This is a genomic window from Pseudomonas brassicacearum, assembly GCF_003732265.1.
Lineage (GTDB): Bacteria > Pseudomonadota > Gammaproteobacteria > Pseudomonadales > Pseudomonadaceae > Aquipseudomonas > Aquipseudomonas brassicacearum_D.
Genome location: NZ_MOBK01000006.1, coordinates 630,549 through 1,085,075 on the forward strand (window position 1 = coordinate 630,549; position 454,527 = coordinate 1,085,075).

The 454,527-nt window shown below is 59.3% G+C and carries 433 protein-coding genes, 5 tRNA genes, 1 other RNA gene, 4 pseudogenes and 1 riboswitch (2 of these 444 running past the window's edge); of the genes and pseudogenes, 265 read left to right on the top strand and 178 right to left on the bottom strand.

The genetic code is table 11. The features are described 5' to 3' along the window. From fliS to BK660_RS15850, 37 genes are all read left to right on the top strand, one after another. Positions 1-14, top strand: partial view of a flagellar export chaperone FliS gene (gene fliS, locus BK660_RS15665; RefSeq protein ID WP_123434033.1) — the end only. It extends 382 nt beyond the left edge of the window; only the last 14 of its 396 coding nucleotides appear in the window; its start codon lies off the left edge, out of view; the stop codon is at positions 12-14. Positions 15-24: 10 nt separating this feature from the next. Next, positions 25-321 carry a flagellar protein FliT gene (gene fliT / locus BK660_RS15670; RefSeq protein ID WP_008044601.1) on the top strand — a complete coding sequence of 99 codons (297 nt, stop codon included), beginning with the start codon at positions 25-27 and terminating at the stop codon, positions 319-321. 174 nt (positions 322-495) lie between these two features. Further along, the gene (locus BK660_RS15675) at positions 496-1,971 is read left to right on the top strand and encodes a sigma-54 dependent transcriptional regulator (protein WP_123434034.1); all 1,476 of its coding nucleotides are present in this window, start codon (positions 496-498) and stop codon (positions 1,969-1,971) included. Positions 1,972-2,099: 128 nt separating this feature from the next. Continuing rightward, positions 2,100-3,305: a sensor histidine kinase gene (locus tag BK660_RS15680; protein ID WP_185045132.1), complete on the top strand. Its 1,206-nt coding sequence runs from the start codon at positions 2,100-2,102 to the stop codon at positions 3,303-3,305. Between the two features lie 5 nt (positions 3,306-3,310). Then, the gene (locus tag BK660_RS15685; RefSeq protein WP_123434615.1) at positions 3,311-4,696 is read left to right on the top strand and encodes a sigma-54-dependent transcriptional regulator; all 1,386 of its coding nucleotides are present in this window, start codon (positions 3,311-3,313) and stop codon (positions 4,694-4,696) included. Between the two features lie 252 nt (positions 4,697-4,948). Further along, a complete protein-coding gene (gene fliE / locus BK660_RS15690) occupies positions 4,949-5,278 on the top strand; it encodes a flagellar hook-basal body complex protein FliE (protein ID WP_008072611.1) in 330 nt (109 codons plus the stop codon). 14 nt (positions 5,279-5,292) lie between these two features. Further along, complete coding sequence (fliF, locus tag BK660_RS15695) at positions 5,293-7,080, top strand: flagellar basal-body MS-ring/collar protein FliF (protein WP_059181381.1); 1,788 nt, start codon at positions 5,293-5,295, stop codon at positions 7,078-7,080. Further along, complete coding sequence (gene fliG, locus BK660_RS15700) at positions 7,073-8,092, top strand: flagellar motor switch protein FliG (protein WP_007894195.1); 1,020 nt, start codon at positions 7,073-7,075, stop codon at positions 8,090-8,092. The genes fliF and fliG overlap by 8 nt, the downstream gene beginning before the upstream one ends. Positions 8,093-8,099: 7 nt before the next feature. Beyond that, positions 8,100-8,909 carry a flagellar assembly protein FliH gene (gene fliH / locus BK660_RS15705; RefSeq protein WP_123434036.1) on the top strand — a complete coding sequence of 270 codons (810 nt, stop codon included), beginning with the start codon at positions 8,100-8,102 and terminating at the stop codon, positions 8,907-8,909. Then, a complete protein-coding gene (gene fliI / locus BK660_RS15710) occupies positions 8,899-10,257 on the top strand; it encodes a flagellar protein export ATPase FliI (protein WP_123434037.1) in 1,359 nt (452 codons plus the stop codon). The genes fliH and fliI overlap by 11 nt, the downstream gene beginning before the upstream one ends. A 6-nt stretch (positions 10,258-10,263) precedes the next feature. Next, positions 10,264-10,713 (top strand): flagellar export protein FliJ, encoded by a 450-nt coding sequence (fliJ, locus tag BK660_RS15715; RefSeq protein WP_123434038.1) that lies wholly within the window; start codon positions 10,264-10,266, stop codon positions 10,711-10,713. 81 nt (positions 10,714-10,794) lie between these two features. After that, positions 10,795-11,094, top strand: a complete 300-nt coding sequence (locus BK660_RS15720) for an STAS domain-containing protein (protein WP_123434039.1) — start codon at positions 10,795-10,797, stop codon at positions 11,092-11,094. Between the two features lie 5 nt (positions 11,095-11,099). After that, positions 11,100-12,803, top strand: a complete 1,704-nt coding sequence (locus BK660_RS15725) for an ATP-binding SpoIIE family protein phosphatase (protein WP_123434616.1) — start codon at positions 11,100-11,102, stop codon at positions 12,801-12,803. Positions 12,804-12,833: 30 nt separating this feature from the next. Then, positions 12,834-13,181 carry an Hpt domain-containing protein gene (locus BK660_RS15730; RefSeq protein WP_123434040.1) on the top strand — a complete coding sequence of 116 codons (348 nt, stop codon included), beginning with the start codon at positions 12,834-12,836 and terminating at the stop codon, positions 13,179-13,181. A 105-nt stretch (positions 13,182-13,286) separates the two neighbouring features. Continuing rightward, positions 13,287-14,678: a flagellar hook-length control protein FliK gene (locus tag BK660_RS15735; protein ID WP_123434041.1), complete on the top strand. Its 1,392-nt coding sequence runs from the start codon at positions 13,287-13,289 to the stop codon at positions 14,676-14,678. 225 nt (positions 14,679-14,903) lie between these two features. Continuing rightward, positions 14,904-15,401, top strand: a complete 498-nt coding sequence (fliL, locus tag BK660_RS15745; RefSeq protein ID WP_123434043.1) for a flagellar basal body-associated protein FliL — start codon at positions 14,904-14,906, stop codon at positions 15,399-15,401. Positions 15,402-15,410: 9 nt separating this feature from the next. Continuing rightward, positions 15,411-16,379: a flagellar motor switch protein FliM gene (fliM, locus tag BK660_RS15750; protein WP_027922363.1), complete on the top strand. Its 969-nt coding sequence runs from the start codon at positions 15,411-15,413 to the stop codon at positions 16,377-16,379. A 68-nt stretch (positions 16,380-16,447) separates the two neighbouring features. Next, positions 16,448-16,906 carry a flagellar motor switch protein FliN gene (fliN, locus tag BK660_RS15755; protein WP_123434044.1) on the top strand — a complete coding sequence of 153 codons (459 nt, stop codon included), beginning with the start codon at positions 16,448-16,450 and terminating at the stop codon, positions 16,904-16,906. Then, entirely contained in the window at positions 16,907-17,353 is a 447-nt protein-coding gene (gene fliO / locus BK660_RS15760) for a flagellar biosynthetic protein FliO (protein ID WP_123434045.1), read from the top strand. After that, positions 17,353-18,111, top strand: a complete 759-nt coding sequence (gene fliP, locus BK660_RS15765) for a flagellar type III secretion system pore protein FliP (protein WP_027922366.1) — start codon at positions 17,353-17,355, stop codon at positions 18,109-18,111. Before fliO ends, fliP begins: the two co-directional genes overlap by 1 nt. After that, the gene (gene fliQ, locus BK660_RS15770) at positions 18,108-18,377 is read left to right on the top strand and encodes a flagellar biosynthesis protein FliQ (protein WP_007948918.1); all 270 of its coding nucleotides are present in this window, start codon (positions 18,108-18,110) and stop codon (positions 18,375-18,377) included. The genes fliP and fliQ overlap by 4 nt, the downstream gene beginning before the upstream one ends. Before the next feature lie 3 nt (positions 18,378-18,380). Next, entirely contained in the window at positions 18,381-19,166 is a 786-nt protein-coding gene (fliR, locus tag BK660_RS15775; protein ID WP_123434046.1) for a flagellar biosynthetic protein FliR, read from the top strand. 3 nt (positions 19,167-19,169) lie between these two features. Further along, positions 19,170-20,309 carry a flagellar biosynthesis protein FlhB gene (gene flhB / locus BK660_RS15780; RefSeq protein WP_123434047.1) on the top strand — a complete coding sequence of 380 codons (1,140 nt, stop codon included), beginning with the start codon at positions 19,170-19,172 and terminating at the stop codon, positions 20,307-20,309. Positions 20,310-20,553: 244 nt separating this feature from the next. Further along, a complete protein-coding gene (gene flhA / locus BK660_RS15785; protein ID WP_123434048.1) occupies positions 20,554-22,683 on the top strand; it encodes a flagellar biosynthesis protein FlhA in 2,130 nt (709 codons plus the stop codon). An 11-nt stretch (positions 22,684-22,694) separates the two neighbouring features. After that, positions 22,695-24,029, top strand: coding sequence for a flagellar biosynthesis GTPase FlhF (gene flhF / locus BK660_RS15790; protein WP_123434049.1), 1,335 nt, complete (start codon positions 22,695-22,697; stop codon positions 24,027-24,029). 116 nt (positions 24,030-24,145) lie between these two features. Then, the gene (fleN, locus tag BK660_RS15795; protein WP_003222917.1) at positions 24,146-24,976 is read left to right on the top strand and encodes a flagellar synthesis regulator FleN; all 831 of its coding nucleotides are present in this window, start codon (positions 24,146-24,148) and stop codon (positions 24,974-24,976) included. Beyond that, on the top strand, positions 24,973-25,713 hold the full coding sequence (fliA, locus tag BK660_RS15800; protein WP_007894214.1) for an RNA polymerase sigma factor FliA: 741 nt from the start codon (positions 24,973-24,975) through the stop codon (positions 25,711-25,713). Before fleN ends, fliA begins: the two co-directional genes overlap by 4 nt. 167 nt (positions 25,714-25,880) lie before the next feature. Beyond that, a complete protein-coding gene (locus tag BK660_RS15805; protein ID WP_003183998.1) occupies positions 25,881-26,252 on the top strand; it encodes a chemotaxis response regulator CheY in 372 nt (123 codons plus the stop codon). 22 nt (positions 26,253-26,274) lie between these two features. After that, a complete protein-coding gene (locus BK660_RS15810; protein ID WP_027922371.1) occupies positions 26,275-27,063 on the top strand; it encodes a protein phosphatase CheZ in 789 nt (262 codons plus the stop codon). Positions 27,064-27,117: 54 nt separating this feature from the next. Next, positions 27,118-29,370, top strand: coding sequence for a chemotaxis protein CheA (locus tag BK660_RS15815; RefSeq protein WP_123434050.1), 2,253 nt, complete (start codon positions 27,118-27,120; stop codon positions 29,368-29,370). A 49-nt stretch (positions 29,371-29,419) separates the two neighbouring features. Continuing rightward, positions 29,420-30,571 carry a protein-glutamate methylesterase/protein-glutamine glutaminase gene (locus BK660_RS15820; RefSeq protein WP_123434051.1) on the top strand — a complete coding sequence of 384 codons (1,152 nt, stop codon included), beginning with the start codon at positions 29,420-29,422 and terminating at the stop codon, positions 30,569-30,571. Then, complete coding sequence (locus tag BK660_RS15825) at positions 30,571-31,311, top strand: flagellar motor protein (protein ID WP_027922374.1); 741 nt, start codon at positions 30,571-30,573, stop codon at positions 31,309-31,311. The genes BK660_RS15820 and BK660_RS15825 overlap by 1 nt, the downstream gene beginning before the upstream one ends. 16 nt (positions 31,312-31,327) lie before the next feature. After that, on the top strand, positions 31,328-32,218 hold the full coding sequence (motD, locus tag BK660_RS15830; protein WP_123434052.1) for a flagellar motor protein MotD: 891 nt from the start codon (positions 31,328-31,330) through the stop codon (positions 32,216-32,218). Positions 32,219-32,261: 43 nt separating this feature from the next. Continuing rightward, entirely contained in the window at positions 32,262-33,050 is a 789-nt protein-coding gene (locus BK660_RS15835) for a ParA family protein (protein ID WP_123434053.1), read from the top strand. Positions 33,051-33,077: 27 nt separating this feature from the next. Continuing rightward, positions 33,078-33,938: a CheW domain-containing protein gene (locus tag BK660_RS15840; RefSeq protein ID WP_123434054.1), complete on the top strand. Its 861-nt coding sequence runs from the start codon at positions 33,078-33,080 to the stop codon at positions 33,936-33,938. A 73-nt stretch (positions 33,939-34,011) separates the two neighbouring features. Next, positions 34,012-34,497, top strand: coding sequence for a chemotaxis protein CheW (locus BK660_RS15845; RefSeq protein WP_007946765.1), 486 nt, complete (start codon positions 34,012-34,014; stop codon positions 34,495-34,497). Continuing rightward, positions 34,498-34,890, top strand: coding sequence for a DUF2802 domain-containing protein (locus tag BK660_RS15850; protein ID WP_027922379.1), 393 nt, complete (start codon positions 34,498-34,500; stop codon positions 34,888-34,890). Between the two features lie 266 nt (positions 34,891-35,156). On the opposite strand, the gene BK660_RS15855 is transcribed toward BK660_RS15850, so the two are convergent. Both BK660_RS15855 and fliK read right to left on the bottom strand, forming a co-directional pair. Then, a complete protein-coding gene (locus BK660_RS15855; protein ID WP_123434055.1) occupies positions 35,157-35,486 on the bottom strand; it encodes an EscU/YscU/HrcU family type III secretion system export apparatus switch protein in 330 nt (109 codons plus the stop codon). Continuing rightward, positions 35,483-37,093, bottom strand: a complete 1,611-nt coding sequence (gene fliK / locus BK660_RS15860; RefSeq protein WP_123434056.1) for a flagellar hook-length control protein FliK — start codon at positions 37,091-37,093, stop codon at positions 35,483-35,485. Before fliK ends, BK660_RS15855 begins: the two co-directional genes overlap by 4 nt. Positions 37,094-37,290: 197 nt before the next feature. Here fliK and ccmA point away from each other — a divergent pair, with 197 nt between their 5' ends. The 10 genes from ccmA to BK660_RS15910 all read left to right on the top strand — a co-directional run bounded on the left by ccmA (position 37,291) and on the right by BK660_RS15910 (position 44,655). Beyond that, positions 37,291-37,926, top strand: a complete 636-nt coding sequence (gene ccmA, locus BK660_RS15865) for a cytochrome c biogenesis heme-transporting ATPase CcmA (RefSeq protein ID WP_123434057.1) — start codon at positions 37,291-37,293, stop codon at positions 37,924-37,926. After that, the gene (gene ccmB, locus BK660_RS15870) at positions 37,923-38,591 is read left to right on the top strand and encodes a heme exporter protein CcmB (RefSeq protein ID WP_007946758.1); all 669 of its coding nucleotides are present in this window, start codon (positions 37,923-37,925) and stop codon (positions 38,589-38,591) included. Before ccmA ends, ccmB begins: the two co-directional genes overlap by 4 nt. Positions 38,592-38,663: 72 nt before the next feature. After that, positions 38,664-39,419 carry a heme ABC transporter permease gene (locus BK660_RS15875; protein ID WP_123434058.1) on the top strand — a complete coding sequence of 252 codons (756 nt, stop codon included), beginning with the start codon at positions 38,664-38,666 and terminating at the stop codon, positions 39,417-39,419. Continuing rightward, positions 39,416-39,592 carry a heme exporter protein CcmD gene (gene ccmD / locus BK660_RS15880; RefSeq protein ID WP_008145547.1) on the top strand — a complete coding sequence of 59 codons (177 nt, stop codon included), beginning with the start codon at positions 39,416-39,418 and terminating at the stop codon, positions 39,590-39,592. The genes BK660_RS15875 and ccmD overlap by 4 nt, the downstream gene beginning before the upstream one ends. Then, a complete protein-coding gene (ccmE, locus tag BK660_RS15885) occupies positions 39,589-40,044 on the top strand; it encodes a cytochrome c maturation protein CcmE (protein WP_123434059.1) in 456 nt (151 codons plus the stop codon). The genes ccmD and ccmE overlap by 4 nt, the downstream gene beginning before the upstream one ends. A gap of 3 nt (positions 40,045-40,047) precedes the next feature. Continuing rightward, positions 40,048-42,036, top strand: coding sequence for a heme lyase CcmF/NrfE family subunit (locus BK660_RS15890; protein ID WP_123434060.1), 1,989 nt, complete (start codon positions 40,048-40,050; stop codon positions 42,034-42,036). Further along, a complete protein-coding gene (locus tag BK660_RS15895) occupies positions 42,033-42,569 on the top strand; it encodes a DsbE family thiol:disulfide interchange protein (RefSeq protein WP_123434061.1) in 537 nt (178 codons plus the stop codon). The genes BK660_RS15890 and BK660_RS15895 overlap by 4 nt, the downstream gene beginning before the upstream one ends. Then, positions 42,566-43,036, top strand: a complete 471-nt coding sequence (locus BK660_RS15900) for a cytochrome c-type biogenesis protein (protein ID WP_123434062.1) — start codon at positions 42,566-42,568, stop codon at positions 43,034-43,036. Before BK660_RS15895 ends, BK660_RS15900 begins: the two co-directional genes overlap by 4 nt. Continuing rightward, positions 43,033-44,235: a c-type cytochrome biogenesis protein CcmI gene (gene ccmI / locus BK660_RS15905; protein ID WP_123434063.1), complete on the top strand. Its 1,203-nt coding sequence runs from the start codon at positions 43,033-43,035 to the stop codon at positions 44,233-44,235. Before BK660_RS15900 ends, ccmI begins: the two co-directional genes overlap by 4 nt. Positions 44,236-44,250: 15 nt before the next feature. After that, positions 44,251-44,655, top strand: a complete 405-nt coding sequence (locus tag BK660_RS15910) for a hypothetical protein (RefSeq protein ID WP_123434064.1) — start codon at positions 44,251-44,253, stop codon at positions 44,653-44,655. A 47-nt stretch (positions 44,656-44,702) separates the two neighbouring features. Here BK660_RS15910 and BK660_RS15915 read toward each other — a convergent pair whose 3' ends face one another. Both BK660_RS15915 and BK660_RS15920 read right to left on the bottom strand, forming a co-directional pair. Further along, complete coding sequence (locus tag BK660_RS15915) at positions 44,703-45,590, bottom strand: LysR family transcriptional regulator (RefSeq protein WP_123434065.1); 888 nt, start codon at positions 45,588-45,590, stop codon at positions 44,703-44,705. 146 nt (positions 45,591-45,736) lie between these two features. Beyond that, on the bottom strand, positions 45,737-46,456 hold the full coding sequence (locus BK660_RS15920; protein WP_123434066.1) for an SDR family oxidoreductase: 720 nt from the start codon (positions 46,454-46,456) through the stop codon (positions 45,737-45,739). Between the two features lie 280 nt (positions 46,457-46,736). Here BK660_RS15920 and BK660_RS15930 point away from each other — a divergent pair, with 280 nt between their 5' ends. Next, positions 46,737-46,949, top strand: a complete 213-nt coding sequence (locus tag BK660_RS15930) for a type II toxin-antitoxin system HicA family toxin (RefSeq protein WP_123434617.1) — start codon at positions 46,737-46,739, stop codon at positions 46,947-46,949. Continuing rightward, positions 46,949-47,353 (top strand): type II toxin-antitoxin system HicB family antitoxin, encoded by a 405-nt coding sequence (locus tag BK660_RS15935; RefSeq protein WP_123434067.1) that lies wholly within the window; start codon positions 46,949-46,951, stop codon positions 47,351-47,353. The genes BK660_RS15930 and BK660_RS15935 overlap by 1 nt, the downstream gene beginning before the upstream one ends. A gap of 66 nt (positions 47,354-47,419) precedes the next feature. On the opposite strand, the gene BK660_RS15940 is transcribed toward BK660_RS15935, so the two are convergent. Further along, positions 47,420-48,625: an MFS transporter gene (locus BK660_RS15940; protein WP_123434068.1), complete on the bottom strand. Its 1,206-nt coding sequence runs from the start codon at positions 48,623-48,625 to the stop codon at positions 47,420-47,422. 237 nt (positions 48,626-48,862) lie between these two features. Here BK660_RS15940 and BK660_RS15945 point away from each other — a divergent pair, with 237 nt between their 5' ends. Continuing rightward, on the top strand, positions 48,863-49,492 hold the full coding sequence (locus tag BK660_RS15945; protein WP_185045097.1) for a DUF5666 domain-containing protein: 630 nt from the start codon (positions 48,863-48,865) through the stop codon (positions 49,490-49,492). 193 nt (positions 49,493-49,685) lie between these two features. On the opposite strand, the gene BK660_RS15955 is transcribed toward BK660_RS15945, so the two are convergent. The 8 genes from BK660_RS15955 to gcl form a co-directional block, all read right to left on the bottom strand. Continuing rightward, positions 49,686-50,684 carry a sulfate ABC transporter substrate-binding protein gene (locus BK660_RS15955; RefSeq protein ID WP_123434069.1) on the bottom strand — a complete coding sequence of 333 codons (999 nt, stop codon included), beginning with the start codon at positions 50,682-50,684 and terminating at the stop codon, positions 49,686-49,688. A 93-nt stretch (positions 50,685-50,777) separates the two neighbouring features. Then, positions 50,778-51,602: an ion transporter gene (locus BK660_RS15960; protein WP_123434070.1), complete on the bottom strand. Its 825-nt coding sequence runs from the start codon at positions 51,600-51,602 to the stop codon at positions 50,778-50,780. Positions 51,603-51,623: 21 nt separating this feature from the next. Beyond that, a complete protein-coding gene (locus BK660_RS15965; protein WP_123434071.1) occupies positions 51,624-52,538 on the bottom strand; it encodes an urea transporter in 915 nt (304 codons plus the stop codon). Positions 52,539-52,722: 184 nt separating this feature from the next. Beyond that, the gene (gene pyk, locus BK660_RS15975) at positions 52,723-54,138 is read right to left on the bottom strand and encodes a pyruvate kinase (RefSeq protein ID WP_123434072.1); all 1,416 of its coding nucleotides are present in this window, start codon (positions 54,136-54,138) and stop codon (positions 52,723-52,725) included. Next, entirely contained in the window at positions 54,128-55,408 is a 1,281-nt protein-coding gene (locus BK660_RS15980; RefSeq protein WP_123434073.1) for a glycerate kinase type-2 family protein, read from the bottom strand. Before BK660_RS15980 ends, pyk begins: the two co-directional genes overlap by 11 nt. A gap of 150 nt (positions 55,409-55,558) precedes the next feature. Further along, on the bottom strand, positions 55,559-56,452 hold the full coding sequence (locus BK660_RS15985; protein ID WP_123434074.1) for a 2-hydroxy-3-oxopropionate reductase: 894 nt from the start codon (positions 56,450-56,452) through the stop codon (positions 55,559-55,561). 150 nt (positions 56,453-56,602) lie between these two features. Next, the gene (hyi, locus tag BK660_RS15995; RefSeq protein ID WP_123434076.1) at positions 56,603-57,385 is read right to left on the bottom strand and encodes a hydroxypyruvate isomerase; all 783 of its coding nucleotides are present in this window, start codon (positions 57,383-57,385) and stop codon (positions 56,603-56,605) included. 48 nt (positions 57,386-57,433) lie between these two features. Beyond that, positions 57,434-59,209 (bottom strand): glyoxylate carboligase, encoded by a 1,776-nt coding sequence (gcl, locus tag BK660_RS16000; protein ID WP_123434077.1) that lies wholly within the window; start codon positions 59,207-59,209, stop codon positions 57,434-57,436. 267 nt (positions 59,210-59,476) lie between these two features. Here gcl and BK660_RS16005 point away from each other — a divergent pair, with 267 nt between their 5' ends. Next, positions 59,477-59,917, top strand: coding sequence for a GlcG/HbpS family heme-binding protein (locus BK660_RS16005; protein ID WP_123434078.1), 441 nt, complete (start codon positions 59,477-59,479; stop codon positions 59,915-59,917). A 198-nt stretch (positions 59,918-60,115) separates the two neighbouring features. After that, positions 60,116-60,574, top strand: coding sequence for an REP-associated tyrosine transposase (locus BK660_RS16010; RefSeq protein ID WP_123434079.1), 459 nt, complete (start codon positions 60,116-60,118; stop codon positions 60,572-60,574). 126 nt (positions 60,575-60,700) lie between these two features. Here the strand turns inward: BK660_RS16010 and BK660_RS16015 are convergent, their stop codons facing one another. After that, positions 60,701-61,309, bottom strand: a complete 609-nt coding sequence (locus BK660_RS16015) for a TetR/AcrR family transcriptional regulator (protein ID WP_123434080.1) — start codon at positions 61,307-61,309, stop codon at positions 60,701-60,703. A gap of 134 nt (positions 61,310-61,443) precedes the next feature. On the opposite strand from BK660_RS16015, the gene BK660_RS16020 reads away from it, so the two are divergent. Next, positions 61,444-62,358 carry a DUF808 domain-containing protein gene (locus BK660_RS16020; protein WP_123434081.1) on the top strand — a complete coding sequence of 305 codons (915 nt, stop codon included), beginning with the start codon at positions 61,444-61,446 and terminating at the stop codon, positions 62,356-62,358. Positions 62,359-62,536: 178 nt separating this feature from the next. On the opposite strand, the gene BK660_RS16025 is transcribed toward BK660_RS16020, so the two are convergent. Further along, positions 62,537-63,325, bottom strand: a complete 789-nt coding sequence (locus BK660_RS16025; RefSeq protein ID WP_123434082.1) for an MlaA family lipoprotein — start codon at positions 63,323-63,325, stop codon at positions 62,537-62,539. Next, on the bottom strand, positions 63,318-64,616 hold the full coding sequence (locus BK660_RS16030; RefSeq protein WP_123434083.1) for a serine/threonine protein kinase: 1,299 nt from the start codon (positions 64,614-64,616) through the stop codon (positions 63,318-63,320). The genes BK660_RS16025 and BK660_RS16030 overlap by 8 nt, the downstream gene beginning before the upstream one ends. Before the next feature lie 223 nt (positions 64,617-64,839). Between BK660_RS16030 and BK660_RS16040 the strand changes: the two genes are divergently transcribed. Further along, a complete protein-coding gene (locus BK660_RS16040; RefSeq protein WP_123434085.1) occupies positions 64,840-65,208 on the top strand; it encodes a hypothetical protein in 369 nt (122 codons plus the stop codon). Positions 65,209-65,323: 115 nt separating this feature from the next. Here BK660_RS16040 and BK660_RS16050 read toward each other — a convergent pair whose 3' ends face one another. Then, positions 65,324-66,919, bottom strand: a complete 1,596-nt coding sequence (locus BK660_RS16050) for a glycoside hydrolase family 17 protein (RefSeq protein WP_123434087.1) — start codon at positions 66,917-66,919, stop codon at positions 65,324-65,326. Between the two features lie 300 nt (positions 66,920-67,219). Between BK660_RS16050 and BK660_RS16060 the strand changes: the two genes are divergently transcribed. From BK660_RS16060 to BK660_RS16070, 3 genes are all read left to right on the top strand, one after another. Continuing rightward, positions 67,220-68,071, top strand: coding sequence for a glycine betaine ABC transporter substrate-binding protein (locus BK660_RS16060; RefSeq protein ID WP_123434088.1), 852 nt, complete (start codon positions 67,220-67,222; stop codon positions 68,069-68,071). Between the two features lie 205 nt (positions 68,072-68,276). Further along, positions 68,277-68,588 carry a DUF485 domain-containing protein gene (locus BK660_RS16065; RefSeq protein WP_123434089.1) on the top strand — a complete coding sequence of 104 codons (312 nt, stop codon included), beginning with the start codon at positions 68,277-68,279 and terminating at the stop codon, positions 68,586-68,588. Further along, on the top strand, positions 68,585-70,243 hold the full coding sequence (locus BK660_RS16070) for a cation acetate symporter (RefSeq protein ID WP_027922412.1): 1,659 nt from the start codon (positions 68,585-68,587) through the stop codon (positions 70,241-70,243). Before BK660_RS16065 ends, BK660_RS16070 begins: the two co-directional genes overlap by 4 nt. 323 nt (positions 70,244-70,566) lie before the next feature. Here the strand turns inward: BK660_RS16070 and gltA are convergent, their stop codons facing one another. Beyond that, entirely contained in the window at positions 70,567-71,856 is a 1,290-nt protein-coding gene (gltA, locus tag BK660_RS16075; protein WP_007945132.1) for a citrate synthase, read from the bottom strand. A 363-nt stretch (positions 71,857-72,219) separates the two neighbouring features. Here gltA and sdhC point away from each other — a divergent pair, with 363 nt between their 5' ends. From sdhC to BK660_RS16140, 12 genes are all read left to right on the top strand, one after another. After that, on the top strand, positions 72,220-72,594 hold the full coding sequence (gene sdhC / locus BK660_RS16080; RefSeq protein WP_027922413.1) for a succinate dehydrogenase, cytochrome b556 subunit: 375 nt from the start codon (positions 72,220-72,222) through the stop codon (positions 72,592-72,594). Continuing rightward, positions 72,588-72,956, top strand: coding sequence for a succinate dehydrogenase, hydrophobic membrane anchor protein (sdhD, locus tag BK660_RS16085; protein ID WP_027922414.1), 369 nt, complete (start codon positions 72,588-72,590; stop codon positions 72,954-72,956). The genes sdhC and sdhD overlap by 7 nt, the downstream gene beginning before the upstream one ends. 3 nt (positions 72,957-72,959) lie before the next feature. After that, positions 72,960-74,735: a succinate dehydrogenase flavoprotein subunit gene (gene sdhA / locus BK660_RS16090; protein WP_027922415.1), complete on the top strand. Its 1,776-nt coding sequence runs from the start codon at positions 72,960-72,962 to the stop codon at positions 74,733-74,735. A gap of 11 nt (positions 74,736-74,746) precedes the next feature. Next, a complete protein-coding gene (locus BK660_RS16095; RefSeq protein ID WP_010456852.1) occupies positions 74,747-75,451 on the top strand; it encodes a succinate dehydrogenase iron-sulfur subunit in 705 nt (234 codons plus the stop codon). Positions 75,452-75,712: 261 nt separating this feature from the next. Further along, positions 75,713-78,544: a 2-oxoglutarate dehydrogenase E1 component gene (locus BK660_RS16100; RefSeq protein WP_123434090.1), complete on the top strand. Its 2,832-nt coding sequence runs from the start codon at positions 75,713-75,715 to the stop codon at positions 78,542-78,544. 42 nt (positions 78,545-78,586) lie between these two features. Next, complete coding sequence (gene odhB / locus BK660_RS16105) at positions 78,587-79,807, top strand: 2-oxoglutarate dehydrogenase complex dihydrolipoyllysine-residue succinyltransferase (RefSeq protein WP_123434091.1); 1,221 nt, start codon at positions 78,587-78,589, stop codon at positions 79,805-79,807. A 97-nt stretch (positions 79,808-79,904) separates the two neighbouring features. Further along, positions 79,905-81,341 carry a dihydrolipoyl dehydrogenase gene (gene lpdA / locus BK660_RS16110; protein WP_123434092.1) on the top strand — a complete coding sequence of 479 codons (1,437 nt, stop codon included), beginning with the start codon at positions 79,905-79,907 and terminating at the stop codon, positions 81,339-81,341. 196 nt (positions 81,342-81,537) lie between these two features. Next, a complete protein-coding gene (gene sucC / locus BK660_RS16115; RefSeq protein ID WP_007898980.1) occupies positions 81,538-82,704 on the top strand; it encodes an ADP-forming succinate--CoA ligase subunit beta in 1,167 nt (388 codons plus the stop codon). Beyond that, positions 82,704-83,585, top strand: a complete 882-nt coding sequence (sucD, locus tag BK660_RS16120) for a succinate--CoA ligase subunit alpha (RefSeq protein WP_027922418.1) — start codon at positions 82,704-82,706, stop codon at positions 83,583-83,585. The genes sucC and sucD overlap by 1 nt, the downstream gene beginning before the upstream one ends. Before the next feature lie 401 nt (positions 83,586-83,986). Then, a complete protein-coding gene (gene brnQ, locus BK660_RS16130) occupies positions 83,987-85,300 on the top strand; it encodes a branched-chain amino acid transport system II carrier protein (protein ID WP_123434094.1) in 1,314 nt (437 codons plus the stop codon). 304 nt (positions 85,301-85,604) lie between these two features. Further along, positions 85,605-86,342: a DUF599 domain-containing protein gene (locus tag BK660_RS16135; protein WP_123434095.1), complete on the top strand. Its 738-nt coding sequence runs from the start codon at positions 85,605-85,607 to the stop codon at positions 86,340-86,342. Then, positions 86,342-86,743, top strand: a complete 402-nt coding sequence (locus tag BK660_RS16140) for an MAPEG family protein (protein WP_123434096.1) — start codon at positions 86,342-86,344, stop codon at positions 86,741-86,743. Before BK660_RS16135 ends, BK660_RS16140 begins: the two co-directional genes overlap by 1 nt. Positions 86,744-86,810: 67 nt before the next feature. On the opposite strand, the gene BK660_RS16145 is transcribed toward BK660_RS16140, so the two are convergent. Then, a complete protein-coding gene (locus BK660_RS16145) occupies positions 86,811-87,044 on the bottom strand; it encodes a hypothetical protein (RefSeq protein ID WP_123434097.1) in 234 nt (77 codons plus the stop codon). A 156-nt stretch (positions 87,045-87,200) separates the two neighbouring features. Here BK660_RS16145 and BK660_RS16150 point away from each other — a divergent pair, with 156 nt between their 5' ends. From BK660_RS16150 to BK660_RS16165, 4 genes and pseudogenes are all read left to right on the top strand, one after another. Continuing rightward, positions 87,201-87,677, top strand: a complete 477-nt coding sequence (locus BK660_RS16150; protein ID WP_123434098.1) for a PaaI family thioesterase — start codon at positions 87,201-87,203, stop codon at positions 87,675-87,677. After that, complete coding sequence (locus BK660_RS16155; RefSeq protein ID WP_123434099.1) at positions 87,674-88,126, top strand: PaaI family thioesterase; 453 nt, start codon at positions 87,674-87,676, stop codon at positions 88,124-88,126. The genes BK660_RS16150 and BK660_RS16155 overlap by 4 nt, the downstream gene beginning before the upstream one ends. 81 nt (positions 88,127-88,207) lie before the next feature. Beyond that, positions 88,208-90,112, top strand: a complete 1,905-nt coding sequence (gene htpG / locus BK660_RS16160) for a molecular chaperone HtpG (RefSeq protein WP_123434620.1) — start codon at positions 88,208-88,210, stop codon at positions 90,110-90,112. A 74-nt stretch (positions 90,113-90,186) separates the two neighbouring features. Then, positions 90,187-90,531, top strand: a pseudogene (locus BK660_RS16165) (dienelactone hydrolase family protein); the annotation flags it as partial. A gap of 133 nt (positions 90,532-90,664) precedes the next feature. Here the strand turns inward: BK660_RS16165 and BK660_RS16170 are convergent. Both BK660_RS16170 and BK660_RS16175 read right to left on the bottom strand, forming a co-directional pair. Further along, entirely contained in the window at positions 90,665-91,525 is an 861-nt protein-coding gene (locus tag BK660_RS16170) for a pirin family protein (RefSeq protein WP_123434100.1), read from the bottom strand. Between the two features lie 61 nt (positions 91,526-91,586). Beyond that, positions 91,587-92,003, bottom strand: a complete 417-nt coding sequence (locus tag BK660_RS16175; RefSeq protein WP_123434101.1) for an OsmC family protein — start codon at positions 92,001-92,003, stop codon at positions 91,587-91,589. A gap of 261 nt (positions 92,004-92,264) precedes the next feature. On the opposite strand from BK660_RS16175, the gene BK660_RS16180 reads away from it, so the two are divergent. Next, a complete protein-coding gene (locus BK660_RS16180; RefSeq protein WP_123434102.1) occupies positions 92,265-93,641 on the top strand; it encodes a pyridoxal-phosphate dependent enzyme in 1,377 nt (458 codons plus the stop codon). Beyond that, complete coding sequence (locus BK660_RS16185; protein WP_123434103.1) at positions 93,638-94,813, top strand: trans-sulfuration enzyme family protein; 1,176 nt, start codon at positions 93,638-93,640, stop codon at positions 94,811-94,813. The genes BK660_RS16180 and BK660_RS16185 overlap by 4 nt, the downstream gene beginning before the upstream one ends. A 66-nt stretch (positions 94,814-94,879) precedes the next feature. Here the strand turns inward: BK660_RS16185 and BK660_RS16190 are convergent, their stop codons facing one another. The 3 genes from BK660_RS16190 to purM are packed head-to-tail and all read right to left on the bottom strand — an operon-like array spanning position 94,880 to position 97,310. Further along, complete coding sequence (locus BK660_RS16190; protein WP_123434104.1) at positions 94,880-95,593, bottom strand: DUF3108 domain-containing protein; 714 nt, start codon at positions 95,591-95,593, stop codon at positions 94,880-94,882. An 8-nt stretch (positions 95,594-95,601) separates the two neighbouring features. Next, entirely contained in the window at positions 95,602-96,252 is a 651-nt protein-coding gene (gene purN, locus BK660_RS16195) for a phosphoribosylglycinamide formyltransferase (protein WP_123434105.1), read from the bottom strand. Continuing rightward, positions 96,252-97,310: a phosphoribosylformylglycinamidine cyclo-ligase gene (purM, locus tag BK660_RS16200; RefSeq protein ID WP_010456810.1), complete on the bottom strand. Its 1,059-nt coding sequence runs from the start codon at positions 97,308-97,310 to the stop codon at positions 96,252-96,254. Before purM ends, purN begins: the two co-directional genes overlap by 1 nt. 382 nt (positions 97,311-97,692) lie before the next feature. Between purM and BK660_RS16205 the strand changes: the two genes are divergently transcribed. The 5 genes from BK660_RS16205 to BK660_RS16225 all read left to right on the top strand — a co-directional run bounded on the left by BK660_RS16205 (position 97,693) and on the right by BK660_RS16225 (position 102,360). After that, on the top strand, positions 97,693-98,757 hold the full coding sequence (locus BK660_RS16205) for a DUF2066 domain-containing protein (RefSeq protein ID WP_123434106.1): 1,065 nt from the start codon (positions 97,693-97,695) through the stop codon (positions 98,755-98,757). A gap of 38 nt (positions 98,758-98,795) precedes the next feature. Beyond that, the gene (locus BK660_RS16210; protein WP_123434107.1) at positions 98,796-99,869 is read left to right on the top strand and encodes an AI-2E family transporter; all 1,074 of its coding nucleotides are present in this window, start codon (positions 98,796-98,798) and stop codon (positions 99,867-99,869) included. 230 nt (positions 99,870-100,099) lie between these two features. Then, the gene (hda, locus tag BK660_RS16215; protein ID WP_010456804.1) at positions 100,100-100,804 is read left to right on the top strand and encodes a DnaA regulatory inactivator Hda; all 705 of its coding nucleotides are present in this window, start codon (positions 100,100-100,102) and stop codon (positions 100,802-100,804) included. Between the two features lie 227 nt (positions 100,805-101,031). Then, positions 101,032-101,658 carry a C40 family peptidase gene (locus tag BK660_RS16220; RefSeq protein ID WP_027922435.1) on the top strand — a complete coding sequence of 209 codons (627 nt, stop codon included), beginning with the start codon at positions 101,032-101,034 and terminating at the stop codon, positions 101,656-101,658. A gap of 165 nt (positions 101,659-101,823) precedes the next feature. Next, positions 101,824-102,360 carry a C40 family peptidase gene (locus BK660_RS16225; RefSeq protein WP_027922436.1) on the top strand — a complete coding sequence of 179 codons (537 nt, stop codon included), beginning with the start codon at positions 101,824-101,826 and terminating at the stop codon, positions 102,358-102,360. A gap of 24 nt (positions 102,361-102,384) precedes the next feature. Here BK660_RS16225 and BK660_RS16230 read toward each other — a convergent pair whose 3' ends face one another. Further along, entirely contained in the window at positions 102,385-103,698 is a 1,314-nt protein-coding gene (locus tag BK660_RS16230; RefSeq protein WP_123434108.1) for a PQQ-dependent sugar dehydrogenase, read from the bottom strand. Positions 103,699-103,765: 67 nt separating this feature from the next. Then, a complete protein-coding gene (locus BK660_RS16235) occupies positions 103,766-104,350 on the bottom strand; it encodes a hypothetical protein (RefSeq protein ID WP_123434109.1) in 585 nt (194 codons plus the stop codon). 155 nt (positions 104,351-104,505) lie between these two features. Then, a riboswitch (cobalamin riboswitch) is annotated at positions 104,506-104,738 on the top strand. An 81-nt stretch (positions 104,739-104,819) separates the two neighbouring features. Between BK660_RS16235 and cobO the strand changes: the two genes are divergently transcribed. The 14 genes from cobO (at position 104,820) to BK660_RS16300 (ending at position 116,440) form a co-directional block, all read left to right on the top strand. Continuing rightward, positions 104,820-105,431, top strand: coding sequence for a cob(I)yrinic acid a,c-diamide adenosyltransferase (cobO, locus tag BK660_RS16240; RefSeq protein WP_027922439.1), 612 nt, complete (start codon positions 104,820-104,822; stop codon positions 105,429-105,431). 10 nt (positions 105,432-105,441) lie between these two features. Then, positions 105,442-106,842 (top strand): cobyrinic acid a,c-diamide synthase CobB, encoded by a 1,401-nt coding sequence (locus BK660_RS16245; protein WP_123434110.1) that lies wholly within the window; start codon positions 105,442-105,444, stop codon positions 106,840-106,842. After that, a complete protein-coding gene (gene bluB / locus BK660_RS16250; RefSeq protein WP_123434111.1) occupies positions 106,839-107,489 on the top strand; it encodes a 5,6-dimethylbenzimidazole synthase in 651 nt (216 codons plus the stop codon). The genes BK660_RS16245 and bluB overlap by 4 nt, the downstream gene beginning before the upstream one ends. Further along, on the top strand, positions 107,486-108,394 hold the full coding sequence (cbiB, locus tag BK660_RS16255; protein WP_123434112.1) for an adenosylcobinamide-phosphate synthase CbiB: 909 nt from the start codon (positions 107,486-107,488) through the stop codon (positions 108,392-108,394). The genes bluB and cbiB overlap by 4 nt, the downstream gene beginning before the upstream one ends. Continuing rightward, positions 108,387-109,379: a threonine-phosphate decarboxylase CobD gene (cobD, locus tag BK660_RS16260; RefSeq protein ID WP_123434113.1), complete on the top strand. Its 993-nt coding sequence runs from the start codon at positions 108,387-108,389 to the stop codon at positions 109,377-109,379. Before cbiB ends, cobD begins: the two co-directional genes overlap by 8 nt. Continuing rightward, a complete protein-coding gene (locus BK660_RS16265) occupies positions 109,376-110,827 on the top strand; it encodes a cobyric acid synthase (RefSeq protein ID WP_123434114.1) in 1,452 nt (483 codons plus the stop codon). The genes cobD and BK660_RS16265 overlap by 4 nt, the downstream gene beginning before the upstream one ends. A gap of 150 nt (positions 110,828-110,977) precedes the next feature. Further along, positions 110,978-111,499 (top strand): bifunctional adenosylcobinamide kinase/adenosylcobinamide-phosphate guanylyltransferase, encoded by a 522-nt coding sequence (gene cobU, locus BK660_RS16270; RefSeq protein ID WP_123434115.1) that lies wholly within the window; start codon positions 110,978-110,980, stop codon positions 111,497-111,499. Further along, entirely contained in the window at positions 111,496-112,551 is a 1,056-nt protein-coding gene (gene cobT / locus BK660_RS16275; RefSeq protein ID WP_123434116.1) for a nicotinate-nucleotide--dimethylbenzimidazole phosphoribosyltransferase, read from the top strand. Before cobU ends, cobT begins: the two co-directional genes overlap by 4 nt. Further along, positions 112,548-113,123, top strand: a complete 576-nt coding sequence (gene cobC / locus BK660_RS16280; protein ID WP_123434117.1) for an alpha-ribazole phosphatase family protein — start codon at positions 112,548-112,550, stop codon at positions 113,121-113,123. Before cobT ends, cobC begins: the two co-directional genes overlap by 4 nt. A 2-nt stretch (positions 113,124-113,125) precedes the next feature. Further along, positions 113,126-113,857, top strand: coding sequence for an adenosylcobinamide-GDP ribazoletransferase (locus BK660_RS16285; RefSeq protein WP_123434118.1), 732 nt, complete (start codon positions 113,126-113,128; stop codon positions 113,855-113,857). A gap of 193 nt (positions 113,858-114,050) precedes the next feature. Further along, complete coding sequence (locus BK660_RS16290; RefSeq protein ID WP_123434119.1) at positions 114,051-114,455, top strand: MarR family winged helix-turn-helix transcriptional regulator; 405 nt, start codon at positions 114,051-114,053, stop codon at positions 114,453-114,455. A 53-nt stretch (positions 114,456-114,508) separates the two neighbouring features. Next, positions 114,509-115,717 (top strand): MFS transporter, encoded by a 1,209-nt coding sequence (locus BK660_RS16295; RefSeq protein WP_123434120.1) that lies wholly within the window; start codon positions 114,509-114,511, stop codon positions 115,715-115,717. Continuing rightward, a complete protein-coding gene (locus BK660_RS33040; protein WP_259698506.1) occupies positions 115,714-115,836 on the top strand; it encodes a hypothetical protein in 123 nt (40 codons plus the stop codon). Before BK660_RS16295 ends, BK660_RS33040 begins: the two co-directional genes overlap by 4 nt. Before the next feature lie 55 nt (positions 115,837-115,891). Beyond that, positions 115,892-116,440 carry a glutathione peroxidase gene (locus tag BK660_RS16300; protein WP_123434121.1) on the top strand — a complete coding sequence of 183 codons (549 nt, stop codon included), beginning with the start codon at positions 115,892-115,894 and terminating at the stop codon, positions 116,438-116,440. Between the two features lie 89 nt (positions 116,441-116,529). On the opposite strand, the gene BK660_RS16305 is transcribed toward BK660_RS16300, so the two are convergent. From BK660_RS16305 to BK660_RS16315, 3 genes are all read right to left on the bottom strand, one after another. Beyond that, positions 116,530-117,801 (bottom strand): OmpP1/FadL family transporter, encoded by a 1,272-nt coding sequence (locus BK660_RS16305; protein WP_123434122.1) that lies wholly within the window; start codon positions 117,799-117,801, stop codon positions 116,530-116,532. A 146-nt stretch (positions 117,802-117,947) separates the two neighbouring features. Beyond that, complete coding sequence (locus BK660_RS16310; protein ID WP_046032924.1) at positions 117,948-118,430, bottom strand: hypothetical protein; 483 nt, start codon at positions 118,428-118,430, stop codon at positions 117,948-117,950. Positions 118,431-118,705: 275 nt separating this feature from the next. After that, positions 118,706-118,930, bottom strand: a complete 225-nt coding sequence (locus tag BK660_RS16315; protein ID WP_019407963.1) for a hypothetical protein — start codon at positions 118,928-118,930, stop codon at positions 118,706-118,708. Between the two features lie 951 nt (positions 118,931-119,881). On the opposite strand from BK660_RS16315, the gene BK660_RS16325 reads away from it, so the two are divergent. After that, positions 119,882-120,205, top strand: a complete 324-nt coding sequence (locus BK660_RS16325) for an SEL1-like repeat protein (protein ID WP_123434123.1) — start codon at positions 119,882-119,884, stop codon at positions 120,203-120,205. A gap of 175 nt (positions 120,206-120,380) precedes the next feature. Beyond that, on the top strand, positions 120,381-121,745 hold the full coding sequence (locus BK660_RS16330) for a DNA recombination protein RmuC (RefSeq protein WP_170219178.1): 1,365 nt from the start codon (positions 120,381-120,383) through the stop codon (positions 121,743-121,745). A 158-nt stretch (positions 121,746-121,903) separates the two neighbouring features. Here the strand turns inward: BK660_RS16330 and BK660_RS16335 are convergent, their stop codons facing one another. Both BK660_RS16335 and BK660_RS16340 read right to left on the bottom strand, forming a co-directional pair. Then, on the bottom strand, positions 121,904-125,374 hold the full coding sequence (locus BK660_RS16335; RefSeq protein WP_123434125.1) for a hybrid sensor histidine kinase/response regulator: 3,471 nt from the start codon (positions 125,372-125,374) through the stop codon (positions 121,904-121,906). Positions 125,375-125,612: 238 nt separating this feature from the next. Next, positions 125,613-126,149: a TetR/AcrR family transcriptional regulator gene (locus BK660_RS16340; protein ID WP_123434126.1), complete on the bottom strand. Its 537-nt coding sequence runs from the start codon at positions 126,147-126,149 to the stop codon at positions 125,613-125,615. A gap of 154 nt (positions 126,150-126,303) precedes the next feature. Between BK660_RS16340 and BK660_RS16345 the strand changes: the two genes are divergently transcribed. The 4 genes from BK660_RS16345 (at position 126,304) to BK660_RS16360 (ending at position 131,081) form a co-directional block, all read left to right on the top strand. After that, positions 126,304-127,497, top strand: a complete 1,194-nt coding sequence (locus tag BK660_RS16345) for an MFS transporter (protein WP_123434127.1) — start codon at positions 126,304-126,306, stop codon at positions 127,495-127,497. Between the two features lie 42 nt (positions 127,498-127,539). Continuing rightward, the gene (locus BK660_RS16350; protein ID WP_123434128.1) at positions 127,540-127,851 is read left to right on the top strand and encodes a cupin domain-containing protein; all 312 of its coding nucleotides are present in this window, start codon (positions 127,540-127,542) and stop codon (positions 127,849-127,851) included. 105 nt (positions 127,852-127,956) lie between these two features. Beyond that, positions 127,957-129,108 carry a TDT family transporter gene (locus BK660_RS16355; RefSeq protein ID WP_123434129.1) on the top strand — a complete coding sequence of 384 codons (1,152 nt, stop codon included), beginning with the start codon at positions 127,957-127,959 and terminating at the stop codon, positions 129,106-129,108. 98 nt (positions 129,109-129,206) lie between these two features. Further along, positions 129,207-131,081, top strand: a complete 1,875-nt coding sequence (locus tag BK660_RS16360) for an MFS transporter (RefSeq protein WP_123434130.1) — start codon at positions 129,207-129,209, stop codon at positions 131,079-131,081. Positions 131,082-131,188: 107 nt separating this feature from the next. Here the strand turns inward: BK660_RS16360 and sugE are convergent, their stop codons facing one another. The 3 genes from sugE to rdgC form a co-directional block, all read right to left on the bottom strand. Continuing rightward, positions 131,189-131,503 carry a quaternary ammonium compound efflux SMR transporter SugE gene (gene sugE / locus BK660_RS16365; protein ID WP_123434131.1) on the bottom strand — a complete coding sequence of 105 codons (315 nt, stop codon included), beginning with the start codon at positions 131,501-131,503 and terminating at the stop codon, positions 131,189-131,191. A 119-nt stretch (positions 131,504-131,622) separates the two neighbouring features. After that, complete coding sequence (locus BK660_RS16370) at positions 131,623-132,588, bottom strand: bile acid:sodium symporter family protein (RefSeq protein WP_123434132.1); 966 nt, start codon at positions 132,586-132,588, stop codon at positions 131,623-131,625. A 145-nt stretch (positions 132,589-132,733) separates the two neighbouring features. Then, positions 132,734-133,654: a recombination-associated protein RdgC gene (rdgC, locus tag BK660_RS16375; RefSeq protein ID WP_123434133.1), complete on the bottom strand. Its 921-nt coding sequence runs from the start codon at positions 133,652-133,654 to the stop codon at positions 132,734-132,736. Between the two features lie 161 nt (positions 133,655-133,815). Between rdgC and BK660_RS16380 the strand changes: the two genes are divergently transcribed. From BK660_RS16380 to BK660_RS16400, 5 genes are all read left to right on the top strand, one after another. Further along, a tRNA-Val gene (locus BK660_RS16380) sits at positions 133,816-133,891 on the top strand. Positions 133,892-133,910: 19 nt separating this feature from the next. After that, positions 133,911-133,987, top strand: a tRNA-Asp gene (locus BK660_RS16385). 199 nt (positions 133,988-134,186) lie between these two features. Then, positions 134,187-134,262: transfer RNA gene (locus tag BK660_RS16390), tRNA-Val, on the top strand. 18 nt (positions 134,263-134,280) lie between these two features. Continuing rightward, positions 134,281-134,357 (top strand) — tRNA-Asp (locus BK660_RS16395). Between the two features lie 198 nt (positions 134,358-134,555). Continuing rightward, positions 134,556-135,875 (top strand): hypothetical protein, encoded by a 1,320-nt coding sequence (locus tag BK660_RS16400; protein WP_123434134.1) that lies wholly within the window; start codon positions 134,556-134,558, stop codon positions 135,873-135,875. Here the strand turns inward: BK660_RS16400 and BK660_RS16405 are convergent. Beyond that, positions 135,872-137,014 (bottom strand): catalase family protein, encoded by a 1,143-nt coding sequence (locus BK660_RS16405; protein WP_123434135.1) that lies wholly within the window; start codon positions 137,012-137,014, stop codon positions 135,872-135,874. The genes BK660_RS16400 and BK660_RS16405 overlap by 4 nt on opposite strands. Then, positions 137,011-138,819 (bottom strand): di-heme-cytochrome C peroxidase, encoded by a 1,809-nt coding sequence (locus BK660_RS16410; protein ID WP_123434621.1) that lies wholly within the window; start codon positions 138,817-138,819, stop codon positions 137,011-137,013. Before BK660_RS16410 ends, BK660_RS16405 begins: the two co-directional genes overlap by 4 nt. A 269-nt stretch (positions 138,820-139,088) precedes the next feature. Between BK660_RS16410 and BK660_RS16415 the strand changes: the two genes are divergently transcribed. The 5 genes from BK660_RS16415 (at position 139,089) to BK660_RS16435 (ending at position 141,782) form a co-directional block, all read left to right on the top strand. Then, a complete protein-coding gene (locus BK660_RS16415; protein ID WP_027922465.1) occupies positions 139,089-139,802 on the top strand; it encodes a BamJ family beta-barrel-assembly machinery protein in 714 nt (237 codons plus the stop codon). Positions 139,803-140,095: 293 nt separating this feature from the next. Beyond that, the gene (locus tag BK660_RS16420) at positions 140,096-140,560 is read left to right on the top strand and encodes a YkvA family protein (protein ID WP_123434136.1); all 465 of its coding nucleotides are present in this window, start codon (positions 140,096-140,098) and stop codon (positions 140,558-140,560) included. 104 nt (positions 140,561-140,664) lie between these two features. Continuing rightward, positions 140,665-141,006 (top strand): helix-turn-helix domain-containing protein, encoded by a 342-nt coding sequence (locus BK660_RS16425; RefSeq protein WP_123434622.1) that lies wholly within the window; start codon positions 140,665-140,667, stop codon positions 141,004-141,006. Next, a complete protein-coding gene (locus BK660_RS16430) occupies positions 141,003-141,374 on the top strand; it encodes a hypothetical protein (RefSeq protein ID WP_007898892.1) in 372 nt (123 codons plus the stop codon). Before BK660_RS16425 ends, BK660_RS16430 begins: the two co-directional genes overlap by 4 nt. After that, positions 141,375-141,782, top strand: a complete 408-nt coding sequence (locus BK660_RS16435) for an SEL1-like repeat protein (protein ID WP_123434137.1) — start codon at positions 141,375-141,377, stop codon at positions 141,780-141,782. 138 nt (positions 141,783-141,920) lie between these two features. Here the strand turns inward: BK660_RS16435 and BK660_RS16445 are convergent, their stop codons facing one another. Beyond that, positions 141,921-143,711 carry a bifunctional diguanylate cyclase/phosphodiesterase gene (locus BK660_RS16445; protein WP_123434139.1) on the bottom strand — a complete coding sequence of 597 codons (1,791 nt, stop codon included), beginning with the start codon at positions 143,709-143,711 and terminating at the stop codon, positions 141,921-141,923. Positions 143,712-143,857: 146 nt separating this feature from the next. Further along, positions 143,858-145,939, bottom strand: a complete 2,082-nt coding sequence (locus tag BK660_RS16450) for a carboxy terminal-processing peptidase (RefSeq protein WP_185045134.1) — start codon at positions 145,937-145,939, stop codon at positions 143,858-143,860. A 139-nt stretch (positions 145,940-146,078) separates the two neighbouring features. Between BK660_RS16450 and BK660_RS16455 the strand changes: the two genes are divergently transcribed. Next, positions 146,079-147,041, top strand: coding sequence for a zinc-binding dehydrogenase (locus BK660_RS16455; protein ID WP_123434141.1), 963 nt, complete (start codon positions 146,079-146,081; stop codon positions 147,039-147,041). A gap of 111 nt (positions 147,042-147,152) precedes the next feature. On the opposite strand, the gene BK660_RS16460 is transcribed toward BK660_RS16455, so the two are convergent. The 6 genes from BK660_RS16460 to BK660_RS16485 all read right to left on the bottom strand — a co-directional run bounded on the left by BK660_RS16460 (position 147,153) and on the right by BK660_RS16485 (position 152,501). Continuing rightward, positions 147,153-147,806, bottom strand: a complete 654-nt coding sequence (locus BK660_RS16460) for an HAD family hydrolase (protein WP_123434142.1) — start codon at positions 147,804-147,806, stop codon at positions 147,153-147,155. A gap of 34 nt (positions 147,807-147,840) precedes the next feature. After that, positions 147,841-148,830, bottom strand: a complete 990-nt coding sequence (locus tag BK660_RS16465; protein WP_123434143.1) for an ABC transporter ATP-binding protein — start codon at positions 148,828-148,830, stop codon at positions 147,841-147,843. Then, positions 148,827-149,627, bottom strand: coding sequence for an ABC transporter permease (locus BK660_RS16470; RefSeq protein ID WP_123434144.1), 801 nt, complete (start codon positions 149,625-149,627; stop codon positions 148,827-148,829). Before BK660_RS16470 ends, BK660_RS16465 begins: the two co-directional genes overlap by 4 nt. Continuing rightward, complete coding sequence (locus tag BK660_RS16475) at positions 149,614-150,459, bottom strand: ABC transporter permease (protein ID WP_027922475.1); 846 nt, start codon at positions 150,457-150,459, stop codon at positions 149,614-149,616. The genes BK660_RS16470 and BK660_RS16475 overlap by 14 nt, the downstream gene beginning before the upstream one ends. After that, entirely contained in the window at positions 150,456-151,262 is an 807-nt protein-coding gene (locus BK660_RS16480; protein WP_123434145.1) for an alkaline phosphatase family protein, read from the bottom strand. The genes BK660_RS16475 and BK660_RS16480 overlap by 4 nt, the downstream gene beginning before the upstream one ends. A 174-nt stretch (positions 151,263-151,436) precedes the next feature. Further along, on the bottom strand, positions 151,437-152,501 hold the full coding sequence (locus BK660_RS16485; protein WP_123434146.1) for an ABC transporter substrate-binding protein: 1,065 nt from the start codon (positions 152,499-152,501) through the stop codon (positions 151,437-151,439). Between the two features lie 361 nt (positions 152,502-152,862). Here BK660_RS16485 and BK660_RS16490 point away from each other — a divergent pair, with 361 nt between their 5' ends. After that, positions 152,863-153,576, top strand: coding sequence for a UTRA domain-containing protein (locus BK660_RS16490; protein WP_027922478.1), 714 nt, complete (start codon positions 152,863-152,865; stop codon positions 153,574-153,576). A gap of 103 nt (positions 153,577-153,679) precedes the next feature. Here the strand turns inward: BK660_RS16490 and BK660_RS16495 are convergent, their stop codons facing one another. The 7 genes from BK660_RS16495 to minC form a co-directional block, all read right to left on the bottom strand. Continuing rightward, positions 153,680-155,836 carry a mechanosensitive ion channel family protein gene (locus BK660_RS16495; RefSeq protein ID WP_123434147.1) on the bottom strand — a complete coding sequence of 719 codons (2,157 nt, stop codon included), beginning with the start codon at positions 155,834-155,836 and terminating at the stop codon, positions 153,680-153,682. Between the two features lie 77 nt (positions 155,837-155,913). Beyond that, entirely contained in the window at positions 155,914-156,090 is a 177-nt protein-coding gene (locus BK660_RS32610; RefSeq protein WP_185045099.1) for a hypothetical protein, read from the bottom strand. Positions 156,091-156,247: 157 nt separating this feature from the next. Then, complete coding sequence (locus BK660_RS16500) at positions 156,248-157,537, bottom strand: M18 family aminopeptidase (protein WP_123434148.1); 1,290 nt, start codon at positions 157,535-157,537, stop codon at positions 156,248-156,250. 290 nt (positions 157,538-157,827) lie between these two features. Beyond that, positions 157,828-158,463 (bottom strand): RluA family pseudouridine synthase, encoded by a 636-nt coding sequence (locus BK660_RS16510; protein ID WP_027922481.1) that lies wholly within the window; start codon positions 158,461-158,463, stop codon positions 157,828-157,830. 90 nt (positions 158,464-158,553) lie between these two features. Continuing rightward, positions 158,554-158,808, bottom strand: coding sequence for a cell division topological specificity factor MinE (gene minE, locus BK660_RS16515; RefSeq protein ID WP_007944431.1), 255 nt, complete (start codon positions 158,806-158,808; stop codon positions 158,554-158,556). Beyond that, positions 158,808-159,620, bottom strand: a complete 813-nt coding sequence (minD, locus tag BK660_RS16520; RefSeq protein WP_123434149.1) for a septum site-determining protein MinD — start codon at positions 159,618-159,620, stop codon at positions 158,808-158,810. The genes minE and minD overlap by 1 nt, the downstream gene beginning before the upstream one ends. 201 nt (positions 159,621-159,821) lie before the next feature. Next, positions 159,822-160,559, bottom strand: coding sequence for a septum site-determining protein MinC (gene minC / locus BK660_RS16525; protein ID WP_123434623.1), 738 nt, complete (start codon positions 160,557-160,559; stop codon positions 159,822-159,824). 118 nt (positions 160,560-160,677) lie between these two features. Here minC and BK660_RS16530 point away from each other — a divergent pair, with 118 nt between their 5' ends. Further along, on the top strand, positions 160,678-161,610 hold the full coding sequence (locus BK660_RS16530) for a lipid A biosynthesis lauroyl acyltransferase (RefSeq protein WP_123434150.1): 933 nt from the start codon (positions 160,678-160,680) through the stop codon (positions 161,608-161,610). A 27-nt stretch (positions 161,611-161,637) separates the two neighbouring features. Then, positions 161,638-162,810 carry a patatin-like phospholipase family protein gene (locus BK660_RS16535; RefSeq protein ID WP_123434151.1) on the top strand — a complete coding sequence of 391 codons (1,173 nt, stop codon included), beginning with the start codon at positions 161,638-161,640 and terminating at the stop codon, positions 162,808-162,810. 109 nt (positions 162,811-162,919) lie between these two features. On the opposite strand, the gene BK660_RS16540 is transcribed toward BK660_RS16535, so the two are convergent. From BK660_RS16540 to puuE, 7 genes are all read right to left on the bottom strand, one after another. Further along, positions 162,920-163,705 carry an outer membrane protein OmpK gene (locus BK660_RS16540; RefSeq protein WP_123434152.1) on the bottom strand — a complete coding sequence of 262 codons (786 nt, stop codon included), beginning with the start codon at positions 163,703-163,705 and terminating at the stop codon, positions 162,920-162,922. A gap of 500 nt (positions 163,706-164,205) precedes the next feature. Continuing rightward, a complete protein-coding gene (locus tag BK660_RS16545; RefSeq protein WP_123434153.1) occupies positions 164,206-165,564 on the bottom strand; it encodes a nucleobase:cation symporter-2 family protein in 1,359 nt (452 codons plus the stop codon). A gap of 242 nt (positions 165,565-165,806) precedes the next feature. Then, entirely contained in the window at positions 165,807-167,108 is a 1,302-nt protein-coding gene (locus BK660_RS16550; RefSeq protein WP_123434154.1) for a urate hydroxylase PuuD, read from the bottom strand. A gap of 50 nt (positions 167,109-167,158) precedes the next feature. Further along, positions 167,159-167,662: an ureidoglycolate lyase gene (locus tag BK660_RS16555; RefSeq protein ID WP_010456681.1), complete on the bottom strand. Its 504-nt coding sequence runs from the start codon at positions 167,660-167,662 to the stop codon at positions 167,159-167,161. 118 nt (positions 167,663-167,780) lie between these two features. Further along, the gene (alc, locus tag BK660_RS16560) at positions 167,781-168,776 is read right to left on the bottom strand and encodes an allantoicase (protein ID WP_123434155.1); all 996 of its coding nucleotides are present in this window, start codon (positions 168,774-168,776) and stop codon (positions 167,781-167,783) included. Positions 168,777-168,875: 99 nt separating this feature from the next. Further along, entirely contained in the window at positions 168,876-169,391 is a 516-nt protein-coding gene (gene uraD / locus BK660_RS16565) for a 2-oxo-4-hydroxy-4-carboxy-5-ureidoimidazoline decarboxylase (RefSeq protein ID WP_123434156.1), read from the bottom strand. Further along, positions 169,388-170,314: an allantoinase PuuE gene (gene puuE, locus BK660_RS16570; RefSeq protein WP_059404690.1), complete on the bottom strand. Its 927-nt coding sequence runs from the start codon at positions 170,312-170,314 to the stop codon at positions 169,388-169,390. The genes uraD and puuE overlap by 4 nt, the downstream gene beginning before the upstream one ends. A 418-nt stretch (positions 170,315-170,732) precedes the next feature. Between puuE and uraH the strand changes: the two genes are divergently transcribed. Further along, complete coding sequence (uraH, locus tag BK660_RS16575) at positions 170,733-171,086, top strand: hydroxyisourate hydrolase (protein WP_042558430.1); 354 nt, start codon at positions 170,733-170,735, stop codon at positions 171,084-171,086. A 203-nt stretch (positions 171,087-171,289) separates the two neighbouring features. Here uraH and BK660_RS16580 read toward each other — a convergent pair whose 3' ends face one another. The 7 genes from BK660_RS16580 to BK660_RS16610 form a co-directional block, all read right to left on the bottom strand. Beyond that, complete coding sequence (locus BK660_RS16580; protein WP_123434157.1) at positions 171,290-171,916, bottom strand: LysE family translocator; 627 nt, start codon at positions 171,914-171,916, stop codon at positions 171,290-171,292. Between the two features lie 79 nt (positions 171,917-171,995). Continuing rightward, a complete protein-coding gene (locus tag BK660_RS16585) occupies positions 171,996-173,345 on the bottom strand; it encodes an NCS2 family permease (protein WP_027922494.1) in 1,350 nt (449 codons plus the stop codon). Positions 173,346-173,751: 406 nt separating this feature from the next. After that, complete coding sequence (locus BK660_RS16590) at positions 173,752-174,123, bottom strand: glutathione S-transferase N-terminal domain-containing protein (protein ID WP_123434158.1); 372 nt, start codon at positions 174,121-174,123, stop codon at positions 173,752-173,754. Positions 174,124-174,227: 104 nt separating this feature from the next. Next, positions 174,228-174,773 (bottom strand): GTP cyclohydrolase I FolE, encoded by a 546-nt coding sequence (gene folE, locus BK660_RS16595; protein WP_003204506.1) that lies wholly within the window; start codon positions 174,771-174,773, stop codon positions 174,228-174,230. A 77-nt stretch (positions 174,774-174,850) separates the two neighbouring features. After that, positions 174,851-175,408 carry a Smr/MutS family protein gene (locus tag BK660_RS16600; RefSeq protein WP_123434159.1) on the bottom strand — a complete coding sequence of 186 codons (558 nt, stop codon included), beginning with the start codon at positions 175,406-175,408 and terminating at the stop codon, positions 174,851-174,853. Positions 175,409-175,493: 85 nt separating this feature from the next. Further along, positions 175,494-175,814 carry a hypothetical protein gene (locus BK660_RS16605; protein WP_123434160.1) on the bottom strand — a complete coding sequence of 107 codons (321 nt, stop codon included), beginning with the start codon at positions 175,812-175,814 and terminating at the stop codon, positions 175,494-175,496. Positions 175,815-175,945: 131 nt separating this feature from the next. After that, entirely contained in the window at positions 175,946-176,536 is a 591-nt protein-coding gene (locus BK660_RS16610; RefSeq protein ID WP_027922498.1) for a cysteine hydrolase family protein, read from the bottom strand. Positions 176,537-176,775: 239 nt separating this feature from the next. On the opposite strand from BK660_RS16610, the gene prmB reads away from it, so the two are divergent. After that, a complete protein-coding gene (prmB, locus tag BK660_RS16615; RefSeq protein WP_123434161.1) occupies positions 176,776-177,684 on the top strand; it encodes a 50S ribosomal protein L3 N(5)-glutamine methyltransferase in 909 nt (302 codons plus the stop codon). A gap of 114 nt (positions 177,685-177,798) precedes the next feature. Here prmB and BK660_RS16620 read toward each other — a convergent pair whose 3' ends face one another. Both BK660_RS16620 and BK660_RS16625 read right to left on the bottom strand, forming a co-directional pair. Further along, positions 177,799-178,590: a hypothetical protein gene (locus BK660_RS16620; RefSeq protein ID WP_123434162.1), complete on the bottom strand. Its 792-nt coding sequence runs from the start codon at positions 178,588-178,590 to the stop codon at positions 177,799-177,801. Positions 178,591-178,685: 95 nt separating this feature from the next. Further along, complete coding sequence (locus BK660_RS16625) at positions 178,686-179,639, bottom strand: alpha/beta hydrolase (RefSeq protein ID WP_123434163.1); 954 nt, start codon at positions 179,637-179,639, stop codon at positions 178,686-178,688. Positions 179,640-179,769: 130 nt separating this feature from the next. On the opposite strand from BK660_RS16625, the gene aroC reads away from it, so the two are divergent. The 5 genes from aroC to mtnC are packed head-to-tail and all read left to right on the top strand — an operon-like array spanning position 179,770 to position 183,918. Continuing rightward, complete coding sequence (aroC, locus tag BK660_RS16630) at positions 179,770-180,861, top strand: chorismate synthase (RefSeq protein ID WP_007914036.1); 1,092 nt, start codon at positions 179,770-179,772, stop codon at positions 180,859-180,861. A gap of 34 nt (positions 180,862-180,895) precedes the next feature. After that, entirely contained in the window at positions 180,896-182,041 is a 1,146-nt protein-coding gene (locus BK660_RS16635) for an MFS transporter (RefSeq protein WP_027922502.1), read from the top strand. Further along, positions 182,038-182,664 (top strand): methylthioribulose 1-phosphate dehydratase, encoded by a 627-nt coding sequence (locus BK660_RS16640; RefSeq protein WP_123434164.1) that lies wholly within the window; start codon positions 182,038-182,040, stop codon positions 182,662-182,664. Before BK660_RS16635 ends, BK660_RS16640 begins: the two co-directional genes overlap by 4 nt. A 20-nt stretch (positions 182,665-182,684) precedes the next feature. After that, a complete protein-coding gene (locus BK660_RS16645) occupies positions 182,685-183,230 on the top strand; it encodes a 1,2-dihydroxy-3-keto-5-methylthiopentene dioxygenase (protein ID WP_123434165.1) in 546 nt (181 codons plus the stop codon). A gap of 4 nt (positions 183,231-183,234) precedes the next feature. Continuing rightward, the gene (gene mtnC, locus BK660_RS16650) at positions 183,235-183,918 is read left to right on the top strand and encodes an acireductone synthase (RefSeq protein WP_123434166.1); all 684 of its coding nucleotides are present in this window, start codon (positions 183,235-183,237) and stop codon (positions 183,916-183,918) included. Positions 183,919-184,051: 133 nt separating this feature from the next. On the opposite strand, the gene BK660_RS16655 is transcribed toward mtnC, so the two are convergent. Next, positions 184,052-184,330 carry a DUF3509 domain-containing protein gene (locus BK660_RS16655; protein WP_123434624.1) on the bottom strand — a complete coding sequence of 93 codons (279 nt, stop codon included), beginning with the start codon at positions 184,328-184,330 and terminating at the stop codon, positions 184,052-184,054. A gap of 340 nt (positions 184,331-184,670) precedes the next feature. On the opposite strand from BK660_RS16655, the gene BK660_RS16660 reads away from it, so the two are divergent. The 10 genes from BK660_RS16660 to BK660_RS16710 all read left to right on the top strand — a co-directional run bounded on the left by BK660_RS16660 (position 184,671) and on the right by BK660_RS16710 (position 193,759). After that, a complete protein-coding gene (locus tag BK660_RS16660) occupies positions 184,671-186,509 on the top strand; it encodes a long-chain-acyl-CoA synthetase (protein WP_123434167.1) in 1,839 nt (612 codons plus the stop codon). Between the two features lie 96 nt (positions 186,510-186,605). Continuing rightward, complete coding sequence (locus BK660_RS16665; protein WP_123434168.1) at positions 186,606-187,124, top strand: ankyrin repeat domain-containing protein; 519 nt, start codon at positions 186,606-186,608, stop codon at positions 187,122-187,124. A 139-nt stretch (positions 187,125-187,263) separates the two neighbouring features. Continuing rightward, on the top strand, positions 187,264-187,794 hold the full coding sequence (locus BK660_RS16670; RefSeq protein ID WP_123434169.1) for a hypothetical protein: 531 nt from the start codon (positions 187,264-187,266) through the stop codon (positions 187,792-187,794). Between the two features lie 64 nt (positions 187,795-187,858). Next, complete coding sequence (locus tag BK660_RS16675) at positions 187,859-188,050, top strand: PLDc N-terminal domain-containing protein (protein ID WP_123434170.1); 192 nt, start codon at positions 187,859-187,861, stop codon at positions 188,048-188,050. A gap of 253 nt (positions 188,051-188,303) precedes the next feature. Next, positions 188,304-189,179 carry a polyamine aminopropyltransferase gene (speE, locus tag BK660_RS16680; RefSeq protein WP_123434171.1) on the top strand — a complete coding sequence of 292 codons (876 nt, stop codon included), beginning with the start codon at positions 188,304-188,306 and terminating at the stop codon, positions 189,177-189,179. Positions 189,180-189,396: 217 nt separating this feature from the next. Next, positions 189,397-189,630, top strand: coding sequence for a hypothetical protein (locus tag BK660_RS16690; protein WP_123434172.1), 234 nt, complete (start codon positions 189,397-189,399; stop codon positions 189,628-189,630). Between the two features lie 213 nt (positions 189,631-189,843). Then, positions 189,844-190,185: a ribonuclease E inhibitor RraB gene (locus BK660_RS16695; RefSeq protein WP_027922513.1), complete on the top strand. Its 342-nt coding sequence runs from the start codon at positions 189,844-189,846 to the stop codon at positions 190,183-190,185. Between the two features lie 395 nt (positions 190,186-190,580). Then, positions 190,581-191,990 carry a circularly permuted type 2 ATP-grasp protein gene (locus BK660_RS16700; RefSeq protein ID WP_027922514.1) on the top strand — a complete coding sequence of 470 codons (1,410 nt, stop codon included), beginning with the start codon at positions 190,581-190,583 and terminating at the stop codon, positions 191,988-191,990. Positions 191,991-192,002: 12 nt separating this feature from the next. After that, positions 192,003-192,953 (top strand): alpha-E domain-containing protein, encoded by a 951-nt coding sequence (locus BK660_RS16705; protein WP_123434173.1) that lies wholly within the window; start codon positions 192,003-192,005, stop codon positions 192,951-192,953. Then, on the top strand, positions 192,950-193,759 hold the full coding sequence (locus BK660_RS16710; protein ID WP_123434174.1) for a transglutaminase family protein: 810 nt from the start codon (positions 192,950-192,952) through the stop codon (positions 193,757-193,759). The genes BK660_RS16705 and BK660_RS16710 overlap by 4 nt, the downstream gene beginning before the upstream one ends. 120 nt (positions 193,760-193,879) lie before the next feature. Here the strand turns inward: BK660_RS16710 and BK660_RS16715 are convergent, their stop codons facing one another. Next, complete coding sequence (locus BK660_RS16715) at positions 193,880-194,701, bottom strand: c-type cytochrome (RefSeq protein ID WP_123434175.1); 822 nt, start codon at positions 194,699-194,701, stop codon at positions 193,880-193,882. A 592-nt stretch (positions 194,702-195,293) separates the two neighbouring features. On the opposite strand from BK660_RS16715, the gene BK660_RS16720 reads away from it, so the two are divergent. The 3 genes from BK660_RS16720 (at position 195,294) to BK660_RS16730 (ending at position 199,489) form a co-directional block, all read left to right on the top strand. After that, positions 195,294-196,499, top strand: a complete 1,206-nt coding sequence (locus BK660_RS16720) for an acetyl-CoA C-acetyltransferase (protein WP_123434176.1) — start codon at positions 195,294-195,296, stop codon at positions 196,497-196,499. Between the two features lie 27 nt (positions 196,500-196,526). Continuing rightward, a complete protein-coding gene (locus BK660_RS16725; protein ID WP_123434177.1) occupies positions 196,527-198,671 on the top strand; it encodes a 3-hydroxyacyl-CoA dehydrogenase NAD-binding domain-containing protein in 2,145 nt (714 codons plus the stop codon). 95 nt (positions 198,672-198,766) lie between these two features. Further along, positions 198,767-199,489 (top strand): amidotransferase, encoded by a 723-nt coding sequence (locus BK660_RS16730; RefSeq protein WP_123434178.1) that lies wholly within the window; start codon positions 198,767-198,769, stop codon positions 199,487-199,489. A 162-nt stretch (positions 199,490-199,651) separates the two neighbouring features. On the opposite strand, the gene BK660_RS16740 is transcribed toward BK660_RS16730, so the two are convergent. The 3 genes from BK660_RS16740 to BK660_RS16750 all read right to left on the bottom strand — a co-directional run bounded on the left by BK660_RS16740 (position 199,652) and on the right by BK660_RS16750 (position 202,397). Further along, positions 199,652-200,623: a magnesium and cobalt transport protein CorA gene (locus BK660_RS16740; protein WP_123434180.1), complete on the bottom strand. Its 972-nt coding sequence runs from the start codon at positions 200,621-200,623 to the stop codon at positions 199,652-199,654. A gap of 147 nt (positions 200,624-200,770) precedes the next feature. Further along, entirely contained in the window at positions 200,771-201,493 is a 723-nt protein-coding gene (locus tag BK660_RS16745; protein WP_123434181.1) for a 1-acylglycerol-3-phosphate O-acyltransferase, read from the bottom strand. Between the two features lie 214 nt (positions 201,494-201,707). Beyond that, positions 201,708-202,397: a crotonase/enoyl-CoA hydratase family protein gene (locus tag BK660_RS16750; RefSeq protein WP_123434182.1), complete on the bottom strand. Its 690-nt coding sequence runs from the start codon at positions 202,395-202,397 to the stop codon at positions 201,708-201,710. Positions 202,398-202,705: 308 nt separating this feature from the next. Here BK660_RS16750 and BK660_RS16755 point away from each other — a divergent pair. From BK660_RS16755 to BK660_RS16765, 3 genes are all read left to right on the top strand, one after another. Then, positions 202,706-202,795: transfer RNA gene (locus BK660_RS16755), tRNA-Ser, on the top strand. A gap of 204 nt (positions 202,796-202,999) precedes the next feature. Beyond that, the gene (locus BK660_RS16760) at positions 203,000-203,218 is read left to right on the top strand and encodes a hypothetical protein (protein WP_123434183.1); all 219 of its coding nucleotides are present in this window, start codon (positions 203,000-203,002) and stop codon (positions 203,216-203,218) included. A 39-nt stretch (positions 203,219-203,257) separates the two neighbouring features. Beyond that, a complete protein-coding gene (locus BK660_RS16765) occupies positions 203,258-203,803 on the top strand; it encodes a hypothetical protein (protein ID WP_148057440.1) in 546 nt (181 codons plus the stop codon). A 129-nt stretch (positions 203,804-203,932) separates the two neighbouring features. On the opposite strand, the gene BK660_RS16770 is transcribed toward BK660_RS16765, so the two are convergent. The 3 genes from BK660_RS16770 to BK660_RS16780 form a co-directional block, all read right to left on the bottom strand. Beyond that, positions 203,933-204,640: a hypothetical protein gene (locus tag BK660_RS16770; RefSeq protein ID WP_148057441.1), complete on the bottom strand. Its 708-nt coding sequence runs from the start codon at positions 204,638-204,640 to the stop codon at positions 203,933-203,935. A gap of 388 nt (positions 204,641-205,028) precedes the next feature. Next, positions 205,029-205,247: a hypothetical protein gene (locus tag BK660_RS33045; protein ID WP_123434186.1), complete on the bottom strand. Its 219-nt coding sequence runs from the start codon at positions 205,245-205,247 to the stop codon at positions 205,029-205,031. 191 nt (positions 205,248-205,438) lie between these two features. Continuing rightward, positions 205,439-205,678: a hypothetical protein gene (locus BK660_RS16780; RefSeq protein WP_123434625.1), complete on the bottom strand. Its 240-nt coding sequence runs from the start codon at positions 205,676-205,678 to the stop codon at positions 205,439-205,441. A gap of 257 nt (positions 205,679-205,935) precedes the next feature. Here BK660_RS16780 and BK660_RS16785 point away from each other — a divergent pair, with 257 nt between their 5' ends. The 3 genes from BK660_RS16785 to BK660_RS16795 are packed head-to-tail and all read left to right on the top strand — an operon-like array spanning position 205,936 to position 206,752. Beyond that, positions 205,936-206,241: a hypothetical protein gene (locus BK660_RS16785; RefSeq protein ID WP_123434187.1), complete on the top strand. Its 306-nt coding sequence runs from the start codon at positions 205,936-205,938 to the stop codon at positions 206,239-206,241. A 2-nt stretch (positions 206,242-206,243) separates the two neighbouring features. Beyond that, entirely contained in the window at positions 206,244-206,504 is a 261-nt protein-coding gene (locus BK660_RS16790; RefSeq protein WP_123434188.1) for a hypothetical protein, read from the top strand. Further along, a complete protein-coding gene (locus BK660_RS16795; protein WP_123434189.1) occupies positions 206,501-206,752 on the top strand; it encodes a hypothetical protein in 252 nt (83 codons plus the stop codon). The genes BK660_RS16790 and BK660_RS16795 overlap by 4 nt, the downstream gene beginning before the upstream one ends. Here the strand turns inward: BK660_RS16795 and BK660_RS16800 are convergent. The 7 genes from BK660_RS16800 to BK660_RS16825 all read right to left on the bottom strand — a co-directional run bounded on the left by BK660_RS16800 (position 206,736) and on the right by BK660_RS16825 (position 212,481). Further along, positions 206,736-207,920, bottom strand: coding sequence for an Arm DNA-binding domain-containing protein (locus BK660_RS16800; RefSeq protein WP_123434190.1), 1,185 nt, complete (start codon positions 207,918-207,920; stop codon positions 206,736-206,738). The two genes, BK660_RS16795 and BK660_RS16800, sit on opposite strands and share 17 nt — an antisense overlap. Positions 207,921-208,026: 106 nt before the next feature. Then, positions 208,027-208,197, bottom strand: coding sequence for a hypothetical protein (locus BK660_RS32615; protein WP_185045101.1), 171 nt, complete (start codon positions 208,195-208,197; stop codon positions 208,027-208,029). A 95-nt stretch (positions 208,198-208,292) separates the two neighbouring features. After that, positions 208,293-211,088 carry a toprim domain-containing protein gene (locus BK660_RS16805; RefSeq protein WP_123434191.1) on the bottom strand — a complete coding sequence of 932 codons (2,796 nt, stop codon included), beginning with the start codon at positions 211,086-211,088 and terminating at the stop codon, positions 208,293-208,295. 3 nt (positions 211,089-211,091) lie between these two features. Next, positions 211,092-211,325 (bottom strand): hypothetical protein, encoded by a 234-nt coding sequence (locus BK660_RS16810; protein WP_123434192.1) that lies wholly within the window; start codon positions 211,323-211,325, stop codon positions 211,092-211,094. 72 nt (positions 211,326-211,397) lie between these two features. Further along, entirely contained in the window at positions 211,398-211,763 is a 366-nt protein-coding gene (locus BK660_RS16815; RefSeq protein WP_123434193.1) for a hypothetical protein, read from the bottom strand. Next, positions 211,760-212,239 carry a YmfL family putative regulatory protein gene (locus tag BK660_RS16820; RefSeq protein ID WP_123434194.1) on the bottom strand — a complete coding sequence of 160 codons (480 nt, stop codon included), beginning with the start codon at positions 212,237-212,239 and terminating at the stop codon, positions 211,760-211,762. Before BK660_RS16820 ends, BK660_RS16815 begins: the two co-directional genes overlap by 4 nt. Positions 212,240-212,268: 29 nt before the next feature. Next, entirely contained in the window at positions 212,269-212,481 is a 213-nt protein-coding gene (locus BK660_RS16825; protein WP_123434195.1) for a DNA-binding protein, read from the bottom strand. An 84-nt stretch (positions 212,482-212,565) separates the two neighbouring features. Here BK660_RS16825 and BK660_RS16830 point away from each other — a divergent pair, with 84 nt between their 5' ends. Further along, positions 212,566-212,916 carry a helix-turn-helix domain-containing protein gene (locus BK660_RS16830; protein WP_123434196.1) on the top strand — a complete coding sequence of 117 codons (351 nt, stop codon included), beginning with the start codon at positions 212,566-212,568 and terminating at the stop codon, positions 212,914-212,916. Positions 212,917-213,014: 98 nt separating this feature from the next. Beyond that, entirely contained in the window at positions 213,015-213,218 is a 204-nt protein-coding gene (locus tag BK660_RS16835) for a hypothetical protein (protein WP_123434197.1), read from the top strand. A 51-nt stretch (positions 213,219-213,269) separates the two neighbouring features. Here the strand turns inward: BK660_RS16835 and BK660_RS16840 are convergent, their stop codons facing one another. The 3 genes from BK660_RS16840 to BK660_RS16850 form a co-directional block, all read right to left on the bottom strand. Then, positions 213,270-213,527, bottom strand: a complete 258-nt coding sequence (locus tag BK660_RS16840) for an Ogr/Delta-like zinc finger protein (RefSeq protein WP_123434198.1) — start codon at positions 213,525-213,527, stop codon at positions 213,270-213,272. 77 nt (positions 213,528-213,604) lie between these two features. Continuing rightward, the gene (locus BK660_RS16845; protein WP_123434199.1) at positions 213,605-214,471 is read right to left on the bottom strand and encodes a phage portal protein; all 867 of its coding nucleotides are present in this window, start codon (positions 214,469-214,471) and stop codon (positions 213,605-213,607) included. Beyond that, entirely contained in the window at positions 214,383-216,446 is a 2,064-nt protein-coding gene (locus tag BK660_RS16850; protein ID WP_123434200.1) for a terminase large subunit domain-containing protein, read from the bottom strand. Before BK660_RS16850 ends, BK660_RS16845 begins: the two co-directional genes overlap by 89 nt. Before the next feature lie 162 nt (positions 216,447-216,608). Here BK660_RS16850 and BK660_RS16855 point away from each other — a divergent pair, with 162 nt between their 5' ends. The 26 genes from BK660_RS16855 (at position 216,609) to BK660_RS16975 (ending at position 236,578) form a co-directional block, all read left to right on the top strand. Beyond that, positions 216,609-217,511 carry a GPO family capsid scaffolding protein gene (locus tag BK660_RS16855; protein WP_123434201.1) on the top strand — a complete coding sequence of 301 codons (903 nt, stop codon included), beginning with the start codon at positions 216,609-216,611 and terminating at the stop codon, positions 217,509-217,511. A 1-nt stretch (position 217,512) separates the two neighbouring features. Beyond that, entirely contained in the window at positions 217,513-218,529 is a 1,017-nt protein-coding gene (locus tag BK660_RS16860; protein ID WP_123434202.1) for a phage major capsid protein, P2 family, read from the top strand. Next, positions 218,529-219,242: a phage terminase small subunit gene (gene gpM / locus BK660_RS16865; protein ID WP_123434203.1), complete on the top strand. Its 714-nt coding sequence runs from the start codon at positions 218,529-218,531 to the stop codon at positions 219,240-219,242. The genes BK660_RS16860 and gpM overlap by 1 nt, the downstream gene beginning before the upstream one ends. Positions 219,243-219,339: 97 nt before the next feature. After that, positions 219,340-219,801, top strand: a complete 462-nt coding sequence (locus BK660_RS16870; RefSeq protein ID WP_123434204.1) for a head completion/stabilization protein — start codon at positions 219,340-219,342, stop codon at positions 219,799-219,801. Then, on the top strand, positions 219,798-220,241 hold the full coding sequence (locus BK660_RS16875) for a phage tail protein (RefSeq protein ID WP_123434205.1): 444 nt from the start codon (positions 219,798-219,800) through the stop codon (positions 220,239-220,241). Before BK660_RS16870 ends, BK660_RS16875 begins: the two co-directional genes overlap by 4 nt. Then, positions 220,231-220,911 (top strand): virion morphogenesis protein, encoded by a 681-nt coding sequence (locus BK660_RS16880; protein ID WP_123434206.1) that lies wholly within the window; start codon positions 220,231-220,233, stop codon positions 220,909-220,911. Before BK660_RS16875 ends, BK660_RS16880 begins: the two co-directional genes overlap by 11 nt. Before the next feature lie 11 nt (positions 220,912-220,922). Beyond that, complete coding sequence (locus tag BK660_RS16885) at positions 220,923-222,038, top strand: DUF2586 domain-containing protein (protein WP_123434207.1); 1,116 nt, start codon at positions 220,923-220,925, stop codon at positions 222,036-222,038. 6 nt (positions 222,039-222,044) lie between these two features. Beyond that, entirely contained in the window at positions 222,045-222,494 is a 450-nt protein-coding gene (locus BK660_RS16890) for a phage protein (RefSeq protein ID WP_123434208.1), read from the top strand. Further along, positions 222,494-222,706, top strand: coding sequence for a TraR/DksA C4-type zinc finger protein (locus BK660_RS16895; protein WP_123434209.1), 213 nt, complete (start codon positions 222,494-222,496; stop codon positions 222,704-222,706). The genes BK660_RS16890 and BK660_RS16895 overlap by 1 nt, the downstream gene beginning before the upstream one ends. Continuing rightward, on the top strand, positions 222,703-222,909 hold the full coding sequence (locus BK660_RS16900) for a hypothetical protein (protein WP_123434210.1): 207 nt from the start codon (positions 222,703-222,705) through the stop codon (positions 222,907-222,909). The genes BK660_RS16895 and BK660_RS16900 overlap by 4 nt, the downstream gene beginning before the upstream one ends. Continuing rightward, positions 222,906-223,433 carry a lysozyme gene (locus tag BK660_RS16905; protein ID WP_123434211.1) on the top strand — a complete coding sequence of 176 codons (528 nt, stop codon included), beginning with the start codon at positions 222,906-222,908 and terminating at the stop codon, positions 223,431-223,433. The genes BK660_RS16900 and BK660_RS16905 overlap by 4 nt, the downstream gene beginning before the upstream one ends. Next, positions 223,430-223,897, top strand: a complete 468-nt coding sequence (locus BK660_RS16910) for a lysis system i-spanin subunit Rz (RefSeq protein WP_123434212.1) — start codon at positions 223,430-223,432, stop codon at positions 223,895-223,897. The genes BK660_RS16905 and BK660_RS16910 overlap by 4 nt, the downstream gene beginning before the upstream one ends. Before the next feature lie 38 nt (positions 223,898-223,935). Further along, entirely contained in the window at positions 223,936-224,223 is a 288-nt protein-coding gene (locus BK660_RS16915; RefSeq protein WP_123434213.1) for a putative phage tail assembly chaperone, read from the top strand. Positions 224,224-224,246: 23 nt separating this feature from the next. After that, complete coding sequence (locus BK660_RS32620) at positions 224,247-224,387, top strand: DUF6890 family protein (RefSeq protein WP_185045103.1); 141 nt, start codon at positions 224,247-224,249, stop codon at positions 224,385-224,387. Positions 224,388-224,393: 6 nt separating this feature from the next. Further along, a complete protein-coding gene (locus BK660_RS16920; RefSeq protein WP_123434214.1) occupies positions 224,394-226,376 on the top strand; it encodes a phage tail tape measure protein in 1,983 nt (660 codons plus the stop codon). Then, positions 226,373-226,690 carry a DUF2590 family protein gene (locus tag BK660_RS16925; protein ID WP_123434215.1) on the top strand — a complete coding sequence of 106 codons (318 nt, stop codon included), beginning with the start codon at positions 226,373-226,375 and terminating at the stop codon, positions 226,688-226,690. Before BK660_RS16920 ends, BK660_RS16925 begins: the two co-directional genes overlap by 4 nt. Next, positions 226,687-227,862 carry a baseplate J/gp47 family protein gene (locus BK660_RS16930; protein ID WP_123434216.1) on the top strand — a complete coding sequence of 392 codons (1,176 nt, stop codon included), beginning with the start codon at positions 226,687-226,689 and terminating at the stop codon, positions 227,860-227,862. Before BK660_RS16925 ends, BK660_RS16930 begins: the two co-directional genes overlap by 4 nt. Next, positions 227,855-228,466, top strand: a complete 612-nt coding sequence (locus BK660_RS16935) for a phage tail protein (RefSeq protein ID WP_123434217.1) — start codon at positions 227,855-227,857, stop codon at positions 228,464-228,466. Before BK660_RS16930 ends, BK660_RS16935 begins: the two co-directional genes overlap by 8 nt. Then, on the top strand, positions 228,456-230,123 hold the full coding sequence (locus tag BK660_RS16940; protein ID WP_123434218.1) for a phage tail-collar fiber domain-containing protein: 1,668 nt from the start codon (positions 228,456-228,458) through the stop codon (positions 230,121-230,123). The genes BK660_RS16935 and BK660_RS16940 overlap by 11 nt, the downstream gene beginning before the upstream one ends. 8 nt (positions 230,124-230,131) lie before the next feature. Further along, complete coding sequence (locus tag BK660_RS16945; protein WP_123434219.1) at positions 230,132-230,842, top strand: DUF4376 domain-containing protein; 711 nt, start codon at positions 230,132-230,134, stop codon at positions 230,840-230,842. After that, positions 230,839-231,759, top strand: coding sequence for a hypothetical protein (locus BK660_RS16950; protein ID WP_123434220.1), 921 nt, complete (start codon positions 230,839-230,841; stop codon positions 231,757-231,759). The genes BK660_RS16945 and BK660_RS16950 overlap by 4 nt, the downstream gene beginning before the upstream one ends. Then, a complete protein-coding gene (locus tag BK660_RS16955) occupies positions 231,756-232,298 on the top strand; it encodes a baseplate complex protein (RefSeq protein WP_123434221.1) in 543 nt (180 codons plus the stop codon). The genes BK660_RS16950 and BK660_RS16955 overlap by 4 nt, the downstream gene beginning before the upstream one ends. Before the next feature lie 2 nt (positions 232,299-232,300). Beyond that, positions 232,301-233,005 (top strand): hypothetical protein, encoded by a 705-nt coding sequence (locus tag BK660_RS16960; RefSeq protein WP_123434222.1) that lies wholly within the window; start codon positions 232,301-232,303, stop codon positions 233,003-233,005. Continuing rightward, positions 232,978-233,928 (top strand): hypothetical protein, encoded by a 951-nt coding sequence (locus BK660_RS16965; protein WP_123434223.1) that lies wholly within the window; start codon positions 232,978-232,980, stop codon positions 233,926-233,928. The genes BK660_RS16960 and BK660_RS16965 overlap by 28 nt, the downstream gene beginning before the upstream one ends. A 1-nt stretch (position 233,929) precedes the next feature. Next, positions 233,930-235,834, top strand: coding sequence for an SGNH/GDSL hydrolase family protein (locus BK660_RS33050; protein WP_259698507.1), 1,905 nt, complete (start codon positions 233,930-233,932; stop codon positions 235,832-235,834). 18 nt (positions 235,835-235,852) lie between these two features. Further along, the gene (locus BK660_RS16975) at positions 235,853-236,578 is read left to right on the top strand and encodes a hypothetical protein (RefSeq protein ID WP_123434224.1); all 726 of its coding nucleotides are present in this window, start codon (positions 235,853-235,855) and stop codon (positions 236,576-236,578) included. 374 nt (positions 236,579-236,952) lie between these two features. On the opposite strand, the gene BK660_RS16980 is transcribed toward BK660_RS16975, so the two are convergent. After that, positions 236,953-237,681, bottom strand: coding sequence for a DUF4276 family protein (locus BK660_RS16980; RefSeq protein ID WP_123434225.1), 729 nt, complete (start codon positions 237,679-237,681; stop codon positions 236,953-236,955). After that, entirely contained in the window at positions 237,678-238,865 is a 1,188-nt protein-coding gene (locus tag BK660_RS16985) for an AAA family ATPase (RefSeq protein ID WP_123434627.1), read from the bottom strand. The genes BK660_RS16980 and BK660_RS16985 overlap by 4 nt, the downstream gene beginning before the upstream one ends. A gap of 1,484 nt (positions 238,866-240,349) precedes the next feature. Between BK660_RS16985 and BK660_RS16990 the strand changes: the two genes are divergently transcribed. The 9 genes from BK660_RS16990 to BK660_RS17030 all read left to right on the top strand — a co-directional run bounded on the left by BK660_RS16990 (position 240,350) and on the right by BK660_RS17030 (position 245,465). Continuing rightward, complete coding sequence (locus BK660_RS16990; protein ID WP_123434226.1) at positions 240,350-241,183, top strand: oxidoreductase; 834 nt, start codon at positions 240,350-240,352, stop codon at positions 241,181-241,183. Between the two features lie 22 nt (positions 241,184-241,205). Then, positions 241,206-242,144 carry an AraC family transcriptional regulator gene (locus BK660_RS16995; RefSeq protein WP_123434227.1) on the top strand — a complete coding sequence of 313 codons (939 nt, stop codon included), beginning with the start codon at positions 241,206-241,208 and terminating at the stop codon, positions 242,142-242,144. A 236-nt stretch (positions 242,145-242,380) separates the two neighbouring features. Continuing rightward, a complete protein-coding gene (locus BK660_RS17000) occupies positions 242,381-242,563 on the top strand; it encodes a hypothetical protein (protein ID WP_123434628.1) in 183 nt (60 codons plus the stop codon). 293 nt (positions 242,564-242,856) lie between these two features. After that, positions 242,857-243,177 (top strand): YbjQ family protein, encoded by a 321-nt coding sequence (locus BK660_RS17005; RefSeq protein ID WP_123434228.1) that lies wholly within the window; start codon positions 242,857-242,859, stop codon positions 243,175-243,177. Positions 243,178-243,354: 177 nt separating this feature from the next. Continuing rightward, the gene (locus BK660_RS33055) at positions 243,355-243,543 is read left to right on the top strand and encodes a hypothetical protein (protein ID WP_123434229.1); all 189 of its coding nucleotides are present in this window, start codon (positions 243,355-243,357) and stop codon (positions 243,541-243,543) included. Between the two features lie 335 nt (positions 243,544-243,878). Beyond that, a complete protein-coding gene (locus tag BK660_RS17015; protein ID WP_123434230.1) occupies positions 243,879-244,250 on the top strand; it encodes a bacteriocin in 372 nt (123 codons plus the stop codon). 114 nt (positions 244,251-244,364) lie between these two features. After that, on the top strand, positions 244,365-244,844 hold the full coding sequence (locus BK660_RS17020; RefSeq protein WP_185045105.1) for a glycine zipper domain-containing protein: 480 nt from the start codon (positions 244,365-244,367) through the stop codon (positions 244,842-244,844). 122 nt (positions 244,845-244,966) lie between these two features. Continuing rightward, positions 244,967-245,152: a hypothetical protein gene (locus tag BK660_RS17025; RefSeq protein WP_123434231.1), complete on the top strand. Its 186-nt coding sequence runs from the start codon at positions 244,967-244,969 to the stop codon at positions 245,150-245,152. Between the two features lie 100 nt (positions 245,153-245,252). After that, positions 245,253-245,465 carry a hypothetical protein gene (locus BK660_RS17030; RefSeq protein WP_123434232.1) on the top strand — a complete coding sequence of 71 codons (213 nt, stop codon included), beginning with the start codon at positions 245,253-245,255 and terminating at the stop codon, positions 245,463-245,465. Positions 245,466-245,987: 522 nt separating this feature from the next. On the opposite strand, the gene BK660_RS17040 is transcribed toward BK660_RS17030, so the two are convergent. Genes BK660_RS17040 through BK660_RS33610 form a run of 3 tightly spaced genes read right to left on the bottom strand, consistent with a single transcriptional unit; the run spans position 245,988 to position 251,645 of the window. After that, entirely contained in the window at positions 245,988-246,380 is a 393-nt protein-coding gene (locus tag BK660_RS17040) for a hypothetical protein (protein ID WP_123434234.1), read from the bottom strand. A 37-nt stretch (positions 246,381-246,417) separates the two neighbouring features. Continuing rightward, complete coding sequence (locus tag BK660_RS17045) at positions 246,418-246,810, bottom strand: hypothetical protein (RefSeq protein ID WP_123434235.1); 393 nt, start codon at positions 246,808-246,810, stop codon at positions 246,418-246,420. Continuing rightward, positions 246,810-251,645 carry an RHS repeat-associated core domain-containing protein gene (locus BK660_RS33610; protein ID WP_404942944.1) on the bottom strand — a complete coding sequence of 1,612 codons (4,836 nt, stop codon included), beginning with the start codon at positions 251,643-251,645 and terminating at the stop codon, positions 246,810-246,812. The genes BK660_RS17045 and BK660_RS33610 overlap by 1 nt, the downstream gene beginning before the upstream one ends. A 252-nt stretch (positions 251,646-251,897) precedes the next feature. Between BK660_RS33610 and BK660_RS17055 the strand changes: the two genes are divergently transcribed. Continuing rightward, positions 251,898-252,593: an HAD-IA family hydrolase gene (locus tag BK660_RS17055; protein ID WP_027922536.1), complete on the top strand. Its 696-nt coding sequence runs from the start codon at positions 251,898-251,900 to the stop codon at positions 252,591-252,593. Positions 252,594-252,661: 68 nt separating this feature from the next. Here BK660_RS17055 and BK660_RS17060 read toward each other — a convergent pair whose 3' ends face one another. Further along, positions 252,662-253,408 carry a 3-oxoacyl-ACP reductase family protein gene (locus BK660_RS17060; RefSeq protein ID WP_123434237.1) on the bottom strand — a complete coding sequence of 249 codons (747 nt, stop codon included), beginning with the start codon at positions 253,406-253,408 and terminating at the stop codon, positions 252,662-252,664. Positions 253,409-253,533: 125 nt separating this feature from the next. On the opposite strand from BK660_RS17060, the gene BK660_RS17065 reads away from it, so the two are divergent. Continuing rightward, a complete protein-coding gene (locus tag BK660_RS17065) occupies positions 253,534-254,457 on the top strand; it encodes a LysR family transcriptional regulator (RefSeq protein WP_123434238.1) in 924 nt (307 codons plus the stop codon). 189 nt (positions 254,458-254,646) lie between these two features. Here the strand turns inward: BK660_RS17065 and BK660_RS17070 are convergent, their stop codons facing one another. Then, the gene (locus BK660_RS17070; protein ID WP_123434239.1) at positions 254,647-255,381 is read right to left on the bottom strand and encodes a phosphoadenylyl-sulfate reductase; all 735 of its coding nucleotides are present in this window, start codon (positions 255,379-255,381) and stop codon (positions 254,647-254,649) included. 173 nt (positions 255,382-255,554) lie between these two features. Between BK660_RS17070 and thrH the strand changes: the two genes are divergently transcribed. Further along, positions 255,555-256,172 (top strand): bifunctional phosphoserine phosphatase/homoserine phosphotransferase ThrH, encoded by a 618-nt coding sequence (gene thrH, locus BK660_RS17075; protein WP_123434240.1) that lies wholly within the window; start codon positions 255,555-255,557, stop codon positions 256,170-256,172. A 114-nt stretch (positions 256,173-256,286) separates the two neighbouring features. Here thrH and pabB read toward each other — a convergent pair whose 3' ends face one another. The 4 genes from pabB to rloA form a co-directional block, all read right to left on the bottom strand. Further along, positions 256,287-257,624, bottom strand: coding sequence for an aminodeoxychorismate synthase component I (gene pabB / locus BK660_RS17080; protein ID WP_123434241.1), 1,338 nt, complete (start codon positions 257,622-257,624; stop codon positions 256,287-256,289). Positions 257,625-257,849: 225 nt separating this feature from the next. Next, entirely contained in the window at positions 257,850-258,836 is a 987-nt protein-coding gene (locus BK660_RS17085) for an alpha-L-glutamate ligase-like protein (protein ID WP_123434242.1), read from the bottom strand. Then, positions 258,836-260,371 carry an osmotic stress tolerance membrane protein RloB gene (gene rloB / locus BK660_RS17090; protein ID WP_123434243.1) on the bottom strand — a complete coding sequence of 512 codons (1,536 nt, stop codon included), beginning with the start codon at positions 260,369-260,371 and terminating at the stop codon, positions 258,836-258,838. Before rloB ends, BK660_RS17085 begins: the two co-directional genes overlap by 1 nt. 5 nt (positions 260,372-260,376) lie before the next feature. Then, positions 260,377-260,913, bottom strand: coding sequence for a retropepsin-like aspartic peptidase RloA (gene rloA / locus BK660_RS17095; protein WP_123434244.1), 537 nt, complete (start codon positions 260,911-260,913; stop codon positions 260,377-260,379). A 301-nt stretch (positions 260,914-261,214) separates the two neighbouring features. On the opposite strand from rloA, the gene BK660_RS17100 reads away from it, so the two are divergent. The 6 genes from BK660_RS17100 to prpD all read left to right on the top strand — a co-directional run bounded on the left by BK660_RS17100 (position 261,215) and on the right by prpD (position 269,738). Further along, positions 261,215-261,931 carry a GntR family transcriptional regulator gene (locus BK660_RS17100; RefSeq protein ID WP_404942948.1) on the top strand — a complete coding sequence of 239 codons (717 nt, stop codon included), beginning with the start codon at positions 261,215-261,217 and terminating at the stop codon, positions 261,929-261,931. Then, positions 261,928-262,818: a methylisocitrate lyase gene (gene prpB, locus BK660_RS17105; protein WP_123434245.1), complete on the top strand. Its 891-nt coding sequence runs from the start codon at positions 261,928-261,930 to the stop codon at positions 262,816-262,818. Before BK660_RS17100 ends, prpB begins: the two co-directional genes overlap by 4 nt. Before the next feature lie 45 nt (positions 262,819-262,863). Continuing rightward, complete coding sequence (prpC, locus tag BK660_RS17110) at positions 262,864-263,991, top strand: bifunctional 2-methylcitrate synthase/citrate synthase (protein ID WP_027922546.1); 1,128 nt, start codon at positions 262,864-262,866, stop codon at positions 263,989-263,991. A gap of 206 nt (positions 263,992-264,197) precedes the next feature. Beyond that, positions 264,198-266,792 carry a Fe/S-dependent 2-methylisocitrate dehydratase AcnD gene (gene acnD / locus BK660_RS17120; RefSeq protein WP_123434246.1) on the top strand — a complete coding sequence of 865 codons (2,595 nt, stop codon included), beginning with the start codon at positions 264,198-264,200 and terminating at the stop codon, positions 266,790-266,792. Between the two features lie 66 nt (positions 266,793-266,858). Beyond that, entirely contained in the window at positions 266,859-268,049 is a 1,191-nt protein-coding gene (gene prpF / locus BK660_RS17125; protein WP_123434247.1) for a 2-methylaconitate cis-trans isomerase PrpF, read from the top strand. 204 nt (positions 268,050-268,253) lie between these two features. Next, a complete protein-coding gene (gene prpD, locus BK660_RS17130) occupies positions 268,254-269,738 on the top strand; it encodes a 2-methylcitrate dehydratase (RefSeq protein WP_123434248.1) in 1,485 nt (494 codons plus the stop codon). Here prpD and BK660_RS17135 read toward each other — a convergent pair. Next, positions 269,716-270,615, bottom strand: a complete 900-nt coding sequence (locus BK660_RS17135; RefSeq protein WP_185045135.1) for a DMT family transporter — start codon at positions 270,613-270,615, stop codon at positions 269,716-269,718. The genes prpD and BK660_RS17135 overlap by 23 nt on opposite strands. Positions 270,616-270,751: 136 nt before the next feature. Here BK660_RS17135 and BK660_RS17140 point away from each other — a divergent pair, with 136 nt between their 5' ends. Next, complete coding sequence (locus tag BK660_RS17140) at positions 270,752-272,161, top strand: aminotransferase-like domain-containing protein (protein ID WP_123434250.1); 1,410 nt, start codon at positions 270,752-270,754, stop codon at positions 272,159-272,161. A 114-nt stretch (positions 272,162-272,275) separates the two neighbouring features. Here the strand turns inward: BK660_RS17140 and ppsR are convergent, their stop codons facing one another. After that, positions 272,276-273,094 (bottom strand): posphoenolpyruvate synthetase regulatory kinase/phosphorylase PpsR, encoded by an 819-nt coding sequence (gene ppsR / locus BK660_RS17145; protein ID WP_027922552.1) that lies wholly within the window; start codon positions 273,092-273,094, stop codon positions 272,276-272,278. A gap of 174 nt (positions 273,095-273,268) precedes the next feature. Between ppsR and ppsA the strand changes: the two genes are divergently transcribed. The 8 genes from ppsA to BK660_RS17185 all read left to right on the top strand — a co-directional run bounded on the left by ppsA (position 273,269) and on the right by BK660_RS17185 (position 281,327). Continuing rightward, positions 273,269-275,644: a phosphoenolpyruvate synthase gene (ppsA, locus tag BK660_RS17150; protein ID WP_123434251.1), complete on the top strand. Its 2,376-nt coding sequence runs from the start codon at positions 273,269-273,271 to the stop codon at positions 275,642-275,644. A 92-nt stretch (positions 275,645-275,736) separates the two neighbouring features. Continuing rightward, positions 275,737-276,726 (top strand): alpha/beta fold hydrolase, encoded by a 990-nt coding sequence (locus BK660_RS17155; protein WP_123434252.1) that lies wholly within the window; start codon positions 275,737-275,739, stop codon positions 276,724-276,726. A gap of 121 nt (positions 276,727-276,847) precedes the next feature. Then, the gene (gene rraA / locus BK660_RS17160) at positions 276,848-277,339 is read left to right on the top strand and encodes a ribonuclease E activity regulator RraA (protein ID WP_123434253.1); all 492 of its coding nucleotides are present in this window, start codon (positions 276,848-276,850) and stop codon (positions 277,337-277,339) included. A gap of 24 nt (positions 277,340-277,363) precedes the next feature. Continuing rightward, positions 277,364-278,359, top strand: a complete 996-nt coding sequence (locus tag BK660_RS17165; protein ID WP_123434254.1) for a zinc transporter ZntB — start codon at positions 277,364-277,366, stop codon at positions 278,357-278,359. Between the two features lie 63 nt (positions 278,360-278,422). Then, on the top strand, positions 278,423-278,671 hold the full coding sequence (locus BK660_RS17170; RefSeq protein ID WP_027922557.1) for a hypothetical protein: 249 nt from the start codon (positions 278,423-278,425) through the stop codon (positions 278,669-278,671). A gap of 2 nt (positions 278,672-278,673) precedes the next feature. After that, positions 278,674-279,498: a mechanosensitive ion channel family protein gene (locus BK660_RS17175; RefSeq protein WP_008048604.1), complete on the top strand. Its 825-nt coding sequence runs from the start codon at positions 278,674-278,676 to the stop codon at positions 279,496-279,498. Positions 279,499-279,585: 87 nt separating this feature from the next. Beyond that, positions 279,586-280,176, top strand: coding sequence for an RNA polymerase sigma factor SigX (gene sigX, locus BK660_RS17180; RefSeq protein WP_008146300.1), 591 nt, complete (start codon positions 279,586-279,588; stop codon positions 280,174-280,176). Positions 280,177-280,283: 107 nt separating this feature from the next. Beyond that, positions 280,284-281,327 (top strand): OmpA family protein, encoded by a 1,044-nt coding sequence (locus BK660_RS17185; protein WP_123434255.1) that lies wholly within the window; start codon positions 280,284-280,286, stop codon positions 281,325-281,327. Between the two features lie 85 nt (positions 281,328-281,412). Here the strand turns inward: BK660_RS17185 and cobA are convergent, their stop codons facing one another. The 8 genes from cobA to BK660_RS17225 form a co-directional block, all read right to left on the bottom strand. Beyond that, positions 281,413-282,177: a uroporphyrinogen-III C-methyltransferase gene (gene cobA, locus BK660_RS17190; RefSeq protein ID WP_123434256.1), complete on the bottom strand. Its 765-nt coding sequence runs from the start codon at positions 282,175-282,177 to the stop codon at positions 281,413-281,415. 10 nt (positions 282,178-282,187) lie between these two features. Continuing rightward, on the bottom strand, positions 282,188-284,905 hold the full coding sequence (locus BK660_RS17195) for a nitrate reductase (RefSeq protein ID WP_123434257.1): 2,718 nt from the start codon (positions 284,903-284,905) through the stop codon (positions 282,188-282,190). Next, positions 284,905-285,222, bottom strand: a complete 318-nt coding sequence (gene nirD, locus BK660_RS17200; protein WP_027922561.1) for a nitrite reductase small subunit NirD — start codon at positions 285,220-285,222, stop codon at positions 284,905-284,907. Before nirD ends, BK660_RS17195 begins: the two co-directional genes overlap by 1 nt. Further along, positions 285,219-287,672 carry a nitrite reductase large subunit NirB gene (gene nirB / locus BK660_RS17205; RefSeq protein WP_123434258.1) on the bottom strand — a complete coding sequence of 818 codons (2,454 nt, stop codon included), beginning with the start codon at positions 287,670-287,672 and terminating at the stop codon, positions 285,219-285,221. Before nirB ends, nirD begins: the two co-directional genes overlap by 4 nt. A 452-nt stretch (positions 287,673-288,124) precedes the next feature. Beyond that, the gene (locus BK660_RS17210; protein WP_123434259.1) at positions 288,125-289,795 is read right to left on the bottom strand and encodes a bifunctional protein-serine/threonine kinase/phosphatase; all 1,671 of its coding nucleotides are present in this window, start codon (positions 289,793-289,795) and stop codon (positions 288,125-288,127) included. A gap of 7 nt (positions 289,796-289,802) precedes the next feature. Then, positions 289,803-291,014, bottom strand: coding sequence for a nitrate/nitrite transporter (locus BK660_RS17215; protein WP_123434260.1), 1,212 nt, complete (start codon positions 291,012-291,014; stop codon positions 289,803-289,805). Between the two features lie 339 nt (positions 291,015-291,353). Next, on the bottom strand, positions 291,354-291,929 hold the full coding sequence (locus tag BK660_RS17220; RefSeq protein ID WP_123434261.1) for an ANTAR domain-containing response regulator: 576 nt from the start codon (positions 291,927-291,929) through the stop codon (positions 291,354-291,356). Between the two features lie 15 nt (positions 291,930-291,944). After that, positions 291,945-293,156, bottom strand: coding sequence for a CmpA/NrtA family ABC transporter substrate-binding protein (locus tag BK660_RS17225; RefSeq protein ID WP_123434262.1), 1,212 nt, complete (start codon positions 293,154-293,156; stop codon positions 291,945-291,947). A 229-nt stretch (positions 293,157-293,385) separates the two neighbouring features. Here BK660_RS17225 and BK660_RS17230 point away from each other — a divergent pair, with 229 nt between their 5' ends. Next, complete coding sequence (locus BK660_RS17230; RefSeq protein WP_123434263.1) at positions 293,386-294,405, top strand: quinone-dependent dihydroorotate dehydrogenase; 1,020 nt, start codon at positions 293,386-293,388, stop codon at positions 294,403-294,405. Positions 294,406-294,701: 296 nt separating this feature from the next. Here the strand turns inward: BK660_RS17230 and rmf are convergent, their stop codons facing one another. After that, complete coding sequence (rmf, locus tag BK660_RS17235) at positions 294,702-294,917, bottom strand: ribosome modulation factor (RefSeq protein ID WP_003223300.1); 216 nt, start codon at positions 294,915-294,917, stop codon at positions 294,702-294,704. Positions 294,918-295,448: 531 nt separating this feature from the next. Here rmf and rlmKL point away from each other — a divergent pair. After that, on the top strand, positions 295,449-297,719 hold the full coding sequence (gene rlmKL / locus BK660_RS17240; protein ID WP_123434264.1) for a bifunctional 23S rRNA (guanine(2069)-N(7))-methyltransferase RlmK/23S rRNA (guanine(2445)-N(2))-methyltransferase RlmL: 2,271 nt from the start codon (positions 295,449-295,451) through the stop codon (positions 297,717-297,719). A 142-nt stretch (positions 297,720-297,861) separates the two neighbouring features. After that, the gene (locus BK660_RS17245) at positions 297,862-300,261 is read left to right on the top strand and encodes a sensor domain-containing diguanylate cyclase (RefSeq protein WP_123434265.1); all 2,400 of its coding nucleotides are present in this window, start codon (positions 297,862-297,864) and stop codon (positions 300,259-300,261) included. 135 nt (positions 300,262-300,396) lie between these two features. Here the strand turns inward: BK660_RS17245 and dacB are convergent, their stop codons facing one another. Further along, a complete protein-coding gene (dacB, locus tag BK660_RS17250) occupies positions 300,397-301,857 on the bottom strand; it encodes a D-alanyl-D-alanine carboxypeptidase/D-alanyl-D-alanine endopeptidase (RefSeq protein ID WP_123434266.1) in 1,461 nt (486 codons plus the stop codon). Positions 301,858-302,093: 236 nt separating this feature from the next. On the opposite strand from dacB, the gene BK660_RS17255 reads away from it, so the two are divergent. Continuing rightward, on the top strand, positions 302,094-302,438 hold the full coding sequence (locus tag BK660_RS17255) for a YggL family protein (protein ID WP_007896965.1): 345 nt from the start codon (positions 302,094-302,096) through the stop codon (positions 302,436-302,438). A gap of 57 nt (positions 302,439-302,495) precedes the next feature. Here BK660_RS17255 and BK660_RS17260 read toward each other — a convergent pair whose 3' ends face one another. Further along, positions 302,496-303,686: a benzoate/H(+) symporter BenE family transporter gene (locus tag BK660_RS17260; protein WP_123434267.1), complete on the bottom strand. Its 1,191-nt coding sequence runs from the start codon at positions 303,684-303,686 to the stop codon at positions 302,496-302,498. 353 nt (positions 303,687-304,039) lie between these two features. Here BK660_RS17260 and BK660_RS17270 point away from each other — a divergent pair, with 353 nt between their 5' ends. Continuing rightward, positions 304,040-304,804 carry a GntR family transcriptional regulator gene (locus tag BK660_RS17270; RefSeq protein WP_123434268.1) on the top strand — a complete coding sequence of 255 codons (765 nt, stop codon included), beginning with the start codon at positions 304,040-304,042 and terminating at the stop codon, positions 304,802-304,804. A gap of 168 nt (positions 304,805-304,972) precedes the next feature. Here BK660_RS17270 and guaD read toward each other — a convergent pair whose 3' ends face one another. The 4 genes from guaD to xdhA form a co-directional block, all read right to left on the bottom strand. Next, complete coding sequence (gene guaD, locus BK660_RS17275; RefSeq protein WP_123434269.1) at positions 304,973-306,277, bottom strand: guanine deaminase; 1,305 nt, start codon at positions 306,275-306,277, stop codon at positions 304,973-304,975. 8 nt (positions 306,278-306,285) lie between these two features. Then, positions 306,286-307,131 (bottom strand): xanthine dehydrogenase accessory protein XdhC, encoded by an 846-nt coding sequence (xdhC, locus tag BK660_RS17280; protein ID WP_123434270.1) that lies wholly within the window; start codon positions 307,129-307,131, stop codon positions 306,286-306,288. Positions 307,132-307,250: 119 nt separating this feature from the next. Further along, positions 307,251-309,650: a xanthine dehydrogenase molybdopterin binding subunit gene (gene xdhB / locus BK660_RS17285; RefSeq protein WP_123434271.1), complete on the bottom strand. Its 2,400-nt coding sequence runs from the start codon at positions 309,648-309,650 to the stop codon at positions 307,251-307,253. Next, positions 309,643-311,097 (bottom strand): xanthine dehydrogenase small subunit, encoded by a 1,455-nt coding sequence (xdhA, locus tag BK660_RS17290; protein ID WP_123434272.1) that lies wholly within the window; start codon positions 311,095-311,097, stop codon positions 309,643-309,645. Before xdhA ends, xdhB begins: the two co-directional genes overlap by 8 nt. Before the next feature lie 266 nt (positions 311,098-311,363). Between xdhA and BK660_RS17295 the strand changes: the two genes are divergently transcribed. The 7 genes from BK660_RS17295 to BK660_RS17330 all read left to right on the top strand — a co-directional run bounded on the left by BK660_RS17295 (position 311,364) and on the right by BK660_RS17330 (position 322,885). Next, complete coding sequence (locus BK660_RS17295; RefSeq protein WP_123434273.1) at positions 311,364-312,023, top strand: GntR family transcriptional regulator; 660 nt, start codon at positions 311,364-311,366, stop codon at positions 312,021-312,023. A gap of 2 nt (positions 312,024-312,025) precedes the next feature. Continuing rightward, the gene (gene smc / locus BK660_RS17300; RefSeq protein ID WP_123434274.1) at positions 312,026-315,514 is read left to right on the top strand and encodes a chromosome segregation protein SMC; all 3,489 of its coding nucleotides are present in this window, start codon (positions 312,026-312,028) and stop codon (positions 315,512-315,514) included. A 258-nt stretch (positions 315,515-315,772) separates the two neighbouring features. Next, on the top strand, positions 315,773-316,627 hold the full coding sequence (zipA, locus tag BK660_RS17305) for a cell division protein ZipA (RefSeq protein ID WP_027921742.1): 855 nt from the start codon (positions 315,773-315,775) through the stop codon (positions 316,625-316,627). Positions 316,628-316,840: 213 nt separating this feature from the next. Then, complete coding sequence (gene ligA / locus BK660_RS17315) at positions 316,841-319,198, top strand: NAD-dependent DNA ligase LigA (RefSeq protein ID WP_123434275.1); 2,358 nt, start codon at positions 316,841-316,843, stop codon at positions 319,196-319,198. A 209-nt stretch (positions 319,199-319,407) separates the two neighbouring features. Then, positions 319,408-320,574 (top strand): zinc-binding metallopeptidase family protein, encoded by a 1,167-nt coding sequence (locus tag BK660_RS17320; protein ID WP_123434276.1) that lies wholly within the window; start codon positions 319,408-319,410, stop codon positions 320,572-320,574. 201 nt (positions 320,575-320,775) lie between these two features. Further along, positions 320,776-320,872: signal recognition particle sRNA small type (ffs, locus tag BK660_RS17325), an RNA gene on the top strand. Between the two features lie 312 nt (positions 320,873-321,184). Next, on the top strand, positions 321,185-322,885 hold the full coding sequence (locus BK660_RS17330; protein ID WP_123434277.1) for a putative bifunctional diguanylate cyclase/phosphodiesterase: 1,701 nt from the start codon (positions 321,185-321,187) through the stop codon (positions 322,883-322,885). On the opposite strand, the gene BK660_RS17335 is transcribed toward BK660_RS17330, so the two are convergent. Further along, complete coding sequence (locus BK660_RS17335) at positions 322,872-323,627, bottom strand: substrate-binding periplasmic protein (protein WP_123434278.1); 756 nt, start codon at positions 323,625-323,627, stop codon at positions 322,872-322,874. The genes BK660_RS17330 and BK660_RS17335 overlap by 14 nt on opposite strands. Positions 323,628-323,770: 143 nt before the next feature. Between BK660_RS17335 and dnaX the strand changes: the two genes are divergently transcribed. From dnaX to BK660_RS17365, 5 genes are all read left to right on the top strand, one after another. Continuing rightward, positions 323,771-325,840, top strand: a complete 2,070-nt coding sequence (gene dnaX, locus BK660_RS17340; RefSeq protein WP_123434279.1) for a DNA polymerase III subunit gamma/tau — start codon at positions 323,771-323,773, stop codon at positions 325,838-325,840. Between the two features lie 66 nt (positions 325,841-325,906). Further along, on the top strand, positions 325,907-326,245 hold the full coding sequence (locus BK660_RS17345; protein WP_027921723.1) for a YbaB/EbfC family nucleoid-associated protein: 339 nt from the start codon (positions 325,907-325,909) through the stop codon (positions 326,243-326,245). Positions 326,246-326,507: 262 nt separating this feature from the next. After that, entirely contained in the window at positions 326,508-327,542 is a 1,035-nt protein-coding gene (locus BK660_RS17355; RefSeq protein ID WP_123434281.1) for an NADP-dependent oxidoreductase, read from the top strand. 65 nt (positions 327,543-327,607) lie between these two features. Beyond that, a complete protein-coding gene (gene recR / locus BK660_RS17360) occupies positions 327,608-328,210 on the top strand; it encodes a recombination mediator RecR (protein WP_007949478.1) in 603 nt (200 codons plus the stop codon). A gap of 190 nt (positions 328,211-328,400) precedes the next feature. Further along, the gene (locus BK660_RS17365) at positions 328,401-329,549 is read left to right on the top strand and encodes an acyl-CoA dehydrogenase family protein (RefSeq protein WP_123434282.1); all 1,149 of its coding nucleotides are present in this window, start codon (positions 328,401-328,403) and stop codon (positions 329,547-329,549) included. Positions 329,550-329,667: 118 nt separating this feature from the next. On the opposite strand, the gene BK660_RS17370 is transcribed toward BK660_RS17365, so the two are convergent. From BK660_RS17370 to ccoN (BK660_RS17455), 18 genes are all read right to left on the bottom strand, one after another. Beyond that, complete coding sequence (locus BK660_RS17370) at positions 329,668-330,216, bottom strand: adenine phosphoribosyltransferase (protein ID WP_027921719.1); 549 nt, start codon at positions 330,214-330,216, stop codon at positions 329,668-329,670. Positions 330,217-330,295: 79 nt separating this feature from the next. Then, positions 330,296-331,030: a fumarate/nitrate reduction transcriptional regulator Fnr gene (gene fnr, locus BK660_RS17375; protein WP_123434283.1), complete on the bottom strand. Its 735-nt coding sequence runs from the start codon at positions 331,028-331,030 to the stop codon at positions 330,296-330,298. A gap of 139 nt (positions 331,031-331,169) precedes the next feature. Further along, the gene (gene hemN, locus BK660_RS17380) at positions 331,170-332,552 is read right to left on the bottom strand and encodes an oxygen-independent coproporphyrinogen III oxidase (RefSeq protein ID WP_123434630.1); all 1,383 of its coding nucleotides are present in this window, start codon (positions 332,550-332,552) and stop codon (positions 331,170-331,172) included. Positions 332,553-332,744: 192 nt separating this feature from the next. Beyond that, complete coding sequence (locus BK660_RS17385; protein WP_123434284.1) at positions 332,745-333,428, bottom strand: sulfite exporter TauE/SafE family protein; 684 nt, start codon at positions 333,426-333,428, stop codon at positions 332,745-332,747. Then, the gene (gene ccoS / locus BK660_RS17390) at positions 333,421-333,639 is read right to left on the bottom strand and encodes a cbb3-type cytochrome oxidase assembly protein CcoS (protein WP_027921715.1); all 219 of its coding nucleotides are present in this window, start codon (positions 333,637-333,639) and stop codon (positions 333,421-333,423) included. The genes BK660_RS17385 and ccoS overlap by 8 nt, the downstream gene beginning before the upstream one ends. Before the next feature lie 24 nt (positions 333,640-333,663). Then, entirely contained in the window at positions 333,664-336,114 is a 2,451-nt protein-coding gene (locus BK660_RS17395) for a heavy metal translocating P-type ATPase (RefSeq protein WP_123434285.1), read from the bottom strand. Positions 336,115-336,252: 138 nt separating this feature from the next. Then, a complete protein-coding gene (locus BK660_RS17400; protein WP_123434286.1) occupies positions 336,253-336,792 on the bottom strand; it encodes a FixH family protein in 540 nt (179 codons plus the stop codon). An 11-nt stretch (positions 336,793-336,803) separates the two neighbouring features. Then, positions 336,804-338,219 (bottom strand): cytochrome c oxidase accessory protein CcoG, encoded by a 1,416-nt coding sequence (ccoG, locus tag BK660_RS17405; RefSeq protein WP_123434287.1) that lies wholly within the window; start codon positions 338,217-338,219, stop codon positions 336,804-336,806. Between the two features lie 205 nt (positions 338,220-338,424). Further along, positions 338,425-338,835: a type II toxin-antitoxin system VapC family toxin gene (locus tag BK660_RS17410; RefSeq protein ID WP_123434288.1), complete on the bottom strand. Its 411-nt coding sequence runs from the start codon at positions 338,833-338,835 to the stop codon at positions 338,425-338,427. Beyond that, positions 338,835-339,089 carry a type II toxin-antitoxin system Phd/YefM family antitoxin gene (locus BK660_RS17415; RefSeq protein ID WP_185045136.1) on the bottom strand — a complete coding sequence of 85 codons (255 nt, stop codon included), beginning with the start codon at positions 339,087-339,089 and terminating at the stop codon, positions 338,835-338,837. The genes BK660_RS17410 and BK660_RS17415 overlap by 1 nt, the downstream gene beginning before the upstream one ends. Positions 339,090-339,265: 176 nt before the next feature. After that, entirely contained in the window at positions 339,266-340,249 is a 984-nt protein-coding gene (gene ccoP, locus BK660_RS17420; RefSeq protein ID WP_123434290.1) for a cytochrome-c oxidase, cbb3-type subunit III, read from the bottom strand. After that, the gene (locus tag BK660_RS17425; protein ID WP_003175465.1) at positions 340,246-340,431 is read right to left on the bottom strand and encodes a CcoQ/FixQ family Cbb3-type cytochrome c oxidase assembly chaperone; all 186 of its coding nucleotides are present in this window, start codon (positions 340,429-340,431) and stop codon (positions 340,246-340,248) included. Before BK660_RS17425 ends, ccoP (BK660_RS17420) begins: the two co-directional genes overlap by 4 nt. A 5-nt stretch (positions 340,432-340,436) precedes the next feature. Next, positions 340,437-341,045 (bottom strand): cytochrome-c oxidase, cbb3-type subunit II, encoded by a 609-nt coding sequence (gene ccoO / locus BK660_RS17430; RefSeq protein ID WP_027921709.1) that lies wholly within the window; start codon positions 341,043-341,045, stop codon positions 340,437-340,439. Then, complete coding sequence (ccoN, locus tag BK660_RS17435) at positions 341,045-342,487, bottom strand: cytochrome-c oxidase, cbb3-type subunit I (RefSeq protein ID WP_123434291.1); 1,443 nt, start codon at positions 342,485-342,487, stop codon at positions 341,045-341,047. Before ccoN (BK660_RS17435) ends, ccoO (BK660_RS17430) begins: the two co-directional genes overlap by 1 nt. A gap of 482 nt (positions 342,488-342,969) precedes the next feature. Beyond that, entirely contained in the window at positions 342,970-343,923 is a 954-nt protein-coding gene (gene ccoP / locus BK660_RS17440; RefSeq protein WP_123434292.1) for a cytochrome-c oxidase, cbb3-type subunit III, read from the bottom strand. Beyond that, on the bottom strand, positions 343,920-344,120 hold the full coding sequence (locus BK660_RS17445; protein ID WP_311202910.1) for a cbb3-type cytochrome oxidase subunit 3: 201 nt from the start codon (positions 344,118-344,120) through the stop codon (positions 343,920-343,922). The genes ccoP (BK660_RS17440) and BK660_RS17445 overlap by 4 nt, the downstream gene beginning before the upstream one ends. 18 nt (positions 344,121-344,138) lie before the next feature. Next, complete coding sequence (gene ccoO / locus BK660_RS17450) at positions 344,139-344,747, bottom strand: cytochrome-c oxidase, cbb3-type subunit II (protein ID WP_027921705.1); 609 nt, start codon at positions 344,745-344,747, stop codon at positions 344,139-344,141. Positions 344,748-344,757: 10 nt separating this feature from the next. Further along, positions 344,758-346,182 carry a cytochrome-c oxidase, cbb3-type subunit I gene (gene ccoN / locus BK660_RS17455; RefSeq protein ID WP_123434294.1) on the bottom strand — a complete coding sequence of 475 codons (1,425 nt, stop codon included), beginning with the start codon at positions 346,180-346,182 and terminating at the stop codon, positions 344,758-344,760. 98 nt (positions 346,183-346,280) lie between these two features. Here ccoN (BK660_RS17455) and BK660_RS17460 point away from each other — a divergent pair, with 98 nt between their 5' ends. Next, complete coding sequence (locus tag BK660_RS17460) at positions 346,281-346,958, top strand: alpha/beta family hydrolase (RefSeq protein WP_123434295.1); 678 nt, start codon at positions 346,281-346,283, stop codon at positions 346,956-346,958. A 204-nt stretch (positions 346,959-347,162) separates the two neighbouring features. Here BK660_RS17460 and BK660_RS17465 read toward each other — a convergent pair whose 3' ends face one another. The 3 genes from BK660_RS17465 to acnA form a co-directional block, all read right to left on the bottom strand. Further along, positions 347,163-348,728, bottom strand: coding sequence for a methyl-accepting chemotaxis protein (locus BK660_RS17465; protein WP_123434296.1), 1,566 nt, complete (start codon positions 348,726-348,728; stop codon positions 347,163-347,165). 103 nt (positions 348,729-348,831) lie between these two features. Next, positions 348,832-349,623 carry a CPBP family intramembrane glutamic endopeptidase gene (locus tag BK660_RS17470; protein ID WP_123434297.1) on the bottom strand — a complete coding sequence of 264 codons (792 nt, stop codon included), beginning with the start codon at positions 349,621-349,623 and terminating at the stop codon, positions 348,832-348,834. Between the two features lie 255 nt (positions 349,624-349,878). Next, on the bottom strand, positions 349,879-352,620 hold the full coding sequence (gene acnA, locus BK660_RS17480; protein ID WP_123434299.1) for an aconitate hydratase AcnA: 2,742 nt from the start codon (positions 352,618-352,620) through the stop codon (positions 349,879-349,881). A 210-nt stretch (positions 352,621-352,830) separates the two neighbouring features. Here acnA and rlmM point away from each other — a divergent pair, with 210 nt between their 5' ends. Beyond that, on the top strand, positions 352,831-353,904 hold the full coding sequence (rlmM, locus tag BK660_RS17485; RefSeq protein ID WP_123434300.1) for a 23S rRNA (cytidine(2498)-2'-O)-methyltransferase RlmM: 1,074 nt from the start codon (positions 352,831-352,833) through the stop codon (positions 353,902-353,904). A gap of 178 nt (positions 353,905-354,082) precedes the next feature. Then, the gene (gene tusA / locus BK660_RS17495) at positions 354,083-354,334 is read left to right on the top strand and encodes a sulfurtransferase TusA (protein ID WP_007945068.1); all 252 of its coding nucleotides are present in this window, start codon (positions 354,083-354,085) and stop codon (positions 354,332-354,334) included. Here the strand turns inward: tusA and BK660_RS17500 are convergent. Continuing rightward, positions 354,331-355,740, bottom strand: coding sequence for an MATE family efflux transporter (locus tag BK660_RS17500; protein ID WP_123434302.1), 1,410 nt, complete (start codon positions 355,738-355,740; stop codon positions 354,331-354,333). The two genes, tusA and BK660_RS17500, sit on opposite strands and share 4 nt — an antisense overlap. 326 nt (positions 355,741-356,066) lie before the next feature. On the opposite strand from BK660_RS17500, the gene pdxB reads away from it, so the two are divergent. Further along, complete coding sequence (gene pdxB, locus BK660_RS17505; RefSeq protein ID WP_123434303.1) at positions 356,067-357,209, top strand: 4-phosphoerythronate dehydrogenase PdxB; 1,143 nt, start codon at positions 356,067-356,069, stop codon at positions 357,207-357,209. A 158-nt stretch (positions 357,210-357,367) separates the two neighbouring features. Here pdxB and BK660_RS17510 read toward each other — a convergent pair whose 3' ends face one another. After that, positions 357,368-357,547 carry a PA1571 family protein gene (locus BK660_RS17510; protein ID WP_027921696.1) on the bottom strand — a complete coding sequence of 60 codons (180 nt, stop codon included), beginning with the start codon at positions 357,545-357,547 and terminating at the stop codon, positions 357,368-357,370. A gap of 253 nt (positions 357,548-357,800) precedes the next feature. Here BK660_RS17510 and BK660_RS17515 point away from each other — a divergent pair, with 253 nt between their 5' ends. Continuing rightward, positions 357,801-359,585 carry an ABC transporter transmembrane domain-containing protein gene (locus tag BK660_RS17515; protein WP_123434304.1) on the top strand — a complete coding sequence of 595 codons (1,785 nt, stop codon included), beginning with the start codon at positions 357,801-357,803 and terminating at the stop codon, positions 359,583-359,585. Between the two features lie 82 nt (positions 359,586-359,667). On the opposite strand, the gene BK660_RS17520 is transcribed toward BK660_RS17515, so the two are convergent. After that, positions 359,668-361,596, bottom strand: coding sequence for a transglycosylase SLT domain-containing protein (locus BK660_RS17520; RefSeq protein ID WP_123434305.1), 1,929 nt, complete (start codon positions 361,594-361,596; stop codon positions 359,668-359,670). Between the two features lie 213 nt (positions 361,597-361,809). Between BK660_RS17520 and BK660_RS17525 the strand changes: the two genes are divergently transcribed. Continuing rightward, a complete protein-coding gene (locus BK660_RS17525; protein WP_123434306.1) occupies positions 361,810-363,729 on the top strand; it encodes an ATP-binding cassette domain-containing protein in 1,920 nt (639 codons plus the stop codon). 102 nt (positions 363,730-363,831) lie between these two features. Here BK660_RS17525 and BK660_RS17530 read toward each other — a convergent pair whose 3' ends face one another. Continuing rightward, a complete protein-coding gene (locus BK660_RS17530) occupies positions 363,832-364,269 on the bottom strand; it encodes a universal stress protein (RefSeq protein WP_123434307.1) in 438 nt (145 codons plus the stop codon). Between the two features lie 104 nt (positions 364,270-364,373). On the opposite strand from BK660_RS17530, the gene BK660_RS17535 reads away from it, so the two are divergent. The 7 genes from BK660_RS17535 to BK660_RS17565 all read left to right on the top strand — a co-directional run bounded on the left by BK660_RS17535 (position 364,374) and on the right by BK660_RS17565 (position 372,835). After that, the gene (locus tag BK660_RS17535) at positions 364,374-364,811 is read left to right on the top strand and encodes a hypothetical protein (protein ID WP_123434308.1); all 438 of its coding nucleotides are present in this window, start codon (positions 364,374-364,376) and stop codon (positions 364,809-364,811) included. A 539-nt stretch (positions 364,812-365,350) separates the two neighbouring features. Next, entirely contained in the window at positions 365,351-367,498 is a 2,148-nt protein-coding gene (fadB, locus tag BK660_RS17540) for a fatty acid oxidation complex subunit alpha FadB (protein WP_027921690.1), read from the top strand. Between the two features lie 32 nt (positions 367,499-367,530). Further along, positions 367,531-368,706, top strand: a complete 1,176-nt coding sequence (fadA, locus tag BK660_RS17545; RefSeq protein WP_007944141.1) for an acetyl-CoA C-acyltransferase FadA — start codon at positions 367,531-367,533, stop codon at positions 368,704-368,706. Positions 368,707-368,805: 99 nt separating this feature from the next. Then, on the top strand, positions 368,806-369,042 hold the full coding sequence (locus BK660_RS17550; RefSeq protein ID WP_123434309.1) for a DUF1653 domain-containing protein: 237 nt from the start codon (positions 368,806-368,808) through the stop codon (positions 369,040-369,042). A 114-nt stretch (positions 369,043-369,156) separates the two neighbouring features. Beyond that, entirely contained in the window at positions 369,157-371,784 is a 2,628-nt protein-coding gene (gene topA, locus BK660_RS17555; RefSeq protein ID WP_027921688.1) for a type I DNA topoisomerase, read from the top strand. 140 nt (positions 371,785-371,924) lie between these two features. Further along, complete coding sequence (locus tag BK660_RS17560; protein ID WP_027921687.1) at positions 371,925-372,449, top strand: DUF6586 family protein; 525 nt, start codon at positions 371,925-371,927, stop codon at positions 372,447-372,449. Positions 372,450-372,601: 152 nt separating this feature from the next. Beyond that, positions 372,602-372,835 (top strand): hypothetical protein, encoded by a 234-nt coding sequence (locus BK660_RS17565; protein ID WP_027921686.1) that lies wholly within the window; start codon positions 372,602-372,604, stop codon positions 372,833-372,835. Positions 372,836-372,927: 92 nt separating this feature from the next. Here the strand turns inward: BK660_RS17565 and sulA are convergent, their stop codons facing one another. Continuing rightward, a complete protein-coding gene (gene sulA / locus BK660_RS17570) occupies positions 372,928-373,401 on the bottom strand; it encodes an SOS-induced cell division inhibitor SulA (RefSeq protein WP_123434310.1) in 474 nt (157 codons plus the stop codon). 10 nt (positions 373,402-373,411) lie between these two features. Further along, a complete protein-coding gene (lexA, locus tag BK660_RS17575; protein WP_123434311.1) occupies positions 373,412-374,020 on the bottom strand; it encodes a transcriptional repressor LexA in 609 nt (202 codons plus the stop codon). 229 nt (positions 374,021-374,249) lie between these two features. Between lexA and BK660_RS17580 the strand changes: the two genes are divergently transcribed. The 3 genes from BK660_RS17580 (at position 374,250) to BK660_RS17590 (ending at position 376,876) form a co-directional block, all read left to right on the top strand. After that, positions 374,250-374,957 carry a TetR/AcrR family transcriptional regulator gene (locus BK660_RS17580; RefSeq protein ID WP_123434312.1) on the top strand — a complete coding sequence of 236 codons (708 nt, stop codon included), beginning with the start codon at positions 374,250-374,252 and terminating at the stop codon, positions 374,955-374,957. A gap of 158 nt (positions 374,958-375,115) precedes the next feature. Beyond that, entirely contained in the window at positions 375,116-376,126 is a 1,011-nt protein-coding gene (nagZ, locus tag BK660_RS17585; protein ID WP_123434313.1) for a beta-N-acetylhexosaminidase, read from the top strand. A gap of 12 nt (positions 376,127-376,138) precedes the next feature. Beyond that, positions 376,139-376,876: an S-methyl-5'-thioinosine phosphorylase gene (locus BK660_RS17590; protein WP_123434314.1), complete on the top strand. Its 738-nt coding sequence runs from the start codon at positions 376,139-376,141 to the stop codon at positions 376,874-376,876. A gap of 116 nt (positions 376,877-376,992) precedes the next feature. On the opposite strand, the gene BK660_RS17595 is transcribed toward BK660_RS17590, so the two are convergent. Genes BK660_RS17595 through mfd form a run of 3 tightly spaced genes read right to left on the bottom strand, consistent with a single transcriptional unit; the run spans position 376,993 to position 383,724 of the window. Then, positions 376,993-379,686, bottom strand: coding sequence for a DEAD/DEAH box helicase (locus BK660_RS17595; protein ID WP_123434315.1), 2,694 nt, complete (start codon positions 379,684-379,686; stop codon positions 376,993-376,995). Between the two features lie 11 nt (positions 379,687-379,697). Further along, entirely contained in the window at positions 379,698-380,264 is a 567-nt protein-coding gene (locus BK660_RS17600) for a CsiV family protein (RefSeq protein WP_123434316.1), read from the bottom strand. A 10-nt stretch (positions 380,265-380,274) separates the two neighbouring features. Beyond that, positions 380,275-383,724: a transcription-repair coupling factor gene (mfd, locus tag BK660_RS17605; RefSeq protein ID WP_123434317.1), complete on the bottom strand. Its 3,450-nt coding sequence runs from the start codon at positions 383,722-383,724 to the stop codon at positions 380,275-380,277. A gap of 363 nt (positions 383,725-384,087) precedes the next feature. Between mfd and BK660_RS17610 the strand changes: the two genes are divergently transcribed. After that, the gene (locus BK660_RS17610) at positions 384,088-385,551 is read left to right on the top strand and encodes a glyceraldehyde-3-phosphate dehydrogenase (RefSeq protein WP_123434318.1); all 1,464 of its coding nucleotides are present in this window, start codon (positions 384,088-384,090) and stop codon (positions 385,549-385,551) included. Between the two features lie 182 nt (positions 385,552-385,733). Here BK660_RS17610 and tcuC read toward each other — a convergent pair whose 3' ends face one another. Next, complete coding sequence (gene tcuC / locus BK660_RS17615; protein ID WP_123434319.1) at positions 385,734-387,032, bottom strand: MFS transporter; 1,299 nt, start codon at positions 387,030-387,032, stop codon at positions 385,734-385,736. Positions 387,033-387,191: 159 nt separating this feature from the next. Here tcuC and BK660_RS17620 point away from each other — a divergent pair, with 159 nt between their 5' ends. Both BK660_RS17620 and sthA read left to right on the top strand, forming a co-directional pair. Further along, entirely contained in the window at positions 387,192-388,241 is a 1,050-nt protein-coding gene (locus tag BK660_RS17620) for an FAD:protein FMN transferase (RefSeq protein WP_123434320.1), read from the top strand. Between the two features lie 208 nt (positions 388,242-388,449). Continuing rightward, positions 388,450-389,844 (top strand): Si-specific NAD(P)(+) transhydrogenase, encoded by a 1,395-nt coding sequence (gene sthA / locus BK660_RS17625; protein WP_007907752.1) that lies wholly within the window; start codon positions 388,450-388,452, stop codon positions 389,842-389,844. Between the two features lie 42 nt (positions 389,845-389,886). Here the strand turns inward: sthA and BK660_RS17630 are convergent, their stop codons facing one another. Both BK660_RS17630 and BK660_RS17635 read right to left on the bottom strand, forming a co-directional pair. Then, positions 389,887-390,609, bottom strand: coding sequence for a glycerophosphodiester phosphodiesterase (locus BK660_RS17630; protein ID WP_123434321.1), 723 nt, complete (start codon positions 390,607-390,609; stop codon positions 389,887-389,889). 14 nt (positions 390,610-390,623) lie between these two features. Beyond that, positions 390,624-391,202, bottom strand: a complete 579-nt coding sequence (locus BK660_RS17635; protein WP_027921674.1) for a PilZ domain-containing protein — start codon at positions 391,200-391,202, stop codon at positions 390,624-390,626. Between the two features lie 94 nt (positions 391,203-391,296). Here BK660_RS17635 and BK660_RS17640 point away from each other — a divergent pair, with 94 nt between their 5' ends. From BK660_RS17640 to BK660_RS17650, 3 genes are all read left to right on the top strand, one after another. Continuing rightward, the gene (locus tag BK660_RS17640) at positions 391,297-392,547 is read left to right on the top strand and encodes a lipoprotein-releasing ABC transporter permease subunit (RefSeq protein WP_123434322.1); all 1,251 of its coding nucleotides are present in this window, start codon (positions 391,297-391,299) and stop codon (positions 392,545-392,547) included. A 7-nt stretch (positions 392,548-392,554) separates the two neighbouring features. After that, positions 392,555-393,238, top strand: a complete 684-nt coding sequence (gene lolD / locus BK660_RS17645; protein WP_185045107.1) for a lipoprotein-releasing ABC transporter ATP-binding protein LolD — start codon at positions 392,555-392,557, stop codon at positions 393,236-393,238. 62 nt (positions 393,239-393,300) lie between these two features. Further along, positions 393,301-394,545, top strand: a complete 1,245-nt coding sequence (locus BK660_RS17650; RefSeq protein ID WP_123434324.1) for a lipoprotein-releasing ABC transporter permease subunit — start codon at positions 393,301-393,303, stop codon at positions 394,543-394,545. A 106-nt stretch (positions 394,546-394,651) separates the two neighbouring features. Here BK660_RS17650 and BK660_RS17655 read toward each other — a convergent pair whose 3' ends face one another. Further along, positions 394,652-396,001 carry a heavy metal sensor histidine kinase gene (locus BK660_RS17655; RefSeq protein WP_123434325.1) on the bottom strand — a complete coding sequence of 450 codons (1,350 nt, stop codon included), beginning with the start codon at positions 395,999-396,001 and terminating at the stop codon, positions 394,652-394,654. Continuing rightward, complete coding sequence (locus BK660_RS17660; protein WP_123434326.1) at positions 396,001-396,681, bottom strand: heavy metal response regulator transcription factor; 681 nt, start codon at positions 396,679-396,681, stop codon at positions 396,001-396,003. The genes BK660_RS17655 and BK660_RS17660 overlap by 1 nt, the downstream gene beginning before the upstream one ends. Positions 396,682-396,836: 155 nt before the next feature. Here BK660_RS17660 and copI point away from each other — a divergent pair, with 155 nt between their 5' ends. Continuing rightward, on the top strand, positions 396,837-397,361 hold the full coding sequence (gene copI, locus BK660_RS17665) for a copper-resistant cuproprotein CopI (protein ID WP_123434327.1): 525 nt from the start codon (positions 396,837-396,839) through the stop codon (positions 397,359-397,361). A 61-nt stretch (positions 397,362-397,422) separates the two neighbouring features. Beyond that, positions 397,423-398,253 carry an NADPH-dependent 7-cyano-7-deazaguanine reductase QueF gene (gene queF, locus BK660_RS17670; protein WP_027921667.1) on the top strand — a complete coding sequence of 277 codons (831 nt, stop codon included), beginning with the start codon at positions 397,423-397,425 and terminating at the stop codon, positions 398,251-398,253. Positions 398,254-398,425: 172 nt separating this feature from the next. Here queF and BK660_RS17680 read toward each other — a convergent pair whose 3' ends face one another. Together BK660_RS17680 and BK660_RS17685 are read right to left on the bottom strand one after the other, a co-directional pair. Continuing rightward, a complete protein-coding gene (locus BK660_RS17680; RefSeq protein WP_123434328.1) occupies positions 398,426-398,689 on the bottom strand; it encodes a DUF4404 family protein in 264 nt (87 codons plus the stop codon). Positions 398,690-398,798: 109 nt separating this feature from the next. Then, positions 398,799-399,419, bottom strand: coding sequence for an HAD superfamily inactivated hydrolase PcrP (locus BK660_RS17685; protein WP_123434329.1), 621 nt, complete (start codon positions 399,417-399,419; stop codon positions 398,799-398,801). Between the two features lie 200 nt (positions 399,420-399,619). Here BK660_RS17685 and BK660_RS17690 point away from each other — a divergent pair, with 200 nt between their 5' ends. Beyond that, on the top strand, positions 399,620-400,309 hold the full coding sequence (locus BK660_RS17690) for an MlaA family lipoprotein (RefSeq protein WP_123434330.1): 690 nt from the start codon (positions 399,620-399,622) through the stop codon (positions 400,307-400,309). Between the two features lie 61 nt (positions 400,310-400,370). Here the strand turns inward: BK660_RS17690 and BK660_RS17695 are convergent, their stop codons facing one another. Then, positions 400,371-400,670, bottom strand: a complete 300-nt coding sequence (locus tag BK660_RS17695) for a PilZ domain-containing protein (protein ID WP_123434331.1) — start codon at positions 400,668-400,670, stop codon at positions 400,371-400,373. 276 nt (positions 400,671-400,946) lie between these two features. On the opposite strand from BK660_RS17695, the gene rssB reads away from it, so the two are divergent. Both rssB and rssC read left to right on the top strand, forming a co-directional pair. Next, complete coding sequence (gene rssB / locus BK660_RS17700; protein WP_007943679.1) at positions 400,947-402,128, top strand: two-component system response regulator RssB; 1,182 nt, start codon at positions 400,947-400,949, stop codon at positions 402,126-402,128. Next, positions 402,128-402,610: an anti-sigma factor antagonist RssC gene (gene rssC / locus BK660_RS17705; RefSeq protein ID WP_007943680.1), complete on the top strand. Its 483-nt coding sequence runs from the start codon at positions 402,128-402,130 to the stop codon at positions 402,608-402,610. Before rssB ends, rssC begins: the two co-directional genes overlap by 1 nt. Before the next feature lie 73 nt (positions 402,611-402,683). Here the strand turns inward: rssC and tal are convergent, their stop codons facing one another. Then, a complete protein-coding gene (tal, locus tag BK660_RS17710; RefSeq protein WP_123434332.1) occupies positions 402,684-403,610 on the bottom strand; it encodes a transaldolase in 927 nt (308 codons plus the stop codon). 283 nt (positions 403,611-403,893) lie between these two features. Here tal and BK660_RS17715 point away from each other — a divergent pair, with 283 nt between their 5' ends. Continuing rightward, complete coding sequence (locus BK660_RS17715) at positions 403,894-404,298, top strand: hypothetical protein (RefSeq protein WP_259698508.1); 405 nt, start codon at positions 403,894-403,896, stop codon at positions 404,296-404,298. Between the two features lie 19 nt (positions 404,299-404,317). On the opposite strand, the gene BK660_RS17720 is transcribed toward BK660_RS17715, so the two are convergent. Beyond that, positions 404,318-405,289: a glycosyl hydrolase family 5 gene (locus BK660_RS17720; protein WP_123434334.1), complete on the bottom strand. Its 972-nt coding sequence runs from the start codon at positions 405,287-405,289 to the stop codon at positions 404,318-404,320. 272 nt (positions 405,290-405,561) lie between these two features. On the opposite strand from BK660_RS17720, the gene BK660_RS17725 reads away from it, so the two are divergent. From BK660_RS17725 to BK660_RS17760, 8 genes are all read left to right on the top strand, one after another. Further along, positions 405,562-406,002 (top strand): low molecular weight protein-tyrosine-phosphatase, encoded by a 441-nt coding sequence (locus tag BK660_RS17725; protein ID WP_123434335.1) that lies wholly within the window; start codon positions 405,562-405,564, stop codon positions 406,000-406,002. A 44-nt stretch (positions 406,003-406,046) separates the two neighbouring features. After that, complete coding sequence (locus tag BK660_RS17730; RefSeq protein ID WP_123434336.1) at positions 406,047-408,275, top strand: polysaccharide biosynthesis tyrosine autokinase; 2,229 nt, start codon at positions 406,047-406,049, stop codon at positions 408,273-408,275. A 104-nt stretch (positions 408,276-408,379) separates the two neighbouring features. Then, positions 408,380-409,462, top strand: coding sequence for a glycosyltransferase (locus BK660_RS17735; RefSeq protein WP_123434337.1), 1,083 nt, complete (start codon positions 408,380-408,382; stop codon positions 409,460-409,462). Positions 409,463-409,477: 15 nt separating this feature from the next. Continuing rightward, positions 409,478-410,590, top strand: a complete 1,113-nt coding sequence (locus tag BK660_RS17740) for a polysaccharide pyruvyl transferase family protein (protein ID WP_123434338.1) — start codon at positions 409,478-409,480, stop codon at positions 410,588-410,590. After that, the gene (locus BK660_RS17745) at positions 410,587-411,807 is read left to right on the top strand and encodes an MATE family efflux transporter (RefSeq protein ID WP_123434339.1); all 1,221 of its coding nucleotides are present in this window, start codon (positions 410,587-410,589) and stop codon (positions 411,805-411,807) included. Before BK660_RS17740 ends, BK660_RS17745 begins: the two co-directional genes overlap by 4 nt. Next, positions 411,807-412,910 carry a hypothetical protein gene (locus tag BK660_RS17750; RefSeq protein ID WP_123434340.1) on the top strand — a complete coding sequence of 368 codons (1,104 nt, stop codon included), beginning with the start codon at positions 411,807-411,809 and terminating at the stop codon, positions 412,908-412,910. The genes BK660_RS17745 and BK660_RS17750 overlap by 1 nt, the downstream gene beginning before the upstream one ends. Positions 412,911-412,922: 12 nt before the next feature. Beyond that, on the top strand, positions 412,923-413,960 hold the full coding sequence (locus tag BK660_RS17755) for an acyltransferase family protein (protein ID WP_123434341.1): 1,038 nt from the start codon (positions 412,923-412,925) through the stop codon (positions 413,958-413,960). A 23-nt stretch (positions 413,961-413,983) separates the two neighbouring features. Then, entirely contained in the window at positions 413,984-415,120 is a 1,137-nt protein-coding gene (locus BK660_RS17760) for an SGNH/GDSL hydrolase family protein (RefSeq protein WP_123434342.1), read from the top strand. 4 nt (positions 415,121-415,124) lie between these two features. Here the strand turns inward: BK660_RS17760 and BK660_RS17765 are convergent, their stop codons facing one another. Together BK660_RS17765 and galU are read right to left on the bottom strand one after the other, a co-directional pair. Further along, on the bottom strand, positions 415,125-415,532 hold the full coding sequence (locus BK660_RS17765; RefSeq protein ID WP_123434343.1) for a phosphohexomutase domain-containing protein: 408 nt from the start codon (positions 415,530-415,532) through the stop codon (positions 415,125-415,127). 72 nt (positions 415,533-415,604) lie between these two features. Then, complete coding sequence (gene galU / locus BK660_RS17770) at positions 415,605-416,438, bottom strand: UTP--glucose-1-phosphate uridylyltransferase GalU (protein WP_123434344.1); 834 nt, start codon at positions 416,436-416,438, stop codon at positions 415,605-415,607. 308 nt (positions 416,439-416,746) lie between these two features. On the opposite strand from galU, the gene galE reads away from it, so the two are divergent. The 6 genes from galE (at position 416,747) to BK660_RS17800 (ending at position 422,854) form a co-directional block, all read left to right on the top strand. Further along, positions 416,747-417,769, top strand: a complete 1,023-nt coding sequence (gene galE, locus BK660_RS17775; protein ID WP_123434345.1) for a UDP-glucose 4-epimerase GalE — start codon at positions 416,747-416,749, stop codon at positions 417,767-417,769. Positions 417,770-417,905: 136 nt separating this feature from the next. After that, on the top strand, positions 417,906-418,145 hold the full coding sequence (locus BK660_RS17780; RefSeq protein ID WP_123434346.1) for a hypothetical protein: 240 nt from the start codon (positions 417,906-417,908) through the stop codon (positions 418,143-418,145). Positions 418,146-418,231: 86 nt separating this feature from the next. Next, complete coding sequence (locus BK660_RS17785) at positions 418,232-419,341, top strand: polysaccharide biosynthesis/export family protein (RefSeq protein ID WP_473087013.1); 1,110 nt, start codon at positions 418,232-418,234, stop codon at positions 419,339-419,341. 14 nt (positions 419,342-419,355) lie between these two features. Continuing rightward, positions 419,356-420,021, top strand: coding sequence for a YjbF family lipoprotein (locus BK660_RS17790; protein ID WP_123434348.1), 666 nt, complete (start codon positions 419,356-419,358; stop codon positions 420,019-420,021). Beyond that, positions 420,018-420,779: a capsule biosynthesis GfcC family protein gene (locus tag BK660_RS17795; RefSeq protein WP_123434349.1), complete on the top strand. Its 762-nt coding sequence runs from the start codon at positions 420,018-420,020 to the stop codon at positions 420,777-420,779. The genes BK660_RS17790 and BK660_RS17795 overlap by 4 nt, the downstream gene beginning before the upstream one ends. Further along, on the top strand, positions 420,776-422,854 hold the full coding sequence (locus BK660_RS17800; RefSeq protein ID WP_123434350.1) for a YjbH domain-containing protein: 2,079 nt from the start codon (positions 420,776-420,778) through the stop codon (positions 422,852-422,854). Before BK660_RS17795 ends, BK660_RS17800 begins: the two co-directional genes overlap by 4 nt. A gap of 177 nt (positions 422,855-423,031) precedes the next feature. On the opposite strand, the gene BK660_RS17805 is transcribed toward BK660_RS17800, so the two are convergent. From BK660_RS17805 to BK660_RS17820, 4 genes are all read right to left on the bottom strand, one after another. After that, positions 423,032-424,426 (bottom strand): undecaprenyl-phosphate glucose phosphotransferase, encoded by a 1,395-nt coding sequence (locus tag BK660_RS17805; RefSeq protein WP_123434351.1) that lies wholly within the window; start codon positions 424,424-424,426, stop codon positions 423,032-423,034. Between the two features lie 351 nt (positions 424,427-424,777). Continuing rightward, positions 424,778-425,452, bottom strand: coding sequence for a winged helix-turn-helix domain-containing protein (locus BK660_RS17810; protein ID WP_123434352.1), 675 nt, complete (start codon positions 425,450-425,452; stop codon positions 424,778-424,780). A 29-nt stretch (positions 425,453-425,481) separates the two neighbouring features. Next, the gene (locus tag BK660_RS17815; RefSeq protein WP_123434353.1) at positions 425,482-426,243 is read right to left on the bottom strand and encodes an EAL domain-containing protein; all 762 of its coding nucleotides are present in this window, start codon (positions 426,241-426,243) and stop codon (positions 425,482-425,484) included. Positions 426,244-426,272: 29 nt separating this feature from the next. Then, a complete protein-coding gene (locus tag BK660_RS17820) occupies positions 426,273-427,013 on the bottom strand; it encodes a winged helix-turn-helix domain-containing protein (RefSeq protein ID WP_123434354.1) in 741 nt (246 codons plus the stop codon). A 497-nt stretch (positions 427,014-427,510) separates the two neighbouring features. Here BK660_RS17820 and BK660_RS17825 point away from each other — a divergent pair, with 497 nt between their 5' ends. Further along, positions 427,511-428,344 carry an undecaprenyl-diphosphate phosphatase gene (locus tag BK660_RS17825; RefSeq protein ID WP_123434355.1) on the top strand — a complete coding sequence of 278 codons (834 nt, stop codon included), beginning with the start codon at positions 427,511-427,513 and terminating at the stop codon, positions 428,342-428,344. Positions 428,345-428,391: 47 nt separating this feature from the next. On the opposite strand, the gene dusA is transcribed toward BK660_RS17825, so the two are convergent. Further along, on the bottom strand, positions 428,392-429,387 hold the full coding sequence (gene dusA, locus BK660_RS17830; protein WP_123434356.1) for a tRNA dihydrouridine(20/20a) synthase DusA: 996 nt from the start codon (positions 429,385-429,387) through the stop codon (positions 428,392-428,394). Positions 429,388-429,567: 180 nt separating this feature from the next. Between dusA and BK660_RS17835 the strand changes: the two genes are divergently transcribed. Continuing rightward, positions 429,568-430,227: a hypothetical protein gene (locus BK660_RS17835; protein ID WP_123434357.1), complete on the top strand. Its 660-nt coding sequence runs from the start codon at positions 429,568-429,570 to the stop codon at positions 430,225-430,227. 74 nt (positions 430,228-430,301) lie between these two features. Here BK660_RS17835 and BK660_RS17840 read toward each other — a convergent pair whose 3' ends face one another. Beyond that, a complete protein-coding gene (locus BK660_RS17840) occupies positions 430,302-430,907 on the bottom strand; it encodes a transglycosylase SLT domain-containing protein (RefSeq protein ID WP_123434358.1) in 606 nt (201 codons plus the stop codon). 303 nt (positions 430,908-431,210) lie between these two features. On the opposite strand from BK660_RS17840, the gene BK660_RS17845 reads away from it, so the two are divergent. After that, positions 431,211-431,429 carry a hypothetical protein gene (locus BK660_RS17845; protein ID WP_123434359.1) on the top strand — a complete coding sequence of 73 codons (219 nt, stop codon included), beginning with the start codon at positions 431,211-431,213 and terminating at the stop codon, positions 431,427-431,429. Between the two features lie 64 nt (positions 431,430-431,493). Here the strand turns inward: BK660_RS17845 and BK660_RS17850 are convergent, their stop codons facing one another. Both BK660_RS17850 and BK660_RS17855 read right to left on the bottom strand, forming a co-directional pair. Next, entirely contained in the window at positions 431,494-432,279 is a 786-nt protein-coding gene (locus BK660_RS17850; RefSeq protein ID WP_123434360.1) for a transporter substrate-binding domain-containing protein, read from the bottom strand. A 185-nt stretch (positions 432,280-432,464) separates the two neighbouring features. Continuing rightward, positions 432,465-433,169, bottom strand: a complete 705-nt coding sequence (locus tag BK660_RS17855; protein ID WP_123434361.1) for a murein L,D-transpeptidase catalytic domain family protein — start codon at positions 433,167-433,169, stop codon at positions 432,465-432,467. Between the two features lie 81 nt (positions 433,170-433,250). On the opposite strand from BK660_RS17855, the gene BK660_RS17860 reads away from it, so the two are divergent. Then, positions 433,251-435,002: a L,D-transpeptidase family protein gene (locus tag BK660_RS17860; protein WP_123434362.1), complete on the top strand. Its 1,752-nt coding sequence runs from the start codon at positions 433,251-433,253 to the stop codon at positions 435,000-435,002. A 34-nt stretch (positions 435,003-435,036) separates the two neighbouring features. Here BK660_RS17860 and BK660_RS17865 read toward each other — a convergent pair whose 3' ends face one another. Beyond that, the gene (locus tag BK660_RS17865) at positions 435,037-435,504 is read right to left on the bottom strand and encodes a hypothetical protein (protein WP_123434363.1); all 468 of its coding nucleotides are present in this window, start codon (positions 435,502-435,504) and stop codon (positions 435,037-435,039) included. Between the two features lie 298 nt (positions 435,505-435,802). Between BK660_RS17865 and BK660_RS17870 the strand changes: the two genes are divergently transcribed. Beyond that, on the top strand, positions 435,803-437,374 hold the full coding sequence (locus BK660_RS17870; protein WP_123434364.1) for a sensor domain-containing diguanylate cyclase: 1,572 nt from the start codon (positions 435,803-435,805) through the stop codon (positions 437,372-437,374). Between the two features lie 141 nt (positions 437,375-437,515). Then, positions 437,516-438,922, top strand: coding sequence for a DUF1254 domain-containing protein (locus tag BK660_RS17875; RefSeq protein ID WP_123434365.1), 1,407 nt, complete (start codon positions 437,516-437,518; stop codon positions 438,920-438,922). Positions 438,923-438,969: 47 nt separating this feature from the next. Here BK660_RS17875 and BK660_RS17880 read toward each other — a convergent pair whose 3' ends face one another. Both BK660_RS17880 and BK660_RS17885 read right to left on the bottom strand, forming a co-directional pair. Beyond that, the gene (locus BK660_RS17880) at positions 438,970-439,281 is read right to left on the bottom strand and encodes a hypothetical protein (protein ID WP_123434366.1); all 312 of its coding nucleotides are present in this window, start codon (positions 439,279-439,281) and stop codon (positions 438,970-438,972) included. Between the two features lie 212 nt (positions 439,282-439,493). Further along, positions 439,494-440,078, bottom strand: a complete 585-nt coding sequence (locus BK660_RS17885) for a GNAT family N-acetyltransferase (protein ID WP_123434367.1) — start codon at positions 440,076-440,078, stop codon at positions 439,494-439,496. A 174-nt stretch (positions 440,079-440,252) separates the two neighbouring features. On the opposite strand from BK660_RS17885, the gene BK660_RS17890 reads away from it, so the two are divergent. Further along, positions 440,253-441,047 carry an exodeoxyribonuclease III gene (locus BK660_RS17890; protein WP_123434368.1) on the top strand — a complete coding sequence of 265 codons (795 nt, stop codon included), beginning with the start codon at positions 440,253-440,255 and terminating at the stop codon, positions 441,045-441,047. 100 nt (positions 441,048-441,147) lie between these two features. Beyond that, the gene (locus BK660_RS17895; RefSeq protein WP_123434369.1) at positions 441,148-441,975 is read left to right on the top strand and encodes an arylamine N-acetyltransferase family protein; all 828 of its coding nucleotides are present in this window, start codon (positions 441,148-441,150) and stop codon (positions 441,973-441,975) included. A gap of 32 nt (positions 441,976-442,007) precedes the next feature. On the opposite strand, the gene BK660_RS17900 is transcribed toward BK660_RS17895, so the two are convergent. Next, positions 442,008-442,340: a BrnA antitoxin family protein gene (locus BK660_RS17900; RefSeq protein WP_123434370.1), complete on the bottom strand. Its 333-nt coding sequence runs from the start codon at positions 442,338-442,340 to the stop codon at positions 442,008-442,010. 227 nt (positions 442,341-442,567) lie between these two features. On the opposite strand from BK660_RS17900, the gene BK660_RS17905 reads away from it, so the two are divergent. The 3 genes from BK660_RS17905 (at position 442,568) to sorB (ending at position 446,253) form a co-directional block, all read left to right on the top strand. Beyond that, the gene (locus BK660_RS17905; protein ID WP_123434371.1) at positions 442,568-444,085 is read left to right on the top strand and encodes a nucleobase:cation symporter-2 family protein; all 1,518 of its coding nucleotides are present in this window, start codon (positions 442,568-442,570) and stop codon (positions 444,083-444,085) included. A 251-nt stretch (positions 444,086-444,336) separates the two neighbouring features. Further along, entirely contained in the window at positions 444,337-445,596 is a 1,260-nt protein-coding gene (gene sorA, locus BK660_RS17910; RefSeq protein ID WP_123434372.1) for a SorA family sulfite dehydrogenase catalytic subunit, read from the top strand. Between the two features lie 9 nt (positions 445,597-445,605). Further along, a complete protein-coding gene (gene sorB, locus BK660_RS17915; protein ID WP_123434373.1) occupies positions 445,606-446,253 on the top strand; it encodes a SorB family sulfite dehydrogenase c-type cytochrome subunit in 648 nt (215 codons plus the stop codon). Between the two features lie 18 nt (positions 446,254-446,271). Here sorB and BK660_RS17920 read toward each other — a convergent pair whose 3' ends face one another. The 10 genes and pseudogenes from BK660_RS17920 to BK660_RS17960 all read right to left on the bottom strand — a co-directional run. Further along, a complete protein-coding gene (locus tag BK660_RS17920) occupies positions 446,272-447,348 on the bottom strand; it encodes a protein-glutamate methylesterase/protein-glutamine glutaminase (protein ID WP_221178648.1) in 1,077 nt (358 codons plus the stop codon). Beyond that, positions 447,314-447,833 (bottom strand): annotated as a pseudogene (gene cheD / locus BK660_RS17925) (chemoreceptor glutamine deamidase CheD); the annotation flags it as partial. The pseudogene cheD and the gene BK660_RS17920, both read right to left, overlap by 35 nt. Continuing rightward, positions 447,830-448,636 carry a CheR family methyltransferase gene (locus BK660_RS17930; RefSeq protein ID WP_404942945.1) on the bottom strand — a complete coding sequence of 269 codons (807 nt, stop codon included), beginning with the start codon at positions 448,634-448,636 and terminating at the stop codon, positions 447,830-447,832. The gene BK660_RS17930 and the pseudogene cheD, both read right to left, overlap by 4 nt. Positions 448,637-448,745: 109 nt before the next feature. After that, the gene (locus BK660_RS17935) at positions 448,746-449,276 is read right to left on the bottom strand and encodes a chemotaxis protein CheW (RefSeq protein ID WP_123434376.1); all 531 of its coding nucleotides are present in this window, start codon (positions 449,274-449,276) and stop codon (positions 448,746-448,748) included. A gap of 12 nt (positions 449,277-449,288) precedes the next feature. Continuing rightward, a pseudogene (locus BK660_RS33615) lies at positions 449,289-450,170 on the bottom strand (methyl-accepting chemotaxis protein); the annotation flags it as partial. Positions 450,171-450,308: 138 nt separating this feature from the next. Continuing rightward, positions 450,309-451,403 (bottom strand): annotated as a pseudogene (locus BK660_RS33620) (PAS domain S-box protein); the annotation flags it as partial. Positions 451,404-451,561: 158 nt separating this feature from the next. Continuing rightward, positions 451,562-453,769 (bottom strand): chemotaxis protein CheA, encoded by a 2,208-nt coding sequence (locus BK660_RS17945; protein WP_123434378.1) that lies wholly within the window; start codon positions 453,767-453,769, stop codon positions 451,562-451,564. Positions 453,770-453,792: 23 nt separating this feature from the next. Beyond that, positions 453,793-454,119: an STAS domain-containing protein gene (locus BK660_RS17950; RefSeq protein WP_123434379.1), complete on the bottom strand. Its 327-nt coding sequence runs from the start codon at positions 454,117-454,119 to the stop codon at positions 453,793-453,795. 22 nt (positions 454,120-454,141) lie between these two features. Continuing rightward, positions 454,142-454,510, bottom strand: coding sequence for a response regulator (locus BK660_RS17955; RefSeq protein WP_027921610.1), 369 nt, complete (start codon positions 454,508-454,510; stop codon positions 454,142-454,144). A gap of 12 nt (positions 454,511-454,522) precedes the next feature. Beyond that, on the bottom strand, positions 454,523-454,527 hold the 3' end of the coding sequence (locus tag BK660_RS17960) for a methyl-accepting chemotaxis protein (RefSeq protein ID WP_123434632.1). 1,102 nt of this gene lie beyond the right edge of the window; the window shows 5 of its 1,107 coding nt (coding positions 1,103-1,107); its start codon lies off the right edge, out of view — the gene reads right to left on this strand; the stop codon is at positions 454,523-454,525.

Consider the following 454,527-nt stretch of genomic DNA (forward strand, 5'->3'; position numbering starts at 1 on the left):
GTCCGCAGTTTTAAGGAGATCACCATGAGTCTTGTATTGCAGCGAATCGAACACACCCGCGACGCCCTGGTCGGTGCATTGGCCGAGCGCAATTGGGAAGCCATCGGTGAGTTGGATCTGGCGTGCCGATCCTGCATGGAAGACGTTTTGAGTGAGGCTTCGGTGGACGAGGCCGCGTTGCGCGACAACCTTGAGGAGTTGCTGGGGGTGTACAAGCAGCTGCTTGAGGCCGCGACGGGGGAGAGGCAAGCGATAGTCGATGAGATGTCGCAGATCCATCAAGCACAGAACGCGGCAAAGGTTTACCATCTGTTTGGTTAATTAATCCTCGGTTAATCCAAACATAGTGCGCCATAAATTTGACTGTGCACGGTTTTTTGACTTAACTAGTGGCTGGTTACAGATTTCAGGCGTGTACAGGCAGAATGTGTCTGCAAGCGTCTAGCTTGCCCCATCATTTTTGGGCATTGAGTTGACTAGGGAAGTTGCTATTGCATGTGGCGTGAAACCAAAATTCTGCTGATTGATGACGATAGCGTCCGCCGCCGCGACCTGGCGGTGATTTTAAATTTTCTCGGTGAAGAAAATTTACCCTGCGGAAGCCATGACTGGCAGCAGGCTGTCGGCTCTTTGTCATCAAGTCGTGAAGTGATCTGTGTCCTGATCGGGACGGTCAATGCTCCTGGCGCACTTACGGGCTTGTTAAAGACACTCGCAACCTGGGATGAGTTCCTTCCGGTTTTGTTAATGGGCGATAATTCTTCCGTTGACCTGCCAGAAGACCAGCGCCGCCGAGTGCTTTCGACCCTCGAAATGCCGCCCAGCTACAGCAAACTGCTCGACTCCCTGCACCGTGCCCAGGTCTATCGCGAGATGTACGACCAGGCCCGCGAGCGCGGTCGTCACCGTGAACCCAATCTGTTCCGCAGCCTTGTCGGCACCAGCCGGGCGATTCAACACGTCCGTCAGATGATGCAGCAAGTGGCCGACACCGACGCCAGCGTGCTGATCCTCGGTGAGTCCGGCACGGGCAAGGAAGTGGTTGCGCGCAACTTGCATTACCACTCCAAGCGTCGTGACGCGCCGTTCGTGCCGGTCAACTGCGGGGCGATCCCGGCCGAGTTGCTGGAAAGCGAATTGTTCGGCCACGAGAAGGGCGCCTTTACCGGGGCGATCACCAGCCGTGCCGGACGTTTCGAACTGGCCAACGGCGGCACATTGTTCCTCGATGAAATCGGCGACATGCCGCTGCCGATGCAGGTCAAGTTGCTGCGCGTGCTGCAGGAACGCACCTTCGAGCGCGTGGGCAGCAACAAGACCCAAAGCGTCGACGTGCGCATCATTGCCGCGACCCACAAGAATCTCGAAAGCATGATCGAGATCGGCACCTTCCGCGAAGACTTGTACTACCGCCTGAACGTGTTCCCGATCGAGATGGCGCCGCTGCGCGAGCGCGTCGAAGACATCCCGTTGCTGATGAACGAGTTGATCTCGCGCATGGAGCATGAGAAGCGCGGTTCGATTCGTTTCAACTCGGCAGCGATCATGTCGCTGTGCCGTCACGGCTGGCCGGGCAACGTTCGCGAACTCGCCAACCTGGTGGAGCGCATGGCGATCATGCACCCGTACGGCGTGATCGGCGTGGTCGAGTTGCCGAAGAAATTCCGCTACGTCGACGACGAAGACGAGCAACTGGTCGACAGCCTGCGCAGCGATCTGGAAGAACGGGTGGCCATCAACGGTCACACCCCTGACTTCACCGCCAACGCCATGCTGCCGCCCGAAGGCCTGGACCTGAAGGACTACCTCGGTGGTCTGGAACAGGGCCTGATTCAGCAGGCGCTGGATGATGCCAATGGCATCGTCGCACGCGCCGCTGAACGCCTGCGGATTCGTCGCACCACGCTGGTGGAAAAGATGCGCAAGTACGGCATGAGCCGTCGCGATGGAGATGAACAGGCGGATGATTGACGCCTGTTTTTCAAGTCGTTCATTTTTGGGCGGTTTTTTTTAGGCACGGGTATTGCTACGTCCCTCGCAACGTTCCGTTTAACTGACGGTCAGCCAAGCGAGAGAGCACAATGCCCCAAGCCGCCCAGATGTCTCCTGTCCCTGACGCTTCGGGACAACCGTCGTCCGTAGAGCAGGCAAGCCGGCTTGGCCTTGAGCAGGCGTTTGCGCTGTTCAGCCAGATGTCGAGTCAACTGACCGATTCCTACAGCATGCTTGAAGCCCGGGTCACCGAGCTCAAGGGCGAGTTGGCCGTGGTCAGTGCCCAGCGCATGCAAGAGCTGGCGGAAAAAGAACGCCTGGCCAATCGTCTGCAAAATCTCCTCGACCTGTTGCCTGGCGGCGTCATCGTCATCGATGCCCAAGGCATCGTGCGCGAAGCCAATCCGGCAGCCTGTGAGTTGCTCGGGTTGCCGCTCGAAGGCGAACTCTGGCGTCACGTCATCGCCCGATGCTTTGCGCCTCGCAAGGACGACGGTCACGAAATCTCGCTCAAGGACGGTCGGCGTCTGTCGATCGCCACTCGCTCGCTGGACGCCGAACCGGGTCAGTTGGTGCTGCTCAACGACTTGACTGAAACCCGTCATCTGCAAGATCAACTGGCCCGTCACGAACGCTTGTCTTCCCTGGGCCGAATGGTCGCCTCGCTGGCGCATCAGATTCGCACGCCATTGTCGGCCGCCTTGCTTTACGCCAGTCACCTGACCGAGCAGGAACTGCCGGTCGCCACGCAGCAGCGTTTTGCCGGTCGCCTGAAAGAGCGTCTGCATGAGCTTGAGCATCAGGTGCGCGACATGCTGGTGTTCGCTCGCGGCGAGCTGCCGCTGACCGATCGCGTCACGCCCAAACAACTGATGCAATCGCTGCAAGCGGCAGCACTGACCCATGTTCAGGACTTGCCAGTGCGTTGGCAGTGCGACAGTCATGCCGGCGAGTTGCTGTGCAATCGTGACACGCTGATCGGGGCGATCCTAAACCTGATCGAGAATGCGATTCAGGCGAGTGCCGGTGATGTCCGTTTGAAGGTTCACTTGTACACCCGCGAAGACAACCTGCGTGTGTGTGTCAGCGACAGCGGCAGTGGCATCGACAGCGCTGTGCTGGCGCGTCTGGGTGAACCATTTTTTACCACCAAGACCACCGGGACCGGCCTGGGCCTGACTGTGGTCAAGGCCGTGGCGCGTGCGCATCAGGGCGAATTGCAACTGCGCTCGCAGCCGGGGCGCGGCACTTGTGCGCTGGTGTCCCTGCCGCTTTTTTCGGGTGACAAGCCCGGCGCTCAGGGAGCGGAATGAAAGGCATGGCAATCAAGGTTCTACTGGTCGAGGATGACCGCGCGCTACGCGAGGCACTGGCCGATACGCTGATGCTGGCGGGGCACGATTTCAAGGCGGTCGGTTCGGCCGAAGACGCGTTGGCGGCAGTGGCCGTCGAGGCGTTCAGTCTGGTAATCAGTGACGTCAACATGCCGGGCATGGACGGGCATCAGTTGCTCGGCTTGTTGCGGGCGCGTCAGCCGCAACTGCCGGTGTTGCTGATGACGGCCCATGGCGCCGTCGAGCGCGCAGTCGATGCGATGCGCCGGGGTGCAGTGGATTATCTGGTCAAGCCGTTCGAACCCAAGGCGTTGCTGGATTTGGTCGCGCGTCACGCGTTGGGCAATCTCGGTGCGGCTGAGGGCGAAGGTCCGGTCGCGTTCGAGCCGGCCAGCGCGCAATTGCTGGAGTTGGCCGCCCGAGTGGCGCGCAGTGATTCCACGGTATTGATCTCTGGCGAGTCCGGCACCGGCAAGGAAGTGTTGGCCCGCTATATCCATCAGCATTCCCATCGCGCCAGTCAGCCGTTTATTGCGATCAACTGCGCCGCGATCCCCGACAACATGCTCGAAGCCACATTGTTCGGTCATGAAAAGGGCTCGTTCACCGGCGCCATCGCTGCGCAGGCCGGCAAGTTCGAACAAGCTGACGGCGGCACGATTCTGCTCGACGAAATCTCCGAAATGCCCCTCGGACTGCAGGCCAAGTTGCTGCGGGTTTTGCAGGAGCGTGAAGTCGAGCGCGTTGGCGCACGCAAAACCATCACCCTGGACATTCGGGTCGTCGCCACGACCAACCGTGATCTGGCCGGTGAAGTGGCGGCGGGGCGTTTTCGTGAAGACCTTTACTATCGATTGTCGGTTTTTCCGCTGGCCTGGCGTCCGCTGCGCGAGCGCACCGCCGACATCCTGCCGCTGGCCGAGCGACTGCTGGCCAAACACGTCAATAAAATGAAGCACGCGGCGGCGAAGCTGTCGCCCGAGGCGCAGGCGTGCCTGATCGGTTATCCGTGGCCGGGCAACGTGCGTGAGCTGGACAACGCGATCCAGCGTGCGTTGATTCTGCAGCAGGGTGGTTTGATCCAGCCGCAGGATTTCTGCCTGTCCGGGCCGGTGGCCTGTGCGCCGTTGCCGGCGTTGGCAGCTGCACCGTTACGAGCGGTCGAGGTGGATGCTGAATCGGCTGGCGCGTTGGGCGATGACCTGCGCCGCAGGGAATTCCAGATGATCATCGACACCTTGCGCTCCGAGCGCGGCCGTCGCAAAGAGGCTGCCGAGCGCCTGGGTATCAGCCCGCGCACCTTGCGCTACAAGCTGGCGCAGATGCGTGATGCCGGCATGGACGTGGAAGCGTATCTGTTCGCCACCTGAAAGTTGACGCACACAACACCGATTTAAAACTGTGGGAGCGAGCCTGCTCGCGAAGAGGGAGTGTCAGCCGACATCAATGTGTCTGTCACACCGCCTTCGCGAGCAGGCTCGCTCCCACAATGGTTTTGTGGTGAACCATGGACCGAAGGGCTTTTGTGTAGGGCAATCACGGAGCTGGCACCCTTGTTGCTAACACCTCAGTACCCGCCGAGTGAGTGTCAAAAAATTGCGGGTCGCCAACGAGAGTAGATCATGAGCCAAGGTATTGAATTTAATCGGTTGATGCTGGATATGCGTTCCATGCAAATGGATGCCATGTCTGCGCCGAAATCGACTGCCGCAGTCCCTGAACTGGGTGGCAGCAGCTTTTCCGACATGCTCGGTCAAGCCGTCAATAAAGTGAACGACACTCAGCAGGCGTCCAATCAGTTGGCCAGTGCCTTCGAGATCGGCAAAAGCGGCGTCGATCTGACGGACGTGATGATTTCCTCACAGAAGGCCAGCGTGTCTTTCCAGGCGTTGACGCAAGTGCGCAACAAGCTGGTTCAGGCTTACCAAGACATCATGCAGATGCCGGTTTAAGGACGAATTGAGTCATGGCAGAAGCAGTCGCCGATAACGTTCCGGCCAAGGCCACTCCAATAGACGGCAAACCGCCGCTGTTCGGGTTGTCCTTCCTGGAAAACCTCTCCGAGATGACCATGCTGCGTCAGGTAGGCCTGTTGGTCGGCCTGGCTGCGAGCGTGGCGATTGGTTTTGCCGTGGTGCTGTGGTCGCAGCAGCCGGACTACCGGCCTCTGTACGGCAGCCTTGCCGGTATGGACGCCAAGCAGGTCATGGACACCCTGGCCTCCGCTGATATTCCCTACACCGTTGAACCGAACTCCGGTGCCTTGCTGGTCAAGGCCGATGATTTGTCCCGTGCGCGACTGAAACTCGCGGCGGCTGGTGTCACTCCCAGCGACGGCAACATCGGTTTTGAAATCCTCGACAAGGACCAGGGCCTCGGGACCAGCCAGTTCATGGAAGCGACCCGTTATCGTCGCGGCCTCGAAGGCGAACTGGCACGGACCATCTCCAGCCTGAACAACGTCAAGGGAGCCCGCGTGCACCTGGCGATTCCGAAAAGCTCGGTGTTCGTGCGTGATGAACGCAAGCCAAGCGCTTCGGTTCTGGTTGAACTTTATTCCGGTCGTTCGCTGGAACCGGGCCAGGTGATCGCGATCATCAACCTGGTCGCGACCAGTGTTCCCGAGCTGAGCAAATCGCAGATCACCGTCGTCGACCAGAAGGGCAACCTGCTGTCGGATCAGGCGGAGAACTCCGAGCTGACCATGGCCGGCAAGCAATTCGATTACAGCCGCCGCATGGAAACCATGCTGACCCAGCGTGTGCACAACATCCTGCAACCAGTGCTGGGCAACGATCGCTATAAAGCCGAAGTGTCTGCCGATGTCGATTTCAGCGCCGTCGAGTCGACCTCCGAGCAGTTCAACCCGGATCAGCCGGCGTTGCGCAGCGAGCAGTCGGTCAACGAGCAACGCACCGCCAGCAATGGCCCGCAAGGTGTGCCGGGTGCCTTGAGCAACCAGCCACCGTCGCCAGCCTCGGCACCACAAACCACCGGCGGCTCGACTGCCTCGGCCGGCATGGTGCAGCCAGGCCAGCCGTTGATCGATGCCAACGGTCAGCAAATCATGGACCCGGCCACCGGTCAGCCAATGCTGGCGCCGTACCCGGCGGACAAGCGTCAACAATCCACCAAGAACTTCGAACTCGACCGTTCCATCAGCCACACCAAGCAGCAGCAGGGCCGATTGAATCGCCTGTCGGTGTCGGTGGTGGTCGACGATCAGGTCAAGGTCAACGCGGCTAACGGCGAAACCACCCGAGCGCCGTGGAGCGCCGACGAATTGGCGCGCTTCACTCGCCTGGTGCAAGACGCGGTCGGTTTCGACGCCAGCCGTGGCGACAGCGTCAGCGTGATCAACATGCCGTTCTCCGCAGAGCGCGGTGAAGTGATTGCCGACATTCCGTTCTACTCGCAGCCGTGGTTCTGGGACATCGTCAAGCAAGTGCTGGGCGTCTTGTTCATCCTCGTGCTGGTGTTCGGCGTACTGCGTCCGGTGCTCAACAACATCACCGGTGGCGGCAAAGGCAAACAGCTGGCCGGCATCGGCAGCGACGTCGAGTTGGGTGGCATGGGCGGCCTGGACGGCGAACTGGCCAACGACCGCGTCAGCCTCGGCGGCCCGCAAAGCATCCTGCTGCCGAGCCCGAGCGAAGGCTATGACGCACAGTTGAATGCAATCAAGAGTCTGGTGGCAGAAGACCCGGGTCGCGTGGCCCAGGTCGTGAAAGAGTGGATTAACGCAGATGAGTGATAACCGAGCCGTTGCCGCCAAACTGACCAAGGTCGACAAAGCCGCGATTCTGCTGCTGTCCCTCGGTTCGACCGATGCTGCCCAGGTGTTGCGCCACATGGGGCCTAAAGAGGTCCAGCGCGTGGGTGTAGCGATGGCCCAGATGGGCAACGTGCACCGCGAGCAAGTCGAACAGGTCATGAGCGAGTTCGTCGACATCGTCGGCGACCAGACCAGCCTGGGCGTCGGCTCCGACGACTACGTGCGCAAAATGCTCACCCAGGCATTGGGCGAAGACAAGGCCAACGGCCTGATCGACCGCATCCTGCTGGGTGGCAACACCAGCGGCCTCGACAGCCTGAAGTGGATGGAACCGCGCGCCGTCGCCGACGTAATCCGTTACGAGCACCCACAGATCCAGGCCATCGTGGTCGCGTACCTCGACCCGGATCAGGCGGGCGAAGTGCTCGGCAACTTCGACCACAAGGTGCGCCTGGACATCATTCTGCGGGTCTCCTCGCTGAACACCGTGCAGCCAGCGGCCCTGAAAGAACTCAACCAGATTCTCGAGAAGCAGTTCTCCGGCAACTCGAATGCCTCGCGCACCACCCTGGGTGGCATCAAGCGCGCGGCCGACATCATGAACTTCCTCGACAGCTCGATCGAAGGTCAACTGATGGACTCGATCCGCGAAGTCGACGAAGACCTGTCCGGTCAGATCGAAGACCTCATGTTCGTGTTCAACAACCTGTCCGATGTCGATGACCGCGGGATTCAGGCATTGCTGCGCGAAGTGTCTTCCGACGTGCTGGTGCTGGCCCTCAAGGGTTCGGACGAAGGCGTCAAGGAAAAGATCTTCAAGAACATGTCCAAACGGGCGGCCGAACTGTTGCGCGACGACCTCGAGGCCAAAGGCCCGGTGCGTGTCAGCGACGTGGAAACCGCGCAGAAAGAAATCCTCACCATTGCCCGCCGTATGGCCGAAGCCGGAGAAATCGTTCTCGGCGGGAAGGGCGGCGAAGAGATGATCTAAGGTCACTATGTCGTCCAAACATGATGAGTCCCAGACCGACCTGATTCGCGGCAAGCACGTTGCCGGCTTCGACGTCTGGGCGCTGCCCAGTTTCGACCCTTTCGTCCCGGAACCCGAGCCAGAACCTGAGCCCGAGCCGCCGGAGATGGAAGAAGTGCCGCTGGACGAAGTCCAGCCACTGACCCTCGAAGAACTCGAAGCGATTCGCCAGGAAGCCTACAACGAAGGCTTCGCCGTGGGCGAGAAAGAAGGTTTCCACAGCACCACGCTCAAGGTTCGCCAGGAAGCCGAAGCAGCGCTGGCGCCGAAGATTGCCGGTCTTGAGCAGTTGATGGTCAATCTTTTTGAACCCATCGCGGAGCAGGACACCTTCATTGAACGATCCATGGTCGATCTTGTGCAGCACATCACCAAACAGGTGATCCAGCGCGAACTGGCCATCGACTCGACGCAGATCGAACACGTCATGCGTGAGGCGCTCAAGCTCCTGCCGCTGGGCGTGGGCAATGTGCGCCTGTACATCAATCCGCAGGACTTCGAGCAAGTCAAAGCCCTGCGCGAACGCCACGAAGAAACCTGGCGCATCGTTGAAGACGAGTCGCTGTTGCCCGGCGGATGCCGGGTAGAAACCGAACACAGCCGTATCGACGCCACCGTCGAAACCCGTATCGCCCAAGTGATGGCCAAGCTGCTCGATCAGTTGCACGATCAGGCGCTGCACCCGTCTGCGCCGGATCTGCACCTGGAACTGCCGGTCGATGAAAAGCCTGCTGTTGCGCCAGTCAAAACGGAACTGGACGTCTCTGATGCGCCTTGACCGCACCAGCTTCGCCAAACGCCTGGGCGGTTACGCCGAGGCCACGGAGCTGGCCGGCGCACCGATCCTTGAAGGGCGCTTGCTGCGCATGGTCGGCCTGACCCTCGAAGCCGAAGGCTTGCGCGCCGCCATGGGCAGTCGCTGCATGGTCATCAACGACGACAGCTACCACCCGGTGCAGGTCGAAGCCGAGGTGATGGGTTTCTCCGGCAGCAAAGTGTTCCTGATGCCCGTTGGCAGCGTTGCGGGTATTGCGCCCGGTGCCCGTGTGGTTCCGCTGGCCGACACCGGCCGCTTGCCAATGGGCATGAGCATGCTCGGTCGGGTGCTGGATGGCGCCGGTCGTGCGCTGGACGGCAAGGGCGGGATGAAAGCCGAAGACTGGGTGCCGATGGACGGCCCCACCATCAACCCGCTCAAGCGCGAGCCGATCAGCGAACCGCTGGACGTCGGCATTCGTACGATCAACGGGTTGTTGACGGTCGGTCGCGGTCAGCGGCTCGGGCTGTTCGCCGGTACCGGTGTGGGTAAATCGGTGCTGCTGGGCATGATGACGCGCTTCACCGAGGCCGACATTATCGTCGTCGGGCTGATCGGTGAGCGGGGTCGTGAAGTTAAAGAATTCATCGAGCACATCCTCGGTGAAGAAGGGCTCAAGCGTTCCGTGGTCGTGGCGTCGCCAGCGGACGATGCGCCGTTGATGCGTCTGCGCGCGGCGATGTACTGCACGCGTATCGCCGAATATTTCCGCGACAAGGGCAAGAACGTCCTGTTGCTCATGGATTCCCTGACCCGTTTCGCCCAGGCCCAGCGGGAAATCGCCTTGGCCATCGGCGAACCGCCGGCCACCAAGGGTTATCCGCCGTCGGTATTCGCCAAGTTGCCAAAACTGGTGGAGCGCGCCGGTAACGCCGAGAAGGGCGGTGGTTCGATCACGGCGTTCTACACCGTGTTGTCCGAAGGCGATGACCAGCAGGACCCGATTGCCGATGCCGCGCGAGGCGTGCTCGACGGCCATATCGTGTTGTCCCGGCGTCTGGCGGAAGAAGGTCATTACCCGGCCATCGATATCGAAGCGTCCATCAGCCGGGTCATGCCGTCGGTGGTCAGTCCTGAGCACATGGCCCGTGCGCAGATGTTCAAGCAATACTGGTCACGTTATCAGCAGAGTCGCGACTTGATCAGCGTCGGCGCGTATGTGCCGGGCGGTGATCGTGAAACCGACACGGCGATCTCCCTCCAGCCAGCCATGGTCACTTACCTGCGTCAGGGTTTGAACGACAACATTGGCATGGGCGCCAGCGTCAACCATCTCGCTTCTATCTTCGCCCCTGCAGCAGGCGGCTAACCGGCCATGGCACTGAGCCGAGCCGCGCGCCTGGCACCCGTGGTGGAGATGGCCGAAAAGGCCGAGAAAGCCGCGGTCATGCGCCTCGGGCATTTTCAGGGTCAGGTGCGTGTCGCGGAAAGCAAGCTCGCCGACCTTGAAGCCTTCCGCCTCGAATACCAGGAACAATGGATCGTGCGCGGCAGCAGTGGCGTTTCCGGCCAGTGGTTGCTGGGGTATCAGGGCTTCCTGGCGCAACTCGGTACGGCCATCGATCAACAGCGGCAGAGCCTGAATTGGCATCAAAACAACCTGAACAAGGCGCGCGATACCTGGCAGCAGGCGTTCGCCCGTGTCGAAGGCCTGCGAAAACTGGTACAACGCTACATGGACGAGGCACGGCAGCTGGAGGACAAGCGCGAGCAGAAATTGCTCGATGAGTTGTCGCAGCGCTTGCCCAGACATGATCCGTATTGAACAATCGTCGGGCCTTGCTCCCCTTCCAACCAAGTGCTAAACCTTGTACAGCACGTTAGCCAATGACAAGGAAGCCGTTAAATGTCAGTCAATGCAGAAGTATCCCAGGATGGGAAAAAGCTCACGATTTCGGTCAAGGGGCGCTTCGATTTCGCCAAGCATCAGGAATTTCGTGAGTCCTACGAGGACAAGAACCTCTCGGCGGTCGTGGTCGACTTGAGAGAAGCGACCTACCTCGACAGCTCGGCGCTGGGCATGTTGCTCCTCTTGCGGGATCACGCCGGGGGTGACAACTCCGATATTCGCGTGGTCAACAGCAGTTCGGACGTGAGGAAAATCCTCGCCATCTCCAATTTCGACAAGCTGTTCGACATCACTTGACTGCCGTGCAGTCACTCGAACCCCTGACGATCCTCATCGCCGAAGACAGCGCGGCCGATCGCATGCTGCTGTCGAGCATCGTCCGCCGCCAGGGCCATAACGTGCTGACCGCCGCCAATGGTGCCGAGGCGGTCGAAACGTTCCGTCAGCAGCAACCGCATCTGGTGTTGATGGACGCGATGATGCCGGTGATGGACGGTTTCGAGGCGGCCCGGCAGATCAAGCTGCTCGCCGGGGAAACCCTGGTGCCTATCATTTTCCTGACCTCGCTCACCGAAAGCGAAGCCCTGGCCCGATGCCTGGAAGCCGGCGGCGACGATTTTCTGGCAAAGCCCTATAACCCGGTGATCCTGGCCGCCAAGATCAAGGCGATGGATCGCTTGCGCCGCTTGCAGGCCACCGTGTTGCAGCAACGCGACCTGATCGCCAGGCATCATGACTATCTGCTCAATGAACAGCGGGTGGCGAAGGCTGTTTTCGACAAGGTCGCGCATTCCGGCTGCCTGAGTGCGCCGAACATCCGCTACCTGCAATCGCCCTATGCGCTGTTCAACGGTGACCTGCTGTTGGCGGCCTTTACCCCGGCGGGCGACATGCACGTGCTGCTGGGGGATTTCACCGGCCACGGTTTGCCCGCGGCGGTGGGCGCCATGCCATTGGCCGAAGTCTTCTATGGCATGACCGCCAAGGGCTACGGGCTGTCCGAAACCCTGCGCGAGATGAACGCCAAGCTCAAACGCATCCTGCCGGTGGACATGTTCTGTTGCGCAACCTTGCTGAGCCTGAGTTTTCAGCGACGCTCGGTAGAGGTCTGGAATGGCGGAATGCCGGATGGTTATCTGCATTCCATCGCCACGGGTGAGCGCAAGCCGCTGACCGCCCGGCACCTGCCGCTGGGGGTGCTGAGCCCGCAAACGTTCAATGACCGCACCGAAGTGTTCCCGATGGCCATCGGGGATCGCGTGTTCCTGTTGTCTGACGGGGTCATCGACACGTGCGATGGCAACGAACAATTGTTTGGCGTGGGCCGGTTGCAGCAGGTGTTTGCCGCCAATCGTCAGCCTGATGCGCTGTTCGGCGAAATCGAACAGGCCCTGCGCGATTTTGGCGGTGAGGCCCGCGATGACGTGAGCATGGTCGAGGTCAGCCTGCTGGAGGCGACGCAACTGACCCCGCCGGCGCTGGTGTACTCCGACAGTGGCCAGTCCTGCCCACTGGACTGGTCGCTGAATTTCGAGTTTCGCGCCGAGACCCTCAAGCGCTTTAATCCGCTGCCGTATCTTTTGCAGTTACTGCTTGAGGTCCACGGGTTGCGGGCTCAAAGCGGCGCGCTCTACAGTGTGCTCGCCGAACTGTATTCCAATGCGCTGGAGCACGGCGTGCTGGGGCTGGACTCAAGCCTCAAGCGCGATGCATCGGGTTTTGCACGCTACTACCAGCAACGCAATGAGCGGATGGAGGCGTTGCAGGACGGTTTTGTGCGGGTGCATTTGCAGGTCACGCCAGAAGGCAGCGGCGGTTGCCTGGTCATTTGGGTTGAAGACAGTGGCCAGGGATTTGACGTGGCGCGTGTACTGGATCGGCCCCTTGATGGCATCCGTCTGTCGGGGCGTGGAATCAGCCTCGTCCGCCAGTTGAGTCGTAACGCGAGCTGGTCCGACGATGGTCGCAGTGCGCGCGTAGAGTTTTTCTGGGAGGCTCTGGCATAATTCACCCATTCTTGATCAAGGAGTGAGCAAGTGGCTGACACACATCTGGACCAAAACGTGCTGAGCGCGTTGCAGGAAGTGATGGAGGATGAGTATCCGGAGCTACTGGATACGTTCATTCGCGACTCCGAAGCGCGTTTGCATCTTCTGCAAAACTCTGCCGATGCCGTGCAACTCATGGAGGCTGCCCACAGTTTCAAAGGCAGCAGCAGCAATATGGGCGCCATTCGCCTGGCTGAGTTGTGCCATGAGCTGGAACAGCGCGCCAAGCAAAAAAGTCTCACGGGCATTAAAAAACTGGTGGGGGAAATCGACGGCGAATTCGCCATTGTCCGCCCGCTTTACGAGGCGGAAAAACAGCGTTCTCTCTCCGAGTAACCTGACCATCCGGCACTTTTAGTGCCGGACTGGTAAAACTGGCTCGACCCTTGCAGTCATCTCGCTCAACTGTACCTACGATCCCAGTGCAGCGGAGACCGTTTTATGCCCGTTACCCCCAATTCACTTCTTCAGGCCAACACTGCGGCCAAGACATCTGCCGCGTCCGCCAATACCCCGGCGGTGGCTGCCGAGTCTGGGGACAAGGCGTCCAGCTTCGCTGAGGTTTACGCCAATCAGGCTCAGGACAAGCCCGCTGTAGTCGCTGATAAATCGGCCAAACCGGCGACTGACAATGCGCCACAAGGCACTGCAAAGACAGACGTCAGCAGCGATAAGGCTGCCGCCCCGGAACCTGCGGTTGCCGATAGCGGCAATTCCTTGCCCGCCGATAAACCGGCGCCGGTCGAGGAGGATGTGGTCGCCGATGTTCTCGCGCCGGATACCCCCGAGACGCCGGTGGTCGACACCGCGCCAGTCGATCCAAGTCTCGATCCGTCCCTTGATCCTGCCTTGATGGCGGCCGTGCAGCCGGTGATCACGGTCCCGGTCGAGCCAGTTGCTCCGGTTGTTGCCACAGCGCAACCGCAAGTCGCATCACCCGTTGCGGCGGCCATGGCTGCCGCACCTGCGCAAACGGTTCCTGCGCCAGCCAGCCCGACTGCCGAAAGTGATTTCGATCCTGAAGCCGATCCGCTCGATGCCTTGCCGGCAGTGCGCCTGGCCATGGAACAAAGCGGCCACGTTTCCGCGTCCAGCCAGTCTCAGCCAAAAGCCTCCCCGGTTCAGGCCCAGGCTGACGGCGAACTGACCTCGGCGCAGAACTTTACCGCCGGCATGGCGAGTATGCTCGACGTGCAAGCCGACAAGGACAGCACCAGTCAGGGTGGCGAGAAAGCGTTCAGCGGTCTGATTGATGACGGCCTGAAAGACCTGAAATCCGCCAGCAGCGATACCCGTGTCGATGACTTCGCCAACCGTCTGGCGGCATTGACTCAAGCGGCCACGCCGAAAACAGCCAATGCGTTGCCGGTGAATCAGCCGATCGCCATGCACCAGAGTGGCTGGACCGAAGAAGTGGTCAACCGGGTCATGTACCTCTCCAGCGCCAATCTCAAGGCGGCCGACATTCAGTTGCAACCGGCCGAATTGGGTCGTCTGGATATCCGGGTGAACATGGTTCCGGATCAGCAGACCCAAGTTACGTTCATGAGCGCCCATCCAAGCGTTCGCGAAGCACTGGACAGCCAGATGCATCGCCTGCGTGACATGTTCACCCAGCAGGGCATGGGGCAGGTCGACGTCAACGTGTCCGACCAGTCGCGTGGCGGGCAAGGACAGGGCCAGGAGCAGGCGCAGCAGGGGCAGGGTGGTCGCACCAATGCCGCTGGTGGTCGCGTGGACTCAATGGATGAAGAGCTTGCACCGACGGTGGCTGAAGTGGCGCAAGCCGCTACCAGCGTGATTGGCACCAGCGCCGTCGACTACTACGCCTGATAAAAACGCAAAACCCCTTGTGGGAGAGGGCTTGCTCGTGAATGCGGTCTGGAGTTCAACAGTAATGTTGGCTGACACACCGCTTTCGCGAGCAAGCCCGCTCCCACATTTGATTTGTGGTGTCCCTGAAATCCCCGCCCAGCGCTCTCCCGACACTTCTGGCATAACACTTGCTCTTGCCTTGCCGTGCGACTGTGAAAACCCGAATAGTGACGGATTATTGGCATGGCGAAGAGCGAAGCAGTAGTAAAAGACCCCGCAACCAAAGGCAAGATCAAGCTGATTGTTTTGATCGTGGTGGCCTTGCTGCTGGCGATCGGCATGTCCGTGGGGGCGACCTGGTTCTTCATGCACAGCGCCCAGAGCAAACCGGCTGCGGTGGAAACTGCGGTGGTCGGCAAGCAGCCCGCGATTTTCGAGCCCATGGCGCCGGCCTTCGTGGCCAACTACAACCAGAATGGCCGCCAGCGCTACATGCAGGTGAGCATCACCATGCAGGGCCGCAACCAGGCCGATCTGGAAGCGCTCAAGGTGCACATGCCGGTGATCCGCAACAACCTGGTCATGCTGTTCTCCGGCCAGGACTTCACCACCCTGGCGACGCCGGTTGGCCAGGAAATGTTGCGTCAGAAGGCCACGGCCAGCGTGCAGGAAGTGGCGCAGAAAGAACTCGGCAAAGTGGTTATCGAACAGTTGCTTTTCACTAATTTCGTACTGCAGTAGGAACACGACATGGCCGTGCAGGACCTGCTGTCCCAGGATGAGATCGATGCGCTGTTGCATGGCGTCGACGATGGTCTGGTACAGACCGATAACGTTGCTGAACCCGGCAGCGTCAAAAGCTACGACCTGACCAGCCAGGATCGCATCGTCCGCGGACGCATGCCGACCCTGGAAATGATCAACGAGCGTTTCGCCCGCTACACCCGCATCAGCATGTTCAACATGCTGCGCCGCTCGGCGGACGTTGCCGTCGGTGGTGTGCAGGTGATGAAGTTCGGCGAATATGTGCACTCGCTGTACGTGCCGACCAGCCTCAACCTGGTCAAGATCAAGCCGTTGCGCGGCACCGCGCTGTTCATCCTCGACGCCAAACTGGTGTTCAAGCTGGTGGACAACTTCTTCGGCGGCGATGGCCGTCACGCCAAGATCGAAGGGCGTGAATTCACCCCGACCGAACTGCGCGTGGTGCGCATGGTGCTGGAGCAGGCTTTCGTCGATCTGAAGGAAGCCTGGCAGGCAATCATGGAAGTGAACTTCGAGTACATCAACTCGGAAGTGAACCCGGCCATGGCCAACATCGTCGGCCCGAGCGAAGCGGTGGTGGTGTCGACCTTCCACATCGAACTCGATGGCGGTGGCGGTGACCTGCACGTGACCATGCCGTACTCGATGATCGAGCCGGTGCGCGAAATGCTCGACGCCGGTTTCCAGTCGGACCTCGACGATCAGGACGAGCGCTGGGTCAACGCCCTGCGTCAGGACGTGTTGGATGTCGACGTGCCGATCGGTGCCACGGTTGCCCGTCGCCAGTTGCGCTTGCGCGACATCCTGCACATGCAGCCGGGGGACATCATCCCGGTCGAGATGCCGGAAGAAATGATCATGCGCGCCAATGGCGTGCCTGCGTTCAAGGTCAAGATGGGCTCGCACAAAGGCAACCTCGCGTTGCAGGTGATCGAGCCGATCGAGCGCCGCTGACCGGCGCTCAAACCTCCTTGTTTTAACAGAATGCTACTAACCGAATTTTTGCCCGCCGAGGACAAATGATGAACGACGATATGAACGCGCAGGACGATCAGGCGCTGGCTGATGAATGGGCTGCGGCCCTGGAAGAAACCGGTGACGCCGGTCAGGACGATATCGACGCCTTGCTGGCTGCCGATACCGCTGGCTCATCGTCCAACCGTCTGCCGATGGAAGAGTTCGGCAGCGTGGCGAAGAGCAACGATCCGGTGAGCCTGGAAGGCCCGAACCTGGACGTGATTCTCGATATCCCGGTGTCGATTTCCATGGAAGTGGGCAGCACCGACATCAACATCCGTAACCTGCTGCAACTCAACCAGGGTTCGGTGATCGAGCTGGACCGTCTGGCCGGCGAGCCGCTGGACGTACTGGTCAACGGCACGCTGATCGCGCACGGCGAAGTGGTCGTGGTCAACGAGAAGTTCGGCATCCGCCTGACTGACGTGATCAGCCCAAGCGAACGCATCAAGAAGCTGCGCTAAGTGAAAAAGGTTTTGGGGTTTGTGCTGGCATTGCCGTTCAGTGCGCTGGCTGCCGAGACGGTAGCGACCACTACGACGGCCGCTGCGCCGGCGGTCAGCAGCGGCGTGGCCGGGCAATTGACGCAGTTGGTGTTCGGCTTGCTGCTGGTGCTGGGGTTGATCTTCTTCCTCGCCTGGCTGTTGCGCCGTGTCCAGCAGGCGGGGCCGGCCGGCAAAGGGCAGGTGATCGAGCTGATCGGTTCCCGCGCGTTGGGCCCCCGTGACCGTTTGATGCTGGTGCAGGTCGGCAACGAACAGATTCTGCTCGGTCTCAGCCCCGGCACCATCACCGCGTTGCATGTGCTCAAAGAGCCGGTGCAAGTGCCGGGCGTGACAGAAAAAGCGACCCCGGAGTTTGCCCAGCGTCTTTTGGAGATGCTCGGCAAGGATCAAAAGGATAAGAAGTAATGGGTGCGTTACGCATCGTCTTGACGCTGGCCCTGATGCTGGCTGCGCCGCTGGCATTCGCCGCCGATCCGTTGTCGATCCCGGCGATCACCCTGGGCACCAACGCCAATGGCGCTCAGGAATATTCGGTCAGCCTGCAAATCCTGCTGATCATGACCGCGCTGAGTTTCATCCCGGCGTTCGTCATGCTGATGACCAGTTTCACGCGGATCATCATCGTCTTCTCGATCCTGCGTCAGGCCCTGGGCTTGCAGCAGACGCCCTCGAACCAGATCCTCACGGGCATGGCGCTGTTTCTGACGCTGTTCATCATGGCGCCAGTATTTGACCGGGTGAATCAGGACGCCTTGCAGCCGTATCTGGCGGAAAAACTCACCGCTCAGGATGCCGTCGCCAAGGCCCAGGTGCCGATCAAGGACTTCATGCTGGCGCAGACGCGCAGCAGCGATCTTGAACTGTTCATGCGCCTGTCCAAGCGCACCGACATCGCGTCGCCGGATCAGGCGCCGCTGACCATTCTGGTGCCGGCGTTTGTCACGTCCGAGCTTAAAACCGCGTTCCAGATCGGCTTCATGATCTTCATTCCGTTCCTGATCATCGACCTGGTCGTCGCCAGCGTGCTGATGGCAATGGGCATGATGATGCTCTCGCCACTGATCATTTCCCTGCCGTTCAAGATCATGCTGTTTGTGCTGGTGGATGGCTGGGCGTTGATCATCGGTACGTTGGCGAGCAGCTTCGGCGGTGTGTCGCCATGACGCCGGAAGTCGCGGTAGACATCTTTCGCGAAGCGCTGTGGCTGACCACGATGATGGTTGCCGTGCTGGTGATCCCGAGTCTGCTGGTGGGCCTGTTGGTGGCGATGTTCCAGGCCGCCACGCAGATCAACGAACAGACCCTGAGCTTCCTCCCGCGCTTGTTGGTCATGCTGGTAACACTGATTGTTGCCGGCCCGTGGCTGGTGCAAACGTTCATGGAATACATCCTGCAGTTGTACGGCAGCATTCCTCAGGTCATTGGCTAAACCATGCCGTCGCTGTTGCAGCTGACCGACACCCAGATCAGTACCTGGGTGGCGACGTTCATGTTGCCGCTGTTTCGCATCGGCGCGTTGCTGATGGTCATGCCGGTGTTCGGTACGACGCTGGTGCCCAAGCGCGTACGCCTGTACTTCGCATTGGCGATCACTGTAGTGATTGCGCCGGGCCTGCCGCCGATGCCGCCGGTCAGTGCGCTGGACTTGAGCGGGTTGCTGCTGATCGCCGAGCAGATCCTGATTGGCGCGATCCTGGGCTTTTCCTTGCAGCTGTTCTTTCAGGCCTTCGTGATCGCCGGGCAGATCGTCTCGATTCAGATGGGCATGGGCTTCGCGTCGATGGTCGACCCCACCAACGGCGTGTCGGTGGCGGTGATCGGGCAGTTTTTCACCATGCTGGTGACGCTGCTGTTCCTGTCCATGAACGGGCATCTGGTGGTGTTCGAAGTCCTGACTGAAAGCTTCACCACCCTGCCGGTGGGCAGCGGGTTGTTGGTCAATCATTTCTGGGAGCTGGCCGGCAAGCTCGGCTGGGTCCTGGGGGCGGCGTTGGTGCTGGTGCTGCCGGCGATCACGGCGCTGCTGGTAGTCAACATCGCATTCGGCGTGATGACCCGGGCCGCGCCGCAGCTGAATATTTTCTCTATCGGTTTTCCGCTGACCCTGGTGCTTGGGCTGTTCATCGTCTGGGTCGGGCTGGCGGACATCATCAATCAGTATCAACCGCTGGCCACCGAGGCCCTGCAGTTTTTACGCGAACTGGCACGGGCGCGCTGAGTCATGGCTGAGAGCGAAAGCGGTCAGGACAAAACAGAAGACCCCACGGAGAAACGCAAAAAGGACTCCCGGGACAAGGGTGAAATTGCGCGCTCCAAGGAGCTCAACACCCTGGCGATCATGCTTGCCGGCGCCGGCGGCCTGCTGATTTTCGGCGGCGCCCTGGCGCAGGAAATGATGGAGCTGATGCGGATGAACTTCACGCTCTCGCGGGAAGTGATTCTGGATCAGCGCAACATGGGCACCTTCCTCCTGCATTCGGGGCAGATTGCGCTGGTGGCGATTCAGCCGGTGATGATCACTTTGGTGTTGGCCTCGTTGCTCGGCCCGATTGCCCTGGGTGGCTGGTTGTTCTCGGCCGGCTCGATGGCACCGAAATTCAGTCGCATGAACCCTGCGGCCGGGCTGAAGCGGATGTTCTCGCCCAAGGCGCTGGTCGAGTTGCTCAAGGCGCTGGCGAAGTTTCTGATCGTGCTGTTCGTGGCGCTGGCGGTGTTGTCTTCCGACATCGACGACCTGATGCGCATCGCGCACGAGCCGTTGGAGATGGCGATCATTCACAGCCTGCAAGTGGTGGGCTGGAGCACCTTGTGGATGGCCTGCGGGCTGATCATCATCGCCGCCGTCGACGTACCGGTGCAGTTGTGGGAAAGCCACAAGAAACTGCTGATGACCAAGCAGGAAGTGCGCGACGAGCACAAGGATCAGGAAGGGCGGCCGGAGGTCAAGCAGCGCATTCGCCAGTTGCAGCGTGAAATGTCGCAGCGGCGGATGATGGCGGCGATTCCCGAGGCGGATGTGGTCATCACCAACCCGACGCACTACGCCGTGGCGCTCAAGTACGACCCGGACAAGGGCAGCGCGCCGGTACTGCTGGCCAAGGGCAGCGACTTCCTGGCCTTGAAAATCCGTGAAATCGCCGTGGCCAACAATGTGCTGTTGCTCGAATCGCCGGCCTTGGCGCGTTCGATCTATTACTCCACCGAGCTGGAGCAGGAAATCCCCGGTGGCCTGTATCTGGCGGTCGCCCAGGTATTGGCCTACGTCTACCAGATCCGCCAGCACCGCGCCGGCAAAGGCAAACCGCCTGAGCCGCTCAAGGACGACCTGCCAATCCCGCCGGACCTGCGCCGCGATTCCTGATAGATGCGCTGACTCTACCGGCCTCATCGCGGGCAAGCCACGCTCCCACATTTGAAATGCATTCCCCTGTGGGAGCCGGCGGTGCGACGATTCGACTTGCCCGCGATGGGGCCGGCCCAGGCGATACAAATCCCTGAAAAAACATCTATTTCAAGCGCCTGCAAAAGTTGGAAGGCTTCTTGCAATAGCCGCTTTGCGCCAGCTTCAGGCGTCAAAAGTTTGCTTTAAAGGAACGGGGAAAACCGTGGATCGCTCTCAGTTATTCAACAGTGCTCGCACAAACGTTGCCGACTTAAGTCGGGGCAATCTGGGCGTGCCGTTGTTGCTGCTGGTCATGCTGGCCATGATGATGCTGCCGGTGCCGCCGTTCCTGCTGGACGTGTTCTTCACGTTCAACATTGCGCTGTCGATCGTCGTGCTGCTGGTCTGCGTCTACGCCTTGCGGCCGCTGGACTTTGCGGTGTTCCCGACCATTCTGCTGGTGGCGACGCTGCTGCGACTGGCGCTGAACGTGGCCTCCACGCGGGTGGTGATGCTCCACGGTCAGGACGGCCACGCCGCCGCCGGTAAGGTCATCCAGGCCTTCGGTGAGGTGGTGATCGGCGGTAACTACGTGGTCGGTATCGTGGTCTTCGCGATTTTGATGATCATCAACTTCGTCGTGGTGACCAAGGGTGCCGGGCGGATTTCCGAGGTGAGCGCACGCTTCACCCTCGATGCAATGCCCGGCAAACAAATGGCAATCGACGCCGATTTGAACGCCGGCCTGATCGACCAGAACCAGGCCAAGCTGCGCCGGATGGAAGTCGCCCAGGAAGCCGAGTTCTACGGTTCCATGGACGGTGCGAGCAAATTCGTGCGCGGTGACGCCATCGCCGGTCTGTTGATTCTGTTCATCAACCTGATCGGCGGCATGGCGGTCGGTATCTTTCAGCACGGCATGACCTTTGGCGATGCCGGTCGGGTGTACGCCCTGTTGACCATCGGTGACGGTTTGGTGGCGCAATTGCCATCGCTGCTGTTGTCGACAGCCGCAGCGATCATGGTGACCCGTGCTTCCGGTTCGGAAGACATGGGCAAGCAGATCAACCGCCAGATGTTCGCCTCGCCGAAAGCGCTGGCCGTCGCGGCGGGTCTGATGGCGGTGATGGGCCTGGTGCCCGGCATGCCGCACTTTTCCTTCCTGAGCATGGCGGCTCTCGCTGCCGGTGGTGCATACCTGTTCTGGAAGAAGCAGAACGTGGTCAAGGTCCAGGCCCTGCAAGAGGTCAAGCGTCAGCAGGAACTGCTGCCTTCGCCGTCCCGCGCCATGGAGACCAAGGAACTTGGCTGGGATGACGTCACGCCTATCGACATGATTGGCCTGGAAGTCGGCTATCGCCTGATTCCGCTGGTGGACCGCAACCAGGGTGGTCAACTGCTGGCGCGGATCAAGGGCGTGCGCAAGAAGCTGTCCCAGGACCTGGGCTTCCTGATGCCGACGGTGCACATCCGTGACAACCTCGACCTGGCGCCGAGTGCCTATCGCCTCACGTTGATGGGTGTGATCCTGGCCGAAGCCGAGATTTACCCGGATCGCGAACTGGCGATCAACCCGGGGCAGGTCTACGGCACGCTTAATGGCATAACCGCCAAAGATCCGGCTTTTGGCCTGGAGGCGGTCTGGATCGAAATCAGCCAGCGCGCCCAGGCGCAATCACTCGGTTACACCGTGGTCGATGCCAGTACCGTGGTTGCCACGCACTTGAACCAGATCCTGTACAAACACTCCAGCGAACTGATCGGTCACGAAGAAGTCCAGCAACTCATGCAATTGCTGGCCAAAAGCTCGCCTAAACTGGCTGAGGAACTGGTGCCGGGGGTGGTTTCGCTGTCGCAACTGCTCAAGGTTTTGCAGGCGCTGCTGGCCGAACAGGTGCCGGTGCGCGACATTCGCAGCATCGCCGAGGCCATCGCCAACAACGCCGCCAAGAGTCAAGATACTGCCGCTTTGGTGGCCGCTGTACGGGTCGGCGTATCCCGCGCAATCGTCCAAAGCATTGTAGGCACTGACTCCGAGCTACCAGTGATCACCCTGGAGCCAAGGTTGGAACAGATATTGCTCAATAGTCTTCAGAAGGCAGGACAAGGCTCGGAAGAGGGCGTTCTGCTGGAGCCAAGCATGGCAGAGAAGCTGCAGCGCTCGTTGATCGATGCGGCGCAGCGTCAGGAAATGCAAGGTCAACCGGTGATTCTGCTGGTGGCCGGTCCGGTTCGCGCGATGTTGTCGCGATTTGGCCGACTGGCAGTCCCGGGTTTGCATGTGTTGGCTTATCAGGAAATCCCTGACAACAAGCAAGTGACCATCGTTGCGACAGTAGGGCCCAACGGCTGAGGTAGTGGTTTATGCAAGTTAAGCGTTTTTTCGCCGCCGATATGCGTCAGGCCATGAAACTGGTTCGTGATGAGCTGGGCGCCGATGCCGCCATTATTGGCAATCGCCGGATCGCCGGTGGTGTCGAGCTGACGGCTGCGCTGGATTACAAATTGTCGGCGCTGGCCCCGCGTGTTCCGAACATGGAACTCGAGGATGAGCTGCGCAAGACCCAATCGCGCATCGTCACTGCCCAGGCCGAATTGAGCCTGCGTGGCGATGGCGAGACCGAAGGTGACAAGATCACCAATCGCCAGTTGTTCGCCGGCCTGCCACTGACCGCCGCCGAGCCGTTGATCGAACCGACCTACGCCGAGCCGCGTCGCTCGGCGCCTGCCCCGGCACCGGCTGCCGGCGGCGTTGATCCACGTGCGTTCGACTCGATGCGTTTCGAACTCAACAGCCTGCGCGAACTGATGGAAGTACAACTCGGCTCGCTGGCCTGGAATCAGTTGCAAGGCAGCCGCCCGGCCCAGGCCAACCTGTGGCGTCGCCTGCAACGCATCGGCCTGTCCGGCCCGTTGTCGCGCGATCTGCTGGCCATGATCGGTGATATCGATGAGCCCCGTCAGGCCTGGCGCATGTTGCTGGCGCATCTGGCGCGGATGATTGCCACGCCGGAAGTCGAGCCGCTGGAAGAGGGCGGCGTGATTGCCATGGTCGGTCCCGCCGGTATGGGCAAGACCACCACCCTGGCCAAGCTCGCGGCCCGTTACGTACTCAAGTACGGCGCACAGAACATCGCGCTGGTGAGCATGGACAGCTTCCGCATTGGCGCCCAGGAGCAACTCAAGACGCTGGGGCGGATTCTCAATGTGTCGGTGACCCACGTCGATCCGGGCCAGTCACTGGTTCAGGCGCTGGAACCACTGCTGCGCAAACGCGTGGTGCTGATCGATACCGCAGGCCTTCAGGCCAGCGATCCAGCCTTGCGCATGCAGCTCGAAAGCCTGGCCGGGCGTGGTATCAAATCAAAAAATTACCTGGTGCTCGCAACCACCAGCCAAAAACAGGTTCTAACGGCCGCTTATCATAGTTACAAGCGCTGCGGGCTCGCTGGCTGCATCCTGACTAAACTGGATGAAACGGCAAGTCTGGGCGAGGTGCTGAGCCTGGCGATCAGTCATGAATTGCCGGTGGCGTACCTGACCGATGGCCCGCGGATCCCGGATGATTTGCATCTGCCGCGCCGTCATCAGTTGGTCAGTCGCGCCGTAAGCGTACAAATGCAGGAAGAACCCAGCGAAGAAGCCATGGCTGACATGTTCGCTGATATTTACCACAGCCCGACCAAGCAGGTTGGCTAAGGTAGTAATGAACAGTTTTTGTACCTACATCGATGGTCTGCCATGCATTGTTCCATTCGTGAACGCGCAGCCAGTAATGTGGCCTCCGTCTATGCAAGACAAGGTAAAGAAATAACATGGGCAGCATGCATCCCGTACAGGTGATCGCGGTGACCGGCGGCAAGGGTGGCGTCGGCAAGACTAACGTGTCAGTGAATTTGTCGCTGGCCCTGGCTGAGCTCGGCCGTCGCGTCATGCTGTTGGACGCTGACCTGGGCCTGGCGAACGTCGACGTCCTGCTGGGACTGACACCCAAACGTACCCTTGCCGACGTGATCGAAGGCCGCTGCGAGCTGCGCGACGTTCTGTTGCAGGGCCCGGGCGGTATTCGAATCGTTCCGGCCGCGTCCGGCACCCAGAGCATGGTTCACTTGAGCCCGGCTCAACACGCCGGCCTGATCCAGGCGTTCAGCGACATCGGCGACAACCTCGACGTATTGGTGATCGACACCGCTGCGGGCATAGGTGACTCGGTAGTCAGTTTTGTTCGCGCCGCGCAGGAAGTCTTGCTGGTGGTTTGCGACGAGCCGACCTCGATCACCGACGCCTACGCGCTGATCAAACTGCTTAACCGCGATTACGGCATGAACCGCTTCCGCGTCCTGGCCAACATGGCCCAGAGCCCGCAAGAAGGTCGCAACCTGTTCGCCAAGTTGACCAAGGTCACCGACCGCTTCCTCGACGTTGCCTTGCAATACGTCGGCGCGGTGCCTTACGACGAAAGCGTGCGCAAGGCTGTGCAGAAACAACGTGCCGTGTATGAAGCCTTCCCGCGTTCCAAGTGCGCCCTGGCGTTCAAGGCCATCGCGCAGAAAGTTGATACCTGGCCGCTGCCTGCCAACCCGCGTGGGCACCTTGAATTTTTCGTCGAGCGCCTCGTGCAACAGACCGCAGGACCCGTCCTATGACAGCCAGTGGCTACAACCTCTACAAGAAGTCGGCACGTGACGCGCAGTACGAGCTGATCGAGCGTTACGCGCCACTGGTCAAACGCATTGCTTACCACTTGCTGGCCCGTCTGCCGGCCAGTGTCCAGGTTGAAGACCTGATCCAGGCCGGGATGATCGGCCTGCTTGAAGTGTCGACCAAATACGACGCCAGCAAAGGCGCCAGTTTCGAGACGTACGCGGGCATACGAATCCGCGGCGCCATGCTCGATGAAGTACGCAAGGGGGACTGGGCGCCACGCTCGGTCCACCGAAATACCCGTATGGTCAGTGACGCAATTCGCTCTATTGAAGCTAAAACCGGCCGTGACGCTAAAGATCACGAGGTTGCGGCCGAACTCCAATTGAGTCTCGACGATTATTACGGGATTTTGAACGACACCCTGGGCAGCCGCTTATTCAGTTTCGACGATCTGTTGCAGGACGGCGAACACGAAGGGCTGCACGAGGATGGCGCGAGTGCTCATCTCGAGCCGTCACGCGATCTGGAAGATGAACGCTTCCAGGCGGCGCTGGCGGACGCGATTGCCAATTTGCCGGAGCGCGAGCGACTGGTGTTGGCGCTGTACTACGACGAAGAGTTGAATCTCAAGGAAATCGGTGAGGTCCTGGGGGTCAGCGAATCACGGGTCAGCCAGTTACACAGCCAGTGCGCGGCCCGTTTGCGGGGGCGTTTGGGGGAGTGGCGAGCGCGCTGAAGGCAGTGTGGGGACACTGCGAACGGGGCTGGTGCGGATTTCAACGGCACCGGTCGCGATCTGTTGTGCTCCAGACAGTCATCGAGTGAATTGCCGAATTGATTGAAATGGCGCGTCCAGGTGCTGGGCGCGTTTAAGACTGCTTGGAGGTCGAATTGGACAAGAACATGAAAATCCTCATCGTTGATGACTTCTCAACGATGCGGCGGATCATAAAAAACCTGTTGCGTGACCTTGGGTTCACCAACACGGTCGAGGCGGATGATGGCACTACGGCCATTCCGGTTCTCAACAGCGGGAGCATCGACTTTCTGGTAACGGACTGGAACATGCCCGGCATGACCGGTATCGATCTGCTGCGCCACGTGCGCGCCGATGAAAAGCTCAAGCACCTGCCGGTGTTGATGGTGACCGCTGAAGCCAAGCGCGAGCAGATCATCGAAGCGGCCCAGGCCGGTGTAAACGGCTATGTGGTCAAACCCTTCACGGCCCAGGCGTTGAAAGAAAAAATCGAGAAGATTTTCGAACGCATCGGTTGATCCACTGCGCCACGGGGGAGCTATGGAGCATAAAGAATCTTCACAGGGCGATTTTGAATCGACCCTGAAAAAACATGCCGTCGAACTGGTCGCCAGCCTTGAAAAAGGCAGGTTCGGCGAGGCTGTGCAACTGATCCATGAGCTCAATCAGACCCGTGACCGTGGCCTGTATCAGGAAGTGGGCAAGCTCACTCGCGAGCTGCACAGCGCGATCGTCAATTTCCAGATTGACCCGAACATGCCGCAAGCCGAGGAAGTGTCGCAGATCACGGACGCCACCGAACGCCTGGGGTATGTGGTCAAGCTGACCGAGGCCGCGGCCAACCGCACCATGGACCTGGTGGAAAGCGCCACGCCGCTGGTCAACAGCCTGAGCGAAGAAGCCCAGGCGTTGAGCACGGACTGGAGCCGGTTCATGCGCCGCGAAGTCGGGGCTGAAGAGTTCCGTGAGCTGGCCCGCCGCGTCGACGGTTTCCTGACACGCAGCACCGAGGACAACCGCACGGTGTCGAGCAACCTCAACGACATCCTGCTGGCTCAGGATTACCAGGACCTCACCGGTCAGGTGATCAAGCGCGTGACCCAGTTGGTCACCGAAGTTGAAAGCAATTTGCTCAAGCTCGTCCTCATGGCCAGCCAGGTAGACCGCTTTGCGGGTATCGAACATGACCGTGAATCGATGCTCGCCGAAAAAGATCCACAAAAACATCTCTCTCAGGGTGAAGGTCCGCAGATTCATGCCGATAAAAGAGAAGACGTTGTGTCCGGTCAGGACGATGTGGACGATTTGCTATCCAGCCTGGGATTTTAGAGTTTTAGCATTCTAGGTTTTTTAGGTTTTTAGACCTGTAGGAGCACCCCCTTAATGAGCTTCGGCGCCGATGAAGAGATCCTTCAGGATTTCCTGGTTGAGGCCGGCGAGATTCTAGAGCAACTGTCCGAACAGCTGGTCGAGCTGGAAAGCCGACCGGATGATGCGGACTTGCTCAATGCAATTTTTCGCGGTTTTCACACTGTAAAAGGGGGCGCCGGCTTCCTCCAGCTCAACGAGCTGGTGGAGTGCTGCCACATCGCCGAGAACGTGTTCGACATCCTGCGCAAGGGTGAGCGTCGCGTCGACTCGGAACTGATGGACGTGGTCCTCGAAGCGCTGGACGCGGTGAACAGCATGTTCGGCGAAGTCCGCGAGCGCAGCCCGGTCACGGCTGCCACGCCTGAATTGCTGGAGGCCCTGGCCCGTCTGGCCGAGCCGCAAACCGCTGATGAAGCTGCACCGGTTGCTGAAGTGGTTGAAGCACCTGTCGCCGAAAGTGAATCGGGCGACATCACCGATAACGAATTCGAACAACTGCTGGACTCGCTGAACGCCGTCAAGGCGCAGGCCGAGGCGCCAGCGGCTGCACCAACGCCTGCCAGCGATGCCGCTGCCAGCGACGAAATCACCGATGCCGAGTTCGAGTCGTTGCTCGATCAACTGCACGGCAAAGGCCAGTTCGCCGTCGATGCCGTGGCCCCTGCGCCAGCGGCACCGGCTGCGCCGAAAGCGGCGGGCGACAGCTCCGACATTACCGACGACGAATTTGAAGCACTGCTCGACCAGCTGCACGGCAAAGGCAACTTTGCGGTGGACGCGCTGGAGTCGGCCATTGCTTCGGTACCGGCTACACCTGCGCCAACCGCGGCCGCGGCGGGTGGGGATCTGATCTCCGATCACGAGTTCGAATCGCTGCTCGACGAATTGCACGGTAAAGGCAAGTTCACCGACGTGGCGACAGGCACTGTCGTCACTGCCCCGGCGCCCGTTGCCAAGGCAGCGGCGCCGGTGGCCAAAGCGCCAGAACCGAAAGCCGAGACACCTAAAGCAGAGACACCGAAACCGGCTGCCGCTGCTGCACCGGCCCCGGCCCGCGCTCCGGCCGCGCCGCCACCGGAAAAACCGGCCAGCGAAGCCGAGACCACCGTGCGGGTCGATACCGCGCGTCTCGACGAAATCATGAACATGGTCGGCGAATTGGTACTGGTGCGTAACCGCTTGGTTCGCCTGGGTGCCAACAGTGCCGACGAGGCTATGTCCAAGGCTGTGTCGAACCTCGACGTGGTCACGGCCGACTTGCAAACCGCGGTCATGAAGACCCGGATGCAACCGATCAAGAAAGTCTTCGGGCGCTTCCCGCGCCTGGTTCGCGACCTGGCTCGCCAGCTCAAGAAAGAGATCAACCTGGAACTGGTCGGCGAAGAAACCGACCTCGACAAGAACCTCGTCGAGGCCCTGGCCGACCCGCTGGTCCACTTGGTGCGCAACGCGGTCGACCACGGCATCGAGTCGCCGGAAGAACGCGAAGCCTCGGGCAAGTCCCGTGGCGGCAAGGTGATCCTTGCGGCGGAACAGGAAGGCGACCACATCCTGCTGTCGATCTCCGATGACGGCAAAGGCATGGACCCGCACGTCCTGCGTTCCATCGCGGTAAAACGCGGTGTGATGGACAAGGACGCGGCGGATCGCTTGAGCGACACCGAGTGCTACAACCTGATTTTCGCGCCAGGGTTCTCGACCAAGACCGAGATCTCCGACGTGTCGGGTCGTGGCGTGGGCATGGACGTGGTGAAAACCAAGATTTCCCAGCTCAACGGCTCGATCAACATCTACTCGACCAAGGGCCAGGGCTCGAAGATCGTCATCAAGGTCCCGCTGACCCTGGCGATCATGCCGACGCTGATGGTCATGCTCGGCAACCAGGCGTTTGCGTTCCCGCTGGTGAACGTCAACGAGATCTTCCACCTCGATCTGTCGACCACCAACGTGGTGGATGGTCAGGAAGTGGTGATCGTGCGCGACAAGGCGTTGCCCCTGTTTTACCTCAAGCGCTGGCTGGTCAGCTCCGCCGCTCACGAAGAGCAGCGCGAAGGCCATGTGGTGATCCTTTCGGTGGGCACGCAACGGATCGGCTTTGTCGTCGATCAGTTGGTAGGCCAGGAAGAAGTGGTCATCAAGCCATTGGGCAAAATGCTCCAGGGAACCCCGGGCATGTCGGGCGCCACCATCACCGGTGACGGCCGTATTGCGCTGATTCTCGATGTTCCGAGCATGCTCAAGCGTTACGCCACGCGGCGTATTTGATTCTGGTGGAGCGGGGCGACTGAGCCTCGCTCCGTCTAACGGAGTGTTTATGGCAGTCAAAGTCCTGGTGGTGGACGATTCGGGGTTTTTCCGCCGCCGCGTCTCGGAAATTCTTTCAGCGGATTCGAATATCCAGGTCGTCGGAACGGCGACCAACGGAAAAGAGGCGATCGATCAGGCCCTGGCCCTCAAGCCGGACGTGATCACGATGGACTACGAAATGCCCATGATGGACGGCATCACCGCCGTGCGGCACATCATGCAGCGCTGCCCGACGCCGGTGTTGATGTTCTCCTCGCTGACGCACGAAGGCGCCCGGGTCACCCTCGATGCGCTGGACGCCGGCGCCGTGGATTTCCTGCCGAAGAATTTCGAAGACATCTCCCGTAACCCGGAGAAGGTCAAGCAACTGCTGTGCGAAAAGATCCTGAGCATTTCGCGCAGTAACCGTCGCGCCAATACCTACAGTGCCCCGGCCCCGGCCCCGGTCGCTGCACCGGCACCGGCCCCGACACCTGCGCCTGCAAGCGCCAGCAGTTACGGCAGCCACGCACCGACGCGCCCAGCACCTGCACCGATTCCGGCGCGCACCCATGCGCCTGTGTCGTCCGGCCCATCGTCGCCTGCACCGAAACGCAAAGCCTACAAACTGGTGGCCATCGGCACGTCCACGGGCGGTCCGGTTGCGCTGCAACGGGTCCTGACCCAGTTGCCGGCCAACTTCCCGGCACCGCTGGTGTTGATCCAGCACATGCCCGCGGCGTTCACCAAGGCCTTCGCCGAGCGCCTGGACAAGCTCTGCCGCATCAGCGTCAAGGAAGCCGAGGATGGCGACATCCTGCGTCCTGGCCTGGCGCTGTTGGCACCGGGTGGCAAGCAAATGATGATCGATGGCCGTGGCGCGGTGAAAATCCTGCCGGGCGACGAGCGTCTGAATTACAAGCCAAGCGTGGACATCACCTTCGGTTCGGCCGCCAAGTCCTACGGTGACAAAGTTCTGGCGGTCGTGCTGACCGGCATGGGCGCCGACGGTCGTGAAGGGGCTCGCCTGCTCAAGCAGAGCGGCAGCGCGATCTGGGCTCAGGATGAAGCCAGTTGCGTGATCTACGGCATGCCGATGGCCATCGTCAAAGCCGATCTCGCCGACGCGATCTACGGGTTGGAAGATATTGGCAAGCACCTGGTCGAGGCGTGTATCTGATGGATGTTTTAAGCCTGATTGGCATCATCATGGCGTTCGTCGCCATCATTGGCGGCAACTACCTTGAAGGTGGCCACCTCGGCGCGCTGGCCAACGGTCCGGCAGCCTTGATCGTCCTCGGTGGCACCATCGGCGCAGCCTTGCTGCAATCGCCGATGAGCGCCTTCAAGCGTGCCATGCAAATCCTTGGCTGGATTCTGTTTCCGCCGCGCGTTGACCTGGCCGGCGGCATCGACCGCGTCGTCAACTGGAGCCTGACCGCCCGCAAGGAAGGTTTGCTCGGTCTGGAAGGGGTGGCCGATGCCGAACCTGACAGCTACTCGCGCAAAGGCCTGCAACTGCTGGTTGACGGTGCCGAACCGGAAGCGATTCGCAGCATTCTCGAAGTGGATTTCTACACCCAGGAAAGCCGCGACATTGAAGCCGCCAAAGTCTTCGAAAGCATGGGCGGCTACGCGCCGACCATCGGGATTATCGGTGCGGTGATGGGCCTGATCCATGTCATGGGCAACCTGGCCGATCCGACCCAACTGGGCAGCGGCATTGCCGTGGCCTTCGTCGCGACCATCTACGGCGTGGCCAGTGCCAACCTGGTGTTGCTGCCGATTGCCTCCAAGCTCAAGTCCGTGGCCTTGCGTCAGTCGCGTTATCGCGAAATGTTGCTGGAAGGGATCCTGTCGATCGCCGAAGGTGAAAACCCTCGCTCTATTGAGTTGAAGCTTCAGGGCTTCATGGATTGATTGGGGGTAATGGATTATGGCTCGTCGTCGCCAACCTGAAGAACATGTAAACCACGAACGCTGGCTCGTTTCCTACGCCGACTTCATCACCTTGTTGTTCGCGTTCTTCGTGGTCATGTACTCGATCTCTTCGATCAACGAAGGCAAGTACAAGGTCATTTCACAGGCATTGATCGGGGTCTTCACCGACGCCGATCGCTCGCTCAAGCCGATCCCGGTCGGCGAAGAGCGGCCGATGACCGTGACCCCGGCCAAACCGTTGGTGAAAGACAGTGAACAGGTCGATGCCGGGGTTGCCGGTTCCAGTGATCCGCTGAAAAGCATCGCCGATGACATCAGCGCCGCGTTCGGTGACTTGATCAGCTCCAACCAGATGACCGTGCGCGGCAACGAGTTGTGGGTCGAGATCGAACTCAATTCCAGCCTGTTGTTCGGCAGCGGCGATGCCATGCCCAGCGACACCGCCTTCAATATCATCGACAAGGTCGCCAGGATTCTGAAGCCATTCGACAACCCGATTCACGTCGAAGGCTTTACTGACGATCAACCGATTCGTACCGCGCAGTACCCGACCAACTGGGAGCTGTCCTCGGCCCGCTCGGCGAGCATTGTGCGCATTCTGGCGATGCAGGGCGTGAACCCTGCCCGTATGGCGTCCGTGGGCTACGGCGAATTCCAGCCGGTGGCCAACAACGCCACTGCTGAAGGCCGCGCACGCAACCGTCGTGTGGTGCTGGTAGTGTCGCGCAACCTCGATGTCCGCCGCAGCCTGACCGGCACCGGTACCGCTCATGCACAACCGGACGCCGCGTTGAAGCGTGCTGGCACACAAACTGCACCGACCCCGGTCAAGGCGCCGGTACGAGAGAGCTCCGTCAATTCTCCGTCACCCGTATTAACACGTTGAGCTATTTCTCGGTCGACTCTGTCGACCGGGCGGAACCCTTCGAATGAGAGTCTGGGCAGTTGCCAATCAAAAGGGTGGTGTTGGTAAAACCACTTCCTCTATCGCTTTAGCCGGTTTGCTGGCCGAGGCGGGCAAGCGCGTGGTTGTGGTCGATCTCGACCCGCACGGCTCCATGACCAGCTACTTCGGCTACGACCCCGACAGCCTGGAACACAGCAGCTACGACTTGTTCCTGCACAAGGGCAGCGTGCCGCAAGGCCTGCCCGGTCAGTTGCTGTTGCCCACCAGCCACGACAGCATTTCCCTGTTGCCCTCCAGCACTGCACTGGCCACGCTTGAGCGCCAGTCGCCGGGGCAGAGTGGTTTGGGCCTGGTGATTGCCAAGAGCCTGGCGCAGTTGTGGCAGGACTTCGATTACGCGGTGATCGACAGCCCGCCGTTGCTCGGCGTGCTGATGGTCAATGCCTTGGCGGCGAGCCAGCAGCTGGTGATCCCGGTGCAGACCGAGCACCTGGCCGTCAAAGGCCTGGAACGCATGGTCAACACCCTGGCGATGATCAACCGCTCACGCAAACAGGCGCTGCCGTTCACCATCATCCCGACCTTGTTCGACCGCCGCACCCAGGCGTCCCTCGGGACCCTGCGCGTGCTGCGAGACATGTACCCGGAAGAAATCTGGCAAGGCTACATCCCGGTCGACACGCGTCTGCGTGACGCAAGCCGGGCCGGGCTCACGCCTTCGCAGTTCGACGGCAAGAGCCGCGGTGTTCTGGCTTACCGTGCTCTGCTCAAGCATTTGCTGGCGCAGCAATCCGTTGCGCAGGTGGCGTGAGATGAACTTTCCTTGCGTGGTGCTTAAATGAATCGGCCGGTGAAAATCACCTCTCGCCCGCAACTGGCGCTCCAGAGCTATCTGGACAGCCTGCTGCAGGACGCGACCGAGGAGCTGGCGCCCGTCATCGAAGCGCCCGCCGAAGTGATCGAGCCTGAAAGCACCCTCGACGAGTTTCAGTTGGCGGTGCTCGAAGAGCAGGCGCGTGATGCGGCGGTGGTTGTGGCGCCTGTGGTTGCGCCAGTAGTGAAGGCGCCAACACCTGTCATGGAAGCGCCGGCACCGATCCTCGCGCCGGTATCGACTATCGCACCGCTTTTGCAAACGCTGGTGCCGCCGCTCGTCGAAGTTCATCTCCCACCGAGCAACACGCCGCCGCCGGTCGAAACCGACGGGCGTCCATCGTGGGCTGCCGAGCCCTTCGAATGCCTGCTGTTCGACGTCGCCGGCCTGACGCTGGCGGTGCCGCTGGTGTGCCTCGGTTCGATTTATTCATTGGCCGGTCATGAGCTGACGCCGCTGTTCGGTCAGCCGGAGTGGTTCCTCGGGATTCTCCCGAGCCAGGCCGGCAACCTGAAAGTCCTCGATACCGCGCGTTGGGTGATGCCCGACCGCTACCGCGATGACTTCCGCCAGGGCCTGCAATACGTCATTTCGGTTCAGGGCTACGAGTGGGGGCTGGCGGTGCATCAGGTCAGCCGCTCGTTGCGCCTGGACCCCAACGAAATCAAATGGCGCAGCCACCGCGGTCAACGACCGTGGCTGGCGGGCACCGTGATTGAACACATGTGTGCCTTGGTCGACGTTTCCGCACTGGCCGAGTTGATCGCCAGTGGCGGGGCAAAGCACATGAGCAGCATCAAGAAACCGGCTCACAAACCGACATAACAAACACGCATCGGCAGTCACTGCCGACGCACAGAACACACACCGCCAGGGCGGTTTTTCGAGGGGTCAGGGTATGAATGATAAGGCGACGGCTGCAAAGGGTTCCGAAGATCCGATCCTGCAATGGGTAACCTTCAAGCTGGACAACGAAACCTACGGCATCAACGTGATGCGCGTTCAGGAAGTCCTGCGCTACACCGAAATCGCCCCGGTCCCGGGTGCCCCGTCCTACGTGCTGGGCATCATCAACCTGCGCGGTAACGTGGTCACCGTGATCGACACCCGTCAGCGCTTCGGCCTGATGAATGCCGAGATCAGCGACAACACCCGTATCGTCATCATCGAAGCCGACAAGCAGGTGGTCGGGATCATGGTCGACAGCGTGGCCGAAGTGGTTTACCTGCGTCAGTCGGAAATCGAAACTGCGCCAAACGTCGGTAACGAAGAATCCGCCAAGTTCATTCAAGGCGTGTGCAACAAGAACAACGAACTGCTGATCCTGGTCGAGCTGGACAAGATGATGAGCGAAGAAGAATGGTCGGACCTGGAGAACATCTGATTGATTCTTGAGGTAGCGGTCATTGTCCTGTTCCTTTTCTGGGCAGGCACGCTGGCGATGTTTCTGGCGTACATACGCGGTCAACGATTGATCGCCGCGCAACAGGCTCAGGGCGATGCGCTGCGGGATCAGCGCATCAAGGACCTGGCCAAACGCGTGGACGACTATCAGCGCGGCAACGTGCGCATGGGTGAAGACCTGCACGAGCTGCGCGCGGTGGTCGGCCCGCTGCCGGACAAACTGGCGCAACTGGAACAACGCGACCCGTCGAGCCTGTCGTTTGCCCAGGCAGCGCGACTGGTCGGGATGGGCGCTACGGTGGATGAACTCACTCAGTCCTGCGGGTTGACCCAGGCTGAGGCGGAGTTGATGCGCAAGCTGCACAAGAACTGATTTTTGCAACTCGGCTGAAATTGCTACGCGAGCAGGCTCGCTCCCACAAGGGCTCAGTGTTGAACACAACATGTGTGAACACCGCCCAACCCTGTGGGAGCGAGCCTGCTCGCGATGGCGGTGTGTCAGTCACCGCAGATAGTGAAAATGCTGCCCTCATCGCGGGCAAGCCTCGCTCCCACAGGTATTGCGGTCGCACACAAAATATGTGAACGCCGCTGAACCCTGTGGGAGCCGGGCTTGCCCGCGATGGCGTTCTTGAGGCCTCAGTAATCATCCCCGCGATCTGTGATGTCCTTCTCAACCATGACCGCCTGCGGATCATGCCCCGCCGGAAATTTGCCCTTCAGATTCCACGCGAACGCAATGATCTCGGCAATCGTGCGGTACAACTCTTCTGGAATACTCTCGCCCAACTCCATTCGTGCCAGCAGCTTCACCAGCTCGGCGTTTTCGTAGATGGGCACTTCATAGTCGCGGGCGATCCGCAGAATCTCTTCCGCCAGCGCTTCATCACCCTTGGCCGTGAGGGTAGGGGCGTGGTTGCCGTCGTATTTGAGGGCGATGGCCTGGCGTGGGGCGTTGGGGTTTTTCATGCGGTTTCGTCGACCCAGCGTTGTTCGAGACGGGTTTGCGGGCCTTGTGGCGGCTTGCCGAGGTGGCAATCCAGATCGCCGACGTTCAGGCCCGACGCCAGCAAGCGTTCGCGCAGCCCGGCCAGGTTGCTTTCGATCAGGCTCGCGGTGTACGGGCGTTCGGCCCAGAGTTGGCTGGACAGGCTGCCCTTGATCAACTGCGCCTGAATCTGCAACGGGCCTAGTGGCTCCATGTCGAACGCCAGGTCGACGCGCCACAATGGTTGCTTGGGTTCACGTTCGTCGCGACGTTCGTGCGGTTGTTCTTTCTCGGGGGCTTCTTCGCGCTGGAACTTGACCTGCAACGGCACGATGTCCTGCAGATTGCGCATCGGAATTTCCAGTTGCCAGGTGCTGACCAGCCGCCCATCGTCCGTCAGGCCGGTTTGCTCCAGGCTCGACAGTTGGTGGCTTTGCAGGCGCGAAACCGCCGCCGCTGCCAAACGCAGCAAGTGCTCCAGATCACCTTCGCCGTCCTGGCTTTGCAGCAGGCGCTCGGGCAGCGGGAAGCTGGTCGGCAGCGGTTTGGCGCTGACCTGGCCGAGCATGCCAAGGGCGCTGCGCACGAAACTCGGCATCGCCTGCACCAATGTGTTGGCGGCGATCAGCGCATTGAGGTTGGTGTTGGCCGGCAGCCCCGGTGTCAATTGCGCGATCAGCTTGAGCAAATCGCCCTTCAGGTCCGGAGCCAGCGTCGGGTTCTGTCCGGTCAGCAGTTTCGCTTCGAGGAACAGGCCGCTGTTGGCCAGCGCTTGAGCCAGCCCCTTCGGCGTACTCAGTTGCTGCACATCCGGCAGACCGGCGAGGAGCTTTTCAACAGCCACGCGCAGGTCGCTGGAGGTCTGGTCCGAGGACGCCGCCGAGGAGGACGTCGCCGACGGCGCAGGCAACGGCAGGTTTTGCAGAACCTTGATCAAGCCATCCAGCGAGCCCTGGCGGCTTTGCTGGCTGACCAGTTGCTGGGTCACCGCCAATTGTTCCTGGCGGCTGCTCAGCGGGACGAACTTCAGCGTCTGGGTGTCTTGCACCATGGCGCTCAACAAGGTGCCGATGCGCAGCGGCGTCGGGCTGTCGATGCTCAGGGTGCTGCCGCTCAGCACCGTGTTCAACAAGCTCACCATCGAGCGAAACACCGTCGGTTGCCCCGGTACCTGCGGCAGCACCTGCGAGGTCAGCACTTTGCCTTGCAGCAAGGTGCCGACCGGCAGCTGCGCCGTGTCGATGCGGGTGAGGGTGGCAATGCTGGAAGCGATGGCTTGTTGCACGGTGATTGCCAGGTTGCTCGCCGACGGCTGGGTGATCGCCAGGCTGGTGCCTTGGGGCAGCGGTTGCGTGCTGGTGGCCTGCACGGTGGTCTGGCGGCCGCTGTCGAGGGTGACTTTGAGCAGCAGTTGAAAGGTCTGATCCGTCTGCTTGAGTGACAGCACTTCAGCCTTGGCGGTCTGCCCGACAGAGATCAGGCCCTCCATCGGCGTCAGCAACTTCAGCAGGTCGCCACTCACCACCAGCGGCCGCGAAGTCGCGGGCGTGGTCTGGGGTAGCGGGAGGATGTTCATTTCGCCTGTCATACGCGGTCACAACCTGAGGAAAATGCACTCTTTAGAGTAGGGCATGGCATGTATAATGCCGCCCGTCATTCGGGGAGTGGCGAAAACATTGCAATTGTTTGACGCAGCTCTCTAGAACAGACCGCCAATGTATCTATGCTGCATCTCTTTAGCGGCCGCTGCGCCGCCGACTTGAACCGCAAAAGGCCCGTGATCCCTTGACCAGCCCAGTCCTGCAAACCGTTGCCCTCGCTTGTGAGCGAGACCTTCGGCTGCTTTTCGAAAATCTCGATTTGAGACTGGCCAGTGGCGAAATGTTGCAAATCAGCGGCCCCAACGGCAGTGGCAAGACCAGCTTGTTGCGCCTGCTGTGCGGCCTGATGCAGCCGACCGCCGGTCAGGTGCTGCTCAATGGTCAGCCGCTCAATGAGCAACGTTTCGAACTGGCGCGCAATCTGCTGTGGATCGGTCATGCCGCCGGCATCAAGGAACTGCTGACCCCCGAGGAAAACCTCAGCTGGCTCTGCGCCCTGCATCATCCGGCGTCCCATGAGGCCATCTGGCAAGCCCTGGCGGCTGTCGGACTGCGCGGTTTCGAGGATGTGCCCTGTCACACCCTGTCTGCCGGCCAGCATCGTCGCGTGGCGTTGGCGCGGTTGTACCTGGACAGCCCGCCGCTGTGGATTCTCGATGAACCGTTCACCGCGCTCGATAAACAAGGTGTGGCGCAACTCGAAGAACACCTGGTTGCGCACTGCGAGCGGGGCGGCATGGTCGTGTTGACCACGCACCACACGCTGAGCCGGATGCCGGCCGGCTATCGCGACATTGACCTGGGGAATTGGGCCGTATGAGTGTTTTCGGCCTGTTGGTCGCCCGTGAGGCTCGTTTGCTGTTCCGCCGTCCTGCAGAATTGGCCAATCCGCTGGTGTTCTTCGCCATCGTGGTGGCGCTGTTCCCGCTGGCGGTCGGCCCCGAGGCTCAATTGTTGCAAACCTTGTCTCCGGGACTGGTCTGGGTGGCTGCGCTTTTATCGGTCTTGCTCTCGCTGGACGGGCTTTTCCGCAGTGATTTCGAAGACGGCTCGCTTGAACAGTGGGTCCTTTCGTCGCACCCCCTGCCTCTTCTGGTTTTGGCCAAGGTACTGGCACACTGGGCCTTCTCTGGCCTGGCACTGGTTTTGCTCGCTCCACTGCTGGCGTTGATGCTCGGTCTGCCTGCCGCTTGTCTGCCGGTGTTGCTGCTTTCCTTATTGCTGGGTACACCGGTGCTGAGTCTGCTTGGGGCGGTGGGCGCAGCCTTGACGGTAGGATTGAAGCGCGGTGGCCTGTTGCTGGCACTGCTGATTCTGCCGTTGTACATCCCGGTGTTGATTCTCGGCAGTGGCGCCTTGCAGGCAGCCTTGCAGGGCATGCCGGCGACCGGTTATCTCTTGTGGCTTGGTAGCCTGACCGCCTTGGCGATAACCCTGACACCTTTTGCAATAGCTGCTGGCCTGAAGATCAGCGTCGGCGAATAATGAGGTCTGGTTAAAATTTAACCAGTAAAGACCCAGCCCTTCACAGCGAAGGGCAACCGTGATGGAAACAGTATGAACTGGACGTGGTTTCACAAGCTCGGCTCGCCCAAATGGTTTTACGGCATCAGCGGCAAACTGCTGCCCTGGCTGAGCGTCGCGGCGTTGTTGCTGATCGGCATCGGTGTCGTTTGGGGCCTGGCCTTCGCGCCGCCTGATTACCAGCAAGGCAACAGCTTTCGCATCATCTATATCCACGTTCCGGCCGCCATGCTGGCGCAGTCCTGCTATGTGATGCTGGCCGTGTGCGGCATTGTCGGGCTGGTCTGGAAGATGAAACTGGCCGATGTCGCCCTGCAATGCGCGGCGCCCATCGGGGCCTGGATGACCGCTGTGGCGCTGGTCACCGGCGCGATCTGGGGCAAACCGACCTGGGGTTCGTGGTGGGTCTGGGATGCGCGACTGACGTCCATGCTGATCCTGCTGTTTCTGTACTTCGGTCTTATTGCGCTGGGCAATGCGATCAGCAATCGTGACAGTGCCGCCAAGGCCTGTGCGGTGTTGGCGATTGTCGGTGTGATCAACATCCCGATCATCAAGTACTCGGTGGAGTGGTGGAATACCCTGCACCAGGGCGCGACCTTCACCCTCACCGAAAAACCGGCGATGCCCGCCGAGATGTGGCTGCCATTGCTGCTGACGGTGCTGGGTTTCTACTGTTTCTTCGGCGCGGTCCTGTTGCTGCGCATGCGCCTTGAAGTGCTCAAGCGCGAAGCGCGGGCCAGTTGGGTCAAGGCCGAAGTGAAGAACAGTCTGGAGGCCGCTCGATGAGTTTTGCTTCATTCGGCGACTTCCTCGCCATGGGCCATCATGCCCTGTATGTCTGGTCCGCCTATGGCATCTGCCTGGCGGTGCTGGCCCTCAACGTGGCGGCGCCGATCCTGGCCCGCAAGCGGTATCTGCAACAAGAGGCGCGACGTCTGCGCCGGGAGAACGGCAAGTGAATCCGCTGCGCAAAAAGCGTCTTATCATCATTCTCGCGATCCTGGTGGGTGTCGGCGCAGCCGTCGGCCTGGCCCTGAGCGCCCTGCAGCAGAACATCAATCTGTTTTACACCCCGACCCAGATCGCCAATGGCGAAGCGCCACAAGACACGCGTATTCGGGCGGGCGGCATGGTCGAGAAAGGTTCGCTGCAGCGTTCCGGCGATTCGCTGGACGTGAAATTCGTCGTCACTGACTTCAACAAATCCGTGACCATCGCCTATCGCGGCATTCTTCCGGACCTGTTCCGAGAAGGGCAGGGCATCGTCGCCCTGGGCAAAATCAACGCCGACGGCGTGGTGGTCGCCGACGAAGTGCTGGCCAAGCACGACGAGAAATACATGCCGCCGGAAGTGACCAAGGCCCTGAAAGACAGCGGCCAGTCGGCGCCCACACAAGCCAAAGAGGGTTAATTGATGACGACTGGAATCTTTATCCCTGAGCTTGGCCACCTGGCCATGATCCTGGCGCTGTGTTTCGCGCTGGTTCAGGCCGTGGTGCCGTTGCTCGGTGCCTGGCGCGGTGACCGTTTGTGGATGAGCCTCGCGCAGCCAGCCGCTTGGGGTCAGTTCACTTTCCTGGTGTTCGCCTTTGGTTGCCTGACTTACGCGTTTATGGCTGACGACTTCTCGGTCGCCTACGTCGCCAGCAACTCCAACAGTGCCTTGCCGTGGTACTACAAATTCAGCGCCGTGTGGGGCGCGCACGAAGGGTCATTGCTGTTGTGGGCATTGATTCTCGGTGGCTGGACCTTCGCGGTGTCGGTGTTCTCCCGGCAGTTACCGCGGGACATGCTGGCCCGCGTGCTGGCGGTGATGGGCATGATCAGCACCGGTTTCCTGCTGTTCCTGATCCTCACGTCCAACCCGTTCAAACGCATCTTGCCGCAAGTGCCCAGCGATGGCGCCGACCTCAATCCGTTGTTGCAAGACATTGGCCTGATCGTTCACCCGCCGATGCTGTACATGGGTTATGTCGGTTTCTCCGTGGCCTTCGCCTTTGCCATCGCCGCGCTGATGGGCGGTCGCCTTGATGCGGCGTGGGCACGCTGGTCGCGTCCGTGGACCATCGTCGCCTGGGCCTTCCTCGGTATCGGCATCACCCTCGGTTCGTGGTGGGCTTATTACGAACTCGGCTGGGGCGGCTGGTGGTTCTGGGACCCGGTGGAAAACGCCTCCTTCATGCCTTGGCTGGTCGGTACGGCACTGATTCACTCGTTGGCCGTCACGGAAAAACGTGGTGTGTTCAAGAGCTGGACCGTGCTGCTGGCCATCGCCGCGTTCTCGCTGAGCTTGCTCGGTACGTTCCTTGTGCGTTCGGGCGTGCTGACCTCGGTTCACGCGTTTGCGTCCGACCCTGAGCGCGGTGTGTTCATCCTGATTTTCCTGCTGTTTGTGGTCGGCGGTTCGCTGACGCTGTTCGCCCTGCGCGCACCGGTGGTCAAGAGCCAGGTCGGCTTCAACCTCTGGTCCCGGGAAACCTTGCTGCTGGGGAATAACCTGGTGCTGGTGGTGGCGGCTTCGATGATTCTGCTCGGCACCCTGTACCCGCTGATTCTCGATGCGATGACCGGCGCCAAACTGTCCGTCGGCCCGCCGTACTTCAACGCGCTGTTCATTCCGTTGATGGCGTTGCTGATGGTGGTGATGGCAGTCGGGATGCTGGTGCGCTGGAAAGACACCCCGGTCAAATGGCTGATGAGCATGCTGACCCCGGTATTGCTCGGCAGCGCTGCGCTGGCGGTTGTGGCCGGCGTCGCTTACGGTGATTTCAATTGGGCAGTGATCGCGACGTTCATGCTCGCGGCCTGGGTACTGCTCGCCGGTGTCCGGGATATCCTCGACAAGACTCGCCATAAAGGCCTGATCAAAGGCCTGCCGACCCTGACCCGCAGCTATTGGGGCATGCAGATCGCTCACCTCGGCATCGCCGTGTGCGCGCTTGGCGTCGTGTTGTCGAGCCAGAACAGTGCCGAGCGCGACTTGCGCCTGGCGCCGGGCGAGTCCATGGACCTGGCCGGGTATCACTTCATCTTCGACGGCGCCAAGCACTTCGAAGGGCCGAACTTCACCTCCGACAAGGGCACCGTTCGGGTGATCCGCGATGGCAAGGAAGTCAGCGTGCTGCACCCGGAAAAACGCCTGTACACCGTGCAGAATTCGGTGATGACCGAAGCCGGGATCGACGCCGGTTTCACCCGTGACCTCTACGTCGCCCTTGGCGAACCGCTGGGTGATGGCGCCTGGGCTGTGCGCGTTCACGTCAAACCGTTCGTGCGCTGGATCTGGTTCGGCGGTCTGCTGACTGGCTTCGGCGGGTTGCTGGCGGCGCTGGATCGGCGTTATCGGGTCAAGGTGAAAAGCCGGGTGCGTGAAGCGCTGGGCATGACGGGAGCCACTGCATGAGACGTTGGTTGATGCTGTTGCCACTGATTATTTTTCTGGTGGTGGCTGTTTTCCTGTATCGCGGGTTGTACCTCGACCCGGCCGAGTTGCCTTCGGCGATGATCAACAAGCCGTTCCCGGAGTTTTCCCTGCCGAGCGTGCAGGGCGACAAGACCCTGACCAAGGCCGACATCGTTGGTAAACCGGCACTGGTCAACGTCTGGGGCACCTGGTGCATTTCCTGCCGGGTCGAACACCCGGTGCTGAACAAACTGGCCCAGCAGGGCGTGGTGATCTACGGCATCAATTACAAGGACGTCAACGCCGACGCCTTGAAGTGGCTGGTGGAATTCCACAACCCGTATCAACTGGACATCCGTGACGACGCCGGCACCCTGGGCCTGAACCTCGGTGTGTATGGCGCGCCGGAAACCTTTTTCATCGACGCCAAGGGCATCATCCGCGACAAGTTCGTCGGCGTGATCGACGAGCAGGTCTGGCGTGAAAAACTGGCCGCCAAGTATCAGGCGCTGGTTGATGAGGTCAAGCCATGAAGCGCTGGATAGCGGCGGCGGTACTGGGCTTGAGCATGGCCGGCGTGGCGCATGCGGCCATCGATACCTACGAATTCGCCAAAGAAGGTGATCGCGAGCGTTTTCGCGAGCTGACCAAAGAACTGCGTTGCCCCAAGTGCCAGAATCAGGACATCGCCGATTCCAATGCACCGATTGCCGCCGACCTGCGCAAAGAGATTTTCCGCATGCTCGGCGAGGGCAAGGACAACCAGCAGATCATCGACTTCATGGTCGAGCGCTACGGTGACTTCGTCCGCTACAAACCGGCTCTCAACGCCAAGACTGCTTTGCTCTGGTTCGGCCCGGCCGGGCTGTTGCTGGGCGGTTTCGTGATCATCGCCGTGATCGTCCGCCGTCGTCGCGTGCAACGCGCCGACACCCCGGACGCGCTTTCTGCCGAGGAGCGTGAGCGCCTCGACCACCTGTTGGATAAAAACCAAGAATGATTGATTTCTGGCTCGCTGCAGGTCTGCTACTTCTGGTTGCCCTGAGTTTTCTGTTGATCCCGGTTTTGCGCGGTCGTCGCGCTCAACTTGAAGAGGATCGTACCGCCCTGAACGTTGCGCTGTACCAAGAGCGCGTGGCTGAGTTGCAGACTCAGCAGGAAGAGGGCGTGCTCGACGCCGGGCAAATGAACGCCGGCCGTGCTGAAGCGGCCCGTGAGCTGCTCGCCGATACCGAAGGCGTTGCGGCGCCTCGCGTGGGTCGCCTGGGCAAGCCGTTGCCATTGCTGGCGGCGGTTCTGGTTCCGGTGCTCGGTCTTGGCTTGTACTTGCATTTCGGCGCCAGCGACAAAGTCGAACTGACCCGCGAGTTTTCCCAGGCGCCACAGTCGATGGAAGAGATGACCCGTCGCCTGGAACGCGCCGTTGCCGCGCAGCCGGAATCGGCTGAAGGCCTGTATTTCCTCGGTCGTACGTACATGGCCCAGGACCGCCCGGGCGATGCGGCGAAGATCTTCGAACGCACGGTGAACCTGGCCGGTCGTCAACCGGAACTGCTCGGCCAATGGGCGCAGGCCCAATACTTTGCCGATGGCAAGAAGTGGTCGGACAAGATTCAGGCGCTGACTGATGAAGCGCTGAAGGCCGATCCGAAAGAAGTCACCAGCCTTGGCTTGCTGGGCATCGCGGCTTTCGAAGCGCAGCGTTACCAGGACGCTATCGACTATTGGAACCGTCTGTTGGCGCAATTGCCGCCCGAGGACAGCTCCCGCGCTGCACTGCAAGGCGGAATCACCCGGGCCACCGAGAAGCTTGAAGCCAGCGGCGGCAAGGTTGCCCAGGCCCCTGCGGCGAAGGCTGCAGCGTTGCTGAAAGTCACCGTAGACTTGGCGCCAGCGCTCAAAGCCAAGGTCCAGCCGGGTGACAGCGTCTTCATCTTCGCCCGCGCTACCTCAGGTCCGCCCGCACCGCTGGCCGCCAAACGCCTGACCGTGGCCGACTTGCCGGTGACCGTCGAACTCGGTGATGCCGACGCAATGATGCCGCAGTTGAAACTGTCGAACTTCCCTGAAGTCCAACTGGTTGCGCGCGTCTCCCGTGCCGGCCAGCCGACTGCCGGTGAATGGGTCGGTCGCAGCCAGCCTCTGGCCAGCAGCACCACCGCGACGCAGACACTGACCATCGACAGCCCGGACAAATAACAGGAAAACGCCAACATGACCGCTATTGCTCGTATCACCCTGCTCAGTCTGGTTTTGGGGTTAAGTGCATGTGCGGTCCAGCCGCCGGAGCGCGAGTCGCCGCAGCCGATTCCGCCCTCGCAGCCAAAACCTACACCGTCGACATCACCTTCGCCGAGTAAACCGGGCATCCCCGCCAAGCCGGCCAAACCGATGCCGCGCACCTCCGCCAGCTTCGCACCGCCACCGGGTGGCAACAGCCATTGGGATGCCAAGCTTGGCGTCTATGTGCTGGATGATCAGACCAACACCTTCTACCGCCAGCGCACCTACTACCGCTGGAACAACGGCTGGAGTCGTTCGGTCAGCCCCGACGGGCCGTGGGAAGACACGGACATTCATGGCGTGCCGGGCGGGTTGGGACGGCAATTCGGGCAGTAAATGAAAACGGCGATCTGAGGATCGCCGTTTTGTTTTCTGAGTCGTGCTCAGGACCCTTTCACCAACAACCCCTGCACATACGCCACAAACGCCCGAGCCTTCGCGCTGGCCATTCTTCCGGTAGGAAACACTGCCCACAAATCCTGATTCGGCAGGGTCCAATCCGTCATCACTTCCCTGACGGCACCACTGGTCAGCTCCGGTGCAAACATCCATTCGGAGGCCATGGTCAGCCCGAGGTGGGCGAGGACCGCTTCACGCAAACCTTCGGCGGCGCTGACGCGAATGCGGCCGTTGATGATCACGGACTGTTCTTCGTTCGCGTTGCGAAATTGCCAGTTGGCGCCGCCGCCCAATGCGTAGACCACCGCCTGGTGTTTGCACAGGTCAGCCGGGCAGGTGGGTTCGACGTGTTTTTCGAAGTAGGCCGGCGTGCCGAGGACGACACGTCGGCATTCGGCGATCTTGCGGGCGGTGAGGCCGGAGTCGCTCAGGGCGCCCATCCGCAGGGCGATGTCGACGCCTTCTTCGACCAGATTGAGGTTGCGGTCGTCGAGCAGCAGGTCGATGTTCAGGTCCGGGTTCTGATCGAGGAACGGCCCGAGGTGCGGCACGATATGTATTCGGCCGAAGGTCACGGCGGCGCAAATGCGCAGGTTGCCGGTCAGCCCGCTGGCGGCACCTCGCGCGGCGTTGTCGGCCTCATCGGACTCTTCGATGGCACGCTTGGCGCGTTCGAAAAACGCCAGGCCAGCCTCGGTAGGCGTCAGGCCTCGGGTCGAGCGCAACAGCAGCCGAACGGCCAGGCGTGATTCGAGTTGCGCAATGGCTTTCGACACGGCGGGCTGGCCGATATTCAGGCGCCGGGCAGCGGCGGAAAACGAACCGGTCTCCACGACGTAGACGAAGGTTTCCATTGCGGCCAAACGGTCCATCTGAAGTCCTTGCTCAGTCTGATGCTTTCAGTAGATCCCTTGTGGGAGCGAGCCTGCTCGCGATGACGGCGGCACATCCAACATGGATGTGAGGGATAGTCCGTCATCGCGAGCAGGCTCGCTCCCACAGGGTTTTGTGTTGTTGGTTAGAACGCGGCTTTGCCGATAGACGAGCCGCCGTCGACAAACAGCGTTTGCCCGGTGATAAACCCGCTCTGCTCGGACAGCAAAAACGCAATCGCCGCCGCAATCTCTTGCGGCTGCCCCAACCGCCCCATCGGCACGCCTGCCAGATACCGCGCTTCACCCTCACTGCCCGGCGGATTATTGGTACGGAACAATTCTGTTTCAGTCGGCCCCGGCGCCACGGCGTTCACTGTCACACCGGTTTTCGCCAACTCCAGCGCCCACGATCGCGTGAAGCTGATCAGCGCCGCTTTGGCCGCCGCGTACGCGGTGCGTTGGGTGATCCCCAGCACGGTCAAACTGGAAATATTCACCACCCGACCCCAACCCTTGGCGCGCATGTTCGGCAGCAGTGCCTGGGTGGCCTGCAACGCCGAATGGAGGTTGACCCGCATCACATCGTCGAACGTATCCAGATCGATCTCGCCCAGCACTTGCGGGCGGACCAGGCCGACGTTGTTCACCAGCCCATCAAACTCGTAGGTCCTGGCCAGATCCGCCAGAACCTCCTGAGTCAGTGCCCGGTCGCTCAAATCCAGCGGAAACAGAATGCCGGGGAACGTCAGGTCAGGGGTTCGAGCAATCCCGACCACCCGGTGCCCGGCGCGATCCAGATGCTCGGCCACCGCGCGGCCAATGCCTTTGCTGGCGCCAGTGATGAGAAAAGTACGACGGGTCATTTCACACTCCTTGAAAAGTACCTGCCGCCTTGGCGGGCGGCAGTGAAGGGTCAGCCGCGAATCGCATCCAGCATCGCTTCAGGCTCAGGACGCTGAGTGTAATCCGGGTTGACCTCGGCGTAACGAATCACGCTCAGTGAAAATATTCATTCATGTGGGGAATAGCGTGGCTCGCAATCACACCCTGCAAAACCACCGAGCGTCGCGATCCGGATTTTTGTGCTTGAGTAAAGATGACTCTAGGGTTACTTTTGTTTGAGCCTGAGCAAGTAGGCTATTGGTGCAGAGCAGGCTATTGATCAAGGAATTGGAGGAAGCCGGATGGGTTCTGGATCGGATTACCGGAAGCCACCACCTCTTTAAACATCGATACAACCCTTACACGATTCCCGTCCCTCATCCGAAAAAGGATTTGCCGGTCGGGACGGTCAAGAGCATCAGGAGGCGCGCCGGGCTGTACTGCCCGGGAGCCAGTTACTCAGGAGATCCATAATGCAATATCCAATCTGTATCGAGTGGGGCGACGAGAACACCGCCATCGGTATTCAGATCCCCGATATTCCAGGCGCCGCAACGGCCGGGGATACGTTTGAAGATGCCTACAATGCGGCAGTCGAGATTGCGCACATCCTGCTTCAGGAGATTGCAGCAGACGGGGAGTCGATACCCATGCCTACCTCTGCGGCTACTCACCGTGGGAATCCTGACTTCGCCGATATGGGCTGGGGAATGCTCGAGCTGGACATTTCGCCGTACATGGGCAAAACCGAGAAGGTCAACGTGACTCTACCTGGCTATGTGATTCAGCGCATTGATCGATATGTGCGTGAGCACAATGTGAAAAGCCGCTCTTCTTTTCTGGCAGATGCGGCAATGGAGAAGTTGGTTCGACACTGAGTGATTTGAGATGCATCTGGCGGGCAAGCTCGACTCTAGAGCTTGCCCGCAAGACTTTTAGACTGCTTAAGCCGTCGCCAACGAAGCCTTCTGCGAAGCACTCAAAAACCGCAGCAACGCAAACAGTGGAAACGCACTCCCCACAATCACGATCCACAACCAGCCGCCGTGTTCATACACCGCGCTGGCCACCGAGGAACCGAATGCACCGCCGATGAAGATGCTGGTCATGTACAGCGCATTCAGGCGGCTGCGGCTTTTGGCGTCGAGGGCGTAGACCGCGCGTTGGCCGAGGACCATGTTCATCTGAACGCAGAAGTCGAGCACCACGCCGGTCACGGCCAGGCCGATGACGCTGTACACCGGATGGATGAACGCCGGCAGAAAGCTCAGGCTGGCGAATATCAGGGCGAGCAAGGAGGCGATGCGGGTGTGGCCGGCATCGGCCAGGCGACCGGCGATGGGGGCGGCGATGGCGCCGATGGCACCGACCAGGGCGAAGATCGCGATCTGGGTTTGCGACAGGCCATGATTGCGGGCGAGTTCCAGCGGTACGGCGGTCCAGAACAGGCTGAACGTGGCGAACATGCAACCCTGATAAAACGCGCGCTGACGCAAGACCGGTTGTTGGCGCAGCAGCGTCCACAGCGAACCCAGCAACTGCCCGTAAGACGCACTGTGATCCGGCTGGCGCTTGGGAATGGTCAGCGCGAGCACGATGCTGATCGCCGCCATCAACGCTGCCGCTATCATGAACATCGCACGCCAGCCAAAGTGGTCAGCCACCACGCTGGACACTGGTCGTGCCAACAGAATGCCCAGCAGCAAACCGCCCATGATCCCGCCGACCACACGGCCGCGAGATTCTTCCGGTGCAAGATGCGCGGCCAGTGGAATCAGGATCTGCACCGACACCGAACTGAAGCCCACCAACAACGAGATCAGCAAAAACACATTGGGCTGATCGGTGAACGCAGCGCCCAGCAAACTGGCAATCGCCACCACGGTGGTGATGATCATCAAGCGACGGTTTTCCAGCAGATCGCCCAGCGGCACCAGGAAGAACAACCCCAGCGCATAGCCAATCTGCGTGAGCGAAACGATGAAGCTGGCCATGGTGCTGGTCAGGCCGATGTCCGGCGCGATCAGGCCAATGATCGGCTGGGCATAGTAAATATTGGCCACGATGGCGCCGCAGCAGAAGGCGAAGAGCAGCACCATGCCTTTGGTCATTGTCGCGGCACCGTGGGGCGCCTGGGTCGTCGGTTTCATAACGGGTCTCGCTGGACAAAAGGGAATGCGCGCAGGCTAAGCGGCAAGCCCAAACGGCGGAAGAGAGGTTGAAGTGATAGTAATCATTCCATTGCGGAATGAGTGGCGCCGGCCATGTGCTGTTTGCCGATGCACCTTGCATCCAAAAAATGTGAGGTCCGATGATACATTCACTTACATCCTGTTCGATAGCGTGCTTATGTTCTCTCTCACGTTTCATAACCGGAAGGCACTGCCATGAATGCGATGATTCGCCACCTGATTCGCGGCGCTTCAGCCCTGACACTGATGACCTTGTTTACTACTGGCCTGGTCCAGGCCGCCGACGCGCCGGGCTTGCGCATCGGTGTTCGCGGCGAGATCACCGGGGTCAGCCCCGACGCGTTGAAAGTCCACGCCAACAGCGGGGAGAACGTGGTCATCAACCTGACCAGCGACACCAAGATCCGCGCCGTCACCCTGGCCAACATCGAAGACATCAAACCCGGCAGCTACATCGGCTCCGCGGCGATTCCTCAAGACGATGGCACCCTCAAGGCACTGGAAGTCCACGTCTTCCCACCGGAGCTGGCCGGCAGTGGCGACGGGCACCGGCCGTTTGACCTGGTCAAGGGCAGCAGCATGACCAATGGCAGCGTCGGCGATCTGGTGGTCAGCAATGGCCGGGTGTTGACGGTCAACTACAAGGGCGGGCAGCAGAAGATCCTGGTGCCGATGGACGTGCCGATTGTGAACCTGATGCCGGGGGATCGCAGTTTGCTGAAGGTGGGGGTGAAGATCGTGACGTTTGTGACGCAGAGTGCGGATGGTACGTTGACGGCGCAATCGATCTCGGCGAGCAAGGATGGCGTGACACCACCGATGTAACAGCTTGGCGCAAACCCTCTGTAGGAGCGGGCTTGCTCGCGAAAGCGGTGTGTCATTCAGCAATGATGTCGACTGACACGGCCTCTTCGCGAGCAAGCCCGCTCCCACAGGGGATTTTCGGTGAACTTGGGTTTTGTGTTCGGGCACAAAAAAGGCGACCTGCTCAGGTCGCCTTTTTCATTGAACTCAGGAATTACTGACCGGTGTAAATCTGATCAAAGATCCCGCCATCATTGAAGTGGGTCTTCTGCACCGTGCGCCAGTCACCGAAGGTCTTCTCCACCGACAGGAAGTCCACTTTCGGGAAACGGTCGGTGTACTTGGCCAATACCGCCGGATCACGCGGACGCAGGTAGTTCGCTGCTGCAATCTCCTGACCTTCCGGCGACCACAGGTACTTCAGGTATTCCTCGGCCGCCGCGCGAGTGCCTTTCTTGTCGACCACTTTGTCGACCACCGACACTGGCGGCTCGGCTTCGGCGGAAACGCTCGGGTAGATCACTTCAAACTGGTCGCGACCAAACTCGCGGGCAATCATTTCCGCTTCGTTTTCGAAGGTCACCAGCACGTCGCCGATCTGGTTGGTCATGAAGGTAGTGGTGGCTGCACGGCCGCCGGTGTCCAGTACCGGGGCTTGTTTGAACAGCTTGCCAACGAACTCTTTGGCCTTGTTCTCGTCACCGCCATTCTTCAGCACATAACCCCAGGCCGACAGGTAGGTGTAGCGACCATTGCCCGAGGTTTTCGGGTTCGGCACGATCACCTGAACGCCATCCTTGAGCAGATCCGGCCAGTCTTTCAGGGCTTTCGGGTTGCCTTTGCGGACGATAAATACCGTGGCGGAAGTGAATGGCGCGCTGTTGTCCGGCAGGCGCGTGACCCAGTTCTCGGGGACCAGTTTGCCGTTGTCTGCCAGGGCGTTGATGTCGGTCGCCATGTTCATGGTGATGACGTCAGCCGGCAGACCGTCGATCACCGAACGTGCCTGTTTGCTGGAGCCGCCAAAGGACATCTGTAGGGTGATGTTTTCGTTGTGCTCGGCTTGCCAGTGTTTCTGGAAGGCAGCGTTGTAGTCCTTGTAGAAATCGCGCATCACGTCGTAGGAAACGTTAAGCAGGGTCGGTGCGGCCTGAGCCATGCTGGTCAATGCCAGGCCAGCGGCCAGAAGTGAGGCGCCAAAGAGTTTTTTCACTGCGCAGTCCTTGTTCTAATTTAAAAGTGAGGCAATTTGCCAGCGACTATAGCCGGGCTCGCATAGGCCTTTAAAGATTAAAAAGCTCTTTGCTTATTCCAGTTTCTTAAACAGCGCGTTACCGCATCGCGAGCAGAATGCCGCGCCGTGTTCGTGGCTGTTTTTCTTGCACACCGGGCAATCGTGTTGCAACTGTTCGCCACGCATCGCGTTGGCCAGTTCGGCGGTGAAAATCCCGGTGGGTACAGCGATGATCGAGTAACCGGTGATCATCACCAGCGACGAAATCACCTGGCCCAACGGTGTCTTCGGCACGATGTCGCCGAAGCCCACGGTGGTCAGCGTGACGATCGCCCAGTAGATGCCTTTGGGGATGCTGGTGAAGCCGTGTTCCGGCCCCTCGATCACGTACATCAAGGTGCCGAACACCGTCACCAATGTGCAGACGCTGACCAGAAATACCACGATTTTCTGCTTGCTGCCGCGCAGCGCCGACATCAGGTAGTTGGCTTGCTTGAGGTACGGGCTGAGCTTGAGCACGCGGAAAATCCGCAGCATCCGAATGATCCGGATGATCAGCAGGTACTGCGCATCGGCGTAATACAGCGCGAGGATGCCGGGCACGATGGCCAGCAAATCCACCAGCCCATAGAAGCTGAACGCGTAGCGCAACGGCTTCGGTGAGCAATACAACCGCAGGATGTATTCGACGGCGAAAACGAAAGTGAAGCCCCACTCGATATTCGCCAGCAGATCGGCGTAGTTCTGGTGAACCGCGTCGATGCTGTCGAGCATGACGATGACGATGCTGGCGAGGATGATCAACAGCAGGATGCCGTCGAAGCGCCGTCCTGCCTTGGTGTCGCTCTGGAAAACCATGACGTAAAGCTCTTCACGCCAGTTTTTGCTGCTGTCCATGGATACCGCCTGAACCAATGATCAGCGCAGCCTAGGTTGATTCTCCCCAGGAGCGCAAGGCGCAGTGGTCCGCGTGGCTTTACCGAGCACTTGAACAATCGTACGGATCAGCCAGCAACCGAGGATGAACGGCGCGGTCAGTGTGGGCAGACCCATAGCGGCAAACACGGGTGTCAGCAGCAGCGCGAGTGCAATAGCGAGCGGTGGCAGCCACGGGTGCTGGCGCTGCGAACTGAAGGCGAGGGCGGCGAGCACGGCGTTATAACCACCGAGGCCGAGCAGGGCGGTGTAGAAGTCATGGTTGAGCAGACTCCAGCCCATGCCCGCGACAGACGCCAACACCGCCCAGCAGAAGGCGCGACGGTCAGCGACCAGCAATCCGGCGGCAATCAACGCGCCGGCCAGCGGATGACCGAGAAACATCACCTGGCCGAGGCCTTTGAAGGGGGCGGCGAGCATGTTCAGGGTGTTGATTTCGATCAAGTGCGCCTGGGTCGACGGCGTGGCGAAGCACAGCAGCAACCAGCCCAATCCCACGAAGGGCGCGGTGTAGGCGGGCAGGTACTGGCTGACCCGGGAGCGTTTGAGCCACTGTTGAGTCAGCATCGCGCTCAGGCCACCGCAGGCAATGATCATCAGCGGCAGCATGGCGGACCAGGGGAAGTAGAGGCTCAGCAGCAAGCCGAGCAAGACGCCGTTGTAGCTGAACAATCCCGCCTGACGATCCTCCTTGGCGTAGTTGCGACGTTGCGCGGTGAGCAACCCGGCGACACCGCCCAGCAGTGCACCGCCGAGCAGGGTGGGCGCGGTAAACAGAATCGCCAACAGGCACAGCAGGCCGCACAGCGGATTTCGCTGGAGGAAGATCTGACTGAAACCGTTGAGCAGGGCAGTTGCCCAGTCGGGGCAGTGGGTGTTGAAGTGATTGGCAGGCATGAAGGAGTCTGGGCAGTTTAAAAAACAAGGTCTTGCTGAACCCTGTGGCGAGGGAGCTTGCTCCCGCTGGGCCGCGAAGCGGTCCTAAATCGGCGAATGCGTTTTCTCTTTGGAATCCGTCATGCCAAAGCGACGACTGCTACGCAGCCGAGCGGGAGCAAGCTCCCTCGCCACAAGTGGTGTGTTAAATCAGGGTTTCGATGCGCAATGAGTTAGTCGACCCCGGCTGCCCAAACGGCACACCCGCAGTGATCAATAACGTGTCGCCGCGCTGAGCCATGCCCTGGGCCTGGGCAATCTCCAGCGCCGTCGAACACACCTCATCCACCTGCCGCAGCCGATCATTGACCACCGAGTGCACACCCCACGCCACGGTCAGGCGGCGAGCGGTCTGCAGGTTCGGCGTCAGGTTGAGGATCGGCACCGTCGGCCGTTCCCGCGCCGCGCGCAAACTCGAGGTGCCGGACTCGCTGTAGTTCACCAGCACCGCCACCGGCAGCACATTGCTGATCCGACGAATCGCACAGCTGATCGCGTCGGATACCGTGGCCTCGGCTTTCGGCCGGCTCACGTCCAGTTGCGCCTGATAGTCCGGGCCGTTTTCCACCTGGCGGATGATCTTGCTCATCATCTGCACCGCTTCCAGCGGGTATTCGCCCGAGGCGGTTTCCGCCGACAGCATCACCGCATCCGCCCCTTCAGCCACGGCGTTGGCCACGTCGGTGACCTCGGCGCGGGTCGGGGCCGGGGAGAAGCGCATCGACTCGAGCATCTGCGTCGCCACCACCACCGGTTTGCCGAGCTCACGGCAGAGGGTGATGATGTTTTTCTGAATCTGCGGCACGCTTTCGGCTGGTACTTCCACACCCAGATCACCGCGAGCGACCATGATCGCGTCGCTCAGCTCAGCGATTTCCCGCAGCTGAGTCACCGCCGAGGGCTTCTCGATCTTGGCCATCAAAAACGCTTTGTCGCCGATCAGTTCGCGGGCTTCGCGAATGTCTTCCGGACGCTGCACAAACGACAACGCGACCCAGTCCACACCCAACTCCAGACCGAAGCTCAAATCACGGCGATCCTTGGCGGTCAGCGGGCTCAGTTCCAGCACCGCTTGCGGCACGTTCACGCCTTTGCGATCCGACAGTTCACCGCCGTTGAGCACCGTGGTGTCGATGGCATCGGAGTACTTGGTCACCACGCGCAGACGCAACTTGCCGTCGTCCAGCAGCAGGTCCATGCCTGGCTCGAGCGCGGCGATGATTTCCGGGTGAGGCAGGTTAACGCGGCGCTCGTCGCCCGGCGTCGGGTCCAGGTCCAGGCGCAAGGCCTGACCGCGATGCAGTTGCACCTTGCCTTCGGCGAACTTGCCGACCCGCAGTTTCGGGCCTTGCAGGTCCATCAGAATGCCCAGCGGGTAATTCAGCTGGCGCTCGACTTCACGAATCCACTGATAGCGCTGAGCGTGGTCGGCGTGGTCACCGTGACTGAAGTTCAGGCGGAAAATGTTGACCCCGGCTTGCACCAGTTCGCGGATGTCGTCGATCCCGTCGATAGCTGGGCCGAGGGTGGCGAGGATTTTAACCTTCTTGTCAGGCGTCATGTTTAGGGCTCTCGAGAATCAAAATGGCGCGGAAGTCGTTGACGTTGGTGCGGGTCGGCTCGGTGACGATCAGTGCGTCCAGCGCCTCGAAATAGCCGTAGCCATTGTTGTTGTCGAGTTCGTCGCTGGCGCTCAAACCGAGGGCGGCGGCACGGGCATAGCTGTCCGGGGTCATGATCGCGCCGGCGTTGTCTTCGGAGCCGTCGATGCCATCGGTGTCACCGGCCAGGGCGTAGACGCCGGGCAGGCCTTTGAGGCTGTCGGTCAGGCTCAGCAGGAACTCGGCGTTGCGCCCGCCACGGCCATTGCCACGCACGGTCACGGTGGTTTCACCGCCCGACAGAATTACGCAGGGCGCTGCCAGCGGCTGACTGTGCAGCACGACCTGACGGGCGATGCCGGCGTGGACCTTGGCCACTTCACGGGATTCGCCTTCCAGATCACCGAGGATCAGCGGGCTGAAACCGGCCTGTCGCGCTTTCACGGCGGCGGCTTCAAGCGACTGCTGTGGACGGGCGATCAACTGGAAATGACTGCGCGCCAGGCTCGGATCACCGGGTTTGACCGTCTCCGATTCCGGGCTTTGCAGCCAGTTGCGCACGGAGGCAGGGACGTCGATGCCGTAGCGCTTGAGGATCGCCAGCGCTTCAGCGGAGGTGCTTGGGTCGGCCACGGTCGGGCCGGAAGCGATGACCGTGGCGAGGTCGCCCGGCACATCGGAAATCGCATAGGTATACACAGTGGCCGGCCAGCAGGCTTTGCCGAGACGGCCGCCCTTGATCGCCGAGAGGTGCTTGCGCACGCAGTTCATCTCGCCGATGGTCGCGCCGGATTTGAGCAGGGCTTTGTTGATCGATTGCTTGTCGGCGAGGGTGATGCCAACCGCCGGCAATGCCAGCAGGGCAGAGCCGCCACCCGAGAGCAGGAAGATCACGCGGTCGTCTTCGGTCAGGTTGCTGACCAGTTCAAAGACCCGTTTGGCGACGGCCTGGCCGGCAGCGTCCGGTACTGGATGCGCGGCTTCGACCACTTCGATTTTTTCGCACGGGGCGCCGTGACCGTAACGCGTCACCACCAGGCCGGAGACTTCACCCTGCCAGCAACGCTCGACCACTTGCGCCATGGCGGCCGCGGCTTTGCCGGCGCCGATAACGATTACCCGACCGCTGCGATCTTTGGGTAAATGGGCTTCGAGGACTTGCTGCGGATGGGCGGCGTCGATGGCTGTGGCGAACAGCTCGCGCAGGAATTGTTGCGGATCGACCGACATGGCGGGCTCCCGGAATTCTTGTTATTGGAGGGTGGAGCAACCCGGATCCTTGTGGGAGCCAGCCTGCTGGCGATTCAGGCGCTGAGGTCTATCAGACACACCGCGTCGATTTCATCGCCAGCAGGCTGGCTCCCACAGGTCAGGCAGGACTTACTTCTTATCGCGAATCGAGAAATTCGCCATGTGTTCCAAGCCCTTGATCAGCGCCGAGTGGTCCCAGTTGCTGCCACCGATGGCCGCGCAGGTGCTGAACACTTGCTGGGTGTTGGCGGTGTTCGGCAGGTTGATGTTCAGCTCCTTGGCTCCTTGCAGGGCCAGGTTCAGGTCCTTCTGGTGCAGGCTGATGCGGAAGCCCGGATCGAAAGTGCCCTTGATCATGCGCTCGCCGTGTACTTCGAGGATCTTCGACGAAGCGAAACCACCCATCAGTGCTTCACGAACCTTGGCGGGATCGGCGCCGTTTTTCGAGGCGAACAGCAGGGCTTCGGCCACGGCCTGGATGTTCAGCGCGACGATGATCTGGTTCGCCACTTTCGCGGTTTGACCGTCGCCGTTACCACCGACCAGGGTGATGTTCTTGCCCATCGCCTGGAACAGCGGCAGTGCGCGTTCGAAGGCATCGGCATCGCCACCGACCATGATGCTCAGGCTTGCAGCTTTGGCGCCGACTTCACCGCCAGATACTGGCGCATCGAGGTATTGCGCGCCTTTTTCGTTGACCTTGGCCGCGAAGGCTTTGGTGGCGGTCGGCGAGATCGAGCTCATGTCGATGACGATTTTGCCTTTGCCCACACCGGCGGCAACGCCGTCGGCGCGGAACAGCACGTCGTCTACCTGTGGGGTGTCGGGCACCATGACGATGATGAATTCGGCTTCTTGCGCGACTTCTTTCGGGTTGGCCAGGGCGACGGCGCCGGCGGCAATCAGGTCAGCAGGTGCGGCGTCGTGGTGCGCCGACAGGAACAGGCTGTGACCGGCTTTCTGCAGGTTCAACGCCATTGGGTGGCCCATGATGCCTGTGCCGATAAATCCGATTTTAGCCATGAGAAAATCCTCTTGTTTTTGTCTTGCTCAAGCAAATGGGTGCATAGCTTTTTGTAGGAGTGAGCCTGCTCGCGATTCAGGCGCTGCGGTACATCAGGTGTACCAAGGTGATTTCATCGCGAGCAGGCTCACTCCTACAGGGGATCTGTGTCAGATCGCGTTGTGGGTTTTCAACCAGCCCAGGCCCGCTTCGGTCGTGGTCAGCGGCTTGTATTCACAGCCAACCCAACCCTGATAACCGATGCGGTCCAGGTGTTCGAACAGGAAGCGGTAGTTGATTTCACCGGTGCCCGGTTCGTTACGCCCTGGGTTGTCGGCCAGCTGCACGTGGTTGATCTCGACAAGGTGCGATTGCAGGGTGCGGGCCAGGTCGCCCTCCATGATTTGCATGTGGTAGATGTCGTATTGCAGGAACAGGTTGGCGCTGCCCACTTGTTCGCGGATCGACAGGGCCTGCGCCGTGTTGTTCAGGTAGAAGCCCGGGATGTCGCGGGTGTTGATCGCTTCCATCACCAGTTTGATACCCGCCGCTTGCAGCTTGTCGGCGGCGTACTTGAGGTTGGCGACGAAGGTTTTTTCCACGGTGGCATCGTCGACGCCTTGTGGACGAATACCGGCCAGGCAGTTGACCTGGGTGTTGCCCAGCACTTGCGCATAAGCGATCGCCAGATCGACACCGGCGCGAAATTCTTCGACACGGTCCGGCAGGCACGCGATACCGCGTTCGCCCTTGGCCCAGTCACCGGCCGGCAGGTTGAACAGCACCTGGGTCAGACCGTTGGCATCGAGCTTGGCCTTGATCTCGGCGGAGCTGAAGTCGTAAGGGAACAGGTACTCGACACCACTGAAGCCGGCCTTGGCGGCCGCTTCAAAACGGGCAAGAAAATCCTGCTCAGTAAACAGCATGGACAGGTTGGCTGCGAAACGCGGCATGGTGGTCTCCCGTAAATAGGTGAGGTCCCCTGTGGGAGCGATCAGCAGTTAATCAAGCAACGAAATCGCCGTCGGTGCGTCGTTGCCGACCAGCGCCAGGTCTTCGAATTCGTTGACGGCGTTGATCTCGGTGCCCATGGAAATGTTGGTCACGCGCTCCAGGATAATCTCGACGATCACCGGCACCTTGAACTCTTCGATCAGTTCCTGAGCCTTGCGCAGGGCAGGCTGGATCTGACCCGGTTCAAACACACGCAGTGCCTTGCAGCCGAGGCCTTCGGCGACCGCGACGTGATCGACACCGTAACCGTTGAGCTCCGGAGCGTTCAGGTTATCGAAGGACAGCTGCACGCAGTAGTCCATGTCGAAACCGCGCTGAGCCTGACGAATCAGCCCCAGGTACGAATTGTTTACCACAACGTGGATGTACGGCAGCTTGAACTGCGCGCCCACCGCCAATTCTTCGATCATGAACTGGAAATCATAGTCGCCCGACAGTGCCACGACCTTGCGCGTCGGATCTGCCTTGACCACACCCAGTGCCGCCGGAATGGTCCAGCCCAGCGGGCCGGCCTGGCCGCAGTTGATCCAGTGACGCGGCTTGTAGACGTGCAGGAACTGCGCACCGGCAATCTGCGACAGTCCGATGGTGCTGACGTAGCAGGTGTCTTTGCCGAACACCTGGTTCATCTCTTCGTACACGCGCTGCGGCTTGACCGGCACGTTGTCGAAGTGCGTCTTGCGCTGCAGGCTGGCTTTACGCTGCTGGCAGTCTTGCAACCAGGCGCTGCGGTTTTTCAGCTTGCCGGCGGCTTGCCATTCACGAGCGACTTCGATGAACACGGTCAACGCGGCAGCGGCGTCGGAGACGATGCCCAGGTCCGGGTTGAACACGCGGCCGATCTGGGTCGGTTCGATGTCGACGTGAATGAACTTGCGGCCTTCGGTGTAGACGTCGATCGAGCCGGTGTGGCGGTTGGCCCAACGGTTACCCACGCCCAACACCACGTCGGATTTGAGCATCGTCGCGTTGCCGTAGCGGTGCGAGGTTTGCAGGCCGACCATGCCGACCATCAACGGGTGATCGTCCGGAATGGTGCCCCAGCCCATCAGAGTCGGGATGACGGGGATGCCGGTCAGCTCGGCGAACTCGACCAGCAGGTCGCTGGCGTCGGCATTGATGATGCCGCCGCCGGCCACCAGCAATGGACGCTCAGCCTGATCGAGCATGGCCAGGGCCTTCTCGATTTGCACGCGGTTAGCGGTGGGCTTGGCCAGCGGCAGCGGTTGGTAAGCGTCGATGTCGAATTCGATTTCCGCCATCTGCACGTCGAACGGCAGGTCGATCAGCACCGGGCCTGGACGGCCGGAGCGCATTTCGTAGAAGGCTTTCTGGAACGCGTAAGGCACCTGGCCCGGTTCCATGACGGTGGTTGCCCACTTGGTCACTGGCTTGACGATGGCGGTGATGTCGACGGCCTGGAAGTCTTCCTTGTGCATACGGGCGCGGGGGGCCTGGCCGGTAATGCAGAGAATCGGGATCGAGTCGGCCGAGGCGCTGTAGAGCCCGGTGACCATGTCCGTACCGGCAGGGCCGGAAGTACCGATGCACACGCCGATGTTGCCGGCCTTGGTGCGGGTGTAACCCTCGGCCATGTGCGAGGCGCCTTCAACGTGGCGAGCGAGGACGTGATCGATGCCACCGACCTTCTGCAAGGCGGAGTACAGCGGGTTGATCGCGGCGCCCGGGATGCCAAAAGCGGTATCAACCCCTTCACGGCGCATCACCAGAACGGCGGCTTCGATTGCTCTCATTTTGCTCATGGTTTTGTGCCTCTTACGTTTTGTAATTGTATACAAGTGGCTTTGCGCAGAGTGTATTCACGGCGGACGGCGCAGGTCAATCCATTTTCTCAAGCGACCGTTTCATTCGTCGAAAGCCTCATCTAGTGTGGCTTTTCGTCGCATGTGGCGCTTTTCGAGAATTATTGTATACAAAAAAATAATTCATTGTGTTCTATTTGCTGCATCGGCCTGCGGCACAGCGGCGCAGCCCAACGCCTTTCCGAAAAACAAAATGAGGACGGCACCATGAGCGCTTTAACCTTGAAAGTTGCAGTCAACCTGATCAACCAGGCCATCTCTGCAGGGCGTGCAATCTCGGCAGCACCCTTGACCATCGCGGTACTGGACGCCGGCGGTCACCTGATCACCCTGCAACGCGAAGACGGCGCCAGCCTGCTACGCCCGCAGGTCGCCATCGGCAAAGCCTGGGGCGCAATCGCCCTGGGCAAAGGCTCACGCCTGCTGGCGCTGGACGCGCAACAGCGTCCGGCGTTTATCGCCGCCCTAAATAGCCTGGGGCAGGGCAGCGTGGTGCCGGCACCGGGCGGTGTGCTGATTCGGGATCAGGCCGGCAATGTGCTGGGAGCGGTGGGGATCAGCGGGGATTTATCGGATGTGGATGAGCAGTGCGCGATCACTGCGATCGAGGCGTTGGGGTTGACGGCGGATGCTGGGGTTACGGCTTGATTAGTGGGTGACTGATACACCGCTTTCGCGAGCAAGCTGGCTCCCACGGGGGATTATCTGAGTGGCAGAGATCAACTGTGGGAGCCAGCCTGCTGGCGATGGCGGTCTACCAGACACATCCAGCTAAATGTCTGGCCCGCCCTTGGGGAATATCAGGTCTAGCCTTCTTCATGAATTAATCATGCAAGGGGCAAAGGAATGCCTGATCTACCCGCCTCGAATCGCTTGCGCATCGGGCGCTATGCCGAAGCCAATCGAGTCTATCTGTTAACCGCCAACACACTTCACAGGACCCCGGTTTTCAAGGATTTCACCTTGGGCAGGCGGGTCGTCGATCAATTTCGAAATGCACAGGATCTTGGACTGGCGCATTCACTTGCCTGGGTTGTCATGCCCGATCACTTTCACTGGTTGATTGAGTTGCGGGAGGGGTCGATGGGCGGGCTGATGCAAAGGACCAAGTCGTTGAGTACGAAGGCAGTGAGTCTGTCCACCGGCCATAGAACCAGTCTTTGGCAGCGAGGTTTTCATGATCGAGCGCTGCGTCGAGAGGAAGATTTGGTAAAAGTTGCCCGGTATGTGGTGGCCAACCCATTGCGGGCCGGATTGGTCGAGCGGCTTGGCGACTATCCGCTATGGGATGCTGTCTGGGTTTGATCAAAAACCGGGTCGTCCCCATCGCCAGCAGGCTGGCTCCCAAAGTGGATCTTCAGTGATCACTAAATTTTCATTCAACACCAAACCCTGTGGGAGCCAGCCTGCTGGCGAAGGGCGCACCACGGTCTACCGATCCGGCTCACACCCCTTCAACACCAACCGAATGATCGTCTGCGCAGCCGCCTCATAATCCGCCTCATCCAGCTTGGCCTTCCCGGTAATCGCGGTGATCTGCCAGTCAAAGTCGGCATAGGTCTGGGTCGCGGCCCAGATGCTGAACATCAGGTGGTTGGGGTCGATGGCGGCGATCTGGCCGCGGTCGATCCAGGTCTGGATGCAGTCGATGTTGTGCTTGGCCTGGCTGTTGAGTTGTTCGACCAGGTCGGCGCTCAGGTGCGGAGCGCCGTGCATGATTTCACTGGCGAACACCTTGGAAGCGAACGGCAGGTCGCGGGAGATGCGGATTTTCGAGCGGATGTAGCCGCTCAACACTTCGCTGGGTTCACCTTCAGGGTTGAACGGGGTCGAGGCCTGCAGAATCGGCTCGATGATACTTTCCAGGACCTCGCGGTAGAGGTTTTCCTTGGATTTGAAGTAGTAGTAGACGTTGGGCTTGGGCAATCCCGCCTTGGCTGCGATGTCACTGGTTTTGGTCGCAGCGAAGCCCTTGTCGGCAAATTCTTCACTGGCGGCACGCAGGATCAGTTCTTTGTTGCGCTCGCGGATAGTGCTCATAAACCAGGGGGTTCCTTGCCTGTTCTGGCGGTTGCGCATGGTATCACCGGGCTCGCGCGGCGCTCAAGAATGCCCCGTGTGGCCCTCGGCCGCGTTATGCTGCGCGGCATTCATTCAAGAAGGAAACCTGATTCATGGCAGGAAGCAGTTTGCTGGTGCTGATCGATGACATCGCCGCGGTACTCGACGATGTGGCATTGATGACCAAAATGGCCGCCAAGAAGACCGCCGGCGTGCTCGGCGACGATCTGGCGCTCAATGCCCAGCAGGTCAGCGGCGTGCGGGCCGAGCGGGAAATTCCGGTGGTCTGGGCCGTGGCCAAGGGCTCGTTTCGCAACAAATTGATCCTGGTGCCGTCGGCCTTGGCCATCAGCGCGTTCATTCCGTGGCTGGTCACGCCGTTGTTGATGGTCGGCGGCGCTTACCTGTGTTTCGAAGGTTTCGAGAAACTCGCGCACAAATTCCTGCACAGCAAGGCTGAAGACCAGGCCGAACATGCGGAACTGGTCGAGGCTGTCGCCGATCCGGCGGTCGATCTGGTGGCGTTCGAACAGGACAAGATCAAAGGCGCGGTACGCACCGACTTCATCCTGTCGGCAGAAATCATCGCCATCACCCTCGGCACCGTGGCAGATGCCTCGCTGACCCAGCAAGTGATCGTGCTCTCGGGCATTGCCATCGTCATGACCATCGGTGTGTATGGCCTGGTGGCGGGCATCGTCAAACTCGACGACCTCGGTTTGTGGCTGACCCAAAAGCCTGGGCAGATGGCTAAAAGCATCGGCGGCGGCATTTTGCGCGCCGCGCCTTACATGATGAAAAGCCTGTCGGTGATCGGTACGGCGGCGATGTTCCTGGTCGGTGGCGGGATCCTCACCCACGGCGTGCCGGTGGTTCATCACTGGATCGAAAGCGTCAGCGCCGGCGCGGGCGGTGCCGGGTTTATCGTGCCGACGTTGCTGAACGCGGTGGCGGGGATTGTCGCAGGTGCGGTGGTGTTGGCGGGCGTGATGGTTGCCAGCAAGATCTGGAAAGCGCTGAAAGGCTAAAGCCAAACGCTGTCCAAATGTGGGAGCGGGCTTGCTCGCGAAAGCGGTAAAACAGTCGACATCAATGTTGAATGTAATGGCCTCTTCGCGAGCAAGCCCGCTCCCACATTTGAACTTCGACATTCATGAAAAAGGCCATTCGACTCGCATCGAATGGCCTTTTTTGTTGCCGCCGGATTTACTCGGCGATCTGCAACTTGCGCGCTTCGGTGTACACGAAGCGCACTTTCTCGTACTCGAATGGCGAGTTCAGCTGGCCATAACGGAAGTTGGTCTGGTTGCGTTTGTCGATGCCGCGCAGGATCCAGACTTCCGGATGGTTGGAGCTGACTTCCGCGACGTTCAGGTAGTTGATCGCCGACTCGACGGTGAAGTCGACCGCCAGGCCGCCGGTGTCGCGGATGTTCGATGGCCCGAGGATCGGCAGGACGAAGTAGGCGCCGCCGGGTACACCGTAGAAGCCCAGGGTCTGACCGAAGTCTTCGCTCTGGCGCGGCAGGCCCATGGCGGTGGCCGGGTCCCACAGGCCGGCGATGCCGATGGTGGTGTTGAGCAGAAGGCGCGCTGAGGTTTCCATCGAACGCTTGCCCTTGAGCTGCAGCAGGCTGTTCACCAGGTTAGGCACGTCGCCGAGGTTGTTGAAGAAGTTGCTCACGCCGGTACGCAGGAAGCTTGGCGTGACGTAGCGATAGCCGTCGACCACGGGGAGGAACACCCATTGGTCGAAGCGGTAGTTGAAGTGGTACACCCGACGGTTCCACTCTTCCAGCGGGTCGTAGACGGCCAGTGCGTTGAGCGTCGAGCGTTCGAACTCGCGCTGGTCCAGCCCCGGGTTGAACTTGAGTTTGCTCAGCGGTTCCTTGAAGCCGTCGTTGTCGATCACGACAGGTGCGTTGGCCTTGCTGTTGTCGGCATTGGCGACGCCTGCACAGAGTAACGCAGCGATTAGCAGGAGATATTTAGCCACGGAAGAACTCCAGCATGGCGTCGCTGTTGACGCGGTAGTTAAGGTTGCCGCAATGGCCGCCGAGTGGATAAACGGTCAAGCGATCGCCGAAGGTCTTGCGCAGGAAACCGAGGTCGCCAGGGCCCAGGATCACGTCGTCGGCGTTGTGCATCACAGCGATTTTCGGGCTGTCGTGCAGGTAGTCCTTGAGTGCATAAAGACTGACCTGGTCGATCAGTTGCAGCAGGCTGCCGCCGTCGGTGCGGGCGCGCCACATCGGGATGACCTGTTCAGTGATGTAGCAGTCGAAGTCGCACTGCAGCGCACGCTTGAGGAACGGCGTGAGGCTGGTGCCTTCGGTGATCGGGAATTTCGGTGGGGTGATCAGGCCGCGACGGTTGATCAGGTCCGAGGTGAAGGCAATGTCGGCCGCCGAGAAGCGGAACGAGGTGCCGATCAGCATGGCCATCTGTTCGTTGGTCAGGTGCTGCTTGGACTGCTGGAAGTCGTAGAGCAGGGCATCGTTGAGGTCGATGTAGCCTTTCTGCTGGAAGTAACGGGTCAGTTTGTTCAACACCAGCTCATAAAACGTGGTGCTGCTGGTGATGCCCTTGACTTCGGTCTGGACCAGCTTGTCCAGGTTGGTGATCGAGGTGTACAGGTTGACCGGCGGGTTCAGCAGCAGGACTTTCTTGAAGTTGAAGCTGCGGCGGGTTTCGTCCAGGTGCGCGACGAAGGCAGCGTCCAGTGCGCCGAGGCTGTAGCCGGTCAGGTAGTAGTCGGTGACCGGCACTTTCGGGTTTTGTGCCCGCACGGCCTGCATCACCCGGTACATGTCTTCGGCGTCTTCCTTGGTAATGCCCGGTGTGGCGAAGCGTGAAGCGGCGCTGATGAAGTCGAAACTGGTCGGCGACGACAGTTGCACCACGTGGTAGCCGGCCTGGTAGTAGAGCTTTTTCAGGTACTCGTTGAGGCTGCTGTCATAGCGTGCGCCGGTGCCGGCAATCAGGAAGATCAGCGGCGCGGCTTTGTCTTGTGTGGCGATGCGGTAGGTGAGCTTCTTCACTGCCCAGAAGTTGTCTGGCAGTTCGAATGCACGCTCCGGGCGCAGCGTGATGCTGCGGTCGTCCTGATTGATGTCCTCGTCCAGCGGCAACTTCGGACGCAGGTCCGGAGGTGTCGTGGCGATAGTCGCCTCGAACGGGTTGGTCAAGGGGTAGCCATAACTGGCGGCGTCGATATCGCCCGCCAGTGCGGACGCACTCAATATAAGGCCGCCAAAGAGGGCGGCGAAGCGCAAGGAGCGGAGCATGACTAAATCCCTTAGAAGAAGGTGCCAAATGAAGTTCGCAGGCTATGACCATCGGTGTTGCGCCAAAGTGCCACGCATCGGCACCAAAGAGGCTTATTTCCGGGTAATAGTAGCTGGACGATACACTTTGCAGCGATTTGCTGACCAGTTTTCTGTTGCCCGCGTTTGCATCCCGCTGGCGGGGGATTAAGCTGGCCGCCGTTTTCGCTTATTGGAGTGTTTCATGTCCCGCCGTCTGCCCGTGGTTTTGCTGCTCGTTTTGCTGCCTTTATGGCTGGCCGCCAGTTACGGCGCACGTTATGGCTTCATGGAGGATGCGCAGTGGGTCGGCATCTGCGCGGACGAGGCGAACCGTTGGGAATGTGGGGTTCGCTCGAACCTGGGCCTGATGATTCACTTCGCCGTGTTGGGTTGGGCGGCGATAGCAGCGGCGGTGCTCGGCTTCGTCCTGCCGGGCCGGGCAGGGTGGTGGCTGGCGGTGCTGGCGCTGGTGTTCGGGTTTCCGGCGTTGGCGTTATACAACACGACTTTGGCGGTTTTTGCGGTGGTGATTGCGGGGCTTCGGTTGGTCCGGGCGTCTCGTAGCGCCTGATAAATCGCCTTCGCGAGCAAGCCCGCTCCCACATTTAACCGCATTCCCCTGAAAGAGCTCGTTCGAATGTGGGAGCGGGCTTGCTCGCGAAGAGGCCGGCAAGGTCGCTGAAGATTTAAGCCTTGCGAACCCGCAAACTGCGCCACAACGCAGCAACCATCAATACACTCACCAGCGCCCAGCCCCAGGCCTGCTGGTTCTGCAACCCTTCACGGAACAGCTGCGGCGCAATGCCTGCACCAATAATGAACGTCAGCAACGCAATCTCCCGACGCGGCACGCTCACCGGACGGCACAGGTAAACCAGCGCTGGCAGGATAAACGCCACGCTCGGAAAGCTGCGATAACGCGGATCGAACACCAGCTCCAACATCATCACCGCCGCGGCAAACCCCGCCGTCGCGAGCAACCAGCCCGCCCGACGTTCCAGCACATTAAATGCCCGCTCACGCCAACCGGTGCGAGCGCTCAGCGTCAGTGCGGCGTGGGCCAGCACCAGAAGGTTCAACGCCGTCAGCAGCGCCAGCCACAACCATTCGCTGGCAAACCGGGTGGTGACGCGAGCCAGATCACCCCACGCGCCAATCGAGCACGCCGCCAATGCACCGAGCAGTGGCAGCACCAGCGCTGCGCGAGTACTGCGAACGCGGCCGCCGAGCATCAGCGTCACGAAAAAGATCACGCCGCCCACGGCCAGCCATTGCGACCAGTACGGCACGTTCGACACCGGTCCTGCCAGCACGCCCTTGTCCTGGCGATCCGCGTCAAACAGCCCCCAGTAACCACCGACAGCACCTTCGCTGGCACGCTTCCACGGCTGGTCGAACGCTTCGATCAGGTTGTAGTGCCAGCCTTGTTGCTCGGCCATGATCACAAAAGAACGAATGAACTTGGCTTCATTGACCCGGCTCGGCAGGGCGGTTTCACGTTGACGGCCTTCGCTCGGCCAGCCGGTTTCGCCAATCATCACGTCCTTGGGCGCGAATTTGTTGCCGAACACCTGGCGCACTTCCGCCACATGTTGCAGGGCCGCGTCGATGTTCGAGGGATCATCTTCCCAGTACGGCAGCAAATGGATGGTCAGGAAATCCACGGCCGGGGCGATTTCCGGGTGCTTGAGCCAGAACTCCCAGACGTCGGCGTAAGTGACAGGCTGTTTGACCTGGCTTTTGACCTTGTTAATAAGCTTGGCCAGTTGCGCGCCGGTGACCTCTTTACGCAGCAAGGTCTCGTTGCCGACGATGACCGCGGTCACCACGTCGGCGTTGGCATTCGCCGAGGCGATCAGCAGGTCGACTTCTTTTTCGGTATCAACCGGGTTGCTGTTGACCCAGGCACCGATCATCAGCTTCAAACCATGCTTGCGCGCCAGATCAGGCAGCGCTTCCAGGCCGGTCATGGAATAGGTACGAATGCATTCGAAGCTTTTGGCCAGCAACGCCAGATCGGCGTCCATGCGCTCCGGGCGCAACTTGAACGGCTGATCGAACGGCGATTGGTCCTTGTCGAACGGGGTGTAGGAGGCACATTGCAGCTTGTGCGTCGCGCTGGCCACATCCGGCAGGATCACCGGTTTGCCGAGGCCATACCAGAAGCCGCCGAAGGCAAAGACACCAAGCAGACAGGCGAATAGATAAGCAAAAAAAGGAAAACGTGATGTCGCGGGCATGGTCAGGACGTCTGGGAGCAAAGCCGCGCATGTTACCTGCATTTGCCCCAGGTCAGGAGGCCTGCATAATTTTGACATGCAAAGTTCGGGCGGACTGGCCGGGGCGTCCCCGTTGCTCAAGATTAATGGCGTTCTGATGTCGTTTCTCGATGCCTTGAGGTCGCTGACAGAGCAGGTCTCGGTTGTCGTCAGGTTGATGATCGACGCATCAGTGCACCCATAGATAAATCACGCTGATGGTCGGACGAGTTTGCGGTGGGCGTGATGGGGGCGCTGTGCACCATAACAATACGTTGACGCGACTCGGCATCCGTCGAGCGCAGCACTTTCGGGGAAGTAACGATGAAGATGCGACGACTTTTAGGCGCAGGTGCCGCACTGGTGCTTGCGATTGGCTCCACCATGGCCAGCGCCGAGAGCAAGACCCTGAGCATCGGTTACGTTGACGGTTGGTCCGACAGCGTCGCGACCACGCACGTAGCGGCCGAAGTGATCAAACAGAAACTCGGTTATGACGTGAAGCTGCAAGCCGTCGCCACCGGGATCATGTGGCAAGGCGTGGCCACCGGCAAACTCGACGCCATGCTGTCGGCCTGGCTGCCGGTGACGCACGGTGACTACTGGGCCAAGAACAAGGATCAGGTCGTCGATTACGGTCCGAACTTCAAAGATGCAAAAATCGGTTTGATCGTGCCTGAGTACGTAAAAGCCAAGACCATCGACGATCTGAAAACCGACGACAGCTTCAAAAAACGCATCGTCGGCATCGACGCCGGTTCAGGCGTGATGCTCAAGACCGAACAGGCCATCAAGGACTACGACCTGACCGGGTACCAACTCAAAGCCAGTTCCGGCGCCGGCATGATTGCCGAGCTGACCCGTGCCGAGAAGAAAAACGAATCCATTGCCGTGACCGGTTGGGTGCCGCACTGGATGTTCGCGAAGTGGAAACTGCGCTTCCTGGACGATCCGAAAGGCGTTTATGGCGCTGCTGAAACCGTAAACAGCATCGGCAGCAAAGAACTCGCCACCAAAGCACCGGAAGTAGCCAAGTTCCTGAAGAACTTCCAGTGGGCCTCGAAAGACGAAATCGGCGAAGTCATGCTGGCGATCCAGGATGGCGCCAAGCCGGAAGCCGCGGCGAAAGATTGGGTAGCCAAACACCCGGAACGCGTTGCCGAGTGGACCAAATAATTTGAGCTGACGTGTCTGGTCAGCACCTCTGAAGGCCGCTTGGCATAACCGCCAAGCGGCCTTTTGCTTTTCTCTGTGGGAGTGTCTGCTGGAAAATGGCGATTCTGTCATGTCGTTCTAATACTAAGGTCGTCTGGAACCTGTTCCGCAGCCGCATAGAGTGGATAACGTTCCAACTTTAATCTGTGCTGCGAGGATAAAAACAATGAACGACAGCATTTACCTCTCGATTCAAAACAGCCCGCGTTTCAAGGAGCTGGTTAGCAAGCGAGAAAAGTTCGCCTGGATTCTTTCGGCGATCATGCTTGGGCTTTACTCCGGATTCATCCTTTTGATTGCTTACGGGCCGCATGTGCTGGGGGCGAAAATCAGCCCTGAGTCTTCGATTACCTGGGGGATACCGATTGGTGTCGGGCTGATTCTCTCGGCCTTTATCCTGACTGCAATCTACGTACGACGCGCCAATGGCGAATTCGACGACCTGAACAATGCGATTCTCAAGGAGGCTCAGCAATGATCCGGCGTCTGATGGCTCTATTGAGCATTGCGGCTTTTGCGCCGGGTGCGTGGGCGGCTGAAGCCCTGACGGGTGAAGTGCATAAACAACCGCTCAACGTTTCCGCGATCCTGATGTTCGTGGCGTTTGTCGGTTTGACCCTGTGCATCACTTACTGGGCTTCCAAGCGCAACAACTCCGCAGCCGACTACTACGCGGCGGGCGGCAAGATCACCGGTTTCCAGAACGGTCTGGCGATTGCCGGTGACTATATGTCCGCGGCGTCCTTCCTGGGTATTTCCGCCCTGGTGTTCACCTCCGGCTACGATGGGCTGATCTACTCGATCGGCTTCCTGGTGGGCTGGCCGATCATTCTGTTCCTGATCGCCGAGCGCCTGCGTAACCTGGGCAAATACACTTTTGCCGACGTGGCGTCCTACCGCCTCGGGCAAACCCAGATCCGCACGCTGTCCGCGTGTGGTTCGCTGGTGGTGGTGGCGTTCTACCTGATCGCGCAAATGGTCGGCGCCGGTAAGCTGATCCAGCTGCTGTTCGGCCTCGACTACTACGTTGCGGTGATCCTGGTCGGTATCCTGATGTGCATGTACGTGTTGTTCGGCGGCATGCTGGCGACCACCTGGGTGCAGATCATCAAGGCTGTGCTGTTGCTGTCCGGTGCCTCGTTCATGGCGCTGATGGTGATGAAGCACGTCAACTTCGACTTCAACATGCTGTTCTCCGAGGCGATCAAGGTTCACCCTAAAGGTGAAGCGATCATGAGCCCCGGCGGCTTGGTGAAAGACCCGATCTCGGCGTTCTCCTTAGGGCTTGCGCTGATGTTCGGTACCGCTGGCCTGCCGCACATTCTGATGCGCTTCTTCACCGTGAGTGACGCAAAAGAAGCTCGCAAGAGCGTGCTGTACGCAACCGGCTTCATTGGTTACTTCTACATCCTGACCTTCATCATCGGCTTCGGCGCGATCCTGCTGGTCAGCACCAACCCGGCCTTCAAAGATGCGGCGGGCGCGCTGTTGGGCGGCAACAACATGGCGGCGGTGCACCTGGCCAACGCGGTGGGCGGCAGTATTTTCCTGGGCTTCATCTCGGCGGTCGCGTTTGCAACCATCCTGGCGGTAGTGGCTGGCCTGACTCTGGCAGGTGCTACGGCGGTGTCTCACGACCTGTACGCCAGCGTGATCAAGAAGGGCAAGGCGAACGACAAGGATGAAATCCGCGTCTCGAAGATCACCACCATCGCCCTGGGCGTGTTGGCGATTGGCCTGGGTATTCTGTTCGAAAGCCAGAACATCGCGTTCATGGTGGGCCTGGCGTTCTCCATCGCGGCGAGCTGTAACTTCCCGGTGCTGCTGCTTTCCATGTACTGGAAGAAGCTGACCACACGCGGTGCGATGATCGGCGGCTGGCTGGGTCTGGTGAGCGCTGTTGGCTTGATGGTGCTTGGGCCAACCATCTGGGTGCAGATCCTGCATCACGAGAAGGCGATCTTCCCGTATGAATATCCGGCGTTGTTCTCGATGGCGATTGCCTTTGTCGGTATCTGGTTCTTCTCGATCACTGACAAGTCGACCGCGGCTGATAACGAGCGCGCGCTGTTCTTCCCTCAGTTTGTGCGTTCGCAAACAGGGTTGGGGTCGAGTGGGGCGGTTTCGCACTAAGGCTTCAGGTTTGGTTATGTAAGTTGCGTTAAACAGAAATGCCCCGGTCGAGAGATCGGGGCATTTTTGTTTGAGTAGTGCTTTGGGGGTTGTGTTGGCCGGTCTGCCGCCTTCGCGAGCAAGCCCGCTCCCACAGTGGATTCATGGTGTTCACAATGGGTGTGTTCACTGGAGCTCAATGTGGGAGCGAGCCGGCTCGCGAAGGCGATAGTGCTGGCACCGCACTACTTGAAGAAGGCGGGAAGGGCGCCCAAACAAAAACGGCCTCTATATAAATAGAGGCCGTTTCCGGTGCAACTTAAGACGTTATCGCAAGACAGGTCTTATTTGCGGTCTTCCAGCTTGGTGATGTCACGCGACTCGTAGCCGGTGTACAGCTGGCGCGGACGGCCAATCTTGTACGGGCTGGAGAGCATTTCTTTCCAGTGGGAGATCCAGCCCACGGTCCGCGCCAGGGCGAAGATCACGGTGAACATGCTGGTTGGAATGCCGATCGCCTTGAGGATGATCCCCGAGTAGAAGTCGACGTTCGGGTACAGCGAGCGTTCGATGAAGTACGGGTCGGTCAGGGCGATCTCTTCCAGGCGCATGGCCAGTTCGAGTTGCTTGTCGTTCTTGATGCCCAGTTCCTTCAACACTTCGTCGCAGGTCTGCTTCATGACGGTAGCGCGTGGGTCGCGGTTTTTGTAAACCCGGTGACCGAAGCCCATCAGTTTGAACGGATCGTTCTTGTCCTTGGCCTTGGCGATGTACTTGTCGATGTTCGAGACATCGCCAATTTCATCGAGCATGGTCAGAACGGCTTCGTTCGCACCGCCGTGGGCAGGGCCCCACAGTGCAGCGATGCCGGCGGCGATACAGGCGAACGGGTTGGCACCCGAGGAGCCGGCCAGACGAACGGTAGAGGTCGATGCGTTTTGCTCGTGGTCGGCATGGAGGATGAAGATCCGGTCCATGGCCTTGGCGAGCACCGGGCTGATCGGTTTGATCTCGCACGGGGTGTTGAACATCATGTGCAGGAAGTTTTCCGCGTACGTCAGGTCGTTGCGCGGGTACATCATGGGTTGGCCCATGGAGTACTTGTAAACCATCGCTGCCAAGGTCGGCATCTTGGCAACCAGGCGGATCGCGGAGATTTCGCGATGCTGCGGGTTATTGATGTCGAGGGAGTCGTGGTAGAAGGCCGAGAGGGCGCCGACTACACCGCACATGACGGCCATCGGGTGGGCGTCGCGACGGAAGCCGTTGAAGAAGGTCTTCAGCTGCTCGTGAACCATGGTGTGGTTCTTCACGGTGCTGACGAACTGGGCCTTCTGTTCTGCGGTCGGCAATTCGCCGTTGAGCAGCAGGTAGCAGGTTTCCAGGTAGTCCGACTTTTCAGCCAGCTGTTCGATCGGGTAGCCGCGGTGCAACAGAATGCCGTTGTCACCGTCGATATAGGTGATCTTCGACTCGCAGGAAGCTGTCGACATGAAACCAGGGTCAAAGGTGAAACGGCCCGTGGCCGTCAGGCCCCGAACATCGATAACATCGGGACCAACGGTGCCGGTTAAAATGGGCAGCTCGACGGGGGCTGCGCCCTCGATGATCAACTGCGCTTTTTTGTCAGCCATGTGGCCTCCTATTTATGCTTGAAATCATCAGACAGACCCCCCACGCAGGGCCCGCACCACTATAGTGAGATAAATTCGAATGTCAATTTGCCTAAAGTCTTGCTCCAGAAGGCTTTAACCGGACTTTTTCCTCGAAATTGACTGCCATTTACGCCTTTTATCCAACTTGTGCAATCAGCTATTAGGGGAAGGTGAACGCGTTGTCATTAGTAGCCTAACTGTCTATACTCGGCCTCCGACCGCCAGGGGCTTTTGGGCCTGCTTTATTGGGGGTCGCACTCCCTGGGTGGTGGGTACCTGACCAGTGCACTCCCCAACAACTTTGCCCTGATTGTTAGGGGCTCTTCAGTGTGAAAAAAAGCCGTGAATAGCCAACGACCTGTAAACCTAGACCTAAGGACCATCAAACTCCCAGTCACTGCTTACACGTCCATTCTTCACCGAATCTCCGGTGTCATCCTCTTTGTCAGCCTGGCCATCATGCTTTATGCATTGGACAAGTCGCTGAGCTCCGAGGAAGGCTTCGGTCAGGTGAAAGCGTGTCTGACCAGTCCGCTAGCCAAGCTAGTGATTTGGGGAATCCTGTCCGCCTTGCTGTATCACCTGGTAGCCGGTGTGCGCCATTTGATCATGGACATGGGCATCGGCGAGTCGCTTGAAGGCGGCAAACTGGGCTCGAAAATCGTTATCGCCGTTTCCGTGGTGGTAATCGTTCTGGCAGGAGTTTGGATATGGTAACTAACGTCACGAACCTGTCGCGTTCGGGCCTCTATGACTGGATGGCACAACGCGTGTCTGCGGTCGTTCTCGCGGCTTACTTCATTTTCCTGATCGGATACGTCGTTGCCCATCCTGGCATCGGCTACGCCCAATGGCATGAACTGTTCGCAAGCAACTGGATGCGTATTTTCAGTCTCCTGGCTCTCGTTGCCCTCGGCGCTCACGCCTGGGTCGGCATGTGGACCATCGCGACCGACTACCTGACGCCAATGGCGTTCGGCAAGTCTGCGACTGCAATACGTTTCCTCTTCCAGGCAGTATGCGGCGTCGCGATGTTCGCCTACTTCGTCTGGGGTGTGCAGATTCTTTGGGGTATCTGATTCATGTCTACTACAGTTAATACGCTTTCGTTCGACGCCATCATCATTGGCGGCGGCGGTGCTGGCATGCGCGCTGCGCTGCAGCTGGCACAAGGTGGTCACAAGACCGCCGTAGTTACCAAGGTTTTCCCGACTCGTTCGCACACTGTATCCGCCCAGGGTGGCATCACCTGCGCCATCGCTTCGGCAGATCCGAACGATGACTGGCGCTGGCACATGTACGATACCGTCAAGGGTTCCGACTACATCGGTGACCAGGACGCTATCGAATACATGTGTTCCGTAGGCCCGGAAGCGGTTTTCGAGCTCGAGCACATGGGCTTGCCGTTCTCCCGTACCGAACAGGGTCGCATCTACCAGCGTCCGTTCGGCGGTCAGTCGAAAGACTTCGGTAAAGGTGGCCAGGCTGCCCGTACGTGCGCCGCTGCCGACCGTACCGGTCACGCGCTGCTGCACACCCTGTACCAGGCCAACCTGAAGGCCGGCACCGTATTCCTCAACGAATACTACGGCGTCGACCTGGTGAAGAACGAAGACGGCGCCTTTGTCGGCATGATCGTCATCTGCATCGAAACCGGCGAAACCTCCTACGTCCGCGCTAACGCCACCGTTCTGGCGACTGGCGGTGCAGGCCGTATCTACTCGTCCACCACCAATGCCCTGATCAACACCGGTGACGGCGTCGGCATGGCTCTGCGTGCTGGCGTACCGGTACAAGACATCGAAATGTGGCAGTTCCACCCGACCGGCATCGCCGGCGCCGGTGTACTGGTTACTGAAGGCTGCCGCGGTGAAGGCGGTTACCTGATCAACAAGCACGGCGAGCGTTTCATGGAACGTTATGCTCCGAACGCGAAAGACCTTGCTGGTCGTGACGTAGTTGCCCGTTCGATGGTTAAAGAAATCATCGCCGGCAACGGTTGCGGTCCGGATGGCGACCACGTAATGCTGAAACTCGATCACCTCGGTGAAGAAGTTCTGCACAGCCGTCTGCCAGGCATCATGGAACTGTCCAAGACCTTCGCCCACGTCGATCCAGCCGTGGCGCCGATCCCGGTCGTTCCAACCTGCCACTATATGATGGGCGGCGTTGCCACCAACATTCATGGCCAGGCAATCACCCAAGACGCTGACGGCAAGGACCAGATCATTCCTGGCCTGTTCGCTGTAGGCGAAGTGGCGTGCGTATCGGTTCACGGTGCCAACCGTCTGGGCGGCAACTCGCTGCTCGACCTGGTGGTATTCGGCCGTGCCGCCGGCCTGTTCCTGGAACAGACCCTGAAAGAAGGCGTCGACTACGCTCGCCCTCGCCAGTCCGACATCGACGCAGCCCTGGCTCGTCTCGATGGCCTGAACTCGCGTACCGAAGGTGAAGACGTCGCTACCCTGCGTAAAGAGCTGCAAAGCTGCATGCAGAACTACTTCGGTGTGTTCCGTACCGGCGAATACATGCAGAAGGGTATCGCCCAGCTCGCTGACCTGCGTGGCCGTATCGCCAACGTCAAGATCAACGACAAGAGCCAGGCGTTCAACACCGCTCGTATCGAAGCGCTGGAACTGCAGAACCTGCTGGAAGTGGCCGAAGCCACTGCCATCGCTGCAGAGATCCGCAAAGAGTCCCGCGGCGCTCACGCCCGTGAAGACTACGAAGACCGCGACGACGAAAACTGGCTGTGCCACACCCTGTACTTCCCGGGTGACAAGCGCGTAACCAAGCGTGCTGTGAACTTCTCGCCGAAGACTGTTCCGACTTTTGAACCTAAGATTCGGACTTATTAAGGGTGGCCGCCATGTTGCAAGTCAGTGTTTATCGCTACAACCCTGATCAGGACGCCGCGCCGTTCATGCAGGAATTCCAGGTCGATACCGGTGGTAAAGACCTGATGGTGCTGGACGTGCTGGCCCTGATCAAAGAGCAGGACGAAGGTTTCTCCTATCGTCGCTCTTGCCGTGAAGGTGTTTGCGGTTCCGACGGCATGAACATCAACGGCAAAAACGGTCTGGCCTGCGTCACGCCGCTGTCTTCTGTCGTAAAAGGTAACAAGCTGATCGTTCGTCCGCTGCCAGGTTTGCCGGTTATCCGTGACCTGGTCGTCGATATGAGCATCTTCTACAAGCAATACGAGAAGGTTAAGCCATACCTGCAGAACGACACGCCGGCTCCGGCCATCGAACGTCTGCAGACCCCTGAAGAGCGTGAAAAGCTTGACGGTCTGTACGAGTGCATCCTGTGCGCTTGCTGCTCGACTTCTTGCCCGTCCTTCTGGTGGAACCCGGACAAGTTCCTGGGTCCAGCTGCTCTGCTGCAAGCGTATCGCTTCCTGGCAGACAGCCGCGACACCAAGACTGCCGAGCGTCTGGCTTCGCTGGATGACCCGTTCAGCGTATTCCGCTGCCGCGGGATCATGAACTGCGTCAACGTCTGTCCGAAAGGCCTGAACCCGACTAAGGCCATCGGTCACGTACGTAACATGCTGCTGCAAAGCGGCGTGTGATTCAGCTGCTGTAACTGCAAGACCGTTGTACCGAAGATGCTACGGCGCAGGCTTCAACCGGCGCCGTAGTCTTAACCTGAGCAGCAGCCCATAAAGCTGCGGCTCTTATTTTGAAGAAATGAGACAAGCAGGGGCATCCGGGCTGGTACCCGGACTATCAGCGTGATCCTAAGTGGCTTGTTTTGGTCGCTGCATTCGGACTTCTGCAAGTTTGCTCGGTGTCGACGCCGGTGGTGTTCCCCTAACCGAGGGTGACCAAGCATGCAAGAAAGCGTGATGCAGCGCATGTGGAACAGCGCCTACCTATCCGGTAGTAACGCTGCCTATGTGGAAGAGCTCTACGAGCTCTACCTGCACGACCCTAACGCTGTGCCAGAAGAGTGGCGCACCTACTTCCAGAAGTTGCCGGCTGACGGCAACACTGCCACCGATGTTTCGCACTCCACAATTCGCGATCATTTCGTCTTGCTGGCAAAGAACCAGCGCCGCGCACAACCGGTTTCCGCCGGCAGCGTGAGCAGTGAGCACGAGAAGAAGCAAGTTGAAGTGCTGCGATTGATCCAGGCCTACCGTATGCGTGGCCACCAGGCAGCCCAGCTTGATCCGCTGGGGCTGTGGCAGCGTCCTGCACCTGCAGACCTGTCAATCAATCATTACGGCTTGACCAATGCCGATCTTGATACGACCTACCGTGCCGGCGACCTGTTCATCGGCAAAGAGGAGGCGAGCCTACGCGAAATTCACGAAGCGTTGCAGCAGACATATTGCCGCACCATCGGCGCTGAATTTACGCATATCACCGATTCCGAGCAGCGCCAGTGGTTCCAGCAGCGTCTGGAAAGCGTACGCGGCCGTCCGACTTACTCCGCCGACATCAAGAGCCACCTGCTCGAGCGCGTCACCGCCGGCGAAGGTCTGGAAAAATACCTGGGCACCAAATACCCGGGTACCAAGCGTTTCGGTCTGGAAGGCGGCGAGAGCCTGATTCCGATGCTCGACGAACTGATCCAGCGTTCCGGTTCCTACGGCACCAAGGAAATCGTCATCGGCATGGCCCACCGCGGTCGTCTGAACGTATTGGTCAACACCTTCGGCAAGAACCCGCGCGAGCTGTTCGACGAGTTTGAAGGCAAGAAGAAGGTCGAGCTGGGTTCCGGTGACGTTAAATACCACCAGGGCTTCTCGTCCAACGTGATGACCACCGGCGGTGAAGTTCACCTGGCCATGGCGTTCAACCCGTCCCACCTGGAAATCGTTTCCCCGGTGGTCGAAGGTTCGGTTCGCGCCCGTCAGGATCGTCGTAACGACCCTACCGGTGAGAAGGTTCTGCCGATCTCCATCCACGGTGACGCGGCATTCGCAGGTCAAGGCGTGGTCATGGAAACCTTCCAGATGTCGCAGACCCGCGGTTTCAAGACCGGCGGTACTGTTCACATCGTGATCAACAACCAGGTCGGTTTCACCATCAGCAACCCGCTGGACTCGCGCTCCACCGAGTACGCGACCGACGTTGCGAAAATGATCCAGGCGCCGATCCTCCATGTGAATGGTGATGATCCGGAAGCCGTGTTGTTCGTGACCCAGCTGGCCATCGACTACCGCATGCAGTTCAAGCGTGACGTGGTGATCGACCTGGTCTGCTACCGTCGTCGTGGCCACAACGAGGCCGACGAGCCAAGCGGCACCCAGCCGATCATGTATCAGCAGATCACCAAACAGCGCACCACCCGTGAGCTGTATGCCGATCGTCTGACTCAGGGCGGCGTGCTGGACGCAGAGCGTGTTCAGGCGAAAGTCGACGAATACCGCAATGCGCTGGACAACGGTCTGCATGTTGTAAAAAGCCTGGTCAAAGAGCCGAACAAAGAGTTGTTCGTGGACTGGCGTCCGTATCTGGGCCACGCCTGGACCGCACGTCACGACACTCGCTTCGATCTGAAGACCTTGCAGGAACTGTCCGCCAAGCTGCTGGAAATTCCGGAAGGCTTCGTGGTTCAGCGCCAGGTCGCGAAAATCTACGAAGACCGTCAGAAAATGCAAGCCGGCGGCCTGCCGATCAACTGGGGTTACGCCGAAACCATGGCGTACGCGACCCTGGCGTTCGAAGGTCACCCGATTCGCATGACGGGTCAGGACATCGGTCGCGGTACGTTCTCGCACCGTCACGCTGTCTTGCACAACCAGAAAGACGCGGGCACCTACGTCCCGCTGCAAAACCTGTACAAGGGCCAGCCACGTTTCGACCTGTACGATTCGTTCCTGTCCGAAGAAGCCGTGCTGGCGTTCGAATACGGTTACTCGACCACCACGCCTGAGGCGCTGGTGATCTGGGAAGCCCAGTTCGGCGACTTCGCCAACGGTGCCCAGGTGGTTATCGACCAGTTCATCACCAGTGGCGAGCACAAGTGGGGCCGTCTCTGCGGTCTGACCATGCTGCTGCCGCACGGTTATGAAGGTCAGGGTCCGGAGCACTCGTCGGCTCGTCTGGAGCGTTACCTGCAACTGTGCGCCGAGCACAACATTCAGGTAGCCGTACCGACCACGCCGGCTCAGATCTACCACTTGCTGCGCCGTCAGGTGATTCGCCCGCTGCGCAAGCCATTGATCGTTCTGACTCCGAAGTCGCTGCTGCGTCACAAACTGGCTATTTCGACCCTGGAAGATCTGGCCGAAGGTTCGTTCCAGACCGTGATCCCGGAAATCGATGCCCAAGACCCGACCAAGGTCGAGCGCATTGTTCTGTGTAGCGGCAAGGTCTACTACGACCTGCTGGAAAAACGCCGTGCCGAAGGTCGTGACGACATCGCCGTCGTGCGTATCGAGCAGCTGTACCCATTCCCTGAGGACGACTTGAAAGAAGTCCTGGCTCCTTACACCAACGCCAAACATGCCGTCTGGTGTCAGGAAGAGCCGATGAACCAGGGTGCCTGGTACTGCAGCCAACACCACTTGCGTCGTAGCATCAGCAATCTCAACAAGTCTCTCGTACTCGAGTACGCGGGCCGTGAGGCTTCTGCTGCACCTGCTTGTGGTTATGCATCGATGCACGCTGAGCAGCAGGAAAAACTGCTGCAAGACGCCTTTACTGTTTAACGCCTTCGCGCACCTGAAACCGAATTTAAGGACCCACAGATAATGGCTATCGAAATCAAAGCCCCCACTTTCCCGGAATCGGTTGCCGATGGCACCGTTGCCACCTGGCACAAAAAACCAGGCGACGCTGTAAAGCGTGATGACCTGATCGTCGACATCGAAACCGACAAGGTTGTGCTGGAAGTGTTGGCGACTGCTGACGGCGTACTGGGCGCTATCGTCAAGAACGAAGGCGACACCGTTCTGTCCGACGAAGTCCTGGGCTCCATCGAAGCGGGCGGCGCTGCTGCTGCCCCGGCTGCCGCTGCTGCTCCGGTCGCTGCACAAGCTGCTGCTCCAGCCGCTGAAGGCGAAGACGATCCTGTTGCTGCACCGGCTGCTCGCAAGCTGGCTGAAGAAAACGGCATCAACATCGCTTCCGTTGCCGGTACTGGCAAAGGCGGTCGTGTGACCAAGGAAGACGTGGTTGCAGCGGTTGCTGCCAAGAAAGCCGCTCCGGCTGCCGCGCCTGCCAAGGCTGCTACTCCTGCTGCCGCTGCTCCTGTGTTCGCCGCTGGTGACCGCATCGAGAAGCGCGTTCCGATGACCCGCGTTCGCGCTACCGTGGCCAAGCGTCTGGTAGAAGCTCAGTCGAACATGGCGATGCTGACCACTTTCAACGAAGTCGACATGACCGAAGTCATGGCCCTGCGTTCGAAGTACAAGGACCTGTTCGAGAAGTCCCACAACGGCGTACGCCTGGGCTTCATGTCGTTCTTCGTGAAAGCGGCCACCGAAGCACTGAAACGCTTCCCGGCTGTCAACGCGTCGATCGACGGTGCTGACATCGTTTACCACGGCTACGCCGACGTTGGTGTTGCTGTTTCCAGCGACCGTGGCCTGGTTGTACCGGTTCTGCGTAACGCCGAACTGATGAGCCTGGCTGAAATCGAAGGCGGCATCGCTACCTTCGGCAAAAAAGCCCGTGACGGCAAACTGTCGATGGACGAAATGACCGGCGGCACGTTCACCATCACCAACGGTGGTACCTTCGGTTCGATGATGTCGACCCCGATCGTCAACCCGCCGCAAGCGGCTATCCTGGGCATGCACAACATTCTGCAGCGCCCGATGGCGATCAACGGTCAGGTGGTTATCCGTCCGATGATGTACCTGGCTCTGTCCTACGATCACCGTCTGATCGATGGCAAAGAAGCTGTGACCTTCCTGGTTACCATCAAGAACCTGCTGGAAGACCCGGCTCGTTTGTTGCTGGATATCTGATAGAAGCGGCCGCGAGCTGCAAGCTTCAAGCTGCAAGAAAAGGCAGTTTGGCTTGTAGCTTGCGGCTTCAAGCTTTTCGCTAAAGAGGATTTTTTGAATGTCGCAGAAATTTGACGTAGTAGTGATCGGCGCGGGCCCTGGCGGCTACGTAGCTGCCATCAAAGCAGCTCAGATGGGTCTCACCACCGCCTGCATCGAGAAGTACACCGACAAAGAGGGCAAACTGGCCCTTGGTGGTACTTGCCTGAACGTCGGCTGCATTCCATCCAAGGCGCTGCTGGACAGCTCCTGGAAATACAAGGAAGCCAAAGAAGGCTTCGCGATCCACGGTATCAATCACGCTGGCGTGACCATGGACGTGGCGGCAATGGTTGGCCGTAAAGCCAACATCGTCAAAGGCCTGACCTCGGGTGTTGCCACCCTGTTCAAAGCCAACGGTGTGACCTCCATCGAGGGTCACGGCAAGCTGCTGGCCGGCAAGAAAGTCGAAGTCACCAAGCCTGACGGCTCGGTAGAAATCATTGAAGCCGAGAACGTGATTCTGGCTCCAGGTTCGCGTCCGATCGACATTCCACCCGCTCCGGTTGACCAGAATGTGATCGTCGATTCGACTGGCGCGCTGGAATTCCAGTCCGTACCCAAGCGTCTGGGCGTGATCGGCGCTGGCGTTATCGGTCTGGAACTGGGTTCGGTCTGGTCCCGTCTGGGTGCAGAAGTAACCGTTCTTGAAGCGCTGGACACCTTCCTGATGGCCGCTGACGCTGCCGTTTCCAAGGAAGCGCTGAAAACCCTGACCAAACAGGGTCTGGACATCAAGCTGGGCGCTCGCGTGACCGGCTCCAAAGTGAACGGCGACGAAGTCGTTGTGAACTACACCGATGCCAACGGCGAACAGAACATCACTTTTGACAAGCTGATCGTAGCCGTTGGTCGCCGTCCGGTGACCACTGATCTGCTGTCCGCTGATTGCGGCGTGACCCTGGACGAGCGCGGTTTCGTGCACGTTGATGATCACTGCGCCACCACCGTACCGGGCGTTTACGCCATCGGCGACGTGGTTCGCGGCATGATGCTGGCACACAAGGCTTCGGAAGAAGGCATCATGGTCGTCGAGCGCATCAAGGGCCACAAAGCCCAGATGAACTATGATTTGATCCCTTCGGTTATTTATACTCACCCGGAAATCGCGTGGGTCGGTAAAACCGAGCAGGCCTTGAAGGCTGAAGGCGTTGAAGTTAACGTTGGCACCTTCCCGTTCGCAGCCAGTGGCCGTGCCATGGCAGCCAACGACACCGGCGGTTTCGTCAAAGTCATTGCCGATGCCAAGACTGACCGCGTATTGGGCGTCCACGTGATTGGCCCGAGCGCTGCAGAACTGGTTCAGCAGGGCGCGATCGGTATGGAATTCGGCACCAGCGCTGAAGATCTGGGCATGATGGTTTTCTCCCATCCGACCCTGTCTGAAGCCTTGCACGAAGCTGCTCTGGCAGTGAATGGCGGCGCCATTCACATCGCCAACCGCAAGAAGCGTTAAGACAATAAGAAACCACGGCGGTATGGCCCGTCGTGAGCCTTGCATGCAAGACTCACCGCGGAATATCCGCTGGACGCAGTCTTGCGTAGCTGCACCGGTTGTCCGGAAAGGCTACGCAAGCAGCAGTCACAGGTGGTGCGGCACTTGAACAAGTGCAGCACCGAATGCGCAGTACCTAACGAAGACGGTAATAAGCATGAATCTTCACGAGTATCAGGGTAAGCAGCTGTTCGCTGAATACGGCCTGCCAGTTTCCACCGGTTACGCAGTAGACACCCCGGAAGCAGCAGCAGAAGCTTGCGACAAAATCGGCGGCACCGAGTGGGTTGTCAAAGCCCAGGTCCACGCTGGTGGTCGCGGTAAAGCGGGCGGCGTTAAGCTGGTTCGCAGCAAAGAAGACGCTAAGGCATTCGCACAGCAGTGGCTGGGCAAGCGTCTGGTGACTTACCAGACTGACGCCAATGGTCAGCCAGTCACCAAGATCCTGGTTGAATCGTGCACTGATATCGCTAAAGAGCTGTACCTGGGCGCTGTCGTTGACCGTTCGAGCCGTCGTATCGTGTTCATGGCTTCCACCGAAGGTGGCGTGGACATCGAGAAAATCGCTCACGACACTCCAGAAAAAATCCTGAAAGCCACTATCGATCCACTGGTTGGCGCTCAGCCATTCCAGGGTCGCGAGCTGGCATTCCAGTTGGGTCTGGAAGGCAAGCAAGTTGCTCAGTTCGCCAAGATCTTCGTAGGTCTGGCCAAGCTGTTCAAGGATCACGACCTGGCTCTGCTGGAAGTGAACCCGCTGGTGATCAAGGCTGACGGCGATCTGCATTGCCTCGACGCCAAGATCAACATCGACGCCAACGCCATGTACCGTCAGCCTAAGCTGAAGACTTTCCACGATCCGTCGCAAGACGATCCGCGCGAAGCGCACGCTGCCAAGTTCGAACTGAACTACGTAGCACTGGAAGGCAACATCGGTTGCATGGTCAACGGTGCTGGCCTGGCCATGGGTACCATGGACATCGTCAACCTGCATGGCGGCAAACCAGCCAACTTCCTCGACGTGGGCGGCGGTGCTACCAAAGAACGCGTTACCGAAGCGTTCAAGATCATTCTGTCCGACACTAACGTCGCTGCAGTATTGGTTAACATCTTCGGCGGCATCGTTCGTTGCGACATGATTGCCGAAGGCATCATCGGCGCAGTGAAAGAAGTCGGCGTGAAAATCCCGGTTGTTGTTCGCCTTGAAGGCAACAACGCTGAGCTGGGCGCTAAAGTACTGGCAGAAAGCGGTTTGAACATCATCGCTGCTACCAGCCTGACCGACGCTGCTCAACAAGTCGTTAAAGCTGCGGAGGGCAAATAATGAGCGTCCTGATCAATAAAGACACCAAAGTTATCTGCCAGGGTATTACCGGTTCGCAAGGTAGTTTCCACACCCAGCAAGCTCTGGAATACGGCACCAAGATGGTTGGCGGCGTAACTCCGGGCAAAGGCGGCACCGAGCACCTGGGCCTGCCAGTGTTCAACACCGTGAAAGACGCTGTAGCTGCCACTGGCGCCACCGCCAGCGTGATCTACGTTCCAGCTCCTTTCTGCAAGGATTCCATCCTGGAAGCAGCTTTCGGCGGCATCAAGCTGATCGTCTGCATCACCGAAGGCATTCCTACCCTGGACATGCTGGACGCTAAAGTTAAGTGCGACGAGCTGGGCGTAGTCCTGATCGGCCCTAACTGCCCAGGCGTGATCACTCCAGGCGAATGCAAGATCGGCATCATGCCAGGTCACATTCACTTGCCAGGCAAGGTCGGTATCGTTTCCCGTTCCGGCACCCTGACCTACGAAGCTGTTAAGCAGACTACTGACGCCGGTTTCGGTCAGTCGACTTGCGTCGGCATCGGCGGTGACCCGATCCCGGGTTCGAACTTCATCGACATCCTGAAGCTGTTCCAGGAAGACCCGAAGACCGAAGCGATCGTCATGATCGGTGAGATCGGCGGTTCGGCTGAAGAAGAAGCGGCTGCCTACATCAAGGCACACGTGACCAAGCCGGTTGTTTCCTACATCGCTGGTGTGACTGCCCCTGCGGGCAAGCGCATGGGCCATGCTGGCGCAATCATCTCTGGCGGCAAAGGCACTGCAGACGAGAAGTTTGCTGCCCTGGAAGACGCAGGCGTTAAAACCGTGCGTTCGCTGGCAGACATCGGCAAGGCTTTGTCCGAGCTGACCGGTTGGGCAATGAAGTAAGCCTCGCGCTTACTTCACGCTTCACCAAACAAAGGCCACCTTCGGGTGGCCTTTGTCGTTTCCGGGATTCGTGGTGATCTTGCGGACCTCTTCGCGAGCAAGCCCGCTCCCACATTTGACCGCATTCTAATGTGGGAGCGGGCTTGCTTGCGAAGGCGGACTTACAGGCGACAACCATTAACATGCAAAAACGCGACACAGAAACGTCGCGTATCGGATAGTTCGCCCTCTAACAGTGCGTTTCCAGGCCAAATTCGTTAGGCTAGCCGCCATTTTTGCGTCCGCGACCCACAAGGTTGCTACGCGCTAAAGGGTCAGTCCTATACGGACCGACAGCATTTCCCTCACCCCACAGGGAAATCCCTCTCTAAATTCCGATTCAGTAGTGTGGTATTTCCTTAATGAAAGTGTTGAAAGGCCAGGACATCCTGGCACTTGGTTTTATGACGTTTGCCCTGTTTGTCGGGGCTGGCAACATCATCTTCCCGCCTATCGTCGGTTTGCAGTCCGGGCCTAATGTCTGGATGGCGGCGCTGGGCTTTCTGATCACCGCAGTCGGTTTGCCAGTGATCACGGTTGTCGCGCTGGCGAAAGTCGGTGGTGCGATGGATGCCCTGAGCAGCCCGATCGGCAAAGTCGCCGGCGGTGTGCTGGCAGCCGCGTGCTACCTCGCCGTCGGCCCGCTGTTCGCCACCCCGCGCACCGCGACCGTGTCGTTCGAAGTGGGCCTGGCACCGCTGACCGGTGAAAGCCCATTGGCGCTGTTTCTCTACAGTTCGGTGTACTTCCTGCTGGTGTTCTTCATCTCGCTCTATCCTGGCCGTTTGCTGGATACCGTAGGACGTTTCCTCGCGCCACTGAAAATCATCGCCCTGGCAGCACTCGGCATCGCCGCGTTTGCCTTGCCGGCCGGTGATATTGGCCAGGCCACGCCTGAATACGTAGCGGCACCGTTTTCCCAAGGCTTCATCAATGGTTACCTGACCATGGATACCTTGGGTGCATTGGTGTTCGGCATCGTTATCGTCAACGCGATCCGCTCCCGAGGTGTTGAATCGCCGGTGCTGATCACCCGTTACGCGATCATTGCCGGGCTGATTGCCGGCGTGGGCCTGGCGCTGGTTTACGTCAGCCTGTTCCGCCTCGGTTCGGGCAGCCACGAAGTAGCCGCCGGTGCAACCAACGGCGCGGCGGTCTTGCACGCCTATGTTCAACACACCTTCGGTTCGTTGGGCAGCGGCTTCCTCGCGGTGCTGATCTCCCTGGCCTGCCTGGTGACGGCGGTCGGCCTGACCTGTGCCTGCGCCGAGTACTTCAGCCGTGTGCTGCCGCTGTCCTACAAGACCTTGGTGATCATCCTGGCGGTGTTCTCCTTGTTTGTGTCCAACCTGGGCCTGACCAAGCTGATTGCGTTCTCGATCCCGGTACTGACCGCGATTTACCCGCCGTGCATCGCCTTGGTAGCGCTGAGCTTCTGCAAGGACTTCTGGCATGAGCAGGGCCGCATCGTCGGTCCGGTGATGCTGGTGTCGTTCATTTTCGGCCTGATCGATGCGCTCAAGGGTGCGGGTCTGGCGGACTGGATGCCGACTCAGTTGTCACACCTGCCGCTGAGCGAGCAGGGCCTGGCGTGGCTGGTACCGTCGGTCATGACCCTGGTGGTCGCAGTGGTTTGCGATCGTCTGCTGGGCAAGCGCGAAGAAGCGCTGGCTTGAGTCGCTGAACGGCCCTTCACAAGCGGGCCAGCAAGCTGAAACAGAAATGCCCCGTATCAATCGATACGGGGCATTTTTTATGGGCGTGATGCGGTGCCTTTTTCCTTGAGCTAACGTCGAACTACTGCCAAAACCACTTCTGGGGGCGAACCTTTGTGGCGAGGGGGCTTGCCCCCGTTGGGGCGCGCAGCGGCCCTGCGCGTTTCGGGGACTGCTGCGCAGTCCAACGGGGGCAAGCCCCCTCGCCACAAAAGCCCGCTCCCACAGGTTTTCGGTTTTCCGCACCTACATCACAAGGACCTGCATGTCGTTCATCCACGCCAACCTGATCCACATCCTCGCCGCGCTCTGGTTTGTCATCTGCTGGGGCGGTTACACCCGGTATGCCTCGTGGAAGGGCCGCGACACCGCGTGCCTGGCCAGCGTGTTGCACCTGTACCGCGAAGACTGGATGCGCCGCATGCTGTTGCGCGACAACCGCATCGCCGACGCCAGCGTGATCGGCAACCTGGAGCGCAACGCCTCGTTCTTCGCCTCCAGTACCTTGATTATCCTGGCCGGCATCCTCACCGTGCTGGGTGCTTCCGAAAGGGCCGTGTCGTTGCTGGCGGACATCCCGATGGTGCAGCAGGCGTCCCAGGGCATGTCCGAGATCAAGTTGCTGTGCCTGGCGCTGGTGTTTGTCTACGCGTTCTTCACGTTTAGCTGGTGCATGCGCCAATACAACTTCGCGGCGATTCTGGTGGGCTCGGCGCCGATGGTGGGTGAGCGCCATGTGTCCGAACAGGAACGCAAAGCCTTTGCCGCTCGTGCGGCTCGGGTCATCTCGATGGCGGCCAACCAGTTCAACTTCGGCCTGCGTTCCTATTACTTCGGCATGACCATGCTGGCCTGGTTCGTCAGTCCGTGGCTGTTCATGCTGATGAGTGCGGGCGTAGTGCTGGTGTTGTATCGCCGGGAGTTTCATTCCGACGTTCTCGACGTGATGGTCTATACCCCTACAGAGGCACCCTTGCCCGAGGCGAACAGAGAGGCCGCTTGATGAGTATTCCGTTCTGGTGTGTGTTTATCAGCGCATTACTGATTTACGTGGCCCGCATGCCGGTGGCCAAGGCAATGAAAGAGCAGGGCGGTTACAACAATCACGCGCCAAGGGAGCAACAGGCGCAGCTCACTGGCTTCGGCGCCCGAGCCGTGGCCGCACACCAGAACTGTTTCGAGGCCTTTATATTGTTTGCGGTGGGGGTGTTGATGGCGCACACCACGCAAACGGCGGGATGGCTGATCGACCTGCTGGCGATCATCTTTGTGATCACACGGGTTATTTATTTGCTGTGTTACTGGGGCGATCTGCCCTGGCAGCGCAGTCTCGTCTGGATTGTCGGTTTCGTCTGTTCATTGTTGTTGATGATTAGTCCGACTTTTAGAACCGTTTTGCTCTAACGGTGCAAATCGCACGCAAAAGAAAACCCGCACTTGGCGGGTTTTCTTTATCACGCTAAAAACTGATTTAGTTCTTAGGTGCTTCTTTTGCTGCGGCTTCGTTCGATTCAGCCTGAGCTTTGGCAGCTTCGGCGTTTTCTTTCGCAGCGTCGTTCACTTTATCCTGAGCTTTGTTCATGTCTTGCTGAGCTTGCTCAGCATGTTTAGTAGCATCTTGAGCTTTGTCCTCGGATTTTTTATCGCAAGCAGCGAGACCGAGGGAAGCGGTCAACATCAAGGCAATAGCTAAAGTCTTACGCATGGGGTGTTTCTCCTTATGGAAATAACTACTGGCCTTTCGAGCACAGCCCGCAGCGTTAAGTTCCTCAATTCGTTCAGATATATAAGTTTGTGATGCGATGGAACTTTTGCGCGCAGGCGAGCTTCTTTGATCGAGCACTAAGAAGAGTTTTAAGAAATGGCCGAAACCCCCGTTTTTGAGCGCGCGACGCGATTCATGTCGGCGTTGCGTCATTGTCAGGTCCTCGGACTGCGAGTTCACAGCGCCAGTAATGACGGACTAACGGTCATCTTGCCCTACAGTCCACAAATCGTTGGCAACCCGCAAACTGGGGTGATCCACGGAGGCGCACTGACCACTCTGATGGACACCGCGTGCGGCATGTCGACCCTGTGCGTGCTGCCCGAATTCGAAGTCTGCCCGACCCTCGATTTGCGCATCGATTACATGCATGCCGCCGAACCTCATAAAGACGTCTACGGCTTCGCTCAGTGCTATCGGGTCACCACCGACGTGATCTTCGCCCGAGGTTTTGCCTATCAGGACGATCCCGAGCACCCTATCGCCCACGTCGTCGGCACGTTCATGCGCATGGGCAAAGCCATCAAAGGCACCAAAGGCTTTGGCGGCGTCATCGCCGGAGGTGCGCAATGACCGATTCCTTCAAGGAGCAACTGCAACAGGCCCACGAGAAGGGCGACTACGCCTCGCTGTTGCATCTGATTCCCTACGCCAAACTGATCGGCATCGAGTGTTCACGGGTAGGGGATGACCTGCTGTTTCGCCTGCCATCCAACAAGGACAACATTGGTAACCCTTTATTGCCGGCGATTCATGGCGGCGTGATCGCCGGGTTCATGGAGCTCTCGGCGGCGCTGCACCTGCTGATTTTCACCGGATCACCCGGTGTGCCGAAAATCATCGACTTCTCCCTCGACTACCTGCGCGCCGGGCAGTTTCGCGATACCTGGGCCAAATGTCAGGTGTGCCGCCAAGGGCGCCGGGTCGCCAACGTGGCCGTTACCGCCTGGCAAAGCACCGAAGCCGAACCGATTGCGACGGCCCGCGCCCATTTCAAAATCGAAGAGCCCTTGAAATCCTGAACACAGCCCCCAACTTTGATGACAACCCGCCGCCGACCCTTCAGGTCGCGGCCACTGCCATCTGATTGGAGTTTGATGACCATGAGTGTGGAAACTCAAAAGGAAACCCTGGGCTTCCAGACCGAGGTGAAGCAATTGCTGCACCTCATGATCCATTCGCTGTATTCCAACAAGGAAATTTTCCTTCGCGAATTGATCTCGAACGCCTCTGACGCTGTCGACAAATTACGTTTCGAAGCCCTGTCCAAGCCTGAGTTGCTGGAAGGTGGCGCCGAACTGAAAATCCGTGTGAGCTTCGACAAGGACGCCAAAACCGTCACCCTCGAAGACAACGGCATTGGCATGAACCGTGAAGAAGCGATCACCCACCTGGGTACCATCGCCAAATCCGGCACTGCCGATTTCATGAAACACCTGTCTGGCGATCAGAAGAAAGATTCGCACCTGATCGGTCAGTTCGGTGTGGGTTTCTACTCTGCCTTCATCGTCGCCGACAAAGTCGACGTGTTCAGCCGTCGTGCCGGTGATTCGGCCAGCGAAGGCGTGCACTGGTCGTCCAAGGGCGAAGGCGATTTCGAAGTCGCCACCGTCGAGAAAGCCGAGCGCGGCACTCGCATCGTCCTGCACCTGAAGTCCGGTGAAGACGAATTCGCCGATGGCTGGCGTCTGCGCAACATCATCAAGAAGTACTCCGACCACATCGCCCTGCCGATCGAGCTGCCAAAAGAAGTGGCCGCTGCCGATGGTGAAGAGCAGCCTGCCGCCGAATGGGAAACTGTCAACCGCGCCAGCGCCCTGTGGACCCGTCCTCGCACCGAAGTGAAGGACGAGGAATACCAGGAGTTCTACAAGCACGTTGCCCACGATTTCGAGAACCCGCTGAGCTGGAGCCACAACAAGGTCGAAGGCAAGCTCGAGTACAGCTCGCTACTGTACGTGCCGGCCCGTGCTCCGTTCGACCTGTACCAGCGTGAAGCGCCGAAAGGCCTGAAACTGTACGTCCAGCGTGTGTTCGTGATGGACCAGGCCGAGTCGTTCCTGCCGCTATACCTGCGCTTCATCAAGGGCGTCGTTGATTCCAACGACCTGTCGCTGAACGTGTCGCGGGAAATCCTGCAGAAAGACCCGATCATCGATTCGATGAAGTCGGCGCTGACCAAGCGCGTTCTGGATATGCTGGAAAAACTGGCGAAGAACGAGCCTGAGCAATACAAGAGCTTCTGGAAGAACTTCGGTCAGGTCATGAAAGAAGGCCCGGCAGAAGACTTCGCCAACAAAGAGAAAATCGCTGGCCTGCTGCGTTTCGCATCGACCAACGGTGATGAAGGCGAGCAAGTGGTTGGCCTGGCCGAGTACCTGGCTCGCGCCAAGGAAGGTCAGGACAAGATCTACTACCTGACCGGCGAAACCTACGCGCAAGTCAAAAACAGCCCGCACCTGGAAGTCTTCCGCAAGAAAGGCATCGAAGTGCTGCTGCTGACCGATCGTATCGACGAGTGGCTGATGAGCTACCTCAACGACTTCGACGGCAAGAGCTTTGTCGACGTGGCACGCGGTGACCTGGACCTGGGCAATCTGGACTCGGAAGAGGACAAGAAAGCCGCGGAAGAAGTCGCCAAGTCCAAAGAAGGTCTGGTTGAGCGTCTGAAAACCGCACTGGGTGACTCGGTGGCTGAAGTACGGGTTTCCCACCGTCTGACCGATTCCCCGGCAATCCTGGCCATCGGCGAGCAGGACCTGGGCTTGCAGATGCGTCAGATCCTCGAGGCCAGTGGTCAGAAGGTTCCGGACTCGAAGCCGATCTTTGAATTCAACCCGGCTCACCCGCTGATCGAGAAGCTCGACAACGAGCAGAGCGAAGAGCGCTTCGGTGACCTGTCGCACATTCTGTTCGATCAGGCGGCACTGGCTGCCGGTGACAGCTTGAAAGACCCGGCCGCGTATGTGCGCCGTCTGAATAAGCTGCTGGTTGAACTGTCGGTTTAACTGCGTTGTAAAAAAACCCGCTTCGGCGGGTTTTTTTCATTCTGGTGTTTTTAAGCAGGAGTGAATCATGAGCCTGCGCACTGGACCTGCCCCGCACGGGTGCGCCGTTGAAAGCGGCAGTGTCGTTCCACGGCACACTGGATTCACCTGATCCGGCGGACGCCAAAAACATCAAGGGCTCGGTGTTGGTGCTGCACGGTGCGGCGGATCCGTTGGTGCCTAAAGAGCAACTGCCGGCGTTCGAAGCGGAAATGAATGCGGCGGGCGTGGACTGGCAATTGCTGAGCTACGGCGGGGCGGTGCATTCCTTCACCGATCCGCATGCCAATGTGCCAGGCATGATGATGTACGACGCGAAGATCGCGGCGCGGGCGTTTACGTCGATGAACAATTTGCTGGATGAAGTGTTTAGAGGTTGATCACTGATTCTGTCCTGACACTTTTGTTGTCAGGGCTGGCCTCTTCGCGAGCAGGCTCGCTCCCACATTTGGAATGCATTCCAATGTGGGGGCGAGCCTGCTCGCGAAGGCGGTGTAAGGTTCACCGAAGAGGCTAAGGCAATTCGATCCGCTCACTTTCCCCCGGCACCGTCGGCCAATCCCCGGCCGCCCAACGCCGCCTGGCTTCATCGATAACCGCCGGATCACTCGCGACAAAATTCCAGTTGATCCGCCGTGGCCCGTCCAGCGGCGCGCCGCCAAACAACACGGCGTGACAGTCGCTCTCGGCAAAAAGCGTCATCTCTTCCCCCGCAGGCAACACCACCAACGAATTCAATTCCAGCGCCTCGCCATCCAGCTGCGCTTCGCCGCTCAAGACATACAACGCGCGCTCTTCATGCTCAGTGGGAATCAGCAGCGTGGTCGCCGTTTGCAGGTTCAATTCCGCGTACAACGTAGGAGAAAGCACCGGCACCGGCGATTCCAGGCAAAAGCCTGACCCGGCAATCATGCGGATTTTCACGCCAAGGTTATCGCTGACCGGCAAGGAACTCGCCGGATGATGACTGTAGTGCCCCGGACCCTGTTCATGCTCCTTCGGCGAGGCCAGCCAGATCTGCAAGCCGTGCATCGTAAAGCCACTGTCTTTCAACGCCTCGGGTGTGCGCTCGACGTGGGCAATCGCACTGCCGGCGGTCATCCAGCTGACATCACCGGCATTGACCACCTGATCGGAGCCGAGGCTGTCCTTGTGCTGGATTTGCCCTTCAAACAGGTAGGTGAGGGTCGACAGGCCGATGTGCGGATGCTGACGAATATTCATGCCTTTGCCCGCCGCATAACGGGTTTGCAGCATGTGGTCGAAAAACACGAAAGGCCCGACGCTGCGGCATTTGGCGGACGGCAACGGGCGAAGAATCGGCTGGCCTTCAACATCTTCGGCGCGGGGGCGGATCACGAGCGGAGAGTTCATGCTGCATTCCAGGCTGAGCGGGTGATGCAAGGAGCATAACCCGCTTGCGCTGCCGTTGCCGCTATTGGCTGAACGCACCTTCGGACAGGTGGGTTTCGATGCTGACGTCAGTGGTGGTCATCAGCTTGTGGACTGGGCAGCGGTCGGCAACACGATGGAGTTCCTCGCGCTGCGCGTCGGTCAGCACGCCCTTGAGGGTCAGTTTGACGTGCAGGGCGTATTTGCCTTTCTGCTCTTCGCTGTTGTCGCGTTTGACCTCGACGGTGACACCCGTCAGCGGGATGTCCTTTTTCTTCGCGTACATCTTCAGGGTCAAGGCTTTGCACGCACCCAGGGCCGCATCGAAATAATCGTGGGGTTCTGGCGCCGAGCCTTCACCGCCGGAAGCGGTCGGCACGTCGGCAAACAGTTCGTGCTCATCGATTTGAACGCTGTGGCGAAAACCTTCGGCGGAAACGGTATTGACGGTAACGGTCATGGAAAGCCTCCCAGGCTGGAAAAGTCGTTCGATCAAAAAAGACCTTGAAGTTATAGAGCATTCCCCTGCGGTCGCGTTCCACTTTCTTGCGGGCTGATCTCCATTCGCTGAATGGAAAGCGGATTACCGGCCGGCCGTGCGCGGTTGCGAAGGAGGCGATCGCGGCCTATGGTCCAAGCGAGGTATTGCCTGCGACTGTCACACAATGACGCGCCGCCGGTTTGTGTCCATCCAGTGCGAAAACCATAGCAAGGTGAAGACATGCCAAACGACTCCCGCCCCGCCGTACTCGAACTGATCGGCAACACGCCGCTGGTGCGTGTCAGCCGCTTCGATACTGGCCCGTGCACGCTGTTCCTCAAGCTTGAATCACAAAACCCCGGCGGTTCGATCAAGGACCGCATCGGCCTGGCGATGATCGATGCCGCCGAACGCGACGGTCGCCTGCAACCCGGCGGCACCATCGTCGAGGCCACGGCCGGCAACACTGGCCTCGGACTGGCGTTGGTCGGCCGGGCCAAGGGTTATCGCGTGGTGTTGGTGGTGCCCGACAAGATGTCCACCGAGAAAGTCCTGCACCTCAAGGCGATGGGCGCCGAGGTGCACATCACCCGCTCCGATGTCGGCAAGGGCCATCCCGAGTACTACCAGGACGTGGCCGCGCGGCTGGCCAGGGAAATTCCCGACGCTTTTTTTGCCGATCAATTCAACAACCCGGCCAACCCGCTGGCCCACGAATGCAGCACGGCGCCGGAGATCTGGGCGCAAACCCAGCATGATGTCGATGCCATCGTCGTCGGTGTCGGTTCGGCGGGAACGCTGACCGGTTTGACCCGCTTCTTCAAACGCGTGCAGCCGAACCTGGCCATGGTGCTGGCCGACCCGGTCGGTTCGGTGATGGCTGAATACAGCCGCAGCGGCACTCTAGGAACGCCCGGTTCGTGGGCGGTGGAAGGCATTGGCGAAGACTTCATTCCCTCGATTGCCGACCTGTCCAGCGTGCGCCACGCGTATTCGATCAGCGACGAAGAAAGCTTCGATCATGCCCGCCAACTGCTGCGCGCCGAGGGCATTCTCGGCGGGTCCTCGACCGGCACCTTGCTGGCGGCGGCGCTGCGTTATTGCCGTGAGCAAACCGAGCCGAAACGGGTCGTGAGTTTTGTCTGCGACACCGGCACCCGCTACCTGTCGAAGGTCTACAACGACCAGTGGATGAACGATCAGGGCCTGCTGCAATACAAACGCTACGGCGATCTTCGCGATTTGATCTCGCGTCGCTTCGAGGATGGCCGGGTGATCAGCGTCGGTCCGGACGACACGCTGCTGACCGCGTTCCAGCGCATGCGCCTGGCGGACGTGTCGCAACTGCCGGTGCTGGTGGACGGCCAACGGCTGGTCGGGGTGATCGACGAGTCCGACATTCTGCTGCGGGTGCATCAGGACGCCTCGCAGTTTCGCTTGACGGTGGCCGGCGCGATGACCGACAAACTGCAAACCCTGCCGGCCGCTGCCAGCCTGGCGCAATTGCAGGCGGAACTTGATCGTGGGCTGGTGGCGATCATTGCCGATGCCTCGGGCTTCCATGGCCTGATTACCCGCGTCGACCTACTCAATCATCTAAGGAGATCCCTGGCATGAGTCACGATAAAGATGCTGCACCCCATGGCTTCGCCACTCGCGTGATCCATGCCGGGCAGACGCCGGATCCTTCCACTGGCGCGTTGATGCCGCCGATTTACGCCAACTCCACCTATTTGCAGCAAAGCCCGGGCGTGCACAAAGGCCTCGACTACGGGCGTTCGCACAACCCGACGCGCTTTGCGCTGGAGCGCTGCGTGGCGGATCTGGAGGGCGGCACCCAGGCGTTCGCGTTTGCGTCCGGGCTGGCGGCGATCTCCACGGTGCTCGAACTGCTCGATGCCGATTCGCATATCGTCTCGGGCAATGATTTGTATGGCGGGACGTTCCGCTTGTTCGACAAGGTGCGTCGGCGCAGCGCCGGGCACCGCTTCAGCTTTGTCGACCTGACGGACCTGTCGGCCTTCGAAGCGGCGCTGCAGGACGACACGCGCATGGTCTGCGTCGAGACGCCGAGCAATCCGTTGCTGCGCCTCACGGACCTTGCCGCCATTGCGCGCATCTGTCGCCAGCGCGGGATCATTTGCGTGGCGGACAACACCTTCGCCAGCCCGTGGATCCAGCGTCCGCTGGAACTGGGTTTCGATGTCGTGGTGCACTCGACCACCAAGTATTTGAACGGCCACTCCGACGTGATCGGCGGCATCGCCGTGGTTGGGCAGAACGCAGAGTTGGCCGAGCGGCTGGGCTTTCTGCAAAACGCGGTGGGGGCGATTGCCGGGCCGTTTGACGCCTTCCTCACTTTGCGCGGCGTGAAGACCCTGGCATTGCGCATGGAGCGTCACTGCAGCAACGCACTGGCGCTGGCGCAATGGCTGGAACAACAGCCGCAAGTCGCGCGGGTCTACTACCCGGGATTGCCGTCGCATCCTCAACATGAACTGGCGCGGCAGCAGATGCGCGGTTTCGGCGGGATGATTTCACTCGATCTGAACACCGACCTGGCGGGCTCCAAGCGTTTTCTGGAGAACGTGCAGATCTTTGCGTTGGCGGAGAGCCTCGGCGGGGTGGAAAGCCTGATCGAGCACCCGGCGATCATGACCCACGCCACGATCCCCGCCGATACCCGTGCGGAGCTCGGCATCGGTGATGCGCTGGTGCGATTGTCCGTGGGGGTCGAGGATGTCGAGGACCTGCGCGCCGATCTGGCACAGGCGCTGGCGCGGATCTGACGGTTCAGCAGGCAAAAAAAAATCCGGAACCCTTAGCGGATTCCGGATTTTTGTGTCGATCGCGAATTAGCTGCCTTTGACAGACTTACCGTTGACCGTACCGTCGAGGAGCATGATGTTGTACTCCTTGCCGTCGGTTTCAACTTGTTGCAGACGGACCAGCAGGTAATCCCAGTCCTTGGCGAACCACAGGACAGTGATGCGCTTGCTTTGTGTCGGGTCGCGCACGCGCTCGACCTTGATCGCATCGATCTGGCCGGCCTTGGTGTCGACCTTTTCCGAACCCAGTACGCGGAAGTCATAGGTATCGACTTCGCCACCGTCGACGACCTGATAACTCATGCTTTTTTTGCCGGCGGCCACGTCGTGTTGCAGGGCCAGCTGATACGTGGACTTGTCGACCATGCCACGGTTCAGCGGCACTTTGACCGGGTCACCGCGATCGGTGCCGGTGACCATTTTGGTGGTCCAGTCGAAATCCAGGTCAGCCTTTTTCGCTTTACCCAGGCCGCCACGTTCAAAGTGGTAGGACTGAGGCAGCAGGGTGTCCTTGTCCACGGTCAGGGTGCTTTCTTCAGTCAGGCTGGCGATCATCATCGACGCCTTGAAGCTGAGTTTCCAGACGCCGTTGGCTTCCTTGGTCAGGCTGCGTTCAGCGGTGCCGCTCATGGGCAGCTGTTTCCAGTCGGCGGTGTAGCTGGCGGAGAAAGGTTGAAGTTCCGAAGCCTGTGCCAGGGGCAAGGCAAACAGAGCGCAAGCGAAGAGCAGGGCGCGACGCATAATATCTCCTAGTTTCGAATCAAGTGGCCGCTGGCCGCGAGTAACTTCCCATCCAGTAAAGCACCTTGTTCGCCGAGCGATAAACGACCTTCGGCAAACCAGCGTACAGCCAACGGGTAGATCAGGTGTTCCTGGGCATGGACTCGCTGCGCCAGACTCTGCGGCGAATCGTGCAACTCTACCGGTATTACTGCCTGTACGACCAGTGGTCCGCCATCGAGTTCCTCGGTGACGAAGTGGACGGAGCAGCCGTGCTCGGTGTCGCCGGCCTCCAGCGCGCGCTGATGAGTGTGTAACCCTTTGTATTTGGGTAGCAGCGAAGGATGGATATTGAGCAGGCGACCCGCGTAGTGGCGCACGAAATCAGCGCTGAGAATGCGCATGAAACCGGCCAGTACCACGAGTTTGGGATTGAAGGCGTCGATCAGTTCGATCAGCGCGGCATCAAAGGCCTCGCGGCCTTCGAAAGCCTTGTGATCCAGGGAGCGGGTGTCGATACCCGCGTCCCTGGCGCGTTGCAGGCCGTAGGCGTCGGCGCGGTTGGAAATCACCGCAGCGATGCGGACCGGGCTGTCGCCGGTCCGCGTGCTGTCGATCAAGGCCTGCAAGTTACTGCCGGTGCCGGAGAGCAGCACCACGACATCACAGGTGACGGACATTAATGAGCCTTGAGGTTTTTCAGTTCAACCTGAGCCGCGCCTTCGGCAGCGGTAGCGATCTGACCGATAACCCAAGGCTGCTCGCCCGCTTCACGCAAGACGTTCAGCGCGGTTTCAACGTGCTCTTGCGCCACGCAGATGACCATGCCGACGCCGCAGTTCAGCACGCGGTGCATTTCGTTTTCGTCGACGTTGCCTTTTTCTTGCAGCCAGTCGAACACGGCAGGGCGGGTCCAGCTCGCCACGTCAACCACGGCTTGGGCGCCTTTTGGCAGAACGCGCGGGATGTTGTCCAGCAGGCCACCACCGGTGATGTGGGCCATGGCTTTGACAGCGCCGGTGTCCTTGATCAGCTTGAGCAGCGGCTTCACGTAGATGCGGGTCGGGGCCATCAGCAGGTCGGTCAGCGGTTTGCCGTCGAGCTGGATGTTTTCGATGTCGGCACCCGACACTTCGATGATCTTGCGGATCAGCGAGTAGCCGTTGGAGTGCGGGCCGGAAGACGGCAGGGCGAGCAGGGCATCGCCGGCAGCGACTTTCGAGCCGTCGATGATTTCGGATTTTTCCACGACGCCAACGCAGAAGCCGGCCAGGTCGTAGTCTTCGCCTTCGTACATGCCAGGCATTTCAGCGGTTTCGCCGCCGACCAGGGAGCAGCCGGACAGTTCGCAGCCCGCGCCGATGCCGGTCACGACCTGGGTCGCGGTTTCGACATTGAGCTTGCCGGTAGCGTAGTAGTCGAGGAAGAACAGCGGTTCAGCGCCGCAGACCACCAGGTCGTTCACGCACATGGCCACCAGGTCGATGCCGATGCTGTCGTGCTTGTTCAGGTTCAGGGCCAGGCGCAGCTTGGTGCCCACGCCGTCGGTGCCGGAAACCAGCACAGGCTGCTTGTAGCCAGCCGGGATTTCGCAGAGGGCGCCGAAACCGCCCAGGCCGCCCATGACTTCCGGGCGCGCAGTGCGCTTGGCGACGCTCTTGATGCGTTCGACCAATGCTTCACCGGCGTCGATGTCTACACCGGCGTCCTTGTAGCTCAGGGAGGGTTGCTTGCTCATGATCCAGGCCTTTAGGGGGGATTCAGGGGTAACGACCGAGTCCAGCGGGGACGCCGAATTCGACGGGGGCGATTGCCTCACGCGAAATTCAAGCCGCCCGGCTGTTGCCGGTCTGCGAAGGCGCGCGATTTTATCAGGCTTGAGGGGCAGCGGCCATCCTCACGCCGACGGCAGGGGCATATCCTATTAAAAAAATTGATATTGGCCGTGTTGGTGGCCTCTTGCATGGCTGTATAAGGTATGCCGATTAACCGTCTATCGTTATGTCAGTGCGAAAACTTATCGCGGCCGTGTGAATGTTTTGCGCAGGGATGTGGTCACAGCCCTGTTCGATCGTCTTCATGCGGTCTGTTCCAGCCGCTCTTGTCGTCAGGAATCTTCCATGCGTTTTCTTTCTAAATTTTTGTGTCTGAGCTGTTTTTCCCTTTTCAGCCTCGCGAGCCATGCCGAGAACGTGAAAGGTCTTTATCAGGTGCGCGAGCCGGTCACCAGTCAGTCGACCGAGGAGCGTGATCAAGCGACCCAGCGGGCGCTGGACACCCTGGTGCTGCGCCTGACCGGGGATCCGAAAGCCGTGCAGGGCCCGGGATTGGCGGCACTGCGCAAGGATCCCCAGCAGATCATCAGTCAGTACGGCTTTGATGCAGGGCCGCCGGAAGTGTTGAAGGTCGATTTCGATCCGGCCACCACCGAGCAGGCGCTGCGTCGGGCGGGGTTGTCGTTGTGGGGCGCGAATCGGCCGTCGATCCTTGGCTGGTGGTTGAACGACTCCACCGAAGGTTCGAGCCTGGTGGGCGATGGCCAGGCCAGCGCGGCACCGCTGCGTCGTGCGGCGCAGCACCGTGGTTTGCCGTTGCGCTTGCCGCTGGCGGATTTGAGTGAGCAATTGGTGGCGACCGCGCCGACGCTTGAAGGCGCAGATGCGACGCCGCTGCACAATGCCTCGGAACGTTACAACGCTGACGCCTTGCTCGCGGTGCATGCCAAGGAGGAGGGTGGCCAGTGGCAAGCCAAGTGGAATTTGTGGCTGGGCGACAAGAAGGAAGCGGGCAGCGTGCAAGGCGCGGATCAGGCCGCGGTGGCTGATGCGGTGATGCTGGCGGTCAGCGAGCGACTGGCGCCGCGGTTTGTCGTCAAGGCTGGTGGGGCTTCGGGCGAGCAATTGCTGGAAGTGCAGGGCATGAACCTGGAGCGCTACGCGGCGCTGGGACGCTTGCTCGACCCGTTTGGCGCGCGTCTGCAAAGTGTTGACGGTGATCGCATCCTTTATCGGGTGAACGGCAGCGCCGAGCAGTTGCGCTCGCAGTTGTCCCTGGCCAAGTTGCAGGAAGTGCCGGCTGGTGAGGCGCCTGCGCCTGTCGCCCCGGTTCAGCCGGTTGCGCAAGGTTCGGCGCCTGCCGTAGCGCCGGCCGTGGCACCGACGCCGCAGTTGCGATTCCGCTGGTAAGGTTTTCTTTCTTTATATAGATGCATATGGAGTGGTACATGGCCGATACGCGCCGTTGGTTCTGGTTGGGTGGAGTGGTTCTGCTCTGCGCGTTTGTCTGGCTGCTGCATCCGATACTGACGCCATTTCTGGTGGCGCTGCTGCTGGCCTATCTGTTCGATCCGCTGGTGGATCGGCTGGAGAAGGCCGGGCTTTCAAGGACGTGGGGCGTGGTGGCTGTGTTCGCGCTGTTCACCCTGATTTTCACCACGCTGCTGCTGGTGTTGGTGCCGCTGCTGGCCAGGCAGTTGTTTCGTTTGTATGAGCTGGCCCCGCAAATGCTCGACTGGCTGCAGCACACCGCATTGCCGTGGGCGCAGTCGAAGTTCGGGTTGTCTGAGGGCTTCTGGAAGTTCGACAAGCTCAAGGCCGCGATCAGCGAGCACATGGGCCAGACCAGCGACATTGTCGGTGTGGTGTTGAGCCAGGCCACGGCGTCCGGTCTTGCGTTGATTGGCTGGCTGGCCAATCTGGTGTTGATCCCGGTGGTGAGTTTCTACCTGCTGCGGGACTGGGACCTGATGGTGGCGAAGATCCGCAGCCTGCTGCCGCGCGATCGTGAAGAGCGCGTGGTCGAGCTCGCCGGTGAATGTCATGAAGTGCTCGGTGCGTTCGTGCGTGGTCAATTGCTGGTGATGGTCGCGCTGGGCGTGATCTACGCGTCGGGCCTGATGCTGGTGGGGTTGGAGTTGGGATTGTTGATCGGACTGATCGCCGGTCTGGCCGCGATCGTGCCGTACATGGGGTTTGTCATCGGGATTGGCGCGGCGTTGATTGCCGGTCTGTTCCAGTTCGGCGGTGACCTTTATCCAATGCTGGGCATTGTTGCGGTGTTCATGGTCGGGCAGGCACTGGAAGGCATGGTGCTGACGCCATTGCTGGTCGGGGACCGGATTGGCCTGCACCCGGTGGCGGTGATTTTCGCCATTCTGGCGGGCGGCGAGCTGTTCGGGTTTACCGGTGTGTTGCTGGCATTGCCAGTGGCGGCCGTGATCATGGTGCTGGTGCGCCATGTGCATGATTTGTATAAAGATTCTGAGATGTACAGCGGTGAGGATGAGCCGCAGTTGTAAGGTTCGCTGAAAGGTCGTCGCGGCCAGCCCGGATCATCGCCGGGTTGGCCTGTATCCCTCGCGTGGCTGTCACATGCACCGCCAACAAAACTGTCATAAAACCAGTGCGTTAACGCAAACCTTTGATTTTGCTTGTGGTCTGTCGCATTGTGCGACCAGCTTCACGGGTATAAACTTCGCAAACTTTACACAGAGGCCACTAACGGTTCCTTTGGAACTGTTCAGTCAGCATGAAACCGATTCAGCTGCCCCTAGGTGTGCGTCTGCGTGATGACGCTACCTTTATCAATTACTACCCAGGCGCCAATGCCGCTGCACTCGGCTATGTCGAGCGGCTATGCGAAGCCGACGCCGGGTGGACCGAAAGCCTGATTTATCTCTGGGGCAAGGACGGGGTAGGGCGTACGCACTTGTTGCAGGCGGCCTGCCTGCGCTTCGAGCAGTTGGGGGAGCCGGCGGTGTACCTGCCATTGGCCGAACTGCTGGACCGTGGCATCTCGATTCTCGATAACCTTGAACAATACGAACTGGTCTGCCTGGATGATTTGCAGGCGGTTGCCGGCCGGGCGGATTGGGAAGAGGCGCTGTTCCATCTGTTCAATCGCCTGCGCGATAGCGGTCGGCGCCTGCTGATCGCCGCGTCGACCTCGCCGCGTGAACTGCCGGTGAAGCTGGCGGACTTGAAATCGCGCTTGACCCTGGCCCTGATCTTTCAGATGCGTCCGCTCTCCGACGAAGACAAATTGCGTGCCTTGCAGTTGCGTGCCTCGCGTCGTGGCCTGCACCTGACCGATGAAGTCGGGCACTTTATTTTGACCCGCGGGACTCGCAGCATGAGTGCGCTGTTCGAGCTGCTTGAACGTCTCGATCAGGCCTCTCTTCAAGCTCAGCGCAAGCTGACCATCCCCTTCCTGAAAGAAACCCTTGGCTGGTAAAAAAGCCTGGTAAAACCTAAGCCCAGCAGGGGTTTCGGCATATTTCAGGCGCCAGGAAATGCGCTTTCCTGCAGGGCTGCAGGCTGCGCAAGCGTTTAAAATGGGCTTAAGCGCTTAGATGTTAACGAGAAACCGATAAGTCACATAAAGTTCGATTGAATTTGCAAATGAGGTTGATAGCGGGCATAGTCTCGACTTCTTTACAACTATCAGCCACGGTCGTGCCCATGCTAAAGCGCTTCGCACCCCTCGTGCCTCTCGCACTCGTCACCCTGTTGTTCGGTTGCGCTGCTCACTCTCCAGTGTCCCAGCAAGAGCAACAACAGCAGGTTAAAAATTCAGTTACCGCGCAATCCTCTTCCGTTCTTTTCCAGGAAGAGCTGGCCACCGATAAAGAACTGGCTGACTTCGCCGACGGCAAGTCGTACCAGCTTCCGGTTCTGGCCGACAGTATCCTCGAACGTGGCATGTCCCTGATCGGTACCCGTTACCGTTTCGGCGGTACCTCTGAAGCCGGTTTCGATTGCAGCGGCTTCATCGGTTATCTGTTCCGCGAAGAAGCGGGCATGAACCTGCCACGCTCCACTCGCGAAATGATCAACGTCGACGCACCTTTGGTCGCTCGCAGCGCGCTGAAGCCGGGCGACCTGCTGTTCTTCGCCACCAACGGTCGTCGCGGTCGCGTCAGTCACGCCGGGATCTACCTGGGTGACAACCAGTTCATCCACTCCAGCAGCCGCAAAAGCGGTGGTGTCCGGGTCGATAGCCTGGGCGACAGCTACTGGAGCAAGACCTTCATCGAAGCCAAGCGCGCCCTCGCGATGGCCCCGACCGTGGTCACCGCTCGCAAGTAAACGTACAACTTGTAAGGTGAACTTAAAGTCTTACTTGAAGTTTGCCGCATAGCCGCTAGAATCCTGATCTAATATTGATGGCAAACCGCCTGCGTCCAACGCAGGCGGTTTTCTTTTCTGTCTTCCCGGCAGAAAAAGCCGCAGCCAGATCAGGATGTTCTGCTTATGACGATGTCGGCCCGCCTCGCACTCATGTTCTTCGCAGCGCTGCTCAGCGCCTGCGCCAGCCGCACACCGCCTCCTGCGCCGGTGGTTCGCGCGCCCATCGTCTTTGGTTCTTCCCAGGCATTCTCCCCCGAGGCAGAAGAAGTGTTGTTCCGTGCGTTGGGGCTCGTGGGCACACCTTACCGCTGGGGCGGCAATACGCCCGACTCGGGGTTCGATTGCAGTGGGCTGATCGGCTACGTCTACCGGGATGCCGCCGGCATTTCCCTGCCGCGCACCACGCGCGAAATGATCAGCATGCAAGCGGCCAATGTGGGCAAGGAAGGTTTGCAAACCGGTGACCTGATTTTCTTCGCCACCAATGGCGGCTCTCAAGTCAGCCATGCCGGGATTTACGTCGGCGAAGGGCGCTTCGTTCATGCACCCGCAACGGGCGGCACAGTGAAGCTCGACAGCCTGTCCAAGGCTTATTGGCAGAAGGCGTACCTGAGCGCCAAGCGCGTTCTGCAGCCTGAGCACCTGGCGCGTAATCCCTAATCACACTCCTACAGGGGGTTACGGTTATTTGGTTGCGGACACGCGCCAGACTTTATTGCCGACATCATCCGCCACCAGCAAACCGCCCTGCTGATCAATCACCACGCCCACCGGCCGGCCCATGGCGTCTTCGTCTTTATTGAGGAATCCAGTCAGCACATCCACCGGTTGCCCGGTCGGTTTGCCCCCTGCGAACGGCACGAAAATCACTTTGTAGCCACTGTGCGGTTTGCGGTTCCACGAGCCGTGCTGGCCGATGAAGGCGCCTTCCTTGAATTGCGCGGGCAAGGTGTTGCCTTCGGCGAACGTCAGGCCCAACGAAGCGGTGTGCGGGCCGACCGCGTAGTCCGGCGCAATGGCCTTGGCCACCAGGTCGGGGTTTTGCGGTTCGACGCGAATGTCGACGTGCTGGCCGTAGTAGCTGAATGGCCAGCCGTAGAACGCGCCGTCCTTGACCGACGTGATGTAGTCCGGCACCAGGTCGCTGCCGATCTCGTCCCGTTCGTTGACTGCGGTCCACAGCGCGCCGCTGCGAGGCTCCCAGGCCAAGCCGTTGGGATTGCGAATCCCTGAGGCGAATATCCGGTGATTGCCGGTGGCACGGTCCACTTCCCAGATCGCCGCGCGACCTTCTTCCTTGTCCAGGCCGTTTTCGCCGACGTTGCTGTTTGAACCCACCGTGACGTACAGCTTGCTGCCGTCCTTGCTGGCGATGACGTTTTTGGTCCAGTGATGATTCAGCGTGCCTCCCGGCAGATCGACCACCTTGATCGGCGGCGACTTGATCGCGGTGTCACCGTTTTCATAGTGAAAACGCAGCAAGCGGTCAGTGTCGGCCACGTACAGGTCATTGCCGACCAGCGTCATGCCAAACGGCGAATTCAGATTTTCCAGGAACACCGTACGGGTTTCGGCGATGCCGTCGTGGTCCTTGTCCCGCAGCAGTGTGATGCGATTCGGGCTGGGCACGGTAGCGCCGGCGCGGCCCATGGTTTTCTTCATGACCCAGCCACGAATACCTTTGCCGTCATCGGGTTTGGGTGGCGCGTTGGTTTCGGCCACCAGCACATCACCGTTGGGCAGCACGTAGAGCCAGCGCGGGTGATCGAGGCCTTCAGCGAAGGCCGCCACTTGAGTGCCGGCGGCAGCGGTGGGTTTCGCGCCGGCCGGCCAGCCGATCGCCGGGGCGATGTTCACCGTCGGGATCAGGGTTTTATTCGGTTCGGGCAACTTGGGTGATGGGCCGGTGCCGTCGGAGACTTGCAGGCTGGAGGTTTCACCACAGGCGGCAAGCCCTCCGGCGAGCACGATGACGAGAACGAGCGGGGGCTTGCGCATACTGATCTTCCCTATGAATGCAGTGTCTTAATTCATAGAGAAGCTAAACAGAGCGATGGTTCAATGCTCAGCCGCGAGCTTCCTTGAGCAGCACCGCTATACCGGGGTGATAGTTGCCGGCTTCATTGCGCAACTTGCGGTAGGCGTAAGGGAAATACCAGGCCACGGCGCAGCAGTGTTCCTTTTGCAGATCGTCGACCATGTCCTGAAGTTCTTCGGGGGTTGCGCTCTGTTGGGCTTTTTGCGGAGCCACGAACAGGCAGCCGAGTTTCAGGTCGCTGGCGTAGCTGATGCGTTTGGCATCGCTGGTGATGTCTTGGAGCGCCTGGGTCAGGTTCAGGCTGTTGACCTTGGGCCAGCGTTGAGTGGCCTGAAAATAGGCGCGCTCTTCGGCGGTCGCGATAAACAGATCAGCGCGGGCATTGCGCTCGCCTTCTTCGTTCTGTTTGCGCGTCGTGGTGTTTTGGAGCGTGACCATTTCCGCCATCCACGCAGCGGCGTTGAGCAGGCCAAGGTTAGCCTTTTCGTCATGCCAGTAAGGCGCTTCGTTATCGCCGCGAACTGCGTTGTAGCGGTCGATACAGTCAAACCAGCGTTCCAGCACCGGTCGCAGGAATTCCAGCTTCGGATTGCTGATAATCATGCCTTGCATGTTGCTCACCCTTGTAATTGTGTTGTTGGGTTTGTGGCTCTTTGATATCACTGCTGACGGTGTGGTGCAAGATTGGCGTCAGTAAATGGATCGGCGGCAGTATATCGCTCGCCGTGGCTTTGTCTTCATTTGACGCTCCCCCCCCAACCCTCTAACCTTCGCGGCTTGTTTCAGGTGCTCTGTGGCGGTGGCCGACAGAGTGAAACAGGGAAGCCGGTGAGTGACTATCGTCAAGCGACGAAGCGTTACGATCCCGGCGCTGCCCCCGCAACGGTAAATGAGTGAAGACTGCGCCTTGAGCCACTGTGTCGAAGCCGACATGGGAAGGCGCGCAGTCAGGCCAACGCCGCTCATGAGCCCGGAGACCGGCCTGATTCATCCAGCGGCATCACGGTGGGCGATGCCAGGCTTTTTGCCGTCTATTCTTGTGCCTGCCCGCCGTTATCCAGCCTCAACGGAGAGCTCCCCCATGACCGATACCCCCGATCGTGACGAACGCCATTTGGCGCGCATGCAGCGCAAAAAAGCCGTGATCGACGAACGCATTGCCAATTCCCCGAACGAGTGCGGTCTGCTGCTGGTGCTGACCGGCAACGGCAAAGGCAAAAGCAGTTCGGCGTTCGGCATGCTGGCCCGCTCCATGGGCCACGGCATGCAGTGCGGTGTGGTGCAATTCATCAAGGGCCGCAACAGCACCGGCGAAGAACTGTTTTTCCGTCGCTTCCCGGAGCAGGTGCGCTTCCATGTCATGGGCGAGGGCTTCACCTGGGAAACCCAGGACCGCCAGCGTGACATTGCCGCCGCCGAAGCCGCCTGGGCGGTGTCCCGCGAATTGCTCAGCGATCCGTCGATCGGCCTGGTGGTGCTGGATGAACTGAACATCGCCCTCAAGCACGGCTACCTCGACCTCGATCAGGTACTCAGTGATTTGCAGGCTCGTCCGCCGATGCAACATGTGGTGGTGACCGGTCGCGGCGCCAAGCCGGAAATGATCGAACTCGCCGACACCGTCACCGAAATGGGCGTGATCAAGCACGCGTTCCAGGCCGGGATCAAAGCGCAAAAAGGCGTCGAGCTGTGAATACTACTTTATGAAAAACAGTCGTCACTGCCCGGCAGTACTGATTGCCGCGCCGGCCTCCGGTCAGGGCAAGACCACCGTCACCGCCGCGCTGGCCCGTTTGCATCGCAATCAGGGGCGCAAGGTGCGCGTGTTCAAATGCGGCCCGGACTTTCTCGACCCGATGATTCTCGAGCGCGCCAGCGGTGCGCCGGTGTATCAACTGGACATGTGGATGGTCGGCGAGCAGGAAAGTCGTCGACTGTTGTGGGAGGCCGCCGCTGAAGCCGACTTGATCCTTATCGAAGGCGTCATGGGTTTGTTCGACGGCACGCCGTCCAGCGCTGATCTGGCACGGCACTTTGGTGTGCCGGTGCTCGCGGTGATCGATGGCACCGCCATGGCGCAGACCTTTGGTGCGTTGGCGTTGGGCCTGGCGAAGTATCAGCCGGACTTGCCGTTTGCCGGCGTCTTGGCCAATCGCGTCGGCACCTTGCGTCATGCGCAATTGCTCGAAGGCAGCCTCACCGAAGGTTTGCGCTGGTACGGTGGGTTGTCGCGGGAAACCGGGATCGAATTGCCGAGCCGTCATCTGGGACTGGTTCAGGCAAGCGAGCTGAATGACCTCGATCTGCGTCTTGATGCGGCGGCCGATGCGTTGGCCAGCAGTTGTGAGGTTGCGCTGCCGCCAGCGGTCGAATTTGCCGCACCGGATGTAATCGCTGCCGAACCGTTGCTCGCGGGAGTGCGAATTGCCGTGGCCCGTGATGAAGCGTTCGCGTTCACCTATGGCGCAAGCCTGGATTTGCTGCGAGCGATGGGTGCCGAGTTGCGGTTTTTTTCGCCGATCCGTGACCGCCAATTACCAGAGGCAGACAGCCTGTATCTGCCGGGTGGTTATCCGGAATTGCACCATGTTGCACTGTCGCAGAACACCACGATGCTCGACGCGATCCGCGCGCATCATGCGGCCGGTAAACCGCTGTTGGCCGAGTGTGGCGGCATGTTGTATTTGCTCGACTCGCTGACGGATGTCGACGGCACTCGCGCCGAACTGGTGGGCTTGCTGAAGGGCGATGCGGTGATGCAAAAACGTCTGGCGGCGTTGGCGTTGCAAGCGGTCGAATTGCCGGAAGGTTCATTGCGTGGTCACACCTATCACCATTCGTTGACCAGTACCGAGCTTGAGCCGATTGCGCGTGGCCTGAGCCCGAATGGTGGGCGGGGAGCGGAGGCGGTTTATCGTGAGGGGCGGATGACGGCTTCTTATGTGCATTTTTATTTTCCGTCCAATCCCACCGCTGTAGCCGCATTGTTTGCGCCTGACCTTGAGGCCGCCTTCGCGAGCAAGCCCGCTCCCACATTTGACCGCGCTCCTTCAGGTAAACCACTTTCTAATGTGGGAGCGGGCTTGCTCGCGAAGAGGCCATGACTGACAACGCATTCAGTCAGGCCGAACGCGCAGCGGTCTACCGCGCCATCGGCGAACGCCGCGACATGCGGCACTTCAGCGGTGGCACGGTTGAGCCCGAGCTGTTGCGACGCCTGCTCGAAGCCGCGCACCAGGCGCCCAGCGTCGGCCTGATGCAGCCCTGGCGATTCATCCGCATCAGCGACCATGCCCTGCGCGGCAAGATCCAGTCGTTGGTGGAAGAGGAGCGCATGCGCACCGCCGAAGCGCTCGGCGAGCGCACCGACGAATTCATGAAGCTCAAGGTCGAAGGCATCAACGACTGCGCCGAGGTGCTGGTCGCCGCGCTGATGGATGATCGCGAGCGTCACATCTTCGGCCGTCGCACCCTGCCGGAAATGGACATGGCCTCGTTGTCCTGCGCGATCCAGAATCTGTGGCTCGCCTCCCGCGCCGAAGGCCTGGGCATGGGCTGGGTGTCACTGTTCGAGCCGCAAGCGCTGGCGGACCTGCTGGGTTTGCCGGCCGGGGCCAAGCCGCTGGCGGTTCTTTGTCTGGGGCCGGTCAAGGAATTCTATCCGGCGCCGATGCTGGTACTCGAAGGCTGGGCGCAAGCGCGTCCGCTCAGTGAGTTGCTGTACGAAAATTATTGGGGAGTGAGTCAATGAGTGTGGCGTTATTGAGTGTCGCCGCAGTGGCGCTGGACGCGCTGCTGGGTGAACCCAAACGCTGGCATCCGCTGGTGGCGTTCGGTCGTTTTGCCGAGCGCATCGAGCAACGTTTTAATGGGGAAGGGCGCGGCTGGCGCAGTCATGGTGTCACCGCGTGGGTGATGGCAGTCGTGCCGCTGACCTTGCTCGCCACGGCATTGTCCTGGGCGCCTTATGTCGGTTGGGTCGTCGAGATCCTCGCGCTGTATTGCGCCCTTGGCATGCGCAGCCTCGGTGAGCACGTCGAGCCGGTGGCCAAGGCGCTGCGCAGTGATGATCTGGACGAGGCGCGCAAGCGTGTCGGTTATCTGGTCAGCCGCCAGACCAGTGAACTGGACAAGACCGAAGTCGCCCGTGCGGCCACCGAATCGGTGCTGGAGAACGGCAGCGATGCCGTATTCGCCGCGCTGTTCTGGTTCGCCGTGGCCGGCGCGCCCGGCGTGGTGCTCTACCGATTGAGCAACACCCTGGATGCGATGTGGGGTTATCGCAATGAGCGCTTCGAACGTTTCGGCTGGGCGGCAGCGAAGATCGATGACGCCCTCAATTACATTCCTGCACGCCTGGTGGCGTTGACCTACGCGCTGCTGGGCAAAACCCGACTGGCGTTGAAATGCTGGCGCACGCAAGGCCCGACCTGGGACAGCCCGAATGCTGGCCCGGTGATGGCAGCGGGCGCCGGTGCATTGGGCGTCGAGTTGGGCGGGGCGGCGATTTATCACGGTGAACTGCATCAGCGTCCGCAACTGGGCGAAGGGGTGCCGGCGGATGCCGACTCCATTGATCGTGGCTGGCAATTGGTGCAGCGCGGGGTATGGTTATGGTTGCTGATTCTCTGCGTGGGGGCTGAATTCTATGCTTGAGCACGGTGGCCGGTTGCGCAAGGCGGCGCTCGAATACGGCATCGCGGAAGCTGATTGGCTCGACCTGTCCAGCGGCCTGGCGCCCTGGCCATTTCCGGTCCCGGACATCCCGCTGCGCGCCTGGGCACGCTTGCCGGAAACCGATGACGGCCTGGAGCAGGCGGCCTGCGACTATTACAGCGCGGCGCAAGTGCTGCCGGTGGCCGGTTCGCAAATGGCCATCCAGTTGCTGCCGCGATTGCGCCGTGCCGGCAAGGTCGGCGTGCTGTCGCCGTGTTATGCCGAGCACGCCGAAGCCTGGCGGCGCTGCGGCTACATCGTGCGTGAAGTGCTGGAGCAGGAAGTCGACTTCTTTATCGACAGCCTCGACGTGCTGGTGGTGGTCAATCCGAACAACCCGACCGGCCTGAGCCTGACCCCGAGTCGCCTGCTCGACTGGCACACGCGCCTGGCCTCGCGCGGTGGCTGGCTGGTGGTCGACGAAGCGTTCATGGACAACACGCCACAGTTGAGTGTGGCGCCGTTTACCCATCTGGTCGGCTTGATCGTGTTGCGTTCGTTCGGCAAGTTTTTTGGTCTGGCCGGTGTTCGGCTGGGCTTCGTGCTGGCGGAACGCAAGCTGCTCAAACTGCTCGCCGAGCAAGTGGGGCCGTGGGCGGTCAGTGGGCCGACCCGAGTGATTGGCCGGGCCTGCCTGCTGGACACTGAAGGTCACGCCCGTCAACGCCAGCGCAGTGAGCAAGCCAGCGAACGTCTGGCGCGCCTGCTGGAACAGTTCGGGTTCAAGCCGCAGGGCGGATGCGCCTTGTTCCAGTGGCTGATCACCGATCAAGCCGAGCAACTGCATGAGTCCATGGCCCGCCAGGGCATTTTGCTGCGCTTGTTCCCACACAACAGCAGCCTGCGTTTTGGCCTGCCCGCTGACGAAGCGGACTGGACTCGCCTGGCGCAAGCCTTTGAAGCCTACGCCAAGGAAGCCCAATGACCACGTTAATGGTGCAGGGCACCACGTCCGATGCCGGTAAAAGCACGCTGGTGACGGCGCTGTGTCGCTGGGTGGTGCGCCAGGGCGTAAGCGTCGTGCCGTTCAAGCCGCAGAACATGGCGCTCAACAGCGCGGTGACGGCGGACGGTGGTGAGATTGGTCGTGCGCAAGCCGTGCAGGCCCAGGCCGCCAACCTTGAGCCGCACACCGACATGAACCCGGTGCTGCTCAAACCCAACAGCGACACCGGCGCCCAAGTGATCATTCACGGGCGCGCGGTCACGACCATGAACGCCGTGGCCTATCACGACTACAAAGCCATCGCCATGCAAGCGGTGCTGGCCTCCCACGAACGCTTGAGCGCGGCGTATCCGGTGGTGATGGTCGAAGGCGCGGGCTCGCCGGCCGAGATCAATCTGCGGGCCGGCGATATCGCCAACATGGGCTTTGCCGAAGCGGTGGACTGCCCGGTGGTGTTGATTGCCGACATCAATCGCGGCGGTGTTTTCGCGCATCTGGTCGGCACGCTGGAACTGCTGTCGCCGACCGAACAGGCGCGGGTCAAAGGCTTCATCATCAATCGTTTCCGTGGCGACATCGCCTTGCTGCAACCCGGTCTCGACTGGCTGGAAAAACGCACCGGCAAACCGGTGATCGGTGTCCTGCCGTATGTGATGGACCTGCATCTGGAGGCTGAGGATGGCATCGATCAGCGCCAGACCGACAAGGCCGACCAGGTACTGAACGTCGTGGTGCCGGTGCTGCCGCGCATCAGCAACCACACTGATTTCGATCCACTGCGTTTGCATCCGCAAGTCGATCTGCAATTCATCGGCCCCGGCCAGTCGATCCCGCCGGCCGACCTGATCATCTTGCCCGGCTCGAAAAGCGTGCGCAGCGACCTCGCGTTTTTGCGGGCCAATGGCTGGGATTCGGCGATCAGTCGTCATCTGCGCTACGGCGGCAAAGTCCTCGGGATTTGCGGCGGTTTGCAAATGCTCGGCGAGCACGTACACGACCCGATGGGCCTGGAAGGTGCACCGGGTTCAAGCGCGGGTCTGGGGTTGCTGGCGTTTGAAACGCAGCTCGAAGAAGAGAAGCAATTGCGCAATGTGCGCGGTCGTCTGGCGCTGGAAGATGCGGCCGTCAGCGGCTACGAAATTCATGCCGGCGTGACCACCGGGCCGGCGCTGGAAAACGCCGCCGTACAGCTGGACGATGGTCGCTGCGATGGTGCGCAAAGTGTGGATGGGCAGATTTTCGGTACCTATCTGCATGGTCTGTTTGAATCGCCGACGGCGTGCAGTGCGTTGCTGCGCTGGGCGGGGTTGCAGAATGTGCAGGAGGTCGATTACCACGCGTTGCGCGAGCGCGATATCGAACGGTTGGCGGATCTGGTGGAGAAGCATCTGGATACCGCACTACTGCGTGAACTCTGCGGGATTTAGGTTGCTTTTGCTGGCCTCTTCGCGAGCAAGCCCGCTCCCACATTAGATCTGCAGTGAACATGGATTTTGTGTTCAACACCGATCAAATGTGGGAGCGGGCTTGCTCGCGAAGGCGGCAGGCGCCTCACCGATGATTTTAAGGAATAAACCATGCTCCAACTCATCCTCGGCGGCGCCCGCTCCGGCAAAAGTCGACTGGCCGAAAAACTCGCCACCGACAGCCAATTGGCCGTGACCTACATCGCCACCAGCCAACCGCTGGACGGTGAAATGAACGACCGCGTCGCCCATCACCGTGCCCGTCGTCCCGCCGAATGGGCCTTGATCGAAGAACCGGTTGAACTCGCCCGCGTCCTGCGCGAAACCGCCAGCGCCAACCGTTGCCTGCTGGTGGATTGCCTGACGCTGTGGATGACCAATCTGCTGATGCTCGACGACGCCGAACGCCTCAACACTGAACGCGAAGCCTTGCTGGACTGCCTGGCCGCGTTGCCGGGTGAAATCATTTTTGTCAGCAACGAGACCGGAATGGGTGTCGTGCCGCTGGGCGAATTGACTCGCCGCTATGTCGATGAAGCCGGTTGGCTGCATCAAGCCTTGGCCGAGCGCTGCCAACGTGTCGTCCTGACCGTCGCCGGCCTGCCCCTGACTCTGAAAGGAACTGCGTTATGACTCAATCCTGGTGGCTGAACCCGTGCAAACCGGTCGATGCGCAAGCCGTCGAACAGGCGCAGGCGCGTCAACAGCAACTGACCAAACCGGCCGGCTCCCTCGGTCGACTGGAGTCGGTGGCGGTGCAATTGGCCGGGTTGCAGGGGCAGGTCAAGCCGAGCCTGGATCAACTGTGGATCGCGATTTTTGCCGGTGACCATGGTGTCGTGGCGGAAGGCGTGTCGGCGTTTCCTCAGGAAGTCACCGGGCAGATGCTGCACAACTTTGTCACCGGCGGCGCGGCGATCAGCGTGCTGGCGCGGCAGCTGGGTGCTTCCCTGGAAGTGGTGGATCTGGGCACGGTGACGCCGACCTTGAATCTGCCCGGTGTGCGCCACGTGAACGTTGGCCCCGGTACGGCGAATTTCGTCAAAGGCCCCGCCATGACGGCGGCCCAGGGCGAACTCGCCTTGCAGGCCGGTCGCGACAGTGTGCAGCGTGCCATCGCAGCCGGGGCGCAGTTGTTTATCGGCGGCGAAATGGGCATCGGTAACACCACCGCCGCCAGTGCATTGGCCTGTGCCTTGCTCGATTGCCCGGTGGTGCATCTGGCCGGGCCGGGCACCGGTCTGGATGCGGCAGGTGTCAGCCACAAGGCGCAGGTCATCGAACGCGCGTTGGCGCTGCACGGTGCTCAGCGCGGGGACGCGTTGCAGACTTTGTTCAATCTGGGCGGTTTTGAAATTGCCGCGCTGGTGGGTGCCTATCTGGCGTGTGCGCAGGAAGGGGTGGCGGTGCTGGTGGACGGGTTCATTTGCAGCGTCGCTGCACTGGTGGCGGTGCGCTTGAATCCTGAGTGCCGCGCGTGGCTGCTGTTCGGCCATCGCGGTGCCGAGCCGGGTCATCGTCATGTGCTGGAAACCCTGAGCGCGGAACCGTTGCTGGATCTTGGTTTGCGTTTGGGCGAGGGCAGCGGTGCCGCGTTGGCCGTGCCGTTGTTGCGTCTGGCCTGCGACCTTCACGGGCAGATGGCGACCTTCGCCGAAGCGGCGGTTGCGGACCGTCCGGCATGACGTTGCACCTGGACCTGTTGCGCCATGGCGAGACCGAGCTCGGTGGCGGATTGCGTGGCAGTCTCGATGACGCACTGACTGCAAAAGGCTGGGCGCAGATGCGCGCGGCGGTGGTAGAGCAGGGGCCGTGGGATCGATTGGTCAGCTCGCCGTTACAGCGTTGTGCGCGGTTTGCTGAAGAACTCGGTGTGCAACTGGGGTTGCCGGTGCAGTTGGACAAGGATCTTCAAGAACTGCACTTCGGTGCCTGGGAAGGGCAGAGCGCAGCGGCGTTGATGGACACCGATGCCGAGGCGCTGGGGCTGTTCTGGGCTGATCCCTATTCGTTTACGCCGCCGGACGGCGAGCGGGTGGCGGACTTTTCCGTTCGGGTATTGGCGGCCATCGAACGGCTGTCAGCAGCCTGCGCTGGTGAGCGGGTTTTGTTGATCAGCCATGGAGGTGTCATGCGTTTATTGCTGGCTCAAGCGCGGGGGTTGCCGCGTGAGCAGTTGCTCAATGTCGAAGTGGCTCATGGCGCATTGTTTTCGTTGCGCGTCGACCCCGGCGTCATTCTCAAGGAAGCAATCTGACCATGCTGCCCTTCTGGATCGCCCTGCAATTTCTGAGCAGCCTGCCGATTCGTCTGCCCGGCATGCCGACGCCTCAGGAATTGGGCCGGTCGCTGCTGTTTTATCCGCTGGTGGGGCTGCTGTTTGGCGCGATTATGTGGGCGCTGAATTGGTTTTTGCTGGGGACGCCGTTGTTATTGCATGCGGCATTGTTGCTGACGGTTTGGGTTCTGCTCAGCGGCGGGTTGCACCTGGACGGTCTGGCCGATAGCGCCGACGCGTGGCTGGGTGGTTTTGGTGATCGGGAACGCACGCTGACGATCATGAAGGACCCGCGCAGTGGGCCGATTGCCGTGGTGACGCTGGTGTTGGTGTTGTTGTTGAAGTTCGCGGCGGTGTTGGCGTTGATCGAACAGCAGCACAGTCTTTACCTGATCATCGTCCCGCTGATTGGCCGCAGCGCGATGCTAGGGTTATTCCTGACTACGCCGTATGTGCGCGCGGGCGGGTTGGGGCAGGCGCTGGCGGATCATCTGCCGCGTTTGGCGGGTCAGCAGGTGTTGGCGATCAGTGCGGTGGCGTGTGTGCTGATTGCGGGGCTCAGCGGCGTTTGGGCGCTGGTGCTGGCAGCAGTGGTTTTTGCGTGGCTGCGGCAGGTGATGGTGCGTCGATTGGGCGGGACGACGGGGGACACGGCGGGGGCGATGCTGGAGTTGCTGGAGATGGTGGTGCTGGTAGGATTGGCGTTGGTCTGATGGTTTTTGTGCAGGATGTGCTGGCCTCTTCGCGCGCAAGCCCGCTCCCACATTTAACCGAGTTCCTCCAGAGAGAATGCGGTCGAATGTGGGAGCGGGCTTGCTCGCGAAGGCGCTCTGCCAGACACTCCAAATTGTTGATTAAAACCACCTGTAACTTGATTTAACACAACCGCGGGTATATACACGCACCATGCTCGACTCCCAATGTTTATGCATCAACCTGCGTCGCGCCGCCCGTGGCGTCAGCAGGCATTACGACGGCGCTCTCGACGGCTTCGGGATCAACGTTGCCCAGTATTCTTTGCTGTGTAATTTGCAGCGCCTGGATCAGCCAAGTATTTCTACCCTCGCCGAAGCCATGGGCCTGGACCGCAGCACCCTCGGGCGCAATTTGCGTGTGCTTGAGGGTGAGGGGCTGGTGAAGCTGGTGGAGGGCGAGGACATGCGCAATCGCATTGTCCGCCTGACCGAGGCCGGTGCTGAGCGCCTGGCAGCGGCCTTGCCGGCCTGGGAAGCGGCACAACAACGGTTGATTGACCGACTGGGCGTCGAAAAACGCGAAACCTTGCTGCGACTGCTGGACGAACTGGCCTGAAGCCGGTTTTTCCGATCTTAAGCGGGTATATACCCGCTACCGGAGAACAAGAAATGACATCGATGTGGCGTACGTGCGGTTGGGTGCTGGTGGGCAGTGCGCTGATCCTTGCGTTGTCGTTGGGCGTGCGCCACGGCTTCGGGCTGTTTCTGGCGCCGATGAGCGCCGAGTTCGGCTGGGGGCGTGAAACCTTTGCGTTTGCCATCGCCTTGCAGAACCTGATCTGGGGCCTGGCGCAACCCTTCACTGGCGCGTTGGCCGACCGCTTCGGGGCGGCGAAAGTGGTGCTGGTCGGTGGCGTATTTTATGCGCTGGGCCTGGTGTTCATGGGGATGTCCGATTCCGCTGTGACCCTGTCCCTGAGCGCCGGCCTGTTGATCGGCATCGGTCTGTCCGGCACTTCGTTCTCGGTGATCCTCGGCGTGGTCGGCCGTGCGGTGCCGCCAGAGAAGCGCAGCATGGGCATGGGCATCGCCAGTGCGGCCGGCTCGTTCGGCCAGTTCGCGATGTTGCCCGGCACGTTGGGCTTGATCGGCTGGCTCGGCTGGTCCGCCGCGTTGCTGGTGCTGGGCCTGTTGGTGGCGTTGATCGTGCCGCTGGTGAGCATGCTCAAGGACAAACCGCTGCCGACGCTCGGCCATGAACAAACCCTCTCCGAAGCGCTGCGCGAAGCCTGCTCCCATTCGGGATTCTGGCTGTTGGCGTTCGGCTTTTTCGTCTGCGGTTTCCAGGTGGTATTCATCGGCGTGCATCTGCCGGCGTATCTGGTGGATCAACACCTTCCAGCCACGGTTGGCACCACGGTGCTGGCGCTGATCGGGTTGTTCAATATCTTCGGTACCTACACCGCCGGATGGCTCGGCGGGCGCATGTCCAAACCGCGTTTGCTCACCGGGCTGTACCTGTTGCGGGCGGTGGTGATCACGCTGTTTCTGTGGGCACCGGTCACGACGACCACGGCGTACCTGTTCGGCATGGCCATGGGGTTCTTGTGGCTCTCTACCGTACCGCTGACCAACGGCACCGTGGCGACCTTGTTCGGTGTGCGTAACCTGTCCATGCTCGGCGGCATTGTGTTCCTGTTTCACCAGCTCGGTTCGTTTCTAGGCGGCTGGTTGGGCGGGGTGGTGTACGACCGGACCGGGAGCTATGACTTGATCTGGCAAGTGGCAATTCTCTTGAGTCTGTTGGCCGCCGCCCTGAACTGGCCAGTGCGTGAGCGGCCGGTGGCGCGCCTGCGAACACAGATGAGTGCGACATGAACAGTCTTTGGCCGCGAATCGCTGTAGCGGCACTCTGCGCCTTGCTACTGGCATTGTCATGGTGGGGCTGGCACCAGGGCGGGCTGGCGCTGATGCAGTTGGGCATGGGTACTTGCTAGCGAGCGGCGAGGGCGAGTAACTTCGTTTTTGACGACTTATCAAGGATGCACCGACATGCTGATGCGCTGGATTGCAGTCCCCGCGTTGCTGATGGCATTGACCGGGCTGGCTCAGGCCGAGTGCCCTGAACTGCTGCAAGGTTCATTGCAAAAACTGCGGGCCAAGGAATCGATCGACCTGTGCCAACGGTTCGAGGGTAAACCGCTGGTGGTGGTCAATACCGCGAGCCACTGCGGTTTCGCCCCGCAGTTCAAAAGCCTTGAGGCGCTCAATCAGCGCTTCAAGGGAGAGGGGCTGGAGGTGATTGGCGTTCCTTCCAACGATTTCAAGCAAGAGTCCAAGGACACCGCCGAGACCGCCAAGGTTTGTTACGTGAATTACGGCGTGACCTTCACCATGACCGAACCTCAGGCAGTGCGAGGCGACGACGCGACACACCTGTTCAAGGTCCTGGCCGCGCAGAGCAGCGCGCCGAAGTGGAATTTCTACAAATACGTGGTCGATCGCAAAGGCCAGGTGATCGCCAGTTTCTCCAGCCTGACCAAACCTGATGATCCGGAGTTCATTGCTGCGGTGCAGCAAGCCCTGGCTTCCCAACCCTGATCAGCGCCCATTAAAAAGCCCCGCCTCTGTACCAGAGAGCGGGGCTTTTTTGATTCAGCACGCGAGCGGTTCAGCCTCGCCTTGAATCATCAGAAGCGGTAGGTCGCGCCGACACCGAAACCGTTCGCCCAGTTTTCATACTTGGCGTTGTAGGTCTGGCCACGGTCGTTGCTGTTGTTGACCTTGACCGACTCTTCGCGCAGGTACGAGTACGCTACGTCGATGGTCAGGTCGTCGGTCGGGCTCCAGCCAGCGCCCAGGCTGAAAATCTTGCGATCGCCAGTCGGGATGCGTGGGGAACGGTCGGTGTTGTTGGTCGGTGCCTGGTCAACGGACAGACCGGTACGCAGGACCCATTCCTTGTTCAACTGGTAGGACGCGCCGATGGCGTGAGCCCAGGTGTCGTGCCAGTTCTGTTCTTCGGTGATGGTACCGAACTGACCGTTCAGCACGGCTGGAACACCTTTGCTTTCGACGGTGATTTCTTTCAGGCGGCTCCAGCGAGTCCAGGTGCTGCCTGCGTAAAGAGTCCACTTGTCGTCGAGCTGGTGAGTGACCGAGAAGTCCACCGATTCAGGCGTGGTCAGGTCCAGCGAAGCGTCGTATTTCTGGCTTGGGTTCTGGCCGATGAGGCCCAGCACGTTGTAGTTGACCTTGGTGTCACCGTCGAGCTTGTACTTCACTTTCGAGTGGTAGGTCAGGCCGACGCGAGTGCTGTCGGTGGCTTGAACCAGTACGCCGATGTTGTAGCCCAGTGCGGTGTCGTCACCCTTGATCTTGACCTTGCCATCTGGCGCGGCCTGGGTGATCGAAAGGTTCGATTCCAGGGTGCCGTCGATGCGGTTGATGGTCGGGCCGAAACCGATGGACACCTTGTCGTTGAAGGCGTAGCTGACAGTCGGTTGCAGGGTGACGATCTTGACTTCGCTCTTGCTGCCGAAGTAACGACCGGCAAAGCCGTTTTCGTAGTCAGTTACCAGACCGAACGGTGCGTACACACCGATACCGAATGCCCAGTGGTCATCGATTGGCTTGACGTAGTAGCCCATCGGCACGCCCATGAAAGGGACCATGTCACCTTTGTTGGTACCGCCATTTGGACTGGAGCTGGCGTTGCTGATGTCAGTGTGTGCGTCGATGAATGCAACACCGCCGGTCACTTGTTCGCGCTTGATGCGGGACATGCCGGCAGGGTTGCCAACAATGGTGGATGCGTCGTCGGCAGAAGAAGATCGCCCGGCAAAACCTGTCCCCATCCCGCTGATGCTTTGTTCGTTAAGGGCAAAGCCACTTGCAAAGAGCTGGGTGGATGCCAGGGTAACGGCGAGGCTAAGGGTGGTTTTGAGCATTACTTTTTTCATTATTAGAACTCCTGGTGATCACCGGGGCGAAAATTACCAACATTTTCGTCCCAGCGCTATAGGCTGTATGGCTTGAGTTAGAGCGGTTTTGTAGGACAATCAGACCAGATTCGCAGCCGGATGCACGATCTTGTGAAACCGGTGGGTCAGCAGGCGACCTGATTCAGCGGTGAAACACAGGTTTGCCAGGCGCAAGTGAAGTCGCGCAGGCGTCCTTGAGGCTGAAAGGTCTGACGCCAGATTCGGGCCATGCCCAACAAATCATCGGCGGCGGGGAGGGGAGTGTTCTGTTCTTCGACCAGCAGCCAGGCAATGGCGGTGGCGTAACGCAGGTTGACGGTCAATTCCAGGTGCGGCCCGCTGAGGAAGGCATGTTGGCTGGCGAGGCCGCGGACGAGACTTGCGCGTTCCGGGTCGAGGGCCAGGTAGTGATCCCAAAGTGCCTGGTGGCGGGGTTCGGCGATTCGGTACAGGCCGTGTCCACGGCGGTCATGCAGGGCGGAACCAAGGGCTGACTGACTGGCGGCGATGCCCAGCAGCAAGGATTCGGCAGTTGCGCTATGGCGTCCGAGGTAGATCAAGGTCGGACGAATCACATAACGGCACAGTTCGCTGGCAGCGATACCCATAAAGCCCTCGAAACATGAAGTGGGCGGCGATACCTGAAGGGGGCCTTGGCAGCGGTGGATCGAATCAGGCTCGCCGGAAGCGGATCAAACCGCTTGAGTTGAAGTGTAGTGTCATATTCGCGCTGTAAAGGACTGTTTTTAAAATATTTCCAGCTTCGAGTTATAACCGTTATATCGGTTAGTGCTTAGCGAGTTGCAGCGAAAAGGGAAATATCGGGCAATAAAAAGCCCCGCTTTTTGAGCGGGGCTTTTGCTTTTTCAGTGTTTCTGGCGTCTCAGGCAATCAATGCCTGGCGGGTACGCTCGATCACGGCCTGCAGCGGCTCTGCGCTGGAGTATTGATCGGGGTACAGGCGTTCGCTGTGACGAGCGATGCCGTGTTCGTTGACCAGAGTGAAACTGAAGCAGCCTTTGCGAGCAGCCATGATCAGGCAGTTCATTGGAGCGAAAGCGTTGGTTAGGGTGCGAATGGCATCCTGAGTGTGGATTTGAGTAGACATAGTGTTGGTGTTCCTACAAGCGACACGGATAAGAGCCGTGCAAAATTAAAACGTTCCAGTGACGACGACCACCATTGGTCGAACGAAGAACCCGACTGGAACAAAGCAGCCAGTTTGAAGCGCTGATAATTGGCGCGCTTGGGCTGGCAGGTAGGTACTTAGGAGGGCAGGCAACACATCAAGGGCAAAGGTTCTGGGCCCGGGGTGAAGATCCTGATCAATTTGCAGGCTGGTTCGGTCAGAGTAAGTGAGCTTCGCAACACCCTTCGCTTTGTTCGAAGGCTGTGTTGGCGCAAGGTTTACCTGGAAACCATCGAGGTGGTCGATCCTGTTTTGTCGGTAGAGGCTTCTCTTGAGGGAAGGCTGACCGCGAGGATTTGTTCGACCAGAATTGACTTTCAGCTTGGTACTAACGCCGCGGATACTAACGGATTGAATTTGAGAATGGAAGTGTGTTAGCAAAAAAGAACGAGGAGTCTGGCCAGAGCGGCCTGCAATCGCTCACATTCCGACCGGTGGTGGCTGTCACTCATCGGCTCGCAATCTGCCTGGATCAAGGGTTTTGCCGATTTATCCCCAGAGGCCATGCAAAAACGCGCCGAAAAAGTGCATCCATATAACCGTCGCCAAGGTACTTGTGCACATAAGTTGCGCAGACTGTAACCCTACTGTCATCCAGGCCTCACCCGCAGTGGGTGCCTGTATTGAAAATTTAAGTCAATGAAAAACATCGCTTTTTTTTACTGGTGAAAAAATCGTCAGTTTGACTGCGAGCCCCATTCCACAGGGCTTTGCGCGAGTTCAAGAGCGGTTGTCCACTGAGTTATCCACAGCTTCTGTGGATTGTCCCGAGCGCTTGCTCTAGCACGGGCGTGCCGGGTTTTTTTAGGCTTTACCTGTAAGAAAAAAAGAGTAGAGTTGCGCGCCTTCCGATCTGTCCCACAGTGCTTTATGAAGTTTCGCTCAGTATCAATCTCTGCTACCTCCACACCTCAACGTGTTACCCCACCCAAGCGTTTTTCGATGCGCGTAGCCGAATGGCTGCTGGACAGTCCGCGTCTTGGGGATAACCCCAACATCAAGCACTTTGCCGGGCGCTTGCTCAAACAGCCTGCCCGTGAAGGCGTGGTGGCTGCGCAAAGTCGCCTCGGACAACTGATGTGCCGTGAATGCGGGAATGCCCGTGATCGCCGCATTGGCCAGGACCTGCTGCGTCAGGCCGCCCGGGCAGGGGACGCGCGCGCGCAGCAGGAACTGGGCCTGATCGAAGACTGAGCTGTCCAAGTCAGGTGGCCTTGGTTAACCTTCAAGCTTTATCTCATCGGCAGGAATCTCTATGGCTATGGACTTGACCAGCCTATTACTCGGTCTGGCGGGCGCGGGCCTGCCATTGCTGGTACTGGCCTGGCAAATTCAGCGCCGTGCGAGTGGCTCGCAAGCCGAGGCCGCTCTGCTGGAAGAACGTCTGGCCATGGCCCAATTGGCGCAGGACGGCCTGAATGCGCAACTCGACGCCTGTCGCGATGAAATCGGTGATCTGAGCCAGGCCAATGCCGCCAAGCAAGCGGACCTCGCTGCCACGCGCCGTGAAGTCGAACTGCTGCAAATCGAGCGCGACGACGCCCGCGACGCGTCTCACGCCTGGAACATCGAGCGCGCCGGTAAAGAGGCTGAGCTGCGTCGCCTGGACACGCTGGCGGCGTCACTCAACGCCGAGCTGCGCGAGCAACAGGAAAGCCATCAGCAACGGCTCAGTGACCTGCAGGGTTCGCGAGACGAGCTGCGAGCGCAGTTCGCCGAACTGGCGGGCAAGATTTTCGACGAGCGTGAGCAGCGCTTCGCCGAAACCAGTCAACAGCGGCTGGGCCAGTTGCTCGATCCGTTGAAAGAACGCATTCAGTCCTTCGAAAAGCGCGTCGAGGAAAGTTATCAGGCCGAAGCGCGCGAGCGTTTCTCGCTGGCCAAGGAACTGGAACGCCTGCAACAGCTGAACCTGCGCCTGAGCGACGAAGCCACCAACCTCACGCGCGCTCTTAAAGGGCAGAAAACCCAAGGTAACTGGGGCGAACTGATTCTCGAGCGAGTGCTTGAACACGCGGGCCTGGAGAAGGGCCGCGAGTACCAGACCCAAGTCACTCTCAAAGGCCCGGACGGCGAGCGCTTCCAGCCGGATGTGATTATTTACCTGCCGGGCGACAAGCAGGTGGTGGTCGACTCCAAGGTCAGCCTGACGGCCTATCAGCAATACGTGGCGGCCGAAGACGACGCGATCGGCCAGATCGCCATCAAACAACACGTGCTGTCGCTGCGCAATCACGTCAAAGGCCTGTCTGGCAAGGATTACAAACGGCTCGACGGCTTGCACAGCCTGGATTTCGTCTTGCTTTTCGTGCCGATCGAAGCGGCGTTTTCTGCGGCTTTGCAGGCAGAACCGACGCTGTTCCAGGAAGCCTTCGACCGCAACATCGTGATCGTCAGCCCCACTACGTTGCTGGCGACTCTGCGGGTGATCGACAGCCTGTGGAAACAGGAGCGCCAGAGCCAGAACGCCCGGGAAATCGCCGAGCGTGCCGGGTGGCTGTACGACAAGTTCGTGTTGTTCATCCAGGACCTGGACGAAGTCGGCAATCGCTTGCAGCAACTGGACAAAGCCTACAGCTCTGCGCGCAACAAGCTGACAGAAGGCCGTGGCAATCTGGTCAGTCGCAGCGAACAGCTGAAATTGCTCGGCGCGCGCGCCAGCAAGAGCTTGCCGGCGGATTTGCTGGAGCGGGCGATGACCGATGTGGATGGCTTGGCCGAACTGCCGGAGTAGGTTTTCACTGAACTTGTGGCGAGGGGGCTTGCCCCCGTTGGGTTGCGAAGCAGCCCTAAAACCTTCACCTGATTTTTCAAGTTGCTTGATAGCCGACTGCTGCGCAGCCGAACGGGGGCAAGCCCCCTCGCCACAGTGGTGTGTCGGAACCCGCCGCGCTACAACGGCAAATGCCGACTCAACAACGCCCTTAGCGCCGCCGGTTTCACCGGTTTGGCCAAATAATCCAGCCCCGCCGCATGCACCTGCGCCACCGTCTCGGGCCGGCCATCGGCGCTGATTACCACCCCCGGCACCGGTTCTCCCAGTTGAGTGCGCAGCCACGCCATCAGCTCGGTCCCGGTTTCGCCATGGTCCAGGTGATAATCCACCAGCGCCAGTTGCGGACGAACCCCGTCGTTGAGCAGCGCGGCACATTCCTCTCGGTTACGCGCTGTCCAGACCTGGCAACCCCAGCGCGTCAGCAGGCTGTTCATGCCGATCAGAATGCTGTCTTCATTATCGATGCACAGCACCTGCGCGCCGCTCAACACATGGCCGTTGAGTTCGGTGGTCTTGGTCGGCGCCATGGTTTGTGCCCGCGCCAGCGGCACACTGACACTGAACACACTGCCGCGCCCCGGCCAGGAGCGAACTTGCAGCGTGTGTCCCAGGACGCGGCACAGCCCGTCGGCAATCGCCAGGCCCAATCCCAGGCCTTTCTCCGCGCGGGTCTGGTGACTGTCGAGGCGTTTGAATTCTTCGAAAATCACCTGCAGTTTGTCCTGCGCGATGCCCGGTCCGCGGTCCCAGACCTCCAGGCACAATTCACCCTTGCGCCGGCGAACGCCCAGCAGCACCGGCCCTTTGGCATAGCGGAACGCATTGGTCAGGAAGTTTTGCAGGATTCGTCGCAGCAGTTTGATGTCGCTGTCGACCCGCAACGTGCTGCTGCGAACCCGGAAGGTCAGCCCCTGTTCCTGAGCCTGCGCCTTGAATTCGGCGCTGAGGGGGGCGAACAGTTCGTTGAGCGCGAACGGTTTGATGTCCGGGTTGATCTTGCCGTTTTCCAGGCGGGAAATATCTAGCAGGTCGCTGATCAAGTCCTCTGCCGAGCGCAACGAGCTGTCGAGGTGATGGACCAGTTTTTGCGCCTCGCCCGACAGGCCGTCGTCCTGGTGAGACAACGCGGCGGAGAACAGGCGCGCAGCGTTCAGCGGTTGCATCAAGTCATGGCTGACGGCGGCCAGGAAGCGGGTTTTCGACTGGTTGGCGGATTCGGCAGTGCCCTTGGCTTCGGTCAGCGCAACGTTGAGTTGCGACAACTCGTGGGTGCGTTCGGCCACCCGTTGCTCCAGGCCTTCGTTGGCTTCGGTCAGCGCTTGTTCGGCTTCGCGGAATGCGGTGATGTCGGTGAAACTCATGACGAAACCACCACCGGGCATCGGATTGCCGATCAGCTCGATCACCCGCCCGTTGGGAAACAGTCGTTCCGAGGTGTGGGCACGGCCCTGACGCATCCAGTGCAAGCGACGGGCGACGTGCACTTCGGCTTCCCCGGGGCCGCACAGGCCGCGTTCGGCGTTGTGGCGAATGATGTCGGCAATCGGTCGACCGACGCTGATCAGGCCATCCGGGTAGTTGAACAGCTCCAGATAACGCCGGTTCCAGGCCACCAGTTTCAGCGACTGGTCGACCACGCTGATGCCCTGGGTGATGTTTTCGATTGCGCCTTGCAGCAGGGCGCGGTTGAACTGCAGCACTTCCGATGCTTCGTCGGCGATGCGCACGACATCTTCCAGCTGCATTTCCCGGCCTTCGATGGCGGCTTTTACCACTGCGCGCGTCGAGGAAGCGCCGAGTACACCCGCGAGCAAGCGTTCGGTGTGGGCGATCCATTCACCGTCGGCGTTTTGATTCGGGTTGAAGCCTTTGCCTTGGCGGTAGGCGAAGCGTATGAAGCTCTGACGCGCCCGTTCTTCGCCGACGAAACGGGCGGCCAGTTGCAGCAAATCATCGATCTGCACGGCGAGCATCGAACGGGCGCTGGGGCGGGCGCTGATTTCCTGGCCGATAAAACGACCGGCCTGCCAGTGCTCGGAAACACGCGTCCGGGACAGAACCGAGACCCAGGCGAACAAGGTGAAGTTACCGGCCAGCGAGAGCACCACGCCTTGGGTCAGCGGGGTGATCGGCAGGTTCATCGGGTTGCTGTGCAACCACGCCAGGCCCGGAAAACTCTCCAGCGGCCAGCCGAGGCTTCGGGCCGCAATCGGCAATATCAGCGTGTAGAACCACAGGAATGTCCCGGCAGCGAGGCCGGCGAATACGCCGCGCCGGTTGGCCTGTTTCCAGTACAGCGCGCCGAGCATGGCCGGGGCCAGTTGCGTCACGGCGGCGAAGGCGATCTGGCCGATGGTTGCCAGGCTGGCGGTCGAGCCCAGCAGGCGATAGCTGACGTAGGCCAGCAGCAAAATCACCACGATGCTCACCCGGCGTACCGAGAGCATCCACTGGCGAAACACTTCGAACGGCCGCTCGGCGTTGTTTCGGCGTAGCAACCACGGCAACAGCATGTCGTTGGACACCATGGTCGACAGCGCCACGCTGGCGACAATCACCATGCCGGTCGCCGCCGACGCGCCGCCGATAAACGCCAGCAAGGCGAGGGCAGGGTGTGCCTCGGCCAGCGGCAGACTGATGACGAACGAATCCGGCAATACTGAACTGGGCAGCAGCATCTGGCCGGCAAGCGCGATCGGTACGACAAACAACGCCGCCAATGCCAGGTAGGCCGGGAACACCCATTTGGCCAGGCGCAAATCCTGTGGATCAATGTTCTCCACCACTGTCACGTGGAATTGCCGGGGCAGGCAGATGATCGCCATCATCGCCACGCCTGTCTGCACCACCATTGACGGCCAGTTGATGGTTTCCTTCCAGTATTCTTCGAGGCGTGGGGCGAGCATGGCCTGGTTGAACAGGTCGTCGAAACCGTCGTACAGGCCGAAAGTCACGAACGCGCCAACGGCGAGAAACGCGAACAGCTTGACCAGTGCCTCAAACGCGATGGCCAGCACCATGCCACGGTGGTGCTCTGTGGCATCGAGGTTGCGGGTACCGAAGACAATGGTGAACAGCGCCAGCACCAGCGACACAATCAACGCCGTGTCCTGGGCACGAACCCCCATCGCGTCGGCGCCCGCGCCAATCAGCAGGTTCACCCCGAGCACAATGCCCTTGAGCTGCAAGGCGATATAGGGCAACACGCCGACCAGACAGATCAGCGCCACCACAATCGCCAGGGACTGGGACTTGCCGTAGCGGGCGGCGATGAAGTCGGCGATGGAGGTGATGTTTTCCTGCTTGCTGATCATCACCATTTTTTGCAGGACCCACGGCGCGCCCACCAGCAGCAGGATCGGTCCGAGGTAGATCGGCAGGAACGACCAGAGCTGTTCCGCCGCCTGGCCCACTGCGCCAAAGAATGTCCAGCTGGTGCAATAGACCGCCAGTGACAAGCTGTACACCCACGCGCGCACGCGCGGCGGCAACGGCGTGCTGCGACGGTCACCGTAGAAGGCAATGGCGAACATGATGGCCATATAGGCCAGGGCGACGGCGGCAATCAGCCCGCTGGACAGCGACATGGGAACTCCAGACAAAATTCACCCGGGACTCCCGCCCGGTCAGACAGTCTCGCACGACCGCCCCGGTTAGTCAGTGTCGACCAAGGTCGTGGCGTGGCGGGGTGTCGCAGGCAATGTGTCAGTGTGATCATCGGTGCTTTTTCGGGCCCCTTCGCGAGCAAGCCCGCTCCCACATTTAACCGAGTAAGTTCAGACAACTCGTTCAAATGTGGGAGCGGGCTTGCTCGCGAAGGCGGCCTCACTGATTCAACGCAATCCCGATCAACCGCTGCAGCTCCTCAACCTGCAACGGCGCCTCGGAAAACAGGATGCGAAACACGATAGGCGCCGCCACCATATTGATCAGCCGATCGACACTCGGTTTCGGCTCATTCGGATAACGGTCCAGAATCATCTGCAACTGCCCGCCAATGATCGTCGCGCAATAGCTCGGCTTGAGACTCGCTTGCACATCGCGCAGCATGTTGCGGCCGGGTTCGGAGCTCATCTCGTCCAGATACTGTTCCGCCCAGGCCTGCACGTCACCGCGCAGGCTGCCGGTATCGGCCGATGCGGTTTCCGGCTGCATGCGGGCGAGGGCGACGTCCGCCAACAACGCCGACAAATCTCCCCAGCGCCGATAGATAGTCGACGGCGTAACCCCCGCACGCGCAGCGATCTGCGGCACGGTCACGCTGGCGCGGTCCTGCTCTTCGAGCAATTCGCGCACCGCCTTGTGAATCGATTCCTGCACCCGGGCACTGCGGCCGCCGGGACGTAAAGTGGGGCCTGTCATTACCTGTTTCCTGTTCTCGCCGAGACATGCCGTAAAGACAAAAGTCCCAGCTCTAAAAGCCATGCATCGGACCTTAACACAAAGAATTTGCTTTAAGCGCCAGCCAGTAGCACACTCCGCAAAAGCGAAAAGTTAGCTTTTGCGGAGTGTGCCGATGTCCAGTTCTCGTTCAAATCGTGCAAGCCTGTGGTTTCTGGCGATCACTTTACTCAGTTTTCTCGCGGCTTCTACGGCGCCGACGCCGTTGTATCGCTTGTACCAAGAGCAGATGCACTTCTCGGCCGCGACCCTGACCCTGATTTTCGGCGTCTACGCCTTCAGCTTGTTGGCTGCACTGCTGACGGTCGGTTCGCTGTCGGATCACCTAGGGCGCAAACCGGTTATTTTCAGCGCCGTGGTGCTGAATATTCTGGCGATGTTGCTGTTTATCAACGCTGACAGCGTCGCGTGGCTGATCAGTGCCCGAGTGCTGCAAGGGTTTGCCACCGGCATGGCGACCGCCGTGCTAAGCGCCACGCTGCTGGACACCGACCGCCAGCAGGGGCCGTTGATCAACAGCGTTGCGCCGTTGCTTGGCATGGCCCTGGGCGGGTTGGGCTGTGGTTTGCTGGCAGAGTTTGCACCCGCGCCGTTGCACCTGACTTATTGGCTGCTGCTCAGCCTGTTTGCATTGCAGGCGCTCTATATCTGGCGTTTGCCGGAAAGTGTATCGCGTCAGCCGGGGGCTTGGGCTTCGCTGCGGCCGACCTTGCATGTGCCGGTTCAGGCGCGTTCGACCTTATGGCGAGTATTGCCGCTCAACACCGCGACGTGGGCGCTCGGCGGTTTTTATGCCTCCCTGGCACCCTCGTTGGTGCGCACGGCCACCGGTTCCACTTCGAATCTGATTGCCGGGTCGACCGTCGCCGCGCTGACGGTAACGGGTGCCTTGATGATTTTTACCTTGCGCAATCGTCCCGCCGCTCTGGCGCTGCAGTTAGGAGCAAGTCTGCTGCCGACCGGTATCGTCCTGGTTTTACTGGGGGTACACAGCGCCAGCCTGCCATTGTTTTTCCTCGGCACGCTCGTCGCCGGCTGTGGCTTCGGTGCCGGGTTTCTGGGGGCCGTGCGCAGTCTGGTGCCGTTGGCGCTACCCCATGAGCGTGCGGGGCTGATGTCGGCGTTTTATGTGCTCAGTTACCTGGCGTTCTGTTTGCCATCGTTGCTGGCCGGGAATCTGACGCGAACCTTCGGCCTGGTCACGACCACCGACGGCTACGGTGCCGTGTTGATCGTGCTCTCCGTTGGCGCTTTGTTGGCCTTGCTGCGTCAGCGCTCGTTGAAAGTCTGTAGCGCTGATGTGCGCTGATCGCTAGCCTTGGCTTCGCCATTCATCTCGACGGACTGCCCCATGAAGATCATTCGCAGCAAATCCTTCACCGCTGAGCGTGCCTGGGGCGCGTTGGACATTGCCAACATGAACGGCATCACCACCCGATTGCACTGGACCGATCAGCCTTACAAATGGCACGTCAACGATGGCCAGGAAGTGTTCGTGGTGCTGGATGGGCAGGTGCAGATGCGTTATCGCGAAGAGGGCATCGAGAAGCAGGCTCTGCTGGATGTCGGCGACATCTTTTATGCCTCGGTCGGCACCGAGCATGTCGCGCATCCGCAGGGCGCGGCGCGGATTCTGGTGATCGAATCGGAAGGCAGTGTCTGAAGCTATATCTGCGAAACAGATAAGTTATAGAGATATTACCCGTTATATAGATATTCGATTCAGTTCTACCATGGGCTCCACCTCACCAGAGGACAGGAGTTCGCCATGACATGCCCTAACAGCGTCAAAACCGGTATCAAACCGTTCAGCCATTTGCACCACCCGCGTGAAGTCATCCGTCAATTCACGCCCAACTGGTTCGCCGCGACCATGGGCACCGGGGTGCTCGCGCTGGCGCTGGCGCAATTGCCCCTCGCCATTCCCGGTTTGCGCGCGTTCGCCGAAGGGTTATGGCTGTTCAATATTTTCCTGTTCGCCGTCTTCACCGCCGTGTACACCGCGCGCTGGGTGCTGTTCTTCGACGAAGCGCGGCGGATTTTTGGCCATTCCACGGTCTCGATGTTCTTCGGCACCATTCCCATGGGGCTGGCGACCATCATCAACGGTTTTCTTGTGTTCGGCCTGCCGCGCTGGGGCGATGGCGTGATTCATATCGCCGAAATGCTCTGGTGGCTGGATGTGGCGATGTCACTGGCGTGTGGTGTGCTGATTCCCTACATGATGTTCACCCGCCAGGAACACAGCATCGACCAGATGACTGCCGTCTGGTTGTTGCCGGTGGTGGCTGCGGAAGTCGCGGCGGCCAGCGGTGGCCTGCTGGCGCCGCACCTGACGGATGCCCATTCGCAACTGGTGGTGCTGGTGACGAGTTACGTGCTCTGGGCGTTTTCACTGCCGGTCGCCTTCAGCATTCTGACCATCCTGTTGCTGCGCATGGCGCTGCATAAATTGCCCCACGAAAACATGGCCGCTTCGAGCTGGCTGGCGCTGGGTCCGATTGGTACCGGGGCGCTGGGCATGTTGCTGCTGGGAGCGGACGCGCCGGCCATCTTCGCTGCCAACGGTCTGCCGGGCATCGGTGAAATCGCCAACGGCCTGGGGCTTGTGGCCGGGATCACCCTGTGGGGTTTCGGTTTGTGGTGGATGCTGATCGCGGTGCTGATTACCCTGCGTTACCTGCGCGCCGGCATCCCGTTCAACCTCGGCTGGTGGGGGTTTACCTTCCCGTTGGGCGTCTACTCGCTGGCGACGTTGAAACTGGCCAGCACCTTGAACCTGACGTTTTTCAGTGTCTTTGGCTGCGTGCTGGTGGCGTTGTTGGCGGTGATGTGGCTGATCGTTGCCCGGCGCACGTTGCAAGGCGCGTGGCGCGGTGAGCTGTTCGTCTCGCCGTGCATTGCAGGATTAAAGAAATAACCTGCAAAGATTAGGTAATGTGTGGCCTGGATCGACGTTCGGCATTCCAATAACCGTATCCACGCCACTCGCTACCTAACATCAGGGACACATGGAAGATGAGTCACCCCTCACAGTTCACCTTGCTCCGCACCCGGCGCTTCCTGCCGTTTTTCGTGACCCAGTCCCTCGGGGCGTTCAACGACAACATCTTCAAGCAGTCGTTGATCCTCGCCATTCTGTACAAGCTGACCATCGACGGTGACCGCTCGATCTACGTCAACCTCTGTGCGCTGCTGTTCATCCTGCCGTTCTTTCTGTTCTCGGCGCTGGCCGGGCAGTTCGGCGAGAAGTTCGCCAAGGACCGCTTGATCCGTCTGATCAAGCTCGGCGAAATCGCGATCATGGCGGTCGGCGCGGTGGGTTTCGTCTTTGATCATCTGTCGTTGATGTTGGTGGCGCTGTTCGCCATGGGCACGCATTCGGCGCTGTTCGGGCCGGTGAAATACTCGATCCTGCCCCAGGCCCTGCGCGAAGAAGAGCTGGTCGGCGGTAACGGATTGGTGGAAATGGGCACCTTCCTGGCGATTCTCGCCGGGACCATCGGCGCCGGGATCATGATGTCGTCCAGTCACTACGCGCCTATCGTCTCCAGCGCGATCATCGGCGTTGCCGTGCTCGGTTACCTGGCCAGCCGCAGCATTCCGCGGGCGGCGGCCGCTTCACCGGAAATGCGCCTGAACTGGAACATTTTCAGCCAGTCCTGGGCCACGCTGAAGTTGGGCCTTGGGCAAACCCCTGCGGTGTCGCGTTCAATTGTCGGCAACTCGTGGTTCTGGTTTGTCGGGGCGATTTACCTGACGCAGATCCCGGCGTATGCCAAAGAGTGGATGCACGGCGACGAAACCGTGGTGACGCTGATTCTGACGGTGTTCTCAGTGGGGATCGCGCTCGGCTCGATGCTCTGTGAAAAGCTCTCCGGGCGCAAAGTCGAGATTGGCCTGGTGCCGTTCGGCTCGTTTGGCCTGACCGTGTTTGGCTTGCTGCTGTGGTGGCATTCCGGCGGAATTCCAGACAGCGCAACCGGCCATGGCTGGGTTGAAATCCTTGGGTTTGGTCATACCTGGCTGGTGCTGATCGACATCCTTGGCCTGGGGATCTTCGGTGGTTTCTACATCGTGCCGCTGTATGCGCTGATCCAGTCGCGCACCGCCGAGAACGAGCGGGCGCGGGTGATTGCCGCCAACAACATTCTCAACGCGTTGTTCATGGTGGTGTCGGCGATTGTCTCGATCATCCTGTTGAGCCTGGTCAAGCTGTCGATTCCGCAGTTGTTCCTGGTGGTTTCGCTGCTGAACATCGGCGTCAACGCCTACATCTTCAAGATCGTCCCCGAATTCAGCATGCGCTTCATGATCTGGCTGCTCAGCCATTCCATGTACCGCGTGGAGCATCGCAATCTGGACCTGATTCCCGATGAAGGCGCGGCGCTGCTGGTGTGCAATCACGTGTCCTTTGTCGATGCGCTGCTGATTGGCGGCGCGGTGCGTCGGCCGATTCGCTTTGTGATGTACTACAAAATCTACAACTTGCCGGTGCTGAACTTTATCTTTCGCACGGCAGGGACGATTCCGATTGCGGGGCGTCAGGAAGACATTCAAATCTACGAAAGAGCCTTCAAGCGGATTGCGCAGTATCTGAAGGATGGCGAGTTGGTGTGCATCTTTCCGGAAGGCAAATTGACGGCTGACGGGGAGATCAATGAGTTCAAGGGTGGGCTGAAGCGGATTCTGGAAGAGACACCAGTGCCGGTGATTCCGCTGGCGTTGCAGGGGTTGTGGGGGAGTTTCTTCAGCCGCGATCCGGGCAAAGGGTTGTTTCGCCGGTTGTGGTCCCGGGTGACGTTGGTGGCGGGGCCGGCCGTGGCGGTTGAGGCTGCGGAACCGGCGAAGTTGCAAGCGATGGTTGGAGAGTTGCGCGGCACCGTTAGATAGTCGGTGAATGTGCTGGCCTCATCGCGAGCAGGCTCACTCCCACAGGGGAATTGTGATCGACACAGATCATATGTGGGAGCGAGCCTGCTCGCGAAAGCGGTAGTGGCCTAAGCGCTAACCTTGAGCCCAACCAGCCCGGCAATGATCAACGCCACACTGGCCAGCCGAAACAGCGCCATCGACTCACCAAACAGAATGACCCCGGCGATCACCGTGCCGACCGCACCCACACCCGTCCAGATCGCATACGCCGTGCCCAACGGCAATTCCTTCATCGCAAGGCCCAGCAAGCCAAGGCTGATGGCCATGGCTGCAACGGTCAACGCGGTGGGCAGGGGGCGGCTGAAACCGTCGGTGTACTTCAGGCCAACGGCCCAGCCGACTTCGAACAGGCCGGCGAAAAACAGGATGATCCAGGACATGAAAGACCTCCATCGATAGACGGGGTCGTCCCCAGATTAATGACTCGATCGAGCCGCGAGGTCGTCCTCGCGTTGCGCCATAGAGTGCCCATCATTAATCCGGGGATCAAGTTTTCGGCTTATTTGGCGGCCTGTCGCGCAGCGATTTCCCGGTCTTCTTTCTCGCTCATACGACGGAAATACGTCGAGAGCAGTGCCCCGGAAATGTTGTGCCACACGCTGAACAAGGCACTTGGCACCGCCGCCAGCGGCGAGAAGTGGGCACTGGCCAGCGCGGCCCCCAGCCCGGAGTTCTGCATGCCGACTTCCAGCGCCAGTGATTTGCGTTGGGCCAGTGGCAGCTTGAACAGGCGCCCGGTGAAATAGCCCAGCAGATAACCGAAGCTGTTGTGCAGCATGACCACGGCCATGATCAGCAGGCCGGACTCGGCAATCTTCGCCTGGCTCGCTGCCACAACGGCGGTGACGATGATCACGATGCTCACCACCGAAATCAGTGGCAGCACTTCTACCGCGTGGCGAACCTTGGCGCCGAGCACGCGTTGCGCGACCACGCCGAGGATGATCGGCAACAGCACCACTTGCAGAATCGACCAGAACAGCTCCATGAAGGACACTGGCAACCACGCCGAGGCCAGCAGCCAGATCAGTGCCGGGGTCAGCAGCGGGGCGAGGAGGGTGGTGACGGCGGCGATGGCCACCGACAAGGCCAGATCGCCGCGTGCCAGCCAGGTCATGACGTTCGACGAGGTGCCGCTTGGGCAGCAACCGACCAGAATCACGCCGACGGCGATTTCCGGCGGCAGGTGGAACGCCTGGCAGAGCAACCACGCCATGCCGGGCATGATCACGAAGTGTGCAACCACGCCAAGGGCCACGCGCCACGGATGGCGGGCGACTTCGGCGAAGTCTTCGAGTTTGAGGGTCAGGCCCATGCCGAACATCACCAGCCCCAGCAACGGCACGATCGCGCCTTTGAGGCCGATGAACCACGCCGGTTGCAGGAACGCCACGACCGCGAAAATCAGTACCCAGTAAGCGAAGGTGTTGCCGACAAAGCGGCTTAATGCAGCGAGTGCGCGCATGGCCTGATCCTTATTATTAATTAACACCACAAATCGAATGTGGGAGCGGGCTTGCTCGCGAAAGCGATGTATCAGTCACTATAAATGTCGACTGTCACGACGCCTTCGCGAGCAAGCCCGCTCCCACATTAGTAATCACCAACCTTTAGATCCCTTGAGGAGTCTCTTCACCGCCCAACGCTTCAACCAGCGCCGGCAGGAAGTCGCCGAAGGTCAGCATCATCAGGGTGAAGCTGGCGTCCAGTTGGCCCAGGGCCTCTTCACCGCCGTCCTGTTCCGCTTGATCCTGCAGCAGGTCTTCGAACTTCAGGCGCTTGACCACCATCTTGTCGTCGAGGACGAAAGACAGCTTGTCTTGCCAGGCCAGCGACAGCTGAGTGACCACTTTGCCGGTGCTCAGGTGCAACTGGATTTCTTCGCTGGTCAGGTCCTGACGCTTGCAACGCACGATGCCGCCGTCTTCGTGGGTATCACGCAGTTCGCATTCGTCCAGCACGAAGAAGTCGTGCGCGGCTTTCTGGGTGGTGACCCATTCGGTCATGGTGGCGGTCGGCGACATTTTTACGGTCAGTGGACGTACCGGCAGGGTGCCGATCACTTCACGCAGGGTGGACAGCAGGTCTTCGGCACGTTTCGGGCTGGCCGAGTTGACCAGGATCAGACCCTGTTTCGGCGCGATGGCGGCAAACGTCGACGAGCGACGAATAAAGGCCCGTGGCAGGAACGCCTGGATGATTTCATCCTTGATCTGGTCGCGTTCCTTCTTATAGACCTTGCGCATCTGCTCGGCTTCGATCTCGTCGACCTTTTCCTTTACGGCGTCGCGCACGACGCTGCCCGGCAGGATGCGTTCTTCTTTACGCGCAGAAATCAGCAGGAAGTCGCCGCTGACATGGACCAGCGGCGCATCTTCGCCTTTACCGAATGGCGCGACGAAACCGTAGGTGGTCAACTCCTGGCTTGCACATGGACGCGCCAGTTTGGTGGCCAGTGCAGTTTCCAACGCCTCGGCATCAACAGGCAGATCTTGGGTCAGGCGATAGATAAGCAGGTTTTTGAACCACATGGGGTAAGTCTCTCCTTATATACAAAGGGGGGCATTATTCTCTTAGCGGCGCCATAGGCCAACCCTTCGCTAAGCCTTTGGAAGGCCTGAGAAAATTATTTAAAAAAGTGCTTGCCAGAGGTGAGGTCGCTCCGTAGAATGCGCGCCACACCGAACGTGAAGGGTGATTAGCTCAGCTGGGAGAGCGTCTGCCTTACAAGCAGAATGTCGGCGGTTCGATCCCGTCATCACCCACCATTCGCATTCAGTGTTACGCGCAGCGGTAGTTCAGTCGGTTAGAATACCGGCCTGTCACGCCGGGGGTCGCGGGTTCGAGTCCCGTCCGCTGCGCCATATTCGGTCACCTGGAACGCTGAACGCCAGGTCACCACGGAAAAGCCCGCTAACGCGGGTTTTTTTCTGTCTGTAGATTGTCCGTTGTTCCTGCAGGTTGCATCGTTTCACCGGTTTTCTGATTTATTTGAAAAATTATTCAATTAAATCAACACTTTACGAAAACCTGTGGCATAATGTGCCCCGCAACGAAGGTAAAGGGTGATTAGCTCAGCTGGGAGAGCGTCTGCCTTACAAGCAGAATGTCGGCGGTTCGATCCCGTCATCACCCACCATTACTTTCAACGCTACGCGCAGCGGTAGTTCAGTCGGTTAGAATACCGGCCTGTCACGCCGGGGGTCGCGGGTTCGAGTCCCGTCCGCTGCGCCATATTCGGTCACCTGGAACGCTGAACGCCAGGTACCACACAGAAAGCCCGCTTAATGCGGGCTTTTTGCTGTCTGGCGTTTAGTCATTCCGCGCGGCTGGCGCTGTATATAACTATGTAGTGCCAGACAGGCACGCTGCTTTCGGACAATAGGCACTCGTTTCCATGACCGTCATGGAGTGCCTACCGAGAAAGAAAGCATGAGCTCCATTCCTTCTGAAGTTGTTGTTCCATCACCCTCTACCGATGCGGACTCCAGTCCGAATCCTGTGCTGAATCCGGGTTTCATCACCTGTGATGACGCGGCAACCTTTTTGCACGAGTCATTCAAACGTCTCCCAGGTACCGAATTCACCGGGTTTGTCCTCAAGAGCGAGGACGGGCGTTTCTATTGCGCCCAAGAGACGACGCCTGCCGATGAAAATGCCGATGCGCAAAACACCCTGGATATCCTGTTAACCATCACGAAGAATTCAAAGGATGAATGGATAAGTCCGAGTGGATATACCCTTGAGGCGCGCTTGTTTCCCCATTCCGGAAAAATTAAAGGCATCGATGAAAGCCTTGTGGAGTGGGGGCAGCGCCAGCTGTTTTTTTCGGTGGCTGACTTGTTTGAAGTGATGACCTGGCGCCGAAAATATTCCAGGTGTTACCTGTCGCTCAGTGACGGTGCGCTGATCTGCTACACCTCGACGGATTCAGCGTTCGAGCAGGAATTGTCGCCCCGGTTTGGGAGAACGCCCGATGGCAGGCTTCAAACGTTCGAGAGCCTTTATGACGCAGGTGGAATACCCAGCAGCATTCTGATTTTGCTGGCGGTGGCAGCGGGCGTTGTGACGACCGTGGTGTCCGGCAATCTTTGGAGGCGAAGGGGGAGGGTCAAAGCCAGCTGGAGGAGGGACATCCTGCAGCAAAACCCACCCGTCGAAATGATGCCGGTCTGTGGGCCCATCCTCCAGGATGCCAGCGAAGTAGGGCGTTATCTTCATGAGCAAATGCTGGCGCTTTCGCCCGCGCAGCAGCATGTCGGCATCGTTCTCAAGCATACGACAGAGGATTTTTTTGTCGTCACCGCCCCGGTGCGGAGCGACTACGCCACATTCGACAGGCAGGTTCTCTTTCCCAGGGACCGACATGGAAATTTCGGGCTCCCGGCAGGGTTTCGCGTTCATGGGTTCTACCACTCGATGAGCCCGATCTCCCATGGCGAACCCTCCACGCAACTCGAGCGAAGCAAAAATTTCTTTTCTGTCAAAGACCTGCGAGTCGGCTTGAGCCGAATGCACGTTGCGCCTCATCATCGCTTGTTCCTATGTGCGCCGGATGGGGCGGTGTTGCGTTTTGCCAAGCCTGATTCGGAAAAGGTTGTGCGGCTGATGGCGCAACTGCATTCCCAAAGCGCTGACGGAGTGCTTTCACAGGCGTTTATCGATTTGGTCGCTGCCGCCGGAACCTTGAGCGTCCTTTACTCCAGCAGCACCTGGCCGAAAGGACGGGTGTCACCGTCAACCATGGGTTAGCGCGATGTCGACTCATCGTTGCGGCTGTGTCGGTAGTCGCTCACCGCTTCGTACACGGCTTTGCGCAGGCGGTTGATACCGCCAATCGGTCGATGAGCTTCAAGACCAAACCAGGGATTGAACGACTGGTTGTCGCATTGGATATTCAATGCCGGCGTGTCGAAATCTTGCGCGGGTACTTTGATTCGCGCCACGGTCTGGAACGGCGCTGCGTTTTCACTCCATTCGATGCTGGTGTCTTCGATGGGCATGTACTGGTTTGGGTCCTGGCGCTGAATCTGCAGGACGAAACAAGCCGGCACCCGGTCGGTCGACAATTGCTGGTTCAGTGCATTACGCAGGAAGTTTGGCAACTTCTGGTTCTGCGCGGGCAGGGTGTAGACCGGGCAGCTGTCCGGGTCCGGCATCACGCGGAATTTGGCATTGGCTTCACCAAACTTGTAGGGCGAAACCGAAAAGTAAGTGGTCTTCGTCGGACTTTCCGGGGCGGGGGACAGGGTGGCCAAGGCGATAAACAGGTGCCGAACCTGCCAGGTCCGTGGGTCCCAGCCCGGAAAAAACGCCATCAGCTTTTTGCCATCAGCCTGGGCCGCCACATTCTGACGGTACTCGGCGACATCGCTGACGAAGAAATTCGGATGGCTGAACATCACAAAGTCCTGTTCGCCACGCGGCTGTTGATCGGCAAGCAGTTGTTTGCCGGGCACATCGAGCAATTTGATTGCCATGCCCCGGGCGTCTCGAATGCTGTCGAACTGCGGATACGCGTTGCCATTGGACAGGCGCATGGTCGCTTGCCAGGTTTTGCCGGGCTCGCTGAACACCCCTTGGCGCAGTTCCGCGGTCAGGTCCGGCAGCACTTGAACTACGGCCTTCACGCAGCCATGGGCCTTGGCATGCGCATCGCGCAGGTAGCGCGTGCTTTCCCGGTGTTGATCGACGATGCGTACCGCGGTCTGAATGACGTCCTGCGTCATGGCGGCTTCGCCATCCGGTATCACCTCTTGCGCTGAAACAGGTCCGCTGTGCTGCCAGGCGAACCACGCCATGGCCAGCGCGTAACCGAACACACCAAGGCCGATCAACCACAGAAGCGTCTTGCCGAGAAACGCGCCAAAGCGCATCCAGAGTCTGCTCATGGCAATTGCGCCTCCAACGGGCCGCCCAATACTTTCAGGTATTCCAGCAGCGCCCAGCGCTCCTGCGGTTGCAACAAGCGGCCAATCACGCCGTTGCCGCGCTGGCCTGCGCGGAATTCGTGACCGCTGTTGTGATTGCCGGTGATGCGCGTGTCGAACACAAAGCCATTGGTGAAGGCCTCGGTGCGATAGCCAAGATGTTGCGGGTCGTACTCGAACGTACCTTTATAGAAGGTCGTTGCGCGTTCATCTTGAGGTGAGAGCAGCTGGAAAATGCTCGGTACCGAACCGTTGTGCAGAAACGGCGCCGTGGCCCAGACACCTGCCAATGGCCGTGCCTTATAGGCGCGCAACTCGCGCACGCCAATCGGCAGGCCGAAGCCATTCATGGCGGGCTGTTCAGCGGCAGGAATGTTTGCGTCACGGTAGGCGCGGTTCCCGACGAAAGCGGTGATGTAAGCGAGCCCCTTGGCCGATGACAGCTGGTGCAAATCCAGCGGTTCAGTGGGCGTTGGCTGTAAGTGCACGTCCAGCTGCTTGAGTTCTGCCAAGTCCCATTGCAAGGCGGAGAGGTCGAAGCGATGGTCGGCAATGTTGTTGGCGGCGCCCGGGTCGGTGCCAATGAAGTCCACCGGCAGCATTTTCAGGTGTTGCACCCAGCGTTCGTCGCTGTCGACAACGCGCGGTGAATGGCAACCGGCGCAGTTTTCGCTGAACAACTCGCGACCTTTGGCTGCCAGCGGCTTGTCGACAGCGCCGAGCAGCTCTTCGGGCCAGGCGGGTGGTTTGAGCCGTTGCAGGGTTTCTTCTATCTGGTGCAGGTCGCGTAACCGCACACTCGACGGATAGCGCCCGTCACCTTTTAGCGGTTGGCCGTTGGCATCGAAGAAACCCAATGTGGCGCCCACACCCAGGGATTCGCCGATGTTGCGGGCCATCGGTTGTTGCGCCGAACCGTTCCACTGCACCCAATCGAACGTCCACATGTCCCATAGCTGCGGGTAATCCACCGGGGCATTGGCTACGCGGTAGTTGTCGGCTGAAATCGCATCGCCGAACGTGGCGTTGGCGATACGCCCGAAAGCGTCGGTACGGCCCGGTCCTTCCTCGGTGGGGTAGAGTCCGCGATGGGTATCGTTCCAGGCGACTTTCACAAAGGTAACGAGGGACGCTTTGAAGTCTTCGCGCAATTGTTGGTGCCGGGCGTCGTAGTCCTCGCCCAGCACGTTGCGGGCGAAGCGCTCGAATTTCCACGGGTTGAGGTAAGTCGAGGTCAGACTGGCAACCATCGCTTGTCCGAAACTGCCACCTTTCAACGTAGGCACACTGGAAGGCAAAACATGCTGCGCCGAGCCGCCGTCAATGCGGATCGCCTGGCCGTTGAAACGCAACTCACCGGTGTGGCAAGCGGCGCAGGTGATGTCGAGAAACTCGTCCTGACTGCCGGGGTTTTGGTGACGGGCAAAGCCTACCGGCAAACTCCCCGGGTTATCTGGCATGGCTTTCTGCCCGGGATCGATCAGGAAGCCAAAGCGCGCGAGGTACTCGGGCGAAGCGAATCGTTGCTGCGAGAAGGGCAGTTCGAGAGCGTTGAACCAGTCATAGCGCAAGCCTTTGACCTGGGTTCCCTGAGGCGTGAAGTAGTAAGTCTGGCGGTCTTCAGCGCTCCATTGCTCCAGGTAATGCACCTGTTGCGCGGGCGACCAGGTTGGCAGTTTCGGGTTGGCGACGTAGTACAGAACCACGGCCAGGCCCAGCGCAAACAGCGCAGCGGCCAGCGTCAGCAAGCGGAATAAGAGGCGCAAGATAAACATCCTTGTCGAGTTGTGGCTCTCTTATGCCTCAGGGTCCGGGGTGCGGCAAGTGGCCATTACGCCAGATGTTGTGGGATACGGGATCAGCTGCTGTAAGTGCCAGATGACAGAAGCTTCATGATGCCAATCCAGAAATGCGTTAAAACACCTGAACTTATCAGAAGTTTCCAGCTCTCATGCCGGTAGCCATTGGTCGTGGCCGCCTGATAAGCTCGCGGCTTTACTCGATTGCCCTTTAGGCGCATGAACAAGGAAATAGCATGAAACAGCATCGGTTGGCGGCGGCGGTAGCCCTGGTTAGCCTGGTACTTGCGGGTTGTGATTCGCAGACCAGTGTAGAGCTGAAAACTCCGGCGCAAAAAGCTTCCTACGGCATTGGCCTGAACATGGGCAAAAGCCTGGCTCAGGAAGGCATGGATGACCTGGATTCCAAAGCCGTAGCCCAGGGCATCGAAGATGCCGTCGGCAAGAAAGAGCAGAAACTCAAAGACGAGGAGCTTGTCGAAGCCTTCGCCGCACTGCAGAAGCGTGCGGAAGAGCGTATGGCCAAGATGAGCGAAGAGTCGGCAGCTGCCGGCAAGAAGTTCCTCGAAGAAAACGCCAAGAAAGCTGGCGTAGTGACCACCGCCTCGGGCTTGCAATACGAAGTGGAAAAGAAAGCCGATGGTCCACAGCCTAAGCCGACCGACGTAGTGACTGTTCACTACACCGGCAAGCTGACCAACGGCACCGTCTTCGACAGCTCCGTGGAGCGCGGCAGCCCGATCGATCTGCCGGTCAGCGGTGTGATTCCGGGTTGGGTCGAAGGCCTGCAACTGATGCACGTTGGTGAGAAGTACAAGCTGTACATCCCTAGCGAACTGGCTTACGGCGCCCAAAGCCCAAGCCCGGCGATTCCAGCCAACTCGGTGCTGGTATTCGACCTGGAACTGCTGGGGATCAAAGATCCAGCCAAAGAAGACGCCGCCAAGTAATCAGCGTCTGCTTTGACAACAACGCCTCGCTTATGCGGGGCGTTGTTGCATCTGCAGTTCAGCGCAGGTAAACAAAGCGAACGGTTGCTGTACGCTGGAGTCATAGCCATTGAAGACGCCCGTGCTATCCGCGCCGGCGCGCCAAGTCAATGAAATCTTGGGTTTTTTTATGTGAGTAAAAAACGCCCGATCTGAGCCGGACCCTTATGAAACGGGGCTTTCAGCGGTGAAAAGCAGCTCTGTTCACAAGGTTATCCACAATTTGTGTGGATAACATTTCAGTGGGAGGAATGATGAAAGCACCCTGGAATTTCGCTCGATTCTTGCCCCTCGCCGGGCGCCTGCTCGCGCGCGGGCGCTTGCCGACGCTGCTGTTCGCCGTGGCCAGCAAAGGTGCCAGCCAGGGCAATCGCCTGGGCAAGGTCAAAGACGATCTGCGCCTGTTGCAGGCGCTGTGCCTGGCCTACTGGCGTGGAGAATACCGTGCCGTCAGCCCGAAGGCGTTGGTCTCGGTGGTCGCCGGCCTGATGTACTTCCTCAGCCCGGTGGATGCCATCCCGGATTTCATTCCGGTGTTCGGCATGCTCGATGACATCGCCGTCCTGGCCTGGCTGATGAAAGTCCTCGACGACGAACTCAATGCCTTTCGCGCCTGGCGCAAACGTCAGGTGCCGGAGAAGCTGGCGGTGGTCGAACGCCTGCCCGATACCCCGGAGAAACTTCAGCTCCAGGGCCCCTCAAAAAAACGCAGCGACTGAGGATCCAATTTATTGATACCCCCGCGCGACCTTGGCCGCTGTTAGGATTACACTTCTAGGGAAAAGCGCCGACTCGCAAAGTGTCGTTGTCCTACGGGGAAGTCATGGATATTCAGATAATCACACGCGAAGGCGAGCCCGAGTATGCAGTTTTACCGTGGGCTCAGTACCAGGCTCTACTGAAAGCAGCAGGCATCAACGAGCAACCGGCGCCAGACGCGCCAGTGAATCGCACGGCAACACCAGACCAGATTCTTCCGGGGCTGGATCAACTACGCAGTTTGCGCGAAGGGAAGGGCATCGCCATCGAGGCGCTCGCCCGCACGGTAGGCATCAGCCCGTCTTATCTGGCCTTGATCGAAAGTGGCGAGCGTCGACCCGACGCTGCGATTCGCCGCAGCCTGGCCTGGGAATTGACGGTGCCAGGGTGGAGGGATGAATCGTGAGCGTACGCATCAGTCGTCAACATTGGGACGGGTTGCTGGGTGAGCTGGATCAGGCGCGTCGTCAGCGCCATCTTCTGACCTATCGAGCGTTGCTGGAGCGTTTGCAATTGCCCACGCCGGCCATGCAAACCCTGACCGCTGCGCTCGAACATCTGGCCGCGCTGGATGCCAGGGCCGAGCAACCGCTGCGCAGCTCTCTGGTGATCAGCCAAGGCGCCAGCCGTCTGCCGCGCACCGGTTTCTTCGAATGTGTCGAGCGGCTGGGGCGTTTCTCCGGGCCGTCGGACGGTGTCGCCGCCGCGTCCTGGCATGCTTCGGAAGTGGTGCGTGTGTTCGAATACGAATACCCCGAATCGGCCGAGGCCTGAGTGTTTTTAAAACTCAAGGCCCGGGCCGGTTACTGGCTGGCCCGCCGGTTGTTTCACTGGTCATGGTTCGTGCGCCAACCGCGAGGCTGGAGCTGGCTCGAAGGCCAGTTCGCCCGCATGGCGAACCTGGGTGACGTTGGCGCCCAGAGTTTCTATGGCCACATCCTGACCTTTCGCGGCGTCGGCCTTGGGGCTCGCGAGGAGGGCGTGCGATTGCTGCGCCTGGCGGCGTTGGCGGGGGATGGCAAGGCGGCGTATCAGGTTGGGGTGATCAGTCTGGCAGGGACACCGAGCAAGGCGCCAGATCCGGCTGAAGCTGCGCGCTGGTGGGGCATGGCCGCCAAGGCCGGGCATCCGTTGGCTGAACTCAAGTTGAAAGAGTTGGCGGCTCGGGGTGATGGGCAGTAGGCGGGTTTCAACGTTTGAGAATTGTGTTGTTTGCGCTGACGCCTTCGCGAGCAAGCCCGCTCCCACATTCGACCGCGTACCTCTGGGAGAGCTCGGTTAAATGTGGGAGCGGGCTTGCTCGCGAAGGCGTCCGACAATTCAGCGCTGCCCCTCCAGCAATGCATCCTCTTTCCCAGACACCACCAAACTATCAATCACATGCACGCTATACCCCTGCACATTCTTCGCATGGTGTTTAGCCTGCGATGCCATCTCCGCCAACTGGCTCGCATCGAGTTGTCCACAGGCCTGTGGATGCAAATGCACCACGCCGATCGACAATGACAACAATGCAAACTCCTGTCGCACACCCTGACGGTTCGGCGCGATAAAGCACCCGGCTTCCAGGTGTTCGCTGCGGTAGAACCGTCGGCATTGACTGTGGAAATCGTCCAGCAACTGGTTCAAACGTTTGCGCCAGTCTTCCGGGCCGAGCACCAGCAGGAAGTCGTCGCCGCCAATATGGCCGACGAAGTCGCGGGACGGGTCGACGCGATCGTTCAGGCACTGCGCCAGACAGAGCAGGACCTCATCCCCACGGCCGTAGCCGTAGATGTCGTTGAAGGGTTTGAAGCTGTCGATGTCGACATAACAGATCACCGACTCCCGTTCCTGTTGCAGCAAACGTGTCAGGCATTGCTGGATCGGTACATTGCCGGGCAACAGGGTCAACGGGTTGGCGTAGCGGGCCTGCTGGATTTTCAGCTCGGTAATCAGCTTGAGGACATCAATCACCCGACCCAGCCCCAGATAGCTGCCGTTGAGGGTGATGATGAAGTCTTCTTCAATGCGTTGGCGCGCGCGGCTGGTGATCAGGCGGCTGACCTGTTGCAGCGACTGGCTCATTTCTACGGCGAGAAAGTCGTCGTTCATCAAGCGGCTGATCGGTTTGCGGGCGAACAGGTCGGTGGCAAACGGCTTGAGCAGCGCGTCCGACAGCGAATGCCGGTGAACGATGCCGCAGGGCTGGCCTTGATTGTCGAGCACCGCCAGGGAGTTCAGGTTGGCCTGGCGGCGGAACGCTTCGAGCACGGTGGCGGTCGGTGTGTCGTGCGCAACCGCCGGTTGGTCGTTGAGCAGGGGGCCGAGGTCGCTACCTTCGTCATTCAGCGCTACGGCGGTACCCTCGTGTTTGGGCATCAGGGTGCGAGCATCCCGGGGTGGATGCTCCTGAGGACGGCACAGCAGATAGCCCTGAACCAGATCAACGCCCATCTCGGTCAGTACCGCGAGTTCCTCCTGCAACTCAATGCCTTCGGCAATCACTTGCGCCCGTGAAGCTTTGGCGATCTGCAGGATCGAACCGACAAACTCGCGCTTGAGTGCGTCCTGGTGAATACCGTCGATGAAGTGACGATCGATCTTCACGTAATCCGGGCGCAACTCCGACCACAACCGCAAGCTGGAATACCCCGCGCCCAGATCATCCAGCGCAATGGAAAACCCCATTGCCCGATAGTGATGCAGCGCGTTTTGCAGCAACTGGAAGTCGTCGGTCGGGGTTTGTTCGGTGAGTTCGATTACCACCTGGCTCGGCGGAATACCGAAATCCTGCAGCAGTTGCAGGGTGCGGCCGGGTTGATGGGCCGCTTCGAGCAGGGATTCCGGAGAGACGTTGAGGAACAGTTTGCCCGGCAGTTGCTGTTCGTTGAAACGGCGGCAAGCGCTTTCGCGGCAAGCAATTTCCAGCTCGCTCAAGCGACCGGCCTGGCGGGCAACGGAGAACAATGCGACAGGGGAGTGCAACGGGCTGTTTGACGGGCCGCGGGTGAGGGCTTCATAACCGACAATGCGTCGCTCGGAGAGGGAAATGATCGGCTGGAACAGGCTGTGCAAGCCGCTTTGAGCCAGTATGGAACTCAAGGCACTCAGCTGTTCGGTCGTGGTCATGGCAATCTCGGGGCGATAAAAAAGGACTGGGAGCAGTCTCTTGTCAGAGGTGCTCCCAGTCCCTTATTTCACGACAGAATGATGACTGTTTGATGACGCTCCGGGGAGCGTCAGCATTAAATTGCCATCATGTTGCGTGTGACCACTTAGTGCTTGGCAACCGCGGTGTTGAGTTTCAGATAGTCCAGCAGAATCCGACCGGTTTCACTCAGGTAAGCGTCGTCTTCTGGCTTGGTCTTGTCCGGCTCGGCCGCGATGGCGTCTTCGTCTTCTTTCTTCAGCTCTTTGAGCGGCTCTTCACCTTTGGCCTTGCGACGGATGTTTTCCATGGCCAGTTGCTTGGCTTCGATATCGGAGTGTTGGGCACGACGTTCCGCTTCGTTGAGGCTGACGGTTTTTTCTTCCATCAGCTTCTGCGCAAGGGCCAGTTTGTCGCGGATAAACACGAACTCCGCGTCTTTCGCCGAGCGTGTGTCGTGCTCGGACTTGAGCTGAGTCAGGTACGGCTTGAACGGGTCAACGGCCGGCTTGATCGCCGCATGGATGGTGTCCCATGGCATGGCTTCAGGCAGGGCGCTTTCGCCGATTTCCTTGGTGTCGATGATCGACGGGTAATCGATGTCCGGCAGTACGCCCTGATGCTGGGTGCTCTGGCCGGAAACCCGGTAGAACTTGGCCAGGGTCAGTTTCAGTTCGCCATGGTTCAGCGGCTGAATGGTCTGCACGGTGCCTTTACCGAAGGTCTGGCCGCCGATGATCAACGCACGGTGGTAGTCCTGCATGGCGCCGGCGAAAATCTCCGAAGCCGAGGCGGACAGGCGGTTGACCAGCAACGCCATCGGGCCTTTGTAGAACGCGCCCGGGTTTTCATCTTCCAGCACATCAACCCGGCCATCGGCGTTACGCACGAGAACGGTCGGGCCCTTGTCGATGAACAGACTGGTCAGCTCGGTGGCTTCCTGCAAGGAGCCGCCGCCGTTGTTACGCAGGTCGATGACTACGCCGTCGACCTTGTCTTTCTGCAACTCGGTCAGCAGTTTCTTGACGTCACGCGTGGTGCTCTTGTAGTCCGGATCGCCGGCACGAAACGCCTTGAAGTCGAGGTAGAAGGCCGGGATCTCGATAACGCCGAGCTTGTAGTCCTTGCCATCCTGTTTCAGGTTGAGGACCGACTTCTTCACGGCCTGATCTTCAAGCTTCACTGCTTCGCGGGTGATCGGCACGATCTTGGTGGTCTGGTCGTTTGGCGCATTGCTGGCCGGAATCACTTCCAGACGCACCACGGTTCCTTTCGGACCGCGGATCAGCTTGACCACTTCGTCCAGGCGCCAGCCGACCACGTCGACCATCTCTTTGTTGCCTTGGGCAACGCCGATGATCTTGTCGGCAGGGGCAACCATTTTGGTCTTGTCGGCCGGGCCAGCCGGCACCAGACGCACGACTTTCACCTGGTCGTTATCGCTCTGCAACACGGCGCCGATGCCCTCCAGGGACAGGCTCATGTTGATGTCGAAGTTTTCCGCGTTATCCGGTGACAGATAGTTGGTGTGCGGGTCGTAGGACATGGCGAAGGTGTTGATGTACGCCTGGAAGATATCTTCCGCACGGGTCTGGTCCAGGCGTGCCAACTGGTTCTTGTAGCGCTTGGTCAGGGTTTCCTGGATCTGCTTGGAATCCTTGCCCGCAATCTTCTGCCGCAGCACTTCGTCCTTGACGCGTTTGCGCCACAGGTCGTCGAGTTCAGCGGTGGATTTGAGCCAAGGGGCGTCCTTGCGATCGATCAGCAAGGTTTCCTTGGTGGTGAAGTCGATCTTGTCGACGCCTTTGTTCAACTCGGCAAGGGCGAAGTCCAGACGCGCCTTGACGCGGTCCAGGTAGCGCTTGTAGATGGTGAACCCGGCGTTCAGGTCGCCGCTTTTGAGGAAGTCGTCAAACTGGGTTTTCCACTTGTCGAATTCCGCGATGTCGCTGGCCATGAAATAGCTGCGCGACGGGTCCAGCAGCTTGAGGTAGCTGTCGTAGATGATCACGGAGCGCGCGTCATCGAGCGGCGGCTTGCTGTAGTGATGGCGCTTGAGCAATTCGACGACGTTCAGACTGGCGATTACTTCGTCACGATCAGGCTGAAGCTTGTCCCAGCTATTGGCTGCAAACGTATTGGTCGATATCGGTAACAGACCGATACCGATGAAAAGGGCTAGGGCGGTGCCAGGGAAAAAATGCTTCATGCTGATTCGACGCGGGGACAATTGATCACGCATATTAGGCCGTCTTTGAAGTCGCCGGATCCACAAGGGCCGGTCGCATAATGCAAGAAAGCCCGGCGCTACAGCTACGGGCTCAGTCCAGACTCACTATGGAGGCACTGTGAAAGCATTGCAAGGCGTTGAAGGTCAAGTGGAGTGGCTTGAAGAGCCCAGTCCTACATGTGATGTAGGACAAGTTCGTATCCGAGTGGCGGCAGCGGGGCTCAATCGCGCCGATTTATTACAGAAAGCGGGCCTCTATCCACCCCCGCCCGGAGCCAGTCACGTGCTGGGTCTTGAGTGTTCAGGGGTGATCAGCGAGGTGGGCGCGGGGTCTTCATGGCAGGTCGGCGATCGGGTTTGCGCCTTGCTGGCCGGGGGCGGGATGGCCGAAGAGGTAGTTGTCGACGGACGGCATGTGTTGCCGGTTCCCGAAGGTTTGTCGCTGATCGAGGCGGCCGCGCTGCCGGAAGTGTATGCGACCGTCTGGCTGAATGTGTTTCAACTCGCTGCGCTCAAACCGGGTGAGAAAGTTCTTCTGCACGCCGGAGCAAGTGGAATTGGTTCAGCTGCCATTCAGCTGTGCAAGGCGTTTGGCAACCCGTGCTGGGTCAGCGTCGGTTCCGCCGAGCGCTTGGCTTACTGTGAAGCACTGGGGGCGCAGGGTGGGGTGGTGCGCAAGGGCGATCTGGACAGTTTGAATGACCTTGGGCCGTTCGATGTGATCCTCGACCCGGTGGGCGGCAACTACGCTGCGTTGAACCTGAAGCTGCTGGCCCTTGATGGTCGATGGGTGCTGATCGGCCTGATGGGCGGCCGTGAGGCGCAGCTGGACCTCGCGCAGGTGCTAGCCAAGCGCGTGCAACTCCTGGGTTCAACCCTGCGCAGTCGCGACGATCAGTTCAAGGCGGATTTGTTCAGTGATTTGAGCCAGCATGTCTGGCCGCTGTTTGCCGAGGGGCGACTGAGCCCGCAGTTGGCCAGAACGTTCCCGATCAAGGATGCCGAAGCGGCGTTTGCCGAGTTGGCGAGCAATACCGTGGCGGGGAAATTGGTGTTGGTGATCGACGAAACTCTGACCTGAGAATACAAAACCTGTGGGAGCGGGCTTGCTCGCGAATGCGGAGTGTCATTCAACATAAAAGTTGAATGTGAATCCGCTTTCGCGAGCAAGCCCGCTCCCACAAGGGGAGTGTTACTTCCAGAGATGGATCGGCCAGCCGGCTTTTTCGGCATGCTCAAGCAGCACCGGATCCGGGTTTACCACGTGTGGGAAATCCACCTTCAGCAACAACGGCAAATCGTTACGTGAGTCGGAATAAAAACTCGCGCCTTCGAGATTTTCCTCTTCCGCATCCAGCCATTCCAGCAGACGGATGATCTTGCCTTCGCGGTAGGTCAGGGTGCCGACGGTGTGGCCGCTGTACACCCCGTGCGCCACTTCCAGTTCGATACCGAGAATCTCGTCGATGCCCAGCCGTTCGGCAATCGGTCGCACCAGGTGCGTGCCGGACGCCGAGATCACCAGGATCCGGTCGCCGGCCTTGCGGTGGGCGGCGATGGCTTTGGTGGCGTCGCTGAAGATGATCGGCTCAATGAAATCTTCAACCCACGGGCCGACCAGATGATCGACCTCTTCAGGTGTCCTGCCGATCATCGGCTCCAGGCTGAAGGTCATGTAGTCCTCCATCCGCAGCTTGCCGTGACTGTAGGCGTCCATCAGTTCGTTGTTCTGACGCATGAACGACTCAGGGTCGACCCAGCCCAGGCGGCCCATTTGCTCGCTCCAGAGGGTGGCGCAGTCGCCGTGGATCAGGGTTTCGTCCAGATCAAAAATTGCCAGGGCCATCAGTGCAGTTCTCTCTTCAACATCAGCAAAGGCATCAGGCTACCTCACAGAGGGCCGTCGGATCGATGGAAAGCGCCAGACGCTGACCATCGGGATGCAGGTCGGCCGCCGAGCGGTTGAGCACATCCACCACCAATTCCACGCCGCGGGCTTCGACCCGGTAGCGAATCACGTTGCCCAACAGGCTGTGGCTGCGGATTTGCGCGTCGAGTTGGCCGTTGAGGCTCAGTTCGATGGCTTCCGGGCGAATCGCGATGCGGTGGCTGATCGGTCGTTGCAGCAGCTTCGAAGCGCTGTCGGCGTCCAGCAGGTTGTAGTTGCCGATGAAGCCTGCGGCAAACACGTCGACTGGCGCGGTGTACAGGGTTTCGGCGTCGCCACTCTGTACGATCTTTCCCTGATTCATCAGGAAAATCCGGTCAGACATGGTCAGCGCTTCTTCCTGGTCGTGTGTGACGAAGATCGTGGTCAGTCCCAGTTCGCGCTGGATCTGACGGATCTGTTCGCGCAGGTGCTTGCGGATCCGTGCATCCAGGGCCGACAACGGTTCGTCCAGCAACAACAGGCGTGGCCGGGTCACCAAGGAGCGGGCGAGGGCGACACGCTGGCACTGACCGCCCGACAGTTGATGGGGGAAACGTGCGGCGAAGTCATTCAACTCCACCAGTTTCAGCACCTCGGCAACGCGCTTCTGGCTGTCGTCGGTGTTGACCTTCTGCATCCGCAAACCGAAGGCGACGTTTTGTTCCACGGTCATGTTCGGGAACAGCGCGTAGCTCTGGAACACCATGCCGATCCCGCGTTTCTGCGGGCTCAGCGGCACGAGGTCCTGGCCATCCAGCAGGATCTTGCCGCCATCGACCGAGGTCAGGCCGGCGATGCAGCGCAGCAGCGTGGATTTACCGCAACCGGAAGGACCGAGCAGGGTGACGAACTCGCCCTTCTGGATCTCGCAGTTGATGTCGCTGAACACCGTGGTGCCCGCGTAATTTTTTTGAAGATGTTGGACGCTGACATAGCTCATTCGCTTTTGTCCTTGTTCAAGATATTGGCCGCCCAGGTCAGAACCAGCACAAAGAAGAAATAGGAAATCACCAGCGCACTGGTGAAGTGGCCGCTGCTGTTACGCATGTTGTTGAGGTAGACCTGCAGGGTTTCGTAGCGGGTGCCGACGAGGATGTTGGCGAACACGAACTCCCCGAACAGGAACGAGAACGACAGCAGCAGCGCCACCATCAAGCCCTTGCGCAGGTTCGGCAGCACCACCAGGAACGCGGCTTGAAAGGTGCTGGCGCCGAGCAGTTGGGCGGCGTCCATCAGGTCGCGCAGGTTGATCGCTTGCAGGTTGTTGGTGATGGCCCGGTACATGAACGGTAGCGCAATGGTGAAGTAGCAACCAATCAGAATCCACGGCGTGCCGACCATCGCGAATGGTCCGGAACCGTAGAGCTGCAACAGCCCCACCGACGACACCACCGGCGGTACCGCGAAGGGCAGCAGGATCAGGATGTTCATCAGCGCGTCGAGTTTCGGGAAGTGGTAATGCACCACGAACAACAGCGGCAGAATCAGCACCACCGACAAAATCAATGCGCCGACGCAGACCAGCAGCGACTGGCCAAACGCATTGAGAAAACGCGGATCGCTCCACAGCTGGATGTACCACTTGAAGGTAAAACCGCTGGGCAGGATGGTCGCTGACCAACTGCTGGCAATCGAGTAGATCAACGTCCCGAACAGCGGCAACAACAGAATGGCAAACAGCAGGTACACCACAACGCGGTGGTAGACACCGGTGGGGCCCAGTTCAGCGCGAGACATGGTAGCTCCTCTTCAACAGCAGCTGATGCACGATGGTCACCAGGGTCATCAACGCCACCAGCACCACCGCCAGGGCACTGGCGAGGTTCGGGTCGAGGGAAATATCACCGGACACCATCGCCGCGATGCGAATCGGCAGCACGTTGAAGTTGCCGGTGGTCAACGCATACACCGTCGCGTAGGCGCCGAGGGCGTTGGCCAGCAGGATCACGAACGTACCGAGCAGTGCTGGCGTCAGCACCGGCAAACCGATGTGTCGCCAGAACTGCCAGCCGTTGGCGCCGAGCAGTTCGGCGGACTCGCGCCAGTCTTCGCGCAGGGCGTCGAAGGCGGGGTAGAGCAGCAACACGCCAAGCGGAATCTGGAAGTACGTATAGAGAATGATCAGCCCGGTCTTCGAGTACAGGTTGAAATCCTGAATGATCCCGGCCTGCTTGAGCATGATGGTGAAGCTGCCGTTGAAGCCCAGCAGGATGATGAACGCGAAGGCCAGGGGCACGCCGGCGAAGTTGCTGGTCATGTTGGCGAAGGCGTTGACGAAGTTGCGCAGTTTCGAGTCGACCCGGCGCAAGGAGTAAGCGCCGAGCACCGCGATGATGATCCCGAATACGCTGGACCAGAAACTGATCTCGAGGCTGTACTGGATCGCCTGCAAGTAGAACTTCGAATTGAAGATTTTGGTGAAGTTGGCCAACCCCCAGCCGAACTCTTCCGATTGCAGGCTGTTGATCATCACCCAGACCAGCGGGGCGATTTCGAACACGATAAAGAACAGGGCGAACGGTACGAGGCACAAGGCTGCCAGCCACTTGCTACGGGTATTGGCATTCACTTGAGCAGCTCCCGGCACACAGGTTTGTCGTGGGCCACGCCCAGCAGTTCGCAGACCGTGCCGCAGATTTCAGTCTGTTTCGGCGCGGCGCTGGCGTTGAAACTGAACGCGTCACCGAGAACAAATAACGGCACCTCACGTTCTTCCGGCAACAGGCCATTGTGGGAGCGGTCGTTGTTCATGCCGTGGTCGGCGGTTACCAGGACTTGATAGCCGGCGTCGAGCCAGTTGCGCAGGTAATCGGCGAGGATAATGTCGGCCGAGCGCGCACTGTTGCGGTATTGCGGGGTGTCGAGACCGTGCTTGTGCCCGGCGTCGTCGATGTTCATCGGGTGGATCAACAGAAAATTCGGCGCATGCCGCAAGCGCAGGCTTTCGGCGTCGGCGAACAGGTGGGAATCCGGGTAGTGGTCGTTCCAGTAGAAGTGCCCGTGCTGGATCGGCAGGGCTTCATCGTCGGTGTGACGATCCCGGGCGGCCACGAACGGCGAACGGTTGTACAGCTCGCTGACCCAGTGATACGCCGCCGCAGCGGTTTTCAGGCCGGCGTCCGTGGCGTAGTGATAAATGCTGCGCTGATTGGACAGGCGCGAGACGTTGTTGTGAACGATGCCGCTCTCGATGGGCGGAACGCCGGTGAGGATGCATTCGTACAGCGGGCGGGACAGGGACGGCAGTTCGCACTCAAGCTTGTAGAGTGCCGCGCGTCCTGCGCCGACGTAGGCCTGCAGGTGCCCCATGGTATGGCGCGCGACCTCGTAATTGAGGCCGTCGAGCACGACAAGGATGACGTTGTGCTTCATAGGGGCAAAAACTCCGCGAACAGGAATTCAAAAAACTCAGACTTCACACGGTCCAGTGTGGGAGCGGGCTTGCTCGCGAAAGCGGTTTCACATTCAACATTTAGGTTGACTGACACACCGCTTTCGCGAGCAAGCCCGCTCCCACATTAGATTTTCAGCGTTTGCTCTACCGCATTACTGCATATTGACGATGACTTCTTCGTTCCACTTCTGAGGAAGGGCCTTGGAGGTCTTTTCCCAGGCATCGGCGTCTTTGATCGGCGTGACCTTTTTGTACTGCTCGTTAGGCAGCAGCTTGGCCTTGATGTCGGCTGGCAGGGTCAAGTGTTCGGCACGGATCGGACGCGCGTTGCCTTTTGCCAGGTTGATCTGGCCGGCGTCGCTGAAGATGTATTCGCGGGTCAGCTTGGCGGCGTTCGGGTTTTTCGCGTACTTGTTGATGATGGTGGTGTAACCGGAGATAACCGAGCCATCGGATGGAATCAGCACGACGTAGTCATCCGGGTTGGCCATCTTCGCCTTGTAGCTCAGACCGTTGAAGTCCCAGACCACACCGACTTCGATTTCACCCTTTTCCATGGTGGCAATCGTCGGGTTGGCCATGGACAGGCGACCCTGTTTGGCAATGTCTGCGAACAGCAGCAGGGCCGGTTGCAGGTTTTTCTCGTCGCCGCCATTGGCCAGGGCCGCTGCCAGTACGCCGTTGGCCGCCTGGGCTGCGGTGCTCACGTCACCGATGGACACCTTATATTTACCGGTCTTGAGGTCAGCCCACTTGGTCGGTGCTTCCGAACCGTGCAGCAGCTTCTTGTTGACGATAAACGCGATGGTGCCGGTGTAGGCCAAAGCCCAGTTGCCGTCCTTGTCTTTAGCCCAGTCTGGCACTTGCGCCCAGGTCGTTGGTTTGTACGGTTGCACCACGCCTTGCTTGACCGCGATCGGGCCGAAGGCTGCGCCCACGTCGCCGATGTCAGCACTGGCGTTATCTTTTTCAGCGGCGAACTTGGCGATTTCCTGGGCCGAGCTCATGTCGGTGTCGATGTGCTTGAGGCCGTAGGTTTTAGCCAGGTCTTCCCAGGTGCCTTTCCAGTTGGCCCAGTCATCGGGCATGCCGACGCTGTTGACGGCGCCTTCCGCTTTCGCAGCGGCTTCGAGGGTTTTCAAATCATCAGCCGCCATGGCGGCGGTGCACATGGCAATGGTCGAGCCTAACAGTGATGCCAGGAAAAGCTTTTTCATCCGAAGCTCCTTTGGGCGTTTTCAACGCTGCGATTGCGGTTGTGTTGGTCTAGGTCAGCAATACCTGAGCCAATTTAGGCGGGCTCGATGACACTTTCATGTCGGTCGTCGCCCGGCAGCACAATTATTTGCCCGGTATTGGCAGGTGCCCGGTAAGCGTAGACCATGGGCAAAGGCCCGGCACGCAAGGGACTTGGCCGGTGTATTGCAGGGTTTGAGGCGAACGATTGGGTGACCGTTGGGTAGCTTTGTCATCTATCAGTCATCTGCACTGCCTACGCTTGCAGGATCAAGATGAGCCGGTTTTTCAGCGCGGTTCTGCCCCGAAACAGTGCTGGTCTAGTCCAGATAGGTAACGTTGATGCGTGATGAGGCAACGAAAGCGGTGACAGCCATTGGTCAGGTCTTGCAGGAGCAGCTCGACCACGGTCTGTTGGCGCCCGGCAGCAAGCTACCGGCCGAGCGCAAGCTCAGTGAGTTGTTCGGGACCACACGGATTACTGTGCGCGAGGCGTTGTTGCAGTTGGAGGCGCAGGGCCAGATTTATCGCGAAGAGCGCCGCGGCTGGTTCGTTTCACCACCGCGCCTGGCCTACAACCTGATGCAGCGCAGTCACTTCCACGCGATGGTCAGTGCGCAGGGGCGAGTGCCGTCCACCGAGGTGATTTCAGCACGGTTGCAACCCGCCTCGGCGGCGGTGTGCGCGTGGTTACAGTTGCCGGCGCTGTCGAGTGTGATCCAGATCTGCCGTGCGCGGCGCATTGATGAGCGGCTGGTGTTGTACGTGGAGCACTATTTGAATCCGCAGTATTTTCCGGGGATTCTCGAGTTTGATTTGAATCAGTCGATCACCGAGTTGTACGCGCGGCATTACGATTTGCATTACGGGCGGGTACGGTTCGAAATTGTGCCGACGTCGCTGTCGGTGGATGCGGCAGCGGCGCTGCGGGTGTCAGTGGGTAGCCCGGGGTTACGCATTGCGCGGGTCAATTATGATCAGCATGAACGGCTGATCGATTGTGACCTGGAGTTTTGGCGGCATGATGCGATTCATGTCGGGGTGGATGTGGTTTAGCCTGCTGAATCCGCGGCGAACCCTTCGCGAGCAGGGTTTGTGTGAACGACACAAATCTAATGTGGGAGCGAGCCTGCTCGCGAAGGCGGCATGACAAACGACGCTATTCCTTTGGCTGCCCACCCGCCGCCGTAGCCACTTGAACACTCATGCGCGGCATCGCCAGATCCAGTCCCGCCTCATCCAGATGCCGTTTCAGCGACAAGTTGAACGCCCGGGAAACCTCCCACTGTTTGATCGGCGCCGTCTTGAACCGCGCGCGCAGGATCGCATTGCCGGACTCGAAACTCTCGACCCCCTGGATCTCCAGCGGCGACCAGATGTTGCGCCGTTGCAGCGGGTCGGTGCGCATCTTCTGACCCACTTCGCGCATCAGTTTGATCGCGCTATCAATGTCCATGTCGGACGGCACCGCCACCCGGAAGATCGCGTAGCCGAATTCCCGGGAGTAGTTCTTGATGCTTTTGATTTCGCTGAACGGAATGGTGTGGACGATGCCGTCGATGTCCCGCAGGCGCACGGTGCGGATGGTCAGCCCTTCGACGGTGCCCAGGTGGCCGCCGACGTCCACGTAGTCGTCGATGGCCAAGGAGTCTTCGATGATGATGAACAGCCCGGTAATCAAGTCCGCGACCAGCGACTGCGCACCGAAACCGATGGCCAGGCCGATCACACCGGCACCGGCCAGCAGTGGCGTGACGTTCATGCCCATGTTCGCCAGCGCGACGATCAGCGCGACAATGAAAATCGCCACGAACAGCACGTTGCGGATCAACGGCATCATCGTCTGTGCGCGGGCATTGGCCAGGCCTTTGCGCGAACGGGTGAGCGCGTGGTGCACGGCGGTGTCGCTGAGGATCCAGATCAGCCAGGCAAAAATCAGCGTGCCGGCAAGGCTGAACAGTTTGACGCTGACCTCATGGCCTTCACCTTCGGTGAACGTGATCAGCGACATGCCCCAGACCCGCAGACCGAGCTCGATGAACGCCAGCCACACCAGCAGGTGAGCGAGGGTGTAGAAGAAATTTTTCAGGCGTTCCGAGTACAGCGCATGGCGCTTCACACCGCGTTGCGGCTTGAGGGCATGACGGCGGACCAGTCCGTTGATGACCATGCACAACACTAGCAGCACGGTGCAGATCAGCGACTGACGCAAGGCGGTGCTGGTATCGCCGGCCGAAACGAACGTGGCGAACAGCGAGACGCCCACCAGCACCAGCGCCGGGACGTACCAATAGGTGCCGAGAATTTCGATGCTGTCGCTGAGGGCGCGACGGGTCAGGCGCCGGGACAGCGGCTGATTGCGGATCAAGTGGGCGATCGGCCGGCGGAACCGCAAGATGAACAAGCCGGTAGAAATCGCCGCCAGCACATTGGCCGCCGTCGCCGCGGTATGCGCCAGGTGACTGCCAAGCCCGGCGACCAGTCGCGGATCGCTCAGCGCCTCACCAAACGCGGCAAAACTGCCAATCAGCCACAACGGCCGAAACGCCTGGTGCCGCAGGATATACAGGGCGCGATGGCGGTGCGGGCCATCGAGCAGGGAGAACGCGATCACGCAGATCGCCGAGAAACAGGTGCCGACTACCAGCGCGTAAGCCAGCACCATGGCCAGGCTTTTGCCCAGCGATGAGGGCAGGGCGTAGCTCATGTAGACGGTGATCACCAGGGCGATCAGCCACGGTCCGAGCTTGCGCAGGGCGAAGCGCAACATGTCCACGGCCTTGGGGTGTTGCGGCAGTTCTTCGGTCAGGCCGAAGCGCATGCGCACCCGATGACCGACCCAGATCAGCGCCGCCGCCAGCAGGCTCCAGACCATCAGGATCATGGCGAACGCGAAGATGATCGGCAGCCATTCACTGGCCGGCATCATCAAGGCTGACAGTTCGTCTCTCGCCTGCCCAAACTCTTCAGACCAGCGATTGAGCGGGCTGTCGGCTCCGGAGAATTGTTTTTCGAACGTGGCCAGCGTGCCGCCGATCAAGCCCAGCACGCCCTCTTCGGCAGCCGGCTGAGCCTTTTTGGTGGCGTCGCGCAGTTTCTTCAGGTCGGCCAGCAGTTTGCTGCGCTGCTGGTCGTTTTCCAGCGACTTGATGACTTCGTCCAGCGATTGCCCGAGCGGTTCTTGCGCCTCTGGCTGGGCTTTCGTCGAGCCGCTGAGCAGGCTCGGCAAACCGGCCGCCTGGGCAGGCGCCATTGGCAGCAGCGTCATGAGGCAGACAAGGACGAAACACGGCAGGGCGAATAGACGGGCAAGCACTAGACGGTCAACCTCGGGATGAGCGGATCGGCCGAGTGTACGAGCCCGTCTAAATCAATGCGAGTCGAGGGAAGGATTTATTCGTTGAGTTTGGCGAGGATCTTGAAAATCACGGTGCCGAAAATGATCAGCATGCCAATCCACATGGCGAGTACACCGGCGTTTTTGTCGCGAAAGTTGAAGCCGATGGCCAGCATGATCATCCCGACGAGGATCGGGATCAGCATGGCGTGAAACGAAGACATCGAGATCATGGAGACTGCCTTGTCTAAAGGAATAATTAAAGTTTAGGTGGCTTTGGGTGACCGAGAGTGATGTGAATCAAGCAAAGTACTTCGCGAGCAGGCTCACTCCTACAATTGAAATGCGTTCCAACTGTAGGAGCGAGCCTGCTCGCGAAGCTTTTGGGAATTACGGCAATTCCTGGCAGGCGTAGAACGCGCTCAGCACTTTGACCAGGTGCGCCAGGTCATGGCTGCCGCACAGTTCGCGGATCGAGTGCATGGCGAATGTCGGCAGGCCGATATCCACGGTGCGCACGCCCAGGTGGCTGGCGGTGATCGGGCCGATGGTCGAGCCACAACCCATGTCGCTGCGCACCACAAAGCTCTGCACCGGCACTTCTTCGGCCATGCACAGATGGCGGAAAAAACCGGCGGTTTCGCTGTTGGTAGCGTAGCGCTGGTTGCTGTTGACCTTGATCACCGGGCCGGCGTTGAGTTTCGGGCCGTGGTTGGCGTCGTGTTTTTCCGCGTAGTTGGGGTGCACGCCGTGGGCGTTGTCGGCGGACACCAACAGGGACTTCTGAATGGTGCGCACGAACTCGTCACCTTCAGGCAGCAGGCGGCGCAGCGTCTGCTCGAGCATCGGGCCATCAGCGCCACAGGCTGAACAGGAACCGACTTCTTCATGATCGTTGCAGACCAGCACGCAGGTTTCATGGGTTTCGGCGGTCAGCAAGGCTTGCAGGCCGGCGTAGCACGACAGCAGGTTGTCCAGGCGCGCGCCGGCGATGAAGTCACCGTGCAGGCCGATGATCGCCGCGCTTTGGGTGTCGTAGAAACTCAGCTCGTAATCCAGCACAACGTCGGCGTTCAAACCATGTTCCAGCGCCAACTGGTTGGTGAGCACGGCGCGGAAATCCACGCGCTCGTCACCGGCGAATTGCGCGAGGATCGGCGGCAATTCGGTCTGCGCGTTGATCGCCCAGCCCATGTTGGCTTCACGGTTAAGGTGAATCGCCAGGTTCGGAATGGTCGCGATGGGCGCCTTGAAGTCGATCAACTGGCTCTCCACCTTGCCATCACGGCGGAAGGTCACGCGGCCGGCGAGGGACAGGTCGCGGTCGAACCAAGGCGCCAGCAATGCACCGCCGTAGACTTCGACGCCCAATTGCCAGAAACCCTGACGCTGCAACTCCGGCTGGGGCTTGACCCGCAGGCACGGGCTGTCGGTGTGCGCGCCCACCAGGCGAATACCGCCATGCAGCGGCGAATGACGGCCCATCTTGATCGCGACGATGGAGGAGTCGTTACGGGTGACGTAATAACGGCCATTGGCTTCGGTGGTCCAGGGCTCGCGCTCATCAAGTCGCACGAAACCGGCCGCTTCCAGGCGCTGGACGAGGCTGGCAGTGGCATGGAACGGGGTAGGGGAGGCCTTGAGGAAGTCGATCAGGCCTTGGTTCAACTCTTCGCGCATAAGAAGCTCCAGACAGCAATGGCGCCAGTTTAACGTATTGAAAGCGCAAAGTGCGGCGGGCTAGTGCCGGGGGAGCCCGAGATTCAGTGTGGGTATGGGGGCTTGCTGCGATGAGGGGGGTACCTGTGGCGAGGGGGCTTGCCCCCGTTCGATCGCGAAGCGGTCGCAATCCGGCTGGCGAGGTTCTTCTGGCAGATCACATTTACTGGTTTCACGACTGCTTCGCAGCCGAACGGGGGCAAGCCCCCTCGCCACTGGAAACCCCCTCACCACAGGAAGCACCTCGGGGATCAGAACGGCGCAGGGCACTCGAAGCGCAAGCGCTCACCAGTTTGCGGGTGAGTGAAGCTGAGCATGCTGGCGTGCAGGCACAGGCGCGGCCAGGCGGCCAGGGCTTGCTCGTGGGCGTAGAGCCCGTCACCCAACAGCGGGTGGCCGATGGAAAGCATGTGTACGCGCAGTTGGTGCGAGCGGCCGGTGATCGGCGTCAACTCGACGCGGCACCAGTCGCCACAGCGTTCCAGCACACGCCAGAACGTCAGGGCGTGTTTGCCGAATTCGTGGTCGACCACATGGCGTGGCTTGGTCGGCGGGTCATAGCGCAAGGGCAGGTCGATGCTGCCGCTGTCCAGTTCCGGCTGACCCCAGCACAGCGCTGTGTAGGCTTTTTCGGTTTCGCGGTCGTGAAATTGCCGGGACAACTCGCGATGAGTGTCCGGGTCACGGGCCAGCAGGATGATGCCGGAGGTTTCCCAGTCGAGGCGATGGACGATTCGCGCTTCCGGGTAGCCGTTTTCTTGCAGGCGGGTGATCAGGCAGTCCTTGTTGTCATCGGCCCGGCCAGGGACGGAGAGCAACAGGGTCGGTTTGTTCACCACCAGTACGGCGGCGTCCTGATGAAGAATGTGGACATTGGACAACGGCATTAAAACAGCCTCGTAACAAACGCCAACGGCGGCTCAAGTCCCTTCCAGTGATAGAAGGGCCCTGAGCCGCCGTGGCTCCGACCGGATCGATTAACGGTCCGGCAGGGTGATATTGAGTTCCAGAATCGAGCAGCTGCCCTGGTTTTCCAGAGCGACGTGCACGTCATCGGACCCGATATTGACGTACTTGCGGATCACTTCAACCAGTTCCTTTTGCAAGGCTGGCAGGTAGTCCGGCGTACTGCGTTGGCCGCGTTCATGCGCCACGATGATCTGTAGACGCTCTTTCGCTACCGATGCGGTACTTGGCTTCTTGTTGGCACGAAAGAAGTCAAAAATGTTCATTACCTACCTCCAAACAGGCGCTCGAAGAATCCCTTCTTCGTGACATCGAGGAAACGATGTTCCACGGTTTTGCCCAGCAGACGATCGACGGCATCGCTGTACGCCTGACCGGCGTCGCTCTGGTCGTCGAGGATCACGGGCACGCCCGAGTTGGAAGCCTTGAGCACCGCTTGCGATTCCGGAATCACACCCAGCAGGGTGACGGCCAGAATCTCTTTGACGTCTTCGACGCCTAGCATTTCGCCATCGCTGACGCGTTGCGGGTTGTAGCGGGTCAGCAGCAAGTGTTCCTTGATCGGATCTTCGCCGCGTTCAGCACGGCGCGATTTGCTGGCCAGCAGGCCCAGCATACGGTCCGAGTCACGTACCGAGGACACTTCCGGGTTGGTCACGACCACCGCTTCATCAGCGAAGTACATGGCCAGGTGGGCGCCTTTCTCGATGCCCGCCGGGGAATCGCAGACCACGAACTCAAATTGTTCCTTGAGCTCCATCAGGACTTTTTCCACGCCTTCCACGGTCAGCGCGTCTTTGTCGCGAGTCTGACTGGCGGCCAGGACGTAGAGGTTTTCCAGGCGCTTGTCTTTGATCAGGGCTTGTTGCAGGTTGGCTTCGCCGTTCACTACGTTGACGAAGTCATACACCACGCGACGCTCGCAACCCATGATCAGGTCGAGGTTACGCAGGCCGACGTCGAAGTCGACGATCACTGTTTTGTGACCACGCAGTGCGAGGCCGGTACCGATAGCGGCGCTGGTGGTGGTCTTACCCACACCACCCTTGCCGGATGTAACCACGAGAATCTTGGCCAAGGTGTTTCACCCCTAAGGAAAAAGGACTTTTAGCCCCTGAAAAACATCTCTTGAAAAACTACTGCAGTCGGACAGCCTTGGCTGGAAACCGGTCCTGAGCGGGGTTTACCTCCGGTAAACACTGCTTTTGGCCGTTTTCCTACTTCGTTTGAGCCGTTTTCGCTACGTTTTAGAGATGCTTGGAAAATGCGGCAGTATCCGTTAAAGCCGAATGATGTTCAACACGTCGCCGGACAGGCTGACCTGTACACCCGCGCCCCACAAAGGGTCACGACGCAAATCCTCGGAGACCTTGTAGTGGCCGGCGATGGACACCAGTTCAGCGCTCATTTGCTGACAGAAGATCCTGGCTTTCGTGTCGCCCTTGACGCCGGCCAACACTCGACCGCGCATCGGGCCGTATACATGGATGTTCCCATCGGCGAGAAGTTCCGCACCCGGGCTGACCGAGGAAATCACCACCAAATCGCAACCCTGGGCATAAATCTGCTGGCCACCACGTACTGGCGACGTAATGATTTTCGTCGGTTTGATGGTCGGTTCCGGCGGTTTTTCCGGTTTTTTCTTCACCTGGCCTTCGAGGGGGTCAAGCGCACGCTCACGGGCGCCGGACGGCGGCAGCACCGGCAGATCGACTGCAATGGCGGCGGCGATGTCTTCGATGCGGCTGGCGCGGATGGCCAGGGTGCGCAAGCCATGCTGGCGACAGACGCGCATCAGGCCCGGCAAATCCACTGCGCCTTCGCTGGCCGGGAGCTTGTCCAGGGCCAGCACCAACGGGGCATTGCTGAAAAAGTTAGGCGCCTGAGCGACCTTGGCGGCCAATTGCCGATCAAGGTTCTCGAGGTCGTTGCGGGCCAGTTCCAGCACCGTAATGGCAAGCATGCTGCCCTTCAACTGGAACACGGGATCCTGGTCTTGCGGTTCGGTTTGGCTCATGGTCGGCATACAACGGCTTGTCACTAAAAGTGCCGAGACTTATAACGAGAACGCCCGCAAGCCGCAAGCCGGGTCGAACGATGTAGAATGCGCGGCCATTGTCTTTCCGGAACCTTTAATGGATCGCCCGCGTTTTCGAAAAACATTTCTAATGCCGCGTTTCTGGCCGCTGTGGTGTGGCTTGGGGCTGTTGTGGCTGATTGTTCAGTTGCCATATCCGGCGTTGCTATTCATCGGCCGCCTGCTCGGTGCCTTGATGTATCGGGCGGCCGGCGACCGACGGCGCATCGCCAAACGCAACCTCGAGCTGTGTTTCCCTGAAAAGTCGGCTGCCGAGCGCAAGCGCCTGCTCAAGGAAAACTTTGCCTCCACCGGCATCGCCTTCTTCGAAATGGCCATGAGCTGGTGGTGGTCGCGTCAGCGCTTGGCCAAACTGGCCCATGTCGAAGGACTGGAGCACTTGAAAAAGGCCCAGCGCGACGGCAAGGGCGTGATCCTGATGGCGGTGCATTTCACCACGCTGGAAATCGGTGCGGCGCTGTTGGGGCAGCAGCACACCATCGACGGCATGTACCGCGAGCACAAGAACCCGCTGTTCGACTACGTCCAGCGCCGTGGTCGCGAGCGGCACAACCTCGATTCGCTGGCGGTCGAGCGTGACGATGTGCGCGGCATGCTCAAGCTGCTGCGCGCCGGCCGCGCGATCTGGTACGCACCGGATCAGGACTACGGCGCCAAGCAAAGTATTTTCGTACCGCTATTTGGCATTCAAGCGGCCACCGTGACCGCCACCAGCAAATTTGCGCGGTTGGGCAAGGCGTTGGTGGTGCCGTTCACCCAGGAGCGTCTGGCGGACGGCAGCGGCTATCGTCTGGTGATCCATGCGCCGCTCGACGGTTTCCCCGGCGAGACCGAAGAAGCCGACTGCATCCGCATCAATCAGTGGGTCGAAGGCGCCTTGCGTGAATGTCCGGAGCAATACCTCTGGGCCCATCGTCGTTTCAAGAGCCGGCCACCCGGCGAACCCAAGCTGTACAAAAAACGCGGTTGACCCCTTTAAGCGCCATGGAGTGTTGCGATGAGTCCTGCTGAACCGGTTACAGGGTTGATTCTTTCCGGCGGCGGGGCTCGAGCGGCGTATCAGGTGGGCGTGCTGGCGGCAATTGCCGAGTTGTTGCCGCTGGGCGCGGCGAATCCGTTTCCAGTGATCGTCGGCACCTCGGCCGGGGCGATCAACGCGGTCAGCCTCGCCAGTGGTGCGATGGATTTTCGCGGCGCCATCGAGCGTTTGACTGCGTTCTGGCAGGGCTTTCGCAGCCATCTGGTGTTGCGCAGTGACTGGCCGGGCGTCATCCATCAGGCCAGTCGGTTTGTCAGTCACAGCTTGTTGGGCCTGGGTGCTCATGTACCGGTGGCGTTGCTCAACAGTTCGCCGCTGCGTGGGTTGCTCAACGACAAACTGAACATGGCCGGCATCGCCGAATCCATTGCCCAGAAGCAGTTGCAGGCGGTCGCGGTGACGGCGTTCGGCTACGAGTCGGGTCAGGCGGTCACTTTCTATCAGGGCGGCGGCACCATCGATTCGTGGCTGCGCCATCGGCGTATCGGCATTCCGACCCAATTGAGTGTCGAGCATCTGCTGGCCAGTTCGGCTATTCCGTTGCTGTTCGCCCCGGTGAAAATCGGCGAGGAATACTTCGGCGACGGAGCGGTGCGCCAGTCCGCGCCGATCAGCCCGGCGTTGCACTTGGGCGCCAGTCGCGTGCTGGTGGTGGGTGTCAGCGGCAATCCGCGCGGCGTTGACCCGCAGCAACCGCTGCAACGCGCCTACACCGGGCAACAGCCGACCCTGGCGCAGATCGGCGGGCACCTGCTCAACAGCACGTTCATTGACAGCCTGGAAAGCGACATCGAGTTGTTGCAGCGCCTGAATCAGTTCAGTCATTTGATGCCTGCGGGTACGCCAACCCGTGCATTGGGCGTGGCGCCGGTGGAGGTGCTGGTGATTTCGCCGAGTCAGCCGATCGATGAGATTGCGGCGCGGCATCGGCAGGAATTACCGGCGGCGTTGCGCCTGTTTCTACGCGGGCCGGGGGCAACGAAGACGAGCGGGGCGGGGGTGTTGAGTTATCTGCTGTTCGAGGCGGGGTATTGCAGCGAATTGATCGATCTGGGGCGGCGGGATGCGTTGGCCAAGCGTGAGGAACTATGCCGGTTTCTTGGGTTGCCGGAGTCTGTGGTTACGGCTTGAGATTTTTTGCGGTGTGGCCATTCGCGAGCAGGCTCGCTCCCACAGTTGAAATACATTCCAATGTGGGAGCGAGCCTGCTCGCGAAGACTGCCTTACAGGTGCCGCCAGATCAGAAGTGAACCTTGACCAGGAAGCTGGTCACGCTCTGATCAGTCTTGAAGCCCTGGCTGTCTTCGATGCCGTATTTGTTTTTCCAGTAGTCATACTCGACACCGACGTACAACTGCTTGTCGCCCAGCTTGAGTGCCTTGCCCAAGTCGTATTTGATCTGTGGGTTGAAGTGCAGGTTGGCGTGGTATTCGCCTTCCTTGTTCACGTCGTTGTCGACTACCCAATCCATGAAGCCATCGATTACCACGTCCGAGCTACCGACCGGAATGGTGTAGGACCAGACCGGAGAAACCTGCCAGATATCGTCACCCGGACGGCCGCCTTCGGTGTGACGGTTGTAGAAGTTCAACTGGAAGTAGTCGAAGCCCGGGATGGACAGGTCGAAACCTGGACCGATCAAGTACGACTCGGTGTCGTCTTCGCCAAACTCATAGGTCATCGCCAGCAGGACGTCCTTGATTGGGCCGAACTCGAACTTCTGGTCGAAAATTTTGTTGAACGACAAGCGCGGGCTGAGTTCACCGTAGTGGGAGTTCTTGCCCGCGAAGGCGTCTTCCTTGCCGTTGTAGAAGATTTTGTCGATGAAGAAGAAGTTGTCGCCGTATTTCCAGCCATCAGCGTGTTCGAAGGTCACCGTCTGCTGGATGCGCGGGTTGACCTGGAAATCCTTGCCGTACAGGTAAGTCAGGCTGTTGGTCTGCCATTGCAGCAGGTCGCCGGCCATGGCCTGGCCGCCGGCCAGTAAAGATCCCGCAAGCATCAGGCTGGTGCACGTACGTTTCATTCGGTTGCTCCCAAAAAGTAGGTGGTTCCACGTTATTTTTTTAAGCTCGGCGCTCTGGTGTGGCGCCTGTTTCTGTAGCGGTAAAAACTCATCCAGTCGGTCAGCTTTAATGCTGTTAGCAAGAGCTGCGCCAAGGCTTTCAAAAAGCAAAAAAACTCCCGCTCGGCTGCTCAAAAACAGTCGATTGAGAGGGGGTATGGAGTGCCTTGGTACCGTCCAGAGCCGGGATAAGCTGGCTTTCTGGTCAGGAATTAAATCCGGGCTTTTTTTTAAAGCGGATTCAGGCGGCCGCGGAGAATACTGACTACTCGGCCAGGTCTCAAGTGCCCCGCAACAGCGCACCGACGACAGGTGTGGGGCACGGTTGGCGGAAGTTGGTCGCTCGTCGCAAAACGAGCGGCTTGAGTCGGTAAAAACCATCTGTTGCTTCCTCTTGTTTTTATTGTTGAGGCGCAGGCAGCCATGGGCTGCCATAAGGCAGCCCTGTTCAGGGGTTTTGATCAGTGAGTCTGAGCGGTGCAGTCGTTGATTGCCGCGCGTTCTGCGCCACCCAAAATGTTGAACAGCAGGTTCAGCGTCAGGGCGCTGATCGTGGCCATGGCGATACCGCTGTGGGTAATCGGGCTCATCCATACCGGCAGGTGGGCAAAGAACTCGGGGCGCACCACCGGGATCAAGCCCATGCCGATGCTGACGGCCACCAACAGTTGATTCCGGCGGTCACCAATGTCGGCTTCCTGAAGAATCTTGATCCCGGTCGCGGCAACCATGCCAAACATCGCAATCGCCGCACCGCCGAGGACCGCTGGCGGAATCGAGGCCACCAGGAAGGCGGCTTTGGGCAGCAGGCTCAAGACGATCAACAAGCCACCGGCGACGATGGTCACCGAACGGCAGCGCACGCCGGTCATCTGCACCAGGCCGATGTTCTGCGCGAAAGAGGAGTGGGTGAAGGTGTTGAAGAACCCGGCGAAGAACGAGGCGCCAGCATCACACAGCAAGCCGCGACGCAGCATCCGAGGGCAGACTTCCTGGCCGGTGATTTTGCCCAGCGCGAGGAACATCCCGGTGGACTCGACGAAGATGATCACCACCACCAGGCACATCGACAGAATCGGCGCGAGTTCAAACTTGGGCATGCCGAAATGCAACGGGGTGACGAATTGCAGCCATGGCGCTTGTGCCATGCCGCTGAGGTCGACCATGCCGATCAGGCCGCAGAGCACGTAGCCCAGGCACATGCCGATCAGCACTGAAATATTGACCCAGAAGCCGCGCATGAAACGGTGCACCAGCAAAATGGTGCCCAGCACCAGCGCGGCGATGGTCAGGTAAATAGGTGAGCCGAATTGTGTGGCGCCGGCACCGCCGCCAGCCCAGTTCACGGCCACGGGGAACAGCGACAAACCGATCGAGGTGATGACCGTGCCGGTCACCAGAGGCGGGAAGAAGCGCACGATTTTGGACATGAACGGTGCGATGAGCAGGCCGAAGAACCCGGCGGCGATGGTCGCGCCGAAGATCCCTTGCAGACCGATACCAGGCATGCCGGCCATGGCGACCATGCTGCCGACGGCGGCGAAACTGGCGCCCATCATCACCGGCATGCGGATGCCCATGGGGCCAATGCCCAGCGACTGGACGATGGTGGCGATGCCGGCAACCAGCAGGTCGGCGTTAATCAGAAAGGCGATTTCTTCACGACTCAGGCCAGCGGCCTGTCCGATGATCAGCGGCACCGCGATGGCGCCGCCGTACATCAGCAAGACATGTTGCAGACCGACCAGGATCAGTTGCAAAAGGGGCAAACGCTGAATGGCGGGTGCGTCGGGGATGCGCGCTTCGGATAGCTCGGACATGCAACACCTCGGATCTTTTTTATTCTTGTGATGTACAGCGGTCGTGCTGCTGGCCGCTGTTTTCGAATCAGGTGGATCTGTGGCGAGGGGGCTTGCCCCCGTTGGGCCGCGAAGCGCCCCAAAACCTGTCACCGCATACCTTCAGGCAGATCGCGATTACTCAGTTTGCGACTGCTGCGCAGCCGAACGGGGGCAAGCCCCCTCGCCACTAAAAGCCTGCTCTTCACAGGCTTCTGTGTTGCTTAGTTGGTCTGGGCTCCCTGCACAATCCAGGCACCGATCAGGTCACGTTCCTGCTGGGTCATCTGCGTGATGTTGCCCAGTGGCATGATCTGGCTGGTGACGGCCTGAGCCTGGATGCGCGGCGCGTTCTGGCGGATCTGCTCGGGGGTATCAAACATCACTCCGGCAGGCGCGGCACTGAACAGCGGGCTGGTCGGTTTGGCCGAGTGGCAAACCGCGCAACGCTCTTGAATCACGCTGTGGACCTTGTCGAAACCAGGGCCGGCGTTAGACGCCTGAACGGGGGCGGCGGCGGGTGCTTCTGCGGGTTTGGCTTCGGCGGGTTTCATACCACCGCCCACAGCCGTTTCCGGCAGCGGTTGGTATTCGATCTTCGCAGGCGCCTTGGCCACGTCCGGGCTGGTCATCGGCGCAGGGCCGGTGACGTAAGCCAGGCTGATCATGCCGACGGCGGCCACTGGCAGCGTCCAGGCGAACTTGTGGCTGTCATGACGGGTGTTGAAGTAATGACGCACCAACACCGCCAGCACCGCGATCCCGGCCAGGATCAGCCAGTTGTATTGGCTGCCGTAAGTGCTCGGGAAGTGGTTGCTGATCATGATGAACAGCACCGGCAAGGTGAAGTAGTTGTTGTGACGCGAACGCAGCAAGCCTTTGGCTGGCAGTGCCGGATCCGGCGTGCGGTTCTCGGCGATCGCCGCGACCAGTGCGCGTTGCGCCGGCATGATGATGCGGAACACGTTGCCGACCATGATGGTGCCGATGATCGCGCCGACGTGCAGGTACGCACCACGACCGCTGAACACTTTGCTGAAGCCGTAGGCTGCGCCAATGATCAGCACGAACAGGATTCCACCTAGCAGGGCAGGGCGTTTGCCCAGGGCCGAGTCGCACAGGAAGGAGTAGACGAACCAGCCGACGAACAGCGAGCCGATGCCCAACATGACACCTTCAGGGCCGCTCAGGCTGCTGCCCGGTGCCAGAAGGTACAGCGTCGGGTTGGAGTAGAACACCACGCACAGCAGCGCGATCCCCGACATCCAGGTGAAGTAGGCTTCCCATTTGAACCAGTGCAGGTTGTCCGGCATGGTCGGTGGAGCCAGTTTGTATTTTTCCAGGTGATAGATACCGCCGCCGTGGATCGCCCACAGATCGCCCGCCAGACCACTTTTCGGGTTGACCCGATTGAGGTTGTTTTCCAGCCAGACGAAATAGAACGACGCACCGATCCAGGCCACGCCAGTAATCATGTGAACCCAGCGCACGCTCAGGTTCAGCCATTCAAACAGATGTGCTTCCACAGTCTTTACCTCTCGCCTGTCACTCTGTTGTCGAGTGATCAGACCTTCTCTTATTGGTGGGGGGCAAGGATCAAACGCTCATCCTCTTTGAAAAAATGCTCATCGCAGTTATTGCCTGTGCCACTGCGATCAACCACCAGGAAGTCATCCCGCTTTTCGATCGTCAGCACCGGGTGGTGCCAGACGCCGCGATGGTAATTAATGCCCTGCCTGCCGTTGGTGACGAAGGCGCGGACCAAGCCTGATACAGGTTCATCGCCAAGTGGCGCGACCACGATCAGAAAAGGGTTGCCGAGCAGCGGAATAAACGCCTGGCTGCCCAGCGGGTGACGCTCCAGCATGCTGACGGTCAGCGGCATGTCCTGCGCGTCGGCGCGGAAGATGCTGATGATCGCGTTGTCTTCTGGCGTGGCGGTTTGCACCGTCGCCAGTTTATGAAAGCGCATGGTCGAACCGTTGTTGATCATGAAGTGATCGCTGCCGTCGGTTTCTATCACGTCACCGAAAGGGGCGAAGGCTTCTTTGGTCAGCGGTTCAATCGTCAGTGTGCGCATGCTGTTCTTATCCAAAATTCTATGTTGTTAGTTCTGACGTCTTCGCGAGCAAGCCCGCTCCCACAGGGGAATGCATTTCAAATGTGGGAGCGGGCTTGCTCGCGAATGGCCTCACCGCTTACTTCGATACCTTGCCGAGAACGCGCAGGCGGCTCACACCACCATCCGGGAACACGTTCAGGCGGATGTGGGTGATCGGGCCCAGTGCCTTGATCTGCTCGGCGAAGGTGTGTTCGGCGTGCATTTCCAGTTTCTGCGCCGGCAGCAGTTCGCGCCAGAACAACGATTGGGTTTCGATCTGGCTGTCGGTGCCGCCCTTGACGAATGCGGCCTGGATCGAGCAGGTGTCCGGGTAGTTGCCCTTGAAGTGCAGGGTGTCGACGATGACTTTCTCGACTTCACCGGCATGGCCCAACGCGACGATCACCCAGTCATTGCCCGGGGTACGACGACGTGCGGTTTCCCAGCCGTCGCCCATGTTGATGCCACGGCCCGGGTTGAGGATGTTGCTCATGCGGCCGAAGTGTTCGTCGGAGCAGGCGAGGGCGCGGCCACCGTTGAGGGCTGCGGCCAGGTCGATTTGCTCGTTGTCGCCCACAGCGGACCAGTCGCGGTGCGGCACGCCGTACACACGCAGGCGGGCCACGCCGCCATCCGGGTAGATGTTGAAGCGCAGGTGGCTAAACGCCTGATCGTTGTTGATTTCGTGGAAGTGGTGGCTGTTGCCTTGCAGCTCGACGGCCGACAGCACTTCAACCCACTGGGTGTTTTCAGTCGGCTCGCCTTCAGCCAGAAAACAGGCTTCCAGGGAGGCCGACGGCGGGAAGTTGCCGGTGAAGAATGAAGTGTCGATGTCGACGCCTTTGATCGAGCCCGGTACACCGAGGCGGATCACGGCGCTGTCGTAGCCTTCGAAGCGCTTGCGGCGCGACTCCCAGCCGTCCATCCACTTGCCGTTGTCATCGAACACGCCTTCTTTCCACACAGCCGGGGTCGGCTGGAACAGGCGGTTGGCATCAGCGAACCAGTCATCGGTGACCGAGATGATTTTGGTGCCCAGGCGGGCGTCGGCCAGGTTGACGAACTTCTCGAAAGGTACGGCGTAAGCTTTCATTCTTCTTGTCTGCCTTTAATAAGTTGGCTTGGGATGCTTGCAGCGCCTTGGGCGATTGCTGCGTTCAATTTCGCCCGGGCTTTTTACAAGGGCTGCTCGCTATAGGGTCAGTAAACGGAACAACGCAATCTTGTTGATCTCTGCCAGCGCGCATTTGAATTCGGTGTCGACCGAGTTGTGAATGCGCGTTTCGAACGCCGCAAGGATCTGATGCCGGTTGCTGCCTTTTACCGCCATGATGAAGGGAAACTTGAACTTGGCTTTGTAGGCGTCGTTCAGCTCGGTGAAGCGCTGGAACTCTTCGGCCGTGCATTGGTGAATACCGGCGCCAGCCTGTTCGTTGGTGCTGGCTTCGGTCAATTGGCCCTGGACGGCGGCTTTGCCGGCCAGGTCCGGGTGAGCGTTGATCAGGGCCAGTTGGCTTTGATGATCGGCGCTCAACAGGATGTCGCTCATGCGCTGGTGCAGGGTTTCGATCTCGTCGATCGAGGCGTCCTGGCCCAGGTCGAAGGCCTTTTCGGCCACCCATGGCGAATGTTCGTAGATGTCGGCGAAGGCGGCGACAAATGTGTCGCGGCTCAGGCTCGATGGCTTCAGCGTTTGAAAGGTGCTCATTTGGCAGCCCCTTGGTACGGGTGGGTTTCGTGCCAGTGGCGAGCGATGTCGACGCGACGGCTGAACCACACCTGTTCATGACTTTTAGCGTATTCGATAAAGCGCTTGAGCGACGCCAGACGCGCCGGACGGCCGATCAGGCGGCAGTGCAGGCCGATCGACAGCATCTTCGGTGCTTCGGCGCCTTCAGCGTACAGGACGTCAAAGGCGTCCTTGAGGTATTCAAAAAAGTCGTCGCCCTTGTTGAAACCCTGGACCTGGGTAAAGCGCATGTCGTTGGTGTCCAGGGTGTACGGGATCACCAGGTGCGGCTTGCCGGTCGGGTTGTTCGGTTCCCAGTAGGGCAGGTCGTCGTCGTAGGTGTCGCAGTCGTAGAGGAAACCGCCTTCTTCCATCACCAGGCGACGGGTGTTCGGACCGGTGCGGCCGGTGTACCAGCCCAGCGGGCGTTCACCGGTGATTTCGGTGAGCACGCGGATCGCTTCGAGCATGTGCTCGCGTTCCTGTGCTTCGTCCATGTACTGGTAGTCGATCCAGCGATAGCCATGGCTGCAGATCTCGTGACCGGCATCGACCATCGCGCGGATAACGTCCGGGTGGCGCTGGGCGGCCATGGCGACGGCGAAGATGGTCAGCGGAATGTCGAATTCCTTGAACAGTTTCAGAATCCGCCAGACGCCGGCACGGCTGCCATACTCGTAAAGGGATTCCATGCTCATGTTGCGCGCGCCTTGCAGTGGCTGCGCGGAAACCATCTCGGAGAGGAAGGCTTCGGATTCTTTATCGCCGTGCAGGATATTGCGCTCGCCGCCTTCTTCGTAATTGAGTACGAACGACAAGGCGATGCGGGCATTGCCCGGCCAGTGTGGGTGAGGAGGGTTACTGCCGTAACCGATCAGGTCGCGTGGGTAGTCAGCGCTCACTGCAGTCTTCCTTCTTGTTCGTGTTGACAGGTTGTGTGGCGCCTGGCGATGGAGTTCAGGCTGGCGTCACAGCGATGGGCTGATTGTATACAACTTTATATCCACTTTGTAAGCCTGAATTTTTGCATTTTTCGCGAAGTGTCATGAATGGATGGTATTGCAAGAAACCTGCCTGACTGGTCAGCTATGGGATAGAAGGTCCGCTGATCGTATGGCGTGGCAATAAATTCGCTGCAAATTCCCGACTGGCGGGCATGGCGGTAAATATGTCGTTTTTATTGTGTACAATTTTTTTGAAAAGTGTCTTAATCAGTCGCTCGCCGCAGTGATTCGTGCTCCGAATCGGTGCGGTCTCCTTTCAACTGACTTCGGGAGGCGCGAGGTCTGACTGCTCCACGCAGGCAGGCGCGCAGAATCAATGGGACGTTTGACTACACACGTTTTGGACGCTGCACACGGTTGCCCGGGCAGCTCGATCAAGGTCGAGTTGTACCGTGTTGAAGGTTCTCAGCTGGAATTGGTCGCCAGTGCGACAACCAACAGCGATGGCCGTGTCGATGCACCGCTGCTGCAAGGCGATGACTACCGTACCGGGGTCTATCAGGTTCAGTTCCATGCGGGCGACTACTACCGCGCCCGTGGCGTTCAGCTGCCGGAGCCGGCGTTTCTCGATGTAGTGGTGCTGCGTTTCGGCATCTCTGCGGAACAGGATCACTACCATGTGCCGCTGCTGATCTCGCCCTACAGCTATTCCACGTACCGCGGCAGCTGATCCCCCAAGCAGCTGCCTCAACCTGGAAGCGACTGCGCATATAGCTTCTTTGGTCTTTCGCCCGCTCACACTGCGGGCTTTTTTTCGTCTTGAGGGATGTGGTGTCCGGTCTAACGCCATCGCGAGCAGGCTCACTCCCACAGGGGATTTGTGATCAATACAAAACCAATGTGGGAGCGAGCCTGCTCGCGAAGCTTTTGCTTTTATCGGCTTAGAAGGGATGCAGCCCCGGCCCCACCAAACAACCCCGCACTGACCCGGTTAAACCAGCTCTGCCCCTTGCCACTGCGCAGGTACCGCGCCGCACCATGCGCACCCAACCCATAAGCCAATTTGCACATCAGGTCGAGCACGGTCCAGGTTGCAATCATCACCAGCAACTGCGGCAGGAATGGTTGTTCCGCACTCAAAAACTGCGGCAGGAAAGCGGCGAAAAACAGAATGTCTTTCGGATTGCTCGCACCCAGCACAAACGCCCGGCCGAACAGCGCACGAAAGCGTGGCACCGGCGCCGCCTGTGGCACTTCGGCGCCCATCGATGGCTGACGCGATTGTTGCCAGCTCTGCCAGGCGAGGTAGAACAGGTACAGCGCTCCCACGACTTTCAACGCGCTGAACAGCTGTTCCGACGCCAGCAGCAAGGCGCCCAGACCCAGCGCGGAAGCACTGAGCAAGCAGATCGAAGCAATCACGCCCCCGAGAAACGCCGGGTAAGAACGGCGCAAACCGTAATTCAGACTGTTGCTGATCATCAGCAACGACAGGGGCCCCGGGATCAGGATCACCACCAGCGCAGCGCCGCTGAACAGCAGCCAGGTTTCCAGACTCATCACTTTCCTCCCTTTGTGCAAAAGCCCCACCCGGCGGGGTGAGGCTGTTTTTAAACACTGTTTTTGAAACGTCGGCGGCTTACAGGAAAATGAACTTGGCGATGAAGATCGCGCAGAGCACCCACAAGCTGACCGAGATTTCCTTGTACTTGCCGGTGCCGGCCTTCAACGCCACGTAGGTGATGAAACCCAGCGCAATGCCGTCAGCGACGGAGAAGGTCAGCGGCATCATGATCGCGGTCACGATCGCCGGAATGCTGTCAGTCGCTTCGTCCCATTCGATGTGCTTCATACCGCCCATCATCAGCATCGCCACATAAATCAGCGCGCCGGCGGTGGCATAGGCGGGAATCATCCCGGCCAGTGGTGCGAAGAACATCGCCGCAATAAATAGCACACCGACGGTCACGGCGGTAAGACCTGTCCGACCACCCGCGGCAACACCCGCAGCACTTTCAACATAACTGGTGACCGGCGGAACACCGACGATCGCACCAAAGACGCTGGAAGCACTATCGGCTTTCATGGCGCGGGAGAGGTTTTCGATCCGTCCATCCGCGCCCACCAGGTTGGCACGCTGGGCCACGCCCATCAGGGTGCCGGCGGTGTCGAACATGTGCACGAAGAGGAACGCCAGGACCACGCTGATCATGCTGACGTTGAACACGCCGGCCAGGTTCATTGCCATCCAGGTCGGGGCCAGGCTCGGCGGGGCCGACATGATGCCCTCGTAATGCACCAGGCCCAGGCCCCAACCGGCCAGGGTCACGGTGATGATGCTGATGAGGATCGCGCCGAACACTTTGTGGTAGCTGAGGATGGCGATCATCAGGAAACAGATGGCGGCGAGCAACGGGCCGGGTTCGCGCAGGGAGCCGAGCTTGATCAGGGTCGCCGGGCTATCGACGACGATGCCCGCAGTTTTCAGGCCGATCAGCCCCAGGAACAAACCGACGCCGGCGCCCATGGCGAAGCGCAGGCTCACTGGAATGCTGTTGAGCAGCCATTCACGAATCCTGGAAAAGGTCAGGATCATGAACAACACACCGGAAACGAACACCGCACCGAGGGCGGTTTCCCAGTTGTAGCCCATGGTGCCGACCACGGTGTAGGTGAAGAAGGCGTTCAGGCCCATGCCCGGCGCCAGGCCGACCGGCCAGTTGGCGTACAGACCCATCAACAGGCAACCCAGTGCCGCCGCGATGCAGGTCGCCACAAACGCGGCGCCGTGATCGATCCCGGCGTCGGCCATGATGTTGGGGTTGACGAAGATGATGTAAGCCATGGTGATGAAGGTTGTCAGACCGGCAATCAGCTCGGTCTTCACCGTGGTGCCATGCAAGGTGAGTTTGAAGATGCGCTCAAGCAAGCCATTGCGTAACGGCGGCGAGAGTTCCAGCGTCGATGCTTCGGATTTGCGGCTTTCCACAGCGAGTACTCCTCAAGAGTTTTATTGTTATTTCCAGGACCGGACCCATGAGGGTGGCAGCGGACCTTTGAGGCACTTGCGAATTTGTTGACCGCTTGGTCAGGAACTCGCACGAAGTGGATTATGCTTTTGTATACAAAGAAAGCAAATAATGTTTTTGATTTTGTTTACGAAAAGTTTGGCGATAGGGATATATCGCCTGTGCGGACGCCTTCGCGAGCAGGCTCGCTCCCACATTCGACCGCATTCCCCTGAAAGAACTCGGTCACCTGTGGGAGCGAGCCTGCTCGCGAAGGGGCCAGACCAGCCACCTGAGGGGGAGGGTAGAAACAAATAAACCGGCGCAAGGGCCGGTTTATTTTTGACGGGGATTGGTGGTGGCGTCAGTCAGCTGACCACAAAACCATCAAGCAGCCGCAAACCGCTTATCCAGATAATCAATGATCACCTTGGACTCATACATCCAGGTGGTCTGGCCATTCTCTTCGATACGCAGGCACGGCACCTTGATCTTGCCACCTTGCTCCAGCAAGGTCTGGCGATCCTGTTCGTTGTTCTTCGCATCACGCAGCGCCACCGGCACATTCAGGCGGCGCAGGCTGCGGCGGGTTTTCACGCAGAACGGGCAGGCGTGGAATTGATACAGGGTCAGGTCCTTGGCAGCGGTGTTGACCTTGGCCTGCACCTCGGCTGGGCGTTGCTTCTTGCCGGGACGGGTAATGAAGTCAATGAAGATGATCAGTTGGCCAAGGCCGACACGAAGCGCTTTTACGAACACGTTGAAAGCCTCACAGTGCGAATGAAGAAGGGCGCGCAGCTTACCTGATTTTTTGCAGACGAAAAAAAACCGGCGATGAATGCCGGTTTTCTTCGTGCCGCACGTTACTTGATCAGGCTGAGAAACTCGCTGCGAGTCGCCGCGTTTTCGCGGAACTCACCCAGCATCACCGACGTGATCATCGACGAATTCTGTTTCTCCACACCGCGCATCATCATGCACATGTGCTTGGCCTCGATCACTACCGCAACGCCCAGGGCGCCGGTGACTTGCTGGACCGCATCGGCGATCTGGCGGCTGAGGTTTTCCTGGATCTGCAGGCGGCGAGCATACATGTCGACGATGCGCGCCACTTTCGACAGGCCTAATACTTTGCCGCTCGGGATGTAAGCGACGTGTGCCTTGCCGATGAACGGCAGCAGGTGGTGTTCGCACAACGAGTACAGCTCGATGTCCTTGACCAGCACCATTTCGCTGTTGTCAGAGCTGAACAAGGCACCGTTGGTGACTTCTTCCAATGTCTGTTCATAGCCGCGGCAAAGGTACTGCATGGCTTTGGCGGCACGTTTTGGCGTGTCGAGCAGGCCCTCGCGGGAGACGTCCTCGCCCAGTTGGCCGAGAATCGCGGTGTAATTCTGTTCCAGGGACATGAAACTACCTGTGGGGATTTTCGCAAAGGGCAAGGGTACGGTGGCAAACACGGCGCTGCAAGCATGACGCGACAGCTTTACTCGTCGCGACCTTCCATCATGGTGCGTTTGAGCATCACATAAACCGCTCCGGCGCCGCCATGTTTAGCCTGGCACGAGGTGAAGCCGAGCACCTGTGAATGCTGGCGCAACCACGTATTGACGTGACTCTTGATCATCGGCCGCTTGCCGTCCAGACGCACGGCTTTGCCGTGGGTGACGCGCACGCAGCGAATTTCGAACTTGGTGGCTTCGGCCAGGAAAGCCCAGAGAGTTTCCCGAGCCTTTTCCACGCTCATGCCGTGCAGGTCGAGGCTGCCCTCGAACGGAATCTGCCCGATCTTGAGTTTGCGCATCTGGCTTTCCTGGACGCCGTCACGGGCCCACATCAACTCGTCTTCCGGACCGACATCGATGACGAACTGATCGGACAGCCCATCCACGGTCGTGGCATCGGTACGAATGGTTGCGGCTTGACGCAGCTTGGCGATTTGCGCGCGGTCGGCCTTGGGTTTGCCGGTTTCGGCGCGATCGTGCTTGATCGGCTTGACGCCTTGGATCGCACTTTTGAACAGGGAAAAATCGTCGTCTTGCATGTCAGCCTCCGCGAAGGTCGGCCAGTTTACCCAAGTCGAGGCGCTATCCATAACAATTGAGGCCCGGCAAATGCCAGGCCTCGGTTCAATCGTGTTTTTTCATCAGGTGCGGGGACATGTTCAGCTCACGCGACTGACGCGAACGGCGCCGGCAGCGACGCCACAGCCACACACCGAGGTACAGCACGAACAGGCCGACCGCCAGGACCACCGCCGCACCGGTGCGGCTGGTGTTCAGTTCGCCCAGCGCGGGGACGTGGCCAAACAGGCTGGCGGCAGCGGCCATGGCGAGCAATACACCGCACGTTGCCAGCAGCGCGGCAAACGCCGCGCCAATACGAAAACGCCAGTTGCGTTGGCCTTTGGGCCGCAAGCGGCGAGCGTCAAAACCATCGGATAACTTCATTCCGACCTTCCTCAATGGGTATCGGCCCTTCGACCGGGAGTTGACCGGGATGTTCCTGAGGCTAAGACAATTGCGGCAAACGAGAGGCTTTTGCAGATGAGCGGCGCTATTGGCCGCTCATCGTGGGCCGATCAAATCAGATCGTGAGTGAGCGCGAGGGTGGCGAAATTGTCCGCCATGATCGCCATTTCGGTCTGCTGAACGTGCTCGGCACTCAGTACGCCGCCCTTGTAAGGCAAGTCGCGCGTGGCGCAGGCGTCTTCCACCAGCGTGCAACGGAAACCCAGGTTCTTTGCGGCACGCACCGTGGTGCTGACGCTGGAATGGCTCATGAAACCGCAGACGATCAGGTCAAGGGCGCCGAGGTCTTCCAGTCGTTTGGCCAGTTCGGTGCCGTGGAAAGCACTCGGCAGCAATTTACCGAGGATGGTTTCGTCGGCCTGTGGCTCAAGGCCGGGGATGAACTCACCGCGCTCGCCTTGTGGGTCGAACAGCCCGCCGACCGTACCGAGGTGGCGTACATGCACGATGGGGCGGCCGGCCGCGCGGGCAGCCGCCAGCAATTGCTTGATGTTCGCGACGGCAGCGTCCATGCCGCTCAGGGCCAGCGGACCGCTGAGGTATTCCTTCTGGGCATCGATGATGACAAGGGTCGCATGGCTCAGATTGGCTGCTGCGTAACCGCGGCCGCTGAGTTGAAACATCGTTTTTGGAACGGACATTCTGGGGCTCCTTGGAGTGGGGCTTTTGCGACATTGTCCTCTGGCTGAGCGGTTCTGTGAATCGCTACTATCGTAGGCGCCGTCATTACTGGCTCGCAGCCTTGTCAAGTCAGCGGATTTGTTCAATAGCCAGCGGCAAAAAGGGATAGGTCCTACATCTGGTCCGGTGTTTTTCCTGCGTCGTCGTGGCGCGTTTTGGCTGTTAGAATCGCCAGTCGTTTTTTCTGGAGTTTGCCGCCGTGATCACTTCCCGCCTTCGTACCCTGCGTGACCACATCCGTTGGGCCGTCAGCCGCTTCCATGGGGAGGATCTGTTTTTCGGGCATGGGACCGACAACGCCTGGGACGAAGCCCGTCAACTGGTGTTGGGTGCCTTGCACTTGCCGTGGGAAATCGCCGACAGCTACCTCGACTGCGCGCTGGAAGACGATGAGCTGGTCAAATTGCAACGCATGCTCAAGCGCCGCATCGAAGAACGCATTCCGACCGCTTACCTGTTGGGCGAAGCGTGGTTCTGCGGCATGTCCTTCATCGTCGACGAACGTGTGCTGATCCCGCGTTCACCGATTGGCGAGCTGATCGAAAAACGCTTCGAGCCGTGGTTGGGTGCCGAGCCTGCGCGCATTCTCGACCTGTGCACCGGTTCCGGTTGCATCGGTATCGCCTGCGCCTACGAGTTCCAGAACGCCGAAGTGGTGCTGGCGGATTTGTCGTTCGAAGCGCTGGAAGTGGCCAATCAGAACATCGAGCGTCACGGTGTCGATGAGCGCGTGTACACGGTTCAGGGCGATGGCTTTGATGGTTTGCCGGGTCAACGTTTCGACCTGATCGTGTCGAACCCGCCCTACGTCGACGCGGAAGATTTCGCCGATATGCCGGACGAGTATCAGCACGAACCGGAGCTGGGCCTGGCGTGTGGCGATGACGGCTTGAACCTGGTACGGCGCATGCTGGCTGAAGCCGCAGATCATCTGACCGAGAAGGGTTTGCTGATTGTCGAGGTGGGCAATAGCCAGGTTCACGTCGACGCGCTGTACCCGGAAGTCGATTTTGCGTGGCTCGATTTCGAGCGTGGCGGGCATGGGGTGTTCATGTTGACGGCTGAACAGTGCCGCGATCATCAGGCACTGTTCGCTTCTCGCGTCTGACTGAATCCGCTTTTGTGGCGAGGGGGCTTGCCCCCGTTGGACTGCGCAGCAGTCCCTCTTTTTGGGGCCGCTTCGCAGCCCAACGGGGGCAAGCCCCCTCGCCACAAAAAGCCATCAGCGGTGTGTAGCAATCCAGATCAACAACCCCGCCTGAAACACCGCAAACGCCACCAGGCATGTAATGGTAAAGCGCAGCCCGGCGTCTTCACGCTTGTACTTGCTGACTTTTTCCTCGTGCTTCTTCAGCTTCACTTCCTGCTCGGCCAGGTTCTGTTCGGCCTGCTGAAGCATCTGCGCGGCTTCGAGAATTTCCACCAGTTGCAGCTTTTCAGTGTTCCACTCGCCCGACAGGTCACCGACCTGCACGTCTTTGACGCTGCCCTTCAAATGCTGGGCGTCGGCATACACCACTTCAAAACCATGGGCCTTGAGGAAGTGATCGCGGCGCAGGCGGGTGTCTTCGTTCAGCGCATCCTTGTTGTTCAGATCCATGCCGTCGACGGTGTAACCGGACCAGCGCTTCTTCGCCCAGGTAATCCCTTGAGCAGCCATGAAGCGGCCGATGCCACGGTTCATCGGTTCAATCTGCAGGCCACTGTCAGGCCCGAAATGCACACGCTTGGTGGTGTGATCGACCCACACGTCGAGGTGATTCTGTTCTTTGCGCACACGCTGGCCGGGCAGGGTGATGCTCATGCGCATCAGGCTCTGCTCCTTGCTGTTGCGTTCGGCATAGCCGAATTCGACAAAGCGCAGCGGTCGCCCGCCGGTGTTGCGGTCGGTTTTCAGCGGCGCCAGACGGAGCATCTTGTGGTGCTCGACGTGGACGTCCGCCCACGGCAGCTCAACCGCTGGCGGTGCGTCTTTTTCAGCGGTGGTGTCGGGTGAAGTCTGGGTATCAGTCATAACGGCGAGATCCTGTCCAAGCCCTGCCGCCAGCCATTGCGCTGGCGACAAAGGCTTATCGGCCGTTTTTGACAGGACTGGAGGGCTAACAGCGCTTAACTGGGGCGAAGTCCGTCAATAAACCCGAGGATGCGCGTGCCAAGCTCGGCCGCCAGTGGCAATTGCGGGTCTTTATACGAGGCCAATTGCCGTTTGACGTCGTTGGGAACGATGCGCATGACGTGGTTCATGCCCTCGATCAACGCCAGCTCGGCATCCGGTTTGGCGGCTTTCAGCAGCCTGGCGTCACCGACACCGACCTGAATGTCGTTGCTGCCCTGAATGATCAACGCCGGCATCTTCAATTTGGCGAACGCTGCCGCCGGGTCCTGACGGAACAATGAAATCAGGTACGGCTGCACACTCGGGCGGAAAATCGTCTGAAGGGGAGGCGGCACGTTGTCGTCGGTGTGACCGGCCTTGAGGCTGTCGAGCAGCTCATTGCTGCGCAGCATCAGCGCCGGTGGCAGTTGATTGCTCAACTGTTGACGCAACACTTGATCGACCGGGCGAGCGCTGCCGGACAGCGAGATGACCGCCGCGGCGTCCACACTCGGCGCCGCCAGGGTGGCGATCAAGGCGCCTTCGCTGTGGCCGAGCAGAATCAGCGGGCCGAAACGCGGATCACTTTTCAGCTTTTTGCCCCAGGCTTCGGCATCGGCCACATAGGCTTCAACCGACAGATTGCGTTCGTCCGGCGTGGCGGCAAGGCTCGCTGCCACACCGCGTTTGTCGTAACGCACGCTGGCGATGTTGTGTTTGGCCAGCACCCAGGCCAGCCGTTTGAGGCTGTCATTGCGCCCGCCGTCGGTGTTATTGCCGTCACGATCCGTAGGACCGGAGCCGGAAATGATCAGGACGACCGGCACAGGATTGTCGGATTTGGGCAGCAACAGTGAGCCGAAAAGCTCACCGGTGCCGGTATCCAGCGTAATAGGTCGTTGCAGGACGGTGGCCTGCACGTAGCCGGTAAACAAGGTCAGACTCAAGGCTAAAACTCGCAGCATCATCACGCCATCATTCACAAAGGTGCCGGTTGGACTCGCAGGCACCCATAAGGTTCGAGGATGAACTACTTGGGTAGCCTGCGTATACTGGCGCGCATTACGTATTCAGGTTCTATTTCACGGAGCGTCCTGCATGTCCGGCAATACCTACGGCAAGCTGTTCACTGTCACCACCGCGGGCGAAAGCCATGGTCCGGCGTTGGTCGCCATTGTCGACGGCTGCCCGCCGGGGCTGGAGATTTCTCTGGAGGATTTGCAGCGTGACCTGGACCGCCGCAAGCCTGGCACCAGCCGTCACACCACGCAACGCCAGGAAGCCGACGAAGTCGAAATCCTCTCTGGCGTGTTCGAAGGCCGCACCACCGGCTGCTCCATTGGCCTGCTGATCCGCAACACCGACCAGAAGTCCAAGGACTACTCGGCAATCAAGGACCTGTTCCGCCCGGCCCACGCCGACTACACCTACCACCATAAATACGGTGAGCGCGATTACCGTGGCGGCGGTCGCAGTTCGGCGCGGGAAACAGCCATGCGCGTAGCGGCTGGCGCGATTGCCAAGAAATACCTGGCCACCCAGGGCATTGTCATTCGCGGCTACATGAGCCAGCTCGGCCCGATCGAAATCCCGTTCAAGACCTGGGATTCGGTGGAAGAGAACGCTTTCTTCAGCCCTGACCCGGACAAAGTCCCGGAGCTGGAAGCCTATATGGACCAGTTGCGTCGCGACCAGGATTCGGTCGGCGCGAAAATCACCGTCGTGGCTGAAGGCGTAATGCCTGGCCTCGGCGAGCCGATTTTCGACCGCCTCGATGCCGAACTGGCCCACGCGCTGATGAGCATCAACGCGGTGAAAGGCGTGGAAATCGGCGCCGGTTTCGCCAGCGTTGCCCAGCGCGGCACCGAACACCGCGATGAAATGACCCCGGAAGGTTTCCTCAGCAACAATGCCGGCGGCATTCTGGGCGGTATTTCGTCCGGTCAGCCAATCGTCGCGCACCTGGCGTTGAAGCCGACGTCCAGCATCACCACGCCGGGCCGTTCCATCGACATTCATGGCAACCCGGTGGACGTCATCACCAAGGGCCGTCACGACCCGTGCGTCGGCATCCGCGCGACACCCATCGCTGAAGCGATGATGGCCATCGTGTTGATGGATCATCTGTTGCGTCACCGTGGGCAAAACGCCGATGTGCGCGTGAGCACCCCGGTGCTGGGTCAGCTTTAATGGCTGACTTCAATGCCGCTGCGGTCTGACGAACGTGGCGGCGCTCCCGTACTGGCGGCTCTCCAGTTTCTATCTGTTCTATTTCGCCTTGCTCGGGTCGACAGCGCCGTTTCTGGCGCTGTACTTCGATCACCTGGGTTTTTCCAGTGCGCGCATCGGCGAGCTGGTGGCCATCCCGATGCTGATGCGCTGCGTCGCGCCCAATATCTGGGGCTGGCTGGGTGACTACACCGGCCGGCGCCTGGCCATCGTGCGCTTCGGCGCGGTGTGTACGCTGCTGACGTTCTCACTGATTTTCGTCAGCAAGACCTACGCCTGGCTGGCGATGGTCATGGCGTTGCATGCGTTCTTCTGGCACGCGGTATTGCCGCAGTTCGAAGTCATTACCCTGGCTCACTTGAAAGGCCAAACCTCGCGCTACAGCCAGATTCGCTTGTGGGGCTCCATCGGTTTCATCATTACCGTGGTGTTGCTGGGCCGATTGTTTGAGTGGCTCAGCCTCGACATCTATCCGGTGGCGTTGGTGTTGATCATGGCCGGGATCGTCGTCAGCAGCCTGTGGGTGCCAAACGCGCAACCGGTTCAGGGCCTTCGTGAAGCGGGGGACGGGTTTCTCAAGCAATTGCGCAGCCCCGGCGTGTTGGCGTTTTATGGCTGCGTGGCGCTGATGCAGATGAGCCATGGCCCGTATTACACGTTTTTGACCTTGCACCTTGAACGATTGGGCTACAGCCGTGGCGTGATCGGCATGCTCTGGGCGGTCGGCGTGGTCGCTGAAGTGCTGATGTTCCTGGCCATGAGCAAAATCCTTGCGCGCTTCTCTGTGCGCCGGGTACTGCTGGCGAGTTTCCTGCTGGCCGCCCTGCGTTGGGTGCTGCTCGGTTCGTTTGCCGAGTTTCTCTGGGTGTTGCTGTTTGCCCAGGTGCTGCACGCGGCGACGTTCGGCAGCTTTCACGCCGCTGCCATCCAGTTCGTGCAACGTAGTTTCGGCGCACGCCAGCAAGGGCAGGGCCAGGCGCTTTATGCCGCACTGGCCGGCACCGGCGGCGCATTGGGCGCGTTGTATTCCGGCTACAGCTGGAATGCCCTCGGCGCGCCGTTGACCTTTAGTATTGCAAGCCTCGCAGCCCTGGCGGCTGCCGTTATCATTGCCACACGACTGCAAGAGGACAGGCCATGAGCCTTACCCGTGAACACCTCGCCCAGGAAATCATCGACGCCGGGCGTTTTCTGTATGGCCGCGGCTGGTCACCGGCCACCAGCAGCAACTACTCGACGCGCCTGTCGCCGAGCGAAGCGCTGCTGACGGTGTCCGGCAAGCACAAAGGTCAGTTGGGGCTCGACGATGTGCTCGCCACCGATTTGTCGGGCAACAGCCTGGAACCGGGTAAAAAGCCGTCCGCCGAAACCCTGCTGCACACCCAGCTCTATAGCTGGCGCGCGGAGATCGGCGCGGTGCTGCACACCCATTCGGTGAACGCCACGGTGCTGTCGCGCCTGACCCCGGAAGATTTCATCGAGTTCGAAGACTACGAACTGCAAAAAGCCTTCAGCGGCGTGTCGACCCACGAGTCGCGGGTGCGCGTACCGATTTTCGACAACGATCAGGATATTGCGCGCCTCGCCGCCAAGGTGCAGCCTTGGCTGGACGCCCATCCCGATTGCGTTGGCTACCTGATTCGCGGCCATGGCCTCTACACCTGGGGCGCGCGCATGAGCGATGCGCTGCGGCAGATTGAGGCCTTTGAATTTTTGTTCGAGTGCGAGTTGAAGACGCGCGCGCTCTTCAACCGTAACGCATGAACCGTTAAGGAGTTGCCCTGATGAGCAGCCTGTCCGTTTACCACGTCTCAAGCCCTGACCTGCCGAACAAGGTGCTGACCCATTTCGAAGACATCGCCTCGACCCTGGCCGAGCAGGGCGTGCGTTTCGACCGCTGGCAAGCGGCGGCGAAGATCCAGCCCGGTGCCAGTCAGGAAGAAGTGATCGCCGCGTACCAGGAACAGATCGACAAATTGATGACCGAGCGCGGTTACATCACGGTCGACGTCATCAGCCTGAACAGCGATCACCCGCAAAAAGCCGAACTGCGCGCCAAGTTCCTCGACGAACACCGTCATGGCGAAGACGAAGTGCGGTTTTTTGTGGCGGGTCGTGGCCTGTTTACCCTGCACATCGACGATTACGTCTACGCGGTGCTGTGCGAAAAGAACGACCTGATCTCGGTGCCGGCCGGCACGCCGCACTGGTTTGACATGGGCGAGCATCCGCATTTCGTCGCGATCCGCCTGTTCAACAACCCTGAAGGCTGGGTGGCCAACTTCACCGGCGAAGACATCGCCAGCCGCTTCCCGCGTCTTGAGGACTGAACCGATGCCGATCAAAGCGATTCTCACCGACATCGAAGGCACCACCAGCGCGGTGAGTTTTGTGTTCGACGTGCTGTTTCCCTACGCGGCCAAACACCTGCCGGAGTTTGTCCGTCAGCACGCCGAACGCGCCGATGTGGCTGAGCAACTGTCGGCCGTGCGACGCGACAGCGCCGAGCCGGACGCCGACGTTGAGCGGGTGATCGCCATTCTCTTGGGCTGGATCGCCGAAGACCGCAAAGCCACGCCGCTCAAAGCGTTGCAAGGCATGGTCTGGGAGCAGGGTTATCAGGCGGGGCAGCTGAAGGGCCACGTTTACCCGGATGCGGTTGAAGCGCTCAAGCGCTGGCATCAGGAAGGCTATCAACTGTTTGTGTATTCCTCGGGCTCGATTCAGGCGCAAAAGCTGATTTTCGGCTGTTCGGAGGCGGGGGATTTGTCGCCACTGTTCAGCGGCTATTTCGACACCACGTCGGGGCCCAAGCGGGAAGCGCAGTCCTATCAGCGCATCACTCAGGCCATCGGTCTTGAACCCGCGCAGATTGTGTTTCTGTCCGACATCGTCGAAGAACTGGACGCAGCGCGCACGGCCGGCATGGCGACCTGCGGGTTGGCGCGAGAGGGCGGGGAGCTCGCAGGCCATCTGACCGTCGACAGCTTCGCACGGGTAGATCTGTCCACTTTCTAAAATCAAGGTAAATGACCTGTGGGAGCGAGCCTGCTCGCGAAAGCGGCGTATCAGTCAATATCAATCTCGACTGATACACCCTCTTCGCGAGCAGGCTCGCTCCCACAGTGTTTTATGTTGCCGTCAGATTGATTTACGCCGAGTGATAAGTCGGCAGTGCAAACCGTTGCTGGCTTTGCAGCATGGAGATCTGCGGCAGTTCGCTGGCCTGTTCGGCCAAGTCACGGCGAATCGCACTGATGGCCCAGGTCAGTTGGTCACCGGCGTGCAATTGCTGGTAGGAGAGCGAACGTTTAAACACCCGGCCTTCGCTGCTGCGCAGGGTCAGCAGAATCCCGCCGTCAGGACGCGCCTGGGTGGTGACTTCGAAGTTGGAGAACAGGGAGGTAAATTTTTCTTGGATCAGGCTCATGTCTATCAGCTCCGTTTGCACGTGAATGGCAAGCATGGAGAGGTAGTTGCAGCGATTGTGCCAGTATTTTAATTTAATAAAATCGTTATAAATCAATAAGTTAATTTTTAGGCTGGTTTTTGCTTTCGTGCAATCTGCATGAATGGCCATCGTGCATCCTGCATTTTGAAAGATCGTTGCTGTTTAGATGGAACCAATGCGCACGTCGAGGTTCATCGTCCGTTTGCAGGGCTGCGGATACAAAACATTGCAAAATCCGCGTGTACAGCCCAAGAACCGCTGACGTATTTTCGAGCTCATGGAACGCGGCCCGACAATAAAAAAATCAGCGGGAGCACAGATGAAACGCAGGCCGAACGACACGATTACCTGGGGCATGATGCTCCGCAAACTGCCGACGATCGCCAGAGCCATCCCCCGCGTGGTGAAAGGCCTGAAAGTCGCCAACGTCAAGGATCCGACCCAACCGTGTGGCCTGGGCTGGTGTTTCGAACAGGCGACGTTGCGCAATCCCGATGGCCCCGCGTTACTGCAGGGCGACGTGACGCTGACCTATACGCAGGTCAATCAGTGGGCGAATCGCATTGCCCATCATCTGATTACCCAAGGCATCGGCAAGGGTGACGTGGTCGCGGTCTTCATCGAGAACCGCCCGGAACTGCTGGTGACGATTCTGGCGGTGGCCAAGGTCGGCGCGATCAGCGCGTTGCTCAACACCTCGCAGACCCGCGATACCCTTGCGCACAGCCTGAACCTGGTGGCCCCGGTGGCGATCATTGTCGGTGGCGAGCTGGTCCCGGCGTTTGCCCAGGTCCGCGAACGGGTGTCCATCGCGCCGGCGCGAACCTGGTTCGTCGCCGATCAAGACACCCATAGCCACCCGGGCATTGCCCCCGACGGCTTCATCAACCTGATGACTGCCAGTGTCGACGCGGTCGACGACAACCCAGCCAGCAGCCAGCAGGTTTTTTTCGACGATCCTTGCTTCTATATCTACACCTCGGGCACCACCGGATTGCCCAAGGCCGGCGTGTTCAAGCACGGGCGCTGGATGCGCAGCTCCGCCAGTTTCGGCCTGATCGCCCTGGACATGCAGCCGCACGACATCGTCTATTGCACCTTGCCGCTGTATCACGCCACCGGGCTCTGCGTGTGCTGGGGCTCGGCCATCAACGGTGCCTCGGGGTTTGCCATCCGCCGCAAGTTCAGCGCCAGCCAATTCTGGAATGACGTACGCAAATACCACGCGACCACCCTCGGCTACGTCGGCGAACTGTGCCGCTATCTGGTGGATCAACCCACCTGCGCCGAGGACAGCCAGCACGGCGTGACAAAGATGATCGGCAACGGTTTGCGACCCGGCGCGTGGGACGCCTTCAAGAGCCGTTTCGGTGTCGAGCATATCTGTGAACTGTATGCGGCCAGCGACGGCAACATCGGCTTCACCAACATTCTCAATTTTGACCACACCATCGGTTTCTCGCTGATGGCCTGGGAACTGGTGGCCTACGACCACGACAGCGGCCAGCCGATTCGCAACGCCAAGGGTTTCATGAACAAAGTGGCCAAGGGCGCACAGGGTTTGTTGCTGGCGAGGATCGACGACAAGGCGCCGCTGGACGGCTACACCGATCCGCAAAAGACCGAAAAAGTCGTGCTGCATGATGTGTTCAAGAAGGGCGATCGGTACTTCAACACCGGTGACCTCCTGCGCAACATTGGTTTCGGCCATGCGCAATTCGTCGACCGTTTGGGCGACACCTACCGCTGGAAGGGCGAGAACGTCTCGACCACGGAAGTGGAAAACATTCTTCTGCAACACCCGCACATCGCCGAAGCCGTGGCCTATGGCGTAGAAGTCCACAACACCAACGGGCGTGCCGGCATGGCGGCGATTACCCCGGCCGAATCCCTGGCCACCCTGGACTTCAGCGAACTGCTGGATTTCGCTCGCCAGCAAATGCCGGCTTATGCGGTGCCGCTGTTCCTGCGAGTGAAGGTGAAAATGGAAACCACCGGGACCTTCAAATACCAGAAGACACGCCTCAAGGACGAAGCCTTCGACCCCGGCAAAACCGGCGATGACCCGATCTACGCCTGGCTGCCCGGCACCCAGACTTACGTGCAGGTGACCGAGCAGGTGCTGGCGGATATTCACGGCGGCAAGTACCGCTATTGAATGTGCCTATGGCCGCCCTTGAGAAAAAACAAGTGACAGCGTGGGGGCTGCTCGGGAAACTGTCGGCTTTGCGAATAACCGAACAGGGAGCCCCCGATGTCAGACCAAAGCCGCCAGATGACCCCCGAAGAAGCCGCTGAATTTGCCGAACAGGTATTCAATAAGGCGCGCGAGGGCGATGCGGCCATGATGGCTGCGCTGCTGACCAAAGGCCTGCCGCCCAACCTGCGTAACCACAAGGGCGACACCTTGCTGATGCTGGCCGCCTACCACGGCCACGTGGACACCGTGAAAGTCCTGCTCGAACACAAGGCCGATCCGGAAATCCGCAACGACAACGGCCAGAGCCCGATTGCCGGTGCCGCGTTCAAGGGCGACCTGGCGGTGGTCAAGGCCTTGGTCGAGGGCGGCGCGCAAGTGGAAGGTTCATCGTTTGATGGCCGTACTGCGCTGATGATGGCGGCGATGTTCAACCGTGTCGAAATCGTCGACTACCTGATCAGCAAAGGTGCCGATCCGAAAGCCAAGGACGCCGACGGCGTGTCGGTCCTCGATGCCGCGAAAACCCTCGGCGCAGTTGACACTATCGCCCAGCTGGAAAAACTGATTGGCTGACAGTATGTCTTCGCGAGCAGGCTCGCTCCCACAGGAGGATGCATTCCAAAGTCGGAGCGAGCCTGCTCGCGAATGGGCCAAACGCAATCAATGCGCTATCCTTCGCGCCCTCAAAATTCATTCGCTACAGGATCACCTCATGAAAGCCGCACTCGTCGAACTCATCAGCAAAATCAGCTCCGGGTGCATGAGCGATGACGAAATCCTCAAGGTCGCTGACGAAGCGGCTCAGGCTTATGCCGATCCTCAGGCTTTCCTGATAGCCAACCCGGATATCAATTACGACGACACCTTCCCGATCCCGCTGGGTGAATGGGTGGTGGTCGGCAGCCTGCCGGAGACGGTGCTGTTCCAGGCCGATACCTACATGGACTTGTTCGCCCAGATCGTCGCCTCGTTCGGCCCTGGCGTTGATTTCAATATCAAACCCAAGCAACTGGCCAAGACCGAAGCCCTGACCGCGCTCAACCGCATCCAGGTGCAGATGGGCAGCATGAACAAGGAAAACGGCGGTTACACGCTGATGAACTTCAGCCAGTTGCTCGACGACGAGCTGCAAGTGGTGCTGGTCTACGGCAACGACGTGCCGCGCGTGCTGGAGCTGTGCGCCGAAGTCGGCATCACCGCTGCGCCGTCGCTGGAAGCGCTGAAGATCGCGATTCACGTATAAAAAGCGGAACCCTCGCAACGCCCGGCTATCCTAAGGGTGCACATCACTCTTAGGGAGCGTCACCATGGGTTCTACGTTCAACAGCCTGGTCGCCTTGATCATTTTCGTGCTGGATATCTGGGCCATCATCAACGTGTTTAAAAGTGGCGCCACCACCGGGATGAAAATCCTCTGGGTGCTGTTGATCGCGTTCCTGCCGGTGTTGGGCCTGATCATCTGGGCCATTGCCGGGCCACGGGGCAACGTGCGGGTCTGAGCCAACACTTTCCCCCTGTGGGAGTGAGCCTGCTCGCGATAGCGGCACCACATCCAACATCAATGTGAGAGGCAAACCGCTTTCGCGAGCAGGCTCACTCCTACAAAGGGATTGAGGTGAGCCGATCAAGAGGTTCGACCTGTCATCTTCCGCGACGTAGAATGCGCGCCTTTCCTGGTTAATCGAGCCGCTCGATTGGCCATCATGGGCGGGTAACCGTCCGTTGCCACCCGCATTCATCGGAGCACTTCCCATGAGCAATACCCCTACCAGCGAATACCTGGAAACCCTCTACGAAGGCTACGGCCAGCGTTTTCGCATGGAAAAACTGCTGCACGAAGTGCGCACCGAACACCAGCACCTGGTGATTTTCGAAAACCCGCGCATGGGCCGGGTGATGGCGCTGGACGGGGTGATCCAGACCACCGAAGCCGATGAATTCATCTACCACGAAATGCTCACCCACGTGCCGATCCTGGCGCACGGCAGCGCCAAGCGCGTGCTGATCATCGGCGGCGGCGACGGCGGCATGCTGCGTGAAGTGGCCAAGCACCGCAGCATCGAGCACATCACCATGGTCGAGATCGATGGCACCGTGGTCGACATGTGCAAGGAATTCCTGCCGAACCACTCCAAAGGTGCGTTCGAAGATCCTCGCCTGAATCTGGTGATCGACGACGGCATGCGCTTCGTTGCGACCACCACTGAAAAGTTCGACGTAATCATTTCCGACTCCACCGACCCGATCGGTCCGGGCGAAGTGCTGTTCTCGGAAAACTTCTACCAGGCCTGCCGTCGCTGCCTGAACGAAGGCGGCATTCTGGTCACCCAGAACGGCACCCCGTTCATGCAGATCGAAGAAGTCAAAACCACCGCCGGGCGTCTGCGCAGCCTGTTCCCGGACTGGCACTTCTATCAGGCGGCCGTGCCGACCTACATCGGCGGCTCGATGACATTCGCTTGGGGCGCGACCAATACCGCTTATCGCAAATTGTCCCGTGAAACCCTGCAACAGCGTTTCGCCGGCAGCGGCATCATCACCCGCTATTACAATCCAGAAATCCACATCGGCGCCTTCGCCTTGCCGCAATACGTGCTGCAAGCCGTTAACAAGCCAAGCAACGACTAAAGGTTGTACCCAACCCCAATGTGGGAGCGGGCTTGCTCGCGAACGCGGTAGTTCAATCGACAGATATATTGACTGAACCACCGCATTCGCGAGCAAGCCCGCTCCCACAAGGGGCATGTGTTTCCTGTCAGAACACCGCAATTCGTTTGAACGATCAGTCAGCGCAAAAGTCCAGATGCATGTAAGCCCATCCATGGGCTTTATCGAGGAGGCACTGATGCAAAAGTGGAAAATCACTTTCGTGGATGATCACGGTGAAACAGTCGATGAAGTCTTTGAGTGCGACGAGTGCCCGGACAACGAGCACGCCGCCAAACTCATCAAGGCCCGACTCCTGCCTGTCGCCGCCGAACTGGATCTGAACGATCTGGAAGGGCGAACTCCCGATGCGACCGTCAAAAGTCTAAAGACCCAGAACAGCATACAAATCCTCGGCATCCAGCCAATCTGAACCTCGCCTGTCTCATTCTCATCCAGGCCTTGGCAGCAGCTCTCTCTTGAGACTACTCTGCAATCGAGATCAGCGAATGGATCGCTAAGGTCTGGTCTTGTCAGCTACATGCTTGCTTCCCTCCGGCAACGAGGTTGCCGCATCGCGCGCACCACTCGGTTGCGCGTGCCGGGAATACGGAAAGTCTATCCATCACTATGAAGGGGACGATTCATGAGCACAGCCTATCAAGAAGACATCAGCAGCTCGGTGCTGCGCCGCATGAAAGAAGGCGGTTTCGACTTTTCAAGATTCCACCCCATCGAGTTCTACGCCATTTTTCCCGACGAGGAGCGGGCCCGCAGAGCAGCAGGTCATTACCGTGGTGAATCCCTGAATGCGCAAATCAGTGTGCGCGACGACGGTGCATGGGCGCTCGAACTGAGCAAAGTCATGTACGCCACTTACGATGACATCGGCGATTTCGAGCAAGGCTTCGAGGCAGTGGTCGAGCCTCTGGGCGGCATCATCGAAGGATGGGGCGTCAAGCAGGAGGTACGAGGGCTACTCGCATAATCCTATGAACAGTGACACGCACTAACGGCTGACCTTCGGGTTGGCCGTTTTAGTTTGCGGGGGTCGTAAAACACGTCCGGCAAAACCCTGAAACAAGAATCCGGCGCAAAAAAAACCGCCTGAGCAGGCGGCTAAAGGGAAGTTCGGGCTGTTTTTCCAGCGAATGCGCGGATTATCCGCACCGGCGGCCGGGCAGTGAAATCAACTCTGACTATGCTGGTGATAGGCGACAACGTCGCCTTGCAATGAAGCGGGGGCTGTCAGGTTGGGGCGTTTGCTGCACAGGAATGGTGCGATGCAAACGCGGCGATTATCCAACCGATTGATATAAAAGCGTTTCTGCCGCTGGCACGGGCCTTGCGATGCCTAGATGTCCGGGTGACAAGGAGTACGGCATGATCCGCACCTATTTTGATGAAATGTACGATGCCGGCGGCCAGGTCCGTCCGCATTATCGGGAGTTTGCCCGTTGGCTGGCCGAAACGCCTGACGAGCTTCTGGCACAACGGCGACGCGAGGCCGATCTGTTATTTCATCGCGCCGGGATTACCTTCACGCTCTATGGGGACGAGCAGGGGACAGAGCGCCTGATTCCTTTCGATACCATCCCCCGCAGTATTCCTGCCAGTGAATGGCGGGTCGTCGAGCGCGGCTGCATTCAGCGGGTCAAGGCACTGAACATGTTCCTTGCCGACCTCTATCACGAGCAGCGCATCATCAAGGCCGGCATCATCCCGGCCGAGCAAGTGCTGGCCAACGAGCAATACCAGTTGGCGATGCAAGGGCTGGATCTGCACCGGGATATCTATTCGCACATCTCTGGCGTCGATCTGGTGCGCGACGGCGACGGCACGTACTACGTGCTCGAAGACAACCTGCGGACACCGAGCGGCGTGAGTTACATGCTCGAAGACCGCAAGATGATGATGCGCCTGTTCCCCGAACTGTTCGCGGCGCAACGCATTGCGCCTATCGATCACTATCCGAATCTGCTTCTGGATACCCTGAAAAGCTCCAGCCCGATCGACAACCCGAGTGTGGTGGTGCTGACGCCGGGTCGCTTCAACAGCGCGTTTTTCGAGCATGCCTTTCTAGCTCGGGAGATGGGGGTTGAACTGGTGGAGGGTGCAGACCTGTTCGTGCGCGACGACAAGGTGTTCATGCGCACCACGGACGGGCCGAAAGCCGTCGACGTGATCTACCGTCGCCTCGACGACGCGTTCCTCGATCCCCTGGCGTTCAATCCGGACTCGATGCTCGGCGTTCCGGGGCTGCTGTCGTCGTACCGTTCCGGCAACGTCGTGCTGGCGAATGCCATCGGCACCGGGGTGGCAGACGACAAGTCGGTGTACCCGTTTGTCACCGACATGATCCGGTTCTACCTCGACGAAGAACCGATCCTGAAGAACGTGCCGACCTTCCAGTGCCGCAATCCCTCTGAATTGTCCCACGTACTGGCCAACCTTCCGGATCTGGTGGTCAAGGAAACCCAGGGCTCCGGCGGTTACGGAATGCTGGTGGGGCCGGCGGCGACGGCGGCGGAAATCGAATCGTTCCGTGCACGGATCAAAGCCAAGCCCCACGCGTACATCGCGCAACCGACGTTGTCCCTGTCGACCTGTCCGACCTTTGTCGAAAACGGCATTGCGCCACGCCACATCGACCTGCGTCCGTTTGTATTGTCTGGCCGCGAAACCCGGGTCGTGCCCGGCGGTTTGACCCGTGTCGCCCTGCGTGAAGGCTCCCTGGTGGTGAATTCCTCCCAGGGTGGCGGAACCAAGGACACCTGGGTGGTCGAGGATTGAAGGAAGCCTGCCATGTTAAGTAGAACTGCCTCGGATTTGTATTGGATGTCGCGTTACCTGGAGCGGGCGGAAAACCTCGCACGGATGCTCGACATCAGTTATTCGCTGTCGTTGATGCCGCAGGATGGTCGCGGTGACGGTCTGCACGAACTCGCGATGCCGTTGTTGATTACCGGCACCCTGGACGATTACCTGGAGCGCCACGGCGAATTGCATGCCGAACGGCTGCTGCATTTCTTCGCCCTCGATGCGGCCAACCCGGCGAGCATCTACAGCTGCCTCGGTTCGGCGCGAGCCAGTGCCCATGCGGTGCGTGGGCGAATCACCGCCGACATGTGGGAAAACATCAACGCTACGTGGCTGGAAATTCGCGGGATCGCCGAACAGGGCTTGAGCCGCTACGGCATGAGCCGTTTTTGCGAGTGGATCAAGGAACGTTCCCACCTGTTCCGGGGCGCGTCCTACGGCACCATCATGCGTAACGATGCGTTCCGCTTCATTCGTCTGGGGACGTTTATCGAAAGGGCCGACAACACGCTGCGCCTGCTCGATGCGCGCTACGAAATGGCCGGTGATCAAGCCGAAGCGGTCAGTGACGGCACGGCGCACGCCTATTACCAGTGGAGCGCCTTGCTGCGTGCGCTGTCGTCGTTCGAGGCGTACACCGAGATCTACCGCGACGCCCCCGGTGCCCGGCATGTGGCGGAGTTGCTGTTACTGCGGGCCGATGTACCGCGCTCCTTGCGAGCCTGCACTGAAGAAATCGACCAGATCCTCGCCAGCCTGCCGGGGGCCAACGGCCGTCCCGCGCAACGCCTGGCCGCCGAGATCGACGCACGCCTGCGCTACACCGGCATCACCGAAATTCTCGACGAAGGCCTGCACGCCTGGCTGACCGAATTCATCCCGCTGGTGCGCCAGTTGGGTAACGCCATTCACAGTTCTTACCTGGAGGCTGCATGAGACTTTCCATAAGCCACGAAACCACCTATCACTATGAAGATCAGGTGCGGGCGAGCATCCAGTACCTGCGACTGACACCCCACGACAGCGAACGCCAGCACGTGCTCAGCTGGCAACTCGACCTGCCGCGCCCGGTACGCGCGCAACTCGACCCGTTCGGCAATATCCTGCACGTGCTGACCATGGACGAGCCGCACGAGGCGATCATCATCGGCGCCCGTGGTCAGGTGGATATTGATGAACTGCGCGAAGCCGAGCATGAGAGCCAGTCGGCGCTGCCGTTCCTGCGTTTCACCCGGCTGACCGAAGCCGACGAAGCCTTGCGAGCGTTCGCGCAAAAGGAATGCAAGACCCGTCGGGATCGCACCGCGCTGATCGACTTGATGCATGGCCTGAACCAGCACATGACCTACACGCCGGGCTCGACCGAAGTCGACACCAGCGCGGCCCAGTCCTTTGCCGGACGTTCCGGCGTCTGCCAGGACCACACCCATGCGTTTCTCGCTTGCGCGCGAAGCCTGGGCATTCCGTCGCGGTATGTGTCGGGTTATCTGTACAGCGAGAACAGCGAACACCTGGCCAGTCATGCCTGGGCAGAAGCGTGGCTGGATGATGCGTGGTACAGCTTTGACGTGACCAACGAATTGGCCCGCCCGGAACGGCATTTGAAACTGGCGGTGGGCCTGGATTACCTGGATGCCTGCCCGGTACGCGGAATGCGCCGGGGCGGCGGGTGCGAGCAGATGCATGCAAAGGTGTTTGTGTCGCCGACACCGATGCCGGTTATCTCCGTTCAACAGCAATAATCAGGAGCGTCACAAATCCCTTGTAGGAGTGAGCCTGCTCGCGATAGCGGTCTTCCAGTCAGCAAATCTGTGACTGACACACCGCTATCGCGAGCAGGCTCACTCCTTGGGGGAATACTGTCAGGGCTTAGTTTTACGTCCGGCCATGTGTTTCAAATACCCCACCAGCATGTCCAGATCCGCATCAGGCAACACCTGCGCCGCAAACCCCGGCATCTTCGCCTGCGGCCACTGGCGCAAGCTCTGCGGATCACGGATATAGCGCTTCAAGAACTCCGCCCCGAAATACTCGGTCGGGCTATACGGAATATTCAAATCCGGCCCGAACTGCGCATCCCCGGCACCGTTCAATCGATGGCATGCCAGACAGTTCTTCTGGAACAACGCAAATCCCTGATTCACTGGATCGTTCGCCTTCAATGCCGGATCAGGCAGCAGGGCAGGGAAGCGCGCAGCCACCGACGCCAGGCGCTTGATGCTCGCGACCTGAAACGGCCATTGCTCCGGGCTGATATTGCCGGCTTGCGGATCCGTCCAGACCAGATAAAACGGCCCGGCACCCGGCTTGCCTTCTGACAGCGCCGGCCACGGTTTGGCCGGGTCTTCAATCGCCAGCCACGCTCGCGCACCTTGGGTGTTGAGCAAAGGAGCCGCGGTCAACTCGGCGGCAAATCCGTCCAGCGCCACGGCTTGCAAATGGTCATCGGGCTTGATGCCGGTCAACAGCGCCGCCAGCGGCACCGCTTGATAGCTCATGTCCCGTTTGTAGGAAACGTCGTCGGTAATATGAAGGGTCTGGACTTGCGGGTGCTTGAGCAGTTCTTCGGTCTGCCAGGTGCGAGTGGTCGCGCCCAGCTCGAGGTTCAGCTGTGCGGCCAACAGAGGCGTGCTGAACAGCATGGCCCCAAACAGAATGAGCTTTTTCAATAGATCGCCGTCCATGTCGTGGAAGTGCCTAAAGGTTGGCACACCCACGCTGGCCCGGGTAGCGGGCCAGTCACATTTTTGGAATGACGATATAAATACCTGACACCGTTTTATTTACCGACTAGCCAATCACCTTGGTCAGATTCGGCAAAATCAACAACAGCGTAGTGGCGAAAAGAATGAGCCCGGCTTGACGTACTTTCGAATGTTTGAACATGGCTTGACCGCCTTTTTTGTTATTTCCTGATGCCTGCCTGCATATCTCCATGACGGCAGAGCGGTGCACTTCCTGTAGGACGAGCGCCTCGGCAAAACCCGACGACAACTTCGTACACTTCACCTTAGAGCCCGCGTCACTCGTGGTTTAGATCCATTTCGTATGGAACTACCGGAAAAAGCTATTAAAACGGCATGAGGCTTATTGCCAGCTTCTTGGGCGCCCTATTGCTAGACACTTCCGGCTCTTGAATCGGTTAAGCCGGTAGCTCGCTACCGTCCGTCTGAGCGTGTCCGTCAACGTCGATGAGCACTGCGGTCATTGAATCCACGGTCGCCCGGCATAAGAGTGAGCACTCAGTTTTCACTCACCGCCAGGTTCGAGGACGTCATGACCCAAGCTTTGATTTTCGACGCGTTACGCACGCCCCGTGGCAAAGGCAAGGCCGATGGCGCCTTGCACAGCGTCAAACCGGTCAATCTGGTGGCCGGTTTGCTCACGGCGCTGCAACAGCGCACCTCGCTCGATACCAGCCAGGTCGATGACGTGGTGCTCGGCTGCGTGACGCCGATTGGTGATCAAGGCTCCGATATCGCCAAGACCGCGACCCAGGTGGCGGATTGGGACGTCAGCGTCTCGGGCGTGCAGATCAACCGCTTCTGCGCTTCGGGCCTTGAGGCGGTGAACCTCGGCGCGATGAAGGTGCGCTCCGGTTTCGAAGACCTGGTGGTGGTCGGCGGGGTCGAGTCGATGTCCCGCGTGCCGATGGGCAGCGATGGCGGGGCCTGGGCGCTGGACCCGGAAACCAATCTGCACAGCCATTTCACTCCGCAAGGCGTGGGCGCCGACCTGATCGCCACCCTCGAAGGGTTCAGCCGCCAGGACGTCGATGCCTACGCGCTGCACTCGCAACAGAAAGCGGCGCGGGCTCGGGCGAACGGTTCGTTCAACAAGTCGCTGGTGCCGGTGCAGGATCAGAACGGCATCATCCTGCTCGATCACGATGAGTTCATTCGCGCCGACTCCACGCTGGAAGGCCTGGGCAAGCTCAAGCCGAGTTTCGAGATGATGGGGCAAATGGGCTTCGACGCCACGGCGTTGCGCGTCTACAGCCATGTCGAGCGGATCAATCACGTGCACACGCCGGGCAATAGCTCCGGGATCGTCGATGGCGCAGCGCTGATGCTGATCGGTTCCGAAGCCAAGGGCCGGGCGCTGGGCCTGCAGCCTCGGGCGCGAATCGTTGCCACGGCGGTCACCAGCACCGATCCGACCATCATGCTCACCGGCCCGGCACCGGCCACCCGTAAAGCGCTGGCCAAGGCCGGCCTGCGGGTGGACGACATCGATCTGTTCGAAGTCAACGAAGCGTTCGCCTCGGTGGTGCTCAAGTTCATCAAGGACATGGCCATCGATCCGGACAAGGTCAACGTCAATGGCGGCTCCATCGCCATGGGCCATCCGCTGGGCGCCACGGGCTGCGCGATTCTCGGCACGTTGCTCGATGAGCTGGAAACCCGGCGCCTGCGCTATGGCCTCGCGACGCTGTGTGTCGGTGGCGGCATGGGCATTGCCACCATCATCGAACGCCTCTGAGCCCCCGACTTCCAAGGAAACATGTTCATGACTGAAGCCATTCGTTACGAAAAGGGCCAGGACCAGATCGTCGTCCTGACCATCGACATGCCGGGCCAGAGCGCCAACACCATGAACGCGGTCTACCGCGAAGCCATGGCCGCCTGCGTCGCCCGGCTGGTCGCTGAAAAAGACAGCATCGCCGGGGTCATCATCACCTCGGCGAAGAAGACGTTCTTTGCCGGCGGCGACCTCAATGAACTGATCAAGGTCGGCAAACCCGAAGCCAAAGCGTTCTACGACATGGTGCTGACCCTCAAAGGCCAATTGCGCACCCTGGAAACCCTCGGCAAACCGGTGGTGGCTGCGATCAACGGCGCCGCGTTGGGTGGCGGTTGGGAAATCTGCCTGGCGTGCCATCACCGCGTGGCGCTGGACAATCCGTCCGTGCAACTCGGCCTGCCGGAAGTCACACTCGGCTTGCTGCCGGGCGGCGGCGGGGTGGTGCGCATGGTGCGGATGCTGGGCATCGAGAAAGCCTTGCCCTACCTGCTGGAAGGCAAAAAAGTCCGGCCACAACAGGCGCTGCAGGCGGGGTTGATTGACGAGCTGGCGAAGGATCCTGGCGAACTGCTGAGCAAGGCGCGGGCCTGGATTCTGGACAATCCGACGGCGGTACAACGCTGGGACGTGAAGGGTTATCAGATCCCCGGCGGAACCCCATCCAACCCGAAAGTCGCGCAGATGCTCGCCATCGCGCCCTCCATCCTGCGCAGCAAAACCCAAGGCTGCATGCCCGCGCCGGAGAAAATCCTCTGCGCGGCGGTTGAAGGCGCCCAAGTGGATTTCGACACGGCACACCTGATCGAAACCCGCTACTTCACTGAGTTGACCACCGGCCAAGTCTCGAAAAACCTGATCGGCACCTTCTGGTTCCAACTCAACGAGATCAATGCCGGCGGCTCGCGGCCGCAAGGTTTTGCGCCTTACGTGACGCAAAAAGTCGGGGTGCTCGGCGCCGGGATGATGGGCGCGGGCATCGCGTTTGTCAGCGCATCGGCGGGCATCGAGGTGGTGCTCAAGGACATCACCTTGGCGGCAGCGGAGAAGGGCAAGGCCCATTCGGCAGCGTTGCTGGACAAGAAAGTCGCGCGCGGCCAGATGATTGCCGAGCAACGCGAGGCGATTCTGGCGCGGATCCGCACCACGGAAAACGATGCGGACCTGGCCGGTTGCGATCTGATTATCGAAGCGGTGTTCGAAGACCGTGAGCTCAAAGCCAAGGTCTCGTCAGCCGCACAAAAAATCGTCGGGCCGGATGCGGTGATCGCTTCCAACACCTCGACGTTGCCGATCAGCGGCCTGGCCACTGCGGTGCCGGACCAGAGCAAATTCATCGGCCTGCACTTCTTCAGTCCCGTGGAAAAAATGCCGCTGGTGGAAATCATCAAAGGCGCCAATACCAGCGACGAAACCCTGGCTCGAGGCTTCGATTTCGTCCTGCAAATCAAGAAAACCCCGATCGTGGTCAATGACAGTCGCGGCTTCTTTACCTCGCGGGTGTTCGGCACCTTCACCAACGAAGGCATCGCCATGCTCGGCGAAGGCGTCAGCGCACCGATGATAGAAACCGAAGCACGCAAGGCCGGCATGCCCATCGGGCCGCTGGCGATTTCTGACGAAGTTTCCCTCAGCCTCATGAGCCATATCCGCCAACAAACGGCCAAAGACCTGCAAGCCGAAGGGAAACCGCTGACAGAGCATCCGGCATTTGCGGTGATCGACTTGCTGCTCAATGAATACAAACGCCCCGGTAAAGCGGCAGGCGGCGGCTTCTACGAATACCCGGCCGCTGGCCAGAAACATCTGTGGCCAGAGCTGAAAAGCCGTTTCGAGAAGCCAGACGGGCAGATTTCGCCAAAGGATGTGCGTGATCGCCTGCTGTTCGTGCAAGCCATCGAAACCGTGCGCTGTGTGGAGGAGGGCGTGCTGACGTCGACGGCGGACGCCAACGTCGGTTCGATCTTCGGCATCGGTTTCGCGGCCTGGACCGGCGGCGCGCTGCAATTCATCAATCAGTACGGCGTGCAAGACTTCGTCGCCCGTGCCCAATACCTGGCCGCGCAGTATGGCGAACGCTTCAATCCGCCAGCGTTGTTGCTGGAAAAAGCCGCCAAGGGGGAGACGTTTTAAGGGACCGGTGACGCCTCGCAGGGCTTGCCTTGGAACGGTGTTTCGAGGCAGGCTCTGGGGTGTGCATTATTCCCATCACGTGTCAGGTATTTTTTATGTCGTTACGCATCTGCATTCTGGAAACCGACATCCTGCGTCCAGAATTGGTCGACCAATATCAGGGCTACGGGCAGATGTTCAAGCACCTGTTTTCGCAGCAACCTATCGCGGCCGAGTTCACGGTCTACAACGTGATGCAGGGCGAATACCCAAGCGATGACCTGACCTTCGACGCTTATCTGGTCACCGGCAGCAAGGCTGACTCCTTCGGCACCGACCCGTGGATCGAAACCCTCAGGAAATACCTGCTGACCCGCTACGAACGCGGCGACAAACTCCTGGGCGTGTGTTTCGGCCATCAGTTGCTGGCGCTGTTGCTGGGCGGCAAAAGCGAACGTGCCACCCAAGGCTGGGGCGTTGGCACCCACAGTTACAAACTCGCGGCCAAGGCGCCGTGGATGAGCCCGGTCAGGGAAGAGTTGACCTTGTTGATCAGCCACCAGGACCAGGTGACTTCGCTACCGGAAAACGCCACGGTCATCGCCTCCAGCGATTTCTGCCCGTTCGCGGCTTATCACATCAATGATCAAGTGCTGTGCTTCCAGGGACATCCGGAATTCATTCACGATTATTCGCGCGCGCTGCTGGAAATTCGTCAGCAAGCGCTGGGTGAGCAAATCTATTCGAAAGGCGTGAAGAGCCTTGAGCATGAGCATCATGGCGCTACGGTTGCGGAGTGGATGATGCGGTTTGTGGCGCACAAGCCAGAAACGGTCTGACGAGCACAATACCTGCGGTGAGGGACTTTCTGTGGCGAGGGAGCTTGCTCCCGCTCGGCTGCGCAGCAGTCGTCAGTGAGGCAACGCGATTTGTCTGAAGAATGTTGGGGGCATTTCGCACCCCAGCGGGAGCAAGCTCCCTCGCCACAGAGAACCCAGCCGTTACAACCATCCGGATTTTTTGAAACTCGCCCACAACCCCGTGCATCCCAGCGCAATAAACCCCAGAACCCCGAAGTACCCGTAATGCCACGCCAGCTCCGGCATGTTCTGAAAGTTCATCCCGTAAATCCCGGCCACTGCCGTCGGAAACGCCAAAATCGCCGCCCACGCTGCAAACTTGCGCTGCACCACGCTCTGGCGTGAAGCCTCCAGCAACACCCCCACCTCAATCGTCTGACTGGCAATGTCGGCCAGGGTCGTCAGGTCTTCCATCTGCCGAGTCACATGGATCTGCACATCCCGAAAATACGGGCGCATGTTCTTGTCGATGAACGGGAAGTTCAGCTTCTGCAGTTCCTCACCGATCTCGACCATCGGCGCCGCATAACGCCGCAGACGCAATACGTCCCGGCGCAGGCCGTGCAGTTTCTGGATGTCATGTTCATTCAGCGCACTGCACAACACGTTGCGTTCCAGCTCATCGATCTCGGCGTGGATCGCTTCGCCCACGGGCTGGTAGTTTTCGATCACGAAGTCGAGGAGGGCGTAGAGGACAAAGTCTTCCCCGTGCTCCAGCAGCAACGGACGCGCCTCACAACGCTGTCGGACATAGGCGTAGGACGCCGAATGTCCGTTGCGCGCGGTAATGATGTAACCATTACCGGCAAAGATATGCGTCTCGATGAACTCAAGTTTGCCTTCCTTGCGAATCGGCGAGTACGTGACGATAAACAGTGCGTCGCCAAAGGTTTCGAGCTTCGGCCGGCTGTGCTTTTCCAGGGCATCTTCGATCGCCAGTTCGTGCAGGTTGAACTGGCGTTGCAGGTTGGCCAGTTCCTGGGCGTCCGGCTCTTCGAGGCCGATCCAGACAAAGTGGTCGGGTTTTGCGGCCCAGGCAGCGCCTTCGTCGAGGGTGATATTGGTGACTTTCTTACCGGCGCTGTAAACCGCAGCAGCAACAACTCTACCCATGATTCAGGTTCACTTCTTATTAGCAGGTGGCAGTGGCAGGCAATCTTGAGCTTAGCCTTGTCTGATGCTTCAGAGTGAGCGAACTCTGCATAGTTCGCAGGCAAAAGTTCGCAGGCAAAAGAAAACCCGCACCAGGCGGGTTTCTTTTTACGCGGCTTGCAGTTGCCGATCCATCGAAGCGATGCACTCGCGCATCTGTTCGCGGCACTGGGCCATCAGCAGGGGCATGTCGTCCAGGCTCAATCCCGCTGTCGGAATCGCCGGCAACGAACGGATCAGAATTTTCCCACTGCGCCAGCGGTTCAATCGCATGTGTTTGACGTAACTGCTGACACACACCGGCACGATCGGCACGCCGGCAGCAATCGCCATCTGGAACGCGCCTTTCTTGAACGGCAGCAACTCTTCGCCAAGGTTGCGCGTGCCTTCCGGGAAGACCCAGATCGACGTGTCTTCATGCTGCAAGGTGTGTGTGGTGGTCAGCATCGACTGGCGCGCCTTGTGCGCGTTGCCGCGGTCGATCAATACGTTACCGGCCAGCCAGAACAACTGCCCGAACAGCGGCACCCACTTCAGGCTCTTTTTGCCGATGCACACGGTACGGCGGGGCACCACGTTGCCGAATACAAACAGGTCGTAGTTGGACTGGTGATTGGCGATGATCACGCAGCTGTCAGGCTTGTCCATCAAGGGACCGACATCGGCCTTCACCCGTAAACGCAAAATACACATCGCCGGCCACGCATACAGGCGTGCGCACAAACGGCTGTTGTCCGGGTTGAACGGGCGGCACAGGCCCAGAATCACACCAAGCACACCGGCCAGAATAAAGTGCAGGCCCATCAAGAACATACGAAACACAAACAGCATTTACAGGCCCCACCGGGACAAAAGGTGGCGCAGTGTACGGATGTGCACTGTTTTCGGCAATTGCCGCTATAGAGGAGGGAGATAGGCGATGTTTGTGCGCATGTTTCCGACTTGTGGGTCAGACGCGTTCTAGAGCGGTTATAGAGTTTTCAACACGGCGCGTAAGAAAAAGCCCGACACGACGGTCGGGCTTTTCGGTGCAGCGCGTCCGGGCTTAGCCCAAGTGTTGCTGATCGAGGATGATTGCGTTGTCCAGCGTCTCCAGCAGCGCCTTGCGTACTTTCAACTTGGTGTTCTTGTGCGCGGTCATGTTGATCTTCTTCAACTGACGAGCGGCTGCCAGTGCAGCACCTTCCAGCTCTTCGGCCGAGACCACCACGTCGAGGAAACCTGCGTCCACGGCGCTCTTCGGATTGAACATCTCGCCATTGATCACCGAGCGATGCAGCGCAGCCTTGCTCAGGCGATCACGGGCGATCTCGATACCGGCGTGGTGCATGGTCATGCCGATCTGCACTTCGTTCAGGCCAATGCTGAACGGGCCATCAACCCCAATGCGGTAATCGGCCGACAACAGCAGGAACGCACCCTTGGCCACGGCATGCCCAGGGCACGCGACGATGACCGGGAACGGGTGCGACAGCAGGCGACGGGCCAGCGTCGAACCGGCAGTGACCAACGCCACGGCTTCTTTCGGGCCGGACGTCATCACCTTCAAATCATAACCACCGGACAGAATCCCCGGCGTACCGGTAATGATCACCACCGCACGATCAGTCACTGCCTGATCCAGCGCAGCGTTAAAAGCGGCAATCACGTCGGGCGAGATGGCATTGACCTTGCCATTGCTCAAGGTCAGGGTCGCGATACCGTCTTCGAGATGGTAGGAAATCAACTCACTCATGACGCTATTCCTTGTATGAAAGTTGGGGCAGACGTTACCCACCGCGGCAGGCCAGGTAAAGCGCCGTGACTGACCCGCCAGTCACCCTTTCCCCGCCGGGCAAGCGTAGCCCGCCACATCCGCGGCGCATTCCCTTCTATATAGATGCAGGTGCGAAGCCGGAGATTGGCAGGTTTGCCATGAGCTCGAAACCGGTGGAACGACTAAAACGCTAAGCGCATGAAAATTCTGCAAAAAAAGTTTGCCATCGGAAAAGGTTTCGACTACATTAGCGCGCCTCGACAGACAGAACTTGTTTGACGAGATACGGTGAAGTGTCCGAGTGGCTTAAGGAGCACGCCTGGAAAGTGTGTATACAAGAAATTGTATCGAGAGTTCGAATCTCTCCTTCACCGCCACATTCAGTAAACGCAAGCCCCTGATTTTCCTAGAGAAAGTCGGGGGTTTGTGGTTTTTGGCGTCTGAAAAAAGGCCATATGGGACTGAGATGGGACTGGGGCTCTATTTTGGTGCGTAAATGGGGCTTGCCGAACGAGTGACTGACCTTCGCCGGCGACGCGATGAGCTAGGCTTTTCCAAACCCAACTCCAAGGACGAATTCCATGCCCTACGACTCAGACTCCAACATTGCCACGGCAGACGCTCTGACATTGCTGCTGCACAACCAGCATGCGCTTGGAGCGGCAATAGAGGAGGTCACGAAATGGCTTTCAGAGAATGGCGTAGAGACTGTTGCGGAAAATGCAATCGTGGCCATGGAAACCTTGGACATGAACGCAAAGGCGATTACAGATGCGATTACGCTACTACGGCAGTCTTAGGGAGTCGCCCCATTAGGCACCATGAAGGGTTGGCACAACATGGAAGACTATATTCGGTTCGACCGTTTTATTGATCTGGAAACATCCCTCGAGCAACTTCTTGCTCAGATTCAGGGGGCGCCAATGACGGCAACCTGTTGGAAGTGGGCGCTCATCGCTGCTCATTCTGCCCTGCAGGGTGCTGTATGCATTGCGCTTCGAGGCAGCGCAGGTTTTGATACATGGAAGCCGAGTCACCTCAAGAAGTGGTTAGCGGCGTATGAAAACAGTGAGGATTTACCGGATCCTCAGCTCGACTTCTTTATGGAGCTATTCGACAGACTATTTGGTAAAGAGTCCGGAATAAATCGGGACTTGATAAGCTGGCTAAATGAGTCCAGAAACAATTTTATTCACTTCAATACAGATCAACTCTCCATAGAGCGCAAATCTATTGTTGGTGCAATTGATGAGTCAATATCCGCGATCATTGAGGCACCGACACGCAGCGAGGGGATTTTTTTCTATGAGGAGCGGCAACCCGAGCGTTTCGACGCGCTCTGCCAGAGCATACGCGCGAGGCTTAAGGTGTTAGCAGATGCCTAGCAATATGTTTCAGCTCTGCTTCGCCCCTAGTTACTTAGACGTACGATGCCCCCTCGTGGTCGATTGCTGTCTGTCACGAAGGGCAGCAGTCGACCCATAGCGGACGATCATTTACGCACCCGCCATATTTTATTTCTCTTTCCTTATGAATGAATCCAATAGCATCTCTGATTTCATTTTTATGGCCCGCCAGTGGCTTAATCGACCACGCACATAGGAGGCTTTCATGAATACCTCGAATTTAGGATGGAACCAGTATTGATCGCAGACGGCCTGAGCTTTTGGAAAAGTTTCACAATCAAAAACCGCATCAACGGTGTCGTTTTTTTTGCTCCAAAAAACTTCTCGTCGATAAGGCATGGTTTTAGAGATAATTTGAAATCTAAAAAGCCCAAGTCGCTTATTAAAAATGCTGTTTTGATAATTGTTAATGGCTAACCGTCTGGCTGCCTCTGATGATAACTCAAAGTTCTCTAGCTCCCGGTATAGTAGTGTTATTAAAATGCCGTCATCTTTTTTGCGTTCATATACATTTAGAGCTGCGTTGCCTCTATTACTCCCAAGATAATAATTAATTCTTCCCGGCGGGCCAAATTCTGGATAGGTAACTACAAAGCCTATCGCGCTTATTGGGTCGGCGCATCCTTTTGACGAGTTTTTATAGTCTTCGCCCCCCCAGTAATTAACTCCTTTATACGTGACTGGAAGAAAAGTATACGATGAATCAAAAGCAATGACGTTCCCTGCGAGCATTCCACATCGCTCATTCGCCGCAGAAAAATTTACTACGCACGTTAATACAAGCAGCAATCCCCGCCATATTTTCTTTCTATCCATACTTTCACCATGCCAATTCTTCGTGTCGCATTCGTCGTTTCGATTATTCGTGGATAATAGTCATAAATAATCAGTCTCTTGTCGTTGAAGACTTAGCAGGTTTCAATTTGTTCAAAGCGTAACTGTTCACAGCGACATGTCAAATCGCCACTACTATAAATTGGCTTCAGACGACCGACGGCAGTGGATATGCTCAAGGGGCCTGCTACAAAAAAACGACTTTCCCTGCGGTTGACGCACTGAGCCCTCCCAACGATAAAGCCCTAGTCATGACATACATTGGTATCGAGAATGTCCGCTTTTGGCCGATTTCTGCCTGTCGTGAAGGGCAGGAGTCGACCCAAAAGTGGTCTTGTTACATTCATTGGCGGAAGAAGAGTGGTGCTTGTTACCTGATCTGAAATATTTCAGAAATTGCATTCATGGCTTTCTTGCCGTCAGATTCATAAAGGCCATATATTAACTTCTGATCGCTGAGACGATGCAGACGGAAATGGTTGTAGAAAGCCTGACCCAAACGCTGGTTCTCGAATGCACCTCTGTCCCAAAGCGCTAAGAACTCATCGTAGGTCGCTCTCTCGATTTCCGGTCTTATTCTACTTTCCAATGCATGCCTCTATTGATTGTGCGTATGGGCAGGATCCTGCAAAGCCAAAACTGCTGGTGCAAGGCACCTCAATCTGGGTTGACCGCTAATGGCCGTTCTCTGCCGGTCGCGAAAGGCAGAAAACGACCCAATGCGGACGGTAGGTCTAGAGCTCAAATCGCAGGATGGCTCATCCTCTCGCTTGACATCCGTTACTCACCCCATCCCAGCTCTGCGTAGGATATTTGGTCTTGTTCGGGGAAGTCTGTCTGGTATTCACCCCAAGCCATGAAGGAATAGTATTTGGTCATCGCTTCGAAGTGACTGTCAGCTTCGACCATCCAGATCAGCTTCGAGTTTGCTGAAAGAAGATTGCGCGCGTCATCACCGTGAACACCCGCCAGGCAGAAAGTCTGGCAACCATCGGGTTCCAGCCAAAGTTCATGTTTCATATCCATAGCTCGTCTTTGCCCGGCTTTATGGTGCCCGAAAGCAGATCGAGTGGCCACTCTTGGCCCGATAGCGGCCCTCGGCGACAGATACATAGATCGCCGTTTATGTTCAAAAGGGGGGTACACCTGAAACGGGTGTGGCCCCCTTTTTATTTGCCCCCGGAAACCACCACCCCCTAGACTGGCTGACCAGACCCTGGCCCTCTGGTGTTACGCACAGACCAGACCGCCACTTACTCGAAAAGGAAGCGACCTCGATGCCAAGCCCCCATTTGTCCGCCTTCGACCATTACGAAGAACCGCTGCTGACCCGCGCCCAGGTGCGCGAGCTGGTGAATGCTTTGCCCTTGGCGATCAGCAGAGGCCTGCATGAACGCCTCAATGCGGTGCTGGGCGCCCAAGCACCGGGGCCGTACTCCGACGCGCTGGGCGAATTGGAAGCGTACCTGACCGGCTTGGAAGACGCCGGCAGCCTGCCCTTTGAACACCTGATCCAATTGAAGGCCTATGCCATGATCGGCTGGAAAGCCTGGCGCGCCGGCTTTGCCGCGCTAATGGTGTGAGCATGAGCACGTCTCACAGCAACGGCGGCGATCCGTTAGCGCCGCTGAACTTGCCGGCGGCAATCCGCGTCCAGGGCAGCAAGTTGCTGTGCGCGATCCGCAGCGCGGCGACCCTGCTGGACGCCCTGCGCGCGGCGGACCGCGCCGAAGGTTTTGTCCTTGGCATCGAAACCCTGCGCGCGCTGAACCCAGAGGACATCGAAGGCCTGTACCTGGTGTTTGACCGGGCTTTTCAAGTCCGACAAGCAGAACTGAGCGCATGATCGGCGGGGCGATCCAGTCGGATGTGCTGCTAGCCCTGGTCGAGCAACACGCGATCCGTGAAGCGGTGGTCAGCCGGGTGGCCGGCAACAATCAGCAATGGACCCTGGCCGTGCGCCTCGGCGGTCCCACGTCGCGCCTGATCCCGGTGCGCTCACGCCGCGAGCCGTTGCGCACCTGGGCCAGCCTGACGGCGGTTGGCAAGTTTGCCGACACCATCGGACTGCGCGGGTTTAGTGTGGAGCTGTAACGGGTGACAGCTTTAACGCCAGTTGCAGCATGCCGACCACATCCGGTCCGTCCTCATTGATCCACGTCCCATAGTGCTGGCGAATCATATTGCCGTTGGTGTGTCCCATTTGTTCGGCAATCCAATCGATTGAGGCAATGCCGGTGGTCAGCAACTGACTGGCGTAGGTGTGCCGGCACTGCCCGGGCCCCCGGTAGCGAACCCCAGCGGCCAGCAAATGCGCCTTAAAGAAGCGGTCGCGCACGACAAAGTCGTTGACGTGCGGCAGCCCGCTTTTGGTGTTCAGGAACACAAAGTGCAGGGTGTGTTTGCGCACCGTCTTGTTGTCGCGCTCGACGATCTCCACGGTTTCCGCTTTCCTTTTCCGGTTCAGCGCATCGATCTTCTGCAGCGCCTCCCAGGCGGGGGCGAGGAGTCGAACCTTGCGCGTCGAGCGCCGGGTTTTCGTCACCCGGTAGGCCCCACGCACCTTGGACCGGCGAAAGGTCACCGTGCCGTGCGCCAAATCGACATCCTCCCAGGCCAGGGCGATCGTCTCCGAGACCCGAGGCCCCGCCCATAACATGAACTGCACCATCAACAGCTCGTGCGTGCGCAGGGTCGGGGTGGCGAGGATCTGTTGGATTTCGGCGCGGGTGAACGGATCCGGTGCCTCGGGATCCGGCAGGCGCACCATCAAACCCTCAGTCGGATCGTGGGCGACTTTCATCCGCGTGCGGTACAGGCGGAACACTTGGCGCACGTTGCTGATGATGTCGCGGATGGTCTTGTTCTTCAGTGTTTTCGACAGGGTGTCCTGAATCCACACCTGCAGGTCCAGGTGATCGATCTGGTTGATCTGTACCTTGCCCCAGCGCGGCCGCACATGCACCTCGGCCTTGTTGGCATACCCTCGATAGCTCGAAGCGGCCACGCTGTTGGCCTTGATCTTCAACCACAGGTCCAGATAGTGACCAAAGGTGTTTTCCACCAGCCTGGACGAATGGGGAAAGTGCCGGGCGTAATCAAAGGTGCCGCTCTGGATCTCGTATTCGATGATGTCGATCACGCGCCTGGCCTGGGCCACGGTGGCCGGCGTGTTCCCCCCAGGGATGGCTTCGCGGCATTTCTCCCCGTTGTGTTGAAAATAGATTCTCACGGAATTACCGCGAGCTTCGACCCCACTCATGTAAACCCCTAACGCTGTACTCGTGTATCGACAGTCTGACGATCGGAAACAAAAAGGCCCGTTTCCGGGCCCAGTATCTGGAGGCGCAACTTCTAGTGGACGCGGCTTAGCGCTTGGGCGGTGGGTGGCGCAGATGGGCATTGATCCGTTGCCGCTGCCGGCTGCATTTCAGATGGCTGCCCTGGGCGCGCCACTTGCCGCACTGGTCGCACCGGCTGGTGTAGTCGATGTTCCAGGGAAAGCGCGGCGCCCCATGGGCGGTCGGTCGATCCGACATTACGATCGCTCCCCATGGCAGCGGAATGGGGGCTGCTGGGCGGGCTCGCCGGCGTTGCCCATCAACACTTGAATTTGCATGGGTCGTACTCTCCTTTAGGCCTTGAATGTCCAGCACTTCACGGTCGTCGGCCGGGGCAGTGAACACGGGTTGCGGTTGTTCAATGCGGCACGCACGGCGCTGTGAACGGCCTTGTTGCTGTCCAGGAACTTGTGGGAGCGGGACTCTTTGAGCAGGTCACGCAGGGTGGCCACGTCCGCCAGCTTCTGTTTGTGTTCGGCGGCGCGCTCGCTGAATTCGTTGAGGTTGATGGCGATGACGCTCAGGTCACTGCTGTGATCGACCACCGGGTCTTCACTGAGTGATTCGAGGTAGTCGTACACCTCCCAAAACTCGGCCACGGCCGGGTGGTCGGAGCTGATCGAGGCCTGGCGCTCGATCGCCATCCGCACGATCTGGCGTTGGGTCGCCGCGACCTGGGGCTCGTCCAGTTTCAGGATCAAACGCAAGGCATCGAGCAGCGACAGCAGTTGCGCGTGGTTCTTGCTGATGCGCTCGACGCGGATGTACCCGCGCAGGTCATAACCGCAGCTGCGACAGTTGCCTTGCTCGCCTGGGAATTCGCTGCCGCAGGCGAAGCAGTGGGTGTGCAGGCGGCGCAGCTTGGCTTCGTGCTCGGGCATGCGCTGGGCGAACAGTTCGAGGATGGCGGATTCTTTGCCCACCGCTCGAATCAGGAAGTGGCTCAACGTGCCACCGCCCAGGGCGTTCAACTTGTCCGCTGCCACACGGCTGTGTGGGGTGACGATCGGCCGGATAAAGTGCAGTTTCACGATCCGGGTCATGATCGCCTCGTGGGCGACCACTGCGGCGTTCTGGCTGATGGCGATCGTCCCGCGAAACGGTGGTTCATAGGTTTCGTTGCCGGCTGTCTTCACGCCTTTGGTGGCCAGGGTGCCGCCACCGTAGAAGTCTTTGAGTTCGTCCCACTCAAACGTCTTGGCGTGCGATCGATCATCGCCATGACGGTCGGCTTCAAGGAACACGACGGGCATGCCCGACACCTGGCCCATCAGTCGCGAGCGACCGGCTTTGGTCGACTTCATCGGGTCAAAGCCTTCATAGCCTTCGCGGCCGAGCAGTTTCCACAGCAGGTTGAGCAAGGTGGTCTTGCCGGCGCCGGCCTCACCGGTGGCTTCCAGGAACGGAAACGATTGGTAGCGTCCACGGATCTGCTCACAGAACAGTGAACCGAAAAAGAACACCAGGGCTACCAGACCTTGGGCACCGAAGCAGGTCCACAGCAACGGCAGCCATGCCTCGTTGAAGTCTTTGCCCTCGCGCTGCAGCTTGATGGGCACGCCTTTCTGCAGCGTCTTCAGGCGCAGTTTTCCGAACTCGAAATAGTCCTCGCTGTTGACCTTGTAGGAGACGCCATCCTTGATCGCAATGTCGCCGTAGACATAGCAGCCGTATTCCTTGCTGTAGCCCACGTAATCGATCGTCGAGACGGTTTTGATGCCGAACAGCTGATCCTTCATGAGTTTGTCCAGTTGTTGACCGCTCCCGGTGTACATGGCGCCAGCCGCCATACCGAGCAGTCTTTTTTTAAATTCGCTGGCCGCTGACAGCTGGCCGCTGGTGAAGGTGTTCTTCACGCTTTCGGAGTCGTGCGGGAAGTCGACGCGCAGGTAGTACCAGGACTCGTCCGTGACTTCGTTGCGCTGGAAATACAGGGCTTGTGGGTAGCAGTTGGCGATCTCGACCACGCTCCCTGATTGCTGCAGTGCCTTTTCGCGTTGCTGTGCTTGATTGAGCAACTGGTCGTCGTGGTTCTCGCTGTCCTCGATGTCCTGCATCGCCCGGTTGAATTTCTCCATGTCCAACTTGAACCAGTAGAGGCGGCTGCCGAAGCCCAGGTGGAATTCACCGCGCTTGTTCCAGTCGTACATCAGCAGCGCTTTCTCGGCGGCACTCTCGGCCAGCAACAGGGCACCCTGGTGACGCGCTTGTTTGAGATCAGCCGCGACCTGGTCGGCGCGTGCGCTGTCGTCTTCAATGAAGTCCCAACGCTGGTGCAGATCGTTCCAGTCGGTCTTGCGGCCGTCACGAAGCGGGATCTGGGCCGCCTCGCAGACGTACCCCAAGGCTCGCGCTTGTTTCGCCCAGCGCTTGGTGTAGGCGTGGGCACCCGATTCGTTGTCGAGGGCCCACACCAGCGTGGGCAGCTTCCCTTCGCGGTCACGGGCGAGCGCTCGCAGTGACTCTTCAGGAAAGGCATTCGAGGACATGGCCGACACCGCGACGATGTCGTTGTGCACCAGGGCGATGGCGTCAAAGATGCCTTCGACAATCCAGATCTCTTTCGCTTCCAGCAGATCCACACAGGGTGGGCACCACCAGACGCCGCGATAGCTGTCCTTCGATTTGAAGCGGGCTTTCATCTTTCCGAAACGGTGCGGTTGGTCGATCAGGCGTTCCCACCAGCCGCCTTTCTCCAAGGCAAAGCGAACCGTGGCGCTGCCGGCGTTGTGTTCGCCCGAGTAGAAACTTTCCTGGGTGAACCAGCCCTGGATCAGCTCGATGCGAAACCCCCGGGCAAACTCCAAGTAGGCGCGGGCGGTGGCGTTCGGGTGTTGATCGGTTGCCGGTGCGCGCTTGCTCCAGTCCTCAAACAGATCGTCGTACAGCTCCTTCACATGCAAGGTGTGAGCGCACTTTTCAGGTCTACCGCAGATCACCAGCCAGGGGGCCGAAAACCGTGTGTACAGAGTTTTCTGGCGGCATTTCGGGCAGGTGCCGCCGCGCATGTAGTCAGTGCTTGCCCGGTGCTTAAGTCCGTAATCGTTTTTCAGGCGTTCGATCACGTCGCTGCGCAGTTGCTCTTTCATGGGTTACTTCGCTTTCTTGAGGCAGAGGGTGAGGGCGCCGATCAGGTGTTTCTGAGCGGCCATCACGGGGCAGTTGGCGAGGATTGAGCCGTGGCGTAGTCCATCGGGAATCAGGCGGTATTGATCTGCGTACCAGAGTTCGTTGAAGTTGAGACGGTACTGCTCGCGCAGGTTGGCCAAGAGCGCTTGAGCCTCTAGAGGCGTCAGTTTTGCGTTGATGTTCAGGGCGTTTTCCATCGTCAAACCTCAATTTCGGGCGCAGCTCACCCAAACCCACGGCGGTGGGACAGGGGATTTATGGGGTGGGAATTACGAAGCGGTGACGCGGAAGCGCCCGTTATCGGGTGCGATGAGAATGCGTTCGTAGATCAGGCTGACTGGGATGGCCCAGGCGTTGCCGGTGGCGGTGTCGATGATGACGGTGTGTGTGGACGTGCTGCTGACAATGTCCAGTCGCTGCCGGTCGCTCACCGCTGACATTTCGCTGCTGGCCAGATGCACCAACCGTTCGGCGTGCTGAGTCACGGCGTTGTAATCCGCCACGAGGTGCTGAACAGCTCGCTTGAACAGTTGCTGATCGTCTCCCAGGTGTTCGCGATGGTGACGTTCAAGGAACGCCAAAGCCGAGGCTTTGAGCATGTCTTGATACTCCGGTACGGCTGGCAGATTGTTCATTGGCCTTTCCCCGGTTTGGCGCGGTACAGGTCGATCGCTGCCAGCACTTCGGCGTGGCGTGCGGCCATGTGATGGTTGTGAGCGTTGAGGATGAATTCAGCTTCTTCTTCGTTGATCGAGCCGTCTTCCAGAGCCCGGGCGATTGCCTGGTCAACGCAGCCGCGTTTCACTGACACCTGGACCGATCGGGCATACATCTCAACGTTATCCAGCGTTTCGGGGTCGGCGACCGCCACAAACAATCCGCCGTACATCTGCGCCACATAATTCGGAAAGTGGTGGGTGCCGCTCGCTTGCTCCAAGAGGTAAACCTGAGCATCCGTCAGTGGACAGCAGCCCGCGCTTTCATAAGCGTGGTTGTCGAACTTTTTGACTTTCATTCCCAAGCAAGCGGCAGCACCTTCGCGACCACCGGGGACGCTGCGAATGATCTCGCGCATAGCGTCCTTGCGCGTCTCTAGAACGGGGCTTTTCATCTTCTACTGTTCCCTGTTGGCCAGTGCCGTTACTGTTCGATAACGCCGTCTTTGATGCCGAGTAGTACGGCGGCGCGATGTGCCTCCCCGCGGCGACAATGGCTCTGACCACTCAGCACCGCGTATACGGTGCTGGGATTCAGGTTGTTCAATTCAGCAAAGTTCTTCGCGGTCTGGCCGCGCTTCTCTAAGGCTTCACGCGCTTGATTGCGCGCTTGCTCGCTGGTGCTTGTGTTGGGCATAGTGCAATTCCTTGCGCTTTCGTGTGATGACAAGCGCAGGATGTGGCAAAAAACTGCCAATGTAAATATAAGAGTGGAAAAAATTTGACTCTCTCTGAAGAGATTGGCGCTCGTTTGCGGCAGCTGCGTGTCCAGGCGGGGCTTACTCAGGATCAGCTTGCCGAAAAGCTCGGATGCTCGAAACGTACCCAAGGTAACTATGAGTCTGGCGCTAGCGATCCAACAGCGTCGTACCTGAGCATGGCGGCCAGCCAGTTGGGTTTCGATGTGGGCTACATCGTCAATGGTGTCTACGCCACATTGCCTAATGACGCGCTTTCCGAAATTGAAGATCGACTCGTGAGGCAGTACAGAATCATCACGCCGTTCGATCAGGAAGCTATTCGTCGTTTCCTGCAAGCTATGGCCGACGACGCTGCCCGTCATCGGAATTAACTTGCTACAAAGCATGTGCAGCAATCGTCAGTCCTGTGCTCTCTACCCCGTTCCTGCCCGGATAATTGATCCAGCAATGCACTTATGGAGTAGGAAGCATGTTGGATCGCACGACAATTGAACGCGACCGCGTTGGAATGACCGAAGTTGAATGGCCTGACCTGACGAAATTTGAACACCGTCTGATCGAGCTCTACCGTCGTTTGGGTGAGCTGGACCAGCAACAAGTCCGTCGCGTCGCTGAAATTCTGGTTACCAGCCCTAAAGCGTCGGCGGTTGATAGCCCCAGTCGTTGTGTCTGAATAGTCATTCGAAGTAATCGATCGCCGACATTCTGAGTCGGCGGTTTGCGCCTACGCCACCGCCTGTGATCCCAATTGCTCAAACAGCTCCCGTTGTTTTGCAGTGGGCAGGTCTCTCAAACGGTCGAACAACATTCTTTCAAATGATTGAGCCGATGGGCTCAGTGTGTGGGAAAACGTCAAATTCGCCACCCACGTGTGCCCGCACTTTGCGTCCAGGCATTGGCAATAGAGCTTTGCAAAATCCTCTGAAAGTTGTTCGCGCGAAGCAATTCGCCCTTTATGTCCGCATTTGCATACAACGCGCATTGTGTCCCTCCCCAGGGCAGTCAATCGCCGTTATCTTGCCATAATATTCAGTGGCAATCTCTTGCATGTTCGCGCTACTAAGTGGAAACAACTGTATCTTTTGGTGTTCTCCAGGTGAATTTCCTGTCTTCGCGTAACGAATCATTCAACTGGTTGAACAGCTGACAAATCGGTCGAATCTCGTTGCTGGTGTACACGCGATCGATCTTTTCGATGTCGCCAAAACCCGCGTTGTTTTCCGGAATGATGCCCGCCAATGCCGGGTTCATCCGCCATGCCGCAATCACGTCGTTACGCGTGATGTTCTTGACCTTTTCCAGCTCGTCCTTGGCCTGGAAGTCACCCACCGGAATGATCTGAATCGCTTTCTCGGTACCGCCCGGGATGTTCACGAACAGCGATCGAAAGTTACCCACACCCTTGCTCGCACTGATCTGATCGCGCAGCGATACTTCGTCTTCCTCGGTCAGGTTCGGGTCGTTGGTGTAGAAGATGTAGCCTGCGTGCGCGCCATTGCTGTAGTAGCGCCGGCGAAAGAGGGTGGCGGCTTCATTGAGCAGCAGCGCCTGCATGCCGCCCAGGTACTCGGGCACGCCGTAGATGTTTTGTTCTACGTCGTAGTTCATGACGTGCTCAACCTCGTCTTCACTGAACTCCAGCTCTTTGCCATCTTTCTGCAGCATCACAAACCCGCCGCCGACCTTCACCCGCATATTGATCGCCGGTAGGTGATCCATCTCCAGCACCTGGCCGAAGGCATTGCGGTTGCGGCGAAAATACGCCTCGCCGAACACCATAAAATCCAGCGCCGCACAGCTCATGGCTTTGATCGAGCAGCCTTTGGACGATACGAACTCACGCAGCAACAGGTTGCGTTTGAATCCCGGGATGGCGCCGTGGTGCGCGTTGGCGCGTAGCAGTTTCGCCAGGCCTTGGCGTGACACCGGCGGCGTGTAGGTTCGCCCGTCGTGGGTGGCGAACACGCCCAGGTAATGACCGATGTTTTCGGACAGTACCTGTTCCGGCGCACCGAATGAAAACGCCCGCATCGGACCGGTTGCCGGTGGTTGCTGCTGATTTTTTGCTGGTTTGCCCATGGGTGCTTGATCCGCTGAAGGTGTAGCGGCTGCGCCGCTGTTTGTTGGTGTTGAGGGGTTCATGGGCGAGGGCGTGCATGATCGCCCAGGCAATGTCGGCGTGGCCGGAGGCGTCGGTGCGCGATGCGCTGTAGGTCACTTGACCGCCGCCGGTGGTGCCGCGCTTGATAGTCAGGAAGGCCTGAGCGATATCGTTCCAGCCGGCGTCCCACTCGATGCGGCTGCCTTGGATCGTGTCCTGCGCCTTGAGCACCAGGGTGTTTTTGGTCTCAAGGCTGTAGTGGATCGAGGTCGCACGCGGGTAGAAGTCGCGCACCAGGTCGAACACGCCGTACCCGATGCCGGTGGTGTCGATGCCGATGTGCTGCACGTTGAAGCGCTCGGTGAGTTTCTTGACCTGCTCGGCCTGGTACTTGAACGACTGCCCACGCCAGCTGTACTTTTCCAGAATCCGGAACTTGCCGCCGTTCTCGAGCGGCGGGGCAATGACCACGCAACTGGCATCGTCGCGGGTGCGGCTCGGGTCGTAGCCGATCCAGACCGGGCTGTTGCCGAACGGACGCGGGTCGTCGGGATCGTAGTCGGTCCACAACGACTGGTCGGAGTAGCAGCGTTCCAGGTCGGCCAGGGAAAAGGCACTTTGTGTGCTGTCGATGAACTTGCACATGAACAGCTGCTGAAATTTGTCCTCGTCGTACTCCAGCTGCAGCTGCTCGAGGTCGAACAGGTCACAGCCGCCGGTGATGGCGTCGAGGATCGTAATGACCTTGCGCCATTGCCCGTCCGGACACAGCGAACCCGCCGCTGCTTGCGCTTCACTGGGCCACGGATCCTTGGCGTTCTTGCGTTTGCTGTTGCGGAATTTCTCACCGGTCCAGAACGGATAGGCCTGGTGCGACACGGCGCTGGGCGTTGAAAAGTAGGTCTTGCGCCATTTTTTGTGCGTGGCCATGGCACTGGCAACGGTGTTCAGTTTTTCGAAGTCGCGAATCCAGAAATATTCGTCAACGTAGACGTGGCCATGGTGACCCTGGGCGGTGCTGCTGTTGGTGCTGAGAAACCGCAACTCGGCCCATGGCTTGCCGTCTTTGCTCAAGACGATCGGGTTGCCGGTCAGCTCCAGGCCGAACCACTCCTGGGCAAACGACACGATGTAGCTACGGAAAATCTCGGACTGGGCGCGGCTGGCCGACAGAAAAATCTGGTTGTCGCCGGTCAGTACTGCGTCCATGAACGCTTCGCCGGCGAAGTAGTAGGTCAGGCCCACCTGGCGACTTTTGAGGATGTTGCGGATCCGACTCGTCAGCGGATTCTGTTTGGCGGCAAACAGCTCCTTTTGGTAGCCGTACATTTTGCTGATGAACTTGTCGAGAAAGTCGACTTCGGTCAGTTCGCCGACTTCGTTTTTAGCCTTCTTCTCGCGCTTCTTGCCGCCCTTGTCGTGGCGATCGCCTCGCTCTCGGCGCTCACTGCGTTGTCCTTCACGGCGCTGGCCATCGTCCGCCGGCGGATCACCGATCGGCGCGGGTACCGGTTTTATGGATTGCTTCAATAGCCGATCACGAATGGTGGTCAGCCGGTCGAGTTCGTCCAGGTCGCCTTTGGTTAGCGACGTAGCTTTATCCAGGAGGAGGGTGATGCGGCGTCCGACGGCGGTCAGCGGTTCTTCATCCGACAGCATGTCGTCCCACTCACCCTGGCGGATCCAGTAGTAAATGATCCGGATGTTGGGCAAGGACAATTGCGCCTGAATTTCACGCGGCTTGCAGCGGCGCAAATAAAGGCGTTTGGCGGCTTCTTTTAGTTCGGGGGCGTAGGGCATGGCTGCAGTCTATGCGGCGAAAACGCGGGAAACGCGGGGTTAAAATCCGTGTTCGTCCTATATCAGCGAAATAGGACTAGAGCAAAAGTGAACCGTTTGTTTGGTGCTCGGCCGGTGCCTATCGTGGCGGCTCAAGTCACCGATTGAGCGCAGTTATCGCCCATGCCCCGTTCCCTTGTTTCGTTCTGGAAACGTGTCGCCACCAGCGGCACTACCGCTGACGGTCGTGAAATCCTTCCCCAGGAACTGCGCGATATCGCTGAGACCTACAACCCAGCCAAATACACGGCCGTGATCTGGTGCGAGCACGATCGCTGGTTCGGGTCCCACGGGACTGTCTTTGCGGTGCGTCTGGTTGAAGACGCCGAAGGCCTGGAGCCCGGCCAAGTCGCGCTGGAAGCTCAGCTCAAGCCCAACGACAAGCTGCTGTGCCTCAACGACCAGGGCGAAAAGCTGTTCACCAGTATTGAAATCACCCCGAACTTCGCAAACAGCGGCAAAGCCTACCTGTCCGGCCTTGCCGTGACCGACTCGCCGGCCAGCCTGGGCACCCAGGAACTCTACTTTTCCCGCAAGACCGGCGAGCCCGTGCATTACGCCGCCTCTGTTCCTCTCGGCGTGTTGGGTGATGAGGAGCCCAAGGGCGAGATCGGCAAGTTGAACGGCCTGCTGAACCGCCTGTTCAGCCGCTTCGCTGTTGAAGACACGGCCACCGAAACGACCACTCCCACCGAGAGCAAACCCCCAATGGATGAAGCTACAGCCAAGGCGTTGAAGGCCTTGATCGAACAACTCGGCCTTGTCGTCACTGGCCTCGCCGCTGTGATCGAGCCCGTGACTGTTGAAGTCGTTGACCCGGTGGTTGCCGAAGTCGATGACGTCAAGACAGCCGTTGAAACCATCGTCGCAGAAGCCGAAGCGGATCGTGAATTCGCCAAGCAGGGCAGCGACAGCAAGCGTCTTGATCGCATCGAAGCGCTGCTGGAAAAAGCCTTCAACACCACCACCGGTCTGCCGCTGCCGAAAACCACCGGTTCCACCGACACTAAAAAGCGGGTGCTGTGACATGAGTCAGCAATCTTTGAGCAATCGTGCTCTGAAGCAATACGCCGTGCTGCGTGAAGCGATCGCCGAGACCTACAGTGTCGACGTCTCTCGCCAGTTCAATGTCGAGCCGAGCATTGCGCAGGAACTGAACGACAAGATCACCGAGCGTGCGGATTTCCTCGAGCGCATCAACGTGGTGCCGGTGACGGAGATCAAGGGCGAAAAGGTCATGTTTGGCGTGAATGGTCCCGTGACCAGCCGCACCAACACCAAGACCACCGACCGTGAAGCGAAAGACGTTTCCGATCTGAACGGCCTGGGCTACGAACTGTTTCACACTGAGTCGGATGTCGGCCTGCCGTTCGCCAAAATCGACAGCTGGGCGAAGTTTCCGGACTTTGCCGATCGTTACTCGGCGGCCGTGCAGAAACAGATCGCCCTGGATCGCATCATGATCGGCTGGCACGGTTTGACCGCTGCCATCCAGACCAATCTGGCCACCAGCCCAATGCTGCAGGACGTGAACAAGGGTTGGCTGCAATTGGCCCGTGAGCAGATTCCTGAGCAGGTGCTTCACGAAGGTAAAACGGCTGGGAAAATCACCCTCGGCACCGGCGGCGATTACGAAAACCTCGACGCCCTGGTGCATGACACCAAGCAGATGATCGACTCTGTGTTTCGTGACGGCGGCGACCTAATCGCCATCGTCGGCAGTGATCTGTTGGCCAGTGATAAGGCCAAGCTGTATTCGAACCAGGCTGGCAAACCCACCGAGAAAGAACGCATTGAAAGCGCCCAGGTCATCGCGACCTATGGCGGTCTGCCGACCTTCACCGTGCCTCACTTCCCGGTTAACGCCGTGGTCGTCACCAGTTGGGACAACCTGTCGATCTACTTCCAGGACAGCAGCTGGCGCCGTCACCTGATCGAGAACCCGAAGCGCTCCCGCGTCGAGGATTACAACGGCCGCAACGAAGGCTACGTGATCGAGCAGCTGGAAAAATTCGCCGCTGCTGAAAACGTGGAGTTGATCTGATGAGCCTGGCACTGGCGCACAAACGCCGCATTCAGGCCGAAGGTCCCGTCGCTGAAGGTGCCAGTGCCGCAGCGGTGGTGTATTCCGCTGCCACGGCGCTGGCCAGTCCAGCCAACGCCAAAAAACACCTGAAGCTGATGGAAGACGCATTGGCGCAGGACCTCGAGCGACTGAGCGCGATCAACAGCCGTGAACTGCGCCAACAGCTCAAGCGTGATGATCTGCTGCCCAAATACCTGGACTACGTGCAGCGCTACCGCGATTCCGGATTGAATTTCCCGAACTCGGTGGTGATGCAGGTTCTGGTCTGGCTGTTTGACACCGAGCAGTTCGAAGCGGGTCTGGACTTGGCGACTTTCGCCATGGAGCAGAACCAGCCGATGCCTGAGCGCTTCAAGCGCGACGTGCCGACCTTTGTCGCCGATGCGGTGATCGAGTGGGCCGAGGCCGAGCAAAAAGCCGGTCGCAGTCCTGAGCCGTACGTGTCCGACCTGCTGCCGCTTGTCGATGATGAATGGCAGCTCACCGAACAGATCCCGGCCAAGTACCACAAATTGCTTGGGATCCGCGCTCTGGACGCACGGGAGTGGACGAAGGCCATCGCCCACTTTGAACGCGCCACCGAGCTGCACGCCGCTGTTGGTGTAGGCACCCGCCTGGAAGGCGCTCGCAAGGCCTTGGCCAAACAACTGGCTGTGACAGCCGCCGAATAACCGACTACCCCCCCGGCGAGAAACTGTGGATGTGAGCCAACCATTTATGGCCTGACCCACTGAAACAGTTTTCCCGCCCCTATTCGAGTGCCCAGCAATGAGCTTTTCCGGGAAACCCACGACCTTTGTGGAACAGGCAATCGAGAACGACGGCTTCTGGCCGAACCTCTCCGTGGCCGAGTTTCAGAAGGGTTACCGCCTGCCGGCGGAGTACCTGGTGGACATGCTGGTCACTGACCTGACCACGGCGATGATCGAGGTCAATCGCGATCTGGCCAAGCGCAAAAGCGAATGGCAGAACGTGGGCGTCACCACCGTGGAATCTGCGGACTCCACGGTGCTGCCCGAGCGCACATTTCAAGCAGCGACGTACAAGCGCGCCGTTTACTGCCGCGCCAAGGCCAGCCTGCTGACCCAATTCGCTACCGTCACCCGCCGTGAAAGTGCAGAAAACATCGGCAAAGAACTGCCCGAGCGTGGCGAAGCCTTTTTGGAGTTCAGCCAGCAGGCCGTCCGCTCGCTGCAGGGCCGTGGCCGCATTACGGCGGTGTTGCTGTGATCAAACTCCGTGCCCTGACCACCTACCTGATCGAGCGCCGGCTTGTGGAGCCGGAACAGCTCGACAGCTGGACCGACCAGGTGAACCTGGAGCTGATCTGGAAACCTGACCTCGACGGCCTGCGCATGGGTGACATGCGCTACAGCGCCACGATCGCGCTCGAGCGTTTCGCTGATCACCCGGGGCGCTTGATGGCGTTGGTGGGCAGCTGGCTCGAGGGCAGCGACCAGGACCGCGACGACCTGCCGGCGGCGAAGTTCGACATCACCATGCTCGACAACGATCTGGCCGACGTCGACATCACTCTGGAATTCAACGAACCGCAATACCTGGCCGAGGATCCTGCCGGCGAGATCGAGGCCTTCGGCAAGACCTGGGCGTTTGTCCCGTTCGACCTGTGGATTGCCGAACACGGTGAGGTAGGCAGTCGTGGGGCGTAGCACTTTCGAACTCGATGCCCGGGGCTATCTGGGTGTGCGCGAGCAACTGGCGCTGCTCAGTCTCCCGCCACAGCTACGCCGTCGCCTGCTGAACAACGTCACCAAGCGCGTGCGGACGATGAGCCGTAAGCGTGTGCGTGATCAGCAGAACCTGGACGGCTCACCGTTCGAGGGGCGCAAGGGTTCTGGCAAAGGCAAAAAGAAGATGGAAGCCGGCCTGGCCAAGCTGATGCAGGTCACCCGCGTGAGTGCCGACGAAGCCGAACTGGGATGGCGTAACGCCCTGACCAGTTGGGTTGCAGCGCAGCAACACAACGGCGCCAGCGAGCGCCGCACCGCCGCGCAAATGCGCAAATGGAACACCGTTCCCGTTGGCCTGGCCGCCACTGAAAAGCAGGCCAAGCGTCTGCGTCGGCTGGGCTTCAAGGTTCGCCAGCAAGGCAAAAAGAGTCTCACACGCCCCTCCGTGGCGTGGATTCAAGAGCATGTGAACTACGCCAAAGCGGGGCTGCTGATCCGCATCTTGGATGACGAGAAAACCGAAAGCAGCGGCGCGCAAAGCTGGGAAATCACCTTGCCCAAACGCCAGTTCATCGGCGTCAGCACCGAGCGGGACACCGCGTTGTTGCTGAACCAGGTGCTCCAACAAATCCTTAATTCTCCCCGCTAACGAGGCACTGCATGGCACTTGGCAAAGTCAGCGTAAACAATCTCAATTTGGGCCAAGGCGCCGTGACTGAGATCGAGCGCTATTTCCTTTTCATCGGTACCGGCGCGAAGAGCATCGGCCAACTGATCCCGCTGAACAACGACAGTGACCTGGACAGCGCGCTGGGCATTCCGGCCAGCGACCTGAAAACCCAGATCACCGCAGCACGCCTCAATGGCGGCGATCGTTGGGCCTGTCTGGCGGCCCCGATCGCGGCCGACAGCGACTGGTCCGAAGCGTTGGAAAACGCCCAGCAGCAAGGTTATTCGGTTGAGGGGGTGGTGATCACCAAACCGGTGACTACCGGCGCGCAACTGTCGGCCATGCATGACGCGGCGATCGCGCTGAACAACACCTACGGGCGTCGGGCCTTCGTCATGGCCGCGAGTGCCGGCATCACCGTGCTGCAGACCTGGGATCAATACCTGGTCGAACAGCGGGCGATCACCACCGGCCTGGCCGCGCCGCGTGTCCTGGTCGTCCCCCAGTTGCATGGCAATGACTTAGGCGTGCTGGCTGGCCGCTTGGCCAATGCTGCCGTGAGCGTGGCCGACAGCCCAATGCGCGTGGCGTCCGGTGCAGTGCTGGGCTTGGGCCCGGTGCCCGCTGACGTCGAAGGCGTGCCGCTGCCATCGGCAACCCGGGCCGAGTTGGATAAGGCGCGGTTCTCCGTGTCGCAGACCTATCCGGATTATCCCGGCGTGTTCTGGGGTGACGGCAACATGCTCGATGCGCCAGCCAGTGACTTTCAGGTGATCGAGTACCTGCGTCTGGCCGACAAGGCAGCGCGCCAGGTGCGTCCGTTGCTGATCCGTCGCGTGGGTGACCGTCGCCTGAACAACACCCCCAACAGCATGGCCGCCGCGATCAGCGCGTTCATGAAACCCCTGCGCCAGATGGCCAAGTCCGCCACGTTCGCCGGCCAGGTGTTCCCGGGCGAGATCGAAGCACCCAAGGACGGCGACATCGTCCTGGTGTGGCACAGCAAAACCAAGGTGGAGGTTTACATCAAGTTCCGCCCGCTCAACTGCCCGAAAGACCTGACGGCCAACATCGCCCTCGACCTTTCCACCGACGATTCGGAGTAACCCCCTATGTCACGTATTGGCGGCAAGAACTTTGACGTGAACCTGGGCGATCTGCTGGTTCACGTCGAAAGCTGCACCCTGGATATCACGGACAACACCGCGGTGGCGCAGAGCGGCGGTGTCCCCGACGGGCACGTCGACGGCGACGTGTCGGGCAGCGGGGAAATGGAGTTCGACACCAGCAACTTCAACCTGCTGATCGAAGCCGCTCGCACGGCTGGCAGCTTTCGCGAGCTCGAGCCATTCGACTCGATTTTCTTTGCCAAGGCCGGCGACGAGGAACTGCGTATCGAGGCGTTTGGTTGCAAGTTGAAGGTCTCGAGCTTGTTGAGCATCGACCCGAAAGGTGGCGAGAAATCCAAACACAAGGTGCCCTTTGACGTCACCAGCCCAGACTTCATTCGCATCAACGGCGTGCCGTACCTGGCCGCCGCCGAGATCGAGGGGCTGCGCTGATGGGGGATTGGCTCGACAACGCCAAAGCGATCGAGGAGCTGGAACGTGAGCGTTCAATCGCTGCCCAGCTCGCCCAGCCGCGACCTTCGGGGCCGAGCCGATCCCACTGCCGAGACTGCGACAACGAGATTCCAGCTGCGCGCCAGGCGCTTGGCGGGATCTTGCGTTGCGTGCCATGCCAGTCAATTTTTGAGATAGAGGTTCGCCGATGAGCACGAATCAGGCCGCTCAGGACACCGCCATTGTATTCCTCAAGGCGTCACCGGCAATCGGCGTGGCCGCTACCGGTGTGACAGGTGCCATCGACTGGTCAGCGGTAGCCTACATGCTGACCGCGCTCTACATGGTGCTGCAGATCGTGCTGCTGGTCCCCAAGTACCGTCAGATGCTGCGCGACTGGAAGGGCAAGTTATGAACCTGCGCACCAAGATCGCCACCGGCGCCATTGCGCTGGTCAGCGCTTCCTTGCTCGGTTTTCTAGGCCAATGGGAAGGAGAGGGCCAGAACGTCGTCTATGCCGACCAACTGGCCCGGGGGCTGCCGACGGTGTGCAAGGGCATCACCCACCACACCAGCCCCTATCCGGTTGTGATTGGTGACTTCTGGTCAGACGCTCGCTGTGACCAGGTGGAGCAGCTGGTGATCGAGAACAACCAGCTGCAGCTGGCCGACTGCATCACCAATCAGCAAGTGGGGCAGAAAACCTTCGACGCGCTGAGTAGCCACGCGCACAACTTCGGCGTGCCGACGACGTGCGCCAGTCGTGCGGTCGGCCTGATCAACGCCGGACGCATCGCGGAAGGCTGCCAGGCGATGGCCTGGGCGCCGGATGGCAAAACACCGGTGTGGGCCTTCGTTACCGACGCTCAGGGCGGCAAACAGTTTGTTCGCGGACTGCATGCGCGGCGCCTGGCGGAAGCGAGCCTGTGCGCGCAATGACCATTCAACCGGTGCGCCTCTTCCTTTTTCTTCTGCTGTCCGGGCTGCTGGTCTGGTTCGCATTTGACCAGGTGCGCGATCAGCTCGACACCGCGCGCCGCGAACGCGACGACGTACAGCGTGAGGTTACTGACCTGCGCGAAGCGGCCCGAATCAGCGGTGAGAAGTTGGCCTCACGCGATGCGATCGATCTTCAACGTACCCAGGAGCTGAGCCATGCGCTCAATCAAAACGATGACCTGCGCCGCGCTGTTGACGATGGCCGTCAGCGGCTGCGCCTCGCCGCCACCTGCAGCACCGTTACGCACGCCCAATCCGGCGCCGGCCGCGTGGCTGATGCAGACACCGCCGAACTCACAGCAGACGCTCGATCGGATTATTTCACCCTCAGAAATCAGCTTGCCCTCAGTCGGCAAATGATCCTGGGCCTGCAGGACCACGTGCGCAGGATCTGCCTGCGCTGAGCCTCACCATTTTTGAATCCCAAACGGAGCAAGACCCGATGAGCGAAACACGCGATATCACCCTGGAAGTCGGCGACAAAGAATTCACTTTCACCCTGTCGCCCCAGGACGTGACCAAGTACTTCAACGCCTTGACCCAGAACAACAAGGTCGCCCCAGCCAACAACCTGCTGGTTAACACCGTGAAGCAGGAAGAGCGCGCCAGCCTGAAGGCACTGCTGGGAAATCCGGTCATGGTGATGACACTCGCCGGCACGCTGGTCGAGGAATACGGCCCGGACGTTGAAGTCATCGTAAAAAAGCCCTCGACCACGCTGAGCGCCTAAGTGAAGACGGACTCGGTCAACTGATGACCTTGTCCAGTCGCTGGCTGCCTGGCGCTGAGCCCACACCGGAGGTGATGGGCGCGGCCAAGTGGTTGGAGGACGAACACTGGAGACGCATGGAAATCGCCGTGGCTAACGGCATCGCTCATGCACTGAACGGATAAATACACATGGCTGACCGCGCTGCTCGCCTGGCCTTCATCTTGAGTCTGACCGACAAGGTCACCGCGCCCCTGGGCAAAGTGAAAATGGGGTTTTCCGACCTTGCCGAAAAGAGCGAAAAAAACATCAAGACGATGGGCCTAGGGCTGGGTGGCATGGTCGGTGCCGGTGTGGCCATTACCGAATCTTTGGCGCCGGCGCTGGAGATGAACCGCGCCCTGGGCGAAGTCCGTTCACTGGGCGTGGCTGAGGATGCGTTGTCCGCGCTCAATCAGCAGGCGTTGGAGTTCTCGGTTACTTACGGCGAAAGCGCCCGGGACTTTGTCGCCTCGGCGACCACCGTAGAGGGCGCCATCAAGGGGCTGACCGGCAACCAGTTGGCGGTGTTCACCAATGCTTCGGACGTAATGGCCAAGGCGACCCGGACCGATGCCGAAACGATGGGGCATTACGTGGGCACCATGTACAACCTGTTCAAGGGCCAAGCCGATGCCATGGGCAAGGGCGAATGGGTGGAAAAACTCGGCGGCCAAACAGCGCTGGCGGTGCAGCTGTTCCGCACTGACGGCGCGCAGTTGAAGGACGCCTTCAAGGAAGTCGGCTCGATCGCCACCACCGCCGGCGTCGACCTGGCCGAGCAGTTCGCGGTGATCGGCTCCCTTAGCAGCACCATGGAAGGTGGGGACGCCGGCGGCATCTACAAATCATTTTTCGAGAACATCGGCGGTGCGTCGGAAAAGCTGGGGATGAAGTTCGTCGACCAGAACGGCAAGTTGCTGCCGATGCTCGACATCCTCGACAAGCTGGAAGGCAAATTCGGCGACCTGAACAGTGCCAGCACCGGCGCCAAGCTGATCGAAGCCTTCGGCGGGGAGGGCGCCCGCGTGATCACCGCATTAACCAAGGACACCGACCGCCTGCGCAACGGGATGGACCAACTGGGCAAAGTCCGAGGTCTGGAGAATGCCGAGAACATGGCCAAAGCCATGGTCGATCCGTGGCAACAGTTCGCCGCTGCCGTCGAGTCGTTGCGCATCGCCTTTGGCCAGGTGCTGATTCCGATCCTGGCACCGCTCATGGATAAGCTGGTGGGCATCGGGAAAACCCTTAGCCGCTGGACACAGATTTTTCCGAACATCACCCGCGTGATCGGCATCACCACCCTGACAATTTTGGGCATCGTGGCCAGCATGTCGTTGCTCACCCTCGTGGTCGGGATCGCCCGAACCACCTGGCTTGGGTTGGTCACGGTGTGGAAAGTGGTCCAGCTGCTCAATCTGCGCACCGCTGCAGGGTTCGTACTGCAGAAGCTGGCCATCCTGGCCTATACCGGCGTGATCTATGGGCTGAGCGCTGGCCTGGCCGTCATTCGCGGCGCCATGCTGCTGTGGCAGGGCGCGATCTGGCTGGTCAACTTTGCCCTGACCGCCAACCCGATCGGCGTCGTAGTGATGGGGATTGCCGCCCTGGTCACGCTGGTCATCGCCGCCGTCTACTACTGGGACGAATGGACCGCCGCGCTGCTCAACAGCGAGGCGTTCAAGTGGATCAGTGACCAGTTCAAAACGCTGTCTGACTGGTTCGGCTCCATGGGCGGCTGGTCGAGCATGGCCAAGGGCGCGTGGGACAGTATCGTCGACGTTTTTTACAAGGCCATCAACAGCCTGATCGAAATGATCAACAGCATCCCGGGCGTGAACATCGAAGCGCGTTTTGGCGGCATGCCGGAAGTGCCCGGTGTCGACGCGGCGGTGAGCGCGGCCAACGCCGCCAGCACCGCGCAGAAAACCCAGCAGACCATCAATGCGGCGATCCCCAGCCTTTCACCGTCGCGGGCCTCTGCTGTGCCCCCGGGCGGGTTGCTGACCAGCATTCAGAACACCAGCAACCAGAGCAAGGGCACCCACGTTGAAAACGTGAACATCCACACCGCCAAGCCGCTGACCCCGTTGGAGCTGGAAAACATGGTCGCGATGGGGGTAGGCGGATGAGTCTCTACATCGATCTGTTGATCACCGATAACGACCTGACCCTGGACCCCTCCAGTCAACCGCTGCTGATCGATGACCGGGCCAGCATCGCCCAAGACATCGGACACATGATCCGCGAAAGCGGGCTGCTGGTGACGCAGGTCGCCGAGCGCGATCGCTTCCGACAAGCCGACTGCATCCAGCAACTGGAACTGCTGGTTGAGGCGGACGTGCGCCTGGTACCAGGCACCGTGCGGATCCTTGAAGAAGGGAAGGGCCGGTACCTGGTCACCGCCAAAACCGTTGAATTCGGATCTGTCGAGGTAGTGCTGTGAGTGACGTAGATTTCAAACAGGCGTTGAGTGACGCCGGTATTCCGACCACTGAGGCCAAGCTGCGCGCTGCCTGGGAACTGGAAGTCGTCGCCCAGGGCAGCAAGTTGAGCAACACCAGCGCCTGGTCGCCGTTCTGGCGAGTGATCACCGCTCTGGTCACCAAACCGGTCATGTGGCTGATCGATTTCATTGCCGGCACCGTGTTGCCGAACTTCTTTGTGAAGACCGCCACCGGTGCCTGGTTGGACATGTTGGCTTGGGCGGTGAACGTCACCCGCAAGCCAGCGACCAAGTCTGAGGGGTTGCTGCTGTTCACCCGCAGCGCACTGGCGGGGCTGCTGGAAGTGCCGGCCGGCACTCGGGTGCAGTCGATCGCGATCAACGGCAACGTGTACGAGCTGGTGACGGTGGCAGCGGCCAGCTTTGCCGATGGTGAATCCCTGATCCGGGTGTTGGCCCGGGCCAAGCAAGCGGGCAGCGGCTTCAATCTCGCACCAGGTTACTTTTCCATTTTGCCGGAGCCGGTGCCCGGGGTTGTCCAGGTGGTGAACGCTGACGGCTGGCTGAGCCAACCCGGCGCAGATACTGAGCCCGACGACGAGCTGCGCCTGCGCGTGCGCAACCAATTCTCAGCGGTGAACCAATGGCACACCGACGCCGTGTATCGCGCCATGATCGCTGTGTTCCCGGGTGTGCAGCCCGATGGCGTTTACTTTGAGCACAACGCGCCCCGGGGCCCCGGCAGTGCCAATGCGTTCGTGTTGTTCGAAGCCGATTCGCCGGCGGATACCTTCCTGGCTGAAATCAACCACTACATCCGCGACCAGGGCAACCATGGGCACGGTGACGACCTGCTGGTGTTGGAGATGCCCGCCACGCTGCACACGGTGAGGTTGACGATCTGGCCCAAGGCTGAAGTCGGTGCCGAGCGCTGGCCCGCGTTGAAATCGGACATCGAGCTGTTCATCCGCGCCGCGTTCCGTGAGAGCACGGCCAGTGACTATCAGCCGACGCTGACCCACCCCCAGTCGCGGTTTTCTTTCAGCCGGTTGGGCGAAGAGCTGCACCAGCAATTCCCGGGCATCGACTCGCTCGACTTTGACAATGCGGACATCATTTCCAAGCTGACCATCCCGCGCCTGTCCGAGGTTGAGGTGATGCTGAATGCTTAAGTTGAGCCTTCCGTTCTGGCTTGACGGGCCGGAGCTGGCCAAGCTGAAAGCGGCCGCACAAGCCTGGTGGATCAAGGTCGAAGGCTGGCTGCACTGGCCGTTGCTGCAGATGGACGCCGAGACCTGCCACCTGAGCGTGCTCGATCTGCTGGCCTGGCAGCGCGACATCCAGCGCTTTCACGGCGAGCCCGAAAAGCTCTACCGCCGGCGCGTGAAGTACGCGTTTATCAATGCCGTGGACGCGGGCAGCACGGCCGGCATGGTCCGCATTTTCGAACGCCTGGGCGTCGGTTATGTGGAGATCCAGGAGCGCCTGCCGGACCTCGATTGGGACGTGGTCCTGTTGCACCTGTCCGACACGCAACTGAGCGAAAACCCGGTGCTGCTGCGCGTCCTGATGCAGCAATACGGGCGCACGTGCCGGCGCTATGACTTCGTCACGATCACCCCCGTGAAGCTGAACATCGGCGTGGCCGATCTCAACGACGACCAACAAACCCTGACTGCCACCCTGGACGACAGCGCCAGTCGCCTGGTCGTGATCAACGAGCTCGCATTGCTCACCTTTTTGAACAACCCGTTTAGGAGCACCCATGGGAGCTAGCATCACCCTTGCCGGCGAGAGTCTGATTGCCCAGAAGCAAGGCGCCGGGGAGAAGCTCGAGGTTGCTCGTTTCGTCCTGGCACTTGTGCCCGGCCTTGATCCGAACGCCCCGGTTGATCGCGCTGCCGGCAAGCCGCCAGCGTCGCAGATCGTCTTCACCAAAGCCTACGACCGCAAAGGCTACGTCAGCCCCAATCAGGTGATCTACAGCCTGATGGTGGGTTCTGACGTCGGCGACTGGGACTTTAACTGGATCGGTCTGGAAGCGTCGGAAGGCGTGCTGCTTGCGGTCGCGACCGTGCCGGTGCAGCAAAAGCGCAAGAACATTCCGCCGCTACAGATCGGCAACAACGTCACGCGCAACTTCCTGGTGGAGTTCAACGGTGCCCAAGCGCTGACGGGCATCACTGTCGATGCCAGTACGTGGCAGCACGACTTCACGGTTCGCCTAAACGGCATCGATCTGCGCGAGCGCCTGAGCAACCGCGACGTGTTTGGTCGTGTCTGCTACCTGGCCGACAGCCTGCAGATGGAACGCAGTTTTGACCTGTACCAGGTGAAAGCGGGCATTGCCTACGTGGAAGGGATCCGTGTCGAGCTGGCTGAGCCGGTCCAGGTGCAACTGCCGGCGCTGCCCGTCAAAGCCTGGCTCGACGTTGCGCTGGCCCGCGAGGGCAGCGACTCGGTCGCCGCATGGAAGGTGGTGTTCGGCGCCGCGAAGACGGACTACGTCGACAGCAACGGAACCGCCCATTACCTGGTGGAGCTGGCCCAGGTATCGGTGTCCGAAGACATCATGGATCTGCGCCAAAGCGAGCCGATCACCGGTGCCCTGGTCAAGCAATTCGCGTTGCGCAACGGCGACTACGAAAACCTGCGCGCCCGGGCCACGACCAAAGATGACGTCGACCTGGGCGAGCTGCCCAACGCGAAAAGCGATGACCCGGGCACGGACAGCAGCGAGATTCTGGCGACCACCAAGGCGCTCAACGCCCTGCGCAAGGTTATCGCTGATTCGGAGGTCGGGCGTATCGGCACCTTTGCAATGGCCACACCGCCGCCGGGATGGTTTCGGGCCAATGGCGCGGCGGTCTCCCGCACGGTGTACGCCGCGTTGTTCGCCAAGATCGGCACCCTTTACGGCGCCGGTGACGGCGTCAACACGTTCAACCTGCCGGACCCACGCGGCAAATTTATCCGCGTCCTGGATGACGGTCGCGGCATCGATGCCGGCCGGGTATTGGGGAGCTTGCAAGCGGACGAAACGCGCGCTCACAACCACACCGGCAGTTCGGCGGCTGCGGGTGGTCACAGCCACTCCAGCAGCTCAGGCGCCGCCGGTAGCCATAGCCACACTGCGTGGTCCGATGCCCAGGGTAACCATGCCCACTCCGTCAACAACTCCAGTGCAGCGGGCGGCACTCCCGGCAGCTGGACCTTCGCGGACTTCGGCGGCGGTGCCGATCAGCCGGCCAACGTCACCAACGAAGCGGGTAACCACTCCCACAACATCGGCGTGGGTGCAGTCGGCGACCACGCGCACGTCATCACCGTCGGCGCTGTTGGTGATCACGCTCACGCCATCACCGTGGGCTACTCGGGAGGCGCGGAGACACGTCCCCAAAACATCGCTTTCCTTGCCTGCATTAAGTATTGAGACCCGCCATGGATACCAAAACCGTCTATCAAACCGATCACTTGGGCATCTTCACCGGCAAGACCGTGGCCGATCGCTCGCCGCTGGAACCGGATGTTTGGTTGATTCCCGGCGGGTGTGTCGAAGTGGCGCCGCCGGCGGTACCGGAAAGAAAGGCGGCGTTTTGGGATGGTCGACGTTGGCAGTTGGTTGACTCTTACCAGGGGCTGACGGCCTACAACATCCAAACCCGTGAGCCCCTGGTCATTGAGCGGGCGGGTTCGCTGCCGACCGGCTACACGCTGGAAGTGCCAGGCCCGGGCCAGATCTGGGGCAATGGCCATTGGGTTGACGATATCCCGGCCGTGATTGAGTTGCGCTACGTCGCCCAACTGGCGGCGATCAACACGGCGTGTCTGCAGGAGATCACCGGCGGGTTCTGGTCGTCGGTGCTGGGCGATCGCTTTTTCTACGAAACCCAGCTTCAGGATCAGTTGAACTTGACCAGCATGATTTTGCGCGGGTTGGGTGGCCTCTACCCCTGCCAGGATCAAGCCGGGGTGAAAGCCTTCCTGGAACACACCAGCGACCAGCTGCGCCAGATCGGTGACGAGTTCACCGACTTCAAACTGCAGCGTCTGCTCAAAGCCAACGACCTCAAGCAAGCCTTGGCAGCGGCGCGATCGACGTCGGACCTGGACGCGCTCAACGCCGTGGTGTGGGAGTCCACGCCGGTATGAATTGGGCTCCCATCACCATGCGCTGGCCGGAACAGTCCACCCAGTGGCTCGCCGACCTCGAGGCGGCCAAGGATCTGGCGAACAGTGAACTGATCAGCACCGGGCAACGCCTGGCAAGTCTGGCCGACTTGGCCACCACCTCACCGGGGCCGGTCGGCGCCGCTGCAGAAGCGGCCGTGGCCGCTGGCCGCGCCGGGCTCACTGATGCCTTGGGCGAAGTCCCGGCCTGCCTGGTGGTGACGCCGTTCCAAAGTGGTGTCGGACAGGGGCGCGGGAACCAGCGTTATCTGTCCGCGCCGAACTTGCTGCAGCAGCTGGGCGAGAAGCTGGAAGACACCGGCGACGACGGGCGTCCGGCCGGGGCGCAATACGCCTTGGCGGTGATGTTCCTGGGCACGCGCTACGACAAATTCGCGGCGACCTTGTCCCGATTCAACGCGGTGCTGCCCATGCCCGACCTGCAGCGCGCTGAACGTCGAGCGAAAAACCTGTTCGCGCTGGACGCTGAAAAGTGGGAACTGCCCACCGCCGGCACGCTGCCGCGCTGGGGGGCGCTGCCCCTGGAGCGTTGCACCGTGACCAAGGCCGCCACGCAAACCTTGAACAGTCAGCTGTCGGCACTGGAAAGCTACGCGGACAGTTCGCCCATGGCGGACTTGGGGCGTTTGGCAACTCGCAAAGCCAGCCAGGCCCAGGCACAGGCCCAACAATTGGCCGACCTCAAGTCGCAGTTCGCCGGCGGCGCGGCCGACGACACCATGCGCGCCCGCCTGATCGGCCCGGGGAATGTCGCCGAGTTGCGGCACCAGCTGCTGCAGGGCGATGCACCTGGTCACGAGTGGGGATTGTCGGCGGGCGTGCTGCTGGTCGGCTCCCTGAAAGGGTTGGGCTTTGTTCGGGAACTGGTGGGCCTATGACTTTATTGCTCGATGGCGAACAGGTACGCGGCAAGAACCTCAAGGTCACCGCCAACCTGCGAATCGAAAGTGACGATCTGTCCGGCCAGACCAGCAACACCGACTCGGCCCACAAGGGGTTCAAGCCCAAGACACTGGCGGTCACGTTGCTGATCCCCTTTGTCGATGAGTCGCAGCTGCGCAACTTGATGCGTCTGGCCGAAGCGACCGACACCGGTGGCCAGCTCAAAACCTACCGGCTGGTCAACGACACTGCGTCCGCGTTCGGCGTGCGCCAGGTGCAGTTCTCCGAGGGCGTCAGCGCCCGAGAAGACGACTCGCTTCGCGCCTGGCTCGTTCAATTCACGCTGTCGGAAAAGCTCTCCAACCCCGAGCGGGTCGAGACGCGTCGATCGGCCAAGGATGTCACGCAGCAGGGCGCCCCGGGGCAGTCGGTGACGGCACCAGGTGCAGGTGAACCTGGCGCACCAGGACAGGAACTGAGCGGCTTCGAAGCCACCCTGAAAAAGTTGGATAACTACCTGGGCGGTGGGGCGTGAGCATGAAGCTGCACAAGGTGCTGACCGTCGGTGGTGTGGTCTATCCCCTGATCGCCGATGACGTTCGCCTTGAACTGCGCACCCCCGGCCGCGCCACGCTAACCATTCAAGCGGCGGCGCCGGTAAAGGGGCTGGTGACGCTCGATATCGGCTACAACGACAGCCCGCTGCAGCGCCACTTCATTGGCTACGTCGAGCGTTGCACGCCGTCCAACGCGATCGAGCAAGTGCTGTTCTGTCGCGAACTGGCGGCGATCCTGGCCAACCCGTTGCCGCTCAACCTGCGCCATGCGGATCTGACGACGGTGCTGGGCGAGATCAACCAGAAAACCGGGTTGAGCTTTCGAGTGCCGGACAAGGCATACGCCAAAGTCAAAGCCCCGTTTTTCTACAACCTGGCCGCCGGCTATCAGGCCATGGACAGCCTGTCCCGGGTGTTCGGGATTCCCGACTTTATCTGGCAGCAGCAAGGCGACGGCGAAGTGTTTGTGGGCAGTTGGGCTGATGGCTTTTTCGGTTCCCGATCGCCGCTGCAGCTGCCCGTCGAGCTGTTCAACGGCTACCAAAACAATCAGAGCGCGATGATTGCGGCCCTTCCCGGGTTGCGACCAGGTGCATCCATCAACCAAGGGGAGCGGATCACCAAAGTGACGCTCACCGGCAACCAAATGGCGATCCGATGGAAGACGCAATCCGCCGCAGCGTAGAGCGGCAATTTCCCGAACTCACCGGCGGTTATCACTTGCCGCGCTTCGCCCGTGTGGTGGGTGTGGCTGATGCCCCGGCCGGCGCCGGGATCTGCGACGACTTCCGTCCGCGCTTTGCGGTGGACCTCGAACTGTTGGGTGAGGACGACGAGCCGGATCCGGACTTGCCGGTGCTCGCCGGCGTGCCGCTGCCCATGCCTATGGGTGGCGACGAGATGGGCTTTTTCGCGTTCCCTGAAGAAGGCACACGGGTTGTCGTGTCCTTCGCCTACGGCTTGCCGAGCAAGCCGTTTATCCAGGCGATCCTGCCGCACGGCCTGAGCCTGCCCAAGGTGCCGAAAGGTGACCAGGTGTGGCAGCACAGCGAGGCCGCCCAGCAACGCGCCGACGCGGACGGCAACTGGCTGCGCCAGACCGATGGCCGGATTCGGGACAAGTCGATCGAGCGCGAGGTTGAGAGCCTGACCAACGTCGAGCGCCACCAGAGCAGCACGGTGGCGGTGGACGACCATTCGACCGAGTCGGTCGGGGGCATCAAGACGATCGAAGCGATCGGCGCGCTCAAGTTGCTGTCCGGCGGATCCGCCAGCCTGGCCGCACTGGATGACTTGCACTTGGCCAGCGGGCGCGACCTCAACCAGGTGGTGGGCCAGACCCTCAACCTGACGGTGGGAGGGGAGCTGCTCGAGCGCATCGAAGGCGCCCGTCGCAGCATCGCGGCCAAGACCTGGTTGGGATCGGAGTCGGTGAACGTGCTGCAGGTGTTGTGCGATCTGATTGACCTGGTCACGCAGACGAACACCGAACTGGCGGCCCACGTCCACGGACCGAGCCCAGCGCCCGCCAACGCCGCGAACTTCACCACCAACGCCGGTACCGGCCTACAGCTTACTGGGCAGCTCAAGCCCATCACCGGAGCCTAATTTGGAACTCAAGAGTTTCTTTGCACAGGATGACCTGGGCAATGCTTTGCCCGCTGCCACTTGCTACTTGTACGAGCGCGGTACCGAGAACATCGTGTTCGGTTTGCGTAAGAGTAACGGCTTGGGGTTGCTCAACCCGTTCCTGGCCGACGCAAACGGACTGGCGCAGTTTGCCGCGCCGAACGGGCTGTACGACCTGCGCATCACCAAAGGGAAACGGGATTACCGTTTGCCTGTCCAGTTCCTGGACGTCACCGAGTCCCTGGCCGAAGCCAACGGCGCGGCGTCACGCGCAGAATCGGCGAGGGACGCCGCCCAGTTGGCCGCCGGTGTGAAAGTCAGCACGGCGGAAGGCTTGCGCACCACGACCGATGGCATGTTCTTCACGGTGGTTTCGCCTGAGAACGCCCAGTCGCTGATTCTGTTTAAAAATGAAGCGGGGGTGGCGGTTGAGCAAACGCGCTACCCGAGCTCGACCGCCGTCGAAACGATCAACAGCTTCGTTCAGAGCAAATTCAAAGTTCAGAGCGTCAATGACACGTTGGTGGCTGTGCGTGATGCCGCTGGCCATGAAACGTGGATGGGTATCAATAACCGGGATGGCGGGCCGAGCAATTGGGCGCTGAAAATGTTGTACAAGTACCTGGGCGTCAAGCCGGCGTATGTCCCGGGCCTGCTGTACGCGTTTCCCGATGCCCTGGGGCGCCTGACTGATTTGTCGATCCGCGACACCGACGGTCAGGTGCCGGACTGGGTGATCTTTCGTTGGGCCAAACGGTTGAAACCGCTGATTGGCAGTGACGACAGCCATCCGAAAACCGCTTACAACAACATGTCCAACGTGCCCAAACTTCGAATGAAACAGGGCCAGATTCGCGCGGGTGTGCCTGGGGTAAAGCTGTACCTGAAAATCATTGGCGACTCCTATTCCGCCAGCCACAACTTCTACCTGAACGACCTCACCCGGTTTTTAGCCAAAGACTTTGGCTTTGGCGGTTCGGGTTACATCGGCTTCAACCACGGCTCGTCCCTGGGCACGAAGAACTTCCTATACACCAACGGCAGCCTGACCTATTTCGGCGGCAGCTGGACGCTGTCGCCATTGGGCGCGGCCAGTCCCGATAACAGGACGATCAAGGCGGGGGCTGTGGGTGATTACGTGAGTATCACCGCGGTCGACACCGCGGATATCTCGACCGCCGCGACGCTTGCCAAGCTGCTGTTCTTGGGCGATGGCACGAACTCCACCCTGCGTTATCGCTGGGGGGATGCCCTGGAGTGGAACACGCTGTCACTGTCCGGAGTCGGTCCCCAGCAAGTGCCTTTCCCGGTCCTGCCGGCCGGCAGCAACTGGAAGTTCCGCATGGAAGTCGTCACCGGCACGCCGACGCTGTTTGGCATCTACACCGAAAACAGTGCGTCGGGCGTGGTCGTTTCCAAGTGCGCGGCCAGCGGTTCGGCGTCGGGTGATTGGTACAAAAACGATGCGGCCTGGTTAACGCAGCAGAAGACCGCCACGGGCTTCATTCCTGCAGACGCCGTACTGGTGATGCTGGGCGGGAATGACCAGGGCGCGTCGGTGACGCCGGCGACCTTTCTCGCCAACCTGCAGGGCGTGGTCGCGACGCACCTGGAAGTCCATCCCGGGGCATCGTTCATCGTGGCTATGCGGTGGGACACCACGAGAGCCAGTCAGTACCCCATGACTGCCTACACCAAGCTCGCCGCCGCCTGGTGCTGGACGCAGGGCATTGCCTTTATGGATATGCAATACGCCGCGATGGGCGACCCTGCGAAGTACGCCAGCACCGGCCAAACCCCGCTGATCAGTGATGACAAAATCCATCCGGATCCGGCGAAGGGTGCCCCAGTGATCTCTGAATTTTTCTACACCGCGCTGCGCTGAACGCAGTAAGGAGCCTCAATGTTTTCTCTCGTGATTAGCGCACCTGGTGTGTTGTCCAACCCGCTGCCCGATACGCCGACCATCCCTGATGTGCAGTCGAACATCATTTACGAGCTTGATGCGGCAAGCCTGGCCGCACTGGCCGACGGTGCCGCCGTAGACACCTGGCTGGCAAACGGGCCGGCGCCGATCGTCAACCGCACCTTCAACTTTCAGTACGCGGGCTGGGGGAAACCGAAGTTTTCGCTGACCGGTGGGCCAGGGGGTAACCCAGCCGTTGTGTTTGATGGGACACAGCAGATCGGCAACGGGCCGGGTACGGTCGCTGTCGCGCAGTCGATGACTTACGCGATGGTCGTGAAGGCTTCTGTCTTTGCGGCGAATCAGGCGCGTCTGATGGCGTCGGGTGCGCAGATCCTCGCACCAGGTGCGAATGGCTTCTACGAAAGTATCTCGGCGGCCAGTCGACTGGAAAGTGGCAATAAATCGGCCGAGTGGACGGTCATCCTCGCCGTGTTCGACGGCCCCACGTCCAAAATCAAAGTCGGGACCAGCCCCATCGTCGAAGGCGCGACCGGTGTGTCTCTCAGCGGGCGGAATATTTTGGGTGGACAAGGATCGGCGCTGGCCACAGCAGGGCTGGTGGGCGGCTATGCCTTCATCAGAGCTTACGAACGGGCATTGAATAATTCGGACATCGAGGCGGCTTCTATTGAGCTGCATCGAGCCTACGCAATTCCGTAAGGAAGCAGCGATCTCGCTCTCGTCTTATCGATCGGCGATTAAAGTGGACATTCGGGGTGGTCGCCGTCTGAATCTGGCTGGACTGGTAGTTGCTTCAAGGGAGGGGGCTGCAAGTCGCGCTTACTTATAAGCTCGCACTAGCTCATCAATCTAATCATCAGCGATGGTCCGATATGGGCCGATTGCAGTATGCCAGGCTGCCTCTGCTCGTAGTTTCATCCATTGCCGTAACCTACTCCCCTGAAACCTTCAGCGACCACTTTGGTTATCTAAGTGTCGTGCAGTTCGAGCCTTTGTAGTACGCAACCGATAGCCATAACTACATCCGTGGTTATGGCTCGGTGAACTTCTGTCTAGATGAGCTCAGGGCGTTATTACACCGTCAAAGCCTCTTCATTATTTGTTTTTTTAACCCAGATGGCTTCCTCTAGGCTAGAGATGAACACATCCAGTGATCTGGAGGAGTCCCTGACAGTTGTATATATTTCGTCAAAATCCAGATGGGAAACCATGCTGTGAGTCTCAGCCTCTCTTTTCCTGTATAACCGACCAACTAGAGAGTAAATCTGCTTCAGCTTACCAGTTGGATGTGCCACTTCCGTCTCGATACTTGGGCTAGAGGGGTCAAACCCTATCTCCGCTCTTATCCTATCCAAACTCAGAGCCGGGTCTACTTTCTCAAAGTGAGTATGCTCACTTAGAAACCAAGCCTCCACTTCAGCAATAGCCAAAAATATCCGTATGCTTTGATCCGGAAAATCTAATCCTTGCGCTAAGCCATTTTCAAATTTCTCTCTTTCCTCAAGTGATTTCGGATATAAATCTTGAAGCCCCATAATTACATTGAAATCCTTTGATGCCAGCATCTCTCGGCGCTCTAAAATTGAGCTTTTGACAGAGCCGTCACCACCGCAATTAACAATCATAACTAACACAGACGCAACTTCCTCGGGCGGCCCCTCACTCCGAAGTTTGCTTAGTGCTCCACCTCGATGGATCCATAGATCCACTCTCGCCACTCCGTAGCCAGCTATTTCCGTAACCAGACGGTGAACAAAGTGCAACTCCGTTTGACCTTCGACAAATATGGCGATTTTTCTCATACAGCACTATCCTTCGAATAATGCTCGCCAGAGAAAAAGTCAAAATTACTCAAGCCGGAATACGAAAATTCTTCAAATGTTTCTTTTGAGTTATGAATATTTACGGCTTCCACAATTCCGCCGACTCTAGTCAGTACTGTCCAGTATTTCAATGAGACGTAGTTCATTACGTATCTGTCGTTACTTGACATAATGAGCTGAATATTGTTATTCAAGCACTTACTTACGATCAGCTGAATTAAACTTCTCGACCGCTCGTGATCCAATCCTTCGCCGATATCGTCAATCAGTAGCATCGGACTATCCCCAAGCTTTGGAGTTCGACCCACCATCATAGCTCGCGTCCAAAGAATATTGGCGTTAAACTGGACTAACAGTGCAAGAGCTCTGTACATACCTTGCGACAGATCCGTCTGTCGAATATAAAAGTTTATATCCTTTTCCTTGATGGCCATAGCTAAAGCAGATGCGCCGTTGACATTAAGCTCTGCCATGGGAACCAATGCAATATCGTCACATGGATACCCAATTGCTGCCATATCATCGATAAGCGCTATCTTAAGGGCATCGCCAAAGCGTTGACTGGTCCGTAAAAATACACCACTTACATCTTCAGGCATCATGCTGATGTCAAGCGTTGACGTCGCATCTAATGGAGGCTGGTTACCTATTGTTAGATTTCCTCTTCCGAACTCCGACCCGAATCTATACATGCAAGAGCTTTTGGCCCAGCGCTTTAAATTTTCAAACTGTGGATGCTGATAAGGGTCACTTCTAACAACAGCCATGAGTTGGTTCGACTCGACTTTGTAACGCACGCGCTCCGAGCCCTTTTTTTTCAAAACGAATCCATCACCTGACTCGGATCGTTCCATCACAGTTTGATTTTTTATTAAAAATTTCTCATGTGAAATTCGCTGCGAATGGTGAGACAGATGATACGTTTGAGACTCGACCACCTCGCCTTTATAACGTTCGAATTCAGCTTCCCAGTTCGCACTACTAAACATTGGGGCCCGGCCTGCAATTGAGTTTGCAAGCGCGGCAATAATATTGATAACTCTTGTTTTGCCGGTAGAATTTTTGCCCACGATCAAATTTATCGGCCCAAGGTGCAACCCTCTTAGCGACCACGCCATAGGCATGCCTTTATGTTCGCGGTACTCAAGTGTTTTCAAAAACATAAATGTCCCTAATGATATGTTCTGCAAATGCACCATTTGATATCAAATCGCTACGTCCGTCCACCCTCGTGCGGGGGACGATGCCAAGCTTAGAGTAGCCGGTCAAACGGGGAGGGCTTCCAATTATTGGCCACCAGTTCACCGCTCACCTTGACCTGTCCTTGCCGTTGATTGGTGTCGCTGTGACGGATTAGGTGAGTTGATTGAGCCCCCAATTTCGTAGACGCTGAACGACCGCATTTGGCCGCTATCTGCCGATAATGGCCAGAAAACGCGCTTAGCAAAGAAAAAAACAACCGAAAAAGCACTTATCCCCCTCCCGCCGACGGGCTTTGCGTCCCTTTTTTTTGCAACGACAGGTGGTGGTGCAAACGATGCTGCCGCCCAAGCCCGCTGCGGGTTCTGTGGGCGGTTAAGCATTTGCACGGAGTGCAAGGTTTTGCAAAGAAGTGCAGTGCCGTTGCACTGCATTATGGGACGGCTGCGAATTTCTCAGGGGAGGAAGGTGTCCGGTTTACTAGGGCTGCGGGTGCGAAAACCAGCGTGAGACGGAGTTTTCGTTTTCAGAACCGTTTGCACCAGGTGCGAATCAGTCATCACCCAGCCCACTAACAAAGCGGCTGTTAGGCCCAGCCTGTGCGGCTTTCCGCAGTTTTGTGGTATTGCACAGCATCGCCACCGTTCCCGGATAGTGAGTAACGATTTGGAGGGCGCGAAAAAGCTCCAAAAAGGACGGCGCATAGCCATTTTTCATGCGTGGGCTGGGAAAAGGGTAATTTTAGTAAGCAAGGGATCAAAGCGGGCTGGAGCCCCCGTAGCGCTTGACTCTCACCTATTACCTCAGAGGGTAATATCAGGTAAGGGAAAGGGTAATATTTTATTCAAGCTCTTATTTTACTGGGTTTGGTAGGTGTTGGTTATTACTTGTACTGAAGGTAATTTCATAACCTTTTTCTTACCTTATTATTACCTCTATAGAATGTATGAACTACTTGGTTTTAATGGCTTCCGTTCGGTTTTCGGAAACGCATTACCAATATTACCTTTTTCCCATGCCTCAACATAAATCGGCTCGGGCGCAATTTTCGCCCCCTCGCAGCGTGCTCGTCCAAAAACCCATGGGACTGCCATGGGACTGGCGCGCTTCGATTTTCAAGAGATTCATCAGGCTACAGCCCTTGTAAACCGTGAGCTTTCATAATCATAGTGACTTGGCGGGTAGTTTCGAATCTCTCCTTCACCGCCAAATTCGATGTAACCAGAACCCCTGATTTCGATAGAAATCAGGGGTTTTGTGGTTTCGGGTTCGAAAAAGAGTTTGGCTGGCGACCCATCGTAAGCGCACGACAAACCACTGGATGGTGAACTGCGCCAACCAGACTCTCGCCTCTGATACGAATAGGCAACGCTCGAAGACAAATCGGCATAGGTGGCCTGGTTTGCGATAGCTACCATGGCACCACACCTACTTGTTGGAGATTGCCATGATCAGCAGAAAAACCCTCTTCATCACCGGGGTCAGCAGCGGCTTCGGCAGCGCTCTGGCGCAAGAAGCGCTTGCAGCGGGTCATCGCGTCATTGGCACCGTTCGCAGTGAAAGCGCCTTGCAAGCGTTTGAGGCTCTCTCGCCGGACAGTGTTCATGGGGTCATCCTCGATGTAACGGACTTTGACCGTATCGACAGCGTCATCGCAGAGGTTGAAGCAACACTCGGCCCGGTCGATGTGTTGGTCAACAATGCCGGCTACGGACATGAGGGCATCCTCGAGGAGTCGCCCCTGGATGAGATGCGTCATCAGTTCGACGTCAATGTCTTCGGCGCGGTAGCGGTGACCAAGGCTTTCCTGCCTTATTTTCGCAAGCGCCGGGCCGGTCACATCCTCAATATCACGTCCATGGCCGGCAGCATCACAATGCCGGGTATCGCCTACTATTGCGCCAGCAAGTTTGCTCTGGAAGGTATTTCGGACACGCTCAGCAAAGAGCTACGGCCTTTCAACATCTTCGTCACTGCGGTGGCGCCTGGCTCGTTTCGCACTGACTGGGCAGGGCGTTCGATGCAACGCACTCCGCGAAGCATTGCCGACTATGACGCCAGTTTCGACCCGGTACGTAAGGCTCGCGAAGAGAAGAGCGGCAAACAGCTGGGCGATCCGCGAAAAGCAGCGCAAGCGATGTTGCAGGTCATTGCCAGCCCGACGCCACCTGCACATTTGTTGTTGGGTAGCGATGCCTTGAGCCTGGTGCGTGACAAGCTAGCCAGCGCTGCCAGTGAAATTGATCAATGGGAAGCGTTGACCCGTTCAACCGACGGCTAATCGACAAGCACAGGGGGCATTGATGACTCAGGTCGACTCACGCACCTCGCGCATGGTGCAGTTGATGGAAAAGCTCGCTCCGCTTGAGGGCTACAACTTGAGCGCGCTGGAGGATGTGCGCTTTTTGCGTTCTAACCGCCCGCTGACCCGCACTCCGGTTTTGTACGACCCCGGCATCGTGATCCTGTGCCAAGGGCGCAAGCGCGGCTACCTGGGCGATGATGTCTACCTTTACGACGCCCAGCATTATCTCGTGGTCTCCGTCCCCGTTCCGTTCACCATGGAGACCGATGCCAGCGAAGCGGAGCCGATGCTGGCGGTTTACATGCGCCTGAATTTCCAACTGGCCAGCGAGTTGCTGCTGCAAGTCGATGAAGCGCTAGGACCCAGTGATGCCCAGCCCAAGGGCATGTACGCGTCGCCAATGGACGACTTGTTACGTACCTCGACGCTGCGTTTCCTTGAAGCAATGAGTCGTCCGGGTGAAGCGCAAATTCTGGGCCCGTCGCTGATGCGGGAAATCTACTACCGCATCCTGACGGGTGAGCAGGGTGGCTCAATGCGCGCTGCGCTTAATCGCCAAGGGCACTTCGGCAAGGTCACTCGGGCCATCCGCAAGATCCACAGTTGCTATCAAGAGCGCCTGGATGTGGAGTCCCTTGCCCAGGAAGCAAGCATGAGTGTGCCCAGCTTTCACCTGCATTTTCGCAGCGTGACGGATTCGTCTCCGATGCAATACCTGAAGTCGACGCGCCTGCATCAGGCACGATTGCTGATGCTGCACAACGCAATGACCGCTTCGGCTGCGGCGTTCAATGTGGGCTACGAAAGCGCCTCGCAATTCAGTCGCGAGTTCAAACGCTTCTTCGGCCGAACGCCCCAAGCCGAGATCGAATGGATGAAGGCGACCTATGCGTTGCCTGCGCCGTCTACGCCATCCGTCTATGTCTCGTCGCATTAAAGCCATGAAGGGGGCGCTGTCATTTCTGAAGTTTATGTAGGACGAGTCTCAGATCTGTAGGAAGTCGTGCTGGAAAGCCTGGCTGTTGGGGCTTCTATAAGGATTTAGCGTCTCCTTGAGCCAACTTGGGTAGGGGTATTCGTTTTCTGCCATAGGGTTCAAGATTAAAAACGGCAGCACACGAGACGCCCCTCATTTATTCGGAATGGACTCACGCGTTTATGCAGGAAATGACCATGAAACAGGCAGGGCTCGAAAAGCTTCACGCAGAAATCATCAAATTACTCGCCGAGCAACGCAAGCTGAACGCTGAAGCGGGCAAAATGACCCGTGAAAACTTTTGGTATCCGGTGGCGATAGCCATTGGGATGATTGGTACGGTCGCGACCGTCACTGCCGTGTTGATCAAGCTTCTTTAATGCCTGGTTTTTCTCTTTCAGTCCCTCGAAAAGCCCGGTCTTCAGCCTCTACGCTCACCTGTTAGACTGCCCGAACCCCTCGAATGGAATCGACATCATGCCTCACCTTCGCGCCGTTTACCGCCGCACTGTCATGTCCGTCACTGGGGGGTTGGCGTGCCCCATGTCAAAGTTCGTCACCGCAACAACATTCCCCGATGCCGACGCCAGCGACCCCGCGAAACTGGGCTGATTTGTTTTCATCCTTCCTGACGTTAGAGGAGGGGGCACACTTTTATCAGGAAGGATTATCCATGATCACCACCACAACCCACGCCATCGAAGGCCGCCAGATCACCGCCTACTTGGACATCGTCAGTGCCGAGTCAGTGCAGGGCGTTAACGTTATCCGAGACATGTTCGCCGGGATGCGGGATTTTTTCGGTGGGCGTTCTCAGACGTTGGAGCGGGCGCTGAAGGAAGCGCGGATTCAGGCGACTGACGAGATCAAGGAACGGGCGCGAGCACTTCAGGCGGATGCGGTGGTGGGGCTCGATTTTGAGATCAGCATGCCGGCCGGTAAGGGCGGGATGGTAGTGGTGTTTGTGACGGGGACAGCGGTCAAATTGAAGTGATTCGATCTGTATGATCGCCCGGTGTTTTATCGGTCGACGCGCGGGCCATTCGTCGGGCATGCAAAAATCTGAATTACAAGTCCGGTAATGACCGACTAGTCTAAAAAGCCTTGGTGGTCGATATTTTTCAGGCAAAGGGCTTTGCCGGTGTCGACCCTTTTTGAGAGGGGAAGCGGTATGGCTGATCCGTATATCGAAGACGACGGGGCTGAATTTCCAATCAACAATTGCGTTAAATGCGGCCAGACAGAGTATGTGGCGGGCTTCGGGGAAGACCCGGTCCAGACCAGCAAAGTGAAATCCACAGTGCCCAGAGGGCCGAAGGCAAAATTTCTGCCGAGAGTGGCGACGCATTCCAGGAAGTAACCGTTGACCAGACCGACCCCGCCATTGAGCGGGGTTTTTCATTGTTGCAGTACCAGTTATCGGTTGAAAGCTTGACCACGCACACTTGGTAGCGGAGACCGTTTATTTTTCACAAACTTTTCACGCCATCGCCCGTCGGCTTAAACCATCCGTTAGAAAGCAGTACCTGGCCCGTTCCCCAGCGGGCTTTTTTTTGCCTGTCATAAAACCTTTTCCATAAAAGCTGTCCAACCGTCGCTAATTGCGAGGTGCGGAGATTTTTGTGTGGACGTTTCATGCGCTAAAGCATTCAATCCCCGCCTTTCGTATATCCCCCTATTTTTGAGGTTTTCGTCATGCGTTTAACACTGCCTGCACTGGTTCTTGGGCTTCTGGTTGCTCAAGGTGCGATGGCTGCCAGTGATGGCACCGCGGCAATCGGCGGCGGTCTGGGCGGCGCGCTGGGTAATGTGGTCGGCCAAAGCATGGGCGGCAGCACCGGCGCAGCGATTGGTGCGGGCGTAGCGGGCGCAGCCGGCAGTGCTGTTGCGGCACGCAAAGGCAGCCGTACTTCTGCTGCCATTGGTGGTGGCGTTGGCGCAGCCGGTGGTTCGGTGATCGGCAACAGCCTGGGCGGCAAGAGCGGCTCCACCATCGGCGCTGGTTTGGGTGGTGCTTTGGGCGGCGGCGTTGGCAGCAACCTGGCCAAGGGTCACAAGCGTCACTGATCCTGATCGATCAGCATCGAAGAGCCCGGCTAAATCCCGGGCTTTTTTGTTTATGAACGATTCTTTGACCCAAGCCTCAAAGGTCGTATACCCCCGAAGAACAAGAGGCGTCCCATGACTGCGGTTAACAACGGCAAAAAGTGTAGAAACACCAGCGTTCGAAGTTTGGCGCTGTCTGCGTTTGTGGTTGGACTGTTGGCGGCTCAAGGTGCAATGGCGGCCGGCGACGGCACCGCTGCAGTAGGCGGTGGTCTGGGTGGTGCGTTGGGTAACGTCGTCGGCGGACAATTGGGCGGTAGCACCGGCGCGGCCATTGGTGCGGGTGTCGGCGGCGCGGCAGGTAGTGCGGTCGGCGCGAGCAAAGGCAATCGCAACGAGGCGGCCATTGGCGGTGGTTTAGGTGCGGCCGGCGGCTCGGTGGTTGGTAACAGCCTCGGCGGCTCGACCGGTTCTACCATCGGCGCGGGCCTTGGTGGTGCCGCGGGTGGTGCAGTCGGGAACAACCTGGGCGACGACGGCAACAATGGCGGTTCACATTCCGGCCACGGAAACGGGAACGGTCACAAGCATAAGCACAAAAACAAGCATCACTAATACGCTATCGAATCGAAACCCGGCCTGGTGCCGGGTTTTTCGTATCTGCAATTCGTAAATCGGAACGATTGGCCACTGGCAGTCTCGAACTTCATACATCCCCCAACATTGCGAGGCATGCCATGACGCCGGAAACCGAAGGCAAAGAACAAAAAGGCCCGAGCGGGCTTCCGTTCATCAATGACCCAGGCAATGAAGATCCGGGTTCACTCATGGACGACGCCACGGTGCCCCTCAACGATTCTGATGACGCGGGTGACGTGGGGAACCTCGAGTACGAAGAAGAAGAGGATGAAGACATAGATTGATGTGCTCTGTTTGACCGATCGTCTCCCTAATCGAACAAACAACTCCGCATCACCCCTCGAACTATCAGGGCCTGCTTCTCAGGCCCTTTGAGAGGTGCTTATGAACGCAGATCCGAAAGACACCGAAACCGACGACACTCCTGAATATCCGCTGCCTTCACCCACCGATTCGCTGAGTCGAGATCAGCGTCCACCGGATGACGATACGGCGGTGGAACAGTTGCCTGCTGATGATGTGAGGCGCGGTGATGTCGAGGCGGATCCTGAAGATCCGGACATCGCCGGCGAGGATTATTCGGGCGAGCCGAGCTGAAAGCCGCTCGTCGATTGTGTTGCACCTTCAAAAAGAGCGTGCTGCCAGATCAGGTATGCACCTTTTTTAAAGGAGATGCGTCATGGTCAGTTTAAAATTAACAGCCCTGATCATTTCGGGGCTTTTGTCTGTCGGCTCGTTGGGTGCGCTTGCTCAATCCAATGGGAATGATGCGCCTGTGGATAAGGGGGGGATGCCTCCGTCGACTGAAATGAATGCGAATTCTGCGGATGGGGACGCGTTGCCGCCTGGGAGTATTAATGGTGGGAATGGGGGGGATGCTAATGGGAGTAGTACTAGTCCGGGGAAGGGGAGTGGGGCGGTGAGTGGTGGGAGTTCGATGGGGAATGGTGGTGGGGATGGATCTGGAAAGTCTGGTAGTGCTGGTGATGCCGAAGATGAGAAGGGTGGCTAGTGCGATAATGCACTTGCAAAATCAAAGCCCAGCTATTTGTTGGGCTTTTTGATAATCGCTATTTCCAGATAAATAGTAGTTCATGCGCTACAAACAGGTACGTACACCTATTTTGCTAGTGACTCAATCCAGCGTTTGTAGAACTCCTGTTGTAGCTGGATGTCGTTTGTGATGTCATTTTCCTCATAGTCAAATATTCTTACTACGTCATCAAGATCCGTGGGTCTACCTAGTTGAAGTTCATACGCTACGAGACCAGCAGACATTTGCGACGACATTCTCGAAGTGTAAACATTGATTTTTGCTCCTTTGCATAGAAATTTTGTCGTCGGATAATCCGCTCGTAATAGACCTAAGCATTGGAATAGGTCATGCGATTTATATGTTTTCTCTAGGTTAGATTTCGCTCGTAAGGTCAATAGCGCTCCCACGCGCTGGTATTCAATTGTAATGCTGTCCGTTTTGCCATCGGAGAGTGTGGCTATTTCAACTGCTTTCATGAGCACCTTTGGGTTTAGGGTCGTTTTTTTGTATTGACTATTTTTTGATTGATTTTAGCCAGCGATGGAAAAAATCGGTTTGCATTTGTGGATCGTTAATAATGTCTTGGTCATCATACTGAAAGATATTGACTAGATCCTTTCGAGAGGCTCGGACTCCTAACTTGTGCTCGTAGGCCATAATCCCACAGCTCATCTGCGACGACATACTGGAGGGGCGGACGTTTATTTTTGCGCCTTTACATAGAAATTTAATTTCAGGAAACGACTTGATTATTTTTCCAAGACATTCATAAATATCAAGCCCTGAGAATTTTTGTGTTCGGCCGCTCTCCAATGTTATTTGGATGGACGGTGTGTCTTCATCACAATCGAGTACAGCAATCTCTTGTTTGTCATCGATCAAGATAAATATTTTTTCAATTGCCATTATCGTTTCCTTTGAGGGTTTGGTATTGAGTATCCAACATAGCTTCCGTCTTTTTTTAGGGGGGTAACACCTATAATGTCTCCCGTTTTTACCCTGCTAGGAATAGCTATCTCATCTTCATAGTCGTAAGGAATGTCATCAGGGTGTAATTCCTTGTTGACGTCATGGCCAAAAACCCGTCTGAGGGTGTACATATAACCATTTTTGGTCCTGTACTTGGTGCCGAAATCTATAGCTATCTCTGGGTCAGTAGATGTGCTTATAAAATTGCTTGGCGGGTTCTTGTTGTCCCAAACATGAAGTAATAAATCATTACTATCTCCTCTACTAAAGAACCCAGTATCAAAAATTTCATCTGGCTTACGCAAATCACCACGATATAGATACTCGCTTTCTCCTGTCGAGGAAGGAAGTGAAGGCTCTCCCTCATCAACCTTAACCTTCCCCGCCGGATCCTCCTCCCCAACCCCCGGCCTCTTACACCCATCCCCCCCAGGACACTCATTCAACCCCAACGGATCAACCCACCCCGTAGGATTCCGCGTGTACTGGTACCCGTTCAACCCACCCTTTAACCCACTCGGATCCGGCGTCAAATACCGCCCCACATCCGGGTTGTAGTAACGATGCCGGTTGTAATGCAGCCCCGTCTCCGCGTCGAAGTACTGCCCTTGAAACCTCAAGGGTTGATCCAGCACCTGATGGGTATCGCGGTTCAACCGGGTCAGGCGGCCGTACGCGGTGTATTGCGCGGCCCAGATGATGTCGCCGCTGTAGTCGGTGAGTTCTTGCGGGGTGCCGAGGTGGTCGAGTTGGTAGTAGAACGGGCAGGCCTGGCGCGGGCCCTTGCCGTCGAGCATCGCGAGTGGGCGGAAGGTGCCGGGTTCGTAGAGGTAGCTGCGGTGGTGTTCCGGGCTGTGTTCGGCGATGAGGTGATCGCCTTGCCAGAAAAACTCGGTGGTTTTGCCGTCGACGGTTTTGCTGATGCGGCGGCCGAAGGCGTCGTAGCGGTAGGTCGCGCAAGTGCCGTTGGGCAGCGTGACGCTGATTAGCCGGTGCTGGCAGTCGTAGTGGTATTCGGTGACGAGTTTTTGCCCGGTGCCGCGGCGCTCGCGGATCAGGTTGCCGTAGGCGTCGTAGTCGAAGTGGCGATCGCCTTGCATCAACAGGCGATTGCCTTTGACGGCGGCCGGGCCGGGGCGATCCTGCATCAGCAGGTTGCCGGCGGGGTCGTGGGCGAAGCTTTCGGGTTGTTGGTCGCGGGAGTGGCGGACGCGGATCAGGCGGTTGAGCGGATCGTATTGGTAGTTGCGTTGGCCATGGCGGGTGTCCGCGATGGCGTCGAGGTTGCCGTTGGCGCTGTAGGCAAAGTCGCGTCGGTAAAGCGATTGCTGATTTTGGCTTACAGCGTGGGCCTTCAGACGACCTTGTTCGTCGTGGTCGTACTGGCTGTGCAACAAGCCTTGCTGGCGCTGTAACTCTCGGCCGAATTGATAGGTGTGGCTTGTGAGGCGGGTGCCGTTGAGGTCGATGGCTGTCAGTGCACCACCCTTGGCGCGGTGGTAATCGATTTTGCTGTTGTCTGGCAGGCGCAGGTGGTTGAGTCGGCCGCACGCGTCGTAGCCATAGCGTAATGTGGCCCAGCTCTGGTGTTCAGTGATCAGCCGGTTCTGAGTGTCGTATTCGAATTCCAGCGGGTGATCGTGGTTGTCCTCGACGCTAACCAGGCGGCCCAAGCCGTCGTAGTGGTATTCGACGTTCATGCCGTCGGGCAGGGTTTTGATCAGCAGGCGACCGGCCGAGTCCCGTTGGTAACGGGTTATCAGTTGCGAGCCGTCATCGCCGAACTCGGTCTTTTCCAGCAGGTGGCCGTTGAGGTCGTAGGCATACGCCGTGCGTCGACCGTCAAATCCGACTTCCTGTCGGATCAATCCACCAGCCGTGTAATCCAGTCGATGGTGTTCGCCGGATTCGTTCTCGATTTCGGTCAGCAGAAGCCGTGCGTTGTCGTAGCGATAATGCAGTTGCGTGCCGTCGGGGTTGATCCGTCGGCTGACCAGGTGCAGGTCATCGTCGTACTCAAAGCGCGTGATTCGTCCCAATTCATCGCGTTCGGCAGTGATTTTGCTGTAGGCGTTGTAGCTGAAGGCTCGACTGGCGCCCGTTGGAAGCGTCGTCTGGAGCAGTCGGCCAACGGCGTCCCATTGGTAATGAGTGAGAGCGCCATGTTCATCCTGACGGGAAATTTGCCGTCCCAGAGCGTCGTAGGAAAACCGCCGCTGGCCGCCGTCCGGCAGGGTTTCCTCGATCAGTTGACCGATAGCATCCCGAACGAAAACATGACGACTGCTGTCCGGATAACGGATCGACAGCAGTCGTCCTTGAGCGTCGTAGTGGTAGTGAGTGATCTGGCCGTCGGGGTCAATGGATTCGGTGACATCGCCCTGAGCATTGCGTTGATATTTCCATACCGCCTGACCGCGATAGCGCGCATGCAGGAAACCGTTGCGGTATTCGTAGGACGTTGGCTCATCTTCAGGTGGAATCAGCGCAATCAGCCGCCCGAGTTCGTCGTAGCGGTATTGAGTTATTGCCCCCAACGGCCCTTGTTCGGCAATCAGCTGACCCTTGTGGTCGTAAGTCTTGAGGTGCTCGGCGCCATCCGGCGCGAACCGGCGCACCAACCGCGCCGTATCGTCATGGACGTAAACCTCCTCGCTGCCATCGACGTTTTTAACCCGCACTGCGCCGTTGTCGTCCCAGGCATAGCGCGTATCCATTTGCGCGAACGTAGCCCAGTGCCTTATGCATCGGGCCGCTTTGCCGGACCGCTCCCACTCCCAAAAAAAACTGGCCCCACCGGCCAGTTGCCGCTGGAGAATCACGTGTTGGTCGTCGTAGTCGTACCGTTCGCTTTCCCCGGCGGCATTGGTCGCTTCGATCAGTCGCTGTCGGGCGTCGTAGCGGTAGGCAATCAGCGTTTGCTCGGTACGCCAGGCGTCATCCGCCGTAGTGGCGGGGTGAAATGACTGGTACTCGACCGCGACGATGTGCCGACGCTCGTAGCGCAACAGCAGTGAACGACCGGCGCCGTTGTCGAGGCGCTGAATGCGATCCTGCCGGTCACGGGTGATGTGCAGCCGATTGTTATAGGCATCGCTGATCGTGGTCAGCCGACCATTGCGAAAGTGATGGAACCGCGCGGTCTCGCCAGCGAGGGCGAGCACCAGTTCCTCTGGCTGATCCCCTAAATAAATCGCCGCCCGCGACAGGCTGTTGTGAATGGCCGGGCGTTCCTGGCTGGGTAGCGGAAATGTCGTGCGACGGTTTTCATGGTCGATCCAGACGACGTGCTCTGCGTCCAGTTCCAACCGATGCGCCAGCGAATGGCTCCAGCCCCAGCCCAGCCCACAATCGATTTCCACAGCGCTGGTTCGGTACAGCCGGGTGAACGCAAACGGCAGCAAACCGTTGAGCGATCCATCGTCCAGGGTCAGCAGTTCTTCGCCGGTGACCATCGACACCGGGCAACCATTGGTGCAGGTCAGTGGAGAGCAGTCGGCGCTGTCGCCGTTGGGGTTTTTCGCCTGCTCGGGGGCGTCGTCCCGTTGTTCGTGCCGGCCCAGGCGAGTCTTGGTTGCTGATTTGTTGCGAGCAATGGCGACCGGGTTGTTTACCAATACAACCGGTGCAGAGCCCGCACCGATCTGCAACGGCACCGCAGGTGCAGGGTTTAGCGGAGCAGTGCGGATGTTGACCGCGAGGGGTTTGAGTACACCCGCATGAGGCGTCAGGTCGGATAGGGCGGCCAGGCGCAAACTCGCGGCTGCCAGCCATTTACGCGCTCGCTCCGATTTGATCGTGCTCAGCACCTTGGCGCTGATACCGAGCCTCCGCCCTACAGGTCCCGTGAAGCGTGCCAACAGCAATCCAATCAATATCCCTGTACGAACTTCCGCCACAACTTCGGCGATGTGCTGCGGTGGCATCATCCGCAGCCAACTGGTGAACGCCGCCAGATGGATGAACATCAACGGCTCGTCACTCAACACCAGCAACAGATTGGCAATCGATTCAGCCGAGGCGTCCAGCAACGTTTCAAGTTCGACTTCGGTCAGGTACTCAAGGAGTTTTTCGCTGTTGGCCTGCAGGTCGGTGATCAGCTCGTAAATCTGCTTTACGTCATCCCACAAACCATTCAGCGAATTCTCAAAACCACGCCAGTCAGCCTGTTGCAGCAGACCGTAGCGCTTGATGAACCCGGCCTCGGAGAACTCGGCCCATGAAGGTTCGAATTCAGTCGTCCATTCGTTGCGCAGCCAGTCTTCCAGGCCGTCGATGACGTCTTGGTACGAGGCGTACAGCGCTTTGACATGATCGGTAGAGACATTCGGAAAAAAGGTGATGCGGTAGCGTTGACCGCGTTCGCATTTGGGGATTTCGAGAATGCCGCTGGGGCCGATCTCGTCATTGATCGGCTCGCCATAGGTGCCGTCAGCGTTCAACGGCTCGAGCATCACCGGCGTATTGCCAATCGGCACGAATCGCGCCGCGTCGAACATGTGCACCAGCGTCAACGGGCCGCTGGCCGGGCACGCCCCGACGGTGGAGCTGACAGGTGTAGTGGAATGCTTTGGCGCGACCAGCCGGACTTCATTGCCGACCTTGAACACCTGCTCGATATCCAACAGCTTGCCGGTCCAGAAACTCTCCGCCCAGGCATCGTAGTCGTTGAGGCACAGTCGAAAGTCAGCCAGCAACCCTTCGACATCCGGCTGCTCAGGGTCCATGGCGGCGACCACCAGTAGCCCGATGGTGTTGTTCAAGGCGAACATTCGCAGTCCCTCGCGCAGATCAAATGTGAGCGCGAGACTTTGCTTGGGATCAGCCGGTAAAGAAGTCAGGAAAAGAGGCGTTTTATGTAGGGAAAATCGCTAAATGAAGTCCAGCACTTTTTGTAACGGTCGGGCATTGCCCGTTGCTCAATGTCGGCCGCGCTCGCTATGCTGCTGAATCCTTTAATCGATCACGGACCCGGCCACACCTGAGCCGCCTCTGGGATGTCATTAGAAAACGGATCCGATGCGATGAATGCACCGCTCAATCAGTTCGGCCCGATCAAGGCTGTGATTTTCGACATGGACGGCTTGTTGCTGGACACCGAGGGCATTTACACCGAGGTCACGTCGCTGATTGCCGCGCGTTACGGCCGGGTTTTCGACTGGAGCATCAAGCAAAACATCATCGGTCGTGGGGCCGGTGATCTGGCGCGCTACGTGGTCGAGGCGCTCGATCTGCCGATCACCGCCGAAGAGTTCCTGGTGATCCGCGAGCCGTTGATGCGCGAGCGTTTTCCTGCCGCGCTGGCGATGCCGGGCGCAGAGGAACTGGTGCGGCACTTGAAGGCCAACAATATTCCGATTGCGGTGGGCACCAGTTCTTCGCGTCAGTCGTTCGGGCAGAAAACCACGTTGCACCGCGACTGGTTTGCGCTGTTCGATTTCGTCGTGACGGCCGATGACCCGGAAGTCGGCGCAGCCAAACCGGCGCCGGATATTTTCCTCACCGCCGCGCGGCGCCTGGGCGTTGCGCCAGAGGACTGCCTGGTGTTTGAGGATTCGCCGTTCGGTGTCACCGCGGCGAAAGCGGCGGGGATGACCGCGATAGCCATCCCGGACGCGGCCATGGCGGATGAAAAATACGCGCATGCCGATGGCATTCTTCGTACGCTGAAGGCGTTCACACCGAGTGCTTGTGGTTTGCCGGCGCTTGAATGGGCTTGAAGTGACAAACAAAAACGCCGGCAATCTTTTATAGGTTGCCGGCGTTTTTGTTTCGATCAAGCCGTGGATCAGGCGCCGAAACCACCATCGATGGTCAGGCTGGCCCCGGTGATGTAACCGGCTTCCGGACCGACGAGGTAGGCAACGAAGCTGGCGATCTCTTCGGCTTTGCCGTAGCGACCCACTGCCATCAACGGAATCAGGCTTTCCGCGAAGTCACCGTCAGCCGGGTTCATGTCGGTGTCGACCGGGCCGGGCTGCACATTATTGATGGTGATGCCGCGTGGGCCGAGGTCGCGGGACAGGCCTTTGGTCAGGCCGACCAATGCTGCTTTGCTCATGGCGTAAGGGCCACCACCGGCGAAGGGCATGCGGTCGGCGTTGGTGCTGCCGATGTTGATGATGCGACCGCCTTCGGTCATGTGTGCGGCGGCGGCCTGGGTGGCGATGAACACGCTGCGCACGTTGATGGCGAGGGTTTGGTCGAAGTCTTCGAGTTTGAAATCTTCCAGTGGTGCAACAGCCAGCACGCCGGCGTTGTTGACCAGAATGTCCAGGCGACCGAAGGCTTTAACCGTGGCGCTCACGGCGTTGCGGATCGCCTCTGCGTCGGCGCTGTCGGCCTTGATGGCCAAGGCTTTACCGCCGCTGCTGGTGATGCTGTTTTGCAATTCTTCGGCTTTGGCCGTGGAGCTGACGTAGGTGAAGGCAACAGACGCGCCTTCAGCGGCCAGACGTTTGACGATGGCTGCGCCGATACCGCGGGAACCGCCTTGAATCAAAGCCACTTTGCCGCTGAGGTTCTGAGTAGTCATAACGATCTCCAAAGTCCCGAGGCGAGATGCCTCGGTTGATGGAGCCTAGTATCGATTGAGGATCAGGCGCTGAGTAGACGGTAAGTGCGATAGTCTGTGTAAACCAAAAGTTTATAGTGGCACCTATGGAAACCTTCAGCAGTATCGAATGCTTTGTCCGCAGCGCCGAGGTCGGCAGCTTTGCCGAAGCCGCGCGGCGCTTGAGCCTGACCCCGGCCGCGGTCGGCAAGAGTGTGGCAAAACTCGAGGCGCGGCTCGGTGTGCGGCTGTTTCAGCGCAGTACCCGCAGCCTGACGTTGACCGAGGCCGGTCAGCTGTTCCTCGGTGAGGTCAGCTCCAGCCTGCACACGATCCAGAATGCCGTGGCCAATCTGGCCAGCGCCGAAGGGCGACCGGCGGGGACGCTGAAGGTCAGCATGGGTACGGTGTTTGGGCGCTTGTATGTCGTGCCGTTGCTGGGGGAGTTTTTGCGGCGCTTCCCCGCGATCAATCCGGACTGGCATTTCGATAACCGTCAGGTCGATTTGATCGCGCAGGGGTTCGACGCGGCCATCGGCGGTGGTTTCGAACTGCCCCAAGGGGTGGTGGCGCGCAAACTGACACCGGCGCATCGGGTGTTGGTGGCATCAGCCGGTTATCTGGAGGCGCATGATGCGATCGTCGAGCCCGATGATCTCAAGCGCCATGACGGCATTTTGATCCGTTCGCCGCAGACCGGCCGGGTGCGTTCCTGGCAGTTGACCAGTCGCACGCAGCAGCACAGTCCGCTGACGTTGAAGGCGCGAATGACCATGAGCGATTCGGAGGCCGCGTGCGCAACGGCGGCCCAGGGGCTGGGGATTGCGCTGGTGAGCATGCCGTTCGCCTCGGGGTTTCTGGAAAACGGGAAGCTGCAGCGGGTGCTGCCGGACTGGTATGTCGACGATGGCAACATTTCGATTTATTACGCGGAGCACAAACTGTTGCCGGGCAAGACCCGGGCGTTTGTCGATTTCATCATTGAGCAGTTTGCGGAGCAGGGGTTGGGGCGCAGGTTTAGTGCGGTTTGAGCCTGGCTTGGCACCGAGGTGCTGCCATCGCGGGCAAGCCCGGCTCCCACAGGGTTATGTGTATCGACACAGAACCTGTGGGAGCGAGCCTGCTCGCGAAGACGGACTCACATTCAACATGGATGGCGCCTGACACGACGCCTTCGCGAGCAAGCCCGCTCCCACATTTGGATCTCACATGGCTCGGGATCAGGACTTGCTGATGATGTTCCCGGCATGCAACCCGCATTCTTTCTGCGTCGCCTCTTCCCACCACCAGCGACCTTCGCGTTCATGCTGGTTTGGCAGCACCGGACGGGTGCACGGTTCGCAGCCAATGCTGATGAACCCGCGCTCATGCAGGCTGTTGTAGGGCAGCTCCAGCATGCGGATGTAGCCCCAGATTTCTTCGCTGGTCATTTGCGCCAACGGGTTGAATTTGTACAGGGTGCGTTCCGGGGTGGAGAACGCGGTGTCGATTTCCAGTACGGCGACGGCGCTGCGGGTGCCGGGGCTCTGGTCGCGGCGCTGGCCGGTAGCCCAGGCGGTGACGCCGGACAACTTGCGGCGCAGCGGCTCGATCTTGCGGATGCCGCAGCATTCGCCATGGCCGTCCTTGTAGAAGCTGAACAGGCCCTTTTCCTTCACGAACGGTTCAAGTTTCGTGTAGTCCGGCGACACCAGTTCGATGTCGATCTTGTAGTGCTCGCGCACCTGATCGATGAAACGGTAGGTTTCCGGGTGCAAGCGGCCGGTGTCGAGGCTGAACACTTTGACGTTCTTGTTCAGCTTCCAGGCCATGTCTACCAGCACCACGTCTTCGGCGCCGCTGAAAGATATCCACAGGTCATCGCCGAACTCGGCGAACGCGAGTTTCAGGATGTCCTGGGCGGATTTATTGGCATAGGTCGTGGCGAGTTCCACGACGTCGAACGTTGGGCTCATCAGGGCGGCTTCCTACAGGTCGGTGGCGCTGGGCGCTCTATATGGCTGCGATGGTAACAAAATCCTGCAGCCGCTGGCGCGCCCTCTGCGTTGCGCCGGTCAGCCCGAATCGCTAGAGTTCGGCAGTCTTTTTGCTCGCTCGACTCAATAATCAATACAAATGGGAGTGTCTTGTGGAAATTGCCTGTCTGGATCTTGAAGGTGTACTGGTCCCGGAAATCTGGATCGCTTTCGCCGAAAAAACCGGGATCGAATCGCTCCGGGCCACCACTCGGGACATTCCCGATTACGACGTGCTGATGAAGCAGCGCCTGCGAATCCTCGATGAACACGGCCTGAAACTCGCCGACATTCAGGAAGTGATTGCCACGCTCAAGCCACTCGATGGCGCCATCGAGTTCGTCAACTGGCTGCGCGAGCGCTTTCAGGTGGTGATTCTGTCAGACACATTCTACGAGTTTTCGCAGCCGTTGATGCGTCAGCTGGGCTTCCCGACGTTGCTCTGCCATCGCTTGATTACTGACGATTCCGGTCGGGTGACCAGCTATCAGTTGCGTCAGAAAGATCCCAAGCGTCAGTCGGTATTAGCTTTCAAGAGCCTTTACTACCGGGTGATTGCGGCGGGGGATTCCTACAACGATACGACGATGCTGGGTGAGGCGGATGCGGGGATTCTGTTCCATGCGCCGGATAACGTGATTCGCGAGTTTCCGCAGTTCCCGGCGGTGCATACGTTTGAGGCGTTGAAGCAGGAGTTCATCAAGGCCTCGAATCGGGCTTTGAGCCTGTAAACAAATCTTTGTGGCGAGGGAGCTTGCTCCCGCTCGGCTGCGCAGCAGTCGTTTGCTTTCAGGGCCGCTTCGCGCCCCAGCGGGAGCAAGCTCCCTCGCCACAAAAGCTCGGCTTTAGAGGTTCTGCAGGGTATCCAGCAGCACTTTGACCTTGGTTATTGATTCCTGATACTCGGCCTGCCACTCGGAATCGGCGACGATCCCGCCGCCGCCCCAGCAACACACTTGCCCATCCTTGACCAGCAAGCTGCGAATCGCGATGGAGCTGTCCATCTCGCCGCGCACATCCAGATACAGCAATGACCCGCAGTACAACCCGCGCCGGGTCGGCTCCAGCTCGTCAATAATCTGCATCGCCCGAATCTTCGGCGCACCGGTGATCGAGCCGCCGGGGAAGCTGCCGGCGATCAGGTCCAGCGCATCGCGGTCATCCGCCAGCTCACCGGTCACGCTGCTCACCAGGTGATGCACGTTCGGATAGCTTTCCAGGCTGAACAACTCCGGCACCCGCACCGAGCCGATGCGGCAGGTGCGGCCGAGGTCGTTGCGCAGCAGGTCGACAATCATCAGGTTTTCCGCGCGATCCTTGGGGCTGGCCAACAGTTCGGCGGCGTTCGCCGCGTCTTCGGCAGCGGTCAGGCCGCGCGGGCGGGTGCCTTTGATCGGACGGGTTTCCACCTGCCGCTCGCTGACTTTGACGAAGCGCTCCGGCGACAGGCTCAGCACCGCGCCGCCCTCGGGCAGGCTCTGGAAACCGGAAAATGGCGTCGGGCACGCGGCGCGCAACGCGACGTACGCCGCCCATGGATCACCTTGGCATTCCGCCCGGAAGCGCTGGGCGAAGTTGACCTGATAGCAGTCGCCGGCCTGGATGTAGTTCTGAATGCGTTCCAATGCCTGGCGATACTGGTCCGCGCTCAGGTCGGCACGCATTGGCGCTTTCAGGGTGAAAGGTTCAAGGGGGTCGGCCGGCGGCTGACTGAACAGCGTGATCAGGCGCTGGCGTTCGCTGTCGATCAACGACGGGTGAAACACCAGTTGACTGGTTTTCACGTGGTGATCGCTGATCAAGGCCCAGTCATACAACCCGAAACGTGCGTCGGGGAGTTGCAGATCGTCTTGCGCCTGGCTCGGCAGGCTTTCCAGGTGCCGACCGAAGTCGTAGCTCAGGTAACCGATCAGGCCGCCGGCAAAGGGCAGTTCATCAGGAACGTCTGCTTTACCGAGTCGTGTCAGATTTTCGCGCAGGCGTTGCAGGAAATCGCTGCCGCTTTCGTCAGACAGAACGGCCAATTGCTCCAGCGGCCAGGCGCTGAGCAGGTCAAAGCGGCCACGCTCGGCGGTTGGCCGGCCACTGTCGAGCAGTACGGCACCGGGGGCGTGACGAATCGCCGCGAAGTAGTCGGCGGGGTTGGCGCGGTAAGGAAGCGGGTGTACGGAACAGGTCAACATGGGCGGGGCGGGTCAGCCATCGAGGCGGGGTGGCGATTGTAGTCCTCTGCAGGATTTGCTCCTAGAGGGGATGTCGGTGTTGGGTAGATTGGGGGCAGGGTTGAAGGATGTAGTGACTGGTAGTCAGCCTTCGCGAGCAAGCCCGCTCCCACATTCGATCTTCGGTGTGAAACAAATCGAGTGTGGGGGCGGGCTTGCTCGCGAAGGCCGCGACTCGGTTTCAGGTCAGCCCTCAACCGCCGGAATATGCCCAAACATCTCTTGAACAAACTCCACCCGCTCTTTCACCGTCTCGGTAACCCCGCGAGCCTTCAATTCTTCCAGTCGCGCTTCAACCGCATGCGTGCGCAACGTCAGCCCGCAATCGTTGGCAATCTGGATGTTCAACCCCGGCCGGGCATTGAGCTCAAGGATCAACGGGCCTTTTTCCTGGTCCAGCACCATGTCAACGCCGATATAACCCAACCCACACAGCTCATAACAGCCGGCCGCGAGTTTCATGAAACCGTCCCAGTAGGGCAGTTGCACGCCATCGACGGCGTTGGTGGTGTCCGGGTGTTTGGTGATGATGTTGTTCAGCCAGGTGCCGCGCAATGTTTCCCCGGTCGCGAGGTCGACACCGACGCCGATGGCGCCCTGGTGCAGGTTGGCCTTGCCGCCGGATTGCCGGGTTGGCAGGCGCAGCATGGCCATCACCGGGTAGCCCATCAGCACGATGATGCGGATGTCCGGCACGCCTTCGTAGCTGATGCTCTTGAAGATCTGGTCCGGGATCACCCGGTATTCGATCAGCGCGCGGTCGCGGTGACCGCCCAGGGAATACAGGCCGGTGAGGATGCTGGAGATGTGGTGCTCAAGCTCTTCGTGGGCGAGGATTTTGCCCGACACCGTGCGATAGCGGCCCTCGAAACGGTCGGCGACCACAATGATGCCGTCGCCGCCAGCGCCCTGCGCGGGTTTGATCACGAAGTCGGTGCGCCCGCCGATGATCTCGTCGAGGTTGTCGATTTCCTTCTCGGTGGAGATCACGCCATACAGTTCCGGCACATGAATGCCGGCGGCAATGGCGCGCTCCTTGGTGATGATCTTGTCATCGACAATCGGGTACAGGCTGCGCTTGTTGTACTTGAGCACGTAGTCGGCGTTACGCCGGTTGATGCCCATGATGCCCCGGGCTTCCAGGGCCTTCCAGGTCTTCCAGAAACCGAACATCAGGCGTCAGCCTTCTTCAGGAACGCCTTGAAACGCACCAGTTCAGTCAGGCGGTAACCGCGATAGCGACCCATTGCCAGCATGAAGCCCACCAGGATCAGCAGGATCGCCGGGAAGGTGAACACGAAGTACACCAGCTCCGGCACGGTCATGATCAAGTGCGCCAGGGACGCGGCGAACAGGGTGCCAATCGCCACTTTCATGGCGTGGCCCGAACCGCGTTCTTCCCAGGTGATCGACAGGCGTTCGATGGTCATGGTCAAAATCACCATCGGGAACAACGCCACCGACAGTCCGCGTTCCAGCCCGAGTTTATGGCTGAACAGGCTGATGGCCGCGATCAGCACCACCACGAAGGTCAGCACCACCGACAGCCTCGGCAGCATTTGCAGCTTCAGGTGTTCTAGGTAGGAACGCAGCGACAGCCCCAGCGCCGTGATGATCGTAAACAGCACGATACCGAAGCCGAGCTGGGTTTCACGGAAGGCGAGGGCGATCAGCACCGGGGTAAAGGTGCCGAGGGTCTGGATGCCGATCAGGTTGCGCAGGATCAGGATCACCAGCACGCCAATCGGGATCATCACCATGATCATGAACGTCTGCTGGGTTTGCAGCGGCAAGCCGTACAGCGAGTATTCGAGGAAGTTGGCGTCGGTGTTTTCGTCGGTCAGCTTGGCCAGGCGAATGGCGTTCATTTCGCTGTTGTTGAGGCTGAAGGTTACGTTGGCTTTTTTGCCGCCATCGACGGTGATCAGGTTTTCGTCGCCGGTCCACCACAGGAGGCGGTCGGTCGGCAGGCCTTGCTCACCGGTTTCCGGGTTGAAGTACAGCCAGTCAGTGCCGTTGAAGCTGCGCAGCCACAGCTCAGGCAGTTGCGGCTGGTCGGTCACCAGACGAATGGTGTGGACCTTTTCCACCGGCACGTGGGCGATGGACAGGACCAGTTCGACGATCTTGGCTTTGTTCGCGGTGGAGGGATCGCCGCCCAGCAGCAGTTTCACGTTGTCGTCGCTGAGATTGTTGACACGCTTGATGGCTTCGCCGACGAAGGTTTCGACGTCGGCCGAGTGCTGGCGAATCGGTGCGAGCAGGGCTTCGGCGGCGATTTTTTCCGGGCCTTCCACCGAAATACTGTCGCGGAAAGTAGGGCCCTTGACCTTGGATTTTTCGCCGGAGTAACGCTTGGTCAGCACCAGGCGGTAATAAAGGGTTTGATTGCCCTTGGCCCGACGCGCCGACCAGGTGACCTTGCGGTTGCCGTCGACGCGGTTCACCGCCACGCCGTAGTTATTGGAGATGAAGCTCTCGTTGAGGCTGACGAAGTCGCGGCTCAGTGGCGGCACGAACATCTGGATCTTGACCGGGTCCTTGGCACTGGCGACGAACTCGACCTTGGCGTCGATGTTCCACAAGTCGTCGGTGGCGTCTTCGGTCACGGGAATGCCGAGCACGAAGATCTGATAGGCCGTAACTGAAATGCCCAGCACCACCAGGATGGCGATCAGCATTTTCAGATGGAGGGTAAGAGAGCGCATTGGAATTACTCTGCGGTATGAGCGTCGGTGGCGCAGGCGGGTTTGCCAGCAGCGTATTTAAGACTGGGGTCGACCAGCGCATCGAAGCGTTTGAGCGCTTCGGAGCCGATCAACAGCGGGTATTGGAAGGCGCTGCGGTCGGTCAGGTTCACTTCGATGCTGCGTAATGCCGAACCCATGCAGATGTCCAGCTCGATCACCGGGCGGGCCGTGTACTTCTTGCCTTCATCCGGGTCGTAGTCACCGGCCCGGCGCTTGATCTTGCTGACCCGGGCCAGTGGCCGTTCGATCGGGTGCGAATGGGCGGCGTCGATGGCCAGGTAAAAGCGCACCCAGGACTCGCCATTGCGTTTGAAGCGTTTGATGTCGCGGGCACTCAGTGAGGCGGTCTTCGCCCCGGTGTCGAGTTTGGCCGCGACTTCAAGGTCGATGCCATCCAGGGAGGCGTACTCGTTGAGGCCGTACACCGTCTTTTCCCCCGCCGTGGCAAAACCGGGCAGACACAGTAGATAAAGGAATGTCGGGAAGGGCTTGAGTCTCATAAATCCTGGCGCGCAGCGGTCCGTACGTCGATTCAAGGCCCTGGCATTGCTGCGCAAGCTCCCTCGTATGCCTATCAGCTATTTGTGACAAACAGTGCAGATGTCACAAACAAATGCGGGCGGCATTCTAGCACGGTGGTTTGCTGGCGCCACCGCTGGCAGGCGGCTATAACCACTGTGCTGCTTTGTTATGGTGCGGCGGGTTATTAGACGATTGTCGACAATATCGAATTAACCTTTGACTGCGCGGCCTGTTTTCGCTAGTTTTTGCCGCATCAGCTTTCAAGGTGTCGACAATATGCTGGATCAACTGGATCCCCCGCTCACTACCCAAGACGATTCGGAGACACTTTCCGAAAACGTCTTCCGGCGCATTCAAGCGGCCATCGTCAAGGGCGAGATCGCCCCGGGCAGCAAGATCTCCGAGCCAGAGCTGGCGCGCACCTACGGCATCAGCCGCGGGCCGCTGCGTGAAGCGATCCACCGTCTGGAAGGCCAGCGCCTGCTGGTGCGGGTGCCGCATGTCGGGGCACGGGTGGTTTCGCTCAATCATGCCGAGCTGCTGGAACTCTACGAAATCCGCGAATCCCTTGAAGGCATGGCTTGCCGCCTGGCCGCCGAGCGCATGACCCTCGAAGAAATCGACGAACTGCGCCGCGTCCTCGAAACCCATGAGCGCGATGAAGCGTTTCAGGCCGGACGAGGCTACTACCAGCAGGAAGGCGACTTTGACTTCCATTACCGGATTATCCAGGGCAGCGGTAACCGCACCCTGACGCAAATGCTCTGCGGCGAGCTGTATCAACTGGTGCGCATGTACCGCATCCAGTTTTCCACCGTACCTAATCGCCCGCACCAGGCATTTGCCGAGCACCACCGAATTCTCGATGCCATCGCCGACCGTGACGGTGAGCTGGCCGAGTTGTTGATGCGCCGCCACATCGGCGCCTCCAAACGCAATATCGCCCGTCATTACCAGGACGGCGCTAACCCGACAGCCAAACGAGGTGAGTCATGAGTTTGAACAAGAGCACTCCAGGCCAGCGTTTCCGCGATGCGGTCGCCAGCGAGCATCCATTGCAAGTGGTCGGCGCGATCAACGCCAACCACGCGTTGCTGGCCAAGCGCGCCGGTTTCAAGGCGATTTACCTGTCCGGTGGCGGTGTGGCCGCGGGCTCCCTCGGCCTGCCGGACCTGGGCATCACCGGCCTGGATGACGTGCTGACCGACGTGCGCCGCATCACCGACGTCTGCGACCTGCCGCTGCTGGTGGACGTGGACACCGGTTTCGGTTCCTCGGCCTTCAACGTTGCCCGTACCGTGAAGTCGATGATCAAGTTCGGCGCCGCGGCGATTCACATCGAAGACCAGGTTGGCGCCAAGCGTTGCGGCCATCGTCCTAATAAAGAGATCGTGACCCAGCAGGAAATGGTCGATCGCATCAAGGCTGCAGTCGATGCCCGTACCGACGACAGCTTCGTGATCATGGCCCGTACCGACGCCCTGGCGGTGGAAGGCCTGGAGTCTGCCCTGGATCGCGCGGCTGCGTGCATCGAGGCCGGCGCCGACATGATCTTCCCGGAAGCCATCACCGAACTTGAAATGTACAAGCTGTTCGCCAGCCGTGTGAAAGCGCCGATCCTGGCCAACATCACCGAATTCGGCGCAACGCCGCTGTACACCACCGAGCAACTCGCCGGTGCCGATGTATCGCTGGTGCTGTACCCGCTGTCGGCCTTCCGCGCGATGAACAAGGCCGCGGAAAACGTCTACACCGCTCTGCGCCGCGATGGCACGCAGGCGAATGTCATCGACACCATGCAGACCCGCATGGAGCTTTACGATCGCATCGACTACCACACCTTCGAGCAGAAGCTCGATGCGTTGTTCGCGGCGAAGAAGTAAGTCGATTTACTCCCTAACAAATTCAAAAAGATTCTGGAGACAGCAATGGCCGAAGCAAAAGTACTCAGTGGCGCCGGGCTCCGTGGTCAGGTTGCCGGGCAAACCGCACTGTCCACCGTGGGCCAGTCGGGCGCAGGCCTGACCTATCGTGGCTACGACGTTCGCGAATTGGCGGCTGACGCGCAGTTCGAAGAAGTCGCCTACCTGCTGCTGTACGGCGAACTGCCGAGCAAAGCGCAACTGGACGCCTACGTCAGCAAGCTGAGCAAGCTGCGTGACCTGCCGCAAGCGTTGAAAGAAGTACTGGAACGCATCCCCGCCGACGCCCACCCGATGGACGTGATGCGTACCGGCTGCTCGTTCCTGGGCAACCTGGAGCCGGAGAACAACTTCTCCGAGCAACACGACAAAACCGACCGTCTGCTTGCCGCGTTCCCGGCGATCATGACCTACTGGTATCGCTTCAGCCACGACGGCAAGCGCATCAACTGCGTGACTGACGAGCCGACCATCGGCGGTCATTTCCTGCACCTGCTGCACGGCGAGAAGCCGAGTGAATTGCACGTCAAGGTGATGAACGTTTCGCTGATCCTCTACGCAGAGCACGAGTTCAACGCGTCGACCTTCACCGCACGTGTGTGCGCGTCCACGCTGTCGGATCTGTTCTCCTGCATCACCGCTGCCATCGGTTCGCTGCGCGGTCCACTGCACGGCGGCGCCAACGAAGCGGCGATGGAAATGATCGAACGCTTCAGCTCGCCGCAAGCGGCGATCGAAGGCACCCTCGGCATGCTCGAACGCAAAGACAAGATCATGGGCTTCGGTCACGCGATCTACAAAGACAACGATCCGCGCAATGAAGTGATCAAGGGCTGGTCGAAAAAACTCGCTGACGAAGTGGGCGACAAGGTGTTGTTCCCGGTTTCCGAAGCCATCGACAAGACCATGTGGGAGCAAAAGAAGCTGTTCCCGAACGCCGACTTCTACCATGCCTCGGCGTACCACTTCATGGGCATTCCAACCAAGTTGTTCACACCGATTTTCGTCTGCTCGCGCCTGACCGGCTGGGCCGCCCACGTGTTCGAACAACGCGCCAACAACCGCATCATCCGCCCGAGCGCCGAGTATGTCGGCGTTGAACAGCGCAAGTTCGTGCCAATCGAACAACGCTGAATGGTGGGGTTGCCACACTGGTCGCTGAATGAACCGGAAACCTGTGTGGGAGCGGGCTTGCTCGCGAAGACGGACTGACATCCAACATTGATGTCGATTGATACGCCGCTTTCGCGAGCAAGCCCGCTCCCACATTTGATCCGGTTTCAGTTCAAGCCCGGTGCCAGGCCCCACCCTTTGTATTTACCGTGACCCGAGTCCTGACGATGAACACAGAATTTCGCAAACAGCTGCCCGGCAGCCATCTGGATTACTTCGACGTCCGTGCGGCTGTCGAAGCCATTCAACCTGGCGCCTACGACACCCTGCCGTACACCTCCCGCGTGCTGGCGGAAAACCTTGTGCGTCGCTGCGACCCGGCCACGCTCACCGAATCCCTGAAGCAATTCATCGAACGCAAACGCGACCTCGATTTCCCGTGGTTCCCGGCCCGCGTGGTGTGCCACGACATTCTCGGCCAGACCGCACTGGTCGACCTCGCCGGCCTGCGTGACGCCATCGCCCTGCAAGGCGGCGATCCGGCGCAAGTGAACCCGGTGGTGCCGACGCAATTGATCGTCGACCACTCCCTGGCCGTCGAGCGCGGTGGTTTTGATCCGGAGGCGTTCGAGAAGAACCGCGCCATCGAAGACCGTCGCAACGAAGACCGTTTCCACTTCATCAACTGGACCAAGAAGGCGTTCAAGAACGTCGACGTGATCCCGCCAGGCAACGGCATCATGCACCAGATCAACCTGGAGAAAATGTCTCCGGTGATCCAGGTACGTGACGGCGTTGCATTCCCCGACACCTGCGTCGGCACCGACAGCCACACCCCGCACGTTGATGCGCTGGGCGTGATCGCCATCGGCGTCGGTGGTCTTGAAGCCGAGAGCGTGATGCTCGGTCGTGCTTCCTGGATGCGTCTGCCAGAAAGCGTCGGCGTCGAACTGACCGGCAAGCTGCAACCGGGCATCACTGCCACCGACATGGTGCTGGCGCTGACCGAGTTCCTGCGCAAGCAAAAAGTCGTGGGCGCATGGCTGGAGTTCTTCGGTGAAGGCGCTGCTGCGCTGACCCTCGGCGACCGTGCAACCATCTCCAACATGGCCCCGGAATACGGCGCCACTGCCGCGATGTTCTACATCGACCAGCAGACCATCGACTACCTCAAGCTCACCGGTCGTGAAGACGATCAGGTGCAGCTTGTGGAGCACTATGCCAAGACCATCGGCCTGTGGGCCGACAGCTTGAAGGGCGCGCAATACGAGCGCGGCTTGACCTTCGACCTGTCCACCGTGGTGCGCAACATGGCTGGCCCGAGCAACCCGCACGCCCGTGTCGCGGTGTCCGATCTGGCCGCCAAAGGCATCTCCGGCCAGTGGGATGACGTGCCTGGCCAAATGCCGGATGGCGCCGTGATCATCGCTGCCATCACCAGCTGCACCAACACCAGCAACCCGCGCAACGTGATCGCTGCCGGCCTGCTGGCGCGCAATGCCAACAAGCTCGGCCTGACCCGCAAGCCATGGGTCAAATCGTCCCTGGCACCGGGTTCGAAAACCGTCGCGCTGTACCTGGATGAAGCCGGTCTGACCAAAGAACTGGATCAGCTCGGTTTCGGCGTCGTGGCTTTCGCCTGCACCACCTGCAACGGCATGTCCGGCGCACTGGACCCGGTGATCCAGCAAGAGATCATCGACCGCGACCTGTACGCCACTGCCGTGCTATCCGGTAACCGCAACTTCGATGGCCGGATTCACCCGTACGCCAAGCAAGCGTTCCTCGCTTCGCCGCCACTGGTGGTCGCTTACGCCATCGCCGGGACCATCCGTTTCGACATCGAAAAAGATGTGCTGGCCGTGGTCGATGGCAAGGAAATCCGCCTGAAAGACATCTGGCCGAGCGACGAAGAAATCGACGCCGTGGTCAAGGCCTCGGTGAAGCCGGAGCAGTTCCGTCAGGTCTACATCCCGATGTTCGCCATCCACGAAGACACCGGCCCGAAAGTGGCGCCGCTGTACGACTGGCGCGAGATGAGCACCTACATCCGTCGTCCGCCGTATTGGGAAGGCGCGTTGGCCGGCGCACGTCCGCTCAAGGGCATGCGTCCATTGGCGGTGCTGCCGGACAACATCACCACCGATCACCTGTCGCCATCGAACGCGATCATGCTGGACAGCGCCGCCGGTGAATACCTGGCGAAAATGGGCCTGCCGGAAGAGGACTTCAACTCTTACGCGACTCACCGCGGTGACCACCTGACTGCGCAGCGCGCCACCTTCGCCAACCCGAAACTGTTCAACGAAATGGTTCTGGAAAACGGCAAGGTCAAGCAGGGTTCGCTGGCCCGCGTCGAGCCGGAAGGCCAGGTCATGCGCATGTGGGAAGCCATCGAAACCTACATGGAACGCAAGCAGCCGCTGATCATCATTGCCGGCGCCGACTACGGTCAGGGTTCGTCCCGCGACTGGGCCGCCAAGGGCGTGCGTCTGGCGGGTGTGGAGGCGATTGCCGCCGAAGGTTTCGAGCGCATTCACCGCACCAACCTGGTGGGCATGGGCGTGTTGCCGCTGGAGTTCAAGGCCGGCACCAACCGTCACACCCTGGCCATCGACGGCAGCGAAACCTACGACGTGATCGGCGAGCGCACACCGCGCGCCGAGCTGACGCTGGTGATCCATCGCAAGAACGGTGAACGCGTTGATGTGCCGGTCATGTGCCGCCTCGACACCGCCGAAGAAGTGTCGATCTACGAAGCCGGCGGCGTGTTGCAACGCTTTGCCCAGGACTTCCTCGAAGAGTCGGCAGTCGCCGTCTGACACACGCTTTACAGACACGGGACTTCAGGTCCCGTGTCTGTTTTCAAGGTAAGGAGTAACGAGTACATGGCTCACGCAGCTCAGATCAAAATCCCTGCCACCTACATGCGTGGCGGCACCAGCAAAGGCGTGTTTTTCAGCCTCAAAGACTTGCCTGAATCGGCACAAATTCCAGGCCCGGCCCGCGACGCTTTGTTGCTGCGCGTGATCGGCAGCCCCGACCCGTACGACAAGCAAATCGACGGCATGGGCGGTGCAACCTCCAGCACCAGCAAAACCGTGATCCTGTCGAAAAGCCTCAAGGCCGATCACGACGTCGATTACCTGTTCGGTCAGGTGTCCATCGACAAGCCTTTCGTGGACTGGAGCGGCAACTGCGGCAACCTGTCGGCAGCGGTCGGTTCGTTCGCGATCAGCAACGGTCTGGTCGACGCCAGCCGCATTCCGCACAACGGCGTGGCCGTGGTTCGCGTATGGCAAGCCAACATCGGCAAGACCATCATCGCCCACGTGCCGATCACCAATGGTGAAGTGCAGGAAACCGGTGATTTCGAACTCGATGGCGTGACCTTCCCGGCTGCCGAAGTGCAGGTCGAATTCATGGACCCGGCGGCGGAAGAAGAGGGCGGCGGTGGTTCGATGTTCCCGACCGGCAACCTGGTGGATGACCTCGAAGTACCCGGCGTCGGCACCTTCAAGGCGACCATGATCAATGCCGGCATCCCGACGATTTTCGTTAATGCCCAAGACATCGGTTACACCGGCACCGAGTTGCAGGGCGCGATCAACAGCGACCCGAAAGCCTTGCTGATGTTCGAAACCATCCGGGCTTACGGCGCATTGCGCATGGGCCTGATCTCGAACATCGACGAAGCGGCCAAGCGTCAGCACACGCCGAAAGTGGCGTTCGTGGCCAAGCCGGCGGACTACGTTTCGTCCAGCGGCAAAGCCATTGCGGCAGGGGATGTCGACTTGCTGGTGCGTGCGTTGTCGATGGGCAAATTGCACCACGCGATGATGGGCACGGCGGCGGTGGCGATCGGCACGGCAGCGGCGATTACCGGTACGTTGGTGAACCTCGCGGCGGGCGGTGTCGAACGCAACGCAGTACGTTTCGGCCATCCGTCCGGCACGTTGCGTGTGGGTGCGGAAGCCAGCCTGGTCAACGGTGAATGGACCGTGAACAAAGCCATTATGAGCCGCAGTGCGCGGGTGTTGATGGAAGGTTATGTTCGCGTGCCGGGTGATTCGTTCTAACTGATTCACGCAAAACCCCTGTGGGAGCGAGCCTGCTCGCGAAGACGGACTGACATTCAACATTGATGTCGACTGATCCACCGCTTTCGCGAGCAGGCTCGCTCCCACAAGGGACTGCATTTCAAAACAAGAGTGGCTTCACCAACCGAGACTGATCCCTGAACCGAGGTCCCATCAACGAACCACTTCAAGAGTGAATCGAACATGAGTGCCAACGTCGACCAGAACATTCGCCCCGAGTACGACCGTGTCCTGCAGGACATTGCCGACTACGTCCTCACCTTCAACATCCAATCCCAAGAAGCCCTCGACACCGCCCGCAACTGCCTGATGGATACGTTGGGCTGCGGTCTGCTGGCGCTGCGCTTTCCCGAATGCACCAAACACCTGGGCCCCATCGTCGAAGGCACGGTCGTGCCGTTCGGTGCCCGCGTGCCCGGCACCAGCTATCGCCTCGATCCGGTCAAAGCCGCGTGGGACATCGGCTGCATCGTGCGCTGGCTCGATTACAACGACACCTGGCTCGCCGCCGAGTGGGGGCATCCGTCGGATAACCTTGGCGCCATTCTCGCGGTGGCCGATCACCTTTCGCAAAAACACCTGGCCAATGGCGAGGCTCCGCTGACCGTTCGCGCGGTGCTCGAAGCGATGATCATGGCCCACGAAATTCAAGGCGTGATTGCCCTGGAAAATTCCTTCAATCGCGTCGGCCTCGATCACGTCATGCTGGTGAAAGTCGCCTCGACGGCGGTCACCGCCAAACTCATGGGCGCCAGTCGCGAGCAACTCTTGTCGGCGTTGTCCCATGCGTTCGCCGACGGCCAGGCGCTGCGCACGTATCGGCATGCGCCAAATGCCGGTTCGCGCAAATCCTGGGCGGCCGGCGATGCGACCAGTCGTGGCGTACGATTGGCAGACATCGCCATGCGTGGCGAGATGGGCATTCCCGGTGTGCTGACGGCCAAACAGTGGGGCTTTTACGACGTTTTTTTCAGCCACACCAACAATGATCTGGCGCTCAAGCCCGAAGATAAACGGGCCTTCAGTTTCTCGCGGGCGTACGGCAGTTATGTGATGGAAAACGTGCTGTTCAAAATCAGTTTTCCAGCGGAGTTTCATGCGCAAACCGCCTGCGAAGCAGCCGTGAAATTGCACCCGCACGTTCGTAATCGGCTGCATGAAATCGACCGCATCGTCATCACCACCCACGAGTCGGCGATCCGCATCATTTCCAAAGTCGGTCCACTGGCCAATGCCGCCGACCGCGACCACTGCCTCCAGTACATGACCGCCGTGCCGCTGGCATTCGGCAATCTGGTGGCCGAGCACTACGAAGACGACTTCCATGCGGCGCATCCGATCATCGATGTGCTGCGCGAGAAAATGGTCATCGTCGAAGACCCGCGCTTCACCCGCGAATACCTCGAAGCCGACAAGCGCTCCATCGCCAATGCGGTGCAAGTGTTCTTCAAGGACGGCTCCAGCACCGAGAACGTGGTGGTCGAATACCCGATCGGTCATCGCCGTCGTCGCGTCGACGGTATCCCGCTGCTGGAAGACAAATTCAAGGCCAACCTGGCCACGCGATTCACCGCCCAGCGCAGTGCGCAGATTGTTGCGTTGTGCACGGATCAGGTGGCTCTGGAAGCCACGCCGGTCAATCGCTTCATGGACCTGTTCGTGCTCTGAGCCACTTTTCCATCGGCAATTTGGTGATCGCAAAACCGGTCAGCAAAATTGCCGAATACATCATCAGTTCCTGGGACAAGGGTTGCCCCTCGTACCAGGCGCCGATGATCACGGCGAACACCGGGAAGATGATAAACACGAAGGACAAAATGATTGGGCTCAGGCGTTTGAGCAGCAGGAAATAAACGATGAATCCGCCCACCGACGCGACCAGTCCCAGATAGAGCAGGGCACTCCACGACCGCGCGCTGATGGCGCTGAACAGCGGCGCCTCAACCTGCAAACCGGCGACAAACAACATCACCCCGGCGATGCCGATGGGCAGGGTGTTGTAGGTGATCACGCTGATCGAGGTGCCGTGTTTTTTGGTCACCACGTAACACAACGCATGCATCACCGCCGCGCAGAGAATTGCCAATACCCCGAACAATTCCGCATGGTCCAGATGCAGGCCCTGGCTGCGGATAATCATGAACAGACTGCCAAAGCCGATGGCGATCCCGAGCACTTGCGACGGGTAGATTTTCTCGCGCAAAAACAACGCGGAAAACAACAGGATGAACACCGGCATGCAGCTGAACAGCAGCGCCGTCAGCCCGGACGACACATGCATCTCGCCGTAGTTGAGCAAGTAATACGGCAGGCTGAAATACGACAGCGTGACGAACACGAAAAACCAGCGGCTTTCCTTGGGAAACAATAGCGGTTCACGGCGGATCAGGGCGAAGCCGAGGAACAACGGAAACGCGATCAGAAAACGCAAGCCGGCCGCCGTTAGCGGCGGCACGGTTTCGACGGCAATCTTGATCCCCAGCCACGTCGTGCCCCAACTGAGGCACACAATCAGGAACAGCACGCTGGTGACCAGCGCGGTCAGCCAGGGTTTTCGAGCACTTGCAGTAGCACTGATGGCGATGGACATGACTCGGCTCCCTTATCGTCGGAATTGACCTGCAACTGCAAAAGGTCTATCCCTGATTGCACCTGTTTCAAGCACGCTATTCGGGGATGCAATGACTGTCAAAGCAAGTATTGCCATGGTGTCAATCCTGCGCGATGGCCTCGCCAACGGGGTGGGCGTGAAGTACAAGCGTCTGGCGGATGCCGTGGAAAAAGCCATCGCCGAAGGGGTGATTGAAGCCGGCAGCAAGTTGCCGCCTCATCGGCTGTTGGCGGACAGCCTGGGCGTGACCATCGGCACCATTAGTCGCGCCTATGGCGAGCTTGAACGCGTGGGCCTGGTCGTCGCTCGTGTAGGAGACGGCACCTACGTGCGTCAGCGCGGAATGGAGCGTCCGCGTGACGGTGGTTTTCGCAATGTCAGCGAAGAGCCGCAGGGCTTTTTTGACATGAGCCGCAACCAGCCGATTCCAGGGCAGGAGGCGCTGTTTCTGAGTCAGAGCCTGCAAGCACTGGCCCTTGATCCGCAGGCGTTGCGACACCTCAGCGGCTACACCGCCGACGCCGGTTTGCCGCGCCATCGCGCAGCCGGTGCGCACTGGTTGCGGCACCAGGCATTTGAGCCGAATGCCGAACAGATCGTCTGCGTCAACGGCGGTCAGCACGGTCTGTTGTGTGCCTTGATGGCGTTGCTGAAAGCGGGCGATACCGTGGTCACGGAGCACCTGACGTATCCTGGTTTGATCAGCGTTGCGCGCATGCTCGGGATCAAGTTGATCGGTGTCGCGATGGATGATGAAGGGCTGCTGCCGGACGCGCTGGAGGACGTTTGTCGCAGCCATCGTGTGTCGGCGTTGTATTGCACACCGACGATCCAGAATCCTACGGCGGCGGTGATGTCCGTCCCACGACGCGAGGCGATTGCCGCCGTTTGTCGACAGCACAATCTGCTGATCCTTGAAGACGAGGCTCACGCGGTTTTGGCGCAACAGCGACCGCTGCCCCTGAGCCATTTCGCCCCGGAGCGTTCGGTGTTGATTGGCAGCTTGAGCAAGGCTGTTTCGGCCGGTTTGCGGGTGGGATATCTGCATGCGCCGCTACCGTTGATCGGACGTTTGAGTGCGGCGGTGCGCGGAACATGCTGGATGGCCAGCCCGCTGACGCTGGAAATGGCGAGTCAGTGGATCGAAAACGGCGTTGCCGAGCAGTTGTTGGGGCAGCAGATCGTCGAGATCAGTCGACGCAAATCAATGGTCGCGGGGCGGCTGGAAGGGTCGGTTTACAAGACTCATACCCACAGCCCGCACTTCTGGATCGAGGTGCCTGAGCCTTGGCGCGCGTCGCAGATCGCGGCGGAGCTCAAGGAGAATAATTATCGGGTGGCGACTGCCGAGGCTTTTGCGGTGGGGCATGGGGCGGTGCCGCAGTTCATTCGGGCGAGCGTGTGCAATTCGGCGGGGGATGATCGGTTGTTGTTGAGAGGGTTTGAAGCGTTGGCCGGGGCATTGGCCGAGATCGCGTAATCGTTCTTCGCGGGCAAGCCACGCTCCCACATTCGACCGAGTTTCTCCAGGAGTAATGCGGTCAAATGTGGGAGCGGGCTTGCCCGCGAAGGCGGCCTGACAGGCGCTAAAGATCTACTTGAACCGCCGCTCCACCCCTTTTTCCACCAAAATCTTCGCGGAAATTTCTTCAACGGAGAAATGGGTGGAGTTGATATGCGGAATGTTCTCGCGACGGAACAGATTCTCCACCTCGCGCACTTCAAACTCGCACTGTGCGTAGCTCGAATAGCGGCTGTTGGGCTTGCGCTCGTTGCGGATCGCGGTGAGGCGGTCCGGGTCGATGGTCAGGCCAAACAGCTTGTGCTGGTGGGCGCGCAGGGCGCTGGGCAGGGTCAGGCGTTCCATGTCGTCTTCGGTCAGCGGGTAGTTGGCCGCGCGGATACCGAATTGCATGGCCATGTAGAGGCAGGTCGGGGTCTTGCCGCAACGCGACACGCCGACCAGGATCAAATCGGCCTTGTCGTAGTAGTGCGTGCGGGCGCCGTCGTCGTTGTCGAGGGCGAAGTTCACCGCCTCGATGCGTTCCATGTAATTGGTGTTGGCACCGATGGAGTGGGACTTGCCGACGGTGTAGGAAGAATGCTCGGTCAGTTCCTGCTCAAGCGGTGCCAGGAAGGTCGAGAAAATGTCGATCATGAAACCATTGGAGGTCGCGAGGATCTCACGGATGTCCTGATTGACGATCGTGTCGAAAATAATCGGCCGGAAGCCGTCGGTTTCGGCGGCTTTGTTGATTTGTTGTACCATGGCCCGCGCTTTATCCACGTTGTCGATGTACGGTCGCGTGAATTTGCTGAAGGTAATGTTTTCGAACTGCGCCAGGAGGCTTTGACCCAGGGTTTCGGCCGTGATGCCGGTACCGTCGGAAATAAAGAAAGCAGATCGTTTCATTTGCACCTTGGGCCTTAAGCTAATGACGAATCTTGGATATGATAGGCGCGGTTTGTCGGCCGCCAGTGGCCCGCATTCTCACTTATTTTCCAGGTCCAGGCCATACAGCTGGCAAATGCTCCCCCGAGCAGCCGGCTTCTGAGCTTTTCCAACACAGTTAGTGGAGAGATCACCTTGGTAGAGTACGTAGTTTCCCTCGATAAGCTCGGCAAACACGATGTTGAGCATGTGGGGGGCAAGAACGCATCCCTGGGCGAGATGATCAGTAACCTCGCAGGTGCCGGTGTATCGGTGCCCGGTGGCTTCGCCACGACAGCTCAGGCTTATCGTGATTTTCTGGAACTGAGCGGTCTCAACGATCAGATCCACGCCGCCCTCGACGCCCTGGATGTCGACGATGTCAACGCCCTGGCCCGTACCGGTGCCCAGATCCGTCAATGGATCATGGAAGCCGAGTTCCCCGAGAAGCTCAACGCCGAAATCCGCACCGCGTTCGCCACGCTGTCGGCCGGCAACCCTGACATGGCCGTGGCCGTGCGCTCTTCCGCTACCGCCGAAGACTTGCCGGACGCTTCCTTCGCCGGTCAGCAGGAAACCTTCCTGAACATCCGTGGTGTCGAAAACGTCATTCGCGCCGCCAAAGAGGTGTTCGCTTCGCTGTTCAACGACCGTGCGATTTCCTACCGCGTGCACCAGGGTTTCGACCACAAGCTGGTGGCCCTGTCGGCTGGCGTTCAGCGCATGGTCCGCTCCGAAACCGGCACCGCCGGCGTGATGTTCACCCTCGATACCGAATCGGGCTTCCGTGACGTGGTGTTCATCACCGGCGCCTACGGCCTGGGTGAAACCGTCGTACAAGGCGCGGTGAACCCGGATGAGTTCTACGTCCACAAAGGCACGCTGGCCGCTGGTCGCCCAGCCATCCTGCGCCGCAACCTGGGCAGCAAAGCCATCAAGATGATCTACGGCGAAGTCGCCACGGCCGGTAAATCGGTCAAGACCATCGACGTCGACAAGGCTGATCGCGCACGTTTCTGCCTGAGCGACGCCGAAGTCAGCGAACTGGCCAAGCAAGCGATGATCATCGAGAAGCACTACCAGTGCCCGATGGACATCGAGTGGGCCAAAGACGGTGACGACGGCAAGCTCTACATCGTTCAGGCCCGTCCTGAAACCGTGAAGAGCCGTACCCAGGCCAACGTCATGGAACGCTACCTGTTGAAAGAAACCGGCACCGTGCTGGTTGAAGGTCGCGCCATCGGCCAGCGCATCGGCGCCGGCAAGGTCCGCATCATCAAGGACGTGTCCGAGATGGACAAAGTCCAGCCAGGCGACGTGCTGGTCTCCGACATGACCGACCCGGACTGGGAACCGGTCATGAAGCGCGCCAGCGCCATCGTCACCAACCGTGGCGGTCGTACCTGCCACGCGGCGATCATCGCTCGCGAGCTGGGCATCCCGGCCGTGGTCGGTTGCGGCAACGCCACCCAGTTGTTGAAAGACGGCCAGGGCGTGACCGTTTCCTGCGCTGAAGGCGACACCGGTTACATCTTCGAAGGCGAACTCGGCTTCGACATCAAGAAGAACTCCGTCGACGCCATGCCGGACCTGCCGTTCAAGATCATGATGAACGTCGGCAACCCGGACCGCGCCTTTGACTTCGCGCAACTGCCGAATGCCGGTGTGGGCCTGGCCCGTCTGGAGTTCATCATCAACCGCATGATCGGTGTTCACCCCAAAGCGCTGTTGAATTACGACGGTCTGCCGCAGGACATCAAGGACAGCGTCGACAAGCGCATCGCCGGTTACAACGACCCGGTCGACTTCTACGTCGACAAACTGGTCGAAGGCATCAGCACCCTGGCTGCAGCGTTCACCCCGAAAAAGGTCATCGTGCGTCTGTCGGACTTCAAGTCCAATGAATACGCGAACCTGATCGGCGGCAAGCTCTACGAGCCGGAAGAAGAAAACCCGATGCTGGGCTTCCGTGGCGCTTCGCGTTACATCAGCGAATCGTTCCGTGACTGCTTCGAACTCGAGTGCCGTGCCCTCAAGCGCGTGCGCAACGAGATGGGCCTGACCAACGTCGAAATCATGGTGCCGTTCGTCCGTACCCTGGGCGAAGCCAGCCAAGTGATCGATCTGCTGGCCGAAAACGGTCTGGCTCGCGGCGAAAACGGTCTGCGCATCATCATGATGTGCGAACTGCCATCCAACGCGATCCTCGCTGAAGAGTTCCTCGAATTCTTCGACGGCTTCTCGATCGGTTCCAACGACCTGACTCAGCTGACGCTGGGCCTGGACCGTGACTCCGGGATCATCGCGCACCTGTTCGACGAGCGTAACCCGGCGGTCAAGAAGCTGCTGGCGAACGCCATTGCCGCGTGCAACAAGGCCGGCAAGTACATCGGCATTTGCGGTCAGGGTCCTTCGGACCACCCTGATCTGGCCAAGTGGCTGATGGAGCAGGGCATTGAAAGCGTTTCGTTGAACCCTGACTCCGTATTGGAAACCTGGTTCTTCCTGGCTGAAGGTCAGGCTCCGGCTTGATGTGAATGAAGCCCCGGTCAAGTGGCCGGGGCTTTAAAGATTTGAGTAGGGCGGGCTCCTCTGGATGCCGCCCTTTTTTGTGCAAGAGCATTATGCAAAGCAGCAGCAACCTATTTCCAGTCGCCCTGATCAGCGCCGAACGGCGCGGTGATCTGAGCGAAGATGTCTACCGTTTGAAGCCGGCAAACAGTCCCGACGTCAGCGTCGAGCTGGCCGTTACCCGGTTGGGAATGGCCGATGAGCCGGCGGTACGTGGCGTGCCGGTGATCCTGTTGCACGGCAGCTTCTCTAATCGGCGCTTCTGGTTTTCCCCGAAAGGGTTGGGGCTGGGTGCCTATCTGACGCGTCTGGGATTCGATGTATGGATTCCCGAAATGCGCGGTCATGGCCTGTCCCAGCGTAACCAGAACTACCGCAAGAACCGTGTCGCCGACTACGCGCGTTACGATCTGCCGGCCATTGGCGCGTTCGTGCGTGAGCAAAGTGGCCAGGTCCCGCACTGGATCGGTCACTCGCTGGGCGGGATTACGCTGGCGGCGGCATTGGGCGGTGAGTACATCGGCGAGCCGGTGGTGGCGTCGGCAGCGTTTTTTGGCACGCAAGTCAGCCGCACCTATTGGCCGTTGAAGATTCCCCCGGTGGAGTGGAGCGGGCGCTTTATTCTCAAGCGTTTTGCGCAACTGTCGGGATCACGGCTCAAGCGCGGCCCCGAGGACGAGCCGATTGGCCTGGCCCTGGAAAGCATGCGCTGGTACGGCCTGTTCGGGCGTTTTGGCGATGCCGACAAGGACTGGTGGGCCGGATTGGCCAACGTTGCGATGCCGGTGTTGGCCGTGAGCGCAGTCGGCGATCATCAGGACCCGGCATGGGCCTGTCGCAAGCTATTCGAGCAGATTGGTTCCGAGCACAAGCAATTCATCAACTTGGGTCGTGAGCAGGGCTTTGGCGACAATTTTGGTCACGTTGAAATGCTGGTCAGCAAAGCTGCTCAGGCCGAGGTCTGGCCGTTGGTGGCGCGGTGGTTGGCTGATCAACAGGCGCCTTTGATGGGCAACAAGCCGGATCTGGCGACGGCAGTTTGAGCCTGATGCTCTAACAAGGGCATTTCGCTCTGATCGGCTTGCGGCTAAGATATGACGCATTGAGCAGTTTTGGTCACGTTTCGACACCCTCGATTGTCTTCCTCTTTACAGGAGTTTCTCGATGAATCATTACCTCACGCCCGACCTGTGCGACGCCTATCCGGAGCTGGTGCAGGTGCTGGAACCGATGTTCAGCAATTTCGGTGGCCGTGATTCATTCGGCGGCGAAATCGTGACCATCAAGTGCTTCGAAGACAACTCGCTGGTCAAGGAACAAGCCGAGCTCAAGGGCAATGGCAAGGTGTTGGTAGTCGACGGTGGCGGTTCCCTGCGTCGTGCGCTGCTGGGCGACATGATCGCCGAGAAGGCCGCGAAAAACGGTTGGGAAGGGCTGGTGATCTACGGTTGCATCCGTGACGTCGACGTCATTGCACAAACCGACCTGGGTGTTCAGGCCCTGGCCAGCCACCCGATGAAAACCGACAAGCGCGGCATCGGCGATCTCAACGTACCGGTGACCTTTGCTGGCGTGACGTTCCATCCAGGCCATTACATTTATGCGGACAACAACGGCGTGATCATCTCGCCAAGCCCGCTGAAAATGCCTGAATAAACAGAAACCAACAAAGGGATGCGGATGTTCGAGGAAGAAAACGCGCAGTGGGGCCTGGTGCATGCCCTGGTGCTGGACGGTAAAGGCAGTGCGCGTTCGATAGCCCGGACTGAACTCGATGACTTGCAGCTAGAGGCTCATGAAAGCCTGTGGCTGCATTGGGATCGCAGTCATCCGCAAACCCAGACCTGGCTGCGTAAAACCAGCGGTCTGAGTGAATTCAGCTGCGACCTCCTGCTCGAAGAAAACACCCGACCGCGTCTTCTACAGCTTTCGGACAGCGAACTGCTGCTATTTTTGCGTGGGGTCAATTTGAATCCCGGCGCAGAGCCGGAAGACATGGTCTCGGTGCGGATTTTCGCCTCGGCCAAGCGGGTTATTTCCTTGCGTCTGCGTCCGTTGCGCGCCACCGACGAGTTGTTGGTACAACTCGCCGACGGCAAAGGGCCGAAAACTGCGTCTGAACTTGTCCTTTATATGGCGCAATACCTCACCAATAAAGTGCAGGACCTGGTCAGTTGCCTCTCGGAAGTGGTCGATGAGGAAGAAGAAAAACTGGATGCCGACGAACGGTATACACCCGAACACGGCGCCATATTGCAGATCCGTCGCAGGGCGGCAGCGCTGAAACGTTTCCTTGCACCTCAGCGGGATATTTTCGGGCAACTGACGCGTATAAAACTGCCCTGGTTTGTTGAAGACGATGGCGATTACTGGAACGAATTGAACAACAGCCTGACCCGCTACCTTGAGGAGCTGGAATTGACCCGGGAGCGGGTGGGGCTGGTCCTCGAGGCTGAGGACAGACGCTTGAGCGTGCGCATGAACCGCACGATGTACCGCTTCGGGATCATCACTGGGATCTTTTTGCCGATGAGTTTCCTGACCGGTCTTTTGGGGATCAACGTCGGTGGCATTCCGTTCTCGGCGAGCCCTTATGGCTTCCTGATTGCGTGCCTGATGATGGTCTCGGTGGCGCTCGGGCAGTGGTGGTTATTTCGACGTTTGCGTTGGGTGTGAGCATGCGTCATGTGACCCGGGCAAATTTGATCGCGTCTTTCACAGACATCACGAGAGGTGCGTATGCACGATCCGTTTGAACAGTCTTTGCGCGACATGCTCAATGCATCACCGTCCACCCGGGACGACGATGCGTGCCTTGGGCGTGTACTGAAAACCGCCAACCGCCAGGTCGGCGCCGGCGATCTGTTCAGCCTGCTGGGCCGCTGGTTGCCCGCGCTGATGATTGCCCTCAACAACGGCTCGGCCCACGTCGCGCCGGTCTCCCGTCACCGTAAACCTACCGTTCGCACTGCTGATAAGGCTGATTGAATATGGAACTTGATCTCTGGACTCAGAGCCTCGTCACTGCAATGACTGCGTTATGGACAAAGGTTGCGAACTTCATTCCGAACCTGTTCGGCGCACTGGTTGTGTTGCTGTTGGGTTTCGTCGTTGCGAAACTTTTGGACACTTTGTTGTCCAAGCTGCTCGCCAAGCTGGGTCTCGATCGCCTGATGGGCGGTACCGGTCTGACTAAATTGCTATCCCGGGCTGGTCTCCAGGTACCGATCTCGACGTTGATCGGCAAGATTGTCTATTGGTTCGTCCTGCTGATTTTCCTGGTTTCTGCAGCAGAATCCCTTGGACTTGAGCGAGTTTCAGCTACGCTGGATATGCTGGCTCTGTATCTGCCCAAGGTGTTCGGCGCGGCGCTGGTGTTGCTGGTAGGTGTGTTGCTGGCGCAATTGGCCAATGGACTGGTGCGCGGCGCGGCAGAAGGCGTAGGGCTGGACTATGCTTCGGGGTTGGGACGAATTGCTCAGGGCCTGGTGATTATCATCAGTATCTCGGTAGCGATCAGCCAGTTGGAGGTCAAGACTGACCTGCTCAACCATGTGATCGTCATTGTGTTGATCACCGTTGGTCTGGCGGTTGCGCTGGCCATGGGTTTGGGAAGCCGGGAAATTGCCGGTCAGATTCTTGCGGGAATCTATGTGCGTGAGCTATATCAGGTTGGGCAACAAGTGCGTGTTGGCGAGGTCGAAGGCCAGATCGAAGAGATCGGCACGGTTAAAACCACATTGCTGACCGATGAGGGTGAGCTAGTCTCTCTCTCCAATCGGATTCTCCTGGAGCAGCATGTGAGTAGCCGCTAACCCGGCAAACCCTGCTAATGTATGCCGCCGCAAATTGCTCCGAAAGGGCAGCGGCGGACATTGACCTGACTGTCGGCCCGACTTGTTTTGAATAAAGCTCAATCGCTCTCCACGCGCTACGACCCCCGCGAGCTCTCTGATGAGGAGTTGGTCGCGCGCTCGCATACCGAGCTGTTTCACGTAACGCGCGCCTATGAAGAACTGATGCGGCGTTACCAGCGAACATTATTTAACGTCTGTGCCCGATACCTTGGGAACGATCGCGACGCAGACGATGTCTGTCAGGAAGTGATGTTGAAGGTGCTGTATGGCTTGAAGAACTTCGAGGGGAAATCGAAGTTCAAGACATGGCTATATAGCATCACGTACAACGAATGCATCACACAGTATCGGAAGGAACGGCGAAAGCGTCGCTTGATGGACGCTTTGAGTCTGGACCCCCTCGAGGAAGCGTCTGAAGAGAAGGCGCCGAAACCCGAGGATAAGGGTGGACTTGATCGCTGGCTGGTGTATGTAAACCCGATTGACCGGGAAATTCTGGTGCTACGTTTTGTCGCAGAGCTGGAATTTCAAGAGATCGCGGATATCATGCATATGGGTTTGAGTGCGACAAAAATGCGGTACAAACGTGCTCTTGATAAATTGCGTGAGAAATTTGCAGGCATTGCTGAAACTTAGTTCAGCGCAAATATCTCTTACGTGTAGGCTAGTTCTGATAGACTAGCCGCCGAGTTGTCCCCCGGTTTGAGGGACTGCTTTACAATCACCAGATGGGGATTTAACGGATGAAACTGAAAAACACCTTGGGCTTGGCCATTGGTACTCTTATTGCCGCTACTTCGTTCGGCGTTCTGGCACAAGGCCAAGGCGCAGTTGAAGGCGAGCTCAACTACGGGAAAAAGTACAACGACAGCGTTAACAACGTTGAAGACGGCTACACTCCTGGCGCCTCCATCGGTTACTTCTTGACCGACGACGTATCGTTGAACTTCACCTACAACAACGATGACTACACCCGTTCGGACAACAACACCGGCAAGCAGAAAATCGAAGGCGATCAGTTCGGTCTGAACGCTCAGTACCACTTCAACAACGCTGGCGACGCTCTGCGTCCTTACGTTCAAGGTGGTGTTAAGCACGGCAGCCTGACCAACGTGCGCGCTGACGGCCATAGCGGTCGTGATCAGTCGACTTTCCTGACCGCTGGCGCTGGCCTGAAGTACTACTTCCTGGAAAACGTCTACGCTCGTGCTGGCGTAGAAGCTGACTACAAACTGGACAACGGCCGTTGGGACTACATCCCATCCGTTGGTCTGGGCGTGAACTTCGGTGGCGGCAACAAGCCAGTCGCTGCTGCTCCAGCTCCAGAAGTCTGCTCCGACAGCGACAACGATGGCGTTTGCGACAACGTTGACAAGTGCCCAGACACCCCAGCCAACGTAACTGTTGATGCTGATGGCTGCCCGGCAGTTGCTGAAGTTGTTCGTGTTGAGCTGGACGTGAAATTCGACTTCGACAAGTCGGTAGTCAAGCCAAACAGCTACGGCGACATCAAGAACCTGGCTGATTTCATGAAGCAGTACCCATCCACCACCACTACTGTTGAAGGTCACACTGACTCCGTCGGTCCTGACGCTTACAACCAGAAACTGTCTGAGCGTCGTGCAAACGCCGTTAAACAAGTTCTGACCAACCAGTACGGTGTTGAATCGTCCCGCGTTCAGTCTGTTGGCTACGGCGAATCCCGCCCAGTTGCTGACAACAAAACTGAAGCTGGCCGCGCTGTAAACCGTCGCGTAGAAGCGCAGGTTGAAGCTCAAGGTAAGTAATTACCCGCCGCTCTGAGAAAAGCCCGGCTTAGGCCGGGCTTTTCTTTGTCTGCGATTTGGTGAAGTGGGGTGATTCAGGCAGCTTTTACGCTGATTGATCGACCGTCATCGCGGGCAAGCCACGCTCCCACAGGGATCGAGTTGCACAAGCTGCGACCGCGCCAATCACCAGGATGGCCGGGCTTTTCAATTCGAAGGCACAGGCATCTTCTTCCATCGTCATCAGGCTGCTCCGACATTCCCGTTGATGCGGCAACGATGCATTTTCAATCATCGCCACCGGCGTATCTGCCGCCATTGCGCCCGCCAGCAGTTGTTCTCGGATCTCGCTGAGCTTCGCCACGCCCATGTAGATCACCAGCGTCGTGCCACCTTGAGCCAGTGCTTGCCAGTTCAGGCTGCTGCCGTCCTGAGTGTGGGCGGTCACCAGCGTCACGCCTCGCGCGACACCGCGCAGGGTTAACGGAATATCGCATTGAGTTGCGCCTGCCAGGCCGGCGGTGATGCCATTGACCAGTTCGGTCTCGACCCCACGTTCACGCAACCACTGCGCTTCTTCACCGCCACGCCCGAAGATGCACGGGTCACCCCCCTTGAGCCGCACGACGCATTTGCCCTGACGGGCATAACGCAGCATCAAACGATGAATGAATTCCTGTGGTGTAGAGCGGCAGCCACCGCGTTTACCCACTGGAATAATGCGCGCGCCGGGGCAGTGCTCAAGCACCGCGTCGTTGACCAGATCGTCGATCAGCACCACATCCGCTTCTCTCAACGCTCGAACAGCTTTAAGGGTCAGCAATTCAGGATCACCGGGGCCCGCGCCCACCAGCCAGACTTTTGCGCTCATTGTGTTTTCCTCACGAGATGACGGCGACCGGCTGCGCGGTGGCGGCCAGCAAACGCTTGATTTCCGGGACGCAGGAGCCACATTGCGTGCCGCAACCCAGTTCCTGTTTCAAACCCTGCAAGTCCAGGCCACGGCGGATGCCGGCGCAGACCGCGTTTTGGCTGACGTTCTTGCAGTTGCACAGGGTTTTGTTGCCGATGGCTTCGGCGTCTACCTGGCCCGGTGGGGCACTCAATGGGGCGAGCAGCCAGCGTCGCAGTTGTTCATCGGCGCGACCTTCTAGCCAGAGGTTTTGCAGCCAGTGCCGGGCAAGGGTTTCACCCGCCAGGCGGATCGCGGTAATCCGGCCGTTCTCGATCCGCACGCGCTTGCCGATGGACCGTCGTGGGTCGTCGTAAGCCAGCACCGGACCGTCGTTGAGTCCCAGGCATTGATCGATATCGCGCAGCAGTTGTGGGTCTGGCGCTGCGGTGCTGGCAGCGCGTATCAGCAGGGCAGGGCGCTCACGACCTGTCAGGCTGAGGCTAACGTAGGAAAACGCCTCGCAAAGGGGTCGTAGCGTCTCAAAATGCTGTTGTACATCGCCCTCTACCAGCGCGAAAAGGTGCCAGGGCAACTGCACCGGTTCGAGGCGCACGCCGCTGTGTTTTAGCTCAGGTTGTTTTGACAGCGGGTCGAAGGCGGGCAGGGTGAGGCTGTTCACGCCCCCCTTGAGAAAACGGTCACCAAAATGCATCGGCAAAAAGGCTTGGCCGGGGCGCACGCTGTCGTCACTGGCGACCGGCACGATCACCGCGCCACGGCGACTTTTCAGGCTGATCAAATCCCCGGATTGCAGGCGGTGCCGGCGCAGTTCATCCGGGTGCAGACTCAACGCGGCTTCGCTGACATGACCGAACAGTTGCGCGGCGGTACCGGTACGGCTCATGCCGTGCCATTGATCACGCAGTCGTCCGGTGATCAGCGTCAGCGGGAAACGCGCATCGCGCTGTTCCTTGGCGGCGCGATACGGATCGGCGATGAACTGCGCGCGGCCGCTGACAGTCGGGAAAACACCGTCGAGATAGAGACGCGCAGTGCCTGCGCTGGAGCCCGCAGGAAAGGGCCATTGTTGCGGGCCGATCTGGTCGATCAATGCGTGGCTGATCCCGGACAAATCCAGATCCCGGCCGCGAGTAAGTTGCTTGTATTCGTCGAATACCTGCGCCGGGGTTTCAAAGGCAAACAGGCTGGTGGCTTCCGGACGCAGACTTTTTTCCAGACGTTGTGCGAAATCCACGGTGATCGCCCAGTCCGGACGCGCTTCACCCGGTGCGACGATTGCCTGGCGGACGTGGGAAATGCGCCGCTCGGAGTTGGTTACCGTACCGTCCTTTTCGCCCCAACTGGCGGCGGGCAACAACAGGTCGGCAAACCTCGCGGTTTCAGTGGTGCGGAAGGCCTCTTGCAATACCACGAACGGGCACGCTTGCAGCGCCGCGTGCACGGCAGTCTGATCGGGAAGCGACTGCGCGGGGTTGGTGCAGGCGATCCACAAGGCTTTGATCTTTCCGCTGCCCACCTGCTCAAACAACTCGATGGCCGTCAGCCCCGGGTTTTCCGGCAGTTGATCAACACCCCAATAAGCCGCCACGTCAGCGCGGTGCTCGGCATTGGCGGCATCGCGATGGCCCGGCAGCAGGTTGGACAGGCTGCCGGTTTCCCGGCCGCCCATGGCATTCGGCTGACCGGTCAACGAGAAGGGTCCTGCACCGGGACGGCCGATTTGCCCGGTCGCCAGGTGCAAATTGATCAGAGCGCTGTTCTTTGCGCTGCCGGCGGTGGACTGGTTCAGCCCCATGCACCACAACGACAGGAAGCTCGGTGAATTTCCGACCCATTCGGCGCATTGCTGCAGTTGCTCAACGCTGATTCCGCACAGCTGCGACACCATCTGCGGGGTGTAATCGCGCACCAGGTTCTTCAGCTCGGGCAAGCCTTCGGTGTGGGCCTTGATGTAGTCGCGGTCGATCCAGTCTTCCCACAGCAGTAGGTGCAAAATCCCATGGAACAAGGCGACATCGGTCCCCGGAAGAATCGCCAGGTGCAGGTCAGCCAAATCGCAGGTGTCAGTACGACGCGGGTCGATGACGATGACCTTCATCTGTGGTCGGCGGGATTTGGCTTCTTCGAGGCGGCGAAACAGTACCGGATGGGCGTAGGCCATGTTGCTGCCAACGATCATCACGCAGTCGCTCAACTCCAGGTCTTCATAGCTGCACGGTGGCGCATCGGCGCCCAGGCTGCGCTTGTAACCGACCACCGCCGACGACATGCACAGCCGCGAATTACTGTCGATGTTATTGGTGCCCACCAGCGCCCGCGCCAGTTTGTTGAAGGCGTAGTAGTCCTCAGTCAGCAACTGCCCGGAAATGTAGAACGCGACGCTGTCCGGGCCATGTTCGGCAATGGTTTGGGCGAAGACGCTGGCGGCGTGATCAAGGGCGGTGTCCCAGTCGGTGCGGCTCCGCGCCAGGCCTTTGCCCAGGCGCAGTTCCGGGTACAGCGCCCGTGCCGTCAAGTCGCCGGTCAGATGCAGGGTTGATCCCTTGCTGCACAATTTGCCGAAATTTGCCGGGTGCGCCGGATCGCCGCTGACGCCGAGGATGCGCTCGCCGTCGTGTTCGATCAGCACGCCGCAGCCGACCCCGCAATAGCAGCAGGTGGACGCGGTGATCTGGCGGTCCATCAGCCTGCGTCCCGCAGGGCCAGCATCACTCGGCCATTTTCGACCCGCGCCGGGTGGTGATGGGCGCAGCCGATGTCCGGGGCCTGGGCTTCGCCGCTTTCCAGGTCGATTTGCCAATTGTGCAGTGGGCAGGCCACTCGCTTGCCGTAGATCAAGCCTTGGGACAACGGTCCGCCCTTGTGCGGGCAACGGTCATCGAGGGCGAACACTTCATCGTCGCTGGTGCGAAAAATCGCGATGTCACCTTTGGGGCCGGCAATGATCCGCGAGCCCAGGGCGTTGATTTCTTCCAGTGCGCAGATATCCAGCCAGTTCATGCCAGCACCTCCAGGTTCTTCACGGGAATGACGTCGAATTCTTTCTTCAGCAATGGCTGTGTCAGGCGCTCCTTCCACGGATCCTGCTCGAACGACAGCGAAAATTGCAGCCGGTCATTGAGCGCCTTGCGCGGTTCCGGGTCTTCCAGCACGGCTTTCTTGATGTGGTCCATGCCGACCCGTTGCAGGTAATGCACGGTGCGTTCGAGGTAGAAGGCTTCTTCGCGATAGAGCTGCAAGAACGCGCCGTTGTATTCGCGCACCTCTTCAGCGGTTTTCAGCTTGACGAAGAACTCGGCGACTTCGGTTTTGATCCCGCCGTTGCCGCCGATGTACATCTCCCAGCCGGAGTCCACACCGATGATGCCGACGTCCTTGATGCCCGCTTCCGAGCAGTTGCGCGGGCAACCGGAGACCGCCAGTTTCACTTTGTGCGGCGACCACATGTTGAACAGGTCATGCTCCAGTTCGATGCCCAACTGCGTGGAGTTCTGCGTGCCGAAACGGCAGAACTCACTGCCGACGCAGGTCTTTACGGTGCGGATGGATTTGCCGTAGGCGTGGCCGGACGGCATGTCGAGGTCTTTCCAGACGCCCGGCAGGTCCTGCTTCTTGATCCCCAGCAAGTCGATACGTTGACCGCCGGTGACTTTGACCATTGGCACGTTGTACTTGTCGGCGACGTCGGCAATGCGGCGCAATTCCGAAGGGTTGGTCACGCCGCCCCACATCCGCGGGACCACCGAGTACGTGCCGTCTTTTTGAATGTTGGCGTGGGCGCGTTCGTTGATCAGGCGCGATTGCGGGTCGTCCTTGGCTTCGCCCGGCCAAGTGGAAATCAGGTAGTAGTTGAGCGCCGGACGGCAAGTGGCGCAGCCGTTCGGGGTGCGCCAGTTCAGGTAGCTTTGGGTGCCGGCGATGGTGAGCAGATGTTGTTCGCGAATGGCCTGGCGGATTTGCCCGTGGTTGAGGTCGCTGCAACCGCAGATGGCTTTTTCGCTTTTTGGCTTCACGTCTGCCGCGCCGCCCACGGTGTTGATCAGGATCTGCTCGACGAGGCCGGCGCAGGAACCGCACGAGCTGGCCGCCTTGGTGTGTTTTTTCACCTCGTCGACACTGAACAGCCCGTGTTCCTGGATTGCCTTGACGATGGTGCCTTTGCACACGCCGTTGCAGCCGCAGACTTCGGCGGTGTCGGCCATGCTCATGGCTTTGTCCTGACCCTGATGTCCTACGTCGCCCAAAGCGTTTTCACCAAACATCAGGTGATCGCGGATCTCGCCAATGGCGTGATTCTCACGAATCTGCCGGAAATACCAACCGCCATCTGCCGTATCGCCGTACAGACAGGCGCCGACCAGCACGTCATCCTTGATCACCAGTTTTTTGTAGACCCCACCGATCGGGTCGGAGAGGGTGATGGTTTCTGTGCCTTCGCCACCCATGAAGTCGCCGGCGGAGAACAGGTCGATACCGGTGACTTTCAATTTGGTCGACGTCACCGAGCCTTGATAGCGGGCGAAGCCCAGTTGTGCGAGGTGATTGGCGCAAACCTTGGCTTGCTCGAACAGTGGCGCGACCAGGCCGTAGGCGATGCCGCGATGGCTGGCGCACTCACCGATGGCGTAGACCCGTGGGTCGTAGGTTTGCATCGTGTCGTTGACCAGAATCCCGCGATTGCAGGGAATGCCGGATTTTTCCGCGAGTTCGGTGTTGGGGCGGATGCCGGCGGCCATGACCACCAGGTCGGCGGGAATGATGTCGCCATTCTTGAATTCAACCGAGCCGACGCGGCCATTGCCGGCATCGTGCAGGGCGCTGGTTTGTTCGCACAGGCGAAAGTGCAGGCCGCGTGCTTCAAGGGCTGTTTGCAGCAACTGGCCGCTGGTCTTGTCGAGCTGGCGCTCCAGCAACCATTCGCCGAGGTGCACCACGGTCACGTGCATGCCGCGCAGCATCAAGCCGTTTGCGGCTTCGAGGCCGAGCAAGCCGCCGCCGATGACCACGGCGTGCTTGTGGGTCTTGGCGGTGTTGATCATGGCCTGGGTGTCGGCGATGTCACGGTAGCCGATCACGCCCTGCAAGGTGTTGCCCGGAATCGGCAGGATGAACGGGGTCGAGCCGGTAGCGATCAGCAGGCGATCGTATTCGGCCTCGGTGCCGTCTTCGGCGATGACCCGGCGTTTGACCCGATCGATCTCCACCACTTTGCGGTTGAGCAGCAGCTTGATGTTGTTATCCAGGTACCAGTCGAGGTCGTTGAGCACGATCTCTTCGAACGTCTGCTCACCGGCCAGGACTGGCGACAACAAAATGCGGTTGTAGTTGGTGTGGGGTTCGGCGCCGAAGACCGTGATGTCGTACAGCTCGTTGCTCAGCTTGAGCAGTTCTTCCAGGGTGCGAACCCCGGCCATGCCGTTGCCGATCATCACCAGTTTTAATTTTTTCATCAGGTTCTCCGGGGAGCCCAGACCCGCCTCATCAGGGCTTCAGGTCTGGCTCGACAAATTTTGCGCAAACAAAAAAAGGCGTCCCGCTAGTTGCCTAGCGAGGACGCCTTTGTCCTGGTCCCGTTCTCTCGGGAAGCGCAGCCTTCATCGTTGAAGGCTGGGCTTTATGTGTGGTGGAAAGGGTAATGCAGTGGTTGTGCCAAGTGCTTCAGGTGGCCGGATTTACTGGGTTCGGTCGAAAATTTGGAGTGTGAAAAAAGTGTTTTTGCACCGAATCAATGCGCGATGCCCGCAATTGGCGCGGCTTCTGTAGCAGCTGGCGAAGCCTGCGTTCGGCTGCGCAGCAGTCGCAATTTCAGGCAACGCGGTTTTCCAGATGTATCGTGCATGCAGGTTTGACGACTGCTGCGCAGCCGAACGCAGGCTTCGCCAGCTGCTACAGGGGATTTGTATCAACCATGAAATACAAGAACCAGCAGCACCAGATTCAGCAGCAATGACATCAGCGCCAATGTCCGCCAAACCTTCAACGGCTCACGCTCCATCAAAGGTCTGGGCCGCGTGCTCAAGCTGCGTCGCTCGCCCTGTTCCAGCACCAGCAACCATTCTTCCGCCGTTTCAAACCGCTGACCCGGATCCGCCACAACGGCACGCTCCAGGCATTGCGCAATCCATTCCGGTAAATCTGGCCGATAGCGGCTGGCGCTGACCGGTACACCAAACCGTGGTCGCTGGAACGCTTCGATTTCGCCGTAGGGATAATGCCCGGTCAGCAGGAAATACAGGGTCACGCCCACCGCGTACAGATCCTGTTGCGGGGTCGGGATGTCCCCGTGAAAGGCTTCCGGTGCAATGTAACTGGGCGTTCCAGGCAGGGCAGAGGCTTGATCCTCGGACAGGCCGGGGCAATACGCGAGGCCGAAGTCCAGCAGGCGCAATTCGCCGTCGTCACCCAGAAGCAGGTTTTCCGGCTTGATGTCGCGGTGCAGAATCTGCCGTCGATGCAACAGGCCAACCGCCCGAAGCAGGCGCTCGGCCAGATCTTGCCACTGCGCCAATGGCAAAGGTCCGACACTGGCGTGCAGGTCTGCCAGCGTCGTTCCGGAATAGTCGCGCATCACGTAGTACAAATGCTGACGCTGACTGGCGGCATGGACTTCAGGAAAGTGCCGTCCGGCCACGCGCTTGAGAAACCATTCTTCCGACAGCAACGCTTGCCCTGCCAGATGATCGTCGTGCAGCGCGGCGGGCAAGGTTTTCAACAGCCAGGGTTGCTGTTGTCCGTCGCAAACCCGATACAGCAGCGATTGCTGGCTCTGGCCGAGTATCCCTTCAACGTGCCAGCCTTCGAAGAATTGACCGGGTTTCAGCGCCGGTGGCAATGGCCATTGCTGTAAATGAATCAGCGCATCGCCAATGCTTGTTTCACCCAGGGCATCGACTCGCACCAGCAAGGCACTTGCGTTGTCCTGGCTGCCGGCCAAGTGCGCAGCGTTGACGAGGGTCTGTGCTGCGCTGTCCAGATCGGGTTGATCCCGCAAAATGGCGGCAATAGCGGTGTCACCGAGCACGGCCCAGATGCCGTCGCTGAGCAGCACGAAACTTTCATTCAGGCGCAGTTCGCCATCGAGAAAATCCAGCACCAGATGCTGATCCAGGCCCAGTGCCCGTTTCAGCACATGCTGCATGCCCGGCTGGTCCCAGACATGATCCTCGCTGACGCGCTGCAACTGATCCGCATGCCAGCGATACACCCGGCAATCGCCGACATGGGCCAGGGTAAAACGCCGGCCGCGCATGACCAACGCACTGACCGTGGTCAGCAGCGGTTGCCCGCCACCATTGGCCTGCAGCCAGCGATTTTGCGCCAGCAGCAGGCGGTCCAATGCTTGCGCGACACCCCAGGTTTCCGGGGTGGCGTAATAGTCCAGCGCCAGCGCCTGCAGGGTCGAACGGGCGGCGAGACCGCCGTCGGCGCATTGGCTGACGCCGTCGGCAATGGCAAACAAGTAACCTTTGCTGGCCGCCAACGCCGGGGCGGGCGTCACGAGGCGCAGGGCGTCCTGGTTTTCCTCGCGCGGGCCAATGGCGCTGGCTTCGGCAAAGCTCAGTTGCAGGCTCATTGAGGCCTCAGACCCGCGCCGCCGTCACCGCGGCCGAACCCCAGGTGGTTCTCCAGCGACGTTTGACCCCGTGCAGACCGAACCAGGCGAGGACGCCGAGGCTGGCGAACAACCACAAGGCCAATTGATAGCTGCCGGTGCTCTGCTTGATCGCGCCCATGCCTGCCGCCAGCGCAAAACCACCGATGCCGCCGGCCATGCCGATCAAACCGGTCATCACGCCGATCTCGCGACGAAAACGCTGCGGCACCAACTGGAACACCGCGCCGTTGCCTGCGCCCAAACCGAGCATGGTGCAGACGAAAAGCGCCAGCGCCGCGTAGGAACTTGGCAGATTGAAACCCACCGCCGCAATGCAGATCGCCGCCACCGTGTACATCGCCAGCAGCGTGCGTATCCCGCCGAAACGGTCCGCCAGCGCACCACCCAATGGGCGCATCAGGCTGCCACCGAACACACAGGCCGCCGTGTAGTAACCGGCCGTCACCGGGCTCAGGCCGTATTGGTCGTTGAAGTAGCCGGGCAGGGCGCTGGCCAGGCCGATGAAGCCGCCGAAGGTCACGCTGTAGAAAAACATGAACCACCAGCTGTCGCGATCACCGAGGGCCTTGAAGTAGTCGGCCATCGACTTGGCTTTCGGCCGCTCCGGCGCATTTTTCGCCAGCCAGGCGAAAACGATAATTGTCAGGATCAGCGGGATCAGGGCGAAGCCGAACACGTTGCTCCAGCCGAACGCGGCGGCCAATACCGGCGCAATCAGAGCGGCAAGCACGGTGCCCGAGTTGCCGGCACCGGCGATGCCCATGGCTTTGCCTTGATGCTGTGGCGGATACCACTGCGAGGCCAGTGGCAGGGCGACGGCGAAGGACGCACCGGCCATGCCGAGAAACAGGCCCAGCACCAGCGCTTGTTCGTAGCTATGGATGCCGAGCTTCCAGGCGCCGAACAGCGCGCAGATGACGATCACCTGGCCGATCAGCCCGGCGGTTTTTGGCGACAGACGATCCGCTAGCATGCCCATGATAAAACGCAGCACGGCCCCGGCCAGGATTGGCGTAGCCACCACCAGCCCGCGTTGTTGGGTGGTCAGGTGCAGGTCGGCGGCGATCTGCACGGCCAGTGGGCCGAGCAGGTACCAGACCATGAAGCTCAGGTCGAAATAGAGGAAGGCCGCAAACAGTGTCGGCGTATGGCCGGATTTCCAGAAGCTTGTATTCATCGCGCACCTCAGCTGTGAAGAGTCTCGAGAAGGAGTCATGAGCTAGCAGGTGGGGCGCCTGTGGGCCGCACCACCGGCCCCGGGCTGTGGGGCCAAAACGAAAAAACGCCGCTACCGGATTCGCCAAGGGCAAATGAGGTGAGCGACGTCTTTGTCGTAGGTGGGGCAACCGCCGTTGGTTACCTGTGGTGATTACTTAGCCAGATTTGTGCCAACAGTTCAGGACCGAGTCGCGGCCCTTCGCGAGCAAGCCCGCTCCCACATTTGATCTGCGTCGTACACAAATCAAATGTGGGAGCGGGCTTGCTCGCGAAGGGGCCCTCAAAGGCACCACAAATTTCAGCCAAGCAACTCACTCATGGCAATAATCTGCTCTGCCACCTGGATCAATTTCTGCTGCCGACTCATCGCCTGGCGGCGCATCAGGGTGTAGGCCTCTTCCTCATTGCAGTTCTTCATCTTCATCAACAGCCCCTTGGCCAGCTCTATGCGCTTGCGCTCGGCCAGTTGCTGGTCGCGGGCGTGCAACTGGGCGCGCAGGGCCTGGTCACTTTCAAAGCGCGCCATGGCCACGTCGAGAATCGGCTGCAGGCGCTGTGCGTGAATGCCTTCGACGATGTAGGCGCTGACCCCGGACTTGATCGCCTGACGCATCACGCCGGGGTCGTGTTCATCGGTAAACATCACAATCGGTCGTGGCTGGTCGCGGCTCACCAGCACCACTTGTTCCAGCACATCGCGGCTCGGTGACTCGGTATCGATCAGGATCACGTCCGGACGCACCGTTTCGACGCGTTCGGGCAGGTCGATGGTCAGGCCCGATTCGTCGATCACCTCGAACCCGGCTTCGGTCAGGGCGGCTTTCAGTCGACCGACTTTCTTCGCGGTGTCGTTGATCAGCAGGATACGCAGCATGTTCGCAGTCTCCTGTCAGCGCTGGGCGAATCGGTGCGAGCTGTCGCTCAGGGCGTGCAACTTGAAGCTGCGGGCATAGCCGGCCGGGTCGGAACCGTCCCAGACTTTGCCGTCGATCAACTGGCTGCTGCGCATGTCCTGCCCCCGAATATCGACACCGACGGCACTGGCGGCTTCGCGGTACAGGTCCAGTTGCTGGACCTGACGGGCCACGCCAAGGTAATCCGGGTCGTCGCGCAACAAGCCCCAGCGCCTGAACTGCGTCATGAACCACATGCCATCGGACAGGTACGGCACGTTGACCTCGCCGCCCGCATGGAAGCGCAACGCGTGCGGGTCCTGCCAGCGATGGCCCAGACCGTCGGCGTAATCGCCCAGCAGGCGCGGTTCGATGCAGTCGAGGGGGGCGTCGAGGTAGTCCGGCGCGCTCAACAGTTGTGCGGTGCTGCGGCGGTTTTCCGTGCTTTGTTCAATGAACCGGCTGGCTTCCAGGATCGCCATGACCAAGGCCCGTGCGGTGTTGGGGTACTGCTCGACAAACGTACGGGTGCAACCGAGGACTTTTTCCGGGTGATCGGGCCAGATGGTCTGGGTGGTCGCCAGGGTAAAGCCGAGATTCTGTTGCACCGCGCTGGCGGACCACGGCTCACCTACACAAAAGCCATCGATACGCCCCGCTTGCAGGTGCGCGACCATTTGCGGCGGCGGTACCACGACGCTGTCGACATCCTGCAACGGATGAATGCCCTGACTCGCCAGCCAGTAATACAGCCACATGGCGTGGGTGCCGGTCGGAAAGGTCTGGGCGAAGGTGAGTTTCGGGCGAGTTTGGTGCACGTGGCGGTCGAGTGCATCAGGACTGGTCACGCCCAGCGCCTGCAAACCGTGGGAGAGATTGATGCTCTGGCCATTCTGGTTCAGGCCCATCAGCACGGCCATGTCGGTCGAGGCCACGCCGCCGATGCCCAGATGGACGGCATAAATCAGGCCGTACAGGCTGTGGGCGGCGTCGAGTTCGCCGCTGACCAGTTTGTCCCGCAGGTTGGCCCAGGACGACTGGCGCTTGAGGTTCAGGGTCAGGCCGTAAGGCTGGGCGAACCCCTGAGTGGCGGCGACCACCACCGAGGCGCAATCGCTCAGGGCCATGAAGCCGAGGTTGATGTCGGTCTTTTCCGGGGCATCGCTGCCATTGACCCATGCCAGGGGGTTGGCTGGAACTTCAATCATCGTTAAGCACCTTGCGTAAAAAAACGCCGTACCGGGCATCTTGCCAGAGCAAGGGCCAGTGACGACGCCGTTGTCTTTCGACCCATTGCGCCTTTGGCATGAGTGCTGATACCGATGGCGGTGCAAGGCATATGCCATCGCTCGCTGATTTTGTCGCGCGCCTCGCCTGCGGCCCCGATGCGCGGCTATAATTGCCGCCACTTTTCGTAGCCCAGAGTCAAACCCGCCCATGTACACCCTGGCCCGTCAGCTGTTGTTCAAACTTTCCCCGGAAACCTCCCACGATCTGTCCCTGGACCTGATCGGCGCGGGCGGACGTTTGGGCCTCAACGGCTTGCTGTGCAAGGCCCCGGCGAAAATGCCGGTGTCGGTCATGGGCCTGGACTTCCCGAACCCGGTGGGTCTGGCGGCCGGTCTGGACAAGAACGGCGCGGCCATCGACGGTTTTGCCCAACTGGGTTTTGGTTTTGTCGAAATCGGCACCATTACCCCACGTGCGCAACCGGGCAACCCGAAACCACGGATTTTCCGCCTGCCGGAAGCCGAGGCGATCATCAACCGCATGGGGTTCAACAACCTGGGCGTCGATCACCTGCTGGCCCGTGTAGCCGCCGCCAAGTACAAGGGCGTGTTGGGCATCAACATCGGCAAGAACTTCGACACACCGGTCGAGCGCGCAGTCGACGATTACCTGATCTGCCTGGACAAGGTCTACGCCCACGCCAGCTACGTGACGGTCAACGTCAGCTCGCCGAACACCCCGGGCCTGCGCAGCCTGCAGTTCGGCGATTCGCTCAAGCAGTTGCTCGCGGACCTGGCCACGCGCCGCGCCGAGTTGGCGTTGCGTCACGGTAAACACGTGCCGCTGGCGATCAAGATCGCACCGGACATGACCGACGAAGAAACCGCGCAGGTCGCACAAGCGCTGATCGAAACCGGGATGGACGCGGTGATCGCCACCAACACCACCCTGAGCCGCGTCGGCGTCGAAGGCATGGAACACGGTGACGAGGCGGGCGGTCTGTCCGGCGCACCGGTTCGTGACAAGAGCACCCACACCGTGAAGGTGCTGGCTTCGGAGCTGGCCGGTCGTTTGCCGATCATCGCCGTGGGCGGGATCACCGAAGGTAAGCATGCGGCTGAGAAAATCGCTGCGGGTGCAAGCCTGGTGCAGATCTACTCCGGCTTTATCTATAAAGGCCCGGCCTTGATTCGTGAGTCGGTGGACGCCATCGCCGCATTACGCTGACATGTAGCAGCTGTCGAGCAGCGCGAGGCTGCGTCCGGCTGCGAAGCAGTCGTAAACCCTGAATGCACGGTGCATCTGCAAGACCGCGGCGGCTGATTTCACGACTGCTGCGCAGCCGGACGCAGCCTCGCGCTGCTCGACAGCTGCTACAGACGGGATGGGTTTCGGCGAAGGGCAGGCATAAAAAAGGGCTCCTCGAAGGAGCCCCTGGGCCGGAGCCCGCCGTCCGGATGGGACGTGCGTGGTTAATTCATTCAGTCATCAGATTGTCGTGTCGGAGTGTTAGGCCCTGTAAATTAGCCGACGGCGTGAAGTTCGTTGAGTCTGTGGATTCCTGCAGTGCCGGTCATACCGTCCCAGTTGTCGCCGCGTCCCTCGCGCCAGCCGTTAATCCAGGCTTGGCGTACTGACGGTAGAGTAAATGGGCAAAGCTCACGGGATTTGCCACCAACGCCATATTGATATCCGCGCAAAAATGCTCTTTCCAACGGATCACGCTTAAGTCTTCTCATAGGGTGTTGCCCTCACTTGTTGACTGTATTTATCGCGTAGACCTCAATCGAGGTCTGGCAGAAAAAAACTTCTGCCGTTGGGGCCCGCTGCCGGCGTCGCGAGCCAAGGTGTTGACGTCGTTGCGGCGTCAACCTGTGTTGAGTTCTAACCAATGCGTCACATCGAGGGAATGATCGTTTTGTCATAAGGACGTAACCATAAAGATGCTATGGCCATAAGTAACACGATGTTTGCCCGTGTTTATTGGTCAAAGCCCTGTATGATCAGCCCCCCGCAGGATGACGGGGTTAATCCTTTAGTGAGAATGACTTCTGTTGCGCAGAAGCATTATTCGACGAAGGGTCGCCTTATGACATTTTGTTGCGTCAACTTTTTTATCTGCCTGTGCATCTAAGCTCTTCTAACCTGAGCAGCACAGGTGGGACGGCACACCTTCGTGCCACGCGGGCGCTCTTTTAGAAAAGCGCCTGATTGAAAACCGGACCGGCAATGCGTTGTCGGTTCACTTAGCCAAAGGCTCTGAAATTCCAATGTCCGATCAATTCGAAATCTTCCTCACTTGCCCCAAAGGCCTTGAAGGCCTGCTGATCGAGGAAGCCGTCGGGCTTGGCCTTGAAGAAGCACGTGAGCACACCTCCGCCGTGCGCGGCATGGCAACCATGGAAACCGCTTATCGCCTGTGCCTGTGGTCGCGTCTGGCGAACCGGGTGCTGCTGGTGCTCAAGCGTTTCCCGATGAAGGACGCCGAAGACCTGTACCACGGCGTGCTGGACATCGAGTGGCAAGACCACATGCTCAACGACGGCACCTTGGCCGTCGAGTTCAGCGGTCATGGCTCGGGCATCGACAACACCCACTTCGGCGCGTTGAAAGTCAAAGACGCCATCGTCGACAAACTGCGCACCCCGCAAGGCGACCGCCCGTCGATCGACAAACTCAACCCGGACCTGCGTATTCACCTGCGCCTGGACCGTGGCGAGGCGATTCTTTCCCTCGACCTGTCCGGCCACAGCCTGCACCAGCGCGGTTATCGCTTGCAGCAAGGCGCGGCGCCGCTGAAGGAAAACCTCGCGGCCGCAATCCTGATCCGTTCCGGCTGGCCACGCATTGCGGCCGAAGGCGGCGCGCTGGCTGACCCGATGTGCGGTGTCGGTACGTTCCTCGTCGAAGCAGCGATGATTGCCGCCGACATGGCGCCGAACCTGCGTCGCGAGCAGTGGGGCTTCACCGCCTGGCTGGGTCACGTCCCGGCGCTGTGGAAAAAACTTCATGAAGAAGCCACCGAGCGTTGCGCGGCCGGCCTGGCCAAGCCACCACTGTGGATTCGCGGCTACGAAGCCGACCCGCGCCTGATTCAACCGGGCCGCAACAACGTCGAGCGTGCCGGCCTGAGCGAGTGGATCAAGATCTACCAGGGCGAAGTCGGTACGTTCGAGCCGCGTCCGGACCAGAACCAGAAAGGCCTGGTCATCTGTAACCCTCCGTACGGCGAGCGTCTGGGCGACGAGGCGAGCTTGCTCTACCTCTATCAGAACCTCGGCGAGCGTCTGCGTCAGGCCTGCCTGAACTGGGAAGCCGCGGTGTTCACCGGCGCCCCGGACCTGGGCAAGCGCATGGGCATTCGCAGCCACAAACAGTATTCGTTCTGGAACGGCGCACTGCCGTGCAAGCTGCTGCTGATCAAGGTCACGCCCGACCAGTTCGTCACCGGCGAGCGTCGCACCCCGGAACAGCGTCAGGTCGAGCGCGAGCAGGCGGCCTATGATCAGGCGCCGAGCGAGCCGGAAGAACGCAAATACAACAAAAACGGCAACCCGATCAAACCGACCCCGGCCCCCGCACCGGTGATCGAGCAACCGCGCCTGAGCGAAGGCGGGCAGATGTTTGCCAACCGTTTGCAGAAAAACCTCAAGGCGCTGGGCAAGTGGGTCAAGCGTGAAGGCATCGACTGCTATCGCGTGTATGACGCCGACATGCCGGAATACTCCATGGCCATTGACCTGTATCAGGATTGGGTCCACGTCCAGGAATACGCCGCGCCGAAATCCATCGATCCGGAAAAAGCCTCGGCCCGCATGTTCGATGCCCTGGCCGCGATTCCGCAGGCCTTGAACATCGACAAGAGCCGCGTGGTGGTCAAGCGTCGCGAGCGTCAGAGCGGCACCAAGCAGTACGAACGCCAAGCGGCGCAGGGCAAATTCGTCGAGGTCAATGAAGGTGGCGTGCAGCTGCTGGTCAACCTCACTGACTACCTCGACACCGGGCTGTTCCTCGACCACCGCCCGATGCGCATGCGCATTCAGAAAGAGGCGGCCGGCAAGCGCTTCCTCAACCTGTATTGCTACACCGCGACCGCCAGTGTTCACGCGGCCAAGGGCGGCGCACGCACCACCACCAGCGTCGACCTGTCGAAAACCTATCTCGACTGGGCGCGTCGCAACCTGTCGCTGAACGGTTTCTCTGACAAGAACCGTCTGGAGCAGGGTGACGTGATGGCCTGGCTCGAGGCTAGCCGTGACGAATACGACCTGATCTTCATCGACCCACCGACGTTCTCCAACTCCAAGCGCATGGAAGGGATCTTCGACGTGCAGCGCGATCAGGTGCAGTTGATCGACCTGGCCATGGCGCGTCTGGCGCCCGGTGGTGTGTTGTACTTCTCCAACAACTTCCGCAAGTTCACCCTTGAGGAAAACCTCGCCGAGCGTTACGCCGTTGAAGAAATCACCGCCCAGACCATCGATCCGGATTTCGCCCGTAATGGCAAGATCCACCGTGCCTGGAAAATCACCGCGCGTTGACACTTGAACTGATTGGATCCACAGAGCCTTGATTTTTAAAGGCTCTTGGACCATTTCAGTGCTGGCCAAATTAGTGGCTAATGGCTATAACTCACTCATGGCCAATGGGCTTTTCCGGCACCTGGCATTTTGAGTTGCCTTTATGTCGTTTCAGGCCGTACGCCCCAAGATCCTGGGCTTTATCAGCGAAGATGTGTCGGCCTGGCTGGTCGCGCTGCTGGTATTGCTCATGGGTGGCGTGCTCACCGGGTTACTGGCCTGGTCGACGGTCAATGTGTTTCACCATCAGCTCAAGCAACGCTTCCAGCTGCTGGCCAGTGAGCGTTACAGCCGCATTGAAGAACGTTTCGAAGACCAGGAGCAGCGCCTCGACGGTCTGCGCCGGTTTTTCGCCAATTCCGACTCGGTCTCCCGCGAGGAGTTCGACGGCTACACCCAACCCCTGTTGCACCGAACCCAGGCCTATTCCTTCGCGGCCCGAGTGACCCGTGCCGAACGCGCGGCATTCGAGCAAAAGGTGCGGGACGAGGGCTTCAGCAATTTCACCCTTCGTGAACTCGACGGCAACGGTCAACTGCAATTGGCCGCCGAGCGCGATGAATACGTGGCGGTGTTGTACAGCCAGACGCAAAGTCGACTGGGATCGCCGCTGGGTTACGACTTGCTGGCCCAGCCGATGCGCCGCGCCACCCTTGAGCGTGCGGACAAACTGGGCACCATGGCGGTGTCGCAGCCGATGCATCTGGTCAGCATCGAGCCAGCCTATGCGCGTGGCGTGCTGCTGGTGGCCCCGGTGATGGCGCGTAACCCACCCAGCGCTGCGGGGGTAAAACCCTTCGGTTATGTGATGGCGGTGATCAGCATGCGCCAGCTGCTGGCCGATGGATTGCCGGACGCCAACTACGACTATCTTTCGGTGCGCATTCTCGACTTGTCGATCGATGATCAGCACGAAGTGCTCTACGAATCTATCAACCCACCGGCGCCCAGTGATTTGTCCGCGAGCCGGCTGTTGCGATTGGCCGATCACGATTATCAGGTCGACATCACGCCGAGCGGAGCCTTTATACAGGCCAATCATTCCTCGGTGACGACCCTGATGGTGCTGGGCGGTTTGCTCAGTCTGCTGCTCAGCGCGCTGCTGTATGTGCTGGTCAGCCAGCGTCAGCGCGCACTGAAAATGGTAGAGCAACGGACCGAAGAACTACGGGCCCGTGAGCAAGAGTTGCGCGGCACCCACGGCCAGTTGCGCGGCGTGCTGAATGCGGCGACTCAAGTGGCGATCATCGCCACCGACCTGCGCGGGATCATCAGCACGTTCAACGCCGGCGCCGAGCAGATGTTGGGTTACGCCAGCGTCGAGGTCGTGGGGCACATGACCCTGGAAAACCTGCACCTCCCCCGGGAACTGGCGGCACGGGCCGCGGAGTTGAGTGCGCGGTATGGCAAACCGATTCCGACCTGTCAGGCGATGTTGGTCGAAGGCGCAGAGGAGGGCGGTAGCGAAGCGCGCGAGTGGACGCTGGTGCGCAGCGATGGCAGCCATCTGGCGGTGAACATGCTCGCCACTCCGGTGCTCGACGAGCAGGGACTGTGGGTCGGTCACCTGGCGATCTGCATCGACATTACCGAGCGCAAGCGCGTGCATGAGGCGCTGGCGGCACGGGACCTGTTGTTGAAGAAACTCAGTGCCCATGTGCCCGGTGGCATCTACCAATTCAAGATGGAATTCGACGGCCGCTTCAGTGTGATCTATGCCAGCGACGGTATTCGCGAGATCTACGAACTCGAACCGGACGTGTTACTGCTCAATGCCGAAGCGATCTTCACGCGCATCCATCCACAGGACACGACCCGGGTCCGTGCCTCGATTCGCGCCTCGGCAGACACCCTCAGCCCGTGGCGCGAGGAATACCGTGTGCAACTGCCCATGCGCGGCCTGCGCTGGGTTCGCGGTGAGGCAACCCCTGAAGAACTGCCCGGTGGCGGCGTGCTCTGGCATGGCTACATTTCCGACATCTCTGACCTGAAACGAGTGGAAGAGGAACTGCGCGCGCTGTCGATCACCGACTCGCTGACCGGGATCCACAATCGCCGTTATTTCCAGGAGCGCCTGACCACCGAAATGGCGAGGGTCCAGCGTGGCGTGGGCGAACTGTCGGTAATCATGCTCGACATCGACCACTTCAAACGCATCAATGACCAACATGGCCACGCCGTGGGGGATCGGGTGTTGCAGGCCGTGTGCGAGCGCATCGGTCATCGGCTGCGGCGTACGGACGTGTTCTGTCGCCTTGGCGGTGAAGAGTTCATGGTGCTCTGCCCGGACACCGACCGCGAGCAGGCGCACGTGCTAGCCATGCAATTGTGGCAAGGGCTGCGCAGTTCACCGATCGACAGCGTGGGGTTCGTTACCGCGAGTTTCGGGATCGCCAGTTGGCGCGTCGGGGAGGGGGCGGATGCGCTGTTGCTGCGAGCGGATTCGGGGGTGTATGCGGCGAAGCAGGCGGGACGTGATCGGGTTGAAGCGCAGAAAACCTAACGCCTGACACAACCCCCTGTGGGAGCGGGTTTGCTCGCGAATGCGGTGCGTCATTCAACATTTTAATTGACTGATACACCGCATTCGCGAGCAAGCCCGCTCCCACAGTTGATTTACGGTGAGCTGTAGATCGGGTTAGAGCACCGACGCCGTATCCGGCAGTTTTGGCTGGCGATACAGGTCCAGAAGCACTTGATCCAGTACCGACGACGCGCCAAACGGTGCCTTGTCGTTGAGGATCGCCACCACTGCCCACGTGTTGCCATTGACGTCGCGGCTGAAGCCGGAGATGGCGCGTACGGTGTTCAGGGTGCCGGTCTTGACGTGGGCTTCGCCGCGCATCGCGGTAGTTTTCAGGCGTTTGCGCATGGTGCCGTCGGTGCCGGCAATCGGCATCGAACTGATGAACTCGGCGGCATACGGGCTGTGCCACGCGGCTTGCAGCATCGCTGCCATTTCACGGGCGCTGACGCGTTCGGCGCGAGACAGACCGGAACCGTTTTCCATCACCAGGTGCGGCGCGGTAATGCCTTTCTTCGCCAGCCATTGACGCACGACGCGCTGGGCAGCCTTGGCATCGTCACCATCGGCATCGGTGCGGAATTTCTGGCCCAGGCTCAGAAACAGCTGCTGAGCCATGGTGTTGTTACTGTATTTGTTGATGTCGCGGATGATTTCCGCCAGGTCCGGCGAATAAGCCCGGGCCAGCAATTTTGCATTGCCAGGAGTGGCCGCCAGCACGTCCTTGCCCTGGATGCTGCCGCCCAACTCCTTCCAGATAGCCCGTACGGCGCCGGCGGTGTAGGTCGCGTGATCAAGCAGCGACAGGTACGTCTGGGAACTGCAGCCATCGCCCAACTGGCCACCGACCGTTACGGTCATGCTGCCATCGGCCTGGGTCACCGGGTTGTAGCGCACGCCGCCGGTGCATTGCTTGGAGTTGACAGCCTTGACCTGATTTTCAATGCGAATGCTGGCAATCGGCGGTTCCACTGACACCAACACCCGGCCGCCGTCGTTACGCGCGACAAAGCGCAGGGCCTTGAGGTTGACCATCAGCGAGTCGGGCTTGACCAGGAACGGCTTGTTCTCGTCATTGCCATCGTCATTGAACTCGGGCAACTGCGGTTGCACGAAGAAACTGCGGTCCAGCACCAGGTCGCCGGTGATTTGCGTCACGCCGTTGGCACGCAGATCACGCATCAGCAGCCAGAGTTTTTCCATGTTCAGCTTGGGATCGCCGCCACCCTTGAGGTAGAGGTTGCCATTGAGGATGCCGCCGCTGAGGGTGCCGTCGGTGTAGAACTCGGTTTTCCACTGGTGGTTCGGGCCGAGCATTTCCAGCGCGGCATAGGTGGTGACCAACTTCATGGTCGAGGCCGGGTTGACCGAAACGTCAGCGTTGTAAATGGTCGGTGTACCCGGGCCGGTGAGCGGGATCATCACCAGCGACAAGGCGCTGTCCTGCAACTTGCTGGCCTTGAGGGCCTTTTCGACGTTGGGTGTTAGCGCAGTGTTAATCGGAGCGGCGGAAACGGAGAGGGCCAGCGGAAGAATGAAACTGGCCAGCAACAATGGACGCAAAGATTTGATCATGTGTAATAAAACCCTACAGCCGAGGGGGAAAAAAAGACGAGGGCATGGCGATAAAATCCCTCAGTGGTCATGAAAGTGTCGGCATTATGCCCCAAGGCTTGAAAGCGTGTGCCGTGCCATGGCCTTCAAATCTGCTATTTTTTTACCGGCGGTCAGCGATGCACCCCAGAGAGTCGGGCAATTAGCGGCTTAAACTGCTAAAGTGCCGCCCGTTATTACTTATGAGGATTGTTCCAATGGCGACTAACCGTTCCCAGCGTCTGCGCAAAAAACTGTGCGTCGATGAATTTCAAGAGCTGGGTTTCGAACTGAACCTGGATTTCAAAGAAGATTTGGCTGATGAAGCCATTGATGCTTTCCTCGACGCGTTCCTGAAAGAAGCCATGGAAGCCAACGGTCTGGGTTATGTTGGCGGCGACGACTTCGGTCTGGTTTGCCTGCAGAAGCGTGGCTCGGTGTCCGAAGAGCAGCGCGCTGCTGTTGAAGCCTGGCTCAAAGGCCGCAGCGAACTGACCGAAGCAACCGTCAGCCCGCTGATCGACGTCTGGTACCCGGAAAAGCCGATCAATCCGGTAGCTTGATGTAATAAGAAACGGCGACCCAAGGGTCGCCGTTTTTTTATGCGCGGATTTTGCTTGTCAGGCTTTACGCCAATTCAAAATCACCAGCGTCAACACCCCCGCCACAATTCCCCAGAACGCCGAACCGATGGAAAACAACGTCAGCCCCGACGCCGTGACCATAAAGGTGATCAGCGCCGCTTCCCGTTCTTTCACCTCGGTCATCGCAATGCTCAAGCCATTGATGATCGAGCCAAACAACGCCAGCGCTGCAATTGACAGCACCAGCTCTTTCGGCAGTGCGGCAAACAACGCCGCCAATGTCGCGCCGAACACCCCGGCAATCCCGTAGAAAATCCCGCACCAGACCGCCGCCGTGTAGCGCTTGTTGCGATCTTCATGGGCATGCGGCCCGGTGCAGATCGCTGCGCTGATGGCCGCCAGGTTGATGCCGTGGGAGCCGAACGGGGCCAGCAGCAACGAGGCGATGCCGGTGGTGGTGATCAATGGCGAGGCCGGTACGGTATAGCCGTCGGCGCGCAGCACGGCGATGCCCGGCATGTTCTGCGAGGTCATGGCCACCACGAACAGCGGAATGCCGATGCTGATGGTCGCGGCCAGCGAGAAGTGCGGGGTGGTCCAGACCGGCGTCGCCACTTCCAGATGGAAGCCACTGAAATCCAGCAACCCCATGAACCCTGACAGCGCCGTGCCGATCAACAACGCGGCCAGCACGGCATAACGCGGCGACAGGCGCTTGATCACCAGATAGGTGAAGAACATGCCCAGCACCAGCCCGGTGCGATGCTGGGCAGCGACGAAAATCTCGCTGCCGATCTTGAACAGAATCCCCGCCAGCAACGCGGCGGCCAGGGAGGCTGGAATTTTTTTCACCAGCCGTTCGAAGCTGCCGGTCAGGCCGCAAATCGTCACCAGCACCGCGCAGGTAATGTAGGCGCCGATGGCTTCGCCATAACTGACACCGCCGAGGCTGGTAATCAGCAACGCCGCACCGGGGGTCGACCAGGCGATGGTGATGGGCGTGCGATAACGCAGGGACAAGCCGGTCGAGCACACCGCCATGCCAATCGAGATCGCCCAGATCCACGACGAAATCTGCCCGCTGGTCAGGCCCGCCGCTTGTCCGGCCTGGAACATCAGGACCAGGGAGCTGGTGTAACCGGTCATCATCGCGATGAAGCCGGCGACGATGGCCGACGGGGATGTGTCGGCCAGTGGTCGGAGCTGCGTGTGCGTGGCGTCGTTCATGACAGCGGTGTTCCTTTTATAAAGATGTCTGAAACGCCGCTGAACCCTGTGGGAGCGGGCTTGCTCGCGAAGGCGTCGTGTCAGTCGATATCAATGTCGAATGATACGACGCCTTCGCGAGCAAGCCCGCTCCCACAGGGGATTGTGTTCGAGCGGCAGATTCTGGGTTCAAGCCTAAACTCAAACGTAAGGGATCGTTGCAATACAGCGGAAGCGACAAACAGCCGTACAGTCGTGTTGCCACCCTCCATTGTGTACAATCGCGGTGTTTTTTACGCGATACTTGCCAGCGACCCACTGTGCCGTATTACAGTCACCGTCAATTCGCCGCAGTTCTCCCGACTCGAGTGCCCATGAACGAACAGTTGCAGCCCCTAAAAAAACAACCGCGAGCAGGCAAAGCCGGCCGCAGCGGGACCCAGGACGATATTGTCTACGCGCATATCTTCGAGGCCATCCTCGAACAGCGTCTGGCGCCCGGCACCAAGTTGAGCGAAGAAGCGCTGGGGGAAATTTTCGGGGTCAGTCGCACCATCATCCGCCGTGCGCTCTCGCGCCTGGCCCATGAAGGTGTCGTGCTGCTGCGTCCGAACCGTGGCGCGGTCGTCGCCAGCCCGAGCGTCGAAGAGGCTCGCCAGGTGTTCCTCGCGCGCCGCCTGGTGGAACGAGCGATCACTGAACTGGCCGTGCAGCACGCCACCGCCGAAGATCTCGCCGAATTACGACAAATGGTTAACGACGAGCGCGACAGCTTCTCCCGTGGCGATCGCGGCGCAGGCATCCGTCTGTCGGGCGAGTTCCACCTGAAACTCGCTGAAGCGGCGAAGAATGCGCCGCTGATCAGCTTCCAGCGCAGCCTGGTGTCGCAGACGTCGTTGATCATTGCCCAGTACGAAAGTGGCAACCGTTCGCACTGCTCCTACGACGAGCACACCCAGTTGATTGACGCCATCGAAGCACGCAACGGTGAGTTGGCAGTGAATTTGATGATGCATCACATGGATCACATCGACAGCAAACTCAACCTCGACGAAGAAAGTGCGTCGGATGATTTGCACGCGGTGTTCTCGCATTTGTTGCAGACCAAGAAGCCTGGGCGGTCGGCTGCGAAACTCTGATACACCGGGTTGCCCCCTTCGCGAGCAAGCCCGCTCCCACATTCGACTGCATCCTGCTGGGAGAACTCGGTTTAATGTGGGAGCGGGCTTGCTCGCGAAGGCGGCCTCAACGGCAATAAAAATCCCCCGGACTGAACAGTGCGGGGGATTTTTATTGCCCGAAGAAAACTAGCGCTGATGCACCTGATTCCCCGCCGCATACGTCTGCAGAACAGTCCGGTCATCCCCCAGCGTCATCAACACAAACAACGTCTCGGCAATGTTATTCGCCTGCTTCAAGCGATAGCTCAGCAACGGCGTGGCGTTGTAATCCAGCACCAGGAAGTCGGCATCGGTGCCCGGTTTCAAGGTGCCGATCTTATCCTCCAGACGCAGCGCCCGCGCACCGCCGAGAGTCGCCAGGTACAGCGATTTGAACGGGCTCAGACGCGCACCTTGCAGCTGCATGACTTTGTACGCTTCGTTCAAGGTTTGCAGGATCGAGAAACTGGTGCCACCGCCAACGTCCGTGCCCACACCGACATTCAGCTTGTGCTTCTCGGCCATCGGCAGGTTGAACAAACCGCTGCCGAGGAAGAAGTTCGACGTCGGGCAGAAGGCGATGGCCGAGCCGGTTTCCGCCAGTCGTGCGCACTCGTCGTCGCACAGGTGCACGCCGTGGGCAAACACCGAGCGCTCACCGAGCAATTGGTAGTGATCGTAGACGTCCAGGTAGCCTTTACGCTCCGGGAACAGCTCCTTGACCCACTCGACTTCCTTCAGGTTTTCGCTGATATGCGTCTGCATGTACAGATCAGGGAATTCGCTGAGCAACTGGCCGGCGAGGGTCAGTTGCTCCGGGGTGCTGGTCGGGGCGAAACGCGGGGTGACCGCGTAGTGCAAGCGGCCCTTGCCGTGCCAGCGCTCGATCAGCGCCTTGCTTTCGACGTAGCTGGATTCGGCAGTGTCGGTCAGGTAGTCCGGCGCGTTGCGGTCCATCATTACCTTGCCGGCGATCATGCGCAGGTCGAGCTGTTCGGCCGCCTCGAAAAACGAGTTCACCGATTGCGGGTGCACACTGCCGAACACCAGCGCGGTGGTGGTGCCGTTGCGCAGCAGTTCCTTGATGAAAATATCCGCGACTTCGTCGGCGTGATCTTTATCAGCGAACTGGCTTTCGCACGGGAAGGTGTAGGTGTTCAGCCAGTCAAGCAATTGCTCGCCGTAGGCACCGACCATGCCGGTTTGCGGCAAGTGAATGTGGGTGTCGATGAAACCGGGGGTGATCAGCGCGTCCTGATAATGGGTGATCTCGATGTCGGCTGGCAGGGTCGGCAGCAAGTCGCTGGCGTGGCCGAGCGCGCTGATCTGGCCGTTGTCGATCACCAGCAAGCCGTCTTCGAAATACTCGTACGAGGCTTCAATACCAACTTCGGCAGGGTCGGCAATGCTGTGCAGGATGGCGGCGCGGTAAGCTTTGCGAGTCAGAGGCATGGGGGTTCTCAATGGGAGGCTTGGCTGCGGCGTGAAGCAGGCAGCAGTTTGGCAATCGATGATCCGGCGCTGGCGGTCTGCTGGCCGAAATTCGCGTTATAGGTGGCGATGATTTCGCCGGCGATGGAGATGGCGATTTCCACAGGCAACTTGCCTTTGACTTCGCCGATGCCCATCGGGCAGCGCATGCGTTGCACGACGCTGCTGTCGAATCCACGGTCGCGCAGGCGATGTTCGAACTTCACCCGTTTGGTATTCGAACCGATCAGGCCGAAGTAGGCGAAGTCGTTGCGCTTGAGGATCGCGGCAGTGAGTTCGAGGTCGAGTTGGTGATTGTGGGTCATGACGATGCAGTAGCTGCCGGCGGGCAGGTCGTCGATTTCATCCACGGGTTCTTCGCTGACAATCTTGCGTACACCGTGAGGGATCTGTTCCGGGAATTCATCATCCCGCGAATCAATCCAGCGCACCCGGCAGGGCAGGCTGGCGAGCAGCGGCACCAATGCGCGGCCGACATGACCGGCGCCGAACACGGCGATCTGCGCCTGGACCTGACCCATTGGTTCGAACAGCAACACCGTCGCGCCGCCGCAGCACTGGCCGAGGCTCGCGCCGAGGCTGAAGCGCTCCAGGTGCGTGTCCTGCTTGCCACTGGCGAGCATGTCGCGGGCGATCTGCATGGCCTTGTACTCCAGATGCCCGCCACCGATGGTGTCGAAGGCCTGGGTGGCACTGATGACCATTTTCGAACCGGCATTGCGCGGCGTCGAGCCGAGCTCTTCGATGATGGTCACCAACACGCAGGGTTCACCCTGGGATTGCAGGTCGGCGAGGGCGTCGATCCAGTTGTACATGTTTCACCTCGACATCTGTGTTGTCTATCCGGGCCTCATCGCTAGCAGGCTAGCTCCCACAGGGGGAATGCATTCCAAATGTGGGAGCTAGCCTGCTAACGATTGGCCGCGCCTCGGTATCAGAGCGAAGCCAACTCGGTTTCGGCTTCCTCAGCCTTCGCCGCCTTCAACTGCCGCATCTGCTCACACCCCCACAACACCCGCTCCGGGGTCGCCGGCGCATCGATTTTCGGTTGATGCTTGTAGTCGCCAAGGCTCGCCACGGCGTCCTTGATCGCACACCACGACGCGATGCCGAGCATGAACGGCGGCTCACCCACAGCCTTGGAATGGAACACCGTGTCTTCCGGGTTCTTGCGGTTCTCCACCAGCTTCACCCGCAGGTCCAGCGGCATGTCCGCCACGGCCGGAATCTTGTAGCTGGCCGGGCCGTTGGTCATCAGTTTGCCCTTGTTGTTCCACACCAGTTCTTCCATGGTCAGCCAGCCCATGCCCTGGATGAAACCACCCTCGACCTGGCCGATGTCGATGGCCGGGTTCAGTGAGGCGCCGACGTCGTGGAGGATGTCGGTACGGAGCATCTTGTACTCGCCGGTCAGGGTGTCGACGATCACCTCGCAGCACGCGGCGCCAAAGGCGTAGTAGTAGAACGGGCGGCCACGGGCCTGGCTGCGGTCGTAGAAGATTTTCGGGGTCTTGTAGAACCCGGTGCTCGACAGCGACACCTGGGCGAAATACGCCTGCTGGATCAGCGCTTCAAAGGTCAGGATGTGATCGCGAACCCGCACGTGACCGTTGTGGAATTCGACGTCTTCTTCGCTGACCTTGTAGTGCCGCGCGGCAAATTCGACCAGGCGCTGCTTGATGATTTCAGCGGCGTTCTGTGCCGCTTTACCGTTCAGGTCAGCACCGCTGGACGCAGCGGTCGGCGAGGTGTTTGGCACCTTGTCGGTGTTGGTCGCGGTGATCTGCACGCGGTCCATTTCCACCTGGAACACTTGCGCCACAACCTGCGCGACTTTGGTGTTCAAGCCCTGGCCCATTTCGGTGCCGCCATGGTTCAAGTGGATGCTGCCGTCGGTGTAGACGTGGATCAGCGCGCCGGCCTGGTTGAGGAAGCTCGCGGTAAACGAAATACCGAATTTCACCGGGGTCAGCGCCAGGCCTTTTTTCAGGATCGGGCTGTTGGCGTTGTAGCGACGGATCGCTTCGCGACGCTCGGCGTACTGGCTGCTTTCTTCCAGTTCGGCGGTCATTTCTTCGAGCATGTTGTGCTCGACGGTCTGGTAGTAGTGCGTGACGTTGCGCTCGGTCTTGCCGTAGTAGTTGGCCTTGCGCACCGCCAATGGATCGAGGGCCAGATGACGGGCAATCGCGTCCATCACTTCTTCAATCGCGACCATCCCTTGCGGGCCACCGAAGCCACGATACGCGGTGTTCGATGCGGTGTTGGTCTTGCAGCGGTGACCGTTGATGGTCGCGTCACCCAGGTAGTACGAGTTGTCGGCGTGGAACATCGCACGGTCGACAATCGAGGCCGACAAGTCCGGCGAACAACCGCAGTTGCCGGCCAGTTCCAGGGCGATGCCGTGCAGGCGACCGGTGCTGTCGAAGCCGACGTCGTACTCGACGTAGAACGGGTGACGCTTGCCGGTCATCAGCATGTCTTCGACACGTGGCAGGCGCATCTTGGTCGGCTGGCCGGTGAGGTGCGCGACCACGGCGCACAAACAGGCCGGGCTCGCGGCTTGCGTTTCCTTGCCACCGAAACCGCCGCCCATGCGACGCATGTCGACCACAATTTTGTTCATCGAAACGTCGAGCACTTCGGCGACGAGTTTCTGTACTTCAGTCGGATTCTGCGTCGAGCAGTAGACGATCATGCCGCCGTCTTCCGTCGGCATCACCGAAGAGATCTGGGTTTCGAGATAGAAGTGTTCCTGGCCGCCGATGTGCAGCGTGCCCTGGATGCGATGCTCGGCAGTCGCCAGGGCATTGGCCGAATCGCCGCGCTGATGGGTGTGGCTGTCGAGCACGAAGTGGCGTTTGCGCAGGGCTTCGACCACGTCCAGCACCGGCTCGAGATCTTCGTATTCGATGATCGCGGCCATGGCGGCCTTGCGTGCGGTTTCGAGGTCTTTGGCTGCAACGGCAAGTACCGGTTGGCCGACGAACTGCACGTCATCAATCGCCAGCAACGGGTCGCCCGGCAACAGCGGCCCAATGTCTTTCAGGCCCGGCACATCTTCATGGGTGATGGCGATGCGCACGCCTTCGAAGGCGTAGCAGGGCTTGGTGTCGATGCTGATGATTTTCGCGTGGGCGCGGTCCGACAGGCGTGCGTAAACGTGCAACTGGTTCGGAAACTCCAGGCGGTCGTCGATGTACTGCGCTTCACCGGACACGTGTTTGGCGGCGCTGTCATGCTTGACGCTGCGGCCGACACCGGTGGTCAGGTCCTTGGCGAACAGTTCAGCCAGTTCGGCTTGGGTCTTCTCTACAGCGTGATGATTAGACATAAGCGGTCACCCGGGTCTCGATGTGCGGTGTTTGCAGTTCGATGAAGTATTTGCGCAGCAGGTTTTGCGCGCTGAGCAGGCGGTATTCCTTGCTGGCGCGGAAGTCCGACAGCGGGGTGAAATCTTCGGCCAGTGCAGCGCAGGCGCGTTCGACGGTGGCGTTGTTGAACGGCGCACCGAGCAATGTTTTTTCGCAGGCGCTGGCGCGTTTCGGGATGGCCGCCATGCCGCCGAAGGCGACGCGGGCATCGGCGATCACACCGTTTTCCAGACGGATCTGGAATGCGGCGCACACAGCGGAAATATCATCGTCCAGACGCTTGGACACCTTGTAGGCGCGGAACAGTTGTTCGGCGCTGGCACGCGGCACGATGATCTTCTCGATGAACTCGCTTTCCTGGCGCGCGGTGACCCGGTAATCGATGAAGTAATCTTCCAGGGCCAGGGTGCGCCGGGTTTCGCCTTTGCACAGGACGATTTGTGCGCCCAGGGCGATCAGCAGGGGCGGTGAGTCACCGATGGGCGAGGCGTTGCCGATGTTGCCGCCGAGGGTGCCCTGGTTGCGGATCTGCAGCGAGGCAAAACGCTGCAGCAATTCACCGAAATCCGGGTACTCGGCCTTCAACGCTTCATAGCAGTCGGAGAGGGCGGTGGCAGCGCCGATTTCCAGGCGATCGTCGAAACGCTCGATGCGCTTCATCTCGGCCACGTTGCCGACGTAGATCATCACCGGCAAGGTGCGGTGGAACTGCGTGACTTCCAGCGCCAAATCCGTGCCACCAGCCAGCAGCCGCGCCTGTGGATAAGCGTCGTAGAGGTCGGCCAGGTCGGCGACGGTCAGCGGCACCAGGCAACGTTTGTCGCCACTGTTGAGCTCGCCGATGGACGTCGGGGCAATCGCTTTCAAGCGCGCGATGGTGTCGGCTTCCCGCGCATCGAACTGGTCCGGTTGTTTGCCGCAGCAAGACTGCTCAGCGGCTTGCAGGATCGGCCGATAGCCGGTGCAACGGCACAGATTGCCGGCCAGCGCTTCGTGAGCCTTGTGAGAATCCGGTGCATCGCTGTTCTTTTGCAGGGCGAACAGCGACATGACGAAGCCCGGGGTGCAGAAGCCGCATTGCGAACCGTGGCATTCGACCATGGCTTTCTGCACGCTGTGCAGTTCGCCCTGGTGCTTGAGGTCTTCAACGCTGATCAGTTGTTTGCCGTGCAACGACGACACGAACGTCAGGCACGAGTTGAGGCTGCGATAGCGAATGTGTTCGCGGCCATCGTCATCCGTTTGCAACTCACCGACCACCACGGTGCAGGCGCCACAGTCACCGCTGGCGCAGCCTTCTTTGGTGCCGGGTTTGCCCACATGGTCGCGCAGATAATTGAGCACGGTCAGGTTTGGGTCCAGGGCGTGCTCGCTACGGAGTTCCTGGTTAAGTAAAAACTGGATCACGGAAGGCCTCGCAGACTCATTATTGTTGTTAACCGACTTGAACCGAATTTAGCAGGTCTGACTTTTCGGTCAATGATTTTCTGACTTAAAGGTCAGGAAATAGCATTTTGTCGGCAAACACCTCATTGCTTCAGTATTGACCCTCACGCACACACCTGCTTTTTTGCTTGAATCGTGCCAAAACCGCCGAGTGGGCCCTGCGCCATGACCTATCAACTGGGTTACACTGCGCCGCTTGTGCAGATCGAAGAGTTTGAAGGACAACCATGACGTTCAAGGCGCCGGACAGCCTCGCCGAGCAAATCGCTCACCACCTCGCCGAACGCATCATTCGCGGCGAAATGAAGCCCGGGGAGCGCATTCAGGAACAGAAGGTCACGCTGGCCCTCAATGTCAGCCGTGGCTCGGTCCGTGAAGCCTTGCTGATCCTCGAGCGTCGCCACCTGATCGCGATCCTGCCGCGACGGGGCGCCCATGTCACCGAACTCACGGCGCACAAGGTCCAGAGCCTGTGCACGCTGATGAGCGAGTTGTACATCTTGCTCGGTAACGCCGTGGCCAGCGGCTGGAAAGTCCAGGCCGACATGGCGCCGTTCGTGCAGATCCAGCAACGCCTGGCCGCCAGCTACGAGCGTCAGGACATCCGCACCTTCGTCGACGACAGCTTCAACGTAATGCGCGCCGCGTACCCGTTCGCCAACAACCCGTACTTGCAGGAAACCGTCGAGAATCTGCAGCCGGCCATGAGCCGCGCGTATTTCCTCGCCCTCGACCAGCGCAAGGCGTCGATGAGCGAATTTCTCGAACTGTTCGAGCGCCTGCTCGCTGCCGTGCTGGCCCGTGACTTTCCGCAGATCCGCGAAGTGCTGACGGCGTATGCCCAGCGCAGCGCCGATCTGGTGGTTTCTGCCCTGACGGACGCTTAAGCGTGCGGCTCAAATGCATCAAACTGGCGGGGTTCAAATCCTTCGTCGACCCGACCACGGTGAACTTCCCCAGCAACATGGCGGCAGTGGTCGGGCCCAATGGTTGCGGCAAGTCGAACATCATCGACGCCGTGCGTTGGGTGATGGGCGAAAGCTCGGCCAAGAACTTGCGCGGCGAGTCGATGACCGACGTCATCTTCAACGGTTCGACCAGCCGTAAACCGGTGAGTCAGGCCAGCATCGAGCTGGTGTTCGATAACTCCGACGGCACGCTGCTCGGCGAATACGCCGCCTATGCGGAAATCTCCATTCGCCGCAAAGTGACCCGCGACAGCCAGACCACTTATTACCTCAACGGCACCAAATGCCGTCGTCGCGACATCACCGACATCTTCCTCGGCACCGGCCTCGGCCCGCGCAGCTACTCGATCATCGAGCAGGGGATGATCTCCAAGCTGATCGAGTCCAAGCCCGAAGACCTGCGCAACTTTATTGAAGAAGCGGCGGGCATCTCCAAGTACAAGGAGCGCCGGCGCGAGACTGAAAACCGCATCCGTCGCACCCACGAAAACCTGGCGCGCCTGACCGACTTGCGTGAAGAGCTTGAGCGTCAGCTCGAACGCTTGCACCGTCAGGCCGAAGCCGCGAAAAAGTATCAGGAATACAAAGGCGAAGAGCGCCAGCTCAAGGCCCAGTTGTCAGCCTTGCGCTGGCAGGCGCTGAACGAACAGGTCGGTCAGCGCGAAGCGGTAATCGGCAACCAGGAAGTCACCTTCGAAGCGCTGGTCGCCGAGCAACGCAACGCCGATGCCGCCATCGAACGCTTCCGGGACGGGCACCATGACCTGTCCGAACGCTTCAATCTGGTGCAAGGGCGCTTCTATTCGGTCGGTGGCGACATCGCCCGGGTCGAGCAGAGCATCCAGCACGGTCAGCAGCGTCTGCGTCAGTTGCAGGACGATCTGAAAGAAGCCGAGCGCGCACGTCTGGAAACCGAATCGCATCTCGGTCACGACCGCACACTGTTGCTGACCCTCGGCGAAGAACTCGACATGCTCACGCCAGAGCAGGAAGTCACCAGCGCCGCCGCCGAAGAAGCCGCTGCCGCGCTGGAAGAATCCGAAACCACCATGCACGGCTGGCAGGAGCAGTGGGACACGTTCAACCTGACCGCCGCCGAGCCGCGTCGCCAATCCGAAGTGCAGCAGTCACGCATCCAGCAGCTGGAAACCAGCATGGAGCGTCTGGCCGACCGGCAGAAGCGTCTCGGCGAAGAGCGCGCGTTGCTCTCGGCGGACCCGGAAGACGCGGCGATCATGGAACTCAGCGAGCAGTTGGCCGCCAGTGAAGCCACGCTTGAAGATTTGCAGGCCAGCGAAGAAGCCCAGGTCGAACGCCTTGAGCAACTGCGTCAGGAATTGCAACTCGCGTTGCACAATCAGCAGCAGGCGCAAGGCGATTTGCAGCGCCTCAACGGTCGTCTCGCCTCACTTGAAGCCTTGCAGCAAGCTGCGCTCGATCCGGGCACCGGCACCGCCGAATGGTTGCGTGAGCAGCATCTGGCGGATCGCCCGCGCCTGGCCGAAGGGCTGAAGGTGGAAGCAGGTTGGGAGCTGGCGGTGGAAACCGTGCTCGGCGCCGACCTGCAAGCGGTGCTGGTCGATGATTTCGGCGACTTCGATCTGGCTGGTTTTGTTCAGGGCGATTTGCGCTTGCTCAGCCCGGCCACTGATGGCGTGCGCGTGCCGGGCAGCTTGCTCGACAAGGTCGAGGCGCAGATCGATCTGTCGCCGTGGCTGGGGCAGGTCAAACCGGTCGACAGCCTCGAACAGGCGCTGGCGTTGCGCAGTCAATTGACCGCTGGGCAGAGTCTGATCAGCCATGATGGTTACTGGGTCGGTCGGCACTTTTTACGCGTGCGACGGGCCAGCGAAGCCGAAAGCGGTGTACTCGCGCGCGGTCAGGAAATCCAGCGCTTGACCGAGGAGCGTGAAGAGCGCGAAGCCACGGTCGAGACCCTGGAAACCCAACTTCAGACGCTCAGGGCGCAACAGCGTCAGCAGGAAAACGGTCGCGAGCATCTGCGCCGACTGCTGCAAGACGAAGCGCGTCAGCAAGGTGAGTTGAAAGCTCAACTGTCCGCCGGCAAAGCCAAGGCTGAACAGCTGACGCTGCGTCGTACGCGCCTCGACGAAGAGCTCGCGGAACTGAGCGAACAGCGTGCGCTGGAACACGAAAACATTGGCGAAGCGCGCCTGCAATTGCAGGAAGCCCTCGACGCCATGGCGCTCGACACCGAGCAGCGTGAGTTGCTGCTGGCCCAGCGCGACAGCTTGCGCGAGCGCCTCGATCGGGTGCGCCAGGAAGCCCGGCAGCACAAGGATCATGCGCATCAACTCGCGGTGCGTCTCGGCTCGCTCAAGGCGCAACACGACTCGACGCGTCAGGCGTTGGAACGGCTGGAAATGCAGTCCGAGCGTCTGACCGAAAAACGCGAACAGCTCAGCCTCAATCTGGAAGAGGGTGAGGCGCCGCTGGAAGAGCTGCGGCTGAAACTGGAAGAACTGCTCGACAAGCGCATGACCGTCGACGAAGAACTCAAGACCGCGCAGATCGCCCTGGAAGACGCTGACCGTGAACTGCGTGATGCGGAAAAACGGCGTAACCAGGCCGAGCAGCAGTCGCAGTTGATTCGCGGCCAGATGGAAACCCAGCGCATGGAATGGCAAGCCCTGACCGTGCGCCGCAAGACCCTCGAAGATCAATTGCTGGAAGACGGCTACGACCTGCACGGCGTGCTTGCCACGCTGACGGCCGAGGCGAACGAGAAGGACGCCGAAGAAGAACTCGAACGCATTGCCGCGCGCATTCAGCGTCTCGGTGCGATCAACCTCGCGGCCATCGACGAATACCAGCAACAATCCGAGCGTAAACGTTATCTGGATGCGCAGAACGATGATCTGGTGGAAGCGCTGGACACGCTCGAGAACGTGATTCGCAAGATCGACAAGGAAACCCGCAACCGCTTCAAAGATACCTTTGATCAGATCAATGGCGGTTTACAGGCGCTTTTCCCAAAAGTTTTCGGTGGAGGGCGCGCGTATTTGGAACTGACGGGCGAAGATCTACTCGATACAGGGGTAACGATCATGGCGCAGCCGCCAGGGAAGAAGAACAGCACCATCCATTTGCTCTCCGGTGGCGAAAAAGCCCTGACCGCATTGGCGCTGGTTTTTGCGATCTTCAAGTTGAACCCGGCGCCGTTCTGCATGCTCGATGAAGTTGACGCACCGCTGGATGACGCTAACGTTGGACGCTACGCACGGCTGGTCAAGGAAATGTCGCAGACGGTGCAGTTCATCTACATCACCCACAACAAGATCGCCATGGAAATGGCCGATCAACTGATGGGTGTGACGATGCACGAACCGGGTTGCTCGCGTCTGGTGGCAGTGGATGTCGAGGAGGCGATGGCGATGGTGGACGCCTGAGTCGGCGTCTGTAGGACGGGTATTGCCAGGCCGTAGGACGTTTTTACCGGGTCTTACTTGCTGGCCAATCGACATATTCGCTAAAGCCATGGTGACAGACGGTGTAAAGTTGCCTTTGGTCGTGCTAGTTTAATGTCAATTTTTCGTATACGTGGGCAAAACGCCTGTCAGAACATAGAGTTGGCGCCACGTTTTAAAGCGGTTTACGAGTTGTAAACCCCTTATTTTTCAGCATTTTTTATAGAGGCACGGGATTACATGGAAATCGGTCTGCGCGAGTGGCTGATCGTCATCGGCATTATTGTCATTGCCGGTATTCTTTTTGATGGCTGGCGCCGTATGCGCGGCGGCAAGGGAAAACTGAAATTCCGTCTTGACCGAAGTTTGTCCAATCTGCCGGACGAGGACACCAGCGCCGAGCTGTTGGGCCCGCCCCGTGTGCTGGACACGCACAAAGAACCGCAACTGGACGAGCACGATCTGCCGTCGGTGAGCATGCCTGCCCGTGAACCGCGTGAGTCGGGTTCCAAGCGCGGCAAGCGTGGCCATGGCGAACCGTCGCAGGGCGACATGAACCTCAGCCTGGATCTGGATGGCGGCCCGAGCTTCAGCAGCCGCGACGACGATTTCCCGGATGACACCAAAGCCTCGCCAGCGGTCACTGAAAAAGATCAGCCACAAGCTGAAGAAGTGCTGGTGATCAGCGTGATCTGCCGCGACGCCGCTGGTTTCAAAGGCCCGGCGCTGTTGCAGAACATTCTGGAAAGCGGTTTGCGTTTCGGCGAGATGGACATCTTCCACCGCCACGAAAGCATGGCCGGTAATGGCGAAGTCCTGTTCTCCATGGCCAATGCGGTCAAGCCGGGCATCTTCGATCTGGACGACATCGACCACTTCAGCACCCCGGCCGTGAGCTTCTTCCTCGGTCTGCCTGGCCCGCGTCATCCGAAGCAAGCCTTCGACGTGATGGTGGCCGCAGCGCGCAAACTGTCCCAGGAGCTGAACGGCGAACTGAAAGACGACCAGCGCAGCGTGCTGACCGCCCAGACGATTGAGCATTACCGTCAGCGCATCGTTGAGTTCGAACGCCGCGCGTTGACCCAGAAGCGTTGATATAAAAGTCGGAGCGGGCTCTTGTGGCGAGGGAGCTTGCTCCCGCTGGGCTGCGAAGCGGCCCTTATTCCGATACACCGCATGCGCTGATTTTACGACGGCTTCGCCGCCGACCGGGAGCAAGCTCCCTCGCCACAGTGTCCATAGCTTTAAGCTACTGTATTTAAGAATTGAGCAGCCTCGGCTGCTCTTTTGCTTTATGAGAGAACACCCATGACCGCCGCCAAAAACCGCATTCTAGAGCTGCGTGCTGAGCTGGATCAGCACAACTATCGCTATCACGTGCTGGACGAGCCGAGTATTCCGGATGCCGAATACGATCGTTTGTTCCACGAGCTCAAGGCCCTCGAAGCGGCTAATCCGGAACTGATCACCAGCGATTCGCCGACCCAGCGCGTCGGCAGTGCGGCGTTGTCGGCGTTCACCCAGGTGCGTCATGAAGTGCCGATGCTCAGCCTCGGCAACGCCTTCGAAGAAACCGACATGCGCGAGTTCGATCGTCGGGTGACGGAAGGTCTGGACTTGCCGGTCGGCGATCTGTTCGGTGGCGGTGCGGCGGTGGAATACAGTTGCGAACCCAAGCTCGATGGCCTGGCGGTCAGCTTGCTGTATCAGGACGGTGTGTTGGTGCGCGGCGCGACGCGTGGCGACGGCACCACCGGCGAAGACATCAGCGTCAACGTGCGCACCGTGCGCAACATCCCGCTCAAACTGCACGGCACCGGCTGGCCGGCGACCCTGGAAGTGCGCGGCGAAGTGTTCATGTCCAAGGCCGGTTTCGAGCGGCTCAACGCCAGCCAGCTAGAAGTCGGCGGCAAGACTTTCGCCAACCCGCGTAACGCGGCAGCCGGCAGCTTGCGACAGCTGGATTCGAAGATCACCGCCAACCGTCCGCTGGAATTCTGCTGCTACGGTATCGGCCAGATTTCGGCCGATATTGCCGACACGCACATTGGTAATCTCAAGCAGCTTCAGGTGTGGGGCATGCCGATCAGTCATGAGCTGAAACTGGCGCACGGCATCGACGAATGCCTGGATTACTACCGCGACATCGGCGAACGCCGCAACGGGCTCGCGTATGAAATCGACGGGGTGGTGTTCAAGGTCAACAGCATCGCCTCTCAGCGTGAGTTGGGTTTCCGCGCTCGCGAGCCGCGCTGGGCAATCGCGCACAAATTCCCGGCCATGGAGGAACTCACCGAGTTGCTCGACGTCGAGTTCCAGGTCGGCCGTACCGGCGCCGTCACGCCGGTGGCGCGCTTGAAACCGGTCAAAGTGGCCGGTGTCACCGTGGCCAACGCGACGTTGCACAACATGGATGAGGTCGCGCGGCTGGGTCTGATGATTGGCGACACCGTCATCATCCGTCGCGCGGGCGACGTGATTCCGCAAGTGGTGCAAGTGGTGCTCGAGCGGCGTCCGGACAATGCCCGGCCAGTACAGATTCCCGAGCAGTGCCCGGTGTGCGGCTCGCAGGTCGAGCGCACGCAGCTGGTCAAGCGCAGCAAAGGCCGCGAGACCGTCAGCGAGGGCGCGGTGTACCGCTGCGTCGGTCGCCTGGCCTGCGGTGCGCAGCTCAAGCAGGCGATCATTCACTTCGTTTCCCGTCGTGCCATGGACATCGAAGGCCTGGGCGACAAGAGCGTCGAGCAACTGGTCGATGAAGGCCTGGTGAGGTCGCCGGCGGATCTGTATGCCCTGAAGTTCGACGACATTGTCGATCTGGAAGGGTTTGCCGAGGTTTCGAGCAACAAGTTGCTGAGCGCGATCGAAGACAGCAAAAAGCCGGGCCTGGCGCGGTTTATCTACGCCCTCGGGATTCCCGATGTCGGCGAAGAGACGGCCAAGGTGCTGGCGCGTTCTCTGGGGTCGCTGGAGCGGGTTCAGCAGGCATTGCCGCACGTGCTCACGTACTTGCCGGACGTCGGCCTGGAAGTGGCTCACGAGATCCACAGCTTCTTTGAAGATGCGCATAACCAGCAAGTGATCGAGGACCTGCTCAAGCACGACCTGCAGATTCAGGATCAGGGCAAGTTGGGGGCCGAGTTCGCGGCCAGCACCACGCTCGGCGGGTTTCTCGACAAGCTGCACATTCCTTCGGTCGGACCGGGTGGGGCGCAGAAACTGGCGGATCGGTTTGGTTCATTGGAAGGTGTGTTCGGTGCGGATTGGCTGGACATGCGTCAGGCGTTGCCGGAGAAACAGGCCAATTCGGTTCGCGAGTTTTTTGCGGTCGAGGACAATCGCCTGCTCGCTGAGGCTGCCGAGAAGCAGTTGCGCGATTTCGGCATGCATTGGCAGAGCGAGAAGAAAGTCGTCGAAGGATTGCCGCTGGCCGGACAGACCTGGGTGCTGACCGGTTCGCTGGAGTTGATGAGCCGCGACGTCGCCAAGGACAAGCTTGAAAGCCTGGGTGCCAAGGTGGCGGGCTCGGTGTCGGCCAAGACCCATTGCGTGGTGGCGGGGCCGGGAGCGGGTTCCAAGTTGGCCAAGGCCAACGAGCTGGGGTTGAAGGTGCTCGATGAAGAAGCGTTCGTCGAGTTCCTCAGTAAGCACGGCATTTTGGTCTGACACAAAACCTGTGGCGAGGGAGCTTGTCGGATCGCCGCACCGTCCCGCTGGAGCGCGAAGCGGTCCTCATGATGCTTGCGCCTGCTGCGCAGTCGAGCGGGACGGTGCGGTGATCCGACAAGCTCCCTCGCCACAATTGTGATTCAAAACCCGGAACGATCTTAGTGTGGCAATGATCTAGTCTTGGCAAGCCCCAGGGAGAGATCGCCATGTACCGTTTCTTCGAACAGCTCAGCTCGCGCATCGCAGCGCCTTTCATGGGCGACAGCTCGCGCAACAGCAAGATCTGGCAATGCCGCTGCGGGCAGTCGCTGTTCTTTCGCAACAGTCAGTGCCTGGCCTGTTCGGCGGCGTTGGGCTATCAGCCTGAACAGAGTCGCTTGTCGTCGCTGCAACCGGGTCAACAGGCTGATACCTGGCTGCTCGATGCCGACCCGCAGGCCGGTGTGTTCCGCCGCTGCGCCAATCTCGATTCCCCGGCTGCGTGCAACTGGCTGCTCCGGGCCAATGACCACGATGCGCTCTGCATCGCCTGTAGCCTGAACCACACCATCCCTGACCTGTCGATTCCCGAAAACCACGAACGCTGGCGCAAGGTCGAAACAGCCAAGCGGCGACTGGTCGCGCAGTTGGTCAGCCTCGGTTTGCAGGTGATACCCAAAACCGTCGATGAAGAAACCGGCCTGGCGTTTGACTTTATCGGTGTCGACCTCGAAGGCAAATCACCGACCACCGGTCACGCCAACGGCCTGATCACCCTCGACATCAAAGAAGCCGATGACGCCCACCGCGAGCAGGTCCGGGTGCAGATGCACGAGCCCTATCGCACGTTGCTCGGGCATTTTCGGCATGAGGTCGGGCATTATTACTGGGATCGGCTGATCGCCAACAGCCATTGGCTGGAACCGTTTCGCGGACTGTTCGGTGACGAGCGCGCCAGCTACGCAGAAGCGCTGGAACGGCATTACCAGCAAGGCGCGCCACTCGACTGGCAACTGCAGTGCGTCAGCGCCTACGCCACCATGCACCCGTGGGAAGACTGGGCGGAAACCTGGGCGCATTACCTGCACATGATGGATGCGGTGGACACCGCGCTGGGGTTCGGCATGAGTGCGCGGGAATTGGATTTCGATTACCAGCCATTCCCGTCGAGCACGCTCTACGACCCACAGCACCCCGGCGGCGCGGCATTCCTGTCGTTCGTCAATGCGTGGATCGAGTTGGCGGGCATGCTCAATGAACTGTCGCGCAGCATGGGCCAGCCGGATTTCTACCCGTTCGTCCTGCCGCCGGCGGTGATCGCCAAGCTGCACTTCATTCACCTGGTGATCCAGCAAGAAGGCGGCAGGGCGGATGAGGTGCTGCAAGACCTCTGACCATCACCCCAACTGGCGACTGCTTCGCAGCCGAACGCAGCCTCGCGCTGCTCGTCAGCTGCTACAGGGTGAGGTGTTTCACTGGGATTGCATGTCCTTGAAGCCGTTCATGTTTTTTAATCCGCGCCAACGGTTGTAACTTCGTCTCAGATAGGTACAATGGCGCGGCTCGCCGTCAGGTGAGCGTCGTTATGGTGACCCCATCGGTCCCCCCGCAACGATTACCCGTGAACCTGGTCAGAGCCGGAAGGCAGCAGCCACAGCGGGAACATTGTGTGCCGGGGTGTGGCTGGTGGGGTTGCCTCCATAACGCACCGCGAATCCTCTTTCGCGTTTTCTCTCTGAAAATATTTTTGTCGTTCCGCCATGGATCATCTCCAGGGTGGTTTCTCGTCGTTTGCGGTTTTTCAGAACGAACATTTCACTTCTGCACCGATATTCACTGCTGCACGAAGGCTTGGACAAGGCCTGGTCAAGCTGCGAGCATTGCGCACCCTCGTCAGACTGGCGCGAGGTGTTTCAGTCAGATTGATCTGCAGTCTTGCAGGGCCATCAAATGCGCGTCCGGGATGACACGCCATTCTTCCGCTAGCGACAGCGAGCCTGATTCATGGATGAGAAGTACCGCAGGGCTGTGGATGCCGCCGCGATTTTTTCCGAGACCGACCTGAGCGGCCGGATCACCTACGTCAATGACCAATTCTGTGCCGTGTCCGGCTATAGCCGTGAAGAGCTGGTCGGCCAGAATCATCGTCTGCTCAATTCCGGCGAGCATTCCTCCGAATTCTTTTCTGCCATGTGGCGCACCATTGCGCTGGGCAGCGTGTGGAAAGGCGAGATCTGCAATCGCGCCAAGGACGGCAGCCTGTACTGGGTCGACAGCACCATGGTGCCGGTGCTTGATGATGCCACCGGGCGGGTCGATCGATACCTGTCGATCCGGTTCGACATCAGTGAAAAACGCGAGTTGCTGCATACCTTGCAATGGCGGGTCGGGCATGACGTGCTGACCGGGCTGCCCAATCGTGCGTACCTCTCGGACCTGCTGGATCAGGCGCTGGAGTTCTCCCGGCTGGAAGACATTCCGCTGGCGGTGTGCATGCTCGATCTCGACGGGTTTAAAGCGGTCAACGACGGCTATGGCCATGCCAGCGGTGATGTGTTGCTGGTGGAGGTGGCCAGGCGTTTGCGTGGCATCGTCCGGGGCGAAGATGTGGTGGCGCGCCTGGCGGGCGACGAATTTGTGCTGGTGTTGCGTCACGTGCGTGATCTGCCGGAATTGCGTGCGGCGCTGAACCGGGTGCTGGGTGCGATTTCGGCGCCGTACGTGCTGCATGGCAAGGACGTCCATGTGTTCGCCAGCATCGGGGTCACGCTGTTTCCCCTCGACAATCACGATGCTGAAACCCTGTTGCGTCACGCCGATCAAGCCATGTACGTGGCCAAGCAGCGTGGACGCAACCGTTTTCACCTGTTCGACGTGACTCGGGATCAAGAGGTCAAGGCGACTCACCAGACCGTCCAGCGCGTTCGTCAGGCGCTGGCAGGCGGTGAGTTGCGTCTGCATTTCCAGCCCAAGGTCAACATGCGCCTGGGTGAGGTTGTCGGTTTCGAGGCGCTGTTGCGCTGGGCGCATCCGCAAAACGGCCTGATACGGGCCAGGGACTTCTTGCCCGCAGTGGAAGAGACGGACCTGATCATCGACATCGGCGAATGGGTGATGGATCAGGTCCTGGCGCAATTGCACCGCTGGCAACAGGCGGGGCAGTGCTGGCCGATCAGCCTGAACATCGCGGCCCGGCATTTTCAGCGCGCGGATTTTGTTGACCGGCTCAAGCAGGTACTCGCGCGGCACGCCGAGGTTCCTGCGCAGATGCTTGACCTGGAAATCGTCGAGTCGGTGGCCATCGAGAATATCCACCACGTCAGCGTCTGCTTGCAGGCTTGTCAGGCGCTGGGGGTGCAGTTTTCGCTGGGTGACTTTGGCACCGGTTATTCGTCCCTGAGCTACCTCAAGCGTCTGCGCACGCAAACCATCAAGATTGATAAGACATTCGTGCGCGACATGCTGGAGGATCGCGATGACCTGGCACTGACCACCGCGGTTATTGGTCTGGCCCGGGCGTTTGGCCGGAAGGTGATTGCCGAGGGGCTGGAAAGCGTCGAGCACGGTGAGTTGTTGCTGAAATTGGGCTGCGAGGTTGCCCAAGGCTATTTCATCGCCCGGCCAATGCCGCCAGAACAGGTGCCTGGCTGGGTGGCGGGGTTTGTGGTGCCTGCGCAATGGCAAGCAGTGACTACGTCCCTGTAGGGTTTGCGGGGGTGCCGATGTACAGCCGGATGATGTCATCAATCTCCCCGGACATTTTCATCCGCAACAACGTGCGCAGAATGCGCTGCACCGGCACTTTGGGGTCGTTGCGCACGTAGCAACCGACATTCTGTTCCTGCAATACGGCCACCGCTTTCAATTGCCGGTCGGGCAGCAGGCGCTGATTGAACCAGTCCAGTGTCCATTGATTGCTCACGGCATAGCGATAGCGTCCGGCATTGAGTTTTTCCAGCACTTGTTCCTGATTGCGCGCGTCTTCGCGGCGCAAGCGATCGGCGTCGAACAAGGGTTGCAGCGTCGGGTAGTTGTAACCGAGCACCGTGCCGACCGGTTGCCGAGGCAAATGAGCGGGTGTCACCGAGTCTGGCGAATCCGGCAGGGCGATCAACACGTCGTGCTGAAACCACAGCGGAATGCTCCAGATGTAGTCGCCGGACTGATTCGGCAGCCATGACTGCGCGGCATAACAACGCACATCGACCTCGCCGTGTTCCATGGCGTTTTGCACCCGGGCCCGGGGCAGTACGTGAAATTCCGCCGGCATTCCCACCTGAGTAGCCAGGCTGAGCATCACGTCATACAAAATGCCCTGGGTCAGGCGGCCATGATCCAGTTGCACCATCGGCATCGCCCAACTGTCGGGCACGACAAAGCGCAACGGCGCTTCGGCAGCGGCGACGCTCACACTTATCCACAGCAATGCCCCCAAGGCACAACGCATAAACGCTCCGGTACAGCGCAAAGCCGAGCCGATAAAAGCCCCCAAAGTGCAGCTTAGCCAGATTAGACGAGCACACCGGATGCAATTTTGGCCTTGCTCCGCTAGCATTAGCCGCTTCTGTTCCTTCGTTGCGACGGTTTTCGATGAGTTATCAGGTTCTTGCACGTAAATGGCGTCCGCGCTCGTTCCGCGAAATGGTCGGCCAGACCCATGTGCTCAAGGCTCTGATCAATGCCTTGGACAGCCAGCGGCTGCACCACGCCTACCTGTTTACCGGTACGCGCGGGGTGGGCAAGACCACCATTGCGCGGATCATCGCCAAATGCCTGAACTGTGAAACAGGTATCACTTCGACGCCGTGCGGCGAGTGCTCGGTGTGCCGCGAAATCGATGAAGGGCGCTTTGTCGACCTGATCGAGATCGACGCCGCGAGCCGGACCAAGGTCGAGGACACCCGCGAACTGCTCGACAACGTGCAGTACGCCCCGAGCCGCGGGCGCTTCAAGGTCTACCTGATCGACGAAGTGCACATGCTCTCCAGCCATTCCTTCAATGCGCTGTTGAAAACCCTTGAAGAGCCGCCACCCTACGTCAAGTTCATCCTGGCGACGACCGACCCGCAGAAACTTCCTGCAACCATTCTGTCGCGCTGCCTGCAGTTCTCCCTGAAGAACATGACGCCGGAACGTGTGGTCGAGCATTTGACCCACGTGCTGGGTGTCGAGAACGTGCCGTTCGAAGACGATGCATTGTGGCTGCTGGGCCGTGCCGCCGATGGCTCGATGCGCGATGCCATGAGCCTCACCGACCAGGCCATCGCATTCGGTGAAGGCAAGGTCATGGCCGCCGACGTGCGGGCGATGCTCGGTACGCTGGATCACGGCCAGGTCTACGACGTTTTGCATGCATTGATCGAAGGTGACGCCAAGGCGTTGCTCGAAGGCGTTCGTCATCTGGCCGAGCAAGGCCCGGACTGGAACGGCGTGCTCTCGGAAATTCTCAACGTGCTGCACCGTGTCGCCATCGCCCAGGCCTTGCCTGAAGGCGTCGACAACGGGCACGGCGACCGTGACCGGGTGCTGGCACTGGCCCAGGCGTTGCCGGCTGAAGACGTACAGTTTTATTACCAGATGGGCCTGATCGGCCGGCGTGATCTGCCGCTGGCACCGGACCCGCGTGGTGGCTTTGAAATGGTCCTGCTGCGGATGCTGGCCTTCCGGCCTGCGGACACGGCGGACGCCCCGAGGCAACCGCTAAAGCCAGTGGGGATCAGCCAGGCCACAGTTGATTCCGCAAATTCAGTGGCTGCCGCGCCGGTTGTTGCGCCGGTAGTCGCTGCGGCAGTTGCACCTGTCCCCGTTGTTGCCGCTCCAGTTCCCGCGCCGGAACCTGAACCGGTCGCGCCGGTTGTCGTGCCTGAACCCGTGGTTGAGCTCGTCGCGGTCGAGGAAGTCGTCGACCTGCCGTGGAACGACCCGGTCGTTCCTGAAGTCGTGCAGCAACCTGCCGTCGAGCCGGTGCTGGAAACTGCCAGCGAGCAGCCCGAGTTGCCGCCAATGCCGTTGCCAACGCCGGACAGCGTGGTGCCGGACGCGCCGGAATGGGCCGCTGCGCCGATCCCGGAACCGTCCGTGGCCGACGTTGATGCCGCCACCCCGGGCGTGGACCTGGACGATGAGCCGCCGCTGGATGAGGATTACATCGAGCCGGACATGGACTCGGCCTACAGTTACCTGGATGAACTGGCCAGCGAACACACCGCCGAACCCGCCCCGGAACCGGAGCCTGAACCCGCGGCGATGCCGGCCACCGGTCTGGCGCTGCAATGGCTGGAAATGTTCCCGAAGCTGCCGATTTCCGGCATGACGGGGAGCATTGCCGCCAACTGCACGCTGATTTCCGTCGAGGGTGATCACTGGCTGATGCACCTGGACCCGGCTCACAGCGCCTTGTTCAACGCGACCCAGCAACGTCGTCTCAACGATGCGCTGAACCAGTTTCACGGGCGCACGCTGACTCTGAGCATGGAGCTGATCAAGCCTGAGCAGGAAACCCCGGCCCAGGCCGCGTCCCGGCGCCGTGCCAACCGTCAGCGCGAGGCCGAGGAATCGATCCACGGTGATCCGTTCATCCAGCAAATGATGCAACAGTTCGGTGCGGTGATCCGTAACGATACTATTGAACCTGTCGACGCTCTGGTCAGTCAGGGCTAATAACTGAAGGCGTTCGGTCAACAGGGCCGGACGCTGTTTAATCCAAGTACTTTTGAGGTGATTCCCATGATGAAAGGTGGCATGGCCGGCCTGATGAAGCAGGCACAGCAGATGCAGGAAAAAATGGCCAAGATGCAGGAAGAGCTGGCCAACGCCGAAGTCATCGGTAAAGCGGGCGGCGATATGGTCACCGTGGTGATGACCGGTCGTCACGACGTCAAGAGCGTGACCATCGACCCAAGCCTGGTTGAAGGCCTGAGCGAAGACGACAAAGAGATGCTGGAAGCCGTCGTCGCCGCCGCCGTCAACGATGCCGTGCGCAAGATCGAAGCCAACAGCCAGGACAAAATGTCCGGCATGACCGCGGGCATGCAACTGCCGCCGGGCATGAAGCTGCCATTCTGATTCGCTAAAGCGCGTCGGATGAGCTACAAAAAAATGCCAGGCATCGCGCCTGGCATTTTTGTTTCTGCCTGATGTTCTCGCAGCGTCTGTCAGGCCGCCTTCGCGAGCAAGCCCGCTCCCACATTAGAACTCGGTAAAATGTGGGAGCGGGCTTGCTCGCGAAGCAGTCGACTCGGTACAACTGACGGAATATCGAACACTCAACCGCCACAAAGGTCTGCTCCCCTATACCACTCGATTCTCGATCAAAGGAGACGCTCACATGCCACAAGCATTGACCCTCAACCAACGTATCGTCCTGGCGTCCCGCCCGGTTGGCGCGCCGACGCCGGAGAATTTTCGCCTGGAAAGGGAAGCGCTGCCGGACCTCGCTGACGGCCAGGTCCTGCTCAAGACCCTTTACCTGTCACTGGACCCGTACATGCGCGGTCGCATGAGTGACGCACCGTCCTACGCCGCCCCGGTCGAAATCGGCGAAGTCATGACCGGCGGTGCTGTCAGTCGGGTCGAACGCTCGTTGAATCCCAAATTCCAGGAAGGTGATGTGGTCGTCGGCTCCACTGGCTGGCAGAGCCACAGCATCAGCGACGGTCGCAACATCATCCCGGTGCCGTCCGGGTTGCCGAGCCCATCGATGGCCTTGGGTGTGCTGGGCATGCCGGGCATGACGGCCTACATGGGCCTGATGGACATTGGCCAGCCGAAGTCCGGCGAAACCCTGGTGGTCGCGGCGGCATCCGGCGCGGTGGGTTCGGTGGTCGGCCAGGTGGCGAAGATCAAGGGCTTGCGCGCGGTCGGCGTGGCCGGTGGTGCGGAAAAATGCCGTTATGTCGTCGACGAATTAGGCTTCGATGCCTGCGTCGATCACAAGAGCCCGAACTTCGCCGAGGAGCTGGCGCAGGCGTGCCCCAACGGCATCGACATCTATTACGAGAACGTCGGTGGCAAGGTGTTCGACGCGGTAGTGCCACTGCTCAACCCCAAGGCGCGCATTCCGCTGTGTGGCCTGATCGCTTCCTACAACGCCCACGAAGCCCCGAGCGGCCCAGATCGCCTGCCGCAGTTGCAGCGCACGATTTTGACCAATCGTGTGCGAATCCAGGGCTTCATCGTGTTCGACGACTACGGTGATCGTCAGCCGGAATTCGTCAGTGCCATGGCGCCGTGGGTGCGTGACGGCAAGGTGAAATTCCGCGAAGACGTGGTCGATGGCCTCGAGCAGGCACCTGAAGCATTCATCGGTCTGCTGGAAGGGCGCAATTTCGGCAAACTGGTGGTGCGGGTCGCGCAAGACTGAGTATTTGACGCTAAAGAGAGGCGCGGGTATAAACCGCGTCTCGTTGTTTTGTCGGACGTTTCCCCATGAGCTTCAGCCCTTTGATTCGCCAACTGATCGATGCCCTGCGAATTTTGCCGGGTGTGGGTCAGAAAACCGCCCAGCGCATGGCGCTGCAATTGCTTGAACGTGATCGCAGCGGTGGTTCGCGCCTGGCGTCGGCCTTGAGCCAGGCCATGGAAGGGGTGGGCCATTGCCGTTTGTGCCGCACGCTGACCGAAGACGACCTGTGCCCGCAGTGCGCGGATACCCGCCGCGACGACACCTTGCTGTGTGTGGTGGAAGGGCCGATGGATGTCTATGCGGTGGAGCAGACGGGCTTCCGTGGTCGCTACTTCGTGCTTAAAGGGCATTTGTCGCCGCTTGATGGTCTCGGGCCTGAGGCGATTGGTATTCCGCAGTTGATGGCGCGGATTGAAGAAGCCGGGAGCTTTACCGAAGTCATTCTCGCGACCAACCCGACGGTGGAAGGTGAGGCGACGGCGCATTACATTGCGCAGTTGCTCAGCAATAAAGGCCTGATTGCTTCGCGTATTGCCCATGGTGTGCCGTTGGGTGGTGAGCTGGAGTTGGTGGATGGCGGGACGTTGGCGCATTCGTTTGCCGGGCGTAAACCGATCGCGTTGTAGTGCTTGGACTGACGCCTTCGCGAGCAAGCCCGCTCCCACATTCAATCGCATTCCCCTGAAAGAAATCGGTCAAATGTGGGAGCGGGCTTGCTCGCGAAGGACGCACCTCGGTCCACCTGATTCACACAATTTTGTTGAAAACCAAGCAAGCGCTCGGTTAACTTCGCTGAACCTTCAGTGGAGTTCGCCGATGCCTGCCTTTCAGGAATACTTCGATCCCAGCCACCAATTGGTCCGTGACAGCGTCAGACGTTTCGTCGAGCGTGAGATTCTTCCGGACATTGATCAGTGGGAGGAAGCTGAAAGCTTTCCCCGTGAGCTCTACCTCAAGGCCGGTGCCGCCGGGATTCTGGGCATTGGCTACCCTGAAGCGCTGGGCGGCAGCCATGAAGGTGATCTGTTCGCCAAGGTCGCGGCCAGTGAAGAACTGATGCGCTGTGGTTCGGGTGGACTGGTGGCCGGTTTGGGTTCGCTGGACATCGGCTTGCCTCCGATCCTCAAGTGGGCCCGGCCCGAAGTGCGTGATCGCGTGGTGCCTCACGTGCTGGCCGGCGAGAAGATCAGCGCCCTGGCGGTCACCGAGCCCAGCGGCGGTTCCGACGTTGCCAACCTGCAAACCCGCGCCGTGCGTGACGGCGACGTCTATCGCGTCAGCGGCAGCAAAACCTTTATCACCAGCGGCGTTCGTGCCGATTACTACACCGTCGCAGTGCGCACCGGCGAGCCCGGTTTTGGCGGCATCAGCCTGTTGTTGATCGAGAAGGGCACGCCCGGTTTCACTGTCGGCCGCCAGTTGAAGAAAATGGGCTGGTGGGCGTCGGACACCGCGGAGTTGTTCTTCGACGATTGCCGGGTGCCGGTGGGCAATCTGATCGGCGCAGAAAACATGGGTTTCGCCTGCATCATGGGTAACTTTCAGAGTGAGCGGCTGGCGTTGGCACTGATGGCCAACATGACCGCGCAGCTGGCGCTGGAGGAGAGCCTGAAATGGGCGCGTCAGCGCGAAGCCTTCGGTAAACCCATCGGCAAGTTCCAGGTCCTCAAGCACCGCCTCGCCGAGATGGCGACAGCGCTGGAAGTGTCTCGGGAATTTACCTATCGCCAGGCGGCGAAGATGGCGGCGGGGCAGAGTGTGATCAAGGAAATTTCGATGGCCAAGAACTTTGCCACTGACACGGCGGACCGGATCGTCACTGATGCGGTGCAGATTATGGGGGGCTTGGGTTACATGCGAGAGAGCCTGGTGGAGCGGCTGTACCGTGATAACCGGATTCTATCGATTGGGGGCGGGACGCGGGAAGTGATGAACGAGATTATCAGTAAGCAGATGGGGCTTTGATTGGCGGTGTAGCGGCTGACGTCATCGCGAGCAGGCTCACTCCTACATTGGATTTGTGGCGTTCACAAAACCTCTGTAGGAGTGAGCCTGCTCGCGATGGCAATTTTGAAGATGCTGCTTACTTGTCAGTCAACGCAAACTGCGTCAGGCAGAAAGTAGGAATTCCCATATCTTCCAACCGCTGCGACCCACCCAACTCCGGCAGATCAATAATCGCCGCCGCTTCATGAACCCGTGCGCCCATGCGCCGAATCAGGTTCGCCGCCGCAATCAGCGTGCCGCCCGTAGCGATCAGGTCATCGAACATCACCACCGAATCGCCCTCGCACAGGCTGTCGGCGTGGACTTCGAGGAACGCTTCGCCGTACTCGGTCGCGTAACCCTCGGCCAACACGTCGGCCGGCAGCTTGCCTTGCTTGCGAAACAGCACCAGCGGCTTGTTCAGCTGATACGCCAGCACCGAACCGATCAGGAAGCCACGCGCGTCCATCGCGCCGATGTGGGTGAAATCGGCTTCGACGTAGCGATGGGCAAAGCTGTCCATCACCAGGCGCAGGGCCGTGGGTGACTGGAACAACGGCGTGATGTCACGAAAGATCACGCCCGGCTTGGGGAAATCGATCACGGGGCGGATCAGGGATTTGATGTCGAAGGAGTCGAAGACCATCGTCGAGGTGTCCTGGCAGGCTGCAAACGTCGCAGTATAACGGCGGCTGAACCGTTTCGCTCAGCCGCAAGCGTGACAATCAGCCTTCGAGCGAGCCGCCGGCCAGCGCGCAGAGCTGGATCGGGTCGAGGATATGAATTTCCTTGCCTTCAGCGGCAATCAACTCGCTCTGCTGGAAACGGGTGAACACCCGGGACACGGTTTCGACCGCCAGCCCCAGGTAATTGCCGATTTCGTTGCGCGACATGCTCAGGCGGAACTGGTTGGCCGAGAAACCGCGGGCGCGGAAACGCGCCGACAGGTTGACCAGGAACGTGGCGATGCGCTCGTCGGCGGTTTTTTTCGACAGCAGCAACATCATTTGTTGATCGTCGCGAATCTCGCGACTCATGACGCGCATCAATTGGCGACGCAGTTGCGGCAATTGCACGGACAGTTCGTCGAGGCGGTCGAAAGGAATTTCGCACACCGAGGTAGTTTCCAGCGCTTGCGCGGACACGGGGTGCTTTTCAGTGTCCATGCCCGACAGGCCGACCAGTTCACTCGGCAGGTGGAAACCAGTGAGTTGTTCCTCACCGCCGTCGCTCAGGCTGAAGGTCTTGAGGGCGCCGGATCGTACGGCATAGACGCAATCGAAGGTGTCACCCTGGCGAAACAGGAACTCACCTTTTTTCAGCGGACGGCCTCGCTTGACGATGTCGTCCAGCGCGTCCATGTCCTCCAGGTTCAGAGACAGCGGTAAACACAGGGGTGCGAGGCTGCAATCCTTGCAATGGGCCTGGTTATGAGCGCGCAGTTTGACTGGCTCGGACATTTCTTCAATCCTTGTGGGAAAACACACATAAGACGTAAGGGTAACCCACGGGAAGGCATTCCGGCCAGTTTGTGCAGATATTGTCACGCCACGATACAGGGTGATGTTGGGCGGTCCTGTGTAACTGGGCGATGAAGAGTCAGATCACCCGGGAAAATCGTTGCTGATGGGTCTGCTGCAGATAAGCATCGAACACCATGCACACGGAGCGCACCAACAAGCGACCGGCCGGCAGCACGGTGATTCGTTCATTGTCGAGGCTGATCAAGCCGTCATCGGCCATGGTCAGTAACTGTGGCCACAATTGGCCGAAGTAACCGCGAAAGTCGATGTTGAACGCTTGCTCGATCTCGACGAATTCCAGGCTGAACGTACAGATCAGCTGCTGTATCACCGCCCGTCGCAGCCGATCATCGGCGTTGCACACCAGGCCACGGCTGGTAGCCAGTTGACCCGTAGTCAGGGTGTTCTGGTATTGAGCAATATCGCTGGTGTTCTGGCAGTACAGATCACCGATCTGGCTGATGGCGGACACCCCCAAACCGATCAGATCGCAATGGCCGTGGGTGGTGTAGCCCTGAAAGTTGCGCTGAAGGGTCGATTCTTCCTGGGCAATCGCCAGTTCGTCATCGGGCAGGGCGAAGTGGTCCATGCCGATGTAGCGGTAACCGGCCGCGGTCAGTTGCTCGATGGTGCGCTGGAGCATTTGCAGTTTCTGCGCCGGCGTGGGCAGCTCGTCGCTGTTGATGCGTCGTTGCGGCATGAAGCGTTCAGGCAGGTGCGCGTAGTTGAATACCGAGAGCCGATCCGGTTGCAGGTTGATCACTTCGTCCACCGTGCGCGCGAAGTTCTCGGGCGTCTGCCGGGGCAAGCCGTAGATCAGGTCGATGTTGATCGAGCGAAATTGCAGGGTCCGGGCCGCGTCGATCACCGCACGGGTTTCTTCCAGGCTTTGCAGGCGATTGACCGCCCGTTGCACGGCCGGGTCGAGGTCTTGCAGGCCAATGCTGACGCGGTTGAAGCCCAGCTCGCGCAACAGGCCCATGGTCGACCAGTCGGCTTCGCGAGGATCGATCTCGATGCCGTAGTCGCCGGAATCATCGTCCAGCAAGTTGAAGCTCTTGCGCAGTTGAGCCATTAGCTGGCGCAGTTCATCGTGGCTGAGAAACGTCGGGGTGCCGCCGCCGAAGTGCAGTTGTTCGACCTTCTGCGCCGGGTCGAGGTGACAGGCGATCAGCTGGATTTCCTGCTCAAGACGCTGCAAGTAGGGCAGGGCGCGGCCGCGATCCTTGGTGATGACTTTGTTGCAGGCGCAGTAGTAGCAAATGTTCGCGCAGAACGGCACATGCACGTACAGCGACAACGGGCGCAGGGCCTTGCGGCTGTCACGCAGCGCGTGGAACAGGTCGAACGAGCCGACTTGACTGTGGAATTGCACAGCCGTCGGGTAAGAGGTGTAGCGCGGTCCCGCCAGGTCATAACGGCGGATCAGATCGGTGTCCCAACGAATGGCGTCGAGCATCATGCGGGCGTTCCCCCGGATAGGCTTGCAGTGTTAGCGAGTCTAGGGGGGGAGGCGTTGGGGCATCTTGATTTGCATCAACGGTCAGGATTTGCGTTGTCGGTGCGGGCCTCTTCGCGAGCAAGCCCGCTCCCACATTGGAACGCGGTCAACTGTGGGAGCGGGCTTGCTCGCGAAGGGCGCGCCGTCGATCTAATGACCCATCAACCAATGCTGATGCGGCCCCGGCAAGGTCCAGAGGCCGAACAGGATCACCAGCAACCCGCCGGCCATGCGCACGCTACGTTTGCGCAGCAGCGCCGTCACCCGCTCAGCCGCCAGGCCCGTGGCGAGCAATACCGGCCAGGTGCCCAGGCCGAATGCGAGCATCAACAAAGCGCTGTCCAGTGCATTGCCCTGACTCGCCGACCACAACAACGTGCTGTAAACCAACCCGCACGGCAGCCAGCCCCAGAGCGCGCCCAGCAGCAAGGCGCGGGGCAGGCTCGACACGGGCAGCAGTTTGTTGGCAACTGGCTGGATATGCCGCCACAGGCCGCGACCCAGGCTTTCGATGCGGGTCAGGCCGCTCCACCAACCGGCGAGGTACAGGCCCATGGCGATCAGCAGCAATCCGGCGATGACCCGCATAAACATCGCCGCCGGGCTGTTGGCCACGGCCCAGCCCGCCAGGCCGATCAAGAGGCCGGCGGTGGCATAGCTGAGGATGCGTCCCAGGTTGTAGGCCAGCAACAATCGAAAGCGTCGGCTGCGTTGTTCCTTGGGAATCGCCAGGGTCAAGGCGCCCATCAAGCCGCCGCACATGCCCAGGCAATGACCGCCGCCGAGCAAGCCGAGAATCACCGCAGACACCAGCAGTGGCGCCAATTCAAGCATGGGGCGGCGCCTTGTCGTCGGGTTTGGCCGGATGGCCGCTGGCTTCGTCGACTGCGGCCTTGTGCGCCGGGTCCTGGTCGTCGAACAGAATGCTGTGGGCGGGGCCGTCGAGGTCATCGTACTGACCGCTGTCCACCGCCCAGAAGAAGATGTAGACGGCGATGGCCACGATCAGCAGCGCGGCCGGGATCATCACGTATAGAGCTGGCATGGGTGGACTCCATGCCCGCGCGGCTCAGGCCGGCAGCGGGCGGGTTTCTGGCGTGGCGCGGGTGGCCGGCGTGCTCGGCAAGCGAGTCAGGCGCAGGGCATTGAGCACCACGGTCAACGAACTGATCGACATGCCGACGGCGGCCCAAACCGGAGTGATCCAGCCGAGGGCGGCGAACGGCAACATGAGGCCATTGTACAACCCGGCCCACAGCAGGTTCTCGATGATTACCCGACGGGTTCGCCGCGCCAGGCTGAAGGCTTGCACCAGCGCGTCGAGGCGGTTGGACAGTAACACGGCGTCGGCACTGGTTTTCGCCAGATCGGTGGCCGAGCCCATCGCCACGCTGATGTCGGCCGCGGCCAGCACCGGCACGTCGTTGACCCCGTCACCGAGCATCAACACCTTGCGGCCTTCCTTGTGCAGCTGTTGCAGGACCTGCAATTTGTCGTCCGGACGTAAACCGCCACGTGCCTCGTCGATACCCAGTTCGGCGGCAACGCTGGCGACCATCGGCGAGCTGTCGCCGGACAGCAGCAAGGTTCGCCAACCCCGGGCCTTGCAGGCTTGCAGCAACGCCGGGGCATCCGCGCGCAAACGGTCGTCGAGAACAAACCAGGCCAGCGGTCCCTGGCTGTCGCCGAGCAGTAGCCATTGGCCCGCTTCATCGGGCATCGAAGGCGCGGCGGCACCACTGAGTTCGCAGACAAAACCTGGCTGGCCAATGCGCAAGCGTTGTACGCCCACCAGGCCTTCAAGCCCCAGGCCCGGTGTGCTGTGGACTTCTTCGGCGGCCAGTGGCGCGCGGCCAAAGGCGCGGGCGATCGGGTGTTCGGAGCGGTTTTCCAGCGCAGCGGCGAGGCTCAGGCATTGGTCGCTGTCGAGTGCGGCCAGCGGGCGGATAGAACGTAAAGCGAGGCGCCCTTCAGTCAGGGTGCCGGTCTTGTCGAAGATCACCGTGTCGATCTGGTTCAGGCCTTCCAGCACATGGCCGCGCGTCAGCAACAGGCCGAGCTTGTGCAGCGTGCCGGTAGCGGCGGTCAGCGCCGTTGGTGTCGCGAGGGACAAGGCGCACGGGCAGGTCGCAACGAGCATCGCCAGCACAATCCAGAAGGCCCGGGATGAGTCGAGTTCCCACCACAACAGGCCAATGGCGGCGGCGGCAATCAGCGACAACAGCAAAAACCACTGCGCGGCGCGGTCGGCGATTTCCGCAAGGCGCGGCTTTTCGGCTTGCGCGCGATCCAGCAGGCGGACGATGGCGGACAGTCGCGTGTCCTGGCCCAGCGCCAACACTTGCACGGTCAACGCGCCTTCAACGTTCAGCGTGCCGGCGGTGACTGCATCGCCCGGCGTTCGCGGTTGCGGCAGGTATTCGCCGGTCAGCAGCGATTCATCGATGCTCGACTGGCCGTCGAGGATCTTGCCGTCCGCCGGCAGAATTGCGCCAGGGTGGACCAGCACCTGATCGCCGACGCGCAATTCGCTGAGCAGGATTCGCTCGCTCTGGCCATCCGCGCTCAGGCGCAGGCATGAAGCGGGTAGCAGGTTGACCAGTTGTGCGGTGGCCGCGGCGGTGCGCTCTCGGGCGCGGCGTTCCAGGTAGCGGCCGGCGAGCAGGAATAGCGCAAACATCCCGACTGCATCGAAATACAGCTCGCCGACGCCGCTGATTGAGGTCCAGATCCCGGCGAGGTAGGCGCTGCCAATCGCCAGCGACACCGACACGTCCATGGTCAGGTGGCGGGTGCGCAGATCGCGCATGGCGCCTTTGAAGAACGGCGCACAGCTGTAGAACACGATTGGCGTGGTCAGGAACAGCGCGACCCAGCGCAGAATGGTGTGCAGTTCTGGGCTGAGGTCGATGTTGAATTCCGGCCAGGTGGCCATGGTCGCCATCATCGCCTGGAACCACAGCAGCCCGGCCACGCCGAGTTGGCGCAGGGCCAGACGGTTTTCACTGGCCAGTTGTTCGCTGGCGCGGTCCGCTTGATAGGGGTGGGCGGCGTAACCGATATGGCGCAACTCACTGAGCACTTGGCTCAACGGCAATTGCACGTCGGCCCAGCGTACGTGCAGGCGATGGTTGGACAGGTTGAGGCGCGCTTCGGCCACTGCCGGCAAGCCGCGCAGGTGTTTCTCGATCAACCAGCCGCAGGCGGCGCAACTGATGCCTTCCATCAACAGTGTGGTTTCGGCGAGGTCGCCGTCGTGGCGCACGAACGGTGCTTGCACATCGGCGCGGTCGTATAACGCCAGTTCGTCCACCAACTGCACCGGCAAGGCTTCGGGGTTGGCCGAAGACTCGCTGCGATGCTGGTAATAGCTTTCCAATCCACCCGCCACGATAGCCTCGGCCACGGCCTGGCAACCCGGGCAGCAGAACTCGCGGGTTTCACCCAGGACCGCCGCGGTGAAGCGGCTGCCGGCCGGGACGGGCAGGGCGCAGTGGTAGCAGGAGAGTTGGGTGCTCATGGGTGGAGTCTAAGTCGTCTGGTAGGGCCTCTTCGCGAGCAAGCCCGCTCCCACATTTGATCAGTGTTGTGCACACAATTTGAGTACACGCAATCAAATGTGGGAGCGGGCTTGCTCGCGAATGCGCGAAGCGCGCTTTTACTTTTTCAGGTCTTCCGCGCCTTGCAGCGGCTCATCGCCCAGCAGCAGATCCTTGTCATGGCTGACCTGTTCTTCTTCGAACAGGCGCCAGGTCTTGTCGCCCTCGACGCCCAGCAGTTCAACAAAGCGACGGCCTTCGACCTTGTCGCTCAGTTGACCAATGTAGCGGCCCTGTTCCGTGTCGCTGTGGGCGAGGGTGATCTTGCGATCCTTCTCCGGCTGCGTCGGCGAAATCAGGTTCAGCTCGAGGGTTTTTGGTTGGCTGTTGCCGCTCAAGTGCAGGTCGACTTCACCGGTCACGCCATCCAGATGCATGCTGGCGCGTAACAGCAGGGTCTGGGCCAGCAGTTCACGGTCGAGCGAGCGGTTGATGCCTTTGCCGGCCTCGTAGTAGTTGTCGTTCACCAGGTTGTCCGGGTTGTTCACCGCGATGGTCACCATGGACAAGGTCAGGGTCACCGAGCAGGCCAGAATCCCGATGATGATCCACGGCCAAAGGTGCTTGTACCAGGGACTTGCGGCAGTTGCTGCGGGCATGATCACTTCTCTCAACGAATTTGTGGGCCGATGAATCGGCTCTTGGCTTCAACGTGAACGCTGTTGTCCTCGGCATCCTTGAGGATGAATTTCACCTCGTTGGTGCTCGACGGCAGTTGTTCCGGTGCACTGGACAGCTCCACCGGCTGGCTGAAAATTTCCCCGGCGGCGACTTTGATCTCGCGCTTGCCTTGCAGTTTGAGGTCCGGCAGGCCGGTCGCTTCCAGCACGTAGGTGTGGTCGCGCTGATCCTTGTTCATGATCTTCAGGCTGTAGACGTTTTCGATCCGGCCCTCGGCGTTCTCGCGGTACAGCACGCGGTCTTTGCTGACGTCGAAACCGACCAGCGAGCGCATGAAGAACGCGGTGATCAACAACGAGACCATCGCCAGCAGCACCACGGCATAGCCGATCAGACGCGGGCGCAGTTTATGGGTTTTTTGCCCGGACAGGTTGTGCTCGGTGGTATAGCTGATCAGGCCACGCGGGTAATCCATCTTGTCCATGATGGCATCGCAGGCGTCGATACAGGCGGCGCAGCCGATGCACTCGATTTGCAGGCCATCGCGGATGTCGATGCCGGTCGGGCAAACCTGGACACACATCGTGCAGTCGATGCAATCGCCCAGGCCTTGGGCCTTGTAGTCGATGCCTTTCTTGCGCGGGCCACGGGACTCGCCTCGACGTGGATCGTAGGAAACGATCAGCGTGTCCTTGTCGAACATCACACTCTGGAAGCGCGCATACGGGCACATGTAAATGCACACCTGCTCGCGCAACCAGCCGGCGTTGCCGTAGGTGGCGAGGGTGAAGAAGCCGACCCAGAAATACGACCAGCCATCCGCTTCGCCGGTGAAGAAGTCGAACACCAGTTCGCGGATTGGCGAGAAGTAACCGACGAAGGTCAGGCCGGTGACAAAACCGATCAACAGCCACATCGAATGCTTGCTGAGCTTGCGCAGGAATTTGTTGGCGCTCATCGGCGCTTTGTCGAGCTTGATGCGCTGGTTGCGGTCGCCTTCGGTGACCTTTTCGCACCACATGAAAATCCATGTCCAGACGCTCTGCGGGCAGGTGTAGCCGCACCACACGCGACCGGCGTAGACCGTAATGAAGAACAGGCCGAAGGCACTGATGATCAAAATCCCCGACAGCAGGATGAAATCCTGAGGCCAGAAGGTCGCGCCAAAAATAAAGAATTTACGCTCCGGCAGGTTCCACCAGACGGCTTGATGGCCGCCCCAGTTGAGCCACACCGTGCCGAAATACAACAGGAACAAAAAGGCTCCGCCCATCATCCGCAGGTTGCGGAACAAACCCGTGAAGGCGCGGGTGTAGATCTTTTCTCGAGAGGCGTAGAGGTCGACGCTGTTGTTTGCGTTCTTGTCGGGTGGAGTGACGTCGTGTACCGGAATCTGGTTGCTCATCATTGCATCCCACGGCAGTGGAAAAATGCCCCGGTCAGTACATGCCGACCGCGGTCAAAAGGGGTGTTGCAGTGGCGCAATGATACGCCTGAAGCTCTAGCACAAGGGTGCGACCTTTGGTCACGTTGGTGGAAATCAACGGACGGTGTAATGACTTGAATCAATTGACTTGTGAATTATGGACGGTTTTGCGGGTGGGGCGAACTCAATCGTCCCATGGGTTGATCAGTGCAACACCGCTGGATTGAAAATCGCCAGTGTTGCGGGTGACCACCGTCAGCCCGTGAACCAGAGCGGTCGCAGCGATCAGGGCATTGCTTTCATTGGCACGGTCCGGCACGTGCAGGCTGGCACAGCGCAATGCAACGGCAGCGTCGACGGGCAGGATCCGGGCATCGAAAGCAGGGATAACGTGTCGCTTCAGCCAGGTGCGCAATACTTTCCCTTGAGCAGGATCGCGCCGCTCCATTCGCAGGACCCCGGTCTCCAGTTCCTTCAACGTAATAGCTGAAATAAACAGGCGTGGGGCGATGATGTTTTTCGCCCAAGCGACGACGTTTGCATCGGCCTGGGGTTTGCGTAGTTCGGATATCACATTGGTGTCGAGCAAATACATCAGGACAGGTCCACGGGTCGATGAGTGATGACGGCACGCTCGGTTTCGAACTCGATGTCTGCCGCTTCGGGCATCACTAACAGGTCGACAATGTTTGCGTTGATGCCGGTCAGTTTCTGGTACTCCTCAATGCTTAGCAGTACGTGAGCAGGTCTGCCACGGTCGGTGATGATAACCGGCCCTTGCCGGGTGGCTTTTTTGGCACTGCTTGTGTCCTGATTGAATTCGCGGCTGGAAATGGTGGTAATGGCCATCATGTTTGCCCCTCCTGAAAGTGCTTTGTAGAAACGTTACTACTTGACGGGTTGCCAGGCAACCTCGACAGCGAAGCGGGGCACTACCATTGATCGCGGCATTGATGCTGCTTAAACAAAACGGCCCCGCCAATTCTCATTGGCGGGGCCGTTTTTTGTTGCCTCAAGCGTTTCCCTTACTGAGCGTCTTCCGCCGGAGCCTTCTCACCGTGAGACAGGCTGTAGACGTAAGCGGCCAGCAGGTGAACCTTGTCGTTGCCTTGCAGCTGCTCTTGCGCAGGCATCTGGCCCTGACGGCCGTAACGAATGGTCTGCTGCAGTTGAGCGAAGCTCGAACCGTAGATGAACGCTGCCGGGTGGGTCAGGTTAGGCGCGCCCATTGCTGGCGTACCTTTGCCTTCCGGGCCGTGGCAAGCCACGCAGTTGGCAGCGAACAGTTTCTGACCGGCAACCGGGTCAGCCTTGGTGCCTTCCGGCAGTTTGCGGCCATCGAGGTTGGTCAGGACAAAAGCAGCGACATCGGCAACGCCTTGCTCCCCAATCACGTCAGCCCACGCCGGCATGACCGCGTGACGGCCGCCCATGATGGTGGTCTTGATGGTGGCCGGCTCGCCGCCCCAGCGCCAGTCGGCGTCGGTCAGGTTAGGGAAGCCGTAGGCGCCCTTGGCGTCGGAACCGTGGCAGACCGAGCAGTTGGAGGCGAACAGGCGGCCACCCATCTTCAGGGCTTGCGGGTCTTTGGCGACTTCTTCGATTGGCATGGAAGCGAACTTGGCGAAGATCGGACCGAACTTGGCGTCCGACTTGGCCATTTCCTTTTCCCATTCGTGAACGCCGGTCCAGCCTGTCTGGCCGTTGGCGAACGCGGTCTGCTTTTCGTTATCGAGGTAGTTGTAACCCGGCAGCAGGCCTTTCCAGTTGCCCAGGCCCGGGTACAGCACCAGGTAGCCCAGGGCAAAAATGATGGTGCCCACGAACAACATGAACCACCATTTTGGCAGTGGGTTGTCGTACTCCTCGATCCCGTCGAAGGAGTGGCCAACCGTTTCTTCCGTCTGCTCGGCGCGCTGACCCTTGCGGGTAGACAGCAGCAGCCAGGTCAAGGCGAAGATGGTGCCGAGACTGAGGACTGTGACGTACAGACTCCAGAACGTAGTCATTCTTTGTTACTCCTAGAAGCTTGCTCGACGTGCTTGATGGCTTCGGGATCATCCGCGAAAGGCAGCAAGGTCGCGTCTTCAAACTCCGACTTGCGCTTGGGGCTGAATACCCATAACGCCAGACCGATGAAGGCCACCATCACAACAACGGTGCCCAGGCCACGAATCATCCCGATATCCATCTAAATCACCGTTTGCTTTTGATGATGGTGCCCAGGCCTTGCAGATAGGCCACCAGCGCGTCCATTTCGGTTTTGCCCTTCACAGCATCCTTGGCGCCGGCGATGTCTTCGTCGGTGTAAGGGACGCCGAGCGTGCGCAAGACTTCCATTTTCTTGGCGGTGTCTTTGCCGTCGAGCTTGTTTTCCACGAGGAACGGGTAGGCCGGCATTTTCGACTCAGGCACTACGTTGCGCGGGTTGTACAAGTGCGCACGCTGCCAGTCGTCGGAGTAACGACCGCCGACACGGGCCAGGTCCGGACCGGTACGCTTGGAACCCCACAGGAACGGGTGGTCCCAGACGCTTTCACCGGCAACCGAGTAGTGGCCGTAACGTTCGGTTTCAGCGCGGAACGGGCGGATCATCTGCGAGTGGCAGCCGACACAACCGTTGGCGATGTAAATGTCGCGGCCTTCCAGTTCAAGCGCAGGGCGAGGCTTCATGCCTTCGACCGGCTTGTTGGTAACGTCCTGGAAAAACAGCGGAACGATCTGGGTCAGGCCGCCGATGCTGACGGCGATAACCATGAAGAAGGCCAGCAGGCCAATGTTCTTCTCGACTGCTTCATGCTTCATCAGTGAGCTCCAACTACAGCAATCTGTTCAGCAGCTTTGGCTTCAGCCGGGTTCGAGGCACGTACGGTACGCCATACGTTGTAGGCCATGAACAGCATGCCGCTGGCGAAGAACGCACCGCCCAGGGCGCGAACGATGAAACCAGGATGGCTGGCTTGCAGCGCTTCGACGAACGAGTAGGTGAGGGTGCCGTCGTCGTTGATTGCGCGCCACATCAGACCCTGGGTAATGCCGTTGACCCACATCGAAGCGATGTACAGAACGGTACCGATGGTCGCGAGCCAGAAGTGCGCGTTGATCAGGCCCGTGCTGTGCATCTGGGCGCGACCGAACAGTTTCGGGATCATGTGGTAGATCGCGCCGATCGAGATCATCGCTACCCAGCCCAAGGCGCCGGCGTGTACGTGGCCGATGGTCCAGTCGGTGTAGTGAGACAGCGAGTTGACGGTTTTGATGGCCATCATCGGGCCTTCGAAGGTCGACATGCCGTAGAACGCCAGCGACACGACCAGGAAGCGCAGGATCGGGTCGGTGCGCAGCTTATGCCAGGCGCCCGACAGGGTCATCATGCCGTTGATCATGCCGCCCCAGCTTGGAGCCAGCAGGATGATCGACATCGCCATGCCCAGGGACTGAGCCCAGTCCGGCAGCGCGGTGTAGTGCAGGTGGTGCGGACCGGCCCAGATGTACAGGGTGATCAGCGCCCAGAAGTGCACGATCGACAGGCGATATGAGTAGATCGGACGCTCGGCCTGTTTCGGCACGAAGTAGTACATCATCCCCAGGAAGCCGGTGGTCAGGAAGAAACCTACGGCGTTGTGGCCGTACCACCACTGGATCATCGCGTCAGTCGCACCCGAGTAAGCGGAGTAAGACTTGAACAGGCTGACCGGCAGCGACATGTGGTTGACGATGTGCAGCATCGCGGTCACGACGATGAACGCGCCGTAGAACCAGTTACCGACATAGATGTGCTTGGTCTTGCGCTTGACGATGGTGCCAAAGAACACCAGTGCGTAAACGATCCAGACAATAGCCAGCAAAATTGCCAGCGGCCATTCCAGTTCCGCGTATTCCTTGGTCGTGGTGTAGCCCAGCGGCAATGTAATGCCGGCACCGACGATCACCGCTTGCCATCCCCAGAAGTGGAAGGCCGCGAGGCTGTCGGAAATCAGTCGCGTTTGGCAGGTTCGCTGCACGACGTAATAAGAAGTGGCAAACAGTGCACAACCACCGAAGGCGAAAATCACCAGGTTGGTGTGCAACGGGCGTAAGCGTCCAAAAGTCGTCCACGGCAGACCGAAGTTCAATTCCGGCCATACAAGCTGTGAGGCGATGAAGACACCGAGCCCCATGCCAAGGATCCCCCAGACCACCGTCATGATGGCGAACTGGCGGACTACCTTATAGTTATAAGCAGTCGGACTGATTGCTGTGCTCATTCTAAGGTTCCACGGTTTGGGTGTTTTATTAGGAGTAAAAATCGGCCGCAAGTATGGAGAAAGCAGGGGGTCATTGCAACGCGCCATGACCTGGGTCAATGCTTTCAAAAGCTGATTCTGCGGCCTTTCCATGCGCCGCGTAAGGACAAAATCACCCAAGGGCAAAATGTCGCAGCGGACGAAAATGAGGAGGGGGTCCGGTCAGTTGTTACGGGGTGTGTTCAAACTCAACGATCGGGTGACCGACGGCAATTGGCGCGACAGCCGGTATCTACCAGCCTTTGCGGCTTGCCATCGAACAGAATTGTCGAACACATCGGCTAAAAACGACCTGGAACCGGCTCATGCCAGTCCGCATCGAGCAAGCTTAGACCCGAATCTGGTGAACCGAAAGAAAGAGCAAGGGGAGGGTGCGACAATGGGTCGCAAAGAGGCAGGGAACTGCCGCATCCGGGAGAATGCGGCAGCAGAGCGGTCGAGAATTATTCCTGCTTGCCTTCAGCCTGCAAACGTTCGGTGCCGGCACCGTGCGACAGGCTGTACACGTAAGCGGCCAGCAATTGCACCTTATCGTTGCCGAGCAATTCGTTCTGCGCTGGCATATGGCCCTGGCGGCCATGGCGAATGGTCTGTTGCAGTTGCGCCAGGCTTGTACCGTAAATAAATCCGGCCGGGTGCGTCAAATTCGGCGCGCCCATGGCTTCAGTGCCCTGGCCGTTTGCCCCATGACAGGCTACGCAGGTGGTACTGAACAGTTGCTGTCCGGCTTGCAGGTCGGCGCCGCTGTCGGCAGGCAACGGCAGGCCGGCCAAGTCGTGACGCACATAAGCGGCGACATTCTTCACGCCGGTCTCACCGAGAATTTCACCCCAGGCCGGCATCGCGGCCATGCGCCCGCCGATGATCGTGGTTTTGATCGTGTCGGCCGTACCGCCCCAGCGCCAGTTACTGTCCGCCAGGTTCGGGAAACCAAACGCGCCCTTGGCGTCCGAGCCGTGGCACACCGAGCAGTTGGACGCAAACAGGCGCCCGCCCATTTTCAGCGCTTGCGGGTCCTTAGCTACTTCTTCCACGGGCATCGCAGCGAATTTGGCGAAGATCGGTCCGAACTTCGCGTCGGCCTTGTCCATCTCCTTTTCCCATTCATGCACGCCGGTCCAGCCGTTTTCATAGCCGGGCAGAATGCCTTTCCAGTTGCCCAGGCCCGGGTAAAGAACTAGATAACCCACGGCAAACACCAGCGTGCCGGCGAACAGCATGAACCACCACTGCGGCAGCGGGTTGTCGTACTCCTCGATGCCGTCGAAGCTGTGGCCCATGGTCTGGTCGACGCTGCCCTTGGTTTCGCCCTTGCGGGTGCCGATCAGCAGCCAGGTCAGGCCGATCAGGCTGCCGAGGGTCAGTACGCAGATCCACGTACTCCAGAAGGTGGTCATGGCCGGGTACTCCTTGTTTCAGGTTCTTGGGTGGCATCATCGGGTAGCGCTTCGTCGGCGAACGGCAGCAGGCGCGCTTCGGCGAATTCCGGGTTGCGCTTGCTGTTGAACACCCACAGCGTCAGGCCGACGAAGGCCACAAACACCACGACCGTGCCTAAGCCTCGAATCATTCCACTGCTCATTTCACTCGCTATAAAAGACATGACCATGACTCACCTCTTGCTCTTGATGGCAGTGCCGAGCACTTGCAGGTAGGCGACCAAAGCGTCCATTTCGGTCTTGCCCTTGAGCGAAGCGGTGGCGCCGGCGATGTCGTCGTCGGTGTACGGCACGCCCAAGGTGCGCATGGCGCGGATCTTGGTTTCGGTGTGGCTGCTGTCGAGCTGATTGGCCACCAGCCATGGGTAGGCCGGCATTTTCGATTCCGGCACCACGTTGCGCGGGTTGTACAAGTGCGCGCGGTGCCAGTCTTCCGAGTAGCGACCGCCAACCCGGGCCAGGTCCGGCCCGGTACGCTTGGAGCCCCAGAGGAACGGGTGATCCCAGACGCTTTCGCCGGCGACCGAGTAATGGCCGTAGCGTTCGGTCTCGGCCCGGAACGGACGAATCATCTGCGAATGGCAACCGACGCAGCCTTCGCGGATGTAAATGTCGCGACCTTCCAGTTGCAGCGCGGTGTAGGGCTTCATGCCTTCCACCGGTTTATTGGTCACGTCCTGAAAGAACAGCGGGACGATCTGGGTCAGGCCGCCGATGCTCACGGCCAGCACCATCAACAACAGCAACAGGCCGACGTTTTTCTCAATTGTTTCGTGTTTCATGGCGGACTCCTCAAGCCATCTGCGCGGCAGCGGCGACGTCGGCAGGCTGCGAGGCCCGTACGGTGCGCCAGGTGTTGTAGGCCATCAGCAACATGCCGCTGAAGAAGATCGCACCGCCTACCAGGCGCACGACGAAGCCTGGGTGGCTGGCCACCAGGGTTTCGACGAAGGAGTAGGTCAGCGTGCCGTCGTCATTGACTGCGCGCCACATCAGGCCCTGGGCGATGCCGTTGACCCACATCGAAGCGATGTAGAGCACGGTGCCAATGGTCGCAAGCCAGAAGTGCGCGTTGATCAGGCCGATGCTGTGCATCTGCTCGCGACCAAAGATTTTCGGGATCATGTGGTACAGCGCGCCAATGGAGATCATCGCTACCCAACCGAGGGCGCCGGCGTGAACGTGGCCGATGGTCCAGTCGGTGTAGTGGGAGAGGGCGTTGACCGTCTTGATCGCCATCATCGGCCCTTCGAAGGTCGACATGCCGTAGAACGCCAGCGACACCACGAGGAAGCGCAGGATCGGGTCGCTGCGCAACTTATGCCAGGCGCCCGAGAGCGTCATCATGCCGTTGATCATGCCGCCCCAGCTCGGCGCCAACAGGATCAAGGACATCACCATGCCCAGCGACTGTGCCCAGTCCGGCAGTGCGGTGTAGTGCAAGTGGTGCGGACCGGCCCAGATGTACAGGGTGATCAGCGCCCAGAAGTGCACGATCGACAGGCGATAGGAATACACCGGGCGCTCGGCCTGTTTCGGCACGAAGTAGTACATCATCCCGAGGAAACCGGCGGTGAGGAAAAAGCCCACCGCGTTGTGGCCGTACCACCACTGGACCATGGCATCGGTCGCACCGGAATACACCGAGTAGGACTTGGTGAAACTCACCGGCAGCTCAAGGTTGTTGACGATGTGCAGAATCGCCACGGTGATGATGAACGCACCGAAGAACCAGTTGCCGACGTAGATGTGCTTGGTCTTGCGCTTGGCCAGCGTGCCGAAGAACACGATGGCGTAGGCGACCCAGACGATGGTGATCAGAATGTCGATCGGCCATTCCAGCTCGGCGTATTCCTTGGAACTGGTGTAACCCAGCGGCAGACTGATGGCCGCCAACAGGATCACCAGTTGCCAGCCCCAGAAGCAGAACGCGGCGATTCTTGGCGCGAACAGCTGCGTCTGGCAGGTGCGTTGCACCGAATAGAACGAGCTGGCGAACAGGGCGCAACCGCCGAACGCGAAGATCACAGCGTTGGTGTGCAGCGGGCGCAACCGGCCGAAACTGGTCCACGGCAAATTGAAGTTGAGTTCGGGCCAGACCAACTGGGCCGCGAGAAAAACCCCGAGCCCCATGCCGACGATGCCCCACACCACCGTCATAATGGCGAATTGGCGGACCACCTTGTAGTTGTAGGCGGTACTGATAGAAGTGTTCATGGTTCCCCATCCACGGTTCAGCTGAAGTGAAGACGTCTGCGCAAGGCAATGACGCTCCCTTCGGCCGGAGTTATAGGCAGACTAAAAGCGAGGCAAGCATGGACAAACAGCACAAGGCCGGTATTGACGGGGATCAATGGGCGCAGTGCGTGCGGGAACACGGATGGCTGTGGAATGCCGCTTCGACAGCGGCATCGCCGACCCTGATCCTCGCCCATGGCGCCGGTGCGCCGATGGACAGTGCCTGGATGAACGACATGGCGGCACGCCTCGCCGATCAAGGCGTCAACGTGTTGCGGTTCGAGTTTCCGTACATGGCGCAACGGCGTATTGATGGGGGTAAACGACCACCGAATCCGGCGCCGAAACTGCTGGAATGCTGGCGTGAGGTGTATGCCGTGGTGCGACGCCATGTCACTGGGCCTCTGGCCATTGGCGGCAAGTCGATGGGTGGGCGGATGGCGAGTTTGCTGGCAGATGAGTTGGGTGCGGATGCGTTGGTGTGCCTCGGGTATCCGTTTTATGCGTTGGGTAAACCGGAAAAGCCTCGGGTTGAACATCTGGCGGGGTTGAAGACGCCGACGTTGATTGTCCAGGGTGAGCGCGATGCGCTGGGTAATCGGGAGGCTGTCGAGCGGTATGTGTTATCTCCGAGCATCGAGATGATGTGGCTGGTGGCGGGGGATCATGATTTGAAACCGCTGAAGGCTTCGGGGTTTACGCATGAGCAGCATCTGGCGGCTGCGGCGCAGAAGGTTGCTTCATTCCTTCAGTGATATTTGCGGTGCCAGTTCCGCCTCCTTCGCGAGCAAGCCCGCTCCCACATTTGATCTCTGGTGCCCCCACGTGTGGGTTCACCGCAGATCCTCTGTGGGAGCGGGCTTGCTCGCGAAGAGGCCCTGACAGGCAACATGACTTTCAGATCGGCAATAAAAAACCCGGAAGCTCCCACTGTCCGGGTTTTTTCATTGCAGAAACAATCAGCGGTTAAACCGCTCCACCAACGAATACTGGGTATTCGCGGTTTTCGTCAGCTCTTCACTCAACAACGCCGAGTTCTGTGCCTGTTCCGAGGTCTGGTCCGCCAGCTGCGAAATGTTGCTGATGTTGCGGCTGATCTCCTCAGCCACCGCACTTTGCTCTTCCGTCGCTGCCGCGATCTGGGTGGTCATGTCGGTGATGTTGGCCACCGCTTCGCTGATCCCCACCAGTGCCTGATCCGCTTCCAGGACCCGCGCCACGCCTTCTTCGGCCTGGCGATGCCCGGCTTCCATGGTTTGTACCGCGGTGCTGGCGGTCTGCTGCAACTTGGCGATCAAGGCGTGGATCTGCCCGGTGGACTCGCTGGTGCGTTGCGCCAGTTGGCGAACTTCGTCAGCCACCACCGCAAAACCACGGCCCATCTCCCCGGCGCGAGCCGCTTCGATGGCGGCGTTCAGGGCCAGCAGGTTGGTCTGGTCGGCAATGCCTTTGATCACATCGACCACACCGCCGATTTCGTCGCTGTCCTTGGCCAGTTGGGTCACGGTCAGGCCGGTTTCACCCACCACCACCGACAGACGCTGGATGGCTTCGCGGGTTTCCCCGGCGATGTCGCGGCCGCGACCGGTCAGGCGATTGGCTTCTTGAGTGGCGTCGGCGGTGCGCTGTACGTGGCTGGCGACTTCCTGAGTGGTGGCGGCCATCTGGTTGACGGCGGTGGCCACTTGCTCGGTTTCGACACGCTGGCGTTCCAGGCCGCTGGAGCTGTTGTGCGCCAGGGCGTTGGACTGCTTTGCTTGCTCGGTCAGGTGTTCGGCGGTGTCCTGCAGGCGGGTCAGGCAGGTTTTCAGACGGGCTTCCTGACTGAGGATCGACATTTCCAGACGCGCCTGAGCGCCGCGGCTGTCGGTGTACATCTGTGCGATCAACGGGTCGGACGTGGTTTGCCCAGCGAGGACCAGCAGGCGTTTGAGACCACGCTGCTGCCAGCTCAACCCCATCAGGCCCAACGGCACCGAGAGGCCGGCCGCCAGGGCAAAGCCCCACTGTGAGGTCAGCGTGGCGCCGATCATGAAGCTCAATTGGCTGACCAGAATGAACGGCAGCCAGTCCTGAAGCACCGGCAGCCATTTGTCCGTCGATGGAATGGCGGACTTGCCCTGGTTGATGCGTTGGTAGAGCGCTTCGGCACGCTGGATCTGTTCGGCGGTGGGTTTGATCCGCACCGACTCGTAACCGATCACCTGGTTGCCTTCGAACACCGGTGTCACGTAGGCGTTGACCCAATAGTGATCACCGCTCTTGCAGCGATTCTTGACGATGCCCATCCATGGCAAGCCTTGTTTCAGAGTGCCCCACATGTGCGCGAACACGGCGGCCGGGACGTCGGGGTGCCGGACCAGGTTGTGCGGTGCGCGGACCAGTTCCTCACGAGAAAACCCGCTGATCTCGACGAACGCGTCGTTGCAGTAAGTGATCACGCCCTTGGCATCGGTGGTGGAAATCAACCGTTGCTGTGCCGGGAAGGTCCGTTCGCGTTGAGTAATGGGCTGGTTGTTACGCATGGCTAATTCAATCCGCAAGGCTTTGAAAGGTTGTCGGCGGTGTCAGGAATTAGTTGAAATTATTTTTCAATAATCAGCGCTGCGTCGCAAAACGGGCATTGCCTCAACCCGCGAGCATCGGATAAGTGAACAGCGTGAAGTGCAGCAGGTTCAGGCCGAAATGTGTGGCGATGGCTGCGCCCAGACCGCCGAAACGATAGGCCAGGCCGTACCCGACACCGGCCAGCCCCGTCAGCAACATCCATTGCCAGCCAGCGCCTGCGTGCACCAGCCCAAACAACAACGAGGCCAGTAGCAAGGCGAGGTTCTCGCCGTAAGGCAGGTGCTTGAACCGATGGCTCAGGCCGCCCTGGATGTAACCGCGAAACAGCGCTTCCTCGACCAGCGTGACCAGCAGCAGATTGTTCAGCAGCCACAGCCAGGCCTGGTCCGGCCACTTCGGCGCCCAACTGATCATGCCCAACAACAGCGCGCCACCCAAGGCCAGTACGGCACACAGCGTCAAGGCGAGGGCGGTGGCGTAAACGCCAAGGCGCCAGGAACGCCGGCCGACACTCCATGGGCAAACCAACAGTAGCCAGAAGCCGATCAGCGGTTTGTCCTGATTCAGGTACATGGAAAACGGCACGGCATCGGCGGTGAGGTATTGAGGGGCGATCGCGCGACCGTTGAAAAAACCCGGAAGCCAGTGCATCGCCAGCGCCATGGCCAGGAAGATGAACAGACCGTGGCCGAGGTAGCGGGCGATCGGGAGTTTTTGCTGACGGACGGCGACACCGGCCACTATCAGCAAGGCGATGGAGATCAAAGCCAGCCAGTTGAGTTGGCCGTAGGACAGCGCAAGGGCGAAGCCCAAGGAGAGTAAGGCCAGGTAGGTCCATGGCAGGGCGATCATGTGAAGTCCTTGTTTCCTGAGTTTTGCAGGATGTCTCGGTCCATGTGGGAGCGGGCTTGCTCGCGAAGGCGGTGTAGCAGTCAATTCATCTGTCGACTGTCGGTCCGCTTTCGCGAGCAAGCCCGCTCCCACATTTATTCTGTGTCGCTCACATTTTTGTATGCACGACATGGAATCCAGTGGGCGCGGATTATAGGGCCGCTCCCGGCACAAACAAAAACACCGCCCGAAGGCGGTGTCTTTGTCAGCAGGCCGTTATGAGGCAATCAACTGGCGCAGCACATAATGCAAAATTCCCCCGGACTTGAAGTATTCGACTTCATTGAGCGTATCGATGCGGCACAGCACGTCGATCTTTTCCTTGCTGCCATCTTCACGGGTGATCACCAGCGTCAGGTTCATCCGAGGTGTTAGCTCCACGCCGGTCAACCCAAGGATATCCAGGGTTTCCCTGCCCGTCAGGTTCAGACTCTTGCGGTTCTGGTCCAGTTTGAACTGCAACGGCAGCACGCCCATGCCGACCAGGTTGGAGCGGTGAATCCGCTCGAAGCTTTCGGCGATGACGGCTTTCACGCCCAGCAGGTTGGTGCCCTTGGCCGCCCAGTCGCGGCTTGAACCGGTGCCGTATTCTTGACCGGCAATCACCACCAGCGGCGTGCCTGACGTTTGATAACGCATGGCCGCGTCGTAGATCGGCATTCTCTCCATCGTGGGGATATAGAAAGTGTTGCCGCCTTCCTCGCCGCCAAGCATTTCGTTGCGGATACGAATGTTGGCAAAGGTGCCGCGCATCATCACTTCATGGTTGCCGCGACGCGAACCGTAGGAGTTGAAGTCCCGCGGCTCAACACCTTTGTCGCGCAAGTACTGACCGGCCGGGCTGTCGGCCTTGATGTTGCCGGCGGGGGAGATGTGGTCGGTGGTTACCGAATCGCCCAGCAGCGCCAGCACCCGGGCCCCGGCGACGTCCTTGACCACCGGCGGCGGGCCGCCGATGTCGTCGAAGAACGGTGGATGCTGGATGTAGGTCGAATCGTCCTGCCACACGTAGGTCGCCGCTTGCGGCACCTGGATGGCTTGCCATTGCTCGTCGCCGGCAAACACTTCGGCGTATTCCTTGTGGAACATCGCCGTGTTGACCTGACTTACGGAGTCGGCAATTTCCTTGCTGCTTGGCCAGATGTCCCGCAAGTACACCGGATTGCCGTCCTTGTCATCGCCCAACGGCTCACTGCTGATGTCGATGCGCACCGTACCGGCCAGCGCATAGGCGACGACCAGCGGCGGGGAGGCCAGCCAGTTGGTTTTCACCAGTGGATGCACGCGCCCCTCAAAGTTACGGTTGCCCGACAACACCGAGGCAACGGTCAGGTCGGCGGCCTGAATGGCTTTTTCAATCGGCTCCGCCAATGGGCCGGAGTTGCCGATGCACGTGGTGCAACCGTAGCCAACCAGCGCAAAACCCAGTTCATCGAGGTATTGGGTCAGGCCCGCCGCCTTGTAGTAGTCAGTGACCACTTTAGAGCCGGGCGCCAGCGAACTCTTGACCCACGGTTTGCGCTTGAGGCCTTTCTCCACAGCCTTTTTCGCCACCAGACCGGCCGCCATCATCACGCTCGGGTTGGAGGTGTTGGTGCAGGACGTGATCGCGGCAATCACTACCGCGCCGTTTTTCAGACGGTAGGTCTGCCCGCCGTGTTCGTAATCGGCTTCACCGGCCAGATCCGCGTTGCCCACCGCGACACCGCCGCCGCCCTCACTTTCCAGGCGTCCTACTTCCTTGCTGGTGGGTTTGAATTGCAGGTCGATGAAGTCCGTGAACGCCTGCGCGACATTGGGCAGGGAAACACGGTCCTGCGGACGTTTAGGGCCTGCGAGGCTGGCTTCGACGCTGGTCATGTCCAGCGCCAGGCTGTCGGTGAAGATCGGTTCCTTGCCCGGCAGGCGCCACAGGCCTTGAGCCTTGCAGTAGGCCTCGACCAGTTTCACCGTTTCCGGTGGTCGGCCGGACAGGCGCAAATACTCCAGCGTAACGTCGTCCACGGGGAAGAAGCCGCAGGTGGCACCGTACTCGGGGGCCATGTTGGCGATGGTCGCGCGGTCGGCCAGCGGCAGGTCGGCGAGGCCGTCGCCGTAGAACTCGACGAACTTGCCGACCACCCCTTTCTTGCGCAGCATCTGGGTGACGGTCAGCACCAGGTCGGTGGCGGTGATGCCTTCCTTGAGTTTGCCGGTGAGTTTGAAACCGATCACTTCCGGAATCAGCATCGACACCGGTTGGCCGAGCATCGCCGCTTCCGCTTCGATCCCGCCGACACCCCAGCCGAGCACGCCGAGGCCGTTGATCATGGTGGTGTGGGAGTCGGTGCCGACCAGGGTGTCGGGGAAGGCGTAGGTGCGGCCATCCTCGTCCTTGGTCCAGACCGTGCGGCCCAGGTATTCGAGGTTGACCTGATGGCAGATCCCGGTGCCCGGCGGCACCACGCTGAAGTTGTGGAAGGCGCTCTGGCCCCAGCGCAAGAACGCGTAACGCTCGCCGTTGCGCTGCATTTCGATGTCGACGTTCTGCTCGAAAGCGCTGGCACTGGCGAACTTGTCGACCATCACCGAGTGGTCGATCACCAGGTCCACCGGCGACAGCGGGTTGATGCGCTGCGGGTCGCCACCGGCCTTGGCCATGGCGGCGCGCATGGCGGCCAGGTCGACCACGGCGGGAACGCCGGTAAAGTCCTGCATCAATACACGAGCGGGGCGGTACTGGATTTCGCGGTCGGAGCGACGCTCCTTGAGCCACGCGGCAATTGCCTTGAGGTCGGCGCCGGTGACGGTTTTTTCGTCTTCCCAGCGCAGCAGGTTTTCCAGCAGTACTTTCAACGACATCGGCAGCTTGTCGAGATCACCGAGGCTTTTGGCAGCGTCGGGCAGACTGAAATAATGGTAGGTCTTGTCGTCGACTTGCAGGGTTTTAAGGGTTTTCAGGCTATCGAGGGACGGCATTGAAATGACTCCTTTGGGTCCGCACGGCTACGGACTGGCGGGACGGACAGAGCTCTTAACCTAGCCCTGTTTGGACGTTAAGGCTAATAACTGGACTCTATGGTGAAGTCCAAGGTTCCGAACTCGGCTATCATGCGCCGGTTTTCGTGACAGGCTTTGCTACAGGGCAAGTTTGCGCATCGATTCATTGCCGATTGCCCAGGAGATTCAATGAACACCCTCTTTATGCATTGCCGGCCGGGCTTCGAAGGCGAAGTCTGTTCCGAGATTGCCGAACACGCTGCCCGCCTGAACGTAGCCGGTTATGCCAAGGCCAAAGCTGCCAGCGCCTGCGCCGAGTTCATCTGCACCGAAGAAGACGGCGCCGAGCGCCTGATGCGTGGCCAGCGTTTCGCCGAGCTGATTTTCCCGCGCCAATGGGCGCGCGGAATCTTTATTGATCTGCCGGAAACCGACCGCATCAGCGTGATCCTCGCGCACATGGCGGACTTTCCGCTGTGCGGCAGCCTGTGGCTGGAAATGGTCGACACCAACGATGGCAAGGAACTGTCGAACTTCTGCAAGAAGTTTGAAGGTCACCTGCGCAAGGCGCTGATGGCCGCTGGCAAACTGGTGGAAGATGCGCACAAACCGCGCCTGCTGCTGACGTTCAAGAGCGGCCGTGAAGTGTTCATGGGCCTGGCCGAGTCGAATAACTCGGCAATGTGGCCAATGGGCATTCCGCGCCTGAAGTTCCCGCGTGAGGCGCCAAGCCGCTCGACGCTGAAACTGGAAGAGGCGTGGCACCACTTCATCCCGCGCGATCAGTGGGATGAGCGTCTGCACAGTGACATGACCGGCGTTGATTTGGGCGCCGCGCCCGGCGGCTGGACCTGGCAACTGGTTAACCGCGGGATGCTGGTGACCGCCATCGACAACGGTCCGATGGCCGAAAGCCTGATGGACACCGGTCTGGTGCAACACTTGATGGCCGACGGTTTCACCTTCAAGCCCCGGCAGCCGGTGGACTGGATGGTTTGCGACATCGTCGAGAAGCCGGCGCGCAACGCCGCGATGCTGGAAGAGTGGATTGGCGAGGGGCATTGCCGGGAAGCGGTGGTCAACCTCAAACTGCCGATGAAACAGCGTTATGCCGAAGTGAAGCGCTTGCTGGAACGCATCGCCGAGGGCTTCAAGGAGCGCGGCATTCGGGTAGAGATCGGCTGCAAGCAGCTGTATCACGACCGCGAAGAAGTGACGTGCCACCTGCGCCGACTGGACGTAAAGAAACCCAAGTCCCGCTGATACACCCGGACCAATGTGGGAGCGGGCTTGCTCGCGAATGCGGACGGACATTCAACATTGATGTCGACTGACCCACCGCTTTCGCGAGCAAGCCCGCTCCCACAGGGACGGCGTTATGACACAGATGACCGAACACCCGGCAATGCGCGACAATGCCGGCCAGTTTCAGGAGTTAATCATGAGTGAAATGCTTGATACGCCGGTAGACGGCACCCTCGACGCCACCGGCCTCAACTGCCCGGAACCGGTCATGATGCTGCACCAGCACATCCGCGACCTGGTGCCCGGTGGCCTGCTCAAGGTGATCGCGACCGATCCGTCGACCCGCCGCGACATTCCCAAGTTCTGCGTATTTCTTGACCACGAACTGGTGGCGCAGCACGAAGAGGCGGGCACCTACCTGTACTGGATCCGCAAGAAACTCGCTTAACCCGCCGAATGACTGATGCGGATCCGCTTGCGTGCACTGCGCGCCAGGCGGATCGACAGCATCAGCGCCGCGCAGCTCAAGCCCACGATCAAACCTTGCCACAGCCCGCTCGGGCCACTTGGCGCACCTAGCCAGTCGGTCAGGCCCAGCGCGTAACCCACCGGTAAACCAATCCCCCAGTAGGCGAACAGGGTCAGGATCATCGTCACTCGCGTGTCCTGGTATCCGCGCAATGCGCCGGCTGCCGTCACCTGAATGGCATCGGAAAACTGGAACAGCGCCGAGTACACAATCAACATCGCGGCCACTCGAATCACCGTCGGGTCAGCGGTGTAGATCGCTGCAATGTGCTCGCGCAGCAACAGCATCATGCTTGCGGACAGGCAGGCATAGGCCAGCGCCGTGCCCATGCCGACACCGGCGGCGAAACGCGCCTCGCGTGGCTCCTGTCGACCGAGGGCCTGGCCGACCCGTACCGTCACGGCCATGCCGAGGGAGTAAGGGATCATGAACACCAGCGAGCTGAAGTTCAGGGCGATCTGGTGCCCGGCGACCACGGTGGCGCCGAGGCTGCCGATCAGCAGTGCAATCACCGCAAAGATGCTCGACTCGGCGAACACCGCGATGCCGATTGGCAGGCCGATGCCCAGCAGACGCTTGATCACCGACCATTGCGGCCAGTCGAAACGGCTGAACAACTGGCTCGATTGATACGCCGGCGCCCAGCGTTCCCAGCCGGCCATGCCCAGCGCCATCACCCACATCACAATCGCCGTGGCCCAGCCGCAGCCGACACCGCCCATGGCCGGTACACCGAAGTGGCCATAGATGAAGATGTAATTGAGTGGAATGTTCAACGCCAGCCCGCACAGGCCCAGCACCATCGCCGGACGCGTACGGCCCAGGCCGTCACTGAAGCAGCGCAACACATGATAGAAGGCGACGGCGGGCAAGCCGCTGGCGATGCCGTGCAGGTATTGCATGCACGGGCCGATCAATTCGGGATCGACCTTCATCATGTGCAGGATCGGCTCGGCGCTGAACAGCATGCCGGTCGCCATCAAACCCACTACCAAGGCGAGCCACAGTGCCTGACGCACAATCGGCCCGATTTCGCTGTGGGTGCCGGCGCCAAAGCGCTGGGCGACTTTGGGCGTGGTGGCCAGCAAGGTGCCGGTCATCAGCAGAAACACCGGCACCCAGATGGAGTTGCCCAGTGCCACTGCCGCCAGATCCCGAGGCCCGACCCGGCCCGCCATCACCGCATCGACGAACCCCATGGCGGTGGTCGCCAGTTGCGCGATCATGATCGGCAGCGCCAGGGTGAGCAGGTTTCTCAGCTCCAGGCGAACCCGGGCCGGGCGGGTGAGGGTGGTGGCGGCAAGGCTGTCGGTCACGGAATTCAAAGGCGAAACGTCCAAAGGTGTTGATGCGCAAGGCGAAGCATTCTACGCCCTGACGCAGCGGTCAGGAAAAGTCCTGTGTTAGGGATTTGTAATCGTATCTGTGGCGAGGGGGCTTGCCCCCGTTCGACTGCGAAGCAGTCGTGAAATCAAACACTGCGGTCTGTCAGGCAGACCGCGGACGCAGGTCATGGGGCCGCTTCGCGACCCAACGGGGGCAAGCCCCCTCGCCACAGGAGAGCGGTGTTACCCATCAAGGGTTGTGTAATGCCCGCTGGCTCATCTCATCCTTCTCCGCCTACACTGCCGATCCGCCAAAGGAGCCCACCATGCTGATTGTTGCCGACGAAAATATCCCGCTGCTCGATGCCTTCTTCGCAGGTTTCGGTGAAATCCGCCGGGTACCGGGGCGCTCCATCGACCGCGCCACCGTCGAACAAGCCGATGTGTTGCTGGTCCGCTCGGTGACCAACGTCAATCGTGCCTTGCTTGAAGGCAGCAACGTGCGCTTTGTTGGCACGTGCACCATCGGCACCGATCACCTGGACCTGGATTACTTTCAGCAAGCCGGTATCACCTGGTCCAGCGCACCCGGCTGCAATGCCCGGGGCGTGGTCGATTATGTGCTCGGCAGTCTGCTGACCCTGGCTGAAATCGAAGGCGCTGACCTGACTCGCCGCACCTATGGCGTGGTCGGTGCCGGTGAAGTCGGCGGTCGTTTGGTCAAGGTCCTGCAAGGTCTGGGCTGGAACGTGCTGGTGTGTGATCCGCCCCGGCAGGCGGCTGAAGGCGGTGATTTTGTCAGCCTCGAACAGATCATTGAGCAGTGCGACGTCATCAGCCTGCACACGCCCTTGAAGAAGCACGGCGCGCAGTCGACCTGGCATTTGTTCGATAAAAAACGCTTGGGCCAACTCAAGCCCGGCACCTGGCTGATCAACGCCAGTCGTGGCCCGGTGGTCGACAACGCCGCGTTGCGCCAGGTGCTGCTCGAGCGCGAAGACCTGCAAGCGGTGCTCGACGTTTGGGAAGGTGAACCTGAGGTCGACGTGGCGCTGGCGGAGTTGTGCGTGCTGGCGACGCCGCACATTGCCGGTTACAGCCTTGATGGCAAACAGCGCGGGACGGCACAGATTTATCAGGCGTATTGCGAGTTTCTCGGACAGCCCGCTCAGGTCAGCCTGAGTGATTTGCTGCCGGCGCCGTGGTTGTCGCAAGTGACCCTGCATGTGCAGGCTGATCCGGCGTGGGCGCTGGCCATGCTGTGCCGTGGTGTGTACGACCCGCGCCGTGACGATGCGGATTTTCGCCGCAGCCTTGTCGGCAGTGTGAACGAGCAGCGTGCGGCGTTTGATGCATTGCGTAAGCATTATCCGTCGCGTCGGGAGATTGATGGGCTGCAGGTGCGGATTGAGGGGGAGTCGGCTGAGTTGCAGAAGATTGTGGCGGCGTTGGGGGCTTCGCTCAGCTGAACACAGGGTTGGCCCCATCGCGAGCAGGCTCGCTCCCACAGGTGTACGCGTTCCAATGTAGGAGCGAGCTTGCTCGCGAAGGCCGCACCGCAAATACCAGATAAGCACCCATAAAAAACCCGGCCAACCAGGGCCGGGTCAAGAAGACGGTGGCTATATCACTCTTGTTCGGCAGGCTTGACCAATCGCTTTTCCAGTTCGCTGCACGCTTTCTGGATCATGTCTTCAGTGATCGGTACTTCACGCCCATCGGCATCGATAATCGAGCAACCCAGAGACTGGTCGGGCTGTGTGCGGATCACTTGAATCTTGTCTTCGCTGCTGTTTTGCAAGGACATGGCCTGTCTCCTCTTCAGGTGTGTGCTTACTTTAAAACCATCAGGTGACCGGGCTATGACAACTCCCTGCGATCTTTCCCGAACGGCAACCTCACTCCACCAGATATTTAAGTACGTTGCCACCCGGACTTTAGACCAATAGCGTCTAGGGGCTAGTCGTCCCGGTCATAATTAACCTGACTCATTGTGATTTACAGAGTTCACCCGCGACCGTGTAGGCTGGCGATATCAATGGCGTACTGGATAACCCCCGATGCTCTCTGCCCGTCACCGCCGCGCGATCCGCCTGACCCTTCGCTTTCTTGCACCGTATCGCTGGCAAGCCTTTGGCGCTTTGCTCGCGTTGATTGTCACCGCCGGCATTACTTTGTCGATGGGGCAGGGCATCCGCCTGCTGGTGGATCAGGGGTTCATGACCCAGTCACCGCACTTGCTCAATCAATCTATCGGCTTGTTCATGGTGTTGGTGGTGGGGCTGGCGATCGGCACCTTCGCGCGTTTTTATCTGGTGTCGTGGATTGGCGAGCGGGTGGTCGCAGACATCCGCCGGCAGGTCTTCAACCACCTGGTTTATCTGCATCCGGGGTTCTACGAAAACAATCGCAGTTCCGAAATCCAGTCGCGGCTGACCGCCGATACCACGTTGCTGCAATCGGTGATCGGCTCTTCGTTGTCGCTGTTCCTGCGCAATCTGCTGATGGTCATCGGCGGGATTGTGTTGCTGTTTATCACCAACCCCAAACTCACCAGCATCGTGGTGATTGCACTGCCGCTGGTGATTGCCCCGATCCTGATTTTCGGCCGACGGGTGCGCAACCTGTCGCGTCTGAGCCAGGACCGGATTGCCGATATCGGCAGCTACGTGTCCGAAACCCTAGGCCAGATCAAAACCGTGCAGGCCTATAACCATCAGGTCCAGGACGAGCAGCGCTTTGCCGTGACCGTGGAACAAGCGTTCGACACCGCGCGTAAACGCATCTTCCAGCGCGCCTGGTTGATCACGCTGGTGATCGTGCTGGTGCTGGGTGCCGTCGGCGTGATGCTGTGGGTCGGCGGGATGGACGTGATCGCCGGGCGGATCTCGGCCGGTGAACTGGCGGCGTTTGTTTTCTACAGCCTGATCGTCGGCAGCGCCTTTGGCACCTTGAGTGAAGTGATCGGCGAGTTGCAGCGAGCAGCAGGGGCGGCCGAGCGGATTGCCGAATTGCTGCGCTCGGAAAATATCATTCAGCCGCCGACCACCGGCCTGGTGACCTTGCCGGAGCGGGTGAAGGGTGATCTGGTTTTACAGGACGTGCGGTTTTCCTACCCGTCGCGGCCTGAAAGCTACGCCGTCGATGGCTTGAATCTGACCATTAACGCGGGCGAAACCCTCGCGCTGGTGGGGCCGTCCGGGGCAGGAAAATCCACGGTGTATGACTTGCTGCTGCGTTTTTACGATCCGGCCTCCGGGCAGATCCTGCTCGATGGCGTGCCGTTGACCCAACTCGATCCACTGGACCTGCGTCGGTGTTTCGCGCTGGTTTCGCAAAATCCTGCGCTGTTCTTCGGCAGCATCGAAGAGAACATCCGTTACGGTAATCCGGGCGCAACCCTGGCCCAGGTCCAGGAGGCGGCAAAGATCGCCTACGCCCACGACTTCATCGAGCAAATGCCCCACGGTTACCAGACGCACCTGGGCGACGGTGGCCTGGGGCTATCCGGCGGCCAGCGCCAACGCCTGGCCATCGCTCGCGCGTTGCTGGTGGATGCGCCGATCCTGCTGCTCGACGAAGCCACCAGCGCCCTCGATGCCCAGAGCGAACACCTGATCCAGCAAGCCCTGCCCAGCCTGATGAAAAACCGCACGACACTGGTGATCGCCCACCGTTTGGCCACGGTGAAAAATGCCGACCGGATCGCGGTGATGGATCAAGGAAAGCTGGTGGCGGTGGGGACGCATCAGGCGTTGATTGCGAGCAATGCGCTGTATGCGCGGTTGGCGGCGTTGCAGTTTAGTGATGGGCACAACACGGTGATCGACCCGGTTACCGACTAAGTAACCGACCAAGTAGAACGCCCAAAAAAAATGCCCGCATCAATCGATGCGGGCATTTTTTTGTCAGTGGGCCAAAACGGGGTCACTGATCGTCGAAATACCGCTCATGCCAATCCACCAACGGCTGCGGCGAGTTGAGCTTCTGGCCGTAGATCACCGAGTACGACAGCACGTTCTGCACATACTGACGGGTTTCGTCGAACGGGATGCTTTCCACCCAGACGTCGAAGCTGAGGTGGTCTGCACCACGCAACCACTGGCGTACGCGGCCGGGGCCGGCGTTGTAGGCAGCGGAGGCGAGGACGCGGTTGCCGTTGAACTGGGCATGGACCTGGCTCAGGTAGGCGGCGCCGAGCTGGATGTTTTTGTCCGGGTCGAGCACTTGCTGCGGCGAGGCCAGCGGAATGCTGAACTTGCGTGCGGTTTCCTTGGCGGTGCCGGGCATCAGTTGCATCAGGCCGCTGGCGCCGACGCCAGAGCGGGCATCGTCCATGAAGGCGCTTTCCTGGCGCGTGATGGCGAACACCCAGCTGGAATGCAGGCCACGTACTTTGGCTTCGCGGACGAGGGTTTCGCGGTGGGCCATCGGGAAACGGATGTCCAGGTCGTCCCAGTATTGCGCCTGGCTGATGGTGCGGATCGCCGGGAAATACCATTTCAGGTCATAGGCCAGTTTCGCTTGGGCGACCATCTCGTCACGGTTGAAGTGACGGCTGACGTAATACCACTCGCGACGACCATCGACGACTTGTCCGCGGGCGTGGAACTCCAGGGCTCGACGGATTCCCGGCGTGTTGCGCACCTTATTGATGGTGGCCTGGCTGAGAACCAGCGGTTTGTTGAGCAGCGAGTAGGGTTGCTGCGAACGATCGGCGGCAAGGAAGCCATAGAAATCACGTTCGCGGGCAAGGCTCTTGTAAAGCGTCTGCGCTTCCGGGTTTTGTGGCTGCGCCAGCTCAAGGGTGCGGGCCTGCCAGTAGCGCCAGCGGTTGGTGGTCGCCAGGTCCTGTGGCAAGCGGCGAGACAACTGATAGGCGTCGTCCCAGCGAGCCAGGCGAAGCAGCAGGCGCAGACGCCATTCGGACACAGTGTTGTCGCGCAGTTCCGGGTCGTACTTGGTCATGACATCGAGCGCACGCGCATCATAGCGTCGCGCCAGTGTCAGGCCGATTTCCCGGGCGATCGCGACTTTTTCGTCGCGGGAGAAGTGCATGCTGCTGGCATAACCGTCGAGCAGGTCCATGGCCTTGTCCGGGTCCTGCTTGGCCAGGCGACGCAGGCCGAGGCTGACCACGTCGGACATCGGTTCGTCAGCCGGGGTGAAGCGCGAAGGCTGGTTGAGCAACTCGGGCTTTTGCGCCACATCGATCAGCAGCCGACCGCGCGGAGCGAGGGTGGTCAGGCCGTTAACCAGGCTGTTGGCCAGCGGATAATTGCGCGCTTGGGCAGCGAGCTTTGCGCGCTCCCAGCGTTTTTGCTCGGTCAATTGGCCTTCGGCAGCCCACAGTCCGAACAACGCGTCGCACGCTTCCGGTTGGGATTTACCGGTCAGCCACAGCTTGTTGGCGTTGGCATAACCCTCGGCCTTCTGGTTGTGGCCGATCTGGTACTGCGCATTCAGGCAGTCCAGTTCGGTGAAATTGAGCTTGGGGTCGTAATACTTGACGAAGGTCGCCCAGTCGCCGCGGTCGGCCAGCCAGCGCAGCCAGCGCAACTTCATCCAGTTGGCTTGCGGCAGGTCACCGTGGTCGGCGAGGAATTTCTCGATTTCGGCATTGCTGGCGGTTTTCAGGCGAGCGGTCAACTCGTCATAGGCCAGGTACGGCTCAAGGGGGTAATCACTGAGGGCCTGGCTGTAGCGGAAGTACGGACCGGTATCGCCCTTGGCCAGGGCACGCTTGGCTTCATCGTAATATTGGCGCTGGGTGGTCAGGTCCACTGCCTGCGCTGATTGGACGGCAGTGGCAGAAAGTAGCAGGCAAGATAAAAGACTGAAAAGGCGACTGCGCATGAGACGTCCGGGCAGAGAAATCATGACAAGTGCGGGCTATGTCCGCACTGAATAATCTGTAGCTTAGCCTTTTGCCAGCAACGGGCGAAAGCTTTGCAGGCCTGTCAGCCCAAGTTCGTAACATTTGTTATGCAGAGTGCTTCGAGAGTGAAATTGCCGGCCTTCTGAAGCCTCAAGTCAGGTAGAATGCGCGCCCGGTTTTTGGAGAAGCTCATGACCCTGCTCAAATTCAGCGATGTGTCCCTTGCTTTCGGCGCTATGCCGTTGTTGGACAAGGTGTCCTGGCAGATCGCCCGTGGTGAGCGGGTGTGCATCATCGGCCGCAATGGCACTGGCAAGTCCAGCATGATGAAGCTCGTCAAGGGCGACCAGAAGCCCGATGAGGGCTCCGTTTGGCGTGCACCAGGCCTCAAGATTGGCGAATTGCCGCAAGAATTGCCGGTAGCCGACGAGCGGACCGTGTTCGACGTGGTTGCCGAAGGCCTGGACGGTGTGGGCGAGCTGCTCGCGCAGTATCACCACCTGAGCCAGAACATCGTCACCGACGCCGACCTGGACAAACTGATGCACGTCCAGCACGACCTCGAAGCCCGCGATGGCTGGCGTTTGCAGCAATTGGTCGACAGCACGTTGAGCCGTCTGCAGTTGCCAGCCGACAAGACCCTCGCCGAATTGTCCGGCGGCTGGCGTCGTCGCGTCCTGCTGGCTCAGGCTCTGGTTTCCGAGCCGGACCTGTTGCTGCTCGACGAACCCACCAACCACCTGGACATCGGTGCCATCGCCTGGCTCGAAGAAGCGCTGAAGGATTTCCAGGGCGCCGTGCTGTTCATCACGCACGACCGTTCATTCCTGCAAAACCTCGCGACCCGCATCCTCGAACTGGACCGCGGTGGCCTGATCGACTGGAACGGCGACTACGCCAGTTTCCTCGTACACAAAGAAGCCTCGCTGGCCGCTGAAGAAACCGCCAATGCGCTGTTCGACAAGAAGCTGGCCCAGGAAGAAGTCTGGATCCGCCAAGGCATCAAGGCCCGTCGCACCCGTAACGAAGGCCGCGTCCGAGCATTGAAAGCCCTGCGCGTCGAGCGTAGCGAGCGTCGTGAGCGCACCGGCAAGGCCAACATTCAGCTGGACACCGCTGACAAGTCCGGCAAGCAGGTGATGGTCCTCGAGAACGTGAGCTTCGCTCACCCGGGCGGCCCGTTCCTGATCAAGGATTTCTCGATGGTCCTGACGCGCGGCGACCGTATCGGTCTGCTCGGCGCCAACGGTACCGGCAAGACCACACTGTTGAAGCTGATGCTCAGCGGTCTGCAGCCGACCAGCGGCACAGTGGAAGAGGGGACGCGCATCGACGTGGCCTACTTCGACCAGTTGCGCCATCAGCTGGACCTGGAAAAGACTGTGATCGACAACGTGGCCGAAGGCCGCGACTTCATCGATATCGATGGTCAGAGCCGTCACGTGCTGAGCTACCTCGGCGACTTCCTGTTCAGCCCGCAGCGTGCCCGCACGCCGGTCAAGGCGCTGTCCGGTGGTGAGCGTGCCCGTCTGTTGCTGGCCAAGCTGTTCAGCAAACCGGCGAACCTGCTGGTCCTCGACGAACCGACCAACGACCTCGACGTGGAAACCCTCGAGTTGCTGGAAGAGGTCTTGCTGACCTTCAACGGTACCGTATTGATGGTCAGTCACGACCGGGCATTCCTCGACAACGTGGTGACCAGCACGCTGGTCTTCGAAGGTGAAGGCAAGGTTCGCGAGTACGTCGGTGGTTATCAGGACTGGCTGCGTCAGGGCGGCTCGCCGCGCCTGCTGGGCGTGACCGAGAGCAAATCCGGCAAGGCCGACCTGACTTCCGCCGTTGTGACGGCTGAAGCGGCGCCTGTCGTTGCTGCCGTTGAAGCGCCGGTGGCGAAGAAGAAGCTGAGCTACAAGCATCAGCGTGAGCTGGAAATGCTGCCGGCTCAGATCGAAGCCATGGAACAGCAGATTGCGGCGGTTGAAGCGCAAATGGCCGATGCCGGTTTCTATCAGCGTCCTGCTGCCGAAACGGCTGCGGTGATTGCGCAGTTGGAACAGTTGCAGGCCGAGCTGGACGTGATGGTCGAGCGCTGGGCCGAGCTGGATGCCTGATTGATCCCGTAACAAAAAAGCCCGGCGTTCAGTGATGAGCGCCGGGCTTTTCGTATGGAGTGCGATCTACTGGTCGCTGTAGAGCTCCTACAGGTTTCGGGTTCAGCGTTTGATCAGGTGCACCGCGAGCACATCGCATGGCGCGCCGTGCAGCACGTCATTGGCGGTTGAGCCCAGCAGCAAGGCCAGGCCATGTCGACCATGGCTGCCCACCACGATCAGGTCGCAAGTCTGTTCCTTGGCGAAGTGGTGGATTTCCTGGCGTGGCTGGCCGTAGGTCAGGTGGCAGTTGGCGCCCTCAAGTTCGGCGTATTTGAGCTTCAAGCGCTCAAGGCGTTCCTTGGCCTGATCGAACTGCTGTTGTTGCAGTTGTGACAGGTCCATGGGGACGTCGCCGCCAAAGGCCATGGCCATTGGCTCGACAATGTGCACCAGGGACAACTTTGCCCCGTTGCTCACGGACAGCTCGCGAGCGCGGTGGATTACAGGGTCGCACTCTTCGGTTAGATCTACAGCGACCAGAATATGGTTGTAGGGCATGAGGTGCTCCTCCTGAGAATTGCAATATTGGTAAGTATGGCTGGTTTCAAGCGCAATGGTTCCAAAGTGACCCAAAGCGCCCATCAAGATTCGGGAGTACAGATATGACGGTCTGGATAGTGGTGTCAATCCTGCTGGTGGTGTTGAGTCCACTGGCGTGGTTGCGACCGTCGCGTGGTCAGAGCGGGCGCATGGCTCTGCGCATGGAGGCGCGACGCATCGGCCTGGCCATGCAGCTGGCGCCTCAGGAGTGGCCGCACTGGCTGAGCCAGGAGCCGCCGAGCCCGTGCGCGCAGTACCATCGGCCGCGCCGTGGCAATCAGCCGGCGTGCTGGAGTTACTGGCAAAAATCACCGGGTGTGTGGGTGAATCAGTGGCAGGAGGTTTGCGAGGATCGAGCGTTGCTCAATCATTTCGAAAAATTGCCAGCCAATGTCTACAAAGTCGAGGCGGACAAGCAGATGATCACCCTGTATTGGGGCGAGAAGGGCGAGGCGACTGTTTTGCAGGATATTGACGCCTTGCTGAAAGCGCTGGCATGAGTTGAGGACATTTCGCGCTGCAATGGCGCGATGGGTCCGACAGACACGCAATAAAAAGCCCGACATCATCATCGGGCTGGGGTTGGCCAGGCAGGCCGGTAATTCGCTGTAGGGCTGATCTTACGCCGGGCGTTCGCCACGCGCGTTCAACTTTTTTCTTCAGGTTCATGCCAGCGTAGCTTGTTAAACGCGGGCTGCAGCGAATTAGGGCGACTTTTCTAACTATTGATTCTATGAATGAGTTCGCATGCATCTGCGTGTTGAAGATCTTCGTAGTACGGAAGTGACCGCAAAGTCGCGTTTCAACCCGTATTTTGGGCGATTGACAATTGTCGGAAATTCCGTGAAGGTGGCGTACCCAAATCAAACGGGCGTATGAATTGAGCGTTTGTATTTCAGATCGCTCCTACAGAATCCCGACTATCGCGTTGGAGGGTGTGCCGGGTGGATTGGCGTAGCATTGACGTTTAACGTCCTGCCGAGCCATTCGCCTGCGTCCGACGTGTACTGTTCAGCTTCCATATCGTGGAGATCAGTTGATGATTTACGAAGGTAAAGCCATCACGGTTAAGGCTCTTGAAAGTGGCATCGTCGAATTGAAATTCGACCTCAAGGGTGAGTCCGTCAACAAGTTCAACCGTCTAACCCTGAACGAACTGCGTCAGGCTGTGGACACCATCAAGGCAGATGCTTCGATCAAGGGCGTGATCGTCAGCAGTGGCAAGGACGTGTTCATCGTCGGCGCCGACATCACCGAATTTGTCGAAAACTTCAAGCTGCCTGATGCCGAGCTCGTTGCTGGCAATCTGGAAGCCAACAAGATTTTCAGCGATTTCGAAGACCTCAACGTCCCGACTGTCGCCGCGATCAACGGAATCGCCCTGGGTGGCGGTCTGGAGATGTGCCTGGCGGCGGACTACCGCGTCATGTCCACCAAGGCCAAGATCGGTCTGCCGGAAGTCAAACTGGGCATCTACCCGGGCTTCGGCGGTACCGTGCGTCTGCCGCGCCTGATCGGTGCCGACAACGCCATCGAGTGGATTGCCGCTGGTAAAGAAAACCGTCCTGAAGACGCGCTGAAAGTCGGCGCAGTGGACGCAGTGGTTGCGCCTGAGAAACTGCAGGAAGCGGCCTTGGAACTGATCAAACGCGCCATTTCCGGCGAGTTTGACTACAAGGCCAAGCGTCAACCGAAGCTGGAAAAGCTGAAGCTGAACGCAATCGAGCAAATGATGGCTTTCGAAACCGCCAAAGGTTTCGTGGCCGGTCAGGCTGGCCCGAACTACCCGGCGCCGGTTGAAGCGATCAAGACCATCCAGAAAGCCGCGAACTTCGGTCGCGACAAAGCGCTGGAAGTCGAAGCCGCCGGTTTCGTCAAACTGGCCAAGACCTCTGCCGCGCAGAGCTTGATCGGTCTGTTCCTGAACGATCAGGAACTGAAGAAAAAGGCCAAGGCCTACGACGAAATCGCCAAAGACGTGAAGCAGGCTGCCGTATTGGGCGCCGGCATCATGGGTGGCGGTATCGCTTATCAGTCGGCCTCCAAAGGTACGCCGATCCTGATGAAGGACATCAACGAGCACGGCATCGAGCAAGGCCTGGCTGAAGCCGCCAAGCTGCTGGTCGGCCGCGTTGATAAAGGTCGCATGACCGCGGCGAAGATGGCTGAAGTGCTCAACGGCATTCGTCCGACCCTGTCCTACGGTGATTTCGGTCACGTGGACCTGGTGGTTGAAGCGGTCGTCGAAAACCCTAAGGTCAAGCAAGCCGTACTGGCTGAAGTCGAAGACAAGGTCAAAGAGGACACCATCCTCGCGTCCAACACCTCGACCATTTCCATCACCTTGCTGGCCAAAGCCCTCAAGCGTCCGGAAAACTTCGTCGGCATGCACTTCTTCAACCCTGTGCACATGATGCCGCTGGTTGAAGTGATTCGTGGCGAGAAGTCCAGCGAGCTGGCTGTTGCCACCACCGTTGCCTACGCCAAGAAAATGGGCAAAAACCCGATCGTCGTCAACGACTGCCCGGGCTTCCTGGTCAACCGCGTACTGTTCCCGTACTTCGGCGGTTTCGCCAAACTGGTCAGCGCCGGTGTGGACTTCGTCCGTATCGACAAGGTCATGGAAAAATTCGGCTGGCCAATGGGCCCGGCGTACCTGATGGACGTGGTCGGCATCGACACCGGCCACCACGGTCGCGACGTAATGGCTGAAGGCTTCCCGGACCGCATGAAAGACGACCGCCGTACCGCGATCGACGTGCTTTACGAAGCCAAGCGCCTGGGCCAGAAGAATGGCAAGGGCTTCTACGCCTACGAGACCGACAAGCGCGGCAAGCAGAAGAAAGTAGCCGATCCTTCGGTGCTGGAAGTGCTCAAGCCGATCGTTTACGAACAGCGCGAAGTCACTGACGAAGACATCATCAACTGGATGATGATCCCGCTGTGCCTGGAAACCGTTCGTTGCCTGGAAGACGGCATCGTCGAAACCGCCGCCGAAGCCGACATGGGTCTGGTCTACGGTATTGGTTTCCCTCCATTCCGTGGCGGTGCGCTGCGCTACATCGATTCGATCGGTGTTGCCGAGTTCGTTGCCCTGGCTGACCAGTACGCTGATTTGGGCGCGCTGTACCACCCGACCGCAAAACTGCGTGAAATGGCCAAAACCGGCCAACGGTTCTTCGGTTAAGCGTCCCAACACTTGAGCGAGAGTGAAATTTTATGAGCTTGAATCCAAGAGACGTCGTGATTGTCGACTTCGGTCGTACTCCGATGGGCCGCTCCAAGGGCGGCATGCACCGCAACACCCGCGCTGAAGACATGTCGGCGCACCTGATCAGCAAATTGCTGGAACGCAACGTCAAGGTTGACCCGAACGAAGTCGAAGACGTGATCTGGGGCTGCGTAAACCAGACCCTGGAGCAGGGCTGGAACATCGCGCGCATGGCGTCCCTGATGACTCAGATCCCGCACACTGCTGCCGGTCAGACCGTCAGCCGTCTGTGTGGCTCGTCGATGAGCGCACTGCACACTGCCGCGCAAGCGATCATGACCGGCAACGGTGACGTGTTCGTCGTCGGCGGCGTCGAGCATATGGGCCACGTGAGCATGATGCACGGTGTCGATCCGAACCCGCACATGTCCCTGTACGCGGCGAAAGCCTCGGGCATGATGGGCCTGACCGCTGAAATGCTGGGCAAAATGCACGGCATCACTCGCGAACAACAGGACGCTTTCGGCGTGCGCTCCCACCAGCTCGCCCACAAGGCGACCCTGGAAGGCAAGTTCAAAGACGAAATCATCCCGATGCAGGGCTATGACGAGAACGGTTTCCTGAAACTGTTCGATTACGACGAAACCATTCGTCCGGAAACCACCCTGGAAAGCCTGGCGGCTCTGAAGCCAGCGTTTAACCCGAAGGGCGGCACCGTGACAGCCGGTACTTCGTCGCAAATCACCGACGGTGCTTCGTGCATGATCGTGATGTCGGCGCAGCGTGCTCAGGACCTGGGCATCCAGCCTATGGCCGTGATCCGTTCGATGGCAGTGGCAGGTGTGGACCCGGCAATCATGGGCTATGGTCCAGTACCGGCTACACAAAAAGCACTGAAGCGCGCGGGCCTTGGCATTAACGATATCGACTTCTTCGAGCTCAACGAAGCTTTCGCTGCACAGGCCCTGCCAGTGCTGAAAGATCTGAAAGTTCTCGACAAGATGAACGAGAAGGTTAACCTGCACGGCGGCGCAATCGCCCTGGGTCACCCGTTTGGTTGCTCCGGTGCACGTATCTCCGGCACGCTGTTGAACGTGATGAAGCAAAATGGCGGCACCTTCGGGGTGGCTACCATGTGCATTGGTCTCGGCCAAGGCATCTCCACCGTCTTCGAACGCGTTTAAGCGATCCGTTGACGGAAGCCGGGGCCAAGTGCCCCGGTTTTTGTTTTTCTGAATTTATTTTTGTTTTTATTTTGAAAAGATTTGAGTGAGGGCCAAACCATGCCGATACAACCTGGGCTCTACCAACATTACAAAGGTCCGCAGTACCGCGTATTCAGTGTTGCGCGGCATTCGGAAACCGAAGAAGAAGTGGTCTTCTACCAAGCCCTGTATGGCGATTACGGCTTTTGGGTACGTCCCTTGAGCATGTTCCTGGAGTCGGTCGAAGTTGACGGCGAACAGGTGCCACGCTTTGCTTTGGTGCATGCCGAACCGAGCCTTTTTTCGAAGCCATAAGCTGAGTGCGCGCAAAACCCTGCGCTTGACCTCACCTTGTAGCCACTATATATAGCGGTGCCGCGTCAGGCGCCAACCGCCTTTCACTTCTAGAATTCAGGAATTTTCTGATCCATGGGCAAATCGCTGGTCATTGTGGAATCCCCGGCTAAGGCCAAGACCATCAACAAGTATCTGGGTAACCAATACGTGGTGAAGTCGAGTATCGGCCATATCCGAGACCTGCCCACCAGCGGTTCGGCTAGCGCCAGCAAAGAGCCAGCCGCCAAGCGCGGCAAGGCTGCCGCGGGTGAAGGTCCGGTGCTCACGCCGAAAGAGAAAGCGCGCAAGCAGCTGGTCTCGCGCATGGGTGTCGATCCCGATCATGGCTGGAAAGCCAAGTACGAGATCCTCCCGGGCAAGGAAAAAGTCATCGAAGAGCTGCGTCGGCTCGCCAAAGATGCTGACACCATCTATCTCGCAACCGACTTGGACCGCGAGGGGGAAGCCATTGCCTGGCACCTGCGCGAAGCCATCGGTGGTGACGACAGCCGCTACAAGCGCGTGGTGTTCAACGAAATCACCAAGAAGGCGATTCAGGAAGCCTTCTCCAAGCCGGGCGAGCTCGACATCGACCGTGTAAACGCCCAGCAGGCGCGTCGTTTCCTCGACCGCGTAGTGGGTTACATGGTTTCGCCGCTGCTGTGGGCCAAGATCGCCCGTGGCCTGTCCGCCGGTCGCGTGCAGTCGGTTGCCGTAAAACTGGTGGTTGAGCGCGAACGCGAAATCCGTGCGTTCAACCCTGAGGAATACTGGGAAGTCCACGCTGACCTCGGTACCGCCAAGGGCGCAACTGTGCGCTTTGACGTGGCTCGCGAGAAAGGCGAAGCCTTCAAGCCGCTGAACGAAGCCCAGGCCATGGCCGCGCTGGAAAAGCTCAAGGCTTCCAGCTACAGCATCGCCAAGCGCGAAGACAAACCGACCAGCAGCAAGCCGTCGGCCCCGTTCATCACGTCCACCCTGCAACAGGCTGCGAGCAACCGCCTGGGCTTCGGCGTGAAGAAAACCATGATGATGGCCCAGCGTCTGTACGAAGCCGGCTACATCACTTACATGCGTACCGACTCCACCAACCTCTCGGCCGATGCCGTGACGATGGCGCGTACTTATATTGAAGGCGAGTTCGGCAAGAAGTACCTGCCGGAAACCCCGAACGTCTACAGCAGCAAGGAAGGCGCACAAGAGGCTCACGAAGCGATTCGTCCCTCCGACGCCAACACCGAGCCAAGCAAGCTGTCGGGCATGGAGCGTGATGCAGAGCGGCTCTACGAGCTGATCTGGCGCCAGTTCCTCGCCTGCCAGATGCTGCCGGCCCAATACCTGTCGACCACCGTCACCGTCGGTGCTGGTGACTTCGAGCTGCGTGCCAAGGGCCGCATCCTCAAGTTCGACGGTTACACCCGCGTCATGCCGCAAATTGCCAAGCCAGGCGATGACGATGTGCTGCCGGACATGGCCCAGGGCGACGCGATGAAGCTGATCAAGCTTGATCCGACCCAGCACTTCACCAAGCCGCCTGCGCGTTACTCGGAAGCGAGTCTGGTTAAAGAAATGGAAAAACGCGGCATTGGTCGTCCTTCGACCTACGCGGCGATCATTTCGACCATCCAGGACCGCGGCTACGTCGCGCTGCACAACCGTCGTTTCTATTCGGAAAAGATGGGTGACATCGTCACCGAGCGTCTGTCCGAGAGCTTCTCCAACCTCATGGACTACGGCTTCACCGCCGGCATGGAAGAGAATCTCGATGACGTTGCTCAAGGCGAACGCGACTGGAAAAACGTGCTGGACGAGTTCTACGGTGACTTCAAGAAGAAGCTCGAAGTAGCCGAAAGCGCCGAAAACGGCATGCGCGCCAACCAGCCGGTCATGACCGACATTCCGTGCCTGACCTGCGGCCGTCCAATGCAGATTCGTACGGCCTCGACCGGTGTGTTCCTCGGTTGCTCGGGCTACAGCCTGCCGCCGAAAGAGCGCTGCAAGGCCACCGTCAACCTGGTGCCGGGTGATGAAATCGCCGCAGACGACGAAGGTGAGTCGGAATCCCTGGTGCTGCGTGGCAAGCATCGCTGCCCGATCTGCAGTACGGCGATGGACGCTTACCTGCTCGATGAGAAGCGCAAGCTGCACATCTGCGGTAACAACCCGGATTGCTCGGGCTACGAAATCGAAGAGGGCACCTATCGCATCAAAGGCTATGAAGGTCCGAGCCTGGAATGCGACAAGTGCGGCAGCGAGATGCAGCTCAAGACTGGCCGTTTCGGCAAGTTTTTCGGTTGCACCAACCCGACGTGCAAGAACACTCGCAAACTGCTGAAGAGCGGTGACGCGGCGCCGCCGAAGATGGACCCGGTGAAGATGCCTGAGCTGAAATGCGAAAAGGTCAACGACACCTACATCCTGCGCGACGGTGCTTCCGGCCTGTTCCTGGCGGCCAGCCAATTCCCGAAAAACCGCGAGACTCGTGCTCCGCTGGTCATGGAAATTGTGCCGCACAAGGATGAGATCGATCCGAAGTACCACTTCCTCTGTGAAGCGCCGAAGAAAGATCCGGACGGTCTCCCTTCCGTGATCCGTTATAGCCGCAAGACCAAAGAGCAGTATGTGCAGACAGAAGTCGACGGTAAGCCGACTGGCTGGAAGGCTTACTACGACGGCGGCAAGTGGACGGTTGAAGACAAGCGTCCGGCAGCCAAGGCTTAAAAAAGCTGTACACAAAAGGCCGCATGACCACCCTCGGGTTTTCATGCGGCCTTTTTGTTTTGTGCTTGCGGTCGCCTCGGGTGATCCACGACACTGTCTGACCTGCGTGAAGCAATTATTTCGTTGTGGAGGCTGCCGTCATGGCCCACGAACTTTATACCCGTACCAATCAGAAGATTTATTTCGCCGGCCTGTCGCTGGAAGCGCTCGCCAAGGCCGAAGAGGGGCGGGCAATGAACTCGCTGGCGCTGATCCAGGCGGGGCGCGAATCGGCGTTGTTTCACCTGTACGGTGCCTTGCTGGGGCTGTGCCATGAAATCGCCGGGTTCTATCGCTTGCCTCAGGCCAATGCGCCTCGGGCTGAGTTGTTGCTGACCCGTGAAGTCCTCGAAGCCATCGCGATTCCAGAAATGGCGGAAATGGTCGAGCTCGCGCAAAACCCTGAAACCTGGTTGGCCAAGTTGCTGGCCGCCCATGCGGCGTTGTTTCAACCGCCCCGTGCGCCGCACAAGCCTAAAGGCGACGTGACTCAGCCGCTGATCCTGGCCGTTAACCTGGATGCAGAAGAGGCGCCTGAAGAGTTGAGCCGGGAAGAACTGGAAAGCTGGCGTCAGAATTTGAAAGGTCTGGCGATCCGGTTTCGCGAAGGCTTGAACGAGTGCTGAAGGACTAAGCGCAGAGACGGATGCCCCGACAGGGTGTCTGCTCAGGGATGAATGCAAAAAGACATTTCATTGCCATGACATCTGGTCAACTTGCTGAGCGAAGCATGGCCGATGCCTATATAATCCCCGCCTTTCGTGGAGAACAGACCTTTATGCCAACGTCCTTTCTAGAAATTGTCGAGTTACCAGACGGCCGTATCGAGCTGCGCAGGGCCGAGGACGAGGGTTCTCTGGTTACTTTGGATTTCTCCGAGGATGCCAAAGCGTTCCTGCAAGGCCAATACGTGGAAGTCGCCAAGGCGATGTTGAGCGTCGGCGTTCAGATGGCAGGGCGCCTGGTTGAAGGCGAATTTGAAAAGGATCAGGGGACTCGCGTCCTTCATTGATCCCGCCCGTCGGTTTTACGGGTAATGCTACAGGTCGGCTTCTCTATCCTTGGAGAAGCCTCGCGCAATTCTAAGCGCGCATTGTTTTTCAGTTAACCCAATCGAATATTCAAGCTCTGTGCGTCCCCGGTCCGGGCGGCGCTGATCAGCTGTTGCCGTGATGTTGTGTTCAATGGGTTGAGCCAGCTGACCACTGTGTGGCTGCGGCCCAGGCGCAAGGCTTCGCAGGTCAGCTGCTGGGCGCTCTGGGCACCGCGAGGTTGCAGCAGGAGGATGCGTTCGCGATTGAGGCCGGCGTCCCGCAGCCAGGCCTGGGTCAGGCTCGCTGGCGGGGCAATCAGTGTCAGCCAGCGTGCATCCTGGTCCTGGCTCAATTCCCTGAGAATCGGTGCCAGGAGGTTCAGGCAGTTCCCGGCAGCACCACGTAGCGATAGCTCACTGAAGACTTCGGGCTCGGCGCTCCAAGGCGACTCGACCACGTCTTTCAGGATCGGCGCCAGGGGTTGCGCCATGAATGCCTCGAACAGTGGCAGTTGGGCTTGCTGTGATGTGTGTGGGAACTGCATAAAGCCTCCTTTAGCGGCGAATCACGCCGACACTCAAGCCTTCAATCACCAGTTCCTGATCTTTCAGGTTCACTTCGATAGGGGCAAATTCAGGGTTTTCGGCAATCAGCCAGACCTTGCTGCCATCGCGCTTGAAGCGCTTGACCGTCACTTCATCGCCGATACGCGCGACCACGATCTGGCCGTTACGGGCTTCACGCGTGGTGTGTACGGCCAGCAGGTCGCCGTCGAAAATACCGACGTCCTTCATGCTCATGCCATGCACGCGCAGCAAGTAGTCGGCACGCGGATGGAAGAAAGCAGGGTTGATGTTGCAGGACTCTTCGATGTGCTGCTGGGCCAGAATGGGAGCACCGGCAGCCACTCGACCAATGATTGGCAGGGTGGACTCGTCTGTCTTGGCTTCGAAGCCTGGAATACGAATGCCGCGGGAAGCGCCCGGGGTCATCTCGATGGCACCTTTGCGGGCCAGCGCCTTAAGGTGTTCTTCCGCTGCGTTGGGTGACTTGAAACCCAGTTCCTGAGCGATCTCCGCGCGGGTCGGCGGGTAGCCGTTGTCTTCGAGGCAGCGTTTGATGAAGGCCAGAATCTCTGCTTGGCGTGGCGTCAGCTTTAGCATTTTGGTCGCTCTGTCTTTTTATACAGTGACTGGGATTATATACAGTGAAAGCGTCTTGGCAATGCCCCTTTTTTTATCGACCGCCGGACGGTCGATCGACCCACTGATTGAAGCTTCGCCGTTGTATGGTTAAATAGCTGACCGACCATTCCCAAAACGAACGGCCAAGCTTGACAATACACAGGCTGAAACGTATGTTTCAAACAAGTGTTTGTCAGGCGGAGTAGCCATGGCCCAGTCGGAAACCGTTGAACGCATTCTTGATGCTGCCGAGCAGTTGTTCGCGGAAAAAGGTTTCGCTGAAACCTCATTGCGTCTGATCACCAGCAAGGCCGGTGTCAATCTGGCAGCGGTGAACTATCACTTCGGCTCCAAGAAAGCGCTGATCCAGGCGGTCTTTTCGCGCTTCCTCGGGCCGTTCTGCCTGAGCCTTGATAAAGAGCTTGAGCGGCGTCAGGCCAAGCCTGAAAACAAGCCGACCCTCGAAGAACTGCTGGAAATCCTCGTCGAGCAAGCCCTTGTAGTGCAGCCACGCAGCGGCAATGATCTCTCTATCTTCATGCGTCTGTTGGGTCTGGCGTTCAGTCAGAGCCAAGGCCACTTGCGTCGTTACCTGGAAGACATGTACGGCAAAGTGTTCCGCCGTTACATGATGCTGGTCAACGAAGCCGCGCCGCGTATTCCACCGATCGAACTGTTCTGGCGCGTGCACTTCATGCTCGGCGCCGCGGCGTTCAGCATGTCGGGGATCAAGGCCCTGCGCGCGATTGCCGAGACCGATTTCGGCGTCAACACCTCCATTGAGCAAGTGATGCGCTTGATGGTGCCGTTCCTGGCCGCGGGCATGCGTGCGGAAACCGGCGTGACCGACACGGCGATGGCCACCGCACAGCTGCGTCCTCGCAGCAAGTCGGCCCCGGCTGCCGCCAAGGTTTAACCGCACACGGGTGGGCGCGGCAGCTGACATCCGCTAAGCTAGCCGCCCATGCCGACTCTCGTTCTGAACCCGTTCCCCATTTGTATCGCCGACCTGCCGGGCATCGCCCAAGGTGGCGAATGCGTGCGGGCCGGGTTTCTCGTTATCAAGGAATCTCTATGACTGCTGGCCTGCAAGGCTCGTTGATGGTGGACGTCGCCGGTACCTGGCTGACGGCTGAAGATCGCCAATTGTTGCGCCAGCCCGAAGTGGGCGGCCTGATCATTTTCGCTCGTAACATCGAAACTCCGCGCCAGGTGCGCGAGTTGAGTGCCTCGATTCGCGCCATTCGTCCCGACCTGCTGCTGGCGGTGGATCAAGAGGGCGGTCGCGTTCAGCGTTTGCGCCAAGGCTTCGTGCGACTGCCGGCGATGCGTGCCATCGCCGACAATCCGAACGCTGAATACCTGGCCGAGCAATGTGGCTGGATCATGGCCACCGAAGTGCTGGCCGTCGGTCTCGACCTGAGTTTCGCCCCGGTGCTGGACCTGGATTACCAGCGCAGCGCGGTCGTCGGCACCCGTTCGTTCGAAGGTGATCCCGAGCGCGCAGCACTGCTGGCCGGCGCATTCATCCGCGGCATGAACAGCGCCGGTATGGCCGCCACCGGCAAGCATTTTCCCGGTCATGGCTGGGCCGAGGCGGACTCCCACGTCGCCATCCCGAATGACGAGCGCAGCCTCGACGAGATCCGCGCCAACGACCTGGTGCCGTTCGCCAAACTGAGCAAGCAACTGGCCGCTGTCATGCCGGCCCACGTGATTTATCCACAAGTCGACTCCCAGCCTGCCGGCTTCTCCCGTCGCTGGTTGCAGGACATCCTGCGCGGCGAGTTGCAATTCGATGGCGTGATCTTCAGTGACGACTTGTCGATGGCAGGTGCTCATGTGGTGGGCGATGCCGCCAGCCGTATCGAAGCGGCACTGACCGCTGGCTGCGACATGGGCCTGGTGTGCAACGACCGCGCCGCTGCGGAATTGGCGCTGAGCGCTGCGCAGCGCCTGAGGGTCAAGCCGTCCGAGCGCATTGCGCGGATGCGCGGCCAGTCCTACGCCAATACCGAATACCGGCAGAACCCGCGCTGGCTGGCGGCTGTCGGTGCGCTCAAAGACGCTCAACTGATTGAATAAGGACTTTACGTTATGACGGTTTACGCGATTATCGGTGGCACCGGCCTGACTCAACTCGAAGGCCTGAGCATTCGTCAGTCACTGGCGGTGGACACGCCTTACGGTCCGCCTTCGGCCGAGATTCATATCGGCGAATACGCCGGCAAGGAAGTGTTGTTCCTCGCGCGTCATGGACATCCGCACCGTTTGCCACCGCATCAGGTGAACTACCGCGCTAACCTCTGGGCATTGAAGCAGGCGGGCGCCGAAGCGATCCTAGCGGTCAACGCCGTGGGCGGCATTCATGCGGCGATGGGCACCGGGCATTTTTGCGTGCCGCATCAGCTGATCGACTATACCAGTGGCCGTGAACACACCTATTTCGCCGATGACCTGGAACACGTCACCCACATCGACTTCAGCTATCCCTACAGCGAACCGTTGCGTCAGCAACTGATCGCGGCGCTGGCGGCTGAAGGTGTGGGTTACAGCAGTCATGGCGTGTATGCCTGCACACAGGGCCCGCGGCTGGAAACCGTTGCTGAAATCGCGCGACTTGAGCGTGATGGCTGCGACATCGTCGGCATGACCGGTATGCCGGAAGCGGCACTGGCGCGTGAGCTGGAACTGGATTACGCGTGCCTGGCGCTGGTGGTGAACCCGGCGGCGGGCAAGTCGACGGCGGTGATCACCATGGCCGAGATCGAGCAGGCGTTGCATGACGGGATGGGGAAGGTGAAGTCGACGTTGGCGCGGGTGTTGAAGGGGTAAGTCAGCCTTTACAACGAGTTGACTCAATCGCGGGCAAGCCACGCTCCCACAGGTTCAGTGATTTCCTGTGGGAGCGTGGCTTGCCCGCGATAGCAATCTGTCTGGTGCAATAGATCTCAGCGCTTTTCGAGCTTGTCCGGCAACGGCGCAAACAACGCTTCAATATCATCGCTCTGCAACTTCCAGTCTCCGGTCTTGCGTCCATCCAGTACGCCAGCCGCCAGGTCGGATTTTTCTTTCTGCAGATGCTGAATCTTCTCTTCCACCGTGCCTCGGGCAATCATCTTGTAGACGAATACCGGTTTCTCCTGGCCGATACGATACGCCCGGTCAGTCGCCTGATTCTCCGTCGCCGGGTTCCACCATGGATCGTAGTGAATCACCGTATCCGCTTCCGTCAGGTTCAAACCAACACCGCCGGCCTTCAGGCTGATCAGAAAAATCTGACGCTTGCCGCTCTGAAAGTCCTTCACCGGCGCACGCCGGTCGCGGGTCTGTCCGGTCAGCAGCGCGTACTCGACGCCACGCTTTTTCAGTTCGACCTCGATAAGCGCCAGCATTGACGTGAACTGCGAGAACAGCAGAATCCGTCGACCCTCTTCAAACAACTCCTCAAGCATTTCCATCAGGCTGTCGAGCTTGCCCGATGTGCTGCCACGCGTCGGCAGGACGGCATCGTTGACCAAGCGTAAATCACAGCACACCTGACGCAGCTTCAGCAGCGCTTCGAGAATGATGATCTGGCTGCGCGCCACGCCTTTGCGGGTGATCTCGTCGCGGACTTTCTTGTCCATCGCCAAGCGCATGGTTTCGTACACATCGCGCTGGGCTTCGTTGAGTTCGACCCAGTGAATGATTTCGGTCTTCGGCGGCAATTCCGTCGCGACCTGTTCCTTGGTCCTGCGCAACAGGAACGGTTTGATCCGGCCATTGAGGTGCTGGAGCCTGACTTCACTGGCACGCTTTTCAATCGGCACGCGGTAATCGCGGTTGAAGCTTTTCACGTCGCCCAGCCAGCCGGGCAGCAGAAAGTGGAACAGCGACCACAGCTCACCGAGGTGGTTTTCCAGCGGCGTACCGCTCAGGCACAAACGCTGGCGCGCGTTCAGCTCGCGGGCCGCCTGGGCCGCCTTGCTGTTGGGATTCTTGATGTACTGCGCTTCATCCAGCACCAGCACGTGCAATGGCTGCAAGGCCAGACGCTCGACGTCTTTGGGCAGCAGCGCATACGTGGTCAGGATCAGATCGTAGTCGGCCAAGTGGTCGAAGTGTTTTTTGCGACTGGCGCCGTACAGCGCCAGCACTTTGAGTCGCGGCGTGAAGTGCGCGGCTTCGTCGAGCCAGTTCGGGATCAGGCTGGTGGGCATCACCACCATGCAGGGCCGGTCGAGGCGCCCAGCCGCTTTTTCAGTGAGAACATGCGCCAGGGTTTGTAGGGTTTTGCCCAGGCCCATGTCGTCCGCGAGAATCCCGCCGACTTCCAGTTGCCGCAATGACTGCATCCAGCTCAGGCCTTCCAGCTGATAGGGGCGCAATGTCGCGTTCAGGCCTTCAGGTGCCGTCGCCGTGTAGTCCTTGATGTCGCGCAAACGCTGGGCAAAGGTGCGGATCTGTTCGCCGCCCTCCCAGAGCAGCGGCAAGTCTTCCAGCGGATTCAGGCGCGTGGCGTCCGCCTTGCTCAAACGCAGCGTAGTTTCGCCGGGCTCTTGCAGATAGAACTCGCCGAGCGTCGCCAGCACCGGCTTCAAGCGGCCGAAGGGCAGGGCGACTTGCAGCGGACCGTACTCGGAATTCGGCCGATTGGGAATGTTCACCAGAATCAGCTCGTCGTCGCGACGTCGGGCGAGGCGTTCCGGGTTGAGGATTTCAGTGTGCGAGCGCATCAGGTTCAACAGGATCGGCAGCAAACTCAGGCGCTCACCGTTGACGATGATCCCTAGCTCAAGATCAAACCAGTCGCGCTCCGGTGCTTGCTCGACGGTGGCGTACCAGTCGTCCACAGCGGTCAGATCGAAACCGAAATCTTCGTCGATCTGCAACTCCCAGCCTTGAGTGCGCAGCTTCGGCAATTCGTTGAGGGTGAACGTCAGCCAGGCGCTGTCGTTAACCATCTCGTAGAGCTCGCCGGCACTTTCCGGCAAGGCCTTGCTTTGCCGGGTGGCGATTTTGAAGCCGAGGATTCGCAGCTGCTCCCTGTAGGTTTGTTCCACATCCGGGTGGCGTTTTATCCGCAGCGTCTGGGTTTCCTGGCGGATCAGGATGTCGGTGTTCTTCTGCCCGGCAACGTATTCATCCAGATAGCTGAACGACAGTGCGGCGCGATGTTGAATGTAACGCTGCATTTTGCCGTTGCGTGGCTCGAAAGCACTGAACTCGACACTCGCCAGCCACAGGCGAGGCACCGGTTGCACGTTATCCACAAGCACTTGCGGAGGCGCTTTCGGCCCGCGGTTTTCCAGCACGGCCTGGAGTTTTTCCAGCAATTCGGCGTCTTGGGCTGCCGCCGGGTAGGCCAGTGTTTCCTGGACTTTGAGCAGCACCGCCGCGCAATGTTTGCAGTTACTGTGAACCGGGCAAGTACAGGTGGCATCGACCATCAGCAAGGTGGCTTTGGCTGACTCACGCAAGCGAATGGTCTGACGGTACACATTGCCGCCAGAGCCTTCGCACGCCGCGGTGATCGTGGCGTCACCGACCTCGACGATCCTGACACGATTCTCCAGCGCGTAGCGGCGGCCACGCTCCAGGCTTTGCTCTTTGAATCGGCTGACCCAGGAAGGTGCCAGGGGTTTGCTCAGGGTCGAGGGCATAGGGACTTCAATCAGTCCGGTATTTCATCGGGGACTGGCCGAGGCGCAGGGGCAGTGAGCGAGGTGATCTTGATCAACAGGCCGAGGTGACCGTTGTCGAGGAAGTTCAGCTGGCCGTTCTTGGTATGGCTTTCTTGCTTGAGGCGTTCGCTGGCGGTGACCATGCCATCGCCGTCGATCTGATTGACCCAGAAGTCGGCGTCGACGTCGGTGAAGCGTCCCAGTTTCAGGTTCAGCGTGCCCTCGATCGGGAACTGACCATATTGTTCCTTGCCATCGCTGATTGCCACTTTGCTGCCTTGTTCGCCGAGCGTTTGTTGCCAGGCTTTGTGCAGCAACACGGTGTAGTCCGCGCTGGCTGTGAGTTTTTCCACCTCGCCATTCAGGCTCGGCGTACGCAGGCTGTCCTTGCTGATGGGCTGCGCGCCGGCGGCCCAGTCTTCCGGTGCAGCACGGCTGACGATAGCGGGGACGGCGTTTTGCCGGACCAGAATCATTTCAATCTGATACAGATCATCGGCAAACGCCGTGGGTGCGACCAGCGTTAACAGCAGGGTCAGAGAGCGGAACAGGCGCATGCGGCGTCCTTCAAGCAGTTTTCGGGATAAGGAGCTCAAGCAGCGCCTCTACAGTATTAAAGCGTTCTTCCGCACGCTCCATAGGCACCATGAATTTAAACATCGTGGCCCCTTCGAATTTGTAGCGTTTGGGCTGGCCCTGAATCAGTTTGATCAGCGTCAGCGGGTCGACCGGTGTCTGTGCCGCGAACTCGATTCGGCCACCTTGCGGGCCGCCGTCGACTTTCTTGATGCCCAGCAATTCGGCCTGCAACTTCAACGCGGTGATGCGCATCAGGTTCTTGGTTGGCTCCGGCAACAGGCCGAATCGGTCGATCATCTCGACTTGCAGGTCCTTGAGGCCTTCTTCGTCGGTGGCCGACGCGATGCGTTTGTAGAGAATCAATCGGGCGTGAACGTCCGGCAGATAATCTTCGGGAATCAATGCCGGTACGCGCAGATTGACTTCCGGTCCACCGCCCAGCGGCTGATCGAGGTTCGGCTGCTCGCCCTTGCGGATCGACTTCACCGCGCGTTCGAGCATTTCCATGTACAGCGTAAAACCAACCGCCTGGATCTGCCCGCTCTGACCATCACCCAGCAGTTCGCCGGCGCCACGGATTTCCAGGTCGTTGGTCGCGAGCACGAAGCCTGCGCCGAGGTCCTGGGTGTTGGCGATCGCTTCCAGGCGCTTTTCCGCATCCGGGGTGATCTGCTGGCGCGGCGGCGTCAGCAAGTACGCGTAAGCCTGGTGGTGACTGCGCCCGACACGGCCGCGCAACTGGTGCAGCTGCGCCAGGCCGAATTTGTCGGCACGCTCGATGATGATGGTGTTGGCGCTCGGCACGTCGATGCCGGTCTCGATGATGGTCGAGGCGATCAGCACGTTGAAGCGCTTGTGGTAGAAGTCGCTCATCACCTGTTCGAGTTCGCGCTCGCGCATTTGCCCGTGGCCGATGCCGATGCGTGCTTCCGGCACCAGTTCGGCGAGGTCGGCGGCGCATTTCTCGATGGTCTTCACGTCGTTGTGCAGGTAGTAAACCTGGCCGCCACGCAGCAATTCACGGAGCAGGGCCTCTTTGACCGTGCTCTTGTTCTGCTCCATGACGAAGGTCCGCACCGACAGGCGACGCGCGGGCGGGGTGGCGATGATCGACAGGTCGCGCATGCCCGACACGGCCATGTTCAGCGTGCGCGGAATCGGCGTGGCGGTCAGGGTCAGGATGTCGACTTCACTGCGCAGGGCCTTGAGCTGTTCCTTCTGACGCACACCAAAACGGTGTTCTTCGTCGATGATGACCAGCCCGAGGTTCTTGATCTTCACGTCATCTTGCAGCAGCTTGTGCGTGCCGATCACGATGTCGATCTTGCCTTCGGCGAGGTCCGCGACCGCGGCGTTCACTTCCTTGGTCGACTTGAAGCGGCTCATCACTTCCACGGTCACTGGCCAATCGGCGAAGCGATCGCGGAAGCTGTTGTAGTGCTGTTGGGCGAGCAGGGTGGTCGGCACCAGGATCGCCACCTGACGACCGCCGTGCACCGCAATGAAGGCAGCGCGCATGGCCACTTCGGTCTTGCCGAAACCCACGTCGCCGCAGACCAGGCGGTCCATCGGCTTCGGCGCGAGCATGTCGGCACGCACCGCTTCGATGGTGGTTTGCTGGTCGGGCGTTTCTTCGAACGGGAAACCAGCGCTGAAGGTTGCGTAGTCGGCTTTCGGATCTTCGAACGCATAACCTTCACGGGCGGCGCGACGGGCATAAATGTCGAGCAACTCGGCGGCGACATCGCGCACCTGTTCGGCGGCTTTACGCTTGGCTTTTTGCCAGGTTTCGGAGCCGAGACGGTGCAGCGGGGCCAAGGCATCATCGCTGCCGGTGTAGCGAGCGATCAGGTGCAGGTTGGCCACCGGCACGTACAATTTGGCGCCTTCGGCGTATTGCAGCGTGAGGAATTCGGCGGCCTGATCGTCGATTTCGAGCGTGGCCAGCCCGAGGTAGCGACCGACGCCGTGATCGATGTGCACCACTGGCGCGCCTTCGCGCAGCTCAGTGAGGTTCTTGATGACCGCATCGTTGTTGGCGTCGGCGCGTTTTTCACGGCGACGGCGCTGCATGACGCGCTGACCGAACAACGGGCTTTCGGCCACCAGCGCCAAGGCCGGATTGTCGAGCACCAGGCCTTCGTCGAGCGGGGCGATGGTGATTGCCAAGCGCTCTTTGCTCGCGACGAAGTCGGGCCAGCTGTCGACGGTTTTCGGTCGCAGTTTCAGGCGTTCGAGCAACTCCAGCAGCACTTCACGACGGCCCGCCGATTCGGCGGTAAACAGTACGCGTCCAGGGAATTCGTCGAGGAAACCCGCCAGTGCCGCCAATGGCTGAGTGGCCTTGGCTTCGATGGCCAGGTTCGGCAGTTCCCGCGCCGGGAAGCGCTCGCGGCCGACGCCGGTTTCCACGTCCTGTTGACTGGCCACCACACGCGGCCAGTTTTTCAGGCGGGCAAAGCAATCTTCCACCGGCAGGAACAGCTCGGCCGGCGGTAATAAAGGACGGGACGGATCGACGCGGCGCTCTTCATAACGATTGCGCACGTCGTTCCAGAAATTCTCCGCCGCTTGCTCGATGCCGGGCAGGGAAAACACTTGCGTGTCCTGCGGCAGGTAATCGAACAGCGTCGAGGTTTCGTCGAAGAACAGCGGCAGGTAGTACTCGATACCGGCCGGCGTAATCCCGCTGCTCAGGTCCTGAAAGATCGGGCAGCGGCGGAAGTCGACGTCGAAGCGTTCACGGAAGCGTGCCTTGAAGCGAGTGACCGCATCTTTTTGCAGCGGAAATTCACGTGCAGGCAGCAGGCGTACGGTGTCGACCTTGTCGATGGAACGCTGGTTTTCCGGATCGAACGTGCGCAGCGTTTCGATTTCGTCGTCGAACAGGTCGATGCGGAACGGCAGTTTGCTGCCCATCGGAAACAGGTCGATCAGCGAGCCGCGCACCGTGAACTCGCCATGCTCGTACACCGTGTCGACGTAGCGGTAGCCGCTGGCTTCAAGCCGCGTACGCATTTGTTCGACGTCGAGCTTCTGGCCAACGTCCAGCACCAGGCTGCTACCGAGCAGGAACTTGGTCGGCGCCAGGCGATGCAGAGCGGTGGTGATCGGCACCACCAGCACGCCATGGCTCAGCTCCGGCAACCGGTAAAGGGCGGAGATGCGCTGGGAAATAATGTCCTGGTGCGGCGAAAACAGATCGTAGGGCAGGGTTTCCCAGTCCGGGAAATGCAATACGGGCAAATCCGGGGCGAAGAAACTCAGCTCCTGCTCCAGCCGTTCGGCACTTTGGCTGTCGGCGGTCAGCAGCAGGGTAAAGCGCTTGGCAGCGCTGGCAGCCTCGGCGATGGCCAGGCTGAGGGCGGCACCGGGCAGGTTGCCCCAGTGCTGTTTACCTGCCGCGGCAGGGAGAAGCGGTAGACGCAGAACGGGCACGGAAGGTTGAGCTCCAAGCGTTGCGACAAAGTCGGTAATTGTAGCGGCCTCGGGTGCCGCCTGTCAGTTGCAGACTGTGTCTATTACGCAGGTTTGGCGAAATGTAGTGGTAAAGACAAAATCCGCCGCTTTTTTACTGATATTTGCTGATTATGTAGTGGCAAAACCAACCAGTGTTACGGAGGGTTACGGATAAGGTAGCGTTGTCTCCAAAAAATTGACTGCGCTGGAAGCCCCGGTTTTATTGGGCTTCGGCGCGGCGTGATTTTTTTGAACCGGAAAATGTTACGGATCGCACGACAAGCGCGCATTGCTACGGGAGGGAGTCGGCGGCATAATGTAGCCCCTTTTTTCTGCCCCTACATGTGGAAGGTTCCCGTGACTCAGAAGCCCGACCAGTGTCTTGGTGAATGGATCGACCGTGAAGCACTCGCAGAAGCGATGATTCCGCTTATCGGTCAGCTCTACCGCAATAACAACGTGGTGAGCTCGATCTATGGCCGCAGCCTGATCAACCGTTCAGTCATTGCGATTCTCAAAGCTCACCGCTTTGCCCGTCATCGTCAGTCCGATGACAGCGAATTGTCCGTCCACGAAACATTCCCGCTGCTCAAGGCGATGAGCGAGCTCAAGCTCGGCGCCGCTTCGGTAGACCTGGGCAAGCTTGCGGTCAAATTCAAGGCCGAAGGCAAAGGTCGCACTGCCGAGCAGTTCGTCCGTGAAGAACTGGCTGACGTCGTTGGTCAGCAGAACGCTTCCGCCCGCAAAGGCACCGACGTTGTCCTGTACGGCTTCGGTCGTATCGGTCGTCTGCTGGCGCGTATCCTTATCGAGAAAACCGGTGGTGGCGACGGCCTGCGTCTGCGCGCCATCGTTGTCCGCAAGGGCGCCGAGAACGATCTGGTCAAGCGTGCAAGCCTGCTGCGTCGTGACTCGGTTCATGGTCCGTTCGATGGCACCATCACCATTGATGAAGCCAACAACACCATCACCGCCAACGGCAACCTGATCCAGGTTATCTACGCGAAGAACCCGACTGAAGTGGATTACACCCAGTACGGCATCAAAGACGCGCTGCTGGTGGACAACACCGGTGTATGGCGTGACGCCGAGGGTCTGGGTCAACACCTGGCTTGCCCGGGTATCGACCGCGTTGTTCTGACCGCGCCTGGCAAAGGCAAGCTGAAGAACATCGTTCACGGCATCAACCACGGTGATATCACCGCTGACGACAAGATCGTTTCCGCCGCTTCCTGCACCACCAACGCCATCGTGCCGGTGCTCAAAGCGGTGAACGACAAGTTCGGCATCGTAAATGGTCACGTTGAAACCGTTCACTCGTACACCAACGACCAGAACCTGATCGACAACTTCCACAAAGGCGATCGCCGTGGCCGTAGTGCCGCGCTGAACATGGTAATCACCGAGACCGGTGCAGCCACCGCTGCTGCCAAGGCACTGCCTGAGCTGGCCGGCAAGCTGACCGGTAACGCGATCCGCGTTCCGACGCCAAACGTGTCGATGGCCATTCTCAACCTGAACCTTGAGAAAGCCACCACTCGCGAAGAGATCAACGAGTACCTGCGCCAGATGGCCATGCACTCCGATCTGCATAAGCAAATCGACTACGTCAACTCGCAGGAAGTGGTTTCCACCGACTTCGTTGGCTCGCGCCACGCAGGCGTTGTGGACGCTGAAGCAACCATCACCCAAGACAACCGCGTTGTTCTGTACGTTTGGTACGACAACGAATTCGGTTACAGCTGCCAGGTGGTACGCGTGATGGAAGACATGGCCGGTGTAAACCCGCCAGCGTTCCCGCGCTAAGCGTTAGCTGCATATGAAAACGCCCCGACCCAGGTCGGGGCGTTTTTGTTTGTGTAGTTTGGTCCGTTGGGTGTGTTGTCGGTGCCGGCCTCTTCGCGAGCAAGCCCGCTCCCACATATGACCGTGTCCGCCTGGACAACTCGGTCAAATGTGGGAGCGGGCTTGCTCGCGAAGGCGATGGATCAGGCGCCGCCGACTACTGCCGCTTTCGCCGTCCGCAGCTCATGTTTGTTACCTCGGAACAACACCAGCGTCGCGATCAACCCCAGCACCGCCGCACCGCTGAGCCAGATCCCCGGCGCAGCCTTGTTGTCCAGCACATGAATCAGATACGTACACGCCGCCGGGGTAAACCCGCCAAACGTTGCCGTCGCCAAACTGTAAGCCAACGAGAAACCAGTCGTACGAACCTCAACCGGCATGATCTCGGTCAGCGCCACCACCATGGCGCCGTTGTACGAGCCATACAGGAACGACAGCCACAACTCGACAATCAGCAAATGGCTGAAGCTCGGGTTCGCCACCAGCCACGACAGGGCCGGATAAGCGGTGAGGATTGCCAGAATCGTCGCCGCCAACAGTAGGGGTTTACGTCCGATCTTGTCAGATACGGTGCCCATCACCGGCAGCCAGAAGAAGTTCGACAGGCCGATGCACACCGTCACCAGCAGCGCATCCAGGTCCGACAGATGCAGTTCGGCTTTACCGAAAGTCGGGGTGTAAGCGGTGATCAGGTAGAACGACACGGTGGTCATTACCACCAACGCCATGCCGGCGATAACAATGCCGAAGTTCTGACTGATCGAACGGATGATGTCCCGCAGGGACGGGCGGTGTTTACGCGCCTGGAACTCCGGCGTTTCTTCCAGCGAACGGCGAATCACGAAGATCACCGGCACGATCATGCAGCCGATCAGGAACGGCACGCGCCAGCCCCAGTCACCCATTTGTTCCGGGCTGAGCCAGTGGTTCAAACCGACGCCGAGCAGGCCGGCGAACACCACAGCGGCTTGTTGGCTGGCGGACTGCCAACTGACAAAAAAGCCCTTGCGACCCGGCGTCGAAATCTCGGCGAGATACACCGATACGCCGCCCAATTCCACGCCGGCCGAGAAGCCTTGCAGCAGTCGACCGAACAACACGATCAGCGGCGCCGCGACGCCCAGCGTGGCGTAACCCGGCACGCAGGCAATCAGCACCGTGCCGGCGGCCATCATGGCCAGGGTGATGATCAAGCCTTTGCGACGACCATGTCGGTCGATGTAGGCGCCGAGGAAAATCGCGCCCAGCGGGCGCATCAGGAAGCCGGCACCGAAAGTGGCCAGTGACAACATCAGGGAAGCGAAAGCGCTGTCGGTAGGGAAGAAGGTTTTGGCGATGGCCGTAGCGTAAAAGCCGTAGACCATAAAGTCGAACATCTCCAGGAAGTTTCCGCTGACGACGCGAAAAATTGCTTTGCCGTTGCTCGTATTGGAGGACATTTTTAGGCACTCACGCTGGATCTTGTTTGAAAACGCTGCACCTGTGTGTGGCGGTCGTAAGTCCTGTCACCGCTATCGTGTGCAGGCTCGCTCCCACAGGTTTTACGTTTGATTGGCGGGCGCTGGCAGACCTCGCTCTCCTGCGCTCTGAGGCCCATAATGGCGGGCGCGGTTTTGAGGGGAGATGAAGATTTGTTAACTGGACGATGGGGCGCACTTGTGGTTCTGGCCGGCGTTTTGTGCGGTTGTGGCAACGGCGACAGCCTGGAAACCTTCGGCGGCCCGACCATGGGCAGCACGTATTCGATCAAGTACCTGCGCCATCCCGGGCTTCCCGCCCCGTCAGAGGTTCGTGTTCAGGTCGAAAAGATCCTCGCTGAAGTCGATCAACAAATGTCCACCTACCGCAGCGACTCCGACATCGAACGCTTCAACGATCTCCCGCCCAATCGCTGTCAGAAAATGCCGGCGTCGATCCTCAAATTGATTCGCGTCGGTGAACAACTGTCAGAGCAAAGCGAAGGCTCCTACGACCTTACCGTAGAGCCGCTGCTGAACCTGTGGGGATTTGGCCCGCAGGCCCGCGAGGAAAAAGTCCCCAGCGCTCAGGCGCTGGCCGAAGTACGGCAGCGCGTCGGCTATCAGCATCTGCGCATCGACCGCGATCAGTTGTGCAAGGACGCCGCTGTCGAAGTCGACTTCAACAGCATCGCCGCCGGTTATGCCGTCGACACCATTGCTGCAAGGCTCGAATCCTTGGGTATTCACGATTACCTCGCCGAAGCCACGGGCGAGCTCAAGGCTGCCGGCAAGAAACTCGACGGTTCACCCTGGCGAATAGCCCTGGAAGAACCCCGCGATGACCAGCAAGTGGCTGAGCGCATTATTGCCGTCGACGGTTATGGCGTTTCCACATCGGGTGACTACCGAAATTATTTCGTGCAGGACGGAAGGCGTTATTCCCACACCTTCGATGCGCGCACCGGTGCACCGATCCTGCACACCCTGGCGTCAGTCACGGTGATTCATCCTTCAGCGTTGATGGCCGATGGACTATCGACGTTGTTGCTGATTCTCGGGCCTGAACGGGGTTGGGACTATGCCCAGGCACATGACATTGGTGCATTCTTTGTGATTCGTGCCGATACAGGATTCGTCACACGCACCAATCAGGCTTTTGAACGCCTCAGTGGCGGCAAAACCGAGTGATGGCAATGATTCAAGCAGTGAAGACTGGCGTTGTAGTGCAGGCAAAACTAGCCTACGACGCGACCAAGGGTTAATGTGCGCGGCGTTGACGCTTCTATAGACTGTGTCCGGGTTCTGCACTGGCCCCAAATTGTTCCTTCACGCCGCAGATCGGCGTGATTTAGCCGCAGGGTGCCGATGGCGCCGCGGCCTGTTCTGAGGAGTACGCATGGCTGTCTACAACTACGACGTGGTGGTGCTGGGTTCCGGCCCGGCGGGAGAAGGCGCGGCAATGAACGCCGCCAAGGCAGGGCGCAAGGTGGCGATGGTCGATAGCCGTCGCCAGGTCGGCGGCAACTGCACCCACCTGGGTACCATCCCGTCCAAGGCACTGCGTCACTCGGTCCGGCAGATCATGCAGTTCAACACCAACCCGATGTTCCGGGCCATTGGTGAGCCGCGCTGGTTCTCGTTTCCGGACGTGCTGAAAAGCGCCGAGAAAGTCATTTCCAAACAAGTCGCTTCACGCACTGGCTACTACGCCCGTAACCGCGTCGACGTGTTCTTCGGCACCGGCAGCTTCGCCGACGAGCAAACCATCGAAGTGGTCTGCGCCAACGGTGTAGTCGAAAAACTGGTGGCCAAGCACATCATCATCGCCACCGGCTCGCGTCCTTATCGCCCGGCGGACATCGATTTCCACCACCCGCGTATCTACGATAGCGACACCATCCTCAGCCTCGGCCACACCCCGCGCAAACTCATCGTTTACGGCGCTGGCGTAATCGGTTGCGAATACGCGTCGATCTTCAGCGGCCTGGGTGTGCTGGTTGAGCTGGTGGACAACCGCGGTCAGTTGCTGAGCTTCCTCGACTCGGAAATTTCCCAGGCGTTGAGCTACCACTTCAGCAACAACAACATCACGGTTCGCCACAACGAAGACTACGACCGCGTCGAAGGCGTGGACAACGGTGTGATCCTGCACCTCAAGTCCGGCAAGAAGATCAAGGCCGATGCCTTGCTCTGGTGCAACGGCCGTACCGGCAACACCGATCAGTTGGGTCTGGAAAACATCGGCGTGAAGGTCAACAGCCGTGGTCAGATCGAAGTCGACGAAGCCTACCGCACCTGCGTACCGAACATTTACGGTGCCGGTGACGTGATTGGCTGGCCGAGCCTGGCGAGTGCCGCCCACGACCAGGGCCGTTCGGCCGCTGGCAGCATCGTCGATAACAACAGCTGGCGCTTCGTGAATGACGTGCCGACCGGCATCTACACCATTCCGGAGATCAGCTCGATCGGCAAGAACGAGCAGGAGCTGACCCAGGCCAAGGTGCCGTACGAAGTGGGCAAGGCGTTCTTCAAGAGCATGGCGCGTGCACAGATCGCGGGCGAGCCTCAGGGCATGCTGAAGATCCTGTTCCACCGCGAAACCCTGGAAGTGCTGGGCGTTCACTGTTTCGGTTATCAGGCGTCGGAGATCGTGCACATCGGTCAGGCGATCATGAGCCAGCCGGGCGAACTGAACACCCTGAAGTATTTCGTCAACACGACGTTCAACTACCCGACCATGGCTGAAGCCTATCGGGTAGCGGCGTACGATGGCCTCAACCGGCTTTTTTGAGCGGCTCCGGCCGGTGGCCTGAGCCGGCCGGGGAGACCGATTTCAGCAATTCTCGAGCGTGGCGCTGGCCAAACCGGGAAAGTCTGTAATCAGGCTGTCAACGCCGAAGTCGGCGAGTCTGCGCATCAGCGCGGGCTCGTTGACTGTCCACACCGACACATGCAGACCTTGACGCTGCGCCTTCTGCAGGCGTTCCGGCGTACACAGGGTCCAGTTCAACGCCAGAATTTCACAGCCATAGCTTTGCGCAACCTTCAATGGGTCGAGCCAGGCGTATTCGGCGACTAACCCGCGAGACACATCCGGCACCAGGTCCAGCGCAGCTTTCAACACTTCGCGTGAACTCGAGGTGATCGTGACCTTGTCGAGCAGGCCGAAACGCTGAGCCATTTCACGAATCGCCAACACCGTTGTCGCGGCGCGGGTACGTGAGGCGCTTTTGACTTCCAGCTGCCAGTGATCGAAGTCGCACTTCTCGAACAACTCTTCCAGCGTCGGAATCGGGCACGGCTTGATCCAGCCCGGGCCACCTTTGCGTGCGTCGTAAGTCACCAACTCGGCCGCCGTGTGTTCGACGACTTTGCCGCGACGGTCAGTGGTGCGCTTGAGTGTCGGGTCGTGGATGACCATCAACTCGTTGTCCATGGACAGGTGCAGGTCCAGTTCGCAACGGCGCACGCCGTGTTTGAGGCATTCCTGAAAGCTGGTCAGGGTGTTTTCCGGTGCTTCGCCCTTGGCGCCGCGATGGCCGTAGATGAGGGTCACGGTTCTTCCTTAAATTAAATGCCTGATTCGTTTTCGCGGGCCAGTCGTCGTTCCTGGGCCTGCTTCTGCAAAATGTAGCGGGCCAGCAACTGCCGTTGGGCATCGGTCGGGCGCTCGAACTCGGTGCCGACGTCAAAGGCACCCGCCTTGCGGTCGCAATGGGTGACGCGGGCTCGCAGCAACAGGCCGAGGGCTTGCGGCATCAACACCAGTTTGACCGACAGGTGCGCACCCACGGCGATAGGCGTCGGGTACTGAAAGTCGATGCCGCCTTCGGAAATAATCACCGGCTGCGGCTCGCCGATCTGCCCGAGCACCGTGATTGCGATCACCTGGCTGAGTAAATCGATGCGTTTGTTCTGGGATTTCAGGAACGCCGCGAGGTTGCGGTCACGCTCACTGATCTGGCGTAGCAGGTGTTGCGACTCGAATTCGCTCAGGTGCAATTCGCTGAGCAAGTTGAACAGTGGAGAAGCATCCTGCAACACTTCCAGGCCTGCGGCCTCGGGAGCGGACAGGGTCCGAATTTCCAGTGCGATCGTGTCCTCGATACGGTAGTATTCGCGGCGATCTTCTTCATCTAATGTCGACATGGCGAACCCATGGTAGCGGCGGTGGTCTGAGTGTAAAGCTGGTTATCGACCCCCGCCACAAGGACGTTCCTTTTCCCTCCGAACAAGCCCCGACATGTTCAGACCTCTCTTCGTATTTATTGGCACGCGTTATACCCGTGCAAAGCGTCGCAATCATTTTGTGTCGTTCATTTCCCTGACTTCAATGATCGGTCTCGCCCTCGGCGTGGTGGTGATGATTGTGGTGCTGTCGGTCATGAACGGCTTCGATCATGAGATGCGCACCCGCGTGCTGGGCATGGTGCCCCACGCGACCATCGAGTCCGGCGAGCCGATCAGTGACTGGCAAAGCCTGGCCGCCAAGGTCAAGCAGAACCCGCAGGTGACGGCCGTGGCGCCGTTTACCCAGATGCAGGGTTTGCTGACCAACAACGGAAAAGTCTCCAAAGTCCTGCTCAATGCCATCGACCCTGCGCTGGAGCGCAACGTCTCGATCATTGATAACTTCATGCAGCAGGGCAAACTCGACGATCTCGTGCCGGGTGAATTCGGCATCGTCATCGGCGACAAGGCCGCGGCCAAGCTCGGTGCGGCCCTCGGCGACAAGCTGACGTTTGTCGCGCCGGAAGTCACCGTGACCCCGGCCGGCATGTTCCCGCGCATGAAACGCTTTACCGTGGTCGGCATCTTCCATGTCGGCGCCGGTGAGCTGGACGGTTACCTGGGCATCACCAACTTGCAGGATCTGGCCAGGCTGCACCGCTGGAAGCCGGATCAGGTGCAGGGCATCCGCCTGAAGTTCGACGACCTGTTCCAGGCGCCGCGCACCGCGTGGAGCATCGCTCAACAACTGGGCGAAGACCGTTATTACGCCCGCGACTGGACCCGCACCCACGGCAACCTGTATCAGGCGATCCGCATGGAAAAAGCCATGATCGGCCTGCTGTTGTTGCTGATCGTCGCCGTTGCCGCGTTCAACATCATTTCCACACTGGTGATGGTGGTGAACGACAAGAAGGGCGATATCGCGATTCTGCGCACCCTGGGCGCCACGCCGCGCACGATCATGGCGATCTTCATGGTGCAGGGCACCGTCATCGGCGTGGTCGGTACGCTGATCGGCGCCGTGGTCGGGATCTTCGCCGCGTTGAACGTCAGCGCCGCGATCTCGGCCCTCGAAGGCGTGATCGGCCATAAATTCCTCAACGCCGACGTGTACTTCATCGATTACCTGCCGTCGCAAGTGCAGAGCCAGGACGTCTTGATGGTCTGCGGCGCGGCGTTGGTCCTGAGTTTCCTCGCCACCCTGTATCCAGCCTGGCGTGCCGCGCGCACCCAGCCTGCGGAGGCGCTACGTTATGAGTGAGTCGGGCATGAGTGATAAAGCAATCTTGAGCTGCCGCAACCTGGGCAAATCCTACGAGGAAGGCCCTGAGTCGGTGGAAGTGCTGGCCGGTCTGCAACTGGAGTTGCACCCGGGCGAGCGTGTGGCGATTGTCGGCACCTCGGGTTCGGGCAAAAGTACTTTGCTCAACCTGTTGGGCGGTCTGGATACGCCGACCAAGGGTAGCGTCTGGCTCGACGGTGAAGAACTGTCGGCACTGAGCGAGAAGAATCGCGGCCTGCTGCGTAACCGTTCCCTCGGCTTCGTGTACCAGTTCCACCACTTGCTGCCGGAATTCACCGCGCTGGAAAACGTCTGCATGCCGTTGCTGATCGGCAAGACTGCGATCCCGCAAGCACGTCAGCGCGCCACGGCATTGCTGGAGCGGGTAGGGCTGGGCCATCGCCTGGAACACAAACCGTCCGAGTTGTCCGGTGGCGAACGTCAGCGCGTCGCCATCGCCCGTGCCCTGGTGAACAAGCCAGGCCTGGTGATGCTCGACGAGCCGACCGGCAACCTCGACTCCCACACCGCCCAGGGCATTCAGGATTTGATGCTGGAACTCAGCACCTCGATGCGCACCGCGTTCCTGGTGGTGACCCATGACATGAACCTGGCTCGCCAGATGGATCGCGTCCTGCATTTGCAGGAAGGTTGCCTGACGCCCATCTGATTGACCGAAACCCGGCGTCTTGAACGACGTCGGGTCTTTTATTTTTATACGGTGCCCAGCGAATGTTCAGACCGTTATCGATCTTCATCGGCGCGCGCTATACCCGCGCCAAGCGCCGCAATCGCTTTGTTTCCTTCATCTCGATGACCTCGATGATCGGCCTCGCCCTCGGCGTGCTGGCGATGATCGTGGTGTTGTCGGTGATGAACGGCTTCCAACGCGAAATGAGCTCGCGGATCCTCGGCATGGTGCCGCACGCGACCATCGTCGGCGTGAATCCGATTGACGATTGGCAGCCGGTTGCAGCGGCGGCGATGAAAAATCCGGAAGTCACGGCCGCGGTGCCGTTCACCGAGATGGAAGGCATGCTGTCCTACAAGGGCACGATGCAGCCGATCCAGGTCAGCGGCGTCGATCCGGCATTGGAAGGCAAGGTCTCAATCGTTGCCAAGCACATCGTTCAGGGGCGTCTGGATGCCTTGAAACCGGGTGAATTCGGCGTGGTGATTGGCGAGATCACGGCACGGCGTTTCCGTTTGAACGTCGGCGACAAGATCACCCTGATCGTGCCGGAAGTCAGCACTGCCCCGGGCGGGATTACCCCGCGCATGCAGCGCCTGAACGTGGTTGGCGTGTTCAAGGTCGGGGCTGAGCTGGACGGTTCGATGGCGTTGATCCACGTGGCCGATGCCGCGCAGATGCAGCATTGGGAGCCGAATCAGGTGCAGAGCGTGCGCCTGGCGGTGAAAGATCTGTATGCCGCGCCGCAAGTGTCGAGCGACATTGCCAGCGGTTTGGGGGCTGCCTACAAGGCCGACGACTGGACCCACACCCAGGGCAGTCTGTTCAGTGCGATGAAAATGGAAAAAACCATGATCGGCCTGCTGTTGCTGATGATCGTCGCGGTGGCGGCGTTCAACATCATCGCGACCCTGATCATGGTGGTGAACGACAAGGGCGCGGACATCGCGATCCTGCGCACCATCGGCGCCACGCCGGGGCAGATCATGGCTATCTTCATGGTCCAGGGCACCGTGATCGGGATTGTCGGGACCTTGATCGGCGGCGTGCTGGGCGTGATTGCGGCGTTGAACGTCAGTGAACTGGTGGGCTGGATCGAGCGGGTAAGCGGGCAGCACATTTTCAGTTCTGATGTGTATTTCGTCAGTAACCTGCCTTCGGAACTGCAGGGCGGGGATGTGCTGTTGATTTGCTCGGCGGGGTTTATCTTGAGCTTCCTGGCGACGGTCTATCCGGCTTGGCGCGCGGCGAAGATCGAGCCGGCTCACGCGTTGCGGTATTCGTAAGCCGTTACACCGCCTTCGCGAGCAGGCTCGCTCCCACATTAGATCTGACTCGACTCGGACCATTGTGGGAGCGAGCCTGCTCGCGAAGAGGCCAGACCTGCGGCCCTCAATCTCCTCTGGGCAACTCAATCACAAACCGCGTCCACCCACCCTCCGATTCGCAACGAATCTGCCCGCCATGGGCACGCACGATCGACTGCGTAATCGCCAGCCCCAACCCCGCATGTTCGCTGCTGCCTTCCTGGCGCGCCGGATCAGCCCGATAAAACCGGTCAAACAATCGCGGCAGCAATGCCCCGTCAATCCCATCGCCACTGTTCTCAACCGTCAGGGTCACCCCTTTGGCCTGCTCGACAATCCGCACCCGAACCACACCCTCGGCCGGCGTGAACCGCAACGCATTGTCCAGCAAATTGGACAGCGCCCGGCGCAACATGCTGCGGTCACCCTCCAGGTGCGCGTTACCTTCCCGCGTGAGCGTCACCCGAGCGTCTTCCGCCAGCAGCGCAAAATACTCCAGCAACAGATCCACTTCCTGCGCCAGTTCCAGCGGTTCGCGCTTGGGCGTCAGTAATCCGTGATCCGCCTTGGCCAGGTACAACATGTCGTTGACCAGTTGCGCCATCCATTGCAGTTCTTCGAGGTTGCTGTGCAGCGCCTCGCGGTAGTCCTCGATGGGCCGGGGGCGGGTGAGGGTGACCTGCGTGTGGGTCAGCAGGTTCGACAGCGGCGTGCGCAGTTCGTGGGCGATGTCGGCGGAGAACGCCGAGAGCCGTTGAAAAGAGTCATCAAGGCGTCCGAGCATGGCGTTGAAGCTGTGGGCCAATTCCGCGAGTTCTGGCGGCATGTTCTCTTCGGGCAGGCGCGCATTCAGTGATTGTGCCGAGACTCCGCGGGCGACCGCACTCATGCGCCGCAACGGGCGCAACCCGCTGCGCGCCGCCCAGGCACCGAGCAGGGCCGTGGCCAGTGCTGACAACCCCACGGTCAGCCAGATCAGATGCTGCATGCGTTGCAGAAAGTGCTGGTGATGAGTGATGTCCAGCAACAAGGTCAGTTGCGGGGAGTCAGGTTTATCGACAAACAACGGCGCATTCAGCACGCGGTAGTCGGTGCCGCCGTCGTTCAAGGTCGACAAACCGGGCGTCTGCGGCAGCTTGTCCGGCAGCTTCGTCGAACTGTCATACCAGCGCTGGCCATCGCTGCCGGTGATACGCAGCGACAGATCGGCCTGGCGGCTCAATTCATCCGCGAGTCTGATTTTGCTCTCGCTGGATTGAATGTCGTGAAGCGCCCGGCGCAATCCAATCAGCTTACCGTCCAGCAATTGCTGATCGAGCTCGACGAAGTGCGCCTCGCTGGCGCGACTGAACAACACCCCGGCGAACAGCGAAACCACCGCCGTGCAGGCCGCAAACAGCAACGCCAGACGGCTGCTCAACGAAAGACGCCGCATCAGGCAACACGCTCTTCAAGGACGTAACCCATGCCGCGCACGGTGTGGATCAGTTTGTTGGGGAATTCGTCGTCGATCTTCAGGCGCAAACGCCGGATGGCGACTTCGATCACATTGGTGTCGCTGTCGAAATTCATGTCCCAGACCTGAGAGGCAATCAGCGATTTGGGCAGGACTTCGCCCTGACGACGCAGGAGCATTTCCAGCAAGGCGAATTCTTTGGCCGTGAGGTCGATGCGCTGGCCGCTGCGCTCAACGCGACGGCGGATCAGGTCCAGGCGCAAATCGGCCAGTTGCAGGCTGGTTTCCTGTGGCGAAGCGCTGCCGCGACGCAACAGGCTGCGCACCCGGGCCAGCAATTCCGAGAAGGCGAACGGTTTGACCAAGTAATCGTCGGCACCCAATTCGAGGCCGTGGACCCGGTCCTCCACCGCGTCACGCGCCGTCAGAAAAAGCACGGGCGTATCGAGGCCGGCACTGCGCACCGCTTGCAGAATCTGCCAGCCATCGCGACCAGGCAACATCACGTCGAGAATCAACAGCGCGTAGTCGCCGCTCAGCGCCAGTTGTTGCCCGGTGCTGCCATCGGCCACCAGTTCGGCGTTGAAGCCCGCCTCGGTCAGGCCCTGGCGCAGGTAGTGGCCGGTTTTCGGTTGGTCTTCGACGATCAGCAATTTCATGGGCGACTCTGGGCAAATGGAACGAACGCGTTATACCGTGGGCAGCGTTATGACAGGTCAACCTGACAAAGTTGTAATCTGGCTGTCAGGTTGCGGGCAGTGACCGCAGTCTAGAGTTTTCCACAGGCTGAACCTTATCTTGTTGGAGTACGACGATGTTTTTGCGCAAACCTATACTGCGGGTGGCGTGTCTGTTGGCGTTGAGTTCGCCGGTGTGGGCTGGCCCGGCGCAGTCCTACGACTTCGGCCAGCCCGCTGCGGCGGCCCAGGCGACTCGCAGTGTTGAAGTGGTGATGGGCGACATGTCGTTCACCCCCAAGGCAATCGACATCAAGGCCGGTGAGACCATTCGTTTTGTGCTGGTGAATAAAGGGCAGTTGCTGCACGAATTCAACCTGGGGGACGCGGCGATGCATGCCAAGCACCAGCAGGAAATGTTGCAGATGCAACAGAGTGGCATGCTCACGCCTACGGGCATGAAGGAAATGGACCACGGTTCGATGGCGGGTATGGATCATGGAATGATGAAGCACGACGACCCCAATAGCGTTCTCGTCGAGCCGGGTAAAACCGCCGAGCTGACCTGGACCTTCACCAAGGCCGCCAGCCTGGAATTTGCCTGCAACATCCCCGGCCATTATCAGGCGGGCATGGTCGGCAAGTTGACTGTCAGTCAGTAAGCACTCAATGGCGGGCGCAAAGGCTGGTAGAATCCGCTGATTCTTCAGTCAGGTTTCCGCCATGCATCCCGCAGCCGAACACTCGCCGCTGGGCAAATCCAGCGAATACATCGCCACTTACACGCCGTCCCTGCTGTTCCCGATCCCGCGCACCGCGAAATGGGCCGAGCTGGGCCTGACGGCTGAAACCCTGCCGTATAAAGGCGTGGATTTCTGGAACTGCTTCGAGCTGTCGTGGCTGTTGCCGTCCGGCAAGCCAGTCGTGGCGATTGGCGAGTTCAGCATCCCGGCGGATTCGCCGAACATCATCGAGTCGAAGTCGTTCAAGCTGTACCTGAACTCGCTGAACCAGACACCGTTTGCCGATACGGCGAGCCTCGAAGCGACGCTGGCGAAAGACCTGTCGGCGGCTGCCGGCAAACCGGTTGGCGTGCGCATCCGCAGCCTCAAGGACGTTGAAGCCGAAGGCGTCGTCGCCTTGCCCGGCGTGTGCATTGATGACCTGGACATCAGCGTCAGCAACTACGAGCATCCCCGTCCGGAACTGCTGCGTTGCGATGAATCGCGCATCGTGGAGGAGAGCGTGCACAGCCATTTGCTCAAATCCAACTGCCCGGTCACCAGTCAGCCGGACTGGGGCAGCGTGGCGGTGGAATACCGTGGCGCGGCGCTGGATCACGCGAGTTTGCTGGAATACATCGTGAGCTTCCGTCAGCACTCGGACTTTCATGAGCAGTGCGTGGAGCGGATTTTCCTCGACTTGCAGCGGTTGTTGAAGCCGGAGAAGTTGACGGTGTATGCGCGGTATGTGCGCCGTGGCGGGCTGGATATCAACCCGTACCGCAGCACCGAAACCGTTCAACTGCCGAACCATCGCCTGGTCCGCCAATAAAGCACTAATGTGGGAGCGGGCTTGCTCGCGAAAGCGGTGTGTCAGACACCATCAATACTGACTGACACACCGCTTTCGCGAGCAAGCCCGCTCCCACAGTGGATTGCATTGCAACTCCTGGATATTAAAAAGCCCCGCTATCGCTAGCGGGGCTTTTTTGTATCCGGCGGGTTCAGATCCCGATGTTGCCCAGGGTTTGCGCGATGTTGCGCAACGTGCCGGCAATAACAGGGTGTTCCAGTTCAAAGCGTTCGACGGCCAGGTTGACGCCGTCGGCGAGGCTGGTGTCTTGGGTTGAGCTTTCCAGTTTGATCTCGGCTTCAATCTGCGCCATCAACTCGTGCAGGTTTTTGCGCTCATCTTCGTTGAGCGGTGGATTCTGTTCCAATTGCTCGCGCAGAGTATTGAGTTGTTCTTGCAGTTCGCGGGCAGGCATGGCGTTCTTCCTTTTATCGATAGGCACTGGCATAGACCGCAGCCTCGCGCCAAAGGTCTATGGCTGACCTTTAGATTAATCCACTTGCGCACAACCTGCATGATCTCGGTCAGGGCTTTTCGCCCTTGAGCCGGCGCAGGCTGATATCGGCCAGGCAAGTGTCGAGGTCGCCGAGATGATCGATCACCGAATGCACACCCAGCCCGAATAGCTGCATCGTCGCCTTGCCGCGCAGGTGCTCGCGTTCCTTTTGGGTCAATGCATGCCATTCGCCGGGCGCGAGGCCGCAGAGCGATCCGCAGGACGCCAGGCCAATCGTCCACAGCCCGGCATTCAGCCCCGATTGCAGCAACCGTGGTTCGCCACTGACCAGCACGCAGCCGTCCAGGCGTTCGACATTCAACGCCATCAGGGCTTGCCAGCAAGCGTTCGGGGCAGGCCATGGATTGATTGTTGCGGGATGTTGCGATGAGCTGATCCAGGAGGGCAGGGTGACGGCCAGGGAATGGCTGAGGGCGGGGGGTAATTCATCAAGCCAGGCGCAGGGAATTTGTTGGCGCTGCAGACTGAGCAGGCTGTCCAGCGCGCCGGGAGTAGCCTCGGCGTGCTCGGCAGAATATGCCCCGTGTTGGCGCGTCCGGGCACCGAAATCCACCAGGCAACCACTGAGGCCGAACAGGACGGCGGTCAAGCTGGGTGCTGCAACGGGCAAGGTTTCGGCGTGCGGCATAGGAGCGTCCCTGAAATAGTGACAAGGCTATGCGGCGTCAGTGACAGTTGAGTGACATTGATGTGAAACGCTCTCAATCGGGACTATTCATCTGTAGGCGAATGCGCGGGAGGCTGCCTAAACCGGCTTTTCCGTCTTATACTTGCCAGCTTAATGCCCGGGCCAAGTGCCCGCGCCAGTAAAATCCAAGGAGTTTTTCTATGCGCTGGAGCAATCATCTCGCTCAGCTTTTTGTGTGTGCCAGCGTGTTGCTGGTTCCGTTTGCGGCTCAGGCTGCTACGGAAGACGATCCTTGGGAAAGCGTTAACCGTCCGATCTTCAAGTTCAACGATGTGGTCGACACGTATGCACTCAAGCCTGTGGCTCAGGGCTATGAGTTCATCACGCCGCAGTTTCTGGAAGACGGCATCCACAACATGTTCCGCAACGTCGGTGACGTCACCAACCTGGTGAACAACATTCTGCAGGCCAAACCGGCCGCTGCGGGCACCGACACTGCACGTATCATCTTCAACACCACGTTCGGCCTGCTGGGCTTCTTCGATGTGGGCACCAAGATGGGCCTGAATCGTAACGACGAAGACTTCGGTCAAACCCTCGGCTATTGGGGGATGGGCAGCGGTCCTTATGTGATGCTGCCGCTGTTGGGCCCAAGCACCTTGCGTGATGCGCCGTCCAAGTTCGTCGACAGCTACACCAGCCCGTACCCGTACATCAACGACGTGCCCGTGCGTAACTCGGTCTTCGGCCTGAACATCGTCGACACGCGCGCCAGCTTGCTGTCGAGCGAGAAGCTGATCACAGGCGACAAGTACACATTCATCCGTAATGCCTACTTGCAGAACCGCGAATTCAAAGTCAAAGACGGCCAGGTTGAAGACGATTTTTAATCACGACCGATAAAACCAGGAAGGCGGCCCACTGGGCCGCCTTCTTTCGTTTGGATCCGCCTTATTTCATCTTCAAGATTGTAAGCCCGAGTTTCTGACCTTCACCGTCCAAAGACTTCACCCACACCACTTCAGTGTCGGCCTCAAGGCCTTTTAACGCGGCGTGATCGGAATCGATGCGCACGTTAAGCCGGTCGCCCACCTTGAACTCACGCTGCGCTTCAACCTGCATGCCACTGCTGGAAAGGTCGATGCAGACGGCTGGCACCTCATCACCTTCATGAATCAACGACACATCGGCATCGACTCGCATGCGGATGAAATCGCGCTTTTCGCTGTAGTCCCGACCGGTTTGACTCATGGGCTCGATCCTTCCATTGGGTTACGGATTTGTCTGTTCTTATAACTCCCGGTGATTTGACAAGTAAAGACGCCAAGCGACCATCGGCGTGAGCTTGAAACACCTCTCGGATGGGAGTACCGTCTGCGCCTTAGAAGGGCACCTCTGGTGTACAGGTAAGTAGGGCAAACGCTCGAAAACGGTGCAATAGAGAGGCTAGAAAGCGAATCCAGTAGTGTGAGCCGGGCTAAAACCCGTGCCTGCTACGCCAACCTAATTCTGGCGCCGTTTGCCCACATGCCAAAAACCAGTGCCACGCTGCTGATAATCGATGATGACGAAGTAGTGCGCGCGAGTCTCGCGGCCTATTTGGAAGACAGTGGTTTCAGTGTCCTGCAGGCCAGCAATGGCCAACAGGGTCTTCAGGTATTCGAGCAAGACAAGCCCGACTTGGTCATCTGCGATCTGCGCATGCCGCAGATGGGCGGACTCGAACTCATTCGCCAGGTTACCGAACGGTCCCCGCAAACGCCGGTGATTGTGGTTTCGGGTGCCGGCGTGATGAACGACGCGGTCGAGGCACTGCGCCTGGGCGCGGCGGATTACCTGATCAAGCCTCTAGAAGATCTGGCCGTGCTCGAGCACTCTGTGCGCCGGGCCCTGGATCGTGCGCGCCTGCTGCTGGAAAACCAGCGCTACCGCGAGAAGCTGGAAAAGGCCAACCGTGAGCTCGCCGCCAGCCTGAACCTGCTCCAGGAAGACCAGAATGCCGGTCGGCAGGTGCAGATGAACATGCTGCCGGTCAGCCCCTGGACCATCGACGAGTTCCAGTTTGCACACCAGATCATTCCGTCGCTGTACCTGTCGGGTGATTTCGTTGACTACTTTCGGGTCGATGAGCGTAGGGTAGCCTTCTACCTGGCAGACGTTTCCGGGCATGGCGCTTCTTCAGCGTTCGTCACCGTGCTGCTGAAGTTCATGACCACGCGCTTGCTGTTCGAATCCAAGCGCAGCGGCACATTGCCGGAATTCAAGCCTTCAGAGGTCCTTGGTCATATCAACCGAGGCCTGATCAGTTGTAAGCTGGGTAAACACGTCACAATGGTCGGTGGAGTCATCGACGAGGAGACAGGTTTGTTGACCTATAGCATCGGTGGTCATTTGCCGTTGCCTGTGTTGTACACGCCAGACAGTGTTCGTTATCTGGAAGGGCGCGGTCTACCGGTGGGCCTCTTCAATGAAGCCACCTACGAAGACCACGTGCTGGAGTTGCCGCCGACGTTCAGCCTGACGCTGATGTCTGATGGCATTCTGGACCTTTTGCCAGAACCCACACTCAAAGAAAAAGAAGCGGCGTTGCCCCAACGGGTCAAGGCTGCGGGCGGCACCCTGGATGGGCTGCGGCAGGTTTTTGGATTGGCCACGCTTGGGGAGATGCCGGATGATATCGCCCTGTTGGTGTTGAGCAGGAATCTTTAATGAGTACCGGTAGAATCCAGTTCGCCGAGCAGGATGGCACCTTCGTCCTGAAATTCGTCGGTGAAGTTCGCCTGACCCTGTGTTCGGCGTTGGATGCGACTATTGATCGGATCTTCACCGCGTTGAATTTCAACGCGATCGTGATCGACCTGACCGAAACCCGCAGCATCGACAGCACCACCCTTGGCCTGCTGGCCAAATTGTCGATCCTGTCGAGGCAGAAAGTCGGCCTGCTGCCGACGGTCGTCACCACCCACGAAGACATCACCCGATTGCTGGAATCCATGGGTTTCGAGCAAGTGTTCAACATCGTTGACCAGCCTGTGCCGTGCCCGGAATGCCTGGACGACCTGCCAGACCAGGATCAGTCCGAGGAAGTGGTGAGGATCAAGGTTCTTGAAGCCCACAAAATCCTCATGGGCCTTAATGACCACAATCGCGAAGCGTTCCATGACCTGGTGAATGCGCTGGAGCGTCACTGATCGCTTGAAGTTACTGGCACAAAAAAGGGCGAACCCACCAGGGTTCGCCCTTTTTGCATTGCGCTAACTCAAATCACAGCTTGGCTTGCAGCAGAGCCTCAAGCTTCTCCTGGTCGCGAGCAAACTGACGAATGCCCTCGGCCAGTTTCTCGGTCGCCATTGCATCCTCGTTGGACAACCAACGGAACTGCGCTTCATTCAAGCTCAAACGCGCCTCACCGGCATGCCCAGGCGCCAACTTGCGCTCCAGCTTGCCAGTATCCGCCGCCAGCTTCTCCAGCAGGTCCGGGCTGATGGTCAGGCGATCACAACCTGCCAATTGCTCAATCTGGCTCAAGTTGCGGAAGCTCGCGCCCATCACCACAGTCTTGTAGTCATTGGCTTTGTAGTAGTTGTAGATGCGGGTCACCGACTGCACGCCCGGATCATCCGCGCCGGTGTAGTCGTTGCCGTTGGCTTTCTTGTACCAGTCGTAAATCCGGCCCACGAACGGCGAGATCAGGAACACACCTGCATCGGCGCACGCGGCTGCCTGAGCAAACGAGAACAACAGCGTCAGGTTGGTCTGAATGCCTTCTTTTTCCAGTGTCTCTGCGGCGCGAATGCCTTCCCAGGTGGAGGCAATCTTGATCAGCACGCGGTCACGGCCAATGCCGGCCTTGTCGTACAGCTCGATCAGACGGTGCGCACGCTTCAATACGGCGTCAGTGTCGAACGACAGGCGCGCATCCACTTCAGTGGAAATGCGGCCCGGGACAACCTTCAGAATCTCTTGCCCGACTGCAACGCCAAAACGGTCGCTGGCCAAGCCCACATCGCCTTTGCAATCGTGAACGCAGGCGTTCAGCAATTCGGCGTAGGCAGGAATCGCCGCGGCTTTGAGCAACAGGGAAGGGTTAGTGGTGGCGTCCACCGGTTTAACGCGAGCGATCGCTTCGAAGTCGCCGGTATCGGCAACCACGGTGGTCATTTGTTTCAGTTGTTCCAGCTTGGAAGTCATGGGCGTGCTCTGTCCTGTGGGTCTAATGACATTACCCGAGCGCTGACAGCCACTCAAGGGCGCATGTACGTATCAATGGCCCCAGCGGCAACAACCTGAAAACGGCTGTTTGAATGGCGGGGCACGGTATCGGTTAATACGATGCCAAAACCGGGCACAGGTTCAAGGTAACTGACCGCTGACGCCTTATCTTGTCGGGGGCCGCTGTTAAAAAGGGTCGGAGCCTGCCGTTATAAGATGTCAAATAGTGAGGCCCGGATGCCGTGTAACGTGTTGCTGATAAATGGATGTATCGGACGGGAAGATGACTTCACAGGGGAAGCAGGTGTCTGGAAATGTGGAGGCATTCGATGACCTCATCTTGGGTTATGTCCTGAAGAAACTCACCGAAGTATTTGAAGAATTGATGGCGGTTTCAAAAAACAATCACCCGGATAATTTGCAGGGTGTGGTGGAAATGGGCAGGGTTAAAGCCGCAAAAAATATTCCCGGTTGGTTGCAGCGAGTGAAACACAGCACGCCTTCTCAGGTTACCCGCGTAATGATTGAGCAAATGAACGACGCGCAACAACGTCAGCAAGACCTGCGCGTTGAAGCGCAAGTCGTATTGTTGGAATTGCTGGTGGAAGCCTCGCTGGCGTTCGACGCGACAAGATATTCCGAAGGTAAGAACAAAAGCCTGCATTAACCGCGCAGGCCGTTATTCGCTATTGTGCTTTTAACAGCGTCTTGACGGCCGCTTCCGCTGGTTTTGATTTGCCATCAGAAGACATTAACCCAAAACTTCTTTCACGATCATTGCTGCCTGAGTCGCTGTTTTTCCATTCGTAAAGAGAGGTCAGCGGTATGTTCAGCTGTTTGACGTCGGTTATGAACTTACTAATGCGTGATGCTTGTCCGGTTGTTCCTCCAATGGAGCTGAGCGATGGCACTCCCCATTCGGTAATCACGCCGGGTACATGGAAGTTATTGAGAATAAATGCTTGAGCACTGCTGATCTCGGTGCCCGACATACCATAAGGATGATACGAGACAGCACTCAGGCATTTCGGATACTCAGTAGTGATTTTAGTCAGTGCTACGGTCGACTTGGAGCCTGTGGTTGGCGCCCGTGCGAATCCAAACCCGATCAGCGGTGTTGAATGATCGCGCTGTTGTAACCCTTTGCACACGGCGCTCATGAACGGCACAAACGTTACTTCAAAATGCTGCGTGGGCCAGTATTTTGGCAAGTCCGGTTCATTCCATATTTCTATGGCCACAAGCTGCGTGCTGAAGGTGTTTTCCAGGCCGATGACCGAGTTTGCGAATGCCGCGCCTGCGCTGGCGAGCTCATCGCCACTGCTGTTCGTTTTGCCGGTCAACGCTTTGGTTGAACGAACGGTCATCAATACCGGCAGGTTGGCGGATTTGGCGGCCGCGAACGCTTCATTGATCTGATTCTGGTACACCGGGCTGTTCAAGCTGTTGGTCCATACGCCAAAGCGCACGAATCCGAAGCCTGAATCCTTGATCTGCCGGGCATCGGTGGCAGAGAAGTTTTGAATCTTTACCTGAACGCCTATGGTCTTGTTGTCCTCCGCCAGTGCTGGAAAAGCCTGGCTGGCGTTAGCGTGATTGAATGTGCCGAGTATCAACAGCGTTGAAGCGGTAATACATCGAAAACTCGCTGAGGTCATGTCTGATTCCTGAGGGGGCAAGTAATACAGCCATATCATCAATCCGCTATTACCGGTGCACCATTGTTATTTTTGGTCGGAAAAATAATGCGCAGATTACTGTCGTTATTTTTGGTCCGGCTATTCTGGTTGGGCGTTTTTTATGTGTCGTGGTATTTAATATCCTTGTATTTCCATGATCGATCCATCTCTGAATGCGGGACCGATCTTATCGGTTCACTCATATCCCCGCTACACATTGGCCGATTCGACACTACACGGGAAGAGTAGCCTTGTTCAGAAAGATACTTATCGTATGCGTGGGCAATATTTGCCGAAGCCCAACAGCTGAAATGTTGCTGCGCAACGCGCTGGAGTCTTCGAATATCTCGGTAACCTCCGCGGGGCTGGACGCGCGGGTGGGCGAGTCTATGGAGCCCAACGCACTTTCCGTTCTCGAAGAAAAGGGGCGCGCTGCCAAAGGGTTTAAAGCGCGGCAAATAACGCCGGCGATTGTTAATGAATCAGACCTCATTCTGGTCATGGAAAAAGAGCATGTAAAAGGCGTGCTGAATATTGCCTCGCACGCGAGGGGCAAAGTGTTTCTTCTGGGCAAGTGGCAGAGTGAGCGCGAAATAAAGGACCCGTATCGTCAAGGAAAAGCTGCTTTTGTCCATGCTCATGCATTGATTGAAGATGCTGTTTGCTCATGGGCACAGCGCCTCGGACGTTGATGGATGATTTTCAGATTAGTATTAAAGGTAAAAGAATAGACCTTATGCAGTTACCGTCAGTAGTCAGCAGCCGGGATAAAGATGGAGACGAGATTGATCTTCTCGGCTTACTGGGCACATTGATTGATCATAAATGGTTAATAGGTGCCATCACCGGTGCGTTCATGGTGACCGGCGCCGCCTATTCGATACTATCGCCACCTGTGTATTTGGCGAACGCGTTGGTACAGGTCGAACCGAAAAAGAACGACATGTTGGGGTTTTCGGATATCAGCAGCATGCTGGGTGGCCAATCCCCGGCGGCGACCGAAATCGGAATTATCAAATCCCGCGCGGTCATCGGTAAAACCGTCGATGACCTGCGTCTGGATATCGTGATAACGCCGAACACCTTTCCCGTGGTGGGCGGTTTTATCGCACGGCGATACAAGAGCACCCCGACGGAAAGTGTTTCACCTGCTCGCTTCGGCATGAGCAGTTATGCCTGGGGTGGCGAGCGCCTTGATATCGAAAAGCTCAAGCTGCCCGATGAACTGCTGGGTAAAAAATTGACCCTGGTGGCTGAAGAGCAAAATCGCTTCAAACTCTACGATGATAATGGTGGTTTGTTGGCCGCCGGCACCACGGGCACCGCGGTTGTAGAAAATGGGGTCGAGGTGCTTGTCGCGCGCATGGCCGCGAATCCGGGCACTACATTCGAAGTCGTTCGCAATCCACGGATTGTCACCATTCAGAATTACCAGGACGCTCTCGATGTCTCCGAGCAAGGTAAAGAGTCGGGCATTATAAGCCTGGCCCTTGCCAGCACCGACTACACGCTGGCGGTGAAGATTCTAAACAAGGTCTCGACGCTCTATGTACAGCAGAATGTGCAACGCACCTCTGCCGAGGCGGCCCAGAGCCTGGACTTCCTGCAGGCGCAACTGCCTCAAGTCAAAGAGGATCTGGTCAAGGCCAGCAATGCGCTGAACAGCTATCAAACCCGCGGTAACACCGTAAACATCTCACTTGAAACCAAGTCTGTTCTGGAGCAGATGGTGGTGCTGGATACGCGCATCTCCGATCTGAAGCTCCAGCAGGCGGACCTGGATCGAAAGTTCACCCGAGAACACCCGGCCTACCGCGCCTTGATGGCTCAAATCGGCGATTTGAGCAAACAGCGCCATGGCCTGGAGAAGAAGGTTCAGGATCTTCCGGCAACGCAGCAGGAGCTGTTGAACCTCACTCGTGATGTGGAAGTGGCGACACAGATTTATACCCAGTTGCTGAATAAATCCCAGGAACTGGACATCATCAGGGCAGGGGCGGTCGGCAATGCGCGGTTGATCGATACTGCCGATGTCGATACCACAACCCCGGTCAAACCACGCAAAGCCCTGATCGTTCTCATTGCAACTTTCCTTGGCGCGTTTGTCGGTGTTGCCTTGGTGTTGGTGCGTAAATCCCTGAGTCGCGGACTAGAGGGGCCGGAAGCCATCGAACAGCTTGGGCTGCCGGTTTATGCCTCTATTCCGTACAGCGATTTGCAACGGGAAGAAGACAGCAAAAAACTTCGGCTGGGCGACGGCGTCAACACCCCGTCTTTTCTGTTGGCCCTGCGTAATCCCACTGACCTGTCAATCGAGTCGATACGCAGCTTGCGAACCTGTTTGCATTTTGCGGGGCTGGATGCGACCAACAACCGGATCATGATTTCCGGGCCGAGTCCGCAGGTGGGCAAAACGTTTGTGTCCTCGAACCTGGCCGCGGTCATTGCCCAAAGCGGGCAGCGGGTTGTACTGATCGATGCCGATATGCGCAAAGGTCATCTGCACAAGACCCTGGCAACGCCGATCACCAATGGTTTATCCGATCTATTAACCAAGCGCTGCAGTATTGAGCAGGCGATCAATAGAGTTGAAACGGATAACTTGCATTTCATTAGTCGTGGGCAGGTGCCGCCTAACCCGTCAGAGCTGTTGATGCATGCCAACTTTCGAGAGCTCCTGGCAGAACTAAGTGAGCTCTACGATGTGGTGATTATCGATACTCCACCGCTTCTGGCAGTGACGGATGCTGCCATCGTAGGACGTGAAGCCGCCATTAATCTGATTGTGACTCGCTTTGGTGTGAATCCTGCCAAAGAGATCGAATTGACAATCCGTCGATTTGCGCAAAACGGTATCGAGTTGAAGGGCGCCATTTTTAACGGCGTCGAGAAACGCGCGTCCAGCTATTACGGTAATGGCAGTTATGGCTATTACAACTATGAGTACGCCTCTGACAAGTCCTGATGCGAGTTCTATCTACCAGGTAGTCGAGTTGAGAGTGGTTTAACGATCGTTAACCACTTTTAACGCTGCTTGCCTGCGACAAAGTTCATGGAGATAGGTGGAATATGAAAAAAATACTGCACGTTGCGGAAACAATCAAAGGTGGTGTTGCGACGGTCATCCGTACAATATCGACCCCTCCTCAGGACCACGCACTGAAGTATGAACTGGTTTATCTGGTTCCATTCGATCAGAAGAAAGAGCTGCACGGTATTGATGAGAAAAACATCAGGACCTTTTCCCGGAACAAGCGCGACGTCCTGTCTCTGTTGCGGTTTGCCTGGAAACTGGCCTGTGTGATTTTCAAGGAGAAACCGGATGTCGTGCACTTGCACAGCACGTTTTCCGGGGTGATCGGCCGGTGTGTGTGTCTGGTCATGCGCCCTTGGCGGTCACCTAAAATTGTTTACTGCCCGCACGCATTTTCCTTCTTGATGGAGAGTTCTCCGGTCAAACAGAAAGTGTATTCGCTGGTTGAGCGGGCTTTGCAGAAAGTGACTGACGTCATTATCTGCGTCAGTCAGTATGAAATGGATAAAGCCGCATCGTTTGGTATCGATCGTCACCGTATGAAGCTGATCTACAACGGTATTCATTATAAAAGTGATGAGAGCAAGACCAGCGACAGCACGGACATTCATCTTCTGTTTGTCGGTCGACTGGACTACCAGAAAGGCTTCGATCTTTTGCTCAAGGCGTTCGCCGAAGTCGAGCGAACTGACCTGAGACTCACTGTCGTTGGCAGCGCGGTCAACGAAGACACCGTCGAGTGCCCCGATATTGATGCCGTGGAATACCTGCCTTGGGTGACGCCGGCTGAAGTAACCGAACTGTATAAAACGGCGGATGCCCTGATTGTGCCAAGTCGCTGGGAGGGCTTTGCCATGGTGCCTCTCGAAGGGATGGCCATGGGCGTGCCGGTGATCGCCAGTGACTGCACATCGCTGCCAGAGCTGGTGACGGACAACATCACGGGTTACCTGTTTTCGACCGGAGACTACCAGGCGCTGGCCAGCATTTTGCTGAATATCAAAAAACAAAAGCTGCTGGAACTCGGCACTGAAAGCCGCAAGAAAGTGCGCGAACAGTTCAGCGCAACGTTGATGATCCAGCAAACCTATGACGTGTATTCCGCTCAAACTTATTAAGTAGAAATCAAGATCATGAACGTAACTATTTTGCATGGCTACAGTGCGTCGAACTCGGGTGATGGGCTTCTCGTGGATTTGGCAATTGCCATGGTGCTGCGCAACTTTGGTGCAGACACGTTAATAAACGTAGTTGCGTCAGACCCACAGTCATTCAGTTATCTTCCGTATAAGCGGTATGACGCGCCGGTCATGGCGGCTAAAGGATTTGGTCGAGTGAAAGAGGCGGTTTTTCTTAACCAGTCCTACGCGCCCCTGGCCGATCTGTTGAAAACCACCGACCTGATCGTCGGGGTAGGCGGTGGGTACATGCGCTCGAAAAGCACCTTTGAACACATCAAGCTGAAACTGGGTCATGCCAAACAGCTTGAAACGGCGATCAAGAGCAAGGTGCCGTCGGTTTATCTTCCACAAAGCATCGGTCCGTTCCATGGCGAGAGCAGCAAAATCGTAGAACACTACGCCAGTGCCGATGCGGTATTTGTCAGGGACAACCGATCGTCGGCCATTTTTCAATCCCACGAAAATGTCTACCGGGCACCGGACCTGGCGGTTCAGGCATTAGCGAAAAAGATCCTGGTGCAACCCAAGTTCACCCGCTGTGCTGCATCTCCTGCCGTAGTCTGCGTTGTTTTACGCAAGCCGCCGGAATGGAGCAAAGAGAAGAAAGTTGCGTACGTTGCGAACCTGAAGCTTCTATTGCAAAGACTAAGGGCGAAAAGCAAAGTGGTCTGCGCTGTGCAAAGTGCTGTGCGCGGCAACGACGATGGCGCGTTTTACAGGGAGCTCGGCATTACCGAAGCCCTGTTGCCCTTGAAGGCAACACTGGCGAAGTATCAGCCAGACCTGGTTATTTCCGTCCGGTTGCATGGGGCGATTGAGTCACTCCTCGCCGGCGTACCTGCTTTCCATATCAGTTATGAACGCAAAGGCTTCGGTGCGTATCAGGACATGGGCGTGGAGGACTGGGTGATCAACGGCGCAGACATCAATGTCGACACCGTCATCGACACGGTTTATGCCCCCAACGCGCTCACCCGATTCGGCAAGAAACTCACGGACACCTGTAAAGAAATCGAAGCCAAAACGGTGCAGATGGACAATATCATCAAAGGGATTGTTCGATGATATTTCGGTTGTTGCTACGGGGAGGTGCACTAGGCGCAAAGTTTTTGCTGGTGTTGGCCATCACTCATTATCTGGGTTATGACGCATTGGGTTTTTACGGCGTCGTGGTCGCTGCCTCTTTGATAGCCTCGAAGTTTTACAGCGTCGGGTTCAGTTCTGAAATCAATCGGCTGATCAGCGTCGGCGGCAGTTCGCGGCTCGTTGTCGATAGGGTATTGGTCCTGTACCTGGCCGTTGGTTTGTTGTTGTCGGTGGTCACGGTCGCCCTGTACTCGCTCTTCAGTGATGTTGAAGCAAGTGCCGCGTTGATCGCTTGCGTCACGCTTCTGCTGCTCACCGAGCATCTTTCCTTCGAAATAAACTCGTTTGTTTTTTCGGCGCAAAAAGCCAACTGGGGCGCGGTACTGTTTTTCATAAAAACCGGGCTCTGGGCGCTGCTTGCTGTCGCGGGATTGATGGCGGGCGTGGTGTCCAGCATCGCCAGTGTTCTTTGGCTTTGGGTGATCACCAACCTGCTGGTCATCGTGGCCGGTTACTTGATTGTGGTGAACGTTCACAAGGGACGGGAAGTCAATGTCGTCACCACCGTTTCTGTGTGGCGAGCAGGGCTGCCCTTTTATCTGGGTGGCGGCCTGATCGCACTCAGTCAGTACGCCGAGCGTTTTCTTATTCTGGACATTGAACCGTACGCCAGTCTCGGCAAGTACGTGTATTCCTGGTCTGCGGCCAACACCTTGCAGGCGCTGTCCTATGCGGTTGTTGCCGTCGTCGGCATTCCGGTACTTGCCAAGCGTTACAGGAATAATCAACAGGCGCTGACAGTCCGGCAACTGTTCCTGAATCAATGGGTGTTGCGCTCACTCATTGTTTCCGGTGCGGTGGCGGTGCTGATTTATGCCTTCTTTAATGTCCTGCTGGATTACGTGGACGTGGCAGTCCCGCGCCCGGATAACAGGATTTTATCCATATTGATTTTCTCCTTTGCCCTGCGTGCCGTCGGCGACATCGTATGGGGAGGTCTTATTGCGTCGAAGAACAGTCGGGTGTCGCTGGCCAGTGCGGCGATATGCCTGATGGTTTCACTGCCTGTCAGCTATGTACTGATTAAACATTATTCAATTTATGGCGCGGCGTGGGGGAACGTCTTCTCGATTACGGTGCAGTTGGTCGTTATCGCTTTGCTGACCAGGTTTGCCCGGGCGAAGGGGGCGTTGTAATGGCTTTGTCTCTGCCTTCCATAGAGTTTCGTGGACGAAAACTCGACTCGTCGATCTCGTTCCTGATTTTGTTCTGCGGTCTTTTTCTGTCCATTGCGATGCCGCTGCTGATGCACCGGGATCCAGGTCCGGATGCGATGACGTTGTGGTCGTCATACGTTCGTTCAGACAACTGCAACTTCTGGAATCCCTTCTCGCCAGACCGGTCTTCTTACGAATGCTCCGCTTACCTGCTACGTCCCACCGGGATAAACCTGACCAATGCCTGGGCCTACGGGATGCTGTGCAATCTTTTTCTGACGTCGATCCCGATCTTTATCTTCAGAAGAATACCGATAACGATTTTCCTGACCTTGTGTTTGTGGGGCGTGGTCCGGTCGTTCTTCCTCGATAACCTGACCAAGGAAATCATTGTCTCGGTGGCGGTGATTGCCATTCTGGTTTTTTCATTTTCGAAGCGATACCGAGCGGGCTTTTTTCTGTCTGCGCTGTTTTATGGCGTGCTGATCCGGCCCTACTGGATCCTGTTTTCGCTGGTCTGGGTTGGCGTGTGCGTGATGAAAAAGCATGTGTCGCGTTTCAGCTTTTTCCTGATGTTGTTCGCGTTCTATCTGGCGATCGCAACAGCGATTCAGCTGCTGGTCGGCTATTCGGTTTCGTCCATTCGGGCCAGTAACAATGAACAACGGACGCTGGGCGAGGAGGGCTCAAAGTCATTGATCGTGTCGTGGATCAACGGCGGTGATTTCGTATCGCAGGCCGTGGATTCGATGAGCATCTTTTTCAGGTTGTCGTTCCCGGTGGAGTTAATACTTTTATCGGGCCTGGGGCAGATCATCTTTGTTGTCCTGATGATGATGACCTCGTTGTTGATGTTCAAAATGATGACGTCGAGTCACTACAAGGGCTCGCTCATCGAACCGAAAGTCAAAGAGCTAATCGCTATCCCACTGTCCTTTTTATTGGTGCAGGGGCTGTTCGAGCCTGACTTCGGCTCGTTTGCCCGACATTTCTCCATGGTGGTGCCGGTCCTGTTTCTGGGGCTGGGGTTGCAGTTGCGCTCAAAAAAACCTGAGTCGGTTGATTCAAGCGCCTTGAACTGAGGTTTGTGGTTTATGCAAAGCAAGAAAAAGTCGTTGGAAATAGAAACGCTCAGAGGCCTGGCGTGCCTGCTGCTGGTGCTCTATCACGTGATAGGGCCGCTCGGCGGTGGACTGAAAATTGACCTGGGCTCACCTTTCCGAATCCTGGCGGACTCGATGGTGTACGTCAGGATGCCGTTGTTCACCTTTATATCGGGCTATATCTATTCCATTTACAAAATCAGAGGCAATGACTTCTCTGCTTACTGTGTGGGCAAGGTCAGAAGGTTGATCGTGCCGCTGTTCTTTGTCGGTGTTCCATTTTCGGTGCTGCAGGCTGTGGCGCCGGGGGTGAACAAGGACGTCGGGTTGATGGACGCCTTGTTGTCGTTTTACTTGCCGGTTAACCACTTCTGGTTTTTGCAGGCGGTTTTTATCATATTCATGTTTGTCGGGTTTCTGCAGTGGCGCGGTCTGTTACAGACGCCGACGCGCCTGTACCTGTTGTTTTTGTTTTCCGCAGCCGTGTTCCTGATGCCGCTTGTTCCGGTCGATGCGTTTGGCATTAACGGTGCTATTTATCTGCTGCCATTCTTTGTGACGGGGATGATTTGCCACGAGAATGTCGACGTTTTAAAGCGGTCGCTGAAAGTGATCGGGCCCGTGGTGTTCGTCCTGATATCGGTCGCGCTGCTCTACATTGCCGCCGTGGATCGCGAACTCATTGTCGATCGCCGGAGTCTGGTCGGATTGCTCGTTGGCTGTACTTCCTGCATCGCGCTACTGTCGACCGACATGCGCTCGAAAGTGCTGATCTGGCTCGGTGGATACTCCTACGCGATATTCCTCTTTCACGTGCTGTTTGCCGCCAGTTCACGGTTCGCTTTGGGACGCTTGGGCGTCACGGATGAAAGCGTCCTGGTCTTAGGCGGCGTGCTGTGCGGATTGTTGGGGCCGGTGGTGCTGGCGAACGTGTTCAGCCGTTTCACCCTGACCTCTGTGCTGTTTCTGGGCGAGCGGGCGAGCGGCAAAAAGACCCTGGCGCAAGGACTGAAGGTGTCTCACTCCTGACCGTCAAATAAAGGAAGAGGCCAATGGTTTATATCGATGATGTACGTCCCGTTTCGACGCCGGTTATCGAGGTGCGAAGTTCATTCGAACGGCTTTCCGGACTGGGCAAGGGTAAGTCGGGGGAGGTGCTGGACATCTCGGTGATAGGCGACAGCTACAGCGCCGGGCAGGACTTTTATCTGAATGACCTCACTCAGCGCCTGGCGAAAGACTTCGGTTTCGCCGGGCCTGGCTATGTCGGGTTTAACCACGGCACCGCGCTCGGTGGTACGAACTTCAAGTACACCCGTAGCAACAAGCAATACTTCGGTGGTGATTGGGACGTTTCCAGTCTCGGGCAGGCGAGTCCGGACAGTCGCACAGTGACCGGGCAGGCGGGTGCTTACATTGAGATCGACTCTAAGCAGACGGCCGTGATCAACACGTCCATTAGCCAATCCAAACTGCTCTACCTGGGCAACGGTAAAACCAGTGAGATGAGGTATCGGTGGACACCTTCCGACACGTGGCAGTCTTTGACGATGGCGGGTTCCGGGATTCAGGAAGTGCAATTAAGTGTCCCCACCACTGATGATTGGGCGTTAAGGCTCGAAGTGGTGAAGGGTGCTCCGACATTGTTTGGCTTGTGGATGGCCAATGACCGTGGCGGTGTCCGGGTCTCCAAACTTGCTGCTTCGGGCGCCGCTTCCGCTGACTTCTATAACAGCGACAGCCAATGGCAGGCCCAGTGGAAGGCCGTCGTTTCAAAGATACCGGCAGACGTTTACCTGATTATGTTGGGTGGCAACGACCAGGGGTTTGGCGTGAAGCCCAAGGATTATCTGGAAAACATGAAAGGCTTGGTGCAGATGGTTCGCGAGGTTCATCCCGCAGCGAGCGTCAATGTGATCCTGCGTGAGGACACAACACGTTCCAGTGCCTATCCTATGACGGACTATGCCCAGGTACTTGAACCGTGGGCGCGTTCGCAGAACATTGCCTACTGGGATTTGCAGTGTACGTTCGGTCCCGACTTCAAACGTTATGCCAGTGACGGACCGACCCCCATGATCGGCCCGGACAAGATTCACCCCATCCCGGGTTCGGGAGGTCGGCTTATCGCCGATTACTTTTATCGACTGCTGGTCGGTGAGCCGCCATGTGCTGCCGCTTTAAAGTAACCCTTTACCGTTCAAAGTGTTCCAGCTGACTCAGCAGCTCTGCGGTTTTCAGAGGCATGAGTTCGGGATCACACCGCGTTTCAACATTGATGACGATCGCCGGGTCGCTGTAGCGGATGCGAACCCGGAATCGCCAATCGTTGAAAATCACTTTAAGCCCGTCTCGTTCATCGATATCCAGAGCCTGGTCGGCATATAGACTTTTCAGGTGAGCCAAGAGGGAAAGCGGATCCCTGATCGGGCGATGGATATCGCCCGAAGAGGGGAATACCCCGATCCGCTCAACCAGCAGGGTTGTGCCCAGCCAGGCAGCCGTGTCAAAGGATAACGACGGCGCTTTTGACAGCCAGGCCATCATTCCGAAGTTGCTCGCTTTCAGTTCGGTGTCTACCGAGCGTTTTGCAGTGGTCATAGTGGCCTGCCTGGATGAAAGAGTGTGACGAGGGCTCCGCAAGGTGAGCGGTGATCGGGCTGGGTCGTTTGGTTAAAGGCCGTTGAGATACAGCTGCTCATAACAAAAGTTGGTGGCGTCGATATAACCTTCTGCACCACCACAATCGAAGCGCAAGCCTTCGAACTTGTAGGCCAGCACGCAGCCATTTTGCGCCTGCTTCATGAGCGCATCGGTGATCTGGATTTCGCCGCCCTTGCCAGGTTGGGTATCGGCGATCAGGTCAAAAATATCCGGGGTCAGAATGTACCGGCCAATGATTGCCAGATTGGACGGTGCGTCCTCGGGGGATGGTTTTTCTACCATGCTGTTGACGCGGTAGATCCCTTCGGAAATCAGCTCGCCGGCGATCACCCCGTATTTGTGCGTCTGATCTCGGGGGACTTCCTGAATGGCCACGATCGAGCAGCGGAATTTTTTGTAGAGCTTGATCATCTGCGCCAGTACGCCGTCACCTTGCAGGTTCAGGCACAAGTCATCCGCCAGTACCACGGCAAAGGGTTCGTCACCGATCAAGGGACGACCGCTGAGAATTGCGTGCCCCAGGCCTTTCATTTCGACCTGACGGGTGTAGGCGAAGGTGCAGGTTTCGATCAGCTCGCGCGTCCCGGCCAGAAACTTTTCTTTCTCGGTGCCGCGAATCTGATGTTCCAGTTCGTAGCTGATATCGAAATGGTCTTCCAGTGCGCGTTTGCCCCGACCGGTCACGATGGCCATGTGCTGCAAACCAGCGTCCCGTGCTTCTTCAACGGCGTATTGGATTAAAGGCTTGTTGACGATCGGCAGCATTTCCTTCGGCATTGCTTTTGTTGCAGGCAAGAAGCGTGTGCCATAGCCGGCTGCGGGGAACAAGCATTTACGAATCATAGATATATCCTGGAAAGACATTGTTCACAGTCACACAAAAGACGGTGACCGTGAGTTTGGATGTTTTACGGTGGTTGTACTTTAATACCTGAGACATGGTTTGATGGCAATTAATGGCATGCGCAGAATGGGGTAAATGTTATTAGTTGTCGGGCCTGTGAGTGTTTGGTTAGTTTTAGTCGGTGTCTATTAATAGTGTCGGTTCTTGTGAAGTGCTAATAAGTCATTGGCATCAATTATTGCGCGCGGCAAAAGTTGTAAGCGTGGCGCGCCGTTGAATACTTCAATACCCCACTATGGACCGCTCTATGAAGATTCTGGTAACGGGTGGAACCGGTTATATCGGTTCTCACACCACACTTGCGCTGCTTGAAGCGGGCTTCGAAGTGGTTGTGCTGGACAACCTTTGCAACAGTTCAGATGCAGCCCTGCATGCCGTTGAAGCCATCTGCGGGAAATCCGCATTGATGATTCACGGGGACGTTTGCGATAGAGCCTTGCTCGACCGGATTTTCCAGGCCCATTCCATTGATGCAGTCCTGCATTTTGCCGGCCTCAAAGCCGTGGGCGAGAGCGTGCGCAAGCCGCTCGAGTATTACGAATCCAACGTGTGCGGCAGTATTACGCTGTGCCAGGCCATGGCCGCGGCCGGGGTATTCCGGTTGGTGTTCAGTTCATCGGCCACGGTGTACGGCGCGCCTGAGCAGATGCCGATTCGTGAAGACTTTCCGACGGGCACGCCCACCAATCCCTACGGGCAATCCAAGCTGATCATCGAAAACGTACTGCATGACCTGTGTGCGGCGCAGCCACGCTGGAGCATCGCGCTGTTGCGTTATTTCAATCCGATCGGCGCTCACACCAGCGGGCATATGGGTGAAGACCCCAACGGGATCCCCAACAATCTGGTGCCTTACATCAGTCAGGTTGCCGTCGGCAGCCTGCAGGAATTGTCGATATTCGGTGACGATTACCCCACCGTCGATGGCACCGGCGTGCGCGATTACATCCACGTCGTCGACTTGGCGGACGGGCATCTCAAGGCGTTGCAGACGATCTCGACGCGCACCGGGATCAATATCTGGAACCTGGGCACCGGCAACGGTTACAGCGTTCTGGAAGTACTGCGGGCATTCGAACAGGCTTCGGGCCGGGCGGTGCCTTATCGCGTGATGCCGAGACGTTCGGGCGACGTTGCCGAGTGTTGGGCTGATCCCTCCAAAGCGGCGAAGGAACTGGGTTGGAAGGCCACTCGGAATCTGCAGGAGATGATGACGGATACCTGGCGTTGGCAATCGAATCATCCTCGCGGATATACCGATCAAGGCTGATGTGCGGGCTTTCAGCGGCGTGTTTTTCTGCTGAACTGTTATATCAGGACGTGATGTTAATTATGGTCGGGAAAATTGACTGGCAACCCGTCCGGCAAGTCCGTAGATATAAAGAACTCGCAGGAAGGAGTTTGATATGAAAAAGATGATGGTAATAGCCTTGTTGTCCATGATGAGCAGTTGGGCACTCGCAGCCGAAGAAGAAGCCCTCTCGCTGGATACCAAAGTTGTCGGTGATGTGACGGCGGGACAAGCTGTAGTGGCCAGCACCGCGCTGGTTGCCGGTGCAGTGGCAGCGTCCAACAGCGGTGGAAGTTCCAATGGCGGGACCACCGGCACCACAGGTACTACCGGGACAACCGGCACCAGTAACTAAGAAAATTCGCACGTGTAATACAAGATTGCCCGGCTAACACTGGGCGATCTTGTTTTGGGTTTGCCCTTGAATAGCGTAGTGCCATTATGATTCGTAGTGTTCCTTTTTTAATGCTGGCAAGTATTGCTTTGCAAGGTTGTATGTTTTCGCCGGGGCAACATCTGAGCACCAGTGATATCACTCGCGAAGGTGCCAGCGAAAGCAGTCGGGTCGAGCTGATTCCGATCACCCCCAAGCTCATCGCCATGGACAGGGCAACACAGGTCCATGAGTCAATTCCTCCGGAGTTGTTGACCACACCCGCCGAGTACCGCATTGGTAACAACGATGTCTTGTACATCACGGTATGGGATCACCCCGAGCTTACGGCGCCTTCCGGCGCGCAACAGCAGATCGATGCAAACGGCCGTCTGGTTCGTTCCGATGGCACGCTCTATTACCCCTACATCAAAGAAGTCCAGGCTGCTGGCAAGACGATCCAGCAACTGCGATCCGATATCGCCGAGAAGTTGTCGACCTTCATCTCGGACCCGCAAGTGGATGTCGCGGTGTTGCGTTTTGCCAGTCAGAAAGTGGTGGTGTCGGGCGCCGTGTTGAAAGCCGGTCCGCAAGCGATTTCCACCAATCCGCTCAACGTTGTTGAAGCCTTGGGTTCCGCCGGCATTGACCCGCTTAATGCTGACTTGTCCGGGTTGCTGTTGACGCGAAACGGACGGGTGTATCCGCTGAATCTTGATGCACTCAATCAACAGAACGCCGAGTTGCAAAAGGTCTACCTCAGAGGCGGCGATCAGTTGTACCTGCCGTACAACGACAGCAAGAAAATTTACGTCATGGGCGAGGTCAATCAGCCACGCGCGTTGACGTTCAAGACCCGCACGATGAATCTTTCTGACGTTATTGGTTCGGTAGGCGGGTTGAACCAGACCACCTCTAATGGCAACGCCGTGTACGTCATCCGGGGTGTCGAAAACCTCGATGTAGAACCCGCCAAAATCTATCAGCTGCAAGCCGAGTCGCCTTCCGCCATGGCACTCGCCACCCACTTCGATGTTCGTCCCCAGGACATTGTTTATGTGGGCCCTGCCAACGTTACTCGCTGGAACCGCTTCATCAGTCAATTGGTGCCATCGGCCTCGATTCTGGGCATGGGCGCTGCCGCACAAAACAACTTAAGCGAAGCTAACTCCCGATAAGGTCTGGTCCAACTGTGAGAACGTTGAAAGTTAGCGTCTGCTTGATGGCGGCCTTGCTGTTGTGTGGATGTAACCCGCTGATGAAGGCCACGCTGGCGAACTTCAAAGCCGTGGCCGGCGGGCCTGATGACCTGGAATTGACCCCGGCGCAAGTCGCCGAAGTTCACTACCCCCAACTCAAACTGACCACCCCTTCCGGCGTAGGGGTGTTGGCGATGGTGCGTGAACGCGGTGACTTGCAGTACTGGGTCGCGTCCGGCAAGCAGGTGCTGTTACTGCGCGATGGCCTGGCCGTTCGCAGTGTCGGACTGGGCTTCGACGGGGATCTGGACGGGACCCGTTTTGAAGCGGTCTCGCCGTTCAAGCAAGGGCTGCATTCGTTGCCCGATGGCTACACCAGCCAGCGCTGGATCGATCTCTATCACGGCTATGAAGTGGGGATTGCCGTGAACAGTCGCTTCACGCGACACCCCATGGAAACCATCAGGATTCTGGACAAGGAATACGCTGTGATGCGTGTCGATGAGCGTATTGATGCACCGGCTATTGGTCTGCACGCAACCAATCATTATTGGGTCAATCCGCAGAACGGTTTCATCCTGCAGAGCGAGCAGCAACTGACTGCGCAACTCAGGGTAAAGATCGTTCAGCTGACCTCTGAACGCAGGACTGTCCGTTGAAGTTTCCCAAGGTGTTATGGACGTGCCTGTGGTTGATCTCCGGCGGTGTGAGCGCGGCAGTTTCCGTCAGTGGTGATGTGCGCAATCCGGGGTGGGTGGAACTGCAACCCGGTGCTCGCGTGCTGGATGTGATGCGCGTTGCGCAACCCAATCCAGAAGGCTACTGGCTGGCGGCGGCCTGGCTGCGACGGCCCTTGCTCGAAGAGCAGGCTCGGCTTAAAACCGGTGTCTTGTTCGATTTGAAAGTGCTGCAGCGTACCGCGCTGCTCCTGGATCGACCGAGTCGGGCGGCGCTGGCGTTGCGCTTGTACGAGCAAGTCAGCCAATTGCCTGTCACGGGGCGCCAGGTGGCCGTGCTGGACCCGGTCTCGGTCGAAGTCGGGTTCGCGCTCAATTTGCGCGTGGCCGACGGCGACAGCCTGATCTACCCGATGCGCTCCGACGTGGTTGAAGTGCTGGGCGCTGTCGCCGAACCGTGCCGGCTCGCGTATCGCGCGATGCAGGAGGCGCGGGATTACCTGCAAGGGTGTTCGCCGCTTGCCGATGCTGAAGCCGATTACCTGTGGATCATTCAGCCCGATGGCGTCACTCGCCGGGTTGGCATTGCGCCGTGGAATCGCGAGAGCGGGCAGGTGCCTGCGGCCGGCAGCAAAATCCTGGTCCCTGTCAAAAACGATGATCTTAGTCCGCCTATACCTGAACTGAATCAGCAGTTGGCCGAATTTCTTGCCACGCAACTGGCTGGGGTGGTTCCTTGAATTTACGTTTTGCTGCAGTACTGTTGTTGCCTTGTGGTCTGGCTCATGGAGAGCCGCGATTTACCCAGAATGATTTCGGCGGCGTGGGTTTGATGCAGACGCCGACGGCCCGAATGGCGCCGGCCGGTGAGCTGAGCGTGAATGCCAGTCGAACCAGCCCCTATAGCCGCTACAGCGTGTCCTTGCAGCCCTTTGAGTGGCTGGAAGGCTCGTTTCGCTACACCGCGATCACCAACCGCAAATACGGCCCTGAGTCGTTGAGTGGCGACCAGAGCTATAAAGACAAGGCCGTGGACCTCAAGCTGCGCCTGTGGCAAGAAAGCCACTGGGCGCCCGAGTTGGCCGTGGGGTTTCGCGACGTCGGCGGTACCGGTCTGTTCTCCAGCGAGTTCGTGGTTGCCAACAAGCGCTATGACGACTTCGATTTCAGCGCGGGTGTTGCCTGGGGTTACCTGGGCAATCGCGGCGATTTCGATAACCCGTTGGGCTGGTTGGATGATCGCTTCAAGACCCGGCCAGCCAGTGAGGGTACCGGCGACGTCAATACCAATGCCTACTTCCGCGGACGGCCTTCGTTGTTCGGCGGCGTGACCTACCAGACACCCTGGGAGCCGCTCAGCCTGAAACTCGAATACGAAGGCAACGACTACAAGAACGAGCCAAAGGACAACCAGATCAAGCAGGACTCGCCGGTGAACATCGGTGCCGTGTTCAAGCTGACCGATTCGGTTGATCTCAGCGCTGGCTGGGAACGCGGCAATACCGCCATGTTCGGCATCACCTTGCACACCAACTTCGTCAGCCGCAAGGCACCGGCCAAGACCTACGATCCACCCGCGGAGCGTCTGCCGGCGCATGCACCGGCCACTGCGCCGGACCAGGTCAACTGGGCCAACGTGTCCCAACGGCTGCAGAAAAATGCGGGCTACAACGTTGAACGTATTGCCCAGCGCGGCTCCGAGCTTTTGGTGTACGGCGAACAGTCGAACTATTTTTATTCGGCCAAAGCTGTCGGCCGCGCCAGCCGGATTCTGGACAACAGCGTCAACGACGATATCGACTGGTTTACCTTGGTGAACAAGCGCTACGACATGCCGCTGGACGAAACCAGTGTGCCTCGCGAGACCTTTCGCGAAGTGGTCAACAATCAAGAGCCGCTGCAAAGCCTGCACCGTACGACCGAGGTCAATGCGCCGGTGCCGCACCGGGAGACCACGCTCTATACCGGGAAGCTCAAACCCTTCAACTACGGCCTCGGGCTGGGTTACAAACAGAACGTCGGTGGCCCGGATGGTTTGCTCTATCAACTGACTGCCGATGCGGACGCCGAGTACCGCTTCACGCGCAATACCTGGTGGAGCGGCCTGCTCAGTGCCAATCTGGCGAACAACTACGACCACTTCACCTACGACGCGCCGAGCGGCTTGCCCCGGGTGAGGACGGACCTGCGCAAGTACCTGACGACCTCGGATGTGACGATGCCGATGTTCCAGCTCAGTCATGCCGAGCAGTTGGATAAAGACCTGTATGGCATGGTCTACGGTGGTTACCTGGAATCGATGTTTGCCGGTGTTGGCGGTGAAGTGCTGTTCCGTCCAATGGGGGAGGGCTGGTCTGTCGGCGCGGACCTGAACTACGTGCGTCAGCGTGAGTTTGACCAAGGTTTTGGCCTGCGGGACTACTCGACCGTTACCGGCCACATCACCGGTTATACCGATTTGCCGTTCGAATCCCAGGCGGCCATCAGCGTCGGCCGTTATCTGGCGCGGGATTGGGGCGCCACACTCGACTTGTCACGGCAGTTCAACAATGGTGTGAAATTCGGCGCCTGGGCCACGTTGACCACCGCAACCAGCGAGGAATACGGCGAAGGCAGTTTCGACAAGGGCATTTATATCTCCATTCCGTTCGACGAAATGATGAGTATGTCGACGATGCGTCGCGCCAATATCGTCTGGTCACCGCTGACCCGGGACGGTGGTGCGCGGCTCAATCGCAGCTACTCGCTGCACGCCATGACCGAGAGCCGCGACAGCGACTTGTTCTATCGCAACTTCGACAAGATCACCGAGTGAAAGGCGGGCGATCTACAGCGCAACTGACGCTGTAGATCGTCCGTATCAACTGCAAGACCTGGCGCGGAGTTCTCTGCGCTATCCCACTCTTGAATCAGCATTGCTACCTGAAAGACACCCATGAAAAAGGGGACTTGCGTCCCCTTGTTGTGTTGCTTGTGTCTGTCTACCAAGCCATCAATAAATGTCTTTGGACAGCAAGGTGAAGGGCGTCTTCACCAGGATCTTCAGGTCCAGCCACAACGACCAGTTGTTGATGTACTTAAGGTCGATCTCTACGCGTTTCTGCATCTTGTCGAGGGTGTCGGTCTCGCCGCGGCAACCGTTGATTTGAGCCAGCCCGGTAATCCCCGGTTTGATTCGGTGACGGGCCATGTAGGCGAGGATTTTCCCGGAGTAGTAGTTGTTGTGTGCAACAGCGTGCGGACGGGGTCCGACCAATGCCATGTGGCCTTGCAGCACATTGATCAGTTGCGGCAGTTCATCGAGCGAAGTACGGCGGATAAAACGTCCAACCGGGGTAATCCGCGAATCGTTACGACTGGCCTGCTTGACCTCATGATCATCGTGCACGCGCATCGAGCGAAACTTCCAGACCTGGATCACCTTGCCATTCCAGCCGTGACGGTCCTGTTTGAAGAACACCGGGCCTGGCGAGTTGAGTTTCACGGCCAGGGCAATGAGCAACAACAGTGGGCTTAAAAGGACAATGGCCAACAGCGCCACGCTCTTTTCCAGCAGGCTTTTACTCAGTGCAGCGGTGGGTTGGCTGGTCAACGGACTTTCATTCAGGTAGATCGCCGGCAAGCCATCCACGACTCTTACTGAGTGATTGAGCAGCGTCAGACTGTTCAAGTCCGGCACCCAGACCACGTCTACGTTGGCGCCCAGCAAATCGATATACATGGCCTCGATTTTTGCCGCTTCACTCAGGGGCAACGTAATGTACAAACGTCGGATGTCATGGGTTTCGATCAACTCCAACAGTTGCTCCTGCGGGCCCACGATGCGCGGTGAACCCGGCGCCGGCGGGAGCGTGGTGTCCGTGCTGACCAGGCCCACCAGGGGGAAGTGCTCCAGGCTGCGGAGTTTGCGTGCCAGTCCCAATGCCAGCTCGCCAGTCCCTACGATCAGGGTCTTGTGCTCGCTTTGAAGCGACCGTTGATAGTATTGCGAGAACCCGTGCAGCGGGACGTACAACAGCGCTTGCCCGATGTAGCCGCCGGCGGCCCATACCAGGATAAGTTGACGAGAAAACAGTTCGTCAGCCTTACAGATAAACGCCACACAGGCTAACGCGGCCAATGTCATTGACCAACCCATGAACAAACGTCCCAAGCCCGTCAGATAGTTATCTTTCTTTGCATAGACGCCGCACCATGTATAGGCGGGAACCGAAGCAAGTACAGCAAGAATTGCGCAGACCCGATAATAGAACTCTACCGTTCCGGTGTGGTAATAAACCAATGAAAACAACAGGGCAACTACAAAGCCCTGACCCAGTGCCCATTGTCCCCAGAAGGTCAATCCTTTGAGGTGGGTATTTCGATTGATACGAAGATTGTTAACCATGCGATATCCCCAAAATACGTCCATTCGCGCGTCGACAGACAACAGCCAAAGTTGATGAAGCAAACGTTATTATTTTTATAAGATGGCAAAGCATTAGTGAGCGAAGTGCCACTATGCGGTGCGCTCGCCAGTGAATAGATTAATTTATTGGGAAGAGGGCTGTCTGACGACTTCTAACGGGGAGTTAGTGTTGGTGACTGTTAACCTTGGGTGGCGTGTTGTTAGAAAAAGTCGATAAGTGTAAGTTGGATTGCGTGGAGTTGCTGGAGGGGGTGTTTGAGCTTTGAAGGGGGTGACATAGGGTGCTTTCTTATTTTTGTAATGCACTACCCGCAGGGTCATTGCGTTTGATCAGGTGTGGCTTTTTCCTCGTATGATTTTTTGTATCAGGCAATACCCTCGATTCCTGACCGCTCGGAACAGGCGTTCGCCGTTACTGGCATTTTTAAACTTTTCCTGTAATCGGCTAAGGCACATCTCGAGACCGCGATAATGTTCGGGTTCTCTGCCGATGCTCCGAATAAGATCATCTTTACTGACGACGCGATCATCATGGTTGAGCATCTTTTTGACCAGCGTGGCCTCCAGGCCAGTCAAGACAACCTCGATGTCATCTTTGATCAATGCGCCGCTGCCATTGCTCAATCGCCAGGCTTCTGTATGGGGATTGAGTGGTTTGGTCGCCCTGTACATGGCGTCCGAGGCTTCATCGGCACGAGAGTTGCTGTTATTAAACCGTGTATCGGACTGGGCTGTTCGCCACTCGGATTCGAATGATGAAAGCATACGCTGTGTATCACGTTTGATAACAGGCGGGACAATACTGTCCAGGTGAGGGGAAAAAAACTCCGTGAGTTTAGGGGCTGAAGAGGGTGGGACAACACCTTCGACAAACATTTTTGCCTGTGAGGTGCCAAATGAGTTGTATTTCTCGTTAGACAGCAACTCTTCAAGCTCAAGTTGTAATGCCGAGCTGTGAGTGACGACGACAAAATATTTTCTGGGGAGGGGTGTGCTGCTTTCCATGTCTTCTCTCCTGAAGTGCACTTTCGGTTTTAATTCAAAAGGGTATCGGCAGGGGAGTAATGGCTCCCTTGGAAGTAATCAAAAGGCAACGCGCGTGCCAGTATATGACTGGCAGCCTGCTCGACTCTGTCGGCTATAAAGGCGACTTTGGTGGTGTGAGTCAGCATGGTCATGCGTTCGTGGAGTCGATTGAATAACTCAGGGTTGCCAGTCTGTTTAAGGTTCAAGTCTAGGGTTGAAAGGGGGATTTTTATATAGTCGAATAGATTCAGGGTGGTAAAGATTTCGATACTTTCGTCGTGAATGTCATAGCCATCGAAAGCAATCTCAATCCCATGATCTTTCAACAGATAGATGTTATTGAGGATTTTCTTTTTGTCGGTGAAACTCACCGCCGAAAGAGGCAGCTCATTGAGTGCGACAGCCAGTGTCTGGCCAAAATTGCTCAGCGCATCGTTGCACTGGATCAGCTCTTCGGTGAGTGCAGAACTGGCGAGATCTGATTGCCCTACGCAAACGAATCGTCGGCTCAGGTATTTATTTTCGCTTGAGACATTGCGGTCTTTTAGCGAAAAGGCAATCAGCCGGGTTTGCATCAGTACTTCACTGTAGATGTCACTCATCTGCTGCATCGCTGACGCACAGGCGGCACGAGCGGGCGGAACCTGACTGTCGTCAAACTGTATTCTGATCTCGCTGCCAAATGGGCAGTCATCGCGAGTGAGGATCAATTGTCGAGACAAATAATGACTCGCACGATAGAAGTGAGACGCGCTCCCCGTTGCGTTCATACTGCTATAACTCCCTTACATACTAATCATCAGGCGGTCGAGATCAGACCCCTGATTAAACGATATCCATGACCACGAATACTTTGAATGGCATTCGTGCCATACAGGCCTTTTATCTTTCCGCGAAGGCGGCTGATGGACTTTTCCAAGGCCCTTGGATCATAAAAATTAATATTAAGCCCCATGATTTTGGCGATTTCATCGTGGCTTAATATCTGGTTTTTTGTGCCGGTAAATGCTTCTAGAATCTTCATTTCCGGAAACGATACATCCAGTCTTTTATAGTCTCCAATCAGGCACATGCGAGTGGGGTCCAGGAGCAAATTATGCTGCTTCTGCCATTCCGCGCTATTAAAAAACTCGGAAAGTACGTCCGGGTTTTCGTCAGTCAAAGTACCAAACTTAATACAATAGTCGGCCCCGGCAAGATAATATTTCATCTTGTTGTAAGTGCCTCTACCGGTAAACGCTACAAAAATAATGAGTGCATGGTTGTCAGCACGCATATTTTCAACGAGGGCAAGGCTTTCAACAAACGCCTGAGGGCTGTCAATGACAATGAAGACTGCTCGGTATGAATGAGAGTCTTGATTTTTTCTAAAAGAGTTGCTGTAGCACATTGTATCAACAGGTATATCATTCGGGACGTGGTTTGCTACTAAAGTCTTAAAGCCCTCCACTAACGTTTGGGTCCGCCCAATGGTGAGAATACCGGTCACCTCCTTCGCGTGACTGTGGCTGGTAGTCGTTATTTTCCCTGTAAGCATCATGCTTTGACTCGGCTGGGTGCTGACATTTGGATGTTAAAGCACTGATTCTCATCTGTGACTGACAATTGGTAACATTTCATGGGGTTTTCTCGCTGGCATCACATTTTTTTAACATTGCTGGTGAATTTGTTAGCAAACATTGCGCTACTGTGTGATTGATGGTGGCTGGCAAAAGAATGTCATTGTGCCATCTATCAGCTTGTTGTCCCGCCTTTCCAGCTCAATACGCTGTGCTCCGGTAAACGCAGTCGCTGAATGACTTTGTGGGTTGAGTGTTATGAATGATCAGCACTTGGTTACTTGACATGTCGGTTTGAGCTTTTCTTTGGTGCTGAACTAACTAGCATTAAGCCGTGCATAACATCAGGGTTGTTAGTTGTGATGGTGGACAATAATTAACATTGGGTTTTAATGCGCGGCTGAATACGTTTTACTTTCTCTTTAGCGGTGCATTAAAAGCACGTCAGTGGATGTGTTTTTTTCGATGGGGAGGATTGATGGATTTTTGGACTAGTGTGTCGGTATTGATTTTGGGTGTGGTCGAAGGGCTGACAGAGTTTTTGCCTATATCAAGTACAGGGCATCAGATTATTGTCGCGGACTTGCTCGACTTCGGTGGTCAGCGGGCAATGGCCTTCAACATCATCATTCAACTGGGTGCAATCCTGGCGGTTGTCTGGGAGTTTCGTCGCAAGATCCTCGAGATCATCACAGGCTTGCCAACTCAACGTAATGCACAACGTTTTACCTTGAATTTGTTGATCGGGTTTATGCCGGCCGTTGTCTTGGGCGTATTGTTCGCCGACAAGATCCATGAGTATCTGTTTAATCCCATCACCGTGGCAGTGGCATTGGTCGTGGGCGGCTTTATCATGTTGTGGGCAGAGCGGCGTGAACATGTGGTGTATGTCGATCATGTAGATGACATGCGCTGGACCGACGCCCTGAAGGTCGGCTTCGCACAGTGCCTGGCAATGATTCCGGGCACCTCACGCTCTGGATCGACCATTATCGGTGGGCTGCTGTTTGGTCTGTCACGCAAGGCTGCCACCGAGTTTTCGTTCTTCCTGGCCATGCCAACCATGGTTGGTGCCGCCGTCTATTCAGGCTACAAGTATCGGGACCTTTTCCAGGCCGACGACCTGCCAGTGTTTGCCCTGGGTTTTGTCACCGCGTTCTTTTTCGCCATGATTGCTGTGCGCGGCCTGCTCAAGTTCATCGCCAGCCACAGTTACGCCGTATTCGCCTGGTACCGGATCGCATTTGGTTTGTTGATCCTGGCAACCTGGACATTCGGCTGGGTTAACTGGACTGAGGCGGCAGCGCTCTGACACTTACACCAGGCTGCGGGAAATGCAGCCTGGTTTCTCGCTAACCGTTAACGCCCCTCAAGTAACTCCGCCGCCTGATCCAGCAAGGCCAAAGGCTCTTTGGCCTTGTGAATATCCACCGACAACAACTGCCGAAACTTGCGCGCTCCCGGAAACCCGGTGCCCAGCCCCAGCACATGCCGGGTGATATGGTGCATCGAGCCACCCGCATCGATGTGCGCGGCTATGTAAGGCCGCAACTGCGCCAGCGCCTCGGCGCGGCTGATCACCGGCGCCGTACTGCCGAACAGCTGCTGATCCACCTCAGCCATTACATAAGGATTGTGATACGCCTCGCGGCCCAACATCACGCCGTCGAACGTCTGCAAATGCTCGTGACAGGCCTCCAGCGTCTTGATCCCGCCGTTGAGAATAATCTCCAACTCCGGAAAATCCGTCTTCAACTGCGCCGCCACGTCATAACGCAGGGGCGGAATGTCGCGGTTCTCCTTCGGCGACAACCCCTCCAGAATCGCAATCCGCGCATGCACCGTAAAACTCGTGCACCCGGCATCCCGAACCGTGCCGACGAAATCACACAACTCCTCGTAACTGTCCCGCCCATTGATCCCGATGCGGTGCTTCACCGTCACCGGAATCGACACCGCATCACGCATCGCCTTCACACAATCCGCCACCAACTGCGGATGCCCCATCAGGCACGCGCCGATCATATTGTTCTGCACCCGATCACTCGGGCAGCCGACGTTAAGATTCACCTCATCGTAGCCGTGTTCCTGGGCCATGCGGGCGCAGGCGGCGAGGTCCAGCGGGACACTGCCACCGAGTTGCAGGGCGAGCGGATGTTCGGCTTCGTTGTGACGGAGGAAGCGCTCGTGATCGCCGTTGAGCAGCGCACCGGTGGTGACCATTTCAGTGTAGAGGAGGGCGTTTTTCGACAATAGGCGTAGGAAAAAACGACAGTGTCTATCAGTCCAATCCATCATCGGGGCGACGGAGAAGCGGCGGGAGAGCGGGGCGGGTGTGGCAGTGATTGGGGGCATTGGAGGTCTGGAATCGGTGGGGCGAAAGGCGGGAGTTTATCAGGAATGGGTTGGTTGGGTTGAGGCGAGTCGTGCGAGGTTAATCCTTCGGATGCCAGGAACGGTATTGAGCAAGACAGCCATTAGACGGACTGATAGCATCTGGCTACTAATTAAAAAGCTGTTCGAGGAAGGGATCCCATGCTCAAGAAAATTGCGTCGCTTGCTTTAGTCACCGCCAGCATTTTTGTATTCGCACAAAGCGCGGCCGCCGAAGATAAGCTCTTCAAGAATTACGTCTATCAATCCCCCCTCGTGAACTACACCGAAGCTGCGGGTTACTACGACTGCTCTGAAGATGTCGGCGGAACGGCAAGGTGCATCGACGACGTTGACTTCCTCGAAGAGAAATTCACCGTCGCATTGGTGTTCTCGGGTGACAAGCTGATCATGGTGTCGTTGATCAGCCCGTTCGATCAGGATTTGTATGGCAAAGCCATCGCAGGTCTTTCCAAGACCTTTACATTGGTTTCCATGACCGATGACAAGTCGATGCTGGACGTGGTCGAAGTCGCGAAGAAGGTGAGCAGCAAAGACGAGTTGACCGCGAAGTTAGCCAACTTTGAACAGGTCGGCCTGACCTCCGGGAATTTGACCTATACGTTCCTGGAAGGTGTGAATGCCAAAGGGCAGTCGAATGCGATTGGCGCGTTGAATGCATCGGCTGAGAATACGAGGTCTGCTGAATTGGTGCTTGCGGGGGAAGGGGCTGACGCGGGGTTGTTGATTCGGTTTTCGTTTCCGCGGTTAGAGGCTAATAAGATTATTCAGGCGGCTAAGAAGCCGGTTGAGGCTTTTTGAATTTTGAACTGAAAGGGGGCGACGTATTAAACAGGTCCGCCCCTTTTCTCGTACACACTCGCCGAGCGCCCCACTCAAAAAAACCAACTACGATCATCTTCCAGCGCCTGACGACAAAGCTTGAGCTGCGAATTATAACTCTGTGATTGTTGCTCTACTTTGCGCGCTACCTGCATCAGCCAAGGCTTGGCGAGATAGGTGCCGTTACGATAACCCCCACGGCCCTCGTGGTACGCCAGATACTGGTTATAAGCATCCCATTTGGAGATCCCGAGTTGGCGCTGGGTGCCGGTTGTGTACCAGCCGATGAACATGATCGCGTCATCAAAGTTGTCACGCGAGCCGCCATTGCCGGTGCCGCTTTTGTACTCGCCCCACACCGGGTCTTGCGCTTGCGCATAGCCGTAGGCGGAACTGACTCGACCCCAAGGGATAACCCACAGCAGGTAGTCGCGAGGTGGCAAGGCATCGGAAATAAAACTGCTTTCTTGCTTCATGATGGCCATCGCCACATGTTGAGGCGTGCCCCACTTCTCCTGCATCTTCAGCGAGTCTTCATACCAGTCAGGGTATTCACGATAGATATTGCAGAGGTTGTTCTGATCTTTGGGTGGTGGCGTTGCGCAGCCCGTCAAGGTCAGCAGCATCAATACAGGTAGCCATGTTCGCCATTGCTTCATTCATCGTGTCTCGGAAAAGAGTAAGGGCGACAGTCAGCCCATCTATGTTGCTCGTTGCTCGTTGCTCGTTGCTCGCGTGGAGCAAAGCACCGCTTGCAACGTCTGATGTTATTCGGCTGGATGGGGTCACCCGTTAGGCGGTTGGCTTTGTAACGTCCTGCGACCATTGAACCGACCCAAAACTGCGAATCCTGAACCAACGCTGTCGCCCCGCAAAGTTTCATAATCCCCCGCGAAATTGCAGCCTAGGATGACAACTCAACCTCGTATCACCGCGCCCTCCACCCCACAGGGAACTGAAAAATGATCTCGAATCTCATCAAAGTCGTGCTAATCGGTGGTGCAGTGCTGTTGAGCGCCTGTTCGGGTGCAAGTACCCATAGCGAGTATTCGGAAGCCACGCTGCCTTCTGCCGGTTTTGGCCCGGGGCCGACCAACAATCCCGGCAAGATGAATGTACATGGCAGTGCGCTCGGCAACAGTTTCGGCGAGTACAGTTCGGGTTTGTTGCACGACGATTAGCTAACGGCGGAAGTGTTTCCGCCGTTTTGCGATTTGCCTGAGATGGCGTGTGGGAACTGGCGGCTTATTTAGTCTCGGGCGTTGCTATCCACTGGCTTAGAACCTTCTGGTAACTGCCCGTCACCTTGGCCAGGTGCAGCCACTGATCGACATACAACTTCCAGGTGATGTCGTCGCGCGGTAGCAGGTAAGCCTTTTCCCCATACTGCATGAACTGGCTCGGGTTCACCGCGCATAAACCGGGTTTGAGTTTCTGCTGGTACAGCGCTTCCGACGCATCAGTAATCATCACGTCAGCCTTCTTATCCAGCAGTTCCTGGAAGATGGTCACGTTGTCGTGAAGGCTTAGTTGCGCCTTGGGCAGGAAGGCGTGAACAAACGCTTCGTTCGTGCCACCGGCCGGTTCAACCAGGCGCACTGATGGCTGGTTGATTTGCTCGATGGTTTGATACTGCGCCTGCTCTTCACAGCGCACTAACGGGATCTTGCCGTCGACGTCCAGCATGGTGCTGAAGAAGGCTTTTTTCTGCCGTTCCAGCGTCACCGAGATACCGCCCATGCCGATGTCGCACTTGCCCGCCAGCATGTCCGGCATCAGGGTTTTCCAGGTGGTTGGCACCCATTCAACTTTGGCACCGAGGCTGTCCGCCAGTGATCGGGCCATGGCGATGTCGATGCCTGAATATTCACCGTCCTCGGCTTTGGAGGTATAGGGTTTGTAGTCGCCTGTGGTGCACACGCGAAGTTGGCGTTGCTGAATGACGCTGTCCAGATGCGAGGGTTCTGCCTGAACGCCAAACGATAGGGCGAACAAACCACCGAGCATCATTGTGCTTTTTATGTTCTTCATTGTTCTCGGACTTTTTTGATGGATTTTCATCAGCCCGGCGTTAACGCAGAGCCGTCCCCGAACGGATAATAAACACTAAATACCATCCAGGGGACGCGTGTCGCTGTTCCCGGTCCGTCAACATTGAGTTGACGGCGAGACTGAGAGGGCTGTCTTTCAGAAGACTGAGGAGGGGGCAGTGATGTTTACTTGCGGATGGTCGATTTGGACGCCGATGCAACCGTGCCACTGCCGCAGTTGATATACGAAGAGGTTTTCAACCAGCGCTGATCCGGATAGTAAGAGAACAACAGCTGCCCATCTTTCATCGAATCAATCAGCCGATGCGCAATCGCCGGCCGGACTGCCGGGCAGCCGAGGCTTCGGCCAATCCGCCCATTGACCCGGGCCAGCATTGGATTCACATAGGGTGCGCCGTGAATCACGATCGCCCGGTCAAAGGCGTTGTCGTTGAAACCCGGTTCCAGGCCTTCCATGCGCAGCGAGTAACCGTTTTGCCCGACATAACTTGACTGTGTCCGGTACAAGCCGAGACTGGTGGCGAAGCTTTCGTTTTGATTGGAGAAGTTGACGGCCATGTTCTCGCCGCTGTTTCGGCCGTGGGCCACCAGTTCATGGAACAGCAACTTGCGTTTTTTAAGGTCGAACACCCACAACCGTTGTTCGGTGGAGGGCAGGGAATAGTCGATGATCGCAAGCCTTTGGACAGGGGCTGCGCCTTGAGCGATGCTGCATTGTGAAGCGCGGACGGCCAGGTTAATGACTTTTGCGTCGGCACCCGGCGCTGCTTTGACGAGGGCGGCGGCCAGCGAATCGGCGTAGGCTGACGGTACGGACATTGCAGTCAATAGCAGGGCCGCCAATGGAAGGCCAAAACGTAGTAGCGCCATATAGATGTCTCATCATGTTAAGTTCGAGTCTAGCAGTGCGTGGGAAGCTAGCGAGTGAATGCGGGAGATTAAGGATTATCCATGGTGCAATTAACAAGGTTATTCGTCATAAGCCGCGTATTTTTTATGGGCTTTCTGATCAGCGGTGCAGCGGTCGCCGAAACTTCGCCGATTGAGTCGGTAACTGCGCCGAGCGCCGTGATGGATGCCGCAGCGGACGACAACGTCGCTCAAACGATTCAGGCGACGCTTGCGCCATTGAAAACCGCATTCCCTCCCTTGCTCACTTCAAAGCGCTATCGGCGGGTGGATGTCAGTCGTCTGGTCATGGATTTTTATACCCATCGCGCCTATCGCGCGGCGTGGACCAACGACAGCGATGTCGCACAGTTGATCAAAAGCCTGAACAACCTCCAGGCGGACGGATTGAGCCCGGCGGATTTCCGTGTGGATGAAATTGTCCGGACTCAACCTTCGGTGCAAGCCTTGACCGCCTCGACTGAGCAGCGGGCAGCGTTTGATATCGCCACCACCCACACCTTTATTAGCGCGCTGCTGCAATTACGACGCGGCAAGGTCGACCCTTCACGGCTGGATAATCACTGGAATTTTGATTCGAATGGCGTCGATCCCCGTGACGACATCAACGCCTTCTTCGCTGCCCTCGACAATCACGATGTGGCGAGTGCTTTCGCCCAGGCGCCGCCGCAAGAGGCGGTGTACGTCAGTTTGCGTCAGGCGTTGGCGCAACTGCGCGGCGTTCGGGACAAGGGTGGCTGGCCGAAAGTGGTTGTGGACCATTCGCTCAAACCCGGCATGGACGAGCCCGCTGTCACACAGTTACGCGCGAGAATGGTCGCGGCAGGCTTTCTTGATCCGCGATTGATCCGCGGTACGAAGTACGACGGCGCCGTCACCGCAGCGGTGAAAAAGTATCAGGCCGAGCAATACCTTGGCGCGGATGGCATGGCGGGGGCGACGACCCTGGCAGCTCTGAATGTGCCGGTTGAGGCGCGCATCGATCAGGTGCGGGTGAACATGGAACGGGCGCGTTGGCTGCTCTATAAACTGCAGGGCACGTTCGTTATCGTCGATATCGCCGGCTATAAGGTGGCGATGTACCGCGATGGCCAGCCGATCTGGCGATCTCGGGTGCAGGTGGGTAAAACGGCGCGCAATACCCCGATTTTTCAGGCGCAGATTACCTACATCACCTTTAACCCGACCTGGACGGTGCCGCCGACGATCCTCAAGGAAGACGTGATACCAAAAGTCCAGGCCAATCCAGGCTACCTGGCCAGCAACCGGATACGCGTACTGGATCGAGAAGGCAATGTGCTCGACCCGTCGACCGTTGACTGGAGCAATGCACGCGGGCTCACTCTGCGACAGGATGCCGGGCCTGAGAGCTCGCTGGGCCAGGTCGTGATCCGCTTCCCCAACGACTATGCGATTTACCTCCACGACACGCCGCACCGCGAGTTGTTCGCCAAAACTGTCCGCGCGACCAGTTCGGGCTGCATTCGGGTCGAGAACCCTTTGCAACTGGTGGAACTGCTGTTCAACGATCCGGTGAAATGGAACAGCGCCGGCATTCAAAAACAATTGGCCAATGGCAAGACCGAGAACATCCGGCTTCCCGTGAAAGTGCCGGTGTTGTTGGCGTATTGGACGGTAGACCTGGAGAGTGACGGGCGAGTAGCGTTCAAGCCTGATGTGTATGGTTATGACGCGCCGGTGCTGCAAGCGCTGAACCGGCCGGCGCCCGTGCCAGTGATGGATTTGCGTGCGGCGACGGGGTCGGTGGTGGCGTCGGGGCCGGGTGTGCAATAGGGGACACAGCTCGTTCCCCTTAAATTGCGGTGGTCTAGAGTTCCAGTCCTTCTTGCATCGCCGCCAGCAAGGTGTGCTCGGTGAGTGCCACCGCATCCGCTTGCTCTTCGGACTGCTCAATCGTTTGCAGCCACCAATGCATCTCGCTGTGCTCGTCCACGGTGCGCAACAGGGCGAGTTCTTTACCTTTGGAGTGAACCTCGACGCGTCCCGCACCATCCTTGGTGAAGCGTGCGACCGGGTCGAACGTCAGGGTGTGGCGATTACCTTCGATCACCAGTTGGTCGATGGCATAGTCGAACGTTTCCCCGTCCTGACTGCTCTCGATGACATGAGTGGGATTTCGCCGCAGGAGCAAACCCACCTCGGTCAGCGGATGCAACCAAACCTCGATCTGGCGATACAGTTCGTAAACCTGGCCCGGCCAGCTGTCGATCGCCTGATCGGCGTGGGTGGATCCGGTGTGTTTCAACTTCGTGGCGAGCTCGTCTGCCTTACTCATTTCGATTCCTTGTCATGATGTAAGTGTAAGCGTAGCGCCTCCAACGCCATCCGGGTCTTGCCTTGGGTCATGTCTGCCATACAAGCGTGACAAATTTTTTCAGGACGGCTGGACCGTCAATTCTCCCCGCAAAAACTCCACCTGCCCGCGCTGCAATCCGGTCAGCCGAGAGTGCTCGCGCACATTCGATGCGGCGTCTGTCCAAAGCACAATTGCCCCTCACCACGGCGTAGACTAAGCTCACAAAAAATAAGGGTTTTGGGCCTTCGCCCACGCCTTACCCTTACAGGACGAGCTTTTGCCTATTCCCCTTCACGACCCGCATCACGCCCCCGGGGGCGCGTTGAAACGGTTACCGCTGCTGACAGCATCGGTGCTGTTTATCGCGACGGTGTGCCTGTGCCTCTGTGGTTTGCTGTACCTGCAACTGGAACAGTCGCGCCGCCACGATCTGGATGAGGCGCAAGTGGCGTCGTCGAACCTGACCCGGGCCATGGCGCAGCAGGCTGAAGACACCTTCATGAAAGCCGACCTGGTGCTGACCAGCCTGGTGGACTGGATTCAGGCCGACGGCTATGGCGCTGCACAACGGCCACGCTTGCAGAAAACCTTTGCCCGCAGGGTGCTGACGCTGGACCAGTTGCACGGGATTTTCCTGTTCGACAAGCAGGGGCAGTGGGTGGTGACGTCGTTCGAGGATCTGCCCCGGGGCGCGGGGGTGGCCGATCGTGACTACTTCAAGTTTCACCAGCAAAACGTGTCGTCGGTCGCGCACATCGGGCCGGCCATTCGCAGCCGGCAGAATGGCGAGTGGATCATTCCAGTGTCCAAGCGCATCAACGACAAGAACGGTATGTTTCAGGGTGTGCTGCTGGCCGGCATCAAGATGGCCTACTTCGATCAATTCTTCAAAAGCTTCAACATCGATGACAAGGGCTCGATGTTTTTGGCTCTGAGCGATGGAACACTGTTGGCGCGACGGCCGTTTGTGGAGTCGCTGATCAACACATCATTGGCCAAGGGCGACATCTTCCAGAATCTGCTCCCGAATGCACCGGCCGGCAACGCGATGATCGGTTCGGTCGTGGACGGCGTCGTCCGTTTGTACGGCTACCGTCAACTGGAAGGTTACCCACTGGTGGTTTCCGCAGCGTCCTCGCGGGACGCGGTGCTGAAAGGCTGGTACGACACGGCGTTTCAATCCAGCGTCATCGTGGCGTTGGTGATCCTGGGTGTGGGGCTTTTCGGCTGGGTGTTCATTCATCAGGTGCGCGACGGTGAGCGGATCGAGGCTGATTTACGCAAGGCGCAAGAAGCGCTGGAGCTGATCGCCACTCACGATAGCCTGACCGGTCTGGCCAATCGCCGACTGTTCGAGCGGGCGCTGGACATCGAGTTCGCGCGCGGGGCCCGGCAGTTGAGTTCGTTGAGCCTGATCATGCTCGATATCGATTTCTTCAAACGCTACAACGACACTTACGGCCATGTCGCCGGTGACCATTGCCTGGCCGAGGTGGCGCGAGCGTTGAAGAGTTGCTGCCATCGCAAGTCCGATCTGGCAGTGCGTTATGGCGGTGAAGAGTTCGCCGTGTTGCTGCCCAACACCGACATTCATGGCGCGATGGCAATTGCCGAGCAAATCCGCCGCAGCGTCATGGACAAGAACATCACCCACAGCGGTTCACCCACGGGCTACGTGACGGTCAGTCTTGGTTGTTATGCGTTCATACCGACCGGGCGCGACAGCCTTGAAGTGTTCATCGAACGCGCCGATGCGGCGTTGTATCAGGCCAAGCACTCGGGGCGTAACCGGTCCTGCGTGTTGTCGATGGAAGGGGGCGTGGAGGCGATGTTGCGCTCGGATCGTTGAGTCGCCCGCCGTGTTGTTTCAGTCTTGCAACACCCTGATAACCGGTCGTCCGCCTGTCAGTTCTGGTTGAATCGATCGTCTAGAGTTCCGTTAGCCCTGCCGAGCCCGGCAGCGCTTCCCAACGCACGGACGATCGCCTAAATGTTGATGACTCAAGCATTGACAGCCGTTGCTCTAACCCTCGCGGCTGCCGCCGTTTTCCCATTGGCCAGCCAGGCCCGAACCAACGTCACGCCCGAAGAGGCACACGCCATTGGCGTTGACGCCTACCTGTATTTTTATCCGCTGCTGACCATGGACATCACCCGCAAGCAGTTCACCAATATCGAACCCGGCAAAGAGTTTGGTAAAGGCCCGATGAACATGTTTGTGAGCGTGCCGCAGTACCCGCCCGCGAGTTTCAAAGGGGTCGTGCGCTCAAACTTCGACACGTTGTATTCCATCGCCTGGCTCGACCTGACCAAGGAGCCATTAGTGATTTCTGCGCCGGACACGGATGGGCGTTTTTATCTGTTGCCGATGCTCGACATGTGGAGCGACGTATTTGCCTCGCCCGGTTGGCGCACGACCGGCACGCAGGCCCGTCAGTTTCTGGTGACCCCGCCGGGCTGGACCGGAACGGTCCCGGCCGGATTGAGCCATTTGCCGGCACCGACGCCTTTCGTCTGGGTCATCGGTCGTACCAAGACCGATGGCGAAGCTGATTACGCGGCGGTGCACAAGATTCAGGCGGGTTACACGGTGACGCCGTTGTCGCAACTGGGTAAAAAAGCCGAACCGGTTATTGTGAAAATCGACCCGACGGTGGACATGAAAACGCCGCCGAAGATTCAGATCGATACGATGTCGGCAGCCAATTACTTCGCCTACGCGGCCGAGTTGCTCAAAGTGCATCCGCCACATCTCACCGACCAGCCGATCCTGGCGCAGATGCAACGCATCGGTATTGAAGTGGGTAAATCGTTCAACTTCGAGGCGCTGGACCCGGCCGTGAAAGCGGCGCTGCAGACGGTGCCTGATGAAGCGCAGACGCTGATGAAGTGGAAGGTGGCAACCCTCGCTCGCGTGGTCAATGGCTGGTCGATGAACACCGACACCATGGGCGTCTACGGCAACTACTACCTTAAACGCGCGATTGTGGCGCAGGTCGGGTTGGGGGCGAACTTGCCCGAGGATGCGATTTATCCGCTGAATCTGGGCGATGAGCAGGGCAATCCGCTCGACGGGGCCAACAAGTACGTGCTGCATTTCGATAAAGATCAAGTGCCGCCGGTGAATGCCTTCTGGTCGATCACTTTGTACGATCCGGAAGGGTTTCAGGTGGGCAACTCACTCAACCGTTTTGCGGTCAGTAGCTGGATGCCATTCAAGACCAATCCCGATGGCTCGCTGGATATCTACTTCCAGAACGAAAGCCCCGGCAAGGACCTGGAAGCCAATTGGCTGCCCGCTCCCAAAGGCGCGTTCAACCTGACCATGCGCTTGTACGGTCCGAAACCCGAGGCGTTGAACGGTAAATGGAATCCGCCCGCAATCAAGCGCATGTAATGGGCGGGTAACGAAAGCAGGCCACTTCATGGCCTGCTTTTATTCGTTCAGCTGCCTGTTCCACCCCCGGCACCTCCAGTTCCGCCACCCGCCGCCCCGGTGCCGCCGCCTGCGCCTGAGCCCGAACCACTGGCGCCGCCATTAGTCCCGGTGCCGGTGCCGGTGCCGCCACCCGAGTCCGTATTGCTCCCGGCCGGAGGCGTGCCGGGGGTGTGGTCGGTAGACATGTTCGAGCCGCTGTTGGTCCCGGACTGGGAGCCGGTCGAACCGGAGCCGTCGTTGGATGCTGCAAACGTGGCTGGCGAGGCGACGCATAACAAGCCAGCGAGTAACAGCGAAGTGAATTTTGTGGTCATCATGGTCCGTCTCCAAAAGATGAGTCGTTACCTGATATTGGTGCGAAGGGCGGGGTGGTTGGTGCCGGTTGGATGACGAGTGGTCCCCCCGGCTCTATGTGTGAGCGAGCCTTTGTAGGAGTGAGCCTGCTCGCGATGGCGTCCTTTCAACCAACTCAGCTTTAACAGGCCTGACGCCATCGCGAGCAGGCTCGCTCCCACAGGGTTGTGGGGTGTTATCGAGGGCTATATCCGGCCAGTTTCTTCTCGAGATTAAGCCGCACCTCCGGCCACTCGTCATCAATGATGCTGAACCGCACCGAGTTGCGCTTGCGGCCGTCCGGCATGATCCGTTCGTGGCGCACGATGCCTTCCTGTTGCGCACCCAGCCGCAAAATCGCCTGACGGGATGCCTGGTTGTTTTCATCGGTGGTGAATTGCACACGCACACAGTCCAGCACCTCGAAGGCATGGCGCAGCATCAGGTACTTGGCTTCGGTGTTGACGAAGGTTTTCTGCCAGCTCGCGCTGATCCAGCTGCTGCCAATTTCCAGCTTGCGGTTGAGTGGGTCGATTTTCCAGAAACGTGTTGAACCGATCACCTCACCGGTCTCTTCAAGCACGATGACGAACGGCAGGACCGTGCCGGCATCGCGACCGTCGAGGGCTTTTTTCAGGTAACTGTCGACGGTCGTCGGGGAGGGCACGACGGTGACCGTCAGGTTCCACAGCTCACCGTCCTGCGCGGCATTGAGCAGCGCGGCGGCATCACTGGATTGCAGGGGGCGCAGGCTGATTCGTTGACCGTCCAGGGTGTCCATGCTCGAGGCCTTCTCGGAAAAATTCGCGGGGGCGCGCGCCATTACAAGGGAGCCGTCGTCGATTGGCAAGTGCCGCACTGACACCTTTAATCGCCTGCTGTGCCGGTCACCGCAACTGTCGCCACGCAATCGGGTCACAACCGGATACCGCCAATCCGTTGCGAGCCTCGGACCATGAAAAACCTGAAAATCGCCACCTTCAATGTCAACGGCCTGCGCGCGCGCCTGCCCAACTTGTTGGCGTGGCTGGAACGGGAAAAACCGGACATCGCGTGTTTGCAGGAGCTCAAGTCGGTCGACTCGGCTTTTCCGGCTGCCGAACTTGAAGCGGCCGGTTATGGCGCCCTCTGGCAAGGGCAGTCGTCGTGGAACGGGGTGGCGATTCTGGCGCGAGATGCGCAACCGCTGGAGAGTCGACGCGGTTTGCCGGGTGACGACACGGACACCCACAGTCGCTATCTGGAAGCGGCAGTGCACGGCGTGCTGGTGGGGTGTCTGTATCTGCCCAATGGCAACCCGCAGCCGGGGCCGAAATTCGATTACAAACTGGCGTGGTTCGAGCGACTCATCGCTTATGCCAAGGATCTGCAGAGCAGCGAGCACCCGGTGGTGCTGGCCGGCGACTACAACGTGGTGCCCACCGATCTGGACATCTACAACACCCGCTCATGGCTCAAGGATGCGTTGCTGCAACCACAAAGCCGCGCGTGTTATCAACGCTTGCTGGATCAGGGTTGGACTGATTCTTTGCGTCATTTGTATCCCGAGGATCGGCTTTACACGTTCTGGGATTATTTCCGCCAACACTGGCAGAGCAATTCCGGGCTGCGCATTGATCATCTGTTGCTGAACCCGGCGCTGAGTCCCTATCTGCAAGAGGCGGGTGTCGATGCCTGGGTGCGCAATGAACCGCATGCCAGTGATCATGCGCCGACGTGGATTCGGGTGAGTTCGCGCAAGCGACATTGAAGGTGATTGGCGAAATCAATTGTCAGTTGCACCGCTTTATCCCTTATACATGGCGGCCATCGGCGGAGAGATCCGCGGCCCCATGCATAAGGACTGAGCAATGAGCGAGCCACGCCTGACCCACCTTGCGGTGTATCTACAGCGTCTGGGCTTCGACGCCCCCCCGGCGCCGACCCTGGAAACCCTGCGCCAGCTGCAGCTGCGCCACACCGGTGCCTTCGCGTTCGAAAACCTCACCACGTTGTCGGGCGAGCCGGTGCTGATAGACCTGCCGTCCATCGAACAGAAAGTCCTGTTCGAAGGTCGCGGTGGTTACTGCTATGAACTCAACAACCTGTTCCTGGCCTTGCTCCAGGAGCTGGGTTTCGATGCTCGCGGCATCAGCGGCCGCGTCGTAATGGGCCAACCCGAAGGCGCGTGGACTGCACGCACACACCGCTTGAGCCTGGTCACGCTGGACGACGTGCGTTACATCACCGACGTCGGCTTCGGCGGCATGGTCCCCACCGCACCCCTGATGCTCGATACCGACGCTGAACAACTCACACCGCATGAACCGTATCGCATTGAACGCCATGAAGATGGCTACACCTTGCGGGCCAACGTCGGTGGCGAGTGGCGCCCGATGTATATTTTCGACCTGCAGCGCCAGGAAGATATCGACTACACCGTCGGTAACTGGTACGTCTCCACCCATCCCGAATCGTCGTTTGCGCGGCAGCTGATGGTTGCCCGAACCGGCGACGACTGGCGCCGTACGCTGAACAACGGCAGCTTTGCGATACACCGGGTCGGTCACGAAAGCGAACGTCGGCAGGTGGCGGATGTGGACGAGTTGGTCGGGGTACTGCAGGACGAGTTCGGTATTCGGGTGCCGGAAAATGCACAGTTGAAACGGGTGCTTGAGCGATTGGTTCGCCCAAGCTGAGCCCGTGTTTTTGCGGCCTCACAGCGGTGTGTTCAAGGCGCCATCACCCGATGAATTTCACTGAGGGCCTCGGTTAGTTTTTTCTCGAGATCCTTCAGCTCGCCAGGGGTTATCCCTTCCTTGAAATGCCGGGCATTCCCAACAGCCGTGCGCTGATCGAGCTCAACGGGTGTTTCCCGGTGATTGAGCAACGCCTGACGCAAGGTGTTGTTGATCACCGTCTGATAGCCAAACCCCTCGCTCTCGGCAAGCGCGCGAGCGGCCTCTATGACGGCATCATCCAGCATGATGGTGATTCGGGTTTTGCCTTTGCTGCTGGCTATGGCGCCACGCTTGGCATTGCTGAAGTCGTATTCGTCTTTCATCTTCATGGCCTCAAGACACGCTGTCGAAAGGCATGCTTATGCATATTTAATATGCATAACAAGAAAAGATATATTCAAAAATTTTGAGGAGCCAGCAAGCCGCACAGATAAGGCCGAAATGGACACATGTCCATAATCTGACTGATGAGTTGTATACAACTCTATAGACATTTGTCCTGAGTCTTGCATACAGTGTGCGCATAACAAAAACCAGGGAACCCCCTAACATGAAAACGCCCCATGTTTCACACCAACGGCCCGAGGATGAAAACCTTGGGATCGGCGCGAATATGGCTTACGGCCTGCAACATGTTCTGACCATGTACGGCGGCATCGTCGCGGTGCCTTTGATCATTGGTCAGGCGGCCGGGCTCTCGCCGGCGGACATCGGATTGTTGATTGCTGCTTCATTGTTTGCAGGGGGGCTGGCGACGTTATTGCAGACCCTTGGTTTACCGTTTTTCGGTTGTCAGTTGCCGCTGGTACAGGGCGTGTCTTTCTCTGGCGTCGCGACCATGGTGGCGATTGTCAGCAGTGGCGGGGAGGGCGGGTTTCAGTCGATTCTCGGGGCGGTGATTGCCGCGTCGTTGATTGGCTTGCTGATCACGCCGGTGTTCTCGCGCATCACCAAGTTCTTCCCGCCGCTGGTCACGGGCATTGTGATCACCACCATCGGCTTGACGCTGATGCCAGTGGCGGCACGCTGGGCCATGGGCGGCAACAGCCATGCGCCAGACTTTGGCAGCATGGCGAACATTGGCCTGGCGGCGGTGACGCTGGTGCTGGTGCTGCTATTGAGCAAGATTGGCAGCGCGACCATCTCTCGATTGTCGATTCTGCTGGCGATGGTTATCGGTACAGTCATCGCGGTGTTCCTCGGCATGGCAGACTTCTCGTCTGTCACCCAGGGTCCGATGTTCGGCTTCCCGACGCCGTTCCATTTCGGCATGCCGACCTTCCACTTCGCCGCCATCCTGTCGATGTGCATCGTGGTCATGGTGACGTTGGTGGAAACCTCGGCGGATATCCTCGCCGTCGGCGAAATCATCGGTACCAAAGTCGACTCCAAGCGTCTGGGCAACGGCCTGCGCGCCGACATGCTGTCGAGCATGATCGCGCCGATCTTCGGTTCGTTCACCCAAAGTGCTTTCGCCCAGAACGTGGGGCTGGTGGCGGTGACCGGGATCAAGAGCCGCTTCGTGGTTGCCACGGGCGGTTTGTTTTTGGTGATCCTCGGCTTGCTGCCCTTCATGGGCCGGGTCATCGCCGCAGTGCCGACGTCGGTCCTCGGCGGCGCCGGTATCGTGCTGTTCGGCACCGTGGCGGCCAGTGGTATTCGTACGCTGTCCAAGGTTGATTACCGCAACAACGTCAACCTGATCATCGTCGCCACCTCCATCGGTTTCGGCATGATTCCGATTGCTGCACCGAACTTCTACGATCATTTCCCGAGCTGGTTCGCGACCATTTTCCACTCGGGCATCAGCTCGTCGGCGATCATGGCCATCGTGCTGAACCTGACCTTCAACCACCTCACGGCCGGTAACTCGGATCAGCAGTCGGTGTTCGCGGCCGGTACTGAGCGCGTACTGCGTTACCAGGATCTGGCAGCACTGCGTGAAGGGGATTACTTCAGCGAAGGCAAGCTGCATGACTGCGACGGGAAAGAAATCCCGGTGGTGGAGACGGACCATGGGCACGGCGAACCACGTGCCGCGCATGCGAAAAGCAGTGAGCATGTCTGACAACACTCAAGAAATGAAAATATGAAAAAGGCGTCCTTCGGGACGCCTTTTTTATTGCCTGAATTACGCTCTGGCGACGGCGCTGGCCAAGAGGGTTTGTCGTCAAATGTGAAGTCGCTGACGTCAAATGAAAAGCAGTCGGCGTGCTCGTGACGATACTGGTTTTCCCTGCGAAACCCCGTTTATACATCAAGCCTGGCGGGGGAGAGCTGTCAGTTGCATCTCAGTAAAACAATTATAGAGAGCGCAGAATGAAGTTCAGTTTTATAGACAACAGCAAGCCGAGCCGCCGGCGCGTGCTACGCGATGCCTTCACCCTGGCGTTGGCCGCTTCTCCATTGGCGAGCCTCGCCAAGGCTGCCGAGGAAACCAATAAGGCCGACGAAACTGCCGAAGAAGTCACCTTCGCGGCTGGCCCACGGCCGTTGGTGCAATACCCGCAAAAGCGCCCGTTGACCCTGGTGACCACCCGCCCGCCGCACCTTGAGACGCCGTTCCCGGTTTTCAATGAAGGGCCTATCACACCCAATGACGCCTTTTTCGTGCGTTATCACTTGGCCAATTTTCCTACCAGCATTGATCCGGACACCTACCGTCTGACGATCAAGGGCTCGGTCAATACGCCGCTATCCCTTTCCCTGGCAGAGCTCAAGGCTCTCGCCGAGCCGGTAGAAGTGGTGGCGGTGAATCAGTGTTCGGGTAACAGCCGTGGCTTCTCAATGCCGCGCGTGTTCGGCGCGCAATTGGGCAACGGTTCAATGGGCAATGCCCGCTGGGTGGGCGTCCCGCTCAAGGCGGTACTGGAAAAGGCCGGTGTGAAAGCCGACGCCAAACAAGTGACCTTCCGTGGGCTCGATAAGCCTGTGCTGCCAAGCACGCCGGAGTTCATCAAGGCGCTGGACATCAGCCATGCCATGGACGGTGAGCCGATGATCGCCTGGTCGATGAACGGCACCGACCTGCCATTCCTCAACGGTTACCCGATACGTCTGGTGGTGCCGGGGTATTTCGGCACGTACTGGGTCAAGCACCTGAGCGAGATCGAAGTCGTCGACCACACCTTCGACGGTTTCTTCATGGCCAAAGGTTACCGGGTGCCGGACAACGATTGTTTCTGCATCGCACCCGGCACCACGGCGGCGCAAACCAAACCGATTTCCAGACTGCCGGTGCGCAGCTTCATCACCAGCGTCAAACATGGCGATGTGTTACCGCTGAAAAAAAGCGTGGTGCTCAAGGGCATCGCGTTCGACGGCGGCGCAGGCGTCAACAAGGTGGAAATTTCCATCGACGGCGCGAAGAGCTGGCGCGAAGCCAAGCTGGGTCAGGACCTTGGCCGTTTCTCCTTCCGGGAGTGGACGCTGCCGATCACCTTTACCAGCAAGGGCGCCACGCAATTGATGGTGCGAGCGAGTAACAGTGCGGGCGAGACGCAGCCGCTGCAAGCCGATTGGAACCCGGCCGGTTACCGCCGCCACGTCGTAGAAACCAGCCACGTGACTGTCGCCTGAGGGGCCCGCATGAAACTCATGAAACGCATGACCACTTTGCTGTGCGCGGCTCAGGTTGGCTGGATTGGCCTGGCGAGCGCAGCGCCGCTCTCGATCACGCTGCCGCCTGAAACGGCGGTGTTCAAACCCAGTGCGCTGCCAGGCTATCAACTGGCCCAGCAGAAATGTTCCACCTGCCATTCCGCCGATTACATCAGCTTCCAGCCTCCCGGCATGACCCTGGCGCAGTGGACGGGTGAAGCGGGCAAGATGCAGCACGTGTACGGGGCGCCGATCAGCGATCAGGATGTGAGCATTATCGGCGCTTACCTGGCGGTCACCTACGGCAGTGCCCATGCGAACGATGCCGAGGTGCAGGCAGCCTCGAACCCGCCGGCAAGCCAGCCTCCGGCAGCGCCCGTGGCCAAAGTCGATGCCATGGCTTTGCTGCAGGGCAACGCTTGTCTGTCCTGCCACGCCATCGATCACAAGATTGTAGGCCCGGCCTATCACGAGGTGGCGGCCAAGTACGCCAATGATCCGCAGGCGCTGGCCAAGGTCACGTCGAGCATTCAACACGGCGGTACCGGCAAATGGGGGGAGGTTCCGATGCCGCCTTTCGCGCAGCTAAGCCCGGATGATCTGCACACCCTGAGCACGTTCATCTTGCAGCAGTAAATTCCCTGTCAACGCGCGTTACCTGCCATTGGTGATCGCTCTGGGAATGTCGTCCAGGGTGATCACCCGATCCACGCCACCCAATTTGATCGCCTCTTTCGGCATGCCAAACACCACGCAGCTGGTTTCATCCTGAGCATAGGTGCGTGCCCCTGTCTCATGTAATTCCTTCAAGCCGCGGGCACCGTCATCGCCCATGCCGGTCATGATGATGCCGGTGGCATTTTTGCCGGCGAACTTGGCCACTGAACGAAACAGCACGTCCACGGACGGGCGATGACGGTTGACCATTGGGCCATCGACGACCTCGACGTGGTAGTAGGCGCCGCTGCGCTTGAGCAGCATGTGCTTGCCGCCGGGGGCGATCAGGGCCAGGCCGGGAATCACTCGGTCGTTGTTCTTCGCTTCGCGCACTTCTATCTGCGACAGCGTGTTCAAGCGCGCAGCGAATGAGGCGGTAAATTTTTCCGGCATGTGCTGCACGATGACGATGCCCGGGGAAACCCGTGGCAGCGCGGTCAGCACCCGTTCCAGTGCCTGGGTGCCCCCAGTGGAGGTGCCGATGGCGATAATCCGCTCCGTGGTCTGCGCCATGGCCTGGCCGCTGGAGGGCGGCAGAATGGCGTCGGCATTCAATTTGACCTCTACCGGTGAGCGCGCTGCGGCGTTCCTGACCAGTTGCTTGACGTTGGCCTGCGCGGCGGCCCTGACCGCCGCCACCAGCTCGGCGGAGGATTGTTCGAGGAAACCTTTCAGGCCGGCCTTGGGCTTGGTAATGATTTCCACGGCCCCGGCGGCAAGGGCCTGGAGCGTGGTTTCCGCGCCTCGTTCCGTGAGCGTTGAGCAGATCACCACCGGAGTGGGGCGCTCGGCCATGATTTTCTTCAGGAAGGTGATGCCGTCCATGCGCGGCATTTCCACGTCCAGCACAATCACGTCGGGCCACTCTTTGGCCATTTTATCCATGGCGAAGAGGGGATCGGAGGCGGCGCCAATCACCTGGATATCCGGCTCGCGCTCCAGCAACGCGAGCACCACCTGGCGTACCACGGCAGAGTCGTCGACCAGCAGAACCCTGATTTTTTTCATAGGCACTTTTAGCTCTCGTTCAAGTCTTGATGGCGGACCCAGACATGGCCGCTGCTGATATCGAAGATCACGTCGCGGTGCCCGTTGCGCCCTAAATCCTCGGCGCTCAGCTGCAAATGGTGGCGCGTGACCAACTGGCGTGCGGCGTTGATATTGCTCTGGGCGACGCTGGTTTCCTCGCTGTAGCCGGCGAACATGGTGCCGCCGCCGAACAGCTTGACCTGGTAATCCTCGGGCCGCGTGTGATGGTGAGCCACTTCCAGCAGAAAAAGTGCCATGGCCTCGTCGGCATATTTGCCGTCCAGTGGTCCGCCGGACTTCTGCCGGTTCGGCAGCATGTAGTGGCACATACCCCCGATCATGCGCGCCGGGTGCCACAGGGTAATGGCGACGCAGGAACCCAGCAGGGTGCGGATACGTGTGGCCGCATCGCCGAAATAGAACTCGCCGGGCTGCAGGAAAATCTCATTGCCGCCGAGGGGCCTGTTCATGGTTTGCGGTAAATCGAGGGTGAAATCAGTTTCAAGCCATCGGTGATGCCGTTCAGGCTTTCCGAATGACTGACGATGAAATAGCCGCCGGGCTTGAGCAGCGGCAGCATGCGCGCGACCACCTTGCGTTTGGTTTCCTGATCGAAATAGATCATCACGTTGCGCAGGAAAATCACCTCGAACTCGCCGATGTTGGGCAGTGATTCGTTGAGATTGATCGGCATGAAGTGCACCCGGCTACGCAGGCTTCGTTCGATCAGGAATGTACCGTCCTGGCTTCCCGTGCCTTTCAGGCAATGTCTGGCCAGCAAGGGCTGCGCAATGTGGCTGGCGCGCTCGATCGGGTAGTGCCCCGTGCGGGCCTTGGCCAGCACCTGACTGCTGATGTCAGAACCGATGATTTCCCAAGGCGTACTGCCCAGGCCATCGGCCAGGGTCATGGCCAGGCTGTAGGGTTCCTCGCCGGAGGAGCTGGCGGCACTCCACAGACGGAAGGTTTTGCCCGGAGCGGCCTTGGGTAAAACCTGCTGGCGCAGGAAGTCGAAATGCTTGGGTTCGCGGAAAAAATAGGTTTCGTTGGTGGTGAGCAAGTCCAGGGCAATCTGCAATTCCGCAGTGGCCCCATGACCCATGATCATCTGGAAATAGTCGCCGTAGCTGTTCAGTTGATGGTGCTTCAAACGTTTGGACAGGCGCCCGGCAACCAGTGCTTTTTTCGCGGGGCTCAGGTTGATGCCGGCGGCACGATACAGCCAGCTCTGGAACTGCTTGAACTCGCTATCCTTGAGCGCTTCTGCATTCACGATCAAACATCCTTGCCAGGTAGGGGAGCGCCGTTGCAATGCACAATCGATCCAGGCCGAAGCGCACCAGGCGCCTCGACCAGGGTCGATGATCAGCCGGTCGGGCTTGCTAACCCGACGCGGCATCCGTCAGTGCGCCGACCTCGGATAAGCTCGCCATCTCGTCCACCGACAACACGCGGTCGGCGTTGAGGACGATGACGAATTTACCCGCCACCTTGGCCATGCCGCTGATGAAGTCGGAACGTATCCGCGCGCCGAAACTGGGCGCCGGCTCGATCTCGCCGGCGGGGATTTCCAGCACCGCCGAGACCGCATCCACCATCAGCCCCACATCCTGAGTGCCCGCGTCCGAGTCGGCCTCGATAATGACGATGCACGACCGCCGGGTAATATCGGACTTCTGCCGGCCGAACCGCGCCGACAGGTCCACCACTGGCACTACCGCACCGCGCAGGTTGATCACCCCACGGACGAAGGCGGGCATCATCGGCACGCTGGTGATGTTGCCGTACTCGAGGATCTCCTTGATCCCGAGTATGCCGATGGCAAACATCTCGCCGCCCAGGAGGAAGGTCAGGTACTGCGCTTCCTCCTGGTGAATGGCCTCGGGTCGATTGGTATTAATCAGTGCACCCATGCTGACCTCCCGTTAAAACCGAGTGAATTCGGCTTCTGCGACGCTGCTGGCCGCGTAGTGAGTGGCCGCCCGGTGGGGCAGGTGCTTGGGCGGCTGTTGTGGTTTTTTGCCCGGCGCCGGCGTCCTGTGCGCGACTGCCTTGTGCGGGCTGTCGCTGACCTCGGACTCCCGGGCAAAGAAGCTCATCGCCTGTTGCAGTTGCTCGGCCTGGCTGCTCATCTCCTCGGCGGTGGCCGCCAGCTCTTCGCTGCTGGAGGCGTTCTGCTGGGTGATCTGGTTCAGTTGGTTCATGGCCGTGTTGATCTGCGCCACCCCGGAAGATTGCTCTTCCGACGCCGCGCTGATCTCCTGAACCAGGTCCGAAGTCTTGTTGATCGAGGGCAGCATTTCGTTGAGCAATTTGCCGGCCTTCTCGGCCATCTCCACGCTGCTGGAGGACAACTGACCGATCTCCTGTGCCGCCACCTGACTGCGCTCGGCGAGCTTGCGCACCTCGGCGGCGACGACGGCAAAGCCCTTGCCATGCTCGCCCGCCCGCGCCGCCTCGATGGCGGCGTTGAGCGCCAACAGATTGGTCTGGTAGGCAATGTCGTCGATGATGCCGATGCGCTGGGCGATCTGTTTCATCGCGGCGACCGTCTGTTGTACCGATTCGCCACCCTCGGTGGCTTCTTTGGAAGCCTTGCTGGCCATGCCGTCGGTGACCTTGGCGTTTTCGGTGTTCTGATTGATGCTCGCGCTCATCTGCTCGATCGACGCGCTGGTTTCCTCGACGCTGGCCGCCTGCTCACTGGTGGCCTGACTCATGGACTGGGCGGTGGCGCTGACCTGTTCGGAGGCGGTGACCAACGCGTCCGCCGCGGCACTGACATCCTCGATAATCGTGGTCAGCTTCTCTGCCGTGGAGTTCGCATCGTCTTTCACTTGAGCAAAGATGCCGGTCGATTCTCGGGTGATGCGCTGTCCAAGGTCGCCATTGGCAAGCCCGCTGAAGACACGACTGACATCCTCGATGACGTTCGAGAGTGCGTCACAGCTGGCATTCGCATCGTCTTTGACCTGGCCAAACACACCCGAATAGTCGCGGGTGATGCGTTGGTCCAGGTCGCCCTTCGACATGGCGCCAAACAGGCGTCCCACGTCCGCAAAAATAACCCCGGTGGTTTCCATTAGCGAGTTGACGCCGGCGCATAGCACCTGGATCGGGCCGCTCTTGCCTTCAAGAGGGATGCGTTGGCTCAGGTCGCCATCCTTCGCCGCTGAAGTCACGTGCTGTGCTTGCTCTACCGCCTGCACCAGCATGTTGTTCGCATTGACCTGCGCCGTGACGTCGGTGGCGTATTTGACGACTTTGAAGGGCTGACCGTTCATGTCCATGATCGGGTTGTAGGAGGCTTGAATCCAGATTTCCTTGCCGCCTTTGCCGATGCGCTTGTATTCGCCGGCATCGAATTCACCGCGCCCGAGCTTGTCCCAGAACACGCGGTATTCAGGAGAGGCGCGGTAGACCGGGTCGGCAAACATGCTGTGATGTTGGCCCTTGATCTCGGCCAGGGTGTAGCCGAGCGTGTTCAGGAAGTTGTCGTTGGCGTGCAAAATCTTGCCATCGAGCGAGAACTCGATCACCGCTTGTGCCTTGCTGATGGCGCCGAGCTGCCCTGCGAAATCGGCCGCTTGCAACTTGCTCTGGGTAATGTCGGTCGCGTACTTGACGACTTTGAAGGGTTTGCCGTCCATGTCCATGATCGGGTTGTAGGAGGCTTGTATCCAGATTTCCTTGCCACCTTTGCCGATGCGTTTGTACTCGCCGGCATCGAATTCACCGCGCCCGAGTTTGTCCCAGAACAGGCGATATTCAGGCGAAGCGCTGTAGGCCGGATCGGCAAACATACTGTGATGTTGGCCCTTGATCTCGGCGAGGGTGTAGCCCAGCGTGTTCAAGAAGTTGTCGTTGGCGTGCAAGATCCTGCCATCGAGGGAAAACTCAATGACGGCCTGTGCTTTGTTGATAGCGTCGATTTGCCCTTTTAAATCCGATAACAGCGCTTGCTCTTTAAGGCGTTCTTCCTGGTTATAGCTGAATCGATTAATAAAACGGGTGACCATTGATTGATTAGCCTGATTCATGACAACTCCCAATGAAGTTCAATTTTTTATTCTGTGGCCTGTTGCATCGCTTCAGATGTTATTGAGCAGGTCAGTCATGCGCCCCTTGTTCGACACGCGTCAGTTCCCCTTGAATCAGCGCTTTGCACGTTCATCAACGGTGTTTTTTAAATCGGTATTCAGGCTTCAGCCAACGCCGGTTGCAGGTGGTTGTATGCCTGCTGTTGGGTGACCTGTTGCAGCAAGTTCGGTACATCGAGAATCAATGCCACCTCGCCGCTGCCCAGAATGGTCGAGCCGCCGATGCCGCGCAGGGCGCTGAACAGTTTGCCCAGCGGTTTGATCACGGTCTGGAATTCACCTTGCAATTCGTCCACCACCAAACCGGCTTTCTGCTCGCCGCAACGCACCACCACCACGTTCTCACGCCGACCCGAGCTGCCTTCGGCGTTGAACTGTTCACGCAGGTACACCAGCGGCAGCACTTCGCCACGCAAGTTCAGGTAGCTGCGTTCGTGGGTGGCTTGACGATCTTCTTCTGTGAGCTCCAGGCACTCTTGCACCATGTCCAGGGGCACCACGTAAGTGGCCTGGCCGACGCCCACCAGAAAGCCATCGATGATCGCCAGGGTCAGCGGCAGGCGGATGCGCACCCGGGTGCCCCGACCCGCCTGGCTGTCGAGGTCGACACTGCCGCGCAGCGCGGTGATGTTGCGCTTGACCACGTCCATGCCGACGCCTCGGCCGGAGAGGTTGGTGACGGTCGCCGCAGTGGAGAAACCCGGCTCGAAAATCAGGTTGTAGATGTCCTGATCGGACGGTGTGGCGGTGGCGGAAAGCAGGCCGCGCTCGCGGGCCTTGTGCAGGATGCGTTCGCGGTCGAGTCCGGCGCCGTCGTCGACGATCTCGATGACGATGCTGCCGGAGTCATGGTAGGCGTTGAGGCTCAGCGTGCCTGTCAGCGGTTTGCCCGCTGCCTGGCGAACCTCGGGCGATTCAATGCCGTGATCCATGGCGTTGCGCAGCAAGTGCATCAAGGGATCGCCGATCTTTTCCACAACGGTCTTGTCGAGCTCGGTGTCGGCGCCGCTGATCTGCAGATCGATATCCTTGCCCAGTTCCAGGCTGACATCGCGCACCACTCGCTGGAAGCGATTAAAGGTGTCGCCGATTGGCACCATGCGCAGGCGCAGGGCGCTGTCGCGGATTTCCTCGACCAGGCCTGAGACCCTTGAGCTGGCTTCCTGCAGCGCGTCGTTGTGGCTGCGCTGAGCCAGCAGGTTGGCGCCGGCTCCCGCGATCACCAGCTCGCCGACCAGGTTGATCAGCTCGTCCAGCTTGTCCGCATCCACCCGAACGTAGCGGTTCTCTTTGTTCTTGCTATCTTGGATCTGGTTTTGCTTGTTCAGTGCGGCCTGCACCAGTGCGGGCGTCACCGAGCGCTGCTCGACGAGGATTTCACCCAAAGGGGCGGCCGGGTGGCTGGATTCAACAGGGGCGCGTTGTTCGTGCAGGGCTTTTTCCAGCTCTTGCGGGGTCAGGGCGCCGCTGCTGACCAGGAGCTCACCCAGACGGGCTGCATCTTCCGGGAGTCGATCAATCAGCTCGATGTATTCGGCGATCTTGCTGTGCGGCGGGAGGATGTGGATCAGGCAATCGTCGCGCACGAAGTCGAAGGCTTCAGCGATGGCCGCTTTGTCCGCGGTGGACTGGTAGTCAATCTCGAAGCCCAGGTAACAGGCTTCGGCATCCATCGCATCGGCCTGCGGCATGCCATCGGCGAGGGTAGTGATGCGGACGATCTCGCCCTGGCTGTTGAGATAACGCAGGAACGACAGCGGGTCCATGCCGTTGCGCAGCACGTCCTGGCCAAAGCGCAGCGAGATGTGCCAGAGGTCGGAGGCCACGCTGTCATCCGCGCAGACCTCGGTCAGATAATCGCTATTGAACGGCGCAACGGCGGTGGCGGGTGGCTCCTGCGCCAGCGAGTTGCCCTGGTAGGTGTTCAGGCGTTGGCGCAGGCCGCTTTCCCGAGTCTGTGCCAAGGTGTCCAGCTGTCCGCCTTGGGCGGCAACCACGTTGACCAGCTCCAGCATGTGGTCGCCGCACTCCAACAGCAGCGCGACCAGTTCGCTGTTGATGCCGACCGCGCCATCACGCACGCGATCGAGCACGTCTTCGACGATATGGGTGAAGCCAACGACCGGTTCCAGGCCAAACAAACCGGCGGAACCCTTGATGGTGTGCGCGGCACGAAAGATGGCGCCCAGGGTGTCGCCGTCGCCCGGTTCGCTCTCCAGCCGCAGCAACGACTCTTCCATATCCTGGAGCAGTTCGCGGGCTTCGGCGATGAAGGTTTGCAGGGCTTGATCGAGATTTATACTCACGCTGAATTCCTTTTACGCTGAGGTCAGCTAGCGGCCGAGTTGGAAATAACCAGAGGGTCGCCAAAAAAGGCGGCGAGGTTGCACAGGTCGAAGACTTCCAACACCGCGCGGCTGTGCCCAGCCAGGCGCAAGGTCCTGCCGACGCGCGTGGCTTCGCGTTTGGCCAGCAACAGTTGCTGCATGCCGGCGCCATCCATTTCGCTGACCTGGGACAGATCAATTTCCAGCTCGCCGGGCTCGGCCAGGTGGGGCAATAGCTGTGCCTTGAACTCGGCCGCGGTATAGATGTTCATCTCGCCTTCGATATGCAGCTGGCACAGGCCATTCAGTGTGGCTACGCGGATGTTCATGCTCGCCTCCGGATTTAGTCGATCAAGGCAGGATCAGTTTGGCGACGGCGGCCAGCATCTGTGCCGGCTGGAAAGGTTTGACCACCCAGGCCCTGGCCCCGGCAGCCTGGCCTTCCTGTTTCTTCGCTTCCTGGGATTCGGTGGTCAGCATGATGATCGGGGTGAATTTGTAATTGGCCAGCTTCTTCACCTCCTTGACCAGCGTGATGCCATCCATGTTGGGCATGTTCACATCGCTGATCATCAGGTGGATTTTCTGTCCGTTCAGCTTGGTCAGCGCATCCTTGCCATCGCTGGCCTCGATCACGTCGTAGCCAGCCCCCTTCAAGGCAATGCTGACCACCTGGCGTACGCTGCTGGAATCGTCGACGACCATTACGGTTTTAGCCATGCTGCTCTCCTGTTAGA

What these genes read in the sequence shown, in the direction of transcription:
- fliT (WP_008044601.1), top strand. Translation starts at nt 25, where the DNA reads ATGAGTCTTGTATTGCAGCGAATCGAACACACCCGCGACGCCCTGGTC.
- BK660_RS15675 (WP_123434034.1), top strand. Translation starts at nt 496, where the DNA reads ATGTGGCGTGAAACCAAAATTCTGCTGATTGATGACGATAGCGTCCGC.
- BK660_RS15680 (WP_185045132.1), top strand. Translation starts at nt 2,100, where the DNA reads ATGTCTCCTGTCCCTGACGCTTCGGGACAACCGTCGTCCGTAGAGCAG.
- BK660_RS15685 (WP_123434615.1), top strand. Translation starts at nt 3,311, where the DNA reads ATGGCAATCAAGGTTCTACTGGTCGAGGATGACCGCGCGCTACGCGAG.
- fliE (WP_008072611.1), top strand. Translation starts at nt 4,949, where the DNA reads ATGAGCCAAGGTATTGAATTTAATCGGTTGATGCTGGATATGCGTTCC.
- fliF (WP_059181381.1), top strand. Translation starts at nt 5,293, where the DNA reads ATGGCAGAAGCAGTCGCCGATAACGTTCCGGCCAAGGCCACTCCAATA.
- fliG (WP_007894195.1), top strand. Translation starts at nt 7,073, where the DNA reads ATGAGTGATAACCGAGCCGTTGCCGCCAAACTGACCAAGGTCGACAAA.
- fliH (WP_123434036.1), top strand. Translation starts at nt 8,100, where the DNA reads ATGTCGTCCAAACATGATGAGTCCCAGACCGACCTGATTCGCGGCAAG.
- fliI (WP_123434037.1), top strand. Translation starts at nt 8,899, where the DNA reads ATGCGCCTTGACCGCACCAGCTTCGCCAAACGCCTGGGCGGTTACGCC.
- fliJ (WP_123434038.1), top strand. Translation starts at nt 10,264, where the DNA reads ATGGCACTGAGCCGAGCCGCGCGCCTGGCACCCGTGGTGGAGATGGCC.
- BK660_RS15720 (WP_123434039.1), top strand. Translation starts at nt 10,795, where the DNA reads ATGTCAGTCAATGCAGAAGTATCCCAGGATGGGAAAAAGCTCACGATT.
- BK660_RS15735 (WP_123434041.1), top strand. Translation starts at nt 13,287, where the DNA reads ATGCCCGTTACCCCCAATTCACTTCTTCAGGCCAACACTGCGGCCAAG.
- fliL (WP_123434043.1), top strand. Translation starts at nt 14,904, where the DNA reads ATGGCGAAGAGCGAAGCAGTAGTAAAAGACCCCGCAACCAAAGGCAAG.
- fliM (WP_027922363.1), top strand. Translation starts at nt 15,411, where the DNA reads ATGGCCGTGCAGGACCTGCTGTCCCAGGATGAGATCGATGCGCTGTTG.
- fliN (WP_123434044.1), top strand. Translation starts at nt 16,448, where the DNA reads ATGAACGACGATATGAACGCGCAGGACGATCAGGCGCTGGCTGATGAA.
- fliP (WP_027922366.1), top strand. Translation starts at nt 17,353, where the DNA reads ATGGGTGCGTTACGCATCGTCTTGACGCTGGCCCTGATGCTGGCTGCG.
- fliQ (WP_007948918.1), top strand. Translation starts at nt 18,108, where the DNA reads ATGACGCCGGAAGTCGCGGTAGACATCTTTCGCGAAGCGCTGTGGCTG.
- fliR (WP_123434046.1), top strand. Translation starts at nt 18,381, where the DNA reads ATGCCGTCGCTGTTGCAGCTGACCGACACCCAGATCAGTACCTGGGTG.
- flhB (WP_123434047.1), top strand. Translation starts at nt 19,170, where the DNA reads ATGGCTGAGAGCGAAAGCGGTCAGGACAAAACAGAAGACCCCACGGAG.
- flhF (WP_123434049.1), top strand. Translation starts at nt 22,695, where the DNA reads ATGCAAGTTAAGCGTTTTTTCGCCGCCGATATGCGTCAGGCCATGAAA.
- fleN (WP_003222917.1), top strand. Translation starts at nt 24,146, where the DNA reads ATGGGCAGCATGCATCCCGTACAGGTGATCGCGGTGACCGGCGGCAAG.
- fliA (WP_007894214.1), top strand. Translation starts at nt 24,973, where the DNA reads ATGACAGCCAGTGGCTACAACCTCTACAAGAAGTCGGCACGTGACGCG.
- BK660_RS15805 (WP_003183998.1), top strand. Translation starts at nt 25,881, where the DNA reads ATGAAAATCCTCATCGTTGATGACTTCTCAACGATGCGGCGGATCATA.
- BK660_RS15810 (WP_027922371.1), top strand. Translation starts at nt 26,275, where the DNA reads ATGGAGCATAAAGAATCTTCACAGGGCGATTTTGAATCGACCCTGAAA.
- BK660_RS15815 (WP_123434050.1), top strand. Translation starts at nt 27,118, where the DNA reads ATGAGCTTCGGCGCCGATGAAGAGATCCTTCAGGATTTCCTGGTTGAG.
- BK660_RS15820 (WP_123434051.1), top strand. Translation starts at nt 29,420, where the DNA reads ATGGCAGTCAAAGTCCTGGTGGTGGACGATTCGGGGTTTTTCCGCCGC.
- BK660_RS15825 (WP_027922374.1), top strand. Translation starts at nt 30,571, where the DNA reads ATGGATGTTTTAAGCCTGATTGGCATCATCATGGCGTTCGTCGCCATC.
- motD (WP_123434052.1), top strand. Translation starts at nt 31,328, where the DNA reads ATGGCTCGTCGTCGCCAACCTGAAGAACATGTAAACCACGAACGCTGG.
- BK660_RS15835 (WP_123434053.1), top strand. Translation starts at nt 32,262, where the DNA reads ATGAGAGTCTGGGCAGTTGCCAATCAAAAGGGTGGTGTTGGTAAAACC.
- BK660_RS15840 (WP_123434054.1), top strand. Translation starts at nt 33,078, where the DNA reads ATGAATCGGCCGGTGAAAATCACCTCTCGCCCGCAACTGGCGCTCCAG.
- BK660_RS15845 (WP_007946765.1), top strand. Translation starts at nt 34,012, where the DNA reads ATGAATGATAAGGCGACGGCTGCAAAGGGTTCCGAAGATCCGATCCTG.
- BK660_RS15855 (WP_123434055.1), bottom strand. Translation starts at nt 35,486, where the DNA reads ATGAAAAACCCCAACGCCCCACGCCAGGCCATCGCCCTCAAATACGAC.
- fliK (WP_123434056.1), bottom strand. Translation starts at nt 37,093, where the DNA reads ATGACAGGCGAAATGAACATCCTCCCGCTACCCCAGACCACGCCCGCG.
- ccmB (WP_007946758.1), top strand. Translation starts at nt 37,923, where the DNA reads ATGAGTGTTTTCGGCCTGTTGGTCGCCCGTGAGGCTCGTTTGCTGTTC.
- BK660_RS15875 (WP_123434058.1), top strand. Translation starts at nt 38,664, where the DNA reads ATGAACTGGACGTGGTTTCACAAGCTCGGCTCGCCCAAATGGTTTTAC.
- ccmD (WP_008145547.1), top strand. Translation starts at nt 39,416, where the DNA reads ATGAGTTTTGCTTCATTCGGCGACTTCCTCGCCATGGGCCATCATGCC.
- BK660_RS15890 (WP_123434060.1), top strand. Translation starts at nt 40,048, where the DNA reads ATGACGACTGGAATCTTTATCCCTGAGCTTGGCCACCTGGCCATGATC.
- BK660_RS15895 (WP_123434061.1), top strand. Translation starts at nt 42,033, where the DNA reads ATGAGACGTTGGTTGATGCTGTTGCCACTGATTATTTTTCTGGTGGTG.
- BK660_RS15900 (WP_123434062.1), top strand. Translation starts at nt 42,566, where the DNA reads ATGAAGCGCTGGATAGCGGCGGCGGTACTGGGCTTGAGCATGGCCGGC.
- ccmI (WP_123434063.1), top strand. Translation starts at nt 43,033, where the DNA reads ATGATTGATTTCTGGCTCGCTGCAGGTCTGCTACTTCTGGTTGCCCTG.
- BK660_RS15910 (WP_123434064.1), top strand. Translation starts at nt 44,251, where the DNA reads ATGACCGCTATTGCTCGTATCACCCTGCTCAGTCTGGTTTTGGGGTTA.
- BK660_RS15915 (WP_123434065.1), bottom strand. Translation starts at nt 45,590, where the DNA reads ATGGACCGTTTGGCCGCAATGGAAACCTTCGTCTACGTCGTGGAGACC.
- BK660_RS15920 (WP_123434066.1), bottom strand. Translation starts at nt 46,456, where the DNA reads ATGACCCGTCGTACTTTTCTCATCACTGGCGCCAGCAAAGGCATTGGC.
- BK660_RS15935 (WP_123434067.1), top strand. Translation starts at nt 46,949, where the DNA reads ATGCAATATCCAATCTGTATCGAGTGGGGCGACGAGAACACCGCCATC.
- BK660_RS15940 (WP_123434068.1), bottom strand. Translation starts at nt 48,625, where the DNA reads ATGAAACCGACGACCCAGGCGCCCCACGGTGCCGCGACAATGACCAAA.
- BK660_RS15945 (WP_185045097.1), top strand. Translation starts at nt 48,863, where the DNA reads ATGAATGCGATGATTCGCCACCTGATTCGCGGCGCTTCAGCCCTGACA.
- BK660_RS15960 (WP_123434070.1), bottom strand. Translation starts at nt 51,602, where the DNA reads ATGGACAGCAGCAAAAACTGGCGTGAAGAGCTTTACGTCATGGTTTTC.
- BK660_RS15965 (WP_123434071.1), bottom strand. Translation starts at nt 52,538, where the DNA reads ATGCCTGCCAATCACTTCAACACCCACTGCCCCGACTGGGCAACTGCC.
- pyk (WP_123434072.1), bottom strand. Translation starts at nt 54,138, where the DNA reads ATGACGCCTGACAAGAAGGTTAAAATCCTCGCCACCCTCGGCCCAGCT.
- BK660_RS15980 (WP_123434073.1), bottom strand. Translation starts at nt 55,408, where the DNA reads ATGTCGGTCGATCCGCAACAATTCCTGCGCGAGCTGTTCGCCACAGCC.
- BK660_RS15985 (WP_123434074.1), bottom strand. Translation starts at nt 56,452, where the DNA reads ATGGCTAAAATCGGATTTATCGGCACAGGCATCATGGGCCACCCAATG.
- hyi (WP_123434076.1), bottom strand. Translation starts at nt 57,385, where the DNA reads ATGCCGCGTTTCGCAGCCAACCTGTCCATGCTGTTTACTGAGCAGGAT.
- gcl (WP_123434077.1), bottom strand. Translation starts at nt 59,209, where the DNA reads ATGAGCAAAATGAGAGCAATCGAAGCCGCCGTTCTGGTGATGCGCCGT.
- BK660_RS16005 (WP_123434078.1), top strand. Translation starts at nt 59,477, where the DNA reads ATGAGCGCTTTAACCTTGAAAGTTGCAGTCAACCTGATCAACCAGGCC.
- BK660_RS16010 (WP_123434079.1), top strand. Translation starts at nt 60,116, where the DNA reads ATGCCTGATCTACCCGCCTCGAATCGCTTGCGCATCGGGCGCTATGCC.
- BK660_RS16015 (WP_123434080.1), bottom strand. Translation starts at nt 61,309, where the DNA reads ATGAGCACTATCCGCGAGCGCAACAAAGAACTGATCCTGCGTGCCGCC.
- BK660_RS16020 (WP_123434081.1), top strand. Translation starts at nt 61,444, where the DNA reads ATGGCAGGAAGCAGTTTGCTGGTGCTGATCGATGACATCGCCGCGGTA.
- BK660_RS16030 (WP_123434083.1), bottom strand. Translation starts at nt 64,616, where the DNA reads ATGCTCCGCTCCTTGCGCTTCGCCGCCCTCTTTGGCGGCCTTATATTG.
- BK660_RS16040 (WP_123434085.1), top strand. Translation starts at nt 64,840, where the DNA reads ATGTCCCGCCGTCTGCCCGTGGTTTTGCTGCTCGTTTTGCTGCCTTTA.
- BK660_RS16050 (WP_123434087.1), bottom strand. Translation starts at nt 66,919, where the DNA reads ATGCAGGTAACATGCGCGGCTTTGCTCCCAGACGTCCTGACCATGCCC.
- BK660_RS16060 (WP_123434088.1), top strand. Translation starts at nt 67,220, where the DNA reads ATGAAGATGCGACGACTTTTAGGCGCAGGTGCCGCACTGGTGCTTGCG.
- BK660_RS16065 (WP_123434089.1), top strand. Translation starts at nt 68,277, where the DNA reads ATGAACGACAGCATTTACCTCTCGATTCAAAACAGCCCGCGTTTCAAG.
- BK660_RS16070 (WP_027922412.1), top strand. Translation starts at nt 68,585, where the DNA reads ATGATCCGGCGTCTGATGGCTCTATTGAGCATTGCGGCTTTTGCGCCG.
- gltA (WP_007945132.1), bottom strand. Translation starts at nt 71,856, where the DNA reads ATGGCTGACAAAAAAGCGCAGTTGATCATCGAGGGCGCAGCCCCCGTC.
- sdhD (WP_027922414.1), top strand. Translation starts at nt 72,588, where the DNA reads ATGGTAACTAACGTCACGAACCTGTCGCGTTCGGGCCTCTATGACTGG.
- sdhA (WP_027922415.1), top strand. Translation starts at nt 72,960, where the DNA reads ATGTCTACTACAGTTAATACGCTTTCGTTCGACGCCATCATCATTGGC.
- BK660_RS16095 (WP_010456852.1), top strand. Translation starts at nt 74,747, where the DNA reads ATGTTGCAAGTCAGTGTTTATCGCTACAACCCTGATCAGGACGCCGCG.
- BK660_RS16100 (WP_123434090.1), top strand. Translation starts at nt 75,713, where the DNA reads ATGCAAGAAAGCGTGATGCAGCGCATGTGGAACAGCGCCTACCTATCC.
- odhB (WP_123434091.1), top strand. Translation starts at nt 78,587, where the DNA reads ATGGCTATCGAAATCAAAGCCCCCACTTTCCCGGAATCGGTTGCCGAT.
- lpdA (WP_123434092.1), top strand. Translation starts at nt 79,905, where the DNA reads ATGTCGCAGAAATTTGACGTAGTAGTGATCGGCGCGGGCCCTGGCGGC.
- sucC (WP_007898980.1), top strand. Translation starts at nt 81,538, where the DNA reads ATGAATCTTCACGAGTATCAGGGTAAGCAGCTGTTCGCTGAATACGGC.
- sucD (WP_027922418.1), top strand. Translation starts at nt 82,704, where the DNA reads ATGAGCGTCCTGATCAATAAAGACACCAAAGTTATCTGCCAGGGTATT.
- brnQ (WP_123434094.1), top strand. Translation starts at nt 83,987, where the DNA reads ATGAAAGTGTTGAAAGGCCAGGACATCCTGGCACTTGGTTTTATGACG.
- BK660_RS16135 (WP_123434095.1), top strand. Translation starts at nt 85,605, where the DNA reads ATGTCGTTCATCCACGCCAACCTGATCCACATCCTCGCCGCGCTCTGG.
- BK660_RS16140 (WP_123434096.1), top strand. Translation starts at nt 86,342, where the DNA reads ATGAGTATTCCGTTCTGGTGTGTGTTTATCAGCGCATTACTGATTTAC.
- BK660_RS16145 (WP_123434097.1), bottom strand. Translation starts at nt 87,044, where the DNA reads ATGCGTAAGACTTTAGCTATTGCCTTGATGTTGACCGCTTCCCTCGGT.
- BK660_RS16150 (WP_123434098.1), top strand. Translation starts at nt 87,201, where the DNA reads ATGGCCGAAACCCCCGTTTTTGAGCGCGCGACGCGATTCATGTCGGCG.
- BK660_RS16155 (WP_123434099.1), top strand. Translation starts at nt 87,674, where the DNA reads ATGACCGATTCCTTCAAGGAGCAACTGCAACAGGCCCACGAGAAGGGC.
- htpG (WP_123434620.1), top strand. Translation starts at nt 88,208, where the DNA reads ATGAGTGTGGAAACTCAAAAGGAAACCCTGGGCTTCCAGACCGAGGTG.
- BK660_RS16170 (WP_123434100.1), bottom strand. Translation starts at nt 91,525, where the DNA reads ATGAACTCTCCGCTCGTGATCCGCCCCCGCGCCGAAGATGTTGAAGGC.
- BK660_RS16175 (WP_123434101.1), bottom strand. Translation starts at nt 92,003, where the DNA reads ATGACCGTTACCGTCAATACCGTTTCCGCCGAAGGTTTTCGCCACAGC.
- BK660_RS16180 (WP_123434102.1), top strand. Translation starts at nt 92,265, where the DNA reads ATGCCAAACGACTCCCGCCCCGCCGTACTCGAACTGATCGGCAACACG.
- BK660_RS16185 (WP_123434103.1), top strand. Translation starts at nt 93,638, where the DNA reads ATGAGTCACGATAAAGATGCTGCACCCCATGGCTTCGCCACTCGCGTG.
- BK660_RS16190 (WP_123434104.1), bottom strand. Translation starts at nt 95,593, where the DNA reads ATGCGTCGCGCCCTGCTCTTCGCTTGCGCTCTGTTTGCCTTGCCCCTG.
- purN (WP_123434105.1), bottom strand. Translation starts at nt 96,252, where the DNA reads ATGTCCGTCACCTGTGATGTCGTGGTGCTGCTCTCCGGCACCGGCAGT.
- purM (WP_010456810.1), bottom strand. Translation starts at nt 97,310, where the DNA reads ATGAGCAAGCAACCCTCCCTGAGCTACAAGGACGCCGGTGTAGACATC.
- BK660_RS16205 (WP_123434106.1), top strand. Translation starts at nt 97,693, where the DNA reads ATGCGTTTTCTTTCTAAATTTTTGTGTCTGAGCTGTTTTTCCCTTTTC.
- BK660_RS16210 (WP_123434107.1), top strand. Translation starts at nt 98,796, where the DNA reads ATGGCCGATACGCGCCGTTGGTTCTGGTTGGGTGGAGTGGTTCTGCTC.
- hda (WP_010456804.1), top strand. Translation starts at nt 100,100, where the DNA reads ATGAAACCGATTCAGCTGCCCCTAGGTGTGCGTCTGCGTGATGACGCT.
- BK660_RS16220 (WP_027922435.1), top strand. Translation starts at nt 101,032, where the DNA reads ATGCTAAAGCGCTTCGCACCCCTCGTGCCTCTCGCACTCGTCACCCTG.
- BK660_RS16225 (WP_027922436.1), top strand. Translation starts at nt 101,824, where the DNA reads ATGACGATGTCGGCCCGCCTCGCACTCATGTTCTTCGCAGCGCTGCTC.
- BK660_RS16230 (WP_123434108.1), bottom strand. Translation starts at nt 103,698, where the DNA reads ATGCGCAAGCCCCCGCTCGTTCTCGTCATCGTGCTCGCCGGAGGGCTT.
- BK660_RS16235 (WP_123434109.1), bottom strand. Translation starts at nt 104,350, where the DNA reads ATGCAAGGCATGATTATCAGCAATCCGAAGCTGGAATTCCTGCGACCG.
- cobO (WP_027922439.1), top strand. Translation starts at nt 104,820, where the DNA reads ATGACCGATACCCCCGATCGTGACGAACGCCATTTGGCGCGCATGCAG.
- BK660_RS16245 (WP_123434110.1), top strand. Translation starts at nt 105,442, where the DNA reads ATGAAAAACAGTCGTCACTGCCCGGCAGTACTGATTGCCGCGCCGGCC.
- bluB (WP_123434111.1), top strand. Translation starts at nt 106,839, where the DNA reads ATGACTGACAACGCATTCAGTCAGGCCGAACGCGCAGCGGTCTACCGC.
- cbiB (WP_123434112.1), top strand. Translation starts at nt 107,486, where the DNA reads ATGAGTGTGGCGTTATTGAGTGTCGCCGCAGTGGCGCTGGACGCGCTG.
- cobD (WP_123434113.1), top strand. Translation starts at nt 108,387, where the DNA reads ATGCTTGAGCACGGTGGCCGGTTGCGCAAGGCGGCGCTCGAATACGGC.
- BK660_RS16265 (WP_123434114.1), top strand. Translation starts at nt 109,376, where the DNA reads ATGACCACGTTAATGGTGCAGGGCACCACGTCCGATGCCGGTAAAAGC.
- cobU (WP_123434115.1), top strand. Translation starts at nt 110,978, where the DNA reads ATGCTCCAACTCATCCTCGGCGGCGCCCGCTCCGGCAAAAGTCGACTG.
- cobT (WP_123434116.1), top strand. Translation starts at nt 111,496, where the DNA reads ATGACTCAATCCTGGTGGCTGAACCCGTGCAAACCGGTCGATGCGCAA.
- cobC (WP_123434117.1), top strand. Translation starts at nt 112,548, where the DNA reads ATGACGTTGCACCTGGACCTGTTGCGCCATGGCGAGACCGAGCTCGGT.
- BK660_RS16285 (WP_123434118.1), top strand. Translation starts at nt 113,126, where the DNA reads ATGCTGCCCTTCTGGATCGCCCTGCAATTTCTGAGCAGCCTGCCGATT.
- BK660_RS16290 (WP_123434119.1), top strand. Translation starts at nt 114,051, where the DNA reads ATGCTCGACTCCCAATGTTTATGCATCAACCTGCGTCGCGCCGCCCGT.
- BK660_RS16295 (WP_123434120.1), top strand. Translation starts at nt 114,509, where the DNA reads ATGACATCGATGTGGCGTACGTGCGGTTGGGTGCTGGTGGGCAGTGCG.
- BK660_RS33040 (WP_259698506.1), top strand. Translation starts at nt 115,714, where the DNA reads ATGAACAGTCTTTGGCCGCGAATCGCTGTAGCGGCACTCTGCGCCTTG.
- BK660_RS16300 (WP_123434121.1), top strand. Translation starts at nt 115,892, where the DNA reads ATGCTGATGCGCTGGATTGCAGTCCCCGCGTTGCTGATGGCATTGACC.
- BK660_RS16305 (WP_123434122.1), bottom strand. Translation starts at nt 117,801, where the DNA reads ATGAAAAAAGTAATGCTCAAAACCACCCTTAGCCTCGCCGTTACCCTG.
- BK660_RS16310 (WP_046032924.1), bottom strand. Translation starts at nt 118,430, where the DNA reads ATGGGTATCGCTGCCAGCGAACTGTGCCGTTATGTGATTCGTCCGACC.
- BK660_RS16315 (WP_019407963.1), bottom strand. Translation starts at nt 118,930, where the DNA reads ATGTCTACTCAAATCCACACTCAGGATGCCATTCGCACCCTAACCAAC.
- BK660_RS16325 (WP_123434123.1), top strand. Translation starts at nt 119,882, where the DNA reads ATGAAGTTTCGCTCAGTATCAATCTCTGCTACCTCCACACCTCAACGT.
- BK660_RS16335 (WP_123434125.1), bottom strand. Translation starts at nt 125,374, where the DNA reads ATGTCGCTGTCCAGCGGGCTGATTGCCGCCGTCGCCCTGGCCTATATG.
- BK660_RS16340 (WP_123434126.1), bottom strand. Translation starts at nt 126,149, where the DNA reads ATGACAGGCCCCACTTTACGTCCCGGCGGCCGCAGTGCCCGGGTGCAG.
- BK660_RS16345 (WP_123434127.1), top strand. Translation starts at nt 126,304, where the DNA reads ATGTCCAGTTCTCGTTCAAATCGTGCAAGCCTGTGGTTTCTGGCGATC.
- BK660_RS16350 (WP_123434128.1), top strand. Translation starts at nt 127,540, where the DNA reads ATGAAGATCATTCGCAGCAAATCCTTCACCGCTGAGCGTGCCTGGGGC.
- BK660_RS16355 (WP_123434129.1), top strand. Translation starts at nt 127,957, where the DNA reads ATGACATGCCCTAACAGCGTCAAAACCGGTATCAAACCGTTCAGCCAT.
- BK660_RS16360 (WP_123434130.1), top strand. Translation starts at nt 129,207, where the DNA reads ATGAGTCACCCCTCACAGTTCACCTTGCTCCGCACCCGGCGCTTCCTG.
- sugE (WP_123434131.1), bottom strand. Translation starts at nt 131,503, where the DNA reads ATGTCCTGGATCATCCTGTTTTTCGCCGGCCTGTTCGAAGTCGGCTGG.
- BK660_RS16370 (WP_123434132.1), bottom strand. Translation starts at nt 132,588, where the DNA reads ATGCGCGCACTCGCTGCATTAAGCCGCTTTGTCGGCAACACCTTCGCT.
- rdgC (WP_123434133.1), bottom strand. Translation starts at nt 133,654, where the DNA reads ATGTGGTTCAAAAACCTGCTTATCTATCGCCTGACCCAAGATCTGCCT.
- BK660_RS16400 (WP_123434134.1), top strand. Translation starts at nt 134,556, where the DNA reads ATGAGCTCCATTCCTTCTGAAGTTGTTGTTCCATCACCCTCTACCGAT.
- BK660_RS16405 (WP_123434135.1), bottom strand. Translation starts at nt 137,014, where the DNA reads ATGAGCAGACTCTGGATGCGCTTTGGCGCGTTTCTCGGCAAGACGCTT.
- BK660_RS16415 (WP_027922465.1), top strand. Translation starts at nt 139,089, where the DNA reads ATGAAACAGCATCGGTTGGCGGCGGCGGTAGCCCTGGTTAGCCTGGTA.
- BK660_RS16420 (WP_123434136.1), top strand. Translation starts at nt 140,096, where the DNA reads ATGAAAGCACCCTGGAATTTCGCTCGATTCTTGCCCCTCGCCGGGCGC.
- BK660_RS16425 (WP_123434622.1), top strand. Translation starts at nt 140,665, where the DNA reads ATGGATATTCAGATAATCACACGCGAAGGCGAGCCCGAGTATGCAGTT.
- BK660_RS16445 (WP_123434139.1), bottom strand. Translation starts at nt 143,711, where the DNA reads ATGACCACGACCGAACAGCTGAGTGCCTTGAGTTCCATACTGGCTCAA.
- BK660_RS16450 (WP_185045134.1), bottom strand. Translation starts at nt 145,939, where the DNA reads ATGAAGCATTTTTTCCCTGGCACCGCCCTAGCCCTTTTCATCGGTATC.
- BK660_RS16460 (WP_123434142.1), bottom strand. Translation starts at nt 147,806, where the DNA reads ATGGCCCTGGCAATTTTTGATCTGGACGAAACCCTGATCCACGGCGAC.
- BK660_RS16465 (WP_123434143.1), bottom strand. Translation starts at nt 148,830, where the DNA reads ATGAGCTATGTCAGCGTCCAACATCTTCAAAAAAATTACGCGGGCACC.
- BK660_RS16470 (WP_123434144.1), bottom strand. Translation starts at nt 149,627, where the DNA reads ATGTCTCGCGCTGAACTGGGCCCCACCGGTGTCTACCACCGCGTTGTG.
- BK660_RS16480 (WP_123434145.1), bottom strand. Translation starts at nt 151,262, where the DNA reads ATGAAGCACAACGTCATCCTTGTCGTGCTCGACGGCCTCAATTACGAG.
- BK660_RS16485 (WP_123434146.1), bottom strand. Translation starts at nt 152,501, where the DNA reads ATGAAAAAGCTTTTCCTGGCATCACTGTTAGGCTCGACCATTGCCATG.
- BK660_RS16490 (WP_027922478.1), top strand. Translation starts at nt 152,863, where the DNA reads ATGCGTGATGAGGCAACGAAAGCGGTGACAGCCATTGGTCAGGTCTTG.
- BK660_RS32610 (WP_185045099.1), bottom strand. Translation starts at nt 156,090, where the DNA reads ATGATCTCGATGTCTTCGTTTCACGCCATGCTGATCCCGATCCTCGTC.
- BK660_RS16500 (WP_123434148.1), bottom strand. Translation starts at nt 157,537, where the DNA reads ATGCGCGAAGAGTTGAACCAAGGCCTGATCGACTTCCTCAAGGCCTCC.
- BK660_RS16510 (WP_027922481.1), bottom strand. Translation starts at nt 158,463, where the DNA reads ATGCCGTTGTCCAATGTCCACATTCTTCATCAGGACGCCGCCGTACTG.
- minE (WP_007944431.1), bottom strand. Translation starts at nt 158,808, where the DNA reads ATGAACATTTTTGACTTCTTTCGTGCCAACAAGAAGCCAAGTACCGCA.
- minC (WP_123434623.1), bottom strand. Translation starts at nt 160,559, where the DNA reads ATGAGCCAAACCGAACCGCAAGACCAGGATCCCGTGTTCCAGTTGAAG.
- BK660_RS16530 (WP_123434150.1), top strand. Translation starts at nt 160,678, where the DNA reads ATGGATCGCCCGCGTTTTCGAAAAACATTTCTAATGCCGCGTTTCTGG.
- BK660_RS16535 (WP_123434151.1), top strand. Translation starts at nt 161,638, where the DNA reads ATGAGTCCTGCTGAACCGGTTACAGGGTTGATTCTTTCCGGCGGCGGG.
- BK660_RS16540 (WP_123434152.1), bottom strand. Translation starts at nt 163,705, where the DNA reads ATGAAACGTACGTGCACCAGCCTGATGCTTGCGGGATCTTTACTGGCC.
- BK660_RS16545 (WP_123434153.1), bottom strand. Translation starts at nt 165,564, where the DNA reads ATGTCCGAGCTATCCGAAGCGCGCATCCCCGACGCACCCGCCATTCAG.
- BK660_RS16555 (WP_010456681.1), bottom strand. Translation starts at nt 167,662, where the DNA reads ATGCGCACACTGACGATTGAACCGCTGACCAAAGAAGCCTTCGCCCCT.
- alc (WP_123434155.1), bottom strand. Translation starts at nt 168,776, where the DNA reads ATGAAAGCTTACGCCGTACCTTTCGAGAAGTTCGTCAACCTGGCCGAC.
- uraD (WP_123434156.1), bottom strand. Translation starts at nt 169,391, where the DNA reads ATGAGCACCTTTCAAACGCTGAAGCCATCGAGCCTGAGCCGCGACACA.
- uraH (WP_042558430.1), top strand. Translation starts at nt 170,733, where the DNA reads ATGGGACGTTTGACTACACACGTTTTGGACGCTGCACACGGTTGCCCG.
- BK660_RS16580 (WP_123434157.1), bottom strand. Translation starts at nt 171,916, where the DNA reads ATGAGTCTGGAAACCTGGCTGCTGTTCAGCGGCGCTGCGCTGGTGGTG.
- folE (WP_003204506.1), bottom strand. Translation starts at nt 174,773, where the DNA reads ATGTCCCTGGAACAGAATTACACCGCGATTCTCGGCCAACTGGGCGAG.
- BK660_RS16600 (WP_123434159.1), bottom strand. Translation starts at nt 175,408, where the DNA reads ATGCAAGACGACGATTTTTCCCTGTTCAAAAGTGCGATCCAAGGCGTC.
- BK660_RS16605 (WP_123434160.1), bottom strand. Translation starts at nt 175,814, where the DNA reads ATGAAGTTATCCGATGGTTTTGACGCTCGCCGCTTGCGGCCCAAAGGC.
- BK660_RS16610 (WP_027922498.1), bottom strand. Translation starts at nt 176,536, where the DNA reads ATGTCCGTTCCAAAAACGATGTTTCAACTCAGCGGCCGCGGTTACGCA.
- BK660_RS16620 (WP_123434162.1), bottom strand. Translation starts at nt 178,590, where the DNA reads ATGACTGATACCCAGACTTCACCCGACACCACCGCTGAAAAAGACGCA.
- BK660_RS16625 (WP_123434163.1), bottom strand. Translation starts at nt 179,639, where the DNA reads ATGATGCTGCGAGTTTTAGCCTTGAGTCTGACCTTGTTTACCGGCTAC.
- aroC (WP_007914036.1), top strand. Translation starts at nt 179,770, where the DNA reads ATGTCCGGCAATACCTACGGCAAGCTGTTCACTGTCACCACCGCGGGC.
- BK660_RS16640 (WP_123434164.1), top strand. Translation starts at nt 182,038, where the DNA reads ATGAGCCTTACCCGTGAACACCTCGCCCAGGAAATCATCGACGCCGGG.
- BK660_RS16645 (WP_123434165.1), top strand. Translation starts at nt 182,685, where the DNA reads ATGAGCAGCCTGTCCGTTTACCACGTCTCAAGCCCTGACCTGCCGAAC.
- mtnC (WP_123434166.1), top strand. Translation starts at nt 183,235, where the DNA reads ATGCCGATCAAAGCGATTCTCACCGACATCGAAGGCACCACCAGCGCG.
- BK660_RS16655 (WP_123434624.1), bottom strand. Translation starts at nt 184,330, where the DNA reads ATGAGCCTGATCCAAGAAAAATTTACCTCCCTGTTCTCCAACTTCGAA.
- BK660_RS16660 (WP_123434167.1), top strand. Translation starts at nt 184,671, where the DNA reads ATGAAACGCAGGCCGAACGACACGATTACCTGGGGCATGATGCTCCGC.
- BK660_RS16665 (WP_123434168.1), top strand. Translation starts at nt 186,606, where the DNA reads ATGTCAGACCAAAGCCGCCAGATGACCCCCGAAGAAGCCGCTGAATTT.
- BK660_RS16670 (WP_123434169.1), top strand. Translation starts at nt 187,264, where the DNA reads ATGAAAGCCGCACTCGTCGAACTCATCAGCAAAATCAGCTCCGGGTGC.
- BK660_RS16675 (WP_123434170.1), top strand. Translation starts at nt 187,859, where the DNA reads ATGGGTTCTACGTTCAACAGCCTGGTCGCCTTGATCATTTTCGTGCTG.
- speE (WP_123434171.1), top strand. Translation starts at nt 188,304, where the DNA reads ATGAGCAATACCCCTACCAGCGAATACCTGGAAACCCTCTACGAAGGC.
- BK660_RS16690 (WP_123434172.1), top strand. Translation starts at nt 189,397, where the DNA reads ATGCAAAAGTGGAAAATCACTTTCGTGGATGATCACGGTGAAACAGTC.
- BK660_RS16695 (WP_027922513.1), top strand. Translation starts at nt 189,844, where the DNA reads ATGAGCACAGCCTATCAAGAAGACATCAGCAGCTCGGTGCTGCGCCGC.
- BK660_RS16700 (WP_027922514.1), top strand. Translation starts at nt 190,581, where the DNA reads ATGATCCGCACCTATTTTGATGAAATGTACGATGCCGGCGGCCAGGTC.
- BK660_RS16705 (WP_123434173.1), top strand. Translation starts at nt 192,003, where the DNA reads ATGTTAAGTAGAACTGCCTCGGATTTGTATTGGATGTCGCGTTACCTG.
- BK660_RS16710 (WP_123434174.1), top strand. Translation starts at nt 192,950, where the DNA reads ATGAGACTTTCCATAAGCCACGAAACCACCTATCACTATGAAGATCAG.
- BK660_RS16715 (WP_123434175.1), bottom strand. Translation starts at nt 194,701, where the DNA reads ATGGACGGCGATCTATTGAAAAAGCTCATTCTGTTTGGGGCCATGCTG.
- BK660_RS16720 (WP_123434176.1), top strand. Translation starts at nt 195,294, where the DNA reads ATGACCCAAGCTTTGATTTTCGACGCGTTACGCACGCCCCGTGGCAAA.
- BK660_RS16725 (WP_123434177.1), top strand. Translation starts at nt 196,527, where the DNA reads ATGACTGAAGCCATTCGTTACGAAAAGGGCCAGGACCAGATCGTCGTC.
- BK660_RS16730 (WP_123434178.1), top strand. Translation starts at nt 198,767, where the DNA reads ATGTCGTTACGCATCTGCATTCTGGAAACCGACATCCTGCGTCCAGAA.
- BK660_RS16740 (WP_123434180.1), bottom strand. Translation starts at nt 200,623, where the DNA reads ATGGGTAGAGTTGTTGCTGCTGCGGTTTACAGCGCCGGTAAGAAAGTC.
- BK660_RS16745 (WP_123434181.1), bottom strand. Translation starts at nt 201,493, where the DNA reads ATGCTGTTTGTGTTTCGTATGTTCTTGATGGGCCTGCACTTTATTCTG.
- BK660_RS16750 (WP_123434182.1), bottom strand. Translation starts at nt 202,397, where the DNA reads ATGAGTGAGTTGATTTCCTACCATCTCGAAGACGGTATCGCGACCCTG.
- BK660_RS16760 (WP_123434183.1), top strand. Translation starts at nt 203,000, where the DNA reads ATGCCCTACGACTCAGACTCCAACATTGCCACGGCAGACGCTCTGACA.
- BK660_RS16765 (WP_148057440.1), top strand. Translation starts at nt 203,258, where the DNA reads ATGGAAGACTATATTCGGTTCGACCGTTTTATTGATCTGGAAACATCC.
- BK660_RS16770 (WP_148057441.1), bottom strand. Translation starts at nt 204,640, where the DNA reads ATGGATAGAAAGAAAATATGGCGGGGATTGCTGCTTGTATTAACGTGC.
- BK660_RS16780 (WP_123434625.1), bottom strand. Translation starts at nt 205,678, where the DNA reads ATGAAACATGAACTTTGGCTGGAACCCGATGGTTGCCAGACTTTCTGC.
- BK660_RS16785 (WP_123434187.1), top strand. Translation starts at nt 205,936, where the DNA reads ATGCCAAGCCCCCATTTGTCCGCCTTCGACCATTACGAAGAACCGCTG.
- BK660_RS16790 (WP_123434188.1), top strand. Translation starts at nt 206,244, where the DNA reads ATGAGCACGTCTCACAGCAACGGCGGCGATCCGTTAGCGCCGCTGAAC.
- BK660_RS16795 (WP_123434189.1), top strand. Translation starts at nt 206,501, where the DNA reads ATGATCGGCGGGGCGATCCAGTCGGATGTGCTGCTAGCCCTGGTCGAG.
- BK660_RS16800 (WP_123434190.1), bottom strand. Translation starts at nt 207,920, where the DNA reads ATGAGTGGGGTCGAAGCTCGCGGTAATTCCGTGAGAATCTATTTTCAA.
- BK660_RS32615 (WP_185045101.1), bottom strand. Translation starts at nt 208,197, where the DNA reads ATGTCGGATCGACCGACCGCCCATGGGGCGCCGCGCTTTCCCTGGAAC.
- BK660_RS16805 (WP_123434191.1), bottom strand. Translation starts at nt 211,088, where the DNA reads ATGAAAGAGCAACTGCGCAGCGACGTGATCGAACGCCTGAAAAACGAT.
- BK660_RS16810 (WP_123434192.1), bottom strand. Translation starts at nt 211,325, where the DNA reads ATGGAAAACGCCCTGAACATCAACGCAAAACTGACGCCTCTAGAGGCT.
- BK660_RS16815 (WP_123434193.1), bottom strand. Translation starts at nt 211,763, where the DNA reads ATGAACAATCTGCCAGCCGTACCGGAGTATCAAGACATGCTCAAAGCC.
- BK660_RS16820 (WP_123434194.1), bottom strand. Translation starts at nt 212,239, where the DNA reads ATGAAAAGCCCCGTTCTAGAGACGCGCAAGGACGCTATGCGCGAGATC.
- BK660_RS16825 (WP_123434195.1), bottom strand. Translation starts at nt 212,481, where the DNA reads ATGCCCAACACAAGCACCAGCGAGCAAGCGCGCAATCAAGCGCGTGAA.
- BK660_RS16835 (WP_123434197.1), top strand. Translation starts at nt 213,015, where the DNA reads ATGTTGGATCGCACGACAATTGAACGCGACCGCGTTGGAATGACCGAA.
- BK660_RS16840 (WP_123434198.1), bottom strand. Translation starts at nt 213,527, where the DNA reads ATGCGCGTTGTATGCAAATGCGGACATAAAGGGCGAATTGCTTCGCGC.
- BK660_RS16850 (WP_123434200.1), bottom strand. Translation starts at nt 216,446, where the DNA reads ATGCCCTACGCCCCCGAACTAAAAGAAGCCGCCAAACGCCTTTATTTG.
- BK660_RS16855 (WP_123434201.1), top strand. Translation starts at nt 216,609, where the DNA reads ATGCCCCGTTCCCTTGTTTCGTTCTGGAAACGTGTCGCCACCAGCGGC.
- BK660_RS16860 (WP_123434202.1), top strand. Translation starts at nt 217,513, where the DNA reads ATGAGTCAGCAATCTTTGAGCAATCGTGCTCTGAAGCAATACGCCGTG.
- gpM (WP_123434203.1), top strand. Translation starts at nt 218,529, where the DNA reads ATGAGCCTGGCACTGGCGCACAAACGCCGCATTCAGGCCGAAGGTCCC.
- BK660_RS16870 (WP_123434204.1), top strand. Translation starts at nt 219,340, where the DNA reads ATGAGCTTTTCCGGGAAACCCACGACCTTTGTGGAACAGGCAATCGAG.
- BK660_RS16885 (WP_123434207.1), top strand. Translation starts at nt 220,923, where the DNA reads ATGGCACTTGGCAAAGTCAGCGTAAACAATCTCAATTTGGGCCAAGGC.
- BK660_RS16890 (WP_123434208.1), top strand. Translation starts at nt 222,045, where the DNA reads ATGTCACGTATTGGCGGCAAGAACTTTGACGTGAACCTGGGCGATCTG.
- BK660_RS16895 (WP_123434209.1), top strand. Translation starts at nt 222,494, where the DNA reads ATGGGGGATTGGCTCGACAACGCCAAAGCGATCGAGGAGCTGGAACGT.
- BK660_RS16900 (WP_123434210.1), top strand. Translation starts at nt 222,703, where the DNA reads ATGAGCACGAATCAGGCCGCTCAGGACACCGCCATTGTATTCCTCAAG.
- BK660_RS16905 (WP_123434211.1), top strand. Translation starts at nt 222,906, where the DNA reads ATGAACCTGCGCACCAAGATCGCCACCGGCGCCATTGCGCTGGTCAGC.
- BK660_RS16910 (WP_123434212.1), top strand. Translation starts at nt 223,430, where the DNA reads ATGACCATTCAACCGGTGCGCCTCTTCCTTTTTCTTCTGCTGTCCGGG.
- BK660_RS16915 (WP_123434213.1), top strand. Translation starts at nt 223,936, where the DNA reads ATGAGCGAAACACGCGATATCACCCTGGAAGTCGGCGACAAAGAATTC.
- BK660_RS32620 (WP_185045103.1), top strand. Translation starts at nt 224,247, where the DNA reads ATGACCTTGTCCAGTCGCTGGCTGCCTGGCGCTGAGCCCACACCGGAG.
- BK660_RS16920 (WP_123434214.1), top strand. Translation starts at nt 224,394, where the DNA reads ATGGCTGACCGCGCTGCTCGCCTGGCCTTCATCTTGAGTCTGACCGAC.
- BK660_RS16925 (WP_123434215.1), top strand. Translation starts at nt 226,373, where the DNA reads ATGAGTCTCTACATCGATCTGTTGATCACCGATAACGACCTGACCCTG.
- BK660_RS16935 (WP_123434217.1), top strand. Translation starts at nt 227,855, where the DNA reads ATGCTTAAGTTGAGCCTTCCGTTCTGGCTTGACGGGCCGGAGCTGGCC.
- BK660_RS16940 (WP_123434218.1), top strand. Translation starts at nt 228,456, where the DNA reads ATGGGAGCTAGCATCACCCTTGCCGGCGAGAGTCTGATTGCCCAGAAG.
- BK660_RS16945 (WP_123434219.1), top strand. Translation starts at nt 230,132, where the DNA reads ATGGATACCAAAACCGTCTATCAAACCGATCACTTGGGCATCTTCACC.
- BK660_RS16950 (WP_123434220.1), top strand. Translation starts at nt 230,839, where the DNA reads ATGAATTGGGCTCCCATCACCATGCGCTGGCCGGAACAGTCCACCCAG.
- BK660_RS16955 (WP_123434221.1), top strand. Translation starts at nt 231,756, where the DNA reads ATGACTTTATTGCTCGATGGCGAACAGGTACGCGGCAAGAACCTCAAG.
- BK660_RS16960 (WP_123434222.1), top strand. Translation starts at nt 232,301, where the DNA reads ATGAAGCTGCACAAGGTGCTGACCGTCGGTGGTGTGGTCTATCCCCTG.
- BK660_RS16965 (WP_123434223.1), top strand. Translation starts at nt 232,978, where the DNA reads ATGGAAGACGCAATCCGCCGCAGCGTAGAGCGGCAATTTCCCGAACTC.
- BK660_RS16975 (WP_123434224.1), top strand. Translation starts at nt 235,853, where the DNA reads ATGTTTTCTCTCGTGATTAGCGCACCTGGTGTGTTGTCCAACCCGCTG.
- BK660_RS16980 (WP_123434225.1), bottom strand. Translation starts at nt 237,681, where the DNA reads ATGAGAAAAATCGCCATATTTGTCGAAGGTCAAACGGAGTTGCACTTT.
- BK660_RS16985 (WP_123434627.1), bottom strand. Translation starts at nt 238,865, where the DNA reads ATGTTTTTGAAAACACTTGAGTACCGCGAACATAAAGGCATGCCTATG.
- BK660_RS16990 (WP_123434226.1), top strand. Translation starts at nt 240,350, where the DNA reads ATGATCAGCAGAAAAACCCTCTTCATCACCGGGGTCAGCAGCGGCTTC.
- BK660_RS16995 (WP_123434227.1), top strand. Translation starts at nt 241,206, where the DNA reads ATGACTCAGGTCGACTCACGCACCTCGCGCATGGTGCAGTTGATGGAA.
- BK660_RS17000 (WP_123434628.1), top strand. Translation starts at nt 242,381, where the DNA reads ATGAAACAGGCAGGGCTCGAAAAGCTTCACGCAGAAATCATCAAATTA.
- BK660_RS17005 (WP_123434228.1), top strand. Translation starts at nt 242,857, where the DNA reads ATGATCACCACCACAACCCACGCCATCGAAGGCCGCCAGATCACCGCC.
- BK660_RS33055 (WP_123434229.1), top strand. Translation starts at nt 243,355, where the DNA reads ATGGCTGATCCGTATATCGAAGACGACGGGGCTGAATTTCCAATCAAC.
- BK660_RS17015 (WP_123434230.1), top strand. Translation starts at nt 243,879, where the DNA reads ATGCGTTTAACACTGCCTGCACTGGTTCTTGGGCTTCTGGTTGCTCAA.
- BK660_RS17020 (WP_185045105.1), top strand. Translation starts at nt 244,365, where the DNA reads ATGACTGCGGTTAACAACGGCAAAAAGTGTAGAAACACCAGCGTTCGA.
- BK660_RS17025 (WP_123434231.1), top strand. Translation starts at nt 244,967, where the DNA reads ATGACGCCGGAAACCGAAGGCAAAGAACAAAAAGGCCCGAGCGGGCTT.
- BK660_RS17030 (WP_123434232.1), top strand. Translation starts at nt 245,253, where the DNA reads ATGAACGCAGATCCGAAAGACACCGAAACCGACGACACTCCTGAATAT.
- BK660_RS17040 (WP_123434234.1), bottom strand. Translation starts at nt 246,380, where the DNA reads ATGAAAGCAGTTGAAATAGCCACACTCTCCGATGGCAAAACGGACAGC.
- BK660_RS17045 (WP_123434235.1), bottom strand. Translation starts at nt 246,810, where the DNA reads ATGGCAATTGAAAAAATATTTATCTTGATCGATGACAAACAAGAGATT.
- BK660_RS33610 (WP_404942944.1), bottom strand. Translation starts at nt 251,645, where the DNA reads ATGTTCGCCTTGAACAACACCATCGGGCTACTGGTGGTCGCCGCCATG.
- BK660_RS17055 (WP_027922536.1), top strand. Translation starts at nt 251,898, where the DNA reads ATGAATGCACCGCTCAATCAGTTCGGCCCGATCAAGGCTGTGATTTTC.
- BK660_RS17060 (WP_123434237.1), bottom strand. Translation starts at nt 253,408, where the DNA reads ATGACTACTCAGAACCTCAGCGGCAAAGTGGCTTTGATTCAAGGCGGT.
- BK660_RS17065 (WP_123434238.1), top strand. Translation starts at nt 253,534, where the DNA reads ATGGAAACCTTCAGCAGTATCGAATGCTTTGTCCGCAGCGCCGAGGTC.
- BK660_RS17070 (WP_123434239.1), bottom strand. Translation starts at nt 255,381, where the DNA reads ATGAGCCCAACGTTCGACGTCGTGGAACTCGCCACGACCTATGCCAAT.
- pabB (WP_123434241.1), bottom strand. Translation starts at nt 257,624, where the DNA reads ATGTTGACCTGTTCCGTACACCCGCTTCCTTACCGCGCCAACCCCGCC.
- BK660_RS17085 (WP_123434242.1), bottom strand. Translation starts at nt 258,836, where the DNA reads ATGTTCGGTTTCTGGAAGACCTGGAAGGCCCTGGAAGCCCGGGGCATC.
- rloB (WP_123434243.1), bottom strand. Translation starts at nt 260,371, where the DNA reads ATGCGCTCTCTTACCCTCCATCTGAAAATGCTGATCGCCATCCTGGTG.
- rloA (WP_123434244.1), bottom strand. Translation starts at nt 260,913, where the DNA reads ATGAGACTCAAGCCCTTCCCGACATTCCTTTATCTACTGTGTCTGCCC.
- prpB (WP_123434245.1), top strand. Translation starts at nt 261,928, where the DNA reads ATGAGTTTGAACAAGAGCACTCCAGGCCAGCGTTTCCGCGATGCGGTC.
- prpC (WP_027922546.1), top strand. Translation starts at nt 262,864, where the DNA reads ATGGCCGAAGCAAAAGTACTCAGTGGCGCCGGGCTCCGTGGTCAGGTT.
- acnD (WP_123434246.1), top strand. Translation starts at nt 264,198, where the DNA reads ATGAACACAGAATTTCGCAAACAGCTGCCCGGCAGCCATCTGGATTAC.
- prpF (WP_123434247.1), top strand. Translation starts at nt 266,859, where the DNA reads ATGGCTCACGCAGCTCAGATCAAAATCCCTGCCACCTACATGCGTGGC.
- prpD (WP_123434248.1), top strand. Translation starts at nt 268,254, where the DNA reads ATGAGTGCCAACGTCGACCAGAACATTCGCCCCGAGTACGACCGTGTC.
- BK660_RS17140 (WP_123434250.1), top strand. Translation starts at nt 270,752, where the DNA reads ATGACTGTCAAAGCAAGTATTGCCATGGTGTCAATCCTGCGCGATGGC.
- ppsR (WP_027922552.1), bottom strand. Translation starts at nt 273,094, where the DNA reads ATGAAACGATCTGCTTTCTTTATTTCCGACGGTACCGGCATCACGGCC.
- BK660_RS17155 (WP_123434252.1), top strand. Translation starts at nt 275,737, where the DNA reads ATGCAAAGCAGCAGCAACCTATTTCCAGTCGCCCTGATCAGCGCCGAA.
- rraA (WP_123434253.1), top strand. Translation starts at nt 276,848, where the DNA reads ATGAATCATTACCTCACGCCCGACCTGTGCGACGCCTATCCGGAGCTG.
- BK660_RS17165 (WP_123434254.1), top strand. Translation starts at nt 277,364, where the DNA reads ATGTTCGAGGAAGAAAACGCGCAGTGGGGCCTGGTGCATGCCCTGGTG.
- BK660_RS17170 (WP_027922557.1), top strand. Translation starts at nt 278,423, where the DNA reads ATGCACGATCCGTTTGAACAGTCTTTGCGCGACATGCTCAATGCATCA.
- BK660_RS17175 (WP_008048604.1), top strand. Translation starts at nt 278,674, where the DNA reads ATGGAACTTGATCTCTGGACTCAGAGCCTCGTCACTGCAATGACTGCG.
- BK660_RS17185 (WP_123434255.1), top strand. Translation starts at nt 280,284, where the DNA reads ATGAAACTGAAAAACACCTTGGGCTTGGCCATTGGTACTCTTATTGCC.
- cobA (WP_123434256.1), bottom strand. Translation starts at nt 282,177, where the DNA reads ATGAGCGCAAAAGTCTGGCTGGTGGGCGCGGGCCCCGGTGATCCTGAA.
- BK660_RS17195 (WP_123434257.1), bottom strand. Translation starts at nt 284,905, where the DNA reads ATGGACCGCCAGATCACCGCGTCCACCTGCTGCTATTGCGGGGTCGGC.
- nirD (WP_027922561.1), bottom strand. Translation starts at nt 285,222, where the DNA reads ATGAACTGGCTGGATATCTGCGCACTGGAAGAAATCAACGCCCTGGGC.
- nirB (WP_123434258.1), bottom strand. Translation starts at nt 287,672, where the DNA reads ATGAAAAAATTAAAACTGGTGATGATCGGCAACGGCATGGCCGGGGTT.
- BK660_RS17210 (WP_123434259.1), bottom strand. Translation starts at nt 289,795, where the DNA reads ATGAGCCTGCAACTGAGCTTTGCCGAAGCCAGCGCCATTGGCCCGCGC.
- BK660_RS17215 (WP_123434260.1), bottom strand. Translation starts at nt 291,014, where the DNA reads ATGAATACAAGCTTCTGGAAATCCGGCCATACGCCGACACTGTTTGCG.
- BK660_RS17220 (WP_123434261.1), bottom strand. Translation starts at nt 291,929, where the DNA reads ATGCTGCGTATCCTGCTGATCAACGACACCGCGAAGAAAGTCGGTCGA.
- BK660_RS17225 (WP_123434262.1), bottom strand. Translation starts at nt 293,156, where the DNA reads ATGATTGAAGTTCCAGCCAACCCCCTGGCATGGGTCAATGGCAGCGAT.
- BK660_RS17230 (WP_123434263.1), top strand. Translation starts at nt 293,386, where the DNA reads ATGTACACCCTGGCCCGTCAGCTGTTGTTCAAACTTTCCCCGGAAACC.
- rmf (WP_003223300.1), bottom strand. Translation starts at nt 294,917, where the DNA reads ATGAGAAGACTTAAGCGTGATCCGTTGGAAAGAGCATTTTTGCGCGGA.
- rlmKL (WP_123434264.1), top strand. Translation starts at nt 295,449, where the DNA reads ATGTCCGATCAATTCGAAATCTTCCTCACTTGCCCCAAAGGCCTTGAA.
- BK660_RS17245 (WP_123434265.1), top strand. Translation starts at nt 297,862, where the DNA reads ATGTCGTTTCAGGCCGTACGCCCCAAGATCCTGGGCTTTATCAGCGAA.
- dacB (WP_123434266.1), bottom strand. Translation starts at nt 301,857, where the DNA reads ATGATCAAATCTTTGCGTCCATTGTTGCTGGCCAGTTTCATTCTTCCG.
- BK660_RS17255 (WP_007896965.1), top strand. Translation starts at nt 302,094, where the DNA reads ATGGCGACTAACCGTTCCCAGCGTCTGCGCAAAAAACTGTGCGTCGAT.
- BK660_RS17260 (WP_123434267.1), bottom strand. Translation starts at nt 303,686, where the DNA reads ATGAACGACGCCACGCACACGCAGCTCCGACCACTGGCCGACACATCC.
- BK660_RS17270 (WP_123434268.1), top strand. Translation starts at nt 304,040, where the DNA reads ATGAACGAACAGTTGCAGCCCCTAAAAAAACAACCGCGAGCAGGCAAA.
- guaD (WP_123434269.1), bottom strand. Translation starts at nt 306,277, where the DNA reads ATGCCTCTGACTCGCAAAGCTTACCGCGCCGCCATCCTGCACAGCATT.
- xdhC (WP_123434270.1), bottom strand. Translation starts at nt 307,131, where the DNA reads ATGTACAACTGGATCGACGCCCTCGCCGACCTGCAATCCCAGGGTGAA.
- xdhB (WP_123434271.1), bottom strand. Translation starts at nt 309,650, where the DNA reads ATGTCTAATCATCACGCTGTAGAGAAGACCCAAGCCGAACTGGCTGAA.
- BK660_RS17295 (WP_123434273.1), top strand. Translation starts at nt 311,364, where the DNA reads ATGACGTTCAAGGCGCCGGACAGCCTCGCCGAGCAAATCGCTCACCAC.
- zipA (WP_027921742.1), top strand. Translation starts at nt 315,773, where the DNA reads ATGGAAATCGGTCTGCGCGAGTGGCTGATCGTCATCGGCATTATTGTC.
- ligA (WP_123434275.1), top strand. Translation starts at nt 316,841, where the DNA reads ATGACCGCCGCCAAAAACCGCATTCTAGAGCTGCGTGCTGAGCTGGAT.
- BK660_RS17320 (WP_123434276.1), top strand. Translation starts at nt 319,408, where the DNA reads ATGTACCGTTTCTTCGAACAGCTCAGCTCGCGCATCGCAGCGCCTTTC.
- BK660_RS17330 (WP_123434277.1), top strand. Translation starts at nt 321,185, where the DNA reads ATGGATGAGAAGTACCGCAGGGCTGTGGATGCCGCCGCGATTTTTTCC.
- BK660_RS17335 (WP_123434278.1), bottom strand. Translation starts at nt 323,627, where the DNA reads ATGCGTTGTGCCTTGGGGGCATTGCTGTGGATAAGTGTGAGCGTCGCC.
- dnaX (WP_123434279.1), top strand. Translation starts at nt 323,771, where the DNA reads ATGAGTTATCAGGTTCTTGCACGTAAATGGCGTCCGCGCTCGTTCCGC.
- BK660_RS17345 (WP_027921723.1), top strand. Translation starts at nt 325,907, where the DNA reads ATGATGAAAGGTGGCATGGCCGGCCTGATGAAGCAGGCACAGCAGATG.
- BK660_RS17355 (WP_123434281.1), top strand. Translation starts at nt 326,508, where the DNA reads ATGCCACAAGCATTGACCCTCAACCAACGTATCGTCCTGGCGTCCCGC.
- recR (WP_007949478.1), top strand. Translation starts at nt 327,608, where the DNA reads ATGAGCTTCAGCCCTTTGATTCGCCAACTGATCGATGCCCTGCGAATT.
- BK660_RS17365 (WP_123434282.1), top strand. Translation starts at nt 328,401, where the DNA reads ATGCCTGCCTTTCAGGAATACTTCGATCCCAGCCACCAATTGGTCCGT.
- BK660_RS17370 (WP_027921719.1), bottom strand. Translation starts at nt 330,216, where the DNA reads ATGGTCTTCGACTCCTTCGACATCAAATCCCTGATCCGCCCCGTGATC.
- fnr (WP_123434283.1), bottom strand. Translation starts at nt 331,030, where the DNA reads ATGTCCGAGCCAGTCAAACTGCGCGCTCATAACCAGGCCCATTGCAAG.
- hemN (WP_123434630.1), bottom strand. Translation starts at nt 332,552, where the DNA reads ATGCTCGACGCCATTCGTTGGGACACCGATCTGATCCGCCGTTATGAC.
- BK660_RS17385 (WP_123434284.1), bottom strand. Translation starts at nt 333,428, where the DNA reads ATGCTTGAATTGGCGCCACTGCTGGTGTCTGCGGTGATTCTCGGCTTG.
- ccoS (WP_027921715.1), bottom strand. Translation starts at nt 333,639, where the DNA reads ATGCCAGCTCTATACGTGATGATCCCGGCCGCGCTGCTGATCGTGGCC.
- BK660_RS17395 (WP_123434285.1), bottom strand. Translation starts at nt 336,114, where the DNA reads ATGAGCACCCAACTCTCCTGCTACCACTGCGCCCTGCCCGTCCCGGCC.
- BK660_RS17400 (WP_123434286.1), bottom strand. Translation starts at nt 336,792, where the DNA reads ATGCCCGCAGCAACTGCCGCAAGTCCCTGGTACAAGCACCTTTGGCCG.
- ccoG (WP_123434287.1), bottom strand. Translation starts at nt 338,219, where the DNA reads ATGAGCAACCAGATTCCGGTACACGACGTCACTCCACCCGACAAGAAC.
- BK660_RS17410 (WP_123434288.1), bottom strand. Translation starts at nt 338,835, where the DNA reads ATGTATTTGCTCGACACCAATGTGATATCCGAACTACGCAAACCCCAG.
- BK660_RS17415 (WP_185045136.1), bottom strand. Translation starts at nt 339,089, where the DNA reads ATGGCCATTACCACCATTTCCAGCCGCGAATTCAATCAGGACACAAGC.
- ccoP (WP_123434290.1), bottom strand. Translation starts at nt 340,249, where the DNA reads ATGACTACGTTCTGGAGTCTGTACGTCACAGTCCTCAGTCTCGGCACC.
- BK660_RS17425 (WP_003175465.1), bottom strand. Translation starts at nt 340,431, where the DNA reads ATGGATATCGGGATGATTCGTGGCCTGGGCACCGTTGTTGTGATGGTG.
- ccoO (WP_027921709.1), bottom strand. Translation starts at nt 341,045, where the DNA reads ATGAAGCATGAAGCAGTCGAGAAGAACATTGGCCTGCTGGCCTTCTTC.
- ccoN (WP_123434291.1), bottom strand. Translation starts at nt 342,487, where the DNA reads ATGAGCACAGCAATCAGTCCGACTGCTTATAACTATAAGGTAGTCCGC.
- ccoP (WP_123434292.1), bottom strand. Translation starts at nt 343,923, where the DNA reads ATGACCACCTTCTGGAGTACGTGGATCTGCGTACTGACCCTCGGCAGC.
- ccoO (WP_027921705.1), bottom strand. Translation starts at nt 344,747, where the DNA reads ATGAAACACGAAACAATTGAGAAAAACGTCGGCCTGTTGCTGTTGTTG.
- ccoN (WP_123434294.1), bottom strand. Translation starts at nt 346,182, where the DNA reads ATGAACACTTCTATCAGTACCGCCTACAACTACAAGGTGGTCCGCCAA.
- BK660_RS17460 (WP_123434295.1), top strand. Translation starts at nt 346,281, where the DNA reads ATGGACAAACAGCACAAGGCCGGTATTGACGGGGATCAATGGGCGCAG.
- BK660_RS17465 (WP_123434296.1), bottom strand. Translation starts at nt 348,728, where the DNA reads ATGCGTAACAACCAGCCCATTACTCAACGCGAACGGACCTTCCCGGCA.
- BK660_RS17470 (WP_123434297.1), bottom strand. Translation starts at nt 349,623, where the DNA reads ATGATCGCCCTGCCATGGACCTACCTGGCCTTACTCTCCTTGGGCTTC.
- acnA (WP_123434299.1), bottom strand. Translation starts at nt 352,620, where the DNA reads ATGCCGTCCCTCGATAGCCTGAAAACCCTTAAAACCCTGCAAGTCGAC.
- rlmM (WP_123434300.1), top strand. Translation starts at nt 352,831, where the DNA reads ATGAACACCCTCTTTATGCATTGCCGGCCGGGCTTCGAAGGCGAAGTC.
- tusA (WP_007945068.1), top strand. Translation starts at nt 354,083, where the DNA reads ATGAGTGAAATGCTTGATACGCCGGTAGACGGCACCCTCGACGCCACC.
- pdxB (WP_123434303.1), top strand. Translation starts at nt 356,067, where the DNA reads ATGCTGATTGTTGCCGACGAAAATATCCCGCTGCTCGATGCCTTCTTC.
- BK660_RS17510 (WP_027921696.1), bottom strand. Translation starts at nt 357,547, where the DNA reads ATGTCCTTGCAAAACAGCAGCGAAGACAAGATTCAAGTGATCCGCACA.
- BK660_RS17515 (WP_123434304.1), top strand. Translation starts at nt 357,801, where the DNA reads ATGCTCTCTGCCCGTCACCGCCGCGCGATCCGCCTGACCCTTCGCTTT.
- BK660_RS17520 (WP_123434305.1), bottom strand. Translation starts at nt 361,596, where the DNA reads ATGCGCAGTCGCCTTTTCAGTCTTTTATCTTGCCTGCTACTTTCTGCC.
- BK660_RS17525 (WP_123434306.1), top strand. Translation starts at nt 361,810, where the DNA reads ATGACCCTGCTCAAATTCAGCGATGTGTCCCTTGCTTTCGGCGCTATG.
- BK660_RS17530 (WP_123434307.1), bottom strand. Translation starts at nt 364,269, where the DNA reads ATGCCCTACAACCATATTCTGGTCGCTGTAGATCTAACCGAAGAGTGC.
- BK660_RS17535 (WP_123434308.1), top strand. Translation starts at nt 364,374, where the DNA reads ATGACGGTCTGGATAGTGGTGTCAATCCTGCTGGTGGTGTTGAGTCCA.
- fadB (WP_027921690.1), top strand. Translation starts at nt 365,351, where the DNA reads ATGATTTACGAAGGTAAAGCCATCACGGTTAAGGCTCTTGAAAGTGGC.
- fadA (WP_007944141.1), top strand. Translation starts at nt 367,531, where the DNA reads ATGAGCTTGAATCCAAGAGACGTCGTGATTGTCGACTTCGGTCGTACT.
- BK660_RS17550 (WP_123434309.1), top strand. Translation starts at nt 368,806, where the DNA reads ATGCCGATACAACCTGGGCTCTACCAACATTACAAAGGTCCGCAGTAC.
- topA (WP_027921688.1), top strand. Translation starts at nt 369,157, where the DNA reads ATGGGCAAATCGCTGGTCATTGTGGAATCCCCGGCTAAGGCCAAGACC.
- BK660_RS17560 (WP_027921687.1), top strand. Translation starts at nt 371,925, where the DNA reads ATGGCCCACGAACTTTATACCCGTACCAATCAGAAGATTTATTTCGCC.
- BK660_RS17565 (WP_027921686.1), top strand. Translation starts at nt 372,602, where the DNA reads ATGCCAACGTCCTTTCTAGAAATTGTCGAGTTACCAGACGGCCGTATC.
- sulA (WP_123434310.1), bottom strand. Translation starts at nt 373,401, where the DNA reads ATGCAGTTCCCACACACATCACAGCAAGCCCAACTGCCACTGTTCGAG.
- lexA (WP_123434311.1), bottom strand. Translation starts at nt 374,020, where the DNA reads ATGCTAAAGCTGACGCCACGCCAAGCAGAGATTCTGGCCTTCATCAAA.
- BK660_RS17580 (WP_123434312.1), top strand. Translation starts at nt 374,250, where the DNA reads ATGGCCCAGTCGGAAACCGTTGAACGCATTCTTGATGCTGCCGAGCAG.
- nagZ (WP_123434313.1), top strand. Translation starts at nt 375,116, where the DNA reads ATGACTGCTGGCCTGCAAGGCTCGTTGATGGTGGACGTCGCCGGTACC.
- BK660_RS17590 (WP_123434314.1), top strand. Translation starts at nt 376,139, where the DNA reads ATGACGGTTTACGCGATTATCGGTGGCACCGGCCTGACTCAACTCGAA.
- BK660_RS17595 (WP_123434315.1), bottom strand. Translation starts at nt 379,686, where the DNA reads ATGCCCTCGACCCTGAGCAAACCCCTGGCACCTTCCTGGGTCAGCCGA.
- BK660_RS17600 (WP_123434316.1), bottom strand. Translation starts at nt 380,264, where the DNA reads ATGCGCCTGTTCCGCTCTCTGACCCTGCTGTTAACGCTGGTCGCACCC.
- BK660_RS17610 (WP_123434318.1), top strand. Translation starts at nt 384,088, where the DNA reads ATGTGGAAGGTTCCCGTGACTCAGAAGCCCGACCAGTGTCTTGGTGAA.
- tcuC (WP_123434319.1), bottom strand. Translation starts at nt 387,032, where the DNA reads ATGTCCTCCAATACGAGCAACGGCAAAGCAATTTTTCGCGTCGTCAGC.
- BK660_RS17620 (WP_123434320.1), top strand. Translation starts at nt 387,192, where the DNA reads ATGGCGGGCGCGGTTTTGAGGGGAGATGAAGATTTGTTAACTGGACGA.
- sthA (WP_007907752.1), top strand. Translation starts at nt 388,450, where the DNA reads ATGGCTGTCTACAACTACGACGTGGTGGTGCTGGGTTCCGGCCCGGCG.
- BK660_RS17635 (WP_027921674.1), bottom strand. Translation starts at nt 391,202, where the DNA reads ATGTCGACATTAGATGAAGAAGATCGCCGCGAATACTACCGTATCGAG.
- BK660_RS17640 (WP_123434322.1), top strand. Translation starts at nt 391,297, where the DNA reads ATGTTCAGACCTCTCTTCGTATTTATTGGCACGCGTTATACCCGTGCA.
- lolD (WP_185045107.1), top strand. Translation starts at nt 392,555, where the DNA reads ATGAGTGATAAAGCAATCTTGAGCTGCCGCAACCTGGGCAAATCCTAC.
- BK660_RS17650 (WP_123434324.1), top strand. Translation starts at nt 393,301, where the DNA reads ATGTTCAGACCGTTATCGATCTTCATCGGCGCGCGCTATACCCGCGCC.
- BK660_RS17655 (WP_123434325.1), bottom strand. Translation starts at nt 396,001, where the DNA reads ATGCGGCGTCTTTCGTTGAGCAGCCGTCTGGCGTTGCTGTTTGCGGCC.
- BK660_RS17660 (WP_123434326.1), bottom strand. Translation starts at nt 396,681, where the DNA reads ATGAAATTGCTGATCGTCGAAGACCAACCGAAAACCGGCCACTACCTG.
- copI (WP_123434327.1), top strand. Translation starts at nt 396,837, where the DNA reads ATGTTTTTGCGCAAACCTATACTGCGGGTGGCGTGTCTGTTGGCGTTG.
- queF (WP_027921667.1), top strand. Translation starts at nt 397,423, where the DNA reads ATGCATCCCGCAGCCGAACACTCGCCGCTGGGCAAATCCAGCGAATAC.
- BK660_RS17680 (WP_123434328.1), bottom strand. Translation starts at nt 398,689, where the DNA reads ATGCCTGCCCGCGAACTGCAAGAACAACTCAATACTCTGCGCGAGCAA.
- BK660_RS17685 (WP_123434329.1), bottom strand. Translation starts at nt 399,419, where the DNA reads ATGCCGCACGCCGAAACCTTGCCCGTTGCAGCACCCAGCTTGACCGCC.
- BK660_RS17690 (WP_123434330.1), top strand. Translation starts at nt 399,620, where the DNA reads ATGCGCTGGAGCAATCATCTCGCTCAGCTTTTTGTGTGTGCCAGCGTG.
- BK660_RS17695 (WP_123434331.1), bottom strand. Translation starts at nt 400,670, where the DNA reads ATGAGTCAAACCGGTCGGGACTACAGCGAAAAGCGCGATTTCATCCGC.
- rssB (WP_007943679.1), top strand. Translation starts at nt 400,947, where the DNA reads ATGCCAAAAACCAGTGCCACGCTGCTGATAATCGATGATGACGAAGTA.
- rssC (WP_007943680.1), top strand. Translation starts at nt 402,128, where the DNA reads ATGAGTACCGGTAGAATCCAGTTCGCCGAGCAGGATGGCACCTTCGTC.
- tal (WP_123434332.1), bottom strand. Translation starts at nt 403,610, where the DNA reads ATGACTTCCAAGCTGGAACAACTGAAACAAATGACCACCGTGGTTGCC.
- BK660_RS17715 (WP_259698508.1), top strand. Translation starts at nt 403,894, where the DNA reads ATGGATGTATCGGACGGGAAGATGACTTCACAGGGGAAGCAGGTGTCT.
- BK660_RS17720 (WP_123434334.1), bottom strand. Translation starts at nt 405,289, where the DNA reads ATGACCTCAGCGAGTTTTCGATGTATTACCGCTTCAACGCTGTTGATA.
- BK660_RS17730 (WP_123434336.1), top strand. Translation starts at nt 406,047, where the DNA reads ATGCAGTTACCGTCAGTAGTCAGCAGCCGGGATAAAGATGGAGACGAG.
- BK660_RS17735 (WP_123434337.1), top strand. Translation starts at nt 408,380, where the DNA reads ATGAAAAAAATACTGCACGTTGCGGAAACAATCAAAGGTGGTGTTGCG.
- BK660_RS17740 (WP_123434338.1), top strand. Translation starts at nt 409,478, where the DNA reads ATGAACGTAACTATTTTGCATGGCTACAGTGCGTCGAACTCGGGTGAT.
- BK660_RS17745 (WP_123434339.1), top strand. Translation starts at nt 410,587, where the DNA reads ATGATATTTCGGTTGTTGCTACGGGGAGGTGCACTAGGCGCAAAGTTT.
- BK660_RS17750 (WP_123434340.1), top strand. Translation starts at nt 411,807, where the DNA reads ATGGCTTTGTCTCTGCCTTCCATAGAGTTTCGTGGACGAAAACTCGAC.
- BK660_RS17755 (WP_123434341.1), top strand. Translation starts at nt 412,923, where the DNA reads ATGCAAAGCAAGAAAAAGTCGTTGGAAATAGAAACGCTCAGAGGCCTG.
- BK660_RS17760 (WP_123434342.1), top strand. Translation starts at nt 413,984, where the DNA reads ATGGTTTATATCGATGATGTACGTCCCGTTTCGACGCCGGTTATCGAG.
- BK660_RS17765 (WP_123434343.1), bottom strand. Translation starts at nt 415,532, where the DNA reads ATGACCACTGCAAAACGCTCGGTAGACACCGAACTGAAAGCGAGCAAC.
- galU (WP_123434344.1), bottom strand. Translation starts at nt 416,438, where the DNA reads ATGATTCGTAAATGCTTGTTCCCCGCAGCCGGCTATGGCACACGCTTC.
- galE (WP_123434345.1), top strand. Translation starts at nt 416,747, where the DNA reads ATGAAGATTCTGGTAACGGGTGGAACCGGTTATATCGGTTCTCACACC.
- BK660_RS17780 (WP_123434346.1), top strand. Translation starts at nt 417,906, where the DNA reads ATGAAAAAGATGATGGTAATAGCCTTGTTGTCCATGATGAGCAGTTGG.
- BK660_RS17785 (WP_473087013.1), top strand. Translation starts at nt 418,232, where the DNA reads ATGATTCGTAGTGTTCCTTTTTTAATGCTGGCAAGTATTGCTTTGCAA.
- BK660_RS17805 (WP_123434351.1), bottom strand. Translation starts at nt 424,426, where the DNA reads ATGGTTAACAATCTTCGTATCAATCGAAATACCCACCTCAAAGGATTG.
- BK660_RS17810 (WP_123434352.1), bottom strand. Translation starts at nt 425,452, where the DNA reads ATGGAAAGCAGCACACCCCTCCCCAGAAAATATTTTGTCGTCGTCACT.
- BK660_RS17815 (WP_123434353.1), bottom strand. Translation starts at nt 426,243, where the DNA reads ATGAACGCAACGGGGAGCGCGTCTCACTTCTATCGTGCGAGTCATTAT.
- BK660_RS17820 (WP_123434354.1), bottom strand. Translation starts at nt 427,013, where the DNA reads ATGATGCTTACAGGGAAAATAACGACTACCAGCCACAGTCACGCGAAG.
- BK660_RS17825 (WP_123434355.1), top strand. Translation starts at nt 427,511, where the DNA reads ATGGATTTTTGGACTAGTGTGTCGGTATTGATTTTGGGTGTGGTCGAA.
- dusA (WP_123434356.1), bottom strand. Translation starts at nt 429,387, where the DNA reads ATGCCCCCAATCACTGCCACACCCGCCCCGCTCTCCCGCCGCTTCTCC.
- BK660_RS17835 (WP_123434357.1), top strand. Translation starts at nt 429,568, where the DNA reads ATGCTCAAGAAAATTGCGTCGCTTGCTTTAGTCACCGCCAGCATTTTT.
- BK660_RS17840 (WP_123434358.1), bottom strand. Translation starts at nt 430,907, where the DNA reads ATGAAGCAATGGCGAACATGGCTACCTGTATTGATGCTGCTGACCTTG.
- BK660_RS17845 (WP_123434359.1), top strand. Translation starts at nt 431,211, where the DNA reads ATGATCTCGAATCTCATCAAAGTCGTGCTAATCGGTGGTGCAGTGCTG.
- BK660_RS17850 (WP_123434360.1), bottom strand. Translation starts at nt 432,279, where the DNA reads ATGAAGAACATAAAAAGCACAATGATGCTCGGTGGTTTGTTCGCCCTA.
- BK660_RS17855 (WP_123434361.1), bottom strand. Translation starts at nt 433,169, where the DNA reads ATGGCGCTACTACGTTTTGGCCTTCCATTGGCGGCCCTGCTATTGACT.
- BK660_RS17860 (WP_123434362.1), top strand. Translation starts at nt 433,251, where the DNA reads ATGGTGCAATTAACAAGGTTATTCGTCATAAGCCGCGTATTTTTTATG.
- BK660_RS17865 (WP_123434363.1), bottom strand. Translation starts at nt 435,504, where the DNA reads ATGAGTAAGGCAGACGAGCTCGCCACGAAGTTGAAACACACCGGATCC.
- BK660_RS17875 (WP_123434365.1), top strand. Translation starts at nt 437,516, where the DNA reads ATGTTGATGACTCAAGCATTGACAGCCGTTGCTCTAACCCTCGCGGCT.
- BK660_RS17880 (WP_123434366.1), bottom strand. Translation starts at nt 439,281, where the DNA reads ATGATGACCACAAAATTCACTTCGCTGTTACTCGCTGGCTTGTTATGC.
- BK660_RS17885 (WP_123434367.1), bottom strand. Translation starts at nt 440,078, where the DNA reads ATGGACACCCTGGACGGTCAACGAATCAGCCTGCGCCCCCTGCAATCC.
- BK660_RS17890 (WP_123434368.1), top strand. Translation starts at nt 440,253, where the DNA reads ATGAAAAACCTGAAAATCGCCACCTTCAATGTCAACGGCCTGCGCGCG.
- BK660_RS17895 (WP_123434369.1), top strand. Translation starts at nt 441,148, where the DNA reads ATGAGCGAGCCACGCCTGACCCACCTTGCGGTGTATCTACAGCGTCTG.
- BK660_RS17900 (WP_123434370.1), bottom strand. Translation starts at nt 442,340, where the DNA reads ATGAAAGACGAATACGACTTCAGCAATGCCAAGCGTGGCGCCATAGCC.
- BK660_RS17905 (WP_123434371.1), top strand. Translation starts at nt 442,568, where the DNA reads ATGAAAACGCCCCATGTTTCACACCAACGGCCCGAGGATGAAAACCTT.
- sorA (WP_123434372.1), top strand. Translation starts at nt 444,337, where the DNA reads ATGAAGTTCAGTTTTATAGACAACAGCAAGCCGAGCCGCCGGCGCGTG.
- sorB (WP_123434373.1), top strand. Translation starts at nt 445,606, where the DNA reads ATGAAACTCATGAAACGCATGACCACTTTGCTGTGCGCGGCTCAGGTT.
- BK660_RS17935 (WP_123434376.1), bottom strand. Translation starts at nt 449,276, where the DNA reads ATGGGTGCACTGATTAATACCAATCGACCCGAGGCCATTCACCAGGAG.
- BK660_RS17950 (WP_123434379.1), bottom strand. Translation starts at nt 454,119, where the DNA reads ATGAACATCCGCGTAGCCACACTGAATGGCCTGTGCCAGCTGCATATC.
- BK660_RS17955 (WP_027921610.1), bottom strand. Translation starts at nt 454,510, where the DNA reads ATGGCTAAAACCGTAATGGTCGTCGACGATTCCAGCAGCGTACGCCAG.